The sequence below is a fragment of the Serratia plymuthica genome (assembly GCF_018336935.1).
GTDB classification, from domain to species: Bacteria; Pseudomonadota; Gammaproteobacteria; order Enterobacterales; family Enterobacteriaceae; genus Serratia; species Serratia plymuthica_B.
This window is the reverse complement of record NZ_CP068771.1, coordinates 2704147-3165519: the sequence shown is the minus strand read 5'-3', so window position 1 is coordinate 3165519 and position 461373 is coordinate 2704147. Positions and strand designations below refer to the sequence as shown.

439 protein-coding genes, 3 tRNA genes, 8 pseudogenes and 2 riboswitches (2 of these 452 cut by a window edge) are annotated in these 461373 nt (G+C 56.4%); of the genes and pseudogenes, 264 read left to right on the top strand and 186 right to left on the bottom strand.

Annotated elements, in window-relative coordinates:
* The 10 genes from JK621_RS14755 to JK621_RS14710 form a co-directional block, all read left to right on the top strand.
* Positions 1-2589 carry the 3' portion of a conjugative transfer ATPase gene (locus tag JK621_RS14755; RefSeq protein WP_212556643.1) on the top strand. The gene continues 276 nt to the left of window position 1, outside the view, so the window shows 2589 of its 2865 coding nt (coding positions 277-2865); its start codon lies off the left edge, out of view; the stop codon is at positions 2587-2589.
* On the top strand, positions 2586-2990 hold the full coding sequence (locus tag JK621_RS14750; RefSeq protein ID WP_212556642.1) for an acetyltransferase: 405 nt from the start codon (positions 2586-2588) through the stop codon (positions 2988-2990). Before JK621_RS14755 ends, JK621_RS14750 begins: the two co-directional genes overlap by 4 nt.
* Before the next feature lie 19 nt (positions 2991-3009).
* Positions 3010-3315: a hypothetical protein gene (locus tag JK621_RS14745; RefSeq protein WP_212556641.1), complete on the top strand. Its 306-nt coding sequence runs from the start codon at positions 3010-3012 to the stop codon at positions 3313-3315.
* Between the two features lie 59 nt (positions 3316-3374).
* Positions 3375-4490, top strand: coding sequence for an AAA family ATPase (locus JK621_RS14740; RefSeq protein ID WP_212556640.1), 1116 nt, complete (start codon positions 3375-3377; stop codon positions 4488-4490).
* Positions 4483-6684, top strand: coding sequence for a S8 family peptidase (locus JK621_RS14735; protein WP_212556639.1), 2202 nt, complete (start codon positions 4483-4485; stop codon positions 6682-6684). Before JK621_RS14740 ends, JK621_RS14735 begins: the two co-directional genes overlap by 8 nt.
* Positions 6685-6963: 279 nt before the next feature.
* Entirely contained in the window at positions 6964-7368 is a 405-nt protein-coding gene (locus JK621_RS14730; RefSeq protein WP_212556638.1) for a TIGR03757 family integrating conjugative element protein, read from the top strand.
* A 1-nt stretch (position 7369) separates the two neighbouring features.
* The gene (locus tag JK621_RS14725; RefSeq protein ID WP_212556637.1) at positions 7370-8377 is read left to right on the top strand and encodes a TIGR03756 family integrating conjugative element protein; all 1008 of its coding nucleotides are present in this window, start codon (positions 7370-7372) and stop codon (positions 8375-8377) included.
* Between the two features lie 10 nt (positions 8378-8387).
* A complete protein-coding gene (locus tag JK621_RS14720) occupies positions 8388-9869 on the top strand; it encodes an integrating conjugative element protein (RefSeq protein ID WP_212556636.1) in 1482 nt (493 codons plus the stop codon).
* Between the two features lie 16 nt (positions 9870-9885).
* A complete protein-coding gene (locus JK621_RS14715; protein ID WP_212556635.1) occupies positions 9886-10257 on the top strand; it encodes a hypothetical protein in 372 nt (123 codons plus the stop codon).
* Positions 10254-11792 (top strand): conjugal transfer protein TraG N-terminal domain-containing protein, encoded by a 1539-nt coding sequence (locus tag JK621_RS14710; protein WP_212556634.1) that lies wholly within the window; start codon positions 10254-10256, stop codon positions 11790-11792. Before JK621_RS14715 ends, JK621_RS14710 begins: the two co-directional genes overlap by 4 nt.
* 34 nt (positions 11793-11826) lie before the next feature.
* Here JK621_RS14710 and JK621_RS14705 read toward each other — a convergent pair whose 3' ends face one another.
* Positions 11827-12228, bottom strand: coding sequence for a hypothetical protein (locus tag JK621_RS14705; protein ID WP_249337075.1), 402 nt, complete (start codon positions 12226-12228; stop codon positions 11827-11829).
* A 323-nt stretch (positions 12229-12551) separates the two neighbouring features.
* Here JK621_RS14705 and JK621_RS14700 point away from each other — a divergent pair, with 323 nt between their 5' ends.
* The gene (locus JK621_RS14700) at positions 12552-12722 is read left to right on the top strand and encodes a hypothetical protein (protein ID WP_249337074.1); all 171 of its coding nucleotides are present in this window, start codon (positions 12552-12554) and stop codon (positions 12720-12722) included.
* Between the two features lie 397 nt (positions 12723-13119).
* Here the strand turns inward: JK621_RS14700 and JK621_RS25400 are convergent.
* Positions 13120-13236 (bottom strand): annotated as a pseudogene (locus JK621_RS25400) (AraC family transcriptional regulator); the annotation flags it as partial.
* Between the two features lie 45 nt (positions 13237-13281).
* Here JK621_RS25400 and JK621_RS14695 point away from each other — a divergent pair.
* The 8 genes and pseudogenes from JK621_RS14695 to hxlB all read left to right on the top strand — a co-directional run.
* A pseudogene (locus JK621_RS14695) lies at positions 13282-13611 on the top strand (pilus assembly protein PilL); the annotation flags it as partial.
* Positions 13612-13989: 378 nt separating this feature from the next.
* The gene (locus tag JK621_RS14690) at positions 13990-14958 is read left to right on the top strand and encodes a sugar-binding transcriptional regulator (protein WP_015697025.1); all 969 of its coding nucleotides are present in this window, start codon (positions 13990-13992) and stop codon (positions 14956-14958) included.
* A 425-nt stretch (positions 14959-15383) separates the two neighbouring features.
* The gene (gatA, locus tag JK621_RS14685) at positions 15384-15833 is read left to right on the top strand and encodes a PTS galactitol transporter subunit IIA (protein ID WP_212556633.1); all 450 of its coding nucleotides are present in this window, start codon (positions 15384-15386) and stop codon (positions 15831-15833) included.
* A gap of 18 nt (positions 15834-15851) precedes the next feature.
* Positions 15852-16145, top strand: a complete 294-nt coding sequence (locus tag JK621_RS14680; RefSeq protein WP_015697027.1) for a PTS sugar transporter subunit IIB — start codon at positions 15852-15854, stop codon at positions 16143-16145.
* Between the two features lie 24 nt (positions 16146-16169).
* Positions 16170-17423 (top strand): PTS transporter subunit IIC, encoded by a 1254-nt coding sequence (locus JK621_RS14675; RefSeq protein WP_212556632.1) that lies wholly within the window; start codon positions 16170-16172, stop codon positions 17421-17423.
* A 24-nt stretch (positions 17424-17447) separates the two neighbouring features.
* Complete coding sequence (gene rpe, locus JK621_RS14670) at positions 17448-18092, top strand: ribulose-phosphate 3-epimerase (RefSeq protein ID WP_049089944.1); 645 nt, start codon at positions 17448-17450, stop codon at positions 18090-18092.
* A 109-nt stretch (positions 18093-18201) separates the two neighbouring features.
* A complete protein-coding gene (locus tag JK621_RS14665; RefSeq protein WP_015697030.1) occupies positions 18202-18954 on the top strand; it encodes an SDR family NAD(P)-dependent oxidoreductase in 753 nt (250 codons plus the stop codon).
* Positions 18955-18969: 15 nt separating this feature from the next.
* Positions 18970-19530 (top strand): 6-phospho-3-hexuloisomerase, encoded by a 561-nt coding sequence (hxlB, locus tag JK621_RS14660; protein WP_049132112.1) that lies wholly within the window; start codon positions 18970-18972, stop codon positions 19528-19530.
* A gap of 51 nt (positions 19531-19581) precedes the next feature.
* Here the strand turns inward: hxlB and JK621_RS14655 are convergent, their stop codons facing one another.
* From JK621_RS14655 to JK621_RS14625, 7 genes are all read right to left on the bottom strand, one after another.
* Positions 19582-19866, bottom strand: coding sequence for a DUF3892 domain-containing protein (locus JK621_RS14655; RefSeq protein ID WP_212556631.1), 285 nt, complete (start codon positions 19864-19866; stop codon positions 19582-19584).
* Positions 19867-20116: 250 nt separating this feature from the next.
* A complete protein-coding gene (locus JK621_RS14650) occupies positions 20117-21625 on the bottom strand; it encodes a sugar ABC transporter ATP-binding protein (protein WP_020439335.1) in 1509 nt (502 codons plus the stop codon).
* A 22-nt stretch (positions 21626-21647) separates the two neighbouring features.
* Positions 21648-22628, bottom strand: coding sequence for a substrate-binding domain-containing protein (locus JK621_RS14645; RefSeq protein WP_212556630.1), 981 nt, complete (start codon positions 22626-22628; stop codon positions 21648-21650).
* A gap of 41 nt (positions 22629-22669) precedes the next feature.
* Complete coding sequence (locus tag JK621_RS14640) at positions 22670-23695, bottom strand: ABC transporter permease (RefSeq protein ID WP_032693575.1); 1026 nt, start codon at positions 23693-23695, stop codon at positions 22670-22672.
* Positions 23692-25140, bottom strand: a complete 1449-nt coding sequence (xylB, locus tag JK621_RS14635) for a xylulokinase (RefSeq protein ID WP_072351807.1) — start codon at positions 25138-25140, stop codon at positions 23692-23694. Before xylB ends, JK621_RS14640 begins: the two co-directional genes overlap by 4 nt.
* Positions 25141-25899: 759 nt before the next feature.
* Positions 25900-27150, bottom strand: coding sequence for a tyrosine-type recombinase/integrase (locus JK621_RS14630; protein ID WP_049112341.1), 1251 nt, complete (start codon positions 27148-27150; stop codon positions 25900-25902).
* 161 nt (positions 27151-27311) lie between these two features.
* A tRNA-Asn gene (locus JK621_RS14625) sits at positions 27312-27387 on the bottom strand.
* 351 nt (positions 27388-27738) lie between these two features.
* Here JK621_RS14625 and nac point away from each other — a divergent pair.
* Positions 27739-28662, top strand: coding sequence for a nitrogen assimilation transcriptional regulator NAC (nac, locus tag JK621_RS14620; protein WP_212556629.1), 924 nt, complete (start codon positions 27739-27741; stop codon positions 28660-28662).
* A gap of 43 nt (positions 28663-28705) precedes the next feature.
* Here nac and JK621_RS14615 read toward each other — a convergent pair whose 3' ends face one another.
* Together JK621_RS14615 and opgB are read right to left on the bottom strand one after the other, a co-directional pair.
* Complete coding sequence (locus JK621_RS14615; protein ID WP_212556628.1) at positions 28706-30166, bottom strand: AMP nucleosidase; 1461 nt, start codon at positions 30164-30166, stop codon at positions 28706-28708.
* A gap of 234 nt (positions 30167-30400) precedes the next feature.
* Positions 30401-32704: a phosphatidylglycerol--membrane-oligosaccharide glycerophosphotransferase gene (gene opgB / locus JK621_RS14610; protein WP_212556627.1), complete on the bottom strand. Its 2304-nt coding sequence runs from the start codon at positions 32702-32704 to the stop codon at positions 30401-30403.
* 422 nt (positions 32705-33126) lie between these two features.
* On the opposite strand from opgB, the gene JK621_RS14605 reads away from it, so the two are divergent.
* Positions 33127-33858: an ABC transporter substrate-binding protein gene (locus JK621_RS14605; RefSeq protein ID WP_212556626.1), complete on the top strand. Its 732-nt coding sequence runs from the start codon at positions 33127-33129 to the stop codon at positions 33856-33858.
* 68 nt (positions 33859-33926) lie between these two features.
* Here the strand turns inward: JK621_RS14605 and JK621_RS14600 are convergent, their stop codons facing one another.
* The 4 genes from JK621_RS14600 to JK621_RS14585 all read right to left on the bottom strand — a co-directional run bounded on the left by JK621_RS14600 (position 33927) and on the right by JK621_RS14585 (position 37138).
* Positions 33927-34862 carry an ABC transporter substrate-binding protein gene (locus JK621_RS14600; protein WP_212556625.1) on the bottom strand — a complete coding sequence of 312 codons (936 nt, stop codon included), beginning with the start codon at positions 34860-34862 and terminating at the stop codon, positions 33927-33929.
* 94 nt (positions 34863-34956) lie between these two features.
* Positions 34957-35724, bottom strand: coding sequence for an ABC transporter permease (locus tag JK621_RS14595; protein ID WP_212556624.1), 768 nt, complete (start codon positions 35722-35724; stop codon positions 34957-34959).
* A complete protein-coding gene (locus tag JK621_RS14590; RefSeq protein WP_212556623.1) occupies positions 35721-36461 on the bottom strand; it encodes an ABC transporter ATP-binding protein in 741 nt (246 codons plus the stop codon). The genes JK621_RS14595 and JK621_RS14590 overlap by 4 nt, the downstream gene beginning before the upstream one ends.
* The gene (locus JK621_RS14585) at positions 36458-37138 is read right to left on the bottom strand and encodes a TenA family protein (protein ID WP_212556622.1); all 681 of its coding nucleotides are present in this window, start codon (positions 37136-37138) and stop codon (positions 36458-36460) included. Before JK621_RS14585 ends, JK621_RS14590 begins: the two co-directional genes overlap by 4 nt.
* Positions 37139-37198: 60 nt before the next feature.
* A riboswitch (TPP riboswitch) is annotated at positions 37199-37301 on the bottom strand.
* Positions 37302-37459: 158 nt separating this feature from the next.
* On the opposite strand from JK621_RS14585, the gene JK621_RS14580 reads away from it, so the two are divergent.
* The 4 genes from JK621_RS14580 (at position 37460) to gap (ending at position 41387) form a co-directional block, all read left to right on the top strand.
* Positions 37460-38482 (top strand): LLM class flavin-dependent oxidoreductase, encoded by a 1023-nt coding sequence (locus JK621_RS14580; protein ID WP_212556621.1) that lies wholly within the window; start codon positions 37460-37462, stop codon positions 38480-38482.
* Positions 38483-38509: 27 nt separating this feature from the next.
* On the top strand, positions 38510-39244 hold the full coding sequence (locus JK621_RS14575) for an SDR family NAD(P)-dependent oxidoreductase (protein WP_212556620.1): 735 nt from the start codon (positions 38510-38512) through the stop codon (positions 39242-39244).
* 77 nt (positions 39245-39321) lie between these two features.
* A complete protein-coding gene (locus JK621_RS14570) occupies positions 39322-40296 on the top strand; it encodes a GlxA family transcriptional regulator (RefSeq protein ID WP_212556619.1) in 975 nt (324 codons plus the stop codon).
* 80 nt (positions 40297-40376) lie between these two features.
* Positions 40377-41387, top strand: coding sequence for a type I glyceraldehyde-3-phosphate dehydrogenase (gene gap / locus JK621_RS14565; protein WP_212556618.1), 1011 nt, complete (start codon positions 40377-40379; stop codon positions 41385-41387).
* A gap of 129 nt (positions 41388-41516) precedes the next feature.
* Here gap and JK621_RS14560 read toward each other — a convergent pair whose 3' ends face one another.
* The 4 genes from JK621_RS14560 to JK621_RS14545 form a co-directional block, all read right to left on the bottom strand.
* Positions 41517-42305 (bottom strand): inositol monophosphatase family protein, encoded by a 789-nt coding sequence (locus JK621_RS14560; RefSeq protein ID WP_212556617.1) that lies wholly within the window; start codon positions 42303-42305, stop codon positions 41517-41519.
* A gap of 25 nt (positions 42306-42330) precedes the next feature.
* On the bottom strand, positions 42331-43392 hold the full coding sequence (locus JK621_RS14555) for an ABC transporter ATP-binding protein (RefSeq protein ID WP_212556616.1): 1062 nt from the start codon (positions 43390-43392) through the stop codon (positions 42331-42333).
* Positions 43389-45617 (bottom strand): ABC transporter permease, encoded by a 2229-nt coding sequence (locus JK621_RS14550; RefSeq protein ID WP_212556615.1) that lies wholly within the window; start codon positions 45615-45617, stop codon positions 43389-43391. Before JK621_RS14550 ends, JK621_RS14555 begins: the two co-directional genes overlap by 4 nt.
* Before the next feature lie 107 nt (positions 45618-45724).
* The gene (locus JK621_RS14545) at positions 45725-46753 is read right to left on the bottom strand and encodes an ABC transporter substrate-binding protein (protein ID WP_212556614.1); all 1029 of its coding nucleotides are present in this window, start codon (positions 46751-46753) and stop codon (positions 45725-45727) included.
* 206 nt (positions 46754-46959) lie between these two features.
* On the opposite strand from JK621_RS14545, the gene JK621_RS14540 reads away from it, so the two are divergent.
* The 3 genes from JK621_RS14540 (at position 46960) to JK621_RS14530 (ending at position 50854) form a co-directional block, all read left to right on the top strand.
* The gene (locus tag JK621_RS14540; protein WP_432761913.1) at positions 46960-48012 is read left to right on the top strand and encodes a LacI family DNA-binding transcriptional regulator; all 1053 of its coding nucleotides are present in this window, start codon (positions 46960-46962) and stop codon (positions 48010-48012) included.
* A gap of 94 nt (positions 48013-48106) precedes the next feature.
* Positions 48107-50050: a sigma-54-dependent Fis family transcriptional regulator gene (locus JK621_RS14535; RefSeq protein ID WP_212556613.1), complete on the top strand. Its 1944-nt coding sequence runs from the start codon at positions 48107-48109 to the stop codon at positions 50048-50050.
* Positions 50051-50080: 30 nt separating this feature from the next.
* Positions 50081-50854: a lipoyl protein ligase domain-containing protein gene (locus tag JK621_RS14530; protein WP_212556612.1), complete on the top strand. Its 774-nt coding sequence runs from the start codon at positions 50081-50083 to the stop codon at positions 50852-50854.
* Between the two features lie 64 nt (positions 50855-50918).
* On the opposite strand, the gene JK621_RS14525 is transcribed toward JK621_RS14530, so the two are convergent.
* Positions 50919-51974, bottom strand: coding sequence for a 2,3-butanediol dehydrogenase (locus tag JK621_RS14525; RefSeq protein WP_004946469.1), 1056 nt, complete (start codon positions 51972-51974; stop codon positions 50919-50921).
* Between the two features lie 288 nt (positions 51975-52262).
* Here JK621_RS14525 and JK621_RS14520 point away from each other — a divergent pair, with 288 nt between their 5' ends.
* Positions 52263-52562, top strand: coding sequence for a hypothetical protein (locus JK621_RS14520; RefSeq protein ID WP_212556611.1), 300 nt, complete (start codon positions 52263-52265; stop codon positions 52560-52562).
* 561 nt (positions 52563-53123) lie between these two features.
* The gene (locus tag JK621_RS14515) at positions 53124-53663 is read left to right on the top strand and encodes a DUF2058 domain-containing protein (protein ID WP_212556610.1); all 540 of its coding nucleotides are present in this window, start codon (positions 53124-53126) and stop codon (positions 53661-53663) included.
* A gap of 16 nt (positions 53664-53679) precedes the next feature.
* Here JK621_RS14515 and JK621_RS14510 read toward each other — a convergent pair whose 3' ends face one another.
* A complete protein-coding gene (locus JK621_RS14510) occupies positions 53680-54378 on the bottom strand; it encodes an RluA family pseudouridine synthase (RefSeq protein WP_212556609.1) in 699 nt (232 codons plus the stop codon).
* A gap of 147 nt (positions 54379-54525) precedes the next feature.
* On the opposite strand from JK621_RS14510, the gene JK621_RS14505 reads away from it, so the two are divergent.
* From JK621_RS14505 to JK621_RS14490, 4 genes and pseudogenes are all read left to right on the top strand, one after another.
* A complete protein-coding gene (locus JK621_RS14505; protein WP_212556608.1) occupies positions 54526-55416 on the top strand; it encodes an oxidoreductase in 891 nt (296 codons plus the stop codon).
* Between the two features lie 100 nt (positions 55417-55516).
* Positions 55517-55701 (top strand): annotated as a pseudogene (locus tag JK621_RS14500) (helix-turn-helix domain-containing protein).
* Between the two features lie 68 nt (positions 55702-55769).
* Positions 55770-56027: an AbrB/MazE/SpoVT family DNA-binding domain-containing protein gene (locus tag JK621_RS14495; RefSeq protein WP_212556607.1), complete on the top strand. Its 258-nt coding sequence runs from the start codon at positions 55770-55772 to the stop codon at positions 56025-56027.
* On the top strand, positions 56028-56360 hold the full coding sequence (locus JK621_RS14490; protein ID WP_212556606.1) for a type II toxin-antitoxin system PemK/MazF family toxin: 333 nt from the start codon (positions 56028-56030) through the stop codon (positions 56358-56360).
* 73 nt (positions 56361-56433) lie between these two features.
* Here JK621_RS14490 and JK621_RS14485 read toward each other — a convergent pair.
* Both JK621_RS14485 and mtfA read right to left on the bottom strand, forming a co-directional pair.
* A tRNA-Asn gene (locus JK621_RS14485) sits at positions 56434-56509 on the bottom strand.
* 102 nt (positions 56510-56611) lie between these two features.
* Positions 56612-57400: a DgsA anti-repressor MtfA gene (gene mtfA, locus JK621_RS14480; RefSeq protein ID WP_212556605.1), complete on the bottom strand. Its 789-nt coding sequence runs from the start codon at positions 57398-57400 to the stop codon at positions 56612-56614.
* Positions 57401-57492: 92 nt separating this feature from the next.
* Between mtfA and JK621_RS14475 the strand changes: the two genes are divergently transcribed.
* Positions 57493-57582 (top strand) — tRNA-Ser (locus JK621_RS14475).
* 118 nt (positions 57583-57700) lie between these two features.
* Here JK621_RS14475 and JK621_RS14470 read toward each other — a convergent pair.
* The 3 genes and pseudogenes from JK621_RS14470 to JK621_RS25390 all read right to left on the bottom strand — a co-directional run.
* Positions 57701-58081 (bottom strand): hypothetical protein, encoded by a 381-nt coding sequence (locus JK621_RS14470; RefSeq protein ID WP_212556604.1) that lies wholly within the window; start codon positions 58079-58081, stop codon positions 57701-57703.
* A 106-nt stretch (positions 58082-58187) separates the two neighbouring features.
* Positions 58188-58295, bottom strand: a pseudogene (locus tag JK621_RS25395) (transcriptional regulator); the annotation flags it as partial.
* Between the two features lie 4 nt (positions 58296-58299).
* Positions 58300-58464, bottom strand: a pseudogene (locus JK621_RS25390) (DUF4942 domain-containing protein); the annotation flags it as partial.
* 202 nt (positions 58465-58666) lie between these two features.
* Between JK621_RS25390 and JK621_RS14460 the strand changes: the two are divergent.
* A complete protein-coding gene (locus tag JK621_RS14460) occupies positions 58667-59458 on the top strand; it encodes a winged helix-turn-helix domain-containing protein (RefSeq protein ID WP_212556603.1) in 792 nt (263 codons plus the stop codon).
* Complete coding sequence (locus tag JK621_RS14455) at positions 59439-59930, top strand: hypothetical protein (RefSeq protein ID WP_212556602.1); 492 nt, start codon at positions 59439-59441, stop codon at positions 59928-59930. Before JK621_RS14460 ends, JK621_RS14455 begins: the two co-directional genes overlap by 20 nt.
* An 82-nt stretch (positions 59931-60012) precedes the next feature.
* Here the strand turns inward: JK621_RS14455 and JK621_RS14450 are convergent, their stop codons facing one another.
* Positions 60013-60720, bottom strand: a complete 708-nt coding sequence (locus JK621_RS14450) for a winged helix-turn-helix domain-containing protein (protein ID WP_249337073.1) — start codon at positions 60718-60720, stop codon at positions 60013-60015.
* Positions 60721-61198: 478 nt separating this feature from the next.
* Between JK621_RS14450 and JK621_RS14445 the strand changes: the two genes are divergently transcribed.
* The 10 genes from JK621_RS14445 to JK621_RS14400 all read left to right on the top strand — a co-directional run bounded on the left by JK621_RS14445 (position 61199) and on the right by JK621_RS14400 (position 69440).
* Entirely contained in the window at positions 61199-61756 is a 558-nt protein-coding gene (locus tag JK621_RS14445; RefSeq protein ID WP_212556600.1) for a fimbrial protein, read from the top strand.
* Positions 61757-61834: 78 nt separating this feature from the next.
* Entirely contained in the window at positions 61835-62380 is a 546-nt protein-coding gene (locus JK621_RS14440) for a fimbrial protein (RefSeq protein WP_212556599.1), read from the top strand.
* Positions 62381-62409: 29 nt separating this feature from the next.
* Positions 62410-64941 carry an outer membrane usher protein gene (locus JK621_RS14435; protein WP_212556598.1) on the top strand — a complete coding sequence of 844 codons (2532 nt, stop codon included), beginning with the start codon at positions 62410-62412 and terminating at the stop codon, positions 64939-64941.
* Between the two features lie 57 nt (positions 64942-64998).
* The gene (locus JK621_RS14430; RefSeq protein WP_212556597.1) at positions 64999-65748 is read left to right on the top strand and encodes a fimbria/pilus periplasmic chaperone; all 750 of its coding nucleotides are present in this window, start codon (positions 64999-65001) and stop codon (positions 65746-65748) included.
* Positions 65749-65796: 48 nt separating this feature from the next.
* Positions 65797-66411, top strand: a complete 615-nt coding sequence (locus tag JK621_RS14425; RefSeq protein ID WP_212556596.1) for a fimbrial protein — start codon at positions 65797-65799, stop codon at positions 66409-66411.
* Positions 66404-66979 carry a fimbrial protein gene (locus JK621_RS14420; protein WP_212556595.1) on the top strand — a complete coding sequence of 192 codons (576 nt, stop codon included), beginning with the start codon at positions 66404-66406 and terminating at the stop codon, positions 66977-66979. The genes JK621_RS14425 and JK621_RS14420 overlap by 8 nt, the downstream gene beginning before the upstream one ends.
* A gap of 13 nt (positions 66980-66992) precedes the next feature.
* Entirely contained in the window at positions 66993-67520 is a 528-nt protein-coding gene (locus tag JK621_RS14415; RefSeq protein ID WP_212556594.1) for a fimbrial protein, read from the top strand.
* A complete protein-coding gene (locus JK621_RS14410; protein ID WP_212556593.1) occupies positions 67513-67710 on the top strand; it encodes a hypothetical protein in 198 nt (65 codons plus the stop codon). The genes JK621_RS14415 and JK621_RS14410 overlap by 8 nt, the downstream gene beginning before the upstream one ends.
* A gap of 64 nt (positions 67711-67774) precedes the next feature.
* A complete protein-coding gene (locus JK621_RS14405) occupies positions 67775-68737 on the top strand; it encodes a hypothetical protein (protein ID WP_212556592.1) in 963 nt (320 codons plus the stop codon).
* A gap of 157 nt (positions 68738-68894) precedes the next feature.
* Positions 68895-69440 carry a LuxR C-terminal-related transcriptional regulator gene (locus JK621_RS14400; RefSeq protein ID WP_212556591.1) on the top strand — a complete coding sequence of 182 codons (546 nt, stop codon included), beginning with the start codon at positions 68895-68897 and terminating at the stop codon, positions 69438-69440.
* A gap of 750 nt (positions 69441-70190) precedes the next feature.
* On the opposite strand, the gene JK621_RS14395 is transcribed toward JK621_RS14400, so the two are convergent.
* Positions 70191-71210, bottom strand: coding sequence for a LacI family DNA-binding transcriptional regulator (locus JK621_RS14395; protein WP_212556590.1), 1020 nt, complete (start codon positions 71208-71210; stop codon positions 70191-70193).
* Between the two features lie 104 nt (positions 71211-71314).
* Between JK621_RS14395 and JK621_RS14390 the strand changes: the two genes are divergently transcribed.
* Positions 71315-72322, top strand: a complete 1008-nt coding sequence (locus tag JK621_RS14390; protein ID WP_212556589.1) for a Gfo/Idh/MocA family oxidoreductase — start codon at positions 71315-71317, stop codon at positions 72320-72322.
* Between the two features lie 34 nt (positions 72323-72356).
* Here JK621_RS14390 and JK621_RS14385 read toward each other — a convergent pair whose 3' ends face one another.
* The 3 genes from JK621_RS14385 to iolE are packed head-to-tail and all read right to left on the bottom strand — an operon-like array spanning position 72357 to position 75487.
* On the bottom strand, positions 72357-73388 hold the full coding sequence (locus JK621_RS14385; RefSeq protein WP_212556588.1) for a Gfo/Idh/MocA family protein: 1032 nt from the start codon (positions 73386-73388) through the stop codon (positions 72357-72359).
* 9 nt (positions 73389-73397) lie between these two features.
* Positions 73398-74570: a Gfo/Idh/MocA family protein gene (locus JK621_RS14380; protein WP_212556587.1), complete on the bottom strand. Its 1173-nt coding sequence runs from the start codon at positions 74568-74570 to the stop codon at positions 73398-73400.
* A complete protein-coding gene (gene iolE, locus JK621_RS14375; RefSeq protein ID WP_212556586.1) occupies positions 74567-75487 on the bottom strand; it encodes a myo-inosose-2 dehydratase in 921 nt (306 codons plus the stop codon). The genes JK621_RS14380 and iolE overlap by 4 nt, the downstream gene beginning before the upstream one ends.
* 278 nt (positions 75488-75765) lie before the next feature.
* Between iolE and JK621_RS14370 the strand changes: the two genes are divergently transcribed.
* Positions 75766-77235: an EmmdR/YeeO family multidrug/toxin efflux MATE transporter gene (locus JK621_RS14370; protein WP_212556585.1), complete on the top strand. Its 1470-nt coding sequence runs from the start codon at positions 75766-75768 to the stop codon at positions 77233-77235.
* A gap of 3 nt (positions 77236-77238) precedes the next feature.
* Here JK621_RS14370 and JK621_RS14365 read toward each other — a convergent pair whose 3' ends face one another.
* Positions 77239-78078 (bottom strand): AraC family transcriptional regulator, encoded by an 840-nt coding sequence (locus tag JK621_RS14365; protein ID WP_212556584.1) that lies wholly within the window; start codon positions 78076-78078, stop codon positions 77239-77241.
* A gap of 199 nt (positions 78079-78277) precedes the next feature.
* Here JK621_RS14365 and JK621_RS14360 point away from each other — a divergent pair, with 199 nt between their 5' ends.
* Together JK621_RS14360 and JK621_RS14355 are read left to right on the top strand one after the other, a co-directional pair.
* Entirely contained in the window at positions 78278-79585 is a 1308-nt protein-coding gene (locus JK621_RS14360; RefSeq protein ID WP_212556583.1) for an alpha-glucosidase/alpha-galactosidase, read from the top strand.
* Positions 79586-79664: 79 nt separating this feature from the next.
* Complete coding sequence (locus tag JK621_RS14355; RefSeq protein ID WP_212556582.1) at positions 79665-80921, top strand: MFS transporter; 1257 nt, start codon at positions 79665-79667, stop codon at positions 80919-80921.
* 79 nt (positions 80922-81000) lie between these two features.
* On the opposite strand, the gene JK621_RS14350 is transcribed toward JK621_RS14355, so the two are convergent.
* Together JK621_RS14350 and JK621_RS14345 are read right to left on the bottom strand one after the other, a co-directional pair.
* Entirely contained in the window at positions 81001-81573 is a 573-nt protein-coding gene (locus JK621_RS14350) for a phosphoglycerate mutase (protein WP_212556581.1), read from the bottom strand.
* A gap of 196 nt (positions 81574-81769) precedes the next feature.
* Entirely contained in the window at positions 81770-84145 is a 2376-nt protein-coding gene (locus JK621_RS14345; RefSeq protein WP_212556580.1) for a glucose/quinate/shikimate family membrane-bound PQQ-dependent dehydrogenase, read from the bottom strand.
* A 327-nt stretch (positions 84146-84472) separates the two neighbouring features.
* Between JK621_RS14345 and JK621_RS14340 the strand changes: the two are divergent.
* Positions 84473-84583, top strand: a pseudogene (locus JK621_RS14340) (aldo/keto reductase); the annotation flags it as partial.
* A gap of 48 nt (positions 84584-84631) precedes the next feature.
* Here the strand turns inward: JK621_RS14340 and JK621_RS14335 are convergent.
* Positions 84632-85525: a LysR family transcriptional regulator gene (locus JK621_RS14335; protein ID WP_212556579.1), complete on the bottom strand. Its 894-nt coding sequence runs from the start codon at positions 85523-85525 to the stop codon at positions 84632-84634.
* A gap of 247 nt (positions 85526-85772) precedes the next feature.
* Here JK621_RS14335 and JK621_RS14330 point away from each other — a divergent pair, with 247 nt between their 5' ends.
* Together JK621_RS14330 and JK621_RS14325 are read left to right on the top strand one after the other, a co-directional pair.
* Positions 85773-86168: a (R)-mandelonitrile lyase gene (locus tag JK621_RS14330; protein ID WP_006319298.1), complete on the top strand. Its 396-nt coding sequence runs from the start codon at positions 85773-85775 to the stop codon at positions 86166-86168.
* 201 nt (positions 86169-86369) lie between these two features.
* Complete coding sequence (locus tag JK621_RS14325; RefSeq protein WP_212556578.1) at positions 86370-88286, top strand: hypothetical protein; 1917 nt, start codon at positions 86370-86372, stop codon at positions 88284-88286.
* Positions 88287-88365: 79 nt separating this feature from the next.
* Here JK621_RS14325 and JK621_RS14320 read toward each other — a convergent pair.
* Together JK621_RS14320 and gabD are read right to left on the bottom strand one after the other, a co-directional pair.
* Positions 88366-88731: pseudogene (locus JK621_RS14320) on the bottom strand (glyoxalase superfamily protein).
* Between the two features lie 99 nt (positions 88732-88830).
* A complete protein-coding gene (gene gabD, locus JK621_RS14315; RefSeq protein ID WP_212556577.1) occupies positions 88831-90306 on the bottom strand; it encodes an NADP-dependent succinate-semialdehyde dehydrogenase in 1476 nt (491 codons plus the stop codon).
* Positions 90307-90495: 189 nt separating this feature from the next.
* On the opposite strand from gabD, the gene JK621_RS14310 reads away from it, so the two are divergent.
* Positions 90496-90711 (top strand): glycogen synthesis protein, encoded by a 216-nt coding sequence (locus tag JK621_RS14310; protein ID WP_212556576.1) that lies wholly within the window; start codon positions 90496-90498, stop codon positions 90709-90711.
* A 46-nt stretch (positions 90712-90757) separates the two neighbouring features.
* Here JK621_RS14310 and JK621_RS14305 read toward each other — a convergent pair whose 3' ends face one another.
* The gene (locus JK621_RS14305) at positions 90758-91672 is read right to left on the bottom strand and encodes a pyridoxamine 5'-phosphate oxidase family protein (RefSeq protein ID WP_212556575.1); all 915 of its coding nucleotides are present in this window, start codon (positions 91670-91672) and stop codon (positions 90758-90760) included.
* Between the two features lie 5 nt (positions 91673-91677).
* Complete coding sequence (locus JK621_RS14300; RefSeq protein ID WP_212556574.1) at positions 91678-92295, bottom strand: glutathione S-transferase family protein; 618 nt, start codon at positions 92293-92295, stop codon at positions 91678-91680.
* A gap of 98 nt (positions 92296-92393) precedes the next feature.
* Here JK621_RS14300 and JK621_RS14295 point away from each other — a divergent pair, with 98 nt between their 5' ends.
* From JK621_RS14295 to JK621_RS14260, 8 genes are all read left to right on the top strand, one after another.
* Complete coding sequence (locus JK621_RS14295; protein ID WP_212556573.1) at positions 92394-93293, top strand: LysR family transcriptional regulator; 900 nt, start codon at positions 92394-92396, stop codon at positions 93291-93293.
* Between the two features lie 161 nt (positions 93294-93454).
* Entirely contained in the window at positions 93455-94249 is a 795-nt protein-coding gene (locus tag JK621_RS14290; RefSeq protein WP_212556572.1) for an alpha/beta hydrolase, read from the top strand.
* Between the two features lie 3 nt (positions 94250-94252).
* On the top strand, positions 94253-94624 hold the full coding sequence (locus JK621_RS14285; protein ID WP_212556571.1) for a RidA family protein: 372 nt from the start codon (positions 94253-94255) through the stop codon (positions 94622-94624).
* Positions 94625-94684: 60 nt separating this feature from the next.
* Entirely contained in the window at positions 94685-95872 is a 1188-nt protein-coding gene (locus tag JK621_RS14280) for an aromatic amino acid transaminase (protein WP_212556570.1), read from the top strand.
* Positions 95873-95890: 18 nt separating this feature from the next.
* Positions 95891-97291, top strand: coding sequence for an amino acid permease (locus tag JK621_RS14275; RefSeq protein ID WP_212556569.1), 1401 nt, complete (start codon positions 95891-95893; stop codon positions 97289-97291).
* A 94-nt stretch (positions 97292-97385) separates the two neighbouring features.
* Positions 97386-98294: a DMT family transporter gene (locus tag JK621_RS14270; protein WP_212556568.1), complete on the top strand. Its 909-nt coding sequence runs from the start codon at positions 97386-97388 to the stop codon at positions 98292-98294.
* 186 nt (positions 98295-98480) lie between these two features.
* Positions 98481-99257 carry an MBL fold metallo-hydrolase gene (locus JK621_RS14265; protein WP_212556567.1) on the top strand — a complete coding sequence of 259 codons (777 nt, stop codon included), beginning with the start codon at positions 98481-98483 and terminating at the stop codon, positions 99255-99257.
* A gap of 104 nt (positions 99258-99361) precedes the next feature.
* Entirely contained in the window at positions 99362-100324 is a 963-nt protein-coding gene (locus JK621_RS14260) for a GlxA family transcriptional regulator (RefSeq protein ID WP_212556566.1), read from the top strand.
* A gap of 39 nt (positions 100325-100363) precedes the next feature.
* Here JK621_RS14260 and JK621_RS14255 read toward each other — a convergent pair whose 3' ends face one another.
* From JK621_RS14255 to paaA, 14 genes are all read right to left on the bottom strand, one after another.
* On the bottom strand, positions 100364-101857 hold the full coding sequence (locus tag JK621_RS14255; protein ID WP_212556565.1) for a PLP-dependent aminotransferase family protein: 1494 nt from the start codon (positions 101855-101857) through the stop codon (positions 100364-100366).
* Positions 101858-101937: 80 nt separating this feature from the next.
* Positions 101938-102534, bottom strand: coding sequence for a phenylacetic acid degradation protein PaaY (gene paaY / locus JK621_RS14250; protein WP_004946353.1), 597 nt, complete (start codon positions 102532-102534; stop codon positions 101938-101940).
* A gap of 2 nt (positions 102535-102536) precedes the next feature.
* Positions 102537-103481: a phenylacetic acid degradation operon negative regulatory protein PaaX gene (gene paaX, locus JK621_RS14245; RefSeq protein ID WP_212556564.1), complete on the bottom strand. Its 945-nt coding sequence runs from the start codon at positions 103479-103481 to the stop codon at positions 102537-102539.
* 78 nt (positions 103482-103559) lie between these two features.
* The gene (paaK, locus tag JK621_RS14240) at positions 103560-104867 is read right to left on the bottom strand and encodes a phenylacetate--CoA ligase PaaK (RefSeq protein ID WP_212556563.1); all 1308 of its coding nucleotides are present in this window, start codon (positions 104865-104867) and stop codon (positions 103560-103562) included.
* Positions 104868-104883: 16 nt separating this feature from the next.
* Positions 104884-106089, bottom strand: a complete 1206-nt coding sequence (gene pcaF, locus JK621_RS14235; protein WP_212556562.1) for a 3-oxoadipyl-CoA thiolase — start codon at positions 106087-106089, stop codon at positions 104884-104886.
* Positions 106086-106526, bottom strand: coding sequence for a hydroxyphenylacetyl-CoA thioesterase PaaI (gene paaI, locus JK621_RS14230; RefSeq protein WP_212560203.1), 441 nt, complete (start codon positions 106524-106526; stop codon positions 106086-106088). Before paaI ends, pcaF (JK621_RS14235) begins: the two co-directional genes overlap by 4 nt.
* On the bottom strand, positions 106526-108046 hold the full coding sequence (locus tag JK621_RS14225; RefSeq protein ID WP_212556561.1) for a 3-hydroxyacyl-CoA dehydrogenase: 1521 nt from the start codon (positions 108044-108046) through the stop codon (positions 106526-106528). The genes paaI and JK621_RS14225 overlap by 1 nt, the downstream gene beginning before the upstream one ends.
* Before the next feature lie 2 nt (positions 108047-108048).
* Entirely contained in the window at positions 108049-108840 is a 792-nt protein-coding gene (gene paaG, locus JK621_RS14220; RefSeq protein WP_212556560.1) for a 2-(1,2-epoxy-1,2-dihydrophenyl)acetyl-CoA isomerase PaaG, read from the bottom strand.
* Between the two features lie 3 nt (positions 108841-108843).
* Positions 108844-109617 carry a 2,3-dehydroadipyl-CoA hydratase PaaF gene (gene paaF, locus JK621_RS14215; protein ID WP_212556559.1) on the bottom strand — a complete coding sequence of 258 codons (774 nt, stop codon included), beginning with the start codon at positions 109615-109617 and terminating at the stop codon, positions 108844-108846.
* 9 nt (positions 109618-109626) lie between these two features.
* Positions 109627-110685 (bottom strand): 1,2-phenylacetyl-CoA epoxidase subunit PaaE, encoded by a 1059-nt coding sequence (gene paaE / locus JK621_RS14210; RefSeq protein ID WP_212556558.1) that lies wholly within the window; start codon positions 110683-110685, stop codon positions 109627-109629.
* A 61-nt stretch (positions 110686-110746) separates the two neighbouring features.
* Entirely contained in the window at positions 110747-111244 is a 498-nt protein-coding gene (paaD, locus tag JK621_RS14205; RefSeq protein WP_212556557.1) for a 1,2-phenylacetyl-CoA epoxidase subunit PaaD, read from the bottom strand.
* A 10-nt stretch (positions 111245-111254) separates the two neighbouring features.
* Positions 111255-112013, bottom strand: coding sequence for a 1,2-phenylacetyl-CoA epoxidase subunit PaaC (gene paaC / locus JK621_RS14200; protein WP_212556556.1), 759 nt, complete (start codon positions 112011-112013; stop codon positions 111255-111257).
* A gap of 8 nt (positions 112014-112021) precedes the next feature.
* Positions 112022-112309 carry a 1,2-phenylacetyl-CoA epoxidase subunit PaaB gene (paaB, locus tag JK621_RS14195; RefSeq protein ID WP_004946321.1) on the bottom strand — a complete coding sequence of 96 codons (288 nt, stop codon included), beginning with the start codon at positions 112307-112309 and terminating at the stop codon, positions 112022-112024.
* A gap of 19 nt (positions 112310-112328) precedes the next feature.
* Positions 112329-113267, bottom strand: coding sequence for a 1,2-phenylacetyl-CoA epoxidase subunit PaaA (gene paaA, locus JK621_RS14190; protein WP_212556555.1), 939 nt, complete (start codon positions 113265-113267; stop codon positions 112329-112331).
* A 319-nt stretch (positions 113268-113586) separates the two neighbouring features.
* Here paaA and paaZ point away from each other — a divergent pair, with 319 nt between their 5' ends.
* On the top strand, positions 113587-115659 hold the full coding sequence (paaZ, locus tag JK621_RS14185) for a phenylacetic acid degradation bifunctional protein PaaZ (RefSeq protein ID WP_212556554.1): 2073 nt from the start codon (positions 113587-113589) through the stop codon (positions 115657-115659).
* A 41-nt stretch (positions 115660-115700) separates the two neighbouring features.
* On the opposite strand, the gene JK621_RS14180 is transcribed toward paaZ, so the two are convergent.
* Positions 115701-117263, bottom strand: coding sequence for a sensor domain-containing diguanylate cyclase (locus tag JK621_RS14180; protein WP_212556553.1), 1563 nt, complete (start codon positions 117261-117263; stop codon positions 115701-115703).
* 152 nt (positions 117264-117415) lie between these two features.
* Between JK621_RS14180 and JK621_RS14175 the strand changes: the two genes are divergently transcribed.
* Positions 117416-117610, top strand: coding sequence for a hypothetical protein (locus JK621_RS14175; RefSeq protein WP_212556552.1), 195 nt, complete (start codon positions 117416-117418; stop codon positions 117608-117610).
* Positions 117611-117663: 53 nt separating this feature from the next.
* On the opposite strand, the gene JK621_RS14170 is transcribed toward JK621_RS14175, so the two are convergent.
* A complete protein-coding gene (locus JK621_RS14170; protein ID WP_212556551.1) occupies positions 117664-118080 on the bottom strand; it encodes a VOC family protein in 417 nt (138 codons plus the stop codon).
* Positions 118081-118347: 267 nt separating this feature from the next.
* Here JK621_RS14170 and JK621_RS14165 point away from each other — a divergent pair, with 267 nt between their 5' ends.
* From JK621_RS14165 to JK621_RS14145, 5 genes are all read left to right on the top strand, one after another.
* Positions 118348-119121: an SDR family oxidoreductase gene (locus JK621_RS14165; RefSeq protein WP_212556550.1), complete on the top strand. Its 774-nt coding sequence runs from the start codon at positions 118348-118350 to the stop codon at positions 119119-119121.
* A gap of 53 nt (positions 119122-119174) precedes the next feature.
* Entirely contained in the window at positions 119175-120077 is a 903-nt protein-coding gene (locus JK621_RS14160; protein ID WP_212556549.1) for a LysR family transcriptional regulator, read from the top strand.
* A 391-nt stretch (positions 120078-120468) separates the two neighbouring features.
* Positions 120469-120666 (top strand): glycine zipper domain-containing protein, encoded by a 198-nt coding sequence (locus tag JK621_RS14155; protein WP_212556548.1) that lies wholly within the window; start codon positions 120469-120471, stop codon positions 120664-120666.
* Between the two features lie 14 nt (positions 120667-120680).
* The gene (locus JK621_RS14150; RefSeq protein WP_212556547.1) at positions 120681-120929 is read left to right on the top strand and encodes a GlsB/YeaQ/YmgE family stress response membrane protein; all 249 of its coding nucleotides are present in this window, start codon (positions 120681-120683) and stop codon (positions 120927-120929) included.
* Between the two features lie 93 nt (positions 120930-121022).
* A complete protein-coding gene (locus tag JK621_RS14145; RefSeq protein WP_212556546.1) occupies positions 121023-121415 on the top strand; it encodes a YidB family protein in 393 nt (130 codons plus the stop codon).
* Positions 121416-121418: 3 nt separating this feature from the next.
* On the opposite strand, the gene JK621_RS14140 is transcribed toward JK621_RS14145, so the two are convergent.
* Positions 121419-122351 carry a LysR family transcriptional regulator gene (locus tag JK621_RS14140; RefSeq protein ID WP_212560202.1) on the bottom strand — a complete coding sequence of 311 codons (933 nt, stop codon included), beginning with the start codon at positions 122349-122351 and terminating at the stop codon, positions 121419-121421.
* 112 nt (positions 122352-122463) lie between these two features.
* On the opposite strand from JK621_RS14140, the gene JK621_RS14135 reads away from it, so the two are divergent.
* Positions 122464-123516, top strand: coding sequence for an SDR family oxidoreductase (locus tag JK621_RS14135; RefSeq protein WP_212556545.1), 1053 nt, complete (start codon positions 122464-122466; stop codon positions 123514-123516).
* A 63-nt stretch (positions 123517-123579) separates the two neighbouring features.
* On the opposite strand, the gene JK621_RS14130 is transcribed toward JK621_RS14135, so the two are convergent.
* The 3 genes from JK621_RS14130 to JK621_RS14120 all read right to left on the bottom strand — a co-directional run bounded on the left by JK621_RS14130 (position 123580) and on the right by JK621_RS14120 (position 125837).
* The gene (locus JK621_RS14130) at positions 123580-124587 is read right to left on the bottom strand and encodes an NAD(P)H-quinone oxidoreductase (RefSeq protein WP_212556544.1); all 1008 of its coding nucleotides are present in this window, start codon (positions 124585-124587) and stop codon (positions 123580-123582) included.
* 161 nt (positions 124588-124748) lie between these two features.
* Positions 124749-124958 carry a hypothetical protein gene (locus JK621_RS14125; RefSeq protein ID WP_212556543.1) on the bottom strand — a complete coding sequence of 70 codons (210 nt, stop codon included), beginning with the start codon at positions 124956-124958 and terminating at the stop codon, positions 124749-124751.
* Between the two features lie 507 nt (positions 124959-125465).
* Complete coding sequence (locus JK621_RS14120; RefSeq protein ID WP_212556542.1) at positions 125466-125837, bottom strand: hypothetical protein; 372 nt, start codon at positions 125835-125837, stop codon at positions 125466-125468.
* A gap of 545 nt (positions 125838-126382) precedes the next feature.
* Here JK621_RS14120 and cspE (JK621_RS14115) point away from each other — a divergent pair.
* Positions 126383-126595 (top strand): transcription antiterminator/RNA stability regulator CspE, encoded by a 213-nt coding sequence (gene cspE / locus JK621_RS14115; RefSeq protein ID WP_004946278.1) that lies wholly within the window; start codon positions 126383-126385, stop codon positions 126593-126595.
* A gap of 346 nt (positions 126596-126941) precedes the next feature.
* Positions 126942-127136: a protein DsrB gene (dsrB, locus tag JK621_RS14110; protein WP_212556541.1), complete on the top strand. Its 195-nt coding sequence runs from the start codon at positions 126942-126944 to the stop codon at positions 127134-127136.
* 237 nt (positions 127137-127373) lie between these two features.
* Here the strand turns inward: dsrB and rcsA are convergent, their stop codons facing one another.
* The gene (gene rcsA / locus JK621_RS14105; protein WP_212556540.1) at positions 127374-128003 is read right to left on the bottom strand and encodes a transcriptional regulator RcsA; all 630 of its coding nucleotides are present in this window, start codon (positions 128001-128003) and stop codon (positions 127374-127376) included.
* A 753-nt stretch (positions 128004-128756) separates the two neighbouring features.
* Positions 128757-130172: a pyridoxal phosphate-dependent decarboxylase family protein gene (locus JK621_RS14100; protein WP_212556539.1), complete on the bottom strand. Its 1416-nt coding sequence runs from the start codon at positions 130170-130172 to the stop codon at positions 128757-128759.
* 101 nt (positions 130173-130273) lie between these two features.
* Between JK621_RS14100 and JK621_RS14095 the strand changes: the two genes are divergently transcribed.
* Entirely contained in the window at positions 130274-131146 is an 873-nt protein-coding gene (locus JK621_RS14095; protein WP_212556538.1) for a LysR substrate-binding domain-containing protein, read from the top strand.
* 1 nt (position 131147) lies between these two features.
* Here JK621_RS14095 and JK621_RS14090 read toward each other — a convergent pair whose 3' ends face one another.
* Positions 131148-132533, bottom strand: coding sequence for a CoA transferase (locus JK621_RS14090; protein WP_212556537.1), 1386 nt, complete (start codon positions 132531-132533; stop codon positions 131148-131150).
* Positions 132534-132598: 65 nt separating this feature from the next.
* Positions 132599-134782, bottom strand: coding sequence for a glycoside hydrolase (locus JK621_RS14085; RefSeq protein ID WP_212556536.1), 2184 nt, complete (start codon positions 134780-134782; stop codon positions 132599-132601).
* Between the two features lie 514 nt (positions 134783-135296).
* Here JK621_RS14085 and JK621_RS14080 point away from each other — a divergent pair.
* Positions 135297-135995 (top strand): MgtC family protein, encoded by a 699-nt coding sequence (locus tag JK621_RS14080; protein ID WP_212556535.1) that lies wholly within the window; start codon positions 135297-135299, stop codon positions 135993-135995.
* A 199-nt stretch (positions 135996-136194) separates the two neighbouring features.
* Positions 136195-138894: a magnesium-translocating P-type ATPase gene (gene mgtA / locus JK621_RS14075; RefSeq protein WP_212556534.1), complete on the top strand. Its 2700-nt coding sequence runs from the start codon at positions 136195-136197 to the stop codon at positions 138892-138894.
* Between the two features lie 32 nt (positions 138895-138926).
* On the opposite strand, the gene JK621_RS14070 is transcribed toward mgtA, so the two are convergent.
* The 4 genes from JK621_RS14070 to JK621_RS14055 form a co-directional block, all read right to left on the bottom strand.
* Positions 138927-139700, bottom strand: a complete 774-nt coding sequence (locus JK621_RS14070) for a DUF3307 domain-containing protein (protein ID WP_212556533.1) — start codon at positions 139698-139700, stop codon at positions 138927-138929.
* Positions 139701-139702: 2 nt separating this feature from the next.
* Positions 139703-140299, bottom strand: coding sequence for a hypothetical protein (locus JK621_RS14065; RefSeq protein ID WP_212556532.1), 597 nt, complete (start codon positions 140297-140299; stop codon positions 139703-139705).
* A 126-nt stretch (positions 140300-140425) separates the two neighbouring features.
* Positions 140426-140875: a DMT family transporter gene (locus JK621_RS14060; RefSeq protein ID WP_212556531.1), complete on the bottom strand. Its 450-nt coding sequence runs from the start codon at positions 140873-140875 to the stop codon at positions 140426-140428.
* Positions 140876-140880: 5 nt separating this feature from the next.
* A complete protein-coding gene (locus tag JK621_RS14055) occupies positions 140881-141345 on the bottom strand; it encodes a DMT family transporter (protein WP_212556530.1) in 465 nt (154 codons plus the stop codon).
* Between the two features lie 101 nt (positions 141346-141446).
* On the opposite strand from JK621_RS14055, the gene JK621_RS14050 reads away from it, so the two are divergent.
* On the top strand, positions 141447-142367 hold the full coding sequence (locus JK621_RS14050; RefSeq protein WP_212556529.1) for a LysR family transcriptional regulator: 921 nt from the start codon (positions 141447-141449) through the stop codon (positions 142365-142367).
* Positions 142368-142437: 70 nt separating this feature from the next.
* Here the strand turns inward: JK621_RS14050 and JK621_RS14045 are convergent, their stop codons facing one another.
* Both JK621_RS14045 and JK621_RS14040 read right to left on the bottom strand, forming a co-directional pair.
* A complete protein-coding gene (locus JK621_RS14045; protein WP_212556528.1) occupies positions 142438-142617 on the bottom strand; it encodes a hypothetical protein in 180 nt (59 codons plus the stop codon).
* A 121-nt stretch (positions 142618-142738) separates the two neighbouring features.
* A complete protein-coding gene (locus tag JK621_RS14040) occupies positions 142739-143848 on the bottom strand; it encodes a YbdK family carboxylate-amine ligase (protein ID WP_212556527.1) in 1110 nt (369 codons plus the stop codon).
* Positions 143849-144012: 164 nt separating this feature from the next.
* Between JK621_RS14040 and JK621_RS14035 the strand changes: the two genes are divergently transcribed.
* The 3 genes from JK621_RS14035 to arsC all read left to right on the top strand — a co-directional run bounded on the left by JK621_RS14035 (position 144013) and on the right by arsC (position 146159).
* Entirely contained in the window at positions 144013-144351 is a 339-nt protein-coding gene (locus tag JK621_RS14035) for a metalloregulator ArsR/SmtB family transcription factor (protein ID WP_212556526.1), read from the top strand.
* A gap of 72 nt (positions 144352-144423) precedes the next feature.
* Positions 144424-145707: an arsenic transporter gene (locus JK621_RS14030; protein ID WP_212560201.1), complete on the top strand. Its 1284-nt coding sequence runs from the start codon at positions 144424-144426 to the stop codon at positions 145705-145707.
* A 20-nt stretch (positions 145708-145727) separates the two neighbouring features.
* Positions 145728-146159: a glutaredoxin-dependent arsenate reductase gene (gene arsC, locus JK621_RS14025; protein ID WP_212556525.1), complete on the top strand. Its 432-nt coding sequence runs from the start codon at positions 145728-145730 to the stop codon at positions 146157-146159.
* A gap of 16 nt (positions 146160-146175) precedes the next feature.
* On the opposite strand, the gene pcaD is transcribed toward arsC, so the two are convergent.
* The 4 genes from pcaD to JK621_RS14005 are packed head-to-tail and all read right to left on the bottom strand — an operon-like array spanning position 146176 to position 149501.
* Complete coding sequence (gene pcaD, locus JK621_RS14020; protein WP_212556524.1) at positions 146176-146946, bottom strand: 3-oxoadipate enol-lactonase; 771 nt, start codon at positions 146944-146946, stop codon at positions 146176-146178.
* Positions 146943-148145: a 3-oxoadipyl-CoA thiolase gene (gene pcaF / locus JK621_RS14015; RefSeq protein WP_212556523.1), complete on the bottom strand. Its 1203-nt coding sequence runs from the start codon at positions 148143-148145 to the stop codon at positions 146943-146945. The genes pcaD and pcaF (JK621_RS14015) overlap by 4 nt, the downstream gene beginning before the upstream one ends.
* Positions 148123-148803 carry a 3-oxoacid CoA-transferase subunit B gene (locus JK621_RS14010; RefSeq protein WP_212556522.1) on the bottom strand — a complete coding sequence of 227 codons (681 nt, stop codon included), beginning with the start codon at positions 148801-148803 and terminating at the stop codon, positions 148123-148125. The genes pcaF (JK621_RS14015) and JK621_RS14010 overlap by 23 nt, the downstream gene beginning before the upstream one ends.
* A gap of 11 nt (positions 148804-148814) precedes the next feature.
* Positions 148815-149501, bottom strand: a complete 687-nt coding sequence (locus JK621_RS14005) for a 3-oxoacid CoA-transferase subunit A (RefSeq protein WP_212556521.1) — start codon at positions 149499-149501, stop codon at positions 148815-148817.
* Positions 149502-149734: 233 nt separating this feature from the next.
* Between JK621_RS14005 and JK621_RS14000 the strand changes: the two genes are divergently transcribed.
* Positions 149735-150571 carry an IclR family transcriptional regulator domain-containing protein gene (locus JK621_RS14000; RefSeq protein WP_212556520.1) on the top strand — a complete coding sequence of 279 codons (837 nt, stop codon included), beginning with the start codon at positions 149735-149737 and terminating at the stop codon, positions 150569-150571.
* A gap of 88 nt (positions 150572-150659) precedes the next feature.
* On the opposite strand, the gene JK621_RS13995 is transcribed toward JK621_RS14000, so the two are convergent.
* The 5 genes from JK621_RS13995 to JK621_RS13975 are packed head-to-tail and all read right to left on the bottom strand — an operon-like array spanning position 150660 to position 157964.
* On the bottom strand, positions 150660-156266 hold the full coding sequence (locus tag JK621_RS13995) for an ATP-binding sensor histidine kinase (RefSeq protein ID WP_212556519.1): 5607 nt from the start codon (positions 156264-156266) through the stop codon (positions 150660-150662).
* 30 nt (positions 156267-156296) lie between these two features.
* Complete coding sequence (locus JK621_RS13990; protein WP_212556518.1) at positions 156297-156680, bottom strand: response regulator transcription factor; 384 nt, start codon at positions 156678-156680, stop codon at positions 156297-156299.
* 26 nt (positions 156681-156706) lie between these two features.
* Positions 156707-156973, bottom strand: a complete 267-nt coding sequence (locus JK621_RS13985) for a DUF1427 family protein (protein ID WP_212556517.1) — start codon at positions 156971-156973, stop codon at positions 156707-156709.
* 1 nt (position 156974) lies between these two features.
* Positions 156975-157217, bottom strand: a complete 243-nt coding sequence (locus JK621_RS13980) for a DUF1427 family protein (protein WP_212560200.1) — start codon at positions 157215-157217, stop codon at positions 156975-156977.
* 60 nt (positions 157218-157277) lie between these two features.
* Positions 157278-157964 (bottom strand): hydrolase, encoded by a 687-nt coding sequence (locus JK621_RS13975; protein ID WP_212556516.1) that lies wholly within the window; start codon positions 157962-157964, stop codon positions 157278-157280.
* 312 nt (positions 157965-158276) lie between these two features.
* On the opposite strand from JK621_RS13975, the gene JK621_RS13970 reads away from it, so the two are divergent.
* From JK621_RS13970 to JK621_RS13955, 4 genes are read left to right on the top strand one after another with little or no spacing between them, the layout of a single operon-like run.
* Positions 158277-160154 carry an amidohydrolase gene (locus tag JK621_RS13970; protein ID WP_212556515.1) on the top strand — a complete coding sequence of 626 codons (1878 nt, stop codon included), beginning with the start codon at positions 158277-158279 and terminating at the stop codon, positions 160152-160154.
* Positions 160155-160158: 4 nt separating this feature from the next.
* Complete coding sequence (locus JK621_RS13965) at positions 160159-160587, top strand: DoxX family protein (RefSeq protein WP_212556514.1); 429 nt, start codon at positions 160159-160161, stop codon at positions 160585-160587.
* On the top strand, positions 160574-162202 hold the full coding sequence (locus JK621_RS13960) for an MFS transporter (protein WP_212556513.1): 1629 nt from the start codon (positions 160574-160576) through the stop codon (positions 162200-162202). Before JK621_RS13965 ends, JK621_RS13960 begins: the two co-directional genes overlap by 14 nt.
* A 48-nt stretch (positions 162203-162250) precedes the next feature.
* Positions 162251-163072, top strand: coding sequence for an alpha/beta fold hydrolase (locus JK621_RS13955; RefSeq protein ID WP_212556512.1), 822 nt, complete (start codon positions 162251-162253; stop codon positions 163070-163072).
* A 53-nt stretch (positions 163073-163125) separates the two neighbouring features.
* On the opposite strand, the gene JK621_RS13950 is transcribed toward JK621_RS13955, so the two are convergent.
* Positions 163126-163746: a response regulator transcription factor gene (locus JK621_RS13950; RefSeq protein WP_212556511.1), complete on the bottom strand. Its 621-nt coding sequence runs from the start codon at positions 163744-163746 to the stop codon at positions 163126-163128.
* 537 nt (positions 163747-164283) lie between these two features.
* On the opposite strand from JK621_RS13950, the gene umuD reads away from it, so the two are divergent.
* Positions 164284-164706 (top strand): translesion error-prone DNA polymerase V autoproteolytic subunit, encoded by a 423-nt coding sequence (umuD, locus tag JK621_RS13945; RefSeq protein ID WP_212556510.1) that lies wholly within the window; start codon positions 164284-164286, stop codon positions 164704-164706.
* Between the two features lie 155 nt (positions 164707-164861).
* On the opposite strand, the gene JK621_RS13940 is transcribed toward umuD, so the two are convergent.
* A complete protein-coding gene (locus JK621_RS13940; protein ID WP_212556509.1) occupies positions 164862-165254 on the bottom strand; it encodes a hypothetical protein in 393 nt (130 codons plus the stop codon).
* A gap of 501 nt (positions 165255-165755) precedes the next feature.
* On the opposite strand from JK621_RS13940, the gene JK621_RS13935 reads away from it, so the two are divergent.
* A complete protein-coding gene (locus JK621_RS13935; RefSeq protein ID WP_212556508.1) occupies positions 165756-167156 on the top strand; it encodes an HdeD family acid-resistance protein in 1401 nt (466 codons plus the stop codon).
* Between the two features lie 5 nt (positions 167157-167161).
* Entirely contained in the window at positions 167162-167947 is a 786-nt protein-coding gene (locus JK621_RS13930; RefSeq protein ID WP_212556507.1) for an Lnb N-terminal periplasmic domain-containing protein, read from the top strand.
* A 62-nt stretch (positions 167948-168009) separates the two neighbouring features.
* Here JK621_RS13930 and JK621_RS13925 read toward each other — a convergent pair whose 3' ends face one another.
* The gene (locus tag JK621_RS13925; RefSeq protein WP_212556506.1) at positions 168010-168171 is read right to left on the bottom strand and encodes a hypothetical protein; all 162 of its coding nucleotides are present in this window, start codon (positions 168169-168171) and stop codon (positions 168010-168012) included.
* A gap of 59 nt (positions 168172-168230) precedes the next feature.
* Here JK621_RS13925 and JK621_RS13920 point away from each other — a divergent pair, with 59 nt between their 5' ends.
* The 3 genes from JK621_RS13920 to JK621_RS13910 all read left to right on the top strand — a co-directional run bounded on the left by JK621_RS13920 (position 168231) and on the right by JK621_RS13910 (position 172180).
* Positions 168231-169241, top strand: a complete 1011-nt coding sequence (locus tag JK621_RS13920) for a LacI family DNA-binding transcriptional regulator (RefSeq protein ID WP_212556505.1) — start codon at positions 168231-168233, stop codon at positions 169239-169241.
* Between the two features lie 136 nt (positions 169242-169377).
* Positions 169378-170799 carry a glycoside-pentoside-hexuronide (GPH):cation symporter gene (locus JK621_RS13915; protein WP_212556504.1) on the top strand — a complete coding sequence of 474 codons (1422 nt, stop codon included), beginning with the start codon at positions 169378-169380 and terminating at the stop codon, positions 170797-170799.
* Between the two features lie 25 nt (positions 170800-170824).
* Complete coding sequence (locus JK621_RS13910) at positions 170825-172180, top strand: NosD domain-containing protein (RefSeq protein WP_212556503.1); 1356 nt, start codon at positions 170825-170827, stop codon at positions 172178-172180.
* A gap of 134 nt (positions 172181-172314) precedes the next feature.
* Here the strand turns inward: JK621_RS13910 and JK621_RS13905 are convergent, their stop codons facing one another.
* Positions 172315-172809 (bottom strand): thioredoxin family protein, encoded by a 495-nt coding sequence (locus tag JK621_RS13905; protein ID WP_212556502.1) that lies wholly within the window; start codon positions 172807-172809, stop codon positions 172315-172317.
* Positions 172810-173059: 250 nt separating this feature from the next.
* Here JK621_RS13905 and dsbG point away from each other — a divergent pair, with 250 nt between their 5' ends.
* On the top strand, positions 173060-173821 hold the full coding sequence (dsbG, locus tag JK621_RS13900; RefSeq protein WP_212556501.1) for a thiol:disulfide interchange protein DsbG: 762 nt from the start codon (positions 173060-173062) through the stop codon (positions 173819-173821).
* A 49-nt stretch (positions 173822-173870) separates the two neighbouring features.
* Here dsbG and oxlT read toward each other — a convergent pair whose 3' ends face one another.
* Entirely contained in the window at positions 173871-175127 is a 1257-nt protein-coding gene (oxlT, locus tag JK621_RS13895; protein WP_212556500.1) for an oxalate/formate MFS antiporter, read from the bottom strand.
* A 604-nt stretch (positions 175128-175731) separates the two neighbouring features.
* On the opposite strand from oxlT, the gene JK621_RS13890 reads away from it, so the two are divergent.
* The 6 genes and pseudogenes from JK621_RS13890 (at position 175732) to pcp (ending at position 181888) form a co-directional block, all read left to right on the top strand.
* Entirely contained in the window at positions 175732-176964 is a 1233-nt protein-coding gene (locus JK621_RS13890; RefSeq protein ID WP_212556499.1) for a hypothetical protein, read from the top strand.
* Positions 176965-177123: 159 nt separating this feature from the next.
* Entirely contained in the window at positions 177124-177693 is a 570-nt protein-coding gene (locus JK621_RS13885) for a glycoside hydrolase family 75 protein (protein WP_249337071.1), read from the top strand.
* Positions 177694-177977: 284 nt separating this feature from the next.
* Entirely contained in the window at positions 177978-179246 is a 1269-nt protein-coding gene (gene umuC / locus JK621_RS13880) for a translesion error-prone DNA polymerase V subunit UmuC (protein ID WP_212556498.1), read from the top strand.
* An 895-nt stretch (positions 179247-180141) separates the two neighbouring features.
* The gene (gene kynA / locus JK621_RS13875) at positions 180142-180984 is read left to right on the top strand and encodes a tryptophan 2,3-dioxygenase (protein WP_006326156.1); all 843 of its coding nucleotides are present in this window, start codon (positions 180142-180144) and stop codon (positions 180982-180984) included.
* Between the two features lie 41 nt (positions 180985-181025).
* Positions 181026-181133, top strand: a pseudogene (locus JK621_RS13870) (DNA gyrase inhibitor SbmC); the annotation flags it as partial.
* 107 nt (positions 181134-181240) lie between these two features.
* Complete coding sequence (gene pcp / locus JK621_RS13865; protein WP_212560199.1) at positions 181241-181888, top strand: pyroglutamyl-peptidase I; 648 nt, start codon at positions 181241-181243, stop codon at positions 181886-181888.
* Between the two features lie 71 nt (positions 181889-181959).
* On the opposite strand, the gene JK621_RS13860 is transcribed toward pcp, so the two are convergent.
* From JK621_RS13860 to JK621_RS25385, 4 genes are all read right to left on the bottom strand, one after another.
* A complete protein-coding gene (locus tag JK621_RS13860) occupies positions 181960-182994 on the bottom strand; it encodes an NADP-dependent oxidoreductase (RefSeq protein ID WP_212556497.1) in 1035 nt (344 codons plus the stop codon).
* A 176-nt stretch (positions 182995-183170) separates the two neighbouring features.
* Positions 183171-183590 carry a universal stress protein UspC gene (gene uspC / locus JK621_RS13855; protein WP_212556496.1) on the bottom strand — a complete coding sequence of 140 codons (420 nt, stop codon included), beginning with the start codon at positions 183588-183590 and terminating at the stop codon, positions 183171-183173.
* Between the two features lie 151 nt (positions 183591-183741).
* Positions 183742-183957 (bottom strand): transcription modulator YdgT, encoded by a 216-nt coding sequence (ydgT, locus tag JK621_RS13850; RefSeq protein WP_006319160.1) that lies wholly within the window; start codon positions 183955-183957, stop codon positions 183742-183744.
* Complete coding sequence (locus tag JK621_RS25385) at positions 183950-184327, bottom strand: hypothetical protein (protein ID WP_249337070.1); 378 nt, start codon at positions 184325-184327, stop codon at positions 183950-183952. The genes ydgT and JK621_RS25385 overlap by 8 nt, the downstream gene beginning before the upstream one ends.
* 1069 nt (positions 184328-185396) lie before the next feature.
* Between JK621_RS25385 and flhD the strand changes: the two genes are divergently transcribed.
* The 17 genes from flhD (at position 185397) to JK621_RS13760 (ending at position 202135) form a co-directional block, all read left to right on the top strand.
* Positions 185397-185747 (top strand): flagellar transcriptional regulator FlhD, encoded by a 351-nt coding sequence (gene flhD, locus JK621_RS13840; protein WP_172603361.1) that lies wholly within the window; start codon positions 185397-185399, stop codon positions 185745-185747.
* Positions 185747-186331 carry a flagellar transcriptional regulator FlhC gene (gene flhC, locus JK621_RS13835; protein ID WP_148661028.1) on the top strand — a complete coding sequence of 195 codons (585 nt, stop codon included), beginning with the start codon at positions 185747-185749 and terminating at the stop codon, positions 186329-186331. The genes flhD and flhC overlap by 1 nt, the downstream gene beginning before the upstream one ends.
* 156 nt (positions 186332-186487) lie before the next feature.
* A complete protein-coding gene (motA, locus tag JK621_RS13830; protein ID WP_212556495.1) occupies positions 186488-187378 on the top strand; it encodes a flagellar motor stator protein MotA in 891 nt (296 codons plus the stop codon).
* On the top strand, positions 187375-188340 hold the full coding sequence (gene motB, locus JK621_RS13825; RefSeq protein WP_212556494.1) for a flagellar motor protein MotB: 966 nt from the start codon (positions 187375-187377) through the stop codon (positions 188338-188340). The genes motA and motB overlap by 4 nt, the downstream gene beginning before the upstream one ends.
* Positions 188341-188344: 4 nt before the next feature.
* Positions 188345-190315 (top strand): chemotaxis protein CheA, encoded by a 1971-nt coding sequence (cheA, locus tag JK621_RS13820; protein ID WP_212556493.1) that lies wholly within the window; start codon positions 188345-188347, stop codon positions 190313-190315.
* A 31-nt stretch (positions 190316-190346) separates the two neighbouring features.
* Complete coding sequence (cheW, locus tag JK621_RS13815; RefSeq protein WP_004946138.1) at positions 190347-190847, top strand: chemotaxis protein CheW; 501 nt, start codon at positions 190347-190349, stop codon at positions 190845-190847.
* A gap of 184 nt (positions 190848-191031) precedes the next feature.
* Entirely contained in the window at positions 191032-192699 is a 1668-nt protein-coding gene (tsr, locus tag JK621_RS13810; protein ID WP_212556492.1) for a methyl-accepting chemotaxis protein, read from the top strand.
* An 85-nt stretch (positions 192700-192784) separates the two neighbouring features.
* Positions 192785-194410: a methyl-accepting chemotaxis protein gene (locus JK621_RS13805; RefSeq protein ID WP_212556491.1), complete on the top strand. Its 1626-nt coding sequence runs from the start codon at positions 192785-192787 to the stop codon at positions 194408-194410.
* Between the two features lie 28 nt (positions 194411-194438).
* Entirely contained in the window at positions 194439-195311 is an 873-nt protein-coding gene (cheR, locus tag JK621_RS13800; protein WP_212556490.1) for a protein-glutamate O-methyltransferase CheR, read from the top strand.
* The gene (locus JK621_RS13795) at positions 195311-196360 is read left to right on the top strand and encodes a protein-glutamate methylesterase/protein-glutamine glutaminase (RefSeq protein WP_212556489.1); all 1050 of its coding nucleotides are present in this window, start codon (positions 195311-195313) and stop codon (positions 196358-196360) included. The genes cheR and JK621_RS13795 overlap by 1 nt, the downstream gene beginning before the upstream one ends.
* A 216-nt stretch (positions 196361-196576) precedes the next feature.
* Positions 196577-196966, top strand: a complete 390-nt coding sequence (cheY, locus tag JK621_RS13790) for a chemotaxis response regulator CheY (protein ID WP_006326141.1) — start codon at positions 196577-196579, stop codon at positions 196964-196966.
* Between the two features lie 10 nt (positions 196967-196976).
* The gene (cheZ, locus tag JK621_RS13785) at positions 196977-197621 is read left to right on the top strand and encodes a protein phosphatase CheZ (RefSeq protein WP_212556488.1); all 645 of its coding nucleotides are present in this window, start codon (positions 196977-196979) and stop codon (positions 197619-197621) included.
* 125 nt (positions 197622-197746) lie between these two features.
* The gene (gene vapB / locus JK621_RS13780) at positions 197747-197980 is read left to right on the top strand and encodes a type II toxin-antitoxin system VapB family antitoxin (RefSeq protein WP_212556487.1); all 234 of its coding nucleotides are present in this window, start codon (positions 197747-197749) and stop codon (positions 197978-197980) included.
* Positions 197980-198378, top strand: a complete 399-nt coding sequence (gene vapC / locus JK621_RS13775) for a type II toxin-antitoxin system tRNA(fMet)-specific endonuclease VapC (protein WP_212556486.1) — start codon at positions 197980-197982, stop codon at positions 198376-198378. Before vapB ends, vapC begins: the two co-directional genes overlap by 1 nt.
* A 130-nt stretch (positions 198379-198508) precedes the next feature.
* Positions 198509-199660 (top strand): flagellar biosynthesis protein FlhB, encoded by a 1152-nt coding sequence (gene flhB, locus JK621_RS13770; RefSeq protein ID WP_212556485.1) that lies wholly within the window; start codon positions 198509-198511, stop codon positions 199658-199660.
* On the top strand, positions 199653-201731 hold the full coding sequence (flhA, locus tag JK621_RS13765) for a flagellar biosynthesis protein FlhA (protein WP_212556484.1): 2079 nt from the start codon (positions 199653-199655) through the stop codon (positions 201729-201731). The genes flhB and flhA overlap by 8 nt, the downstream gene beginning before the upstream one ends.
* The gene (locus JK621_RS13760) at positions 201731-202135 is read left to right on the top strand and encodes a flagellar protein FlhE (protein WP_212556483.1); all 405 of its coding nucleotides are present in this window, start codon (positions 201731-201733) and stop codon (positions 202133-202135) included. The genes flhA and JK621_RS13760 overlap by 1 nt, the downstream gene beginning before the upstream one ends.
* Positions 202136-202273: 138 nt before the next feature.
* On the opposite strand, the gene JK621_RS13755 is transcribed toward JK621_RS13760, so the two are convergent.
* The 5 genes from JK621_RS13755 to flgA all read right to left on the bottom strand — a co-directional run bounded on the left by JK621_RS13755 (position 202274) and on the right by flgA (position 204918).
* On the bottom strand, positions 202274-202576 hold the full coding sequence (locus JK621_RS13755; protein ID WP_212556482.1) for a helix-turn-helix domain-containing protein: 303 nt from the start codon (positions 202574-202576) through the stop codon (positions 202274-202276).
* Positions 202557-202943, bottom strand: coding sequence for a type II toxin-antitoxin system RelE/ParE family toxin (locus tag JK621_RS13750; protein ID WP_212556481.1), 387 nt, complete (start codon positions 202941-202943; stop codon positions 202557-202559). Before JK621_RS13750 ends, JK621_RS13755 begins: the two co-directional genes overlap by 20 nt.
* A 230-nt stretch (positions 202944-203173) precedes the next feature.
* On the bottom strand, positions 203174-203608 hold the full coding sequence (locus JK621_RS13745) for a flagella synthesis protein FlgN (RefSeq protein WP_212556480.1): 435 nt from the start codon (positions 203606-203608) through the stop codon (positions 203174-203176).
* An 83-nt stretch (positions 203609-203691) separates the two neighbouring features.
* Positions 203692-204018: a flagellar biosynthesis anti-sigma factor FlgM gene (gene flgM / locus JK621_RS13740; RefSeq protein WP_212556479.1), complete on the bottom strand. Its 327-nt coding sequence runs from the start codon at positions 204016-204018 to the stop codon at positions 203692-203694.
* A gap of 246 nt (positions 204019-204264) precedes the next feature.
* Positions 204265-204918 (bottom strand): flagellar basal body P-ring formation chaperone FlgA, encoded by a 654-nt coding sequence (gene flgA, locus JK621_RS13735; RefSeq protein WP_212556478.1) that lies wholly within the window; start codon positions 204916-204918, stop codon positions 204265-204267.
* Between the two features lie 159 nt (positions 204919-205077).
* On the opposite strand from flgA, the gene flgB reads away from it, so the two are divergent.
* The 11 genes from flgB (at position 205078) to flgL (ending at position 215341) form a co-directional block, all read left to right on the top strand.
* Positions 205078-205491, top strand: coding sequence for a flagellar basal body rod protein FlgB (gene flgB, locus JK621_RS13730; RefSeq protein WP_006326134.1), 414 nt, complete (start codon positions 205078-205080; stop codon positions 205489-205491).
* Positions 205492-205496: 5 nt separating this feature from the next.
* On the top strand, positions 205497-205901 hold the full coding sequence (gene flgC / locus JK621_RS13725; RefSeq protein ID WP_212556477.1) for a flagellar basal body rod protein FlgC: 405 nt from the start codon (positions 205497-205499) through the stop codon (positions 205899-205901).
* A 12-nt stretch (positions 205902-205913) separates the two neighbouring features.
* Positions 205914-206591, top strand: a complete 678-nt coding sequence (gene flgD / locus JK621_RS13720; protein WP_212556476.1) for a flagellar hook assembly protein FlgD — start codon at positions 205914-205916, stop codon at positions 206589-206591.
* A gap of 66 nt (positions 206592-206657) precedes the next feature.
* A complete protein-coding gene (gene flgE, locus JK621_RS13715; protein ID WP_212556475.1) occupies positions 206658-207890 on the top strand; it encodes a flagellar hook protein FlgE in 1233 nt (410 codons plus the stop codon).
* A 12-nt stretch (positions 207891-207902) separates the two neighbouring features.
* Complete coding sequence (locus JK621_RS13710) at positions 207903-208658, top strand: flagellar basal body rod protein FlgF (RefSeq protein WP_212556474.1); 756 nt, start codon at positions 207903-207905, stop codon at positions 208656-208658.
* Positions 208659-208676: 18 nt separating this feature from the next.
* A complete protein-coding gene (flgG, locus tag JK621_RS13705; RefSeq protein ID WP_004946081.1) occupies positions 208677-209459 on the top strand; it encodes a flagellar basal-body rod protein FlgG in 783 nt (260 codons plus the stop codon).
* Positions 209460-209534: 75 nt separating this feature from the next.
* Positions 209535-210236 carry a flagellar basal body L-ring protein FlgH gene (gene flgH, locus JK621_RS13700; protein ID WP_064799270.1) on the top strand — a complete coding sequence of 234 codons (702 nt, stop codon included), beginning with the start codon at positions 209535-209537 and terminating at the stop codon, positions 210234-210236.
* A gap of 124 nt (positions 210237-210360) precedes the next feature.
* On the top strand, positions 210361-211461 hold the full coding sequence (locus JK621_RS13695) for a flagellar basal body P-ring protein FlgI (RefSeq protein ID WP_212556473.1): 1101 nt from the start codon (positions 210361-210363) through the stop codon (positions 211459-211461).
* A complete protein-coding gene (gene flgJ / locus JK621_RS13690; protein ID WP_212556472.1) occupies positions 211461-212402 on the top strand; it encodes a flagellar assembly peptidoglycan hydrolase FlgJ in 942 nt (313 codons plus the stop codon). The genes JK621_RS13695 and flgJ overlap by 1 nt, the downstream gene beginning before the upstream one ends.
* A 274-nt stretch (positions 212403-212676) precedes the next feature.
* Complete coding sequence (flgK, locus tag JK621_RS13685; protein ID WP_212556471.1) at positions 212677-214323, top strand: flagellar hook-associated protein FlgK; 1647 nt, start codon at positions 212677-212679, stop codon at positions 214321-214323.
* A gap of 58 nt (positions 214324-214381) precedes the next feature.
* A complete protein-coding gene (gene flgL / locus JK621_RS13680; RefSeq protein WP_212556470.1) occupies positions 214382-215341 on the top strand; it encodes a flagellar hook-associated protein FlgL in 960 nt (319 codons plus the stop codon).
* 288 nt (positions 215342-215629) lie between these two features.
* Here flgL and fliR read toward each other — a convergent pair whose 3' ends face one another.
* From fliR to fliF, 13 genes are all read right to left on the bottom strand, one after another.
* On the bottom strand, positions 215630-216412 hold the full coding sequence (fliR, locus tag JK621_RS13675) for a flagellar biosynthetic protein FliR (RefSeq protein WP_212556469.1): 783 nt from the start codon (positions 216410-216412) through the stop codon (positions 215630-215632).
* A gap of 2 nt (positions 216413-216414) precedes the next feature.
* Positions 216415-216684: a flagellar biosynthesis protein FliQ gene (gene fliQ / locus JK621_RS13670; RefSeq protein ID WP_126486400.1), complete on the bottom strand. Its 270-nt coding sequence runs from the start codon at positions 216682-216684 to the stop codon at positions 216415-216417.
* A gap of 20 nt (positions 216685-216704) precedes the next feature.
* On the bottom strand, positions 216705-217430 hold the full coding sequence (gene fliP, locus JK621_RS13665; protein ID WP_212560198.1) for a flagellar type III secretion system pore protein FliP: 726 nt from the start codon (positions 217428-217430) through the stop codon (positions 216705-216707).
* Positions 217431-217477: 47 nt separating this feature from the next.
* A complete protein-coding gene (gene fliO, locus JK621_RS13660) occupies positions 217478-217882 on the bottom strand; it encodes a flagellar biosynthetic protein FliO (RefSeq protein ID WP_212556468.1) in 405 nt (134 codons plus the stop codon).
* Entirely contained in the window at positions 217882-218295 is a 414-nt protein-coding gene (fliN, locus tag JK621_RS13655) for a flagellar motor switch protein FliN (RefSeq protein ID WP_212556467.1), read from the bottom strand. Before fliN ends, fliO begins: the two co-directional genes overlap by 1 nt.
* A complete protein-coding gene (gene fliM / locus JK621_RS13650; protein WP_212556466.1) occupies positions 218292-219293 on the bottom strand; it encodes a flagellar motor switch protein FliM in 1002 nt (333 codons plus the stop codon). Before fliM ends, fliN begins: the two co-directional genes overlap by 4 nt.
* A gap of 5 nt (positions 219294-219298) precedes the next feature.
* A complete protein-coding gene (gene fliL / locus JK621_RS13645) occupies positions 219299-219781 on the bottom strand; it encodes a flagellar basal body-associated protein FliL (RefSeq protein ID WP_212556465.1) in 483 nt (160 codons plus the stop codon).
* A 293-nt stretch (positions 219782-220074) separates the two neighbouring features.
* The gene (locus tag JK621_RS13640; RefSeq protein WP_212556464.1) at positions 220075-221313 is read right to left on the bottom strand and encodes a flagellar hook-length control protein FliK; all 1239 of its coding nucleotides are present in this window, start codon (positions 221311-221313) and stop codon (positions 220075-220077) included.
* Positions 221310-221756, bottom strand: a complete 447-nt coding sequence (fliJ, locus tag JK621_RS13635) for a flagellar export protein FliJ (protein ID WP_212556463.1) — start codon at positions 221754-221756, stop codon at positions 221310-221312. Before fliJ ends, JK621_RS13640 begins: the two co-directional genes overlap by 4 nt.
* A gap of 21 nt (positions 221757-221777) precedes the next feature.
* A complete protein-coding gene (fliI, locus tag JK621_RS13630) occupies positions 221778-223139 on the bottom strand; it encodes a flagellar protein export ATPase FliI (protein WP_212556462.1) in 1362 nt (453 codons plus the stop codon).
* On the bottom strand, positions 223139-223837 hold the full coding sequence (fliH, locus tag JK621_RS13625) for a flagellar assembly protein FliH (protein WP_212556461.1): 699 nt from the start codon (positions 223835-223837) through the stop codon (positions 223139-223141). Before fliH ends, fliI begins: the two co-directional genes overlap by 1 nt.
* Positions 223830-224822, bottom strand: a complete 993-nt coding sequence (fliG, locus tag JK621_RS13620; RefSeq protein ID WP_212556460.1) for a flagellar motor switch protein FliG — start codon at positions 224820-224822, stop codon at positions 223830-223832. The genes fliH and fliG overlap by 8 nt, the downstream gene beginning before the upstream one ends.
* Positions 224819-226522 (bottom strand): flagellar basal-body MS-ring/collar protein FliF, encoded by a 1704-nt coding sequence (gene fliF, locus JK621_RS13615; RefSeq protein ID WP_212556459.1) that lies wholly within the window; start codon positions 226520-226522, stop codon positions 224819-224821. The genes fliG and fliF overlap by 4 nt, the downstream gene beginning before the upstream one ends.
* Before the next feature lie 316 nt (positions 226523-226838).
* On the opposite strand from fliF, the gene fliE reads away from it, so the two are divergent.
* Complete coding sequence (fliE, locus tag JK621_RS13610) at positions 226839-227153, top strand: flagellar hook-basal body complex protein FliE (protein ID WP_212556458.1); 315 nt, start codon at positions 226839-226841, stop codon at positions 227151-227153.
* A gap of 605 nt (positions 227154-227758) precedes the next feature.
* Here fliE and JK621_RS13600 read toward each other — a convergent pair.
* The 4 genes from JK621_RS13600 to fliD form a co-directional block, all read right to left on the bottom strand.
* Positions 227759-228625: a helix-turn-helix transcriptional regulator gene (locus tag JK621_RS13600; protein WP_212556457.1), complete on the bottom strand. Its 867-nt coding sequence runs from the start codon at positions 228623-228625 to the stop codon at positions 227759-227761.
* 345 nt (positions 228626-228970) lie between these two features.
* On the bottom strand, positions 228971-229339 hold the full coding sequence (gene fliT / locus JK621_RS13595) for a flagella biosynthesis regulatory protein FliT (RefSeq protein WP_212556456.1): 369 nt from the start codon (positions 229337-229339) through the stop codon (positions 228971-228973).
* Complete coding sequence (gene fliS, locus JK621_RS13590) at positions 229339-229749, bottom strand: flagellar export chaperone FliS (protein ID WP_212556455.1); 411 nt, start codon at positions 229747-229749, stop codon at positions 229339-229341. Before fliS ends, fliT begins: the two co-directional genes overlap by 1 nt.
* Positions 229750-229776: 27 nt before the next feature.
* Positions 229777-231180: a flagellar filament capping protein FliD gene (gene fliD / locus JK621_RS13585; protein WP_212556454.1), complete on the bottom strand. Its 1404-nt coding sequence runs from the start codon at positions 231178-231180 to the stop codon at positions 229777-229779.
* 281 nt (positions 231181-231461) lie between these two features.
* On the opposite strand from fliD, the gene JK621_RS13580 reads away from it, so the two are divergent.
* From JK621_RS13580 to tcyN, 7 genes are all read left to right on the top strand, one after another.
* On the top strand, positions 231462-232703 hold the full coding sequence (locus JK621_RS13580) for a FliC/FljB family flagellin (protein WP_212556453.1): 1242 nt from the start codon (positions 231462-231464) through the stop codon (positions 232701-232703).
* Between the two features lie 183 nt (positions 232704-232886).
* On the top strand, positions 232887-233609 hold the full coding sequence (locus JK621_RS13575; RefSeq protein ID WP_212556452.1) for an RNA polymerase sigma factor FliA: 723 nt from the start codon (positions 232887-232889) through the stop codon (positions 233607-233609).
* A 57-nt stretch (positions 233610-233666) separates the two neighbouring features.
* Positions 233667-234176 (top strand): flagella biosynthesis regulatory protein FliZ, encoded by a 510-nt coding sequence (gene fliZ, locus JK621_RS13570; RefSeq protein WP_212556451.1) that lies wholly within the window; start codon positions 233667-233669, stop codon positions 234174-234176.
* Positions 234177-234301: 125 nt separating this feature from the next.
* Positions 234302-235294, top strand: coding sequence for a D-cysteine desulfhydrase (locus JK621_RS13565; RefSeq protein ID WP_126528272.1), 993 nt, complete (start codon positions 234302-234304; stop codon positions 235292-235294).
* A 113-nt stretch (positions 235295-235407) separates the two neighbouring features.
* On the top strand, positions 235408-236208 hold the full coding sequence (gene tcyJ / locus JK621_RS13560) for a cystine ABC transporter substrate-binding protein (protein WP_212556450.1): 801 nt from the start codon (positions 235408-235410) through the stop codon (positions 236206-236208).
* Positions 236208-236870: a cystine ABC transporter permease gene (tcyL, locus tag JK621_RS13555; protein ID WP_013813459.1), complete on the top strand. Its 663-nt coding sequence runs from the start codon at positions 236208-236210 to the stop codon at positions 236868-236870. Before tcyJ ends, tcyL begins: the two co-directional genes overlap by 1 nt.
* 3 nt (positions 236871-236873) lie before the next feature.
* Positions 236874-237626, top strand: a complete 753-nt coding sequence (gene tcyN, locus JK621_RS13550) for an L-cystine ABC transporter ATP-binding protein TcyN (RefSeq protein ID WP_212556449.1) — start codon at positions 236874-236876, stop codon at positions 237624-237626.
* A 32-nt stretch (positions 237627-237658) separates the two neighbouring features.
* Here the strand turns inward: tcyN and JK621_RS13545 are convergent, their stop codons facing one another.
* From JK621_RS13545 to putA, 3 genes are all read right to left on the bottom strand, one after another.
* Complete coding sequence (locus tag JK621_RS13545; RefSeq protein WP_212556448.1) at positions 237659-238072, bottom strand: type II toxin-antitoxin system HicB family antitoxin; 414 nt, start codon at positions 238070-238072, stop codon at positions 237659-237661.
* 29 nt (positions 238073-238101) lie between these two features.
* Complete coding sequence (locus JK621_RS13540) at positions 238102-238284, bottom strand: type II toxin-antitoxin system HicA family toxin (RefSeq protein WP_212556447.1); 183 nt, start codon at positions 238282-238284, stop codon at positions 238102-238104.
* A gap of 163 nt (positions 238285-238447) precedes the next feature.
* Positions 238448-242419, bottom strand: a complete 3972-nt coding sequence (gene putA / locus JK621_RS13535; protein ID WP_212556446.1) for a trifunctional transcriptional regulator/proline dehydrogenase/L-glutamate gamma-semialdehyde dehydrogenase — start codon at positions 242417-242419, stop codon at positions 238448-238450.
* Between the two features lie 102 nt (positions 242420-242521).
* Between putA and JK621_RS13530 the strand changes: the two genes are divergently transcribed.
* From JK621_RS13530 to lpxO, 8 genes are all read left to right on the top strand, one after another.
* On the top strand, positions 242522-242731 hold the full coding sequence (locus JK621_RS13530) for a hypothetical protein (RefSeq protein WP_212556445.1): 210 nt from the start codon (positions 242522-242524) through the stop codon (positions 242729-242731).
* 245 nt (positions 242732-242976) lie between these two features.
* Complete coding sequence (putP, locus tag JK621_RS13525) at positions 242977-244461, top strand: sodium/proline symporter PutP (protein WP_212556444.1); 1485 nt, start codon at positions 242977-242979, stop codon at positions 244459-244461.
* 246 nt (positions 244462-244707) lie between these two features.
* On the top strand, positions 244708-245553 hold the full coding sequence (gene efeU, locus JK621_RS13520; protein WP_212556443.1) for an iron uptake transporter permease EfeU: 846 nt from the start codon (positions 244708-244710) through the stop codon (positions 245551-245553).
* Between the two features lie 18 nt (positions 245554-245571).
* Positions 245572-246702, top strand: coding sequence for an iron uptake system protein EfeO (gene efeO / locus JK621_RS13515; RefSeq protein WP_212556442.1), 1131 nt, complete (start codon positions 245572-245574; stop codon positions 246700-246702).
* Positions 246703-246712: 10 nt separating this feature from the next.
* Positions 246713-248011 (top strand): iron uptake transporter deferrochelatase/peroxidase subunit, encoded by a 1299-nt coding sequence (gene efeB / locus JK621_RS13510; RefSeq protein ID WP_212556441.1) that lies wholly within the window; start codon positions 246713-246715, stop codon positions 248009-248011.
* A gap of 341 nt (positions 248012-248352) precedes the next feature.
* Positions 248353-250500 (top strand): TonB-dependent receptor PqqU, encoded by a 2148-nt coding sequence (gene pqqU, locus JK621_RS13505; RefSeq protein ID WP_212556440.1) that lies wholly within the window; start codon positions 248353-248355, stop codon positions 250498-250500.
* A 718-nt stretch (positions 250501-251218) separates the two neighbouring features.
* On the top strand, positions 251219-252004 hold the full coding sequence (gene phoH, locus JK621_RS13500) for a phosphate starvation-inducible protein PhoH (protein ID WP_004945903.1): 786 nt from the start codon (positions 251219-251221) through the stop codon (positions 252002-252004).
* A gap of 232 nt (positions 252005-252236) precedes the next feature.
* Positions 252237-253139, top strand: a complete 903-nt coding sequence (lpxO, locus tag JK621_RS13495; protein ID WP_212556439.1) for a lipid A hydroxylase LpxO — start codon at positions 252237-252239, stop codon at positions 253137-253139.
* 57 nt (positions 253140-253196) lie between these two features.
* Here lpxO and chaA read toward each other — a convergent pair whose 3' ends face one another.
* Together chaA and JK621_RS13485 are read right to left on the bottom strand one after the other, a co-directional pair.
* The gene (chaA, locus tag JK621_RS13490) at positions 253197-254297 is read right to left on the bottom strand and encodes a sodium-potassium/proton antiporter ChaA (RefSeq protein ID WP_212556438.1); all 1101 of its coding nucleotides are present in this window, start codon (positions 254295-254297) and stop codon (positions 253197-253199) included.
* Positions 254298-254792: 495 nt separating this feature from the next.
* Positions 254793-255611, bottom strand: a complete 819-nt coding sequence (locus tag JK621_RS13485) for a siderophore-interacting protein (protein ID WP_212556437.1) — start codon at positions 255609-255611, stop codon at positions 254793-254795.
* Positions 255612-255741: 130 nt separating this feature from the next.
* Here JK621_RS13485 and chaB point away from each other — a divergent pair, with 130 nt between their 5' ends.
* From chaB to cobA, 16 genes are all read left to right on the top strand, one after another.
* The gene (gene chaB / locus JK621_RS13480) at positions 255742-255969 is read left to right on the top strand and encodes a putative cation transport regulator ChaB (RefSeq protein WP_212556436.1); all 228 of its coding nucleotides are present in this window, start codon (positions 255742-255744) and stop codon (positions 255967-255969) included.
* 385 nt (positions 255970-256354) lie between these two features.
* Entirely contained in the window at positions 256355-257050 is a 696-nt protein-coding gene (locus JK621_RS13475) for a gamma-glutamylcyclotransferase (protein WP_062871160.1), read from the top strand.
* Between the two features lie 301 nt (positions 257051-257351).
* Positions 257352-258305 carry an HTH-type transcriptional regulator Cbl gene (gene cbl, locus JK621_RS13470; protein ID WP_212556435.1) on the top strand — a complete coding sequence of 318 codons (954 nt, stop codon included), beginning with the start codon at positions 257352-257354 and terminating at the stop codon, positions 258303-258305.
* 459 nt (positions 258306-258764) lie between these two features.
* The gene (locus JK621_RS13465) at positions 258765-260333 is read left to right on the top strand and encodes an ABC transporter substrate-binding protein (protein ID WP_212556434.1); all 1569 of its coding nucleotides are present in this window, start codon (positions 258765-258767) and stop codon (positions 260331-260333) included.
* Entirely contained in the window at positions 260333-261385 is a 1053-nt protein-coding gene (locus tag JK621_RS13460) for an ABC transporter permease (protein ID WP_212556433.1), read from the top strand. Before JK621_RS13465 ends, JK621_RS13460 begins: the two co-directional genes overlap by 1 nt.
* Positions 261382-262251 carry an ABC transporter permease gene (locus tag JK621_RS13455; protein ID WP_212556432.1) on the top strand — a complete coding sequence of 290 codons (870 nt, stop codon included), beginning with the start codon at positions 261382-261384 and terminating at the stop codon, positions 262249-262251. Before JK621_RS13460 ends, JK621_RS13455 begins: the two co-directional genes overlap by 4 nt.
* Positions 262241-263083 carry an ABC transporter ATP-binding protein gene (locus tag JK621_RS13450; RefSeq protein ID WP_212556431.1) on the top strand — a complete coding sequence of 281 codons (843 nt, stop codon included), beginning with the start codon at positions 262241-262243 and terminating at the stop codon, positions 263081-263083. The genes JK621_RS13455 and JK621_RS13450 overlap by 11 nt, the downstream gene beginning before the upstream one ends.
* Positions 263080-263751: an ABC transporter ATP-binding protein gene (locus tag JK621_RS13445; RefSeq protein ID WP_212556430.1), complete on the top strand. Its 672-nt coding sequence runs from the start codon at positions 263080-263082 to the stop codon at positions 263749-263751. Before JK621_RS13450 ends, JK621_RS13445 begins: the two co-directional genes overlap by 4 nt.
* A 135-nt stretch (positions 263752-263886) precedes the next feature.
* Positions 263887-265461 carry an ABC transporter substrate-binding protein gene (locus tag JK621_RS13440; RefSeq protein ID WP_212556429.1) on the top strand — a complete coding sequence of 525 codons (1575 nt, stop codon included), beginning with the start codon at positions 263887-263889 and terminating at the stop codon, positions 265459-265461.
* A 55-nt stretch (positions 265462-265516) separates the two neighbouring features.
* A complete protein-coding gene (locus JK621_RS13435) occupies positions 265517-266797 on the top strand; it encodes a nitrate regulatory protein (RefSeq protein ID WP_212556428.1) in 1281 nt (426 codons plus the stop codon).
* Positions 266798-267217: 420 nt separating this feature from the next.
* The gene (locus JK621_RS13430) at positions 267218-268477 is read left to right on the top strand and encodes a CmpA/NrtA family ABC transporter substrate-binding protein (RefSeq protein WP_212556427.1); all 1260 of its coding nucleotides are present in this window, start codon (positions 267218-267220) and stop codon (positions 268475-268477) included.
* An 8-nt stretch (positions 268478-268485) separates the two neighbouring features.
* On the top strand, positions 268486-269370 hold the full coding sequence (ntrB, locus tag JK621_RS13425) for a nitrate ABC transporter permease (RefSeq protein WP_212556426.1): 885 nt from the start codon (positions 268486-268488) through the stop codon (positions 269368-269370).
* A 10-nt stretch (positions 269371-269380) separates the two neighbouring features.
* Positions 269381-270169, top strand: a complete 789-nt coding sequence (locus JK621_RS13420; protein WP_212556425.1) for an ABC transporter ATP-binding protein — start codon at positions 269381-269383, stop codon at positions 270167-270169.
* Positions 270170-270179: 10 nt separating this feature from the next.
* A complete protein-coding gene (nirB, locus tag JK621_RS13415) occupies positions 270180-274325 on the top strand; it encodes a nitrite reductase large subunit NirB (protein ID WP_432761932.1) in 4146 nt (1381 codons plus the stop codon).
* The gene (locus JK621_RS13410) at positions 274322-276973 is read left to right on the top strand and encodes a nitrate reductase (protein ID WP_212556423.1); all 2652 of its coding nucleotides are present in this window, start codon (positions 274322-274324) and stop codon (positions 276971-276973) included. Before nirB ends, JK621_RS13410 begins: the two co-directional genes overlap by 4 nt.
* A gap of 13 nt (positions 276974-276986) precedes the next feature.
* Positions 276987-277802: a uroporphyrinogen-III C-methyltransferase gene (cobA, locus tag JK621_RS13405; RefSeq protein WP_212556422.1), complete on the top strand. Its 816-nt coding sequence runs from the start codon at positions 276987-276989 to the stop codon at positions 277800-277802.
* A gap of 4 nt (positions 277803-277806) precedes the next feature.
* Here the strand turns inward: cobA and JK621_RS13400 are convergent, their stop codons facing one another.
* Positions 277807-278373, bottom strand: coding sequence for a YbhB/YbcL family Raf kinase inhibitor-like protein (locus tag JK621_RS13400; protein WP_212556421.1), 567 nt, complete (start codon positions 278371-278373; stop codon positions 277807-277809).
* Between the two features lie 149 nt (positions 278374-278522).
* Positions 278523-279194: a prepilin peptidase gene (locus JK621_RS13395; RefSeq protein ID WP_212556420.1), complete on the bottom strand. Its 672-nt coding sequence runs from the start codon at positions 279192-279194 to the stop codon at positions 278523-278525.
* 530 nt (positions 279195-279724) lie between these two features.
* On the opposite strand from JK621_RS13395, the gene JK621_RS13390 reads away from it, so the two are divergent.
* Complete coding sequence (locus JK621_RS13390; RefSeq protein ID WP_212556419.1) at positions 279725-281239, top strand: YchO/YchP family invasin; 1515 nt, start codon at positions 279725-279727, stop codon at positions 281237-281239.
* Here JK621_RS13390 and narL read toward each other — a convergent pair.
* Together narL and narX are read right to left on the bottom strand one after the other, a co-directional pair.
* Positions 281236-281886 carry a two-component system response regulator NarL gene (gene narL, locus JK621_RS13385; protein ID WP_212556418.1) on the bottom strand — a complete coding sequence of 217 codons (651 nt, stop codon included), beginning with the start codon at positions 281884-281886 and terminating at the stop codon, positions 281236-281238. The genes JK621_RS13390 and narL overlap by 4 nt on opposite strands.
* A gap of 11 nt (positions 281887-281897) precedes the next feature.
* Positions 281898-283682 carry a nitrate/nitrite two-component system sensor histidine kinase NarX gene (gene narX / locus JK621_RS13380; protein ID WP_212556417.1) on the bottom strand — a complete coding sequence of 595 codons (1785 nt, stop codon included), beginning with the start codon at positions 283680-283682 and terminating at the stop codon, positions 281898-281900.
* Between the two features lie 363 nt (positions 283683-284045).
* On the opposite strand from narX, the gene JK621_RS13375 reads away from it, so the two are divergent.
* The 15 genes from JK621_RS13375 to JK621_RS13305 all read left to right on the top strand — a co-directional run bounded on the left by JK621_RS13375 (position 284046) and on the right by JK621_RS13305 (position 303002).
* Complete coding sequence (locus JK621_RS13375) at positions 284046-285440, top strand: NarK family nitrate/nitrite MFS transporter (protein WP_212556416.1); 1395 nt, start codon at positions 284046-284048, stop codon at positions 285438-285440.
* A 751-nt stretch (positions 285441-286191) separates the two neighbouring features.
* A complete protein-coding gene (locus tag JK621_RS13370; RefSeq protein WP_212556415.1) occupies positions 286192-287091 on the top strand; it encodes a transcriptional regulator in 900 nt (299 codons plus the stop codon).
* A 183-nt stretch (positions 287092-287274) separates the two neighbouring features.
* Positions 287275-288231, top strand: a complete 957-nt coding sequence (locus tag JK621_RS13365; protein WP_212556414.1) for an NAD-dependent epimerase/dehydratase family protein — start codon at positions 287275-287277, stop codon at positions 288229-288231.
* Between the two features lie 166 nt (positions 288232-288397).
* Complete coding sequence (gene wecA / locus JK621_RS13360; RefSeq protein ID WP_212556413.1) at positions 288398-289447, top strand: UDP-N-acetylglucosamine--undecaprenyl-phosphate N-acetylglucosaminephosphotransferase; 1050 nt, start codon at positions 288398-288400, stop codon at positions 289445-289447.
* A gap of 45 nt (positions 289448-289492) precedes the next feature.
* Positions 289493-290626 (top strand): polysaccharide export protein, encoded by a 1134-nt coding sequence (locus tag JK621_RS13355; RefSeq protein WP_212556412.1) that lies wholly within the window; start codon positions 289493-289495, stop codon positions 290624-290626.
* Between the two features lie 28 nt (positions 290627-290654).
* Positions 290655-292832, top strand: coding sequence for a polysaccharide biosynthesis tyrosine autokinase (locus JK621_RS13350; protein ID WP_212556411.1), 2178 nt, complete (start codon positions 290655-290657; stop codon positions 292830-292832).
* Between the two features lie 6 nt (positions 292833-292838).
* On the top strand, positions 292839-294128 hold the full coding sequence (locus JK621_RS13345; protein WP_212556410.1) for a flippase: 1290 nt from the start codon (positions 292839-292841) through the stop codon (positions 294126-294128).
* Positions 294118-294966, top strand: coding sequence for an ATP-grasp fold amidoligase family protein (locus JK621_RS13340; protein WP_212556409.1), 849 nt, complete (start codon positions 294118-294120; stop codon positions 294964-294966). The genes JK621_RS13345 and JK621_RS13340 overlap by 11 nt, the downstream gene beginning before the upstream one ends.
* A 141-nt stretch (positions 294967-295107) precedes the next feature.
* Positions 295108-296013, top strand: a complete 906-nt coding sequence (locus JK621_RS13335) for a glycosyltransferase family 2 protein (protein WP_212556408.1) — start codon at positions 295108-295110, stop codon at positions 296011-296013.
* Between the two features lies 1 nt (position 296014).
* Entirely contained in the window at positions 296015-297073 is a 1059-nt protein-coding gene (locus JK621_RS13330) for a glycosyltransferase family 4 protein (protein WP_212556407.1), read from the top strand.
* A gap of 1 nt (position 297074) precedes the next feature.
* Positions 297075-297818, top strand: coding sequence for a glycosyltransferase family 2 protein (locus JK621_RS13325; protein WP_212556406.1), 744 nt, complete (start codon positions 297075-297077; stop codon positions 297816-297818).
* Complete coding sequence (locus JK621_RS13320; RefSeq protein ID WP_212556405.1) at positions 297815-299701, top strand: carbohydrate-binding protein CenC; 1887 nt, start codon at positions 297815-297817, stop codon at positions 299699-299701. Before JK621_RS13325 ends, JK621_RS13320 begins: the two co-directional genes overlap by 4 nt.
* Before the next feature lie 6 nt (positions 299702-299707).
* Positions 299708-300694: a glycosyltransferase family 2 protein gene (locus JK621_RS13315; protein WP_212556404.1), complete on the top strand. Its 987-nt coding sequence runs from the start codon at positions 299708-299710 to the stop codon at positions 300692-300694.
* A gap of 101 nt (positions 300695-300795) precedes the next feature.
* Complete coding sequence (locus JK621_RS13310) at positions 300796-301698, top strand: glycosyltransferase family 2 protein (protein WP_212556403.1); 903 nt, start codon at positions 300796-300798, stop codon at positions 301696-301698.
* Positions 301699-301748: 50 nt separating this feature from the next.
* Entirely contained in the window at positions 301749-303002 is a 1254-nt protein-coding gene (locus JK621_RS13305) for an EpsG family protein (protein ID WP_212556402.1), read from the top strand.
* Between the two features lie 312 nt (positions 303003-303314).
* On the opposite strand, the gene JK621_RS13300 is transcribed toward JK621_RS13305, so the two are convergent.
* Genes JK621_RS13300 through JK621_RS13290 form a run of 3 tightly spaced genes read right to left on the bottom strand, consistent with a single transcriptional unit; the run spans position 303315 to position 306399 of the window.
* On the bottom strand, positions 303315-304250 hold the full coding sequence (locus JK621_RS13300; protein ID WP_212556401.1) for a lysine exporter LysO family protein: 936 nt from the start codon (positions 304248-304250) through the stop codon (positions 303315-303317).
* Between the two features lie 3 nt (positions 304251-304253).
* Positions 304254-305450 carry a diaminopimelate decarboxylase gene (gene lysA, locus JK621_RS13295; protein ID WP_212556400.1) on the bottom strand — a complete coding sequence of 399 codons (1197 nt, stop codon included), beginning with the start codon at positions 305448-305450 and terminating at the stop codon, positions 304254-304256.
* 4 nt (positions 305451-305454) lie between these two features.
* On the bottom strand, positions 305455-306399 hold the full coding sequence (locus tag JK621_RS13290) for a PLP-dependent cysteine synthase family protein (RefSeq protein ID WP_212556399.1): 945 nt from the start codon (positions 306397-306399) through the stop codon (positions 305455-305457).
* Positions 306400-307009: 610 nt separating this feature from the next.
* Between JK621_RS13290 and JK621_RS13285 the strand changes: the two genes are divergently transcribed.
* The 12 genes from JK621_RS13285 to JK621_RS13230 all read left to right on the top strand — a co-directional run bounded on the left by JK621_RS13285 (position 307010) and on the right by JK621_RS13230 (position 322005).
* A complete protein-coding gene (locus JK621_RS13285; RefSeq protein ID WP_212556398.1) occupies positions 307010-310771 on the top strand; it encodes a nitrate reductase subunit alpha in 3762 nt (1253 codons plus the stop codon).
* Entirely contained in the window at positions 310768-312312 is a 1545-nt protein-coding gene (narH, locus tag JK621_RS13280) for a nitrate reductase subunit beta (protein ID WP_212556397.1), read from the top strand. Before JK621_RS13285 ends, narH begins: the two co-directional genes overlap by 4 nt.
* On the top strand, positions 312309-313031 hold the full coding sequence (gene narJ, locus JK621_RS13275) for a nitrate reductase molybdenum cofactor assembly chaperone (protein WP_212556396.1): 723 nt from the start codon (positions 312309-312311) through the stop codon (positions 313029-313031). Before narH ends, narJ begins: the two co-directional genes overlap by 4 nt.
* Positions 313032-313033: 2 nt before the next feature.
* Positions 313034-313711, top strand: coding sequence for a respiratory nitrate reductase subunit gamma (gene narI / locus JK621_RS13270; protein ID WP_212556395.1), 678 nt, complete (start codon positions 313034-313036; stop codon positions 313709-313711).
* Positions 313712-313995: 284 nt separating this feature from the next.
* Positions 313996-315003: a 3-oxoacyl-[acyl-carrier-protein] synthase III C-terminal domain-containing protein gene (locus JK621_RS13265; protein ID WP_212556394.1), complete on the top strand. Its 1008-nt coding sequence runs from the start codon at positions 313996-313998 to the stop codon at positions 315001-315003.
* Complete coding sequence (locus tag JK621_RS13260; RefSeq protein WP_212556393.1) at positions 315000-316016, top strand: NAD-dependent epimerase/dehydratase family protein; 1017 nt, start codon at positions 315000-315002, stop codon at positions 316014-316016. Before JK621_RS13265 ends, JK621_RS13260 begins: the two co-directional genes overlap by 4 nt.
* Entirely contained in the window at positions 316009-316815 is an 807-nt protein-coding gene (locus tag JK621_RS13255) for an MBL fold metallo-hydrolase (protein ID WP_212556392.1), read from the top strand. The genes JK621_RS13260 and JK621_RS13255 overlap by 8 nt, the downstream gene beginning before the upstream one ends.
* The gene (locus JK621_RS13250; RefSeq protein ID WP_212556391.1) at positions 316812-318098 is read left to right on the top strand and encodes a F390 synthetase-related protein; all 1287 of its coding nucleotides are present in this window, start codon (positions 316812-316814) and stop codon (positions 318096-318098) included. The genes JK621_RS13255 and JK621_RS13250 overlap by 4 nt, the downstream gene beginning before the upstream one ends.
* On the top strand, positions 318095-318712 hold the full coding sequence (locus JK621_RS13245) for a phosphatase PAP2 family protein (protein WP_212556390.1): 618 nt from the start codon (positions 318095-318097) through the stop codon (positions 318710-318712). Before JK621_RS13250 ends, JK621_RS13245 begins: the two co-directional genes overlap by 4 nt.
* A complete protein-coding gene (locus JK621_RS13240; protein WP_212556389.1) occupies positions 318709-319842 on the top strand; it encodes a sterol desaturase family protein in 1134 nt (377 codons plus the stop codon). The genes JK621_RS13245 and JK621_RS13240 overlap by 4 nt, the downstream gene beginning before the upstream one ends.
* On the top strand, positions 319835-320917 hold the full coding sequence (locus JK621_RS13235; protein WP_212556388.1) for a fatty acid desaturase family protein: 1083 nt from the start codon (positions 319835-319837) through the stop codon (positions 320915-320917). Before JK621_RS13240 ends, JK621_RS13235 begins: the two co-directional genes overlap by 8 nt.
* A complete protein-coding gene (locus JK621_RS13230; protein WP_212556387.1) occupies positions 320914-322005 on the top strand; it encodes a fatty acid desaturase family protein in 1092 nt (363 codons plus the stop codon). The genes JK621_RS13235 and JK621_RS13230 overlap by 4 nt, the downstream gene beginning before the upstream one ends.
* 83 nt (positions 322006-322088) lie before the next feature.
* Here JK621_RS13230 and JK621_RS13225 read toward each other — a convergent pair whose 3' ends face one another.
* Genes JK621_RS13225 through JK621_RS13215 form a run of 3 tightly spaced genes read right to left on the bottom strand, consistent with a single transcriptional unit; the run spans position 322089 to position 324657 of the window.
* Positions 322089-322232: a DUF2474 domain-containing protein gene (locus JK621_RS13225; protein WP_212556386.1), complete on the bottom strand. Its 144-nt coding sequence runs from the start codon at positions 322230-322232 to the stop codon at positions 322089-322091.
* A gap of 14 nt (positions 322233-322246) precedes the next feature.
* The gene (gene cydB / locus JK621_RS13220) at positions 322247-323254 is read right to left on the bottom strand and encodes a cytochrome d ubiquinol oxidase subunit II (protein ID WP_212556385.1); all 1008 of its coding nucleotides are present in this window, start codon (positions 323252-323254) and stop codon (positions 322247-322249) included.
* Between the two features lie 2 nt (positions 323255-323256).
* The gene (locus JK621_RS13215) at positions 323257-324657 is read right to left on the bottom strand and encodes a cytochrome ubiquinol oxidase subunit I (protein WP_212556384.1); all 1401 of its coding nucleotides are present in this window, start codon (positions 324655-324657) and stop codon (positions 323257-323259) included.
* Positions 324658-324801: 144 nt separating this feature from the next.
* Here JK621_RS13215 and JK621_RS13210 point away from each other — a divergent pair, with 144 nt between their 5' ends.
* From JK621_RS13210 to JK621_RS13185, 6 genes are all read left to right on the top strand, one after another.
* Entirely contained in the window at positions 324802-326220 is a 1419-nt protein-coding gene (locus tag JK621_RS13210) for a PLP-dependent aminotransferase family protein (RefSeq protein ID WP_212556383.1), read from the top strand.
* A gap of 154 nt (positions 326221-326374) precedes the next feature.
* Positions 326375-328063: an ABC transporter substrate-binding protein gene (locus JK621_RS13205; RefSeq protein ID WP_212556382.1), complete on the top strand. Its 1689-nt coding sequence runs from the start codon at positions 326375-326377 to the stop codon at positions 328061-328063.
* Between the two features lie 48 nt (positions 328064-328111).
* On the top strand, positions 328112-329068 hold the full coding sequence (locus tag JK621_RS13200; protein ID WP_212556381.1) for an ABC transporter permease: 957 nt from the start codon (positions 328112-328114) through the stop codon (positions 329066-329068).
* A 2-nt stretch (positions 329069-329070) separates the two neighbouring features.
* Positions 329071-330021, top strand: a complete 951-nt coding sequence (gene opp4C, locus JK621_RS13195; protein WP_212556380.1) for an oligopeptide ABC transporter permease — start codon at positions 329071-329073, stop codon at positions 330019-330021.
* Positions 330018-331004 (top strand): ABC transporter ATP-binding protein, encoded by a 987-nt coding sequence (locus JK621_RS13190; protein WP_212556379.1) that lies wholly within the window; start codon positions 330018-330020, stop codon positions 331002-331004. Before opp4C ends, JK621_RS13190 begins: the two co-directional genes overlap by 4 nt.
* Positions 330994-331962 (top strand): ABC transporter ATP-binding protein, encoded by a 969-nt coding sequence (locus JK621_RS13185; RefSeq protein WP_212556378.1) that lies wholly within the window; start codon positions 330994-330996, stop codon positions 331960-331962. Before JK621_RS13190 ends, JK621_RS13185 begins: the two co-directional genes overlap by 11 nt.
* Here the strand turns inward: JK621_RS13185 and JK621_RS13180 are convergent.
* Complete coding sequence (locus tag JK621_RS13180) at positions 331959-332933, bottom strand: alpha/beta hydrolase (RefSeq protein ID WP_212556377.1); 975 nt, start codon at positions 332931-332933, stop codon at positions 331959-331961. The genes JK621_RS13185 and JK621_RS13180 overlap by 4 nt on opposite strands.
* A 659-nt stretch (positions 332934-333592) precedes the next feature.
* Between JK621_RS13180 and JK621_RS13175 the strand changes: the two genes are divergently transcribed.
* The 6 genes from JK621_RS13175 (at position 333593) to ompC (ending at position 341489) form a co-directional block, all read left to right on the top strand.
* Positions 333593-334807 carry an aspartate aminotransferase family protein gene (locus JK621_RS13175; RefSeq protein WP_212556376.1) on the top strand — a complete coding sequence of 405 codons (1215 nt, stop codon included), beginning with the start codon at positions 333593-333595 and terminating at the stop codon, positions 334805-334807.
* 52 nt (positions 334808-334859) lie between these two features.
* Positions 334860-335894: an arginine N-succinyltransferase gene (astA, locus tag JK621_RS13170; RefSeq protein ID WP_212556375.1), complete on the top strand. Its 1035-nt coding sequence runs from the start codon at positions 334860-334862 to the stop codon at positions 335892-335894.
* The gene (astD, locus tag JK621_RS13165; RefSeq protein WP_212556374.1) at positions 335894-337366 is read left to right on the top strand and encodes a succinylglutamate-semialdehyde dehydrogenase; all 1473 of its coding nucleotides are present in this window, start codon (positions 335894-335896) and stop codon (positions 337364-337366) included. Before astA ends, astD begins: the two co-directional genes overlap by 1 nt.
* A gap of 54 nt (positions 337367-337420) precedes the next feature.
* Positions 337421-338761, top strand: a complete 1341-nt coding sequence (astB, locus tag JK621_RS13160) for an N-succinylarginine dihydrolase (protein ID WP_212556373.1) — start codon at positions 337421-337423, stop codon at positions 338759-338761.
* Positions 338762-338771: 10 nt separating this feature from the next.
* The gene (gene astE / locus JK621_RS13155) at positions 338772-339755 is read left to right on the top strand and encodes a succinylglutamate desuccinylase (RefSeq protein ID WP_212556372.1); all 984 of its coding nucleotides are present in this window, start codon (positions 338772-338774) and stop codon (positions 339753-339755) included.
* Positions 339756-340406: 651 nt separating this feature from the next.
* Positions 340407-341489, top strand: coding sequence for a porin OmpC (gene ompC, locus JK621_RS13150; protein ID WP_283249334.1), 1083 nt, complete (start codon positions 340407-340409; stop codon positions 341487-341489).
* Positions 341490-341571: 82 nt separating this feature from the next.
* Here ompC and JK621_RS13145 read toward each other — a convergent pair whose 3' ends face one another.
* Positions 341572-341796, bottom strand: a complete 225-nt coding sequence (locus JK621_RS13145) for a biofilm development regulator YmgB/AriR family protein (protein WP_212556371.1) — start codon at positions 341794-341796, stop codon at positions 341572-341574.
* 130 nt (positions 341797-341926) lie between these two features.
* Complete coding sequence (locus tag JK621_RS13140; RefSeq protein ID WP_006325949.1) at positions 341927-342118, bottom strand: YebW family protein; 192 nt, start codon at positions 342116-342118, stop codon at positions 341927-341929.
* Positions 342119-342346: 228 nt separating this feature from the next.
* Between JK621_RS13140 and lysM the strand changes: the two genes are divergently transcribed.
* From lysM to JK621_RS13120, 4 genes are all read left to right on the top strand, one after another.
* Entirely contained in the window at positions 342347-342793 is a 447-nt protein-coding gene (gene lysM / locus JK621_RS13135; protein WP_212556370.1) for a peptidoglycan-binding protein LysM, read from the top strand.
* Positions 342794-343247: 454 nt separating this feature from the next.
* Positions 343248-343412 carry a hypothetical protein gene (locus JK621_RS13130; RefSeq protein ID WP_212556369.1) on the top strand — a complete coding sequence of 55 codons (165 nt, stop codon included), beginning with the start codon at positions 343248-343250 and terminating at the stop codon, positions 343410-343412.
* A gap of 96 nt (positions 343413-343508) precedes the next feature.
* A complete protein-coding gene (locus JK621_RS13125) occupies positions 343509-344450 on the top strand; it encodes a pirin family protein (protein ID WP_212556368.1) in 942 nt (313 codons plus the stop codon).
* A 429-nt stretch (positions 344451-344879) separates the two neighbouring features.
* On the top strand, positions 344880-345236 hold the full coding sequence (locus tag JK621_RS13120) for a DUF1304 domain-containing protein (RefSeq protein ID WP_212556367.1): 357 nt from the start codon (positions 344880-344882) through the stop codon (positions 345234-345236).
* A gap of 27 nt (positions 345237-345263) precedes the next feature.
* Here the strand turns inward: JK621_RS13120 and JK621_RS13115 are convergent, their stop codons facing one another.
* On the bottom strand, positions 345264-345650 hold the full coding sequence (locus JK621_RS13115; protein ID WP_126483292.1) for a helix-turn-helix domain-containing protein: 387 nt from the start codon (positions 345648-345650) through the stop codon (positions 345264-345266).
* A gap of 515 nt (positions 345651-346165) precedes the next feature.
* On the bottom strand, positions 346166-346378 hold the full coding sequence (locus JK621_RS13110) for a YccJ family protein (RefSeq protein ID WP_212556366.1): 213 nt from the start codon (positions 346376-346378) through the stop codon (positions 346166-346168).
* 200 nt (positions 346379-346578) lie between these two features.
* On the opposite strand from JK621_RS13110, the gene JK621_RS13105 reads away from it, so the two are divergent.
* A complete protein-coding gene (locus JK621_RS13105; RefSeq protein WP_212556365.1) occupies positions 346579-346818 on the top strand; it encodes a DUF2766 family protein in 240 nt (79 codons plus the stop codon).
* 40 nt (positions 346819-346858) lie between these two features.
* On the opposite strand, the gene JK621_RS13100 is transcribed toward JK621_RS13105, so the two are convergent.
* On the bottom strand, positions 346859-347092 hold the full coding sequence (locus JK621_RS13100; RefSeq protein ID WP_212556364.1) for a YobH family protein: 234 nt from the start codon (positions 347090-347092) through the stop codon (positions 346859-346861).
* 286 nt (positions 347093-347378) lie between these two features.
* On the opposite strand from JK621_RS13100, the gene JK621_RS13095 reads away from it, so the two are divergent.
* Both JK621_RS13095 and JK621_RS13090 read left to right on the top strand, forming a co-directional pair.
* Positions 347379-347537 (top strand): PhoP/PhoQ regulator MgrB, encoded by a 159-nt coding sequence (locus tag JK621_RS13095; protein ID WP_212556363.1) that lies wholly within the window; start codon positions 347379-347381, stop codon positions 347535-347537.
* Between the two features lie 99 nt (positions 347538-347636).
* Positions 347637-347909 carry a YebO family protein gene (locus tag JK621_RS13090; protein WP_212556362.1) on the top strand — a complete coding sequence of 91 codons (273 nt, stop codon included), beginning with the start codon at positions 347637-347639 and terminating at the stop codon, positions 347907-347909.
* A 47-nt stretch (positions 347910-347956) separates the two neighbouring features.
* On the opposite strand, the gene fos is transcribed toward JK621_RS13090, so the two are convergent.
* Positions 347957-348364 (bottom strand): fosfomycin resistance glutathione transferase, encoded by a 408-nt coding sequence (fos, locus tag JK621_RS13085; RefSeq protein ID WP_212556361.1) that lies wholly within the window; start codon positions 348362-348364, stop codon positions 347957-347959.
* A 169-nt stretch (positions 348365-348533) separates the two neighbouring features.
* On the opposite strand from fos, the gene JK621_RS13080 reads away from it, so the two are divergent.
* From JK621_RS13080 to JK621_RS13070, 3 genes are all read left to right on the top strand, one after another.
* The gene (locus JK621_RS13080) at positions 348534-348848 is read left to right on the top strand and encodes a phage protein NinX family protein (RefSeq protein WP_212556360.1); all 315 of its coding nucleotides are present in this window, start codon (positions 348534-348536) and stop codon (positions 348846-348848) included.
* Between the two features lie 67 nt (positions 348849-348915).
* Positions 348916-349152 carry a DUF4060 family protein gene (locus JK621_RS13075; protein ID WP_006321600.1) on the top strand — a complete coding sequence of 79 codons (237 nt, stop codon included), beginning with the start codon at positions 348916-348918 and terminating at the stop codon, positions 349150-349152.
* A 175-nt stretch (positions 349153-349327) separates the two neighbouring features.
* Positions 349328-350695 (top strand): amino acid permease, encoded by a 1368-nt coding sequence (locus JK621_RS13070; RefSeq protein WP_212556359.1) that lies wholly within the window; start codon positions 349328-349330, stop codon positions 350693-350695.
* 39 nt (positions 350696-350734) lie between these two features.
* Here JK621_RS13070 and JK621_RS13065 read toward each other — a convergent pair whose 3' ends face one another.
* Positions 350735-351025 carry a hypothetical protein gene (locus JK621_RS13065; protein WP_212556358.1) on the bottom strand — a complete coding sequence of 97 codons (291 nt, stop codon included), beginning with the start codon at positions 351023-351025 and terminating at the stop codon, positions 350735-350737.
* A 222-nt stretch (positions 351026-351247) separates the two neighbouring features.
* Here JK621_RS13065 and JK621_RS13060 point away from each other — a divergent pair, with 222 nt between their 5' ends.
* The 3 genes from JK621_RS13060 to cspE (JK621_RS13050) all read left to right on the top strand — a co-directional run bounded on the left by JK621_RS13060 (position 351248) and on the right by cspE (JK621_RS13050) (position 353473).
* The gene (locus tag JK621_RS13060) at positions 351248-352246 is read left to right on the top strand and encodes an MBL fold metallo-hydrolase (RefSeq protein ID WP_212556357.1); all 999 of its coding nucleotides are present in this window, start codon (positions 351248-351250) and stop codon (positions 352244-352246) included.
* An 859-nt stretch (positions 352247-353105) separates the two neighbouring features.
* Positions 353106-353222 carry a DUF2627 domain-containing protein gene (locus tag JK621_RS13055; RefSeq protein WP_002211058.1) on the top strand — a complete coding sequence of 39 codons (117 nt, stop codon included), beginning with the start codon at positions 353106-353108 and terminating at the stop codon, positions 353220-353222.
* A gap of 41 nt (positions 353223-353263) precedes the next feature.
* Entirely contained in the window at positions 353264-353473 is a 210-nt protein-coding gene (gene cspE / locus JK621_RS13050; protein ID WP_002221949.1) for a transcription antiterminator/RNA stability regulator CspE, read from the top strand.
* Between the two features lie 55 nt (positions 353474-353528).
* Here the strand turns inward: cspE (JK621_RS13050) and JK621_RS13045 are convergent, their stop codons facing one another.
* Positions 353529-354242, bottom strand: coding sequence for a polyphenol oxidase family protein (locus JK621_RS13045; RefSeq protein WP_212556356.1), 714 nt, complete (start codon positions 354240-354242; stop codon positions 353529-353531).
* Between the two features lie 132 nt (positions 354243-354374).
* Between JK621_RS13045 and rlmA the strand changes: the two genes are divergently transcribed.
* Complete coding sequence (rlmA, locus tag JK621_RS13040; protein WP_212556355.1) at positions 354375-355193, top strand: 23S rRNA (guanine(745)-N(1))-methyltransferase; 819 nt, start codon at positions 354375-354377, stop codon at positions 355191-355193.
* Here rlmA and JK621_RS13035 read toward each other — a convergent pair.
* From JK621_RS13035 to manX, 6 genes are all read right to left on the bottom strand, one after another.
* Entirely contained in the window at positions 355190-355372 is a 183-nt protein-coding gene (locus tag JK621_RS13035) for a hypothetical protein (RefSeq protein WP_212556354.1), read from the bottom strand. The genes rlmA and JK621_RS13035 overlap by 4 nt on opposite strands.
* Before the next feature lie 27 nt (positions 355373-355399).
* Positions 355400-355969: a manganese efflux pump MntP gene (gene mntP, locus JK621_RS13030; protein WP_212556353.1), complete on the bottom strand. Its 570-nt coding sequence runs from the start codon at positions 355967-355969 to the stop codon at positions 355400-355402.
* An 11-nt stretch (positions 355970-355980) separates the two neighbouring features.
* A riboswitch (yybP-ykoY riboswitch) is annotated at positions 355981-356164 on the bottom strand.
* A 221-nt stretch (positions 356165-356385) separates the two neighbouring features.
* Positions 356386-356844, bottom strand: coding sequence for a DUF986 family protein (locus JK621_RS13025; RefSeq protein WP_212556352.1), 459 nt, complete (start codon positions 356842-356844; stop codon positions 356386-356388).
* A gap of 54 nt (positions 356845-356898) precedes the next feature.
* Positions 356899-357741, bottom strand: coding sequence for a PTS mannose transporter subunit IID (locus JK621_RS13020; protein WP_212556351.1), 843 nt, complete (start codon positions 357739-357741; stop codon positions 356899-356901).
* Positions 357742-357756: 15 nt separating this feature from the next.
* A complete protein-coding gene (locus JK621_RS13015; RefSeq protein WP_004945641.1) occupies positions 357757-358557 on the bottom strand; it encodes a PTS mannose/fructose/sorbose transporter subunit IIC in 801 nt (266 codons plus the stop codon).
* 55 nt (positions 358558-358612) lie between these two features.
* Positions 358613-359584, bottom strand: a complete 972-nt coding sequence (manX, locus tag JK621_RS13010) for a PTS mannose transporter subunit IIAB (RefSeq protein WP_212556350.1) — start codon at positions 359582-359584, stop codon at positions 358613-358615.
* Between the two features lie 617 nt (positions 359585-360201).
* Here manX and JK621_RS13005 point away from each other — a divergent pair.
* On the top strand, positions 360202-361746 hold the full coding sequence (locus tag JK621_RS13005) for a TerC family protein (RefSeq protein WP_212556349.1): 1545 nt from the start codon (positions 360202-360204) through the stop codon (positions 361744-361746).
* An 18-nt stretch (positions 361747-361764) separates the two neighbouring features.
* On the opposite strand, the gene JK621_RS13000 is transcribed toward JK621_RS13005, so the two are convergent.
* The 4 genes from JK621_RS13000 to pabB form a co-directional block, all read right to left on the bottom strand.
* Positions 361765-363381, bottom strand: a complete 1617-nt coding sequence (locus JK621_RS13000) for an EAL domain-containing protein (RefSeq protein ID WP_212556348.1) — start codon at positions 363379-363381, stop codon at positions 361765-361767.
* 282 nt (positions 363382-363663) lie between these two features.
* Positions 363664-365028 (bottom strand): L-serine ammonia-lyase, encoded by a 1365-nt coding sequence (sdaA, locus tag JK621_RS12995; RefSeq protein ID WP_126483265.1) that lies wholly within the window; start codon positions 365026-365028, stop codon positions 363664-363666.
* Positions 365029-365474: 446 nt separating this feature from the next.
* Entirely contained in the window at positions 365475-366053 is a 579-nt protein-coding gene (locus JK621_RS12990; protein WP_212556347.1) for a CoA pyrophosphatase, read from the bottom strand.
* The gene (gene pabB, locus JK621_RS12985; RefSeq protein ID WP_212556346.1) at positions 366050-367420 is read right to left on the bottom strand and encodes an aminodeoxychorismate synthase component 1; all 1371 of its coding nucleotides are present in this window, start codon (positions 367418-367420) and stop codon (positions 366050-366052) included. The genes JK621_RS12990 and pabB overlap by 4 nt, the downstream gene beginning before the upstream one ends.
* 208 nt (positions 367421-367628) lie before the next feature.
* On the opposite strand from pabB, the gene JK621_RS12980 reads away from it, so the two are divergent.
* The 3 genes from JK621_RS12980 (at position 367629) to JK621_RS12970 (ending at position 369243) form a co-directional block, all read left to right on the top strand.
* The gene (locus JK621_RS12980) at positions 367629-367868 is read left to right on the top strand and encodes a hypothetical protein (RefSeq protein ID WP_212556345.1); all 240 of its coding nucleotides are present in this window, start codon (positions 367629-367631) and stop codon (positions 367866-367868) included.
* Positions 367869-367929: 61 nt separating this feature from the next.
* The gene (locus tag JK621_RS12975; RefSeq protein ID WP_212556344.1) at positions 367930-368937 is read left to right on the top strand and encodes a glycosyltransferase; all 1008 of its coding nucleotides are present in this window, start codon (positions 367930-367932) and stop codon (positions 368935-368937) included.
* Between the two features lie 63 nt (positions 368938-369000).
* Positions 369001-369243 carry a YoaH family protein gene (locus JK621_RS12970; RefSeq protein WP_212556343.1) on the top strand — a complete coding sequence of 81 codons (243 nt, stop codon included), beginning with the start codon at positions 369001-369003 and terminating at the stop codon, positions 369241-369243.
* A gap of 33 nt (positions 369244-369276) precedes the next feature.
* On the opposite strand, the gene purT is transcribed toward JK621_RS12970, so the two are convergent.
* Entirely contained in the window at positions 369277-370455 is a 1179-nt protein-coding gene (gene purT, locus JK621_RS12965; RefSeq protein WP_212556342.1) for a formate-dependent phosphoribosylglycinamide formyltransferase, read from the bottom strand.
* 242 nt (positions 370456-370697) lie between these two features.
* On the opposite strand from purT, the gene dbpA reads away from it, so the two are divergent.
* The 4 genes from dbpA to yebF all read left to right on the top strand — a co-directional run bounded on the left by dbpA (position 370698) and on the right by yebF (position 373271).
* Positions 370698-372080, top strand: coding sequence for an ATP-dependent RNA helicase DbpA (dbpA, locus tag JK621_RS12960; RefSeq protein WP_212556341.1), 1383 nt, complete (start codon positions 370698-370700; stop codon positions 372078-372080).
* 88 nt (positions 372081-372168) lie between these two features.
* Positions 372169-372492, top strand: coding sequence for a YebG family protein (locus JK621_RS12955; RefSeq protein ID WP_212556340.1), 324 nt, complete (start codon positions 372169-372171; stop codon positions 372490-372492).
* Positions 372493-372531: 39 nt separating this feature from the next.
* Positions 372532-372840, top strand: a complete 309-nt coding sequence (gene yqfB, locus JK621_RS12950) for a N(4)-acetylcytidine aminohydrolase (RefSeq protein ID WP_212556339.1) — start codon at positions 372532-372534, stop codon at positions 372838-372840.
* Positions 372841-372911: 71 nt separating this feature from the next.
* Entirely contained in the window at positions 372912-373271 is a 360-nt protein-coding gene (gene yebF, locus JK621_RS12945; protein ID WP_212556338.1) for a protein YebF, read from the top strand.
* Positions 373272-373352: 81 nt separating this feature from the next.
* On the opposite strand, the gene JK621_RS12940 is transcribed toward yebF, so the two are convergent.
* From JK621_RS12940 to mdtH, 5 genes are all read right to left on the bottom strand, one after another.
* The gene (locus JK621_RS12940) at positions 373353-373916 is read right to left on the bottom strand and encodes a lipoprotein (RefSeq protein WP_004945593.1); all 564 of its coding nucleotides are present in this window, start codon (positions 373914-373916) and stop codon (positions 373353-373355) included.
* Positions 373917-374069: 153 nt separating this feature from the next.
* On the bottom strand, positions 374070-375710 hold the full coding sequence (locus JK621_RS12935) for an ABC1 kinase family protein (protein ID WP_212556337.1): 1641 nt from the start codon (positions 375708-375710) through the stop codon (positions 374070-374072).
* A 30-nt stretch (positions 375711-375740) separates the two neighbouring features.
* The gene (grxB, locus tag JK621_RS12930; protein ID WP_212556336.1) at positions 375741-376388 is read right to left on the bottom strand and encodes a glutaredoxin 2; all 648 of its coding nucleotides are present in this window, start codon (positions 376386-376388) and stop codon (positions 375741-375743) included.
* Between the two features lie 128 nt (positions 376389-376516).
* Positions 376517-376765: a hypothetical protein gene (locus JK621_RS12925; RefSeq protein WP_212556335.1), complete on the bottom strand. Its 249-nt coding sequence runs from the start codon at positions 376763-376765 to the stop codon at positions 376517-376519.
* A gap of 85 nt (positions 376766-376850) precedes the next feature.
* Complete coding sequence (mdtH, locus tag JK621_RS12920; protein WP_212556334.1) at positions 376851-378056, bottom strand: multidrug efflux MFS transporter MdtH; 1206 nt, start codon at positions 378054-378056, stop codon at positions 376851-376853.
* A gap of 345 nt (positions 378057-378401) precedes the next feature.
* Here mdtH and rimJ point away from each other — a divergent pair, with 345 nt between their 5' ends.
* The 4 genes from rimJ to murJ all read left to right on the top strand — a co-directional run bounded on the left by rimJ (position 378402) and on the right by murJ (position 382252).
* Positions 378402-378986, top strand: a complete 585-nt coding sequence (rimJ, locus tag JK621_RS12915; protein WP_126486396.1) for a ribosomal protein S5-alanine N-acetyltransferase — start codon at positions 378402-378404, stop codon at positions 378984-378986.
* Positions 378987-378994: 8 nt separating this feature from the next.
* Positions 378995-379639 (top strand): YceH family protein, encoded by a 645-nt coding sequence (locus JK621_RS12910; RefSeq protein ID WP_212556333.1) that lies wholly within the window; start codon positions 378995-378997, stop codon positions 379637-379639.
* Complete coding sequence (locus tag JK621_RS12905) at positions 379632-380552, top strand: Gfo/Idh/MocA family protein (protein ID WP_212556332.1); 921 nt, start codon at positions 379632-379634, stop codon at positions 380550-380552. The genes JK621_RS12910 and JK621_RS12905 overlap by 8 nt, the downstream gene beginning before the upstream one ends.
* 164 nt (positions 380553-380716) lie before the next feature.
* Complete coding sequence (gene murJ, locus JK621_RS12900; protein WP_212556331.1) at positions 380717-382252, top strand: murein biosynthesis integral membrane protein MurJ; 1536 nt, start codon at positions 380717-380719, stop codon at positions 382250-382252.
* A gap of 75 nt (positions 382253-382327) precedes the next feature.
* Here the strand turns inward: murJ and argS are convergent, their stop codons facing one another.
* Positions 382328-384058, bottom strand: coding sequence for an arginine--tRNA ligase (gene argS, locus JK621_RS12895; RefSeq protein WP_212556330.1), 1731 nt, complete (start codon positions 384056-384058; stop codon positions 382328-382330).
* 917 nt (positions 384059-384975) lie between these two features.
* Between argS and JK621_RS12890 the strand changes: the two genes are divergently transcribed.
* Positions 384976-385539: a VOC family protein gene (locus JK621_RS12890; RefSeq protein WP_212556329.1), complete on the top strand. Its 564-nt coding sequence runs from the start codon at positions 384976-384978 to the stop codon at positions 385537-385539.
* Here the strand turns inward: JK621_RS12890 and JK621_RS12885 are convergent.
* On the bottom strand, positions 385536-386687 hold the full coding sequence (locus JK621_RS12885; RefSeq protein WP_212556328.1) for a MalY/PatB family protein: 1152 nt from the start codon (positions 386685-386687) through the stop codon (positions 385536-385538). The genes JK621_RS12890 and JK621_RS12885 overlap by 4 nt on opposite strands.
* Positions 386688-386789: 102 nt before the next feature.
* Here JK621_RS12885 and cutC point away from each other — a divergent pair, with 102 nt between their 5' ends.
* From cutC to JK621_RS12870, 3 genes are all read left to right on the top strand, one after another.
* Complete coding sequence (cutC, locus tag JK621_RS12880) at positions 386790-387548, top strand: copper homeostasis protein CutC (protein ID WP_212556327.1); 759 nt, start codon at positions 386790-386792, stop codon at positions 387546-387548.
* Between the two features lie 431 nt (positions 387549-387979).
* The gene (locus tag JK621_RS12875; RefSeq protein WP_212556326.1) at positions 387980-388384 is read left to right on the top strand and encodes a hypothetical protein; all 405 of its coding nucleotides are present in this window, start codon (positions 387980-387982) and stop codon (positions 388382-388384) included.
* Positions 388381-390096: an FKBP-type peptidyl-prolyl cis-trans isomerase N-terminal domain-containing protein gene (locus JK621_RS12870; protein ID WP_212556325.1), complete on the top strand. Its 1716-nt coding sequence runs from the start codon at positions 388381-388383 to the stop codon at positions 390094-390096. Before JK621_RS12875 ends, JK621_RS12870 begins: the two co-directional genes overlap by 4 nt.
* Positions 390097-390132: 36 nt before the next feature.
* On the opposite strand, the gene cmoB is transcribed toward JK621_RS12870, so the two are convergent.
* The 5 genes from cmoB to JK621_RS12845 form a co-directional block, all read right to left on the bottom strand.
* A complete protein-coding gene (gene cmoB / locus JK621_RS12865; RefSeq protein WP_212556324.1) occupies positions 390133-391104 on the bottom strand; it encodes a tRNA 5-methoxyuridine(34)/uridine 5-oxyacetic acid(34) synthase CmoB in 972 nt (323 codons plus the stop codon).
* Positions 391101-391844: a carboxy-S-adenosyl-L-methionine synthase CmoA gene (gene cmoA / locus JK621_RS12860; protein ID WP_006316952.1), complete on the bottom strand. Its 744-nt coding sequence runs from the start codon at positions 391842-391844 to the stop codon at positions 391101-391103. The genes cmoB and cmoA overlap by 4 nt, the downstream gene beginning before the upstream one ends.
* A gap of 103 nt (positions 391845-391947) precedes the next feature.
* Positions 391948-392343, bottom strand: a complete 396-nt coding sequence (locus JK621_RS12855; protein WP_212556323.1) for an MAPEG family protein — start codon at positions 392341-392343, stop codon at positions 391948-391950.
* A gap of 102 nt (positions 392344-392445) precedes the next feature.
* Positions 392446-393261, bottom strand: a complete 816-nt coding sequence (locus JK621_RS12850; protein WP_212560195.1) for a DUF72 domain-containing protein — start codon at positions 393259-393261, stop codon at positions 392446-392448.
* Between the two features lie 71 nt (positions 393262-393332).
* Positions 393333-393911, bottom strand: a complete 579-nt coding sequence (locus tag JK621_RS12845) for a hydrolase (RefSeq protein WP_212556322.1) — start codon at positions 393909-393911, stop codon at positions 393333-393335.
* Positions 393912-394114: 203 nt separating this feature from the next.
* On the opposite strand from JK621_RS12845, the gene JK621_RS12840 reads away from it, so the two are divergent.
* From JK621_RS12840 to ruvB, 7 genes are all read left to right on the top strand, one after another.
* Positions 394115-394345, top strand: coding sequence for an FmdB family zinc ribbon protein (locus JK621_RS12840; protein ID WP_004945545.1), 231 nt, complete (start codon positions 394115-394117; stop codon positions 394343-394345).
* Between the two features lie 73 nt (positions 394346-394418).
* A complete protein-coding gene (gene aspS, locus JK621_RS12835) occupies positions 394419-396203 on the top strand; it encodes an aspartate--tRNA ligase (RefSeq protein ID WP_212556321.1) in 1785 nt (594 codons plus the stop codon).
* Entirely contained in the window at positions 396203-396649 is a 447-nt protein-coding gene (nudB, locus tag JK621_RS12830) for a dihydroneopterin triphosphate diphosphatase (protein WP_212556320.1), read from the top strand. The genes aspS and nudB overlap by 1 nt, the downstream gene beginning before the upstream one ends.
* Before the next feature lie 19 nt (positions 396650-396668).
* Positions 396669-397412: a YebC/PmpR family DNA-binding transcriptional regulator gene (locus JK621_RS12825; RefSeq protein WP_006316690.1), complete on the top strand. Its 744-nt coding sequence runs from the start codon at positions 396669-396671 to the stop codon at positions 397410-397412.
* 73 nt (positions 397413-397485) lie between these two features.
* Positions 397486-398007: a crossover junction endodeoxyribonuclease RuvC gene (gene ruvC, locus JK621_RS12820; RefSeq protein ID WP_004945529.1), complete on the top strand. Its 522-nt coding sequence runs from the start codon at positions 397486-397488 to the stop codon at positions 398005-398007.
* Between the two features lie 112 nt (positions 398008-398119).
* Complete coding sequence (gene ruvA / locus JK621_RS12815; protein WP_212556319.1) at positions 398120-398734, top strand: Holliday junction branch migration protein RuvA; 615 nt, start codon at positions 398120-398122, stop codon at positions 398732-398734.
* 19 nt (positions 398735-398753) lie between these two features.
* The gene (ruvB, locus tag JK621_RS12810; protein ID WP_212556318.1) at positions 398754-399758 is read left to right on the top strand and encodes a Holliday junction branch migration DNA helicase RuvB; all 1005 of its coding nucleotides are present in this window, start codon (positions 398754-398756) and stop codon (positions 399756-399758) included.
* Between the two features lie 54 nt (positions 399759-399812).
* Here the strand turns inward: ruvB and znuB are convergent, their stop codons facing one another.
* Together znuB and znuC are read right to left on the bottom strand one after the other, a co-directional pair.
* Positions 399813-400598 carry a zinc ABC transporter permease subunit ZnuB gene (znuB, locus tag JK621_RS12805; protein WP_212556317.1) on the bottom strand — a complete coding sequence of 262 codons (786 nt, stop codon included), beginning with the start codon at positions 400596-400598 and terminating at the stop codon, positions 399813-399815.
* Positions 400595-401353, bottom strand: a complete 759-nt coding sequence (gene znuC / locus JK621_RS12800) for a zinc ABC transporter ATP-binding protein ZnuC (protein ID WP_004945518.1) — start codon at positions 401351-401353, stop codon at positions 400595-400597. Before znuC ends, znuB begins: the two co-directional genes overlap by 4 nt.
* A 78-nt stretch (positions 401354-401431) precedes the next feature.
* Here znuC and znuA point away from each other — a divergent pair, with 78 nt between their 5' ends.
* The 3 genes from znuA to lpxM all read left to right on the top strand — a co-directional run bounded on the left by znuA (position 401432) and on the right by lpxM (position 404847).
* Positions 401432-402385, top strand: a complete 954-nt coding sequence (gene znuA / locus JK621_RS12795) for a zinc ABC transporter substrate-binding protein ZnuA (RefSeq protein WP_212556316.1) — start codon at positions 401432-401434, stop codon at positions 402383-402385.
* Positions 402386-402406: 21 nt separating this feature from the next.
* Complete coding sequence (mepM, locus tag JK621_RS12790) at positions 402407-403729, top strand: murein DD-endopeptidase MepM (RefSeq protein ID WP_212556315.1); 1323 nt, start codon at positions 402407-402409, stop codon at positions 403727-403729.
* Positions 403730-403878: 149 nt separating this feature from the next.
* Positions 403879-404847 carry a lauroyl-Kdo(2)-lipid IV(A) myristoyltransferase gene (lpxM, locus tag JK621_RS12785; RefSeq protein ID WP_212556314.1) on the top strand — a complete coding sequence of 323 codons (969 nt, stop codon included), beginning with the start codon at positions 403879-403881 and terminating at the stop codon, positions 404845-404847.
* Between the two features lie 66 nt (positions 404848-404913).
* Here lpxM and JK621_RS12780 read toward each other — a convergent pair whose 3' ends face one another.
* The 3 genes from JK621_RS12780 to JK621_RS12770 all read right to left on the bottom strand — a co-directional run bounded on the left by JK621_RS12780 (position 404914) and on the right by JK621_RS12770 (position 408401).
* Positions 404914-405798, bottom strand: coding sequence for a leucine-rich repeat domain-containing protein (locus JK621_RS12780; RefSeq protein ID WP_212556313.1), 885 nt, complete (start codon positions 405796-405798; stop codon positions 404914-404916).
* Positions 405799-405904: 106 nt separating this feature from the next.
* Positions 405905-407347, bottom strand: a complete 1443-nt coding sequence (gene pyk, locus JK621_RS12775; protein ID WP_212556312.1) for a pyruvate kinase — start codon at positions 407345-407347, stop codon at positions 405905-405907.
* 181 nt (positions 407348-407528) lie between these two features.
* On the bottom strand, positions 407529-408401 hold the full coding sequence (locus JK621_RS12770; RefSeq protein ID WP_006325867.1) for a MurR/RpiR family transcriptional regulator: 873 nt from the start codon (positions 408399-408401) through the stop codon (positions 407529-407531).
* A 395-nt stretch (positions 408402-408796) separates the two neighbouring features.
* Between JK621_RS12770 and zwf the strand changes: the two genes are divergently transcribed.
* The 4 genes from zwf to mdtI all read left to right on the top strand — a co-directional run bounded on the left by zwf (position 408797) and on the right by mdtI (position 412304).
* Positions 408797-410272 (top strand): glucose-6-phosphate dehydrogenase, encoded by a 1476-nt coding sequence (zwf, locus tag JK621_RS12765; protein WP_065506320.1) that lies wholly within the window; start codon positions 408797-408799, stop codon positions 410270-410272.
* A 154-nt stretch (positions 410273-410426) separates the two neighbouring features.
* Complete coding sequence (locus tag JK621_RS12760; RefSeq protein WP_212556311.1) at positions 410427-411068, top strand: bifunctional 4-hydroxy-2-oxoglutarate aldolase/2-dehydro-3-deoxy-phosphogluconate aldolase; 642 nt, start codon at positions 410427-410429, stop codon at positions 411066-411068.
* A gap of 551 nt (positions 411069-411619) precedes the next feature.
* Positions 411620-411988 carry a multidrug/spermidine efflux SMR transporter subunit MdtJ gene (mdtJ, locus tag JK621_RS12755; protein ID WP_212556310.1) on the top strand — a complete coding sequence of 123 codons (369 nt, stop codon included), beginning with the start codon at positions 411620-411622 and terminating at the stop codon, positions 411986-411988.
* Complete coding sequence (gene mdtI / locus JK621_RS12750; RefSeq protein ID WP_020453871.1) at positions 411975-412304, top strand: multidrug/spermidine efflux SMR transporter subunit MdtI; 330 nt, start codon at positions 411975-411977, stop codon at positions 412302-412304. The genes mdtJ and mdtI overlap by 14 nt, the downstream gene beginning before the upstream one ends.
* A 221-nt stretch (positions 412305-412525) precedes the next feature.
* Here mdtI and JK621_RS12745 read toward each other — a convergent pair whose 3' ends face one another.
* Positions 412526-412870, bottom strand: a complete 345-nt coding sequence (locus JK621_RS12745) for a RidA family protein (RefSeq protein ID WP_212556309.1) — start codon at positions 412868-412870, stop codon at positions 412526-412528.
* A gap of 197 nt (positions 412871-413067) precedes the next feature.
* On the opposite strand from JK621_RS12745, the gene JK621_RS12740 reads away from it, so the two are divergent.
* From JK621_RS12740 to rnd, 5 genes are all read left to right on the top strand, one after another.
* Positions 413068-414972 (top strand): ATP-dependent DNA helicase, encoded by a 1905-nt coding sequence (locus JK621_RS12740; protein WP_212556308.1) that lies wholly within the window; start codon positions 413068-413070, stop codon positions 414970-414972.
* A 65-nt stretch (positions 414973-415037) separates the two neighbouring features.
* The gene (tsaB, locus tag JK621_RS12735; protein WP_212556307.1) at positions 415038-415739 is read left to right on the top strand and encodes a tRNA (adenosine(37)-N6)-threonylcarbamoyltransferase complex dimerization subunit type 1 TsaB; all 702 of its coding nucleotides are present in this window, start codon (positions 415038-415040) and stop codon (positions 415737-415739) included.
* Positions 415740-415840: 101 nt separating this feature from the next.
* Entirely contained in the window at positions 415841-416431 is a 591-nt protein-coding gene (locus JK621_RS12730; protein ID WP_212556306.1) for a Slp family lipoprotein, read from the top strand.
* 207 nt (positions 416432-416638) lie between these two features.
* Complete coding sequence (fadD, locus tag JK621_RS12725; protein ID WP_212556305.1) at positions 416639-418327, top strand: long-chain-fatty-acid--CoA ligase FadD; 1689 nt, start codon at positions 416639-416641, stop codon at positions 418325-418327.
* Between the two features lie 89 nt (positions 418328-418416).
* Complete coding sequence (rnd, locus tag JK621_RS12720; RefSeq protein ID WP_212556304.1) at positions 418417-419538, top strand: ribonuclease D; 1122 nt, start codon at positions 418417-418419, stop codon at positions 419536-419538.
* 236 nt (positions 419539-419774) lie between these two features.
* Here the strand turns inward: rnd and minE are convergent, their stop codons facing one another.
* The 3 genes from minE to minC are packed head-to-tail and all read right to left on the bottom strand — an operon-like array spanning position 419775 to position 421587.
* Positions 419775-420044, bottom strand: coding sequence for a cell division topological specificity factor MinE (gene minE / locus JK621_RS12715; RefSeq protein WP_004945472.1), 270 nt, complete (start codon positions 420042-420044; stop codon positions 419775-419777).
* A 3-nt stretch (positions 420045-420047) separates the two neighbouring features.
* A complete protein-coding gene (gene minD, locus JK621_RS12710; RefSeq protein WP_013813311.1) occupies positions 420048-420860 on the bottom strand; it encodes a septum site-determining protein MinD in 813 nt (270 codons plus the stop codon).
* A 25-nt stretch (positions 420861-420885) separates the two neighbouring features.
* Positions 420886-421587, bottom strand: coding sequence for a septum site-determining protein MinC (gene minC / locus JK621_RS12705; RefSeq protein ID WP_212556303.1), 702 nt, complete (start codon positions 421585-421587; stop codon positions 420886-420888).
* Positions 421588-421723: 136 nt separating this feature from the next.
* On the opposite strand from minC, the gene JK621_RS12700 reads away from it, so the two are divergent.
* The 3 genes from JK621_RS12700 (at position 421724) to JK621_RS12690 (ending at position 423849) form a co-directional block, all read left to right on the top strand.
* On the top strand, positions 421724-421996 hold the full coding sequence (locus JK621_RS12700) for a YcgL domain-containing protein (RefSeq protein ID WP_065506311.1): 273 nt from the start codon (positions 421724-421726) through the stop codon (positions 421994-421996).
* A gap of 61 nt (positions 421997-422057) precedes the next feature.
* Positions 422058-423110, top strand: a complete 1053-nt coding sequence (locus JK621_RS12695) for a lytic murein transglycosylase (RefSeq protein ID WP_212560194.1) — start codon at positions 422058-422060, stop codon at positions 423108-423110.
* 82 nt (positions 423111-423192) lie between these two features.
* On the top strand, positions 423193-423849 hold the full coding sequence (locus tag JK621_RS12690) for a fumarylacetoacetate hydrolase family protein (RefSeq protein ID WP_212556302.1): 657 nt from the start codon (positions 423193-423195) through the stop codon (positions 423847-423849).
* Between the two features lie 73 nt (positions 423850-423922).
* On the opposite strand, the gene JK621_RS12685 is transcribed toward JK621_RS12690, so the two are convergent.
* On the bottom strand, positions 423923-424171 hold the full coding sequence (locus JK621_RS12685; protein ID WP_212556301.1) for a CsbD family protein: 249 nt from the start codon (positions 424169-424171) through the stop codon (positions 423923-423925).
* A gap of 409 nt (positions 424172-424580) precedes the next feature.
* Here JK621_RS12685 and JK621_RS12680 point away from each other — a divergent pair, with 409 nt between their 5' ends.
* Positions 424581-425027 (top strand): YcgN family cysteine cluster protein, encoded by a 447-nt coding sequence (locus JK621_RS12680; protein ID WP_126483179.1) that lies wholly within the window; start codon positions 424581-424583, stop codon positions 425025-425027.
* Positions 425028-425541: 514 nt separating this feature from the next.
* Here JK621_RS12680 and dsbB read toward each other — a convergent pair.
* Both dsbB and nhaB read right to left on the bottom strand, forming a co-directional pair.
* On the bottom strand, positions 425542-426072 hold the full coding sequence (dsbB, locus tag JK621_RS12675) for a disulfide bond formation protein DsbB (RefSeq protein WP_212556300.1): 531 nt from the start codon (positions 426070-426072) through the stop codon (positions 425542-425544).
* A 124-nt stretch (positions 426073-426196) separates the two neighbouring features.
* Entirely contained in the window at positions 426197-427768 is a 1572-nt protein-coding gene (nhaB, locus tag JK621_RS12670; RefSeq protein ID WP_212556299.1) for a sodium/proton antiporter NhaB, read from the bottom strand.
* Between the two features lie 243 nt (positions 427769-428011).
* Between nhaB and fadR the strand changes: the two genes are divergently transcribed.
* Positions 428012-428731: a fatty acid metabolism transcriptional regulator FadR gene (gene fadR / locus JK621_RS12665; RefSeq protein ID WP_212556298.1), complete on the top strand. Its 720-nt coding sequence runs from the start codon at positions 428012-428014 to the stop codon at positions 428729-428731.
* Between the two features lie 88 nt (positions 428732-428819).
* Here fadR and JK621_RS12660 read toward each other — a convergent pair whose 3' ends face one another.
* The gene (locus JK621_RS12660) at positions 428820-430355 is read right to left on the bottom strand and encodes a SpoVR family protein (protein ID WP_212556297.1); all 1536 of its coding nucleotides are present in this window, start codon (positions 430353-430355) and stop codon (positions 428820-428822) included.
* 539 nt (positions 430356-430894) lie between these two features.
* On the opposite strand from JK621_RS12660, the gene JK621_RS12655 reads away from it, so the two are divergent.
* Together JK621_RS12655 and dadX are read left to right on the top strand one after the other, a co-directional pair.
* On the top strand, positions 430895-432205 hold the full coding sequence (locus JK621_RS12655) for a D-amino acid dehydrogenase (RefSeq protein ID WP_212556296.1): 1311 nt from the start codon (positions 430895-430897) through the stop codon (positions 432203-432205).
* 72 nt (positions 432206-432277) lie between these two features.
* Positions 432278-433351, top strand: a complete 1074-nt coding sequence (gene dadX / locus JK621_RS12650; RefSeq protein WP_212556295.1) for a catabolic alanine racemase DadX — start codon at positions 432278-432280, stop codon at positions 433349-433351.
* Between the two features lie 3 nt (positions 433352-433354).
* Here the strand turns inward: dadX and JK621_RS12645 are convergent, their stop codons facing one another.
* The 6 genes from JK621_RS12645 to JK621_RS12620 all read right to left on the bottom strand — a co-directional run bounded on the left by JK621_RS12645 (position 433355) and on the right by JK621_RS12620 (position 440131).
* The gene (locus JK621_RS12645; RefSeq protein ID WP_212556294.1) at positions 433355-434548 is read right to left on the bottom strand and encodes a multidrug effflux MFS transporter; all 1194 of its coding nucleotides are present in this window, start codon (positions 434546-434548) and stop codon (positions 433355-433357) included.
* A 109-nt stretch (positions 434549-434657) separates the two neighbouring features.
* The gene (locus JK621_RS12640; protein ID WP_212556293.1) at positions 434658-435218 is read right to left on the bottom strand and encodes a 3'-5' exonuclease; all 561 of its coding nucleotides are present in this window, start codon (positions 435216-435218) and stop codon (positions 434658-434660) included.
* Positions 435219-435280: 62 nt separating this feature from the next.
* On the bottom strand, positions 435281-436984 hold the full coding sequence (locus JK621_RS12635; protein ID WP_212560193.1) for an ABC transporter permease subunit: 1704 nt from the start codon (positions 436982-436984) through the stop codon (positions 435281-435283).
* Between the two features lie 17 nt (positions 436985-437001).
* Positions 437002-438516: an ABC transporter substrate-binding protein gene (locus JK621_RS12630; RefSeq protein WP_212560093.1), complete on the bottom strand. Its 1515-nt coding sequence runs from the start codon at positions 438514-438516 to the stop codon at positions 437002-437004.
* Positions 438517-438540: 24 nt separating this feature from the next.
* Complete coding sequence (locus JK621_RS12625) at positions 438541-439323, bottom strand: ABC transporter ATP-binding protein (RefSeq protein WP_212560092.1); 783 nt, start codon at positions 439321-439323, stop codon at positions 438541-438543.
* A gap of 4 nt (positions 439324-439327) precedes the next feature.
* Positions 439328-440131 carry an ATP-binding cassette domain-containing protein gene (locus tag JK621_RS12620; protein WP_212560091.1) on the bottom strand — a complete coding sequence of 268 codons (804 nt, stop codon included), beginning with the start codon at positions 440129-440131 and terminating at the stop codon, positions 439328-439330.
* A gap of 151 nt (positions 440132-440282) precedes the next feature.
* On the opposite strand from JK621_RS12620, the gene JK621_RS12615 reads away from it, so the two are divergent.
* Positions 440283-440438: a hypothetical protein gene (locus tag JK621_RS12615; protein WP_013813239.1), complete on the top strand. Its 156-nt coding sequence runs from the start codon at positions 440283-440285 to the stop codon at positions 440436-440438.
* A gap of 9 nt (positions 440439-440447) precedes the next feature.
* Here the strand turns inward: JK621_RS12615 and JK621_RS12610 are convergent, their stop codons facing one another.
* Positions 440448-440930, bottom strand: coding sequence for a hypothetical protein (locus JK621_RS12610; RefSeq protein ID WP_212560090.1), 483 nt, complete (start codon positions 440928-440930; stop codon positions 440448-440450).
* A gap of 885 nt (positions 440931-441815) precedes the next feature.
* Between JK621_RS12610 and JK621_RS12605 the strand changes: the two genes are divergently transcribed.
* A complete protein-coding gene (locus JK621_RS12605; protein ID WP_212560089.1) occupies positions 441816-443933 on the top strand; it encodes a TonB-dependent siderophore receptor in 2118 nt (705 codons plus the stop codon).
* A gap of 44 nt (positions 443934-443977) precedes the next feature.
* Here JK621_RS12605 and JK621_RS12600 read toward each other — a convergent pair whose 3' ends face one another.
* Positions 443978-444154: a GhoT/OrtT family toxin gene (locus JK621_RS12600; RefSeq protein ID WP_004945419.1), complete on the bottom strand. Its 177-nt coding sequence runs from the start codon at positions 444152-444154 to the stop codon at positions 443978-443980.
* A 276-nt stretch (positions 444155-444430) separates the two neighbouring features.
* Between JK621_RS12600 and JK621_RS12595 the strand changes: the two genes are divergently transcribed.
* Both JK621_RS12595 and JK621_RS12590 read left to right on the top strand, forming a co-directional pair.
* Complete coding sequence (locus JK621_RS12595; RefSeq protein WP_006322621.1) at positions 444431-444589, top strand: YqaE/Pmp3 family membrane protein; 159 nt, start codon at positions 444431-444433, stop codon at positions 444587-444589.
* Between the two features lie 350 nt (positions 444590-444939).
* A complete protein-coding gene (locus tag JK621_RS12590; protein ID WP_212560088.1) occupies positions 444940-445491 on the top strand; it encodes a GNAT family N-acetyltransferase in 552 nt (183 codons plus the stop codon).
* Positions 445492-445569: 78 nt separating this feature from the next.
* On the opposite strand, the gene JK621_RS12585 is transcribed toward JK621_RS12590, so the two are convergent.
* On the bottom strand, positions 445570-446142 hold the full coding sequence (locus JK621_RS12585; protein WP_212560087.1) for a type 1 glutamine amidotransferase family protein: 573 nt from the start codon (positions 446140-446142) through the stop codon (positions 445570-445572).
* A 584-nt stretch (positions 446143-446726) separates the two neighbouring features.
* Here JK621_RS12585 and JK621_RS25380 point away from each other — a divergent pair.
* Positions 446727-446909, top strand: a complete 183-nt coding sequence (locus JK621_RS25380; protein ID WP_249337180.1) for a hypothetical protein — start codon at positions 446727-446729, stop codon at positions 446907-446909.
* Between the two features lie 6 nt (positions 446910-446915).
* On the opposite strand, the gene JK621_RS12575 is transcribed toward JK621_RS25380, so the two are convergent.
* Both JK621_RS12575 and yeaG read right to left on the bottom strand, forming a co-directional pair.
* A complete protein-coding gene (locus JK621_RS12575) occupies positions 446916-448184 on the bottom strand; it encodes a YeaH/YhbH family protein (RefSeq protein WP_212560086.1) in 1269 nt (422 codons plus the stop codon).
* Positions 448185-448248: 64 nt separating this feature from the next.
* The gene (gene yeaG / locus JK621_RS12570; RefSeq protein ID WP_006322614.1) at positions 448249-450183 is read right to left on the bottom strand and encodes a protein kinase YeaG; all 1935 of its coding nucleotides are present in this window, start codon (positions 450181-450183) and stop codon (positions 448249-448251) included.
* A 429-nt stretch (positions 450184-450612) separates the two neighbouring features.
* Between yeaG and JK621_RS12565 the strand changes: the two genes are divergently transcribed.
* Complete coding sequence (locus JK621_RS12565; protein WP_212560085.1) at positions 450613-451377, top strand: MipA/OmpV family protein; 765 nt, start codon at positions 450613-450615, stop codon at positions 451375-451377.
* A gap of 165 nt (positions 451378-451542) precedes the next feature.
* Here JK621_RS12565 and JK621_RS12560 read toward each other — a convergent pair whose 3' ends face one another.
* The gene (locus tag JK621_RS12560; protein ID WP_212560084.1) at positions 451543-452418 is read right to left on the bottom strand and encodes a D-hexose-6-phosphate mutarotase; all 876 of its coding nucleotides are present in this window, start codon (positions 452416-452418) and stop codon (positions 451543-451545) included.
* A 78-nt stretch (positions 452419-452496) separates the two neighbouring features.
* Positions 452497-453492 carry a glyceraldehyde-3-phosphate dehydrogenase gene (gapA, locus tag JK621_RS12555; RefSeq protein WP_212560083.1) on the bottom strand — a complete coding sequence of 332 codons (996 nt, stop codon included), beginning with the start codon at positions 453490-453492 and terminating at the stop codon, positions 452497-452499.
* 348 nt (positions 453493-453840) lie between these two features.
* Here gapA and msrB point away from each other — a divergent pair, with 348 nt between their 5' ends.
* On the top strand, positions 453841-454254 hold the full coding sequence (gene msrB / locus JK621_RS12550) for a peptide-methionine (R)-S-oxide reductase MsrB (protein WP_212560082.1): 414 nt from the start codon (positions 453841-453843) through the stop codon (positions 454252-454254).
* 63 nt (positions 454255-454317) lie between these two features.
* On the top strand, positions 454318-454590 hold the full coding sequence (locus tag JK621_RS12545) for a YeaC family protein (protein ID WP_004945385.1): 273 nt from the start codon (positions 454318-454320) through the stop codon (positions 454588-454590).
* Positions 454591-454627: 37 nt separating this feature from the next.
* On the opposite strand, the gene JK621_RS12540 is transcribed toward JK621_RS12545, so the two are convergent.
* The 4 genes from JK621_RS12540 to sppA form a co-directional block, all read right to left on the bottom strand.
* On the bottom strand, positions 454628-455908 hold the full coding sequence (locus tag JK621_RS12540) for a glycoside hydrolase family 18 protein (RefSeq protein WP_212560081.1): 1281 nt from the start codon (positions 455906-455908) through the stop codon (positions 454628-454630).
* 232 nt (positions 455909-456140) lie between these two features.
* A complete protein-coding gene (gene pncA, locus JK621_RS12535; protein ID WP_212560080.1) occupies positions 456141-456773 on the bottom strand; it encodes a bifunctional nicotinamidase/pyrazinamidase in 633 nt (210 codons plus the stop codon).
* A 23-nt stretch (positions 456774-456796) separates the two neighbouring features.
* Entirely contained in the window at positions 456797-457813 is a 1017-nt protein-coding gene (ansA, locus tag JK621_RS12530) for an asparaginase (RefSeq protein ID WP_212560079.1), read from the bottom strand.
* Between the two features lie 93 nt (positions 457814-457906).
* Entirely contained in the window at positions 457907-459763 is a 1857-nt protein-coding gene (sppA, locus tag JK621_RS12525; protein ID WP_212560078.1) for a signal peptide peptidase SppA, read from the bottom strand.
* 160 nt (positions 459764-459923) lie between these two features.
* Here sppA and JK621_RS12520 point away from each other — a divergent pair, with 160 nt between their 5' ends.
* Together JK621_RS12520 and selD are read left to right on the top strand one after the other, a co-directional pair.
* A complete protein-coding gene (locus JK621_RS12520; RefSeq protein WP_212560077.1) occupies positions 459924-460475 on the top strand; it encodes an NAD(P)H nitroreductase in 552 nt (183 codons plus the stop codon).
* A gap of 156 nt (positions 460476-460631) precedes the next feature.
* On the top strand, positions 460632-461373 hold the 5' portion of the coding sequence (selD, locus tag JK621_RS12515; RefSeq protein ID WP_212560076.1) for a selenide, water dikinase SelD. It continues 302 nt past the right edge of the window; 742 of the gene's 1044 nt are visible here — the first part of the coding sequence; it begins with the start codon at positions 460632-460634; its stop codon lies off the right edge, out of view.

Below are 461373 nucleotides of genomic sequence, written 5' to 3'. Positions count from 1 at the left end.
TTTGACATCACGCCGGTAGCCACCGAAGGACGCACTGACGATCGCCTGGAGCAAATGCGCGACACGGTGGAAGACGCCCTGCAGGACTCATTTGACGAGCATGACGAAAACCCCTGGGTGGTGCAGTTCTTTTGCCAGGACGAGAACAACGTTGAGGCGTATATCGACCGCCTGAGAAATTACGTCAAACCCCATGCCCAGGGCAGTACATTCACCGAAGACTGGCTGAAAGAAACCGAACGTCATATGCGCGGTATCGCTCGTCCGGAAGGCCTGTTCAAGGACACGCTGATCACCGACCAGCCATGGCGTGGGCAGCAACGTCGTACCCGTATGGTGGTGTATCGCTGGATTGGCAAGGGCAATCATGATCCGATGCCACCGGTTGCCATGCTGAATCAGACCTGTGAGCGGGTAACCGGGGCGCTCGCCGGCGCCGGCGTTGCCTGCGTGCGCCAGAACGGGGCACAGGTCCATGACTGGATGCTGCGTCATTTTAATCCCAACCCGGAGTGGGTGGAAAAAGAGACCCTGTACCGTGACGCCGCCTATTTTGACAGTCGTGACACGCCGGAAGGCGCCATGCCGGTGCAGAACGATTTTGCCGAGACCCTGCTGTTCACACCGCCCGTGTCCGATCCGGACCAGGGGGTATGGTGGTTCGATAACCAGGCGCATTGTGCCATTCCGGTCGAGAAGCTGCGCCGCCCGCCGGAGCCGGGCACCATCACCGGTGAAATGAAACGCGGCGAGAGGAAAATCAATGCGTTGATGGATTTGTTCCCGGAGGGAACGATGCTGTGCATGACCATCGTGGTACAGCCTCAGGACACGCTGGAGAATGATTTCAACAAGCTGTCGAAAAACGCCGTCGGCGAGAATACCGAGTCCGGCCGCGTGCGTCAGGATGTGGCACAGGTGAAAGAGTACCTGGGCAATCGCCACAAGCTGTACCGCGCCGGCATTACGTTCCTGCTGCGTGCCGGCGACCTGACCACACTCAACCACAAACGTGTCGATCTGACCAACGTGCTGCTGGGCGCCGGCCTGCAGCCGGTACGGCCGGAGTTTGATGTGGCGCCGCTCAATACCTACCTGCGGGCGTTACCGATGTGTTTTAACCCGGAGACCGACAAGAAACACTGGTATACCCGCCTGACCTGGGTGCAGCATCTGGCAGGGTTGTTGCCGGTGACCGGCCGTGAGACCGGAACCGGTAACCCCGGCATGAGTTTCTTCAACCGCGGCGGGGATACGCTGACGGTTGACCCGCTTAACAAGCATGACCGCAGCCAGAATGCCCATATGCTGTATTTTGGCCCGACCGGCGCGGGGAAATCGGCGACGCTGTGTGCGACCTTATCCCAGTTGATGGCGATACACCGGCCGCGGTTGTTTATCGCGGAAGCGGGCAACTCGTTTGGGTTGCTGGCCGATTACTTCGAGAGCCAGGGGCTCAGCGTCAACAAGGTGAGCATCAAGCCGGGCAGTGGCGTCTCGCTGCCGCCGTTCTCCTATGCGCACAAGCTGGTCGAAGACGCATTAACGACGCTGGCCCTGGATGAAAATGACCTGCCGGACATCGATGCCGATGACGACGACGATGACGACAAGCGCGATTACCTGGGTGAAATGGAAATCTCGGCGCGCATGATGATCACTGGCGGTGATGCGAAGGAAGAGCACGAGTTGAAGCGTGCTGACCGGGCGATGATCCGTGAAGCCCTGTTGATGGCGGCGCGTCAGACTTATGACGAAGGGCGGCAGATGTTGCCGGCAGATCTGCAGAAGGCGCTGTACACCCTCTCGAAAGACGAAGGGAGTAATATTCGTAATGAGCAGCGTCGGGCCAAGGCGGCTGAAATGGCGGAAGCGCTGGGCATGTTTACCCAGGCCGGCAGCTTCGAGGCGGAGCTGTTTAACCGCGAAGGTAGCCTGTGGCCAGAGGCGGATGTCACCCTGATTGACCTGGGACATCTGGCGCGTGAGGGGTATGAGGCGCAGATGGCGCTGACGATGGTGAGCCTGACCAACACCATCAACAACATTGCCGAACGAGACCAGTACTCGGAGCGGGACATCGTGTTTGCGGTGGATGAAGCGCATATCGTGACGGTGAACCCGCTGCTGGCGCCGTACATGACCAAAATCGTCAAGATGTGGCGTAAACTCGGCGCTTGGCTGTGGCTGGCGACGCAGAACTTAAAAGACTTCCCGGACATTGCCGAGAAGATGCTGAATATGGCGGAGTGGTGGGTCTGTCTGACCATGCCGCCGGAGGAGGTCAACGATATTGCCCGTTTCAAAGCGCTGACCGAGGAGCAAAAAGCGGTGCTGCTGTCGGCCAGCAAGCTGTCCGGTTGCTATACCGAAGGCGTGGTGTTATCGAAAAAACTCGAGGCGCTGTTCCGTGCGGTACCACCAAGCCTGTATCTGGCACTGGGGATGACCGAGAAAGAAGAGAAGGCCGAGCGCCGCGCACTGATGCAGGAGTTTGGTTGCAGTGAGCTCGAGGCGGCCCGCAAGGTGGCGCAAAAGCTTGACCGCCTGCGCGGTCTGGTGGCGAACGAGGAGGCTCGGGCTGCATGATGACCCTGAAATACCCGGAACCTGTTGTACGACCGCACGGCCAGGTCTGTCGTGAACCGTCGTTGTTTACCCTCCCTCCGCAGGGCGTGGCCACCTTAAGCGACACGGATGCGCTGGCGCTTGAGACTTTCTGTGTGGCTATCCGCGATCGGCTGTTGGGGCCGGTCCAACTTACCGCCCACCCGCATCGCATTGGGAGCCGTACCAGCGTGGCGTTGCATTTTGAGGGCCGGCTGGGGCGCTGCATCGATGTGCTGATCACGGTGACTGGCAGTACGCTGTGGCCCCTGCCAGAGGAGTATGACCACCCGCGCTGGTATGTCACTGTACCGGATGCCGCTGATGTGGTGTATCTGTTGCTCCATCTAAGCGATTTGTGCGAGCGATTTCGGGTTAATTAGTTTGAAGTGCTATTACTCTTTGACCGGCCTGCTGGCCGGTTTTTATGGTGGCCATGCTCAGCAGCTCAGCAGCTCAGCAGCTCAGCAGCTCAGCAGCTCAGCAGCTCAGCAGCTCAGCAGCTCAGCAGCTCAGCAGCTCAGCAGCTCAGCAGCTCAGCAGCTCAGCAGCTCAGCAGCTCAGGGGCGACTGATCCTGAGTTCAATCTGGGGAAGCGTGATTTTGTCTGCATGTGAAATTCCGCACTGTAAAAAAATACAGTGGCTACTGACTTCCTCTATCGTAGTGGCTATAATGCATAAAAATAATAAAATTTGCCATTATTGAAATTTGTTTTTTACTTTAAATATTAGCTACTTGAATGTGTAATTGACCAAGGTGCATAAATGGAACTAGATTTAGTCAGTGTAATTAGGCTGTCCCTTGAAGGGAATGAGAAAGACTTAAGACTCTATCTGGCTAAGCATGTTCGCTCCCTGAGAAAGAGCGATCCGCAGCTGGCGTTGAAAATTGAGGAGTTGCTTAAACTTAATCCTGCTCGCTCTCATGATGTCATGCGTAAAGAGTCGTCTTCGTTCGAGTTTCCGGGTAATACAACTGAAGATACCGTGCCTCAAACGTTGTTGAAAGTTTCACAGACAATGAACAATACAGACGGGCCGCTTTTACAAGGGCAGGTCAAAAAGCAACTTGAGCAGGTTCTGCTGGAGCGAGAGAAGAGCGAACTGCTGGCCCGCCATGGCCTGATGCCGGCTAAGTCTTTAATTTTCAGTGGTCCGCCAGGAGTGGGTAAAACCATGACGGCCCAGTGGTTGTCTCAAAAACTAGGGCTTCCACTTTATACACTGGATCTGACTACCGTGATGAGCAGCTTCTTGGGCAGGACCGGCAGCAATCTTCGCAGTGTCATTGATTTTGCCAAATCGCACCCATCCATATTGTTGCTGGATGAGATTGATGCGATAGCCAAAAAACGTACAGATGAGACAGATGTTGGTGAGCTGAAACGCCTTGTCACTATTATGCTGCAGGAATTGGAAGACTGGCCCTCCAGCGGTTTACTGGTCGCAGCCACCAACCATCCAGAGCTAGTGGATCCGGCTCTATGGCGGCGCTTTGATCTGGAAGTCACCTTTCAACTGCCAGACGATGCGCAAGTGGCAGAAGCGGTGCGTCTTTTCGCGGGAGATTATTTTGACGTTCTGGCCCCTTGGTATGACCTCCTTAAGGAGAGCCTGCGGGGTCAGTCGTACAGCAACATAAAGCGCGAGATTTATCAATTGCGCAGACTTTATATTCTTCGCCCAGAGCATTTTGAGACAGACTTGATTGCACAGCTCGATTTCGACGCCGTAGGCAAAACAAAGGCTGAAAAAATAAGCTTCGCAGTTAGACTAGTTCGTCAGTATGGTTTCACTCAGCAAAAAGCCGCAAAAATCGCGAATGTCAGTAGGGACACAATTCGAAAACGACTGGTGGGAAAGGAGATAATCAATGACTGAAAAGCGTAACTATATAATCGGTAAGGCGGAAGTTTTAGCGTCTCATACACCCCCGCCGAAAATAAATCCTAAGTCTGATCCGATTTACACTTTTCGCGAGGTAATAGAGAGGTTAAAACCTCAGTTTGAGCACACGGTCAGTAAGCTGAATACATTGGATAATAGGCTCTGCCCTAAAGATTTTGCAGTGGCTGCCATTACTCTACATCCATCTTACATTGCCAAAGGCCATTTTCCACGAGCTCTTTTTAAAGAAATGGCCGTACGCTCGATAGGTAGTAAAAGCGTAGATGTACTCCCTGATCGTTGGACTCGCACGGGGCCCCCAGTAAAGTCGCCGACAACAAGAATCTTTGTGGCGGGCAAGCGCGATCGGCTAACCGAGTTTAGTAAAGAGCTGGAGCAGTTTACCGAAAAAAGCCGTGGTGCCTCTGACCTGTTCCGGGTCTGGAGCATTTCAGAACCTGACAATAGTGAAAAAATTAAGCACAACACCGATGCCTTCGAAGGCTACTGGGAAGTTGGATTGCAACTGATGCCTGTAGGCAGTAATGAATTCATCAAAACGGCATTCATTAATTATGCCCATGAGCTGGGATTTGAAGTGAAGGAGCAGATGGCTATTGAAGTGGGTAATCTTTGGTTCATGCCGGTTGCGGGTGCAGAAAATCAGCTCACCCTGCTCGCATCTTTCTCGTTCCTGCGTGTAGTTAGGCCATTGCCAGCCATGCGGTCCTTTCGGCCGGTCACCAGGGGAATGCCGGTTGGCGCTAACATAAATCTGCCTGACGTCCAGCCCTATGCCTCAGATGTCCGTGTCGCTATTCTGGATGGTGGTCTGCCTGATAAGCATGTACTGGAACCTTGGGTTACCAACTACTCGCACGCTGACTCTGCAGCAGACGATCACCCTGACGGTCCTTCTCATGGGCTGGGTGTTACCTCGGCATTTCTTTTCGGCCCCCTTTGGCCGGGAGAAATAGCCAGTCGCCCTTTCTCGTACGTTGACCATCACCGCATCCTTGATAGTAACATTGACGGTGAAGATCCTTATGAGCTTTATCGCACCCTGTCACATCTCGAAGACATTCTGCTTTCCCGTCAGTATGAGTTTCTGAACTTGAGCCTTGGCCCTGCACTGCCTATTGACGATGATGAAATTCACCCATGGACGTCACTCATTGATACCTACCTCGCCGACGGAGATACATTCCTTACGATTGCGGCCGGCAATAATGGCGACAGCGAGAGTTCACTCGGTCTTAACCGCATTCAGGTGCCATCGGACTGTGTAAATGCATTGTCTGTAGGTGCTACTGATCAAGTTGAAGCTGGATGGAAACGCGCACCATACAGTGCTGTCGGCCCAGGACGTTCACCGGGATTGGTCAAACCCGATCTTGTTGCATTTGGCGGTGCCCCACGCCAGTATTTTCATGTGCCAAGCGCTCTGGATCCTGACAAGCTAGTGCCGACCTGCGGAACCAGCTTTTCGGCCCCTTATTTGTTGCGCTATGCCGTGGGTATTCGTGCCATCCTTGGCCATGACATCTCGCCGCTCGCAATCAAAGCGCTACTGATCAATGCTGCAGATCGCGCTGAGCATGAAAAAGGTAGTGTAGGCTGGGGCAAGGTACCTGACTCAATCAGTCAGATCATCGAATCGCCAGATGGTACCGCACGCATACTTTATCAGGGCGAGCTTACCCCCGGAAAATACTTGCGCGTTCCGCTGCCAATTCCTGAGACCGGTATTAATGGCAAAGTGAAAATTCGGGCAACTTGCTGTTTTTCAAGCCCTGTCGATCCTCAGGATACTTCAATGTACACGCGTGCAGGCGTGGAAATTACCTTCCGCCCCGATCCGGAAAAAACGCAGTCCTTCTTCAAGCAGAAAACTGTCGCGACGGAAGCTGAGCTGCGCGCGGATGCGGGTAAGTGGGAATCCGTTCTTAGCGCGGAGCTGAATAAAATCGGCAGTACCTTAGTCCGTCCCTGTTTTGAGATTCATTACATGGCACGCGAAGGGGGAGATCAAATTGATGGGGCCAAAGCTGCTAGTATCCGCTATGCATTCGTAGTTTCACTCGAGTCACCAAAAACACCGAATATTTTTTCCGGCATCCTTCAGTCTGATGCACGTCTGATTGAAATACAGCCTCGTATTCCGGTACCAATTCCGATCACGCTTTAGGCCTAAAATGGCCCCGTATGGGGCCAGCTTTATAGGTATACAGTTCACCCCAAAGTTCCGCTCAGCCTCAAGACCAGCCAAATCAAACGAGTCATTCAAGTGAGACATCTCTTGCGGACGATTTGGTGCTAATAGCAAACACTAGGTTTGAAAACGTGACCTAGGCCGATTGAAGCACCAACGACTAAAATTTTCATAATCCAATAAAGACTTCTTTGCTGCCTTCTTGAGCTGCCCGTAGCACCCTGTGTGGATTCTATCCACGCAGGAGTGCAGGCCATGAAAATCAGCACGTTGCTGACGTTGTTCCCTCTGCTGATGCCGGCGTCAGTGTTTGCCGGCACGGTACTCTATACCGATTCCCACCATCCCCCGAGTAACGTCGATGTCTCGGTCTCCGTTATTTATCTTGACGGCCCTGAACAGCTGCAGGTGCAGACGTTTGGAGAGCTGTCGTCGAACCCGGATGAAGCCGAACGCCAGGCTAAAGCCGTGCTGCAGTCGCCGCAATGGCAGGCTTATGAACAGGAGCTGGCCACGGTCTACCGTGCGGTGGTGCGCGCCTGGGAACTGGGCGTTACAAAAGTGCCGGCCGTCGTATTTGACGATACGGATGTGGTATATGGCACGGCTGACGTAGCCCAGGCAACGGCACTGCGCGCCCAGTCACAAGGGGGGCAGTGATATGCAGCAACCCCCTTTGTATGGGGTGTCTCTTGGGCAACCCCGCCTTACCCTTAAATCCCTCAGTGTGGCCATGTTGTTGTCCGCGGCCAGCGTGCCGGCAGCGAACGCTGCGCTCAACAGCGTGCAGATTGTCGCGAGTGCTGTATCGCAGGCCTGTATCAGCTGGCGCGTCAGCGGCATTTGTTATTGGCTGCTGTGTACGCCGTTTGGCTGCAAGGTGCGGACCTCCGTCAAAGTCACCCACTTTATCCCGGAAGCTGTGGTGTCGGCGTACAACACCCAAGGAGGCAATCCCTGGCGTGAAATGTCGATGGTGAGCCAGGCCGCCGGCGGGTTGGAAAGCAGTATCACCAGCGCGTTGAGTGGCGTGTCCGCCGCCGGCGGCAACAACGAGCTGAAAACGCCCGGGCAACGTAAAACCAATCTCCACTTCAAGTATGCCGATGCCATTGGCCATCCGGCGACGTCCCTGATTGGCGGCAGTATTGCCGGCTATTCGTGCCGCTCTGCGGCGACCCCTTTTGTGCCGTATTTCCTCAGCACACTGGATAGTCTGGCATGGCGTACCGGTATGCCCGAATCGCTGTACCCGGAGGCGTTGATCCCCGGTCAGCGTGAGGTCGGCAGTCAGGCGGCCGCGAATATGTGGGGCAACGTCTATCCCCGATCGGGATTTGTGACCCAGGTCGATGACGACAAGGCCGGCGCCCTGGTGGCGCAGCGGGTGGCGGACATCATCACCCGTTCTGGCCAGCCCCATGTCTATCAGCCCCTGATGGGACAGCGCTCGGAAGGGTATTGGCCACCAGGCGCGGTTCAGGAAAATACCGGTACCAGTAACCACAAGTGGCAGCGCCTGGCGCCGCAACTGAGTCAGTCCTGCGCGGTGTTCCCGGACGGCGACCATCCGCCGGCAGCGGATGCGAACGCTGCCTTTGCCCTGTGGCAACCCTACAGCTGCTGCCAGCGCCGCGGGCAGCGTTTCCTCTACAGCACGGATTTTTGAGGCATAAACGATGAATAACACGATGAATAAATCTCTTTTGGGACGGCGCAGCCTGCTGTCTCTGCTGATTGCCGGCAGCCTGGCGCTGGCCGGCGTGAACGCACACGCTGACGACAATGATGATAACGGCACCCTGTTTGGCATTTCGTTGCCCCAGGTAAATGACAGCAATGTGGGGTACGGGAAGAGCGCCAGCGGCGCAGTCTCGGACAAATTGTTCTACTCCCTGGGTGGTGGCTCGGTGATTTCACAGCCGGCGACGCGCGGCAACATGCAGAGGCTGGGTATGAACCTGGGCTGGAGCTCGGATTTGATGTGCGGCAATTTCGACTTGAAGACCACCATTGGCAACCAGCTCAACGGGGTGACGGACGGCTTCAAGAACCTGATGGGCAGTGTTATCCAGGGGGCTACCGGTGCGGTGGCCAGCCTGCCGGCGATGGCTATCCAGCGAGCCAACCCGGGGTTGTATGAAATGCTGACCAACGGGGTGCTGCAGGGCGGTGTCGCGTTCGACAAGGCACAGCTGAATTGTCAGAACCTCTCCAAGCGGATGATGGATATGGCGGACTCCGGCGGCTGGAGCCAGGCCGCCGCGATGGAAGAAGCCAAGAGCCTGATCAATAACGGGGATGCCGATGCGGTGCGGTCGATGAATGCCACGGAGAAAGTGACCGGACAATCCGGCCAGACCTGGATCGGCGGTCAAAAGCGGGGTGGTGCCGGCCAGCCTGCCATCAAGCCAACGCACGACCTGGCGGCCGCCGGCTACAACATGATGAATGCGCTGCCGGTCACCAGTACCTCCAGCGTATCCGGCAGTAGCTGCACCGGCGGTGCCTGTGCCAAATATGCCAGCAGTGAAGAAGCGGCAGCTGCCGTGGTGAAGGTGTTGGGGGATTCCTCCCTGCGCACCTGTAAAGATGCGGCGCAATGCACCAGTGGTGAAGGCAGTGAGCAACCAGGCAGTACCGTGGCCGGCACCGGTTTTGCCCCGATGCTGGAAGAGGCGACTAAAGCAAATAATGAGCAGTTGGCCAAACTGGTCAACGGCGCAGAGAAACCCACCACGGGCAACCTGGCCAAGCTCAAGACGGGCAGCCTGGCGGTGACCGCCGGGGTTATCAAGGCGCTGCAGCGTGACCCGGATAATGCTGCCCTGGTCGGCCGCCTGGCCAGCGAACTGGCGATGGCTGACACCATTGAAACGGCCTTTATCATGCGCCGTATGGTCACCACCGGCATGTCAGAGCCCAATGCTGCTGTCCAGAAAATGGCGATGGAAGAGGGCGATCGGCGTATCGAGGCGCTGGACCGCGAAATCACGGCGCTGAAAAACGAGATGGAGATGAAACGCGAGATTTCCCGTAACGCGGTGCTGACTATCATCGATCGCGAGAACAACCGTGCGGAAACCAACCCGCAGCGTCAGTCGGTTGACAGCCCGGATACCAAGTTCAACCAACTGGCCGTACCGGAAAGCGACCAGTAATCGTGGGGATGCATCAATGGCTGGAACAGATAAACAAGGTGTGTCGCCCCGCAGGGGCGGCCGGCTCGGTCACCGGGCAAAGCGTGTCCTGCAGATGCTGGGCATGCTGGTGATTGCGATGATAGTGGCGCTGGGCATGGCCCACTGGGGTGTCAATCACCCAGGAGAGAGTACCGCGTTACGTGACTGGGTGCACAGCACCCGTTATGGCTGGCTGAGCTGGCGCCTGGCGCTATACGCCGTGCTGGCCTGGGGATTCTGGAAAATCTGGCATGCGCCGGGTTGCAAACCGGAATACCGACAACCCCTCAAGCGCATGGCCATCGCCTGCGCGGCATTTGCCCTGGCATGTGAATACAGCCTCTTTGGCGGAGGGCTGACCTTATGATGACCAACAGCTATCTGGAGTATTTCCTGACGCTGCTCGGCTGGCTGATTAACAACGGCCTGTGGGAGCTGCTGGTCAGTACGGGGCTGTTTGTGCTGCCGCTGCTGTTCAAGGTAGCGGCCATCTGGCTGAAGGTCCGGGAGGAAGGTGAGGATGAGGGCAACAAAGGGATGCTGTCCCTGCCGCGCATTGAGAACCTGCTCTACGGCGCGTTTTTCGTGATGCTTACCTGCTGCCTGCCGCTGATGAATGTCAGCCTGGATACCATCAAATATGACAGCAGCCGGGCGGCAACCTGCGGTACCTGGACACCCAAAAAGCCGGATGAAACCGGGTACGCCAATATCATGTCGAGCATGAACGGCCAAACGGCGAAGGTGCCGGTGTGGTGGTTGGTAGTACATAAGCTGTCGAAGGGGATCACCTCGGCGGCCGTGGCCACCATTCCGTGCCGGCCGGATCTGCGACAGGTCCGTTTTGAGGTCCAGCACAGTCGGGTCAACAACCCGGGTCTGGCGAAGGAGCTGCAGGACTTCACCAATGACTGCTACGCGCTGGCGCTGTATACCTGGCAGAACCGCGACCAGGGGCAGACGACGGACAAGGCCACGCTGCGTGATATCGAGTGGCTGGGGTCGAAGACCTTCCTGAACGGCGGGTACTACAACAATCTGCAGTCGAAAACGCCGCGTGCTAGCTTCCCGTGGAATGAAGCACGGGACAGTGGCCGGCCTAACACCGGACGGGGTGGGTATCCGACCTGCAATGAGTGGTGGTCAGCCGGTGAGACGGGCCTGGAGGCCAGAGTCGTGAAGCAGGTCGACCCGGGCGTGATGCTGCGAATGTCCGCTGCGCTGAAGATGATGGGGCAGCCGGATGCGGACTATAAAGAGGCGGTGGTGCGCCGCCTGGTCAGTCCGGATAACCTGACAGTCTCCCAGGACGGACGGGCGTATGCCGGCTATGGCGGTAACGCGGACTTTACCCTGGACAACTCGGTTAACCGTATTGCCTCGATGGGCGGGGCCGCACTGGGGAGCCTAGCGGCGTATCCGGCATTTGATGCGATGCGTCAGGCGTTGCCGATGGTGCAGGCGGTACTGTTGATGGCGGTGTACATCATGGTACCGCTCATCCTGGTCTTCGCAACCTATGAGTATAAGGCGGTGATCACGGTGACATTCGTGGTGTTTGCGCTGAACTTTTTGACCTTCTGGTGGGAGCTGGCGCGCTGGCTGGACAGTTGGCTGCTGGAAGCGTTATACGGCTCGGATACGCATAGCCGATGGAACGTGGCTGGTTTTCAGAACAGTTCTGACGACTTGATCATGAATCTGGTGATGGGGTGTATGTTTCTGGTTCTGCCTGCAGTGTGGCTTGGGGCATTATCATGGGCGGGCATTTCTGTAGGTCAGAGTTTAGGTACTGCTTTAGCTAATGGGACCGCAGATAGTAAAGCTGCAGGGGGGAAAGTTGGTGGTGCAGTAGCTGATACAATTGGCAGTAAAGGTGCCAATAACCTTGTCGGTAAATAGTGTAACCAGATTGACTACTGGGGTAGCGATTACCTCAGTAGTCATCACTGACCTTGTAATTACCAGCATACCATCCAGGGCCGAATTCTCCATCTGCCCTATATTCAGTTGGCGATTTGTAAGTGCTATCAGTATGCACAGATGAATCAGTTATTTTTTCCTTAGAAGAGAAAATGCTGCCAGCAAGTATTAACCCCCCGAGTAGAACAGCAGAGCTTGCGATAATAATGCCTCCAAATACAACTGCAGACATCATCGCTACTACAAGCATGCTCATCGGAATGTGACCAATCCAACATGGTAGCTTATGGCTACGTGCTTTAGCCACACAAATGGCATCCCACTTCAGAATCGTACCTTTAAGGCGCTTCCATAGGCTTGCCATGCTAACCCCGCGTTGATAAGCGTGGTGCTGCTTTGTTTCGTTCATCATCATTCCTTAACCAGATGATAGCCTGACCTCATCGTAGCTTAAATAACAATCAATTGCTATTTGCCTGGCTCCCCCTATGCTCAAACTATAGGGCAGGATCGTCTACCGGGGCGGGGTCAGTCCATACTTACAGTTCCAGTCAATACCAATTACTCAGTCCATTCAAATCCAAATCCTACTCATGTGGTTTACCGGTTTATTTAAATGTGGTTAGATAGCAGTCACTCGTAATCTAAGTACCTCGCCCTTGACATAATAACGTCATGTTATGACCATTTAATGGCATGAGCTTTACACACTTTAATCATCGCGAAGAGGCCACCTGAATGCCCATAAAACAAGTCCATAATTTTAGCGAGGCCCAAGACATTATAGGTGCCGGAAAAGTAAAGAAAATTGAATTAGCATTCGATATCAGTGCGGATGAATTCTTCAAAATTGCCAATTTATCAATCGTATATGGGGGAGGATTTCAAAACCCGAGCATTACTTTGTGATCACGCTAAAGAAACCTGACGCGAGTTAGGACCCTACACTACTTTCATTTCTTACCACATCTATCTCTTCATACGGTGAGGGGTAGATTTCATAATGGCAACATTACAACGGGTATTCAAACCGACGGAAAGAGCCGGATGAGCATCTCTGCGCCGGTAATAGCGAGAACTAAATGGAATAACGGGGGGGGGGGGGTACGGGGAGCTTATATAAGGCAGGCAACCAATAATTTCGATGAGCCAAGAGAATGATTCTCGACAGGCCAATAGAAAGAATCACCTGACTGAACTGGGGTGTGGCCGCATGCGGAAAATAGATCCTTGCTATAAGGGCACCAACCCAGTCTGATGGTCAGCTCTCTGCTAGAAACGGGTGTTAAAACCTCACGGCGTATTTTTAGCATGAGCGGGTCAGTGATCCTCCTTTTTTTCGTTCGGCAAAATAGTGCGCTGTTGTGCTGCCCATCACCTTCCTGAACATGGTTATAAAGGCGTTAACGGACTCATGCCCCAGTTTTTTGCCACATTTTGTAACCTCGTTTCCTCCCTGGCAACACTCATGCTGACCGGGTCTGTTACTCAGCAGCCTCTGTAGCAGCGTGATATTTCCCCTGTTACGCCGTCTGTTACCGTCAACCGTAATGTTCAGCCGGTCAGCCCGGAGCCTACGGGCAGGCCCGGAGGTGGTGCGTTACGACCGTTATTTATTGGTCAGCACTGACCCGGCGGCCGTTCAGCGTAATGCGCTCTCGCAAATCATCGATATCCGTATTCCGGCGTCAGTAAAACCGACGGTTGCTGATGCGCTGCGCCACCCGCATCGCATCGGGAGTCGTACCAGCGTGGGGCTGCATCTGGAGGGTCGGCTGGGGTGCTGCATAGATGTGCTGATCACGGTGACCGGCCTTCTGGCCAGTTTTTTATGAGTGCCGAGGATGGTCAGTCATTTGGAGGAACGTCTCCTTCCAACCTAATGGTGGCGAAGGACTAGTGAAGCGCAGGACATCATCGTAAGGCGAGGTCAAATTCTCTTGCCAAACACCGGCTTCAATAATGAAGTCGCGTTGATCCACGTCTATGGTGCCTGACGGTGAACTGCATATCCCGAGTTTAAGCCAGAGGCTGTGCGCTAGGTATCACTCAGCCAAAAGATAATACTCATATGATCATGTCAAAGGAGCGGATAAAAGTGTACTCTTATGAGTAACTTGCAGGGGATAACAGTTAACTCAACTGATATTGTCTTTGGATGAAGATGGAATGCTCTATGCCTAAACGTATAAAAAACAGTCGCTGGTCAGGTTACGACCCCCGCTACATCTATTCTCTCGTCGTCCGACGTTACTTTGTCGAGATGAAGACCAAAACTGAGATCGCTGAAGAACTTGAGATTTCGAGGTTTAAAGCGGCGCGTCTTATCGATGAGGCAATTAAGGAAGAGTATGTGAAGTTTCTCTTTCCAAAGCAGCAACTGCTTGACGAAGAGATCGCACTTAATCTCTGCGGAAAGTATGGTCTGCAGAAGGCAATCGTGCTTTCCGTGTCAGAATCCTGGTCCAATCAGGAAGAACTGAATGAGAAGCTGGGTGGTATCACTGCAAGTTATCTCAACAATAATCTCGCTGAGGGAATGAAGGTTGGTATTGCCTGGGGACGCGTTTTATCCAGCACAGTGAGTCAACTCACCAGCTTGCCGGCATTAGATGTTGTGCAGCTATCTGGTGTTCATCCGGGCATTGAATTTAGCCAGGGCCCGATCGACCTTATCCACAGACTGTCGACTATCTCTCAGGGCAAGGCACATCCTATGTATGTGCCGATGTGGGTGGATGATGAAAGCCTGGCCCAAAAACTGGCCAGTGATCCGGCTGTGGTGGATACCCAACAATATTATTCTCAGCTGGATGTTGTCATCACCGGTATTGGCGCCTGGAAAACAGGCTCATCCAGTTTGTGTGATATTTTTCCCGAGTCGTGGCAAAAAAATCTGTTTGAGAAAGATATCGCTGCTGATGTCTGCATAACGCTCGTCAACAGTAAAGGTGAGATCCTTGATAGCCCAATGAGCCGTCTAGGGTTTGGTATTTCCACTGAGCAATTGCGTAACACGAAAACCGTGATTGGCGTGGCGGGAGGGGAGCAGAAATATGAAGGCATAGTCGCTTCTCTGAAGTCAGGCCTTCTTGATGTGCTAATCACAGATTTCGATACGGCTGTGAAGCTTGTCAATTCCTGATAGATATAAATCCCCGAACCCCAGAAATATTGGGCGCTGCCCGCGCCCTTGATCACCTTCCTCTCAGGTATGCATAACGCACCGTCATCAATAATTCAGCATTAAACAGAATGGCTAACGGCAGAGCATGACCAAATTCGCTGGCATGGGTCAGTCCATATCCAAAAAATCTTCATTTAATCTCTCATCTCTCTGATTTTTGGAGATATATACACTTTAACTTTCCAGGTGGCATGAGTGTTTTAATAGATGACACTTCCTTTTTTTCTCACATGAGCGTTTATTTTATTGCACCTTTGAATTTATTTTGTGATCAACCTATAACTTTTCCATGTTTTCAGTTTGCGGGAAAAATTGGCGTGCTATAACTGCTCATATGATTTGTTTTATTGCTCATAAGAGCATTGATGAAGTGAGGTGAAGAGGTGAGTACAGTGACTATCAATGTTGCAGATGGTGCAGCATTCAAAAATTACGACGAGGTGCTGCAGCACATCCATAAAAAGCTGTATTCAGAAGGGATAGTGAAAGAGACCTATCTGGCAGCACTGCGCGAACGCGAAGCCATGTATCCAACCGGTATTTTGCTTGATGGTTATTCTGTGGCGATCCCACATTGCGACAGCAACCAGGCCAACAGCCCGTCGATTTATATTATTCGCTTACCTGAACCGGTTCAGGTTGATCAGGCTGATGGCGACGATAAATTGTGGGTCAAACTCATTATCAATTTGGTCGTGACCGATCCGGCTAATCAGTTGCAACTGCTGAAGGCCCTGTTTAGTCATCTTCAAATGGAAGACTTTTATCAAAATTTACTTGAGCTTCCTTCCGAGAAAGCGCAGGCACTTTTTATTTCCACCGTCATGCAATAAGAGTTCAGGAGCATAATGATGATTAATATCCTCGTAGCCTGCGGGAGCGGTGTCGCAACGTCAACTATCGCTGCTGATGAAGTGAAATCCGTGTGTACAGAATATGGCATTACTCAGTTCAAAATAAATAAATGCAGCATGTCAGAACTTCCTTCTGAGTTACAGAATGCTGATGTGGTTTTAACCACGAATAACTACAAAGGTGATATCGGCAAACCGCATATGAGTGTGGCCGGGTTTATCACCGGGATTAATGAAGCTGTGTTACGAAAAAAACTAGGGGATTTATTAACAGAGCTGGCTAAAAACTAATAAGAAAACACAGGGGATGACAAGATGGACATGTTAAAAAACATAATGCTAACGATAACAAGCATGGGGGCAACGGCAATCCTGCCACTTGTCATCTTCATTTTGGGTTTGGTTTTCCGCATGAAAGTCGGTGCTGCCATTAAGTCTGGTATCACCGTGGGTATCGGTTTCATTGGTTTAGGTTTGGTTGTTAATCTGTTGAGTACATCCCTGCAGCCGGCGATTGACTACTATTCAAAGCTTGGAAGCGGATTCACCGTGGCTGATATCGGATGGCCAGCGGTGGGCGCGGCTGCATGGGTGGCACCCTTTGCCGCTTTAGTTGTTCCAGTGGGTATTATTCTTAATTTGCTACTTGTTCGTCTTAAATTAACCAAAACGCTGAACGTTGATATCTGGAATTATATGCACTTCCTGGTTCCCGGCGCGCTGGCCTATTTCGTGTTTGACAGCTTCTTTATCGGTTTTGGCGTGGCAGTCGCACTTAGCGTTATCGCTCTGTTTATTGGCGATTTAATTGCTCCCCGTTGGCAGAAATATTATGGCCTGGAAGGGACGACCTGTACCACCATGATCCATATAGGCTGGACATTACCTTTTGCACTGCTGGTCAATAAAATTATCGACCTGATCCCCGGCCTGAACAAGCTCGACGTTGATTTGGAGAGCGTACAGAAACGTCTGGGTGTGTTTGGTGAACCCGCTATCATCGGTGTCATTGTAGGTTGTCTGCTTGGACTGCTGACGAAACAGCCTGTGACCACTATTGTCCCGATGGCAATGGGGGTGGCTGCGGTAATGGTGCTCCTGCCTAAAGTGGTGGGTGTCCTGATGGAAGGACTGTCTCCAATTGGGAAAAGTGCCAAAGAGATTATGCAAAAGCAGATGGGTAAAGACGCCGAACTGAACATCGGTATGGACTGTGCACTGGCACTGGGCGACCCAGCGACCATCACCGTCACCGTTATCACCATTCCGTTGACCATGCTTTGCGCACTGATTTTACCGGGGATCATGATTTTCCCAATCGGCGTTCTGATGTCAATCATCTATATGACAACCATGACCGTAATGGCCAGCAACGGGAACGTCATCCGCTCAATTATTTCAACCTTACTGTTCAGTATTGTCGTGATGTATTTAGGAGGGTATGTGGCTCCGGGTGCAACCCAATTCCTGCATGGCGCAGGCGTCGGCTTGCAGGGGCAGGGTACTGACTTTGTACTGACTGGCCCGTGGGAAGTATTGACGTATTGGTTGAGCACTGTATTCCATTGATTTTAAAAATGAGGTTTGCTTACCATGGCACAGATTTTACCATCAATTTTTGGCGCGAATATCTTAAGTCTGCAAGATGAGCTCCGTTTTTTAGAAGAAGAGAACACTGAAATATTGCATGTTGATTTAATGGATGGAACCTTCGTAAATAATATTGCCTTTGGGCCGAATCAAATTTCTGCAATGAAAAAAGCCAGCAAAATGACTTTCGACGTACACATGATGCTGGCTAATCCTGAAAGACATATTGATGATGTTATCAATACTGGCGCAGAAATGATCTCAGTGCATTATGAATCAACGCCGCATGTGCATTTTATTTTACAGAAAATAAAAAAGGCCGGGCGAAAAGCCGGTGTGGTCATCAATCCGGGTACGCCTGAAAGTGTTCTGGAATATTTGTTGGACGATATTGATTACATCCTGATTATGACCATTAACCCGGGGCAACCCGGGCAGACTTTCATCGAGAAAAGCCTCGAGAAAATCAGGAAAACCAGAGAAATGATTGCTGGCCGACACATTCAAATTGAAGTCGACGGTGGCGTTAATCTGGAAATAGCGGAAAAAGTACAGGAGGCGGGTGCTGATTTAATTGTTGTCGGTGGCGCATTATTTAATGACAACCCTAAAGCAAGCTATCAGGCATTAAAGTCTGTCATGCATTAAGTATCCAACATACATTCACGCGCTCTTAATTGAGCGCGTAATCATTATGTAGACCGCAGACGTGGGGGATTCCTCTCACGTTAAGTACAAAGATTCAGGAGAACAACCGATGAGTCATTTTGAAGGTAAAGTTGCGCTAATTACCGGTGGTGCGCATGGGATTGGTAAAGGAATTGCAAAACAATTCGCCGAACGCGGTGCGCATACCGTCATTGTCGATTATAACGAGGCTAATGGCATCAAAACTGCGCAAGAACTGACCTTTGGCAATGTTAAATCGCTCTTTGTCAAAACGGACGTCTCTGATCCGCAGGCACTGGCTGAAGTGCGCAGAAAAGTTATCGAAACTTATGGCCGTATCGACATTCTGGTTTTGAACGCAGGTGTCGCTTTTGCCAATAAAGTCAAAGACATTACTTTCGAAGAGTGGAACAAAACACTCTCAATCAACCTGACGGGTTTATTCAATACGGTCAAAGCATTTTACGATGACTTCTTAACTAACCAGGGTTCAATCGTTTACATCTCCTCCGGTTCTGCGCTGTCAGGTACTGGCGGGGGGGTGAGCTATCCGGCCAGTAAAGCGGGGGGGGAAGGTCTTATTCGTGGTCTGGCGAAGGAGTTGGGTCCAAAAGGTGTTAACGTCAACGCTATCGCGCCGCGTCTTATCGACACCGGCGAAATGATGCGTGTTAATTACCCGACGCAGGCAGATTTAGACGCAGTACTGGAGAAAATTCCGGTCCGTCGTCTGGGCACAATCGATGATGTCGCAAACCTGGCCATCTTCCTTGCTGATAAGTCAAATTCTTACATCCAGGGACAGACGATCCTCATGGATGGTGGCCGTACAATTGCCTGACCGGAGGAAAAGAAAATGGGTGTTCAAGAAAATACTGTCAGTATTCTCAGGGAACTAGAACAAAACGCGCTCAATATCGACAATGATCAGGCGCAGCATTTTATCGGGCAGATCCGTAATGCGAAGCATATTTTCCTGCAAGGTGCAGGGCGCAGCGGTATTGCCATCCGCGCGTTCGCTAACCGTTTATTGCATTTAGGCTTCTCGGTCAGCGTAGTTGGGGAAATTTCATCACCTCATACGAAAGCGGGTGATTTGTTAATTATTGGTTCAGGCAGTGGCGAAACAGGCAGTCTCAAGAGCCTTGCGCAGAAAGCTGTTGAGTGTGGTGTCGACGTGGCGCTGGTCACCATGAAGAAAGACTCTGCGATTGGCCAGTTGGCCAACTGCGTGCTGGTATTACCGGGAACTGTCAAAACTGAAAACGATCGCACTCCGGGCCAGTTTTCGCAGCCAATGGGTTCCTCTTTCGAGCAACTCTGCTTTATCACCTACGATGCCATCGTGCTGGAACTCATGGACCAACTGCGTGAAACCAGTGAAACCATGTTTAAACGACACGCTGATTTTGAGTAATGACACTGAGCGCTTCGCCGGAAGCGCTCATTCGCTTATAACATCATATCATTAAAAAGTGGGCAAATTACCCAGGTTATCGCGTTTGGTATCATTAGGATCGGTCGTGAGATAAATCCCATCAATAACATGAACCATTGCCCCATAAACCCACTTGTCATTCACGTAGTTAATTGTTTGAAAGCTTGTCTTACCGGCATTTATCAACTCAGCGACAAACTGACGCGAGTTAATTGATGCGTCCTTCTCACCATTACCGGCTTTGATGATTTTAACGTACTGAATGTGTCGCCCTGCATTGTCTCTGCGTATACCCGAGATGTAAAAGTCTGCCATTTCTCTTGCCCCTCCCATATAACCACTTTGCACAACTTAATATCTGTCCTGTTGCAAATATACCAATGACAGATTGCACAATTTTTCCACTCATTTTGCGCCAGCGCTCAGAGCCTGTATGCGGGGTAACTCACTTGATGCAATTTGTTTGGGTCTTCTGCAGGAGGGCAACTATAACGTTAATCAAATGCTGAAACAAAAACGGCCAGCTTAGCTGGCCGTTGGATGCGTTCTGTTCGGAATGAGTGCCCTAAGCCTGGGCTTCAGCATGCTCCCATGCGGCTTTGCGAAGATCTGCGGGTTTAAGGTCGCGTGCAGGAATGATCACACCATCGCATTTACCCTGTCGGAACACCGTAATGGTATCTGCCACGTCCAGCAATTCCTCTTCCTCACTCGATACCACGATGACGCAGCAGCCTTTATCTGCCAACTGATGGATGATGCGATAAATATCCGCTTTTGCCCCAATGTCGACGCCTTTGGTCGGCTCATCCAGCAATACCAGATTGGCGTTTTGCGCAATGACCCTGGCGAGCAGAACTTTTTGCTGATTGCCGCCGGAAAGCGATTTAATCGGTCCGCTCAGCGTTCCCAGCGTATTCATCTTGCTCAGCAACTCAGCGGCGGCCTGCCGCGCAGCGCTGTGACTGACAAATCCGCCAGAACGGAATTTTTTCAGAACCGGCAGCATGGCGTTGGCATAGCTCGACATCTGAGGAATGAAGCCATCTTTTTTACGTTCTTCTGTCAGGTAAGCAATCCCCTTATCAATGGCTTTTGCCGGTGAAGAAGGATGGTATTCTTTGTGACCCAGCCGGATGTCACCACCGGTAACGGTTTCCAACCCAAACAGCGTCTGGCACAAGCGCGTTCGGCCTGCGCCGGCCAGCCCGTATATACCCAAAATTTCCCCGCGATATGCCTCAAGGTTGATGCCTTTCAGGCGATCAGTCTGCAGGTTTGTGACCGAGAGCCAGGGTTTGCCCATCGCGCCGCGGATCAGACTACGGCTGTTAGACGGCGCCTGATAAGCATTTGCGTCGCCCACAATAGCGTCAATGATGGCGCTTTTGCTCAGCGTCTTTTTGCCTTCGTTGTAAATCACCCGGCCGCCGCACATGACGGTCGCTTCATCACAAACACCCAACACTTCATCTAATTTATGAGAAACCAGCACCACGCCAATCTGCTTTTCGCGTGCAATACGTTGTACTGCCTGCAGCAGTTCTTCTGCCTGTGCACCTTCCAGCGCGGTCGTCGGTTCATCGAGGAAAAGAAAACGGGCGTCGCGATCAAGGTTAGAAACCACTTCCAGCATCTGCTTTTCAGGATGTGACAGATTTTTGACCAGCGCGGTAGCGCTGAAACTCAGATGGTAATCATTTAGTACTTTCTCGGTATGCGCGATCATACTTGCATCATCTATAAAGCCACTGCCTTTACGACATTCACGTCCGAGAAAAAGGTTTTGCCAGACGCTCATGCCGGGAATGAGACGGAGTTCCTGATACACACAAGCAATACCTTTGTTGAGTGCATCCCGTGGCGAAGCAAGGTGCACCGGCGTTTCGCCGATCATCAGCTCTCCACTATCCTGCGTGTTAACGCCCGCCAGGATTTTCAGTAGCGTTGATTTACCCGCCCCATTATGGCCAAAGAGGCCGTGGATCTCGCCAGGCTTTACGCTGAAATCCACACCGTGGAGAACCTGCACACCCGAAAAACCGATTTTGACCTGCTTCGCCACATAATTCATCATTCTTCGCCTTTCACTTAAGTCAGTATGCTGAACCCATTACCGATGCTGCGTTGTCTTTGGTGACCAGCAGCGGTGGGTTGTTGATCATGGCTGGAACCTGTTCACCGTTCAGACTCTTCTTGGCATTTTCAACCAGCAACTGAGCCAGTTTAACCGGCTCCTGAATCGCACCGGCTTTCAATATGCTGTTGTTCTGAACGGCTTTGACGCCTTCTTTATCCACAAACGCATACAGCTTCACTTTGTCACTGACCCCCAGTTGCTGGATTGCCGCCAGTGACCCGAGCGCGGAAGGTTCGGTGTCTGAGTACACGACGTTAATTTCTGGCCTGCCCTGCAGCATTTCAGTGGTGACTTTCAGGGAGGTTGTTTCTTCTACTTTGCCATTGACCAGCGCGACGAACTTAATGTTTTTGTTGGATGCCACGGCTTCCCTGAAGCCTTCATCACGTGCGTTTGCGGCAATGGATGTTGGCTCTCCCACGATACCTACTGTCGCCGTGCCATTTTCACCAATGTCTTTCAACAGCTGCTGGCCAATGAGCTTGCCGCCTTCACGCTGATCGGTCTGAACACCTTGAATCAACGTGACGTTTTGCTGCTTCATCCCCTCGGTATCCGGAAGGATGTTGATGGCAAACGCCGGAATTTTTGCCTGATTAAGCTGGTTTATGATCGACACGCACGGGCCCGAGGAGACGCAGTTCACTGCGACCGCATCCACCTTCTGTTCAATGAAGTTCTGCACCTGCGAAAGTTGCTTGGCGTCGTCATTATCAGCAATCGAAATTTTTACGTTCAAGCCCTGTTCCGCTGCATTGTCTTCAAAGCTTTTTTTCATGGCAACGTAATAAGGGTTGGTGAGGTTCGGCAGCGTAACGCCCAATGTTTTTTTGCCGGCACCCACGGTGCTTTCAGTATCCTCACGGTTACAGCCGGCGAGCATGCAGGACAGTGCGACTATCGCTGCACCTGCGGTGATTGTGGTACGGAGTTTCATGTTTATCTCCTGGATATATGTAGGTCAGGGTTTAAGAAGCGTTATTGTTGTGTTTTGCGTGACTTCCTGACTTTGAGCCAGGGGATCACGATTTTTTTCGAGGTACGTAAGGTATCGAAGGTGACGCCGAACAGGATGATCAGGCCGATGACCAGCGGCTGCCAGTAGGCACTGACGTTCAGCACGTTCATCAGATTCGATATTGAGGCAATAAGCATGGCGCCAATCATCGCGCCGATAAGGCTGCCGGTGCCGCCAAATAGACTGACGCCACCGACCACCGCACCCGCTATTGAGAAGAACAGTTCGTCACCACGGCCCGCCGTCGGATAGCCTGTCATCAGACGCGATCCATAAATCAGGCCGCCGCATGCCGCACAAAGCCCGGAAATGGCATACACCAACAGGGTGATGCGTGGAATGCTGATCCCCGATAAGCGTGCAGCATCTGCGTTACCGCCTACCGCATAGATGTGAGTCCCGGTGATGGTGCGGCGCAGGAAGATGACACCAATAACAATGGCCAGCAGCAGCGCTATGACAGGGAACGGAATACCCAGCGGTTTTGACTGACCGATGAGGCTGTAACCAATTTGCGTCACGCGTATCGATTCGGCGCCGGTGATAATTTGTGGTATGGATGCCGCAACCCCCATCATCGCAAAAGTGACAATGAATGGCGGCACGCCGGTGCGTTCGATTATCAGACCATTTACCAGCCCACTCAGCGCACCCACCGCCAAAACGATGGGTACGGCAAGCTGCCACGGAATGCCAAATTTCTCCATCAGCAAAGCTGCAACCACGCAGGTCATCGCCACGATGGAGCCGCAGGAGAGGTCGATACCCCCGGTCAGCAGGACAAAGGATTGTCCCAGGCAAAGGAAGCCGATGACCGCGCCGTTCAGAAGCAACACCATCATGTTCGAAACAGTCAGGAAGTTAGGCGTGGCGATAAACCCGCCCAGCATGACCAGTAAGAAAACAACGGCGATACCCGCTTCTGCAGGGACTTTGAGCGGCTGCTTAGGCGGTTTGATTTTTGCAGGGGTAGTTATTGAACTCATTGCAGCTCTCCTGATAATGCATTGGCATAGGTAACGTAAGCGTCCAGGACATGGCGCGCATCTTGTTGTGGCTCGGCCACTTTCTCAAGCGGCACACTCCAGCGATCGGCCATTTCAATATTTGTGCATCCCAGCACGGCAGCAGCAGCCTGAATGGCTGCACCCGCGGCTGCCGTTTCACCCACCGGAGAAATCCAAACGGGCTTGCCCGTCAGGTCAGCCAGAATCTGACGATAGGCTCGTGACTTTGCGCCGCCGCCGGTGACAACAATGCGACCGTCGTCAGTGAAGCCATGTTGTTTCAGTACCAGACCGCCCGCCAGAAGGCCGCACAGTACGCCTTCCACGGTGGCGCGAGCCATATCCTGCATCGTTGTGGTGGTACGTAATCCGCGCATGTGTCCCGTGGCGTCAGGAAGGTTGGGGGTGCGCTCGCCGTCCAGCCACGGAACAAGCTGAAGACCGTTGGCGCCGGGTGGCGAACTCAGCGCGAGCTCGTCGAATTCGTCAGGGGTAACGCGCAGCATTTTGCGAAATGTATCGGTGACTTTGGCGGAGTTCAGTGTAGTAATCATGGGGATAAAGCGATCGGCCGCATCGGCATAACCGTTGATGGTGCCGGTGCTGTCGGTAATCCCTTTCCTGGTGATGCCATATAACGTACCGCTGGTCCCGATAGAGATACCGGTATCACCGGTTTTCAGGTTCATACCCAGTGCGGCAGACATGTTATCGCCGGTCCCGACACCCACGATTGCACCCGCCAGTTCCTCCAGCTCAGGCATCAACTTCACCACGCCTGCAGGTTGATGCGACGGGATGATAGTGGGCCAGCGGGAAATCCAGTCAATTTGACTGTTAACCACCGCTGCCAGCTGTGGTTCCCAGCTATTGGTGAAGGGGTTGAAGTAACCCGTACCGGATGCCCCGCCGCGCTCGCACACAAAGCTACCGCTCAGACGGTAAACCAGATAATCAAACGGCAGCATGATGCGGTGGGCTTTTTCCAGCAGCCCCGGATAATTTTGTTCTGTCCAGGCCAGTTTAGAAATGGTCATTGCTGGCCCCGGAACGGAGCCCGTCAGGCGTGCCCATTCTTCCGGAGCAATCTTCTCGCACAATTCACGCGCTTGCGGTGCAGACTCCGTGTCATTCCACAGCTTCGCAGGACGCAGCGGGCGATCGTGATTATCAAGCATGACGAGGCCGTGCCCCTGGCCACCGACAGCCAGACCTGCAATACGTGGCCACCATTGTTTTAATTCAGTGAGCGCGGAGACTAATGCATCCCACCAGGCTTGCGGATCCTGCTCGCTACACGGCGGTGTGGTCGGTGGATGCAACTTACGAGCCTGTGCGATCACCTTGCCATTTTCAAGACTACGCAGCATGACGGTACAAGACTGGGTGGAGGAATCTATACCCGCAACAAGGTCCTGTTTCATTGAACTACCTCTGAACTATCGTTAAGAAATGACAGAGCTGAAAGCGATAACTGAATGACAAGCAAACTGGGTTATGGTTTTAGATACTCAGTTTTGTGCTCATATGATCAGTTTTTTTTGCTCGTTTGTAAGATATAAACAATACCCACCGTAATAAATTCGTCAATTGTCGTGTTAAGGGAACGTTACGTAGCTCTCACTTTTAGTTTCACCTGGCAGCTCTGATGGTTTGTTCGTTTGAACAGTGAAATAACCTTGATTTTTTGCGGTCAGGTAGAAATTAGCTCTGAGCTTGATCTTCTGTATGGAGTTTAAGATTGTTTATTTTGGCAAGGGCAGTTATTTGAAGGGGTTTTATTTGCAAATAATCAAGTGAGATGAACGTGCTGGGGATGTGATACAGAAAGCTCATAATAAATGGTCTCAATGTTTAAGAGACGGTTAATAAAAGCAATTCCCCGCATACATTGGCAGTATGCCATGGTTTATCCGAAATCAAACGGCACTATGATAATAACCTCAGGGGGGATTGTTGAGTTAAATGAACTTTTCGCCTCAACCAGATCTTGTTTCCACATTTCTGATGTTACCGAGATATCCTGCGGCAAAAAATGCGTGGTGAGAATGCCTATCTGGCTATGAGAAATGACTGTGGACCGATCATTTCTATGGCTGTTTATGCAAATTAAAACAGGGTCCATTAGCTGAACCCTTTTTCAAAATTACCAATTAGTCACATCCTAAGGTTCATACCATCTGCTACTGGCGGCCCCTGACATAGGGTGGCACGAATTCCTCTCTGCATCTGTCCAAATAATCTGACCACCATTGCATCATCGCTTTACGGGCATCGAGATATTCTGCTTTATGGATGTAAGCCGCTCGAACGCTGTTACGCTCCTGGTGACTCATCTGCCGTTCAACCGCATCCTGCGCCCATAGGCCAGACTCCATCAGGGCACTACATGCCATTGCCCGAAATCCGTGGCCGCAGATTTCATCTTTTGTGTCATAGCCCATCAGGCGTAGCGCCTTATTGACCGTGTTTTCGCACATCGGTTTATACGGATTATGATCGCCGGGGAATATAAGTTCCTGATGTCCGGATATTTCCCGTATCTGTTTCAGAATAGCAATAGACTGACAGGAGAGTGGAACGATATGTGGAGTACGCATTTTTGCACCACGGCCAGAGTAGCGGACGCCGGGGATGGACTCGCGAGTGGCAGGAATGGTCCAGATTCTATTTTTGAAATCGATCTCAAACCAACGGGCGAAACGCAGTTCGCTGGAACGGATGAATAGGTGAAGGGTGAGTGAGACAGCCAGGCGGGTTAACTCTCGTCCTTGCTTGTAGTCCTCAATGCGTGCCAACAGTTCCGGTAGTCGCTCCAACTGAAGGGCGGGGTAATGACGTTTAACTGGCGGGGCGATGATACCCTCCAGATTTGCCGCGGGATTGTGCTCTATCAACTCCTGATGCACAGCATGACGCATTATGTTGCACATATGCTGCCGGGTACGTGCTGCGACTTCCAGCAGACCTTTTTTCTCAATGCTTTTCAGCAGGTCGATAAAGTGACGAGGTTTCAGTTCAGCTACCGGCAAGTGTCCAATCACAGGGAATATATGATTGTTCATGCTGGCAAGCAGGCGGGATGCGTGGTTCTCAGACCATGTTCGGTTGCTGTTATGCCACTCCAGTGCCACATGTTTGAAGGTTTTTTCTGGTGTGGAAGTGGTTCTTTCAGCAGAGCGCTGTTGTGCTGGATTGATATTTTGCGCGAGGAGTTTACGGATACCATCACGCTGTTGACGAGCATTAGCTAAAGACACGTCAGGGTAGGCGCCTAAGCCAAGGCGAGATTCTTTTCTATTGATACGATATTTGAGATACCAGAGACGTGAACCGCCTGGATTAACCAACAGGTACAGACCATGGGAATCGGAAATTTTGAAGGGTTTAGCGGATGGTTTTAAGTTGCGGATTTTTGTGTCGTTAAGAGACATTTGGGGGTCACTCCGTCATCGAACCAACATGACCCCAAATCTGACCACCAAATTCTCCCGATGCGGAGAGAAAACTAAAAATACATCGGGAAGATTTTTCGCGCTAACTTATTGAATCTAAATCACATAAGGATTCGCAAAGAGGCATGAAAACAAGAATTTGGCTCCTCTGACTGGACTCGAACCAGTGACATACGGATTAACAGTCCGCCGTTCTACCGACTGAACTACAGAGGAATCGTGTGAACGGGGCGAATAATAGCGGTGTGGCCCGGGCTTGTAAAGCGTGAAAACGTCTCGCCGTTCCGTTTGCTGCAAGATTATTCAACCTGCTGCTTTTTATCGCTTTTATTGGTGCAGCGCTGCACAACGGCCCACGGCTGGCCGCGAGATGCCTTATGGTGGTGCAAGCTTTCGTCACCGGCCGCCGGTTGCCTGTCGGTGTCAGGTTGCGCAAATATCATTTTTTCTTATTTTTCCGTCGATTAGTTAGCGCTTTCTCTTATTCCGTGACGCTGGCCCGGATTTTGCAGTTCTGTTGTCAACATGGCTTTGCCATACGCAGTTCAGCGGCTCGACGGAGGCAATATGAATCTCAGACGTCTAAAATATTTCGTGAAAATCGTCGATATCGGCAGCCTGACCCAGGCGGCGGAGGTGCTGCATATCGCGCAGCCCGCACTCAGCCAACAGTTGGCGACGCTGGAAGGGGAGCTGAAGCAACAATTGCTGATCCGCACCAAGCGCGGCGTGCAGCCCACCGAAGCCGGCAATATTCTCTATGCCCACGCCCAAACCATTCTGCGCCAGTGCGAACAGGCGCAAAGCGCAGTCATCGGCGCAGGCCAGGCGGTGAGCGGGCAGGTTTCCGTCGGGCTGGCGCCGGGCAGCATGGCTGCGCAACTGGCGCTGCCGTTGTTGCAGGCGGTGCGTGACCGCCATCCCGGGATTTTACTCAGCCTGAACGAGAACATAGGTTCGATGCTGGCCGGGCAGGTGGCGAGCCAGAGCCTGGATATGGCGGTGATCTACGGCGCTAAAATGCCCGCTGGCCTGCAGGCCACGGCATTGATGAAAGAAGATCTGTATCTGGTGGCGACGCGAGCGGTGCCAAGCCCCGGTAATAGCGTCGATCTGTTGGACGTGGCGCGGCTGAATCTGTTCCTGCCGCGCGAAGGCGATGTGGTGCGCACGCAGGTCGACGAAGCGATGGCGCTGCGCAAGCTGGCCGCCAACGTGATTGGCGAAATCGAATCCCCCGGCACGCTGAGCGCGGCTATCGCCAGCGGCCTGGGCGCGACCATTCTGCCGGAATCCGTTGCACGGGCGATGATTGGCCCGGCCAAGGCGTGGATGGCGCGTATCGCCGCTCCGGCGCTGAGCGTGCCGCTTTCACTGTGCATTTCCAGCCAACAATCGCTTTCCACACCGGCGTTGGTGGTGAAGGATATCTTGCTGTCGATTGCCGTGAGTCGCAGCCAGGAAAAACGCACGCTGGCGCTGGTGCAATAAGGGATTTGAAAAAGGCCCACGCGCGGTGGGCCTGAAGGGCAGGTTAGCGGAACGGCGGCTCGTTGAAGGTGCGCAGTTTGCGCGAATGCAGCTTGTCGCCTTCGGCGCGCAACAGATCGATGGCGCAAATGCCGATCTGCAGGTGTTCCGAGATCGCCCCCTCATAGAAGCGGTTGGCCTGGCCCGGCAGCTTGATCTCGCCGTGCAGCGGCTTGTCGGAAACGCACAGCAGCGTGCCGTAAGGCACCCGGAAGCGGTACCCCTGCGCCGCGATGGTGGCGCTTTCCATATCCACCGCCACTGCGCGGCTGAGGTTAAAGCGCAGCGCCGAGGCAGAGTAGCGCAGCTCCCAGTTGCGATCGTCCGTGGTCACCACCGTGCCGGTGCGCAGGCGCTGTTTCACCTCTTCGCCCGGCATGCCGCTGACCATTTTGGTGGCGTCATACAGCGCGCGCTGCACTTCGGCAATGCTCGGGATCGGGATATCCGGCGGCAGCACAGCGTCCAGCACGTGATCGTCACGCAGATAGGCGTGGGCCAGCACGTAGTCGCCGATCGACTGGCTTTCGCGCAGCCCGCCGCAGTGGCCAATCATCAGCCAGGCGCTGGGGCGCAGCACCGCCAGATGGTCGCAAATGGTTTTGGCGTTGGACGGGCCGACGCCGATGTTGATCAGCGTAATGCCCTGGCCGTTGCGCGAAATCAGGTGGTAGGCCGGCATCTGGTGGTTTTTCCAGGCCAGATCGGACACCGCCTGTTCCGGCGCGGTGGTATCCGGCGTGATATAAATGCCGCCGGCGCTGGACAGCGCAATATAAGGGCTGTCCGGGTTGGCTATCTCGGCGCAGGCCCAGCGGACAAATTCATCCACATAGCGGGTGTAGTTGGTGAACAGCACGAAGGGCTGGAAATGCTCCACCGGGGTGCCGGTATAGTGCCGCAGCCGCGCCAGCGAGAAATCGGCCCGCAGCGCGTCGAAGTGCGACAACGGAAAGGTGCTGGTGGCGTTGAACAGGCCGTCGGCGGTTTCATCGCCGATCTGCGCCAGCTCGGTGGTGGGGAAATGCTGCGCGAGGCTGGCGCTCATCGAGCGATCCAGCATCAGGTTCGAGCCGTCAATCACATACGGGAAAGGGATCTCCTGCTGCGAAGGCGCCACTTCGATATGGGCGTCGTAGTCGTGCGCCAGCATTGCCAGTTGCTCGGTCAAATAGCTGCGAAACAGCTGCGGGCGGGTAATGGTGGTGGTGTAGCGGCCGGTATGGGTAAAACGGCCGAAGGCGCGGGTTTTGCTCTGGCCGGTTTTTTGGCCGTCCCAACTTACGCGCAGTTCTGGGTAGACGAACAGCCCCGCGGCGCGGGTTTGTATGTCGGGCAGGCCGCCGTGGCTGATAAAATCGCCCACCGCCTGGCGCAGCGCGGTAACCGAGGCATCATACAGCGCTTCCAACTGGTCGATCGCCTGAGCGGGGGTAAGGCCGGTGCCGGATTGGTGACTACTCATTCTCTCTCCTTGGTTCTCCCGTCCCTGCGGCGGGAGGCATGCCGATATACCCTTCATATTTGACGTTACCTCTGCGTTGGCGGCGAGCGCTCGCTGCCTTGAGGTAATGCCAACTATTTTTGTTATAGCAATGTATCACAACAGGTTAGCTGAAGATGGGCGCAAAAGCTTTGCCGAAATAGGGCCGGGGAAAAACTAAAGCGCAGCGGCAGGGCTGCCGCTGCGGCGTTGAGATCAGGAGGCCGGCGCTGCCTGTTCCACCTTCAGCGAAACCAGGCCAATACCGCGTTTTTTCGGGGTAAAGCCGCCGCTGGCGCCTTCCTGCGGTTCGGTCGGGGCGGGTGGCGTGATGCTGATGTTTTGCGCGCCGCCGGGGTTGTTGAAGCGCAGGGTGACGGTGGTGTCCTGCTCGCCGAGCGACACGAACTGCTCTTGGTCGCCCACGCGCACCGAGATCGGCGCGCCGACGTTTTTGCCGTAGGCGCGGGCGCGCAGCACCAGATCGAAGGTCGGCGGCAGCGGGGCGACATAGTCGATGTTGACCGCCGGCGCGAGGTTGGCGTCCGACCAGCGCCCCCAGTCTTCGACGCTGGAAACGCCGGTGATCGCCTTCACCTGTTGCGGCATGCCCGGCAGCATAAAGGCGATGGCGTCCGCCTGATATTTAACGGCGGCGTCGTCCACCTTCAGTTTGTCGACGGCGTTCTGGTAGGCGGCAACGCTGTCCGCTGCAGGCTCGGTAAAGCTGACTTTGCCGCGATAGCTGCCGCCTTTGGCCTGCACGATATGCGGCGGGGCGGCCAGATTGCCGGAGGCCACGCAGGTGTCGGTGCTCAGCGCCAGTTCGGGCGCCCACACCCGGCCAATCTCATAGCATTTATCTACCCAAACAAACTTTTCGCCCGCCCCCAGGCCGGCGAGCTGCTTTTTCAGCGGTGTGGAAAGATAGACGTTAAACATGGGTTCGATTTTATTGTCCGTCACCTTGAGGATAAACGGCACCTTAAAGCTGATGCCGGAGAAGGTGAAGCTGTTGCGCTGGGCATCCAGCTGATAGTCGGAAATGCTGTTCGGGAAGCCCCATTGCTTCACCACTGCCGGTTTCCAGCCGTTGATTTTTTCTTCGATATTCAGGAAGACGGTAGCCAGCGTAGGGCTGGACAGGCTGCTGCGGCCGAGGCCGATATAGTTGTCGCCGCCCATCACGTCCAGCACGGTGGCGCCGTTGTCCAGCGTGCTGCGCTTTTCGTTATGCTGCGCGCTTTGCGGCTGCCTGCCGTCGATAATAAAGAACAGGTTGCGGCGCTTTTGTTTGGTCAGAATGTCGTAGGCGGTGTTGTTCATCGCCAGATGATCGGAGGACACCACGATCACGGTGTTTTTGAAATATTCGGACCCTTTGATTTTGTCGATCAGGGCCGCGATATGCTGCTGGCTACAGGCTACCGCGCTCAACGAACGGTTCTCTTTGTTCTGCCGGCTATAAGATTTTTTACTGCAGCTCGCAGAGATAAAGCCGTCCGGGTGGTGGGTATCCACGGTCAGCGCAAACAGCGAGAACTTCTTGTTCTGCTGCGACAGTTCGACGAACTTGTCGAAAACCACGTCCAGCACGGTATCGTCGTACCAGCCCCAGTCATTCTTGTAGCCCGGATCGCGGACCTGTTCGCGCAACTCCTTGTAGCCGTAGGCGTGGTCAAAACCGTGCGATTTCAGGAAGGTGTCTTTCCCGGCGAAGGCCAGCTCGGCGCCCTGATAGAAATAATTGTCGTAGCCGGCGGATTTCAGCACGTCGCCCAGGCAGACGTTTTCCGGGTAAAAGGTGGAAACGGCGCTGGAGGCGTTACCGTCGAACGGGGCGAACAGCGGAATGCCGCACTGCGAAGCCACCATGCCGGCAATGGTATAGCCGGTGCCCGGCAACTGTTGGGTATTGCTGAAGTCGATGCCGCTTTCACGGTGCCGATTCAGCTCGTCGGCGAGATCGGGAAAGATTTCCGGGTCGAAATAGGTGCGCTCAAGGCTTTCGGCATAGATGTACACCAGGTTCGGCGCTTTGCCCTGCAGGCTCTTTTTCGGCGCTTTGTAATAGGTGTAAAAATCGGCGGTGTCGCCGGTAATCTGGCTTCTGAGCAGCAGCGAAATATCCTGAAAAGCCGGGGTGGTGCCGACGGAGAACAGCGCCAGCAGCACGGCGAGCACGCTGTAAACCACGCTGCTGCCTTTCGCTTTGTGGCGCACCAGGCTCCAGGCCAGCACGGCGAAAATCAGCGCCAGCACCGCCAGCAGGCCGATAAACGGCAGCACGTATTTGCTGACGCCGGCCCCTTTCATGCTGCTGGTGAGGGTGTAGATCACCGCATCGGTGATGCCGTCGCCGGTAAAATAGTTACTGGCGATTAGAATAACGTTGAGGATCAGATAGCTGCCGAGCAGGATCAGTAAAATGGACAGCCACCAGCGGTTGGCTGCGGCCTTGTTCCGGTAGATCAAAATTGAGGCTAAAAAAAGTGCAAACGAGACTAATGCTGAAACCATCCACCGTACCCTGTCTGATAAAAAGAAAATCTTAACTGCCCTGGCAAAGGCTGCCGACCCTGTCGAAGCGCGAAAGAGGAAGGGTATGCACCCTAAATAATTCGAGTTGCAGGAAGGCGGTAACTGAACGAGTCCCGATGAGCTTACTAAAGTAAGTGATTCGGGTGAGTAAAGGCGACCAACGCTACTGCGGCTCGAAGTATGACGGGTATAGCGCATTGAACGCGCCAGGGTCAATGCGCGTTTGCGCAACGGGGGGGCCGCCAGGCGTGAATGAACAAATTTGTGACAATATTGTGACCATAGTCACTCCTGAGAGGCGTGGAGCGCTGAAATATTGCTCAGCGGGCATTTGGCTCTACCATTAATGAATGGCGCTGATTGCAGACCGGCGAGGCGCATTAACCTGTTCAGGAGAAAACATGCAGAGCATTTCCACCACCGTACTGGATGATTTGGCGCCGCAGGGCGTACTGCGCGCGGCGATCAATTTAGGCAATCCGGTGCTGGCGCAACGGGGGCCGGATGGAGAACCGCAGGGCGTGTCGGTCACGCTGGCCGGCGCGCTGGCGCATGAGCTGGGCGTGGCGCTGGAGCTGGTGACCTATGATGCGGCGGGCAAGGTTTTCGCCGCGCTGGAAACCGCCGCCTGGGATGTCGCCTTTATGGCCATCGAACCGGTGCGCGCGGAGCAAATCGCCTTCAGCGCGCCTTACGTCATCATCGAAGGCACCTACCTGGTGGCGCAAGAGGCGCCTTATCGCCAGGTCGCCGAGCTCGACAAGCCTGGCCTGCGCATTGCGGTGGGCAAGGGCGCGGCCTATGACCTGTACCTGTCGCGCACCTTAAAGCAGGCGCAACTGGTGCGTGCGGAGACTTCTCCCGCAGCGATAAGCTTATTCTTCGAACAGGGGTTGGACGCCGCTGCGGGCGTGCGTCAACCGCTGCTGGCCGCCGCTGCGGCAAACCCGGGCTACCGGGTGCTGGACGGGTATTTTACCGCGATTCACCAGGCGATGGCGGTGCCGCGCGGTAAAGAGCAGGGGGCGGCGTATGTGCGCTGTTTTGTGGAAAGATGCAAAGCCAGCGGCTTGGTGCAGCAGGCGCTGAGGCGCAGCGGCCAGGGCGATGTGACGGTGGCCCCTGCGGCGTGAGGCGCTTGGCTAGGGCTTTGGTGGTTCAGGGGGAGGGGCGCTGCATGCAGCGCCCTTGCGGATAACCCTTAATGCAGTTCCACGGCGTATTGTTCCACCGGGGTGATTTTCTTGATCAGCTTATTGTCGAACAGGAACTGCTCGTAAGCCTGGTAGCGCGCGGTATCCAGCTTGGCCGGATGGGTGGCGAACAGCGGTAAACTCGCCTGCCACGCCTGTTTGTTCAGTTCGGTGTTCAGCTCCGGATGGGTTTTGGCGAATGCCAGCCAGGTTTCCTGTGGGTGAGCCTGCAGGTAGTCGTTGCCTTTTTTCAGCGCGACGAGGAATTTCTTGATCTTCGGTTCGGCGACCGCGTCGCGGTTGGCGACGATGATCAGTTCGTCATAGGCCGGCACGCCGTAGTCTTCGACGTTGAACACCACCGGCTTTTTCCCCTGCAGTTTCAACTCCAGCGCTTCAATGTTGCGATAGCCGCCGATCACCGCATCGACCTGGCCCGCCAGCAGGGCGCTGGTCAGTTGGAAATTGACGTTAATCAGCTTCATGTCGTTCGGGTCGAGATGCGAATGTTTGGCCATGGTTGCCAGCGTGGCCTGCTCGATGCCGCTGACGGAATAGCCGATCTTTTTGCCCTTGAGATCCGCCGGCGAGGTGATGCTTTTATCCAGCGTCATCAGGGTATTGAGCGGCGAGTTAATCAGGGTGCCCACGCGCACCAGCGGCAGGCCCTGATCGGCGAAGAAGTGCAGTTGCGGCTGATAGGTGATGGCGAGATCGGCCTGTTTTGCCGCCACCAGGCGCGGCGGCAGCGCCGGATCGGAAGGGGGCACAATCTTGACCTCGAGGCCTTCAGCCTTGAAGGCGCCAATCTGCTCGGCCACCATGATGGGCGCGTGATCGGGATTGATATACCAGTCGAGCACCAGCGTCAGTTTTTCGGCGGCGGTGGCCTGGCCAGCCAGAGCGGCGCTGAGTATCAGCCCGCAGAGGGTCTTTTTAATCATGGTTGGTTCCTTATTATTCAAAGGTTATACCCTAAACAGTTCGAGTTGCAGGAAGGCAGCCAACACACCTGTAACTTGACATATGACGGGGATATCAGTCGTTTTCCGGCGCCCAGTCGATCAGGCGCAGCAGCAGCGCATCCACCGTCATCCACAGCAAGACGGTCATCAGCACCAGAATAAACAGCGCGGCGAAGCAGACGTCGGTCTGCATGCGCGCGTTGGCGTTCAACATCACGTAGCCCAACCCTTCCGCCGAGCCGACCCATTCGCCGATAATCGCGCCGATGGGCGCGACGGCGGCGGCCATGCGCAACCCGGAACCAAAGGCCGGCAGCGCCGCCATCAGCCGCACATGGCGCAGTTGCGCCCAGGGGGAAGCGCGCATGGTGCGGGCCAGATCGAGATAATCGTTATTGACCCGGCGCAGCCCATCAAAGAACGCGGAGGTGACCGGGAAGAAGATCACCAGTACCGCCATCGCCACTTTGGCGCTCATGCCAAAGCCGAACCACAGCACCAGCAGCGGCGCCAGCGCAAATACCGGTATCGCCTGGCTGGTCAGCACCAGCGGCATCAACCAGCGTTGCAGCCGGGGCGAATAGATCATGCACAGCGCCAGCGCGGCGCCGAGCAATACCCCAATCCCCAGCCCGCAGGCAATCTCCGAGGCGGTGATCAGCGTGTGATAAGCGAGATAGGCGCGCCCGCTCCACAGTGCCTGCGCCACCGCAGAAGGCGAAGGCAGCAAAAAGGCGGGAATATCGCCCAAGGTGATGAGCCACCACAGCAGCAGCAAACCGGCGAACGCCGTCAGGCTGCGGCGCACTCGCGCCAGGCGGTTTTCAACCCGTAGCTTCATTCGGCGGCCCTCATCAGTTGCTGCAACAGCTCGCCCTGGCTTTTCAGCAGATGGGGATCGTCCGGCGCGCGCGGCGGCAGGCCGCTGATGACATGCGTATCGTCAATGCCGGCGGGGTAGCGGGAGAGCACCAGCAGGCGGTGGCTCAGGCGACAGGCTTCCATCGGATCATGGGTAATCAGCAGCACGGTATGCTGCGCCAACAGCTCGGCCGCCAGGGTTTGGATCATGGCGCGGGTAATGGCGTCCAGCGCCGAGAAGGGCTCGTCCATCAGCACAATCGGCTGGCGTTCATACAGCGTGCGCGCGATGGCGGCGCGCTGGCGCATGCCGCCGGACAACGCCGAGGGCAGAGCCTTGGCGTAACCGCTCAGCCCAACGCGCTCGAGCAGATGCGCGGCCCATTCCCGGTCGGCTTTTTCACCGCGCAGCCGCGCGCCGAGGCTGATATTTTCGGCGACGGTCAGCCACGGATAGAGCAGGTCTTTTTGCCCCATATAGGCGATGCGGCCGGCTATCGGCAGGCCGTCGCTGCCGGTCACTTCACCGGCGGTAGGCTGCATCAGCCCGGCGATAATCTTCAGCAGGCTGGTTTTGCCTGCGCCGCTGGCGCCGAGCAGGGCGACGACGCTGCCGCCGGCAATCTCGAAACTCAGCCGATCGAAAATCACCTGCCGGCCAAAGCGCAGGCTGAGATCCCGCACCTGAATGCCGGGCGGCGCGATGCGGTCACTCATGAGGCGTTCAACCCCATCTGCCAGAAGGCGGACTCCAGCCGGGTGGCGGTGGTGAAAATCGCCGCAAGCTCGGTAAAGCGGCTTTCTGCGCCACGCTGGTGGCCCACGCGCTCCAGCAGATCGAGGGCCGCCTGCACGCCGGCCAGATAGTTTTTATCGCCATAGTTGCGGATCCACGAGGCGTAAGGATTGCCCTCCATCACCGTCGCCGGGTCGTCAAGCAGGCGCAGGCCAATCTCGGCATAGCCTGCGACGCAGGGCATCAGCGCCGCCAGCAGATCCAGCGCATCGCCGGAGTGGCCGATATCGAGCACATAGCGGGTGTAGTTCAGGGTTTCCGCCGCCTCGGGTTCGGCGGCAATCTCGGGTTCGCCCAGCCCCCAACCGGCGCAGTAAGCCAGATGCAAAGGCAGCTCGGCGACGATGGCATTGAGCGAAGCGGTGGCCGCGCGCATCTCCGGCAGCGTGCGCAGCTTGCTTACCAGCAGGGCGTAGGCACGGGCGAAGTGGATCAGGAACAGATAATCCTGGGTCAGATAGCGGCGGAACGCCGATTCAGGCAGCGTGCCGGCGGCCAGTTGCTGAATAAAAGGGTGGGCAACGTAGTCCTGCCAGTCCGCGCCCGCCTGTTGGCGCAGCCGTCCGTAAAGACCGTTCTCGAAAAGGGGAGTAAACATGGGACCTCCAAAAGTGAGTGGAGATCCGGGCGCGCTGAGGTATGAACAGGCAATGACCGAGAGTGATTGCCGACCCGTCCCTTCGCTGGCATGACCCAGATCAGGTTCAAAGGGTTCGGCTTGCGCCATCTCAGCCCGTAACAGGACACCCCTCGGAGGAGCCTGTTATACGATATTTGCTTTTTGATTACAATGCTCGGACGAGGGGGAGCGGCGGGGCGGCAATCGGTTCGTTTAGTGCGGTTCGCGACGATTTCTCTGGCACTGGCGGCGGCATTTTTGCACTGTAATCCGGTAATGTTGACTCTGAGGAACACTCCCATGAAGAAGATCGGCTTTCTCTCTTTTGGTCACTGGACGCCTTCGGCACAGTCCGGTACCCGTTCGGCGGCGGATGCGCTGCTGCAATCCATCGATCTTGCGGTCGCCGCAGAGGAGCTTGGGGCGGACGGCGCCTATTTCCGCGTGCATCACTTCGCCCGCCAGCTCAGCTCCCCGTTCCCGCTGTTGGCCGCCGTCGGCGCCAAAACCCAACGCATTGAGATCGGCACCGGCGTGATTGATATGCGCTATGAAAACCCGCTTTATATGGTGGAAGACGCCGGATCCGCCGATCTGATTTCCGGCGGGCGGCTGCAACTCGGCATCAGCCGCGGCTCGCCTGAGCAGGTTATCGAAGGCTGGCGCTATTTTGGCTATACGCCCGCAGAAGGCGAGACCGAGGCCGATATGGCCCGTCGCCACACCGAGGTGCTGCTCGATGCGCTGCGCGGTGAGGGCTTCGCCGAGCCGAACCCGCAGCCGATGTTCCCTAATCCGCCGGGGCTGCTGCGCATAGAACCTTTCTCCGCCGGCCTGCGCGATCGCATCTGGTGGGGCGCCAGCTCCAACGCCACGGCGGTGTGGGCGGCAAAACTGGGGATGAACCTGCAAAGCTCGACGCTGAAAAACGACGAAACCGGCGAACCCTTCCACATTCAGCAGGCCAAGCAGATCCGCGCTTATCGCGCCGCCTGGAAGGAAGCGGGCCACCTGCGTGAACCGCGCGTGTCGGTAAGCCGCAGCATCTTTGCGCTGATGAACCAGCAGGATCGCAGCTACTTCGGCGGCAGCGGCAAGGAAGGCGATCAGGTCGGGTATATCGACCAGCAAACCCGGGCGATTTTCGGCCGCAGCTACGCCGCCGAGCCGGAAGAACTGATCAAACAGCTGGCGCAGGACGAAGCCATTGCCGAAGCGGATACTTTGCTGTTGACCGTGCCTAACCAGTTGGGCGTCGATTACAACGCGCACGTGATTGAGTCGATCCTCAGCCATGTCGCCCCGGCGCTGGGCTGGCGTTGAGGTTTCAAAAATAAAAGGAAGCTGACCATGTCCCGTATTTTCATTACCGGCTCGGCGGACGGGCTGGGGCGCGCGGCGGCGGAAACCCTGCTGGGCGAAGGGCATCAGGTGATCGTTCACGCGCGTGAGCCTGGCCGGCTCCACGGCGTGCGCGATTTGCTGGACCGCGGCGCGCTGGCGGTCACCGGCGATTTGTCTGATCTGCAGCAGACCCGGGAGGTGGCCGAACAGGTAAACCGCATCGGGCGTCCAGATGCGGTCATTCACAATGCCGGCGTTTTCACCGGGCCGCAGGTGCTGGCGGTCAACGTGATTGCTCCTTATCTGTTGACGGCGCTTATCGCTCGCCCGGCGCGTTTGGTGTATTTGAGCAGCAGCATGCATTTTGACGGCCGCGCCGCGCTGGAAAAGGTGGACTGGCGCGGGCAGACCGGCGTCTCTTATTCGGACAGCAAGCTATTTGTGACGGCGCTCGCCGCCGCCGTAGCCCGCCGTTGGCCGGGCGTGGTCAGCAGCGCGGTCGATCCCGGTTGGGTGCCGACCAAGATGGGCGGCGAAAACGCCCCCGACGATCTGCGCCTGGGGCACCTGACGCAGGAGTGGCTGGTGGCCGGCGCAGATGCGCAGGCCGGCGTTTCCGGCGGTTATTGGCATCACCAGCGCCGTCTGGAACCGCATGCCGCCGCGCGCGATCCGGCTTTTCAGGATGCGCTGTTGGCGGAACTTGAACGCGTGACGGGCGTTGCGCTGGCGATATCCTGAGCGGGAAGCCGGTGGCGGCCAGGGCGATATGGAATGTGCGTTATTGACTTATTTTGCCCAAATTGTATTTTAAGGCCATGCATACATTCCTGATTATCGTCCCCGAAGGGGGCATGCTGTTTGAGTCGGCGGGTATCGCCGACATCCTGATGCAAGCCAATCGCTTGAGGCCTGACGCCGCTCCGCTCTATCGGATTGAGGTCGCCACCACGCAATCTCATCGGGTGGTGCATGGGTCATCCGGATTGAATTTGCTGGCCGATCACCGTCTTTCCGATCTCGACCCTGAACAGAAACGTGACACTGTCATTGTCACCGGAAAGGGGGCGACCGAAGAAGAAGGCACGTTTGTCGCAGGCTGGCTCCGTCGCGCCGCCCCCAACGCACGCCGCATTGCTTCCGTTTGCGGCGGGGCTTTGCTGCTTGCCGAGGCCGGTTTGCTCGAAGGGCGCCGGGCGACGACACACTGGCGCTTGCTGGATACCCTGCAATCCCGTTTCCCGAAGGTGAAGGTCGAAAACGGGCCGATCTACGTTCAGGACGGTCCCGTCTGGACCTCCGGCGGCGTCAGCTCGGGTTTCGATCTCACCCTGGCGCTGGTTGAAGACGATTACGGTTTTATTCAGGCGCGCGAAGTGGCGCAAGACCTGGTGATGTTTCTTCGTCGCCCCGGCGGCCAGTTGCAGTTCAGCCGTTATCCGTTGAATCAGGCCAAAACGCCTGGCCCGATCCGCGATCTCCAGTCCTGGATCCTGGAAAACCTGGACGGCGATCTTTCCGTTGAGAAACTGGCCGAAAAGGTCGCCATGAGCCCGCGAAACTTTACGCGCGTTTTCACCCGCGAGACCGGCATCTCCCCCGCTAAATTCGTTGAAGAAGGGCGTTTGCATACCGCCAGGCAGCGTCTGGAGCAGAGTGCGGAAGGCATCGAGCATATCGCCGTGACCACCGGCTTCGGCAATGGTCTCAACCTGCGGCGCGTGTTCGAAAGAAACCTGCAATTGACGCCTACCGAGTACCGCGATCGTTTTCACTCCCGCAATTTGGCGTAAATTGATCTATAAACGTCATTTACGCCACGCGTCTCTCCCGGCTAGATTGGCAGGCAGAGACAATAACGAAGGAGTAGATCATGGTCAAAGTAGGCATTAACGGTTTCGGCAGAATCGGGCGCAATGTTTTACGTGCGGCGTTAGGGCGCAGTGACTTTCAGGTTGTGGCGATCAACGATTTGACCGACAGCAAAACCCTGGCGCATCTGCTGAAATACGACTCGCTTTCCGGCACCTTGGCCGCCAGCGTCGAGGCCGGTGAAAACCAGTTGCTGTTGGATGGCAGGCCGATTCATGTTTTCTCTGAAAGAGATCCTGGCGCAATCCCCTGGAAAAGCGTCGGCGTTGACATAGTGATCGAAGCGACGGGTTTCTTTACCGACAAAAGCCAGGCTGAAGTGCACATCACGAAAGGCGGCGCCAAGCGCGTTATCATCTCGGCACCGGCAAAAAACGACGATATCACCCTGGTGATGGGCGTTAACCACCAGGATTACGATCCGGCTAAGCATCGGGTGGTCAGTAACGGCAGTTGCACCACCAACGGGCTGGCGCCTGCCGCGCAGGTGTTGCATCAGACCTTCGGCATCGAATACGGCCTGATGAACACCACCCACGCCTACACCAATAGCCAGGCGCTGCACGATCAGCCGGAAAAAGATTTACGCGGCGCACGGGCCGCCGCTCAGTCGATTGTGCCTTACTCCAGCGGTGCGGCCAAAGCGCTCGGCAAGGTGATCCCGGAGCTGGATGGCCGCCTGACCGGTTACTCGCTGCGGGTGCCGGTCCCTGTGGTGTCTATCGTTGATTTAACGGTGACGTTAAAACGCGAAGCGACGATCGACGAGATCAACGCCGCCTTCCGCCAGGCGGCGGAGTCGGGCCCGCTCAAGGGGATCCTTGGCTACAGCGACGAACCTTTGGTGTCGAGCGATTATAAAGGCGATCCGCGTTCGTCCATTATCGACGGGCTGTCTACCCTGGTTATCGGCGGCAAGCTGGTCAAGATCCTGGCCTGGTACGACAATGAATGGGGCTTCTCTAATCGCCTGGTCGATCTGGCGTTGCTGATGGAAAAACGCGGGTTGTAGGGCCGAAAAGCAGGGGCGCTGCATGCCGCGCCCTTTAGCATGATCAATGGGGTAAATCGGGTCGAACATGTTCGACCCCTGGCGGTTTAGCCCTTAATCGGCTGTATCCGCAGTCTGCCCGGTGCCAAATTACAGCTGCGCGATACGCACTAACTCGTCTTTGGCCCCAGGCGCCGCCGCCAGCACCGGCGCACCGCGCAACAGTTGTTCCCCTTGCGCGTTAAACGGATGCGTCCAGCCACCGGCTTCGTTCACCAGGCAATAACCCGCCAGACAATCCCAGGCGTGCATATAAGGTTCGTAATAACCGACCAGCCGCCCGGCGGCCACCCATGCCAGCATCATGGCACCGGAACCATTGCGGAAGAAATTGCCGCCGACCGCCGTGATCTCGGCGGCGATTTCGCCGACGCGTTCAGGCGCCACATAGCTGTTGGCGCCAAATCCGGTGATGTGGTTCTGCAAGGTACGCGCCGGATCCACATGCAGCGGTTTGCCATTGAGCGTGGCGCCCGCACCTTGCGCCGCGACGAAGCATTCCTGTTGGCAAGGCGCCATGATCACGCCGATCACCGGCTTACCCTGATAAATGACGGCAATGGACACGCACCAGTTCGGCATGCCGTTGACGAAGGGGCTGGTGCCGTCAATCGGATCGACCACCCAGTCATAGCCCGAGCTGCCGGGCTGCAGGCCGAATTCTTCGCCGAGAAAACCGTCGTCCGGGAACCCCTGGGCGATCTGCCCGCGGATCAGCAGCTCGACCTCGCGATCGGCGATCGACACCACATCCTGCGCATCGCGTTTGGTTTCAATCACCAGGCTTTCGCGACGGTTGAAATAGTCCAGCGCTTTGGCTCCCGCCTCGCGCGCCACCCGTTCGGCCAGCGCCAGACGCGGGGAGATTTGTTCATTCATAGCAGATCCTTAACGTTGCGGGCCATCACTGCGCAATCAGCGCCAGCCCCTGAGGTTTGAAATCAATGGCCACGCGCGTGGCCGGCGCCAGTTGGCGCTCCATCTGGACATCGACGATAAACAGGGAGCCGAGGTCGGTCTTCACTTCATACTCGATATGGTCACCGAGCCAGATGCTGTGGGTCACCTCGCCGTTCAATGCACCGGGCTGCTCCGCATGCAGCGTAATAAACTGCGGCCGTACGGACAGTTGCGCAGCGCCGGGGCGCGCTTTGGCGCCCGGCACCCGATATTGGCGGCTACCCAGGCTGATCAGCGCTTCGTCACCTTCCACCCGCTCAATGTCGCAGGGCAGGATATTGGCCTCGCCCATAAAATCGGCGATAAACACCGACGCGGGCGAATGATAAAGCTCCTGCGGCGCACCCTGCTGGGCAATATGCCCTTCTTTCATGACGATAATCTTATCGGACACCGCCAGCGCCTCTTCCTGATCGTGGGTCACGTACACCGCCGTGAACCCGAGGCGCTGTTGCAAATCGCGGATCTCGGTGCGCACGCGGCGGCGTAGCCGCTCGTCAAGATTGGATAGGGGCTCATCGAGCAGCAGCACCTGCGGTTCCAGCACCAGCGCGCGCGCCACCGCGATGCGTTGCTGCTGGCCGCCGGACAGCTCGGCGGGCAGGCGCTTGCCCATGTTTTCCAGCCCGACCAATTTGAGCCCTTCGTGCGCCCGATCCTGCGCTTCTTTGCGCGACAGCTTGCTGGCGAGCAGGCCGTACATCACGTTGTCCAGCGCGTTCATATGCGGGAACAGCGCGTAGGATTGAAACACCATCGCCACGTCGCGCTCGTTGGCGGGCAGATGGGTCACCTCTTTGCCGCCGATCAGGATGCGCCCGGTGGTCGGGTGCTCCAGGCCGGCCAGCAGGCGCAGGGTGGTGGTTTTGCCGCAGCCCGAGGGGCCGAGCAGCGTCACCAGCGTGCCAGGCTCGACGGTGAGCGAGAGGCCGGGCAGGGCGGTGAAATCGGCAAACTGTTTGGTGACGTTTTCAAACACCACCGAGCCGGAACGAATGGCAGTCATACGGCAGTCTCCTGTTGTAAGGCCGGCGGCGACGCCACCGGCGGTGTAGCGATGCGGGATACGCGGCGCAGGCGACGTTCGCCGACCAGCAGTTGGAAAGTGAGGATCACCGCCAGCATCACCACGATAAGCACGGAGGAGTAGGCGATAGCCACGCCGTATTCCCCGTTTTCGACCAGCCCGACGATGTAGGAGGTGGCCATGTTGTACTGGGCGCTGACCAGAAAAATCACCGCGCTGATGGAGGTAATCGCCCGCACGAAGGCATAGACCAGGGCTGCGCTGATGGCGGGTTTCAACAGCGGTAAAATCACTTTGCGCAGGGTGCGGAAGCTGCCGGCGCGCAGCGTCAGCGACGCTTCATCCAGACTGCGGTCCAGTTGGCTCATGGCGGCGATGCCGCCGCGCACGCCCACCGGCATGTTGCGGAACACAAAACAGGCGACCAGGATCAGAGCGGTGCCGGTGATTTCCAGCGGCGGCAGGTTATAAGCCATGATGTAACTGACGCCGATCACCGTGCCGGGGATGGCGAAGCTGAGCATCAACATAAACTCGAAGGTCTGGCGGCCGGCAAACTTCTGCCGCACGATCAGCCAGGCGGTGAGCAGGCCGACGATGGCCGTGAGCGGCGCGGCGATCAGCGCGATTTCCAGGGTGGTCCAGAACGAGTTCCAGGCGACGCCGGTCCAGAGGATTTGGCCGCCGCTCCACTGGAAGCCGAATGCGCGGGTGTAATGCGCCAGGGTCAGGCTGTTGTCCAGCCCCCACGACTGAACGAAACCGCCGATTAAAATCATGCCGTAAACCACCAGCGTGAACAGGCCCCAGGGGATCACCAACCCGTAAACGCCATAGCGCAGCCCGCGCGGCAGGCCGCAGTGCATGCCGGAATCGCCTTTGCCGGTAACGGTGGCGAAGCTTTTGCCTGCCAGCCACAGGCGCTGCAACACAAAGGCGCTGAGGGTAAAGCACAGCAGGATGATCGCCAGCACCGCTGCGCGGCTCGGATCGTTTTGCGCCCCCACCACCGAGAAGAAGATCTCGGTCGAGAGCACGCCGTGGCTGCCGCCGAGCACCATAGGGTTACCGAAATCCGCCATGCTTTCGATAAAACTGATCAGGAAAGCATTGGCCAGGCCGGGCGCCATCAGCGGCAGCGAAACGTAACGGAAGGTGCGCCAGCGGTTGGCGCGCAGCGTTTGCGAGGCCTCTTCCAGCGAAGGGCTGACGCCTTCCACTACGCCAATCAGCACCAAAAAGGCGATCGGGGTAAAGGAAAGCACCTGGGCAATCCAGATCCCGGTCAGGCCGTACAGCCAACGCCCCGGCTCGATGCCGAACAGGGTGGAAAGCAGCTCGGTGACGATGCCGGAACGGCCAAACAGCAGCATCAGCGCCAGGCCAATGACGAACGGCGGCGTGATGATCGGCAGTACGCTGAGCAGGCGCAGCCCTTTCTTGAACGGCAGCGGCGTGCGGGTTGCGGCCAGCGCAAAGGCCAGGCCGAGCAGCGTCGATCCGCCGGCGGTCATCAGCGCCAGCCACAGGGTGCGCCAGGCGGTGCCGCAACTGCCGCCGTTCAGGCAACCGAGGCTCCAGATCGCCGGATCCTGCATATTGGCGATCAGGCCGTCCGGTTTAAACGCGCCGTCAGCGTCCTGCACCGAGGCGACGAACATGCTCAGTACCGGATAAAGCACGAAGGTGCTGACCAACGCGACCAGCAGCACGATCGAGGACACCACAAAGGCATCCCCCTTCAGCACGCCACGCTCGGCCAAGCCAAATGAGAACAGCAGCAAAAACGCGGTGAGCAACGCAATAGCGCCGGCGCCAAAGGCGGGCTGGCCGTCGTCGAGCGCACCAAACAGCTGTTCGCTCCATTGCCAGTTCCAGCCGCTGTAACCGATGGCGTGGCCTTCAAACAGCAGGAAGATGATGCCGATGGCGGCGGCAGACATCAGTAACTGCGAGCGCAATCGGCCCACCTGCAGCAGGCGGCCCAGCGAACAAACCAGCAACAGCAGCAGCGCAATAGCCAACCATGGGCGTTGAAAAACCAGGATTTGCCACAGCGCGGGGGCGCTTTCGCGATCCTGCCACAGCGTATTCAGCCAACTGAAGTCGAAGAATCCGGCTTCCTGGCTGTACCAGGGCAGCAGCAGCAATGCGAGCGCGCCCAGCGCAAGAGCCACGTCTACGCGGCGGTTTTGAGCATTCATCGTAACCTCGATCGTTCATGATTCCTTCTCTGCATACCGGGCGGGCGCGGCGTGCCACGCCCGGTTTACCGGCAACGGCAGAGAGTGCGAGAGGGAATGGACGGGAATTACTGCGCGCCGGAGCCGATCTCTTTATCCCAACGGCTGAGCAGCTCTTTGCGTTTTTCCGTGGCGCCGTAGGTTTTAAAGTCGTAGTCGATCAGTTTGATGTTCTCGAAGCGCGGTGCATACTCGGAGATAGCCGCTTCGCGGTTTGACGGCAACTGGAAGGATTTGGCGTCTTTCATGTGCGATTGCGCTTCGGCGCCGAGCGCCCAGTCGTACCACAGCTTGGCATTGGCAAGGTTACGCGCGCCTTTGACAATCGACATGGAGCCAATTTCAAACCCGGTCCCCTCGCAGGGCGCGATGGCTTTCACCGGGAAACCATCGACCTGCATCGCCACCGCATCGTGCATAAAGACGATGCCTATCGTCGTTTCGCCGCGTGCCGCCGCTTTAACCGGTGCGGAGCCTGATTTGGTGTATTGCGAGATATTGGCGTTGAGTTTTTTCAGGTAATCGAAAGCCTTGTCTTCCCCCATGATCTGCACCAGCGTGGCGAGGGTGTTGTAGGCAGTGCCGGATGAGTTCGGGTTGGCCATCTGGATCTCGCCCTTGTAGGCCGGATCCAGCAGATCGGCCCAGCAGGCGGGGACGTTGAGTTTTTTCTCCGCCAGCAGCTTGGTGTTGTAGCCCCAGCCCAGCGCACCGGCGTAGACGCCCACGGTGCGGTAGTCGGCACTCTCCGCCTGCTTGCGCGCCCAGTCGTGTTGTTGATCAAGCAGCGGCGATTTATAGGGCTGGGTCAAGCCCTCGTTGGCGGCCTGCATATGGGGATCGCCGGTGCCCGCCCACCAAATGTCGGTGCGCGGGTTTCGCGCTTCGGTTCGGATGCGCGCATAGGCTTCTCCGGCGGAGAGACGCACCATGCTGACGTTGACATCCGGGTGCTGTTTCTCGAAGAGCGTGGTCATCTGTTCGCAGACCACGACATCGGCGGAGCAGATCATATTCAGTTTTCCGGCGGCGTGGGCCGGCAGGGCCGAGAGCGCGGAGCCGGCGGCGAGGACCGCCATCAGGGTGACTCGATGCATGGTGTTCTCCTGGTTTTGTGTAGGGTGGCGATACGTTGTCGCCATTTTTTTTGCACGTGTGTGCAAATAACTAGAGGATAAAAATTGTGCTGTCAATTGCGATATAGAACAATTCAACCTATTCGTCACAAAAATGAAACAAATTTTCTGCGAAAAATTTGCACAGCTTTGCAAAGTGCGGCAAACTTTATCGGAACGGGTAACGGATGGATGTAACCATGGCGGCAGACAAGGCAATGATCAGTGCCAAAGACGTAGCGGAGCTGGCCGGGGTGTCCCGATCGGCGGTGTCGCGCACCTATACGCCCGGGGCCAGCGTCTCGACGGCGACCCGCGAAAGGGTGATGCGGGCGGCGGAACAACTGGGCTACCACGTTAATCATTTGGCGCGGGGGTTGGTGCGCAACCGCAGCGGCATTGTCTGCCTGATCGTGTCCGAACTGGCGACGCCTTACCGGGCCAGCCTGGTGCGATTGCTGACCCAGCATTTGCAGGAGGCGGGAAAAATCGCCATGTTGATTAACACCGATCGTTCCGACGACAGCGTGTCCCAGGCGTTGCAGCAGGCGATTAACTTCCGCGCAGATGCATCCTTTGTCCTCTCCGGCATGCCGGACAGCGCCATCGCCCGCCAGTGCCACCGGCACGGCCAGCGGCTGGTGCTGATTAACCGCAATGATGCGCTACCGGGTTCGCTCAGCATCAACCTGGATAACGAAGAGGCGGCCGGCATGGTGGTGATGGCGTTTGCCCGCGCCGGTTGCCGGCGGATCGCCTTTGCCAACTCGCTGGCGGGTACGCCAAGCCTGATGGCGCGCGAGCGCGGTTTTCTGGAGGCGGCGGAAACGGCGGGGCTGGCGGTGAGCGTCGAGCGTTTTGGCACCACCTCGTATGAGAGCGGACAAATTCTGGCGCACCGTCTGTTAACCCGTCGGGAGCGGCCTGATGCGGTGTTCTGCGTCACCGATCTGCTGGCTTGCGGTTTTATGGATGAGGCGCGCCATCGCTTTGCGCTGCGTATTCCGGAAGATCTTTGCGTGGCCGGGTACGATGATATTCCGCAGGCGGCGTGGTCATCCTACAACCTCACCACCTTTACCCAACCGGTGGAGCAGTTCGCCCGGGATGCGGTGGCGTGGCTGGTGGCGGAAGAGGAGAGCGAAGAGGTCATGGCGCCCGCGCTGGGGCAGGAAATACCGGGCGAAACGCGGATGTACCATGCCGACTTTATTTGGCGCGGCACCATTCGCGGCGGCTGAAAGCGGTGCGATGGCACCTGCCGCCCCTGCACCGGGCACCCAACCCGGTGTATGATGAGGGCCTTCCCACCGTGCCGCCACAGGAGAAAGACCCGTGAATCAGAGCCAGCGCGAACACATTGCCACGGTAATGGCCAGCCTCAGCAACAAGGCGCATTTACTGGCCCCGCGTTTACATGAACAGACTATTCGCGACTCCTGGCAGCGGTGCGTGGAACATCATGGCCTTGATCCCCGCCGCATGCAGGAAGCGCGTATCTTGCCGTGGCATGAGCTGCGGGAACACCGCCAGGAAATGGAAGAGTTTCGCCACATTGCCCATCACGGCCTGACGATGTTGTATCAGCAGATTGCCGCCGCCGGCTACGTGGTGCTGTTGACCGATGCGCGCGGCATCACCGTGGATTACCTGGGGGACGTCAATGCCGAAATCAGCTTGCGCCGTGCCGGGCTGTTCCTCGGGGCGCAGTGGACGGAAGCCTGCGCAGGCACCTGCGCCGTGGGCACCGCGCTGGCCACCGGCAAGGCGTTGACCGTGCATCAGGCCGATCATTTCGACGCCACCCATATCCCGCTGACCTGCACCGCCGTTCCCCTGTTCGATCCGCAGGGGCAGTTAAACGCCATTCTTGATATTTCCGCGCTCAGCTCGCCGCAACCAAAATCCAGCCAGCAGTTGGCGTTACAGCTCGCTAAAATTTATGCGCATCAGATTGAAAACGCCTGGTTTGAACATCGACATCGCGGCGATTGGGTGCTGAAACTCAGCCCGGCATCGTCGTTTGTCGAGGTCAGCCCGGATTTCCTGATCGCCTTCGATGCCGCCGGCAACGTGGTGGGGCATAACCACCGCGCCCAGCGCATGCTGGAAAATGAGCTGGGCATCGCCGCGCCGCCGGCGCACTGCCGCAGCACGCTGCTCGGCCGGCCGATTGAACAACTGTTTAATACTTCCATCGACAGTCTTCCCGATTGGCTGGCCAGCGCCAGTGGGCAGCAGGGGACGCTCGAACGCGTCCGCAGCGGGGAGAAACTGTACGTTACCGCCGTGCAGCCCGTTCGGCGTGCGCCACGTAAGGCCGCAGTCAGCCACGGCGCGTTACCTCCGGCGCTGGCCGCACTGAACGGCGGCGACGCTGCGTTGCAGCTTCAGCTCCAGCGCGCCGCCCGGCTGCTGGAGGCACCGCTGCACCTGATGGTTCACGGTGAAACCGGCTGCGGGAAAGAGTTTTTTGCCAAAGCCTTTCACCAGGCAAGCAACCGCCGCCATCGGGCGTTTGTGGCGGTGAACTGCGCGGCGATCCCGGCGGCGCTGATTGAGAGCGAACTGTTCGGCCATCTGCCCGGCAGTTTCTCCGGCGCAGGCAGCAAAGGGCGGCGCGGGCTGATCCAGGAAGCCGACGGCGGCACGCTGTTCCTTGATGAGATAGGCGACATGCCGCTGGAGATGCAGACCCGGTTGCTGCGGGTGTTGGCGGAGCAGGAGGTGCTGCCGGTGGGGGCCACGCGGCCGATATCGGTGGATATCCGCGTGATCTCCGCGTCGCACCACGCGCTGGATCAACTGGTGCAGGAAGGGCGTTTTCGTGCCGATCTGTTCTACCGTTTACAGGGGGCGCGTATCTCGCTGCCTGCGTTACGCCAGCGCAGCGACCTCGACTGGCTGGTGGATAAACTGCTGGCCGGTAAGGCGCAGCTCTCCGCCGCCGCGCGTCGCCGCCTGCAACAGCATCACTGGCCGGGTAACCTGCGAGAACTGAGCAATGCGCTGGATTACGCCGCCGCACTCTGCGATGGCGGCCGCATCGAGGTCACCGATCTGCCGGAAGGGTTGACGGCGGCGATCCCCGCCGGCCCGCTGCCGGTGGTTAACGCCGAAGCCGATGCGGCGCTGCCGCCGGAGGCACGGCTGTTGGTTCAGTATCTGCGTGCCGCCCGCTGGAACCACAGCGCCGTTGCTCGGCAAATGGGCATCAGCCGGATGACGCTCTATCGCCGTATGCAGCGCTTTGGCATTCAGTCGCCGGTGCATGACTAACTCCGTCTTATATGAGGGGGACCAAGGTAGATGATGAAGGATGTTTCCCAGGCTACCACCGTCAACGGCGGCCGGTTTTCATTGCCGCCATCGCGGCTGATGTTTTTCCCGGACCCTACGCAGGCCGAAGCCGGCCTGTTTGCCCGCGCGGCCGCCGGAGAGGCGGTGGCACAGCTGTGGCACTCGCCGCTGTCATTGGTGGTGCCGGGCAGCTATAAGCGTTTTGCCGCGCTGGAATCGGCGCGCCAACAGTTTGCCGCAGACGGGTGCCCGGTGTTTTTGCGTAAGTCCGGCGGTGGGCTGGTGCCGCAGGGGCCTGGCATCGTGAATATCAGCCTGGCATACCCGCTAGCGCGCAGTCTGGGTGAGGCGGCGGACGAGGTGTATGAGCATCTGTGCGCCATTCTCCGCAGTGCGCTGGCCGAACGGGGCGTGGTAGCGCATTGGCAGGCGGTGGAAGGATCGTTCTGCGACGGGCGTTTCAATCTTGCCTGCGGCGATGGGGAGGCGGCGCGTAAAATCGCCGGCACCGCCCAATATTGGCGGCCGGTAGCGAATCAACCCACCGACGAGGCGCGACGGCATGTGGTGCTGGCCCATGCGGCGCTGTTGGTGGATTGTGATTTGGCGGCGGCGCACCGGTATGCCAATCAGTTTGAGGCGGCATTGGGCAGCGGGCGGTATTATCAGGCGGAGAAAACCGTTAGCGTGGCGCAAATGGCTTCGGGCGTTACCCAGGAGTTACGCGACGAGATAGTCGATGCGCTGCGGGCGGCGATCCTGCGTTCCCCGGCACCGTTGTAGCCTTGCGTATCGATCTTAGATGGCGGACCGAGGGTCCGCCATTTCGTCATATCTGCGATACATTTTACTGCGGTGGACGCACCAGGATTTTAACCTGTTGCTTTTCTTTCACCAGCGCTTCAAAACCCTGCTCCACCAAATCAGCCAGTTCGATACGCTTGGTCACCAGTTTGTCGGCCTGGAAGTAGCCCTGGGTCATCAGATCCATCACCGCCGGGAAAATATGGCGATAAGCGATAATCCCTTTGACCGAACGTTCGCTGAGCACCACTTTATTCGGATGGAATGCCGCTTCGCCTTCCCAGATGGAGACGATAATCGTCTCGCCTTCGTAGCGAGTGCTGTCGATACACTGTTTTAGCACTACCGGCACGCCGGTCACTTCAAACGCCACGTCAACGCCACCCGCGCTCAGCTCGCGTATTGTGGCGACGGCATCGTCTTTGCTGGGATCGATAACCACTTTCGCCCCCAGTTCACGCGCTTTTTCCGCCCGCTGAGGTGACAGCTCGACCACATAAATTTCTGCCGCACCGGCCGCGCGCAGTGCTTCAATCACCAGCAGGCCGATGGGGCCGGCACCGAAGACGGCCGCTTTATCCCCGGCTTTCAACTTGCTCATCCGCACCGCATGAAGGGCTACCGCCGCAGGCTCTACCAGCGCACCTTGCTCATAGCTGAGCGCGTCGGGCATGCGGTGTACCATATGCTCGTCCACCATGGTAAAGGAAGAGAAGCCGCCGCCACCGCCGGACAGACCGTGGAAACCCAGATCGGCGCACAGATTATATTTGCCTTCGCGGCAGGCTTCGCACTGCCGACAAGCCAGAATAGGCTCGACGACCACGCGGTCGCCGGCTTTGAATTTCGTCACGCCGCGCCCCACGTCCACCACTTCACCGGAAAACTCATGACCCATGACGATAGGCGCGATGTCATGGCTCAGCTTGTGAGGTTTGCCTACCGGGGCAAAAATCGGTCCGGCGAGGTATTCGTGCAGATCGCTGCCGCAAATCCCGGTCCAGGCTACCTTGATTTTCACCTTACCGGCGGAAACCTGAGGTTCTTCAATATCATCAATACGGATGTCGCGCGCCTGATACCAACGAGCTGCTTTCATCATCTTTCCTCTGAAATTAATCATAAACCTGCCCTGGCGGCCGATACGTCGGTGGCCGGGGCAGAGACTCAACGCAGGAGATTGCGAAAAGCGTGCCAATGTGGCGATGCAGGGAAAAGCGATGTTGTTTCAGTGGGTTGTTTCATTTCTGTTAAAGGTGTTACTCATCACCGTCGAGTGATGAGACACCTGTAACAGATACGGGTGTAACAGGGGGGCACAAGCCTGTGCGGGCGGGCTCACTAATGAGGCACAGGTTTTTTCTGACTCATTCGTTCATCAGAATCCTTGTTCTTTTGTCATGCGTCACATGCCGCCGTCGCTGCTGTCACCGTTATCACCGCCGGATGCGCCATTGTCTGCGTCGTCCCCAGTGGCGTTGCCAACGGCCGCGCCATTCCCTTCGTTACTCCCGTTGGCGCGGGTGTTCGTGCGTTCGTGATGTTTATGCTGCGGGCCCGGCGTTGCTCCGGCACCGTCTCCACCGTTCCCGCCATTGCCGCCGCCGGGGGCACCGTCTCCACCGTTCCCGCCATTGCCGCCGCCGGGGGCACCGTCGCCCCCTTTACCTCCGTCCTGACAGCCTGAGCCAAGGATGCCGTTTTTACCGTTCTGGCCATTAGGGGAGTTGCCATGCCCGTTTTGGCCGTTTTGGCTTTCGCAGGCGGATAACTGCGTGGGGAGCGAGGTTCTGGCCTGACTTGATTGCGGTATGGAAAGGAGAACACCGGAAGAAAAGGGGATAAGAAATAATAAATTTCGTAGTTTCAACATAGACATTTCATCCTTGTCATTGATAGCCACCCCAATGGGAGAGGGCCAACGGATACTCGTGTACCATCCTGCTTCGGCCATCGATGGCCGTCAATAAATGAAGGGTCAATGGAAAGCCTGTCACTCCAGCCCCCCGGCACGGCAATGTGGAGCTTAGCGGCTGGCGGGCGGTGATAAATCTTGCTGCAAGGGCTGGGTTTTCGGTCGATGCGCGCAGACGAAGGGAAGGAGGGAACCCCGTGCCCGAGAAGCAAAAAAGCGCGCTATGGACCCCTGCGCACTTAAGCCATAGGGCGATCAGGTCCTGCAACCTGGTGCAGCCTCGAAAATTACAGGTATAATCCCACAAATTATTCAACGGGTTTAGAAGCGAAGATGACAAAACTCACCTTGCAAGAGCAGATGCTGAAAGCGGGATTAGTGACCAGCAAAAAAATGGCCAAAGTCCAAAAAACGGCTAAAAAATCACGCGTGCAGGCGCGTGAGGCAAGAGAGGCTGTGGAAGAAAATAAAAAAGCGCAGCTCGAGCGTGATAAACAGCTCAGCGAACAACAAAAACAAGCGGCTCTATCTAAAGAGTATAAGGCTCAGGTGAAGCAGCTCATTGAAATGAACCGAATCGACATCTCAAGAGGCGATATTGGTTTTAATTTCACGGATAACAATTTAATTAAAAAAATAATGGTGGATAAGCTGACTCAAGCCCAGCTGATTAGTGGTCGCCTCGCCATTGCTCGTTTGGTGGTTGATAACGGTGGTCGGAGTGAATACGCGATTATCCCCGCGAGCGTAGCCGATAAAATTGCGCAGCGGGATGCGAACAGTATCGTATTAAATAGTGCGCTTAGTCAGGAAGAGCAAGATGAAGAAGATCCGTATGCCGATTTTAAAGTGCCCGATGATTTGATGTGGTGATTAGCGCTTTTCGCTTTCAGAACGGGCTGGCATGACGGGCGTTGATCCGTTCTCCGCCAATGGGATGAACGAAGTGCAGCTCACTGGCGTGCAACATCAGCCGCGGGGTCCGTTCGGTGCCTGGCAACAGGCGGCCGCCATACAGGTCGCAGCCCAAAATAGGGTGGCCCAACAACTGGCAATGGACGCGGAGTTGATGAGTACGCCCGGTTTCCGGGGTGAGCCGTACCCGCGTCAGTGGCAGTAACGTCCCGTCTTCCAACTCATGATAAAAGCGCTCGACGACCCGATAACCGGAGCGTGCGGGCTTGCCGTGGATTGCGCAAATCGACATCAGCGGGAACAGCGCCGGGTCTTTGGCAATCGCGGCGTCTATCACCCCTTCGTCGTCGTCCAGATGCCCGCAGAGCAGTGCGCTGTACACTTTGGTCACTGTACGTTGGCTAAACTGTTGGCAGAGGGCGGCATTGATGGCCTTATTGCGGGCGATCACCATCAGCCCGGAAGTGCCGAAATCCAGGCGGTGGACCAGGGTGCAGCCAGGAAATATCTCTACCAGCCGATGATGCACCGAATCCAGATTTTGCGGATTTTTCCCCGAGAGGCTGAGCAGCCCGGCGGGTTTATTGATCAGTACCAGACTTTCGTCCTGATAGAGATTCTCGATCTGGTCATGGCACGGCGGGGCGATAAAGGTATCGATAATCTTGGACATCAGGCTACCCGGATGAAGAGTGGGAGCGGATAATAACGAATTTTAAACCGGCTGGCGAATCCACGCCGGCCGATCTTCGCGAGCTTTGCTTAGGTTACTCGCCGCCGGTACTCTGATGATGGGGTAATCAATTCAGGAGAACACGAGATGTCTGACCATCCCACACTTGCTCTTATTGGCCCGGGCGCTATCGGGACCACCATCGCCGCTGTACTGCATGAAGTTGACCGAACGCCAGTCCTTTGCGGGCGTACCGCGCATCCGCAGTTAATTTTACGTCACGATGAGGGTGAAATCGTGGTGCCAGGCCCGGTATTGAGCGATCCGGCGGCTATCAACCGCCCGTTCGATCTGGTCTTTGTCGCGGTGAAAACCACCCAGATAACTGACAGCGCCAACTGGCTGGCCGCGCTGTGCGATGAAAACACTCTGGTATGCGCACTGCAAAATGGCGTCGAGCAGGAAAGCCTGCTGGAACCCTACGTCAATGGTGCAAAGGTGCTGCCTTCGGTAGTGTGGTTCCCGGCGCAGCGCGAGCCGGATGCCTCCGTCTGGCTGCGCGCCAAACCGCGTCTTACGCTGCCGGATGTACCCGAGGCAAAACGAATAGCCGATGTGCTCAAAGGCACGGGCTGCGCGGTTGAGCTGTCAACCGACTTTATCTCCATCGCCTGGCGCAAACTGTTGCAGAACGCGGTCGCGGGTTTGATGGTGCTGGCTAATCGCCGCGCCGGGATGTTCACGCGGGGGGATATCACTGAACTGGCTCTGGCTTATTTGCGCGAGTGTCTGACCGTAGCGCGCGCAAAGGGGGCGTTACTGAGCGATAAGGTCCCGCAGGAGATCGTTGACGGTTTTCATCATGCCCCTGCGGATTTAAGCACCTCCATCCTCGCCGACCGCCAGGCAAATCGCCCACTGGAGTGGGATATCCGCAACGGAGTGATACAGCGTTATGGGCGCTTGCAGGGGATTCCCACGCCCATCAGCGACGTGTTGGTACCGCTGCTGGCGGCAGGAAGCGAGGGGCCGGGGTGAATTTTATATTTCCTAACGGCAAGCGGTGACTATTGATGTTTTGAACACTATCAACGATATCCATGTCTTTATCTGTTAAATATGTAGCTAATACAATGCTATGGTTGCCATATATTGGAAATCGCTGTCAGCGCTTTCGCGTCAGGCAGGGCTGGCATCCTCCACGCTGGCAAATGCGCTCACCCGCCGTTGGTCCAAAGGCGAAAATTGATTGCTGAAGCGTTAGATGTTGTACCTGAAAAAATCTGGCCTTCACGCATTATTACGCTAAGGAAAGCACAATGAATCTGATGAATAATTGTGCATCGCCTGCTGTGGATGTTATATTAAAATATAATATTCGGAGGTGCTCTATGTATACAACTCGCCTGAAAAAGGTCGGTGGATCCGTCATGCTGGCGGTTCCTCCCGCGGTGTTGAAAACGCTGGCGCTGTCGACGGACAGCGAAGTGGGTATGACCATTGATAATGGCTGCCTGATTATTGAACCCCAGAAACGGCCCCGTTATTCGCTTGAGGAACTGTTGGCGCAGTGCGAGCCGCACGCCGAAATGAGCGAAGAAGATCGGGAATGGATTGATGCGCCCGCGATGGGCAAGGAGATCCTGTAAATGGACAGGGGGGAAATCTGGCTCGTTTCACTGGATCCGATAGCCGGTCATGAGCAAAGTGGAAAACGTCCGGTACTTATCGTTTCTCCAGCATCGTTTAACCAGTTGACCCGGCAACCCGTTGTTGTTCCCGTCACCAGCGGCGGAAACTTTGTTCGCACAGCGGGTTTTGCCGTCTCACTGGACGACTCGGGAACAAAAACAACGGGCGTTATTCGCTGCGACCAGCCCAGAACCATTGATATGGGAGCCCGGTGCGGTAGGCGACTGGAACGTATACCCGACGCTGTCGTGAATGAAGTGCTGGCCCGACTGGAAGCCATTCTGAGCTGATGTCTGGATGTGATTGATAAATGCATAAAAGCAAAAAGCCCGCTTAAGTTTCCTTAAGCGGGCTTCTCTAATATGGCTCCTCTGACTGGACTCGAACCAGTGACATACGGATTAACAGTCCGCCGTTCTACCGACTGAACTACAGAGGAATCGTGTGAACGGGGCGCATCATATCCAGCCACCCTGAGTGTGTCAACGCTAAATTCGCCGATTCGGTGCGACTGCTCAGTATGCGAGCAATGCGCGGTCGCTTATGGCGTTTCTGCGCCGCTCTCGGCTTGCCAACGCTGCAAGCGCGCCAAGGTATCTTGTTTATAGAAACGGCAAAAATGCTGATATAGCACCGGAAAACGCTGGGCCAGCAGTTCGGGCGCACTGAAAAAATACTCCGACAGCACGGCAAAACATTCGGCGGGATCGGTGGCGGCATAGGCGTCCATACTGGCGGCCTCTTCGCCGACCATGTCGATCTCGTCTTGCAGGTTTTCCATTGCGGCGTGCAGATCATGCTCCCAGGCGGCAATATCGCGCAGCGGGATCGGCGGTATCCCGGTGGCGCTGCCGCCGTTGCGCATATCCAGCTTGTGTACCGCCTCGTGGATCACCAGGTTAAAGCCGGAGAGATCGAAAGAGTCCTGCACGTCTTGCCAGTTGAGTACAATCGGCCCCTGTTCCCAGCTCTGGCCGGACTGCACCACCGGCCCGGAATGCACCAGGCCGATGTCGTCCTGCCATTCATCCTCCACCACAAACGGCGAAGGGTAGAGCAGGATCTCATTGAAGCCGTCCAGGTATTCCGCTCCCAGTTCGAGCACCGGCAGGGCGAACATCAGGGCGATACGCGCCTGCATTTGCGACGTGAGCTCAAGCCCCTGCAGCGGGACGATGCGCTTTTGCTGCAAAATCTGCCCGGCAACGACGATCAGGCGCTGTTGTTCCTGCTCATTTAGCGGAGAGAGCAGGGGAATTGCCAGCGCGTCCTGCCACTGGGCAAGCGTTTCCGCTTGTGGTTGTTGCGTTTTCCACGGCCATTTAATCATCGCGTTGCTCGTAAAGTGGTCACTTGAACGTTCGGCTGGAGGCTAACTCTGTAAAAATGCCGCAAAAAGGGGCATGATGACAAGCACTATCAGGAGAGATGCCGGAGCGGCTGAACGGACCAGTCTCGAAAACTGGAGTAGGGGCAACTCTACCGGGGGTTCAAATCCCCCTCTCTCCGCCATTATTCAATCACTTACAACAGATTTTATCTGTGATCCACGCCTCACATACCCCATCGTGAAAATATAACTGCCGTGATCGACCTTGCCCTGACCTTATCGGCTTAACGTCTTATAACCTCATTTGGCCTGAACAAAACCGCTTCTTTTTATCCTGAATGAAAATGCCCAGGCGATGACAAGGAAGGCGCACTGGAACAGGAAAAAGGGGGCAAGCCATTGGTTATTGAGATAAACGTAGTAGCCATTGTGGATGACGTCGACGGTGATGAGGGCTAATGTGGCCGGCAGCCCAACCTTGGGTTTGACGATCAGAAAATAGGCCACCAGCGGATCCAGCAGGGTCAGGCTGCCCCAAAAAAGGCGGCTGGCCAGGAAAGCCTGTTCACCGTAACCGTAATCCCAGAGAAAACCAAACTTCACGTCGGCGATAACGTGATTGAGGGTCGCTATGATTAAGCACAGTGCCAGAAAACACCGCATTAAGGTGGCGTTTAGCATGGGTTTGATGTTCTTGATACGTTAACCACTTTCATTGAGCCTCCCTGGTTTTCAGCCATCATGACACGCCGGTTATGTGATTTTCAATCAGCGTTCTGAAGCGCAGTCATTCGACATTCTCCGAGGTATAGAGAATAAAATCGACCTTGCCGTCGGCATAAGTGTGGGGCTGGATGCTCTGTTCGAGGTGCCGCAAAATCAGGTCGATCGCCAGTGGGCGTGCAGTAGTCCCAGCTAGGATTCTTGAACACGTTGATAACTCTGCGCTCAAACACCTCTCCTTTGCTCCGATGGAGTTGTTCAAAAGTACTGAGGATGTTGGCTTCGCTGACGGTGAGGATATTCTCTTTTTCCAGGCTGTTGTGCCACTCAGCTTGAGCCTGCCCGCACAACGAACCGGCACCAGGCGCCGGCAAAGCCGTGGCGCTGCCGCAACGTATTCTTTCTAATAGGGAATGATGGATTGTCTTTATATTGTTGTTTTTAATTATATTTGTGGGGTTCTTTAAGAATTTTCTTATCTCATGCGCTATGCTAATATCGCTCTGTTTGGCAGGGGCTAATTAGTTTATAGCGCAGGGAATTATGAGATACATAATTAATAATGATATTAAATATCATGAAGATAGATCTGAGTTAGTCTCACTGCATGACGACATCCCGCCGATTGTGCTGACGGCCACGCTGAACCGCCTGCTTTCTACTCTGGTGCGTAACAACAATCTGGTGCTTTCCCGCGAAACGTTGCTGATGCAGGTGTGGGAGGCGCATGGGCAGGTCGCTTCCGGTAATAACCTCAACAACACTATTTCGATCTTGCGCAAAGCATTTTCTTCGCTCGGTGAGGAGGAGATTATCGTCACCCTGCCGCGGCAGGGGTTTATGTTTACCGCTACCGAACTGCACACGACGGACAGTGTGGCGGAAAACCTGATAACGCAGGAGACGGCGCAGCAGCCGGTTGAATCGAGTACGGAACGGCCTATTACGGTGCCGGGCCGAGGGTTTAAATTTGCTGCCGTTACGTTGGCGTTGGTGGCATTGGTCAGCAGTGTATGGGCATGGTGGGATACGGGCTACTCCCCCGTCAGCACGATGCCGGTGGGGAAAATCGGCAACTGTGAAGTTCGGTTCGTCTCTACCTACCATAAGCCGGGGCCGAGGGATGTCGATTTGGCGCATCTGAAAACGATGCTGGAACAGCGGAACCACATCAACTGCAGTGAGCCAGGCACGCTGTTTTATTACGATAGCCTTTCGATAACACCTAATACCACGGGGCGGGTCAGAGTTTCTTATTTCTACTACTGCCCACAGGATCAGATGAAATCAGGCAAGGTGCAATGCGAGAATTTTCATGAAAACAGTGGGTTATAATTTTTTACGTCGTTACCGCTATGCTCTGTTGGCGAGCTTGGCATTGCTGGGCACCATTGCCGCCTTTTACTCGTTGTTGTTAAAACCTCAGATCCCAGAATGCCGGGCGGTTGTATGGGCAACGAATCAGTTGGAAGGTGAAACTATGCGGCGTGCGTTGTTGATTAGCGTCGTACCGGATGGGGCCCGGCGTGCCAATCTGATAATAAATGGCAGCTTCTTTGTCGGGGATGCCAGATACAACATTGATCGGGTCGTGGTGGCGGATTATCAGCGGCAGGATAACAACTACATCTTCACTATGGTGGCGAACAACAGAAGGCCACAGGACACGTTGAAATTGCCGGCGCTGAATCGGCGTTTACCCATGGTGGGCCAGCAGTACCATTTGCGTATTGAGCGGATAGACAGCCGACATTTTCTGTTTGTCAGCAATGCGGAACCGTTATTTGTCTGTACCGTGGCGTCGTAATCACCGGGGTTCCCTTGATCAACCGTGATGATCAAGGGAACCAATAACACGTTTACACCTGGTTTGGATAAAGGAAAAAAGATTAAGACTCGTTGTGATCTTTGTAATTATTGATACATGGATTACGGGTATCACGTGGGCAGAATGTTATTTGCTCCTCATAGCGTTGTGAGCTCTCGTTAAGAATATTATTGTAGTAATAGACATCTGCCCGCTGTTGGCAGCTGAGGCCCGCCTGCTTAATCATACGCTTAACCTTTTCTATATTTCCACTGCCCAACGTCATGCTATAAATTTTGCAGTGCTGATAGTTACCCAACGGATAAACATTGATACGCGTGCTGTTCTGGTATAATACGATCGCGGCAAACGGCACTAAGCAAGTGGCGGCGATCATAATTAATCGCTGTATAGCGTGCCACATGCTGGTGTCGCTCTTTTGGGGGGGCGGTGTGAAGATAATTTCCGGTTCACATCTCTCCCCGTCGGACGATATCTCCTGATTAACATTTACTTCATGAATGTTTTTGGCGCTGAATTTGAACCCCTGTCGGGGATAAGTGATGATAATTTCCTCCGCTCCGCATTGTGCCAGCGACTTGCGCAATCCTGAAACATAGTTGTTCAAGTTATTGTTTGACGCTTTTAACCCATGCTCAACCCAAACCTCATTAAGCAACCTTTCACGTAGCAACAGCTTATTATTATTCCTGATAAATAAGGAAAGCAGGCGACTGGCAGGCTTAAGTAAAGCTATTTTATTATTGGCATCGTCGATACGCGCCAACATACCTTCCTCCTCGTGATAGAGGATGCTGTCATTTATACAATAAATCATTTTATTTACCCATCAACCTTCCTGTCGAGAGATTATTCTGAGACCTGCTTAGGCTTTTTTCAATCCTTGTTGGACGGTGTAAATAAGATTTTTCTCTATATTGTTATATATGATGTGAGATTTTTATTAAATGCCAAGTTTTTTAAAATAAAAATTGATAATTAATTTATACATTTTAGATTTAAAATCTATTTATTTCATATTTACATCATAAAAATCCTGTGTTTTTGTATTTTTTCGACATAACATTTTATTTTTCCGTTTGAGAGGGTAAATTTGTTCCCACTGAAACGGAGCGATAAACGTTACGTCTCAGCGACCACAAGAAACGTGACTGGTATTAAAACGGTGGCGTTGAATGTTGAAGTTAAAGTGATGACTTATAAATTGGATTGAATCCTCTTCTTGCTAAGGAATGTAAGGGCTTTATATGAAACTGAATAAAATTATGCTGGCTGCTGTAATGGCAATGGGTGTTTCTTCTTTCGCTAACGCGGCAAATCAGGGTAGCGGTTCCGTAACCTTCACCGGTGAAATTATCGATGCGCCATGTTCTATTGCCCCTGGCAATATCGATCAAACCGTTCCTCTGGGCCAGATTTCCAACCTGGGCCTGAAAGATGGTCGTGAGTCGCTCGTGAAGGAAGACTTCTCGATCAAATTGGAAGATTGTACTGCAGCAACGGCACAAACCGTGAAAACCACCTTTACCGGTGAGCCGGGCGGCGCTACCGGTACTGACAAAAAAATGGTCGCTTTTGGCAGCGGCAGCACCGCTAAAGGCGCCAGCATCGTTATTACCGATTCTAACGCTAGCAATGCTGTGGTTGAGCTGGGTAAAGCGACTGCCGGTCAGGTTATCGCCATCGGTGATACCGAAGCTGAGCTGAAATTCCAGGCCTTCCTGAAAGGTAATGGTGGCGCTCTGGATACCATCGTTCCAGGTGCGTTCACCAGCGTTGTTAACTTCGCTCTGAACTATCAATAAGTCATATTCGTAAACTTATTCAGCATGCGGGTGACCGCATGCTTTTTAAAATGGAACCTTATTGCCAGGAATGCGTATATGTTTCGGAAAGCCCAGGTCTTAGTGGCCCCTTCCTTGTTGATCACGTTTTTTATTACCCAGCCATCGGCTGCGCAGAGTTCTGTGATTGGGTGGGGAAAGGTCAATATGGAAGGTGCCATTGTCAATGCTGCTTGTGCTATTGAAGCCGCGAGCCGCGATCAAACTATTGATATGCAAACATTGCCGGTAGAACAAATTGCCCGGGAGGGCCATGGCCTGACCAAAGCATTCAGTTTGCGGTTATTAAATTGCAGTGTGTCAGACGTGGGGGGAATACAACCTGGCCGCCAACATTTCCAAATGATATTTGACGGCCGGGCCGATAATGGATTATTCGGGGTGACGGGAGAGGCAAAAGGAATTGCATTACGCCTTTCAGACAGCATAGGTAATGTTATTTACCCAGGTTTAGCCATGCCAATAGATGGCACAGTAATAAAAGAGAGCTACGTAAACTATTCCATGCAACTGGTGGCTAATCGCCAGGTATTGCGTGCCGGGGATTATAGAACCGCTATCCGTTTTAAATTGAATTACTACTGATTATAAATAAGTTAAAGGCTGGCGGAACGATGAAATCGAACGCGAATAACTCAAAGACACCTTCATTAAGCCTGCTGGGCATGTGTGTTGCTTTGGCGATAGGCAGCGTCCCTTTTCAATTGCAGGCGAGTGATGAGGTGCAGTTTAACATTGACGTGTTAGAGCTCAATGACAGAAAAAACATCGACCTGAGCCAGTTTTCTCGCGGCGGTTTCATCATGCCGGGGAACTATGTCATGTCGGTGAGCCTGAACGCGCAGGTGTTACCTGAAGAACCTATTGCATTCTATGCACCGGAAAATGATGCCAAAGGCAGCCTGGCTTGTATCTCGCCTGCGCTGGTTGAAAAGCTCGGGTTTAAGTCAGATGCCTTGGCAAAGTTGCGGTGGTGGCACGACGAACAGTGTCTGGATCTCACCAGCCTTAATGGCCTGGAAGCAAAAGGCGATCTGGCGACGTCCACTCTGTATTTGAACGTTCCGCAGGCCTACCTGGAGTATTCATCACCGGATTGGGATCCCCCTTCACGCTGGGATGAGGGCATTCCGGGTTTGTTGCTGGATTACAACCTGAATTCACAGGTGCAACGCACCCAACAAAATGGCCAACAGTCCTACAGCCTCAGCGGGAACGGAACGACGGGGGCCAATCTGGGGGCCTGGCGTTTGCGCGCTGACTGGCAGATGAACATCAATCATCAAACCGGTTCCGGTTTATCGACGCAGCAAGATTTCGACTGGAGCCGGTACTACGCGTTCCGCGCGTTGCCAGGCTGGGGCGCCCGGCTGAGCCTGGGTGAGGATTATCTGACGACGGATATCTTCGACAGCTTCCGTTATACCGGTTTCAGCGTGAGTTCGGATGACAACATGCTACCGCCTAACCTGCGCGGCTACGCGCCGGAGGTGACGGGGATTGCCAAAAGCAACGCCAAAGTCGTCATTAGTCAGTTGGGGCGCGTGCTGTATGAAACCCGGGTCGCGGCGGGTCCATTCCGCATCCAGGACATTAATGACTCGATCAACGGGCAGTTGGATGTCCGGGTGGAAGAGCAAGACGGCAGCGTGCAGGAGTTTAAAGTCGATACCGCCAATATTCCTTATCTGACACGGCCCGGCACGGTACGTTACAAATTTTCCGGTGGCAAGCCTTCGGACTGGAATCACCATGTCAATGGCCCTCTGTTCGCCACCGGTGAATTCTCTTGGGGGGTGAGCAATGGGTGGTCGCTGTACGGCGGGGCCTTGGCGGGCGGGGATTACAAGGCCTTATCTATGGGGATAGGCCGTGATCTGCTGGCATTCGGAGCGCTGTCGTTCGACTCCACGCAATCGCGAGCGGAATTGCCTCAGCAGGGCGGCACTAAAAGCGGGGGTTCATACCGGGTCAGCTATTCCAAGAGTTTTGACGAGTACGACAGCCAAATTACCTTCGCCGGCTATCGTTTCTCTGAGCAGAATTTTATGACGATGAGTGAATACCTTGATACCCGCAATGGGGATAGCCGCCTCGGGAAAAGCCGAGAAATGTATACCATCACGTTGAATAAACAATTTCGTGATTTGGGGGTAAGCGCTTATCTCAATTATAGCCATCAGACTTATTGGGATCAGCCCGTGAACGATCGCTACAACCTGGCGCTCTCCCGCTATTTCGATGTGGGGCCAATGAAAAATATCAGCGCGTCGATCACGGCATTTCGAAATAAATATCAGGGGACCAATGACGATGGCATGTATTTGTCCTTCACCGTGCCGTGGGGGATGAACTCCAACGTCAGTTACAGCAGCGCGTGGAACCGTAATGAAAACACGCAGCGTGTGGGGTATTACGAACGGTTGGACGAACACAATAACTATCAGTTGAGCACCGGTCTTTCGCGCCAGGGAGGTTCAGCCAGCGGTTTCTATACCCATGAGGGTGATAACGCGCGCCTCAGTGCCAACGCCAGTTATCAGGGGGGCGGCTACTCGTCCATGGGGCTCTCCCTGCAAGGCGGGATGACGGCCACGGCTAAGGGCGCGGCGCTGCACCGGAATAGCATTTATGGCGGAACGCGTCTGTTGCTGGATACCGAAGGCGTGGCCGATGTGCCGGTTCGCGGATTTGGTGCCACCTCGCGCACCAATCGGTTCGGCAAGGCGGTGGTTGCAGATATCAACAGCTACTACCGCAGCAAGGCGAGTATCGATCTCAACGCCCTGCCTGATAACGCGGATGCCACGCAGTCGGTGGTGCAGGCGACGCTGACCGAAGGGGCGATTGGCTATCGGCGCTTCAACGTGATTTCCGGGCAAAAGGCGATGGCGGTGATCCGCCTGGCCGACGGTAGCGCACCGCCATTTGGCGCACTGGTCTACAACAACAGGCGGCAACAAACCGGCATGGTCAATGATGATGGCAGCGTGTATCTGAGCGGCATTCAACCCGATACGGAGATGACGGTGAATTGGGACGGCAAGGCGCAATGCCGGATCTTATTGCCGAAGATACGCACGGATATCGCGCTGAGCAACCTGCTGTTGCCATGCCGGGAGAATACCGAGGCGAGGGCGGAGTAAGCCGCCACGCCCATGACCATTTCAGTAAGAACAAGTGTGATGAGACGGAACAATTTTATGAAAAATAACATGGTAAAAGCATTCACAGTGGCTGGCGTGCTGTCGGCAACGGTATTGAGCAGCCAGGCCCAGGCCGCTATCGCGCTGGACCGTACCCGCGTGATTTTTAACGGTGCGGAGAAATCGGTAAGCCTGAATATCAGCAACAAGAATACCCAGTTGCCGTATCTGGCGCAGGGCTGGTTGGAAGATGCCGAGGGCAAGAAGATTACCAGTCCGCTGGTGGTCTTGCCGCCGGTGCAGCGCCTGGAGCCAGGCACGCAGAGCCAAATAAAAGTGCAGGCGACGCCAGCCATCAATCTGTTGGCTCAGGATCGCGAAACCCTGTTCTATTTCAACCTGCGAGAAATACCGCCGAAAAGCGAGAAAGCTAACACCTTGCAAATCGCCTTGCAGACGCGCATCAAGCTGTTCTACCGCCCGGCGGCGATTACGCCAGACAAAGGCAGCGTCTTTGCGCCGTGGCAGGAGAAGTTAACGCTGACTCGTCAGGGGGCGGGTTTCCAGGTGAATAATCCTACGCCTTATTACATCACGCTGGTCGATGCCAGCAGCAGCAAAAAGGGAAAAACGGCGCAGGGCTTTGAACCGTTGATGGTGCCGCCGAAGGGAAGCATCGCGCTGGGGGCCTCTGGGCTGGGTAATGCGCCAGTGCTGACCTACATCAATGATTACGGCGGTCGCCCGACGTTGACATTCAAATGCGGCGCCAGTGATTGCCAGGTTGTGCCAGACGCCAAAGGGTAACCGAAACCGGTGGCCTGTTTATCGGTTGCAGCGAGCGGGGAAGAAGCCATGCAAAGAAAGGACAAAGGGGACCGCAACGTGAAGGGCGGTTTTTTGAAGCGGCGAAGGAGCATGGGCGCCATGTTGGCGTTGACCTTGCTGATGGCAGGTTCCGCGAAGGCGGAAGAAGGGAATCACGGCGTGTTGTTTGTCCATGGCGCATTGACGGAGGGGGCTTGCCGGTTGGATATGACCTCGGCATACCAGGACGTGTGGTTGGGGGAAGCGACGACGGGCAGCCTGGCGAACGTCGGGGCTCGTACTCAGCCGGTCGCTTTCCAGCTTCGCCTGAGAGACTGCCTGCGCACGGGGGCGGCAACGCAAGATGAGCGCCGGGGCAGCCAGGTTTGGGATGCTTACCAGCCGGCCGTGACGGTGAGTTTCAATGCGCCTGCGGATGCGGATAACCCGCAGCTGGTTAAGGTGCGCGGGGCCGGCGGGCTGGCGTTGCGCTTAGTGGATAGCGAGAGAAACGATGTGCGCATGGGCAGCCGCAGCCGGCCGCAGTTGCTGGCGGTTGGAAGCGACGCGCTGAATTTCTATGTGATGGCGGAGCGCACGCGCGCGCCTATGGTGGCCGGTGCCTATCAGGCCGCCATTGACTTTCGGATGAACTATGACTGAGGCGAAAGCAATGGGCAACGCATGGCGAAAGGCGGGCGAAAGTCTTCGGCTCTTCTGCGCCCTGGCGGCCACCATGACGGTGACCTCGGCGTTAACCTTATTGGTGGTGCTGCTGATGAGCCAAACCGGGTGGGCGGCGACGGCGATAGTCACGGTCAAAGGGGCCATTGTCGCTAAGCCGAAATGCGAGGTTAACGGTGGCCAGGATATTTTCGTGAACTTCAATGAGCTGATCACCACCAAAATAGATGGCGAAAAATACGGCAAGCGACCGATTCCGTACGGGGTGAACTGCAGCGGCAATACGTCCGGTGCCGCCGGGTTGTTGAAAGTGAGCCTGCAGGGGTTGGGGCCGGATTTTGGTGATGGCTTGTTGCGCACCAGTAATAACGATTTGGCGATTAAGCTGCTGCAAGAAAACGGTCAACAGCTGCGGTTAAATGGCTGGATTAATTTTACCTACCCGATCGTACCGGCGTTATATGCCGTGCCGGTGAAGCGCAGCGGCGCCACGCTGAAAGGAATGGGTTTTTCCAGTAGCGCCACATTAGTCGTAGAAGTTCAATAATAAGGAGATGAACATGAAGATAATGAATATGGAAAAAATGAAGGTGACGCGTTTCTCTGGCATAGCGGCAGCGCTCTGTCTGGGTATGCTGAGCCTGGAGCCTGCGCAAGCGGTGAACGTCAAGTTCAACGGGACGTTGGTGGAGCAACCGGCCTGTACGCTGAATGATGGCAAAGACATTAGCGTGGATTTTGCCAACGTCGTCATCAATAAAATTGACGGTGTCGCTTACAAAAAAATGGAAATCCCGTACAGCGTTTCCTGTAGCGGCGGTTCGCCGAATGCCGGCGATCTGAAAGTGAAGCTGAGCTTTGCGCCAGTGTCCTGGGGAGACGGTAAACCACTGCAATCCAGCTTGCCGAACCTTGGGCTGCGCATCACGCAAGGTGCGAGCGATACCACCTACGTCAGCGATACCAAACTGATTATTGATGCCGCCAACCCGACGAAACTGTACGCGGTGCCTATTGCGCGCCCAAGCACCATTTTGGTGGGGGCCAATTTTACCGGCGCGGCGACGTTAACTGCGGAGTATGAGTAATAACGGTTCCTGCAACTGGGCGGCCCACGCCGGGTTGCAGGAAACCGGCGTGGGTGGCGTGAAAGGTTCGATACGTAAGGTGATCATTGGGCGAGAAGGGTATGGCGATTTAGGGTGTCAGTTGGCATCAAGGCGTAATGACACACAGGGCAATTTTTTCTGTGTGCGCGTTAACCTGAATGCGGGTTAATGATTGGGTTAGCGTTCGGGCTTATTTTATTTTTAATGCACCGGTGATTATTCAAGAGGTATCCATGAATTATTATAATTTATGTTTTTTTAAAAATAAGCTTGCATGGATGAGCAAATTTGTTTTGTTTTCTTTTTTTATGGCTTTTTTTACCGTTAAAGCCAGTGCAGGCATGGTTTGGGAGACCGTAAACGCACCTGTCGTCGATGGGTCGATTAATCAGGCGATTTCTGCTGGTCATGGGGCTTTAGGGCGACTGGTGAGTATCGATTTCAATGACCCGACGCCGAACCCTTGTTATAATAAAGGTTGTATAATAATATTTGGCCCTTACCATAATTACGCACGATATCCGCAGGAATATTTTCAATCACACTCGACTCCGCATTGGGATACGAGTACTCATCATGGAATTAAGACTCAGAAGACCATGGGGGAGTTGTATACTTATCTAAGTCAAAATGGAAGTAAAAAACTGAGCGTTGGCATGGAGAGTAAAGGGTATGGCCAACAGAGGTCTTATTGTGACCCTGGTTTTGATGAAAAAATTTGCATTATTAAGAATAAATGGGAAGCCTATTCAAAAGTCTGTCATGCATTGGTTTATAGTTATGTTTCCTCTTCTTATTATTACTCGTTTCCCGGGCAAGGCTGTATTGGCCCGACCCCGCCCAATAATGAATGCAACATTGATGCGGGCGCCGTAACGCTGGATCACGGTCAGTTAGGAACCGACGAGGTGAATGGCCATAGGAAAAGAGAGAGCTTCCGCATCTCCTGCACCTACCCGGCTAACGCGGAAGTATCGGTGGTGAGCAATAATGCCAATGAAAAAATCATGTTAAAAGGCGACGGCAGCCTTTACTCCACCGTCACAGTAGATGGCGTGCCTGGTATCACCGGCAAGAAAATTACTATTCCGACGGGCGGTACAGCTATTGATTTGGAGTCAACCTTGCATACCGTCGGTAATGTCGAAGAGGGGCCGTTCAGCGGTAATGGCATTCTCATCATAAATTCTTATTAAGCATTTATAGAGTGGTTTGCGTCACCTGTCAGGATAACAAATCCGCTACTGGCTGTTCAAAAATACGGGGAAACTTCATGCCTGTCGACATGACGGCAGGCAGACTCTGCATTTTATTGCAGACTCTACGGCACTGTTACTATTTGAGAGGTTAAGGATGAAGGCAATCAATATCATCATTGATGATGACAATAGCTACTTTTCCGCGGGTCTGCAAAGCAGCATAAACGAATACGCCAAAACCAATAATAAGGCCATTTGTTTTTTAAAGCAGGATGCAACGGTGCGGCCTGATGTGATGTTCATTTCATCAAGGCGCATCGCCCAGCGCTGGCGCAGAGCGGCCTATGATGCAGGGGGCCCGCCTATTGTCACCATAGAGGAAAGGCCGGTGACCGCGCATGAAGCGTTCTGCGTGCTGTATCGAACGGATAGCCCTGAGAAATTGTTCAAACTGTTGGCCGATACGCTGAGTAATACCCGACTTGCGGATCGTTTTGAATATCCGCCTTTTACACGCCGTGAGCGTCAGGTGGTGAATTACCTCAGAAGAGGGTTTGACCAGTCGCAAACCGCCAGAGTGCTGGGCGTGAGCGTCAAAACGGTGCATAGCCATAAACGATCGGTAATGAGAAAATTAATGTTGAACCGACATCATGAGTTTATTTACTGGTTGCTGTCCCAAGAGGTGGAATATTCTTGATTTTTATTAGTTATGGTGTTTTTTCGACGCTGGTTAAAAAGACTATCGACTTGGTGATAAAGATAATCAAGGGGAGTAATGTCGGCCACGGCATCATGTGTTTTTATTGTTATAAATAAAGAGGGCCAGTAAAGGGTGCCCAGGGAAGGTGAAAATGAGTCTGGTTTTTTTGGCGTTTTTTTTGTTTGCTTTGAGTATCTATTCATTTTTTCAGTATGCGAAAAACATCAGAAAACGTCGATTTGCGAGGCGGAGAAATATGGTATTTAGGGTGGGTAGGTGGAGGTGGACTAGTTCCGATTGCCAAGGCGACTCCCTGCGATAAAAAATACCCCCCGCCTTTTAGACGGGGGTTTTCTACATGTGAATTTTTTAAAGAGGGATGATTTAATTGGCGTAGTCTGCAAGATTTACTGAGTGCCCCATTCGTATATGGCTACTGGATTATTAGTTCCTGAAAGTATTTCTAACCCTGTTTGATTAAAAAATATTACGCAGAAAAAGAAGAGGAAAAAAAGAAAATTCAACCTCCATTTATTGGATCACAACAACATGGTGATTGATAAGGAGGCATGAGAAAGAAATGAGGGTCGCTATAATAAGCACAGCGCCAGAAAATACCGCATTAAGGTGGCGTTTAGCATGGGTTTGATGTTCTTGATACGTTAACCACTTTCATTGAGCCTCCCTGGCTTTCAGCCATCATGGCACGGCAATTACGCGGCTTTCAATCAGCGTTCTGAAGCGCAGTCATTCGACATTCTCCGAGGTATAGAGAATAAAATCGACCTTGCCGTCGGCGTAAGTATGGGGCTGGATGCCCTGTTCGAGGTGCCGCAAAATCAGGTCGATCGCCAGTTGGGCATGCTGGCGGGTATTCTGGTCCAAGGTTAACGCCAGCCCACCTTTTGCCAACTGCTCGCGCGTCGTGGCATAACGTTCATGCGTGATCCAGCAACATTCTCCGTAGCGGCGATGACGCGCCAACGCTTCACCGACTTGCGTGTTCCCCAAACCGGTATTGTAAATGCCTGCCAGGTTGCCGTTTTGGCTGAGCGACTTCTCCAGCAGGCGGGTGATCGTTGCCCGATCTTCTTGCCCCGCCAAGGGCTCACGCAGTTGCAATTGTGGAAAGCGTTGCGCCAGCACCTCACGGAACCCCTGAATACGCAAGCGGTGGGCACTGTAATCCGTGCGCCCGCTGAGTATCAATACTTCTCCAGTCCGTTGCACCATACGGCCCATCATCATCCCGGCAGTGCGCCCCGCCTGTAACTGGTTTATCCCGACATGGCACAATCGGGCGGCACCCGGAAGATCGGTGGCTAGTGTCATCACGGGAACGTTTCTTTCCCGGCATTGCTCCAGCGCTTGGTATATCACCGGATGTTCATTGCCGAAAACGATCAGCGCATGCCGCTTTTTACTGCCGTTGACGATGAGTTGCGCCAGTTTTTCCGGCCGGGACTCCGGGACAAATGTTCGATGCAGCGTCAGGCGGCGATAGCCCAGTACATCGGCAACGTGCGCAAAATCTTGCGCCAGTTGCTGAAAAAAGAAGGAGTCGTTGGCGCTGAGGAAAACTTCGATTTGCCACGGGAAACGATGTTCCTCCGGCAGAATCCGCTTCAACCCGGCCTCACGCGCAGCCTGAAGCACTTTACGGGTCGTCGCCGGAGATACACCCCCGCGTTCGTTTAATACACGATCCACAGTGGCGACACCCACGCCAATCTGCTTAGCCAGCGTTTCAAGCGAAATGCTCTTCATCGTCTCTCTCTGAATGATGGATGTCCATCAAAATGGATGTTTAGTCAGTGTAGTTATCGCAGGTATTTTGACAACGTTCAATCACGTTTTCTGGAGAGAAAAGAATGGCTAAACAACGTTTTGCTTTACTCGGTAGTGGATTCATCGGGCAGGTTCATGCCGCCAGCATTGTGCGGCACCCAGAAACAGAATTGGCGATGGTGGCGGATGTCGATCACAGCCGCGCGGAGGCGTTGGCAAGCCAATACGGCGCTCGCGCGGTGACGGTTGCGCACGCGATTAACAGCGATGCCATCGATGCCGTTTTGATTGCCAGCGCTACGCCGTCGCATGCGGAATTGTTGGAAGCCGCTGCCCGCGCCGGCAAAGCGGTTTACTGCGAAAAACCCATTGACCTGTCTTTGTCCCGCGCCCGCGAGGTTGTGGAAAAAGTCTTGCCGTTAAACGTCCCCGTAACGGTGGGATTCAACCGCCGTTTCGATCACAGTCATCAACAGTTGCGACGCCAGGTGGAACAAGGCGTCATCGGTAACCTTGAGCTGATACAGATGGTGTGCCGAGCCTCTGAAATGCCGCCGCTCAGTTATCTGCGTAGCTCAGGCGGGCAGATGCGTGACCAGGCGATCCACTTCTTTGACCTGCTGCGTTTTCTCACCGCGGATGAAGTTCACACTGTCGCTGCGATGGGGGCCGCGCTGGCGCTACCGGAAATAGCCGAATTTGGCGATGTCGATACCTCCGTCCTGATGATGAGAATGCAGTCGGGAGCCTTGGCGCAATTGGACAACACTCGGCGTACCGGCCACGGCTATGACGAGCGAATTAATCTGATGGGGCCGGAAGGCGTGCTGGAGTCAGGCAGCCAGTCGCCGCAGGGCGCTACACTCTGGCGCGGCAACCAGCGCATTCAACCGGGACTGTGGGGCGATTGGTTCAGCAGGGTGCAAGATACCTATTACAGGCATCTGGATGCCTTTGTTCGCCATCTGGCGGGTGAGTCCGTGCCCGATCTGCCGGGGCTGCTGGATGGCCTGCAAGCGCAGGCCATCGCCGAAGCGGCCGTGACTTCATTGCGAACCGGGCAGTTTGTCGCGGTGGCGCAATTGGCTTAATCCTTAGGGTAGCCCCATTGGCGGGGCTACCGGCTCAACGCTCCTCGTTGAAAACCACGCCCACCTGACGTCTCACTTCATCCATGGCGTTTAACGTTGTCAGAACCCGGCTTAGTGGACGGATTGTCGAGTCGGTTACCCCCTGACCGACGCACCAGGCAAAATGTTCCGCTTGATGGAACAGCTGTGCGTAACGGTTGAGCGGCTCTTCCCAATGCAGTGTTTTTCCGCCCTGGCTGGCAGTCAACGAAAAGTGACCCGGCGCATAGAATTGCCCGTCGAGGGTGAGGGTGGCATCCCGTCCCGCCACGACGGCGCCGCCCGGAGTGTTACCGAGTAGCGTGGTATTCAGTACGCTGTGCAGCCCGCTGTCATGGGTGAACAGCATTGAGGTTTGACCATTGATCCCACCCGGGGCCGGCTCACCCCGCGCAATAATCTCCCGGGGAGCGCCGCCTATCAGGACGCTGAATGAGACCAGGTAACTGCCGAGATCCATCATTGGGCCGCCGGCCAAATCCGCGTTAAAAATACGGTGGTCGGGGGTGAAAAACTCGCCATGGTCGGCCAGTAACGTGTGCACATCGCCTAATACGCCATCTTCCAGCAATTGGCGGATGACATCATATTTGGGCAGGTAATCGCACCACATCGCCTCCATCGCCAGTTTGCCGTGCAACCGTGCCAGCTCTTGCAGCGCAGCCCCTTCGCGGGCGTTAAGCGCGAAGGGCTTTTCGATCAGGACATGCTTGCCCGCTCTCAGTACCCGGCAGCCATCCGGGAAATGATGGTTATGCGGCGTAGCGACGTAGACAGCATCGATGTCGTCGCGAGCAAGCATGTCATTCACATCGCCGTATGCCGATGGAATACCCCAGGCTGCAGCGAAGCGATCTGCCTTTTCCTGGGAGCGGGAAGCGACGGCCAGTATCCGTTGCCGGCTCTGTTCTTTCAGCGATTTCACGAAACGTTCGGCGATCCAGCCGGGGCCAATAATTCCCCATCCTAGTGACGGGATAGAGGCTGCAGGTTGGCTGCGAGGCGTGGGCAAAAAAGAGGGAAACATAGCGGCTCCTTAATCTTTTATCACGTCAATCCAGGAATGATTAGCCATTGACGTCTCAATGGCGGACAGAATGCGTTGGTTTTCCAGACCGAAAGCGAAGTTGGGATAACAGTCGCCGTCACTGCAAATCCCCTGAACCAAATCATGTACTTCGATAACTTTCACATCGAAATAGCCCAGGCCGCCGCCGCCAAAGTCGAAACCAAAGAAACCGGCGTAGGAGGGGATTTGGCTACCGGCATACAACGTCTTGAAACCGCGATCGTGCGGGTGATCGTTAAAACGGTAAACCTGCAGTTCGTTGAAGCGCTCGCCGTCCATGTAAAGGGTCCCTTCAGTGCCGGAGACTTCCCAATAGACGCCAAAAATGCGCCCGGCAGCAATGCGCGAGGCTTCAATCACGCCGGAGGCGCCGCTGTCGAAATTCACCAGACACTGTATCTGATCGTCATTTTCCACTTCGCGCCATTCTGCACTGCTGTCGATTTTACTGGCATAACCGGCATCAGCCTGCGGCACCGGCCGTTGGGTCATGAAGGTTTGCGCATTGGCTGTCACCTGACGGACCCCGCCCATCAGGAATTGCGCTATTGAGAGCGTATGCGCGCCCAGATCGCCCAGAGCGCCGCTGCCACCCAGCGTTTTCGAGCAGCGCCAGGACCAGGGCAGGAGGGGATCGTTGTAAAATCCCTGGTCAAAGGTGCCACGGAAACGAACGGGGGTACCTATGTCACCGCGTTCGATAATCTGTTTGGCCAACAGCGCGGCGGGGGTTTTTATGTTATTAAAGGCCACCATGGTTTTCACTCCGGCTTGCGTTGCCGCAGTGGTCATTTCACGCGCTTGTTGCTCACTGACCGCCAGGGGTTTTTCACAGTAAACATGCTTACCCGCCGCAATCGCCGCCATGGCCATTTCATAATGCAGATGGTTGGGAGAGGTGATATCGACGATGTCCACTTGCGGATCCTTCACCAACTCACGCCAATCGCCATAGGCCTTCTCTGCGCCAAATTTGGCGGCATTGACCTCTGCCATCTTCTGGTTTTGATCGGCCAGCGCATAGAGATACGGACGCTTTGGCAGATTGTGATAGAACATCGCTGCGCGGCGATACGCGTCGGCATGCGCCTGCCCCATGAAACCAGAGCCAATCAGACCAATATTTAACCGGTTGTTCATTGCGCGTCTCCCTTGAGGGGGGTATCGACAGGAAAATGTTCGCTCACCCATTTGAATGCCCGGCTGGCTGTCGCCAGCGGCGGTGCGGTCGTGGGATCCTGCTCGGCCTCTACAATTAACCAGCCTTGATAGCCGCTTGATTCGACGAAACGGATCAAGGGGGCATAGTCGATGCCGCCATCCCCCGGCACGGTAAACAACCCGGCGCGTACGGCATCATTGAAGCTGAGATCTTCGCCGTAGAGCCGCTGAAGCACCTGCGGACGCACATCTTTCAGATGAATATGGCAGATACGATGGCCGTATTTTTCCAATACCGATGCCATGTCAACGCCTGCAGCGAAGGCATGGCCGGAATCAAATACCAACCCCACGTTATCCTGCGTCTGCGCAAGCAATGCCTGCACTTCATCGTCATGTTCCACCAGCATCATCAGATGGTGGTGGTAGGCCAGTTTCAGGCCGAAATCGCGCAGCAATACGTCCGCGAACGCATTCAGTTTGTTGCAATATGCCGCCAGGTCGATGCGGCTGAGCGCAGGGGACAAAGAGATAGGGTCATCGAGAGGCGCGTGGTGCGGCAGTTGGCCACATTCACCGTAGACCATGACGCCGGCCCCCAATTGCTGCAGAAGCTGTGCATGCGGGCGCACGGCTTCGAGCTCATCATCCAGGCTGCGATCGGCCAGAAAACCGCTATGCCAGCCGGAGGCGAGTTGCAGCCCTGCTGCGCCAAGCAAGGGGGACAATTCATGCGCGTTACGCGGAAATTTGCGGCCCAGTTCGATACCCTGATAGCCCGCCTGTGCTGCTTGTTGCAGGCAGGTCGTCAGAGGAATATCGCCGCCGAGATCGTCTAATACATCATTAGTCCAGCACAGCGGGCTAACGCCCAGTTTCAGGTGGGAAAACGCCATTGCGGCTCTCCTTGTCGTTGTGATGGCGCCACTATAATCAGCCGCCTGAATAGAGGGGTATGGGATTGATGATGGAATTCCATCAGCCTTGATATCGGCCATGCTTACGAAGAAAAGCGATAATCAGGGTACGGCGCTGACGCGGCGTTCAATCAGCGATAAAACGCCCTTTCACAGGCCGCGCATTTTTCAGAACCTCTCTTACAAAAAATTCTTTGCAGGATAACGATCTGTCATTCATCCTTTGAAATGTTGTTTCACTTTTATCCGAGTTCATCTTGAATTTACTTGCCGCCCTGCGTCAGCGCGTGGAGAAAACGCCCTGGTATGTCAAACGAAAAAGCTACCGCGTGCTGTTCTGGCGTGAGATCACGCCGCTGGCGGTGCCGATCTTTATGGAGAACGCCTGCGTCTTGCTGATGGGGGTGCTAAGCACCTTCCTGGTGAGCTGGATCGGTAAGGAAGCCATGGCCGGCGTGGGGCTGGCGGACAGCTTCAATATGGTGATTATCGCTTTCTTCGCCGCTGTGGACTTGGGCACCACGGTGGTGGTGGCCTTCAGCCTCGGCAAGCGGGATCGCAAAAGAGCGCGCTCGGCGGCGCGCCAGTCGTTGGTGTTGATGACGCTGGTCGCCTTGGTGTTGGCGGTGGGCATCCATCTGGCGGGCGAGCAGATTATTGACGTGATCGCCGGCGCCGCCACCCCGGAGGTCAAGGCATTGGCGCTTTCTTATCTGCAAACCACGGTGTGGAGTTATCCGGCCGCCGCCATAGCGCTGATCGGCAGCGGCGCGCTGCGCGGGGCGGGCAATACCAAGATCCCGCTGCTGATCAACGGCGGCATGAATATCCTCAACATCATCATCAGCAGCATTCTGATTTACGGCATGCTGGGCTGGCATGGGTTGGGCTTTGTCGGCGCCGGGCTGGGGCTGACCATTTCCCGCTATATCGGTGCCATCGCCATTATTTACGTGCTGATGATTGGGTTTAACCCGGCGCTGCACATCACGTTGAAAAGCTATTTTACGCCGTTAAAACTGAACATCCTCTGGGAAGTGCTGGGGATCGGCATCCCCGCCAGCATCGAATCGGTGTTGTTCAACGGCGGCAAATTGCTGACTCAGATGTTTGTCGCCGGCATGGGGACCAACGTCATTGCCGGTAATTTCATCGCCTTTTCCATCGCCTCGTTAATTAACCTGCCGGGCAACGCCCTGGGCTCTGCATCGACCATTATCGTGGGAAAACGCCTGGGGAAAGGGCAGATAGCCCAGGCGGAGCGGCAATTGCGCCACATTTTCTGGCTGGCGACGATTGGGCTGACGGTTATCGCCTGGGGAACGGCGCCGCTGGCCGGGGTGTTCGCCTCGTTTTATAGCCAGCAGGACGACGTTAAAGAGGTGGTGAAAGTGCTTATCTGGCTCAACGCCGCCTTTATGCCGATCTGGGCCGCCTCCTGGGTACTGCCCGCCGGGTTGAAAGGCGCGCGCGACGCTCGCTTTGCCATGTGGGTGTCGATGCTGGGCATGTGGGGTTGCCGCGTGGTGGCGGGTTACACGCTGGGCATTGTGTTGGGCATGGGCGTGATCGGCGTTTGGCTCGGCATGTTTATGGATTGGGCAGTGCGCGGCGCGCTCTTCTACTGGCGCATGGTCAGCGGGCGTTGGTTGTGGAAATATCCGCGTATAAAACAGGCAGAGGTCGCGGAAAAAGCAACCCCCCGCGCCAGGCGAGTGGGGGGCTGAGCGTCACCTGCCAGGCTGCGGTGTCTGAAGGTTTTCCTGTCGCCACTTGGCCGGCGATACGCCGTGCACCTGCTTGAAGGCTTTGGAAAAGTGCAGTTGGTTTTCATAACCGACCGAAATGCCCACCACTTTGATCGCCGTATGGCCATTGCTCAGCAGGCTGACGGCGATACTCATGCGAAAATTAAGCAAATACTCCTTGGGGCCGATGCCGTAGGCGTTTTTGAACAGACGGCACAGGTAGCTGCGGTTGATATTGCAGTAGGCGGCCAGGCTCTCAATCGTCAAATGTTCATGGTAGCGGTTTTCAATTTGTTTGACCGCTTTGCGCAGATGCTGCGCCTTGTCATCGGGATGTGCCGCCGTGCTCTGCAGCCTATTGCCGATCAGCGCAGAAAAGAACAGGTAACTCAGCCCGAGCACCTTCAGCCGGTGTTCATCGCCCTGGGCAACGATCTGCCGCAGGTAGCCCAGGGCGTCGGCGTTATCGTCCCGTTGGTTGGGCCGATAAATCGGGAATTGACGGCTCAGGTGGCATTCTTCGAAAATCTTGCCGGCGATAAGCCCATCGACCTCCAGCCACATATAGTGCCAGGGATCCCGTTTATCGGCGCAGTAGGTGGTCACGTCGTGCGGGTGGATCAGAAAACCTTCTCCCGCCACGACGGGAAAAGAGCCGTATTCGCTGTGCAGCACGCCGGTCCCGCTTATCACATAATGGAATAGATAGTGCTGGCGCACGGCGGGGCCAAAACTGTGGCCTTTATCACAATTTTCCTCCCCATACTGGTACAGGTTCAGCTCAATATTGTCGGTGCGATTGAGGGTGAAACTCTTGTGCATCCGTCATGACCTCCGTTTTCTGCCCACTGTATCAGCGTAGTGGCGGCAGCGTCGCCCGGATACGGCCAGATCCCGACCTGGCTCACACTTTTTGCGCTGCGTCATTTTTCGCCATAACAAGGTCACATACATCCATATCTCATGCCGGTGTTGCAGGGTAATTTCAGCGTATCGAAAACAGCAGCAGCGGAGAAATACGATGATTAAAGTGACATTTATGGGCGCAGGCAGCACCATTTTCGCCAAGAACGTACTCGGCGACATCATGGCGACGCCGGCATTGAAAGAGGTGGATATTGCGCTGTACGACATCGACAGCGCCCGTCTCAACGAATCTTTCGCCATGTTGAGCAATATCAACCGCAATACCAATGCGGGCAGGGCGAAAATCACCCCTTACCTCGGCGTGGAGAACCGCCGCGCGGCATTGAAAAACGCCAATTACGTGGTGAATGCCATCCAGGTCGGCGGCTACGATCCTTGCACCATTACCGATTTCACCATTGCCAGAAAATACGGCCTGCAGCAAACCATTGCCGATACCCTGGGGATTGGCGGTATCTTCCGCGCGCTGCGCACCATTCCGGTGCTGTTTGATTTCGCCCGGGATATCGAAGCGGTTTGCCCGGATGCCTGGTTGCTGAATTATACCAACCCGATGGCGGCGATAACCGGCGCCATGCTGCGCCATACCGAAGTGAAAACGGTGGGGTTGTGCCACAGCGTTCAGGTTTGCGCCGAGACACTGCTGAAAAGCGTGGATATGCCGACCGACGACGTGCAGTTCCACATCGCGGGCATCAACCATATGGCCTGGTTGCTGGACGTTCGCCGGCACGGCGAAGATCTGTACCCGGAAATCAAGCGCCGCGCCAATGCCTTGCAGGGCAAGCATGATGACATGGTGCGCCATGAAATCATGAAAACCTTCGGCTATTACGTGACGGAATCTTCGGAACACAATGCCGAGTACATGCCTTACTGGATCAAATGCAATTATCCGGAACTGATTGAACGCTTCAATATTCCGCTGGATGAATACCCGCGCCGCTGTATTGAGCAGATTGAACAGTGGCAGCAACAGAAAGTGGCGCTGACCCATGACGCCAGCCTGACCCACTGCCGCAGCCATGAATATGCGTCTTACATCATCGAGGCGATGGAGACCGATCGGCCCTACAAGATTGGCGGCAACGTGCTCAACACCGGGTTGATCACCAATCTGCCTGCGGAGGCCTGCGTCGAAGTGCCTTGTCTGGTGGATGGGCAGGGGATCACGCCATGCTACGTCGGCAACTTGCCGGAGCAACTGGCGGCGCTGAACCGCACCAATATCAATACTCAACTGTTGACCATTGAAGCGGCGGTCACGCACAAACGCGAGGCTATCTACCATGCGGCGCTGCTGGATCCGCACACCTCCGCCGAGCTTTCGATTGATGACATCCGCAAGCTGTGCGACGAATTGATTGAAGCCCACGGCAACTGGCTCCCCGCCTACCATTAATCGCCGAATTACCCCTATACCTCCTCAAAACGCACAAGGCGCGGGGCTTCCCGCGCCGTTAAAAATAGGATGGTGAGTCATGTTTTATTTGAAAAACAAGAACTTTTGGATCTTCGGTGCCTTCTGTTTTTTCTATTTCTTTATCATGGGCGCAGTGCTGCCGTTCTTTCCTATCTGGCTGCACGACGTCAATCATCTCGATCAGCGACAAACCGGGCTGGTGTTCGCCGGCATGGCGCTGTTTGCCCTGGTGTTCCAGCCGATTTTTGGCTTCGTCACCGACAAGTTTGGCCTGAAGAAACACCTGCTGTGGATGATTATCTTCCTGCTGCTGTTTCTGGCGCCGTTGTTTATCTATGTGTTCTCGCCGCTGCTGCAAAGCAACTTTTTGCTGGGTGCGCTGCTGTGCGGCATTTATCTCGGTTTGGTGTGCAGCGGCGGTTCGCCGGCGATTGAAGCCTATATCGAAAAAGTGAGCCGCCGCAGCCGGTTCGAATATGGCCGCGCCCGGCTGTTTGGCTGCATCGGCTGGGCGATCTGCGCCTCGATCGTCGGCTACATGTTTACCATTAACAATCAATTCGCGTTTTGGCTGGCCTCGAGCTTCGCGCTGGTATTGGCGGGCTTGCTTTACCTGTTCAAACCGGAAGAGAACAACACGCTGGCGGTGGCGGACGGCTTGGCGCTGAACCACAAACCCATCAAGCTGAAAGCGGCGTTGGGGCTGCTGAAAATGCGCAAATTCTGGTGTCTGGTGATGTATATCGTCGGGGTGGCCTGCGTGTACGACGTGTTCGATCAGCAGTTCGCCAACTTCTTCACCTCGTTTTTCCGCGATCGGCATGCCGGCACCCAGGCATTTGGCTACGTCACCACGCTGGGCGAGTTTCTTAACGCTTTTATCATGTTTTTTGCGCCCTTGATCATCAACCGTATCGGCGGCAAGAATGCGCTGCTGATTGCCGGGGTGATTATGTCGGTGCGGATCATCGGCTCGTCGCAGGCGGACTCGGTGACCGCGGTGATTTTCCTCAAGACCCTGCATATGTTTGAGGTGCCGTTCCTGCTGGTGGGCATCTTCAAATACATCACTACCCAGTTTAACGTTAACCTCTCCGCGTCGATTTACCTGTGGGGCTTTTGCTTCTTCAAGCAACTGTCGGCCATCGGCATGTCCTATGCGGCGGGGATGATGTACGTCAATTACGGCTTCAAAACCTCTTACCTGATCCTTGGCTGCATTGCGTTGCTGTTTACCCTGATCTCGGCCTTTGCCCTGAGCGGCAAGGCGCGGATATTGAAGGGGGAGAGCACGCTGCCGCTGGCGGTGAGATAGCGAAAACTGTAACAGGCGTTGCACCTGTGACCGCTAAAGCTGCTATGGCTTAGGGGGCCATGTATTTGTTGGCAGTCATTCAGGCGGATGTCGTTAAGGGGGCGGCAAGGCGGTACACCTTGGCGTTCCAGTAGCTGTTGCCTGACTGGCTGTGAAGCTTCCAGCCGGCCGTTTTCAATTTATCGGCAATCAGGCTGTTCATCACGCCATGCCCCAACAGCAATACCGCCCCCTGAGACGCCGCGAGATCGGCCAGTTTGCTGCTGGCGGCCGCGGCGCGTTTTTTGGCTGATGACAGGGATTCGACATTTTTCGCGTAGCCGCACAGCCACAGGAGACGAAAAATCACCACCCAATGCAAGGGGCGTAAACGTAACAGCGGTACAGATAAAACCGGCAGCTCGGCTTCGCAGAACAGGGCGTCGCTCTCGTGGGGTTGCAGGCCCAGCAAGGCCAGTGAAGCCAAGGCTCTTGGCAGGGTGCTGGCGACGACATACCGGGGTTGCGAAGCGAGCGACCTGGCGTTTTCGGGCGGCGTATCGGCGATGCCCGCAAGATTGTATTGATCGATCCAGGCGCGCATCTCACGGGCGCGCTGAAGCTTGTCGGTATCGATGTTCGGCTGACCATGACGCAGTAGAATAATGTCCATTTATCGCCCTCCCTTCGGCGGCGCATTATGGCACAGCGCCGAGGTGTCGGCAGCGGTTTGCACGGCCTGGCGCACCGGATGCTCATCCGTTTGCTGCCTGCGGGGTGAATTTATTGCGTATTGAGGTTCGGGGGCGCTGCGGGGGGAGATGGAGCACGCCGGATGGCGTGCTCCAGGGTAGGACTCTCTTGGGGGATTATTTCTCGTCCGGCAGAGCGTAAGCGACGATGTAGTCGCCCAGCTTGGTGCCGAAGGAGCCATGTCCGCCTGCGGAAATCACCACGTACTGCTTGCCGTTAACCTCATAGGTCATTGGCGTGGCCTGGCCACCGGCCGGCAGACGCGCTTCCCACAGTTTGTCACCGTTGGTGACGCTGAAGGCGCGCAGGTAGTTGTCCGCGGTTGCGCCAATGAAGAACACATTACCGGCGGTAGAAACCGGCCCGCCCAACATCGGCATGCCCATCTTGAACGGCAGCGGCAATGGAGAGCTGTCGCGCACGGTACCGATGCGTTTTTTCCACACGATGTCGTTGGTTTTCAGGTCGACGGCGGAGATATAACCCCATGCCGGCTGTTTGCATGGCAGGCCAAACGGCGACAGGAACGGGTTCAGGGTCACGCCGAACGGCACGCCATACTGTGGCTGCACGCCGGCTTCGGTGCCGCTGCCGCCTTTGTCGTCGGCTGGCGGTTCAATCGGGTTGCCCGGGCCGCGTGGGATCAGTTTGGAAACGAACGGCAGTGCGATCGGGTTGGCGATGGCGATTTGACGGTCGGTGTCGACAGACAGGCCGCCCCATTCGAACATGCCGAGGTTACCCGGGAACACCAGCGTACCCTGCTCGGAAGGCGGGGTGAAGGTGCCTTCGTAACGCATGCTGTGGAACATCACCCGGCAGACCAGTTGGTCATAGATGGTGGCGCCCCACATATCCGCGCCGGTCAGTTTTTTCTCCGGACGGAAAGTCAGCTCGGAGAACGGCTGGGTAGGTGACAAGCGGTCGCCTTTGGCCGGGCCTTGCGGGACCGGTTTTTCTGGCGCCGGCACCACCAACTCGCCGTTGGTGCGGTTCAGCACGAAGATATTGCCGGTTTTGGTAGGCACGTAAATCACCGGCACCTTGTTGCCGCTCTTGTCGGTGATATCCGCCAGAGTAGGCTGAGCCGGCACGTCCATATCCCACAGGTCGTGGTGTACGGTCTGATAGAACCAGGCCAGCTTGCCGGTGGAGGCATTCAGCGCCAGCAGGCCGCTGGCATAGCGCTCCATTTCCGGCGTGCGGTCGCCGCCCCAGATATCCGGGGTGGTCACGCCCATCGGCAGATAGACAATGTCCAGTTTGGCGTCATAGGCGGCCGGCGCCCAGGAGTTCGGCGAGTTCGGTGTGAAATGGTGTTCGTCCGCCGGGATGGCGTTCGGATCTTTAGCGCCCGGATCAAAGGCCCACAGCAGTTTGCCGCTGTTGACGTCAAACCCGCGGATCACGCCCGAAGGCTCACGGTTGGAGTAGTTATCGGTAACCGCACCGGCAACGACAATCACCTTATCGGTGATCACCGGCGGCGACGTTGGCTCATAGTGGCCTGGCGTCGCATACGGCATATTGCTTTGCAGATTCAACTCGCCGTTATTGGCGAAGTCGGCGCATGGCTTGCCGGTTTCCGCATCCAGAGCAAACAGACGGCCATCGTTCACCGGCAGGATAATGCGGCGTGCGCACTGTGCCGGAGAGGCATCGGCCGTTGCGCCGGCCGCTGCGGTGGTTTCATGGTAAGACACGCCGCGGCAGGTGATGTGCTGGAAGGTCGGGTTGAATTTCAACTGCGGGTCGAACTTCCACTTCTCTTTGCCGGTGGCGGCATCCAGCGCGAACAGCTTCTGGTGAGGCGTACACAGATAAAGCGTGTCGCGGATTTTAATCGGGGTGACTTCGTTGGTGATTTCACCCGGATCGTTGGCGGTTTTCAGGTCGCCGGTCTGGAAGGTCCAGGCTTCCTTGAGTTGGCCAACGTTTTTGTCGTTGATCTGGCTCAGCGGGGAGTAGCGAGTGCCTTCCTGCGTGCGGCCATAAGCCGGCCAGTCGGCGGCGGACGCATCCGTTTCGGCTTTGACCTGCGCCGGTTCAAGAGTGCCGTGGACCTCTTGCGGATCGTTAAACACCGCGTAGGCCAGAACGCCCACGGTAATTACCAGCGCGATGCTCAGAGCACCGTACGCCAGCTTGCCGTTGGCGATAAGCCGACGATAGATAAAGGGCAGCACCAGCCACAGGCCGAAGAAGAAGGTGACGTCCAGACGCGGCGTCAGTGCCCAGAAATCCGGGCCGACTTCCCACAGCGCCCAGACCGTGGTGCCCAGCAGAAAGAGGGCGTACACCAACAGCGCGGTGGCGCGGCGGCGGAACAGTAGCCAGGCCGTGACCAGCAATACCACGCCGGCGATGATGTAGTACAACGAACCTCCGAGCTTAGCCAACCAGATGCCCCCGGCCAGCAGATAGAGCCCGCTCAACACGGCGAACAACGCCGTTATGATGACGAGCGGCGACAATGACGCTTTATTTTGCATAGTATTATCCTTACCAAAAATGAAAAGTCCCCGATCTAGAGATTAAGACAAATCAAAAAAAACACGCGGTTTCTCCTGAAAAAACCAGGGTGACGCAAACCCTGACCCGCGTTTTGCCTCAGGGCGCTTTGCCTTCTCCAGAGGGGACGCTGCTACAGGTGATAGCCTTGTTGCCGCCCGGTCCTGGTTTTATCAACCCGTCAACCGCTCGGTGTTACCGGTAACGGAGCGAGAGTATCCTGATGCTTCCAGCGGGTGTCAATGCCCTGATGAATCGGCCCCCGGAAAGCGCATCGGAGGCCAGTGCGATTCACCCTGAGGAATGAAATGCAAATACGCAAATTGGGCAACGGCGGTCTGGAGGTCTCGGCGTTAGGGCTGGGCTGTATGGGCCTGAGCTGTGGTTACGGCCCGGCGGCCGACAAGCAACGGGCGATTTAGCCGGCCTGAACATATCCGCCAGGCGGTGGAAGGAGCACTCAACGCCTAGCGCTGATAACGCAACGCGTCGACAAACAGGGAGAAGGCGGTGGTGTGCTGCCTGCGGCTGGGGTAATAGAGGTAATAGCCGGGAAACAGCGGGCACCATTCATCGAGAACGCTCACTAAACGGCCGCCGGCCAGCTCGTCGGTGACGGTATCCTCCGGCACAAAGGCGATGCCGAAGCCGAGCAGCGCCGCATCAATGCGTTGGCGCAGGCTGTTAAAGATCAACTGGCCCTCTACGCGCACTTTTATCTCGCGCCCGTCTTTTGCAAACTCCCAGGCATAGATCCCGCCCATCGTGGGTAAGCGCATATTGATGCAGCGGTGGTTTTGCAACGCCTGCGGCGTATCCGGGATGCCGTATCGCTCGAAATAAGCGGGTGAAGCGACCGGCACTATGCGCATATCCGGTGCTATTCGTACGGCGATCATGTCCTTGGCTACCTGCTCGCCCAAACGGATCCCGGCATCAAAGCGGCCGGCGACAATGTCGGTCAAGGTGTTATCGACCGTGATTTCGACATTAATGTCCGGGTAGTCGGCCAGAAATGACCTCAGCATCGGCCAGAGCACCGAGTCGACGGCATGTTCCCCGGCGGTGATACGAATGTTGCCCGCCGGCCGTTCACGCATTTCGCTCAAGGCGTCCAGCTCGCTTTCGATTTCCGCAAAACGCGGGCCGATGCTGTTGACCAGCCTTTCGCCGGCCTCGGTAGGCGCAACGCTGCGCGTGGTGCGGGTCAATAGCCGCAGTTCTAGCCGCTCTTCCAGGCCTCTAATGGCATGGCTTAATGCCGATTGGGATACGCCGAGCTTGGCCGCCGCTTTGGTGAAGCTGCGTTCACGCGCCACGATAAGGAACGAAATCAAATCGTTAAAGTTTTCTTTTAACATGCGGCACCTTCGCTCAGGCGGGGTCGATAGCGGCATTCTATACGCTTGTTCGGGCCATCACACCCGATCACTCATGAATTAAGCTCATAGGTCCTTGCGTATTTTGCTATCTAGTCCCGGTGGCGGCGCGGCGTTATCTTTCTCTTTCGCGCCATCTTAACGGGAGCCGCCAGTGAAATTACTCGCAACGTCTATCCTTATCTTGTCCATGTCAGCACCGGCAGCCCTTGCCGAAACGGAGGAAAAATTGAAAATTCAACGCAGCGGTTCCCTGCCATCCCGGCCGGGTCCGGAGGATTATTTTACCGGCAAGGTGCGGATTGATGCGCCTTTTGCCGGCACTGAACCGGCCCGCGTGGGCGGCGCCACCGTGACCTTCGAACCCGGTGCCCGCACCGCCTGGCATACCCATCCGTTGGGGCAGACGTTGATCGTCACCCAGGGGCGCGGCTGGATCCAGGTGTGGGGCGACCCGATCCAGGAGATGAATCAGGGCGATATCGTTTGGATCCCCGAAGGCGTCAAGCACTGGCACGGTGCGACGCCGGAAACGGCCATGACCCATATCGCCATTGCCGAATCCCTCAACGGCAGCCCGGTTGACTGGATGGAGAAGGTCAGCGACGAGCAATACCGGCAATAAACTGGGAGTATGCATTACATAAGTAAAATGTTCGCTTTAGTCTGAAATATTCAAGGGATCCTCTTTGCTCAGCAATTCCCTTTGCAGAGTCTCTATCTTGTTTATTGATCGATGGCACAACGCTCTAGGCGGGACAGGATGCCTTGCGGTCATTATATTGATTTTGCCGACTTTCGGCTAATGAACAAAAGAGGATGTTATATGAACACCTGCCCTGACATTTCCACACTACGCACTATAATACCGGCCGTTGCCGGAGAGTTGATTGAAGTGATATCCTATTATTCCAATTGGAATGCATCGTCGACATTGCCGGACGGCGGTGGTTTATTCAGCGCTGTGCAATCGACAACGTTAATCGATGACGGTGGAATTTATATCAAATCTGGCGGCAACTGGGTTTGGGTAAGAGTTTTAGATGTATCAGGCGTTGTTACGCCAGCCATGTATGGAGCCAGAGGAGATAATGTTACCGACGATACAGAGGCGCTCACCCGGTGTTTTCTTTCCTCTTATGGCGTAATTTGTCGCGCAGGTGCGACCTATTTAACATCCGATACTGTGAGAGTTAAAGATGGCAGAACACTGCGTAAAACCATCAATTTAAATGGATCGACCATCCGGGCCAAAGCAGGGCATGTGAAACCGATGTTCGCCAATGAAACTTCCACCGCAAGCACCTATGATTATCTGCATGGTGTTGAAATGTTTGGCGGAAAGCTGATTGGGGTAGCCAATCGCGATAGCATTTACAATGTGGTGCAGAAACATGTGGGTTATTCCGGTGGTGACAGTAGTTATTTCCACCACATGCAACTGAGCAATTTTTGCGACGGTTTTAGTCTTCAGGGTAAATCAATGGCTCATGACATTATTGTCGATGAATGCCGTGATGATTTCTTCGCAACTTACAATAATGACAGTATAGTTTCTAATGTCTCTTGTGGTTACTGTCTGGGAGATGGTTTCCTAGTGAAAGGCAATAATAACCATGTGACCAATATTACCATGCTCGGTGCAGGTATTCCGGCAGGTAAACCCGAAGCCAATTATCTTTCAGGTGCTGTATTGAGTATTGCTCAGGATGGGGATGTCGGCAGTAATAACTTTATTTCGAATATTCAATGTGGCCAATGGGGAAGCGGTGTCATCATTGGCTCCGGTAGCAATAATATTTGTATTAACGTTCGTGCAGGGGATTGTTATTTTTTGGACAACCCAACCAGTACGGCGATAAAAAATCGTGCATGTGCTGTTTATGTCTCAGGAAAAGGTCACACCGTCCGAAATGTGATCGTGGGTGCCTGCCTGAGCGGCGTCGAATTGCATAATGGTTCTGAAGATACTTTAATCGATGAGATTTCTCTTCGCTCTTGTTATCACAGCTTTGCGTTATCTGCATCGGGCACGCAGAATCGTTGTCGTATTGGACGTTTGGATGTAGGCAAGGTCGATATTGCAGACAGCTTATATATCAATATGCCGCAGTTGGTGATTGATGAAATTAACGTGCGTGAGTTTTCTTCTGCCTATACTGCAGGTACTGCGATTTGCCGGATTTTGAGCCCTTGTTCCATTCGTCGCCTGAATTTCTCTCAAGGGTTACCTGAAGGTTCATTGCCGGTAGTTTGGATAGCCGCAGATTGCGATATTGATGAACTGATTGTCAAAGAAACCAAGGCCGTTTGCCTATTAACTACTGCCAACACTCTCAAAGTACCGCGCAATGTAATCATTGAACAAAGCGCCGAAGCTATTGATTCACCGGTGAAGCTAATGGGTATTGGCCAAAGCGTGGCGAACAATTGGCGCATCACGGGCAAAGAAACTGTACTTCCTGCGTTACGTGGCGCAGGAGTTCATCTGACGCTTGGGCAGTACAGCGGTTTGCCTTGGTATATCGATACGCCAGCATCGTCGGCGTTTTATGTCGGTAAGCCTGTTGGTGGCAGTTACCCTAAGGCGGCTAATGCAGTGGCGCAGGGCGGGTTTACGTTAGCTGCCGGAACTGGCCAGACTGGTGGCGCTGAACTGGCATTAGCATGGGATGGCGCACGCATCCATGTTGCCCTTGATGGTGTTGATATCGGTTTCCTGGCACCGCAAAACTACAGTTGAACCCTTATTCATATCACCCCTATTTCCCTGCGGCTCGTCCGCAGGGGAATTTCCTGTGGGCATGGAATTCAACACTTCGTCAGTCGTGGCTCTGCTCGCAAAAACGCAGGCAATTGCCGAAGGGATCGGTGAGGTTCAACTGTCTTCCTCAGCCAAGGGTTTCAACCCCCGGACGGGCGTAACGGTACTGCTTCGCCATTAACTCCCGATGCAGGGCATCGATATCACGGATCGGAATAAACACCGCTGAGCCGGGCGTACTGTCGCCGTAATGCTCGCTGAGATGCAAGGTCAGACCGGAGCGTGATATTTGGGCATAAAGCGGCAGGTCCTCGCTAAAACGGTGCTCCCAATCCAGCGTAAAACCGAGAAAATTCAGATAAAACTCTTTGGCTTTTTCAACCGAGAAAATACGGAAAATGGGAACGGCGGCGGAGAATTCCATTTGAGAGTCCTTAATAAGCCCCTGACGGGCGATCCAAAGTAGCAGAAACGGCAGCAGATTAGCCGGCGTTCAGCCCCCTTGCGGGGGCCGGTGACAGCTTCAGATACCCAGCCCGCCAAGGCACAGATATTTGATCTCGAGATAATCCTCTATGCCGTACTTCGAGCCTTCGCGCCCCAGGCCGGAGTTTTTAACCCCGCCAAAGGGCGCGACCTCGGTGGAGATCAGCCCTTCATTGATGCCGACAATGCCGTATTCCAGCGCTTCGGCCACGCGTATCACCCGGCCGATATCGCGGCTGTAGAAGTATGAGGCCAGGCCGAACGGCGTGTCGTTCGCCAGTTCGATAGCTTCGGCTTCGTGCTCAAAACGGATCAAGGGCGCCACCGGGCCAAAGGTTTCCTCATGGAAGATTTTGGCCTGCCTCGGTACGTCGGTCAGGATGGTCGGCGTATAGAAGTTATTGCCCAGCGCATGGGGCTGGCCGCCCAGCAGCACCGAGGCGCCGCGCTTCACGGCATCGGCGATATGCTCGCTGACTTTTTCCACCGCCTCCCGGTTAATCAATGGGCCGATAGTGACGCCCTCGTCCATGCCATTGCCTACTTTCAGCTTCGCCACCGCGGCTTTCAGTTTTGCCGCAAAAGCGTCGTAGACGCCTTCCTGCACCAGAAAGCGATTGGTGCACACGCAGGTCTGGCCGGCGTTACGGTATTTTGAGGCTACTGCCCCGGCGACGGCGGCGTCCAGATCGGCATCGTCAAACACGATAAAGGGCGCATTGCCCCCCAATTCCATACTGGTTTTTTTGATGGTAGGCGCACACTGAGCCAGCAACTGCGCACCCACCTCGGTGCTGCCGGTAAAGGAGAGCTTGCGTACGTCCGGGTTAGCGGTCAGCTCGCCGCCGATCGCCTTGCTGGGACCGGTAATCACGTTACAGACGCCCACCGGTAAACCGGCGCGCTCGGCCAGTACGGCAATCGCCAGCGCCGAGAACGGAGTCTGGCTGGCGGGGCGGATCACCCCGGTACAGCCCGCGGCCCAGCCGGGGCCGGCCTTGCGGGTGATCATCGCCGCCGGGAAATTCCACGGCGTAATGGCGGCAAATACTCCGATAGGCTCTTTTTGCACGATAATGCGCCGGCCGGGCAGATTTTGCGGAATGGTGTCGCCGTAAACGCGTTTTCCTTCTTCGGCGAACCACTCGATAAACGAAGCCGCATAGATAATTTCACCGCGGCTTTCGGCCAGGGGTTTGCCCTGTTCTGCGGTCATGATGCGCGCCAGATCGTCCTGGTTTTCCATCATCAGTTCGAACAGGCGGCGCAGCTTGCCGGCACGCTCTTTGGCGGTCAGCGCGCGCCAGGCCGGCTGGGCTTTTTTGGCGGCGGCTATCGCCTGTGCGGTTTCTTCGGCGCCAAAGGCCGGCACCTGGCCGACCAACTCGCCGGTGGCCGGGTTATGGATCTTGATGGTCTGGCCGTCTTTGGCCGGCAGCCATTGCCCATCGATGTAGTTTGCTTCGCGAAACAGCGCGGGATCTTTGAGGGTGGCGGAGAAGGTCGTGCTCATCGGTTATCTTCCTTTTCAGAATTCAACACAGTGTAGCCTGTCCCAAATATTCCCCTTTACCCTAGCAAACTTTTCCGCATCCATTTGCTGCCATGCGCACCTTCTGTACAAAAAATACTCGTCGTCGGGACGATACTGAACTCAGTAAGCATATGTCCCTTTTCGAGATAACAAAAAGGAGTGTGCAGAATGGTAAATTCAGTGAATCGGCACCTTGCGGCCTACAGCAGCAACATGGATTTCCTCGCTTCCAGCATTGCGCTGATGGAGTGGCAAGGGCGCGAAATCGATGCCGGCGCGGTGGCCGGCAATATGTCGGAATCGCAAAGCCGTTTGTTTTTTGAGCGCCTGAGTTATTTTCGGCAGCTCTATCAGGCCGCTTCGGCGGCGGAACACAGCGTATAAATCTTTATTGAACCGACCCCGCTAAAGCGGGGTTTTTTATGGCGACTTACCCTTGCCACACCCCGGTGTTCAGCGTGGCCGGGGAGTATTCCAGGTTGCGGCCGCGCCAGGGCAGAGCCTGCGGGAAACGCCACGCACTGCGCATATCAAATCGCCAGTAACGTTCCGCCCCTTCCACTCCGTGGTCGATATCCGTTTGCCAGAGGATCTGCGTTTCCCCTTGCAGATGCAAAATATCGCCGTTGTCGAAATCGATAAACAGCAGCGCCGCCCGTGGCTCGGCCAATAGATTACCCAGCGTGTTCATGTAGCGGTTGCCGCGAAAGTCCGGGATCCACAGGCTGTTGTCCGCCAGATGGATAAAGCCTGGTTTGCCGCCCCGGTGCGACATATCCACGCCGCCCTGCGCCAACCCGGCGTGGGCGCAACTGGCGACGAAAAAGGTGTCCGCCCGCCGGATCAGCGCCTGCGCCTCAGCATCCAGTGCAGGAAGATATTCAATCGGTGCAGGATCGGCGGCCACCGGGTAAAGCTCGCGCCGCTGAATATATTGCGGGCAGTTGCCAAAGCTTTGCCGGACCTCGATTTCAATGCGATTTTTGTCGGTGCGGCTAATCACGCCGTTGGCCCGGTTGCGCCTGCGGTTGCTGAAATCCAGCCCCAGCGCGCCAACCAGTTTGCCGCTTTGTAATGCGGCCTGCGCCGGATCGTCGCTGCGGCGCGGCGCGCTGATGCGCAGGTGGGTGTCATCCGGCGTGCGCAAGAAACCGGGCGGGCCGCTGAACAGCGTGGCCACCGGCCAGCCCTGATCGTCCAGCGTGGCGACGAACAGGTAAGGCAGCGCGGCGAAAAACTCGCGGTGCTGGTCGGGCATGGCGGCATAAATACCCGCGCCCACGCGGCCAAAACCGGCCAGCGCCTGGGCGCGCAGTTCGTCGGGGTGGAACAGCGGCTGTGTCATCAGCGTTACCTCTCGGTGGGTTCCGGCAGGGCCGGCATAGCGAAGAAACCGGGCAGTGCGGCGATGCGCGCTGCCCAACGCCGGATGGCCGGATAAGGCGCCAACGAGATACCGCCTTCCGGCGCTACCGCCACGTAGCTGTAGCAGGCCAAATCACCGATGGTGACCTGTTCCGTCGCCAGGAACTCACGTTCCGCCAGATGCTGTTCCATCTGCGCCAGGAAGCGCGCCGCGATCGCCAGCGAAGCCTGATAATTCTCCGGTGCAGAAAATTGGGCGATCATCCTGCTGGAGGCTGGGCCGTAGCGCACCTCTCCGGCGGCTTTGGACAACCACTCTTGCACCTGTGCCGAAGCCTGCGGCGTTTCCGGTAGCCAGTGGCTGCCCGGTGCATAGCGTTTGACCAGATACACCAAAATGGCGTTGCTGTCGGCGAGCGCCAACTCGCCGTCCACCAGAACCGGGATTTGACCGAGAGGGTTAAGGCGGCGGAAAGCCTCGCTCTGGCGCACGCTGGCGGGGGCTTCGATAAATTCGTAGGGCAGGTCAAGCATGCGCAGCAGCAACGCCACGCGATGAACGTGGCCGGAAAGCGGGGTGCCGTACAGTTTGAGGGTTTGCATGATGAGGCTCCTGAATAATTTTTATCAGCATACTCTTGCAGACGGTGAGCGGAATCCGGCAATGTAGAAATTGATAATTTCACATTTTGGAAGAATCTATGGATAGGTTGGACGAGCTGGCTATCTTTGTGGCGGTGATTCAGCACGGCAGCCTGGCTGCGGCCGGGCGCAAGCTGCGGCGTTCCGCGCCGGCGATCACCCGTGCGATTGCCTCGCTGGAGCAGCGCTTTGGCGCCCGACTGGTGGAGCGCACCACCCGGCGGCTGGCACCGACCGAGGCAGGTTTGCGGCTGGCGGAGCGGGCGCGCCTGCTGTTGCATGACTATGACGCGGCGGTGCTGGATACGGCGGACAGCCAAGTCTCCGGCCTGTTGCGTATCACCTCGCCGGTGCAGTTTGGGCGCAAACACGTGGCGCCGTTGGTGATGGCGTTTCTTGACCGTTATCCGCAGATGCAGATTGAAATGGTGCTCAACGATCGCAACCTGGATTTGATCGACGAAGGGCTGGATGTGGCGGTGCGCATTGGTCATCAGCAGGATTCTTCCCGGGTGGCGCGCCGGTTGGGGCAGGTATCGCGGGTCACGGTCGCCAGCCCGGCTTATCTGGCGCGGCGCGGTGAACCGCAACACCCGTCGCAGTTGGCCGATCACGACACCATTGTCGGCACCCAACGCGCGTCGCTGCGCGAATGGCGTTTTGGCCCGCAGGAAAATGGCGAGCGGGTGCGGCTGGCGCCCCGGCTGTTGATCAACGAGGTGGAAACCCAACTGCTGGCGGTGCGGGCAGGCAAGGGGATTGCCCGATTATTGTCGTACCAGGTGGCGGACGATCTGGCGGCGGGCACGCTGGTGCGTTTGCTGCCGGCGTATGAACCCTTGCCGATGCCGGTGCAACTGGTGGCGCAGCACGTGCAGCGTATGCCGCTGAAGGTGCGCACCTTCTGGGACTACGCCTGGCAAGAATTAAGTCGGTTGGCGCAAATTCAGCCGGTATAAACCGGCCAGTCACTACCGATAAGTTTCACTGGTTAAACTTATTTGGCGCAGAAATAAGATTTATTTTACCGCGCACGCATTGCTGCGGTTCCCTTCTTGACAATATTTTGGACGGGGCTAATAGTTAACGCACATCTTAAATAATAAACGAAGTTTAATATATGAAACTTGTCCCGGGAAGTTATGATAACGGTTCGACGGTAGACAATGAAAATGAGATCCTGAACTCATTTCAAACCCGCAGTCAGGCCGTTTATCGGCAAGTACGCAGCGAACTTGATATTTCTTATGGTTATTCGGAACGGGAAGTGTTTGATTGGTTATATTCTGATGCGCCCTCGAAAGGAACATTAATATTTATTCATGGCGGTTATTGGCAATTTTGCCGTAAAGACGATTTTGCTTTTATTGCCGAGGTGCCATTGGCTCTGGGCTTTGATGTGGTGTTGCTGGAATATACGTTGGCGCCGGTGGCGACACTGGACGATATTTGCCGGCAAATCGGCGCGGCGCTGGATGCCATTGAACTGCGGCTGGCCCCGCAAAAAAACGCGCCGGTCTATTTGTGCGGCCATTCCGCCGGCGGGCATCTGGCCAGTTATTGGCAGCAGCATGCCGTTGTTGACGCGGTATTGCCCATCAGCGGCATTTTTGAGTTGGAACCGCTGTTAAGCACTTACGTAAACCGGCAATTGCAACTGACCCGGCGGCAAATCACGCAGCTGAGCCCGGCGCGCCATATCCCTGAGCACCTAAAACCCACGACGCTGTTTTACGGCGCAGCCGAGCTGCCGGAACTGATAGGGCAGTCACATCATTATTACGCCGCGCTGCGGGAGAAAAACCTGCCGGTTGAGCTGGTTGCCGTCGCGGGAGCCAATCATTACAACGTACTGGACGCGCTGTTCGCCATCGACGGGGCGCTGATCCGGCAGTTAATCACCACGGGGAAATAAACCATGCGCAGCATCATTGATACCGGCCTGCCGGAAATTGGGCAACCCTTTTCCTGGGCCACCAAAGGCGGGGGCATGTTGTTCACTGCCCACGGCCCGGTCAGGCCCGACGGCAGTATTGAAACCGGCGCGCCGGAAAGCCAGATTACCCTGACGTTCGATAATCTGGCGCAAACGCTGAAGGCGGCCAATAGCCACAGCGATAACGTATTGCAGGTGATTGTTTATCTCACCGATGTGAATGACGTTAAATTACTCGATGAGATTTATAAAAAATACTTTAATTATCCTTACCCCAATCGTTCAACCGTTATTGTCGATAAATTGGTGGTGCCGGGAATGAAAATAGAAATAACCGTCAGCGCCACAGCCTGATTCGCATTTAATTATCATCTTCACCTGAAAATTCATTAAATAATGAGTTAAGGAATCGCTATGTTTAATCATATCGGCGCGTCTGCGCCCGATCCTATTATGTCGTTGATGGAAGCTTATTTACAGGATGAAAATACGCAGAAAGTGAATCTGGGTATAGGTCTTTATTATGATCGGCAGGGCAGGATCCCGCTGATGCAGGCGGTTGAAGCGGCCGAACGGCGCTTGCTTGAACAGCGCCGTCCCCACGGTTACCCGCCGATAGAAGGTTCGCCGCTGTTTACCCAACAGGTGCAAAGCTTGCTGTTTGGCGAACAGGATACCTCAGCTATCGCCACGGTACAGACCCTCGGCGGTTCCGGTGCGTTGAAATTGGCGGCGGATTTTATCCATCACTCTTTGTCCCGCCGCGATATCTGGGTGTCTGATCCCACCTGGGCCAACCATTGGGCCATCTTCGAGGGGGCCGGGCTGAAGGTTCACACCTATCCGTACTTTGATGAGGCCACCGGCGGCCTGCGTTTTGACGCCATGCTCGATACGCTCGCCAGCCTGCCGGAAGGCAGCGTGGTGCTGCTGCACCCTTGTTGCCACAACCCGACCGGTACCGATCTCACTCAGGCGCAGTGGCGCGCCACGATCGAGGTGCTGCAACGCCGCCGGCTGCTGCCGTTCTTCGATATCGCTTATCAGGGGTTTGGCGACGGCCTGGCAGAAGATGGTTTTGCGTTGCATGAGACGCTGAAAACCGATCTGGAATTTTTGGTCGCCAACTCATTTTCTAAAAATGTCGCGCTGTACGGCCAGCGGCTGGGGGGCCTGTCGGTGCGCTGCGGCAGCCCGCAGATCGCGGTAAACGTGAAGGGCGCGTTGAAAGCGCTGATCCGCCGCAGCTACTCCTGCCCGCCGACCCACGGCAGCCAGATTGTGGAGACCCTGCTGGCGGACGCAGCGCTGCGGCAACAGTGGGAGAGTGAACTGGCCGGTATGCGCCTGCGCATCAAGCAGATGCGCCAAATTCTGGCCGCAGGGCTGGAGCAGGGCGGTTCGCGGCTGGATCACCGCCGCATCCGCGATCAGAAAGGCATGTTCAGCTATACCGGGCTGAACCAACGGCAACTCGCCCGGCTGCGGCAAGAGTATGCCATTTATCTGGTCGCGCCCGGCCGTATGTGCCTGCCTGGCCTGAACCAAAATAATGTCGATTACGTTGCTGCCGCCATTCTGGACGTCACCCGCGCTGTGTGAACAAGGTAGGACATCGCCATGAAAGAGATGAAAGGTTTTGACGAAATAGCCCGGCGGCAGGGCGGGTTGAAAAAGCAGCTCACCGCCGGGCAGATGTCGATGCTGGCGATAGGCGGCGCGATCGGCACCGGGCTGTTTCTCGGCAGCGCCTACGCCATACAAATGGCCGGCCCCAGCGTGTTGCTGAGCTATTTTATCGGTGGCGTGGTGGCCTTATTGCTGATGGGATGCCTGGCGGAGATGACCTCCGAACACCCGACGCCCGGTTCTTTTGGCGACTACGCCGAGTTTTATATCAGCCCGCTGTTCGGTTTTTTGGTGCGCTATTCCTATTGGTCTTGCGTGGTGCTGGCGGTAGGCACCGAAGTCACCGCCATCGGCATGTACATGCAGTTCTGGTTCCCCGGCACGCCAATCTGGCCCTGGGTGCTGCTGTTTTCTGCGGCGGTGATCGCCATCAATGTGATTGGCGTCAAGTCGTTCGGCCAGGTGGAGTATGCGCTGTCGACCATCAAGGTGGTGGCGATTGCGGCCTTTATCGCCATTGGCATCGGCATCTTGGCCTTTTCCGCCAACCCGGCCTTTGGCGTTAAAAACTTTACCGACGGCGGCGGCTTCTTCCCCTTTGGCGTTAAAGGCATGTGGTTCGCGGTGATCGTCTCCATTTTCAGTTACCTGAGCATTGAGATGATTGCGGTGGCCGCCGGTGAGGCCAAAAACCCGGTGATTGCGGTCAAAACCGCCTTCAAAGGCACCATTTTGCGGCTGTTTATCTTTTACATGCTGTCGATTGCGCTGATGCTGGCGATCGTACCCTGGCGGCAGTCCGGTACCGGCGAAAGCCCGTTCCTGGTGGCGATGAACGTGATCCATCTGCCCGCCGCCGCCGGTATCTTCAACTTCATCGTACTGGTGGCCGCGCTGTCGGCGATGAACAGCCAGCTATACATCACCACCCGCATGATGTTTTCGCTTTCCCGCGCCGGGCAGGCTCCCGCTGCGTTGGGCCGCGTCAGCCAACGCGGCATACCGGTGAGCGCGTTGGCAATGTCCTGTATCGGCATTGTGGTGTCGATCGTGCTGAGCCTGGTTTATCCGGAAAAATCCTTCGCCGCCATGATGTCGATCTCGGTGTATGGCGCCTGCTTTACCTGGTTGATGATCTTTGTCACCCATCTGTTTTTCCGCCGTCAGCACCGCAAAACCCACCTGAAATTCCGCATGTGGGGCTTCCCCTACACTACGCTGGCGGGGGCCGGTTTGATGGCCGCGTTGCTGATCTCCACCGCGTTCACCGAATTTTTCAAAATGACGCTGTGGTTTGGCATTCCGTTTACCCTGCTGCTGGTGGCGGCCTATTTCTTCTATAGCCGCCACCAGCCCACGCCGGTCGGGGTGGAAACGACGGGCGCGGAGTAAACCGGTCTGCTGAAAATGTGTCTATGTGGCTCTGGAAGCAAACCACTTTATCCGGAGAATGGCTCTTCTTTGAAGCGTGTGGAGCCTTATTGGAATGGCAAGTCAGACAGCAAAAACCGGAGTCAACGTTGGCGTGGGTGCCACGCGTTCGGCGCAGGGTTGGATTAACGGCTTTTTGGGGATGTTGATTTTCAGCGGTTCCTTGCCCGCCACCCGGGTGGCGGTGCAGGAGTTTGATCCGGTATTCCTGACGGCGATGAGGGCGACGATTGCCGCGTTGTTGGCGCTGAGCGCATTGCTGTCGATGCGCCAGCGTTGGCCCCGGCGCGCTGATATCGCGCCGCTGATTTTTGTCGCCGTCGGGGTGGTGATCGGTTTTCCGCTGCTGACGGCGTTAGCCTTGCAATACACCACCTCGGCGCATTCGCTGGTTTACATTGGCCTGCTGCCGCTGGCGACGGCCTGTTTTGGCGTTTTGCGCGGCGGGGAGCGCCCGAGGGCGGCCTTCTGGGTCTTTTCGCTGGCAGGCGGTCTGTTGGTTGGCGCTTTCGCGCTGAGCCAGGGAACGGGCGGTTCCTGGGCAGGTGACGTGCTGATGGTGGTTGCGGTGCTGCTTTGCGGATTGGGCTATGCGGAAGGTGCGGTGCTGTCCCGCCGGCTTGGCGGCTGGCAGGTGATCTCCTGGGCGCTGGTGATCGCGTTGCCGTTGGCGGCGGCAGTCGCGGCCTGGGCGGCGCCGACAGCCTGGACAGGGGTGAGCGCCGGGGCCTGGTTTTCGCTGGGTTATATTTCGCTGTTCAGCATGTGGATAGGTTTTATTTTCTGGTATCGCGGCCTGGCGCAGGGGGGGATTGCCGCGGTGGGGCAACTGCAACTGCTGCAGCCATTCTTTGGCCTGGCGTTGGCGGGGCTGCTACTGCACGAAACCGTCCAGCCGGCGATGATTGCAGTGATGGCCGGCGTCGTGATTTGCGTGTTCGGCGCCAGGCGTTTTTCGCGCTAAACCCGGCTGACTCATGCCCCATGTCGGACGAGAGGGTTGACCCGATTTCATCGCTATTTGGCCTTCGGGCTACTCACCTTCTTTTCAGGTGCTCCCTATACTGGCTTCTCACCTACAGCAGACTGCTTGATTGCCGAGCAACCTGCATTCGACCCGTTGAGACGACCCCGATTCGGAGCTGAAAGCATGAAACTGACCCAAATTCGCAACGCCACGCTGTTGCTTGAATACGCCGGTACTAAATTTCTGATTGACCCTATGCTGTCTGACAAAGAGGCTTGGGACGGTTTTGCCGGTACGGCGCGTTCCCATCTGCGTAATCCTCTGGTGGCGCTGCCGCTATCGATTGACGCACTGCTGGATGTCGATGCCATCATTGTGACCCATACTCATTTGGATCACTGGGATAAAGCCGCACAGGATAAAGTGGCAAAAGATAGCCTCATCCTGACTCAAAACGACAGCGATGCCGAATTGATCCGCGCTCAGGGTTTCAGTAATGTGCGCGTTCTTGAAGACAGCAATGAGTTTGCGGGCATGACCATTATCAAAACTGGCGGTCAGCACGGAAGCGATGAGGCTTATGCTAATCCCGATATCGCTGCTCGGCTGGGTGATGCATGTGGTCTGGTATTCAAGCACGCCGATGAAAAAACGTTATATATTGCAGGCGATACCGTCTGGGTTAAGCCTTACGTGGACAGCCTGAGCGCCTGGAAGCCTGATGTGGTGGTGTTAAATGCCGGTTTTGCTCAGGTTGACGGGTTCGGCGCGATTATTATGGGTAAAGAAGATGTGCTGCGCACGCATGAGCTTATGCCGCAGGCTATGATCGTAGCCTCTCACATGGAAGCCATTAACCACTGTATTCTTAGTCGTGATGAACTGCGCGAGTATGCCATTGAAAAAGGTATCCAGGACAGCGTGCTGATCCCGGCAGACGGTGAAACCTGTACGTTTTGATAACATTCTCGGCCCAGTAACCGCACAACGCCCTTTGGTGCTAAAAAGGGGGCGCGGTGTACCGGTAAACAAAAATAGGCCGACGAGAAACGAGAACCTAATCTATGTCTGTACTTTCCGTCGCTGTCATTGCCACCCATGGTGTTAGCCCGTTCCATTTTTCGGTACCCTGCATCATTTTTAGTCAGGCAATGCCGGAGCCGGGGCTGTTTGATCTGCATATTTGTGCGGAGCATCCTGGCGTAGTGCATTCTGATATTGGGGTATCAATCAACGTTGGTGAAGGGCTGGAGGCGCTCGATTCGGCGGATATTGTCGTTGTTCCGTTCTGGAACAACCCAGAAAGCAAACCTTCCGAAGCCTTGCTTGCCTCTCTGGTCGCCGCGTGGCGGCGCGGCGCAGACGTTGTGGGTCTGTGTCTGGGTACTTACGTACTGGCCTACGCGGGGTTGCTGGATCATCGTCGTGCGGCAACCCACTGGGAATTTGAACGGGACTTTACCCGCCGTTTTCCCGCAGTGCATCTGGATAGCAATGCGCTTTATACCCATGACGATCGTCTTATTACCTCGGCCGGCACCGCGGCGGGAATAGACTGTTGCCTGTACATTGTTCGTAAACATTACGGCAGCACGCTGGCTAACCGAGTGGCCAGACGCATGGTAACCCCTCCTTACCGAGAAGGGGGGCAGGCTCAATATATTGAACGTCCGGTACCGGAAACCACACGCGATAACAAAATCAACGAACTGCTGGATTATTTGCGTTGCAATCTCGATAAACCCCACGACCTCGATTCGCTGGCGGGATTTGTCAATATGAGCCGGCGTACCTTTACCCGCCATTTTATCAAAGCCACCGGTATCCCCGTCGGTGAGTGGCTAAATGCCGAACGGCTGGATCGCAGTCAGGAACTGCTTGAAAGTACCGATCACAGCGTAGAGACCGTGGCGGAATTGTCGGGTTTTCAGTCACCGGTTTCCTTCCGTCAGCGCTTTCGGTCGCGGTTCGATATTAGCCCCAGCGAATGGCGTCGGGTGTTTCGCGGTACACGAAAAGAGAAATGAGCCAGTGGCAGGGTTACATTACCTTTCAATGCAGCCCTTTTAAGCCTGAAGCTCGGAGGCCGCTATCGACACCAGTACCTGATTCAACTTTTGGGCGGCGCGGTGAATAGCCTCGTCGTCGTAACCTCCCAGCCCCAGGATCAACCCGCTTTTTCCGCTGCCGGGGGCGTACATCGGCGACAGCGCGCTGACCGCCACGCCTGCCTCGGCGGCGCCGGCGGCCACCTGTCGGTCGTCCAACCCCGCTTTCAACCACAATACCCGGTGCATCCCCTGATCACTGGGGAGCAAGGCAGCCAGATGCGGCGAAATATGCGCATTGACGGCATCGGTCAGCACGCGCCGCTTTTCCGCATAGACGCCGCGCATTCTGCGGATATGGCGATCCAGATGCCCCTGCGCCATAAAGCTGGCCAGTACGTGCTGGTCGGCGGTAGGCGGGTGGCGGTCCATCAGCACTCGCGCGCCGCAGAAGGCAGCCAGCAGCGGTTCGGGGACAATGGCGTAACCCAGTCGCAATGACGGGAACAGGATTTTGCTGAAGGTGCCGAGGTAAATGACTCTGGCGGGATCCAACCCTTGCAGAGAGGGAAAAGGGTGACCGGCGTAGCGCATTTCACTGTCGTAATCGTCTTCGACAATCCAGGCTTTTTGCTCTTTCGCCCAGGCCAGCAGCTCAAGCCTGCGCGACATGCTCATCGGCATGCACAGCGGATACTGGTGAGACGGGGTGACAAACGCGGCCCTGGCCCGTGGCGCCATTCTTCGGCCCGCCGCCACGTCGATACCTTGGTCGTCAACCGGCACCCGCGCCATCTGCCGGTCCCGGAGCAGGTTGTCAAAGATAGCGGTAATACCGCGATAGGCAGGGTCCTCGACCCAGGCGGCATCGCCGGCGTCCAGCACTATTTGCGTGGCGAGATAAAGCCCTTGCTGGGTGCCGGAGGTGATGATCACCTGTTCTGGCGTACAGAGCACCGAACGCGATTTTCGCACATATTCGCAGATCGCTTTGCGCAGCGGCAACTCGCCAAGAGGGTCGCCATAGCCTGATGGGGCGCCAGGCCCCCGGGCGCGGATCCGGTTGCCGAGCCGGCGCCAGACGTCATCGGGGGCAGTATCATTGATCGGTACCGAGACGGTGAAAGGGACTGGCGGCAGAGGCGCCCGTTGGGCGGAGAATTGCGCCAACGCCTGCGCCTGGGCGGTCAGGGGAATGTCGCAGATCTGCGGTTTTTTAGCCGGCGGCGGGGTTTTGCGGTTGAGCGCCATCGCCACGCGGGTGCCCGAACCGGGCAGCGCTTCCAGAAAACCTTCGGCGGTTAGCTGCTCAAAGGCGGCCAGCACCGTTCCTCTGGCAAGCTGCAATGCGCCCGACAGCACCCGCGTCGAGGGCAGCAGATCGCCCGCTTTCAGCTCGCCTTTATGAATGGCGGCCCGCAGCGCCTGGGCAAGCTGGACACTGAGCTGCCCCGCGTTGCGGTCAAGTTCGCCGATGGCAGGGATTTCAACGGTTTTGGCGGTTCTTGGCATGGATTCCGGTCCAGGAGTCAGTGGTGATACAGGGTGTTAACTGTAAACCACTTTTGAACGGAATGCGGTAGCGCGCCCGGTTAAAGTCGGTTTTTTGGCAGCAGGTGATCGCCAAAGCTCAGGCGCTGGCGGCCTGGCTCCACTTCGGCCAGCGGTTCGACCTCGTTCAGCGTGGATTTGCAGCGCAGCACCAGGTCATGATATTCACGCGTGCCGGTCACTTTCCACGCCAGCTCCTGTTCGGTCAGGTCGCGCAGTACCCGCGCCGGGCTGCCGACCACCAGTTTGTTGGCCTCAATCACCGCCGCCGCCTTCACGAAAGCCATTGCGCCGACGATGCTGTTCTCGCCAATCTCTGCGCCGTCCATGATCACCGCGTTCATGCCGACCATGGCGTTGCGACGGATGCGGCAACCGTGCAGGATTGCGCCGTGGCCGATATGGCCGTCTTCCTCGACGACGGTGTCCTGCTGCGGAAAGCCGTGCATCACGCAATTGTCCTGAATGTTGGCGCCGTCGCAGATAACCAGCCGGCCAAAATCGCCGCGCAGGCTGGCGTTCGGGCCGATGTAAACTTGCTTGCCGATAATCACGTCGCCAATCAGCACCGCCGTCGGGTGCACATAGCTGCTCGGGTCTACCACCGGCGTCAGGCCGTCAATCTGATACACGGGCATAGCTAAATCTCCTTGAGAGTATCGCGCGGCAGGCCGCCGAAGCGCCGGTAATAGCCTGCTGCCGGGGCGGGCAGGGCGCCGATAGTGGTTTCCGCCAGCGCGCTGACATAGTCGGTCGCGGCGCGGTCTACCCGCTGATAAATGTTGATGCACAAATTGCGGGCGATCTGCCCCTCCCACTGCGCCGGCAGCAGGGCGTCCGGCAACAGCGGGTCTTTCAGCGCCACGCGCCGGAAGAAGTGGATCAATAATAGCTTAATCTGGAAGCAACGCTGGGGCGTCAGCAGCGCGTCGTCGGCCTCGCGCAGCAGTTGCATCAGCGGGCGGAAAGAGACGATAAACTCGTGATAACCCGCAGCCACGTCAGCCAGCGACCAGCAGGTGGCCACCAACTGTTGCAGGGTTTGCTCGGAACGGTTGTACGGGTAGTCGGCGCGGAAGTAGATAACCTGCTCGCCTGCATCAAGCTCGCCGAGCAGCGCCGTCACGTCGGTTTGCGCGTGGGTGGGGGCCGCCATCAGGTTGTTGGCGATCTGGCCGAAACCCAGCCAGCCCAGCTCTTTTTTCAGCCGCGCTCGCTCGTTTTTGTCCGCGCTTTCCAGCAGCAATAAATCCCACTTGCCGTCCCAGGCCGGCGGTTCGCTGAGATAGATTTTCGACTCGGCGTGGCGGAACTGGCGCATGCCCTGATCGGTCACCCGATAGAAGCTGCGACGGCCGATTTTTTCCACCGCCAGCCAGCCCTCTTTTTGCAGGCGAAACACCGAGGTGCGCACGAAGCGATCGCCGAAACCCAGCGCCTCCAGCAGCGCGCTCAGACTGCCGAGCCACACTTCGCCACCGCGATGGCTGAGCGCATCGCCATACAGGGAGATAATCAGTGAAGTGCCGCTGATCGGCTGGGCGTCTACAGCATGGCGGATAAACTCATCCAGTTTATGTTCCATAGTTTTCCATGGGTTAGCCGTCGATGAGACACAACATTAACACAGTTTATTGAGGCGTCATCCGTGACGCCGGCTGAATTAGCGCGGCCGCAGATCGACCACGCGCTGGGCCTTGCCTTCCGAACGCGGAATGTCGCCGCAGTTGGCGATGCTGACGTCGGTGCTGACGCCGATAATCGATTTGATATGGTGGCGCAACTGGTGGCAGATCTCGCAGCGCTGCTGATGGCTGAGATTGAGCGCCGACTCTTTCAGCTCAACGCGCACCGCCAGGGTATCCAGATGCCCGCTGCGGCTGACCTGCAGTTGGTAGTGCGGCGACAGCTGTTCGAACTGCATAATCTGCTCTTCCACCTGCGACGGGAACACGTTGACGCCGCGAATGATCAGCATGTCGTCCGAACGGCCGGTGATTTTCCCCATGCGCCGCATCTGGCGCGCATCGCCCGGCAGCAGGCGGGTGAGGTCGCGGGTGCGGTAGCGGATCACCGGCAGCGCCTCTTTGGTCAGGGTGGTGAACACCAGTTCGCCGTGCTGGCCGTCCAGCAGGACTTCGCCGCTCTCGGGGCAGATGATCTCAGGCAGGAAGTGGTCTTCCCAGATGGTCGGGCCGCCGCCGCTTTCCAGGCACTCCATCGCAACGCCCGGCCCCATCACTTCGGACAGGCCATAAATATCCAGCGCCTTGATGCCCAGACGGGACTCAATCTCGTGGCGCAATGCCTCGGTCCAGGGTTCGGCGCCGAACACCCCGAGGCGCAGCGAACAGCTGCGGGCATCGCCGCCCATTTTGCGCTCCAGTTCGTCGATCAGCGTCAGGCAATAAGACGGCGTCACCATGATGACATCGGGTTTGAAGTCGAGGATCAGCTGCGCCTGCCTTTCGGTTTGCCCGCCGGAGACCGGGATCACCGTCGCCCCGAGCCGCTCTGCGCCGTAATGGGCACCCAGACCGCCGGTGAACAGGCCGTAGCCGTAGGCCACATGTACCTTATCTTTGGCGGTGGCTCCGGCGGCGCGCAGGCTGCGGGCGACGATATCGGCCCAGTTATCGATATCCCGTTGGGTATAACCGACCACCGTTGGCCTGCCGGTGGTGCCCGACGAGGCATGGATGCGCACTACCTGTTCCATCGGAACGGCGAAGGTGTCGAACGGGTAGTTGTCGCGCAGATCCTGCTTGGTGGTGTAGGGGAAGCGGCTTATATCGCTAAGTTGCCTGAGGTCGTCAGGATGTACGCCTGCCCGATCGAACTTGCGTTTATACATCGGCACGTTGTTGTAGGCGTGGTGCAGCGTCCATTTCAGGCGTTCCAGCTGCAGCGCTTCTATTTCATCGCGCGAGGCGAACTCAATGGTGTCGAGTGGCCGTGTAGGGGTTGTCATAGTTAGCCTCGGAGAGTCATACCCGTTCAATGATCATAGCAATACCCTGGCCGACGCCGATGCACAGGGTGCAAAGCGCGTAGCGGCCGGAGCGCCGTTCCAGTTCAAACAGGGCGGCCAGCGCCAGACGCGCGCCGCTCATGCCCAGCGGATGCCCAAGGGCAATCGCGCCGCCGTTGGGGTTCACCTGTGGGGCGTCGTCGGGCAGGCCAAGCTGGCGCAGCACCGCCAGCGCCTGTGCGGCAAACGCCTCGTTCAGTTCGATAACATCCATTTGCGCCAGGCTCAGCCCGGCGATTTCCAGCACCTTGCGGGTGGCCGGCAAAGGGCCAATGCCCATCAGGCGCGGCTCAACGCCGCAGGTGGCGGTGGCGACAATGCGCGCGCGTGGCGTTAACCCCTGGCGAACGGCCATGGCTTCGGAGGCGACAATCAGTGCCGCTGCGCCGTCATTCAAGCCGGAGGCGTTACCGGCGGTCACGGTTCCGGGCTGGCGGAACGGGGTTTTCAGCGCCTGCAATTGTTCCAGCCGGGTATCGGCACGCGGGTGCTCGTCCTGGCTAAACAGCGTCATCGCGCCTTTTTTGCCGGGGAGACTGACCGGCACGATCTCCTGCGCCAATATTCCCGATGCTTGCGCACGGGCGGCGCGCTGCTGGCTGCGCAACGCAAAGGCGTCCTGATCGGCGCGGCTGATATTGAACTGCGCCGCGACGTTTTCGGCGGTTTCCGGCATGGAGTCAGTGCCGTACTCTGCCTGCATCTGCGGGTTGACAAAGCGCCAGCCCAGGGTGGTGTCATACAGCTGCGCCTGGCGGCTGAAGGCGCTGTCGGCCTTGCCCATCACCAGCGGAGCGCGGGTCATGGATTCCGCGCCGCCGGCCAGCACCAACCCGGCTTCGCCTGCCTTGATGCTGCGCGCCGCCATCGCCAGCGCGTCCAACCCCGAGCCGCACAGGCGGTTGACGGTGGTGCCTGAAACCGTGACCGGCACGCCCGCCAGCAGCCCGGCCATGCGCGCCAGGTTGCGGTTGTCTTCCCCGGCCTGATTGGCGCAGCCGAGGATCACGTCGTCCAGCAGCGACCAGTCTGCCTGGGGATGGCGCTCCAGCAGGGCACGCAGCGGCAATGCGGCCAAATCGTCGGCGCGCACGCCGGACAACGCGCCGCCATAGCGGCCAATCGGCGTGCGGACGCCGTCGCAAATAAATGCCTGACTCATGGTTGCTCCTCTAAAAGGGGCTGGCCGAGGCGGTGTGCGCGGCCACGGAACCAGGCGACGGTTTTGCCCCGTTGGTTGACTATTTCGACGTCATACAGCCCGGTGGTTTTGCCCTGATGCCGCAGCTCGGCGCTGGCGGTGAGACGATCGCCCGCCAGCGCCGGGCGGATAAAATCGATGCTGCAACCGGATGCCACCGCCGCCAGCCCTTGGCTGTTGCAGGCATAGGCGAAGGCGGTATCGGCCAGGCTGAACAGTTGGCCGCCGTGGCAGGTTTGGTGGCCGTTAAGCATCTGCGGGCCGACGGTCATGCTGACCCTGGCGAAACCGGCGTCGATTTCATCTACCTGCATACCCATCGCCTGCGCGCAGGCATCTTGTTGAAACATCTGTTCGACGCAGCGCTGCGCCAGCGCATGGGGCGTATTGGCGTTCATCATTCGGCTCCTGAATAGAGGGATGCGTAGTGGCGCAGCAACGGCATTGGCCGGTAGCGCGGTTCGCCATAGTAGCGATGCAGGTTTTCCAGCGTGGCGAGGATTTGCCGCCAGCCGAGTGCAGCCCCCCATTCCAGCGGGCCGCGCGGGTAGTTGACGCCGCAACGCAGTGCGCTATCGGTATCTTCGGCGCTGGCGACGCCTTTGTTCACCACGTCGAGCGCCTCGTTGGCCAGCATGGCCAGGGTCCGCATCACCAACAGGCCAGGGTAGTCCGGCAGTAAAATCACCTGCTTACCGAACGATTGCAGCAGGCGCACCACCTTATCGTTGTGTTGTGCGTCGTTTTGCGTTGCGCAACTGATGGCGACGCAGGGGGCTTGCGAATAATTGGCGGACAGATCAAACAGCACCACGGGGGTTCCTGTTTCTTCGGCAATCTGGCTGGCTGTTTTACCATTTGTTAACATAAATATAACTTCGTCGATCCGGGCAAAGGCGCTGGTCTGGCCAGGTTGTATGATCGTCTCCGCATTTCCCGTCAGCAATCCGGCTAAAAAGGCCACGCCCGCGTCGTCGCCGTGCAGTTGGACGCTGCGTGGCGGCTCGGCCTGCGAGAGGGGCAGGCAGAGGGGGGGCGGCGACGCTGGCTCGCCGTCATAACGGTAAAAACCACGGCCGCTTTTGCGGCCCAGACGCCCGGCGGCCACCAGCTCTTGCTGTACCAGCGACGGCGCAAAGCGCGAGTCCTGGAAAAAGGCCTGAAACACCGACTCGGTGACGGCGTAATTAATATCCTGGCCAATCAGATCGGTCAGTTGCAGCGGCCCCATGGCAAAACCGCCGGCATCGCGCATCACCGCATCGAGTGTAGCGATGTCGGCTACCCGTTCTTCCAGCGCACGCAGGGTTTCGGCGTAAAAAGGCCGCGCCACGCGGTTAACGATAAACCCCGGCGTGGAGCGGCACAGCACGCTCTGTTTGCCCCATTGCCGGGCCAGCGTTTGCAGGGTGGCGAGGGTGTCGGCGCTGGTGTCCAGCCCGCTGACGATCTCCACCAGCTTCATCAGCGGAGCCGGGTTAAAGAAGTGCAGCCCGGCCAGGCGCTGCGGATGCTGCAGCGCGCCGCCGATGGCGGTAATCGACAGCGACGAGGTATTGCTGGCGAACAACGCGGCGGGCGAGCACAGGGCTTCCAGCTCCCGAAACAGGCTTTGTTTGATCGCCAGCTTTTCCGCTACCGCTTCTATCACCAGCGAGCAGTCCGCCAATTGATCAAGCGTATCCACCGGCTGGATGCGTGTCAGCAACGCTTCGGTGGCCTCGGCGTCGGCCTTGCCGGCCGCAACGCGCCGCCGCAACCTCATGCCCAGGGCGCTCAGCGCGTTTTGGGCCGCGGTCGCGGCGATATCGAACAGTTTCACCTGATGCCCGGCATGGGCCGCCACCTGGGCAATGCCGATGCCCATGGTGCCCGCGCCAATCACCGCCACGGTTCCGTTGAAGTTCGACCGGCTCATGATTATTTCCCGCTGAAATTGGGCGTGCGTTTGGCGAAGAAGGCGCTGACGCCTTCGCGATAATCGTCGCTGCGGCCGCCGAGACGCTGAAGATCGCGCTCCAGATCGAGCTGTTGATCGAGGCTGTTGGTCGCCGAACTGTAGAGGGCTTTTTTAATCAGCCCCAGCCCGTAGGTTGGCTGGGTGGCCAGATGCCGCGCCAGCGTTTGGGTATGGTCGGCCAATTCGCCTGCCGCCACCACCTGCCAGATCATGCCCCATTCCAGCGCCTGTTGTGCGCTGACCTTATCGCCCAGCAGCGCCATGCCCATGGCGCGGGCATGGCCCGCCAGACGCGGCAGAAACCAGCTACCGCCGGAGTCCGGCACCAGCCCCAGGCGGCAGAACGACTGGATAAAACTGGCGTTGTCGGCGGCGATCACGATATCGCAGGCCAGCGCCAGCGCGGCCCCTGCACCCGCCGCCACACCGTTGACGGCGCACAGTATCGGTTTGGGCAATGCGGTCAGGCGGCGGATCAGCGGGTTATAAAAACGTTCGACCGACAGGCCGAGGTCTGGCGCCTGTTGCTCCACGCTGACGTTACGATCGTTCAGGTCTTGCCCGGCGCAAAAACCGCGCCCGGCACCGGTGATCAACAAGCAGCGTACCTCGTCGTCACGTTCGGCCCGGGTCAGTGCCTCGCTGAGCTGGCGGTGCATCTCGTCGTTAAAGCTGTTCAGCCGGTCCGGCCGGTTGAGGGTCAAGGTCAGCACCCCGGCATCGAGGTGGGTGAGAATCAATACGTTATCCATAAATCAGCGCCCCTGATAGTTTGGCGTACGTTTTTCGAAGAAGGCGGTGATGCCTTCACGGCGATCGTCGGTGGCGGCCAGCGCGACAAAATGCTGGCGCTCAAAGGCCAGCCCCTGGCTGAGGCCGACTTCTTCCGCCTGTTTCAGCGCCTGTTTGGCGGCACGCAGAGCCAGCGGGGCCTGTAAGCTGATACGTTCGGCGATCTGCTCAGCGCGTTCCAGCGTCAGCGCGTCGACGCACACTTCACTGACCAAGCCGGCTTGCAGCGCGCGGGCGGCGTTGATGGCTTCGCCGGTCAACACCATCTGGCCGGCCAGGGATTTCCCGACGCAGCGAATCAAGCGTTGAGTACCGCCCGCTCCCGGCATCAGGCCGAGGGTGATTTCCGGCAGGCCAAAGCGGGCGCTTTCGCCGCAGACCACGATGTCGCAGGCCAGCGCCAGTTCGCAGCCGGCGCCTAGCGCATAGCCGTTCACCGCCGCCAGCAGCGGTTTGCTGAACTGCGCCAGCCGCTGCCACAACAACGGACGGCGATCCGCCAGTGCGGCGGGCAAGTCCTGCTGTTGCAGTTCCCGCAGATCGGCACCTGCGGCAAAGAAACTCGCCGCACCGGTTATCACCACTGCGCCCACGCTTGCGTCGGCATCGGCCTGTTCCAGCCGATACACCAGCTGTTCCAGGCAGGGTGTGCTCAGGGCGTTGCGCGCCTCCGGGCGATGCAGCGTCAAGGTCACCACGCGCTGCCGCTGTTGCTGCAGGATCAAAGGGGTTTCCATTACCAGCTCCTATACGTCAAAGTCCAACACCACGCCGTGGCCGCGCGGCCACGACTGGCAGCTCAACACGTAGCCCGCCGCCAACTGATCCGGCTCCAGGCTGTAGTTGACGGCCATCTCCACCTGGCCGGCCTTCAGCCGGCATTTGCAGGTGGCGCACACTCCGCCTTTGCAGGCGTAGGGCAGGTCAGCGCCCTGGCGCAGCGCCGCGTCCAGAATGCTGTCGTCCTGTGTGCCAACCTCGATATTCAAACGGCGGCCATCGAGCAGGATCTCCACCTGGGTGGCGTTGCGGCTGCCGTCGTTGAGCGGGCGGGCGGCAATGCCGCTGGTGTTAAAGCGTTCGCTGTGGATATGCGCGGCCGGTACGCCGGCCTGTTCCAGCACGGTTTGCGCGTCGTCCATCATCGCCTCCGGCCCGCAGATAAAGGCATGGTCGTAATCGCGGTAATCCAGCAATGCGCCGCCGAGAGCCGTCAGGCGTTCGCGATCGATACGGCCGCTGAGCAGCGGGCTGTCCAGGCTCTCTTGGCTGAACAGGTACAGCGGCTGGAAGCGCTGCGGATAGCGGTTTTTCAGGTCGCTCAACGCCTCTTTGAACATCACCGAGCGGCTGCTGCGGTTGCCGTAGATCAGCGTGAAGCGGCTGTTGGCTTCCAGTTGCAGCGTGGCCTTGATGATCGACAGCATCGGCGTGATGCCGGAACCGGCCGCAATCGCCAGATAGTTGCCGCAGTTTTCCGCCTGCGGCTGATAGCCGAAACGCCCTTGCGGCACCATGACCTCCAGTTCGTCGCCGACTTTCAGCATGTGGTTGACGAATGAGGAGAAACGGCCCCGATGAATCGCTTTGACGCCGATCTGCAGCAACCCTTCCTGCGGAGCGCTGCAAATGGAATAGCAACGCCGCAGTTCTTCGCCGTCGACCCGCGCCTTTAACGTCAGGTGCTGGCCGGGGGTATAGCGGTAATGGTTTTTCAACTCGTCGGGTACGCGCAGCGTGATGGCCACGGCGTCCGGCGTTTCGCGCTCGATGGCGGCGACGTTAAGGCGATGGAAGACCGTCATGGTGCTCTCCTATACCCTTCATACTTGAGAGGCAGCTCCAATTATTTGGGGTATACATTTGTTAAATGCATTTGAAATAGTCGAACGGTTCCCGGCACTCGCAGCAGCGGTACAGTGCCTTGCAGGCGGTGGAGCCGAACTCGCTGATTTTTTCGCTTCGGGTGCTGCCGCAGCGCGGGCAGGGCACCGGGCCGTGGGCCTCGGGTTTATCGCAGGTGTGGCCCTGCGGCGGTGCGACGCCGTAGTCCCGCAACCGCGCGCGCGCCGCCGCATTCATCCAGTCGGTGGTCCAGGCCGGGCTGAGGCGAATGGTCACTTTCACCGGGCTGAAACCGGCTTCGGCCAGCCGCTGCTCGATGGCGTTGAGCAGGAATTCGGTGGCGGGGCAACCGGAGTAGGTCGGCGTAAAGGTAATGCGCCAGCCCGCGCCGTCCGGCTCTACGTCGCGCACCATGCCCAGATCGGTGATCGACAGCACCGGCAGCTCCGGATCGCTGATCTGTTGCAGACAGTGCCAGATTTGCGGGATTTCGGCGGCCTGCAGCCGGGTGATGTTCATGGCGGCCTCTTTACCAGTTGCTGTTGGGATAGGCGCGCTGCAGAAACTGCATTTCTGCCAGCAGCGGGCCGAGGTGTTCGCTGTGCCGCCCCTGTTTGCCGCCGCGGCGGAACGCCTGTTCCTCCGGCACCCTCAGGGTGGCCAGGCGCAGGGTGTCGTTCACCAGAGCGCGCCAGGGCGTTTCAAGCTGACGCGGATCGGCGCCGATGCCCTGTTCCGTCAATTCCAGCTCGACGTCGTCGGCATGGAACAGTTCGGCGGTAAAGCGCCACAGGTTATCCAGTGCCTGCTGAATTTTCTGGTGGCTGACCGCGTTGCCGTCGCCCAGGCGAATCATCCAGCCGCGGCTGAAGCGCAGGTGATAATCCGCCTCCTTCAGCGATTTGGCGGCGATGGCGGCCAGCTGTGGGTCACGGCTGCGGCTCAGTGCCTGATGCAACTGCACGTGGTAGGCGTCGAGCAAAAACTGCCGCACCAGAGTGTCGTTGAAGCCGCCGTTCGGCTGTTCCGCCAGCAGCAGATTGTGGAATTCACGCTCGTCGCGGCCAAAGGCCAGGCGATCTTCGCCGTATTGCGGCCCGGCCAGTTCGGCGGCATAACCGAGAAAGTGACGCGCCTGCCCGAGCAGATCCAGGCCGATATTCGCCAGCGCCAGATCGATTTCCAGCTCCGGTGCGTGGCCGCACCAGGCACACAGCCGCTGGGCGAGGATCAGCGGCGTATCGCTCTGACGCAGTACATAGGTAATTCGCGGATCGTTAAAGGTCATGGCCGCCTCTACATGTTCTTGATGCCGTCGGGAATGGTGTAGAACGTCGGGTGACGGTAGATCTTGTCATCGGACGGATCGAAGAACGCCCCGCGATCTTCCGGCTGCGAAGCGATCAGATGGCTCGATTGCACCACCCAGATTGAGCAGCCTTCGCTGCGCCGGGTATAGGCATCGCGGGCATTTTCCAGCGCCATTTGGTCATCGGCGGCGTGCAGGCTGCCGACATGGCGGTGCGCCAACCCTTGTTTGCTGCGGATAAACACTTCATACAGCGGCCATTCAGCGTGAGTCATTTTCGATTCCTTCATCTTATTATGCGGCGGTGGCGGCGTTTTTCTTCGCGTGGGCCAGCGCGCCTTCGCGCACCCAGGCACCGTCGTCCCAGGCGCGACGCTTGGCCTGCAGGCGTTCGTGGTTGCATTGCCCGCGCCCCTTGATCACCTCGTGCAACTCGCTCCAGTCGATAGCGCCGAAGCGGTAGTGACCGGCGGCTTCGTCCCAGGCCAATTCGGCATCGGGTGCGGTCATACCCAGCGCCTCCAGCTGCGGCACGGTGTTGTCGACAAATTTCTGTCGCAGTTCGTCATTGCTGTGGCGTTTGATCTTCCACGCCATGCTTTGCGCGCTGTGCGGCGAGTCGGTGTCGCTCGGGCCGAACATCATCAGCACCGGCCACCAAAACCGGTTAATGGCGTCTTGCAGCATCGCTTTCTGCTGCTCGCTGCCGTTAGCCATCGCCATCGCCGCTTCGTAACCCTGGCGCTGGTGGAAGCTTTCTTCTTTGCAGATTTTCACCATCGCCCGCGCATAGGGGCCGTAAGAGGCGCGACACAACGCCACCTGATTGACAATGGCTGCGCCGTCGACCAGCCAGCCAATCACCCCGATATCCGCCCAGTTGAGCGTCGGGTAGTTGAAGATGGAGGAATACTTCATCTTGCCGTCGAGCATTTTTTGGTAGATCTCCTGACGCGAGCAGCCCAGGGTTTCGGCGGCGCTGTACAGGTACAGACCGTGCCCGGCCTCGTCCTGCACCTTGGCCAGCAGCACCGCTTTGCGGCGCAGGGTCGGCGCCCGCGTCAGCCAGTTGGCTTCCGGCAACATGCCGACCACTTCGGAATGGGCGTGTTGGCCAATCTGGCGGATCAGGTTTTGGCGATAGGCGTCAGGCATCCAGTCTTTGGCTTCGATGGCGGTATCCGCCGCAATCTTGTCGTCGAAGTGCTGCTGATGTTGCGCGTCAGTTATCATGCTTGCCTCTTGGTGATTCGTATTTTTCACATTTAATACAAAAATGTGAATCACGTTATTTCACCTTAAGGCTACAAACTGATAACAAAAAGATCAAACGGCCTTTATGTGGTTTTGCGATGCTACTCACAGGTTAATTATATAATCAATTGTTTTATATGGATTTATAAAAATCATCGAAGCGTGTTTTTCAAGGTTCCTGGCCTGTCCGCAGGTTGTGTTGTTTGGTTTTTGTTAGATTTTGCCCTGGCAGAGACTGGACAATATGTGATACGCAATTAAGCTATCTAGTGTAAATTTATGAATTCCGGAGATACGCATGCAGCAGTTACACAGTTACCTTTCTGGCGGCTGGGTGTTCGGCCAGGGGCAAGCCCGCGAAATCCATCACGCCATTACCGGCGAACCGCTGTATCAGGTTTGCTCCGACGGTTTGCCGCTGGCCGCCAGCCTGGACTATGCGCGCAATAAAGGCGGCAGGGCGCTGGCGCAGATGACATTCCAGCAGCGCGCTCAAATGATGAAGGCAGTGGCTAAACACCTGCTGGCGCACAAAGAGGCGTTGTATGAGATTTCATACCAGACCGGCGCCACGCGCAGCGACGGCTGGGTGGACATCGAAGGCGGCATTGCGACGCTGTTCGCCTATGCGGGCCTGGCGGGGCGTGAACTGCCGGACGATACCCTGTGGCCGGAGGACGAGCCGATTCCGTTATCCAAACAGGCGCAGTTCGCCGCTCGGCATGTGCTGACCTCGCGGCCGGGCGTGGCGCTGCATATCAACGCCTTCAACTTCCCCTGCTGGGGGATGCTGGAAAAACTGGCGCCGACCTGGCTGGCGGGCATGCCGGCCATCATTAAACCGGCGACGGCCACCGCGCAACTGACACAGGCGACGGTCAGGCTGATTATCGACAGCGGGCTGGTGCCGGAGGGGGCTTTGCAACTGGTGTGCGGCGGCATCGGCGACATGTTCGAACACCTGGATTATCAGGATGCGGTGACCTTCACCGGCTCGGCGCAGACCGGCCAGCGGCTGCGCGCACATCCGCGCCTGCTGGAAAAATCCGTCGCTTTCACTATGGAGGCCGATTCGCTCAACTGCTGCGTGCTGGGGGAGGACGTCACGCCGCAAATGCCGGAGTTCGCACTGTTTATCAAAGAAGTGTGCCGTGAAATGACCGCCAAGGCCGGGCAGAAATGCACCGCCATCCGGCGGATTATCGTGCCGGCGAAGCGGGTGGGGGAGGTGCAACAGGCGCTACTGCAGCGGCTGGCCGGGGTGACGGTGGGCGATCCCAAACTGGAGCAGGTGCGCATGGGGGCGCTGGTCAGTCGCGAGCAGCGCGATGACGTGCAGCAAAAAGTGGAGTTCCTGCTGCGCCACGGCTGCGAACCGCTGTGCGGCGCGGCGCTCGATAAGCTGGAACTGGCCGGTGAAGGGACGCAAAACGGCGCGTTTTATCCGGCCACGCTGCTGTATTGCGCCGATCCGTTTTCGCACCAGGCGGTACATGGCACCGAGGCTTTCGGGCCGGTGGCGACGCTGATGCCGTATCAACAGACCGAACAGGCGATTGAGCTGGCGCTGCTGGGCCAGGGCAGCCTGGTGGGGTCATTGGTGACTGCCGATGAGGCGTTGGCAACGCGCTTTATCCGCGCCACCGCCTGTGCTCACGGCCGTATGCTGATTCTGGATCGTCACGCGGCCGTGGAGTCCACCGGCCACGGCTCACCGCTGCCGATGCTGATGCATGGCGGGCCGGGGCGCGCCGGTGGGGGCGAGGAGTTGGGCGGGTTGCGTGCGGTGAAACACTATATGCAACGCACCGCCATTCAGGGCAGCCCGGCGATGCTGGCGGCGATTGGCCGTGAGTGGGTGCGCGGAGCGACGGTGATTGAGGAGCCGGTTCATCCGTTCCGCAAATACTTTGAACAGCTGCAACTGGGCGAAAGCCTGCTGACCGCCCGCCGCACCGTAACCGAAGCCGATATCGTTAACTTTGCCTGCCTGAGCGGCGATCATTTCTACGCCCACATGGACAAGATCGGCGCCGCCGAATCGCTGTTTGGCGAACGTGTGGCGCACGGCTATTTTGTGGTTTCAGCCGCCGCCGGGCTGTTTGTTGACCCCGGCGTGGGGCCGGTGATCGCCAACTATGGCATGGAAAACCTGCGCTTTATCGAACCGGTGAAGATCGGCGATACGCTACAGGTGCGCCTGACCTGCAAAAAGAAAATCCGCAAGCCGCAGAAAACCGCAGAGGATCGCCCGCATGGGGTCGTGGTGTGGGATGTTCAGGTGTTGAATCAGCATCAGCAGGCGGTGGCGCTGTACAGCATTTTGACGCTGGTGGCGCGCCGGGAAGGCGACGTTGGGGCGGTAAGCTGACCGGCAACAGATTGCCGGCCGTGTATCGCCGTGGGATTGGGTTAAACCGCCGCGCTGTTGCAGACGATGCGGTTTTTACCCTCTTTTTTTGCCTGATACAGCGCGCTGTCCGCCATATTGATAAAACCAATTGGCGTGTCGTTGTACATATGGGGCACTTTGGCGCAGATGCCAATGCTGAGGGTAATCACGCTGTGCGGACTCCCCTGATGCGGTATCTTCAGTTCACGTACCGCCTGCATCACGCGTTCGGCGAAAATCAGCGCCCCCTGGGCGTCGGTGTCCGGCAGAATGATGCTCATTTCTTCGCCGCCGTAGCGGGCCATGATGTCATTGCTGCGGCTGGCCAGCCCCTTGAGCATTTGCCCGATCTGCTGCAGGCATTGGTCGCCGGCGACGTGGCCGTAGATATCGTTGTACTGCTTGAAATAGTCGATATCCAGCATCAGCAGCGCCACGCTGCGGTAGTTGCGCGCCGCGCGCGCCAGTTCGTTCTTTAAGGCGATATCAAACTGACGGCGGTTGGCCAACCCGGTCAGGCCGTCCAGCAGCGCCAACTCTTCAAGCCGCAGGTTGATGCTGGTGAGTTGATCGCGGGTGCGCATCAGCTCGGCCTCGGTGCGCATGCTGTGGTTTATCTGCCGCATCAACACCATCCCCAATGCCAGCAGAATGGCCAGCAGGATAGCGCCTCCAGCCACAAACAGGCCGGAATCGTTGCGCCAGTCGGCCAGCGCGTCTTCTTTCGACAGCCCGGCGGTGATCACCAGCGGATAGCGGTTGACCCTTGAATAGCCATAAATCCTTTCCACCTTGTCGTATAACGAGGTGATGGTGGCGTTACCGAATTCGGAATGCGGCAGAATTTCGCGGAACAAGACGCCCTGAGAGATATTTTTGCCGATCGAAGCGGCGGAGTAAGGGCGGCGGTAGAGAATGGTGCCGTCCGCCAGCAGCAGGCTGAGCGCGGCATCGCTGTTAAGCGCGAAGGTGTCGTAAAACTGGCGGAAATAATCGACGTACAGCGTCGCCAGCACCACGCCGGCAAAACTGCCGTCCGGATGGTTTAAACGGCGCGACACCGGAATGATCAAATCGCCGGTGGAACGGCTGCGCACCACTTTGCCGATGTAGATAGCGTTACTGTTGTGCTCAAGGTGGTATTTAAAATACTCGCGGTCAGCATTGTTGGCGTTCTGCACGAACCTTCCGGAGGAGGTGACTATCCAACTGCCGTGCGAATCGTAAATAAACAGACCGTGCAACTGAGGCAGATTGCCGACTTGCCCTTGCATCAACTTTTGCAGACGCAACTGTTGCGCCTGGCCCAGCCCGTCGATTTGAATGCGTTCGGTCAGATCCGACAGCGTGTTGTCCACTTGCAAGAAAGTGTCATCGGCATGTTGCGCCAGCGAGCGTGCCAGATTGGCGGACTCATATTCGGCGCTTTTCAGATCGCGCTGATGCGCATTCCAGATTTGCCAGACATTAAACAGAATCAGCGTGGCGGCAACGATGACGACAAACACGCCAGCCTGAAATAATAACGGGGAGTTTTTACCGTTGTGCGGCAGATTGGCATCCTGCGGTTGCTGCTGTGTCATGTCACCCTTGTATTATGCGATTTTTAAATAAAGTTAAGAACTATCTTACATCTTATTCGTTAATTCTGCTGACCACTACTCCCTTAAACACGTTACCCTCGGCAGAGGTGACAATCTGCCCAAAAATGCCCGGAAATGAGAGGATAGCGAGTGTGTCTGACATCATCATTATTACTTTACTGACGCTGGCGGTGTATTACCCGGTCACGCTGGGCGCGTTGGCGTTGATGATATTTTTTGCCTGGCGGCGGCGTAAATCGCCTTATTGGCGTTTGGGGTTGGCGCTGTTGACGGTGCTGTTTGCGCTGTTCGCCATGGCGGCCTACGACTGGCATCACTATAGCTGATTGCCGAAGGCGCGGTGTCCGCCAGAGGCCGCGGGCACCGCGACGGGGTGGGATTATTCAACGTTAATCATCCAATTGACGCCAAACTGGTCGGTCAGCATGCCAAACCCCTTGGCCCAAAAAGTGGGCCCATAAGGCAGGGTTACCTGGCCGCCCTGCGACAGCTTTTCAAACAGCTCACGTCCTTGTTCCACGTCTGTTGGGTTGAGCGACAGGGAAAACCCTTTGTGTGACGCGTCAGCGCCATCCTGCGGGCAGCCGTCGGAGGCCATCAGCGCGCTTTCGCCAATCAGCAACCGTGCATGCATGATGGATTCCGGATCGGCATCCTGAGGGCCGCCCTGTTTTGCTTCCTCGGGCATCTCCTTGTAACGCATGATCATTTCAATTTTACCGCCCAGTTGCTGCGCGTAGAAATTCACCGCTTGTTCGCAATTACCGTTAAAAAATAAATAGGGTTGAATCAACATGACATTGACCTCGGTTATGGCCCGTCAGGCTGTAAACCGGCCCGTGGGCAGGGAAAAAGATTTCGCCCGGCAACTATTGCCGCAGGTGACTTACAAGTGTAGTGCGAATTGTGGTGAATGCCCGGTGGACGATCACGCTCTGGCGCTTTGGGGAACGGCCATACGGATTGGTCGAAAAAACGGGATGGTTCATCCCGATTTGAACAGATTATCTGAGCGGGCAGGCTTTCTATACTCAGGGCACCTTTCATAAACGGAGCCATTGTCATGAGTAAGCAATCTTTGAATGGAAAAGTAGTGTTGATCGCCGGTGGCGCGAAGAATCTGGGTGGACTGGTGGCGCGCGATCTGGCGGCCAGCGGCGCGGCGGCCATAGTGGTGCATTACAACAGCGACGCGACGCGGACGGCGGCGGAAGAAACGCTGGCTGCGGTTAAAGCGACGGGGGCGCAGGCGATAGCGGTGCAGGGCGATCTGACCCGGCCGGCCAACGTAGCGCGGGTGTTTGAGGAAGCGATTAAGGCGTTCGGCAAGGTGGATATTGCGATCAATACCGCCGGGCTGGTGATCAAAAAACCGATTGCCGAGGTGACCGAAGCGGATTACGACACCAGTTTTGACGTCAACGCCAAGGCGGCATTTTTCTTTATTCAGCAAGCAGGCAAGCATTTGGCGGATAATGGCCGCATCGTGACCATCGTCAGTTCGCTGTTGGCAGCCTATACACCCTTTTATGCGGTGTACCCCGGCAGCAAGGCGCCGGTGGAGCATTTCACCCGCGCGGCTTCCAAGGAGTTTGGCGAGCGCGGCATCAGCGTAAATGCTATCGGCCCCGGCCCGATGGATACGCCGTTCTTCTATGGTCAGGAAAGCAAGGAAGCGGTGGAATACCATAGCGGTGCCGCCGCGCTGAGCAAATTCTCGAAAACCGGCCTGACCGACATTGAAGATATCGCGCCTATCGTCAAATTCTTAGTCACCGACGGCTGGTGGATCACCGGGCAGACGCTGTTCGCCAACGGTGGCTATACTACCCGTTAATCTTATTTCTGCTGCGGTCGATGCCGCAGCCCTTTTTTCAGGATGCAGAGCCGGTGGATAAAATAGGGAGATTGCGGGTTTTTATCCAGGTTGCCGAGGTGGGCAGTTTTATCCGCGCTTCGCATATTTTGCTGATGCCCAAAACCACGGTGTCGGCGGCGATCCAGCAGTTGGAACATGAAATGGGCGCCCGTCTGTTTCATCGCACGACCCGCAAAGTGCAGCTGACCAGCGACGGCGAACTGCTGCTCGACAAAGCGCGCAGCCTGCTGTCCGATGTGAACGCGCTGGACAGGCTATTTCAGCAGGAAAACGGGCCTATTAGCGGCCGGTTGACCGTCGATGTGCCCAGCCGTATTGCCCGGCGGATAATCGTGCCGGCGCTGCCTGATTTTTTCCTGCACTACCCCGATATTCAGCTGTTTCTTAGCGCCAGCGACCGCTCAATCGATTTGATTCAGGAGGGGGTAGATTGCGTGGTGCGTGTCGGTAGCCTCAGTGACAGTAGCCTGGTCAGCCAACCGCTTGGTCGTTTGAGCATGGCCAACTGTGCCAGCCCGGATTATTTACGGCGCTATGGGACGCCGGAGCATACCGAACAGTTGGACGAGCACTGGGTAGTGGGGTACGCGCAGCCCAATCTGGCGGGCGCGGATACCTGGCTGTGGGAGCAGGAAGGGCGAACGGTCGAAAAAACGCTGCGCAGCCGGGTGACGGTCAACAATGCGGAGAATTATATCGGCTGCTGCCTGGCGGGGCTGGGAATGATTCAAAACCCGAGATTTGATCTCCAGCATCATCTTGATGATGGCAGCCTGCGCGAGATTTTACCGCAGGCTCGGCCACCGGCGATGGGCATTACGCTGCTTTATCCTCACCGGCGACAGCGTTCGGCGCGTTTCACGGCGTTCGCCGACTGGCTCAGCCGTTTAATCAAGCCGTTTTGCGAAAGCTGAGCGGGGCCAACATTACATCAACAACTGTGCGGCAGACCCATCCAAGAGGGCGGCAAAGGTGTAGATGACAGCCAGTATCAACATGAATGGCATATTGTTCATTGCCTATCTCCAGCGGAAATATTCACTTCAAGTATAGCCCGTGGAGATGACAGCCAGATGAATTAGGTCGTTTTTTGTACACGTAAATTCAGACAGACGGAAATGTGTAAACTGCTGATATTTGTCTATAGTAACAGTGTGAAGCTGCGTATTTGACGCGAATCACCCTGTATCGCGCTGCCGGTAACGGCAAGCATAGGGAAACATAGGTGTGAAAGTCTCGGCCAGGGTTGGAGCAAGTGCGAAACTCGGTGTGAACTTTTCGGCTATGTTAACTTAAGGATATGAAATGTCAGTGAAAAATGACGTTAAAAACAATGTTGAACAGTTGTGTGACGGTGCCAAATCTGCCGCATGCGAAGTGCGGGCCGGTTTGAAAGACGTGGCCGGGCACTCCTGTTCTTACATTAAGGACAACCCCTGGGCTGGGGTTGGCGCCGGCGCCGTAGTGGGCCTGGTGATAGGATTTCTTTTAGGCAAAAAGTAATAGGGAGAGTAAAAATGGGCATCATTTCCTGGATCATTTTTGGTTTAATCGCCGGTATCCTGGCTAAATGGATCATGCCGGGCAAGGACGGCGGTGGCTTTATCTTGACTGTTATCCTCGGGATCATCGGTGCGGTAGTCGGCGGTTATATCAGTACCTTCTTCGGCATGGGTCGCGTAGATGGTTTTAACCTGGGCAGCTTCGTTGTCGCAATAATCGGTGCCCTGGTGGTGCTTTTTGTCTACAGAAAGATCAGAGGCTAATCAGGTGCTGATCAACAGGGTCGCTGCGGCGACCCTTTTTCGTTAAATCATAACGGTCGTACGGCCTGAGCCGGCGGCCAGAAGGGGATGACCATGGGTCTGTTTGATAACGTATTGGGCAGTATTCTGGGCGGCGGCGCTAATGGCGGCAAAGGCCTGGATTACGTCGCCATCATGCAATGGGTCCAGCAACAGGGCGGCCTGCAGGCGATTTTGGACAAGTTCCGCCAGGGGCAATTCGGCGATGTGGTCGGTTCATGGCTGGGCAACGGTGAAAACCAGCCGATCAACGGCGATCACGTGCAGCAGGCGCTGGGCAGCGATGCCATCAATCAGTTGGCCGAAAAGTTGGGGATCGATCCGGCCGAGGCTTCCAGCACCATCGCGCAGTTCCTGCCGACGGTGGCTGACGCCGCATCGCCAAATGGCGAAGTGCAGCAAGACAGCAACGAACTGGGCGATATGGTCGGTAAGTTGTTCAAATAATGCTTATGCCCCCGGCAGCGGGTCGGGGGCATTGTTTAACCTAATGCCTTCAATCTCTTTCAACGCTTCCAGCAAATAATCTACCCATGCCCGCACTTTGCCGGGAATAAACCGCGCAGCGGGGTAGACGGCATGCAACGCCATTGGCGGGTAGCGCCAGGCAGGCAATACCTGCACCAGCGTGCCGGCGGCCAGTTGCCGACCAATCAATGGCCGTTGCGCACCGCCGATACCCAATCCAGACTCGATGGCTGCCAGCAGCGAGAAGGTGTTGTTGGCGCGGAATACCGGCCGCAGATTCACCATCTCGGCGCCCTGAGGGCCGATCAGCGTCAGCGCATCGCCGTCGCGAAGGCCGCTGTAGCGAATGTACGCATGGGCCGCCAGCGCTGCCGGTGTTTGCGGTGCGCCATGCGCCGCCAAATAAGCCGGCGAAGCCACGAGAATGCGCTGTAACTCCCCCAGCCGCCGCGCCACCGTGCCCGGTGCGCTCAGCTCGCCAAAACGAATCGCTACGTCAATGCCCTCGCCAATGACATCCGCCCGGCGATCGTCCAGCAAAAGCTCAATATTCAGTTCGGGATGGTGTTGTTGGAAGGCGATCGCCAACGGTGTCAGATGCTGCTGGCCGAACCCCGTCGGCGCATGAATGCGTAAATTCCCTTGTAACCGTTGGTTCAGGCCGTGCAGCGCTTCTTCCGCTTCGTTTACCGCCGCCAAAATGGGCTTGATTTGCCGGTAATAGCCACCGCCGGCATCGGTCAGGGAGACGGCGCGGGTACTGCGAAACAGCAGCTGTGCGCCCAGTTGCAGTTCCAGCCCGGCGATTTGCTGGCTGACCGCCGGCTGCGTCAGCCCCAGATCGCGGGCAGCCGCCGAGAGGCTGCCGAGCTCCGCTACGCGGACGAAAGTCTTCATGGCGCTCAGCTTGTCCATCATCCCTCCATTTATAGAATTTACTTATAAGTGTTAGTTAAAAATGGCGCCTACCGCAAGTTTTACTAATCGATCACAGTAGCTGTATCCATAAATGAACGGGAGACGCAACATGCAAAGCGGCAAACTGGCGCTGGTCGTCGGCGCCAATGGCGTTATCGGCCATAAACTGATTGAAGAACTGGTCGTGCAGGGGTGGCAAGTGGCCGGCCTGTCGCGCCGCGGGGGTGTGGACCGGCCGCAAGTGCGCTATCTGGCGGTTGATCTGCTGGATGCGCAGGCGACGCGCGATGCACTGCAACCTTTGACTCAGGTCAGCCACATTTTCTATGCCGCCTATCAGGACGCGCCAGATTGGGCGGGGCTGGTGGCACCGAACCTGAAGATGCTGGCGAACGTGGTGGAAGCGGTGGAGCCGGTGGCGCAAGAACTGGAGCACATCAGCCTGATGCAGGGATACAAGGTATACGGCGCGCATTTGGGGCCATTTAAAACCCCGGCGCGGGAAAGTGACGCCGGGCATATGCCGCCGGAGTTTAACGTGGATCAGCAAAACTACCTTGAGCGGCGCCAGCAGGGCAAACGCTGGCGCTGGAGCGCGATTCGCCCCAGCGTGGTTGGCGGGTTTTCGCTCGGCAATCCAATGAATCTGGCGCTGACCATTGCCGTTTATGCCTCAATCAGCAAGGCGTTGGGGCTGCCGCTGCGTTTTCCCGGCAAACCGGGCGCTTACCACAGTCTGTTGGAAATGACCGATGCCGGCCTGCTGGCGCGCGCTACGCTGTGGGCGGCGACCGAGCCTGCAGCGGTCAATCAGGCCTTTAACATCAATAATGGCGATTTATTCCGCTGGAGCGAGATGTGGCCGAAAATTGCCGATTATTTTGGTCTGGAGACGGCACCGCCGCTGCCTATGCCGCTTGAGCAGATGATGGCGGATAAAGCCGCGTTGTGGCGGACCCTCGCGCAGCAGCATGACTTGGCGGTGACAGATTACCAGGCGGTGGCCGGCTGGCGCTTTGCCGATTTTGTCTTCTCGTGGGATTACGACATGCTTGCCGATGGCAGCAAGGCGAGACGTTTCGGCTTTACCCAATTTGTCGAAACTGAAGCGATGTTCTTTACGCTGTTTGATGAGTTCCGCAAGAGAAAGATTATTCCCTAGCGCCTGCCGGCGGGCGGCCGCCTGAAATATCACCCCGCGGCACCGGCTGCGGGGTGTTTCACCTCAGAGGGTCAGCATAATCTTGCCGATATGCATGCTGGACTCCATCAGGGCATGCGCTTCGGCTGCCTGCTCCAACGGGAAAGTTTTGAAGATCTGTGGTTTTAACGCGCCGCGCTCCAGCAGCGGCCACACCTTCTGCTGCAAATCTGCGGCAATTTCCGCCTTATCTTCCACGCTGCGTGCGCGCAGGGTCGAGCCGGTGTGGGTCAGCCGCTTGAGCAGCAGCGGCATCAGGTTCAATTCCTTGACCACGCCGTTTTGAGTGCCGATTTGCACAATACGGCCATCCATCGCCGCCGCCTGATAGTTCTTCGCCACGTAATCCCCGGCTATCAGATCGACAATCACGTCCGCGCCTTTGCCGTTGGTCGCGCGTTTGGTTTGCTCGACGAAGTCTTCTTTGCGGTAGTTAATCGCCACATCGGCGCCCAGCGCCAGGCTGGCCTGACGTTTTTCCTCCGAACCGACGGTGGTGATCACATGGGCGCAGAACGCTTTCGCCAGCAGGGTGGCGACGGTGCCAATGCCTGAAGTGCCGCCGTGGATCAGCACGGTTTCACCGGCCTTTAGATGCCCGCGCTGGAACACATTGACCCAGACGGTAAAGAAGGTTTCAGGGATTGCTGCCGCTTCAGTCATGCTCATGTTCTGGGGCACCGGCAGTGCATTGCTCTCATGCACTTTGCAGTATTCGGCATAGCCGCCGCCGGCAATCAGGGCGCACACGCGATCGCCCAGGGCATAATTTTTCACCCCAGCGCCGGTAGCAACCACTTCACCGGCTATTTCCAGGCCGGGGATATCCGATGCGCCGGGGGGCGGCGCGTATTGGCCACGGCGTTGCATAACGTCAGGTCGGTTAACCCCGGCGGCGGCGACCTTCACCAAAATCTCACCCTGTTGCAGCGTCGGCAATGGTCGCTCGGCGACAATCAGCACTTCCGGTTCGCCTGGCTGGCTGATTTCGATCGCTTTCATGGTATTGGGCAGTGGTGGGTTTGCTGACATGCTCATTCTCCTCCGGTTGGGGTTCAGGTGCAGTGAACAGTGTAGATAAGCACCTGCTGTAATTCATATTTTATCTTACAGAAATACCGATGGGAGAATGTGGATCATAGGGCGGTTTTCAGTGCGGGGGAAGGGGGAGCCGCCGCAGAGGCGGCATGGTATCAGTCGTTTGGCGGGATACGGAAACCTTTGAGCGAGACGATAAAATGCTCTTTTCCTTTGGAGATCTTGGCGCCTTTATCACACCACAGGCTGGCGAGCTGGAAAAAGTCGTCGCTGTCGATGTCATAAGCCAGTTCTATTTTCTTGGCTGTGCCATAGCGGATCAGCTTTTCTGCTTCCTGATGGTTTGTTGCTTTAATTATGGTCATAACGAAATCCTTGGTGTAAGCCAGTGCGGATAATCGTGGACCATGATATGGCCGTATTGTGACAATTTTGTGATGAAAACATGACAGTGAACGGTTGTGCGGGCTGGAGCATAACCCGGAGGTTATGCTCCCACGGTTCGGTCAACGATCGTGAGGTCGTACCAGCGAGCTTTTCTGCTGTGATTTAAAGTGTTTGTACAGTGCATATCCTGCAATGCCGGCCAAAACTGCCAGTAAAGCCATATATTCTGTCGCCATGAGACTCATCTCCGATAAAGAGTGGCTAAGGAGCCGCTATTTGTGACAGTTATCACGTTATCGCGCAATAAGAGCATTCTGTAACGCTGCAGAATATTGATATTTAGACATAAAAAAAGCGCCTATAGGAAGGCGCATAAAAATTTGCAACACAGCTTGTCATATCCAACACCAGGAGGAGCGGTGGACAGGGCGCCATTGTATGAACTGCGCACGACGGCTGATATAGGGATAACTCTTAAAGCGCAGTTACCACTGATAACCCATATTCAGACTGTAATCGTCATCCTGATTGGTGGAGTAAGGGTCTGACTGACGGCGGCGATCGGTTTTTTTCACCGGCCCGTTAAGCGCTGAATAGGGTTTGGCGCGCGGACGGCTGCAACCGGGGTGATCGCATTCCATTTCAACGCGAAAACCTGTTTTGTCTTCTGACTCAGCCCAGACGACCGGCGGCTTGGCCGCTTTAGCTGCCGGGCCAAGGGCGGTTTGCGGCAGCGGCGCAGGGGCAAGGCTTGGCTCCGGTGCGGTATAAGATAAATCTAGTGCCTGGGCTGAGTGAGCGCTCAGCATCAACAGGGCGGTGCAGCAGGATACTGCCAGCGTACGCTTTCTAAGCATGGTCCATCTCCCTTCATAATTACGCGTCGCGACTATAAAACAGAGAAACGAGAATGACTATCATTTATGGGGTTGATGTCTTCTTTCAGAGCGGGTTTGTAAAAAATGTCTCTTTATCAGGCATCGGGCCATGGCATTGATAAGGTAAAAGGTGAAATTGTGTTCAATCTCAACGAGGTGGCTACTTGGTCGCGGCGAAATTTTAGAAATTCGAAGCTGTTTCAGGCTCCTGTTATCGGGTAAATACGGCCAATAACGCTGAAAAATTAAACTGCCGGGGTCAAATTCTGCGCGTTTGACCCCGTTTCCATCAAGGGGCCAACAAAAAGAGTTGCTATTAAAGCGCTGTCATGAGTTAATGCTTCTCGGCCTGTGGTACAGACCTATTTATGCACGACATTTTGAGTAAAGTAGTTCAAATTTAAAGCGTTATCCTAGATAGCTCTTCTCTGACGAATTTCCTTTCTAGTGCCTCCATAAGTAACTGATGACCGGCTATATCATATGCCCATGGTGGCTTACATTTAATATTGAAGGAATTAGACATGTCTAACATGATCAAAGGTCAAGTGAAGTGGTTCAACGAGTCTAAAGGTTTTGGTTTCATCACTCCAGCAGACGGCAGCAAAGACGTGTTCGTACACTTCTCTGCTATCCAGGATCAAGGCTTCAAGACCCTGGCTGAAGGCCAGAACGTACAGTTCTCTATCGAGAACGGTGCTAAAGGTCCGTCAGCGGCTAACGTTACCGCTATCTAATCGGCCTCTGCTGATTAATAAAAACCCGCCAAGGCGGGTTTTTTTGTGCCTGTAATTTGCCTAAGACGAAAAAAAGCCCGCAAGTCTGCGGGCAAAAGTTCCTTGTTACTTCTTCATTTGCAGACACTTCTCTGGGGGGAAGCGCCTGTCAACAGACTATCCTTTGTGCTCTTAAGATTCTGCGGCCAAAACGTTAAGAAAGTGAAAATATGGCGGTGCGTTAGCCTGCTACGCTTTAGGAAAACGCTGAAACGGGCATGTTGCAGATTGACTCCGCTACTGCACGGTGTTTTTCACGCCTCATTTTGTAATACACTGACATCAATGATAAATGATGGGGAAAAATATGAAAGTTAACGATCTGGTAACGGTAAAAACTGACGGTGAACTGAAACGTGAAGGGGTGATATTGGCGGTAGAAGAATTTAATGAAGGGATCATGTACCTGGTCGCTCTGGACGACTATCCTGCCGGCGTCTGGTTCTTCAACGAGATTGACAGCCGTGACGGCACCTTCGTTGAGTTGCGACAGGCCAGGTAGGCTATCGATAAATAGCCAATATCTTTCCAACGCATTAAGTTAATTCGAAAGATTTTCGCAAAGTTATTATTCCTTAGGGGTAGGAATTTTCTATCTTTTGCTACGGGAATACCCGCCGCGGCCGAGGATGTCGTCGCGAGCAGGTATTGAGGTCATTTAAATGTTTTATATCCAGGATACTGGGTGATAAGACATTTCAAACCAAATCTGAGCAGAATGTACGGTTAAGTTCTTTACCTAGCGGCTATTGACAAATATCCCACTGGTTAAGGTGTCGGTTAAACGGACAACATGATAAATAATTTGCTTGTTGTGCGTTTTAATTTTTCTTTTGATATTTCCCTTGTGGGAAGAGACTGTCTTGGCCTTAATTTGCATCTGGTCGGATATCTGGATGGTTCCCTGACCCGACATCCACATGCGCAACATGTTCGATTCTGTTTGACTTAGCGTAACCGGCGTTTGGTCAAATGAGGTCTTTTCGGCGCGAGTGGCTTTCTTCTCAAGATAGTGACTAAGTAGCTGATTCATAGTCTCTGGCTTGATGGATTTTGACGAGATGATGACATTTTTACGAACATATAAATAATCGTCAAAATGTACGTTGGTGATGGCCATAAAGATGAAGAATAAGGTGTCCGGGTGCAGTGAAATCACCCGTTTTATACGTTCCGTCGCATTGGCTTCGTGTATAAAGCAATCTTCGTTAATAAACACCAGGCTAGGTTTCAACTTGCTGCATTTTTCATGCAGATCGTCGATGTCGTTGATGGCACTAATTTGGCGTTTTTTTACTCCGTGTGCTGTCAGGTAGTCTGTTAAACCCAATCTTGTATAGCTGCATGAATCCATAATGATCGTTGGCATATCGCACCCCCACTTAAATCCGTTTTACCGCGGTAACAAAGAGAAAAAGCCTGAAGCCTGAAGGCAAAAAAAAAGAACAAAAATTTACATATAGCGAGTGTTCTATCAATAAATACGATGGCACTCAACGATATTTTCTTTCTAAACTAATTAATCATGTGAATCTATAAGTTTAGCTTAAGTCAGAACAATCTGCTAACCACCAATCTGGCAGGCAATAACGCTGACCTATGCTTGAGCCGCGTACCTACAGGCATCGTTATGATTGAATCTATGCATCATGTCACGAAATGAAATTTTAAATTGTTAGGAAAATTCTTAAAAAAAATTCATGTGTTGTTTTTTTAACATTTTTTAGCTTAATTCTTCAGCGCGTTGAATGCTGGCAAATCTCGGTTTTTTAAGAATTATCGTTATATATCATTGTGTTATTTTTTAAGTTTTCGTTTTTAATAATGAGAATGCTTTCTTTTTTTATCAGTTATGATATCCAACAATCACATCGAGTTAACATGGAACCGGTTCTTTGTTAAGGAAACTGACGATATAACAAAGAGTTGATGTGGCTATATGTGCTATTTCACAAAATGTGAGAAATGTCAGAGTGTGATTAATTGGTTTCTCTGAACTATTTTCGTTCGTTATGGTGAGTATGGCATTGCTGGGGGAAGGCAATTCTGCAGGGTGCCTGGCCTGCGGCTGGCGCAATCAATCATTAAATGGACGCCGCAAGGGCGCCCTTAAACTCTGTGATTACAGCGCTTCAGGCAGGCAGTGCCGCAATGATTCCAGCGCCAGGCGGATATCTTCTTCTTCCGTCATCCAATTGACCAATGCGGCGCGGATCCCGGGTTGCCCGTTAAAACGTGTGGGGGTACAACGCACTACGCCATGCCGATCGAGCCGGGCGATAAAGCGATCCCGTGCGGTTTCGGCATCCTCTTTAACGTTACTGAGAGCGAAGCACACCACGTTCAGATTGACCGGTGCCAGCAGATGAAAACCCTCGCTGGCATCCAACTCTGCGCCCAGTTGGCGCGCCAACCGGATATTACGCTCAACCATGTCCTGCATGCCGCTGCGGCCATAGGCTTTAAGCGCCATCCATAATGGCAGGGCGCGGAAACGCCGTGAATTTTCCGGCGTCAGGTGCAGGTAGTCGTCCGGGCGCAACGTCGGCGCTTCCATATAGACCGAATGGTTTTGGAAAACCTGCATCTGCAGTTCCAGATGACGGGTGAATTGAATGGCGCTGTCGTAGGGCACATTCAACCATTTATGCGCGTCAACGGTGATCGAATCTGCTTGCTCCCAGCCGGTCAACAGCGGGGAATAGTGCGGTGAACAGGCGGCGACACCGCCAAAAGCGGCATCAACGTGCAACCAGAACGGGTAGCGTTCGCGCAGCGCCAGCAGGCGCGGCAAATCGTCGAAGGTTACGGTGTTGACCGTGCCGGCGCTGGCCAGCACGATGACAGGCATGCCATTGCTGGCGGCCAGGTGCCGCTCCAGCGCTGCGGTGTCTATGGCTTCGGAATCCGGCAGGCTGTCGATGATTTTCAGCGCATCGCGGCCGATCCCGAGCATGCTGAGTGCCTTCACGCTGCTGGAATGGGCATTCGCCGACAGCACCTGAATGGGGCCTAATGCCGCCAATCCCTGTTCGGCGACATCGATCCCACGTTGTTGCCCCAGCCACTGGCGGCCAATAGCGATGCCGACAAAGTTGGCCATGGTCGCCCCGCTGACAAAGCTGCCGCTAAACGCTTTCGGTAAACCCAGCAACGACTTCAATTGCTCAATAGTCGCCAGCTCAATCGCCGCGGCAACGGTGTCGTGGCTCAGCAGGCTGTTTTGGTCTGTGGCACTAACCAGCCAATCCCCCGCCAGCGCGGCCGGAGTGGCGCCGCCGGTGACGAAGCCAAAATAACGCGGCCCGGCGCTGCCTGATAGACCCTCGGCATAGCGTAACCAGAAATCCTCCAGCGCCGCCAAAGCGCCGTTGCCACTGTCCGCCAGTTGGTCGTCGCCCAACTGCAGCTGCTGGGCCTCAAGAGGAGGGTAAACCGGGCGCTGCTTCAACCCGGCGAGAAATCCGTCAGCCAACTGGCGGGTCCGGTCGAGTATCTGTGGAAATTGGTCAAGATCCTGCTGTAAGCGAGGGTGCATCTGTGGCTCCGGAGAGAAGAGGATAAGGGTGACACCTTAGACCATTTGCTTTAGTGCGAAAATCGATGAAAAATGACCCTTTTGGATAGCTGGACTAACCAATGTTCAATGAGCGTGTTCCCTTGCATACCCTGCCGACGTTTGTGATTGCCGCCAAACTGGAGAATTTGCGCGCCACCGCGCAGCAGGTGCATCTTACCCACGGCGCGGTCAGCCAACAGATCCAGCAGCTCGAACAGGCGATCGGCTGCGCGTTGTTTGAACGTTGCGGGCGCGGGTTGCGTCTGAACGCCGCCGGCCGCGAACTGCTGGCGGTGGCGGAGCCGGCGCTGCAGGCACTGCAACAGGGAATTGGCCGTGTCAGGCGTATTGCGCAAAGCCACACGCTGCGCATCAGCGTGCTGCCCTCTTTCGCTCACTATTGGTTAATGCCGCGTCTGCCCGCTTTCCGCGATGCCTGCGCCGGCATTGCGCTGGATATCGACGCTTCTCTGGCGGTGCAGGATCTGTCGCGCAAGGGATTTGATGTGGCCATTCGTATTGGCGAGGGCCAATGGCCGAACTTGCAGGCGCAGCGTATCGCTTCCGGGGAGGTGGTGCCGGTTGCCATTCCAGAGTTGGCGCAGCAGTGGCAGGCGGCATTCGACAAGGGTTCACCGCGCATGCCGCTGCTGGAGCATGATGTTACGCCGTGGCGCAGCTGGTTTGCAGCGCATCAGCGGGAGGAATGCGGGCAGCAACTGGCTCTGTTTAATGACGCCGGTTTGCTGATCCGCGCCGCAGAGCAGGGGTTCGGCATTGCGCTGGTGAAAAGGCTGCTGGTGAGCGATGCCCTGGCGGAGGGACGTTTGGTCGCGTTGGCTGAGGCAAAGCATCTGGATAAGAGCGATTTTTATCTGGTTTGGCCGCAGACCGCCGGTTTGACGCCGGCGGTCGAAGAGTTACTGCACTGGTTGCAGCGCCAACTGGCCTGAATCAGCGGCGTAGCCATTCCGGCTGGGAAGTGCCCAGAGCGGTAGCGGGCAGAGCCCAGAGCAGCGCCGTACCCTTCAAATGCAACGGGGCGCCAAGGCGCAGCGCTGCACCCCAGTGGGTCAACTCGGTTTCCGGGTTTTCATCAGCCGCGGTTATCGGCGCCAGCGGCTTTGACCTGTGATCCTGCGGATAAGGATTATCGAACAGCAGCTGTGCGGTGCGGGCCAGCGAAAGCCGCGCACTGTAACCTGTGCCGCGCGCCAACCGCTCGCGCATGCCATGCAGCACCGCCGTCGCCATCAGGTAACCGGTAGCATGATCCAGCGCCTGTACCGGCAATGGCACCGGCGTGGCGGCGTTTTTCCACGTCATGCCCGAGGATGCCAACCCGCAGCTCATCTGCACCAGACTATCGAAGCCGCGCCGCCCGCGCCACGGGCCGCTCCAGCCGTAAGCGTTCAGACAGACGTCGATCAACCCCGGCGACAGCGCGCGCCGTTGTTCCGCGCCATAGCCCAATTTTTCCAGCGCGCCTGCGCGGTAACCATGAACGATGACATCGGCACTTTTCAGCAGATGCTCAAAGGTGTGGCGATCGTGAGCGTTATGCAGGTTCAGGCGTGCACAACGTTTACCGAGGATCACTTCATGCTCGACGCCTGGCTCGTCCCAACCGTAGGGATCGATGCGCAATACGTCCGCGCCCAATCCGGCCAGAAAGCGGGTGGCGATCGGCCCGGCGATAATCCGCGTCAGATCCAGCACTCGCACGCCGTGCAGCGGTCTGGCGGCCGGCAGCACCCAGTCGGGCGGTGGGGCTTCCGGTTGCAGCTTGCGGTGGATTAACGGCTCCAGCGCGACGCTTTTGCCTTGAATATGCTGCCGCCACGCCTCGACCGGGCGCATTTCCGCCGCGCAGCCGCCGGCCTCAATCACCGCCTGTTCCAATTCGCTTTTTTGCCACTCCAGCACCTTTTGCGCCAGTGTGCCTTTATCCTGATGCGGCCCCAGCACCTGTTCCACCGCTTTACGGTGATGCGGCGCATTGGTATGCAGGCGGATCCAGCCGTCGCGCGTGGCATAATCACCCGCCAGCGCATCCCAGGCGGCGGGCAGTTGCCACCCCAGCGGCCGCAAGGTCCAGCCGAACCACAACGAAGCCAGCCGACGATCGACAAATACCTGCGGCATATCGCCTTTGCTTTGTTGTAATAGCCCGGCGCAGGCCAGGCCGGCAGCCCCCCAGCAAGCCGTAGCCAGTTCGGTCACCGGGAACGCGCTGGCCAGTTCGCCTTCACCGCTGATCGTCAATGGGCCCACTGGCGTGGCGCTGTGGCCCAGGCTTTGCCAGATCTCGTCGAGTAGCTTTTGGGTTAGGGTAGTCATCAGTAAACTCCATCGTTGCCGAGTGGGGGGACTGAGCCTAGCGTAGTTCACCCCGACCGGAGTTGCTATTGCGCGATGTTCAGGGTGCGACCGTCCGCCAGTTTGGCTTGCAGACTCTGGGCGGCGATGCCCTCGAACGGCCGGTTGCCAAAGTTGGCGGTCAAGGTTGAACCGTCGCTGAAGGTGGTTTGCTGTACCCAGCCCGTCGCATCCAGCCAGCGGAAGTCCGTCAGCGCTTTATCCCACAGCGCCTGATGCAGCGGGCGGAACGCCGCATCGGCGCGCTTGATCTCCGGCAGCCGTGCCTGCAGGGTAGCGCGACTGAGATGGAACATGGGCGCAGTGTTGTACAACTGGCTGAGCAGGCTGCGCGCGGTTTTGACATCGCTGAATTTCAGGTTGTCGTAATTCCAGTGGTGGCTGCTGATAACGGCATCGTGAAACACCGCCTGGTACAGCGGCAGGCGATAACGCGGATCAAACTCCACCGTTCGGTAGGGTTCTTTGACCTTGGCCGGGCTGAAGAAAAAGGCCGGCTGGGCATTCGGCCACCAGGCACCCAGATAGTAGGGCGAGGATTTATCCTGATTCATCTGCTTGTCACCCCAGCCGAAGCCCCAGGTTTCCATACCGTGAGCAAACATGATGTGGCGGGCGGTCACCGCATTGCCATCCTCGGAGCCGAGCGGCAGTTTTAGCGTGTCGCTGAACCAGGCCAGCCGTGCGTTGCGCGCCTGTGCCATTTGCGCAGCGCCGGTAGGGTGGTGGAGCTGATAGTCGTCAGACACCATTCCGGTGCCGTCAACGTCAAGGAACAGGCTGTTCAGCCCGGCCAATTGTACCAGGCTGCGCATGCGCTGTTGGGAATAGGGCAGCACGCAACCGGGATTCAGGTAGTAGCCCTGCTTGCCGAAACCGGGTTTTTTAGTGCCGTCGGCGCGTACGATGGCGCAGTCTTCACGCAGCGCAGTCGGCAACTGGGCCGTCAGCCAGCTGTCGTTGACTCCGCGGGGAATCGCCGTGTCGTAAGAGTCGTAACTGGCGATGAGATAGCCCAACTTCCTGGCGCTCTCCACCGCCTGCGGATGCAGGAACTCGGCGGTCCAGTTATCGGTGCCCAACCACAGGCGCGGCAGCCCGGCCTGATGCAGCGCCTCGATCAACGGCTTAGCCAATCCCTGGCCCCAGCTATCTGCCGGTGCCAGATAGGCGCCAAGCTGCCGTTGCGCCAGCTCACGCAAGCCGGCGGCCTGACGATGTTGCGCTTCCAGGAAGTCTGGGTCATCCGGCGTAGCGTTGAGCGGCGTCAGCGCGACCAGCGCCTGGTTCAGGGCGTCGATCAGCGTCAGTTGTTGCCAGCCCTCCGGCGTTTTTCCCGCCGGTTGGCGCAGCGCTTTCCGGCTTTCGGCATCCATTTTCCGCCGCAGCGCCTCGCCAGGCGGGGAGTTGAGCCAGGACAGCAGGCCCGGCCAGTTTTTCACGTCGGCGGGTGCCAGCAGTTTGTCGCCCCACAGATAGATATGCGTGGCACCAATCAGCTTTTCGCCCTCCGGGGCCGTGCGGATTTTATCGCGCAGGCTGCTGAACTGGCCGCTTTGTTGCAAATACTGGCGATAACGGCGCGCGCCGGACAATGGCGTTTCACCCACATGCAGCAACACGTCGAAAGCCTGTTGCTGATTAAAACGGTTGAACTGGTGGCTACTGCGCATGCTGAATGCGCCCTTTGCGCCGGCAAAACTGACCTGATTGCTGAACGGCGTAAGCAGCAGCCAGCTATACACCTTGCCTTGTTGTTCCTGGCTCCACAGCGGCAGTTTCAGATCCCAGTTGGTATCCAGCGGCGTCATTTCCTTAACCAGATACCGCTGCCAGATGGCGTTATCCAGCGGGATACGGCTGCCTTCACCTATTGGCAGCAACAGGGTGCCCGCCTGCTGCGGCAGGGTGAACCAGTTCAACGTCTGCGCCCGGCTGCTGCTGAAGCTAAGACGCAGATCGCCGTCCTCGAGTCTGGCGGACACCTGCATGGCGCTGTCCGGCCATTGCCAACGGGCCTGCGTCGGCGCGCTTTGCAGTTTTGCCACGGTTTGCCCGGCCTGCGCCTGATTGACGATGGTTTTGCCTGCGGTGATTTGCAGCGTGGCCGGGTCGATGTCAAAACGGGCCGTTCCCTGTTGCAGCAACAGGGCGCCGGCGGGGAAAGCGGCAAACAGAGCGAAACTGATGGAAAGGCGAAGCATGTTCATCGGATTGGCTGTCCTTTGGGGATTAATGTCCTGTTGAGGCGCCAGTCTATAGATAATAAGCGTATCACCCAAAGCCAATGCGGCAGATTGAGTTGTACGTCAAATAAATGACATTATGCAGTTTAATTTCTGTTTAATAAATTCGCCTTTACATCATTATCCTGCGTCACTATACTCAGCCAAAATTTCAGTGAGGAAACACAATTGGACAGTTTTAGTTGTAGCGATATAAATAAGGCAAGCTGACCAATCCTCTTCTGATTTGTTGCTTGCCGAAAACGGCGGGCAGCACCCCTCTCTTGTTATTCCGAGCTGTGCAAACCCGAATCTTATTGTTGTACCTGAGACCAATGGCATCAGGCGAATTGATTTGGACGTTATTATGGTGATTTTCAACCACAGCCTTTTCCCTCCAGGCACCGCCGCGTTCGTTCGCTAATATATTATTGGCGCGATTTCGCGTGTGCTAAAAAGCACATGATTTTATCTCCTGCAGTTTATTAAGGGGACAGTCATGGCTATGACTCCTTTTGTTTTAAATTTATTACTGGCGATGAGCCTGGGCGCGGTTATTGGCGCCGAGCGGCAGTGGCGTCAGCGTATGGCCGGCCTGCGCACCAATGCGCTGGTGGCCACCGGTGCGGCGGTGTTTATCCTCAGCTCCATGTCCACCGATCCTTCCAGTGCCGGGCGGGTTGCCGCGCAGATTGTTTCCGGCATCGGCTTTCTGGGCGCCGGGGTGATCATGCGTGAAGGGCTGAACATCCGTGGCCTGAATACCGCCGCCACGCTGTGGTGCTCGGCGGCGATTGGCGTGTTGTGCGGTCTGGGGCAGTACTGGAATGCGGTACTGGCGACGCTGGTGATCCTGTGCGCGAATATTCTGCTGCGCGAAGCGGCGCAGCGCATCAATCTGCAACCTCAACAGCAGGCGTTAGATCTGGAACAGTGTTATCGCATTCAGGTTACCTGCGGCGAACAAGATGAAATACTGGTACGCACTCTGATATTGCAGGCGCTGAACGGTGTGGCGCTAAGATTGCAATCCTTGCGCAGCGCCGATATATCCCTCCCTGGTCAGCTTGAGGTTTGCGCGGAGATAACCGCCAATCCCGCAGCGCAAAAAGAAATTGAAGGTATTGTCTGCCGCGTCAGCCTGGAAAAAAGCGTTAGCGCCGTACGCTGGCGAGTGGTTTCTGAATTACCGGTTTGATTCTTCATTAATATTCATTTTTTTAAGTGATAAGGAGGTGGCATGGACGGTGACCCCATAATGTTAATTATTCGGCGTGATTGCCTGCGGTTATAAATAGCGGTAATTACGTTAATTAAATAAATTCCACTCTGCGCCTATTCACCTGTTAATCAGGCGGGGTAACTCTGTGCGCAGAATAAGATAAGAGAATAGCGTTATGACCTATATTAATGAAAACCTACGCCGCCGCGATAAAAAAGCGGCGCCTTATGCCATCGCGCAAGAGGCGAAAAACAGCGTCGAGCAGACGCTGGCAAATTTAAAATGCAACCGTAGCGGTCTGACCCAGGACGATGCCGATGAGCGCCTGGAGCAATTTGGCGTTAACCAGGTTGCCCATGAAAAAGCGCCGCACGCGCTGGTGCAGCTGATTGGCGCATTTAATAACCCGTTTATCTTTGTTCTGATGGTGCTGGCTGCGATCAGTTTCTTTACCGACTACTGGTTGCCTCTCCGGCGCGGTGAAGAAACCGATCTCATTGGCGTGATCATCATACTGGTGATGGTTTCACTCAGCGGGCTGCTGCGTTTCTGGCAGGAATACCGCACCAACAAGGCGGCGGAGACGCTGAAATCGATGGTGCGCACCACCGCAACGGTTTTGCGTCGCAGCAGCTTCAGCGCGCAACCCTTGACGTTGGAAGTCCCCATTCGCGAACTGGTGCCGGGCGATATCATCCAGCTTTCCGCCGGGGACATGGTGCCGGCGGATGTGCGCCTGCTTGCCTCACGCGATCTGTTCATCAGCCAGGCGATCCTGACCGGGGAGGCGATCCCGATCGAGAAATACGATGCGATGGGCAACGTCAGCCAAAAATCGAGCGAGGAGGAAGTCTCCAGCGAGCATGCGCTGTTGGAACTGCCGAACATCTGCCTGATGGGCACCAACGTCGCCAGCGGTACCGCCACGGCAGTTGTGGTGGCGACCGGGGGGCGCACCTATTTTGGTTCGCTGGCCAAGTCGATCGTCGGTTCCCGTTCGCAAACCGCCTTCGATCGTGGGGTGAACAGCGTCAGCTGGCTGCTGATCCGCTTTATGCTGGTGATGGTGCCGATTGTGTTGCTGATCAACGGCTTTACCAAAGGCGACTGGAGCGAAGCGGCGCTGTTTGCTTTGGCGGTGGCGGTGGGGTTGACGCCGGAGATGCTGCCGATGATCGTCAGCTCCAACCTGGCGAAGGGCGCAATCGCCATGTCGCGGCGCAAAGTGGTGGTCAAGCGTCTGAACGCCATTCAGAACTTCGGTGCGATGGACGTGCTCTGTACGGATAAAACCGGCACCCTGACCCAGGATCGCATCATCCTCGAGCATCATCTGGACGCCAGCGGAGCCAAAGATAATGAGGTGTTGCACCTGGCGTGGTTGAACAGCGCCCACCAAAGCGGCATGAAAAATCTGATGGATCAGGCGGTGATCCGCTTCGGGCGCGGCAAACCGGGCATCGAGGCGCTGGGGCGTTTTAGCAAGGTGGATGAGCTGCCGTTCGATTTTGTGCGCCGCCGTCTGTCGATCGTGGTGGCGGATGAAAATGGCCAACAGCGGCTAATCTGCAAAGGAGCGGTGGAGGAGATGCTGGACATCGCCACCCACGTGCGCGAGGGGCAGCAGACGCTGGTGCTGGATGAGGCGCGGCGTGCGTCGCTGCAGGCGCTCGCCGCTCAGTATAATGAGGACGGGTTCCGCGTGTTGGTGCTGGCGACGCGGGAGTTGGGTGAGCGGAAAGATCCCTTGCCGCTGAGCGTGGCCGATGAACGCGATATGGTGATCCAGGGCGTCCTGACCTTCCTCGACCCGCCAAAGGAGAGCGCGCAGGAAGCGATAGCCGCGTTGCAGGAAAATGGTGTGGCGGTGAAGGTACTGACCGGCGATAACCCAGTGATCACCTGCAAGATTTGCCGCGATGTCGGGCTGGAGCCGGGCGAGCCGCTCTCCGGCCCGCAAATCGAACAGATGGACGATGAAACACTGGCGCGCGAAGTGGAACAACGCACGGTCTTTACCAAACTGACGCCGCTGCAGAAATCGCGGGTATTGAAAATGTTGCAGGCGAATGGCCATACCGTTGGCTTCCTCGGCGACGGCATTAACGATGCCCCGGCGCTGCGCGATGCGGACGTCGGTATCTCGGTGGATACCGGCACCGACATCGCTAAAGAGTCGGCGGACATCATCTTGCTGGAAAAAAACCTGATGGTGCTGGAAGAGGGCGTGATCAAAGGCCGGGAAACCTTCGGCAATATCATCAAATACCTGAACATGACCGCCAGTTCCAACTTCGGCAACGTGTTTTCGGTGCTGGTGGCCAGCGCGTTTATCCCGTTCTTGCCGATGCTGGCGATCCACCTGTTGATTCAGAACCTGATGTACGATATTTCCCAGCTGTCGCTGCCGTGGGACAAGATGGACAAAGAGTTCCTGCGCAAGCCGCGCAAGTGGGATGCGAAGAACATCGGTCGCTTTATGCTGTGGATTGGGCCAACCTCCTCCATTTTTGATATCACCACTTATGCGCTGATGTGGTTCGTCTTCGCCGCCAACAGCGTCGAGCATCAGGCATTGTTCCAATCCGGCTGGTTTATCGAAGGGTTGTTGTCGCAAACGCTGGTGGTGCATATGCTGCGCACCCAGAAGATCCCGTTCATCCAGAGCACCGCCGCATTGCCGGTTCTGCTGACCACGGCGCTGGTAATGGCGTTGGGCATTTATCTGCCGTTCTCGCCGCTCGGCGCCTGGGTTGGGTTGCAACCCTTGCCGTGGGAATACTTCCCGTGGCTGGCCGGCACGCTGATCAGCTATTGCGTCGTGGCGCAGATGATGAAGCGTTTCTATATTCGCCGCTTCGGTGAGTGGTTGTAATCACCCTAACCGCCGGGTGCAATGCCCGGCGGTTATAACAATTTTTTCACCAGCAGGCCGAGCATGATGGTCAGCGTAAAGGAAAATAGCGTGCCGAGCAGTACATACTCGGTACGCATTTTGTCATCGTTTTGCCGCAGGTCGCCAAAGCGAAAAATAGACTTTGCGGCCAGCAAGAAGCCGATCGCCGGAATCTGGCCGATCAATACAAACGTCAGGATCAGCGTTCTTTCCAGATAGCCAATCTGTTTGCCTGCGCGCAACAGCGAGTCGTTGTCGGCTTTGGCCGAAAGCGGCATTTGCGGCGTCCAGTGCGCCAGCAGTTGCCCAATCAGTACGCCCATCGGCATGTAAATCACTAAATACGCCAGCAGCAGCAGCCCAAACTGCGCCCCGGTAACGGCGGCACCAAGCGCGGCCAACAGGCTGCGGGGCTCCGGCACCAGGCACAACCATAGCAAAACAATCACCGCCAGATGCAGGCATTGATCGAGCAGAAAACCGCCGGCCCGGCTGAGGCGAGCGAGGAGCGTGACTTTCAGCAGGTCGATAATATAGTGGCTGATGGCGATAACCGGCAAAGTAGCCAGCGCCTTGGCGGCGGGGAGCCCGCCTTGCAACAGACTGAAACCCGCCACAGCACTGGCGGCCAACACGCCGTGCAGCAAGGCGTGCAGCAACAGCAAACGCGATCGCGCGCGTCGGCGGGTTTTATCCTCCACCCAACTGAGCGGTTGCAGCGGGAAATCGGCCAGTAAATGTGCAATCAGCAACCAGGTCAGTAACGGCGCGTAGGTTAAATCCATATTCAGGTGATCCTGTTAATCGCGTGAATAAATCGCATGATCTCCTCATAGGCTGCTCGTTTTAGCGTTGCGGAGACCGTGGACGCGGCTTTATGCAGTTTCTCGGCCACCTCCAGGTTGGTGGCGGCAAACATCCTCGCCTGTACTATCTGCGCCTCGGTTTGCGACAGGCGACCAATCACATGATCTAACATCGGCAACAGATCGCTGACAATGGCATTCGTCTCGGCATGGTCATTTTTCAGAGCCAGCCTGCAATTTTTATCCAGGCTGTCCAGCGCGTGGCCTGAATTGACAAAGGCGCTGGCATAACCGGTCGCTCGTTCCCGACCGTCCCCCAGGCCCACCGCGATGCGGGCGTCCCACTGGCCGGCATCCATTGCTTTGAGTGCGATACGGATATAGGCTGCCAGCAGCAGGCCGGATTGCGATTCGGCTACCGCCTGGAAACCGTCGCCGCGGAAAATTTCGAACCGCTGTATAAGCTTGGCCTGTTGCAGACGGTTGAGCAGGGCCTCTAACCCGGTAATATAATTTACGGTGTCGAGCTGCTGAGAGTTGACCAGATCGCCGGTGATCACGCTGAATTGTGCTTGCATGCTTTTCTCTGCTGTGAAGCGATAACGTACCGTTAAAATTCGCATCTAAATACGAATATGTCAATTATTCGTATCTGAATGCGAATTTATGGGTTATTCGCTTCTAAAGGCGAATTTTCACGCAGTTTAAGTGCGTTGGATCCGCGTAATCAGGGGTTTTTCCATCCGCGCCAGATAGACGCCGAGCAGGATCAGCCCAACACCCAAGAGCCGCGTGCCGGTTGAACCGCCGCTGTCGCGCAGGCTATCGATGACGACGCCCGCCAACATTTGGCCGCTGATGATCAGCAGTGCGGCGCGCAGCGTGCCAAGGAGCGGCAGCACATAGCTGTTCAGCGCCACGAACAGCGCGCCGATGACACCGCCCAAATAGGCTCCCCACGGGGCGTGACCAAGGGAAAGGCCATTGAACCCACCGCCCACCGCCAGCAGTAGGCTGAGGAACAAAAAGCCGACGATATGATTGCAGAGCGAGGCGTGGAAGGCGCCGCGGCTTAGCGCCAGGCGGCCATTGACCGCCCGGCTGATGCTGATGCAGACGCCATTGAACAGTGCGAGGAGTACCAGGGTTAGCATGAGGGTTATCTCACAAAAATAAGCAGGGCGCCGCCGAAGAGGATCAGCAGCGTGGCGATAATGTCATTAGCGCGCAGACGGCGTGGAATGACGCCAAACCAACCGCGGCTGTCGGAAAGCATGCCGAACAACACCTGGCCGGTAAGCATGAGTGCCAGGCTGCCGGAAAGCGCCAACCGGCTATTGACGGTGACGGCGGCCACTACCACCGTCAGGGCACCGGGAATACCGCCAAAATAAGCCCAACGGGGGGCCGCCATGGCCGCCGCAGAGGAGAGGGGCGTACGGCGGTACGGCAGCAACAGCAACAACAACCAGGCGGCGATAGCGCCAACGCCATGCGCCACCCACGAAGCGAATAGCGGGCTGTTATAGCTTGCCAGCCCGCTGTTGACGCTGATCATCAGGGCCAGCAAAGCGCCGGCGGTTAACGCCAGCAAAGGATCGGAAAAACGTCCGCGTATCATCATCTCAGGTTCCATTTTTAGGGTGGCAGGTAGCGTACATTGTTTTTGTTATCGTCATAATCCACTACAATGGAAACTCATTGTTGAGTAAAAGTTGACGATAAATGACCGATAATTTTGCGGCGATCCCGCTGTTTGTGGCGGTGGTGGAATGCGGCAGCTTTTCAGCGGCCGGTCAGCGGCTGGGCATTACCAAGTCTGCGGTAAGTAAACGCATTGCCCAGTTGGAAGGCTCGCTGGGCGTGCAGTTGCTGCACCGCACCACCCGCAGCCTGAGCCTGACCGAAGCGGGCGAGCAGTATTTTGGTTATGCCCGGAACGCCTGCGCGGTGGCGCAGGAAGGGGAAGACGTCATCACGCGATTGCAGGGGCAGCCGCAGGGTATTTTGCGGCTCAGCGTGCCGATGGTGTTCGGCCGTTTGCATATTGCGCCGTTGATTCCGGTTTTTTTGGCCGCCTGCCCGGAAGTGGAAATTAACATGATGATGGACGATAAACTGGTTGATCTGGTGGAAGGGGGCTATGACCTTGCGATCCGCATTGGCCGGCTTGCCGATTCGAGCCTGATCGCACGGCGTATCGCGCCCTGCTACAGCGTATTGTGCGCCGCGCCGGCTTATCTGGCGCGCAGCGGCACGCCAAAGGATCTGGCGCAGTTGGCGCAACATAACTGCCTGTTTTACAGCTACTACCGCGCCGGCAGCGAATGGCAGTTTCAGGGGCCTGAAGGGGCGGTGCGTTTTCAACCGCGGGGGAATTACCAGGTGAATAACAGTGAGGCGCTGCGTGAAGCCTTGCTCGCCGGCCTGGGGATTTGTCAGATGCCGACCTTTATCGTCGGTGACGATCTCGCGCAGGGGAGGTTGGTCGAACTGTTGCCGGAGCACAAGCTGCCGGAACACGCGATTTATGCGGTGTACCCGGAACGCAAACACATGCCGGCCAAGGTCATGGCCTTTGTCGATTTCCTGCTGGCGCACTTGGGTGGGGAACGGCCTTATTGGGACCTGCTGCGTGACTCATGACAGCGCATTGCCATTCAGCCGGGAATACGTACGCCTGTTCGGCATGCCACCGGCGAAGGCAGCGTGGGTTTTAAAAGCTTTTGACCAACATTTCGCGCGGCTGCTCGGTGCCGTGCTTCAGCAAGTATTCAAAAGATCTTTCGCTGTTTTTCAGCTGCTGCAGAAATTCTTGCGGCGACAGATCGTGTTTTTTGCCGCTCATATAAGCCAGCGCCAGCTCTTTTGCCTGATAGCGTGAGAAATTGTACATCGTGCCCCCGGTGAGAATAAGTGGTGTTTTGTTAAGGCTGATTGTAGGGGAATAGCACGTAATGAACAGTCGCTTTGGCGTATGGAATCGATAGCTGAAACCTGTGTGGGGGTGAGCCGTTTTAATGTTGCGGCTGCAACAGTTCGTGGCAGAGCTGTTTGATCACGTCTTCTTGCTGCAGGCCGTTATGCCGCAGGCGGCGTATGTGCTCCGCATCGTTCATCGCGATTTTGACGTAATGCTCAACCTCGTCGAGCAGCGCGTTTTCTTCGCTGTTTTGCGCGCCGGGCCGCAGGGCGGCGAGGGTGGACAGCATATGCGACGTCAGGCTGCAACGGCGCAGCGTGGCGGGATCCACATAGTCGGCGCCAAAGCCGTGGCGACAGGCGTTGATCTTGTTGTAGTTGGTAAAGGCGGCATATTCCGCAATCACCTTTTGTCTGTTATCCAGCAGGTATCTGGCCAGCAGACGGCAATAGCCGGCCAATGTCACCGCATGATGAATATGCAACGGCGTATCGCAGACCCTGATTTCCACCGTACCCAACTCCGGCTTTGGCCGCGCGTCCCAATAAATGTCCTTGATGCTTTCAATCACCCCCGCGGCGGTAAGCCTTTCATAATACAGGGTGAACTCGTCCCAATTATAGATTTGCTCAAGGCAGCCGTAGTTGGGGAAAGAGTTTTGCGCGCTGAAGCGGGAACTGGCAAACAGGGTATCGACACCCTGGTAGATTGGCGAAGAGGCGCTCAGGGCAATCAGATGGGGCAAATAGGGCGTCATGGCATGGCACAGATACATAGCCTCATCACCGTCGTTGACGCCGATATGAATATGTTGGCCGAACACGCAGGCCAGCTTGGAAAGGTAGCCAAAGCGGCTGGCCAGCAATTTGTAGCGTTCGGAGTCGGTAATGACCTGTTGACGCCAATCGTTGCTCAGATGGCGGCCTCCACCGCAGACGTCGCAATCAATGCGCTGCGCTCCGGCGCGTATCTTCCCGGTCAGTTCGTTCAGCTCGGCCAACAGTTCACCGAGATCGGTATGCACCGAGCTGTTTAACTCCACCATCGATTTAGTCAGCTCGTGCTTGACGCGTTTTTTGTCGCCGATGTCTTCAACCAACCGATCGGCCTTGTGCGACAGATCATAGTGTTCGTTATCCACCAGTTGCAGTTCTATCTCTGTGCCAAGAGTAAGCCTTTTTGAGCGTTTGAAGGGTAGCGGCATTACACATCTCCAGGTCCAGGGCGGTGCATTCAGTATAGTGCTTCAGTGGGGGTTTAGCGTTTGCGGATACCGGGTGAAACGGTAATTACATTCGTTTATTCATATATGTTATTGACATCGCCCGGCTGCGGATTATGATGCGGTTATCATTCGGAGAGAAACCTATGTCATCACTGACGCCGCTGAAACTGTTTAAAAATCTGTCGGACGACACCCGGCTGAACCTGGTGTTGTTGTTGCGCCAGGCGGGGGAGCTGTGCGTGTGCGAACTGTCCGGCGCGTTAGGCGAATCGCAGCCAAAAATTTCCCGTCATCTCGCTATGCTGCGTGAAAGCGGCCTGCTGTTCGATCGCCGTGAAGGTAAGTGGATCTATTACCGGTTGTCACCGCATATGCCGGCCTGGGCTGCGGCGATTATCGAGCAAGCCTGGCTCAGCCAGCGGCAACGGTTCAGCGAGCTGGCGCAGCAAGCCGCAGCGGGTGGCCGGGCGCTTTGCCGGTAACGTTAAAAAAATTTGTTTTTATATATTCGAAAAAACATATGTATTTATGGCGTGATGCGCCAGGGAGCGATGATGGTACTGGCTGGGGCAATTTTTATTCTGACGCTCATTTTGGTGATCTGGCAGCCAAAAGGGTTGGGCATTGGCTGGAGCGCTTCGCTCGGGGCGGTGTTGGCACTCTTGACCGGTGTGGTGCACTTTGGCGATATTGCCCTGGTTTGGCACATTGTCTGGAACGCCACGGCGACCTTTATCGCGGTGATCGTCATCAGCCTGCTGCTGGATGAGTCCGGCTTCTTTGAGTGGGCGGCACTGCACGTGGCGCGTTGGGGCAAGGGTAAAGGGCGCTGGTTGTTCACTTATATCGTGCTGCTGGGGGCTACCGTGGCGGCGCTGTTCGCCAACGACGGCGCGGCGCTGATCCTTACGCCGATTGTGATTGCGATGCTGCTGGCCCTGGGGTTCAGCTCCGGCGCCACGCTGGCGTTCGTAATGGCGGCGGGCTTTATTGCCGACACTGCCAGCCTGCCGCTGGTGGTCTCTAATCTGGTGAACATTGTCTCGGCAGATTTTTTCAAGCTAGGCTTTACTCAATATGCCGCCGTGATGGTGCCGGTGGACATTGCCGCCATCGTCGCGACGTTGGTGATGCTGCATCTGTATTTCCGCAAGGAGATTCCGGTGAGCTATGACCTGTCGCTGCTGCGGTCGCCGCGTGAGGCTATCCGCGACTTGCCGACCTTTAAAACCGGTTGGGGCGTACTGGCCTTGCTGCTGATTGGGTTCTTTGGCCTGGAGCCGCTCGGCATACCGGTGAGCCTGGTCGCCGCCGTGGGGGCGATGATCCTGCTGGCGGTGGCGAAAAGGGGCCATGCGATTGATACCGGTAAAGTATTGCGCGGCGCGCCCTGGCAGATCGTGGTGTTCTCGTTGGGCATGTACCTGGTGGTCTATGGGCTGCGCAACGCGGGGCTGACCGACTTGCTGTCCGGTATGCTGGATGGTCTGGCCGAACGGGGGCTGTGGGTGGCCACGTTCGGCACGGGATTCCTGACGGCGTTTCTGTCTTCGGTCATGAACAACATGCCGACCGTGCTGGTGGGCGCGCTGTCGATCGACGGCAGCAACGCAGACGGCGTGATCAAGCAGGCGATGATTTACGCCAACGTCATAGGCAGCGATCTGGGGCCGAAAATTACGCCGATCGGCAGCCTGGCTACGCTGCTATGGCTGCATGTGCTGTCGCAGAAAAATATCGTCATCACCTGGGGATATTATTTCCGGGTGGGGATAGTGATGACGCTTCCGGTGTTGTTTGTCGCGTTGGCCGCTCTGGCCCTGCGCCTGTCGCTTTAGTGTTTACAAGAGAGAACCCCATGAGCCAGATAACCATTTACCATAACCCGGCCTGCGGCACTTCGCGCAATACGCTGGCACTGATCCGCAACAGCGGCGTGGAGCCTGCGGTGATCTTGTATCTGGAGACGCCGCCCAGCCGTGACCAACTGGTCAAACTGATTGCCGATATGGGCATTTCCGCGCGTGAGTTGCTGCGCAAAAACGTCGAACCTTATCAACAACTGGGGCTGGCGGACGCGCAATGGAGCGAGGATAAACTGATCGACTTTATGCTGCAGCAGCCGATTTTGATTAACCGGCCGATCGTGGTGACGCCGTTGGGCACGCGGCTGTGCCGTCCGTCGGAAGCGGTGCTGGATATCCTGCCGGATCCCCAGCAAGGTGCGTTCAGCAAAGAAGACGGCGAGCCGGTGATTGATGCGCAAGGGCAACGAATCACGGGAAAATGACAGGCTCGCCAGCCCGTCATCCTCCCTTCTCGGTCAGGAACTCGATAACGCTTTGACCGAACTCTTCCGCGCAGGCCACATTGGAGATATGCGAGGCCGGCAACACTTTTAATTTGGCGCGTGGCGCGTTGGCGACCAAAAATTCGGCGTCCGCCACGGTGGTGACCGGATCATGCTCCCCGGCAATGACCAGCATTGGCCGCGCCATCTGGCGGGTCTGGTCACGAAGGTCGGCCTGCGCCAACGCGTCGCAGCAGGCGGCGTAGCCTGCGGCATTGCTGGCCGCCAGCCCGTCGACCAGCGCGGCAACCCGTTGCGGCGAACGCTGCAAAAAAGCTTCGGTAAACCAGCGGGAAGGGGATGCGGCGGCCACCGCCTCCAATCCTTCGTTGCGCACTTGCTGCGCACGTTGCTGCCAGCCTTCGGCGCTGCCGATGCGCGCGGCGGTATTCGCCACCACCAGGCGATCGATGCGTTGCGGGTGATAGCGATTGAGCCACAGCCCGGTCAGACCACCCATCGAGATGCCGCAAAAGTGAGCGCTTGGCGCATCCAGCCTGTCGAGCAGGGCGATAACGTCATTGCCGAGCGTTTCTAGCCGCAGCGGGGTTCTCGGCAGCGGTGTAGCGCCGTGGCCGCGTTGGTTGTAGCGCAACACGCGAAAGTGTTCACGCCAGGTCGGCAACTGCGCCTGCCACATGTCGAAGGTGGTGCCTAACGAGTTGGACAAGACCAACAGCGGCGCGCCAGCGCGGCCATCAAGACGATATTCGATCTCCATATTCATACCCGCTCGATGATCAGCGCAATGCCCTGACCAACGCCGATACACATGGTGCACAACCCGTAACGGCCTCGGGTTTTCTGCAATTGCCAGGCGGCGTTCATCACCAGCCTACCGCCGGAAGCGCCCAACGGATGACCCAGCGCAATGGCGCCGCCGTTCGGATTCACCTGTGCGGCATCGTCCTTCAGCCCCAGTTCGCGCGTCACGGCCAGCGCCTGTGCCGCAAAGGCTTCGTTAAGCTCGATAACGTCCATTTGATCGAGCGTCAGGCCGGCGATCTTCAGCACCTTGCGTACCGCCTCCGCCGGAGCAAACCCCATAATTGCAGGCTCAATGCCGGTCACCGCGCTGGCGACAATGCGCGCCATCGGTTGCAAGCCGTGGCGGGCCACCCCGCGTTCACCCGCCAGCAACAGTGCGCAGGCGCCGTCGTTCAGCCCGGAAGCATTACCGGCGGTGACGCTACCTTGAGGGTTAACCACCGGTTTCAACTTCGCCAGCGCCTCGAGCGTCGTAGAGCGTGGGTGTTCATCCTGGCGGAACAGCAGAGGGTCGCCTTTTTTCTGCGCCAGGCTGACTTCAATCAGTTGCTCGGCAAAGAAACCGCTTTCTTGGGCTGCGGCGGTGCGCTGCTGGCTGCGCAGAGCGAAGGCATCCTGATCCTGGCGGCTAATGCCAAACTTCAGGGCCACGTTTTCGGCGGTTTGCGGCATAGAGTCCACGCCGTATTGCGCTTTCATCTGCGGGTTGATAAACCGCCAGCCCATGGTGGTGTCTTCTATTTTCATCGCCCGGCTGAAGGCGCTTTCCGCCTTGCCCATCACAAACGGCGCCCGCGACATGCTTTCCACGCCGCCGGCAATCATCAACTCGCTTTCGCCGGTTTTGATGGCGCGGGCCGCCATCGCCACGGCATCCAGGCTGGAGCCGCACAGTCGGTTGAGGGTGCAGCCGGGGATCTGCACCGGCAGGCCGGCCAGCAGCAGCGCCATACGCGCCACGTTGCGGTTGTCTTCCCCGGCCTGATTGGCGCAACCGAACAACACGTCGTCTACCGCGCTCCAGTCAAGCTGCGGGTGGCGCGCCAGCAACGCTCTCAGCGGCAGGGCGGCCAGATCGTCGGCGCGGACGGTGGCGAGACTACCGTTCAGGCGGCCAAAAGGCGTGCGGACGGCGTCACACAGATAAGCTGGATTCATGCGTTGGTTCTCCGTGCTGAAGGGCAAAGGTCAACTCGACCGGGGTGATTTCCTGTAATTGTTGCGGGGTCAGCCCGCCGAATATTTCGCGCACCACCAGGCCCTGAGGCGTGACGTCCATGACCGCCAGATCGCTGTAGATACGATCAATGCAGCCGACGCCGGTCAGAGGATAGGTGCAATGGCGGACAATCTTGCATTCGCCTTTCTTGGTCAGGTGTTCGGTCATCACAAAGACCTGACGCGCGCCAATCGCTAAATCCATCGCGCCGCCGACCGCCGGTATCGCCCCGGGCGCCCCGGTACTCCAGTTGGCCAAATCGCCCTGTTCGGAGACCTGATAGGCGCCCAGTACGCAGATATCCAGGTGGCCGCCGCGCATCATGGCGAAGGAGTCGCCGTGATGGAAAAAGCAGCCGCCTTTCAGCAGGGTGACCGGCTGTTTGCCGGCGTTGATCAGATCAGGATCTTCCTCTCCTTCGGCCGGGGCAGGCCCCATGCCGAGAATGCCGTTTTCGCTGTGCAGGAAAATTTCTTTGTCCGCAGGCAGGTAGTTGGCGATTTGCGTCGGGATGCCGATGCCCAGATTCACGTAGGCGCCTTCTGGGATGTCGCGCGCAATGCGCTCGGCCAACTGCTGATGAGTGAGTTTTGACATAAATCCGTTCCTTAAGCCGACAGCTGCGCGGCGCTTGCCGGGGTGGTCACCAGGCGTTGCACGAAGATCCCCGGCGTGATGATGGCTTCGGGATCCAGCTCGCCCAGCGGCACTAACTGATTGATTTCAGCAATGGTGCAATGGGCAGCCATCGCCATGATCGGCCCGAAGTTACGCCCGGTTTTGTAATACAGCAGGTTGCCCCAGCGGTCGCCTTTTTCAGCCTTGATCAGGGAAAAATCGGCTTTCAGCGGCAGCTCAAACACATACTGGCGGCCGTCTATCTCGCGGGTTTCCTTGCCTTCCGCCAGTTTGGTGCCGTAACCGGTCGGCGTGTAGAAGCCGCCGAGGCCGGCACCGCCGGCCTGAATGCGGGCCGCCAGATTGCCCTGCGGGATCAGCTCCAATTCCAGTTCGCCGCGGCGATACAGATCGTCAAACACCCAAGAGTCGGACTGGCGCGGAAAAGAGCACACCACTTTGCGCACACAGCCTGCCTTCAGTAACGCCGCCAGGCCGAAATCCCCGTTGCCGGCGTTATTGCTGATCAGCGTCAATTCGCGCGGGCGGTGGCGGATCAGCGCATCCAACAGGGCGCAGGGTTGGCCGGCAGGGCCAAAACCACCGACCATAATGGTGGCACCATCCGGTATATCTGCGACGGCGGCGTCTGCGGACGCCACGTTTTTATCGATCATCTGCTCTCCTGGGTAGGCTGCGGTTATTCCTGCGTCATACGAGTGGTTCTGATCTAAGTTAAATGATGAAAAATACAGCGACAAGTGCGAATATCAGCGTGTTGTGCGATTATCGAAGCATTACTGGTTTAGCTATTCGTTTTGTGATGCAGGTAACTAAATCGCTATTTGCCGTCGTTCCGATACTGCGGACGTATGAGTTCAGGTGTTATCGAAAGAAGGGGGAGATCAGAATGGATGATGTTTCAGAGTTTGGCGGCGGGGAGCTGCGTCGGTTGCAGGAGATCGGCGATTTAAGCAACGATAGGTACAAGGGCGATCCCAACTTTATGGCGTCGTTGGCCAGAGGGTTAGAGGTGCTGCAGGCCTTCCAACCGCAGTATTCGCAGATGTCGGTTTCCGAGATCAGCCAGATTACCGGCATTCCGCGCGCCGCGGTGCGTCGTTGCCTTTACACCCTGCGGGCGCTGGGTTTTGTGCATTGCCCCGATGGCCGACATTACCGGCTGCTGCCGCGGGTGCTCACCATCGGCCATGCTTATCTTTCTTCTTCCGAGCTGGCGAAGGCGGCGCAGAACTCGCTGGATTACCTCAGCAAACTGCTCAACGAATCCTGTTCGGTGGCGACGCTGGATGGCGACAACATCCTGTATATTGCCCGCGCGTCGGTGAAGCGCATCATGACGATTGATCTGGGGCGCGGCAGCCGCTTGCCGGCCTATGCCACGTCAATGGGGCTGGTTTTGCTCAGTGCGCTGGACGAGGAGCAACTGGAGGATTATCTGTCGCGGGTGAGCTTCGAACCGCTGACCGAGCACACCGTGACCAGCGCGGAACAGTTGCGTGAACAGTTGGCTAAAGTGCGCAGGCAGGGATATGCCATCAACGATCAGCAACTGGAGATTGGCCTGCGTTCGATCGCGGTGCCGATGCACTCGCGCAAGGGCGGCGGCGTGGTGGCGGCAATGAACGTGGGGGTCAATGCTTCGCAGATTTCCTCGGCGGAGCTGCGTGAGCGGGTGCTGCCGCAACTGCAACGCGCGGCGATGGAGTTGGCGTTGTTGTTGTAGCCGCTAACGCGGTGGCCCGCCTCGGTCGGGGCAGTTTGGCTGAGGCGGCCACCCGAATTTCACCCGACGATAACGCAAGTTCCTGTGCTCATTGCGGCTTTATCGCACCTTCATGGCCGGCAGTCGGCACCACAAAACAGAAGCAACTGCCGTAGGGTTCTACCGCCTGCGCTTTCAGCACGCCCCGATGGCGTTCAATAATGGCGAGGCTGATGGTCAACCCCATCCCCATTCCCTGTGCTTTTGTGGTGTAGAAAGAATCAAAAACCCGTCCCATTACGTCAGGATCCAGCCCGATTCCGTTGTCCATTATGCGTAGCTCAACCCTGCCGTCATCTGGGTTCAACGTGGTTATCCTCAGCGTTCGCGCACGATCGCTCACCTCAGACAGCGCCTCGATCGCGTTCATCACCAGGTTAATCAATACCTGCTGAATTTGTACGCTGTCGCCAAAGATGAAACTGTCGGCGGCCTTCAGTTCATACTCCACCGCCACGCGGCGCTGCTCGATTTCGCTGCGCGACAGGGTCATGATATGGCGGACAAGATAGTGCAGATCGATACGTGAAAAGACCGGCTCCTGCTTGCGCGTCAGGGTTTGCAGGCTGCGAATGATTTCGCCTGCGCGTTGGCCCTCTGCGATGATCTCCTCCAACCCGGTACGAATATTGTCATGCCGGACAGGATCATGGTTCAGCCAGCGCAGGCTTGCTCCGGCGTTCGAGACAATCGACATCAAGGGTTGATTGATTTCGTGCGCAATGGACGAGGTCAACTGGCCGACGGTGGTCGCACGGGAAACGCGTGCCAGCTCGGCCTGGGCGACCCTGACGGCGTCCTCCGTCTGCCGCTGGGCGGTGATGTCGGTGATGGTGCCGTAGTATTCATAGACCTCGGTGCCCACGCCGACCGGGTTACCTATGCCCAATATGTAGCGGCAAACGCCATCCGCGCTCATGATGCGAAACTCGGCCCGCAGGGGCAGCCCGTCTCTCACTCCGTCGGTGACGGCGGTGCTGACTCGCGCATAGTCGTCCGGATGAACGAAGGTAAGAAACTCGGCCATAGAAATCATTTTCTGCTTCTCGGGCAAGCCGAGAATACGGGCATATTCTTCGGACATGAACATCAGGTCCTGCGCCAGCTCCCAACGCCAACTGCCGGTATGACTGATCTGCTCGCCCAGCATCAACGAGGTCTGGCTTGCTCTGAGCTCTTTCTCCACCCGCCTGCGCTGAATGTTCTCCTCAAGCAATTCGGCATACAGCCTTGCGGTTTCGAGCGAGACGGCGGCATGCGCGCCGAGCAGGTTAACCACTTTCGAATGCTCGGCGGTGAAGATTTCAGGCATTAAGCGGTTTTCGAGGTACAACACGCCGACCAGCCGCGCCTGCTTGAACATCGGCACGCACAAGACGGCGGCGCCGGAAGTCACGAGGTAAGGATCCTGCGAGAAGGGAGTGAACTCTTCCGGTTTTCCGGTGCGTATCTCTTGCCCGGTACGGATCACGGCCGACAGTATCGACAGCGGCATATCGGTGGCCATCGGCATATCTTTTATAATCCGTACCCTGACGCCGTCGCTGCCGGTATAGGCGCTCGCCTCTATTTCAGGAATATTGTTATCCAATACGCGGATCAACAGGCCGCGCTGGGCGCCGGCACGTTCCAGCAGCATGGTCATCAGTATCTGAATCAGCCGTTCCAGATTGATCTCTTCAGACAGTGCGCGCGAGGCTTTGATGACACTTTGCAGATCGCGGATTTCTTCATTCTGGGCAAAGGCGATGGTGTCATAAGGCGTTGCCTGGCCAGGGGGCGCCAGATGGGGATAAGCCTGTTTCAGCTGATTCACCTTGGCCTGCGCACCTGTGCGCCCCCATGCCGCCATTGCCCCCCTAAAGTGGGCGTCTGCGGCCGTATGATAGCCGCAACTGAGCGCGAAGCGTCCCGCAAGTTCATGAGCCAGCGCATTGCTGGGATTGAACCCCGAGTCCCGCGAGAGCCTTACCGCTTTTTCATACTGCTCGAGCGCAATGCTGTTCATGCCGTCCAGGCGGACAATCTCCGCATACACCAGGGCCTCTTTGTCGGCGAATGTGCCTGGATTAATGCGCGCCCAAAGCGCGATCTTGTCGTAGTGCTTTTGCAGCCTGCGCCGGTGCTCGACGGAGAAGGTCTCCGGCGTCAGTTGAGCGGTTAACGCCAGCGCGCTGTACAGATGTAAATCCAGCAGGTGGATATGCCCCGGCGCAGACCAGGCAAAGAATTCAGCCTGCGCCAGCGACTCTTCCGCCTGCGGGTATTCGCCGGCGACAAAATACGTCATGCCCCGATACAGCCAGAACCAGAACATCATGGTGGACATTTGCTGCGGCGCCTGTTCCGGCGCGGTTGGCAGCAGCGAGTCGGGCAGCGCATCGATGCCGCCCCAATATCCGGGAGATACGGTGCGCAAGTGTTCAACATAATGCCGCTGGATCAACATAATGCGCTCAACGTCGGGGAAATGGGATTTCCGCACGAAGGCCAGCCCCCGTTCGATGCTGGTCAGCACGTTATCGAGATGATCGCCGCGGCTTAAAAAGTTAATGATCTGATGACAGGCGGCAAAAGAGGCGACGGTCAGATCGCCGTGCGTCACCGCCGCCGTGAAGCAGGCTTTGGCGCATTCGGTGGTGTAGGAGAGCGGCTGGGTCCAGACGCTCAACTGATCGAGCGGCAGCAGCGTTCTCGCTTCGTAAACGCTGTAACCGTGGCGCGCCACGAGTTCACGGGCCAGCTCCGCGTATTTGAAGCCCAACCGATATTCGGCATAGCGGTGGCCAATCAGCACGCCAAACCAGCCCATCGCCGACGTTGAGGCACCGGTAATGCCGTGTTCCAGCGTCAGATGCAGCATCTGGCAAAGCAACATGAAGTGCAGGCGTGGGCTGATGAAGCTGGCGGACAGGCCGGCACGGGCCAGCAAACTCATCGCGGCTTCCGTTTCGGGATTGGTCATGAGCGGCAATTGATTGAAAATAGCGGCCGGGCTCTCACCGATACGGGCGTGGAGCATTTTCCAGGTCGCCTCGCATTCCGCATCGTCGGGGTGTCGGTTAAGCGTAATGCCGGATACCGTCAGCCAGCATAAGGCGGTCTCCAGCGCCAGCGGGTTATCCGACTGGCGCATATGCACTTCCGCCAGCAAATTGGCGGCGGAGATTTTTTCCGTCAACCCGCCAGGCGAAGCCAGCAACTTGTCGCTCAAATGCCGCGCCGTGACCAGGTTACCCAGTAAAAGCGCGCATTCGGCCTCCTCCAGCTCCAGCGCGAAATCGGACGCATTATCAGGCGCAGGGCCTCCGAGCGCGCGGGCGGTCTGCAGATATCGCTGTGCCGAGAGGTAGTCCCCGGAACGCTTCGCGCGGCGGGCCGCCAACATGCTCAATTCGCGGAACATTTTGCGCTGTGGGGGCGGCTGCACGCAGTCAATGGCTGCAGACACATGGTGAATGGCGCGGAACAGCATCTCATTGCCAGCCGCCTGGCGCGACGCTTCGGCCAGCAGGCTGGCCGTCGTGAGGTGCAGATGCCCCCGATCGCCGGCATCCAACAGGGCGAAGGCCGCTTCCTGCACGCGATCGTGGGGGAACGTGTAGGTGTCGGCAGACAGGGTAATCAACTGAGCGGTAACCGCAGGGTGCAGTTGATAGCGGATATCCGTATCGGAGAGGTTCAGGACGCGGCTAACGGTGCCAAGCTCACCGCTGCTACCCAGGCAGGCCAGGCTGCCTAACAGCTTGCGGGTTTCCTCCGGCATTTTCTCCAGTTGCTGCAATACCAGGCCGACGACGTTTTCGGTGTAATGACGCGCCTGAATGGTCGGCACGTCGTAATACCACTTGCCTTGATGCTTGTTGTGCGTCACCAGGCCGTCATCGACGATGCGTTTGAAAAACTCATGCACGAACAGCGGGTTGCCGCCGGTTTTTTCATGTATCAAACGAGCCAGATCGAGGGTGTCGGTCGAGCGCCGCTGGAAGACGTCGGCCAGCCAGCGCGCGACGGCTTTAACCGAGAGCGGCGCCGGTATGATGTCTATTTTGCGTTGAGCCGCATCGCGAAGCCGGCCCAGCGCCTCAGACACGGAAAGGTTGTCCGTTGAAGAGGGATCGCGCAGGGCAACCACCAACAGCAACGGCAGCGCATCGCTGTTTTTAAGCAGATATTCCAGCACCTGCAAGCTGGCGGCATCGATCCAGTGAATATCGTCAATCAGCAACACCAGCGGACAGCCGGGGGTGGCAAACGTATTGACCAGGCTGACTATCATAAGATTAAAGCGAGCCCGGGCATCGGTCGACAACGAGTCGGGGGGCTGCCGGGATTTTCTCTCCAGCAACAGACCCAGCTCCGGCACCAGGTTGATGGCAAGTCCCTCGTAGCCGTCCAGCGTGCGTGCCAGGCGGGTTTTCCAGAGCGCGACATCTTCTGCCGGCAACCCCAGCAGTTTCAGGGTCAGTGCCCGGAAGGCGGAGGTCAGCACGCCATAAGGCAGCGACGATGAGAACTGGTCGACTTTACCCACGGCAAGCAGCGTGCGCCGGTTTTTCAGCTCTTTTAACGCTGAGGCGATCAGCGAGGATTTACCGATGCCTGAAGGCCCGCTGATGACTGCCAGCGCGTGGGTTCCGCTCTGATTAACCTTGTCGAACGCGGCGATAAGCTCGCGGCCCTGTGGATGGAGGGTGTACAGCGTATCGGCGAGATGAAACTCAGGTGCGCGATCCTGCAACCCGGGAGGAAAGGGCATGATGTCATTGCCATCGGTCAAGGTGGCCTGGCAGCGGCGCAGGTCAGCGACCAGCCCGTCGACCGTCTGGTAACGGTTATCGGGCGACTTGGCCAACAACCGCAGCACCAGCGTTGAAAGCATGGCCGGTATCCGTTCGCGCAGCAAATGAGGCGGACGAGGCTCTGAAGCGATATGGTGATGCGCCCACTCCGCCTGGCCGCCTTCGCTGAGGTCGAAGGGCAAAGAGCCGGTCAGCAGCTCATAAAAAACGATGCCAAGGCTATAGAGATCGCTGCGGCTGTCCACCGCTCTTTGCGTGCGCGAGGTGTGTTCGGGTGACATATAGGCGAGCGTGCCGCCAAAAAACGGCAGACGGGTATGTGTTAACTCTTCCGCAGTGCCCGTCGTCAGACCAAACCCGGCAAGGCGGCATGAGGTGTCGCCCTGGATAAAAATGTTACCCGGCTTGATATCGCCGTGGATCAGGTTATGCCTGTGCATCTGGCGCAGCGGGGCACATATCCGGATGGCAAGCTCCAGGAAACTGGCAATGCAGGCCATCGGCTGCCCCGTTATACGGGCCAGGGGTTCAAAGGCAAAAGACGGATAGACCAGCGCATATCGGCCACGATACTGCGTGCAGGCAGCGGGTTTCACAGCCCAGGCGTCGGACAGGTAGGGGCGCAGCAGGAATTCGTTCTTCAGCAGCCGGGTGGCGTCCGCTTCCGCCTCATCGCTGACCGCCGTGGCGAGGATGAAAGCCCCGCTCGAAAAAGGGTGCCGTCCGTTCATCCAGACGATGCAGCCCTCATGAACCAAGGGGGTAAAAATGACATCATCCTTAAATGCAAAAAACTGCCCATCCTGAAAATCAGGAAGGGCAGCCCGGTCTGGCGGTATCAGCGGGTCATTCATTCGGCTCTCTCGCAGGAAGCGGTTTTGTCATCAGGCGTGTTTATCGCCTCTCAATGCGTGTCGGATCAGGCCCAGGAGCGCGTCGATATCGATAGGCTTACGCAAAAAAGCAACGGCGCCGAGTTTAAGGGCTAGCCGTTGCATATTTTCATCACCGTGGCCGGATATAAATATCACCGGCGGCGGCGTTGCGTAAGTCTTTATTGTTTCATAAAACTCGAAGCCACCCATTCCTTTTAGCTTGATGTCGATAATGACCAATGAAGCGTCTGACAGCGCGCTCTTTTCGTTTAAAAACGCCTCTGCGGATTCAAAGGCGCATGTCGTGTAACCATCCGACTGCAACAGGTTGATTAACCCGCTGCGAACAGAACGCTCATCATCGACAATGGCAATGCGCTGCGGCAGCATCATGCTGATATTCCTCTGACAAATCATTACTAAAGCGGAGGGTCCTCTGTAGTCGTCTGGGTTTTGGCCGGCGGAGTTCCGCAGATTTTGGGGACGCATTCGTGGCGAAACCACGCCAGCGTCAGCGGTTGCCGGTTTATCAGCCGCCGGGTGACCGGGATAATCTGTTCGCCGATCAGCATCCCCAACAGCCCCAGCAGGGCAATAACCGGTGGGGCCGGTGAATGAATATTCAACGCAGCATAGATAATACCGGCCAGAAGGCCGATGGCCAACGAAACGAGCCAGGCTTTCATTTCAGTCTCCTTTCGCAGGGCAGGTTACAGTGGAAGAGGCCGCTGTGCCGGGCGGCGTCTGACAAAGCCGGGTATTGGCGGTCTGCTCAGGCTGCAGCACCTGTCCCATCAGGCTTTCGCCGGCCAGCATTCCCAGTAACCCCACCAGCGCCAGCGCCGGGGGAGCCGGCGAGCGAACCTTAAGCAGCCCATAGAGCAGGCCAATAAGGATGCCGGCGGAAAGGGAAATTAATCCTGCGCTCATCATTATCTCCATCTCCAGTGATAAAGCCGGCCGGGTTTTGCGCCGGCCGGCTTCCCGTGGTTAGCGGGCGGCGACCGGTGGCAGAGTGCGGTGCTCGCTCTTCTGACGTGAAGGCGCTTTGTGCACCATGGTATAGGCATAATCCACGCCCATGCCGTAAGCGCCCGAATGTTCTTTCACGATATCCATCACCGCGTTGTAGGTCTCTTTGTGCGCCCAGTCACGTTGCCATTCCAGCATCACCTGCTGCCAGGTTACCGGGATCACGCCAGCCTGAATCATGCGCTGCATGGCATAATCGTGCGCTTCTTTAGAGGTGCCGCCGGACGCATCAGCCACCATATAGATTTCATAGTCGCCTTCCAGCATGGCGCACAGGGCGAAGCTGTTGTTGCAGACTTCGGTCCACAGGCCGGCAACCACCACTTTTTTCTTGCCGTTGGCGGCCAGCGCGTCGCGCACTTTCTGATCGTCCCACGAGTTCATCGAGGTGCGCTCGAGGATGTCTTTGCCAGGGAACACGTCCAGCAGTTCCGGATAGGTATTCCCTGAGAAGCTCTCGGTTTCAACGGTTGTAATGAGGGTTGGAATGTTGAATACCTTCGCGGCTTTCGCCAGGGCAACGGTGTTGTTTTTCAGCACCTGGCGGTCAATCGATTGCACGCCAAAAGCCATCTGAGGCTGGTGGTCGATAAAAATCATCTGGCAGTTGGCAGGCGTCAGGACTTCAAGCTTAGAGGTTGTCATAAAAATACCTTTGGGATGAGGTTAAAAGTAACAAGGTCGTCGCGCCGTTGGCGCATCGACAGAGCCGAGAGCTACCGGGTGGTAAACGCTATCAACAGGCTGAATGTTAGGCTGGCGGTGGGGGTGAAACTATTATCTGTTGGTATAACTAACCTTTCGTATACCTATACTTTGGTATATCTATCCCTTTGTATAACTGGTCTTTTCCCATTCCTATTCCATAATCCTTTCAATTGGCGTCGCTCTGAAGGGCCGCGCACCTTGTGTCCGGCGGCTTTCTGCCTGAACCGGACGTCTCAGACAGGAGGATCTATGGTTTCGCTGGGCAAAGCTGATTTGATACTGGTTAACGGGCAGTTTCATACTGTCGATCGCGAAAACCCGCTGGCGGAAGCCGTGGCGATCCGCGAGGGCAAATTCCTTGAGGTCGGTACCGTCGCCGAAGTGATGCAGCACCACTGCGAAGGCACGAAAGTGGTGGATCTGAAGGGGCACACTGCGGTGCCGGGGCTTAATGATTCACACCTTCACCTGATCCGCGGCGGCCTGAACTACAACCTGGAATTGCGCTGGGAAGGCGTACCGTCGCTGGCGGATGCCTTGCGCATGTTGAAAGATCAGGCGTTGCGCACGCCATCGCCACAATGGGTGCGCGTGGTGGGTGGCTGGACGGAGTTCCAGTTTGCCGAACGCCGCATGCCAACGCTGGATGAGATCAACGAAGCCGCGCCGGACACGCCGGTGTTTATTCTGCATCTTTACGATCGCGCACTGCTCAATCGTGCTGCACTGAGAGTGGTGGGCTATACCAAAGATACGCCAAACCCCCCAGGCGGCGAAATTCAGCGCGACAGCAACGGCAACCCGACCGGCATGCTGATTGCGCGCCCTAACGCCATGATCCTCTACGCCACACTGGCCAAAGGGCCGAAGTTGCCGCTGGAACAGCAGGTGAATTCGACCCGTCAGTTCATGCGCGAACTGAACCGCCTGGGCCTGACCAGCGCCATCGATGCGGGCGGCGGCTTCCAGAACTACCCGGAAGACTACCAGGTGATCGCCGAACTGCACGAGAAGAAGCAGATGACGCTGCGCATCGCTTACAACCTGTTTACCCAGCGGCCGGGGCATGAACTGGAAGATTTCGAAAAATGGACCGACATGCTGACGCCGGGCCAGGGCAGTGACTTCTTCCGCCATAATGGCGCAGGTGAAATGCTGGTGTTTTCCGCCGCGGACTTCGAAGATTTCCTGGAACCGCGCCCGGATCTGGCGCCCGGCATGGAAGACGAGCTGGAGCGTGTCGTACGCCACCTGGTCGAGCATCGCTGGCCGTTCCGTCTGCATGCGACCTACAACGAATCCATCAGCCGCATGCTGGACGTGTTTGAAAAGGTCAACCGCGAGATCCCGTTCAATGGCCTGCATTGGTTCTTTGACCACGCAGAAACCGTGACCCAGAAAAACATCGATCGTATCAAGGAGCTTGGCGGCGGCATTGCCGTGCAACACCGCATGGCCTTCCAGGGCGAATACTTCGCCGAGCGCTACGGCATTGAAGCGACCCGCCACACGCCGCCGGTGGCCCGCATGTTGGAAACCGGCGTGCCGGTGGGGTTGGGGACGGACGCGACCCGCGTGGCCAGCTACAACCCGTGGACGGCGCTTTACTGGCTGGTTTCCGGCCGCACCGTGGGCGGCATGCAGATGTATGACGCCAATGCGCGTCTGGATCGCGACACCGCGCTGATGCTGTGGACGCAGGGCAGCGCCTGGTTCTCCAGCGAGCAGGGCAAAAAAGGGCAGATCAAAGCGGGCCAACTGGCGGACATGGCCGTGCTCAGCAAGGACTACTTCTGCGTGCCTGAAGAGGAGATCAAGGGCATCGAATCCGTGTTGACGGTGGTCGGTGGCGACATCGTTTATGCCGCCGGCACGTTCGGGCCGTTGGCGCCGCCGTCCATTCCGGTGTTGCCGGATTGGTCGCCGGTGGTGAAGGTGCCGGGTCACTACCGCAGCGCACCGCCGGTAGCGAATGCGCGCGTGGGCATGATGCCACAGGCGCATCACTGCAGCGGCCCTTGTGGGGTGCATACCCACAATCATGATATTGCCCGCGGCTCCAGCGTACCCGTTGCAGATGACAATGCATTCTGGGGCACGCTCGGTTGCAGCTGCTTTGCGTTTTGATCCCATGAAAACGTCATCTGCATTTTTCATCGCGCCCCGGATCGATCTGGGGCTGTTCTTCCTGCGCCTGACCGGCAGCCTGCTTTTGCTGCACGTACACGGTTTGCCGAAGGTGTTTAATTTCAGCGAAGAACTGACACGCATCGAAGATCCTTTTGGCTTCGGACCTTACATGAGCCTGTTGCCCGCCATTCTGGCGGAAGTGGTCTGCCCGGTGTTCATTATTCTGGGGTTCGGTACGCGTATCGCCTGCCTGCCCATTATCGGCGTGCTGCTGGTGGCGATGCTGTTCGTGCACCCAGGTTGGTCTATCGCCGAAGGGCAGTTCGGCTGGCTGTTGCTGATCATCTTTACCACGCTGGCGATAACCGGGCCGGGTAAATGGCGTATCGGCGCAAACGGGCCGCTGGAGAGGCATTATGACGCAGATTAACGATATCCACAGCGTTACGGCTGAAGCGCTCAAAGAGGTGCCGGCGGTGAGCGCATCGCCGTGGCAACCGCTGCGTCAACGCGTGTTCCGCATGCTGTGGATAGCCACCGTCGTCTCTAATATCGGTTCATGGATGAACGATATTGGGGTGAACTGGACCATGCTGACGCTCAGCGCCGATCCGCTGTCCGTCGCCATGGTCCAGGTGGCCAGCAGCTTGCCGATGTTTCTGTTTGCGCTGCCTTCCGGGGTGATGGCGGATATTGTCGATCGCCGTAAATATCTGCTGTTTTCGCAGGTCTGGGTGTTTATCGCCGCGGCCGGGCTGACTCTCTTGTCGGTGACGGGCCACGTCACCCCTGGGGTGTTGCTGGTTGCGGCATTCCTGCTGAGCACCGGTGCGGCCATGAGTTCGCCGCCGTTTCAGGCCATCGTACCTGATTTGGTCAGCAAAAATGAGATGGGGCCGGCCATTGCGCTCAATTCATTGGGCATCAACATCAGCCGCGCCATCGGCCCGGCGTTGGGGGGGCTGATTCTTTCCTTCGCCGGCCCCTGGATGGTGTTTTTGCTCAACGCCATCTCGGTGCTGGGCGTAGCCTGGGTGCTCTACCGCTGGAAGGCGGAACCGAGCGTTCAGCGCCTGCCGCCCGAGCACTTTTTCTCCGCCGTTCGCGCCGGGTTTCGCTATGTACATGCCGCGCCGGTTTTGCGCAACGTGCTGGTCCGTACGGTGGCCTTTTTCACGTTCGGCAGTGCGGGCTGGGCTTTGCTGCCGCTGGTCGCACGGCGTGAACTTGGGCTTGGCCCGGGCGGTTACGGGGTCATGCTGGCCTTTATCGGCGTAGGGGCGATCTTCGGTGCGGTGTTACTGCCTCGCTTGCGTAAGTCCTTCAACCCGGATCGGCTGATGGTGCTGGCAAGCCTGATGTTTGCCGCCACGATGCTGGCGTTGGCGTTTGTCCGTAACGTCTGGTTGCTCAACGCGTTTGAATTTTTCACCGGCTTTTCCTGGATAGCGGTGTTGTCTACGCTGAACCTCGGCGCACAGCGCAGCGCGGCGAAATGGGTGAAAGCACGCGCGTTGGCGGTGTATCTGACCGTTTTCTTCGGCTCCATGACCGCCGGCAGCGCCATTTGGGGGCAATTGGCCTCGCACTTTAGCATTCCCGTTTCGCTGTGCGTGGCCGCGTTGGGCATGGTGTTGGCCAGCACCACGGTTTACCGCTGGCGTTTGGACCAGGATCCCGACCTGAACCTGGACGCCAGTACGGAACATAGCGCCACGCCTGAGTTGGATGTGCGTCATGACCGTGGGCCGGTGATGGTGAGCTATGAATATTTGGTTACGGCAGAGGATGCGCGCGCCTTCACGATATGCATGCAGGATATGCGGCGCGTCAGGCGGCGCGGCGGCGCCATCAACTGGTCCGTGTATGAGGACATCCTTCAGCCCGGCGTTTTTGTCGAGACGTTTGTGGTCGGTTCCTGGATGGAATACCTGCGCCAGCAGGAGCGTTACACCATTAATGACCAGAAAATACAAAACCGTATTTGTGCGTTTCATCAGGGCGAAACATTGCCGCTGATCCGTTACCTGGTGGCGCCGGTTTGACCGGGTCCGTCAATCTCTGAGTTTATAAATACTGCCAAGGGGCCAGTTATGAGCACGATTAAAACGAACGACGGTACGCAGATTTACTACAAAGACTGGGGGAAGGGGAAGCCGGTGCTGTTCAGCCACGGCTGGCCGCTGGACGCGGATATGTGGGACAGCCAGCTAAACTTTCTGGCTGAACGCGGTTACCGTGCCATTGCGTTCGACCGTCGCGGTTTTGGCCGTTCAGATCAGCCCTGGACCGGCTATGACTACGACACTTTCGCATCGGATATCAATGAACTGATCACGCAGATTGATCTGCAGGACGTCACGCTGGTGGGCTTTTCTATGGGCGGCGGCGACGTGGCCCGCTACATCGGCCGCTACGGCAGCGCGCGCGTGGCAGGTCTGGTGCTGTTAGGCGCGGTTACGCCGATGTTTGGCAAAAGCGAAACGCATCCGCAAGGCGTGGACCTGTCCGTTTTCGAAGGGATCAGAAATGGGTTACGTAAAGACCGTGCTCAGTTCATCAGCGATTTCAACGTGCCCTTTTACGGCATCAATGCCGGCCAGACGATCTCTGAAGGCGTATTGACCCAGACCCTGAACATTGCTCTGCTGGCATCGTTGAAGGGGACCATCGAGTGCGTGACCGCGTTCTCGGAAACCGACTTCCGTGACGATATGCTGAAGATTGATGTGCCTACGCTGGTGATCCACGGCAGCAACGATCAAATCGTTCCGATTGACGTCACCGGTAAAGTGGCCGCTGAAACGATCCCCGGCGCCGAACTGAAGGTGTATGACAATGCGCCTCACGGCTTCGCCGTAACGCATCAGGACCGGTTAAACGACGATCTCCTGGCGTTTTTACAGGCTCGCTAAGCAAAATGGCTCATGTGCAGGGAGCGCTGTATGCCTGCACATGAGCCGATTTGTCAGGATGCTTTGGACTTGCTGAGATTCAAGCGCTCGGCATGACGCACCAAATCCGCAAGAGAACGCACCTGCATTTTATCCATCACCCGGCGACGATGTACCTTGACCGTAATTTCACTGACGCCCAGTTCTGCGGCAATCTGTTTATTCATCAAGCCCTTAATCGTCAGCTCCAGCACTTCCTGTTCGCGCGGCGTCAGCGTGAGGTGCCGCTGTTTCAGTTCGTAATGCTCACGCAGCTGATCTGAATTCTCCGTTGCCAGACTGAGGGCTTCCTCTACCGCCTTCAGCAGATCGTCGGAAGCGACGGGTTTGGTCAAAAACTCATGCGCACCGGCTTTCATCGCCTGCACCGACAGCGGAATGGTGCCGTAGCCGGTAAGGAAGATCACCGGCATTTCCCGGCCGTTCGCTTTCAGCGCATCGGTTACCGCAAAACCATCTCCGCTCGGCATGCGCATATCAAGAATGATACAGCCGGGTATGGCGGGAAAGGCGTGTGAAAGAAAGGCCTCTGCGCAGTCAAAATCAACGGCACTGTAGCCGGCAGAGTGTAACAGCCTGACAATAGATTGCCTGACCGAATGGTCATCATCGACGACATAAACGACATGTTCCATAGTTTGCCTCTGCAATTACGCCCTGAAACCGGGCATGTAAAGGGACCTCACGCAGCCGGCCCGTTCTTCGGCCGGCAAATGCGATTATGCTACCCCCCTAATTAACCCGATCCGGATGTCAAAATGAAGACATGGCGGGGGATAATCAGGCTGCTCTGCGCCCGCAGGCCATTCAGGCTGGGGGGTAAACCTCAATGAAAAAGATAAAGACTTGTAGTTTAGACGATGAACACAGAGCGATCATATCAGTGCGAAGATCTGCTCATCGGTAAGCAGACCGGCTGAAATGATAGGCGAATCGAGAATAAATTGATCATTTTTTCGTGAAAAATCATACCATTATAGCTATGACAGACTCTTGCAGTAAAGGTGTTTACTTATGCCTGAGGGTGAAAATGCAGATCGGCCGTCTGCCAGCCCGGGCAGCTAAATTTCCCACGGCATCAACCGGTTCCCGGGATCCTCAGCTAAACCACTTGAACGCGATAAATCCTTTGCGATACTGTATAAAAACACAGTTAATCAGGGTTGTTCATTATGTTGCTCATTTCCCCTTCCGAAGACAATAAAACCACGCCGGCATTGCCGCTGTTTGCCGATCCCGTGGCTTGCGGTTTCCCTTCTCCGGCGCAGGATTATGTGGAGGCCCGGCTGGATATCGGCAAACTGCTGGTGCGGCACCCCAACGCCACTTACTTTGTGCGTGCCAGCGGCGATTCGATGGTCGACGGCAACATCAAAGATGGCGATCTGCTGATCGTCGACAGTTCACTGCGGGCGGAGCACGGTAACATTGTCATCGCCGCCATCGACGGCGAGTTCACGGTGAAGAAGCTGCAGCGCCATCCCGATCTGCGGCTGTTGCCGATGAACCCGGCCTATCCGCCGATCGTCTTCGGTGACGAAGACGCGCTGGAGATCTTCGGCGTGGTCACCTTTATTGTCTATGCTGCGGTGTGAGGGCGGGGTGAACCCGCCAAGAGTGTTGCGCGGGTAAGATTGGCGTTGAAGAGACATCTTTGGCCATCCGGGCAGTCATTCTGATGATGAAACGTGGCTTTATTTTATTTTTTGATGGCGGTGCTACGTACTTATGTTTATCGAATAACAATTATTTATCGAATAACAATGGAATCGAAAAAACATTGCGTTAATTTATCGGGAACATGAATTTCTCGTGTCCATTTTAATACAGTGCCTTTTTCTTCTGGCGAGACATCGCCACCCCAAACATCGATAAATTTATTGTTTTTAAAGAAAAATATGCCTGGATCGGAGATTTCTGTTGCGGCATAAATGGCAAGCCATCCGTCGTCGGCCAACACCTGAGATACTTCTATTGTGTTTGCTTTTATTTTTGTGGTGAGCGATTTTTGCACCAATTCTCGATAGAAGCCCATATTTTCGGTATTGATGTCTTTCTTTAAAGCCCCGCAATCTTGAGAGGATATTGCCATTTTCGCCATGAAAAATAATGACAGGGTTAATGTCAATGCGCTTTTATTCATATGAATATCTCTGGCTTAATAAAAGATGAGTATGATTATAGATTATGCTGGTTAATTGAAGCGAATGTTTTTTAATGCATTGATAATTATCATTAAAATGTTATTTTTGTGATGAGCGAGCCAGTTCTTCTTGCGACGCGGTGGGGGAGGAAAAATCTATCGGAAATTAAAGGGCGAAAGGGAAGGCGGCAGCATATTCTGGGCCGGGTTGCAGGCCGACGTTACCTGCGGAAGCCTTAAAAAAGCGTATTGTATTTAGATGTTCAATCCATGATGAGGTTTGTAATTGATTTTCAATTGGTTATGCAATCCAATCTTCGGTTTTATCTGAAGCGAACGCATACGACAGCACATTCATAAATCATCTGCTAGGTTTAATGGAATTAAAAACCTCCACGGATCTCTCGAACTCAAGGGGACTGTTGAGATGGTTGACTCCAGGGCTCGTTGGTAGGTTGCTAGCTATCTTATAATTAAAAACTATGGGTAGAGGTGATAGGCATGGTGCAGTTGGTCATGATTTTACTGGGGGTGGATTATTTGCGTAACCGCTGGCGAGGGTTGATGATTGCCGGTGGGTTAGGTGTGTTGGCCGGCTTAATCGTCTTCATCGATGCGTTGGATAACGCGCTTTATTTCCCCTTGGATCCTTTTGCTTTTCTCTTGTTGGTCGAAGGCCTGGCAACGTTGATGGTCGCGCATACCGGCATCGGTGGGCAACGTACCTTGCGTTACGTAAAAGGAGGGGCATTTTCACTGGCCGCGTTATTGATCTTGAGCGGGCATCATCATGGTCATTTCATTTTATCGATGATTTTTGGCATTTTGTTTTTGGCCGACGGGTTATTGCAAATCGTCTCGGCCGGCGTGGTACGCTATAAAAACTGGAGGTTTGTGGTCGCCGGCGGTGTAATAGAAGTCATGTTAGCCATTTTCTTCTTTCAACCCTATCCGACTCATTATGTCGGCACTGTACCTTATTGTTTAGGTCTGGGATTGATATTTGGCGGGTGGAATATGGTGATGCTGGCGATGCGCGTCAAAAAACTGGAGGTCAATCCCGCGGTTTTGGGCAATACGGCGGCGGAGGAAGCCAGCAGCGCAGAAACGACGCCGTTGGTCACTGAATGGGACGGCCCCCCGGCTGCGGATGAACCTGCACTGACCATACATGTCTGGACCCCCGTGGGATCCTCGAAGAGCGCAGTCGTGCCTCATCCTGTCATTAATCGTTATATTGCTGCGGTGGATAAAAATGGGGTGATTTCCACCGGCCATGCTGCGCTGGAATCTCCGGAGGGCGTCTATATCAGCCTGTATCCGGCAGTCGATATTGATCGGTCGCCCGATCAATTTACCCGCTTGCTGCGGGCAACGGCAGACAATAATGTCGAAGGGCAATTTCAACCGGATTATGCGACTGAATCCGGTAAATGGTGCCCGTCAACCGTACGGGTGCGGATCAGGAACTACGATGCCGAACGTTTGAAGCGATTCTGGGAGGTTTACCAGGCAGACAACACCTATAACCTTACGCATCGTAACTGCTCAAGCAGTGTGGCGCGAGGGCTGGAGGCGGCACTGGAAGGCGTGGTGGGCAAGATATGGGGGCAGCGTGGGCATTGGTGGGCGTTAAGTAAAATTCTCACGACGCCGGAGTTATGGGTGGCGGTGCAAATACGCAAACGCGCAAAAACGATGGCCTGGACACCAGGGCTGACGCTCGACTACGCACGTGCATTAAGCATGCTGGCGGATCCCCGGCCAGCCGGCTGGATAACCACCATTCGCCGTGCCCTAAAGAAAATGTTTTCTTTGCGCAAGCAATGGCGCGATGAAAAAGCGCAGGGTACGGTAACGTCAACCGCCAGCAGCGAACCCTCAAATGACAAAGGCAAGTAGCCATTATGGCCATGTTTTCGTGGTTGACCTCACCAACGGCAAGCAACGAACAAGACTGGATATTGGAATACGCCAGGCTACCGCAGGTGGAATGGAGAGAGCGGGGAAAAATAGTACTGCGCAATATTCGCAACTTCAGATATCAACCTACCCGCGACGACTATGTGCCCGATTGGTACGATGCAGATATTGCTATTGGCCAGTTAAAAACGGTAGATGTGGTCTCCTCCTATTGGTCGGGCAAGGCTATTGCGCATTTGTTTTTGAGCTTCGGTTTCGACGATGGCCGCCATTTGGCGGTCTCGATAGAAACTCGGCGTAGCCGCGACCAGCGATATTCGACCTGGCGCGGCTTTTTTAAACATTACATGTTGACCTATGTGCTTGCCGATGAACGGGACTTGATTGGCGTCAGAACCGATGTCCGCAAAGAGCGGGTTTATCTTTATCCCCTTCAGATTTCGCCGGACACGGCCCAGGCTCTTTTTCTGGGCTATCTGCAACGCATCGATCAATTGAACCGCCAACCCGAGTTTTATCACACACTGTTTAATAACTGCACGAGCAATATTTTGCATCATGCTACTGCGGTTTCTGCCGACATTCGTTATAACTGGAAAGTATTGGTCAGCGGCTATGCCGATCAATATATCTATGAGCTTGGCTTATTGGATAATAGCCTGCCTTTCGAACGGTTGAAAAAACGATGCCTCATCGACAGGCCGGACAATGCCGTGATCAATGAGGATTTTTCGCGTTTGATTCGAGAGGAGATTAAGAGGAAAAGTTGAATGGCTCACCCTCTCCGCCAACCTCTTTTGCTTATTCGCATCTTCAGGTTCGTCCTGCCGCATCATGCCATTAAACGCAAAATAAGCGCACTCATACGCAGCAGAACCGTCGTCGGTTCTGCCTGTGCGGCGCCGGGGCGAATATGTCCGGCAGTGCGGTAGATAAAAGTGAGAGCGCAAACCGTGGTTTGATGTAACACAACGACATGTGAACTGGCTTGCATTTTCAACTCCCGTCACACTTTATAGTGAGTTCCATTGTTAGGGAGACGCATTAATCATCATGGCATCCATTAAAGACGTAGCAAAAAAAGCCGGGGTCTCTACCGCCACCGTATCGCGAGTTTTAAATAACCACCCCAGCGTCGTTGCGGAAACGCGCAAGGCGGTGCGTGATGCGATGGATTATCTTTGTTATGTGCCGAGCAAGAGCGCTTTCCAACTTAGCGGCAAATGTTCCGGGTTGATTGGCGTGGTATTGCCGAACCTGGTTAATCCTCACTTCTGTGAGCTGCTGGCGACATTTGAAGAAGAGGCCAGATACATTGGTAAATCGGTTATCGTTAAAACACATCAGAATCAACCGCAGCAGGATAAACACATTATCCATACCCTGGTCGGCATGGGGATCGACAGCCTGCTGTGGGTACCGACAGAAGCGGAGGCTGAACTTTCCGAGTGGTTAACGATCACCAACATTCCGGTGGCAGTCGTAACGCAGGTTTCCCGTTTTTTTAACTCCGTATCCATTAACCAGGGTAAAGGTGCGGAAAGCATTGCGGAACATTTCATGCAAACGGGGCATACCTCATTTGGTTTTGTTGCTCAGGAAGGTGTCGATAATAGAAAGGTGTCCTCCTACAGTAAAAAAATCAGCAGCCATGGTCTGGCTCTCGCCAAAGAGAACCAGTTCTGGATAACCAAAGGCGTGGGAGAAAAAATATCAGGCCATATAAATATGCTTGATGTCATCATCGAAAAATTAACGAAGCAGCATAAAACCTGTTCTTGCCTGTTAGTCTATAACGATGTCGCCGCCAGTTATATTATTGATGGGTTAAAAGAAAAAGGCGTTGCGGTACCTCAGAATATTTCCATCGCCAGTTTCGACAACACCTTATTGGCGCAAACAAAAAAGATCACCAGCATCGCGCAACCGATAAGCGAAATTGCTCACCTGGCCTTTCAGATGGTGAAAAATCAAGTTCGGCAGGAAAGTATCGAAATGCATGAAATTGTCTCCCGGTTAATTATACGCGAGAGCAGCGTTAATATTCACATCACGACCCTGTAATTCGATTCAGGTTTAGCCAAGGTGCAACGGTTTGCGCCAGGGATTTCTTTTAACAAAAAACGATGAAAGCGCTGGCGTTGATGGCTGGAACAGGGCCCGTGCTTTGTATTCATGACTGCGCAATAGAGGTGGGTTTATGTCTGCTACCGCAATAGAAAAGCAAAGCGCTTACGAAAAGCTGAGCCTGAAAGAAAAGGTGGGGTACGGCATGGGGGATGCCGGATCCTGCATGATTTGGAGCGTGTTGGCGCTGTACCTGACATGGTTTTATACCGATGTGTATGGCCTGGATCCCGGGATTGTGGGCACATTATTTCTGGTTATCCGCATTTTTGACGCCTTTAGCGATCCGGTCATGGGCGCTATTTGCGATCGCACCAAAAGCCGCTGGGGTAAGTTTCGGCCCTGGCTGTTGTGGATGGCGCTGCCGTTTGGTCTGGGGGCGGTTGTGATGTTCACCACACCGGACCTGAGCATGAACGGGAAAATCATTTATGCATGGGTAACCTATCTGGTGATGTCGCTGATCTATACGGCGATCAATATTCCCTATTGCTCGGTAGCGGGCGTCATTACCTTGAACCAGAAAGAACGCATGGGTTGTCTGTCATGGCGTTTCTTCCTGAATGGCCTGGCGACGCTTATCGTCTCTTCTTCCATCCTGCCCCTGACCGACTGGCTGGGTAATGGCGACCGGGCTTCCGGTTTCCAGATGACGATGATGGTCATGGGCGGCGCCGCGACCTTAATGTTCCTGTTCTGTTTTTCCAGTATCAAGGAACGTGTCGTTTCGATTAAAGCCAACGACAGCTTAATGCGGGATCTGAAAGACATCGCCAAAAATGACCAATGGCTACTGATGATTTCGATTACCTTCCTGAACGTCTTTCCGGCCTTTATTCGCGGAGCTGTCACTATCTATTACGCCACCTACGTCATGCAGGCCTCCGTAGGATTTATCACCTTTTTTATGGCGCTCGGCGTCGCCAGCAATATGCTGGGCAGCGTGATTGCCAAGCCGCTCACCGATCGCTTCGATAAAATAAAATTGTTCCGCATTATCAACATCATTCTCGGCATCCTGTCCTTTGCGTTGTGGTTTGTCGACCCGAAATCGCTGACACCGCTGTTAACGCTGTTTATCGTCATCAATATTCTGCATTTAATCCAGTCGGGCCCCATTCTGTGGGCAATGATGTCCGACGTCGACGACTACGGCGACTGGAAATTCGGCAAACGCCTGACCGGTATCTCCTTCGCAGGCAACCTGTTTATGCTGAAAATGGGGCTGGCGGTGGCCGGCGCGATCGTGGCCTGGATACTGTCGTTTACCGGGTATATTGCCAATAAGCCGGCACAAAATACGGAGACGATTCAGGGCATTATCATGATGTTCTCGTTACTGCCCATGGTGAGCTATTTCATCAGTGCGTTTATGGTGCGCTACTTCAAGCTGAATAATGCACTCCTCGAAAAAATCAAAGTCGATCTTGCAAAGCGTGAGCTGGAGAGCGGTCGGGGCTTATCACCGGAATATAAAGACGTTCCTGTCCTTTAATGTCATCTTATAAGAGGTTTAATTAATGGCGAGTGAAAATTACTACGATGTAACAGAATGGAATGTGGGTAATCCGCATGAGGATATTGGCGAGGTAATTAATAGCATTATCGCGGATATTAAAAGCAGGCAAACGGGCGTTGATATAAATGAAGGCGGTAAACCAGGTGCCGTTATCTATATTCCGCCAGGTGACTATCCGCTTACTACGCAGGTGGTTATTGACATCAGCTATCTGAAAATCGTGGGCTCTGGTCATGGTTTCACCTCTTCAAGTATTCGCTTTAATACGCCGGAGAGTGAACTGGCAAACTGGCACGAAGTGTGGCCGGGAGGCAGCAGAATACAGGTGGGGATATCGTCAGCGGCTGACGATGAGGAACATGCAGGAGCCGCGTTTTATGTTCAGCGTGATGGCGCACCTCGAATTAGCTCGGTAGAGTTTGCTGACTTTTGTATTGATGGTTTACATTTTTTGGATGATGGTTCAGGAAACAACGATCCAGAAAATAGCTACACAAACGGAAAAACAGGTATTTATATTGCCAGTGCTCAAGACTCCTTCCGAATTACCGGTATGGGGATGGTGTATTTGGAGCATGGAGTGACTATTTATAATGCGGATGCGCTGGATGTTCATGATAATTTCATCGCTGAATGCGGCAACTGCATAGAGCTACGGGGTTCGGGGCAGGCTTCAAAAGTGACCGATAATCTGATAGGCGCCGGTTATAAAGGGTACTCAATTTATGCTCAAAATTTTGGCGGGCTTTTAATTACGGCCAACAATATTTTCCCACGGGGTAAAAGCAGCGTTCATTTTTCTGGCGTGGTGCGTTCCTCTGTCACCAGCAATAGATTTCATTCATTTTACCCGGGAATGGTGGTGCTCCAGGGAAACTGCTCGGAAAATTTGATTTCCGCAAATCACTTTTTACGTGACCGTGAACCCTGGCCTCCTATGCAGGCATACAACAATGGCCTGGATGATTTGTATGGCATCCTCTATATCAGTGGTGACAATAACTCTGTGATTGCCAACCATATTTCTGAGACGATAGGTTCTCAGTATGTCACTCCACCAGGCGCAACACCGGTAATAATACGTATCGCTTCGGGGCAGGGAAATTATATTTCTGACAATCATATTGTTGCCACTACCGAAGCATCGGAGGTGCAGGCTATAGCAACGGGTTCTTGTTTCGCTACGCAGGTGGGCGCTTTGCTGGCTACCGATCAATTGAAGGTGCTTGACGTGACCACCGTACTGATAGAAAACGAATCGGCTAAAAATACGGTTCTTGATTCGGGAAGTGACGCACAGGTTATTATGGACAAGGCTGTAAATGCATTCAGAGCCACGCCAACGCCAGGGGTATAAACCGTCTATTCAAAAAAGCCCTGCGAATAAGCAGGGCTAAGACTCTTATTGATATTACTCGTTTTTTATTGTTGCCGGTGTCACCCAGCGCCAGGCTCAATCGCCTGGCGTTTTGATCGGTTTTCAGGCGATCCTCAGCCCTGAGGGAAAATTGAAGTCACCTCACGAGCGGTATCGGCCAGAAGCTCGCCGTTTTTGTAACTCTCGGTCACTTCTCCGTTCTTGCCGATAGCGGTTTTAGGTCGTTCAATAAACTGCCCCAGCGGAGTTGCGTTCTCATCCAGTACCACCGCAAACGGAATTTTGACTTTATCGACGCCAAAGTGTGCTTTAAAGACGGCTTCCGCCTTATCGCGCGTAACTATGCCCAGACGAATAGCCGGTGCTGACGCGGCTATGGCATGGATAACGGGCAAGTTTTTATGGCAGTCGGAGCACCACATTTCAGCCGCAACCAGAATGCTGTACGAACCCGGAAGCTGCGACAGCTTGCTGATGACATCCTCTGGTAATGCCTCTTTGGCGAGCGCCTCAAAATGTCGCAATGCCTTGCTGTCTTCTTCTGTTCCGCCGGCAACAAATTCGCCGTAACCCGATGCGGCATCAAGCAGTGCTTTGAAATCGTGCATGTATTCTCCTTAGGTATTAACTGGCACTCGGCATCACATAACTCTGGCAATGATAAAGGCCAATGGGATCTCTTTTGCAATTATTGCGGTCATGGCTGGGTGCGCCGTACCATTCTACCTCAGCCAAACGGGGCAGGATAATTTGTTACTATGAGACAGAAGGCGAGTGCTGCCGTTTAGCGAGTGACGGGAGGGGCGGTGGTGTGTGATATAAAGGCCCGTAACGAGTACCTGTTATATGGAGATAAGAATGAACAAGTACCTCCTCGCGTTATCTGCGGTGCTCATCGGCGCGCAGGTTCAGGCTGCAACGCCCGCAGCGCTGCCCGCACCGGTCAAACAACTGGAAAAACAAGGTATTGAAATCATCAAACCTTTCACCGCGCCAGGTGGCGTTCAGGGGTGGTTGGGAAAATACCAGGGAACGGGGGTGACAATTTATCTGACCCCTGACAAAAAACATGCCATATCAGGTTATATGTACGATGAGAACGGCAGTAACCTGAGCGAAAAAGTCATACAAGAGGAGATTTACATCCCTGCCGGTCGGGAGATGTGGCAAACGCTATTAAAAGCGCCAGGCATCATGGAAGGAAGCGATAAGGCAAGTTGCCAGATTGTGGTGTTTGCCGATCCTTTCTGCCCTTACTGTAAAAAGTTCAGGCAGGAAGTGCAGCCCTATATCAAAGACAATAACATCGCCATGAAAACGCAGTTGGTGGGTGTCATGCAGCCCGACAGCGGCCGTTATGCGGCGGCGATATTGTCTTCTGACAACCCCGCGAAGGTCTGGCAGGATTTCGAACTGTCTGGTGGCAAAAGCAAGCCGGCACTCCTGGAAAAAACGCCGCAGCCGATTTTTTCTCAGATCCAGTACAACCAGAAATTGATGGACGATCTGGGCGCCAACGGCACACCGGCGATTTATTATCTGAACCACGCCAACATGCTTCAACAGATCGTCGGTCTGCCGGATAAAGATCAAATGGCCAATCTTGTGGCTTGTAAATAGTTCGCGTGCCGTTTGCAGGGTGACTGAGGCTCAGATCACCCTGCTTATATCAACCGTGTTGGCGCATAAAGCGTGAACGCCAGGGTTTCAACACCCAAAGGGCCAGTGCGGCGGTGATGAAATCAAAGGAAATCGCCATGCCAAAAACAACGTGCCATCCTTGCGTGTGTTGATAAAGCAGTGCCGCCAACGGGCCGCCAAAAATAGAGCCGATCCCTTGCGACATATACAGCCAACCATAGTTGGCGGTGGCGTTTTGGCTGCCGAAGGTATCGGTTAATGTCGAAGGGAACAAAGAAAATATCTCCCCCCAACCAAAAAACACCACCCCGGAAAGCAAAACGAATAACAGTGGGTCCTCACGGCACATCAGCCACAGCGTCATTGCGACACCTTCGAGCGCAAAGGCGATAAACATGGTTTTTTCCCGGCCATAGCGGTCTGAAATAAAACCGAACAGCGGGCGAGTCAGCCCATTGGTGAAGCGATCGAGGGTTAACGCCAGGGGCAGCGCCGCCAAGCCAAAGACCACCGCCTTGCTGATGCCAAAATCTTCCGCGAAAATAGCCATCTGGGACGTCACCATCAACCCAGAGGTGGACATCATTGCCATCATTACAAACATCAGCCAGAACAGAGGCTGACGCAGCATTTCTTTTGACGTGAACTGACGTTTGCTCTGCTCCAGCCTGGTGCTGGTCGGTTGCACATCAATATTGGCCGGTACTTTCAATCCTTGGCTGGCCAGAAAACCCACCAGGGCAAAGAGGCCGCCGAAGACCATCATGGTCTGCTCCAGGCCGTAGGTCCCCAGGGAAATGCTGATGGGGAAGGTGGTTAAAATCGCCCCCATGCCATATCCGGCAGCCACGGCTCCGGCCGCAAAGCCGCGCCGTTGCGGAAACCACTTAACCATCAGCCCAACGACGCCGATGTACACAATGCCGGTACCCAGCCCACCGAGACAGCCATAAACCAGGTAGAACTCAGTCAGGTTGCTGACCTGGGATGAAATAATCCAGCTAAATCCCGAAAGCAGCGTGCCGATGGAGATTAATATCCGTGGCCCAAAGCGATCGATAAGCTTGCCCTGGAAGGGCGAGAAGAACGTTTGCAATATGATGAGCAGCGAAAAGGTGACCTGCAACGCGGGCAGATCAACGCCCAGTTTGGCCGACAGTGATTTGGTCAATAATGTCCAGACATATTGCGGGCTGGAAATCGCCGCCATACAGATCAATCCCAAAAGGAGTTGTGTCCACCGCTGATGACTTTTTTCTATTACTGACTCGCTGACTATGGTCATTTAAATCTCCCCAGGTATAAGAGTTGTATCTGCCGATGCATATGAATGAGCATTAAGCGTGCCAGAATAAAAAATAAATAATAAATTCTTTGTTTAACAAGGTGATGAGTGTTTTTTATCATTTTATTTTAAATTTGATCGGGAGGCGGCTAGTGAAGATATTTCGCACGGGTATAGTGCACATGGACAAAGTTAGTGCGGCATTAAGTAATGCAATTAATAGGTTAAGTATAATTTTTTCTGAATAACCTGAGATTAAATAGCTAACGAATAAACATGTCACCGAGGGTAACCTCAGTATTCATAAGTTGGAGAAGACTGCGGTAAATCCGGCCGAACCGGTTATGGTTTTAAACGGCGCTTTCTCGAGGGATACTTTGCTAACGGTTAGCATTGTCTCGATATTAATCGCTATTTACCCCGTTAGGATTAACCCGTTAATGCTGGTCAGTATGTATTGATGGTTTTAAATTTTTATTTTTTCTCATCGTTGTTAATTCTTCCTGCTGCTTGCTATGAATTAATGGTGAGGCAAGGCGCGTTGTCATCTTATGACCGGGTTCCTTGGAGGGTAATGTCGGATATTATTAAACAGGTGAGCACGATGAAAAAAGTCATTGTGGTGATAATGGTTTTTTTTACCTTCATTATTTTGGGATGTGCAGATCGTCAAGGTGCGGGCGATGTATCTAAAGAATGGCATGACAACTCAAGGCAATTGGGTTTTTATCCTATTTATCCGCCCAGCGGTGAGTTTTTTCCCGGCGATATATACATAACGCCGTTTAGCCCCGCTCAGGGGAAAATAAAAATACCCGCAGAGTTCTATACGATTCAGCCGATAAGATATACATCGATTGATGTCAGCGATGCATTAACCGAAGCGCCTGATTTTCAACGTACCGCAGAATGGACGGATGCGAGTGATGTGAAGCATCGACCTGAGCCATTTTTAAACTACCCGGCTTCGGGTAGAAGAGTGAATAATATTGTTGCGTTTCCAGGGTTCAGATTTGCTTCAGTAGGCAGTGCGAGTTTTGGCGCTGGCTTTCCAGCCGACGGTTGGGCGGCGAAAATTGGATTGGCAAAGAAAACTGCCTATACGGTCACCTACAACGTTCCCAATGCAGAGTCTTTAAGTATAGATTTCAGTACGGGTGCGGATAAAATGATAGAGTGGAGACAAAAGGTTAATACTCAAAATTTGCAATTTATTGATGATAAAATGAAAGCGGCCATTCTCAGCATTCAGAATAGATATAAAATAAATGCCAAAGTAGAACCGGGGATTGTATTTATTACTACCGTGTATTACGCACGCTCCCTTGATGTTACGATATCGTCCTCCGAGGGGTTTAGCGCGTCAGCTTCAGCGACAATTTCAGAATTAGTCAATTTATCGAAGAAAAAATCCGCATTAATGAACGAGCTTAATAAAATAAAGCCTGATGGCAGCGCTAATGGCGATGAGGTTGCGGCTAATGTTGATACCGAGAAAAAATCCAATGCGGTTCAACAAAATGTTCAATCAATACAAAGCCAGATTGACAGTATAAATACGTCAATGAGCCAACTCTCTCAAGCGATGGCACCAGGCGCCCCCGGGGCCACGGGGACCGTAACCCGTGTTACAGCAAGCGGCATAACGCTTCAGCAAGTATTTCCGTATCCGGTCGCCATCGGTTATAGCGGAATAACCGTTACTATCCCTGAATTTCTTTATACCTGTAATGTATTCAATAAAACAAGCGCTAAGGTTAAGATTGATGGGTGCGATGCACCTGCCATTCCTAATGGTTACACTCCTAATCAGGTTGAAAAGGGGGCTCTCAAATGATCCTGTTTTAGACTGCTATATAATGTTATGAATGTTTTAAGTGGTAATGATAAACATTCTTCATGCCATTATAAAAATATTCGGCAGTAATAATAAGAAAGCTCTCGTAAGTAGTGGCATATTTTTAACCCATGCTGTTCGAACGCAGAGGACAATACCATGCCAAAATTAATCACACATTCCTGGAAAAACCATAAGGCATCGTCGGGTGAACCCGCCATACCCGCTCCTGTTGTCATGATTAAAGATAATGGCCATATCTTGATCATTGCCGATGCGGATACCGACGCGGATGGAAGCCCAGATGCGAAAGAGATCGATGCGACAGGCCAGATAGAAACCAGCCTTAGAAAAAGAAAGGATGGAACCGGTTGGCAGGGTGAGGGCGACTATGTTAATGCACGTGTTATTCCTTACTATGTTATTCCAGGCAATTGGAAAGAGGTGACCGGTATAGACGTCAAAATGGGCGACCTGGCTAAACTCAGCTACAACGATTGTTTTGTTTACGCTATTTGCGCTGATGTTGGCGGCGATAAATACATTGGAGAAGCGTCGATTGCCGCTATTGAAGCGCTTGGGGGAAACCCGTGGGGAAAAGGAAAGAAAAAGATAATCAGCGGATTAGACTATGGCGTCACATACGAAATCGTCGCAGGTTCGGCGAGCTTAAGTACCACTCTGAATTTTGAAACTATCCAGGAGTACGGTAGGACGTTATTTGAGTAAAACTTACCCTTTAACACCTTCTGGAAGCCGGCAATATTTCCTCGTTGTGCTATTTTGGCCCACCGGTAGCCAGGTCGTGCCCGGTAGACCAAATTTCACAGAAAATGATTGCCTTAGCGATTCACACCGCCTCCTGCCGGCAAAGTTGCTTGCAGGGCGGTGATTTTTGTTTATCATTAACTGTATATATATACAGTTAAGTTATGCATTATGAAGATACCCCAATCCTGTTGCCCAGAACCCGCTGCGATCATGCCAAACCCGTGCTATGACGGGGGCTGACGATGTTTGCCCTGGTGGATGTGAACAGCTTTTATGCCTCCTGCGAGACAGTTTTTCGGCCGGATCTTAAAGGTAAACCGGTGATCGTACTGTCCAATAACGACGGTTGCGTGATTGCCCGTAGCGCCGAGGCCAAGGTGTTGGGCGTGCCGATGGGGGCGCCGTATTTCAAGATCAAAGAGGAGATGCGCCGCCGCAAGGTGGCGGTGTTCTCTTCCAACTACGCGCTGTATGCCGATATGTCCCACCGGGTGATGAGCATTCTGGACGAGATGGCGCCGGCGGTGGAAATCTATTCGCTGGACGAAGCCTTTTTGCGGTTGGATGGCGTTAACCGTTGTGCAGATCTGGCGCAGTTTGGCCGCCAGGTGCAACAAAGGATTTTGCGGGAGACGCATTTGGCCGTCGGCGTGGGTATAGCGCCCAGCAAGACGCTGGCCAAGTTGGCCAATTACGCCGCCAAGCGTTGGCCAGGTACCCGGGGTGTGGTGGATCTTTCGGATCCTGTCCGTCAGCGCAAGCTGCTGGCGTTAATACCGGTAGAGGAAGTGTGGGGCGTCGGCCGCCGACTGACCCGGCAACTGCAGGCGATGGGGATTGAAAACGCATTGCAACTGGCGGATTGCGATACCCGCCTGGTGCGCAGAACTTTCAGTGTGGTGCTGGAACGCACGGTGCGTGAACTGCGCGGGGAATCCTGCCTGCAATGGGAGGATGAGGCCGCAGCCAGAGAGCAGATCATCTGTTCACGCTCGTTCGGCCAGCGCTTGACCCATTACCCGCATATGCGGGAGGCGATTTGCAGCTATGCGGAGCGCGCGGCGGAAAAATTGCGGCAAGACGAACGCTATTGCCGCAGCGTGTCGGTCTTTATCAAGACCAGCCCGCATTCCGCAGGCGAGGGTTATTACAGCAATCTGGGCACTGCCCGGCTGCAAACGCCGAGCAACGACAGCCGCGATATTATTGCCATGGCGGTGCGTGCGCTGGAAAGCATCTGGCGGGAGGGTCACCGTTACCTGAAAGGCGGCGTGATACTGGGGGATTTCAGCGCAGGCACCATGGCGCAAATTGACCTGTTCGACGACTGCCCGCCACGGCGCAACAGCGGCCAACTGATGGCGACGCTGGACAAGCTCAACCGGGAAGGGCGCGGCCGCATCTGGTTTGCCGGGCAGGGCATCGCCAAACCGTGGCAGATGAAGCGTGAGATGCTCTCGCCGGCCTATACCACTAAATTTAGCGATATTCTCAGGGTCAGGATGGGCTGAGTCCGGCCCAATATCGAGCCGGGGATTGCGTCTTGAAACCAGATTTCAGTGGGTTGCCGTTATATGGATTTACTTTTTTAAGAACGCATAGATCTTTAAGGATAAAAAAAACGAAAAAGTAGCAGGTGGCGAGGGTAATCATAAATTTGGCCTGTGGGTGCCGGGAATGCTAACCCAGGGGTTATCACTCCGGCACCACTAAGGAAAGTTGTGATGGAATGTATGGCGAAAAATATAATTATGGGCCTGATAAATTATCTATATATAACTTTTGGTTAATCTATAAGGCGGTCGCTGTTAACTGCCGCCTTTAATTAATAAATTCCCTGGTGCTGTAGACATGACAGTGCCAAATGAACAGATATAATTTTATACAGTAACGCTTACCAGGAGCTGCTGCCGCCAGGCTTGGCGCGGCCGCCGGCGATAGAGTCTAACCAGGCTGCATTAACTATCGCCATAACAAACTCCTTTTGAGTGAATGATTTATTTTTATGCAATCCTCTGTAAGGAAGGTGATTATTAACTGATGGCAACTACCATATCAAGCGTTATTTTAAAAAAATAATCGGCCGGCGAATCAGTGTTATTGATTAGGGTTAATTCAAGTGTTAAATAATACAAGTAAGTTCGGTTGGTATAATTAACGGGTAATGCTTGTTTGCGATTTTTTATTTGTTTCCGTTGTTGGTCGGCTTTAGCGCCCGTGTTTTGCGCCGGGAATGATATCTCTCCCGTACCTTTAGCGATAGGGGATTACCCCAGCCTCGCCAAGACTGAGATCTGCGAGGCAACTCTCGTTTATAGTCCTTCGGGCATGAGGGTTCTGTACTATTGTTTTCTCTTTGCAGCACGTTCCACGCCGCTTCCGGCCGTGGTACCGCGGAGAGTACAGATGAACAAACGAGAATTAGAAAGCGCGATTGTCACCGATTTTTCCAAACGCATGAGCTACGGCGATTACCTGTGCCTGGACCAACTGCTGGATTGCCAGCATCCGCTGTCCAATCCGCAACATCATGACGAAATGCTGTTCGTGGTGCAGCACCAAACCTCTGAACTCTGGATGAAGCTGATGCTGCATGAGCTGCAGGCGGCACGGGCATTGGTACAACAAGATAAGCTCAGCCACTGTTTCAAGATCCTGGCCAGGGTCAAACAGATCCAGCGGCTGCTGTTTGAACAGTGGGCGGTGCTGGAAACCCTGACGCCGTCGGAGTATGTAGAGTTTCGCGATGTGCTGGGCAACTCGTCAGGTTTTCAATCCCATCAGTACCGCTCCATCGAGTTTTTGCTGGGCAACAAGAATGCGGCCATGCTGGCGGTGTTCAGTAATGATGCGGAAAAACACGCGGCGCTGAAGGCGATCCTCGAGGCCCCAAGCCTGTACGACGAATACCTGCTTTATCTGTCACGCCACGGCCTGCCGATCCCGCAAGAGTGTATCGACCGCGACTGGACGCAGCCGTACCAGCGCAACCCAAATCTGTTGCCGGCGTTCAAAGAGATCTACGACCATCCGCAAAAATACTGGGAGGCCTATGAAATGGCCGAGAAACTGGTGGATATAGAAGAAAGCTTCCACCTGTGGCGTTTCCGTCATATGAAGACGGTGGAGCGGATTATCGGCTTCAAATCGGGTACCGGCGGCTCCAGTGGCGTCAGCTTCCTGAAAAAAGCACTGGATCTGACTTTTTTCCCCGAACTGCTGGATGTGCGCACCGAAATCGGCGCCTGACGGGCTGGAGGGATTTGCGCTGCAAACGCTGCCCGTCGGCCAGCGGTTATCAGCCGACGGAGGGCGTGTGCCATGAGCACTATCTCAACGACTGTGAGGCCGATGGCTATTTCGACCGCGATATTTATCAATCGGTGAAGACAATATAACTGCAGGCTCAGGTATGTCGGCATATGCGGATAACGTATTTCCATAATCATATTGTCGCGTTTAGGCTGATACCCTACGAACTTTAAACACGGCATAAGGTGTGATGATGGAGAAGGTATTGGTGACCGGCATAGAGCCGTTTGATGGGGACGACGTAAACCCTTCCTGGCAGGTTGCGCAGGCTCTGGCAGGGGAGCGTATCGCCGGCGCGGAAGTGGTGGTGCGCGAGCTTGCCTGCGTGTTGGGGCTGTCCAACCAACAGCTTATTGCGGCGATAGACGAGTTGCACCCCGTTGCGGTGATCTGCCTGGGGTTGGCCGGCGGGCGCGGGGAGATCTCCGTTGAGCGGGTGGCCGTCAATCTGATCGACGCCCGCATTCCCGATAACGCCGGTAAACAGCCGATAGACGTGCCGGTGGTAGAAGGCGGGCCGGTCGGTTATTTCTCTACGCTGCCGGTGAAGGCGATTGTGCAGCACTTGCGCCGGCAGGGTATTCCGGCGGCGGTGTCTCATACTGCCGGTACCTATAATTGCAACCAGCTTTTTTACGGGCTGAGCCACCACATTGCCGGCCATCATCTGGCGATAAAAGGCGGGTTTATTCACATTCCGTACAGCCATGAGTTGGCGGTCAATCATCCAGGCAAGCCGAGTATGGCATTGGCGACCATGATCGACGCGGTGCGCAGCATTGTGCATACCACGTTGACGATTGACGAGGATTTGGCGATCGGTGGCGGCGCGCTGCACTGAGGCAGCTGCATTGAAGCGGTTGTATTGACGTCATGCCAGGGCGCAGCGGACCGCTGCGCCCTGGCTTCCGGTTACTCGTCGGCGACGCGGATCACCAGCTTGCCGAAGTTTTTGCCCTGTAACAGGCCGATAAACGCCTGTGGCGCATTTTCCAGCCCGTCGACCACATCTTCGCGGAACTTGATTTTTCCCTGCCCGACCCATTCGCCCATTTGCTGCAGGAAGTCGCCATACTCTGGACCATAGTCGTCGAAAATAATAAAGCCCTGCATACGGATGCGCTTGCGCAAAATCAGCCCCTGCAGCATCGGCAGGCGATCCGGGCCGTCTGGCAAACCGGTGGCGTTATAGTGGGCGATAATGCCGCAGACCGGAATACGCGCTCTGGCGTTCAGCAGCGGCATCACCGCATCGAACACCGCACCGCCGACGTTCTCGTAATAAATGTCGATCCCCTGCGGGCAGGCGGCGGCCAGCTGTTCGGCAAAGTCGGCAGCCCGGTGATCGACACAGGCATCGAAGCCCAGTTCCTCCACCACATAGCGGCATTTTTCCGCACCGCCCGCCACGCCGACCACGCGGCAACCTTTCAGCTTGGCGACCTGACCAACGACCGAACCGACGGCGCCGCTGGCTGCGGCGACCACCAGGGTTTCACCGGGTTGCGGTCGGCCGATATCCAGCAGGCCCATATAAGCGGTAAAGCCCGGCATGCCCAAGACCCCGAGCAGGCGGGAAGGATGCGTTTGTTGCGCGCCGAGGTTGTGCAAGCCGTTACCGTCAGACAGCGCATAATCCTGCCAGCCGTCGTAGCCCAGCACCCAGTCACCTGGTTTGAAACCCGGGTGTTGCGATGTCACGACGCGCGACACCGTGCCGCCGACCATCACCTGGCCTATCTCCACCGGCGGTGCGTAAGAAGGGGCATCGCTCATACGGCCGCGCATATAGGGATCAAGCGACAGATAGACGGTGCGTAAAAGTACCTGGCCGGCGGCGGGTTGCGGTATCGCCCCCGTTTCCAGGCGGAAATTGTCTGCGGTAGGTTCACCGTGCGGACGTGAGGCCAGCAGGATGCGGCGATTTTGTTGTTCGGATTGAGACATCAGGAACTCCTTATGCGGACAGAACCCTAAGTCTAGTCAATCATCGGTAAGGGGAAATGGCCTAATGTGCTTCGTCGTCCCTTAAATCGGCAGGGGCTATCGCAGGGCCAAAAGTGCGTCATGAAGACGGGGAGGCAAAAGTGGCGGCTGTGCGGCAACCTCCGGGCATCCGGGTATCAGAGCGGGACGATCAGCACGTCGATGTGGCTGGTATTGATAAAGCGCGCCGCAGAACAGGAGATCTTGTTCATCAGGCTGTCGCAGTGGTTGCCGCAGATCACCAGATCAAACGGCTGGCGTTGGCGGGCGTAGCTCAGGCTGTCGCTCAGTTCACCATGAACGATCAGCGTCTCGGCGATGGGATAATCGGCCCGCAGCCGCAGCTCCTCCATAAACAGCAGCGTCTCTTCTTCCATCAGCGCGCGCAGATCGCCCAACATCGGCCCGGCGAAGTTATTGTACATTTCCGGATTGGCAATCGTGCTCAGCAGGGTGATTTTACCGTTAGAGGGGCGCACGATAGAGACGGCTTTTTCAACCAGGCGGTGGCTGTCAGCCGCCACGGCGACAGTAACCAGAACGTTTTGATATCCCATCTTCCACTCCCGTTTTCCATACTTAAGATAAAGAGTAGAGCCTGATGCATTTGATAAATGTGGTTTGTATCACGCGCGACAATAAATCGGAGATTATTGCCGCTATTTAGCAATAAAAGATAAAGGGGCGTTCGCGCGTAATGAAGAAAAATTAAAACACCTGCGCCCACAGCGTTTTTGGCACCTTGCCCAGGTCGAACAATTTACCGGCAACCAGCTCGGCGCGACGGTGATCGGCTGCGCGGTACATATTGCTGATTTCAATATCATTATCAATGGAATAGTTAAGCTTGTCGTACACTTTTTCCACGCTGTCCAGACTGGAGCACTTGCGGAACGTCATCAGGTAATCGAAGGTATCAGTCATGATTAAAATATAGCCTGTTAATAGTTGTTGCCGGACGAAGGAACATCACGCCGTCATGCCGGGCTGCGCCAAAAGCGTGATGTGCGACCTGAGAATTAATTTCAAATAAATAAATTGCATTAGGGTAATAATCGGCTGCGTTACCAGTGCCTTGTACGCCAAGAATAATAATATGCCCACGCGGTATCGGCAATGCCATCCTGCCGTTAAAGACGCGAATTAGGCAAAGTCTCAGATTGCAGGGGGAGGGCGTAAAGGGAAACAGGGACCATGCACCTTGAGCAAACCGGAGGGCGAATGATGAGTTACCTCCCTCCGGCGGGGATTTTTTGCGTCCCGCAGAAACTCTTCGGCGGGCGGCCGTATCCATCTGAAACCTCCGCCGGGAATCTTCAACCTTCTCTCCGCCGGCGGGGCAACATGACCGGCGCGATATGCGTGGGTTATTCGGTGGTCGTGAATGACGGAACAGATCCTCCGGTGAGCAAAAATAAAAGCAAACCCGCATTTTGTTTTATAGGTCCACCCAAAATACGTAGGGAAGTTTTATCGCCAAAGAGGTGCAGCTGAGATTTAAGTCTTTTCGTCAATGAAGAAAAAATGATTAAAGTTTTAATTATCGCTACCGATAAAACGTATTGGGGGAATTTTTAAGAAAAATAAACCCAGGCTCGTTGCTTTAGCTCTGCTTATCGAGAAACATATCGTTACCTCTGTTTTCTTGTTCACAACCTAAGCGAGCTCTTGTTAACCTAATATCCCCATTCGCTGAAAATTAAAACAGGCAATCCGCCGTTTTTTAAGTCAAATCTGAAACCCCATGCCCTCATAGTTTCCCAGTGTTACTTTTTTGATGTTGATAGTTTATTGTTAATTAAACGGTTATTTATACTGTGTTTATCGCCTGCTAACAGATTTTTGTTCTGTTATTTTGGTTTGGTGATGCTTTTGTTCGAATTGATCTAAAAATGATATTTTTTTGGCTTATATACATTGTTTTTAAGACGTTTTTTTACTTATGGCTGATTTTTAAGCAAAAACAAGGGTGAAAAATGGCCAAATAAGAGAGGGTTTGGCTGAATTATTTTTTATTTTTGTGATCTTCATCACATTGTATTTAAAATTGCTGCTTACTTACATTGTGTGTGCTAATGGTTCGGGGGTAGAGTTGCGCTGCTTTAGGAATAATCTTATTAATTTTGTAAAAATAGTTTCATGGTGACTACACACTATCGAAGCAAAATGCTGTACATCCATACACGTTGGTTTACGCACGTATCAAATACTGAATGATGGTCCGAATTTAGAGATGTTGAAAAATTTATAACGGCCGTTATTCAGGGATTCATTTGCCAGCTTCGGGAACAAACCCAGGTCACGGGCGATAAAAATTATCACCCAGCGTATGTTTTTAAACATAGTCTGTCGGGATGGGGAATATGGGTACGTCTGAATTACTTAAGCATATTTATGACATAAATTTGTCATATTTACTTTTAGCACAGCGTCTGATTAATGATGAAAAAGCATCGGCAATGTTCCGTCTGGGTATCGACGAAGCCATGGCCGATGCGCTCGCTCAACTCACGTTACCGCAAATGGTCAAGCTGGCTGAGACTAACCAGTTGGTCTGTCACTTCCGTTTTAACGAAAGCCATACCATCGAGCGCCTGACGAAAGAGTCACGCGTGGACGATCTGCAGCAAATCCATACGGGCATTTTGCTATCAAGCCATTTACTGCAAGAACTATCGGGTAAAGACGGTAGTGCGACGAAGAAAAGAGCCTGATGATGGTAGAGAAAAGTATTGTTCAGGAAGCCAGGGACATTCAGCTGGCTATGGAGTTGATTACGCTGGGTGCGCGTTTGCAGATGCTGGAAAGTGAAACTCAGCTCAGCCGCGGGCGATTGATCAAACTCTATAAGGAATTGCGCGGCAGTCCGCCGCCGAAAGGCATGTTGCCGTTCTCAACCGACTGGTTTATGACCTGGGAACAGAACATCCACTCATCCATGTTTTACAACGCCTATAGCTTCCTGATGAAGAGCGGGCATTGCACCGGCGTCGAGGCGGTGATCAAGGCCTATCGTCTGTATCTGGAACAGTGTCCGCACCAGCCGGGTGAGACGCCGCTGTTGGCGCTGACCCGCGCCTGGACGCTGGTGCGTTTCGTCGATAGCGGCATGTTGCAGCTCTCCGCTTGCAACTGCTGCGGCGGCACTTTTATCACCCATGCTCACCAACCCTTGAACAGTTTTGTTTGCAGTTTATGCCAGCCCCCCTCCCGCGCAGTAAAAAGACGTAAACTTTCGCCGCAACTGGCCGATATTATTCCTCAACTGCTGGACGAGCAGGTTAAACGCGCAATTTGAGCCGGCGGCACGCCGGTTCATCCAGACCTAAATCGACTTGTGAAACGCAGGGTTCGGCATACCGAACCCGTCGGCGCAGCCTGGACTGCTGCGCCGTTGCGGCTCAAAGCGCGCTTATCCCACCTTCCATCCACATTGTTAATTTAAGGAATGCGTGTGTTAGTTATTTTGGGTTATCTCGTGGTGTTGGGGGCGGTTTTTGGGGGGTACATGATGGTGGGGGGCCACCTCGGTGCGCTTTATCAACCGTCGGAGTTCTTGATCATCGGTGGCGCGGGCATCGGCGCTTTTATCGTCGGTAACAACGGTAAAGCGATAAAATCCACCCTGCGCGCTCTTCCCAAACTGATGCGCCGTTCGAAGTACAGCAAGGATCTGTACATGGATCTGATGGCGTTGCTGTATCGCCTGCTGGCCAAATCCCGTCAGCAGGGCATGCTGTCCCTCGAGTTCGATATCGATAACCCGAAGGAAAGTGAAATTTTCTCTAATTATCCCCGTATCCTTGCCGATAACACCCTGGTGGAATTTATTACCGATTACTTACGGCTGATGGTGAGCGGCAACATGAATGCGTTTGAGATTGAAGCGCTGATGGATGAAGAGATCGAAACCTTCGAACAGGAAAGCGAAGTGCCGGCCGGCAGCCTGGCGATGGTCGGCGACTCGTTGCCGGCGTTCGGCATTGTGGCGGCGGTCATGGGCGTGGTGCATGCGCTGGCTTCGGCCGATCGCCCGGCGGCCGAGTTGGGGGCGCTTATCGCCAACGCGATGGTCGGCACCTTCCTCGGCATTTTGCTGGCCTACGGTTTCATCTCGCCGCTGGCGACCTTGCTGCGCCAGAAAAGTGCGGAAAACGTCAAAATGATGCAATGCATCAAGGTGACGCTGCTGTCGAGCCTGAACGGTTATGCCCCGCAGATTGCGGTCGAATTCGGCCGTAAAACGTTGTACACCACCGAGCGTCCGTCCTTCGTTGAGCTGGAAGAACACGTGCGCCGGGTGAAAGCGCCGGCGCAGCAGGCGACGGAAGAAGAACAGGCATGAAGCAGAATCACCCGGTTGTTCTGGTCAGGAAACGCAAATCGCATCAGGCGGCGCACCACGGTGGCTCCTGGAAGATTGCTTATGCTGACTTTATGACCGCCATGATGGCGTTCTTCCTGGTGATGTGGTTGTTGGCGATCGCCAGCCCGCAGGAGCTGACGCAAATCGCCGAATATTTTCGCACGCCGTTGAAGGTGGCGCTGACCACCGGCGACAAGAGCAGTTCGGAGAGCAGCCCGATCCCGGGCGGCGGGGATGACCCCACTCAGCAGAGTGGGTTGGTGAAAAAACAGATCGATACGCTGGAGAAGCGCGACGAGGAACTGCGCCTCAACAAGCTGCGGGAAAAGCTGGATGAGCTGATTGAGTCCGACCCGCGCCTGAAAGCGCTGCGCCCGCATCTGCTGATCAACATGATGGATGAAGGATTACGCATTCAGATCATCGATAGCCAGAACCGGCCGATGTTCAAAACCGGCAGCGCGCAGGTGGAAAGCTACATGCGCGACATCCTGCGGGCGATTGCGCCGATCCTGAATGACCTGCCGAATAAAATCAGCCTGTCAGGCCATACCGATGATATTCCCTATGCCACCGGCGAGCGCGGCTACAGCAACTGGGAGTTGTCGGCCGATCGTGCCAACGCCTCGCGGCGCGAGCTGATCGCCGGTGGGCTGTCAGAGGGCAAAGTGTTGCGGGTGGTGGGTATGGCCGCGACCATGAGCCTGAAACAGCACGGCGCCGATGATGCCATCAACCGCCGCATCACCGTGCTGGTGCTGAACAAGCAAACCCAGCAGGGCATTGAACACGAAAACGCCGAAAGCAACGCGATGGGCGTCGCCAGACCGGTGGACCTGAAGCCTTTGGCGCCGTCGGCGACGGCCCCGGCCACCCTTATCACTCCGGAGCAGCCGGTGGCTGTCCCTTCACCGACTAACAGCGACTCACAGCAGAGGTGACCCCGTGAGCATGGATATTAGCGCTTTTTATCAGACCTTTTTTGATGAAGCAGATGAGTTGCTGGCCGACATGGAGCAACACCTGCTGGAGCTGGATCCGCTGGCCCCGGACATTGAACCGCTGAACGCCATTTTCCGCGCAGCGCACTCGATCAAGGGCGGTGCGGCGACCTTCGGCTTCTCGGTGCTGCAGGAAACCACCCACTTGCTGGAGAACCTGCTGGACGGTGCGCGGCGTCAGGAGATGAGCCTGAGCACTGAAATTATCAACCTGTTTCTGGAAACCAAAGACATTATGCAGGAGCAACTGGACGCCTATAAAACGTCGCAAAAGCCAGACGCCGACAGCTTTGAATACATCTGTCAGGCGTTGCGGCAGCTTGCGCTGGACGCACAGCAGCAGGATGCTCCCGCTGCGCTTGCGTTGACGGAGCCTGCCGCCGCCGCACCTTCGGCGATAGAGGGCGGGATGCGGGTTTGCCTGAGTGGCCTGAAGCCGAACGAAATCCCGCTGATGCTCGAAGAGTTGGGCAACCTGGGCGAGGTGAAAAATCCGCAGCAGACCGAAAGCAGCCTGGAAGTGACGCTGCTGACCTCCGCCAGCGAAGAGGATATCAGCGCGGTGTTGTGTTTCGTGCTGGAGCCGGAGCAAATCAGCTTCGCCAGGCCGCCGCAGGCCGAGTTGACGCCGAAGCTGCCACAGCCAGCCGTTCAGGCTACAGAGCCGGCGGCAGCCAAACCGGCGCCTGTGGTTGCCGAAGCGCCGAAGCCGCGCGCCAAGGCCAGCGAGTCGACCAGCATCCGCGTGGCGGTGGAGAAAGTCGACCAATTGATTAACCTGGTGGGGGAACTGGTGATCACCCAGTCGATGCTGGCGCAGCGCTCCGGCAGCCTGGATCCGGTCAACCACGGCGACCTGCTCAACAGCATGAGCCAACTGGAGCGTAACGCGCGCGATCTGCAAGAGTCGGTGATGTCGATCCGCATGATGCCGATGGAATACGTGTTTAGCCGCTTCCCGCGCCTGGTGCGCGATCTGGCCGGCAAGCTGAACAAGCAGGTGGAGCTGCAGTTGCAGGGCAGTTCTACCGAGTTGGACAAGAGCCTGATCGAACGCATTATCGATCCCCTGACGCACCTGGTGCGCAACAGCCTGGATCACGGTATTGAAGACCCGGCCACGCGCGTGGCTGCCGGTAAACCGGCGGTGGGTAATTTAGTCCTGTCGGCGGAACATCAGGGCGGCAATATCTGCATTGAGGTGACCGACGACGGCGCCGGGTTGAATCGGGCAAAAATTCTCGCCAAGGCCGCGTCGCAGGGGTTGGCGGTCAGCGACAGCATGAGCGATGAAGAGGTCGGCATGCTGATCTTCGCACCGGGTTTTTCCACCGCAGAGCAGGTGACCGACGTGTCCGGCCGCGGTGTCGGCATGGACGTGGTGAAGCGAAATATTCAGGAAATGGGTGGGCACGTAGAAATCCATTCGCAGGCAGGCAAGGGCACCGCCATCCGCATTTTGCTGCCGTTGACGCTGGCGATCCTCGACGGCATGTCGGTCAAGGTGAACGATGAAGTGTTTATCCTGCCGCTCAACGCGGTGATGGAATCGTTGCAGCCGCAGGCCGAAGACCTGCATCCGTTGGCCGGTGGCGAGCGGGTGTTGCAGGTGCGGGGCGAATATCTGCCGTTGGTGGAACTGTTCCGGGTGTTCGAGGTGGCCGGCGCCAAAACCGACGCCACCCAGGGCATTGTGGTGATCCTGCAAAGCGCCGGCCGCCGCTATGCGTTGCTGGTGGATCAGCTGATCGGCCAGCATCAGGTGGTGGTGAAGAACCTGGAAAGCAACTATCGCAAAGTGCCGGGGATTTCCGCCGCGACCATTCTGGGCGACGGCAGCGTGGCGTTGATTGTCGATGTGTCGGCGCTGCAAACGCTGAACCGCGAACAACGACTGACGGACGCGGCCGCATAATAATTAATCGATTGGTGTAGAGGTGAATGATATGGCAGGACTGGCAACCGTCAGCAAACTGGCTGGCGAAACGGTAGGGCAGGAGTTCCTGATTTTTACCTTGGGCAATGAGGAATATGGCATCGATATCCTCAAGGTGCAGGAGATCCGCGGATACGATCAGGTTACGCGCATTGCCAATACGCCGGCCTTTATCAAGGGCGTCACCAACCTGCGTGGCGTGATTGTGCCGATTATCGATCTGCGGGTGAAATTTGCCCAGCAGGACGTGTCCTACGATGAAAACACCGTGGTGATCGTGCTGAACTTTGGCCTGCGGGTGGTGGGGATTGTGGTTGACGGCGTATCCGACGTCCTGTCGCTGACTACCGAACAGATCCGCCCGGCGCCGGAGTTCGCCGTGACGCTGGCGACGGAATACCTGACCGGCCTGGGGTCGCTGGGCGATCGCATGCTGATTCTGGTGGATATCGAAAAGCTGCTGAGCAGCGAAGAGATGTCGCTGGTCGACAGCGTGGCGAAAAGCGCCTGATTTACGATGAGATGGGCGCAGCATGCGGCAATGGATCTCCGCCGTATGCTGCGCCCAAAACCCCACCCAAAACCCCACCCAAAAATAGTTACCTCCTCGCATAAAGTTCTGCCCCGCCGCGCCGATAACTTTGTCAATCGACAGACTCCGGGCCTGTCCTCATGGGCTTTCAACAAGGGAAAACATGTTTAATCGTATGAAGGTGGTCACCAGCCTGTTGCTGGTGCTGGTATTATTTGGCGCCTTGCAGCTGGTTTCGGGCGGGCTCTTTTTCTCCTCACTGAAGAATGACAAAGAAAACTTCACCGTATTGCAGACCATTCGCCAGCAGCAGTCCGAGCTGAACGAAAGCTGGGTTAACCTGCTGCAAACCCGCAACACGCTGAACCGTGCGGGTATCCGCTACATGATGGACGCCAATAAAATTGGCAGCGGCGCCAGCGTCAACGATCTGCTGGGTTCCGCCAAGAGCATGCTGACGGTGGCGGAGCAACATTACGCCGCCTATGAAAAAATTCCTCTCGCACCTCGTCAGGACGAACAGTCGGCCGAAAAGTTGAAGCAGCAATACGCCATTTTTCACGGCGCGCTCTCCGAACTGATCCAACTGTTGGGCGAAGGCAAAATCAACGCTTTCTTTGACCAGCCGACGCAAGGTTACCAGGACGGGTTCGAAAACATCTACAACACCTACCTGGCGCAAAACGACAAGCTCTACCAAAGCGCGGTGGAAGACAGCAACAGCTCATTCAGCTTCGCCGTCTGGACGTTGGTCGTGGTGTTGGTCGTGGTGCTGGCGGTTATCGTATTGGTGTGGAGCGGCATTCACCACATTCTGGTACGCCCGCTGAACCGCATGATCGAGCACATCAAAATGATCGCCGCCGGCGATCTGACCCAACCTATCGCCGTGACCAGCCGCAATGAAATGGGCGTGCTGGCCGCCAGCCTCAAACACATGCAGAGCGAACTGATCGAGACCGTCAGCGGCGTGCGTCAGGGGGCCGATGCCATCTACAGCGGCGCCTCCGAAATTGCCGCCGGCAATAACGATCTCTCTTCGCGTACCGAGCAGCAAGCTGCCTCGCTGGAAGAGACTGCCGCCAGCATGGAGCAGTTGACCGCCACGGTGAAACAGAACGCCGAAAACGCCCGTCAGGCCAGCCAACTGGCGCTGAGCGCCTCCGAAACCGCGCAGAAGGGCGGCAAAGTGGTGGCCAACGTGGTGCAGACCATGCACGACATTGCCGGCAGTTCGCAGAAAATTGCCGACATTACCGGCGTGATTGACGGCATTGCTTTCCAGACCAACATCCTGGCGCTGAATGCGGCGGTAGAAGCGGCGCGCGCCGGCGAGCAGGGCCGTGGCTTTGCCGTCGTAGCGGGTGAAGTGCGTAACCTGGCCCAGCGCAGCGCGCAGGCCGCGAAGGAAATCAAGGGCCTGATCGAAGACTCCGTCAGCCGCGTAGATATGGGCTCGGTGCTGGTGGAAAGCGCCGGCGAGACCATGGGCGACATCGTCAACGCGGTCACCCGCGTCACCGACATCATGGGGGAAATCGCCTCGGCGTCCGACGAACAGAGCCGCGGTATCGATCAGGTCGGCCAGGCAGTGGCGGAAATGGACCGCGTCACCCAGCAGAACGCCTCGTTGGTGGAGGAATCCGCGTCTGCGGCGGCGGCATTGGAAGAGCAAGCCAGCATGCTGACCCAGTCGGTGGCGGTATTCCGACTGAAAGCGGAAGGCCAGGACGAATTCAAAATGCCGGCCGGTAAAGCGACCGTTGCCCCGGTACTCAATCATAAGAAAACGAACGCCAGCGATCTGCAGGATAACTGGGAAACGTTCTAACCGGCATTGGGCCTCCTCGTCCGTTCCGGAGGAGGCTTATTCCCCGTCGTAAGCTGGCCGTCGGCCGGCTGCAAGGAGGTTCACAGTGTTTAACCGAATCCGCGTCTCTACCAGTCTGTTTCTGTTGTTGATGACTTTTTGTGTTATGCAGTTGGCCACCAGCGGCTTGTCGTACACCGCTTTCCGTTCCGATCACCACAATCTCAATCTGATCACGCTCGGCAGCCAGCAGCGCGATGCCCTCAGCCTGAGCTGGGTCTCATTGTTGCAGGCCCGCAATACGCTGAACCGCGCCGGCACCCGTTCGGCGCTCAAGCTGCCGCAAGAGCAGGTGAATGCGTTGATGGGCAATGCGCGCAGCTCATTGCAGAAAGCCGATCTCTATTTCAACCAGTTCCTGGCGGTACCGCGCAACAGCGAGCAGGAGCAGCAACTGACCGAAACGACCCAGGCCAGCTATAACCGGCTGCGCAACGCGCTGCGTGAACTGATTGGCTTCCTGGAGAACAACAATCTGCAGGCGTTTATGGACCAGCCGACGCAGAAAACCCAGGATCTGTTTGAGGCCGATTTTGTCCAGTATCTGCAACTGGTGAATGCCAATGTCGATGCGGCCAACGCCGCCAATCAGCAATCCTTCACCTTGTCGGGCTGGCTGGTGGGCGGTGCGGTGCTGATGCTTATCCTGGTGACCGGCAGCGCCCTGTGGTGGCTGCGCAATATGCTGGTGCAACCGCTGAATATCATGCGCCGCCATTTTGACCGCATCGCCGCCGGCGATTTGGCTACGCCGATCCAGGTTTATGGCCGCAATGAAATCAGCCAGCTGTTCGCCAGTCTTCAGCACATGCAGCGTTCGTTGATTGGCACCGTCGGCGCAGTGCGCGATGGCGCAGAATCCATCCTGATTGGTCTGCAGGAAATCTCCGAGGGCAACAACGATCTCTCTTCGCGCACCGAGCAACAGGCCGCTTCGCTGGAGGAAACCGCCGCCAGCATGGAGCAGTTGACCGCCACGGTGAAGCAGAATGCCGACAACGCGCGCCAGGCCTCGCAACTGGCGCGTGATGCCTCTGCCACGGCAGCCAAGGGCGGCGAAATGGCCGGCGACGTGGTGACCACCATGCAGGACATTGCCAGCAGTTCGCAGAAAATCGGCGCAATCACCAGCGTGATCGACGGCATTGCCTTCCAAACCAACATCCTGGCGCTGAACGCGGCGGTGGAAGCGGCGCGCGCCGGCGAACAGGGGCGAGGTTTTGCGGTGGTGGCCGGTGAAGTGCGCAATCTGGCGAGCCGCAGCGCGCAGGCGGCGAAAGAAATCAAAGGGTTGATCGACGAATCGGTCAGCCGCGTGAAACAGGGTTCGGTGCTGGTGGAAAACTCCGGCGCCACCATGCAAGACATCGTGCGTTCGGTCACCCGGGTTACCGACATCATGGGCGAAATCGCTTCGGCGTCCGACGAACAGAGCCGCGGCATCGAGCAGGTCACGCAGGCGGTGACCCAAATGGATCAAGTGACCCAGCAGAACGCCGCGCTGGTGGAGGAAGCCGCTTCGGCGGCGGCCGCACTGGAAGATCAGGCGATAACCCTGGCCGACGCAGTATCGGTATTCCGCCTGGCGGACGATAACTTCACCGCGCCGGGCAACAATAAAGACGCAGTCTCACCCGTGGTAAAGGAAGCCTCAGATTGTCAAACCGCATAAGCAGCACGTTTTTTATGAGTGATAGGGTATGAAACAGGCGCCGTCGACCTCTAACCGGGAGCCGGGATCCATGCTGGCGCAGATGGCCCAGCGCCTGCCGCTGTTGGACGTGCATTTTCGGCGTATCAGCCAACTGATTTACCAGCGCGCCGGCATTGTGCTGGCGGAGCACAAACGCGAGATGGTCTACAACCGCCTGGTACGCCGTCTGCGGTTGCTGGGGCTGAACGACTTCGGCGATTACCTGGCGCTGCTGGAAAGCGATCCGAACAGCGCCGAATGGCAGGCGTTTATCAATGCGCTGACCACCAACCTGACGGCATTTTTCCGCGAAGCGCACCACTTCCCGATCCTGGCGGAGCATGCGCGCCAGCGGCCCAACGGTTATTGCGTGTGGAGTACGGCGGCATCGACCGGGGAAGAGCCGTATTCGATCGCCATCACGCTGAACGAAGTGCTGGGGCAACGCGCCAGCGGCTGCCAGGTATGGGCCAGCGATATCGATACCCAGGTGCTGGAAAAGGCCGAAGCGGGCGTTTACCGCCACGAGGATCTGCGCACCCTGACGCCGGCGCAGATGCAGCGCTATTTTCTGCGCGGCACCGGTCCGCATCAGGGGCTGGTGCGGGTACGGCCGGAGTTGGCGGCGCGGGTGAATTTCCAGTCGCTCAACCTGCTGGCGCCGGAATGGGCGCTGCCGGGGCAGTTTGACGCCATTTTTTGCCGCAACGTGATGATCTATTTCGACAAGGCGACGCAGGAACGCATCCTGCGCCGCTTCGTGCCCTTGCTTAAACCGGGGGGCCTGATGTTTGCCGGTCACTCCGAGAATTTCAGCCAGATCAGCCGGGATTTCTACTTGCGTGGGCAGACCGTGTATGGCCTGACCAAGGAGAGGTAATGAGTAAAATCAGAGTATTGAGCGTAGACGATTCGGCCCTGATGCGGCAGCTGATGACCGAAATTGTGAACAGCCATCCCGATATGGAGATGGTGGCGACCGCGCCGGATCCGCTGGTGGCGCGCGACATGATCAAGAAGTTTAATCCGCAGGTGCTGACGCTGGACGTCGAAATGCCGCGCATGGATGGCCTCGATTTCCTTGAAAAACTGATGCGCTTGCGGCCGATGCCGGTGGTGATGGTGTCGTCGTTGACCGGTAAAGGGTCGGAAATTACGCTGCGCGCGCTGGAGTTGGGGGCGATTGATTTCGTCACCAAACCGCAGCTTGGCATCCGCGAAGGCATGCTGGCTTACAGCGAACTGATTGCCGAGAAAATCCGTACGGCGGCCAAGGCGCGGCTGCCGCAACGTTCCAGCAGCCCGGTGCCGGCGATCCTGAACCATACGCCGTTGCTGAGCAGCGAAAAGCTGATCGCCATCGGCGCCTCCACCGGCGGTACCGAAGCGATCCGTCAGGTGCTGCAACCGCTGCCGGCTACCAGCCCGGCGCTGTTGATCACCCAGCATATGCCGCCGGGTTTTACCCGATCGTTTGCCGAACGGTTGAACAAGCTGTGCCAGATCACGGTGAAAGAAGCCGAGGACGGGGAGCGCGTGCTGCCGGGCCATGCCTATATCGCGCCGGGCGATCGCCATCTGGAACTGTCGCGCAGCGGCGCCAACTATCAGGTGAAGCTGAATGACGGCCCACCGGTCAATCGCCATCGGCCTTCGGTGGATGTGCTGTTCCGTTCTGTCGCGCAGTACGCCGGGCGCAATGCGGTGGGCGTGATCCTGACCGGCATGGGCAATGACGGGGCGGCGGGCATGCTGGAAATGCACCGCGCCGGCGCTTATACCCTGGCGCAGAACGAGGCCAGTTGCGTGGTGTTCGGCATGCCGCGCGAGGCTATCGCCACCGGCGGGGTGAACGAGGTGGTGGAGCTGGATCGCATGAGCCAACGCATGCTGGCGCAAATTGCCGGTGGGCAGGCGCTACGTATTTGATTTTATGCCCTTAATGATAGGGATCATGGTTAACAGCTGTCGCGAGACGAGTTGTTGTTTGGAAGAGCTTTACCCTATGGATTTCAAGTTGCAGCCAGGCGCCCAGCTCACTCATCCCCAGGAGCTTACTTAAGTAAGTGACTGGGGTGAGTGCAGGTAACAACGCTGCGGCTTGAAAGACGACGGGTATGGATAGTTAGCACCTTGGGAGTGAACATGGCAGATAAGAACCTTAGATTTCTGGTGGTGGACGATTTCTCCACTATGCGTCGCATCGTCAGAAATTTGCTGAAAGAGTTGGGCTTCAACAATGTTGAAGAGGCTGAGGACGGTGCGGACGCCCTGAACAAACTGCGCGCCGGCGGTTTCGATTTCGTGGTGTCTGACTGGAACATGCCGAACATGGACGGTCTCGAACTGTTGCAGACCATCCGCGCCGACGGCGCATTGGCGGCCATGCCGGTGCTGATGGTGACGGCGGAAGCCAAGAAAGAAAACATTATCGCGGCGGCGCAGGCCGGCGCCAGCGGTTACGTGGTGAAACCTTTTACGGCGGCGACGCTGGAAGAAAAGCTCAATAAGATCTTTGAAAAACTGGGCATGTAAGGAGAGGGTGATGAGAGACATTCCAATGCCTGCCAGCGATGCGGCGACCGCGGGAGAGATCATCTCCCGCATTGGTCAACTGACGCGCATGTTGCGCGACAGCATGCGTGAATTGGGGCTCGATCAGGCGATCGCCCAGGCGGCAGAGGCAATCCCGGATGCACGCGATCGGCTTGATTATGTGGTCACCATGACCGCGCAGGCGGCGGAACGGGCGTTAAACTGCGTGGAGGCGGCGCAGCCTCGCCAGGCGGAGCTGGAGTCAGAGGCCAAAGCCCTCAAAGGCCGCTGGGACGACTGGTTTGCCGATCCTATTGAGCTGGACGATGCGCGTGAGTTAGTTACCGACACCCGCCGGTATCTGGAACAGGTGCCGGAGCATACGGCGTTTACCAACGCCCAGTTGCTGGAAATCATGATGGCGCAGGATTTCCAGGATCTGACCGGTCAGGTGATCAAACGCATGATGGACGTGGTGCAGGAGATCGAAAAGCAGCTGCTGATGGTGCTGATGGAGAATATCCCAGAACAGCCGGCGAAGGAGAAAAAGCCGAACGACAGCCTGCTCAACGGCCCGCAGCTCGATCAAAACGGCGCCGGCGTAATCGCCAATCAGGCGCAGGTGGATGACCTGCTCGACAGCCTCGGTTTCTGATCAGGATTGGGCACGGCGCAGGTCGTGCCCCGAACTGCGCAACGACTCGCACAACTCAAAGTATATAGCATTGCTATATACGGCGTGGTGGTTATAATTTAAGCCACACACAGAGGAGAGTCGCCATGACATTAGGTTCTGTATTTACCAATAATCGCACCCAGGCGGTGCGTTTACCTGCTGAAGTCCGCTTTCCCGATTCCGTTTCGAAAGTCTCGGTGCGGGTGGTCGGTAAAGAGCGCATTCTTTCTCCGGTAGAAAATACCTGGGACAGTTTTTTCTGTGCGGAAAATGAGGTGAGCGACGATTTCCTCAATGAACGTGCCGGGCAGCATCAGAGCGAGCGGGAAGATTTTTGATGTTCAGCCATATGCTGGATACCAATATTGTGATTTACGTGATCAAGCGTCGGCCGCTGGAAGTGCTGGAGGCGTTCAATCGCTATGCCGGAAAAATGGTCATTTCGTCGATCACCTATGGCGAATTGGTTCACGGGGTGGAGAAAAGTTCGCGCCCGGCGGTGAATGCCAGAGTGGTTGAGGATTTTGTCTCACGATTGGACATTCTCGATTACGGTGCCAAAGCGGCATCGCATTACGGTAACATCCGGGCTGCACTGGAACGCCAGGGAACGCCGATTGGCGTAAACGATTTGCATATCGCCGGTCATGCGCGCAGCGAAGGTTTGATTCTTGTTAGCAATAACATGCGTGAATTTGAACCTGTCGAAGGCCTGCGTCTCGAGAATTGGTTGTAAATCTTACCCTCCGGGTATTACCCATCCCCCAAATAACCCGTCTTTTCCCCCGTTGTTCCATCAATGAAATCAGCATTTTTTTGGCATGCTGGCCGCAATTTTATTCCCCCCCGGCACAGGAAGCGCGCCCGTGGCTGAAGACAGCGATCTGGAAAAAAGCGAAGCCCCCACGGCCCACCGGGTGGAAAAGGCGCGCGAGGATGGCCAGATCCCGCGTTCGCGTGAGCTGACGTCGGTGCTGATGCTGATTGCGGGTCTGTCGATCATCTGGGTTGCCGGCGGCAACATGGCGCAGCAGCTGGCGGCGATGCTGACCCAGGGGCTGAATTTCGATCACGCCATGGTCAGCAACGACAAACAGATGCTGCGCCAGTTGGGCATGTTGCTGCGGCAGGCGGTGTGGGCGCTGCTGCCGATCATGGCGGGACTGGTGTTGGTGGCGATCACCGCGCCGATGTTGTTGGGTGGCCTGTTGTTAAGCGGCAAATCGCTCAAGTTCGATGTAAAACGCATGAACCCGCTGTCGGGGCTGAAACGAATATTTTCCAGCCAGGTGCTGGCGGAGCTGCTGAAGGGTATTTTGAAGGCGACGCTGGTGGGGTGGATCACCGGGTTGTATCTGTGGCACCACTGGGCGGAGATGCTGCATCTGGTGACGCAACAGCCGCTCGATGCGATCGGCAATGCGCTGCGCATGATCATTTTCTGCGGCCTGCTGGTGGTGCTCGGGCTGACGCCGATGGTGGCGTTCGATGTGTTCTACCAGCTGTGGAGCCATTTTAAAAAGCTGAAAATGACCAAGCAGGACATTCGCGACGAGTTCAAGGATCAGGAGGGCGATCCGCACGTTAAAGGCCGCATCCGCCAGCAGCAGCGCGCCATTGCCCGACGCCGCATGATGGCCGACGTGCCGAAAGCCGACGTGATAGTCACCAACCCGACGCATTACGCCGTGGCGTTGCAGTATAACGACCAAAAAATGAGTGCGCCTAAAGTGCTGGCCAAAGGCGCCGGCGAAATTGCGCTGCGCATTCGCGAACTGGGCGCGGAACACCGCATTCCGATGCTGGAAGCACCGCCGCTGGCGCGTGCGCTGTATCGGCACAGCGAGATTGGACAACACATCCCGGCCACCCTGTATGCCGCCGTGGCCGAAGTTCTGGCCTGGGTTTACCAACTGCGACGCTGGCGGCGCGAAGGCGGCCTGATCCCGAAAAAACCCGAACGTTTACCGGTGCCGGATGCACTGGATTTTGCTGGAGAGAGTAACTCTAATGGCTAATTTAGCCGCCTTGCTTCGTTTGCCGGGCAGTTTTAAAGAGACGCAGTGGCAGGTATTGGCCGGCCCGATCCTGATCCTGATGATCCTGTCGATGATGGTGCTGCCGTTGCCGTCATTTATCCTCGATCTGTTGTTCACCTTCAATATCGCCTTATCGATCATGGTATTGCTGGTCGCGATGTTTACCCAGCGCACGCTGGAATTCGCCGCCTTCCCCACTATATTGCTGTTCTCGACCCTGTTGCGTCTGTCGCTCAACGTGGCGTCGACGCGCATCATCCTGATGGAAGGGCATACCGGCTCCGCCGCCGCCGGCCGCGTGGTGGAGGCCTTCGGCCACTTCCTGGTCGGCGGCAACTTCGCCATCGGCATCGTGGTGTTTATCATCCTGGTGCTGATCAACTTTATGGTCATCACCAAGGGTGCCGGGCGTATCGCCGAAGTGGGCGCGCGCTTTGTGCTGGACGGCATGCCCGGCAAGCAGATGGCGATCGACGCCGATCTCAACGCCGGTCTGATCGGTGAAGAAGAAGCGAAAAAACGCCGTTCCGAAGTCACGCAAGAGGCCGACTTCTACGGCTCGATGGACGGCGCCAGCAAGTTCGTGCGCGGCGATGCGGTCGCCGGGCTGATGATCATGATATTGAACGTGGTTGGCGGTCTGCTGGTCGGGGTGATCCAGCACGGTATGGAACTGGGAACGGCGGCGGAAACTTACACCCTGCTGACTATCGGTGACGGCCTGGTGGCGCAGATACCGGCACTGGTGATTTCGACTGCCGCCGGCGTTATCGTGACCCGTGTGGCGACCGATCAGGACGTGGGCGAACAGATGGTCGGCCAACTGTTCAACAACCCGCGCGTGATGTTGCTCAGCGCCGCGGTGCTCGGCCTGTTGGGCCTGGTGCCGGGAATGCCGAACCTGGTGTTCCTGCTGTTTACCGCGGCCCTGTTGGGGCTGGCCTGGTGGCTGCGTGGGCGCGATCGACAAGCGCCGAAGGTGCCGGAGGCGCCATTGGCACAGGATAATCCGCAGGCGGCAGAAGCCAGTTGGTCAGACGTACAGCTGGAAGATCCGCTGGGCATGGAGGTGGGCTACCGGCTGATCCCGATGGTGGATTTCCAGCAGAACGGCGAACTGCTCGGGCGTATCCGCAGCATCCGCAAAAAATTCGCCCAGGAGATGGGTTACCTGCCGCCGGTAGTGCATATTCGCGATAACCTCGAGTTGCCGCCCGCCAGCTACCGCATCCTGATGAAGGGGGTAGAAATCGGCAGCGGCGAAGCGCAACCGGGGCGCTGGTTGGCGATTAATCCCGGCAACGCGGTGGGTGAGTTGGCGGGGGATAAAACCGTCGATCCGGCCTTTGGGCTGGAAGCGGTATGGATTGACAGTGCGCTGCGTGAACAGGCGCAGATCCAGGGCTTTACCGTGGTGGAAGCCAGCACCGTGGTGGCGACCCATCTCAATCATTTGATTGGCCAGTTTGCCAGCGAGCTGTTTGGTCGGCAGGAGACCCAGCAGTTGCTGGATCGGGTAGCGCAGGATATGCCGAAATTGACCGAAGATTTCGTGCCGGGCGTGGTGTCGCTGACCACCTTGCATAAGGTATTGCAGAACCTGCTGGCGGAAAGGGTCTCGATCCGCGATATGCGCACCATTATTGAAACGCTGGCGGAGCATGCGCCGTCACAAACCGATCCCTATGAGTTGACCACCGTGGTGCGGGTTGCGCTGGGGAGGGCGATCACCCAGCAATGGTTCCCGGGCAACGGCGAAATTCAGGTCATTGGTCTGGACACCCAGCTTGAGCGCTTGTTGTTACAGGCGTTGCAGGGCGGTGGCGGGTTGGAGCCGGGGCTGGCGGATCGTCTGCTGGATCAGGCCAAACAGGCGCTACAACGACAAGAAATGCTCAGCGCGCCGCCGGTGTTGTTGGTGAACCATGCGTTGCGGGCGTTGTTGGCGCGCTTCCTGCGCCGCAGCCTGCCGCAGATGGTGGTGCTGTCTAATCTGGAAATCAACGACGACCGCCAAATCCGCATGACGTCGACCATCGGAGCCGCATAATGAAACACTGTTTGCCGTTGCTCTGCCTGTTGGCGCCGCCTGGCGCACAGGCGGTGTCGGGCTCCTGGGTCGCCGACGGCGTTGGCGCCACGCTGGAATATGGCGGTGTACGCGGCGAATCGCCTGGTCTGCGCACGCCTTACGCATTGCCGGATCCGGGTGCGCGCATCACCAGCGTCAGTTGGCGCTACCGCTTGCTGGCCGCCGAACCTACCGGGTTGCAAGTGCAGCTCTGCACGCTGACCCGCTGTATTGCATTGGGCGGCGGCAGTGGCAGCAGCAACGGGTTGAACGGGGAACCGGCCAATGCCGAATTGCGCTTTGTCTATTACGTGCAGGCACGCGGCGGGCTGAATCCGCCGCTGCGGGTGATTGGCAATCAGGTGATTGTGAATTACCAGTGATCCGGTATCGGGGAAAAGGGCGGGTACAGCCTAAATAGCTGCGCCGAACAGCACTGCAGCTGGGGTCATGCAGAACGTCGGCAGGCCGTGAACCCGTCCTTGGTGGCTCGTATCTCAAGCGCGATTAAATGCCGCTATTTAGGCCAGAATCGCCAACCCGTTGCGATCGACCAGCGAAAGCAGTTTCATCGCGGCGGAGTTGGGCCGCGCTTCGCCGCGCTCCCACTTTTGTACCGCCTTTTTGCTGACGTTCAGATGCAATGCAAACACCGGCTGGCTGACGTTCTCGCGCTCGCGCAGGGCGCGAATATCGGCTGGGGTGTACTCCTTCACCGGGTGCAGGCACAGCATGTCGAAAGTGCGCATAGTGACATCATCGACAAACCCTGACTTGTACAGCCCCTGCACTTCCTGGTGGATCTCAGCAAGAATTTTGCTCATAGGTTAGCCTCTTCAATTCCTTGTTGTTGACCAACTGATAAAGCCTGAAAGGGGAGTAATCCAGGTAGAGTGCCGCCAGATGTCGTAAACCCGCCAGCTCTTCACCCGTAATATTCTCCCTTTCATTTTTGGCGAAGCCGCGCATGAAAAACAGCCGTTCTTCGTCCCGAAAGGCGATCAATACGCGATACCCCCCACGTTTGCCGCCACCCGTCCGGGCGATCCGTTTTTTATAAACGCAACCGCCCAGGTTAGCTTCATACAATTGATTCTGCATTTCCTGTGCGGCTTTTATCACCGTGGCGTCGCTAATGCGCTCACGAGTGGCAAATGCCTGAAACGTTTTGGTGAGGTAAATATCCGTCATCCACTCTCCCTGTGGAATCTATCCCCTTAACGGGTATAGATCAAGTGATTTAAAAACCAGCACAGGGTGGGGGAAGACAAGAGAGAATGAAACGTGGCATGAAACAACATGCGCAGTATTACGCAAATAAAAACCGATAATCAGGGAGGGGAGAGGTAGAAGTGCGAGCCGTCTCGCAGTGGGAAAATCTACGCCCGACCAGGCCGAAGGGTCGGACGTATTGCCATTGATTAAACGCCGATTTTACGCCCCAGCAGGCTGCCGCTGCGCGACTGACCATCCGGGCCATAAAGCGATTTGTTGTTCTTGCCGAGGATCGCCAGCGCCTGGGCGTTATGGTCAATCTGCTGATTGAGCAACAGGCCGTTATGCTGATTTTTCTCGCGCAACTTTTGGCTGAGCAACTGTACTTGTTGCCAGGCGTCGGCCAGACGCGGGTGAGCGGAATAGGGGGCCTGTTGCCCTTGCGCGCGCTCCAGCCCCGGCCGTTGCTGTTCCAGGTAGTTCACCGTAGCCAACAGCTGGCTTTTGACGTCGGTGACCCGCTGCAACGCCACGCCCGGCAATTGGCCGGAGCAGAGCAAATGATGTTCTTCCGTCAGCACCCTGTCGAGTGCATTCAGGGTTTCCAGCAAATTATCCAGCAGCTGTGGCAGATTTTCCATTGCGATTCGTCACCTTTCAGAGTGTCCCTTGATCTTTCACGCCGCAACCTTGTGGGCAATGCAGGCCAGATTGCATCACAGGATTATGCCTTCGGCGGCCGGCTGCCGTTTGACAGCCATTGGGCATCGCTCTGCGCGTCTTGCAGCAGCGCATCGGCAATTTTGCCGGCATCCATTTTCAATTCGCCGCTGCGGATCGCCTGCTTGATAGCATCCACCCGGTTCATATCAATATCCTGAGTGCCCGGTTGCATCAGGCGTGCTTGCGCGTCGCTCAATTTTACCTGGGTGCCGCTGACGGCGCTTTCCGCCTGAGCGGCCTTGCGCGGCTGAAGCTGATTTTCTGCCGGTGTTTCACGCGGCTGCACCGTTGTCACGGGCTGCAGCCGCTGGGTGCGATCGATACTCATGGTCAATCTCCATCGATGCCGCTGCCGCACGGGCAATGGCTGATATTTTTTGCGGCCCTGGCGGCCAGGTAATTACTGCTTATGTTTTTATTATCGGCAGGTTTTTATAAACCTTTATACCCGTCATTCTTGAAGCTGCATCTTTGTAGGCTGCATCCTCTCACCCCAGTCACATAGTTTGCTATGTTCCTGGGGACTCAAGGATTTGCCGCCGCGATGCAACGCCAATTATTTTGGGTATCCTTTTTATAATCCGATGCGAATCGTACCCTCATCATCGGCAATACCGCTGACGATTTGCCCGGAAGCCATGCGTACGCGGACGCTGTCCTGGGCGGCGGCGTTGTTCATGGCTTTGCCTGTGCCGCTGATGTTAAACCCGGTACCTTGTGCCGTCACCTGCACCGGCTGACCGGCCTTGATCACCCAGGCGCGGCGCAGCATGGCGAAGGTCAGGGGCTGGCCGGGGCTGACATTGCGCAGGCTGACCGCACCGATCGCCTTGCCTGCGTCGGTAAGCGTGCGCGGTGCCAGGGTATCGAGCCGGCCGCTTTTCAGCTTCACGTCAGCTGCCGTCAGCCGGGTGCCGGCGCTGATGCCGCGCGCCGACACCAGGTAGTTGCCGATCACCTGAACCTGCGTTTGTATAAAACGCCGATCCTGGTCGCAGCGCGCCGAAATGCTGATATTGCCCCAGCGGCGGGCATTCGGCGCGAGCGACAGCTGCGGAAACTCGCACTGTGGCCATTGGGCCGCCGGCGTACGCACCAACACCTTGACCTGCACCGGGCTGCCGCTGAACTGGCTGCTGATGAAGCTGTCGATCTGCGCCGCCAGATCCTCGGCGCGTGCGTTCAGGCTGCACAGCAGAGCGGCCAACAGCAGCATTTTACCTTTCATCTTCGCTTCCTCAAGCGCCATCGGGTGCGGGTAAGTTTACCCGGACGGCGCGCAGGCTAAGCAGACAAATAGCGACGCATTTTGCCCTTATTCCCACGATAGGCTGGCGGAGGGGGCGTTTATGCTGTCGGCTCCAAATTTTAACCTCGCGGAGGGAGCATGATCGACAAACTGGACGCTGCTCTGCGCTTTGGTCAAGAGGCGCTGAATCTACGCGCCCAGCGGCAGGAAATTTTGGCCGCTAACATCGCCAACGCAGACACACCGGGCTATCAGGCGCGGGATATCGATTTCGCCGGCCAGTTGAACAAGGTGCTGGCGCAGGGCCGCGCCAGCGGCAGCGGCATCGCGCTGAACATGACGTCTGCGCGCCACATTCCCGCGCAAAACATGCAGCCGCCGCAGCTCGATTTGCTGTTTCGCGTGCCGGATCAGCCAGCGATGGACGGCAATACGGTAGACATGGATCGCGAACGCACCAACTTCGCCGATAACAGCCTGAAGTATCAGACCGACCTGACGCTGATCAACGGTCAGATCAAAGGGATGATGTCAGTGTTACAACAAGGATAAGGCGCATGTCGCTACTGAATATTTTCGATATCTCCGGCTCGGCGTTGTCCGCCCAGTCGCAGCGCATGAACGTCAGCGCCAGCAACATGGCGAATGCCGACAGCGTCACCGGCCCGGACGGCGAACCTTACCGCGCCAGGCAGGTGGTATTTGAAGTGGCCGCTGCCGCCGGGCAACCCACCGGCGGGGTGCGCGTATCGCAGGTGGTCGAGGATCCGGCACCGGAACGCCTGGTGTATCAACCGGGTAACCCGCTGGCGGACGGCAAAGGGTATGTGCGCATGCCGAACGTGGATGTGGTGAGCGAGATGGTCAATACCATTTCCGCTTCCCGCAGCTATCAGGCCAACGTCGAGGTGCTCAACACCACCAAGTCGATGATGATGAAAACCCTGACGCTGGGTCAGTAACCGGAGCTTTGCATGGCCATTGCCGCAACCACCAATGAATCGCTGGATAACACCGTCACCGGCGTCAACGCCAAAAACAACACCGGCCAGGATCTGCAGAACAACTTTCTGACGCTGCTGGTGGCGCAGTTGAAAAACCAGGATCCGACCAACCCGATGCAGAACAATGAACTGACCACCCAGTTGGCGCAGATCAACACCGTTCAGGGCATCGAAAAGCTCAATACCACGCTGGGGTCGATCTCCGGCCAGATCAACAGCAACCAGTCGTTGCAGGCCACTGCGCTGATCGGTCACGGCGTGATGGTGCCCGGCAGCAACATTCTGGTCGGCAGCAAAGACGGCAAGGTCAGCACCACGCCGTTTGGCCTTGAGCTGGAGCGCGCCGCCGACACGGTCACCGCCACCATCAGCGACGCCACCGGCAAAGCGGTGCGCACCATTGACATCGGCGGCCTGACCGCCGGCGTGCACTCATTTACCTGGGACGGCTCACTGACAGACGGCACCACCGCCCCCGACGGCGCCTACACCGTGGCGATCAACGCCAAGGGCAATGGCGAACAGCTGGTGGCGCGCAGCCTGCACTTCGGCATGGTCAATGGCGTTATCCGCGGTTCGGACGGCGCGAAGCTGGATCTGGGCCTGGTTGGCAGCGCCACGCTGGAGGACGTTCGTCAGATCCTTTAATTCGATTTTTTATTTCACTCATTGGGCGTTATCGGACGATAGCCTGCGCATTATTTGGAGAATTAGATGGCCTTTTCTCAGGCAGTAAGCGGCTTGAACGCAGCAGCAACCAACCTGGACGTGATCGGTAACAATATCGCGAACTCCGCCACCTCCGGTTTTAAATCCGGCACCGTTTCCTTTGCCGACATGTTCGCCGGCTCGCAGGTCGGGTTGGGCGTCAAGGTGGCGGGGATCACTCAGAACTTCAAGGGCGGCACCCCGACCGGCACCAGCCGCGCGCTGGACGTCGCCATTTCCGACAACGGTTTCTTTCGCCTGCAGGACAAGGACGGCGGCATTTTCTACAGCCGCAACGGCCAGTTCAAGCTGGATGAAAACCGCAATCTGACCAACATGCAGGGCTTGCAATTGACCGGTTTCCCGGCGGCCGGTTCACCGCCGACCATTCAGCAGGGCGCCAACCCGGTGCCGTTGAGCATTCCGGAAGGGATGATGACCGCCAAGGCCACCACCTCGGGCACCATGGTCGCCAACCTGAAATCCACCCATAAGGTACCGGATAACAAGACGTTCGATCCCGCCAAGCAGGATTCCTACAACTACGTCAACTCGATCACCGCCTATGACTCGCTGGGCAATGTGCACAATATCAATGCCTACTTTGTGAAGACCTCCGACAACAACTGGCAGGTATACACTCAGGAAGGCAACATTCCCGGCTCCCCGGTGACCGACGCAGGCACCATGGCGTTCGATACCAGCGGTAACTTGGTCAGCACCACCAGCAAACAGGGCGCCACCGGCGAATTCAGCATGCTGATCCCGATGTCCGCCACCAACGGCGCACCGGCGCAAAACTTCAGCCTGAGCTTTGCCAAGAGCATGCAACAGAGCGTCAGCAGCGACTCGGTCAGCAAGGTGTCGCAAGACGGCTATACCGCAGGCGAGTACACCAACTTCCAGATCAACAATGACGGTACCGTCGTGGGGATCTATTCCAACCAGCAAACCCAGCTGCTGGGTCAAATCGTATTGACCAACTTCTCCAACCCGGAAGGCCTGTCCTCGCAGGGCGATAACGTATGGCAAGAAACCGGCGCGTCCGGCCAACCGCGCGTAGGGCTGGCTGGCAGCGGCGGTTTCGGCAAGCTGACCAGCGGTGCGCTGGAAGCCTCCAACGTCGATCTGAGCCAGGAGTTGGTGAACATGATCGTCGCACAGCGCAACTACCAGTCGAACGCCCAGACCATCAAAACGCAGGACTCTATCCTGCAGACGCTGGTCAGCCTGCGCTAATAGGATTGATTTATGGATCACGCGATTTATACCGCGATGGGCGCGGCGCGACAGACGCTGGAGCAGCAGTCTGTCACCGCCAACAATCTGGCCAACGCATCGACGCCGGGCTTTCGCGCTCAACTTTCGGCGCTGCGTGCCGTGCCGGTGGACGGGCCTAGCCTGCCGACGCGTACGCTGGTGGCCGCCTCGACGCCGGGGGCCGACATGAGCCAGGGGGCGCTGAACTACACCGCGCGCCCGCTGGACGTCGCGCTGCAGCAGGACGGTTTTCTGGCGGTGAGCCTGCCGGACGGCAGCGAAGCCTACACCCGCAACGGTAACATCCAGATCTCGTCCGCCGGGCAGTTGACGGTGCAGGGCAGGCCGCTGATGGGCGATGGCGGGCCGATTGAAGTGCCGCCGTCGGCAGAGATCACCATCGCCGCCGACGGTACCATTTCGGCGCTGAACGCCGGCGATCCGCCGAACACCATCGCCCAGATCGGCCGGCTGAAGCTGGTGAAGGCCAACGCGCGTGAAGTGATGCGCGGCGACGACGGGCTGTTTCGCCTGACGCCGGAAACCCAGCAGCAACGCGGCAATCAGTTGCAAAACGATCCGCTGGTGCGGGTGATGCCGGGCGTGCTGGAGGGCAGCAACGTCAATCCGATGGAAACCATGGTCGACATGATCGCCAACGCCCGTCGCTTTGAAATGCAGATGAAGGTCATCCACAGCGTGGATGAAAATGAACAGCGCGCCAACTCGTTGTTATCACTGAGTTAAGCAGCAAGGAAATAACCCATGATCCCATCTTTATGGATTGCCAAAACCGGTCTGGATGCGCAGCAGACCAATATGGACGTGATCGCCAACAACCTGGCGAACGTCAGCACCAACGGTTTTAAACGCCAGCGGGCGGTATTTGAAGATCTGCTGTACCAGACCATGCGCCAACCGGGCGCGCAGTCTTCCGAGCAGACGACGCTGCCGTCCGGGTTGCAGATCGGTACCGGCGTGCGTCCGGTGGCGACCGAGCGCCTGCACAGCCAGGGCAACCTGTCGCAAACCAACAACAGCAAAGACGTGGCGATTAAAGGCCAGGGTTTCTTCCAGGTTATGTTGCCGGACGGCAGCCAGGCTTACACCCGCGACGGATCCTTCCAGATCGACCAGAACGGTCAACTGGTGACCGCCAGCGGTTTCCAGGTGCAGCCGGCGATCACCATTCCGGCCAATGCCCTGAGCATTACCGTCGGCCGTGACGGCATCGTCAGCGTTACCCAGCAGGGGCAGACCGCCGCCCAGCAGGTAGGCCAGTTGACCCTGACCACCTTTATCAATGACAGCGGCCTGGAAAGCGTGGGCGAGAATCTGTACCAGGAGACCGAGAGTTCCGGCGCGCCGAACGAGAGCACGCCAGGGCTGAACGGCGCGGGCCTGCTTTATCAGGGTTACGTGGAAACCTCTAACGTCAACGTGGCGGAAGAGCTGGTCAACATGATCCAGACCCAGCGCGCCTACGAGATCAACAGCAAAGCGGTATCAACGTCCGATCAGATGCTGCAAAAACTGACGCAACTGTAATTGATGGGCGCCGCCGGTGCGCCCGTCACCCTATTTCGTGAAACAAAGGCGATATCCGTGGTAACCACATATCTGATGGCAAACGCGCCGCAGCAAGGAAAACGCTGGCTGGCGGCGATGGCGATGCTGACGCTGAGCGGCTGCGCCTATATTCCGCATAAACCCTTGGTTGATGGCGCTACCACGGCGCAGCCGGCACCGGCGGGCGCTCCGGTGCCGAACGGATCGATTTTCCAGACGGTGCAGCCGATGAATTACGGCTATCAGCCGCTGTTTGAAGACCGCCGCCCGCGCAATATCGGCGATACCCTGACCATCGTCTTGCAGGAAAACGTCAGCGCCAGCAAAAGCTCCTCCGCCAACGCCAGCCGCAATGGCGCGAGCAAGTTCGGCGTCGCCACGTCGCCGCGCTATCTCGACGGCCTGCTGGGCAACGCGCGCGCCGACATGGACATCTCCGGCGACAGCACCTTTGGCGGCAAGGGCGGGGCCAACGCCAACAATACCTTCAGCGGCACCATTACCGTCACGGTCAATCAGGTGCTGGTCAACGGCAACCTGCACGTGGTGGGGGAAAAACAGATCGCCATCAATCAGGGCACCGAATTTATCCGTTTCTCCGGCGTGGTTAACCCGCGCACCATCAGCGGCAATAACTCGGTCACCTCCACCCAGGTGGCGGACGCGCGCATTGAATATGTCGGCAACGGCTATATCAACGAAGCGCAGACCATGGGGTGGCTGCAACGCTTCTTCTTAAATGTCTCGCCGTTTTGAGTACGGGCTATTTTACTTGCCATTTTGAGGTGGGGCAGTGCCCGGGGCCGTCACGTACTGCGTGCTGCCTGCCCCCAACTGCCCGCGACAATAACGCCTTGTGGGTAAGGCGAATGAGGTTCCAATGTTAAAGAGATTTCTAATGGCGCTGGTGATTGGTGCGCTGAGCCTGCCGGTGACGGCGGAACGCATCCGCGATCTGGTGACGGTGCAGGGAGTGCGTGACAACGCCCTGATAGGTTACGGGTTGGTGGTGGGGCTGGACGGTTCAGGCGATCAGACCATGCAAACGCCGTTCACCACCCAAAGCCTGAGCAACATGCTGTCGCAACTGGGCATTACCGTGCCGCCGGGCACCAATATGCAGTTGAAAAACGTGGCAGCGGTGATGGTCACCGCCAAGCTGCCGCCGTTCTCGCGCACCGGGCAGAACATCGACGTGGTGGTCTCCTCGATGGGCAACGCCAAAAGCCTGCGCGGCGGCACCTTGCTGATGACGCCGTTGAAAGGCGTGGATAACCAGGTTTACGCGCTGGCGCAGGGCAACGTGCTGGTAGGCGGCGCAGGCGCGGCGTCCGGCGGCAGCAGCGTGCAGGTCAATCAGTTGGCGGGGGGGCGCATCAGCAACGGTGCGACTATCGAGCGCGAGTTGCCGACCACCTTCGGCAACGGCGGGGTGATTAACCTGCAACTGAATAGCGAAGACTTCACGCTGGCGCAGCAGATCAGCGACGCCATCAACCGCCAGCGCGGCGGCGGCACCGCCTCGCCGCTGGACGCCCGCACCATTCAGGTATTGGTGCCGCAGGGCAACAGCTCGCAGGTGCGTTTCCTGGCGGAAATTCAGAACATCAACGTCAGCGTCGGGGCGATTGACGCCAAGGTGATCATCAATTCACGCACAGGATCGGTGGTGATGAACCGCGACGTGATCCTGGATTCCTGTGCGGTGGCGCAGGGCAACCTGTCGGTGGTGGTCGATCGGCAAAATACCGTCAGCCAGCCGAACACGCCGCTTGGCGGCGGGCAAACCGTGGTGACGCCAAATACCCAGATTTCGGTGCAACAGCAGGGCGGTTCGCTGCAGAAGGTTAACGCCAGCGCCAGCCTGAACAACGTGATCCGCGCGCTTAACGCGTTGGGAGCCACGCCGATCGATCTGATGTCGATCCTGCAGGCGATGCAAAGCGCCGGCTGTCTGCGAGCCAAGCTGGAAATTATCTGATGGCCGGCGATCTGATGGCGATGTCGGGCGCCGCTTATGACGCTCAGGCGCTGAACGGCCTGAAACGCGACGCAGCGGCCGATCCGCAGGGCAACCTGAAGCAGGTGGCGCAGCAGGTTGAAGGCATGTTCGTGCAGATGATGCTGAAAAGCATGCGTGCCGCGCTGCCGCAGGATGGGGTGCTGAGCAGCGACCAGTCGCGGCTATACACCTCGATGTATGACCAGCAGATCGCCCAGCAGATGTCGCAGAAGGGGCTGGGGCTGGCCGATATGATGGTGAAGCAGATGGCCAATGCCAATGCCGTTCCGAGCGAAACGGCGGGTATGTCGCCGATGGCGCTGGACAACGAAGTGCTGCAAACGCTGCCGAACCAGGCGCTGGAACAGATGATTCGCCGTGCGGTGCCGAAAGCGCCGGCCGCCGCGCCGCTGTCGCTCAACAGCGGCAACTTTGTCGCCCGTTTGTCGATCCCGGCACGCGTCGCCAGCCAGCAGAGCGGCATTCCGCATCAGCTGATTGTGGCGCAGGCGGCGCTGGAATCCGGTTGGGGCCAGCGCGAGATCCCGACCGCCGACGGCTCGCAGAGTTACAACCTGTTCGGCATCAAGGCGGGCGGCAGTTGGGACGGCCCGGTGACCGAGATCACCACCACCGAGTTTGAGCAGGGGGCGGCGAAGAAGGTCAAGGCACGGTTCCGGGTTTATGGCTCTTACGTCGAGGCGATTGCCGACTACGTCAAGCTGCTGACCAATAATCCGCGCTACGCCGACGTGGCCGCCGCCCGCAGCCCTGAGCAGGCGGCGCATGCGCTGCAACAGGCCGGTTACGCCACCGACCCGCAATACGCCAACAAGCTGGTCAGCGTGATCCAGCAGATGAAAAACGCCGGCGAGCAGGTGGTAAAAGCCTATACCCACGACCTGAAGGATCTGTTCTGAATCCCCTTCATTCTTGACGCCGTAGCTGCGTTGGCTGCACAAGCGTACCCCGGTCACTTGGTTGACCAATCTCCCGGGGATCCCCTTGCTTGCCGCCTGGCTACAACGCCAATTATTTTGGGGATTTCAGTAATGAAAAACAAAAGAGCCAGGGCGGCTCTTTCACACCTCAAGTTTTCCCCGTTTTTGCCGATAACCGAGACAGGCTGGGCGAACGGCTCGGCAGATTAATTGACTCCTGCGGGCCACCGGCGCCGCAGTAAAAGGAACTTCTATGTCCAACAGCTTAATCAATACCGCCATGAGCGGGCTGAATGCGGCGCAGGTGGCGCTCAGCACCGTCAGTAACAACATTTCCAATTACAATGTGGCGGGCTACAACCGGCAGACCGCGATTCTGGCGCAAAACGGTGGCATGAGCACCATGAGCGGTTTTATCGGCAACGGCGTCACCGTCACCAGCGTCAACCGGGAATATAACCAGTTCATCACCAGCCAGTTGCGCGGGGCGCAGAGCCAGGCGGGGGCGCAGGACGCCTATTTCGAAAAAATCTCGCAGATTGATAACCTGCTGGCCAGCAAGACCAACACCTTGTCGACCAACATGCAGGATTTTTTCAGCAACCTGCAAAACCTGGTCAGCAACGCCGGCGATGACGCCGCGCGCCAGACGGTGCTGGGCAAGGCCAATGGCCTGGTCAATCAGTTCAACAATACCGACAAATACCTGCGCGACATGGACAGCGGCGTGAATCAGCAGCTCAGCGACAGCGCGCAGCAGATCAACAGCTACAGCCAGCAGATCGCCAAACTGAACGAAGAGATCACCCGTTTGCGCGGCAGCGGCGGCGAGCCCAATGCGCTGTTGGACCAGCGCGACCAACTGGTTACCGACCTGAACAAAGTGGTTGGCGTACAGGTGACCCAGCAGGACGGCGATGCCTACACCGTTTCGTTCGCCAACGGCCTGACGCTGGTGCAGGGCAACAATGCTTACCAGGTCGCGGCGGTGCCTACCAGCGGCGATCCTTCACGCCTGACGATGGGCTATGACCGCGGCAACGGCGCCAGCGAAATACCGGAAGGCCAAATCACCGGCGGCAGCGTCAGCGGCGTGTTGAAATTCCGCAGCGAATCGCTGGACAGCGCCCGCAACCAACTGGGGCAACTCGCGCTGGCGATGGCGGACAGCTTCAACCAGCAACACCGCGCCGGGTTCGATCTCAACGGCGATGCCGGCACGGATTTCTTCAGCTTCGGCGGCGCCCGCGCAGTGGACAACAGCCGCAATACCGGCGATGCCGCGCTATCGGTATCCTATACCGACACCAGCAAGGTGAAGGCCAATGATTACCGGGTGGAATTTGACGGCAGCAACTGGCAGGTGAGCCGCCTGCCGGATAACGTCAAAGTGAACGCCACGGCAGGCACTGACGCCGCCGGCAACCCGACGTTGAGTTTTGACGGCCTGAAAGTCGGTATTGACGGCACTGCGCAAAAGAATGACAGCTTTACCGTCAAGCCGGTCAGCGACGTGGCGGGCAGCCTGAAGGTCGCCATCACCGATTCCGCCAACATCGCTGCCGCCGGCAAAGATGACAGCGGCCGCGGCGACAATGAAAACGCCAAGAAGCTGCTTGATCTGCAAACCCAAAAATTGGTCGATGGCAAGGCCACCTTCAGCGGCGCTTACGCCAGCCTGGTCAGCAGCGTCGGCAATCAGACCGCGTCCGCCAAGGTGAGCGCCACCTCTCAGGGCAACATCGTCAAGCAGTTGGAAAACCAACAGCAGTCAATTTCAGGGGTCAACCTGGATGAAGAATACGGCGAGCTGCTGCGCTTCCAGCAATATTATATGGCGAACTCAAAGGTGATTCAGACCGCCAGCACGTTGTTCGATACGTTGCTGAATATCCGTTGATTTTCATTTTAACCGGAGCCACGACGGCTCCGGCCGCTGATTTTGAGGAACCCGCACCATGCGTATGAGTACCAGCATGATGTACCAACAGAACATGACCGGCATTACCGGTAATCAGTCGTTGTTTATGAAGGCGGCAGAACAGCTTTCCACCGGCAAAAAAGTCAGCAATCCGTCCGACGATCCGCTGGCGGCGTCGCAGGCGGTGATGCTGGCCCAGTCCCAGTCGGAAAACACCCAATATGCGCTGGCGCGCACCTTTGCCCGCCAGAGCGTGTCGATGGAAGAGACGGTACTGGCCGGTGCGACCAGCACCATTTCGGATATGAAAGCGCTGATCGTCAATGCCGGGGGCACCAAAAGCGACAACGATCGCGATTCGCTGGCTACCCAGTTGCAGGGGCTGAAAGACCAATTGCTTAACCAGGCCAACAGCACCGACGGCAATGGCCGCTTTATGTTTGGCGGCTTTGAGAATGACAAGCCGCCGTTTGCGAACAACGGCGGTTCGGTCAGCTATGTGGGCGGCAATACGCCGGTCGAGCAGAAAGTGGATGCCAATCGCACCATGACGGTCGGCCATACCGGCGATACGGTATTCATGTCGCTGACCAGCAACCCCAAGCCGGAGCCGGACGGCAGCGCATCGGTGTCCAACGTGTTTGAAAGCATCGATATCGCGCTGAAAGCGTTGAAAACCCCGCTCGATGGCGCGGACGACGCTACCAAACAGCAAGTGAACGACGCGATGGCCAAGGCCAATCGCGGGCTGGACAACTCCTATAACAAGGTGCTCAGCGTGCGCGCCGAGTTGGGTAACCAACTGCAGGAAATGGATACGCTGGACAGTATTGGCAAGGATCGCGACATGATCAACCAAACGCAAATGAGCGCCTTGGTGGATGCCGATCTGACCGAGTCGATTTCGAGCTACTTCATGCAGCAGGCGGCCTTGCAGGCATCGTACAAAACCTTCGGTGATATGCAGGGGATGTCGCTGTTTCAAATGAACCGCTAATACCCGTCGTCTTTCAAGTTGCAGCGTTGTTGGCCGCTCGCATGCACTCCAGTCACTTACTTGAGTAAGCTCCTGGAGATGCACGCGTTTGCCGCCTGGATGCAACTCGAAATCCATAGGGTATGGCAATGATAAACATTTGCCGTGAAACCATGGCGGGTATCTATTTGGGTGTGCTTAGAGGACGTTATCGCTGTAACACTGCGGTGGGGAACTCTTGAAACCGGGCACACTGTTTGGCACGTCACGCTGCCCCCATTCATGTTGGCGTGACGTGCCTTTTTTTCCTCAGCTCACCATCCCACCTATTACTCTGGCCAACTGATCGAAGAATTCGCCGAACAGGTGCTCGCAGAACGGCGCCAGCATCGGCATCATCATGCCGATGGTCATAATGCCGATGGTCATGGTGACCGGGAAGCCGATGACGAACACCGACAGCTGCGGCGTCATGCGGTTGAGCAGGCCGAGCGCCATGTTCAGCGTCAGCAGCAGGCAAATCAGCGGCAGCGCCAGCATCATGCCGTTGATAAAAATCAGCGAACCCACCTGGGTCAATGCCAGAAAACCGTTGCCGTTCAGAGGGGCGGGCTGGATCGGCAGAGTATGAAAGCTGTCGGCCAGCAGGGAAATCAGCCACAGGTGGCCGTCAAAGCTCAAGAACAGCAGCATTGCCAGCAAGTTGAGCAACCGCGCCAACACCGGCGTGTTCGGCCCGCCGCTGGGATCGAAGAAGGTGGCGAACGACAGGCCCATCTGCATGCCGATCACTTCGCCGGCCAGCCGTATCGCCGCAAAGGCGAACTGCATGGTCAGCCCGAGCGCCACGCCAATCAGGATTTGCTGGGCCGCCAGCCACAACCCGGCGGCGGAGAAAATGGGGACAGTGCTGGTGGGCAGCCCAGGGGCGATCAGGATGACGATCAGGCCACCGAGGCCGATTTTCACTTTTTTGCCGATTTGTTTTTCGCTGAACACCGGCGCGGTGCTGATCAGCGCCAGAATGCGCAGCAGCGGCCAGAAATAGTGGCTAAGCCAGACGCCGAACTGTGCGCTGTCAAGGGTGAGCATGGCTAACCAATCAGATTCGGCAGGTTGCTGAACAGCGTGCGCATATAGTCCAGCAGCAGGTTCAGCATCCAGGGCCCGGCAACCACGATAGTGGCGACCACCGCCAGAATTTTGGGAATGAACGACAGCGTCATTTCATTGATCTGGGTGGCGGCCTGCAACAGGCTGACCACCAGGCCGCTGATAAGCGCGGCGAGCAGCAGCGGGGCGGACAGCGCCAGCGCCACTTTCATCGCCTCGGTGCCCAGCGCCATGACCGATTCAGGTGTCATCATGTTTCCTTTGAGGCGGGTTACGAATAGAAACTCTGCGCCAGCGAGCCGAGCAGCAATTGCCAGCCGTCCACCAACACAAACAGCATCAGTTTGAACGGCAGCGAGATGGTGGCGGGCGGCACCATCATCATCCCCAGAGCCATCAGCACGCTGGCGACCACCAGATCGATAATCAGAAACGGAATAAACACCGTGAAGCCGATTTGGAACGCGGTTTTCAGCTCGCTGGTGACGTAAGCCGGCAGCAGAATGCGCATCGGCACCGCTTCCGGCCCGGCCAGCGGCGGCTGGTTGGCGAGCCTGGCGTACAGCGCCAGATCGGTTTCGCGCGTCTGGCGCAGCATAAACTCGCGCAGCGGCTGCGAGCCTTGATCCAGCGCCGCGTCCAGGCTGATTTTGTCCTGGCTGAACGGCAGATAGGCGTCCTGATAGACCTTGTCGAAGACCGGCGACATGATGAAAAAGGTCAGGAACAGCGCCAGGCCGAGCATCACCTGATTCGGCGGCGCCGAGGGGGTGCCGAGCGCGTTGCGCAGCAGCCCGAGCACGATGATGATTCGGGTGAAACTGGTCATCATCAGCAGCATGGCGGGCAGGAAGCTGAGTGACGTCAACAGCACCAGCGTCTGTACCGGCAGCGACCAGCTTTGGCCGCCATTGGCCAGCGGTTGGCTGATCAGGCCGGGCAACTGTGCCAAGGCCGCCGGGCTGACAAGCAGCAGGCCGGCGGCCAGCCAGAGCATATTCTTGCCGCCCCGGTAACGCGAGGCGACATAATGAACGATGGGTTTCATGCCGATTTTTCCGGACGTTTCAGAACTTTTTGCATCAACTGGCGAAAATCAGCCGGTGGTGCGGCGTCGGCTGCGCTGCTGTCCTGTGCGGGAACCGGCAACTGGTGCAGCGGGGTGATTTGCTGCGCGGTCACGCCCAGCACCAGCAGGGTATTGTCCACTTCAATTACCACCACGCGCTCACGCTGCCCGACCTGGCAACTGGCGCGCAGGTTGAGCAGTTTGCTGTTGCGCGCCTGAGGGGCAAACCCCAGGCGGCGGAACAGCCAGCCGGCCAACAGGATCAGCAGCAGAATGCCGCCCAGCGCAGCGCTGACCTGCGTCAGCACCGAACCGGCCGGCAGCGCCGGCGCGGCGGGTTGCAGTGTGCCCTGGCCGGGCACGGCGGAGCCTGGGTTCATCAGCGGCTCAGGCGACGCATGCGTTCGGACGGGGTGATGATGTCGGTGATGCGTACGCCGAACTTGTCGGCCACCACCACGACTTCGCCCTGGGCGATCAGATAACCGTTGATCAGGATGTCCAGCGGTTCACCCGCCAGCCCGTCCAATGCGACGACCGAACCCTGCGACAGACGCAGCAGCTCTTTGATGGTCATTTTGGTGCGGCCCAATTCCACGGTCAGCTTGACCGGGATATCCAGGATCAGATCGATATCCTGCAGGCTGCCGACGGCATCCTGCGCCTCCAGCGATTTGAACACCGCGTCGGTTGCTGACGTGTTGTCGGTCGCTTGCTGCTCGTTAAACGCATCAGCCCACAGATCGTCCACGGATTCCTTTCCTTCGCCAGACGGTTGCTTAGGATCACTCATTTGGGCTGTTCCTCACTCAGAGCATTCAAAATAGGGTTAATCAAATGTTCAACACGCAGGGCGTACTGCCCGTTTAACGTGCCGTATTGGCTGGTCAGAACCGGTACGCCATCCACGTGGGCGATCAGGCGTTCCGGTTTATCAATCGGTAGTACGTCGCCCGGCTGCAGCTTCAGGATTTTTGACAGCCGCATCGGGATATCGACGAAGTTGGCAATCAGCTCCAGCTCGGAATGTTGTACCTGTTTCACCAGCGTTTCACGCCAGTGGCTGTCTTCCTGCCGTGAGTTTTCCAGCGGCGGGTTGGTCAGCAGTTCGCGCAGCGGTTCGATCATCGCGAACGGAATGCAGATGTTGAATTCACCGCTCAGCGCACCGATTTCCACCTGGAACGGGGTGGTGACCACGATGTCGTTCGGCGAGGTAGTGATATTGGTGAATTTCACCTGCATCTCGGCGCGCACGTATTCCACATTGATCTTGTAAATCGCGCTCCAGGCGTCGCCATAGGCATCCAGCGCCAGGCGCAGCATGCGTTTGATCACCCGCTGTTCGGTCGGCGTGAACTCGCGGCCTTCCACCTTGGTCGGGAAGCGGCCGTCGCCGCCGAACAGGTTATCGACGGCGATAAACACCAGGCTTGGCGCGAACACGAACAGCGCAGTGCCGCGCAGCGGGTTCAGGTGCACCAGATTGAGGTTGGTGGGCACCGGCAGGTTGCGGGCAAATTCGTGATACGGCTGGATCCTGATCGGGCCGACGGTAATGTCCGGGCTGCGGCGCAACAGGTTGAACAACCCCATGCGGAACTGACGGGCAAAACGTTCATTGATGATTTCCAGCGCGTGCAGCCGTTCGCGCACCACTCGGCGCTGGGTGGTCGGATCGTACGGCTTGACCTCGCTCTCGTTGCTGACCACCGCTGCGGGTTCATCGCCCGCGCTGTCGCCGTTGAGCAAGGCGTCGATCTCTGCCTGTGAAAGAATGCTGTCGCCCATAGTGATTACCGCAATATGAAGGCGGTGAACAGCACGTCGCTGATCACCTGCTTCGGTTGTCCCTTAACCAGCGGCGGGCTAAGCACGTCCTTAATCTGCGCCACCAGTTGCTGTTTCCCTTGTTCACTGCTCAGTTGGCCCGTTTCCTGACGGGAGAGCAGCATCAACAGGCGGCTGCGCACTTCCGGCAGAAAATCGTTCATCTGGCGGCGGGTGTTTTCGTCCGGCAAGCGTAACGTCAGGCCGATATACAACACGCGATCGGGGTTGTTGTCCGGCGTAACCAGATTGACGGTAAAGGTGTCCAACGGCATAAACACCGGCGCAGCCGGCGGCAGTGTTTTGGTGGCGGGTTGAGCGCCGTCTTTGTGTTGTTTCAGTTGCCACCAACTGTAGCCTGCCGCGCCGCAGGCGAGGACTGCAATCAACACCAGCAGGATGACCAGAAGGGGGCGTTTCGGTGCTGCCGGTAGGGTGTTTTGAGACATAGTTAAATCAAATTCCTGTAGTGACACCCGAGAGTCTGCGAACCGCTGCCGGGCATAGCGCGCGGCAAAGCCGCACGCACGACATAATTTACCCAAAATAATTGGGGCTGCATCGCGGCGGCAAATTTGTAAGTCCCCTAGAGCATAGGTAACTATGTGACTGGGGCGCGCAAATGCAGCCAACAAAGGTGCAGCTTCAAGTATGACGGGTAAAGGTATTATCGCGTCTATCGCGGCGTGCAATAGCCTGAATAGACGCGCAAATGGGTGCCAGCTTGGGCGTTTGCCGCCGCTCAGGCGAAAATATCGACGCCGCTGACGGCGCGGGCCATCGCCTGCAATTGTGCCGGGACGATGAGGGTTTCGGCGGCCGGATCGCGCTCGCCGTGGCTATCGCGGTAGGCCGGTCGACCTTGCTCATCCGGAGCCTGCTGCTGTGCCTGCTGCTGTGCCTGCTGTTGCCACTGCGGCGTGGACTCTCCGCCAACGCTGCTTTGCCCCAGATTGATGCCGCTTTCCGCCAGGGCATGGCGCAGTTGCGGCATGGCGGCTTCTACGGCGGCACGCACCTGGCCGTGTGCGGAAGCGATGTGCAGCTGTGCCTGGTTCTCGTCCAGTTTGAGGGTGATTTGCAACGCACCCAGCTCCTGCGGGTGCAGGCGCAGTTCGGCGCTTTGCTGACCGTTGCGATGGAACATCAACACCTGTTGGTTCAACGCCTGTTGCCACTCGGGGCTGCCAAGCTGGGCGTTTAATTGCGGCGTCGGCGGGGCGGTGACCAGGGAAGCGTTCGGCGTTGTTGCCACGACCGGGCTGGCGACCGGCGGCGCCATCAGGTGATTGACCGGTGCCTGATGCTGGGTATCGGCGCTGAGTTTTAGCGCTGGCGCATCCGGCTGGTCATGGGGGGCCGCGGTTGGCTGCGGGCCGTCGGTGCGCGCGTCAAGGTTCAGCGGTTTTTCGGTCACCGGCGATGTGGCTTTTGCGGGCGGCGTCATCGGGGTGCCTGCGGCATTGGGCTGTTGGTTCAGCGCGGCGCTCAGCAGGGCGGCAGGGTGCACCGGGTCCGGCTCGCCTTCAAGGTTTGGCCCCGTTGCGGCGGCGATCGGCGTGGCTGGGGTAACGGCCAGCGGCAGCATGGCGAACAGCGCCTGCAGCGTGGCGGCGTCGATCTCCCCGGCAGGACGAAGGGCGATATCCGGTTTTTCATCCTGAGGTTGGTCATCGCCGACCGACACCGCCGGCAGCTGAACATCCTTCAACAAGGCCGGCGACAGCAGCCCATCGCGCTCGCCGAAGGCGGCCAGCAGTGGGTTTTGCGGGGGGCGGCTCAGCGCCGGTGCGCTGTCATCTTCTGCGTTCGGCAATATCGGCGGCAGCTTGCCCTCATCTTTGTCGGCCGGCAGCGTGCGAGCGCCGAGCAGCAGGGCAAAGGCCGAGGAAAGCGGCGAGTCATCCAGCGACAACTGTGCGTCCGGCAGCCCGCCGACGTCGCCGGGCGCTACGCCGCCCGGCACGGCATTCAGGTTCATGGGTGTAGATTCCTTTGTGAACTGCGTTGAGCGAACTCATCCATCAGTTTTTGATCCCGTTTGTTCTCCCTCTGCCGTTCCGCACTTTGGGCGCGGGTGTGCAGAGTGTCGAAGGCGTTCAGCCGTTGCTGTTTGTCCTGCCACTGCTTCATTGCGTGGTCCACTTTCTGGCCCCACTGCATCAGTTGGTTGCGATGTTGTTCGATCGCCTGCTCCAGCGTGCCGATAAACTGCTGGTAGTTTTGCCAGTGTGAAGAGTCCATGCCGTCGCTCAACTGGTGATTCAGTTTCTGACGGTACTCGTCTTGATAATTGAGCAGCATGGAAAGCTGCTGCTCAGCCGCCTGTTGCGCCTTGCGCACCTGGCCCAACTGCTGCGTAGCCTGTTCAACCGCATCCTGAGCCAGATCGCGCAGGGTAATCAGAGGTGACTGTGGTTTCATCGGGTTCAGCCTTTTGTGACGTTAAGCGATCATCTGCTGTAGCTGTTGGCAGGCGTCGTCGTAACCGCTGCGTTCAAAAATGCCCTGCTGCAAATAGGCCTCCATCTGCGGATACAGCGTCATGGCCCTATCCAGCAGCGGATCGCTGCCTGCTACATAGGCACCGACGCTGATCAGATCGCGGTTACGCTGATAGCTGGCCAGCATCTGTTTGAAATTGCGCACCCGGCGATAGTGTTCTTCGTCGATAAGCGACGTCATGGCGCGGCTGATGGAGGCTTCGATGTCGATTGCCGGGTAATGGCCCGCTTCCGCCAGCCTGCGCGACAGCACCACGTGGCCATCGAGAATGGCGCGCGCCGAGTCGGCTATCGGGTCTTGCTGGTCATCGCCTTCGGTCAGTACGGTATAAAACGCGGTGATCGAACCGCCGCCGCTGATGCCGTTACCTGCACGTTCCACCAGCGCCGGCAGTTTGGCGAACACGGAGGGCGGATAGCCTTTGGTGGCCGGCGGCTCGCCGATGGCCAGCGCGATCTCGCGTTGCGCCATGGCGTAGCGGGTGAGCGAGTCCATAATCAGCAGCACGTGCTGACCGCGATCGCGGAAGTCCTCGGCGATGCGTGTGGCGTAGGCGGCACCCTGCATGCGCAACAGCGGCGAGACGTCCGCCGGGGCGGCGATCACCACCGAGCGCGCTCGGCCTTCGGCGCCGAGAATGTTCTCGATAAAGTCTTTGACCTCGCGGCCACGCTCGCCGATCAGTCCGACGACAATCACGTCGGCCTGGGTGTAACGCGCCATCATGCCTAACAAGACGCTTTTACCGACGCCGGATCCGGCAAACAGCCCCATGCGCTGGCCGCGCCCGACGGTCAGCAGGCCGTTGATGGTGCGCACGCCGACGTCCAGCACCTGTTCGATCGGCGTACGTTGCAGCGGGTTGAACGGGGCGGTAATCAAGGGGGCGCGATAGCCGGTTTCCGGTGCGGGCAGGCCGTCGAGCGGTTTGGCGCTGCCGTCCAGCACCCGGCCCAGCAGTGCCGGGCCGAGCGGCAGTTGCTTGCCGGCGCTTTGTCCTTCCGGCGCCACGCGGGCGTAAACCCGTGCGCCGGGCACTATGCCTTCCACTTCTTCCAGCGGCATCAGGAACAACCGCTGGCCGTTAAAACCGACCACTTCGCTCTCCACTTCCTGCACCTCGCCACCGTTGTGACGTTCGATCAGGCAGGTGGCGCCGATCGGCAATTGCAAGCCGGTGGCTTCCAGCACCAACCCGGTGGCGCGCGTCAGGCGGCCGTAGCGGCGAACCGCAGGCGTGCAAGCGATGCGTTTTTCCAGCGTATCCAACGAGGACAGCCAGCGGCCGAGGCGAGCGGTCATTACACGTCTCCCGGCGTAGCCAGGCGGCAGAGTTCGTGCCAGCGCGTCGCCAGGCTGGCATCGAGATCGCCTTCTTCGGCGCTGACCTTGCAGCCGCCGGGATGCAGTTGACCGTCCGCCAACAGCCGCCAGCCGTGCAGGCTGAGCGTGGCGCCCAGTTGCTGTTCGATGCGTTGATAGTCGTCCGGGTGCACGCGCAGTTGCGGTTTGCCGCTGAACATCGGTTCTTGTTGGATCAACTGCTGGATCTGCGCCAGCAGGGCGGTACCGTCGCATACCGGCGGCTGGCCGAGCACCTGTTTGGCGGCGGTCAGCGCCAACTGCATCAGGCGCGAGGCGATCACGCTGTCGAGCGCATCCAGCGTGTGCTGAAACTCGGTTATCAACTGTTGCCAGTGCGCGGTCAGCGGTTGTTGCTGTTGCTGGGCTTCCAGCAAGCCCTGTTGGCGGCCTTCCTCCATCCCGGTCTGGAACCCGGCGTCGTAGCCTTTTTGCTGCCCGTCGGCATAACCCAGTTGTTGGCCTTGCTGTTCCGCTTGCAGGCGCAACTGGAGCAATTGCTGTTGACGGTCGGCGCTGTCGTCCAGCGGCAGGGCGTCCGTTTCAACCGGCAGCAAAGGTTCGATGGCCGGTTTTGGTTCCAGCAGATCGTTAAGTGACCAGGGTTGCCAGGGCAGGGTGTTAATGCTGTCAGACATAGGTGTCCTCGCCACCGCCGATGATCATTTCGCCGCTCTCCGCCAAACGGCGGACAACCAGCAGGATGGCTTTCTGTTCGTTCTCCACCTGCGACATGCGCATCGGCCCGCGGTTGGCCAAATCGTCGCGCAGAATGTCGGCGGCGCGCTGCGACATGTTTCTGAGGAACTTCTCGCGCAGCGGCTGTTCCGCCCCTTTGAGCGCGACCAGCAGCGATTCGCCTTCCACTTCCTGCAACAGGCGCTGGATGCTGCGATCGTCGACTTCCACCAGATTTTCGAACAGGAACATCTCGTCGATGATCTTCTGCGCCAGCTCGCCGTCGTATTCGCGCATGGCATCGATAACGGCTTCCTCCTGCTGGGTTTTCATCAGGTTGATAATCTCGGCTGCGGTGCGTACGCCGCCCATTTTGCTGCGCTTGAGATTCTGGCCGTCGAGCAGGTTGTTCAGCACCTCGGTCAGCTCCGCCAACGCCGCCGGTTGCACGCCGCCGAAGGTGGCGATGCGCAGCATCACGTCGTTGCGCAGGCGTTCGTCGAACAGCGCCAGAATGTCTGCCGCCTGGCCGCGCTTCAGATGGACCAGGATGGTGGCGATGATTTGCGGATGTTCGTCGCGGATCAGATCGGCGGCGCTCATCGGCTCCATAAAGTTGAGGGTTTCCATGCCGGTGGTGGTCTCGCGCGATTCGAGAATGTCTTCCAGCAGGCTGGAGGCACGCTCTTCACCCAGCGCTTTGACCAGCACCGACCGCAGGTAGTCGCTGGCGTTGACGCTCAGCGCCGCGTACTGTTCGGCGTCGTCTTCGAACTCGCGCAGAACTTCGCTCAGCTGTTTGTGCGAGACCTGGCTCATGCTGGCCATGGTGCCGCTTAACTGTTGCACCTCGCGCGAAGAGAGGTGTTTGAACACCTCGGCGGCGCGATCTTCGCCCAGCGTCATCAGCAGGATGGCGCTTTTTTCGGTTCCGGTCAGACTCATAATTCGTTACTCATCCATTGGCGGATTACCAGAGCGACCACGCGCGGGTCTTTATCGGCCAGATCGCGGATCCGCTGGCTCTGGACTTCTGCACTGACGCGCTGCTGCGATTTCCTGTGCTGCGCCAGCTCCTCGTTGCTCTGTTTATTGCTGTCGACCGGCTTGGCCATCGGCGCGTTGGCGGCGGCAAGCGTGGCCTGTTGCACGGCCTGGCGATTTTGCAGTTGCGGGCGTACCAGCTTGCGCCACAGCAGCCAGGCCGCCAGCAACACCAGCAGATAGCGGCCGGCGTCGAACAGACGATCGATAAAGCTCTGGGTTTGCCAGAACGGCAGCTCGCCACCGGTGACTTCGGTATCGGTAAACGGCGTGTTGACCACGTTCAGGGTATCGCCGCGGCTGCTGGAGAAGCCCATGGATTCACGTACCAGCGATTCGATCTGCGTCAGTTGCTCTTTGCTCATCGGCAGCGGTTTGCCGTCTTTATCGACGCCGCGATAGTTGACCACCACCGCCACCGACAGCCGCTGTACCGTGCCGGCTTTCTGCTGGGTATGACGGATGGTGCGATCGACCTCATAGTTGGTGGTTTCATCGCGACGGGTATTCTGTGGCCCGCTGCCGTTGGCCGCGGTGCTGCGGGTGGTGGTGGAATTCGGTTTGGCCGCGTTGGCGTTATTGCCGGCGGCGTTGGGTTTGGCGGTTTCGATTGGCGCGGTAGCCGGCGCGCTGGGCTGATTGGAGAGCGCGCCCGGTACGCCGCCAACCTGCGGCCCGCCAAGTTGCTCGCTTTGACTCATTTGCTGAGAGCGCACGGCGGCCTGATTCGGCAGTTGGTTTGGCTGGTATTCTTCGTCGGTTTGTTCGCGGGTGGCGAAATCGATTTGCGCGGTGACCTGAGCGCGCACGTTATTGCCGCCGACCATCGGCGCCAGAATCGCTTCGATACGGCGCTGGTAGCGGTTTTCCACTTCGTTGGCGTATTTCAGCTGCGCCGCATTCAGATCGCGGCCGGCACCGTCAGACTGGGTCAGCAGGCGGCCGGCCTGATCGACCACAGTGACGTTGCCCGGCGGCAAGCCGGCCACGCTGCTCGAAACCATATAAACGATGGCGTTGATCTGGCCGTCATCCAGCGCGCGGCCGGGTTGCAGCGTCAGGGTAACGGAGGCGGAAGGGGATTTCTGCTCGCGGACAAACAGCGAAGGCTTTGGCAGCGCCAGATGCACCCGGGCGTTCTGTACCGGCCCCAGTGATTCGATGGTGCGCGACAGTTCACCTTCCAGCGCACGCTGATAGTTGATCTGCTCGCTAAACTGGCTGATGCCGAATTTTTCCTGATCCAGCAATTCGAAGCCCACCGCACCGCCTTTCGGCAATCCCTGCTGTGCCAGGCGCAGGCGGGTTTCATGGACCTTCTCCGCAGGTATCATCAACGCCGCGCCGTTCTCGGCAAAACGGTAGGGGATATTCATCTGCGTCAATTGGGTCACTATGGCGCCGCCGTCGCGATCGTTAAGATTGCTGTACAGCACACGGTAATCCGGGCTTTTCGCCCATAACAGCAACGCGACCACGATGGCGATTGCAGCGGAAGCGGCCACCAGCAGCGGAATTTTCGGGTTGGCGCGCAGGCGGTTCCACAAAGCTTGCAGGCCATTTTCTTCGCGGTTTTCGGTGGCGGTTATTGAAGCACTCATTTTATGCCGTGTCCTTCAATGTCGCTCAGGATCCGGTGCAAGCCACGGCGTAGCTCCCTGCCAGGCTGATGGACGGTGTGGTTAGCGTTGTGTGGTGACAAAACAGACTCCCTGATACACATATCTTCTAAATAGCGGCGCTCCCATTTCTGGGCGTGCCATTATTTGCCCTTAAGGGCGATTTCGATGGCCCGATAAGCCGGGTTTTTTGCAGTTAATTAGCCGCTTTAGGATAAAAACGCTGTGGTAGGCTCCTCAGCATCAAAGTAGTGCCTGATGAAAACACGTCCGGCACAGCGTCTTTATTGAGGTCACAATGGCGATTCAGGGGATTGAAGGGGTAGTGCAGCAGTTGCAGGCCACGGCGATTCAGGCGGGGCAGATTAGCCAGGATTCGGCGACGCAGGGCGTCAGCTTTGCCGGCGAGTTGAAAGCGGCTATCGGCAAGATCAGCGATACCCAGCAGGCTGCGCGCAAACAGGCGCAAGACTTCGAACTGGGCGCGCCGGGCGTCAGCCTGAACGACGTGATGGTCGATCTGCAAAAATCGTCCATCTCACTGCAAATGGGCGTGCAGGTGCGCAATAAGCTGGTTTCCGCCTATCAGGAAGTGATGAACATGGCGGTGTGAGTGGCTGGGGCAAATGCCAATGCGGAAACATTTTAAATTCTCTCCTGAAGAGAGAACCGCAGGTTAAGGCCTGACCTGAAAACCCACCTATGTGGGTTTTTGTCGTTTAACGACAAAACAAAAAAATGCGTTCGGCAATTGCCTGAGTAAGCGTATAAAAAACCTGTTTTGTCTCAAATTGCTGCGTTTATTACTGGATTATAATTGTGCGAGTTTAAGGCATTTTAATTATCAGGTAATAAAAATGAGCAGCAAAAGTGAGAACAGATGGCGGTTTTTCAGTGTGTTAATACTGATCGTGTTAGTTGGATTGATCACGGTATTAATTAAACAAAGTTAAAGCGTCGTTGGCCACTGTGCGTGGCCCTGCCGGCTTATTTCCCCGCGAGCATCCGCATAGCGTCTTCTTCGTACAGCAGGCCCAGCAGCCACAGGCCGACAAGCAATACGGCAAGGGAAAACAGCCATTTTTCGTTGAGCATCGGTGATTCGCCTCTGGCGGTATTAAGGTTCGCCGATGCTATCTTACCGGGCTGTTTTCCGCTAACGCCGGCTGCATAAACGGCGAGTTCATTGTGCAATGATTTAATTTGCAGGCGCAGGCATCACTCCGGCGCCTCCATCAGGCGGAGGCGATAGGGTTGGATCGCCCCGGGTTCCATGATCCGCTGATGCCCGCGAATGGCGGTTGGCGCAAAGCCGAAACGTTTGCGGAAACGTTCGGCAAACCGCGAAGAGCTTTCATATCCGACGTGTTGAGATATGGCGGATATGGGCCAGTCGGTTGATTGCAATAGCGTCAGCGCGCTGCTCATGCGCACGTCAATCATCAAGTTGCGCAATGCGGTGTTCTCCAACGAAAGCTTGCGCCTCAGCACGACTTCGCTCATCGACAGACTTTCCGCCACCTTGGCCGCCGTCCAGATGTTATGCGGATCCGTCGCCAGGCAGCGGCGCACCCGCTGCGTTAAATCCCGCGCCTCGTTATGAATAAAGCTGATGTTGAATTGCTTTAGCCAGAGCAGGATTTCCAGCATCTTGTGGCGGATGATGATGGGAGGGAAACGCTGTTTAAGCGCCAGCGCCAGGCTGGTGGTCTCAAAGCTGTGCATCAGCGCGCAGGGCAGGTTGCGTAAGGCCAACACCGCGTCGAACGGGGCCGGCGGGGCAGTTTCATCGGGAGTTTGCTGCACGTGGAACAATAGCGGATCGCAGATAAGCAATTGACAACTGAATACGCCTTCCTCGGAGAGGCCATTAATAATATCCACGGTTTGCCCCCCGTCGATAATCAACAGTTCTCCCGCATGAGCCACCACTTCTTGCTGTTGCCAGCGCACGCGTTTGTGGCCTTGCTGTACCAGATACAGATGGGGGTGCTCAAAATAAACTGAAGGGAATAATAATTCAGTATGCTGAATGATGTGCGCAGAGGCACCAATCCCAGGACAAAGATTAATTGTACGTTCCATCGATATTCATTTCGCAGCCATTATCTGGGAATATCTTTACGCTTTGATGGGCGTCGGAGCAACATTTTTCCATCCGCTGTGAAGTACAACGATGTGTTTTATCTATCAAAAATCAATTTCCTGCTGAACAGAAAACGTCCGTGTCGGAGTAATATTTATCCGTATCCCAGGGGCGCTGCGCGCTGCGTCCGTGTTAACCGGGGAAAATATATTCACCTCTACGGGCCTGGTGGAAAATATGATGAGTATGAATAATTCAGATATTATGGGTTAATATCCTGATTTATTCGTGAAAAAATAGCGTATGGTGCTATTTATCCATGGAATGTCGTTATTATAGCCGGGTCACCTGATTTGCGGTTCTCCTAATAGCAGGGCGCGATCGTGAAACTGACCGTAGGTGCTGTTGACCACGCTTTGGCGCGTCGATTGGCCAATCAACTCTTTCAACTGGTCCATGCGGCGCTGCAACAGGCGCTTCAGCTCGTTTTCGTTGTCCAGGATTTGCTGCAGCTTATTGCGCAACAATTCCTGCAGGGCCATTGATGGCCCTGTTTTGCCGGTAAAGTCGGCGGTTTTCTCAACCGCCTGAACGTAGGCGAGCTCCAGCTCGACCAGGTCTTCCCATCTTTCCTTTTGCGCCAGCGCGATCATTTGGCTGCTCAGGCTATAAATTTGCTGATACGCGGCTAGCAGTTGCTGTTGACGTTCCATTAGACGGCATCCTGCGAAGGGTGATAATTGGGACCAATCTGGCGCCAGGCGTCAGCAATATTTTCCAGCAGCTTGACCACCTCGGCTATCGCCGCTTCGTCGTTATGCAAATTAGCCTGCAGCAGACGACGCTTCATATAGTCATACAGCGCGGCAAGATTATCTGCCATTTCGCCGCCTTGCTCGTGGTCGAGACCGTTTTTCAGGCCGTTATCAATAATATTGATGGCTTTTGATATAGCCAGCCCTTTGCCGGCGATATCACCCTGATTCATCAGAATGCGTGCGCGTAACAGGGCGCTGAGCGCCCCATCGAAAAGCATCACGATTAACTGGTGCGGGCTGGCACTCATTACGCCACTTTCCAAACTGACCTGGGCGTAGGCCTTAGTTCCGCTACGGTTATACATGCGATTTATTACCTGGTTAAAAAGTTCTTATTTGCTTGAGAACTGTTGGTTTAAATAATTACTGGTGCCATTAAGTTTGGACATCATGGTATCGAGTTGCACAAACTGTTGCTTATAGCGGTCTATGGTGTTCTGAATACTTTCTGTCACGCGGGTAATTTGCGTATTCAGGCGATCGAGATTGGTATTGATACTCTTGGTCGCATTCTCGAGCACACCGCCGGCTTTAATATAATTTTGAATCTCATTGTGGATTTCGGTCGCCATGCCGGTATCCGTGCCATTGCCGGCAAAGAAATTCGCTACCTGCTCGGGTTTATCATCAATGGCTTTTTTCAGTTTTTCGCTATCGAGCTCGAGCTTGCCGGTTTTCACATTGGTGGTGATCCCCAGATTGCCCAACCCCTTCAACTCCGGGTTGTCCTGCGCCGAACTGAGCGCGTTTTTGATCGAAGATTGAATACCGCGCAAGGTGTTGTCGCCCAGCAGCGCGCCGTTCTTCGCCGACTGCTCTTCGCCGCTTTTCACCGGGGTAAACTTGGACAGCGAATTAAAGGTGTCCAGCAGCGAGTTATAGCTGTCGACCCAACTTTTGATTTTATCGGCGGAGCCGGCTTTATCGTTGGTGATCACCAGGTTTTGCGGTTCACCGTCTTTGGTCTTGGTTTTCAGATCCAGCGTCACGCCTTGCAGGGCATCGGCAATGGCGTTGGTGCTGCGTTGGATCTCCGTGCCGTTAACCTTGATTTTTGCGTCCTGCGCGGCAACGGTCTGTTTCATGGCGCCGCTGGGGATGCTGGAGTCGTAATTGAGAATGTCGTTCAGCGCAGCGTCATTATTGACCTTGACCGACATCTTGTTGCTTTCGCCGGTGGTCGAGGAACTTAACGCCAACTGATACTGGTTATCGCCAACGCGCATGATGCTGGCGCTGACGCCGGCTTTCGCGCCGTTGATCGCATCGCGCATTTCCAGCAGCGAGGTTTGATCGTCATTCAGCGGAATATCGACGGTCTTGGGCGGGTTGCCCTGGGTGATGCTGATGGTGCGGCCGCTGGCGCCGGAGGTGCCGAGTTCGGTGGTCTGATCGCTAATATTCGCCTGAGTCGTCAGCGTTTGCGGCTGCGCCAGTTGTTCAACTTCGACCACATAGTTGCCCGGTACCGCTTTGGCATTGGTGGTAATGGTGAACTGATCGTGGGTGCTGGCGGTGGTGTTATTAAAGAAATCCGGTTTGGCCAGATCTTTGCTCAGGGTATCAAACTTCTCCAGCGAGCCTTTCAGGGTACCGTAAGCGGTCAGTTTGGCGTTGTAACTGGTTTGCTGGGTGGTGTAGGGCGTCAGACGTTGCTGTTCCGCTTTGGTCAGCTTGTCCAGCAAGCCGTTGAGGTCGAGTCCTGAGCCGATGCCTAAGGAACTGATCGATGCCATTCGTAATTCTCCTTGATAATGACTTTATTCGCTTTACGCGTTTATCGGCCCAGTGGAGAAAAAGTTTACCGAAAAAATAAAAAACCGATGGCGCAATAGAGGAAGGAAAAACAGCGTTATTTATGCCATTGCCGGAAAGCGAAAAAAAAATAAAAAATTTCTAAAGGTTGCAGGGGGAGGGCCGATACCTGATGGGACGGTGGTTGACGCCGTGGGCAACGAAGCCCGAACCTTTTAACCGTGATGCGAATATCGCAACTGATTCGTAAGGAAAGCATACAATGGCACAAGTAATTAACACCAACAGCCTGTCGCTGATGGCGCAGAACAACCTGAACAAATCTCAGTCTTCTCTGGGCACTGCGATCGAGCGTTTGTCTTCCGGTCTGCGTATCAACAGCGCCAAGGATGATGCCGCGGGTCAGGCGATCTCTAACCGCTTCACCGCTAACATCAAAGGCCTGACTCAGGCTTCCCGTAACGCTAACGACGGTATCTCTTTGTCGCAGACCACCGAAGGCGCGCTGAACGAAGTTAACGACAACCTGCAAAACATCCGTCGTCTGACCGTACAGTCCCAGAACGGTTCCAACTCTTCCAGTGACCTGCAGTCTATCCAGGACGAAATCACCCAACGTCTGTCCGAGATCAACCGTATCTCTGCGCAAACCGATTTCAACGGCGTGAAAGTGCTGAGCGGCGACCAGAAACTGACCATTCAGGTCGGTGCCAACGATAACGAAACTATCGATATCGATCTGAAAAACATCAACTCTTCCACTCTGGGCCTGGACAAGTTCAGCGTTGCGACCTCCGTCGATCCTGCCAAAGTGGGTGCCGCGGCAACGACTGTACCAAACGGCAAAGACATCGCCATCACCAACACCACCAACGCGCAGGCTAACGGTGCCGCACCAGCCAGCTTTATCAAAGATGACGCGACTGGCGACGTTTACGCGGTAGGCACCGATGGCAAGAACTACAAGGCCACCATCGACAAAACTTCCGGTGACATCACGGCGATCGCAGCAACTGACACCACCGGTCTGACCGGCACCAGCGCGACCACCACCGTTAAGCAGGAAGTGACTGCAACCGGCGCTGACGCGGCTAACCTGAAGTCTTACGACAGCGGCAAGTCTTACGTTATCCAGGAAGGCACTGGCGCAAACGCCAAATACTTCAAAGCCAACGTAGACTCTGCGGGTAAAGTCAGCAAAGGCGCAGAAATGAGCACCACGCCAACAACGGATGACCCGCTGGCGGTATTGGACAAAGCGCTGTCTCAGGTTGACTCGCTGCGTTCTTCTTTGGGTGCGGTACAGAACCGTTTCGATTCTGTCATCAACAACCTGAACAGCACCGTGAACAACCTGTCCGCTTCCCAGTCCCGTATTCAGGATGCCGACTACGCGACCGAAGTGTCCAACATGAGCCGTGCCAACATCCTGCAACAGGCCGGCACCTCTGTTCTGGCCCAGGCTAACCAGTCTACCCAGAACGTGTTGACCCTGCTGCGTTAATCGTCTCTCCGCGATTAACCTGTCGTAAAGAACCCCGCTTCGGCGGGGTTTTTTTATGGTCGCGCGCCCGGGAGTTAATGCATGGCACAAATAAAGCCTATTTTGTGCGACTGTTCAGCCGATTGGCATTTTGCCCCCTACGGATAATAGCGCTGACTCTCTTATCCGCAGGTTTTAGACATAGTGAGCGATCTGTATACCGCCGAAGGCGTGATGGACAAAAATTCTCTCTGGCTGCGCTATGTCCCCTTAGTGCGCCATGAGGCGTTGCGCCTGCAGGTCAGGTTGCCGGCCAGCGTGGAGCTTGACGATCTGCTGCAGGCGGGCGGAATCGGCTTGTTGAATGCCGTCGAGCGTTATGACGCCCTGCAGGGCACCGCCTTTACCACTTACGCGGTACAGCGCATCCGCGGCGCAATGCTCGATGAGCTGCGCAGCCGCGATTGGGTGCCGCGCAGCGTGCGTCGCCATGCGCGAGAAGTGGCGCAGGTGATGCGGCAACTGGAACAACGGCTCGGCCGCCCGGCGAGTGAAATGGAGGTCGCGCAGACGCTGAATATCCCACTGGATGAGTACCGTCAAATTCTGTTGGACACCAATAACAGCCAGCTTTTCTCCTACGACGAATGGCGCGAAGAGCATGGCGAAAGCGCGGAACCGCTGCTGGAAGGGCACGAAGAGACCAACCCGTTACATCATCTGCTGGAGGGTAACCTCCGCCAGCGGGTGATCGACGCCATCGAGGCGTTGCCGGAGCGCGAGAAAATGGTGCTGACGCTGTATTACCAGGAAGAGTTGAACCTCAAAGAGATCGGCGCCGTGCTGGAGGTGGGGGAGTCGCGCGTCAGCCAGCTGCACAGCCAGGCGATCAAGCGGCTTCGCGCCCGTCTGGCGGCCGAAAACTGAGGCGAATCGACCCTTATTCTTCAACCTGATTACCGTTGCGATAACCGGACAGCCCTAATGCCAGGAATATTATTGAAAAAGCGGCCGCTGAGCCGTTATTTGAAAGATTACAAACACAGCCAAACCCATTGCTCACAGTGCGGTAAGTTATTGGATCGCATGGCCCTGGTGTTCCGAGGCAAGATCATTAACAAAGACGCCATTGCACGCATGGACCAGCCGATCGACGATAATGTCTGGCTGAACGTGCAAAATGAGCTGACCGCTCTATGCCGTTTTTGCAGCGAGATTTCCTGCAACAGCCACCCGAGCTATTTCGATATTATGGCCTTCAAACAGTATCTGTTTGAGCAAACCGAGATGAACCACAGCACGATCCGCGAATACGTGGTGCGTTTGCGTCGGTTGGACGAAATGCTGGTGGCGCGCAACTATCCGGCGGACAAGTTCGCCAGCAGCAATAACCATCAGCGCATTATCGAAGATTTGCCCAGCGCCGCACACAATAATTACCGCATTGCCCTGCGTAAATACGACCAATATATCGCCTGGCAGAAGAGCTACTGATCCCGTCTCCCCGGCGCGCCGGCCGGGGGTTCAGCGCTTGGGGTATCATCAAAAAGAGTGATTATTCAGCCCACATCTGATAAATCTATGCTTTGGATGTTGATACCTGTTCCCTGGGGGACGTTGTGAATCTGCAACAGCAACTGGCGCAATTTCCGCGCCTCGATTTAGTCGGCTCTGCCACACCGCTCGAAAAACTGTCTCGCCTTTCAGACTACCTTGGCCGCGAAATTTACATCAAACGTGACGACGTCACGCCGATGGCGATGGGCGGTAACAAGCTGAGAAAACTGGAGTTCCTGGCTGCCGATGCCTTAAGGCAGGGCGCGGACACGCTGGTGACGGCAGGAGCTATCCAATCCAATCACGTACGCCAGACTGCGGCGGTCGCGGCCAAACTCGGCCTGCACTGCGTCGCATTGCTGGAAAATCCGATCGACACCCAAGCGGAAAATTATCTCACCAACGGCAACCGTCTGCTGCTCGGGCTGTTCAACGCCGAGGTCGTGATGTGCGAAGCGTTGCACGATCCGCAGCAGCAATTGGCCGACCTGGCGACGCGTCTCGAAGGGCAGGGTTTCCGGCCTTATGTGGTGCCGGTGGGCGGCTCCAACGCCTTGGGGGCGCTGGGTTACGTGCAGTGCGCGCTGGAAATTGCCGAACAGAGCCGGCGTAGCGGCGTCGCTTTCAGTTCAGTGCTGGTGGCTTCCGGCAGTGCCGGCACGCATGCCGGGTTGGCGGTCGGCCTGCAGCAACTGCTGCCGGAGACTGAGCTGATTGGCGTTACGGTTTCGCGAAAAGTGATCGACCAATTGCCCAAGGTTGAGCTGATTCAAAAAGCGCTGGCCTGCTCGTTAGGCATCGACGCTCTGGCGCCGATCCAACTGTGGGACGAGTATTTTGCGCCGCAGTATGGCATGCCTAACGAAGAGGGGACGGCGGCGGTGCAGCTGCTGGCGCAGCAGGAAGGGGTGTTGCTGGACCCGGTCTATACCGGCAAAGCGATGGCTGGCCTGATCGACGGCATTGCCCAGCAGCGTTTTTGCGACGATGGCCCGATACTGTTTATTCACACCGGCGGTGCGCCGGCGCTGTTTGCCTATCATCCGCAGGTGTGACGGCGGTTTGTTATTCCATTTTGAACTATATTTATAAAGTTATATGCTTTCCTGTAGCTTTAAGTGTTGTTAACATACTGATATTAAAAAGATAAACAATAGATGGGGTGTTTATGATCTTTTCCAAAGTTCGTCGTCAATTGCTGTTGGGCGTGATGACCGTTGCGCTGACCGCCGGTTTAAGCGCACAAACCTATGCCGCTGACAATCTGCTCCAGCAGGTCAAGCAGCGCGGTACGCTGATTGTCGGGCTGGAAGGCACCTATCCGCCATTCAGTTTCCAGGGCGAAGACGGGAAGCTGACCGGTTTCGAAGTGGATTTCGCCAACGCGCTGGCACAGCACATCGGCGTGAAGGCCAAGCTGAACCCGACCAAATGGGACGGTATGCTGGCATCGCTGGAATCGAAGCGCATCGACGTGGTGATCAACCAGGTGACGATTTCCGACGAGCGCAAGAAGAAATATGATTTCTCAACGCCTTATACCGTATCCGGTATTCAGGCGTTGGTGAAAAAGGGCAACGAGGGCACCATTGCCAAGCCGGACGATCTGAAGGGCAAGAAGGTCGGCGTAGGCCTGGGCACCAACTACGAGCAATGGTTGCGTGAAAACGTGCAGGGCGTCGACGTGCGCACCTATGATGATGACCCGACCAAGTACCAGGATCTGCGCGTTGGCCGTATCAACGCCATTCTGGTCGACCGTTTGGCGGCACTGGATCTGGTGAAGAAAACCGGCGATACGCTGGCGGTAGCCGGCCCGGCGTTCTCTCGTCAGGAGTCTGGCGTCGCGGTGCGTAAAAACAACCCGGAACTGTTGGCAGCGATTGACCAGGCGATTGCTGAGATGCAAAAAGACGGCACGATGGCGAAAATCTCCGAGAAATGGTTTGGCGCGGACGTAACTAAATAATGCACGAAAGTATTCAACTGGCGCTGGATTCAGCGCCATTTTTATTGAAGGGCGCGATACTTACCCTCCAGCTGAGTCTGGGGGGCATGGCGCTCGGTTTACTGCTTGGTTTTCTGCTGGCGCTGATGCGCCTTTCGCCGTTATGGCCGCTGTCGTGGCTGTCGCGCATTTATGTGTCGCTGTTTCGCGGTACGCCATTGATCGCCCAGTTATTCATGATTTATTACGGCCTGCCGCAGTTCGGCATCGAATTCGATCCCTTCCCGGCGGCGCTGATTGGCCTGTCGCTCAACACCGCGGCCTATACCTCGGAAACGCTGCGTGCGGCGATTTCGTCGATTGAAAAAGGGCAGTGGGAAGCCGCAGCCAGCATCGGCATGACGCGCTGGCAAACCTTGCGCCGGGTGATCCTGCCGCAGGCGGCGCGCACCGCCTTGCCGCCGCTGGGCAACAGTTTCATCGGCCTGGTGAAAGACACCTCGTTGGCGGCGACCATTCAGGTACCTGAGCTGTTCCGTCAGGCGCAGCTGATCACCTCGCGTACGCTGGAAGTGTTTACCATGTATCTGGCGGCATCGTTGATTTACTGGGTGATGGCGACCCTGCTTTCGGCATTGCAAAATCGCCTGGAAGCCCACGTTAACCGCCAGGATCAGGAGTAGCGCATGAGTGCCATCGAAGTGAAAAAACTGGTCAAGCAGTTCAACGGCCAAACGGTGCTGCATGGGATAGATCTGGAGGTTAACGCCGGTGAAGTGGTGGCGATTATCGGGCCGAGCGGTTCGGGGAAAACCACCTTGCTGCGCAGCATTAATCTGCTGGAGGTTCCGGATTCCGGCACCATTCGCGTCGGCGATATTCAGATCGACGGTTCAAAGCCGCTGAGCAAACAGAAAAAACAAGTGCGCGCGCTGCGCCAACAGGTAGGCTTCGTGTTCCAAAACTTCAACTTGTTTCCGCACCGTTCGGTGTTGGAGAACATTATTGAAGGCCCGGTCATCGTTAAGGGTGAGAGCAAAGCCAGCGCCGAACAGCGCGCCCGTGCCCTGCTGGCCAAAGTCGGGCTGAGCGGTAAAGAATCCGCTTATCCACGCCGGCTTTCCGGCGGCCAGCAGCAACGCGTGGCGATTGCCCGCGCGCTGGCGATGCAGCCGGAAGTGATCCTGTTTGATGAACCGACTTCCGCGCTCGATCCGGAGCTGGTGGGCGAGGTGCTCAACACCATTCGTTCGTTGGCGGAAGAGAAGCGCACCATGGTGATCGTGACGCATGAAATGAGCTTTGCCCGCGACGTTGCCGACCGCGCCATTTTTATGGACCACGGGCGCATCGTTGAACAGGGCCCGGCCAAAGCACTGTTCGCCAACCCGCAACACCAGCGCACTCAGCAATTCCTCGACAAGTTTTTGAATCAATGAGAAAGGGGGGCGTTTTGCCCCCTGACTCTCGACTAACCGACTTTCAATAATTCATTACGGGCGGCGGCGGCCAAAAAAGCGCTGCGGCTCCCATAGCCAGGATGCCGCTGCACCAGTGAATCGATGCGGTTCAGCAAGCGGTGCGGCAGGGTGATATTTATACGTTCCGCCCGCCCATCGAACTTATCCATATTGATATCGACCAGCAGCCACTGCCCGCCGTTCAGGGTGTCGTTTTGCTGCGCCAGATGGAAGGAAACGGCCTGTGGGCGCGGGATGGCCTGGTTGTCTTCGCTCAGCAGTTCGAAATGCGCGTCCAGCGCGCTTTTGGCGTCTTCAAAGGCGATATCGAGGGTATCGCCGGCAAAATAGCAACCCGGCACATCGGGGAAGAAACCGCTGGCGCTGCCGTCGTGGTCTGAATGTACATAAGCAGGGTAGAACATAATTTCTCCTGTTAACTCATGGTGCCGGGTCAGCACAGCCCGGCATCTTTCATGATTTGGCGCAGCGTTCCCGGCTTCAGATCTTTACGCGGGGGTGGAACGGTGATCACCAGACGGGATCTCGGGTGTTTAAACTGATGGTGGCTTCCCTTTATCCGCTCTAAAACCCAACCTTCCCGTTCTAACAGCCTGATCAGTTCTGCACTTTTCACGCGCTTATCACCTTTTATTGTACACACCATACACACAATGGCAATGAGAGGCTCAGGCTAGCCTGTCGTTTTTGCGCAGACAATAAAAAACCCTGCACGGATGCAGGGTTTGCGAGGCTGATAGCAGAGTGGATGACAAACGGCTGCAATCCCTCTTTAAAGGTTAACCGATGGTCATCAGGCTGGCGTTACCGCCGGCGGCGGCGGTGTTGACGCTGAGCGAACGTTCGATTAGCAGGCGTTCCAACAGGATGTTGGTTTCACCGTGGGCAAAGCCCTGCACCGAGACGATCGCGCCGCTGCGTTGGGCGATCTGCTCGCACAGGGTACGCAACTGATCGGCATCGCCGTGGTAAATGGCGGCGTCGAACGCCACCTTATCCTGCTGCCAGTCCTTGCTGAAGCTGATTTGTGCCTGAACTGCCGCCGGCAGGCGGCGGTATAGCGTGCGCTGCAATTCGGCTTCCGGCCACAGCACGCTGCTGCCAACCGCCAGCACGGCAGCCAGTTGAGTCAGCGCATCGGCTTCGTTGTCCGCCAGGCACAGCACGCGTTCGCGCGGCAGCAGGGCGTAGGTGTTGCGTTCGCCGGTCGGGCCCGGCAGCGGTCGAACGGTGCCGCCCTGGCCCAGCTCGGCGTAGCGTTGCGCCAACTGCACCAGATCGCTGTGTTTCTCGGCAACTGCCCACTGCTCGAGCGCCTGGTGGGCATTGAGCAGCAGCGGCCGCGCGGTGGCTTCCAGCGGGCGCTCGTCGTCCTGGCGGTTCAGGGTGCGCAGAACGGCGTCGTCCGGGCGGTTGGCCAGCAGGCGGTAGAGATACAGCGGGCCACCGGCTTTCGGGCCGGTGCCGGACAGGCCTTCGCCGCCGAAGGGTTGCACGCCGACGACCGCGCCAACCATATTGCGGTTAACGTACAGGTTGCCCACTTTGGCGCGTTCGGTGACGCGGGCGATGGTTTCATCGATACGGGTGTGAATGCCCAGCGTCAGGCCATAACCGGCGGCGTTGATCTGATCAACCAGCGACTCCAGATTGGCGCGCTGGAAGCGGACCACGTGCAGCACCGGGCCGAAGATCTCTTTTTGCAGCTCGTCGAAGCTGTCCAGTTCGATCAGCGTCGGCTTGATAAAGGTGCCGCGTGACCACTCTTTCTCATCCTGCGCATTGCCTTTCGCCGCCTGATAGACCTTGCGGCCCTTGGCGCGCATCGCCTGGATATGGCGTTCGATGCCGGTTTTGGCCTCGGCGTCGATCACCGGGCCGATGTCGGTAGACAGGCGTTCAGGGTTACCCATGCGGCATTCGGCCATCGCGCCGCGCAGCATTTGCAGCGTATGTTCCGCCACATCTTCCTGAATGCACAGGATGCGCAGCGCGGAACAGCGCTGACCGGCGCTGTCGAAGGCCGAAGCGACCACGTCCGTCACCACCTGTTCGGTCAGGGCGGAAGAGTCGACGATCATGGCGTTCAGGCCACCGGTTTCGGCAACCAATGGCGTTGGGCGGCCCTGCGGATCCAGACGACCGGCGACGCTGCGTTGCAGGATGCCTGCGACGTCGGTGGAGCCGGTAAACATCACGCCGCGCACGCGGGCGTCGTTGACCAGCACCGAGCCGACGCTCTCGCCCTGGCCCGGCAGCAGTTGCAGCACGCCTTGCGGAATACCGGCTTCCAGCAGAATGCGCACCGCCTGTGCGGCAATCAGCGGCGTTTGCTCGGCCGGTTTGGCCAGCACGCTGTTGCCTGCCGCCAATGCCGCGGCAATCTGGCCGGTGAAGATCGCCAGCGGGAAGTTCCACGGGCTGATACAGACCACCGGGCCCAGCGGGCGATGGCTGTCGTTGGCGAAGTCATCGCGCACCTGGCCGGCGTAGTAATGCAGGAAATCGACCGCTTCGCGCACTTCGGCGATGGCGTTGTTAAAGGTTTTGCCCGCTTCGCGCACCAGAATGCCCAACAGGCTTTGCAGTTGGCCTTCCATCAGTTCCGCAGCGCGCTCAAGAATGGCGGCGCGCTCGGATGGCGGGGTGGCAAACCAGATTGGGCCGGCGGCGGCGGCGGCGTCGAGCGCCCGGCTGACTTCCGCTTCGGTGGCTTCACGCACGTAACCGACCACATCGCCCGGCTCGGCCGGGTTAATCACCGGCTGTTCCACGCCCTGATCCAGCTCGGCGTCGATGATAGGTTCCGCACGCCATGGCTGGGTAGCGCTGGTGAGCAGCGCGCTGGACAGCGAGGCCAGACGTTGTTCGTTGGACAGATCCAGGCCGCTGGAGTTGATGCGCTTCTCGCCATACAGCTCACGCGGCAGCGGAATGCGCGGGTGCGGCAGACCAATCTGGCCTTCGCTGGCAGCCAGTGCCTCGACGGCGGTGACCGGATCGGCAACCAGTTCGTCGAGCGGCAGCGTGGCGTCGGCAATGCGGTTAACGAACGAGGTGTTGGCGCCGTTTTCCAGCAGGCGGCGCACCAGATAAGCCAGCAGCGTTTCATGGGTGCCGACCGGCGCATAGATGCGGCAAGGGCGGTTCAGTTTGCCGTCGGCCACTTTGCCCACCACTTGCTCATACAGCGGTTCTCCCATGCCGTGCAGGCATTGGAACTCATACTGACCCGGATAATAGTTGTTGCCTGCCAGATGATAGATCGCGCTCAATGTGTGGGCGTTATGGGTGGCGAACTGTGGGTAAATCAAATTTGGCACCGCCAGCAGTTTGCGGGCGCAGGCCAGGTAAGACACGTCGGTGTAGACCTTGCGGGTGTATACCGGATAGCCTTCCAGCCCGTCCATTTGGGCGCGTTTGATCTCGCTGTCCCAATAGGCGCCTTTCACCAGGCGGATCATCAGGCGGCGACGGCTGCGCTGCGCCATGTCGATAACCGCGTCGATAGCGAACGGGCAGCGTTTTTGATAAGCCTGGATCACGAAACCAATGCCATTCCAGCCGGCCAGTTGCGGTTCAAAGCACAGCTTCTCCAGCAGATCGAGCGAGATCTCCAGACGATCGGCTTCTTCGGCGTCGATGTTAATGCCGATGTCATACTGCCGTGCCTGCAGGGTCAACGACAGCAGGCGCGGGTAAAGCTCTTCCATTACGCGCTCGTACTGCGCGCGGCTGTAACGCGGGTGCAGGGCGGAGAGCTTGATCGAAATCCCCGGGCCTTCATAGATGCCGCGGCCGTTAGAGGCTTTGCCGATGGCGTGGATCGCCTGCTGGTAGGACACCAGATAGGCCTGGGCGTCGGCTTCGGTCAGCGCCGCTTCACCCAACATGTCATAGGAATAGCGGAAGCCTTTGTCTTCAAGCTTGCGCGCGTTGGCCAGCGCTTCGGCGATGGTTTCGCCGGTCACGAACTGCTCGCCCATCAGGCGCATCGCCATATCCACGCCTTTGCGGATCAAGGGTTCGCCGCTTTTGCCGATGATGCGGTTCAGCGAAAGGGACAGATTGGCTTCGTTATGGGTCGACACCAGCTTGCCGGTGAACAGCAGGCCCCAGGTGGCGGCGTTAACGAACAGCGACGGGCTGCGTCCGAGATGGGAATGCCAGTTGCCGTTGCTGATTTTATCGCGGATCAGCGCATCGCGAGTTGGCTTGTCCGGAATGCGCAGCAGGGCTTCCGCCAGGCACATCAGCGCTACGCCTTCCTGCGAGGAAAGCGAGAACTCTTGCAGCAGACCTTGCACCATGCCGGCGCGGCCGTTTGCACTCTTTTGGTTACGCAGCTTCTCGGCGATGTCGTAAGCCATCTTATGGGTGGCTTTGGCAAGATCGGCGGGTAATCGCGCCTGTTCGAGCAACATCGGCACCGCTTCGGTCTCCGGGCGGCGATAAGCGGCGGTAATGGCGGCCCGATTGACCGACTGAGGTAAAATTTGTTCTGCAAATTCAAGGAATGGCTGGTGGGACTCTTCCAGCGCTTGCGGCATAATGTCGTCCGCTTCGGCCTGGGCCGCGGCGGCAAGTGCCGGGATTTCAGGAATATCGGAACCGCTCTCGAGACGCTCGAGGTAATTGAAAATGGCCTGCTTGATGAGCCAGTGCGGCGTGCGATCGATACGCTGTGCCGCGTCTTTAATCCGGTCGCGTGTTGCCTCGTCGAGCTTCACGCCCATTGTGGTAGTGCCCATGCCAATCCAACTCCTGTGTTAAAGAACCTATCCCATCAGGCTATACAAACTACGGGCCACATAGGCTATTGGGATAGGTTCGTGTGTTATGCGGTGTGAAGAATGCAGACAATATCCAGCATGTTGCAACTTTGTGCAACCTTGTTAAATCAGGCCGATGAGCGAAGTGTGAGTTCCATCGATTTTTTAACATCGGCAACCGGCACGATTCTTGCTGGGTTCTTCGCCGGAGAACGCGCAGGTTTGATGCTTGAGGGAGTTATCCTCAGCAATACAAGGGATAAAGCTGGGGTTTTGGGAGGTGCAACTTGATTTAAGGCCGAAAGGTGCAACTGCAAAAACGGTTAAATGTGACGCAGGGTAAACTTTGTGTAACTTTGTTGTTAAATGTCTTGTTGGATAACGAACAGGTCATCTAGGATAGCCGGCGGTCAGACAATTGCGGGAGGAAACTATTTTCACTCGCGGCCTGTTCGTCATTTCGCCTCGTTCCGGCGGATCGGCAAGTAGCAAATATCGCAATACAGCGCGAAATAATAATGAGAGTGGAGAATTTCATGACAATGAGCACACCTATGCTGGTGACCTTCCTGGTGTATATCTTCGGGATGGTGTTAATCGGCTTGCTTGCCTACCGGGCAACCAATAACTTCGACGACTATATTCTGGGCGGCCGCAGCCTGGGCAGCGTAGTGACCGCGCTCTCTGCCGGCGCATCGGATATGAGCGGCTGGTTGCTGATGGGCCTGCCGGGCGCCATCTTCCTGTCCGGCATCTCGGAAAGCTGGATTGCCATTGGCCTGACGATCGGCGCTTACCTCAACTGGAAACTGGTGGCGGGGCGGCTGCGCGTACATACCGAAGCCAACAATAACGCCCTGACGCTGCCGGATTATTTCACCAGCCGCTTTGAAGACAAGAGCAAGTTGCTGCGGGTGATCTCCGCCATTGTCATCCTGGTGTTCTTCACCATCTACTGTGCCTCCGGCATCGTGGCCGGCGCGCGCCTGTTCGAAAGCACCTTTGGCATGAGCTACGAAACGGCGCTGTGGGCCGGTGCTGCTGCTACCATCCTTTATACCTTTATCGGCGGTTTCCTGGCGGTGAGCTGGACCGATACCGTGCAGGCCAGCCTGATGATTTTCGCGCTGATCCTGACGCCGGTATTCGTGATCCTGGCGGTAGGCGGCATCGATACTTCAATGCTGGTGATTGAAGCGAAGAGCCCGGCCAACATCGACATGCTGAAAGGCCTGAATTTCGTGGCTATCCTTTCGCTGCTGGGTTGGGGATTGGGTTACTTCGGCCAGCCGCACATCCTGGCGCGTTTCATGGCGGCGGATTCCCACCGCACCATCCGCAGCGCACGCCGCATCAGTATGACCTGGATGATCCTGTGCCTGGCGGGCACCATTGCCGTCGGTTTCTTCGGTATTGCCTACTTCGCCAACAACCCGGATCAGGCGGGTAACGTGTCGCAAAACGGCGAGCGCGTGTTTATCGAGCTGGCGATGATTTTGTTCAACCCGTGGGTGGCGGGCATTCTGCTGTCGGCGATCCTGGCGGCGGTGATGAGCACCCTGAGCTGCCAGCTGCTGGTCTGTTCAAGCGCGATTACCGAAGACCTGTACAAAGCTTTCCTGCGTAAGGGAGCCAGCCAACGTGAGCTGGTGTGGGTGGGGCGTATCATGGTGCTGGTCGTGGCGCTGGTGGCGATCGCGTTGGCCGCCAACCCGGAAAACCGCGTGCTGGGCCTGGTAAGCTATGCCTGGGCCGGCTTCGGCGCCGCCTTTGGCCCGGTAGTGCTGATCTCGGTGATGTGGTCACGCATGACCCGCAACGGCGCATTGGCCGGCATGCTGGTGGGTGCTGCGACGGTGATTGTCTGGAAACACTTCGCCTGGCTGGATCTGTATGAAATCATCCCGGGCTTCCTGTTTGGCTGCATCGCCATTGTCGTGGTGAGCCTGATGGGCCGTCAGCCGTCTGCCACCATGACCGAACGTTTCGTCAAGGCGGAAGCCGAGTTTAAAACGGTTTAACCCTCGCACCGCGAGTCTTAAAGGGCGCATTAAGCGCCCTTTGTCATTTTCACGTCCTCGCTGTGTCACCTGCCGGAAACACCTCGCGACATTTGATTAGAAAAAATCACCCTTGCTCCCCTTGTATTTCTTTTTGGCAGAATGATAATCACTATCGTTGTGTTTTACTTTTCTTTACATTAGCGCTGCGGCCATTCCTGGCGTGCGGACGCTTCGCGGCGAAAGCCTTTTTAGGGGTTATTACTTATGTTTGTTCCCTTCCTTATCATGTTCCGCGAGGGGCTGGAAGCTGCGCTGATCGTCAGCCTGATCGCCAGCTACCTGAAACGCACCCAACGCGGCCAATGGCTAGGCGTGGTGTGGATAGGGGTGATTGTCGCGGCGGCCCTGTGCCTGGCGCTCGGCATCTTCATTAATGAAACCACCGGCGAATTCCCGCAGAAACAGCAGGAGCTGTTCGAAGGCATCGTCGCGGTGATTGCGGTGTTGATCCTCACCTATATGGTGTTCTGGATGCGTAAGGTCTCCAAATCGGTCAAGGTGCATCTGGAAGGCGCCATCGACAGCGCGCTCAATTCCGGCAAGGGGCAGGGCTGGGCACTGGTGGCGATGGTGTTCTTCGCCGTGGCCCGCGAAGGGCTGGAGTCGGTGTTTTTCCTGTTGGCGGCTTTCCAGCAGGACGTTGGCGTTGAAGCGCCGATTGGCGCGGTGCTCGGCCTGGTCGCCGCCATCGTGCTCGGCATGGCTCTCTATTGGGGCGGCGTGAAGCTGCACCTGGCCAAATTCTTCAAATGGACCAGCCTGTTCATCCTGTTCGTTGCCGCCGGCCTGGCAGCCGGGGCGATCCGCGCTTTCCACGAGGCCGGGCTGTGGAACCATTTCCAGGATATCGCCTTTGATCTCAGCAACCATCTGTCTACCCATTCGCTGTTCGGCACCCTGCTCGAAGGCATCTTCGGTTATCAGGAAGCGCCGACGGTGAGCGAAGTGGCGGTCTATTTCCTGTATCTGATCCCGGCGCTGATTTTCTTTTTCCTGCCGCAGCGTGCGGAACCGGCAGCGGTTTCGGCGCAACGTAAAATCAATCACTAATTTAATAGGGAATCTTGTATGTCTACTCCGTTATTTCGCCGCAAGGCGCTGCACGCAGCATTACTGGCTATCCCGGCGTTCGCGCTGAGCATCGATGCCCTGGCGGCGGACGTGCCGCAGGTGAAGATTACCGTTAACGACAAGCAGTGCGAGCCGATGCAACTGACCGTGCCGGCCGGGAAAACCCAGTTTGTGGTGCACAATACCAGCCAGAAAAACGTGGAATGGGAAATCCTGAAAGGGGTGATGGTGGTGGAGGAGCGCGAAAACATCGCGCCGGGCTTTACCCAAAAGATGACCGCCAATCTGGAAGCGGGCGAATACGATATGACCTGCGGGCTGCTGAGCAACCCGAAAGGCAAACTGACCGTGACGGCGGGGGCGGCTGCCGATGGCAAACCTAACGCGCTGGATCTGGTTGGGCCGATTGCCGAGTACAAGGTTTACGTCACCAAAGAAGTGGAAGGGCTGGTCAAGCAGACCAAGCTGTTCACCGACGCGATAAAAGCCGGCGATGTCGCGCAAGCGCGCAAACTGTATGCGCCGACCCGCCAGCACTACGAGCGTATCGAGCCGATCGCCGAGCTGTTCTCCGATCTGGACGGCAGCATTGACGCCCGTGAAGACGATTACGAGAAGAAAGCCGAAGATCCGAACTTCACCGGTTTCCACCGTCTGGAGAAAGCGCTGTTTGCCGACAACACCACCAAAGACATGAGCAAATACGCCGATCGCCTGTACAAGGATACCCTTGAGCTGCAAAAGCGCGTGAACGATCTGACCTTCCCGCCGAGCAAGGTGGTGGGTGGCGCGGCCGGCCTGATCGAGGAAGTGGCGGCGAGCAAAATCAGCGGTGAAGAAGACCGTTACAGCCGTACCGACCTGTGGGATTTCCAGGCCAACGTCGACGGTGCGCAAAAAATCGTTAACCTGCTGCGCCCGCTGCTGGTTAAGGCCAACAAACCCTTGCTTGACAAGATTGACGCCAACTTCAAAACCGTTGATGGCATTTTGGCAAAATACAAAACCAAAGACGGCTATGAGTCTTACGAGAAGCTGACCGACGCCGATCGTAATGCTATGAAAGGGCCGATCACTACCCTGGCGGAAGACCTGTCACAACTGCGTGGCGTATTGGGTCTGGATTGAGGCAAGCACTATGAGTAACAAGATCGGCCCGGGTAACGGGCCGCATCCGCAATCAACAGGCGCGGCGTCACCGTCGCGCCGTCGTTTGCTGCAGGGTTTGGGGCTGGGCGTTCTGGCGCTGGGCGGCAGCCGCTTGGCGCAGGCAACGGAGAAGGGCGCCGATGCGCCGGCGACGCCGCAGGATGAGCGCTGGCAGAAACAGCCGTTCTATGGCGCGCATCAGGGCGGGATCCTCACCGCGCAGCAGGCGGCGATGATGCTGGTGGCTTTTGACGTGCTGGCAAGCAACAAGCAGGATCTGGAGCGCCTGTTCCGGTTGCTGACTAACCGCATTGCGTTTCTGACCAGCGGCGGCAAGGCGCCGGAGGTTGATCCCAAGCTGCCGCCGCTTGATTCGGGCATCATGGGGCCGGAGATTTACCCGGACAACCTGACCATCACGGTTTCAGTGGGCACTTCGCTGTTTGACGAACGTTTTGGCCTGCAGGCGCAAAAACCGCTGCGGCTGCAAAAGATGACGCGCTTTCCCAATGACTCGCTGGACGCCAGCCTGTGTCATGGCGATCTGGTGTTGCAAATTTGCGCCAACACCAATGAAACCGCTCTCCACGCGCTGCGCGATATCATCAAGCACTCGCCGGACTTGCTTAGCGTGCGCTGGAAGCGGGAAGGCTTTATTTCCGCCCATGCCGCGCGCAGCAAAGGCAAAGAAACGCCGATCAACCTGCTGGGCTTTAAAGACGGCACTGCCAACCCGAAAACCGACGACAAGCCGTTGATGGACCAGGTGGTGTGGGTGGCGGACAACGCCGGGGAACCTGCCTGGGCGGTAGGCGGCAGCTATCAGGCGCTGCGGATTATCCGTTTCCACGTCGAATTCTGGGACCGTACGCCGTTGCAGGAACAGCAAACCATCTTCGGCCGTGAAAAGCACAGCGGCGCGCCGCTCGGCATGAAGCATGAGCACGACGAGCCGGACTACGCCAAAGATCCCGAGGGCAAAACCATCCCGATGGATGCGCATATCCGCCTGGCGAACCCGCGCACTCCGCAGACCCAGAGCAATCTGTTACTGCGCCGCGGTTACAGCTATTCGATCGGCGTGTCCAATTCCGGCCAGCTGGAAATGGGGCTGCTGTTCGTCTGTTATCAGGCCGATCTGGAGAAAGGCTTCCTGACGGTGCAAAAACGCCTGAACGGTGAGGCGCTGGAAGAGTACGTGAAGCCGATTGGCGGCGGATACTTCTTTGCGCTGCCGGGGGTGAAAGACGGCAATGATTACCTTGGCAGCGGTTTGCTGAAAGCGTAGTCAATATTCAATCTGGCGGGGTTCCCCCGCCTTTTTTCATCGACCCTCCGCACCGAACCGATATTCATTTAAATATTCAGTGGCCTTGCGCAACCGGAAGTCCGGGTTTTTAATTATGGCCATAGCCAAAATAATTGGAGTTGCATCACGGCGGTAAGGCCGTTCAATCCCCTGGAGCTTAATAAGCCAAGTGACTGGGGTGCGCGGGTGCAACCCGCACAGATGCGGCTTCAAGTCTGACGGATATAACTGTTTTCATTTGTTTGTTAAAAGCATTAACATACCAGCCATTTTGTTCCAGACGGTTCAGATTTCCCGATCCCTTTAACGGCATTCTCCTGATGAAAAACACCCGTAAAAACACGCTGGCTTCCGCCATCGTTATTCCCGCCTTATTGCCCCTTTCATTCTGCTATGCGCAGGACAAAGACGGGGAGCAGACTATGGTGGTGACCGCCAAACGCAGCGGCCTTTCCGAGTTGTCGACGCCCGCCGCCGTCAGCGTGGTGAACGGCGACCAAATCCGTGATGCCAAGCCGCAGATCAACCTGTCGGAAAGCCTGGGCAGCGTGCCGGGTTTGCAAATTCAGAACCGCCAGAACTATGCGCAAGATTTGCAGTTATCGGTACGGGGCTTTGGCGCACGCTCTATGTATGGCGTGCGCGGCGTGCGGATTTATGTGGATGGCATTCCGGCCACCATGCCGGATGGGCAGGGGCAAACCTCCAATATCGACCTGAACTCGGTCGACAAGGTGGAAGTGCTGCGCGGGCCGTTTTCCGCGCTTTACGGCAATTCCTCCGGCGGTATGGTGAATGTGGAAACCGAAACCGGCCAACAGCCCAATCGCCTTGAGGCGAGCAGCTACTTCGGCAGCTACGGCACCTGGCGCTATGGTGTCAAAGCCAGCGGGGCGACCGGGGATGGCAGCCATGCCGGCGACGTTAACTACACCATTTCCGGCACCCGTTTTACCACCCAAGGGTTCCGCGACCACAGCGGCGCGCAAAAAAACCTCGGCAATGCCAAGCTGGGCGTGCGTATCGACGATGTCAGCACGCTGACGCTGCTGTTCAACAGCGTGGATATCAATGCCAACGATCCCGGCGGCCTGACGTCTGCCGAATGGCACGACAACCCACGCCAGGCGCCGCGAGCCGATCAATACAATACGCGCAAAACCACCTCGCAGACCCAGGCCGGATTGCACTATGAGCGCCAGATGGGGGCTAATGATGATCTGAGCATCATGATGTACGTCGGCGAGCGCGAAACCACGCAATACCAGTCGATCCCGGTCGCGGTACAGCAGCGCAGCGCGCAGCACCCGGGCGGGGTGATTGACCTGACGCGTCATTATCAGGGGATTGATACGCGCTGGACCCACCGTGGCGAACTGGTGGCGGTGCCTTACACCCTGACCGGCGGTCTGGACTATGAAACCATGACCGAACAGCGCAAAGGGTATGAAAACTTTACCCAGTCCAACGGCGTGACCGAACTGGGCACCCAGGGCGCGCTGCGCCGCAACGAGCGCAACCTGATGTGGAATGTGGATCCTTATCTGCAAACCTCATGGCAACTGACTCAGCAACTGACGCTGGATGCCGGTGCGCGTTACAGCACCGTCAATTTTGATTCCAACGATCACTACGTCACCGGCAGCAATGGCGATGACAGCGGCAGCGCCAGCTACCATCAGTGGTTGCCGGCCGGCTCGCTCAATTATGCCGTCAGCCGCGGCTGGAATCTGTACTTGTCCGCCGGGCGCGGTTTCGAAACCCCGACCATCAACGAGTTGTCCTATCGCCCCGGCGACCAAAGCGGGCTCAATTTCGGCCTGAAACCGGCCACCAGCGATACGGTGGAGTTTGGCAGCAAAACGCGTATCGGCAACGGGTTGTTGACCGCCGCCGTTTTCCAGACCGACACCAAGAATGAAATTGTCGTCGATGAGAGCAGCAACGGGCGCACCAGCTACAAAAACGCCGGGCAAACCCGTCGGCGCGGGCTGGAGTTGGCGCTGGACCAGCAGTTTGCCTACGACTGGCGGCTGCAATTGGCCTGGACGCTGCTGGACGCGCGCTATCGGGATGACGTGTGCGGCGACAGCCAGTGTTCGGCGGATAATAAGGTGCCGAGCGGCAACCGCATGCCGGGCATTGCGCGCAACATGGGGTTCGCCTCTTTCGCCTGGGCCCCGCCTGAAGGCTGGTATGCCGGCGCGGAGGTGCGCTACATGAGCGACATCGAGGTGAATGATGAAAACACCGAGCAGGCGCCGTCCTATACCACCCTGGGGTTGAATACCGGCTACCGCTATCCGGTAGGGAACTGGATGCTTAACGTTTTCGGCCGCGTGGACAACCTGTTTGACCGCCAATATGTTGGCTCGGTCATCGTCAATGAAGGCAACGGCCGTTATTACGAACCGGCGCCGGGCAGGAACTGGGGCGGCGGCGTGAGCGTCTCTTATTCCTTCGAGTAAAGGCGCTTTCGGCCCAGCCTTGGGCGCGTATACCTGGTACTTCAGGGCGGGAGATTCCCGCCTTTTTTATTAATGAAGTACTGCGCCAGGGGAAAGGTGTGCCGCTGACATTGCGGATAAAACCGCGTTTTTGTTTGTGCAAAATTTAATCAGGAAACCAAAATGTCATCCGCCTTTTTTAATCATAACTATTTGATCTGGCTGGGTGATAAAATTTCTCTGGAATGGCGTAAACAGCGTGATATAGTGTTCTGGCGCTATCTGAAAACAAAAAAGATTAAACTTTTTTACATTTTAGTAACGCTACGGGTTTGAATGTCATTATACTGTAATCATCTGGCGGTAGTTTTCACAAGGTGCACAGCGGAAGCTGTAAATAACACTGCGGGGATCGCTAATGGTAAAGTCCTTGGTTGGGCTGGAAAGAAAAAACAATACACCTTCTCTGATTTCTCGTTGTAACGAGGGTTCTCTCTCCGACTCTCTTTTCCTGGCAACTCCGCATTTTCGGCATGACAAATTCTTGTCACTTTTTACTCCACAATTAATTACGCAATCGCGTTCTCCCGTGAACAAACGGTGCGCTACAACGCCCGCGTATTCACTTCGTCTATTGGCTTTTATTGGCTCTAAAGGAAGCCAAAACCTAATCCGTGTGTGAAACATAATCGCGCGGCCAGGCCGCTGCGGTAGGTGAAACAAACTGTAAGGTGCCACTATGAGACAAAAAGCAGTGATCAAAGCACGTCGTGAAGCGAAACGCGTTATTCGTCGTGACGCTCGTAGTCATCGCCAGCTGGAAGAAGAGTCCGTAACCTCGCTGGTACAAATGGGTGGAGTTGAGTCTATCGGCATGGCGCGAGACAAGCGCGATAGCTCTCCCATCGAGGCTAGAACCGAAGCTCAGGGTCATTACTTAATCGCCATAGATAAAAAGCAGTTGATATTTGCCACCGGTGAAGCCGGCTGCGGCAAAACATTCATCAGCGCCGCCAAGGCGGCAGAAGCCCTTATACATAAAGAAGTGGATCGGATTATTGTTACGCGTCCGGTTTTGCAGGCGGATGAAGACCTCGGTTTCTTGCCCGGGGATATTTCTGAGAAGTTCGCCCCTTATTTCCGTCCGGTGTATGACATTCTGGTGCGCCGTTTGGGATCGTCCTTTATGCAATACTGCCTGCGCCCGGAAATCGGCAAGGTAGAGATCGCGCCTTTCGCCTACATGCGCGGGCGTACCTTCGAAAATGCGGTCGTTATCCTGGATGAAGCCCAGAACGTCACCGCCAGCCAGATGAAGATGTTCCTGACCCGTTTGGGTGAGAACGTAACGGTAATCGTCAATGGTGACGTAACCCAGTGCGATTTACCGCGCGGCGTGAAGTCCGGCCTCAGCGATGCGATGGAGCGCTTCGAGGAGGATGAAATGATCGGCATCATCCGCTTTGATAAACAAGACTGCGTCCGCTCCGCCCTGTGCCAGCGCACGCTCAACGCCTACAGTTAACCTGCCTGCTACGACGAGGCCGCTTCGGCGGCCTTTTTCTTTTCTGCCGCTCATCCACGCCTGTTTACCCTCCGTGTAAATTATTGTAGGTTTTTGTATGGATTTTCGTTGTATTAGCGTTAATGATTAGTGGTGTTCCAAATGGCTGCCAGCCTTTACCTGGCAAAAGGAAGTAATTGCGTTGTGCGCCGGTTTGGCGCACAGGTGTTGGGCTTCTCACAGTGGTTCAGTCATGAAATATATTATTTTAATCTTATTTATTTTATGTGTGGTCTATATCCATTATCGCGGCCGGGTGCGTTATACCTTCTGGCGGCAGCTTTCCGATCATTCCACTTTTACCGCGCCGCTAAACGTTTTTATGTATCTGTTTTCACGCGCGCCGATAACGCCTTATCTGCAACCGGAGCAATTCCCCGAGCTGGCGGTATTGCGGGAGAATTGGCAAACCATCCGCGACGAAGGGCAGCAGCTGATGGCAATCCAGCAAATCAAGGCCTCGGATCAATTCAACGATGCCGGCTTCAACTCGTTCTTCAAAACCGGCTGGAAGCGTTTCTATTTGAAATGGTATGAAGACAACCATCCGTCGGCGATGAGCCTGTGCCCACAGACCACTGCGCTGCTGCGCGGCCTGCCTTCGGTCAAAGCGGCGATGTTTGCCGAACTGCCGGACGGCAGCCGCCTGCCGCGCCACCGCGATCCCTACGCCGGTTCGCTGCGTTACCATCTGGGGTTGATTACGCCCAATGACGATCGCTGTTTTATTGAAGTCGACGGCGAACGTTACAGCTGGCGTGACGGTGAAGGGGTGATGTTTGATGAAACCTACCTGCATTACGCCGAAAACCAGAGCGGGCAAAACCGGTTGATTCTGTTTTGCGATATCGAGCGGCCGATGCGTTATCGCTGGGCGCAGAGCGTCAACCACTGGCTGGGGCGCAACCTGATGAGTGCGGCCACTGCGCCAAACGAAGAGGGCGATCGTACCGGCGGCGTTAACAAGCTGTTCAAGTATATTTATGCGGTGCGCAAAGTGGGGAAACGGTTAAAGGCGTGGAACCGCACCGGTTATTACATCATTAAATGGATTCTGTTTGGCGGGATCGCGGCGGGCATTTTCTTCGCGGTATAAATCCTGGCGGTGCAAGGCGGCATAAGAAGAGGGGCGCAGAGTGCGCCCCTCGGTCATTCAGGAAAAGATGGTCATCATGTAGGCGGCAAACAGCGCCAGGTGCGCGGTACCGTTCAGCACGTTGGTGCGGCCGGTGGAGAACGACAGCTGGCACAACAGCAGAACCGTCAACATCACCACGATATGCGGCGTCTGCAGGCCGAAGATCAGCGTCTGGCCGGTGAGGGTGGCGATGATGGTTACCGCCGGCACCGTCAGGGAAATGGTCGCCAATACCGAGCCGAAGAACAGGTTCATGGCGCGCTGCACCTGATTGTTCAACACCGCCCGCAGGGCACCCAGACCTTCCGGCGACAGGATCAGCAGCGCCACCAGGAAACCGGTAAACTGCGCCGGGGCATTCACTTTGGTCAGTAAGCCTTCCAGCGGGTTGGCATTGAATTTGGTCACCGCGATCACGGCAATCAGGTGCACGACCAGCCAGGCCGCATGCCAGGCGCTGCTGTGTGAGGAAGGTTTGCCGTGGTGCGGGTCACCGTCGTCATCTTCATGCTCGTACACGAACAGGCTCTGGTGGGTTTTGGTCTGGATCACCAGGAACACGCCATACATTGCCGCGGAAATCACCGCGACCAACAACGCCTGACCGGTGCTGAAGTTACCGCCCGGCAGCGCGCTCGGGAACACCAGAACGATGATCGCCAGCGGGAAAATGGCCATCAGATACTGTTTGATGCCGCCGAGGTTAACGTACTGAGTGGCGAACTTGCGCCCGCCGAGCAGCAGCGCAACGCCTACCAGCCCGGCGGTGACGATCATGATGATGGAATAAAGCGTATCGCGCATCAGCGCAGGGGCCGCGTCGCCGGTCGCCATCAGCGCTGAAATCAGGCTCACTTCGAGAATAACGACCGACAGGCTGAGGATCAGCGAGCCGTAGGGTTCCCCCAAACGATGAGCCAGCACGTCCGCATGGCGCACCACGCTGAAGGCGCTGCTGAGAATACCGATCAGGGCGATGACGTTAATGCCGACGATCAAGGGAAAGTTGCTGGTGCTGCCCCACAGATTCAGCACTACCAGGGCGGCGATCGGGAAAATCAGCGAGTACTCGGTGTGGCGGGATTTGGATCGGCCAGGATCGTGTTGCGACTTCATTTTGATGGTACTCCTTCTCAAACAGCGTGGACCCGTCATCGCTGACTGCCGCAGTACGGCAACTCGCGTATCCAGAATGTCTACCCGCCGCCTTTCACGCTGCCGCATTGTTGGCGGCAGTTTGAAATCCATTGGGTATATTTATATTTAATAATAATAGGATACACCCGGTGTCTTGTATCGGGTAATGATGTGATGTTGTGTTACTCGAAAAGCAATTGCTTGCTTTATTCCCTTCATCTTTCAAGCCGCATCTTGGTTGGCTGCGTGTTCTCACACGAATCACTGACTGAGTAAGCTCAGCGGGCCTCGTTCACTTGCCGCCGCGATGCCACTCGAATTAATTTGGGAATATGTGACAAGATTAACAAAAAAACCGCATGGGATGCGGTTTTATTTACTTACTTTTACGTAGTGAGTCCAGTTTTCTGCATCAGTGGCGCGTAAATTGCAGTTACCCACGCATTGCATGGTTAATAAAGGAGAAAATTCCCATTAGTCGTCAATATTATCCATGATTTCATGCCGTTTATTATGATAACCCTCTTCATTTAGCCCCTCACGCCAGTAAGGTACGGCATAAAGCTGATTACGATCACATTGACGATCGCGGCGCAGGTAACGGCGCAGCTCGACCACCAGGCGATCTTCACCCGCCAGCCAGAACTGGGTTGCGGCCTGCGGCAGGGGTAATGCGCAAAACCGGGTGATCAGCTCCGGCGTTTTCTCGGTGCCGCCGATAATCCAATTCAGCTCGATGGCGGCAGGTTTTTTCAGGCTGATAACGTCGGCGGCGGTATCCACGCGGATAAAAGCATGGCCTTCGCTGCTAGCCGGCAGCTGTTCCAGTAACGCCGCCAGCGCGGGCAAAGACGAAGGGTCTCCGGCCAGGCAGTAGAAATCGGCCGGCGGCAGCATCGGCTTGGGGCCGCCAGGGTTGCTGATACCGATTTTATCGCCTGCTTTAGCCTGGCGCGCAAAGTTGACCGCCGGGCCGCTATGGTCGTGGATGGCGAATTCGATGTCGATCTCGGCCAGTTCCGGGCGCACGGCGCGCACCGAATAGGTGCGGATAATCGGGCGCACCGCATCCTCCGCCCAAACCGGGCCGTTAGCGGTCAACGTTGGGAGATCCGGTTGCCGTTGGCCTGCGAGCGGCAGGAAAACCTTGATGTGCGCGGCAGCGGCTTGCGCCGGGTAATGGCGCAGGTCTGGCGCGCTAAAGGTGATGCGGCGCAAATGTGGCGTAATGTCACGGACAGCGGCGACTTCAATCAGGTAAGGCGCGCGTGAGCGGGGGGCATCGGTATTCACGGTGATCTCCTTATGTTCGTTTGGCGCCGAGTATATCATGTCATTTGATAATGAGAATCGTTTGCTGGTTGAGGTCGCCGACGGTATTGGCTAGGCTTATAAGCTCATATGTCGTTACGGGAGACAAATCATGCCGTATAAAAGTAAGAGCGCCTTACCTGACAATGTGAAAAATGTGCTGCCGGATCATGCACAAGAGATCTATAAGGAAGCGTTTAACAGCGCCTGGGATCAATATCGGGATCCGGATGACCGCCGCGGCGATGACAGCCGCGAAGAAACGGCGCATAAAGTCGCCTGGGCGGCGGTGAAGCAGAGCTATCGCAAAGGCGAGGACGATCGTTGGCACAAAAAGTAACCTTAAATCCCGGCATAAGGTGCCGGGAAAATCACGATATCTGCATACCTAAGCATGCAGCTAATATTATTGCTCTCGCGTACAAATACTTTTTCACTTTATCAACGTTTTGAAACTTGATTGCGGATCGAGAAAAGAATAAGGTCATTATTATCGTGGAGTGACTATAGCCTTCATACTTGAAACTGCATCGGTTTGGCTGCGTTAGCGCACCCCAGTCACTTAGTTTTCTAAGCTCCCGGGGATTTAGGATTTTGCCGTCTTGATGCAGTTCCAATTATTTTGGGCTTATTGAATTAATAAAATTCCGCATCCAATAAATAAAAAATCCAGAGAACGCAGTGGCGAGGGAGTATGAGTAGCCTATTCCCAGGAGGTTGTTAAGGTGTTGACGCGAGATTTTCTGCAAAAGGCAGATTGCAAAACAGCATTCGGCACAATTGAGGAGTCGCTGTTACTGACATCAGAGCAGCGTGCGGCCTCGCTGAATTGTACTTTATCCCGTCGCCCGGATAACAGCCCGGTGTGGATATTCGGTTATGGCTCGCTGATGTGGAACCCGGTATTCGAATCTGAAGAGGTTCGTCCGGCTACGCTGCAGGGGTGGCACCGCGCGTTTTGCCTGCGGTTAACCGCCGGGCGCGGCACCCTGCATCAGCCAGGGCGCATGCTGGCGCTGAAAGAGGGCGGCCATACTACCGGGCTGGCGTTCCGCCTGCCGGAAGAGAAGCTGCGCGAAGAGCTGGAACTGCTGTGGAAACGTGAAATGGTGACCGGCTGTTATCTGCCGACCTGGTGCGATCTCCAGCTTGCCGACGGCGAAGTGGTCACCGCGCTGGTATTCGTGATGAACCCGCAGCACCCGCTGTTTGAAGAAGACACCAGCCATCAGGTGATAGCGCCTCTGATCGCCAGCGCCAGCGGGCCGTTGGGCACCAACGCCCAATACCTGTTTGCGCTGGATAACGAGCTGAAAAATCACGGCATGAAAGATGACTGCATCGGCGATTTGGTCAACTACGTGCAGCAGTGGCTGCAACAGAACACGTCCGGCCCTATTGGCGGCGAAGCGACCGCCTGATCTCGCGACCGAAACATCCTTTCCAAACGGGCTCTGCGTGCAGGGCCCTTTTTTATATATCCAATGCCTATATTTAATAACTTTATTTTGCAGGAATATCTAATCCACAACTAATGAGTGGTTTTATATCTTGTTGATTTTAAATTGGTTGGTTATTTTCATTTGAAGAAACAGTTAATTCACAGCCATGAAAAATCCACTTAGTATTAAAATGCATAAGTAAAGGTTATTTCTTATTTGTTCCCTCCCGGCAGACTCAGTATCACTGTGGCTAACACTATTGCTCGACAGGGGGGAAGGGATGAACTTTCAACAACTAAAAATTATTCGTGAATCGGCGCGTTGCAACTACAACCTGACCGAGGTCGCCAACACGTTATTTACCTCGCAATCTGGGGTTAGCCGTCATATTCGTGAACTGGAAGAAGAGCTGGGCATTGAGATATTTATCCGCCGCGGGAAGCGTTTATTGGGCATGACCGAACCGGGTAAAGAGTTGCTGGTGGTGGCGGAGCGCATCCTGAATGACGCCAATAATATCCGCCGCCTGGCAGACGTATTCAGCAGCAACGACTCCGGCCAGTTGCATATCGCCACCACTCACACTCAGGCACGTTACAGCCTGCCGGGAGTGATTAAAGAGTTCCGTGCGTTATATCCGCGGGTGAGAGTGGTGTTGAACCAGGGTAGCCCGGAGGAGATTGTCGCCATGCTGGCCTCCGGCGAAGCCGATATCGGTATTGCCAGCGAACGGCTGATGAGCGACGAATCCTTGGCGGCCTTTCCCTACTACCGCTGGCATCACACCATTTTGGTGCCGGAAGGGCATGAACTGACCCGCCAGCCACAGGTCACGCTGGAGATGCTCAGTACCCTGCCGCTGATCACCTATCGGCAGGGCATCACCGGCCGTTCGAAGCTGGATGCCGCTTTCAAGGCGGCGGGGCTGACGCCGGACATCGCATTGAGCGCGCAGGATTCCGACGTGATTAAAACCTATGTCGAGTTGGGGCTGGGGGTTGGCGTATTGGCGGATATGTCGTACGAGAAAGAGCGCGATCGCGGGCTGGTCAGCCTCAATGCCGAACACCTGTTCGAACCCAATACCGTGTGGCTGGGGTTGAAACGCAGCCAGTTACAACGTAACTATGCCTGGCGGTTTATCCAGCTGTGCAACCCGACTCTGTCACTGACCGAAATCAAGGACAAGGTGTTTTCCTCACAGTTGGATGCGGTGATCGATTACCAGATTTGACCCGGCGGGGAACATAAAAAGCCGGGCAGATTGCCTAATGCCGGTCAGTTAAGCCTGACTGGCATTTTTTTATCCCCTCTCTGTGCAGGAAACATTGCCGTCAATATCCCGGATTTCTCTGCTGCCGCAATGAACGGCAATGGGCGGAGCCGTAGGCGTGGCCCAGACGTTTCATTTGATCATCCCGGGCCTTGACTGGCCGTACGCTAATCGCAGGCAAGGGGCAACGCAACGCGTTGTTTTTTCATATGCGTATCATCATGCAAGAGAAGTCATTGGCGACAAAATTCGCGCACGCCATTGCGGGGCACGCCGCACAACTTAGCCTGCTTAATAATCAAAATCTCATCTATAGATATAAAAAGAATATCTATAGTTATTTAAGTACCTTCGTCTGCCGAATGCACTCACATACACTCGCGAAATTACTATAAATTCCATCCGCTTGGAGAGTTTCTGATGAAAGCGTTCGTTCCTTCTTTGCTATTTTTGGCCGTAGCGGCCAGTTTCAATACGCAGGCGGCAACCCCGGCGAATACGCTGGTGATTGCCCAGTCAATTGATGACGTGGTCAGCTTTGACCCTGCCCAGGGCTTTGAATTAACCACGGTACAATCGTTCAACAGCCTGTATCAGCGCCTGATTCAGTCGGATCCGCAGAACCCTGTCGACCTTAAGCCTACGCTGGCCGGCGAATGGCAGGCGGGCAGCGATAACCGCAGCCTGACCTTCAGCCTGCGGCCGGACGCCAAATTCTCCAGCGGCAACCCGCTGCGCCCGGAGGACGTGATCTTCTCGCTGTCAAGGGTGGTGAAGCTGAACCTGGAACCGTCGTTTATCCTTACCCAACTGGGTTGGGACGCTAAAAACGTCGACCAGCACCTGAGCAAGGTGGACGACCATAAGGTGAAAATAAGCTGGAGCGAAAACGTCAGCCCGGCGTTCGTGCTCAGCCTGCTGTCGGCGCCGGTGTCGTCGATTGTCGATGCCAAAGAAGCGCTGGCGCACCAGCAGGGCGATGATTTGGGGCATCAGTGGTTGAACAGCCATTCCGCCGGCAGCGGCCCGTATAAAATCCGCACCTATGTGCCGCACGAAGTGGTGGTGCTGGATGCCAATCCCACCTCGCCGGAAGGCGCGCCAACGCTGAAAACCGTCTTGATCAAGAACGTGCCGGATCCGGCTGCGCGCCGCCTGCTGCTGGAACAGGGCGACGCCGATATTGCGCGCAACCTGGGCGCAGACCAGATGGCGGCGCTGAAAGACAAGCCGGGCGTAAAACCGCTGGCGATCCCGTACGCTTCGCTCTACTTCCTGCAGTTCAACGCCAAGGCGTCGCCGGCGCTGAGTAATCCGGCGTTCTGGGAAGCGGCGCGTTGGCTGTTCGACTATAACGGCATTGCCAACGATCTGCTGAAAGGGCAGTTCCAGAACCACCAGGCTTTCCTGCCGGATGGGTATCTGGGCGCGTTGAAAGACCGGCCGTACAGTTTCAATCCGCAAAAAGCCAAAGAAATCCTGGCGAAGGCCGGCCTGAAAAACATCAGCTTCAAGCTGGACGTCAACAACCAGCCGCCGTACCTGGATATCGCCCAGGCGTTGCAGGCCAGCTTCGCCCAGGGTGGCGTAAAGGTGGATCTGGTGCCGGGGCTTAGCGCCCAGGTATCCACCAAGGTCAAAACCCTCAACTATGACGCGGTCCTGACCTCGTGGGGGCCGGATTATTTTGACCCGAACACCAACGCCGCCGCCTTCGCCTATAACCCGGAAGATGGCAGCAAAACCCTGGCCTGGCGCGCCAACTGGCAAATTCCTGCGCTGAATAAACTGACGCTGGCGGCCACGGCGGAGAATGACACCGCCAAACGGGTGGCGGATTACCAACAGTTGCAGAAATCCGTTCAACAAAGCTCGCCATTCGTTATCGGTTTGCAGGCGCGCAGCCTGATCGCCGTGCGTGACAATCTGAAAGGCTACGTGCAGGGCATCAACCCCGACATGGTGTTCTACAGCAAGGTCAGCAAGTAATGACAACCCGTTCTTCCTCTGCCGGGCTCGCCCGGCACAGCTGGCGCTGGGGCCGCAGGCTGTTGACCGGCGTGCTGTCCCTGGCGCTGACGCTGCTCGGCCTGTTGCTGTTCACCTTTATGCTCTCGCATCTGGCGCCGATCGACCCAACGTTGCAAATTGCCGGCGATCACGCCAGCGAAGCCACTTACGCCCAGGTGCGCCACGATTTGGGGCTGGATCAGCCGCTGCCGGTGCAGTTCTGGCGCTATCTGGTGCATCTGGCGCACGGCGACATGGGGATATCTCGCATCACCTCGCAGCCGGTGCTGAGCGATCTGCTGCGCACCTTCCCGGCGACGGTAGAACTGGCTACCTGCGCCATTATCCTCGGCGCCCTCGGCGGCATTACGCTGGCGTTTCTGGCGGTGCTCAAACCGGGCAGCTGGCTGGATAACGCGGCGCGCCTGCTGTCGCTGATAGGTTATTCGGTGCCGATCTTCTGGCTCAGCCTGCTGGGGCTGCTGCTGTTTTATGCCACGCTGCATTGGTCGGCGGGGCCAGGGCGGCTGGATGATATCTACCTTTACAGCATGGAGCCGCGCAGCGGATTTGTGCTGATTGATAGCTGGCTGTCCGGCGATCGCGAAATGTTTTACAACGCCATCAGCCACCTGTGGCTGCCGGTGGTGGCGCTGGCGCTGCTGTCGATGGCGGGCATCACCCGGCTGCTGCGCGCGGCGATGCTGGAAGAGTGCAATAAAGAGTACGTCACTCTGGCGCGTTCCAAAGGCGCCAGCCGCGTGCGTATTCTGTTGCGCCATGTGTTTCCCAACGTGCTCGGCACGCTGATCACCGTTTTGTCGCTGTCCTATGCCAGCCTGCTCGAAGGCGCGGTACTGACCGAAACGGTGTTCGCCTGGCCGGGCGTCGGGCGTTATCTGACCACCGCGCTGTTTGCCGCCGATACGCCGGCCATTCTTGGCGCTACGCTGCTGATCGGCACCTGTTTTGTGGTGCTTAACGCACTGGCCGACGCGCTGACTTATTTAGTGGACCCACGAACCCGATGAGCCAATACCTTTCAGAACATGAGCCCCAGGGCGCACTGGCTACCGGCTACCGCTCACGCCGTCGGCTGACGACGTTGACGATTGGCGCGACGCTGGTGGCGATCCTGATCCTGACCGCGCTGTTGGCCCCGTGGCTGGCACCCTTCGATCCCAATCTGCAACACATAGAGTTGCGCCTGCTGCCGCCTTCCTCCGGCCATTGGCTGGGCACCGACGGTTTTGGCCGCGACTTGCTGTCGCGGGTGATTTACGGCGCCCGCCCGACGCTGATTCTGGTGTCTCTGATCCTGCTTCTGACCATTCCTATTGGCCTGCTGGTGGGCATCAGCGCCGGTTACCTCGGCGGCTGGGCGGAGCGTATTTTGATGCGCGTGACCGACATTTTTCTGTCGCTGCCCAGCCTGGTGATTGCGTTGGCGTTTGTCGCGGTGCTCGGTCCGGGCTTGATGAACGGCGCGTTGGCGCTGGCGTTGACCAGTTGGCCTGCCTTCGCCCGTCAGGCGCGGGCGGAAACCCTGGCGTTGCGTCGCAGTGACTATCTGGCAGCGGCGCGTATGCAGGGCATTGGCGGCCTGCGGCTGATGGTCGGCCATATTTTGCCGCTGTGCCTGCCGAGCGCGGTCGTTCGCGCCGCGCTGAGCCTGGGCGGGATTATTCTGTCCGCCGCCGGTTTGGGTTTTCTCGGCATGGGCGTTGCGCCGCCGACCGCCGAATGGGGGTCAATGGTGGCCGAGGGCAGTAAAGTGATTTTCGATCAGTGGTGGGTCGCCGCCGTGCCGGGTGGGGCGATCCTGTTCGCCAGCCTGGCTTTTAACCTGTTGGGCGATGGCCTGCGCGATAAAATGGATCCTCGTCATGGGCATTGATAACCGTTTATTAATCGCCGACCGGCTGTCGGTGCTGCTGCCGGCGCCGCAGCCGGTTGCGCTGGTAAAAGAGATTTCTTTCAGCATGGGGCAGGAGCGGCTGGCGCTGGTCGGTGAATCCGGCTCCGGCAAATCCCTGACCGCCCGTGCGTTGATGGGGCTATTACCCCCGCCGTTGCAAGTGCGTGCTCAGCGCCTGACGTTGGGCGGGGACGAACTTACGCGGCTGAACGAGCGCGAGTGGAACCGGCTGCGTGGCACAAAAGTGGCGATGGTGATGCAGGATCCCAAGCATGTGCTGAACCCCACCCAGCCGATTGGCAAGCAGGTGGAGGAGCCGCTGTTGCTGCACACTCGCCTGGGCCGGGCCGAACGGCGGGAAAAGGTGCTGGACATGCTGGCGGCGGTAGGCTTGCCCGATCCGGCGGCGTTGCGTCAGCGCTACCCGCATCAGCTTTCCGGCGGCATGGGGCAGCGGGTGATGCTGGCGATTGCGCTGATTAACGATCCGCAACTGCTGATTGCCGATGAGCCGACTTCCGCGCTGGATCACCAGATGCGCGATCAGGTATTGCAACTGATCGAAAATCTGGTGGAGCAGCGCAATATGGGGCTGATTCTGATTAGCCACGATTTGCAGCAGGTGGCGCATTACTGCGAACGGGTACTGGTGATGTACAAGGGAGAACAGCTGGATCAGTTACCCGCCGATCGGTTGGCCTCGGCCACGCATCCTTATACCCGCACGCTATGGTCGTGCCGGCCGAGCCGGGAAACCCACGGCAAACCTTTGCCGGTATTGGATCGCGCGCTGCTGGAGGGGCTGAAATGAGCCTGATTACTTTGGACAACCTCAGCGTCAGTCACCGCCAGGGCCATGAATTGCGCAGGGTGGTGCATGACGTCAATCTGCATATCGAACAGGGTGAATGCTTCGGGCTGGTCGGCCCTTCAGGCTGCGGTAAATCCTCGCTGCTGTGGGTGCTGGCCGGGTTGAACGAGAACTGGAGCGGCGGTTTCCGGCTGTTGGGCCAGGATCTGAAGCCCGGCCGCCCCTTCACCGGCGCGCTGCGGCGCGAGGTGCAGATGGTGTTTCAGGACCCTTATGCTTCGTTGCATCCCAAGCACCGGTTGTTGCGCACCTTGGCGGAACCGCTGAAGTTGCTGAAAGAGCGCGATATCGAGCAGAAAATCAACACCGGTTTTCGGCAGGTGGGGCTGGACCCGCGCTTGCTGGATCGCTATCCGCATCAGCTTTCCGGCGGCCAGCGCCAGCGGGTGGCGATAGTGCGGGCGCTGCTGCTGAAACCGAAACTGCTGCTGCTGGACGAGCCGACGTCGGCGCTGGACATGTCGGTACAGGCGGAAATCCTCAACCTGCTCAACGATCTGAAGCAGGCCGGCGATCTGACCATGATCCTGGTCAGCCACGACGCCGACGTCATCGACCACATGTGCGATCGCTCGGTGGCAATGGCGCACGGCCGGCTGGTGAGCTGAAGCCATACCCGCTGCTCTGCCAGCGGGTATATTTATCTGTGTAATAAATAAAGCAATTTATAGTCGTTCTTCTTATAAACTCGTCCCCCTACACTCGAAAAATAACGCATCCGCGTGATTCTGGAGAGTGCATCAATGAAACGCTTAATCCCGACGTTAGTGTTCAGCGCCCTGGCCGCAAGCCTCGGCGCACAGGCCGCCACCCCGCAAGACACGCTGGTCGTGGTCAGTTCGCTGGAGGGGATTATCAGCCTCGATCCGGCCGAGAGTTTTGAAACCGTCAGCTCGGCCAACCTGGTCAATCTGTACCAGCGCCTGCTGGCGCCCGATCGCGAAACGCCGGAAAAGCTGGCGCCGGAACTGGCCAGCGGTTGGCAGGCGGGCGCAGACGGCCACAGCCTGATTTTTACCCTGCATGACAATCAGCGCTTTGCCTCCGGTAATCCGGTACGGCCGGAAGATGTGATCTTCTCGCTGGTGCGCGCGGTGAAACTGAACAAGGCGCCGTCGTTTATTCTCGGTGAATTCGGCTGGACCCCGGACAACGTGGAAAGCCAGTTGAAAAAGCTCAACGACAACCAGTTGCAACTGAGCTGGCCGGCGAATATCGGCAGCGAACTGGCGCTGCGGTTGCTGACCGCGCCGGTGGCGTCGATTGTCGATGAGAAGCTGCTGAGCGAGCACAGCCAGGCGGGGGATTTCGGCAATGCCTGGCTGCGTACGAACTCCGCCGGTGCCGGCCCTTACCGGGTCAGCAACTATGTGCCGCACGAGGCGCTGTTGTTCAGCCGTAACGATTACGCCCGGCCCAAAGCGCAGTTGCAAAGGGTGATGCTGAAGAACGTCAGCGACGCCGGCACCCGCCGCCTGCTGCTGCTGAAGGGCGACGCCGACGTGGCCTATGATTTGGGGGCCGATCAGTTCAACTCGTTGCGCAATGAAAAGGGCGTGCGTATTGAGCAACATGACTCGGCAAAGGTGTATTACCTCGGTTTCAATACCGGCAACCAACAGCAGCCGGCGTTGGCTAATCCGGCGCTGTGGCAGGCGGCTCGCTGGCTGGTGGATTACCAATCCATCGCGAAAGATCTGCTGAAAGGGCAATACCGCGTTCATCAGGCTTTTCTGCCGGTCGGGCTGGACGGCGCCGTCTCGGACCAGCCGTTCAAACTTGACGTGGCAAAGGCCAGGCAGATTTTGCATGACGCCGGCATTGCCGAAGGCACGCGCATCGATTTGATCGTCATTAACCAACCGCCTTATACCGATATCGCCCAGGCGTTGCAGGCCAGCTTCGCCAAGGCCGGTTTGCAGCTGGATATCCATCCGGTGGTAGAGAGCGATCTGTGGGGCAAGATGCGTGGCCGCGATTTCCAGGCGATCTTCACCTATTGGGGCGCCGACTATCTGGACCCGAACACCAACGCCAGCGCCTTTGCTTACAACGTGCCGAACGGGCCGAAAACCCTGGCCTGGCGCACCCAGTGGACGATACCGGCGCTGAGTGCGGAAACCCGTGCGGCGGCAGCAGAAGGCGATGGGGTCAAACGCGCCGCGCGCTACGCGGCCTTGCAGCATGAAGTGCAGGCCAGCTCGCCGTACGTCGTCGCGCTGCAAGGGCAAACGCTGGTGGCGCTGCGCGACAACATCAAGGGGGCCACGCTGAATATCGCCAACAGCATGCTTTATCTGGATCGCGTGAGTAAGTAACGCGACGGCACGGCTTTTGCAGTATTCGCCTATTTACCGTAACGGGGATCCTGTCATGAGCCGTAATAGCGCTTTCCCGCCCAGCGCCGGCGATTTTCTGCTGGCGTCCAAACGCTGCGAAATCACCGTGCTGCAGCAGTTGCTGCAGATGGGCCAGTTGGTTGGCCGGGTGAGCCAACTGATCCACGTGCTTCAGCGGGAGCGCGGCACCGTCAATATTTTTCTGTGTTCGCAGGGCGCGCTGTTCGGCGAACGGCTGCCCGGCAGAATGCAGGACGTGGAGCAGGCCGAACTGGCGGTGCAGCGGCAACTGGCGCAGTTGGATGCGGCTACGGCACCCCTGGCCAGCGCCAGCCGCCTGTTCAGCCGTATCGCCTGCGCGTTGCACAACCTCACCGCGTTGCCCGCGCTGCGCCGGCAAGTACAGCAGCAGCAGGTCTCTCAGCCTGCGGCCATGGATACCTTCAACAACATCATTCACAGCCTGCTGGCGCTGGTATTCGAGGCGGCGGATGCCTGCGTTGAACCCGCCATGACGCGTGCGCTGATCGCCATGTTCAGCTTTATGCAGGGCAAGGAACTGGCCGGGCAAGAGCGGGCAATCGGTTCGGCAGGTTTTGCCGCCATGCATTTCAGTGATGGCTCCCATCAGCAGTTACTGATGCTGATCGAAGGGCAGGAGCGCTGTTTTCAAACCTTCAGCGAGTTCGCCGATGAACCGTCGCTGGCCGAGTGGCGGCGCATACAGCAGCAGGATGACCGCGAGTTTGAACGCCTGCGTCGTATCGCCTGCACCCAATTGCAGTTGAGCGATCGCGCCGACACCAGCCTGCGCTGGTTCGAGATCACCAGTGCGCGCATCGACCTGATGAAACAGATAGAGGACCGGCTGGAAGAGGCGCTGATGGCCAGTTGCCGCCACAGTCTGGCCGAGGCCCAGCGTTCGCTGGAACTGGATTATGCCGATTACGTGCCGCAACAGACGAGAGAAAGCTACGCGGTGTTCGTGGCCACCCCGCTGGGGGAGGCGTCGCCGCTGATGGGGGACGGCATCAACCCGCGCCTGGGCCGTTCCATGATGGAGTTGATTCAGCAGCAGTCACAGCGGTTGCAGGTGCTGTCTGAGGAGTTGGCGACGGCGCGAGCGACACTGCATGAGCGCAAGCAAATTGAACGCGCCAAAGGGTTGCTGATCCGGCATCGCGGGTTGACCGAGGAGGACGCCCACCGCCTGTTGCTCAGGATGGCCATGAACCAAAACAAGCGGCTGATTGATATCGCCAATGCCATGCTGGCGGTGGCGGATATTTTACCGCCCACCGGGAATACTCCTTAAGGAGTATATGCACACAGTCAGTGCAGTTAATGCCTTGCCGTTGTGCAAACGATGCCCCGTGTATCCCCATCGGCACTAGGGGGCAAAGATCTTTGCCCCGGATCCTGCGGGCCCGGCATGCCGTGCCTCCGCCAGAATCCGTGATTAAAACCCTGAATAATTGGCGTTGCATCACAACAAAATCAACGGTTTTGTTGAACAGCGCTTGCGCTGGCCCCCCCAGGCGGAGGCGGCTTCAAGTATGACGGCTATGAACTATTGGCACGCAAGCTGCATTAACTAAAACGTAGCCCGGCCAATGGCGGCCGGATTGCCAACGAGAATTTGGATAAAGGCGTCCTTTCAGCATGTTCACCCCAATGGTGGAATGTGCTGATGGGACGCCTTTTTTATTTTATCGCCTGACTGAAGGACTTGCTGATGACGCACACCAAACACCCTGGGCTTGAGTTGACGCGCCGCCGCTTTTTGGCCGGCAGCGCGGCGCTGGGCGGCAGCATGCTACTGCCTGGCCTGATGAATGCGGCCTGGGCTGCAGGCTCTGACGCACCGGAGAAAAAAGAGATCCGCGTGGGCTTTATTCCGCTCACCGACTGCGCCTCGGTGGTGATGGCGGCGGTAAAAAAGTTTGACGAGAAATACGGCATCAAAATCATTCCCAGCAAAGAAGCCAGTTGGGCGGCGGTACGCGACAAGCTGCTCTCCGGTGAGCTGGATGCGGCGCATGTGCTGTACGGCATGGTTTATGGCCTGCAATTGGGCGTAGCCGGGCCGCAGCACGACATGGCGGTGCTGATGACGCTCAACAATAACGGTCAGGCGATCACGCTTTCCAACCAGTTAAAGCAGGCCGGCGTCACCGATGCGGCCGCGCTGAAAAAACACGTCGACGCCAGCGCCAGGGGCACTTACACCTTCGCCCAAACCTTTCCGACCGGTACTCACGCCATGTGGCTCTATTACTGGCTGGCAAACGCCGGCATTCATCCGTTTGACGACGTGCGCAATGTGGTGGTGCCGCCGCCGCAGATGGTGATGAACATGAAGATCGGCAACATGAGCGGTTTCTGCGTCGGGGAGCCATGGAACCAGCGCGCCATCGTCGAAAACATCGGTTTTACCGCCGCCACCACCCAGGAAATCTGGCCCGATCACCCGGAAAAAGTGTTGGGCACCACGGGGAGCTGGGTGGCGGCCAACCCGAACAGCGCCCGTGCGCTGACCGCCGCCGTGCTGGACGCCGCCCGCTGGATAGACAGCTCCGACGCCAACCGCGAGGAGACCGCCCAAGTGGTGGCCGGGCGCGCCTACATCAATACCAAACCGGACGTGATCACCGGCCGCATGTTGGGTCAATACCAAAACGGGCTGGGCAAATCCTGGCAGGACGCTCATGCGATGCGCTTTTTCCATGATGGCGAGGTGAACTACCCGTACCTGTCCGACGGCATGTGGTTCCTGACCCAGCATCGCCGCTGGGGCTTGTTGAGCGCCGAGCCGGACTACCTGGCCGTCGCGCAAAAAATCAACCGTATCGAGATCTACAAACAGGCGGCAAGCGCGGTGGGCGGGGTGAATCTTCCCGGCAGCGACATGCGCGCCAGCACGCTGTTTGACGGCAAACGTTGGGACGGCAGCAATCCGGCGGAATACGCCAACAGTTTCTCTTTAAAGCGCTGAGGTAACCGATGAAAAATATCGCTGAACGTATTGATATGCCGACGCCGACCCGCGCGGAAGTCGTGCCGCTGAAAATTCCGGCCGCCGCGAAGCCGCAACCCAAAGCGCGCAGGAGTTTGCCTCTACAGAACGCCTTTCGCCGTGCGGTACCTGCGGCGTTGGGGCTGGTGTTGATCCTGGTTGTCTGGCAGGTAGCCGCGCTCAACAGCCAGGGGTTCCCGACGCCCGTGGCGACCTGGCAGGCGGCGCTGACGCTGTTTGCCGATCCGTTTTATTCCGCCGGGCCGAACGATCAGGGTATCGGCTGGAACGTATTGGCCTCGTTGCAGCGCGTAGCCACCGGTTTTGGGCTGGCGGCGTTGGTCGGTATTCCGGCCGGGTTCTTGCTGGGGCGCTTTACCTTTCTGGCAAACATGCTCAACCCGATTATTTCGCTGCTGCGCCCGGTCAGCCCGCTGGCCTGGCTGCCGATTGGCCTGTTGCTGTTCCAGCGCGCGGAGCCGGCATCAACCTGGACCATTTTCATCTGCTCCATCTGGCCGATGATCCTCAACACCGCAGAAGGCGTTACGCGCATTCCGCAGGACTATCTCAACGTGGCGCGAGTGCTGAAGCTGTCTGAGTGGACGGTGATGCGCAAAATCCTGTTCCCGGCCGTGCTGCCGTATGTGCTGACAGGGGTGCGCCTGTCCATCGGCATCGCCTGGCTGGTGATCGTGGCGGCGGAAATGCTGACCGGCGGCGTCGGCATCGGTTTTTGGATTTGGAATGAATGGAACAACCTCAACGTCGAAAACATCATCATCGCCATCATCGTGATCGGCGTGGTGGGGCTGCTGCTCGAGCAGGGGCTGATGTTACTGGCAAAACGTTTTAGCTATCAGAACCGTTAAGGAGTGCGCCATGAAACCGATTATTCAGGTCCAGAACGTCAGCCAGCGCTTTGCCACCCCGCAGGGGGAGTTTATCGCGCTGGATCGGGTGAGTTTCGATATCCAGGCAGGGGAAACCGTCAGCCTGATCGGCCATTCCGGCTGCGGCAAATCGACGCTGTTGAATTTGATCGCCGGACTGACTTTGCCCAGCGACGGCGTGCTGTTGTGCGATAACCGGCAAATCACCGGGCCGGGGCCGGATCGTGGCGTGGTGTTCCAGAACCATTCGCTGCTGCCGTGGCTGACCACCTACGAAAACGTGGCCCTGGCGGTGCATCAGGTGTTCCGGCGCGAAATGACGCGCGGCGAAATGCGTGAGTGGATCGAGCACAACCTGGAACTGGTGCATATGAGCCACGCGTTGCACAAGCGGCCGCATGAAATTTCCGGCGGCATGAAACAGCGCGTCGGCATCGCCCGTGCGCTGGCGATGAAACCCAAGGTGTTGCTGATGGACGAACCCTTTGGCGCGCTGGACGCGTTGACCCGCGCCCATTTGCAGGATGCGGTGATGGAAATCCAGCAACGGCTGAACACCACCATAGTGCTGATTACCCATGACGTCGATGAAGCGGTGCTGCTGTCCGACCGGGTGATGATGATGACCAACGGCCCGGCGGCTACCGTCGGTGAAATTCTTGAGGTGAGGCTGCCGCGTCCGCGTTCACGGGTAGCGCTGGCGGACGACCCGGATTATCACCATTACCGTCGCCAGGTGCTGAAGTTCCTCTACGAGAAGCACGCGAAAGCGGCATGAGAGCCGAATGATGGACAAAACCCGATTGGTGGTGATTGGCAACGGCATGGCCGGGATGCGGCTGGTGGAGACGCTCTGCCGACTGGCACCCGCGCGCTATGTCATCACGGTGATTGGCGAGGAGTCGCGCGGCAACTACAACCGCATTCTGTTGTCGCCGGTGCTGGCGGGGGAAAAGGCGTTCAGCGAAACCCTGTTGCACGATCTTGACTGGTATCGCCGGCACGACGTGCGGCTGCTGGCCGGTGAACCGGCGCTGGCGGTGGATCGGCAGCAAAAGCGGGTGATGACTGCCGCGCATGAGGTGCCTTATGACCTGCTGGTGTTCGCCACAGGTTCGCGTCCGCTGATGCCGCCACTGCCCGGCATAACGCTGAACGGCATTTACGGTTTTCGCACGCTGGACGACGTTGAAGCCATGCTTGGCCGCTGTCGGCCAGGGCGGCATGCGCTGGTGGTAGGGGGCGGCGTGTTGGGGATCGAGGCGGCTGCCGCCCTGACGCAGCGCGGCATGACCGTCACCGTGGCGCACCGTGGCACACACCTGATGGAGCGGCAACTGGATGCCCGCGCCGGGCGAATGTTGCAACACAACCTGTTGCAGCGCGGTATCGAATGTCGGCTGGCCTGTGAGGTCAGCCAGTTCCACGGCACAGAACAGGTGCAGGCCGCCACGCTGAGTCATGGCGAACGGCGCGACTGCGATCTGGTGGTGATTGCCGTCGGGGTGCAGCCCGAAATCAGCCTGGCGCAGGCCGCCGGGCTGGATTGTGAGCGCGGCATTTTGATCGACGCGCGGATGCAGACTGAAGATCCGGCGATCTTCGCCGTCGGCGAATGCGCCCAGCTCGACGCCACCACTTTCGGTCTGGTGGCACCTTGCTGGCAACAGGCGGAGTTGTTGGCGCGGCGATTGAGCGGTGAGCAGGTGCCGGGCTACCGACCGACGCCGCAGCATACCCGCCTGAAAGTCAGCGGTATCGACATGTTCAGCGCCGGCGAAATGATCGCCGACGCACAAACCGAGCTTCACCATGCCGAAGACCCACAGGCGCAGCATTACCGCCGCCTGCTGGTGCGCGACGGCAGATTACAGGGCGTTGTGTTGTACGGCGACGCTCAGGACAGCCCTTTTTATCTGCGGCAGTTGGGGCAGCCGGCGAATCAGCCGGAAACTCTGCTGTTTGGCAGTAACGAACCCGAGGCGCCGCAGGCGTCTGACGAGAGGACATCTGATATGCATAAGCCCGTTTTGCTGGTTGCCGGACATGGCATGGTCGGTCATCACTTCCTGGAACAGCTGGTCGCTCGCGAACTGCATCAGCAGTATCACATTGTGGTCTTTGGCGAAGAGCCGGTAGCGGCGTATGACCGGGTGCATCTGTCGGAATTTTTCTCCGGCCGCAGCGCCGACTCGCTGTCGATGGTGGAAGCGGGTTTTTTCGAACGTTCTGGGATTGAGCTGCGGCTGGGGCAGGCGGTTTGCGCCATCGATCGCCAGCGCAAATGCGTGATTGACGCCGAGGGGCGCGAAACGGCCTACGACCACCTGGTACTGGCGACCGGTTCTTACCCGTTTGTCCCGCCGATCTCCGGCAACGATCGCCCCGGCTGTCTGGTTTACCGTACGCTGGAGGATCTGGCGGCGATTGCCGAATGCGCCGCCAGCGCCGGAGTGGGCGTGGTGGTCGGCGGCGGTCTGTTGGGGTTGGAGGCCGCCAACGCTTTGCAGCAGCTTGGGCTGAAAACCCACGTGGTGGAGTTTGCGCCGCGCCTGATGGGGGTGCAGCTGGATGACGGCGGCGCGGCGATGCTGCGTAAAAAGATTGAGGCGCTGGGCGTGAGCGTACACACCGGCAAGCAAACGCAGGCGATTATCGAGGGTTCGTTACACCGTCACAGCATGAGTTTTGCCGACGGTGAAACCCTGGAGGCTGATTTGATTCTGTTTTCCGCCGGTATCCGGCCGCGTGACCAGCTCGCCCGCGCCGCCGAACTGGAGGTCGGCCCACGCGGCGGCATCGTGATTGACAGCCAGTGCCGCACCAGTGATGACGCTATTTACGCCATCGGCGAATGCGCGTTATGGAACGGCCAAATTTTCGGGCTGGTGGCTCCGGGATATCAAATGGCGCGCACGCTGGCGGATCTGCTGGCCGGGCGGGAAAACGTGTTCTGCGGCGCAGACATGAGCACCAAGCTGAAACTGCTGGGCGTCGAGGTGGCGTCGATCGGTGATGCGCAAGGCCATACGCCCGGTAGCCAAAGCTACAGTTGGGTCGACGGCCCGGCGCAAGTGTATAAAAAGCTGGTGGTGGATGCCGGCGGCAAACGGCTGCTGGGGGCGGTATTGGTCGGCGACAGCAGCGAATACAGTACGCTGCAACAAATGATGCTCAATGATCTGCCGCTGCCCGCCGCACCGGAAAGCCTGATTCTACCGGCCTCGGTCGGCGGCGCGCCAAAAGCGCTGGGCGTATCGGCGTTACCGGCCACGGCGCAGATTTGCTCCTGTCACAACGTCAGTAAAGGCGATATCAGCTGTGCGGTGGACCAGGGCTGCGGCGAGTTGGCGGCGGTGAAAGCCTGCACCAAAGCCGGCACTGGCTGTGGCGGTTGCGTCGCCCTGGTGAAGCAGGTGATGGAGCATGAATTGCAGCAACGCGGCGTGGTGGTGAAAAAGGACGTTTGCGAGCATTTCGCCTATTCGCGCCAGGAGCTGTATCACCTGGTGCGGGTCGGCAATATTCGCACCTTCGACGATCTGTTGGCCCGGCATGGTCACGGGCACGGCTGCGAAGTGTGCAAACCGCTGGCGGGATCGATTCTGGCGTCGTGCTGGAACGAATACCTGCTCAAGCCGCAGCACCTGCCGCTGCAGGACACCAACGATCGTTTCTTCGCCAATATCCAAAAAGACGGCACCTATTCGGTGGTGCCGCGCGTGCCGGCCGGTGAAATTACCCCGGCGGGGCTGATCGCCATCGGCCAAATCGCCCAGCGTTATCAACTGTACACCAAAATCACCGGCGGCCAGCGGGTCGACCTGTTTGGCGCCCGCCTGGAGCAACTGCCGGAAATTTGGCGGCAACTGGTCGACGCCGGGTTTGAAACCGGCCATGCCTACGGCAAGTCGCTGCGTACGGTGAAATCCTGCGTCGGTTCCAACTGGTGCCGTTATGGCGTGCAAGATTCGACCGCGCTGGCGATCGAACTGGAGCATCGTTACAAGGGATTGCGATCGCCGCACAAAATCAAGATGGCGGTTTCCGGCTGCACGCGCGAATGCGCCGAAGCGCAAAGCAAGGACGTTGGGGTGATCGCCACCGACAAAGGCTGGAACCTGTACCTGTGCGGCAACGGCGGCATGAAGCCACGGCATGCGGATTTGTTCGCCAGCGATCTCGACACCGCCACGTTGATCCGCATGGTCGATCGTTTTCTGATGTTCTATGTCCGCACCGCCGATCGCCTGCAGCGCACCAGCACCTGGATGGATAACCTCGAGGGCGGGCTGGATTATCTGCGTGAGGTGGTGCTGGAGGATAGCCTGGGTATCGCCGCCGATCTGGAGAACGACATGCAGGCGGTGGTCGGCAGCTACCAGTGTGAATGGCAGACCACGCTCGCCAGCCCGGATCGCCTTAAGCTGTTCCGCGCCTTTGTGAACAGCGATCGGCCGGACGAAGCCATTGTCTGGCAGCCGGAGCGCGGGCAGCGCCGCCCGGCCAACGGGGGGGAACGCGGGCAGGCGATCGACGTGCAACCGGCCTCGGCCGCAGACGATCGGTGGCTGGATGTCTGCGCGTTGGCGGACATTCCTGCCAACGCCGGCATTGCCGCACGTTTGGGGCAGCGGCAGATTGCGCTGTTCCATCTGCCGGGCAGCGGCGTTTATGCGCTGGCGAATCAGGAGCCGGACAGCGATGCCAACGTGCTGGCGCGCGGGCTGCTGGGGGACGTAGCCGGTGTGCCTGTGGTGATCTCCCCGTTGTACAAGCAACGTTTCCGCCTGAGCGACGGCAGCTGCGTGGATAACGCGCAATCCGGCGTTACCGCCTGGCCTGTGCGGGTGACGGCGGGCAGAGTCTGGGTGCGCAGCCAACCGCTGGCGGAGCCGGCCGCCCTGCAGGACGCGACGGGCGTCGCATCATGACCGCCGCACACTGCACCACCTGTCCTTACTGCGGCGTTGGCTGCGGCGTTGTCGTCGAAAAGCGCAGCGACGGCGCGGTGGCGGTCAGCGGTGATGCAGCCCACCCGGCAAATCAGGGGCGGCTGTGCGTGAAAGGCAGCGCGTTGGGAGAAACCCTGGATTTGGCTGGCCGGTTGCTGCAACCGCAGGTCGACGGCCAAACGGTGGGCTGGGACGACGCGCTGGAGCAGGTGGCGCTGCGTTTTAGCCAGGTGATTGAGCAGCACGGCCCGCAGGCGGTGGCGTTTTACGCTTCCGGCCAGTTGCTGACCGAGGACTATTACGTCGCCAATAAGCTGATGAAGGGTTTTATCGGCGCGGCCAATATCGACACCAACTCCCGGCTGTGCATGGCATCGGCGGTGGTGGGTTACAAGCGGGCGTTCGGCGGCGATGCGGTGCCTTGCTGCTATGAGGATATCGAACAGGCGGACCTGGTGATCCTGACCGGTTCCAACACGGCCTGGGCGCACCCGGTGGTGTATCAGCGGCTGATGAAGGCGCGCCAGCAGCGGCCGCAAATGCGCGTGGTGGTGATTGACCCGCGAGAAACGGCGAGCTGCGATATTGCCGATCTGCACCTGCCGTTGCGCCCTGGCAGCGACGCCGCTCTGTTTACCGGAGCGCTGCGTTGGCTGGCGCAGCACGACGGCCTGGATAACGCCTTTTTGCATCAGCATGCCAACGGCGTGGAGGAAACGCTGGCGGCGGTGGCCGACTGGGAGCCGGAACGGGTAGCGGATTTTTGCGAACTGCCGCTCAGCGCCGTACTGGCCTTTTTCACCTTGCTGCAAACCTCGTGCGACTGGGTGACGCTCTATTCCATGGGCATCAACCAGTCTTCAAGCGGTGCAGATAAATGCAATGCAATCATCAACCTGCATCTGGCGGGCGGTCGCATTGGCCGGCCGGGCAGCGGTCCGTTTTCCCTTACCGGCCAGCCGAATGCGATGGGCGGGCGTGAGGTGGGCGGGCTGGCTAATCAACTGGCGGCGCATATGGGATTCGGCGACGAGGATGCCGATCGGGTACAGCGTTTCTGGCAGTCGCCGGGCATTGCCAGGCAACCCGGCCTGAACGCGGTGGAATTGTTCCAGGCGATGGCCGCCGGGCAGGTGAAGGCGGTGTGGATCATGGGCACCAACCCGGCGGTGTCGCTACCGGATGCGGACGCGGTGCGACAGGCGTTGAAACAGTGCCCGCTGGTGGTGGTGTCGGAGGTGATGGCGGCGACCGATACCGCAGAACTGGCGCACATCCGCCTGCCGGCGCTGGCTTGGGGCGAAAAAGAGGGCAGCGTCACCAACTCCGAACGCTGCATATCCCGCCAGCGCGCGTTTTTGCCACCGCCGGGAGAGGCGCGGGCCGACTGGTGGATCCTTAGCCAGGTGGCGCAGCGCATGGGCTATGGGGCGGCGTTCGGCTACCGGCACCCTTCGGAGATTTTCAGTGAGCACGCCGCGTTGTCAGGGTTTGAGAATAACGGAACGCGCGCGTTCGATATCAGCCTGCTGGCGCAGGGGGATCGGGAGCAGTGGTCGCGTATGGCGCCGGTGCAGTGGCCGGTCAATACCCAGCACCCTGGCGGGTGTCGGCGTCTGTTCAGCGATGGCCGTTTTTTCCACGCGGACGGCAAAGCGCGACTGCTGCCGGTGACGCCGCGCCTGCCGCAAAATGCGGTATCGCCGCATTACCCGATGGTGCTGAACACCGGCCGTATCCGCGATCAGTGGCACACCATGACGCGCACCGGCAAAGCGGCGCGTCTGATGCGCCATCTCAGCGAGCCGTTTTGTGACATGCACCCGCAGGATGCGGCGGCGTTGGGCATTGCCGATAACGCCCTGGTACGGCTCAGTTCGCCCCATGGCTGGATGCTGGCGCGTGCCCGGTGCCATCCGGGGCAGCGGCGCGGCAGCGTATTCGCGCCTATGCACTGGAATGGCCAGTTTACCGCTCAGGGCCGGGTCGACAGCCTGATCCCGCCGGTGGTCGATGCGCATTCCGGCCAGCCGGAAAGCAAACATGCGCCGGTACGGGTCAGCCCGTGGCCGACGAACTGGCAGGCGGAGATTTTCCTGCGCGCCGAGGTGGCACCGCCGGCGGGCATTTACTGGAGCCGGGTAGCGCAGGAGGGCCTGACCCACTACATCATGGCCGGGCAACGGCCGATCGAAGACTGGCAGGAGTGGTTGCGGCAGCACTTCCCCTTGGCGGGGTTGACGCTGCAAACCGCGCAGCTGGCTCAACGCGGTTTACACGTCATTGGCTGGCGTCAGAACGAGGTGCAACTGGCGTTTTATGTTCGCCAACAGGCTCCGATGCTCGATCGAACGGCAATTCTGAGCGCTTTTGCACAACCGCCGGTCGGCGGACCGCAGCGGTTGGCGTTGTTGGCGGGGCGAGGGGCTGCGGGGCAGCCGGCGGATGGGGCGACGATTTGCAGCTGCTTCGGCGTGGGCGAGAACCGCATTATTGCGGCGATTCAGGCTGGCTGCCACAGCGCCAGTGAATTGGGCGATCGCCTGCAATGCGGTACCAACTGCGGCTCGTGTTTGCCGGAGCTGAAAAAGCTGATTCAACAGCATGCGGCCCAACGGGTGGCATAGCGGAGGTGATGCAATGAAAGCACTTGAAATGCTGATGTTGGCTGAGGATCGTCGCCAGCCGGTGTGCCGGGGCGAAGTGTGGCTGGTCGGCGCCGGGCCGGGGGATGCCGAGCTGCTGACGTTGAAGGCGCTGCGGGTTATCCGGCAGGCGGACGTGGTGGTGTTTGATCGCCTGGTTTCCCCGGCGGTGATGGCGCTGTTGCCTGCGGAGGCGTTACGTATCGACGTGGGTAAATCCCTGCGTTGCCACACTTTGGCGCAATCGGAGATCGAACAACTGCTGGTAGAGCTGGCGCAGGCCGGCAATCGGGTGGTGCGGTTGAAGGGCGGCGACCCTTTTATTTTTGGTCGCGGCGGCGAGGAGATGGCCTGGCTGCAGCGTCATGGCGTGGCCTGTCACGTGGTACCGGGCATTACCGCCGCCAGTGGCTGTGCGGCGGCAAGCGGCATTCCGTTAACCCACCGGGATTACGCGCAGTCGGTACGTTTTGTTACCGGTCACTGCCGTAACGGCGAGGTGGAACTGGACTGGCCGGGATTGGTCAGTTCGGGGCAAACGCTGGTGTTTTATATGGGGCTGGCCTTGAGCGAAACAATCGCCGCACAGTTGCTGCGTCATGGTATGGCGGCGGAGATGCCGTTGGCGATCATTGAACGCGGCACCCAACCGCAGCAGCGGGTATTGATCGGCACCTTGGGTGAGCTGCCGGCGATCATAGCCCGACAGCGGCCGGTTTCACCCAGTCTGCTGGTGATCGGTGAGGTGGTCAGCCTGTACCGCGCTGCGGCGGTTACCGCAGAGCCCCCGGCAGAGGCGTTGACGGCCTGAACGGCTATTGGCCGAAGCGGCCGATAATCCCCGCGCCGCCCTTGGCGTGGCCTTGCAGCTTTTCCAGGAGTTGTTCGCGCGTTAACCCGGGGCCAAGTGCATGGGGAAGGAGATCGGTGGCGATCAGCACGAAGGTATAGTGGTGCAACCCTGAACCGGCCGGTGGACAAGGCCCGTGATACACCGCGGTGCCCGGTGAGTTTTTACCCCCGACAAAGCCTTTGCCCAGGGTGAGATCTCCCTCGGCGAATCCGCTGGCCGAGACGGGAATGCCGTAGGCCACCAAATGGCTCACGCCAAGGCCGTTGCGCCCTTCGGGATCGGACAGCAGCAGGGCGAAACTCTGGGTGCCTGTCGGTGGGTTGCTCCAGTTCAGCGGCGGCGAAACGTTATCGCCAGTGCAACTGGCATTGCCCGGCGTCGCGCCGGCATATTTCTGCGCCAGCATCCCGCCGTCCTGAAACGCCGGCGAGGTGAGGGTAAAGGTGCCGGCCGCCTGTGCCGCGAATGGCAGTGACACCGTCAATAATGCCGCGCCGAGCGCGAGTGCGGATAAACCACGATCGATCATACGACCTCCTGCTTTGATTTTGGCTTAGCCAAAGGATAGCGGTGCAGGTGAAGCGTCGCCATAACAGCCGTACCGACAGTGGGCTATAACAGCGGTAAAATGGCCCTGTGCCAATCTGCCGCCAGAGTGAAATAAGGTGAAATTAAGCGTTATACCCCGTTGAAGGGGGATTCTCCGCCGGCCGCCGACAGCAGCAACGGCCAGGCGGCGGCCGCCAGGTACAGGCCGAACGGCAGCGGGGCTTGCCAGCCGGGTTTGCGCATCAGGCAGGCAATGGCCACTGCGCATAATCCCGCCGCCGCTGCGCCGGTGACCAGCATCGGCAGGGCGGGCCAGCCAACCCAGGCGCCTAATGCCGCCAGCAGTTTAAAATCCCCTTGCCCAATGCCATCCCGTTGATGGCGGTGGCGATAGGCCGCGTTGAGCAGCCACAGCGACAGATAACCGACGACGGCCCCTGATACAGCCTCCGCCGGTGCAGTGAAATAGCTTTGCTGGTTAACCAGCAGACCGGCCCATAGCAGCGGCAGCGTCAGGCGATCCGGCAACAAGCGGTACCGCCAGTCGATAAACGCCAGCGCAAGCAATACCGCCGCCACCGGCAACAACATTACGCGTTGCAGGAGCGGCATACCGAAAGGCAATGCCGCCAACCCGGCGCAAACGGCAGCCCCTATCACCCAGCGCTTCTGTTCGGATGGCGGGGGTATCAGGCTGGCCGATACGCAGCGAATCAGCCGCGTAGCCAGGGTTGCCGCCAGCAGCAGAGCCGGTACGAACAGGCAGCGATGCCAGAGATCGAACTGTGCGTCATCGAGCATAAAGCGTCCTTGCCGAGCTGAAATTAGCGTTCAAAATAACGACAAAATGCGGTTGATAGGGAAAAATGACGCCAGCAATGCTTGGCATTGCGAGCTTGGCCGCAAGGCATTGTTCAGCCAAAGGGGGATTGGCAAAAAATTGCGTATTACTGCGCATAATCAAGACATTATTGGTCTGGTTGATTTCCGTCTGAAGTTTTTTTCGGCAAATTTCAGGTGAAATAAAGTGAATTCATTTCGTTTGGCGGCCTGGCGGCGCACATTTTTATGGCCGGTGATGCAGGGAGGGCGGGAGATAGTGCTTTTGTTACGCCGTCACTTGGAAAACTGAGGTTTATCCGATTGTTTCTCATCAGAAACCCACTAGGCTTTAGCCTTAATGATGCGCTTTTGCGCCGGGCCGCCCGAAAGGGGAAGGCATGCCCCGCGCCATAAGTTTGCGAAAGTCGAGTCGTCTGCCGTCTGGAGTGGCCGCAGCAAAAAAAGGTTGATGCGCCATGCCCGCCGGATGCGGGGATGGCGACAGAGTAATGACTGACGTTATACAAAAAACACGTTACAGAGTGAAAAAAGCCGTTCATTTTCTCCCTCGCCTTACCGGTCGTTTACCGGCGGCGTTGCTGGTGTGGCCGTTCGTCTGGCTTTCCGGCGTCTTGCCCGCGCAGGCCGAATCCCCTCCGGCGCCCGCCTCCGTCGCTCGCTCAGCGGGCAATGATTTACCCGAACTTGGCGGCAACGCCCAGGACGACGCTGCGCGTGAGAAAGAGTGGGCCACCATGGCCAAACAACTGGGCGAGCGTAATTTGAATAACGTTTCCGGCCAGCAGGTGCGCACCCGTGCCGAGAACTATGTGCTGGGCCAGGCAAACGACGTCTTGCAGCAGCAAGCTCAGGAACTGTTGTCGCCGCTGGGCACCGCCAAACTGTCGCTGATGGTGTCCAATCAGGGGGATTTTGCCGGCAGCAGCGGCCAGCTGTTCAGCCCGCTGTATGACGTAAACGGCTTGCTGACCTACAGCCAGCTCGGTCTTTTGCGGCAAAACGACGGTTCGCTGGGCAACCTGGGGATCGGGCAACGCTGGGTCGCCGGGGATTGGCTGCTGGGGTACAACACGGTGCTCGACAGCGATTTTGAGCGCCGGCACAATCGCGCCAGCGTGGGTGCGGAGGCCTGGGGCGATTTTCTGCGTTTCTCCGCCAACTATTACTATCCGCTGTCGGCGCTGGCGCAGCAAAAAAACGACGCGGTGTTCCTCAGCCGCCCGGCGAGCGGCTATGACGTGACCACCCAAGGCTACCTGCCGTTTTACCGCCAGATTGGCGGTTCTCTCAGCTACGAGCAGTACTGGGGGGATAATGTCGATCTGTTCGGCAGCGGTAAAAAACAAAACGATCCGCGCGCCATGCAGTTTGGGCTGAATTACACGCCGGTGCCGCTGGTGACGGTGAAAGCGCTGCACAAGATGGGCGAAGGCGGGGTGAGCCAGGAACAGGTTGAGCTGGCGCTGAGTTACCGGCTCGGCGTGCCGTTGGTGAAACAGATATCGCCGGAGTATGTTGCGCAGGCCAAGTCGCTGCGCGGTAGCCGCTACGACAATATCGAACGCAAAAATATCCCGGTGCTGGCGTTCCGGCAACGCAAAACGTTGCAGGTATTTTTGGCTACGCCGCCCTGGCGCCTGCACGAAGGGGAGACGCTGCCGCTGGTGCTGGAAATTAAAGCGACCAACAAAATCGCCCGTGTCAGTTGGCAAGGCGATACCCAGGCTCTGAGCCTGACGCCACCGCAAAACGGCAACGATCCGCATGGCTGGAGCCTGATTGTGCCAAAGTGGGATGAGACCCCGGGCGCAAGCAACAGTTACCGTTTATCGGTCACGCTGGAGGACGATAAGCACCAATTGGTCACCTCCAACTGGATTGAACTGCAGGTGACGCCGCCGTTGACGTTGGCTGCCGGCGCCGACGAGGGGCTGCCGCCGGCGAAAACCTTGCAAACGCCGGCGATACCGGCGCAGACCGGGCCATTGAACGGCGGCGATTAACCGTTTTTGCCCTGCAACACCCAGACGGCTGCTTCAACGCGCGATTTCAGCTTCATTTTTTTCAGCAGGTGTTTGACGTGGACCTTGACGGTACTCTCGGTGATCGTCAGCCTGCGGGCGATCATTTTGTTCGGCAGGCCCTGGGCGATCAGTTTCAGAATATCGCGTTCACGCGGCGTCAGTTGCTGGATATCGCGTTCGGCGTTGGGGCGGTTCTCACGCAGGCTGGCGGCCAGGACCGGCGTCAGGGCTTCGCTTAACACCATCTGGCCCGCAGCCGCCTGATGCATGGCCTTCAGCAGATCTTCCGGCTCCATGTCTTTCAGCAGGTAGCCGTCTGCGCCGCGTTTCAGCGCGTTGATCACATCATCTTCTTGATTTGAAACGCTAAACACCACGATACGGCCGGAGAGCGCGGTCATGCGCAGGCGATCCAGCGTTTCCAGCCCGTTGATGCCAGGCATGTTCAGATCGAGCAGGATCAGGTCCGGGTCATGCTTTTCAGCCAGCGTGACGCCCTGCTCGCCATTGCCGGCTTCGGCAATCACCTGCAGGCGTGGATCCATGCCGATCAACTGCTTTACGCCGTTGCGCAGCATCGGATGGTCGTCGATCAGTAAAATGGTGGCGGCGGTTTCAGTCGTCATGGTTTCTCCCATTAATCAATGGCGTGGTTGTCCGGTTTGAATACCACCCGGACTTCAGTGCCGCCGCCGCTGCAGGGTAAAATCTCGCAGTGGCCGTGCAGGCTTTTGGCGCGATCGCGCATAATTATCAGGCCATAGTGGTCGGGGCGAGCGGTCTCTTCCGGCAGCCCGCGCCCGTTATCGCAGACGCTCAGGGTCACTTCACCTCGCCGATTGACCACCTGAATGCTTACCCGGCTGGCCTGGGCATGTTTGTGAATGTTGCTTAACGCTTCGCGGGCAATCTGCAACAGGTGAATGGCCTGATAAGAAGGCACCGTGCGTGGCGTCAATTGGTAGTCGAGATCAATGGCGACACCGAGCCGCTGGCTAAACTCCTGTACCGTCGACTGCAGCGCCGCCAGCAGCCCCGGTTCGGTCAGCCGCAGGCGGAAGGTGGTCAGCAGTTCGCGCAGTTGGCGGTAGGCGATGTTCAGCTCTTCGCGCATCTGCTGCACCAGCGCCAGGTTGGCGGGCGAGAGTTCCGCACCCTGCATTTGCAGGCAACCGGTCTGCATTTTCAGGCACGACAGCGACTGGGCAATGGAGTCATGCAGCTCGCGCGCAATCGCTGCGCGTTCTTCCATCAGCATTAGCTGTTGCTGATGATCCACCTGGCGTTCAATCGCCAACACGCTGGTCAGCTGTTCAACCAGCGTGTTGATCAACTGGCGATGATCGTCATTCAGCGGCCGTTGCGGCGAATGTTGTGCGACGATCACCCCGTAATCCCCCAGTTTGTCGCTTAAACTCCAGCTCAGGGAAGGGTGATGGGCGTGTTGTTGGCCGTCATCGTTCAGGCAGGCGCTACAGACCGGGTTGGTGCAATATTCCGGCCGTAGCGGCAGGTTACCGCTCAATTGCACAAATTGTTCCTGGCTGTTGTTTTCGTACAGGCGTACCTGAATGGCGCGCAGCGGCGTCAGGGTTTGCAACTGATTGAGTATCGGCGTCAGGCGGCTGCACAGCGGCTCATTGCCGTGCAACCGGCGGCTGGCTCGATAGAGAAAACTCAGCACCTGGTTTTTTTGTTGCAGGTCGGCGGTTTTTTCCGCCACCCGTTGTTCCAGCCCGCTGTACATGGCGGAAAGCTCATCAGACATCCGGTTTAACGCTCCGCCGAGCGAGGCCATTTCATCCTGATGGCCCCGTTGGGCAAAGCGCCGGCTGAAATCGCCGCGGCCCGCCGACAGCGCCATCGCCACCAATTGCCGCCACGGATGCAGCAGGCGGTTGCGCAGGTAACAGATGGTGCCGACCAGCAAGAGCAGCGTCAGAGCGATAAATCCCACCTGTACCAGCGTCACCATCAACAGCCGCCGTTCGGTCTGGCGGTCTATGCCGGAAACCAGCTTATCCAGCAGAGTGACGAAATGCGCAACCTGGGGGGCAGCATCGGCCGGCTGCCGGGCCTGACGCAGTTGCGGCAGCAGGGTGAGCTGCCAATAGTCATGCAGCGTCTGAAATTGTTCCGTCAGCGCTTCCTGTTCCACCGAGCGCCGAAGATCGGGGTTGTCTTGATCCTGATCCAGTTCGCGCACCAGCGCTTCGCTGCGTGCATCCAACGGAACCTGCGACAGCAGACGATAACTCTGCATACGCAACGAACCGGCTTTGTTGATGGCGTGCGCGTTGCCCTGAATGCTTTGCGACATCCAGGCGGAAATGCCCATGCCGGCAATGCCCAAGATGCCCAGCAGTATCATCAGTACGGCGACCTGGTTAACGATGGAAAGTGGAGCCAACAGGCGTTTCATGTTGCTTGGATCCCCGGCGGTAGAGTATGGCAATGGCTGGAAACCCGAGGGCGGAAGCGGGCGCTGCCAGCGAAGGCGGTAACGATTCAGCGTTATTTTTCATCATACTTGCACATAACCCCATACCTCTAACTAAGTACCCATTAGTTTCCGATCGTGGCTGCGGGCCGGCGACAACGGCGGGAGGCTTATGTCAACTTATTAATTCGTAGCCGTTTTTTCTGGTATGGCAGTTTACTCATAAAGGGATGGCGGCACTTTTCCAGCGTATGACTACCTGCACCCGGCTTGATTTACATCAACTTTGCTCGGGAGAGGGCCACCTAGGGTGTGCGAAGTCATCACCCTGTCTCTGAGGTTTTTATGTCGCAATCTGCAACGTCATCGTCAAAAAAAACAGGTGCGGTTATTCAGAACTGGCAACCTGAGAACGCCGCGTTCTGGCAACAGCGCGGCCAGGCGATCGCCAGCCGCAATCTGTGGATTTCCATTCCTTGTCTGTTATTGGCTTTCTGCGTCTGGATGTTATTCAGCGCGGTGGCGGTCAATCTGAACAAGGTCGGTTTCAATTTCACCACCGACCAGCTTTTTTTGCTCACCGCGCTGCCTTCCGTTTCGGGCGCCATTCTACGCGTGCCATATTCGTTCGTTATCCCGATGTTCGGCGGCCGTCGCTGGACGGCAATCAGCACCTGTTTCCTGCTGGTGCCCAGCCTGTGGTTGGGGATGGCGGTTCAGGATACCTCCACTACCTACGGCGTTTTTGTCATTATCTCTCTGCTGTGCGGTTTCGGCGGCGCCAACTTTGCCTCCAGCATGGCCAACATCAGCTTCTTCTTTCCGAAGGCCAGGCAGGGCGGTGCGTTAGGCTTGAATGGCGGGCTGGGCAATCTGGGCGTCAGCGTGATGCAATTGGTGGCTCCGCTGGCGATCTCCATCGCCATGTTCGGCGCATTTGGCGGTACCGGCCAGCCGCAGCCGGACGGCAGCCAACTGTGGCTGGAGAACGCCGCGTGGATCTGGGTGCCTTTCCTGCTGCTCGCCACGTTGGCGGCCTGGTTCGGCATGAACGACCTGGCAGCGTCGAAGGCCTCGCTCAGCCAACAACTGCCGGTGCTCAAACGCGGCCATCTGTGGGTACTGAGCCTGCTGTATCTTGCCACTTTCGGCTCTTTCATCGGTTTTTCCGCCGGGTTCGCCATGCTGTCAAAGACGCAGTTTCCGGACGTGGTGATCCTGCATTATGCCTTCTTCGGCCCATTCCTCGGCGCCCTGGCGCGGCCGGTAGGCGGTGCGCTTTCCGATCGGTTTGGCGGTATTCGCGTCACGCTGATTAACTTTGTGTTGATGGCGCTGTTTGCCGCGCTGTTGTTCCTGGCCTTGCCGGGGGCGGGGCATACGGGCTCATTTATTGCCTTTTACGGCATCTTTATGTTGTTGTTCCTTACGGCCGGTTTAGGTAGCGGTTCGACCTTCCAGATGATCGCCGTGATCTTCCGTAAAATTACCGTTGATCGCGTTAAGGCGCGTGGCGGCAGCGACGAAAGCGCACAGCGTGAAGCTGTCACCGATTCCGCAGCGGCGCTGGGCTTCATCTCGGCGATTGGCGCCATTGGCGGTTTCTTTATTCCGAAAGCCTTCGGCACTTCCCTGGCGCTGACCGGTTCACCGGCGGGCGCGATGAAAATTTTCCTGGTGTTCTACCTGTTATGCGTGGCGATCACCTGGGCCGTGTACGGTCGTAAAAAAATGGCCTGATGCTGTCTGTTCCTCCCCGTCAGGGGAGGGACTGTTTCTTTCCCTCACCATGTCGTCCTTTTTTCCGCAGTGAAATTTCCCGTCTTTAGGCAATATTCTTATTTGCGCATGCTGAATTTTCCTTTGTTTATAGGCGCATCTCTCAATTCATGTTTTTTTATGAACAATATCCCGTGTTATTACTCTTGGTGCATTTTGCATTTCATTGTCGGATTTTTTACAGAAATAAAGCATGCCGGCGACATAGCCTGTTATGATGAATGACATAACTCTTCATTATTTGGCTGACGTGGAGTCAAATTTAAAATATGTCTTTGTATTTGATGCTGTGTGTCAACGAACGATTAAATCAGATAACTCTCATTCTGTTTTTGCTGGCTTTTTGTAGGCTATCTGGCAATCGGATTAGGTAGAAAAGCAGATGATACTCACCCGTCTGAAGATGAAATTTCACAATTTCACTTAACCAACAAAATGATAACATATATTGAGTTTTTGTTTTAAATCAGCCTGTTGGCTGTTTTTTGTTGCCGGTAATCATGAAAAGAAACCATGTTACCAACAGGGATAAAGTGACATTCGGAGAATCGAATTTTCGCTATTCGAGATGATGTAAAAAATGAAATCAGCAAATTTTTATAAAAATAAACATCTACTGAATGCAACCTGTTGAGTTTACATTTAATTTCTTGAACATTTTTTCATATTTCTATACAAAGTGTGCAGGACAGGCACGTTAAGGAAATTAAAAGTGAATCTTGATAAAAGAATAAAGATTAGGAATCTAGATGTTCTGACCCCCTCCAGGGAAAAGTTTCGCCTGCGCTGGAAGGAGTATCAGATACTTTCACTTCTGGTCGCCAGATCCCCTGAACTGGTTAGTCGTACGGAAATTATAGAGAATATATGGAAAGGAACTTATTGTTCAGATTCGACGATAAATCAAACAATTAAATCAATTCGTCAAAAGATCGGTGATGTCGAACATACGCTTATCAGAACGATTCCCCGCCTGGGCTATAAGGTGGAAAACAAGGCCGCGTTTCACTTTATATCGGAGGAAGATGAATATGTCGCCGATGAAATATGGAACGTTCCCGGGGATATTAGCGAAGAATCTCAAGCGGAAATTTCTGAAAATGTAAATAAAGATGATGAAATTAATGCGGAGACAATAGATACGCAGACGGAAGAGATTACGACTTCCGCGCCTTCTAAGGCTCCAGCATCGCTGAAAAATACAACAATAAAAAATAAAACGCCTGTATTAGCGGGTTTTTTCTCCGTTCCCGCCGTCAGAGTGGTGAAGTACCTGTCGGTGTTTGTGTCGCTATTGATTATTTCACATTTTTCCTATGTGCTGGGGAACCAAACTCGTCCGCCGATTATCAATGATATACAAAACAATACCCGCGTTGTGCTTACCCTGACGCTGACCGACCCCCGGACTAACAATCCGCAAACGCTGCTTTGCCTGTATCAGGGGGAAAGTCTGGATCAGGCGACCATCGAGTGCGTCGATCCCAAGCAGGGGCAGTTGAAACATCCGGTGAAATACGGCATTTCAGAGGTCATGGGTAAAGGTAAGATTAATCTCATCCTGCCTGATAAAACCATGCAATATCAGGTCGCTTACGATATCAAAAATTAGCCTGCGATGACATTTCATCTTTCCCCATAATTTTACATTCGGCAAATATTGTTATTTCATTATTTGTTATTTGAAAGCGTGGGCTGATTTGTCCAGTCTGGTTTCCATGATTTAACGCGTATTAAGCGTCTCGCCTCAACTCTGCGGCGAGAATTAATGGAAAACTTGGCTGAGTGACAAATTATGGATAAGCGTAAAGTAGCTATCATCGGGGGTTCCGGTTTTATTGGAACGCGTTTGGTTAAGCGCCTGAGTGCGCGTAACGATCTGACGTTGACGATCGTAGACAAGAAACAGAGCGAACATTTCCCGGAGCTCTATCAGTTCGGCGATGTAACCCAGCCGCAGACTTTGCTGCAGCCACTGGCGGGATGTGATGCCGTGATTAATCTTGCGGCAGAGCATCAGGACAATGTTGACCCGATCTCACTGTATTATCAGGTTAATGTAGATGGCGCCCGTAATGTCTGCATGGCCGCTTCCTCGCTCAATATCAAGCAGATTGTCTTTACCTCATCCGTGGCGGTCTATGGCTTCGTGACCCAGGAAACCGGCGAAGAAGGGCGTTTTGAACCCTTTAATCATTACGGTAAATCCAAACTGGAAGCGGAGTATGTCTACGAAGCCTGGCGCAAGGCCGACGGCGATAATAAATTGACCATTATCCGCCCGACGGTAGTGTTCGGCGAAAATAACCGCGGCAATGTTTATAACCTGTTCCGTCAGATCGCCAGCGGTCGTTTCGTGATGATTGGCAACGGCAATAATATGAAATCCATGGCGTACGTCGAGAATATTGCGGCGAGGCTGGAACATGCACTTGACCAGCAGGCCAGTTATCAGGTCAGCAATTATGTTGATAAACCGGATTTCACCATGAACCAGCTGGTCGACGTGATTTCGTCTTCCCTGGGGAGAGAGAATAAGACTATTCGCATTCCTTATATATTCGGAATCTGCGGTGCGACGGCATTGGATGTGGTGAGTAAAATAAGTCACCGTAAATTCCCAATTAGCCGGGTTAGGGTGCAAAAATTCTGCGCCAGAACGCAATTTAAAAGCAATATACAAAATGATTTCGAGGCGCCGATTGATCTTAATTTGGCAATCGAAAGAACTATCAAACATGAATTTTCCTAGAGATATATTTCTCGCACGCTAACGTTTTTTATTTTTCGGATAAATCCGTACTGACAGGATGAGCGGATGCTGACCTATATCCTGGGAATGTCAATTTTGTTTTTGTTAATAGCGCATTGGGAGCTGTAACTCAAGGGCGGTAGCGTGCTTATTCGCTGGAGGAACAATGTTATATCAACTTGGCATAATATTTATTTTGGCGTTGACGCTGGTGGTTATTGCCCGCCGTGCTGCGCTGGCGGTGGGATTAGTGGATAAACCCACTGCCCGCAAGCGTCACCAGGGTCATATACCGCTGGTTGGCGGTATCGCCATTTACCTCACCATTATGCTGGTGACGTTTTGGCAACCGGAATGGTTGCCGCACAGCGATATCTATCTGCTGTGCGTGACGGCGTTGGTGGTGTTGGGCGTGCTTGACGACCGTTTTGATCTGCCTGTGGCGCCGCGCGTCATTGTGCAGGGAGGGATCGCGCTGGCGATGATGCTGGCGGCAGGGATGCAACTTACTTCTTTCGGCAATCTGTGGGGCCATCAAGAGCTGCTGCTGGGTTACATCGCCTTACTGATCACGCCGCTGGCGGTCTGGGGGGCAATCAACGCCTATAACATGGTGGACGGTATCGACGGTCAGCTTGGCGCGTTGTCCTGCGTCACCTTTATGGCCCTGGCCATTATGTTCGGCCTGGCGGGGCAGGGTGCGCAAGCGCTGTGGTGCCTGAGTCTGATTGCGGCATTGGCGGCCTATCTGTTGTTCAACCTCAGCATGTTCGGCTCGCGCAACAAGATTTTCATGGGCGATGCCGGCAGCATGGTGATCGGTTTCAGCGTGCTGTGGCTGCTGATTGTCGCCACCCAGGGCCCGGACGCCGTCATGCGACCGGTGACTGCGTTGTGGTTGATCGCAATCCCGCTGATGGACATGGTGACGGTCATGGTGCGCCGATTGCTGCGCCGCCAGAGCCCGTTCAAGGCCGGTCGCGATCATTTGCATCACATCCTGATGCGGCGTGGCCTCAACGCGCGCCAGGCGCTGGGTATGAGCTGCATGCTGGCCGTGACGCTGGCCTGCGTCGGGATCTGCAGCGAAGTCCTGCAGTTGCCGGACCAACGGATGCTGGTGGCTTTTGTTCTCTGCTTCTTCGGTTACTTTGCCATGCTGCATGAACCGCGCCAGGCACCTATTTTTACCGATAACCCTACCGCCGATCGTTAATCCTCCCACGGGCCGCAACGGCGGCCCGTTTTTCACGGTACTGTCATGAACCTTCACTTACCTCATTTGATGCCGCTGGTGCTGTCCACCGCGCTGCTTAGCGGTTGTACGACGTTTCCAGGTTCGCACCTGCCTACTCATGGGAAAGCCAAAGTCACCCAGCAGGATGAAGACTTCGATTTGGATAAGCAGGTCCAGGTGTATCGCGTAACGCCGATGCTGCTGGAAAAAATGCGCCGCGTGGAGCCGGTAGCGCGGCCAAACCCGGCGCTGGATCAGCGCCTGCAGAGCTACCAATATCGCATCGGCGTCGGCGATGTGCTGAACGTCACCGTTTGGGATCATCCGGAACTGACAACGCCTGCCGGGCAATACCGCAGCGCCAGCGATACCGGCAACTGGGTACATGCCGACGGGGCGATTTTCTACCCCTATATCGGCCGGGTGCAGGTCGTAGGGAAAACCGTCGGTGAAGTGCGCAATCAGATAGCCAATCGGCTGGCGCAGTATGTGGAAAGCCCGCAGGTTGACGTCAGCATTGCCGCTTTCCGCTCGCAGAAAGTGTATGTGACCGGCGAAGTAAAAACGTCGGGGCAACAGGCGGTGACCAACGTTCCTCTGACCATTCTTGATGCGATCAACGCCGCCGGCGGGCTGACGGATAACGCCGACTGGCGCAACGTGGTGCTGACCCATCAGGGCAAGGAACAGCCGATTTCCCTGCAGGCGCTGATGCAGCGCGGCGATACCGGCCAGAACCAACTGCTGCAGCCGGGCGACATTCTGTATGTGCCGCGCAATGACGAGCTGAAAGTGTTTGTGATGGGCGAGGTCGGCAAACAGGCGACGCTGAAAATGGACCGCAGCGGCATGACCCTGACGGAGGCTTTGGGGAGCTCCGAAGGCATCAGCCAGACGGTGGCCGACGCGACCGGCGTGTTCGTGATCCGCCCGAACGGCGGCAAACAGCCGCAGCGGCTGGCGTCGCTGTACCAGTTCGACCTGTCTGATGCCGCCGCACTGGCGATGGGCACGGAATTCCAACTGGAACCTTACGACGTGGTGTACGTCACCGCAGCGCCTATTGCGCGCTGGAACCGTTTGATAAGCCAGTTGGTGCCGACGATTTCCAGCTTTAACGACCTCAGTGAGGCCACGTTGCGGGTACGTAACTGGTAACCCCGCAACGCTGACTTAAGGAACACCGATGATGAAGAACAACGCAATGCCGATCGTGATGGCCGAGCAGGACGAAAAACTGGAATGGGAGCGGCTGATTGGCCCGCTGTGGGATAACCGCTGGCGCATTTTGCTGGTGACCGGCGTCGCCGGCGCTCTGGGTTGCGCCTATGCCCTGATGGCGACGCCGATCTATCAGGCGACCGCACTGGTTCAGGTGGAAAAGCAGCTTTCGGGTGATTCGCTGCTGCGCGAGACGCTGGACAACTCGCTCGGGTCGGCCGGGCAGAATTCGGCGACGCAGGATGAGGTTTCGCTGGCGAAATCACGTTACGTGATTGGCAAAACCGTGGACGATCTCGGTTTGACGGTACGCACCAGCCCGGATTACTTTCCGCTGTTCGGCAAGGGGCTGGCCCGCCTGAGCGGCGAACCGCCACCGATACTGCTCATCTCGGGGATGACGGTGCCGACGGCGATGCAGGGCCAGGAACTGACTCTGACCGTGCAGGATAAGCAACGTTATAGTCTGAGCCATGAAGGGAAGAACTTGTTCAGCGGCACCGTCGGACAACCGCTGAAGCAAGGCGCATGGGCGATGAACGTCACTGCGCTGGAGGCATTGCCGGGCACCGAGTTTAGCGTGGTCAACGTGCCGCGCCAGCAGGCGGTGGACGATCTTCGCAACCTGCTTGACGTTGCCCCTGGCGGCAAGGAAAGCGGCATTATGACGTTCAACCTGGCCGGCGAGGATCCGCAGCGCGCCGAAGCGGTGCTCAAGAGCATCACGGATAACTACCTGCAACAGAATGTGGATCGCAAAACCGAGGAAGCGCAACGCATGCTGGCTTTCCTGCACGAACAGCTGCCGCGCACCCAGACGTCGCTCAACAACGCCGAGAATCAGCTCAACCAGTTCCGTCAGCAGAACGACTCGGTGGACCTGACGCTGGAAGCCAAATCGGTGCTGGATACTCAGGTTCAATTGGAGGCTCAGCTGAATGAGCTGACCTTCAAAGAAGCGGAAATATCCAAGCTCTATACCCGCGAGCATCCGGCCTATCGCGCGCTGCTGGAAAAGCGCGCCACGCTGGAGGCGGAAAAGGCGCGGCTCGGCAAGCAGGTGCAAACGCTGCCGAAAACGCAGCAGGAAATTCTGCGCCTGACCCGTGATGTGCAGGTGGATCAGCAGGTATACATGCAACTGATGAACAAGCAGCAGGAATTGAGCATCAGCAAAGCGGGCACCGTGGGCAATATCCGCATTATCGATGAGGCGGAAAGCGGCCTGCGGCCGGTAAAACCGCAGAAAGCGATGATCGTGTTCTTCGCTCTGTTGCTGGGGGGCGTGCTGTCGGCGTCGGTCGTGGTATTGCGCGCGGCGCTTCAACACGGCGTCAGTGACACCGAGGCGTTGGAAAAGCGCGGTATCAATGTGTATGCCACTGTGCCGCTGTCGCCCTGGCAGCAAAAGCGTAACCGCACTCAACAGCAGCTACTGGTCAAAAACGGCGGTGACAAGCTGCCGATCCTGGCCAAGGAAGAGCCGGGTGATTTGTCCGTCGAGGCGATCCGCAGCCTGCGCACCAGTTTGCATTTCGCCATGATGGAGGCCAAAAACAACATCCTGATGGTCTCCGGCGCCAGCCCGGCCAGCGGTAAAAGCTTTACCAGCACCAATCTGGCGGTGGTGATCGCCGAGGCGGGCCAGCGGGTGCTGCTGATCGACGCGGACATGCGCAAAGGATTCCTGCATCGCTGGTTCAACAACAGCGCCCAGGGCGGTTTGTCAGACATGTTGTCCGGGCTGATTGCACCAGACCAGTCGGTGAAGAAAACCGCTATCGCCAATCTGGATTTTGTGCCGCGTGGCCAGGTGCCGCCGAATCCGTCTGAACTGCTGATGCACCAGCGTTTTGCCGATTTCCTGCAGTGGGCGGGGCAGCACTACGATTTGGTGCTGATCGATACGCCGCCGGTGCTGGCGGTGACCGATGCCGCCATCGTGGGACACCATGTCGGTACCGCGCTGATGGTGGTGCGTTTTGAGGTCGATACCCTCAGGCAGATCGAAACCAGCATTCGCCGTTTCGAACAGAACGGCGTGGCCATTAAAGGGGTGATCCTGAATGGCATGGTGAAAAAAACCGCCACCGACGCCGGCTATTACGCCTTTGCTTATCCTAGCCACCAGGAAAAGGTGTAGTCGCGCATGAAAGCGATGCTGATGAACTCCCTGTGGCTGATGTTGGAACGGATATCGCTAAGCCTTTCGGGGATTTTCGTTTCGGTGTACGTGGCGCGTTATCTGGGGCCGGCACAATACGGGTTGATTAACTATCTGCTGTCGGTGATCGCCATTGCCGTACCGCTGGTGCAACTGGGGGCGGATGCGGTGTTGTTTAACCGCGTCGCCAGGCGGCGGCGCAGCGGCATCCGACTGATGGTCGCCTCCATGCGCCTGCGGCGCCAGCTTTTTGCGCTGATCGCCGTGCCGCTGATGGCCTGGGCAGTGCTGACGCAGGATCGCACCAGCCAGATCATGATGCTGTTGATGCTCATCAGCGCGTATTTTTCCATTCAGGATGTCTACAAGATTTATTACGACGCCCTGTTGAAATCGAAGCTGAACACGCTGATCAACAACCTGGCGCTGCTGTTGTCCATCGTGCTGCGGCTGGGGTTAGTGCATGCCAAACTGCCGCTGGAGTGGTTTGCCGTGCCGTACGTTTTTAGCAGCCTGATCCCGTACGCGGTGCGCTGGGTGCTTTTTCGCCGCGAGCAGGGGGGAATGCGGACGATCGCTGGGCGTCACAAACGGCGCTACGGCCGCTATCTGTTAAAGGTAGGCCTGCCGCTGGCGGTCTCCGGGCTGTCGATCGTCATCTACACGCGTATCGATCAGATCATGCTCGGCAACGTTCTGGGCGAGCACAGCGTCGGGTTGTACAGCGCGGCGATTACCCTGAGCCAGGGATGGATATTTGTGCCGATTGCGCTGATCACCTCGATGATGCCGAGCGTGGCGAATGCCCGAACGCAAGGCGAACAGGAAGGGCGCATCCGGCTGCTGTATTTGGTGGTGTTGTTGCTGTCTATGCCGGTGATTTTGCTGCTGTCGATGTTCCCCGGCCCGATCGTGGCGCTGATGTTTGGCGACAGCTACCGCGAAACCGCCACTATTTTGGCGCTGTGTTCGGTAACGTCGTTGTTCTCGGTGATGGGCACCGTGTCCTATCGGGCGATAGTGCTGTTTGGCGGCTATCGATTCATAGCGATAAAAATGCCGCTGGCCGCGTTGGCCAACGTGCTGATGAATCTGGTGTTGATACCGCGTTATGGCCTGGTGGGCGCTGCGGTTTCAACCCTGATAACGGAGTTTATTTCATTCTTTGTACTTAACGGCTTCTTCAGAAGAGGACAAATTACGCGGCTGCAGGTGACCTGCTACCGTTGTTTACCTCAGTTAATAGGGAAGGTGCGAGAAATTTATGTTAAATAATCTGGTGAAGGGTTTTTACCGCAATATGCCCGATGCACTATATCATCAGTTAAAATACGCCCTGTTTTTTCGGAAAATACCGCATCTGGCTCAGCCGAGGCGGTATAGCGAAAAATTAATGCGCAGGAAGATCTATCCGCTGGCGATATATACTCAACTGTCCGACAAGTATCGGGTGCGCGATTATATTGAAAAGCTGTGGGGGAGAGAATACCTGATTGAGCTTTATGCGCACGGCAATAAGTTAACCGAGGAAATGTATCAGGCATTACCCGATGCCTTCGTGATTAAGGCAAACCACGGCAGCGGTTATAACAAACTGGTGTTCGACAAAAGCCAAACCAGCTTCAATGAGCTACGGGTATTGACCAACAGCTGGCTGCGGCAGAGTTTTTATCAGGTTTACCGAGAGCGTCATTATAAGGATATTCCGCCGTGCATCATGGTCGAGAAAATGCTGCTGGAAGAGGGGAAAACGCCGAATGACATCAAAATCCACTGCTTTAACCAGGGTGGAGATATTCGGTTTTTCATCCAGATTGATTACCAGCGTTTTATCGATCATCGGCGAGATTTTTTTGACGCCGACTGGAACTGCACGGAGATCCGCATGGGTGTGCCAAACAGCGAGGTGCCGATGGATAAACCGAGCCGGTTGGCGGATATGCTGGGCCTGGCGCGTCAGGTGGCGGAGCAGTTCTCTTATGTGCGCGTGGATTTTTATCAGGTGAATGAGCGTATCTATTTTGGCGAGTTGACGTTTACCCCGGGAGCGGGATTGCAAAAACTGACGCCAGAAACCATTGAACAGGAGTGGGGCAGTTATTTTCAGGATTAATTAAATGACCGGTAGGCTGCGCGTATTTTAATCGCTGCAGGATGGGGGGGAATAACCGGGCAGGGATATGCTGGGATAACAAACTATTCCGCTGGCATTAACGCTGTTTTGCCAGATGATAATATATTGTTGAGGTAGTAAATGGACTTATCAATTGTCATGCCTGCTTTTAATAATTCAGCCAGTCTGGCCGCTACATTAGTTCGTATGACGAGCGCCTGTTCCGGGTTCGATTATGAAATCATTGTGGTTGATGATGCGTCAGAACCCGAAGAGCTGGAGAAAATGCGCAGCCTGTTGGCCGCCAATCGTCGCGCGCGCTTACATGAAAATAAAGTGCGCAGCAATACGGCAGCATCCTGCAATACCGGTTTTCTCTTGGCGCGTGCGGACGTGGTTTTCTTTCTGGAACCGGAAGATTCCTTCAGCACCAATTATATTATTCGCCGCCTGAAACGACACCAGGATACCCGGCTGGACATTATTTTCGGCAATTACAGTACGGTGAATGACAAGAATATCCGCAGTTACCGGTTTGATTACAAAGAAGGGTCGACAGGTGCGGACTTTTTATTTCTCGATATGGGCGATATCCGCACTTCTGCCATCAGCCTGCGTAAAAAAGATGACCGGCGTTTTTTGTTTCCCGAGTTTCTTTACAAGTATCAGGACTGGGGATTTTTGGTCAATGCCACCAATCTGGGGGCCAGAGTGGCTTTTGACGAAGGGCGAGGGGTGTTCATCCGTTGCGGCGATGCCCAGACGGATCGCTGCCGGATGAATATCGACGCCAGTGAACAGTTTATTGACGCTTACCTGAACGCCAGCGGCCGTTATATCAGCGGGTTTGCCTGCAAACACCTGCTGGCTTCGCTCTACAGCGAGAACCTGCAGGCGTTCACCTATTACTCATCGCGCACGGAGCACCACGCCCTGAGCAGCAAGTTCAAGGCGATCAAACTGTACGGCGACTGCCTGGCCAAACTGGGGCTGTTTCCGTTAGGGGGGCGTCTGTTGCGCACAGCCCGTGAGGGATTCCGGAGATGACATGCAGCAACGGAAAGTAGCGATTGTGATTGAGAACATCGCCGAAAAGGGCGGTACCGAGCGGGTGGCCAGCAGTCTGGCCAACGCACTGTCGACGCGCCTGGGCCATCAGGTGGATCTGGTGTCCATCAGCGGCGATAGGGCGTTTTACCCGCTTGAACCCGGGGTGAGGTTGCGCTTTATGGCCGGAAGAACGCTGCTGTGGCCCTGGCGGCTGGCGCGGTTTCTGCGGCGCGGCCGCTATGACGTGATAGTCACCGTTTCGATGGGCAAACTCTCGTCGATCATGGTGCCGTACCTGCGGTTGTTGTGCCCGCACAGCCGGCTGTTGCTGAGTGAACACGTCAGTTTCCACCAGTATGCCTGGCCGATGAAGTGGTTGAAGGTGTTGGTCTACCGGCTGGGCGACCGCACCGTGCTGTTGACCAAGAAAGATCTGGCCACCATCAGCCGCTGGGTACCCGAGCATAAATGCCGGGTGATCGAGAACGTTTCACCCTTCCCGATACAACCGCCGCAGCAGGCGTCGCTGCCGGTGGCGTTGGCGGTTGGGCGGCTGTGTTACCAGAAAGGCTTTGACCGTTTGATCGCGGCCTGGCAGCGGGCGGCGCCGCAAACGGCGGGCTGGCAGTTGCATATCGTCGGCGATGGCCCGGATCGCGCCGCGTTGCAGCAGCAAATCGATGTCGCCGGCCTTGGCGAACGGGTGAAGTTGTTGCCGGCGACCCCGGATATCGCCAGCCATTATCGCCAGGCCGGGATGCTGTTGATGACGTCCCGCTATGAAGGCTTGCCGATGGTGCTGATTGAGGCGATGAGCTTTGGCCTGCCGCTGGTGGCGTTTGATTGCCAGACCGGCCCCGCCGAACTGATTGAAGATGGCGACAACGGTTATCTGGTGCCGGAAGGCGATCTCGACGCCTTTAGCCAACGCATCCAGGCGCTGATCGCGGACGGCGAGCTGCGTAAACGTTTCTCGCAGCACTCGCTGGAGCGGGCGCAACAGTACATTCCCGAACGTATATATCCCCAATGGCAACAGCTTATGGCTGGAGGTTAAGATGGAAAAGGTGTCAGTAATCATGCCGGCTTACAACGCAGCCGATTTTATCAAAGAGTCGATCCTGGGCGTATTGAACCAGACTTATCAGGATTATCATCTGTATGTGATCGACGACGCTTCGACGGACAACACGGCTGAAGTGGTTAAACCCTTCATTCACGATCGCCTGACCTATATTCGCAACAACACCAACCAGGGCGTGGCCGAAACCCGCAATATCGCCATTGAGGCGGCGCGCGGCGACTATATCGCCTTCTGCGACAGCGACGACGTCTGGCGCGAAAACAAGCTGGCGCGCCAGGTCGGCATCCTGAAGACAAACCGTTACGACGTGGTGTGTTCGCACTATTACACCTTCGAAAATGATCCCGCGCGGGTGAAGAACTACCGCGGCGCCGGCGAAATTATCGCCTACAAGGACATGCTGAAAAGCAACTGGATCGGTAACCTGACCGGCATGTACAACCAGCGCCGGGTGGGCAAGGTCTACCAGAGCAAGGTGGGGCATGAGGATTACGTGATGTGGCTGTCGGTGCTGGAAAAGGCGCGCAACCATCTGGCGTACTGCATTCCGGAACCGCTGGCCTTTTACCGCCTTTCCGCCCAGTCGCTGTCCGGCAACAAAATCAAGGCGGCGGACTGGCAGTGGCAGATCTACCGCCGCCATCTGGGGCTGTCCTATCAGAAGTCCTGCTATCTGTTCTTTTCCTATTTGTACAGCGCAGTGATGAAACGCCAATGAACATCAGCAAGCTCTCCTTCGCCTGCCTGTTGGCGGGCGCCGGGCTGGCCGTGCAGGCCCTGGCGGCTCCCTGCGGCGACAACCTGTTGGCTAACCCCGGCTTTGAGCAGGGCGGTGCGGGCTGGTCGCTGGCTTCCGCTGAGGTGGTGTCCGGCGGCCATACCGGCCAGGCCAGCCTGTTTTACCAGAATCACAACCCGGCCAACTATCACAACATGCTGCAGACGTTGTCGGTCAAAGCGGGCCAACAGCTGGCTTTCGGCACCTGGGTGCGCGGCGAGAACCTGAAGGGCAAGGGCGACAACCAGGGCGCCGGCCTATTTGTGGAAAGTTACGACGAGCAAGGGCGCTTTCTCACGGGCAGCTACCCGCAGGGGGTGCTTGGCACCAGCGGCTGGCAACCGGTCACCGGCGACTTCAGAGTGCCGGCGCGGGCGGTGAAGGTGGTGCTGGGGGTTTATCTGCGTCGCGGTACGACCGGCAGCGCCTGGTTTGACGACGTTTACGTTTGCCGGCAGCCGGTTGCCCCGGCGCTCTACCAAATGCGTGCCGGCAATGGCGCGGCATCGAGCCTGATCGAAGTGGTGGATCCGCAGCAGGTGCAAGTGGACAGCACGCTGGTCGACGGGAAAAGTACCGCCGTGAAAAGCGACAGCCGCCGTTACCGCATCGAAGGGAAACAGCAGGTGGAGTTCTCGCTGCCTGCCGGCCTGGCCGCAGGCGAATATCGCCTGCAACAGCAGGTGACGGACGTGGCCTCTCAACGCAGCCAGCGCAGCGAGATGCCGATAAGCGTCGGCCGCCCGCAACCGAAAGTGGCGCTGGATGCGCAGGGGTATACCCTGAAACAGGGTAAGCGTTTCTTCCCGCTCGGCATTTACATGTACGGCGAAATGGCGACGGACGAGCATCTGGCGCGCATCCGCGATGCCGGTTTCAACACCTTGCTGAATTACAACTATGGCACCGTGGGCGATCCGAACCGTTATTTCCGCAAAACGCAGCAGTATGGCCTGCAGGTGATTTTCTCGCTGAAAGACCTGTATCCCGGCACCCGATTCGCCCCGGAAACCAAACTGGGTTACCCGCAACTGACGGCGAACTACGTCGAAAAGTTCAAACATGAACCTAACCTGCTGGCCTGGTACATCAACGATGAACTGGGGCCGGAGTATGTGCCGCAGATTGAAGAAAAACACCTGCAGGTGAAACGGCTGGATCCGGATCACCTGACGTTTCAGGTGTTGGACAAAACCGGCACGCTCAACGCCTATTTCAACAGTTCGGACGTGCTGGCCAGCGATCCTTACCCGGTCGGCAGAGATGCCGATCTGACGCGCACCCTGGAATACACCCGTATCACCAGTCAGGTGGCGCGCCAGGTCAAGGGAGCCTGGCTGGTGATGCAGATCATGGATCACGCCGCTTACGCGCCCAAACGTAAAGCGCGCCAGCCTACCGAGGCGGAGATACGCAATCAGGCCTGGTTGGGCTTGATTGGCGGCGCAAAGGGCATCCTGTTTTATTCCTATACCGATTTGTTCTACAAGCGCCAACGCGGCGGCTTCAGCCAACAGGAGTTCGAGACCATTTGGCGGGGCGTAGCCAGCGTGGCGCAGCAGATTGTCAGTTTTAACCCTTACCTGCTGTCCGGCGAAAGCCTCTTGCTGCAGGGTAACAATACCGCCATCCCGGCACGGCTGTTTATCGATGGCGAGCGGGGCCTGGTGTTGATCGCCAACCCTTACTACCGGCCGATGTCGGCGCGCTTCGATCTGCCTGCGGGCTGGCAGGCGCAAGGGAAGGCGCAGATCGACGCGCAGCTGTCTTCAATGGGCAGCCTGGCGGTAGAAGTGCAACGTCAAACAGAAAAGAAAGGATAACCCAACATGAAAACCACCCTGAGCCTGATTATTCCGGTCTATAAGGTCGAGGCTTACATTGAGGCGTGTCTTTGCTCGGTGCTGCAACAGTTGCCTGATTGGGCGGAGGTGATCATTGTGGACGACGGCAGCCCGGACGACTCCATCGGCATTGCCGAAGAGGTGTTGTGCCGGTACCCGCAGTTGAAACCGCAGGTCAGCATCCTGCGGCAACCTAACCAGGGGCTGAGTGAGGCGCGCAACAGCGGCATTGCTCATGCCGAGGGGCAATATGTTGGTTTCCTGGACTCCGACGACGTGTTGCTGGAGGGGTATTTCAGCATTCTGGGCTGTCTGTTGGCGGATAACCCGCGGGCAGACATAGTGGCATTCAATGCCCAGCGATTTTCCGTGATGAACAACGGCAAAATCCAGCCGGACTGTACTCTGGCCATCGTGCCCGGCAATGCCGCCCCGCAGGATCGCGACGCGCATATGGCGCTGCTGGCGGACAGCTTTAATCGCAGCCTGTGGTTTGCCTGGGCGCGTATTTACCGCAAAACGTTATTCGACGAGATGCGTTTTCCGCAGGGCCGCAATTTCGAGGATATTCAGTTAATCCCGCAGTTGTACCTGAAGGCGGAGCGCATCGTGATGTGTGACACGCCGTTGGTGGGATACCGCAGCAACCCGAACGGCATTACGCGCGCGCCAAAGCGGCGCGATCTGGATGACCTGGATTACGCGATCGACGGTGCCGACAGCGGACGGCGCCAGGGGGTGGGGAATGGGCTGTATTCGATTCTTTATGTCACCACGCTGAAGGCGCGTTTGCTGGTGGGGCTGGATTTTTTCGGGCTGCGCGACGCGCTGCGGGAAACCGGCGAACTGAAACGCCGTTACTCCGGTTTGCGCGCAGAAGAGCGCAAATTGTTGAGCAGCAAGAACCGGTTGTTCTATCGCAGCCCATTGGCTTATTACCTGATGGCCCGGCTCTATAGTCTGCGCGGATAGCGGCGCTGTCTTCACCCATTCCCGGATCGCGTAGGGGCGCCGCATGCGGTGCCCATGTTAAACGGGGCGAATGCATTCCCCCCTATAGGTAGAACAAGACAATGGACATCAAAGTCAGCGTTATCATACCCACCTATGGCCGCAGCGAGCTGCTGGCGCGCGCCATTGACAGCGTACTGGCGCAAACTCACCGCGCACTGGAGATCATCGTGGTGGATGACAACCCGGAAGGCGATGCGCACCGCCTGGCGACCCGTGAGCGCCTGGCCGGTTATATTGATAAGGGGCAGGTTATCTATTACCCGCGCCGGCATAACGGCGGCGGCGCGCTGGCGCGCAACAGTGGCATCCTGCGCTCAACGGGAGAGTACATCACTTTCCTGGATGACGACGATTACTACCATCCGCAGAAGATTGCCCACCAACTGGCGTTTATGCGCCAGGGCGATTATGACGTCAGCCTGTGCGATATGGATATTCTGAAGAACGGGCAGATTAATGCCGGGCATTATTACCGAGCCCGTTGCGACGGCCTGGAGGACTTTATGTTGGCCGGCGTAGCCTATACGCCGATGATCATGATGCGGCGCAGCACGGCGATTGCGGTGCGCGGCTTCTTCAACACCCCGCGCTACCAGGACCATATTTTCCTGTATCGGCTGCTGGCGGCCGGGGCGCGCATCGGCACCTTGCATGAGCGTCTGGCGGTACACAATGATCATGACGGCGAACGTATCACCTCCAGCCCGAAAGGCATTATCGGGTATCGCAACAAAATGCAGTTCGAGCGGCGGCTGATGCCGCAGATATCGCCCCGGGCGCGCAAGATTATGCGTCTGCGCCATACCTGTATCGATTCGCGAATCATTACCGACGGCAAGAGCCGGCTGGCGGGGGTTGCCTACGGTCTGAAGGGCATTATCTACGTAAACAGCGGCCTGATGGCCGGGGTCTACATGAAAAATATCATCCGCAACGTGTTTTTCCGCGGCGTTCCCTTCTGAAGGGCGCGGCGTGACGTGCGGTGAAGGGCGAACCCATCCAGAGGAAGATTATGCGCTTTGAACGTTCTACGGTGATCGGCAGCGTGCTGTTGTTGACGGTGCCGGTATTTGCTTTGATACAGAGTATTGCCACGCTGCGTACGGGAAAGAAAAACTCGATGGCCTATCTGCTGATAGCGCTTTGCTTTTTTTTCTTTTTCGTCAAGATCCCGCCGTTGGCGGATCTCTATCGCCACTTTGCCAATTATGCGGCCATTACCTCGGCCACCACGCTGGGTGACGTGATCCAGGGGAAAGTGGATATCGTTCTTTATGCCAACTTTTACATTTTTAAAACGCTGGGCATTCCCTTTTTCGTCATTCCGGGGCTTTACACCGCGTTGTCGGTCTACTGTTATCTCAGCGCGCTGAATATTGTGATGCTGCACTCCGGCAAGACGTTTTCCCCCCGGCAGTTTGTCTTGCTGCACGTGGCGGTGCTGTTTTTGATCAACCCGTTTATCATCGCCATGGGGCTGCGCTTTGGTTTCTCCATGGCCGTGATGACCCTGGCCATGACGCTGTTGTGCCATAAGAAAAATCAAACGCTCGCCCTCGGTTTGATGGTGTTTGCCATGCTGACCCACTTTTCCAGCATGTTGCTGGTCGGGGTTTTCCTGTGCAGCAGGCTGATGCGCCTGAACCGCCCGCTGACGGTGTTGTTCAGCGTCATTGCGCTGGTGACCGCCAAGTTCGCGCTGCCGCTTATCCTGTCGCATATTACGATTTCCGGCATTAACAGTTATTCGGACGTCTATACCTCGGGCATGTATGCCGGCGACTATCTGACCAGCGGCAACGCCAACGGAATGATTAATTTCCTGATTATCCTGTTTCCGGCGCTGTTCCTCGGCGGATATATGCTGGGCAACCCGATGAGTAACCAGGCCGGGGATATCAAAAACGCGGCGGCGTGGCTGGTGATATTCGTTTTCCTATGCTCCAGCTCGCTGCAGGCGGCGAGCCGCTATGCGAGCGTGGCGTCGGTGTTCCTGTTGTTTTACTACGTGGCCCATCAGGGATCTTTCCTGCGCGGTAGGTTCAACTACTTCTTCCTGTGTTTCATGCTGATGGCCACCGGCTACAACCTGATCGAGAATATTTATGTCCCGCGTCGCCCCATCCTGCTGGGGGAAATGTGGCAGTCGTTCTACAAAACGCCGTTGCTGAATCTGTTCTACGGTGAAGAAGAGTACGAGCAGTATCTGCGCTTTATTAACCGCGACAGCGGCGAGTGGATAGGGCACGAAATGGATCTCGGTTAATGCTGCCGGATGCGGGGGTTGCCCCGCATCCTACCCCCAAATACCCCAGCCCGTTTTTCCCGAGAAAGAATTCCCCCTCTAGGTGGTATTCTTTCTCGGGCTATGCCCCCACATGAATGACGCAGGTTGACCTGAGCGGCCGCCACGAAGCGACCAAGGATGAATATGAGGGCATACTGTAGGCATTGAATAATAATTTCTCTAAACTAAATTTACCTTTATGCGATTGAGCTCTTTTCCCTTGTCCGATTCAAACATGGTTTCATATGGGTTATCATCAAATAATCTTTTTGTTTTCAGCATGAATTCAACTCACATTGAATAAAAAAATGGAATTAGGAATGGTACAATAACTGTAATAATCCCACCCGAAAGTAATGCAACGGGAACATAAGAAACCCCACAGTGTTTCTCAATAATGGGTAAGGTTACGTCCATGGCCGTAGCTCCAGCAACAGCTATAGCAATATTCCCATTACCAACTCTTGATAATGTAGGTATCAGTAACAACGCTATCGCCTCACGGAAAAGGTCACAAAGAAAACCTACCGACCCTAATAATGGATCACCCATTTTAGTAAATAGTATTCCTGATAACGTATACCAACCAAAACCAGAACTTACCGCCAGGCTTTGATTGAGGGTCAAAGGGAGAAAGCAGGATGCAATGGCAGCGCCTGCGTACGAAGCAAGGACCGTCAACAAAGTCATGATTAAATTTTTCTTATTAAAGAAAATTTTTCTTATATTTAAACCAGAAAATGAAAGTTTTACTGCAATTATAAATATAAGCAAGTATAACAAAGATGAGATGGTTATGTCATAGTCGATTCTGGGAGCTATATTATAATATGCGAATGCAAACCCCAGAATAACAAGTCCACCAAGTAAAACTGGATCTTTAATATACCCCATAATGTTGAAAGCAACTTCTTGTTGATTATCCAGTACCTTGTTGCTACGATGAGTATCTTTATCAATTAAATAGAATATTTTCAAAACTATCGCAATTGATAGAGATGACGCTAGTGCGATACTTATGGCAGTGATTCCCACACTGCCAAGTTTTTCTGCAATGTCCGGTATAAAGCCAACGGTAATCCCCATTAGTATCAAAAGAGAATAAAGGCAAAAATTAGAAATTTTTTCAATAATATACATACTGATGTTTGAATAAATTCGTTTAAAGTTAAACCCCAAGATAAAAGCAAAAAGAATGGGGGCTAAATTATATAATGCAATGTTCATCAATTAGTCCAGGTTAAAAGTGGATATTATGTCTTCAAAGCACTCTGGCCGACGTATCATGCTAAAATTATCTTCTGTATCGACCAGGTATTCTCCAGGTCTGACTCGTGAGTTGAAGTTTGAACTCATAGAGTACCCATAGGCACCGACATCCTTAATACAAATCAAGTCTCCTACTTTAGTTTTAGGAAGAAGTCTCTGTCGGGCGAAAATATCACCAGATTGACATAGGTAACCGGTAATATCATAAGAAACCATCTCATTACTCAGCGTGCTGACATTCTCAATATCATGCCATGCATCATAATAGAAACACCGAGGGAAATGATTATGTCCGGTATCAAGGCCGAGGAAGTTACGAGATGAGGATTCTTTGACAGAACATACCTTACTGACAAGAATAGCGGTATTTGCAACGAGATACCTCCCAGGTTCGACGATGAGTTTTATATTGTTTTCGGCACCTCGGACGCTACTTAGTTGACGAATTTTTTTACTCAAAGAGTCAATGTCATATTCCTGATGATCTTTATAATCATAGCCGAATCCACCACCGAAATTTATAAAGCGAAGGGAGTCAAATTGTAGCGAAATGTCAAGCATAACGTTAGCGTTCTCAACATAGCTAGCTATTCCCATTTCACCAGACCCTGTATGTGAGTGGATGCCGACTATTTTCAATCCTCCATTTTTACATGACCTGATTGCCTCAGGTATATCTGCGAAATTAATTCCGAATTTAGAAAGTTCACCATTCGTAATAACCTTACTTGAATGACCTGCACCAACTCCTGAATTCAGCCGTAAACTCAACTCATGGCCAGAGTGTCTTTTCATCAGATAATAAAGGGCATCCAGCGAGCCTATGACTAAATTTACGTTTCTTTCCACTGCAAAATCTATCTCGTCACTGTTTAAACAGTCTGCGTTATAATATATATTTTCCGGACTGAACCCACAGATGAATGCTATTTTTACTTCCTCTACTGAACAAGCATCAACCCCCATTTCAGCATTTTTAACCAATTTTAAAATATATGGGTTTGAGTTTGCCTTCATTGCATATAAAACACCGAAATTATTTTTACAAAAAACATCCTTAAGTCGGTTAATGTTTTCTAATATGATTTTCTCGTCATAAAGATAAAACGGAGTCCTAACTTTATCATTAAGACCGCAAACAATATTTTCAATATCCATATTTTTACCCAAGCAGTTTTGAAAGGTATCTCTCTCCAGAATCTGGCGCAATGCACATGATTCTTTTGCTCGACTCATTTTTTAAAATATTAATTGCTGTAGATATTATTGCCCCGCTGGATAATCCGACATCAATTGAATAGTCTTTTCTAACGAGTTCGCAGGTGAAAAATGCCTCATCATCACTAACCGAGTAAACTTCATCGGCGGATCCAGCATCAAGTATGCCCGGAATGAAATTAGAACCTATCCCCTCAATCTTCCACTCACCTGATAAATACTCTTGACCAGAGAAGTATGACTTATAGATTGAACCTTGCGGATCAGCAACTACAAATCGAACCTTACTCCCTTTTTCACGAAAATACCGACTTATTCCCATAAGCGTACCACCTGATCCCACGCCACAGATAATTATATCAGTATCTCGGCCTCCCTGAACCCAAAGCTCTGGAGCGGTAGTTTGATAATGGGCGAGACTGTTTGAATGATTGAAAAACTGGTCGCAAAAGAATCTTTCTTTTTCGTTGGCATAGCGCCTGGCTACATTGACATAGTTGTCGTCTGAATCAGCAGGGGCATCCGATGGCATTATAATTACATTTGCACCATAGTGTTTTAAAAGAGATATTTTCTCTTTGCTGACTCGGTCATGAGTAATTATAGTCACCCTATAACCTTTAAATCGCCCAATCCAGGCCAAGCCAAGTCCTGTATTTCCTGATGTAGCTTCAACCAATTCAAACCCTGGTTTTATAAGTCCATTAATTTCGGCATCTTCAATAATTTTTTGTGCTACGCGATCTTTTATCGAACCACCAGGATTATAGGACTCAAGTTTTACCTTCACATCAGCTAATGGGTATTTGTCTTGCAATATATTAACAACAGGCGTGTTACCAATTAGTGATAGCAAGCTGTTTTCTTTAACTTTAGTTCTTATACTCATATGCATCCCTTCATAGTAGTAAAGTTACGCATATGTAAATTAATTTTAGGTGTAAGATCAATTTATTTATTAAGATGCAACACCACTCTGGTGGTTGAAAAAACTACAGCATTTCATTTTTTTCGTAGTAGTCATAAAGAAGATGATTAAAATTGATTATTTATGCCAATATAATCTAATAATGTAGTGTTATAAACTTTCTAATGACATCGGAATTATTATTAGATTCTCTAATTTAACTTAAGATAACTTAATGGTTTTTAACTCATGTATACAGAAAACTTTCCTTTTCCTATACCGATATGGGTTCTCGGTTAATGCTGCCGGATGCGGGGGTTGCCCCGCATCCTACCCCCAAATACCCCAGCCCGGTTTGTCACTCCTCCCATCAAATGCAATCCCTCATTTTTTGCTTTTATTTTCAATAAACTAGACTTTCCCTTCCTGATTATACTTTAGGGGTAGCCACGCTTGCCTCCCCGTTTATCTCCCTCCATTCCCTTGATCGCAATCAATTTGCCACCGTTCTGGCCTCAGTAGGCTGGCGGCAGATTGAGCAATTCTGTTTTTTATAACGATAAAATATTAAAGCCCTTCAGGAGAACTCCGGATGAGCAAGTTTCTAGACCGTTTCCGCTATTTTAAGCAACTGGCGGAACCCTTCTCTGGCGATCATGGCCAGACGCTTAACACCAACCGCGACTGGGAAGACGGCTACCGCAGCCGCTGGCAGCACGACAAGATTGTGCGCTCGACCCACGGAGTGAACTGCACCGGTTCATGCAGCTGGAAGATTTACGTCAAAAACGGTCTGGTGACCTGGGAAACCCAGCAGACCGATTATCCGCGCACCCGCCCCGATCTGCCCAACCATGAGCCGCGCGGCTGTCCACGCGGCGCCAGCTATTCCTGGTATCTGTACAGCGCCAACCGGCTGAAATACCCGCTGATGCGTAAACGCCTGATCGCACTGTGGCGTGAGGCGAAGGCGCTGCACAGCGATCCGGTCGATGCCTGGGGCGCTATCGTCTCCGACCCCGAAAAGTCCAGAAGTTATAAGGTAGCCCGTGGCCGCGGCGGCTTTGTGCGATCCAGCTGGCAGGAGGTGAACGAACTGATCGCCGCCGCCAACGTTTATACCGCCAAAACCTTCGGCCCGGACCGCATCATCGGTTTCTCGCCGATCCCGGCGATGTCGATGGTGTCTTATGCCGCCGGTGCCCGCTATCTGTCGCTGATTGGCGGCACCTGCCTGAGTTTCTACGACTGGTATTGCGATCTGCCGCCGGCTTCGCCGATGACCTGGGGCGAGCAGACCGACGTGCCGGAGTCCGCCGACTGGTACAACTCCTCTTATATTATCGCCTGGGGTTCTAACGTGCCGCAGACGCGCACCCCGGATGCCCATTTCTTCACCGAAGTGCGCTACAAAGGCACCAAAACCGTGGCGGTGACGCCGGACTATGCCGAAGTGGCCAAATTGTGCGACCAATGGCTGAACCCGAAGCAAGGCACCGACAGCGCAATGGCGCTGGCGATGGGCCACGTAATGTTGAAAGAATTCCACCTGGATCGCGAGGTCGGCTATTTCCGCGATTATGTGCGCCGCTATACCGATATGCCGATGCTGGTGATACTGGAGCCGCGCGCGGAGGGGCATTACGCCGCCGGCCGCCTGCTGCGCGCCGCCGATCTGGTGGATGGGCTGGGGCAGGAAAATAATCCGGAGTGGAAAACCGTCGCTATCGACAGCCGCAGCGGTGAATTGGTGGCGCCGCAAGGCTCCATCGGTTTCCGCTGGGGCGAGCAGGGCAAATGGAACCTGGAACAGCGCGAAGGCAAGTCGCAACAGGAAGTGGAGTTGCAGCTTAGCCTGATGGGCATGCATGACGAGGTCACCGAGGTGGGCTTCCCGTACTTCGGCGGCGCCGACAGCGAGCATTTCAACAGCGTGGCGCTGGACGAGATCCTGTTGCACAAGCTGCCGGTGAAACGCCTGCGCCTGGCGGACGGCAGCGAGGCGTTGGTCACCAGCGTCTACGATCTGACCCTGGCCAATTACGGATTGGAACGAGGTCTGGACGACGCCAACTGCGCCGCGAACTACGACGAGGTCAAAGCTTACACGCCGGCCTGGGCCGAGCAAATTACCAGCGTATCGCGCCACAATATTATCCGCATTGCCCGCGAGTTCGCCGACAACGCCGAGAAAACCCATGGCCGCTCAATGATTATCGTCGGCGCCGGCGTCAACCACTGGTATCACATGGACATGACCTACCGCGGCCTGATCAACATGCTGATCTTCTGCGGTTGCGTCGGCCAGAGCGGCGGCGGCTGGGCGCACTACGTCGGCCAGGAAAAACTGCGGCCGCAAACCGGCTGGCTGCCGCTGGCGTTCGGTCTCGACTGGCAGCGCCCGCCGCGCCACATGAACAGCACCTCGTTCTTCTATAACCACTCCAGTCAATGGCGGTATGAAACCGTCGGAACCGAAGAGCTGTTGTCGCCGCTGGCGGACAAGTCGCGTTTTGGCGGCAGCCTGATCGATCTCAACGTGCGCGCCGAGCGCATGGGGTGGTTGCCTTCCGCGCCGCAGCTGAGCGCTAACCCGCTGCATCTGGCGGCGCAGGCGAAAGCCGCCGGGCAGACGCCGGTAGATTTCACCGTCGACGCGCTGAAGACGGGGCGGCTTGGCTTCGCCGCCGAGCAACCGGACAATCCGCAGAACTTCCCGCGCAACCTGTTCGTCTGGCGTTCCAACCTGTTGGGCTCCTCCGGCAAGGGCCATGAGTACATGCTCAAATATCTGCTGGGTACCGAAAACGGCATTCAGGGCAAGGATCTGGGCCAACAGGGCGCAGCCAAGCCGCAGGAAGTGGAATGGCTGGATAACGGCGGTGAAGGCAAGCTGGATCTGGTGGTGACGCTCGATTTCCGCATGTCCAGCACCTGCCTTTACTCTGACATCGTGCTGCCGACCGCCACCTGGTACGAAAAAGACGACATGAATACCTCGGACATGCATCCGTTTATTCACCCTCTGTCGGCGGCGGTCGATCCGGCCTGGGATTCCAAGAGTGACTGGGAGATCTACAAGGGCATCGCCAAAGCCTTCTCCGAGGTGTGCGTTGGGCATCTGGGCCAGGAAACCGACGTGGTGACGCTGCCTATCCAGCACGATTCCCCGGCAGAGCTGGCGCAACCTTATGGCGTGAAAGACTGGAAGAAGGGCGAATGCGAACTGATCCCCGGTAAAACCGCGCCGCACATCATGGTGGTGGAACGCGACTACCCGGCGACTTATGAGCGCTTCACGTCGCTGGGGCCGCTGCTGGACAAGCTGGGCAACGGCGGCAAGGGCATCAGCTGGAATACCCAGACCGAAGTCGATTTCCTGAAAAAGCTCAACTACGTGAAAACCGAAGGCCCGGCGGTGGGCCGGCCGAAGATTGACAGCGCGATCGACGCCGCCGAGGTGATTTTGTCGCTGGCGCCGGAAACCAACGGGCAGGTAGCGGTCAAGGCGTGGGACGCGCTGGGTAACATTACCGGCCGCGATCACCGCCATCTGGCGCTGAACAAGGAGGATGAAAAGATCCGCTTCCGCGATATTCAGGCTCAGCCGCGCAAAATCATCTCCAGCCCGACCTGGTCAGGCTTGGAAGATGAGCATGTGTCGTATAACGCCTGTTACACCAACGTGCATGAGCTGATCCCTTGGCGCACCCTCAGCGGTCGCCAGCAGTTGTATCAGGATCACGAATGGATGCGCGCCTTTGGCGAAAGCCTGCTGGTGTATCGCCCGCCGATCGACACCCGCGCCGCGCAGCCGCTGCTGAACCGGAAGCCGAACGGCAACAAAGAGAAGGCGCTGAATTTCCTGACGCCGCACCAGAAATGGGGCATTCACTCCACCTACAGCGACAACCTGCTGATGCTGACCCTGTCGCGCGGCGGACCGATTGTCTGGATGAGTGAAGACGACGCCCGGGATCTGGGCATCAAGGACAACGACTGGATCGAGGCCTTTAACGCCAACGGCGCGCTGACCGCGCGGGCGGTGGTCAGCCAGCGCATTCCGGCGGGCATGACCATGATGTACCACGCGCAGGAACGCATCGTGAATATTCCCGGTTCGGAAATCACCCGCCAGCGCGGCGGCATCCACAATTCGGTGACCCGCGTTTGCCCGAAACCGACCCACATGATCGGCGGTTATGCGCAGTTGGCCTACGGCTTCAACTATTACGGCACCGTCGGTTCCAACCGCGACGAATTCGTGGTGGTGCGCAAAATGAACCGGATCGACTGGTTGGATGGTGAAGGCAACGACGACTCGCAGGGCAGCCGGCAGGAGAAAGCAAAATGAAAATTCGTTCGCAAGTCGGCATGGTGCTGAACCTGGACAAATGCATCGGTTGCCACACCTGTTCGGTGACCTGCAAAAACGTCTGGACCAGCCGTGAGGGCATGGAATACGCCTGGTTCAACAACGTGGAAAGCAAACCGGGCGTCGGTTATCCGCACGCCTGGGAAGATCAGGAGAAATGGCGGGGCGGCTGGATCCGTAAAATCAACGGCAAACTGGAACCGCGCATGGGCAGCCGCGTCGGGCTGCTGTCGAAGATTTTCGCCAACCCGGACGTGCCGGCGCTGGACGACTATTACGAGCCGTTCGACTACGACTACCAGAATCTGCATACCGCGCCGCAGGGCAAGCATCAGCCGATCGCCCGGCCGCGCTCGCTGATCACCGGCCAGCGCATGAAGAAGATCGAAAACGGCCCGAACTGGGAGGAGATCCTCGGCGGCGAATTCGAAAAACGCTCGCAGGACAAAAACTTCGACAACATGCAGAAGGCGATGTACGGCCAGTTCGAAAACACCTTCATGATGTACCTGCCGCGCCTGTGCGAGCACTGCCTCAACCCGGCCTGCGTCGCCACTTGCCCGAGCGGGGCGATCTACAAACGCGGCGAAGACGGCATTGTGCTGATCGATCAGGATAAATGCCGTGGCTGGCGCATGTGCCTGACCGGTTGCCCGTACAAGAAAATCTATTTCAACTGGAAGAGCGGCAAGTCCGAGAAATGCATCTTCTGTTATCCGCGCATCGAGTCCGGCCAGCCGACGGTCTGTTCGGAAACCTGCGTCGGCCGTATCCGCTATCTGGGCGTGCTGCTGTATGACGCCGATCGCATTGAACAGGCTGCCGCAGCCGAAAATGAGCAAGATCTTTACCAGAGCCAACTGGACATTTTCCTCGATCCGCATGACCCGGCGGTGATTGCTCAGGCGCTGAAGGATGGCGTTCCGCAGGGAGTGCTCGAGGCCGCCCAACAGTCGCCGGTATACAAAATGGCGATGGACTGGAAGCTGGCGCTGCCGCTGCACCCGGAATACCGCACGCTGCCGATGGTGTGGTACGTGCCGCCGTTGTCGCCGATCCAGTCCGCCGCCGATGCCGGCGAGCTGGCGCACAGCGGCGTGCTGCCGGACGTGGAAAGCCTGCGTATCCCGGTGCAATATCTGGCGAACCTGCTGACCGCCGGCGATACCGCGCCGGTACTGCTGGCGCTGAAACGCATGCTGGCGATGCGCCACTACAAACGCGCGGAAACCGTCGATGGCGTGGTGGACACCCGCGCGCTGGAACAGGTGGGGCTGAGCGAAGCGCAGGCGCAGGAGATGTATCGCTACCTGGCGATCGCCAACTACGAAGACCGTTTCGTTATCCCGTCCAGCCACCGCGAACTGGCGCGGGAAGCTTTCCCGGAAAGCAAAGGTTGCGGTTTCAGCTTTGGCGACGGCTGCCACGGCAGCGAGGGTAAATTCAACCTGTTCAACAGCCGCCGCATCGACGCCATCGATGTGACGCAGAAAACCGGCCGTCAGAAGGATATCTCATGATTAGCCTGAAAGTGATTGCTCGCCTGCTGGATTACCCGGAGCAGGCCTTGTTTGACCACCGGCAGGCGCTGATGGAGGCGCTGGAGCCGGCCAACGAGCTGGATTTGCACCGCAGCGCGCAGCTGATTTTGTTTATTCGCCGCTTCTGCGCCCGCCCGTTGCTGGACGTGCAGGCCGAATACTGCGAGCTGTTCGATCGGGGCCGCGCTACCTCGCTGCTGCTGTTTGAACACGTGCACGGTGAATCGCGCGATCGCGGTCAGGCGATGGTCGATCTGATGACGCAATACCGCACCGCAGGGCTGGAGATCGACAGCCGCGAGCTGCCGGATTTCCTGCCGTTGTATCTGGAGTATCTCGCCAGCCGCAGCCGGACGCAGGCCGTTGAGGGATTACAGGACATCGCCCCGATTCTGGCGCTGCTGGGCGCCCGGTTGCAGCAGCGCGAAAGCCCGTATGCGGTGCTGTTTGATCTGTTGCTGGCGCTGTCCGGCACCGGCGTCGATCGCGCTAGCCTGCAGAGTCAGGTGGCGGGGGAGGCCAGGGATGACACCCCGCAGGCGCTGGACGCGGTGTGGGAAGAAGAACAGGTCAGGTTTCTGGGTGAGCAGGGCTGTGCTTCAGCGCAGCAGACGGCGCACCGGCGGCGTTTTGCCGGCGCGGTAGCGCCGCAATATCTGGACCTGACGAATGCGCTAACCGGAACAAAAGGACGCTAATCATGCAATTTTTGACTCTGTTCTTCTTCGATATTTACCCCTATCTGGCGGGGGCGATTTTCCTGATCGGCAGTTGGCTGCGCTACGATTACGGGCAATACAGCTGGCGCGCCGGCTCCAGTCAGATGCTGGATAAAAAAGGCGTGCGTCTGGCCTCCAACCTGTTTCACATCGGCATTCTGGGCATCTTCGCCGGGCACTTTCTCGGAATGCTGACGCCGCACTGGATGTATGAGTCTTTCCTGCCTATCGATGTGAAGCAGAAATTGGCGATGATCGCCGGTGGTGCCTGCGGCGTGATGACGCTGATCGGCGGCGCGTTGCTGCTGAAACGCCGTCTGACCAATCCACGGGTGCGCGCTACCAGCAGCGTTGCCGATATCATGATCCTGACGTTGCTGGTGGTGCAGGTATGCCTTGGCCTGCTGACCATTCCGTTCTCCGCCCAGCATATGGACGGCAGCGAGATGATGAAACTGGTGGCCTGGGCGCAGGCGGTGGTGACTTTCCATGCCGGAGCGTCGCACTACCTGGCGGGCGTTGCGCCGATCTTCAAACTGCATATGGTGCTGGGCATGACGTTGTTCGTGCTGTTCCCGTTCTGCCGCCTGGTGCATATCTGGAGCGTGCCGGTGGAATACCTGACTCGCCGTTACCAACTGGTGCGCAACCGCCGTTAAGCATTGCAACGCCCGGATCGACACGGCAAGATCTCCTTCTTGTCATCAACAAAAATGCACCTTAATCGGTGCATTTTTGCTTTATTGCCCTGACGTCAATATCTCAGTATGGTTACCATGGCTACGCCGGTGGATACCGGTTGCTTGCACCGCATAACGACAATCGATAGCCCAAGTTCAAGGGGCATTTGGGAAATTAAAAACCGGGGATGACCTGCCGCCGTCGCCATGCCGACCGCGCCGGGAAATCGCTTTATGGATATTCAGGTTACTTATTAATAATAATGACAATACATTCTGGTTCACCCGCTTTGTTACCTCTCAAAGTCATCGCCACCGGCGTGGCTTTACCGCCAAACTGTATCGCGTCCTCCACGCTGGATACCCTGCTGGGCAAACCGGCCGGCTATGTTGAAAAGCGCTCGGGGATTGTTCACCGTTTTCATGCCGCCGACGACGCCAGTCAGGCCGAGCTGGCCGCTGCCGCATTGCATGAGGCCTTGGCTCGTCACTCGCTTCACGCGCACTCGATTGATCTGCTGATTTCCGCCTCGGCGATTTCTGTCCAGGCGCTACCATGCTCCGCGGCGCACATTCTCAAGGTGGCCGGACTGGCGCCGGGCACCCCAGGTTTTGACATCAACAGCAGTTGCGTGAGCTTTATCTCCGCCCTGCAGGTGGCCGCCGGACTGCTGAATGCCGGCACCTACCGGCGCATTGCCATAGTGTCGGCGGATCTGGCTTCGCGCGGCATCGACTGGGATCACGAGGAGTCCTCGCTGATCTTTGGCGACGGCGCGGCCTGCGCCATTGTCGAACGCGGTGACGGCACCAGCGGCATTCTGGCGAGCCGGGTGGAAACCTATCCGGAGGGCAGCGAGCTGTGCGAGATCCGTGCGGGCGGTACCCGCCGCAACCCGCGTGCCGGTATGACCGCCAGCGATTTCCTGTTCCATATGCAGGGCAAGCAGCTGTTCAGGCAGGCTTCGGCATTGATCGAAGGCTATCTTGCCCGCCTGTTGGCGGCCAGTGGGCTGACACTGGCGCAAATCGCCACCGTGGTGCCGCATCAGGCGAGCCATCTTTCGCTCGAACACATGCGCAAGCGTCTGCACGTTTCCAACGAGGTGCTGGTGGATATTTATCCCCACCACGGCAATCAGGTCGCGGCATCCATTCCTACTGCGCTGCACGCGGCGGTCACTCAAGGCCGCTTTAACCCCGGCAAACCTGTGATGCTGATCGGTACCGCCGCCGGACTGTCGCTGGCCGGCATGGTGCTGCTGCCATGAAGGTGCTGGTGACTGGGGCCACCAGCGGCCTGGGGCGCAATGCGGCGCAGTGGTTGCTGGATGCTGGCCATCAGGTGCGCGCCACCGGGCGCGACAGCCAGGCCGGGCAGGGTTTGCGTCAGATGGGCGCCGAATTTGCCCCGCTGGATTTGGCGCAGGCTACGGTGGAGCAGTGCCGACAACTGATGGCCGACTGCGATTGGGTCTGGCACTGCGCGGCAAAATCTTCACCCTGGGGCGATAAAAACGCGTTCTATCAGGCCAATGCTACCGCGACGGAAAAGCTGGCGGAGGCGGCCGGTCAGTGCGGCATTCGGCGTTTTATTCATATCTCCACCCCGGCGATTTACTTCGATTTTCGCCCGCATCAGGATGTTGATGAGGGTTACCGCGCCCGACGCTTCGCCAACCATTACGCAGGCAGCAAGTATGCCGCCGAGCAACGGTTGCAGGCGCTAGTGCCGCGCTACCCGCAAACCACCTACGTTATTCTGCGCCCCAGGGGCCTGTTTGGGCCGCATGACCGGGTGATAGTGCCGAGATTGTTGCGACAGCTCGAACGCGATGGCGGCGTATTGCGCTTGCCCGGCGGCGGGCGGGCGATGCTGGATCTGACGTTTGTGTTGAACGTGGTGCATGCGATGGACCTGGCCAGTTGCCGGCCCCGGTTGGCATCCGGCGCGGTCTACAACATCACCAATCACCAGCCGCAGCGGCTGGCTGACATGCTGCATGCCTTGTTGCACCAGCAGTTGGGGCTGAATTACCGATTGCAAGCGGTGCCGTACCCGTTGCTCTACGCGTTGGCCGGCGGGCTTGAACTGTTGGCTCGCTTTACCGGCAAAGAACCGCTGCTGACGCGCTACAGCGTGGCGGCGGTGCATTTCGATATGACGCTGAGCCAAACCCGCGCCGTCGAGGAGCTGGGCTATCGGCCGCGCTATTCGATGGCCGAGGGGATCCGCCTGACCGGCGAGTGGCTTAAAAACTCGCGGGGGGCGAACAATGGCTAAGGTCACGGTCTTTGACGTGGGCTACTGCACCCACATTGGCTGCATGGCGCTGCGCGGAGCGGGGTTCCGGGTGTGTAAATTCCCGGCGCGCGCCTACCTGCTTGAGGTGGGGAACCGCCGCTGGCTGTGGGATACCGGCTATGCGCGCTATTTCCAGCAGCAGACGCAGTCGGGTATTTTCCGCATCTACCGGCAGATGACGCCGGTCTATTTCGATCCCGCCGAATCGCTGGCGCAGCAGCTGGGCGCCGCGGGTTATGCCGCCGACGATATTCAGGGGCTGATTATTTCGCATTTTCACGCCGACCACATTGCCGGGTTGCGCGACTTCGCTCATCTCGATTTTATCTGTTCCGGCGAGGGTTGGCAGCAAACCCGCACGTTGCGTGGCTTCGCTGCGTTAAAACGCGCGTTTATCCCCGGTTTGATCCCTGACGATTTCGAGAGTGGCCTGCAGTTTATCGAGGGCTTTGCGCAGGTGAGTTTGCCTGCGCTGCTGGCACCTTTTGAGCGGGGATATGTGCTGCCAGGCAGCGAAGGGCAGATCCTGCTGGTGCCCTTACCCGGCCATGCGGCGGGTCATATCGGCGCGTTTATTCTCACCGAGAGCGGCTGGACGCTGTTGGCCAGCGATGCCGCCTGGTCGCCATTGAGCTATCAGCAATTGCGAGGGCCGTCAGTGCTGGCCAATCTGGTGATGGACGATCCCAAGGGCTATTACCGCACGCTGGAACGGCTGAACCAACTGTGGGCGGGCGGCAACGTGAACATTCTTCTGTGCCACGAGGGGGATCTATGATCCCGCTAATGACGCTGTGGCACTATTTTCGCGCCCGGCGCTTAATCTTTGCCGATCGCGCGGCACTGGAGGCGCACCAGGCTAAACGGCTTGACGTCTTCGCGCGCCGGGTACTGGCGAGAAGCCCTTACTTCAGGCGCTTCAGCCGGCAACCGATCGCCGCCTGGCCGCTGATGGACAAGGCGCTGATGATGGCGCAGTTCGACCAAATGAATACCGCCGGATTGCAGCGTGACGCGTTGTTTGCCTGTGCGCAGCGCAGCGAGGCGGAGCGGGATTTTACGCCAAAAATCGGTCAATACAGCGTTGGGTTGTCTTCCGGCACCTCTGGGCAGCGCGGCCTGTTTGTCGTCGGCCCGCGCGAGCAGCAAGTCTGGGCCGGCGGCATGCTGGCGAAGATGCTGCCGGACGGGCTGTTTGCCGGCGAACGCGTCGCGCTGTTTCTGCGGGCGGACAATAACCTTTATCAGAGTGTCAATAATCGCTGGTTGAGCCTGGCGTTCTACGATCTGTTTGCCCCGTTTTCCGCGCAGTTGCCGCGCCTGGAACAGCAGGCACCCACCCTGATTGTGGCGCCGGCTCAGGTACTGCGCGCGTTGGCGTTGGCGGTGCTGAAAAAACAGCTCGTCCTCAACGTGAAAAAAGTGATTTCGGTGGCGGAAGTGTTGGAGGAACAGGATCGCCGCTTGCTGGCGCAGGTTTTTCCGGCGGTGGGCGAAGTGTATCAGGCCACCGAGGGTTTCCTGGCCGCCACCTGCGCGCACGGCACGCTGCATCTGAACGAAGAGTTTTTGCATATTGAACCGCAGTGGATCGATGAGCACCGTTTTACGCCGTTGATCACCGACTTTACCCGCAGCACCCAGCCGATAGTGCGTTATCGGCTGGATGACGTGCTGGTCAGGCGGCCCGAACCCTGCCCGTGCGGGCAGCCGACGATGGCGCTTGCCCGTATCGAAGGGCGCAGGGACGATCAACTGCTTCTGCCGGATAGGCAGCGGCAACCCAGGGTAGTCTTTGCCGACTTGTGCAGCCGGGCGATCGCCAATGCGCTGCCGGTAACCAGCGACTATCGGCTGATTCAACACGCGCAACGGCGTTTGCAATTGATTGCCGATTGTACCCAGGCTGAGTTGGCGCATTGTCAGGCGCACCTGGTCGAGGTGCTCGGCCAACAGGGCGTCGCTACCGACCTGCTGGAGTGGCAATTAACGGTACAGGCGGTGATGCCGGAATTTGACAGAAAAAGACGGCGGATCATCCGTTTGGCGGGGATGGCATGAAAATAATCCTGTTTCGGTTAAGGCAAATGTTGTTGGGCTGGGGATTTGTTGGGGTGATTTATTCCAGCGCCGATCTGTGGCAAGGGGTAGGGCAACGGTTATCGCCTTCGGCGATTGACCGCTGGATCCCCTTCAGCCCGGCTGCCGTTTGGTTGTATCTGTCTTTCTTTATCCTCATTCCGCTGGGGTATTTGCTGGCACCGGTTCATCGGGTCAAATGGCTGGCAACGGCCATGCAACTGACCGCTCTGGGGGCCGGCGCCATATACCTGTTGTGGCCGACCACGATGGCATATCCGGTGGATAGCGGCACCGGTTTAAGCTCCGAGGCGCTGGCGGCGCTGATTGGGGTAGATTCAGCGCAAAATTGCCTGCCCTCGCTGCATATGGCGCTGACGCTGCTGGCGGTTTGGGCGCTCAGCGACCGGCAGCGTAAGGTGAGGACGGCGCTTTTGGCGGTTTGGGCGGTGGCGATCGCCGTTTCAATTTTGCAACTGCGCCGCCATTTGTTTGTCGATCTGGCGAGCGGGGCGCTACTGGCTTGGCTGGCCGGCTGGTTGGCCCTGCGCATTAAAGGCGCCCGGCGAGACAGGGTAAAAGGAGAGGCAGGATGAGCGATTTAGCCATGCCGATAGTGTTCATGCTGTTTGTCGTCGTCGGCGAAGCCGGAGTATTGCAGTGGGTGCAACGGCAGCGGGTCAACTGGCATGACGTGGTGTTCAATTTGAATTCCGGTCATATCATGCTGTGGCTGTTTCGCGGGCTGGAGATCACCTGCTACGGCTATGTGGCCGCGCATTTCAGCCTGGGCCTGCTGGATGCCTGGCCGCCGCCGTTGATGTGGTTGTTTGCGCTGCTGGCATGGGATTTCGGTTTTTACTGGCTGCACCGCTTGCACCATTATCTGCGGGTGCTGTGGGCGGTACACGTGGTGCACCATCAGGGCGAGCATTTCAATCTGTCGCTGGGGGTCCGTAACTCCTGGTATTCGTCGCTGACCTCGATACCGTTCTTTTTACTGCTGGCGCTGGTGGGCGTGCCGCTGACGGTGTTTGTCACGGTCTCGATCCTGCATTACAGCATCCAGCTGTTTAACCATAATGCCCTGACGCCCCGGCTTGGCGTGCTGGAGAAAATTCTGGTCACTCCGGCCCACCACCGGGTACATCATGTCAAAGACCTGGCCTATTCGAACAAGAACTTCGGCGGCAGTTTCATTTTCTGGGACAAGCTGTTCGGCACTTTTTGCCCGAGCCTGCCTGAAACGCCGTTTGTCTATGGCGTCGGTGGGGATAAAGCGTCCGCCAACCCGTTTTGGGCCAGTAACCTGCCGTTACTGCGGTATTTCCGGCTTGCGTGGCGCCCGGCAGCGGCGAACGTTCGCTTCCGCTGTTCGGCATTCAGCCTGTTCAGCGGCGCGATGCTGTTATTTACCCTGGTGATTGGCTATGTCTACCAGTATGGCTACGGCTACGCCGACATTCACTGGCCGCAAATGGCGCTGCTGGCGTTGCTGGCGCTGGGATCGGTCGCGTTGGGCGGCATGTCGGAAGGGCACAACTGGGCGATTGTCGCCTGGCTGCTGGTGACGCTGGGAATTGTGTTGCTGTTTATGGGGTATCTTGGCTGGCCGCAACGCTATTGGCACATCACCATGGTGGCTACCGCGCTGCATGCCCTGTGCGTGGCCATAGGCTGGGGGCGGAAAGCGGCGCTTGCACCGGAGGAAGAACCCGATGGCTGACAGGCTTTCGCCGCTGAGTTTCCCCGCAGCCGGGGAACAGGCGTTTCATCGCGCGCTTAAGCGTGCGGCGCATGCTTATCTGGCGGATGATCATCGCTACGCCGACGCTGGGCGGCTGGCGTTGGCGGCACTGCTGCTGGCGTTGTGCGGCGGTTTTTATGCCTTGGCGCTGATGCAACAGCAGACGTGGGCGTTTTTCGGCTGCTATTTCCTGTTTGTGATGATGGGGATGCTGCTTAACGTGAATGTGAATCACGATGCCTCGCACAATGCCTTTCTGCGCGCCCCCTGGGCGAACCGTCTGGTGGGGCGGCTGGTGACGCTGCCGCTCGGGGTGGATCCGGATTATTGGCGGGTACGCCATGTCGAGTATCACCACGTTTACGCCAACGTTGAACATTACGATCTGGACACCGAGGAGAACGGTTTCTTCCGCCAGACGCCGTTCCAGCGCTGGCGCAAGCATATGCGTTATCAGCATCTTTACTGGCCGCTGATCGCCGCGCTCTCCTTGCCCTATATCGCCTGGATTTTTGACTGGTCGGATCGCCTGGGCAAAACCCCGCTGCACGAAAAGAACGTGTTGCCGGGGCGTGGCGGTTGGGCGGTGTTTATCCTGTGCAAGATTGGACATCTGTTGCTGGTGCTGGCCGTGCCGCTGGTGGTGTGCCAATACCATGGCATTGGCTGGCCGTGGGTCTTGCTGACCTACGCGCTCAGCCAGATGTGCGCCTCGCTGTGGGTGGTGTTCTTGTTGCTGGGCACCCACTGGGCGCAGGCCGAGTTTTACCCAGTACCTGAGGGGCCGAGCATGCCGCACGGTTGGTATCGTCACAATTTCGCCACCGCCTGTGACTGGCTGACGTCCCCGCGCTGGCTGCGGCATTTGACCGGTGGGCTGAATTATCACCTGACCCACCATCTGTTCCCCGGCTGGAATCATCGCCATTATCCGGCGCTGGCCAACATTGTGGCGCAGTTGGCCGCACAGCACGGCATGGAATACCGCTGTATCGGTTATCGCGAACTGCTGGCGCAACAGCAGCAGTTTTTACGTCGCATGGGGCAGCCATGAAGCCGCTGCGTCCGCTGGCTTTTCGGCGCGATGATGCCGGGCTGCATCGTGCATTGATGCAGGCGGCCCATGACTATCTGGCCGGCAATCGCGACCACCGTTTCGCCGATGTCGGCATGTTGGCGAAGGTGGCGGCGCTGCTGGCGCTGTGTGCGTTCTGTTATGTGGTTAGCCTGCAGCAGCGGAACGTCTGGGCCTATTTCGCCTGCTATTTCGGCTTTATCTTTATCGGCATGTTTCTGACGGTAAACGTGGTGCACGATGCTTCGCACAACGCGTTTTTCAAACGGTCCTGGGCCAATCGCTGGCTGAACGGCCTGGTCAGCATCCCGCTCGGGCTGGACTCTGATTGCTGGCGGGTGCGGCACGTTATTTTTCATCATGCGCATAACAATATCGAACACTACGATCCCGATATCGACGCCAACGGCGTGCTGCGCCAGACGCCGTTCCAGCGTTGGAAACCCTTTATGCGCGCACAGCGATATTACTGGCCGTTGGTGGCGGCCATGACCTTCCCGTATTACATCTGGCTGTTCGACTGGCTGGATCGGGCGGGAAGAACCCGGGTGGCGGCACGGATGGCGCAGCAAGGGGCGCGCGGATGGGGCATTTTTCTGGCGGGCAAAGCGGCGCATTTTCTTCTGGCGCTGGCGATCCCGGGTTATCTGCTGCCACCGGAGATCGGCATCGGCGAGATCCTGCTGGTTTATCTGCTGAGCCAGATGCTCTCTTCGCTGCTGTTCGTGATGCTGATTATCGGCACCCACTGGGCCAAGGCGAAATTTTATCAGGCACCGGAGCAGGGGGCGTTGCCGCACGGCAGATATCGTCACGTGTTCGCCACCACCTTTGACTGGCGCACCCGGCCGCGCTGGCTGGGGTATTGGCTGGGCGGGGCGAATCTGCATCTGACGCATCACCTGTTTCCGCACTGGAGCCACCGGCATTATCCCGCGTTGAGCCGCATCATTGCCGAGGTGGCGCCGCGCTATGGTATCGACTATCGGGTGCTTGAACTGGGGGAGTTGCTGCGGTTACAGCAGCATTTTCTCAGCGAGATGGGGCGAAAGCCGCCGGCGTCGTGATGGAGGGAGTATGACGTCGCAACCTGCTATCGTTAAAATGACCACCCATCGTCGGTGGTCATTTTTCCTTGGATTATTAGCGGTCAGTGCGACTTCATGCCCGCTGCGGTCATCAGCAGGCGGAATATTGAAGCGACCAGGAACAACCCCAGCACGCTGGCGCTCCAGATGATCACCAGCCAGCCGACGCGTTTCCACCAGGGAGCGGGTGCGGTTTTATCGTTCATGCTCTCCTCCCTCATCAGTGATAGCCATGCTCATGGCTGACCTTGCCGCGGAACACGTAGTAGCTCCAGAAGGTGTAAACCAAAATAATCGGGATGATAAACAGCGCGCCCACCAGCATAAAACCGAGGCTTTGCGGCGGTGAGGCGGCGTCCCACAAGGTGATGGACGGCGGGATCAGCAACGGCCAGATGCTGATGCCCAATCCGCTCAGGCCGAGGAACACCAACAGCAGGGTCAACATAAACGGCGAATAGTGCGCGCCGCGTTTCACCCCGCGCTGGATGCCCCAGGCGCTGAGCAGCACCAGTACCGGCACCGGCAGCAGCCAGAACAGGTTAGGCAGCGTGAACCAGCGGTTGCCGATCTCCGGATGGGCGATCGGCGTCCAGATGCTGACCGTCGCCAGCACCAGCAGCAGGATGACCAGCAGCGGCGTTGCCAGGCGATACATGCGCGCCTGCAGATCGCCGGCGGTTTTCATCACCAGCCAGGTGCAACCCAGCAGGGCATAGGTCACCACCAGCCCCAGCCCGCAGAACAGCGCGAACGGCGTCAGCCAATCCAGCGCGCCGCCGGCATAGGTGCGGCCGTGAACCGGGAAACCGTTGATGATGGCGCCGACCACGACACCCTGGCTGAAGGTGGCGAAGATTGATCCCCAGATAAATGCCTTGTCCCAGATATGGCGCTTTTCCGCCGTTGCCTTGAAGCGGAATTCGAAGGCCACGCCGCGGAAAATCAGCCCGAACAGCATCAGGGTGAGCGGGATCGCCAGCGCGTCGAGGATCACCGAGTAGGCCAGCGGGAAGGCGCCGTACAGCGCCGCGCCGCCCAGCACCAACCAGGTTTCGTTGCCGTCCCATACCGGGGCGACGGTGTTCATCATCACATCGCGGTCACCGCTGTCCTTAACCCACGGGAACAGGATGCCGATACCCAAATCAAAGCCGTCCATTACCACGTACATCATGGTGCTGAACACGATGATCATAAACCAAATCAGCGGAAGATCGATGCCCATGCTCAGCTCCTGTCATCCAGAGTGTCTTTCACCGCAGACAGCGGGCGTGCCGGCCGGCCTTCGGTGTCATCTTCTTTATGTTCATGCTGCTGCGGTCCTTTCCGGATCAGGCGCATCATGTAGGAATACCCCACGCCGAACACCGAACAGTAAACGACGATAAACGCCAGCAGGCTGATGCTCATGTGCAGGTCGCCGTGCGCAGAAACGGCGTCCTTGGTGCGCAACAGGCCATACACCACCCACGGCTGCCGACCGATTTCGGTCGTGAACCAGCCCGCCAGCAGTGCCAGCAGCCCGGAAGGCCCCATCCACAGGATGAAATAGAGGAAGGGCCGTGACTGATACAGCCCGCCGCGCCAGCGCAGCCACAGGCTCCATACCCCGGCGAGGATCATCAGCATGCCGAGCGCCACCATGATGCGGAACGTCCAGAACACCACGGTGGAGTTCGGGCGATCCTCCGGCGGGAAGGATTTCAGCGCCGGCACCTGCTCGGTCAGGCTGTGGGTCAGGATCAGGCTACCGAGATAAGGCACCTCCAGCTTGAAACGCGTTTCCTCGCGCTGCATATCCGGCCAGCCGAACAGGATCAGCGGCGTAGCCTCGCCCGGCGGGTTTTCCCAGTGGCCTTCGATGGCGGCGATCTTCGCCGGCTGATGTTTCAGCGTATTCAGACCGTGGGCATCGCCGATCATCGCCTGCACCGGCGCGACGATCAGTGCCATCCACATCGCCATCGACAGCATTTTGCGCATTGCCGGCGTGTCGCGACCGCGCAGCAGGTGCCAGGCAGCGGAAGCGCCGACAAAGAAGGCCGAGGACAGGAAAGCGGCGGTCGACATGTGCAACAGGCGATACGGGAATGACGGGTTGAAGATCACCTTCAGCCAGTCGACCGGCACCACTTGTCCGTTGATGATTTCGTGCCCCTGCGGGGTTTGCATCCAACTGTTGGACGCCAGGATCCAGAAGGTGGAAATCAGCGTGCCGAGGGCCACCATGCAGGTAGCGAAGAAGTGCAGGCCAGGGCCGACGCGGTTCCAGCCGAACAGCATCACCCCCAGGAAACCGGCTTCAAGGAAGAAGGCGGTGAGCACTTCGTAGGTCAGCAGCGGGCCGGTTATGCTGCCGGCGAACTCGGAGAAGAAGCTCCAGTTGGTGCCGAACTGGTAAGCCATCACCAGACCCGAAACCACGCCCATGCCGAAGTTGACGGCAAAAATCTTGGACCAGAAATGGTACAGATCGCGGTAGGCTTCATTGCGCGTTTTCAGCCACAGCCCTTCCAGCACGGCCAGATAACTGGCCAGGCCGATGGTGATGGCGGGAAAAAGGATATGGAAAGAGACGGTGAAGGCGAACTGTATTCTGGCAAGTTCCAGTGCATCAAGACCCAGCATGGTGCCTCCTTGGGGTGAACATAAAGTAACCTCTTCAGTATAGCGGTAATTTTTCTGGTGAAAGCTTGGCGTTAAGTTAATCACGGAGTACAGTGACTATAATAGTGACAGTTATTTCACTTTTTCATATAACAGTTAGGGCTTATGACCAGATACGAGCAGCTTGCGCAACAGATTCGCGAACAAATTCAGAACCGGGTGTGGCGGGCGGGGGACAAGCTGCCGTCGCTGCGCGAAAGCGGTAAACGCGCCGGTCTCAGTTTGATGACGGTGGTGCAGTCGTATCAATTGCTGGAGAGCCAGGGCTGGATCGTCGCCCGGCCGCAGTCCGGCTACTACGTGGCCGCGCGCCCACAGCCGCTGCCGCAACCGGCGCGCGGCGAGAAGATGTTGTTGAGCGAGCAGGTGGATATCAACACCTTTGTTTTCGACGTGCTGCAGGCGTGCAAAGATCCGGAAATCGTGCCTTTTGGTTCCGCATTTCCCGATGCCACGCTGTTTGCCCAGCCGAAGCTGGCACGGGCGCTGAGCAGCGTGGCGCGCAAGTTTACGCCGCACAGTTCGCTGGCCAACCTGCCGCCCGGCAACGACGCGTTACGGCGTAACATCGCCCAGCGTTATGCGTTGAGCGGCTTGCAGGTGGCGCCGGACGAGATAGTGATCACCGCCGGGGCAATGGAGTCACTGAGCCTCAGCCTGCAGGCGGTGACCCAGCCGGGCGATTACGTGGCGATTGAATCGCCGGCTTTTTACGGCGCGCTGCAGGCGCTGGAGCGGCTGCGGCTGAAGGCGGTGGCGATCGCCACTCATCCGCAGGACGGCATCGATCTGGACGCGCTGGAGCAGGCGCTGGAACAGTATCCGATCAAGGCCTGCTGGCTGATGACCCACTTCCAGAACCCGCTGGGCGCCACCATGCCGGAGGAGAACAAGCAACGGCTGGTGTCCTTGCTGCGTGAACGGCAGATCTCGTTGATTGAGGACGACGTTTACGGTGAGCTGTACTTCAGCGCCGAACGGCCGCTGCCGGCCAAGGCGCTGGACAGTGGCGGCCAGATCCTGCACTGCTCGTCGTTTTCCAAATGTTTGGCGCCGGGGTTTCGCGTCGGCTGGGTGGCGGCGGGGCGCTACGCGCAACAGATCCAGCGGTTGCAACTGATGAGCACCGTATCGACCAGCGTGCCGACCCAGATGGCGATTGCCGACTACCTGTTGCACGGCGGCTACGATACCCACCTGCGGCGTTTGCGGCGCTTGCTGGCCCAGCGCCAGAGCATGATGCGCCAGGCGATTGCCCACCATTTTCCGCCCACCGTGAAGGTCAGCCAGCCCGACGGCGGCTACTTTCTGTGGCTGGAGCTGGATCCTGCGCTGTCGTCGATGGAGCTGTACCAGCGTGCGCTGGCGCTGGGGGTAAGCATCGCGCCGGGCAGAATGTTCACCACCGGCAATCATTTCAACCACTGTTTCCGCCTGAACGCCTCCTTTGACTGGAGCGACAAGCATGAGGCGGCGATCAAAACCTTAGCCAAACTTATCCGACAGCTCGAACCGGCAGACTGAACAGCGCCGCGCAGGTAAGCATCGCAATAGAAAAATTCATAATGCTTTATCCGGCAATGGAATGCCGGTTTCGTTGTTAGACAGCCCTACGGCCGCCCATTACTCTGCGATAAATTTTGTCACATTTTATCAACGGGCAGACAAGGGGCAGTGGGTGAGCGGAATAAAAAAGAAGATAAACAAACTGTTGCAAAAACGGCTGGCGCCATTGGCGATAGCCTGTGCCCTGGGTCTGGCATTCGGCGCTCAGGCTGAACTCTTGACGGAAGGCATTACCCCGGCGACCGATGCAAGCCAGGTGCCGGCGGCCGCCAAGCTGCGTAAAGACACCGTAGTGGCCGGTATTCTCGAGCCGCAGGGCAATTTTAACCCTTATCTGTTTACCAACGGTTGGGACGAGAACGTTACCGACGTGATCTTCACGCGGCTGATTGGCCTGGACAGCCAGGGCAAGCCGGTGGCGCGGCTGGCAGAATCCTGGCAGATCAGCCCGGACAACCGGGTGTATACCCTCAAGCTGCGCTCCAACCTGGTTTACAGCGACGGCTCGCCGATGAAGGCTGAAGACATTGCCTTCACCCTGACGCTGCTGCATGACCCGGCCTATGACGGCGATACCGACATTGCCCCGGCCCATATCCAGGGCGGCGCGGAATACAAAAACGGCACGGCGGCCAGCATCAGCGGGCTGAAGGTTATCGACGATCGCACTATTCAAATCACCACCACCCAGCCGGGTGCCACTACCCTGCAACTGATCGGCGGGCCGGTGTTGTCGAAAGCCTATTACGGCAAGGATTACCAGCGCGGCAAGCTGGAGAGCGTACGTGCGCTGAACGGCAAGCCGTTGGGCAACGGCCCGTATATTTACGATAAATACGTGCCGGGGCAGGAGATCCGTTTCCACGCCAACCCGAACTTCTACCTCGGTCCGCCAGCCGTGGCGCGCTTTATTTACCGCGTGACCAACCCGGCCACCAACTTCCAGCTGTTCCAGACCGGCGAAACCGACTACGACGCCTTCACCGCCAAGCCGGACGATATTGAACAGTTGAAGCTGCTCGGTTTTGCCAACATCAATCTCTACAGCTCCAGCGACTACAGCCGCATTGATTTCAACTTTAAGCGGCCGGCGTTGCAGGATGCGCGCGTGCGGCAGGCCTTAATCTACGGGCTGGATCGCCAAAAGCTGATTACCGTGGTGTATCAGGGGTACGGCACTGTGGCCAATCAGCCGATCTCTCCCGTTTCCTGGGCTTACGATCCGCAGGGGATTAATCCGTACGCCTACGACGTCAATAAAGCGAAGCAATTGCTGGATCAGGCCGGCTGGAAACCGGGCGCGGACGGTATTCGCCAAAAAGACGGCAAAAAACTGGAGCTGACGCTGCTGGTGACCAAAAAGTTGCTGAATGACGCGCTGGTGCCGATCGCCAAAGACAACTACCGGCAGATTGGCGTGCTGCTGAAGCCGCAGGTGCTGGATTTCAACGCCTTATTGGCGCAGCGCAAGGCGGGCAATTATGACCTGGCGTCGCTCAGCACCAGTAGCCTGAATGACCCGCATGACGGGGTGCGCGATTACATCAGCCAGGTGAGTGAAACCGGCTATAGCAACCCGCAGGTGGACAATCTGATCGGCCAGGCCAACGCTACGCTGGATATCGGGCAGCGCAAGCCGTTGTATCACCAGCTGTATCAGGCTCTGGCCGAAGATCCGCCGGTGATCCTGCTGGGCAACCGCAAAATCCTCAGCGCCAGCAGCGCCCGCGTAACCGGTTTTAAACCGGATGTGTACAACGGCCTGACCGGCAGCTTGCCGGACGTCAAATTGGTTCAGTAACGGCGAGATACCGCCGCGCTATTCCACGCGGCGGTGACGGAAAACACCATGAGAAATTTTATCCTGCGCCGCCTGCTGCAAACCATTCCGATGCTGCTGCTGGCGTCACTGCTGATTTTCTTTATTTTCGCGCTGACCCCCGGCGACTTTATCGACGGCAACATCAACCTGACGCCGCAGCGCGCCGCCGAGCTGCGGGCGCTGTATGGGCTGGACCAGCCGCTGCTTATCCGCTATTGGCACTGGCTCGGCCAGTTGCTGCAAGGCAACCTCGGCTTTTCATTGCAATACCAAATCCCGGTCAGCACGCTGTTGAACCAGTACATCTGGAACTCGTTCCTGCTGGCTTCGGTGGCGCTGGTGCTGTACTGGGGCATCGCGCTGGCGGTGGGCGTGGCCTCGGCGATGAAACCCTATTCGCTGTTCGATCATCTGGTCACGGTGGCGGTGTTCGGCGCCATGTCATTCCCGACCTTTTTCCTCTGCCTGCTGTTGATTAAATGGTTCGCCGTCGATCTGCACTGGTTGCCGGCGGGCGGCATGCTGCGCACCGGCAGTGAGGCCACTGGACTGTCGTGGGTGCTGGAAGTGGCGGCGCACCTGCTGTTGCCGGTACTGGCGTTGGTGATGTTGCAGGCCGGTACCCTGACGCGCTATTTCCGCGCCAGCATGCTTGACGTTATCCGGATGGATTATATCCGCACCGCGCGCGCCAAAGGGCTTAAAGAAAAAACGGTGATCGTCAAACATGCGCTGCGCAATGCGCTGTTGCCGATCATCACGCTGTTGGGGTTTGAGCTGCCGGCGCTGTTTTCCGGTGCCTTGATCACCGAAAAGATTTTCAACTGGCCGGGGGCGGGGCATATCCACATCGACTCGCTGGCCGCGCGCGACTATCCGGTGCTGATGGGCTTTACGCTGTTTCTGGCGGTGTTGACCATTTTGGGCAACCTGCTGGCGGACATTCTGTACGCCTATGCCGACCCACGAATTCGTTTGAGGTAAACATGTTGGCAACGCTGTTTTTTGGTCGCCGCCGCCGCTGGCGGCAGGCGCAACTCCCGGCGCTGGCGCAGTTGTCGCCACCGCCGGCCGCACAGGCCTGGCAACGGTTGCGGCGTCACCGGTTGGCGATGGCCTCGCTGTTGTTACTGCTGATACTGACAGTGTTGTGCATTTTGGGGCCGATGCTGTCGCCGTGGCAGGACGATGCCGGGGATGCGCTGAACATTAACCAGGCACCCAATGCCGCGCACTGGCTCGGTACCGATTTTCTCGGCCGCGATATCTACACCCGCCTGCTGCTGGCGGGGCGGATCTCGCTGACCATAGGTCTGGTGTCGATGCTGCTGTCGGTGACGCTCGGCTACCTGTTGGGGGCGTTATCCGGCTATCTGGGCGGCATCGTGGACAAGCTGATCATGCGTTTTGCCGATTTGCTGATGACCATCCCCAGCCTGCCGCTGCTGATCATTATGGGGGCGATGCTGTCCGAACTGGACGTCTCGCCGGATTACCGCATTTACATGGTGATGATCATGCTCAGCCTGTTGGGCTGGCCGTCGCTGGCGCGGCTGGTGCGCGGCCAGATCCTGTCGCTGCGCGAGCGCGATTTTATGCTGGCGACCGAAGTGCTGGGGCTGTCCACCCGGCGGCGTATTGTCGGCCACCTGCTGCCGAATACCATCCCGATCCTGGTGGTGGTGGCGACCATGGGGGTGGCCAATGCCATTCTCAGCGAGTCGGCGCTCAGCTATCTGGGGCTGGGTGTGGTACCGCCGACGCCGTCCTGGGGCAACATGATGGATGCCGCCAACAGCCTGATCGATTTTCAGCGCCGCCCCTGGCTGTGGATGCCGCCGGGCCTGGCGATTTTTATCACCGTAGTGGCGATTAATATTCTGGGTGACGGCCTGCGGGACGCGCTCGATCCGAAAATGAACGGGGTAAGACGATGAGCCAACCGCTGGTAGCCTTTAATCAACTGTCGGTGGCCTTCAACGGCGAACAGGGCCGGGTGCGGGCGGTGCAGCAGGTGAGTTTCGAACTGCGCGCCGGGCAGACGCTGGGCGTGGTCGGCGAGTCCGGCTGCGGTAAAAGCGTCACGGCCCTGGCGCTGATGGGGTTGTTGCCGCAGCCGCTGGCACAGATCGACGGCGGCGAGATTCATTTTGACGGCCAGGATTTGTTGAAACTGCGTCCGCAGCAGATGGCCGATTTGCGCGGCAACCGGCTGGCGATGATCTTCCAGGAACCGATGAGCGCGCTGAACCCGGTGCTGACCATTGGCGAGCAACTGGTGGAGCCGCTTATCCGCCACCGGGGGGCGGCGCCGAAGGCCGCCTGGCGGGAAGCGACGGCGTTGATTATGGAGGTGGGATTGGCGCGTGCAGAACAACTGATGGCCAGCTACCCGCACCAGCTTTCCGGCGGCATGCTGCAACGCATCATGATCGCCATGGCCATCAGTTGCCGCCCGGCGCTGCTGATTGCCGACGAGCCGACCACGGCGCTCGACGTCACTGTGCAGGCGCAAATCCTGGCGCTGCTGCGTGAACAGGCGCAAAGGCACAATATGGCGATGATGTTGATCACCCACGATCTCGGGGTCATTGCTCAGATGGCCGACCGGCTGGTGGTGATGTACGCCGGACGGATTGTCGAGCAGGGGCCCACCCGAGAGGTGCTGGCTAACCCGCAGCACCCGTACACCCAGGGGCTGATGGCTTCGCGGCCGGTGGCCGGGCAGCGGCGGCGCCGGTTGTATTCCATCCCCGGCCAGGTGCCCGATTTGGCCCGCTTGCCCGACCATTGCGCTTTTGCCGATCGTTGCTCACAGGTGAGCGCACGCTGTCGTGACGGCATTCCGCCGCTGTATGGCCATGCGCAGCGCCAGTCCGCCTGCTTTCTGAACGCGGGAGGGCGCATTCATGTCGGCTGAATTACAGGTTGAAGTGAAGGGGCTGAAGAAATATTTCCCGCTGCGCGATGGCCTGTTTGGCCGAACTACCGGGCAGTTGCGGGCGGTGGATGACGTCAGCTTCAACATTCGCAAGGGCACCATTTTCGGTTTGGTGGGCGAGTCCGGCAGCGGCAAAACCACCGTTGGCCGCATGTTGCTGGGGCTGCATGATAAAACCGCCGGTGAAGTGCTGTTTAACGGGCAGGCGCTGGATGCGCTCAGCCCACGCCAACTGCGCGCCATGCGCCCGAAGATGCAACTGGTGTTTCAGGATCCCTACAGTTCGCTGAATCCGAGAATGCGCGTGGGTGATGCGATTGGCGAGGCCCTGCTGCAGCACGGTCTGGCGACTAAAAGTGAATTGCGCGACCGGGTAATCGATACGATGGAAATCTGCGGGCTATCGGCGCAGCATTACGGGCGTTTTCCGCATGAGTTCTCCGGCGGCCAGCGGCAACGCATCGGCATTGCGCGTGCGGTGATCCTGCGGCCGGAATTTATCGTCGCCGATGAGCCGATTTCGGCGCTCGACGTCTCGATTCAGGCGCAGATCATCAACCTGTTTTCCGATCTCCAGGAGCAGCAGGGCGTAACTTTTCTGTTTATTTCGCACGATCTCGGGGTGGTGGAACACCTGTGTCAGGACGTGGCGGTGATGTATCTCGGCCAGATTGTCGAGAGCGCCGATCGCGACAGCCTGTTTCGCCGGCCGCGCCACCCTTACACTCAGGCCTTGCTGGCGTCGGTGCCCAGCCTGGATCCATTGCGTCAGCCGCAGGCAATGGCACGGGGGGAACTGCCCAACCCGGCTCAACCGCCGCAGGGCTGCCGTTTTCACCCCCGTTGCCCGCAGGCCGGCGCTCAATGTCGGCAACAGGCCCCCGCGTTGCGTACTGTGGCTGCAGGGCATCGGGTGGCCTGTCATTATGTCGATTAAGCCAGGTAGTGTTTCAGCGCGCGCCCGGCCTGATGAATGGCCGAGTGCACCGCCGGCACGTGGGCTATCGGGTTCAGCAAACCATAATCGTGGATCAGCCCGTTATACCGGGTAGAGGTCACTTCGACCCCGGCGGCGTTCAGCAGGCGGGCATAGGCTTCGCCTTCGTCGCGCAGGACGTCCAGCTCGGCAGTCTGCACCAGCGCCGGCGGCAGGCCTTTCAACTGTTCCAGCGTGGCATTGAGCGGCGAAGCGTAGATCTCTTTGCGCAGCGCTTTGTCGGTGGTGTAGTTGTCCCAGAACCATTTCATCATGTTGCGCGTCAGGAAGTGGCCTTCGGCGTACTGGTGATAGGAGTCGGTATCAAAGCTGGCGTGGGTCACCGGCCAAAGCAGGATCTGGCTGCGCAGCGCCGGCGTGCCTTTTTCCTTGGCCATCAGGCTGACGACCGCCGCCATATTGCCGCCTACGCTGTTGCCGACCACCGCCAGCCGCGAACCGTCGACGTTGATTTTTTCGCCGTATTCGGCCACCCATTCGGTAGCGGCATAAGCCTGGTTGATGGCGGTAGGGTAATGCGCTTCCGGTGAAGGGGTGTAGTTGACGAACACCGCCGCCGCGCCGGAGCTGTGCACCAGATCGCGCACCAACCGTTCATGAGTAGGAAAGTCTCCCAGCACCCAGCCCCCGCCGTGGAAGAACATAAATACCGGCAACGCTTCTTTTACTCTGGCCGGCCGCACCAGATGCAACAGGATATCCTGCCCCCCAACGTGAATGGTCTTCTCGCTGATGTCGACTTCGTACAGCGGGACTTCAACGCTGTTTTGCGCCCCCTCCAGCACTTTACGCGCCTCCTTCGGCTTCATTTGCTCCATAGGTTTGCCGCCGCCGGCGTTTAACGCGTCCAGAAATACGCGAATATCCTTTTGTGCCGCCGGTTGGGTGGGATCAACAGTTTTTTTAGACATCGTGGCTCCTCAAGCGTTGGGTGGTCGAAATCACAGTGTAGTTGCTGCCCGACAAATCGGTGATCTGGCGCACGAATGCGTTGCCGGGGAAAAGGTTTCTACCCGGTAAAGCCTTGACCGCTACGGGGTTGCTCGTCTCTGGTGCATTCGCTGCACTCTGATGGGGCAAAAGTGTGATCGGGCGCAAATCGGGCCAAATTATTTTTGCGAGCGCGATCAGAAATATTGAAGTTTTTTGCAATTGAATAGTATTTCGCGACCAATGATGATTTTTAGCCTTATTTTTTCAATTATTCATTACCAATGCATAATTATTGAATAAGTATGCATTGTAAGCCGTTGTTTTAACGTAAAAAAACGCGATATTCGCTAAAAAACCCGTTTTGGCACGATAGCTGCTCTACACTCTTTATCAAACGGCATGTATTTTAACTGCTCGTTAACATTTATTCCCCGTTCAGGGACCGGATACCCGGCAGAAATAGTGGAAAACCGATCGTATGTAACAGATTTGTTTCTGAATGGCCGGTAGATGGCAGAGTTATCACCGGACGAAAAGCGGATTCAACGGCGCGGTTTTTTTGTTTTGTTGCGGAATATCCGGGCAGGAACGGCCCTTACAGTCAAAATTCAGCCTTTGCTGAGGTTATGAGGTCATTATGGAACAGCCAATCGCAGTCACCCGCCAGTCTTTCGACGACTTGATGGTCCCGGTTTATGCTCCCGCTGATTTTATTCTGGTGCGGGGAGAGGGTTCGCAGGTCTGGGACCAACAGGGTAAGTCTTACATCGATTTTGCCGGCGGCATCGCGGTTAATGCGTTGGGGCATGCGCACCCGGCGGTGAAGGCGGCGCTGGTGGAACAGGCGGGGAAACTGTGGCATCTGGGCAATGGCTACACCAACGAACCGGTGCTGCTGTTGGCGAAACAGCTGATTGACGCCACCTTTGCCGAGAAGGTGTTTTTCTGCAACTCCGGGGCGGAAGCCAACGAAGCGGCATTGAAGCTGGCGCGTAAACGTGCGCTGGATAACGGCAACGCCGGCAAGAACCAGATCGTGGCGTTCAATAACGCTTTCCATGGCCGGACGCTGTTCACCGTGTCCGCCGGCGGCCAGCCGAAGTATTCAAAAGATTTCGCGCCGCTGCCGGGCGGCATCAGCCACACGGCGTTTAACGATCTGGCTGCCGCGGCTGAGCTGATCAACGACCAGACCTGCGCGGTGATTGTGGAGCCGATTCAGGGCGAAGGCGGCGTACTGCCTGCCGATGCCGCTTTCCTGCAGGGCCTGCGCGAGCTGTGCGATCGCCACGATGCGTTGCTGATTTTCGACGAAGTGCAAACCGGCGTGGGCCGCACCGGTTATCTGTATGCCTACATGCAATACGGTGTCGTGCCGGACGTGCTGACCACCGCGAAAGCGCTGGGCGGCGGCTTCCCGATTGGCGCCATGCTGACCACCGACGCGTTGGCCAAAACCCTGAGCGTAGGCACCCACGGCACCACCTACGGCGGCAATCCGCTGGCGACGGCGGTGGCGGGTGCGGTGTTCTCCATCATCAATACGCCAGAGGTGCTGGAAGGCGTGAAGCAGCGCCACCAGTGGTTTATCGAGGGTTTGAACAAGATTAACCGGGAATACCCGATTTTCTCCGAAATTCGCGGCGGCGGCCTGCTGATTGGCTGCCAGTTGAATAAGGATTATGCCGGCAAGGCAAAACAGATTACCCAGTTGGCCAATGAAGAGGGCGTGATTGCGCTGATCGCCGGCCCGGATGTGGTGCGCTTCACCCCTTCACTGATCATTCCAGAGCAGGATGTGAAAGAGGGGCTGGCGCGATTCGCGCGTGCCGTGGCGCGGATTTGCAGCTAATACACGGGCTGCGCCTTAACCGGCGCAGCCTGATTCTGACGAGGTTCGCATTATGATGATTATTCGCCCTATAGAGCGTCGCGATTTGGCTGACTTACTGACGCTTGCCGGTAAATCCGGCATCGGTCTCACTTCCCTGCCGCAAGATGAAGATACCTTGTCGGCGCGCATTGAGCGGGCGTTAAAAACCTGGCAAGGCGAACTGCCGCGCGGCGAGCAGTGTTATCTGTTTGTGCTGGAGGACAGCGAGCGCCAGCAGGCGGTAGGGGTTTGCGCGATTGAAGTGGCCGTTGGGCTGACTGAACCCTGGTACAGCTTTCGCGTCGGCACCCAGGTGCACGCGTCCAAACAGTTGAACGTCTATAAATCGGTGCCGACGCTGTTTCTCAGCAACGATCACACCGGCCATTCCGAGCTGTGTACGCTGTTCCTCGATCCGGACTACCGGCACGGCGAAAACGGCAAGCTGTTGTCGAAGGTGCGTTTCCTGTTTATCGCCGCTTTCCGCGAGCGTTTTTCCGAGCGGCTGATTGCCGAAATGCGCGGTTTCTCCGATGAAGAGGGCCGTTCGCCGTTCTGGGAGAGCGTCGGCAACCATTTCTTTTCCATCGAGTTCGCCAAGGCGGACTACCTGAGCGGCACCGGGCAAAAGGCGTTTATCGCCGAACTGATGCCGAAACACCCGCTGTATGTCGATTTCCTGGCTGAGGATGCGCAAAAGGTGATTGGCCAGGTGCACCCGCAGACCGTTCCTGCCCGCCGGGTATTGGAATCTGAGGGCCTGCGCTATCAGGGCTATGTCGATATTTTCGACGGCGGCCCGACGCTGGAAGCGGAAATCGACCATATTCGTGCGGTCAAAGAGAGCCGTACGGTGAAAGTGGTGCTGGACGAGACGCCAATGCGCGCCGATGCGCCGGCTCTGCTGGTGGCCAACGATCATTATCAGTCCTACCGCGCACTGCTGGTCAATGCCGATCTGTATGACGAGCGTCTGCATCTCAATGCGGAAACCGCTGCGGCGCTGGGCGTCGAGCAAGGCAGCCTGGTGCGGGTCATCCCCCTCATTTCAAAGGAGAAAGCCTAATGTCACATCCTGCACTGTTTATTAACGGCGCCTGGCAACAGGGCCGGGGCGCTGAATTCGGCAAAACCGATCCGGTCGACAACCAGACGCTGTGGCAGGCCAATGCCGCCGATGGCAGTGATGTCGCCGCCGCTTGCGAGGCTGCTCGCGCCGCGTTCCCGGCCTGGGCCCGCACCCCGTTTGAACAGCGTGAGCAGTTGGTGAAGCGTTTTGCCGCCCTGTTGGAAGAGCACAAACAGGATTTGGCGGCGGTGATCAGCCGCGAAACCAGCAAACCCCGCTGGGAAACGCTGACCGAAGTGCAGGCGATGATCGGCAAGGTGGCGATTTCCCTGCAGGCTTACCAGGCGCGCACCGGCATCAGCGAAACCGCGATGGCGGACGGCGCTTCGGTGCTGCGCCACCGGCCGCATGGCGTGCTGGCGGTATTCGGGCCATATAACTTCCCGGGCCATTTGCCGAACGGCCACATTGTGCCGGCCCTGTTGGCGGGCAATACGGTGGTATTTAAACCCAGCGAGCTGACGCCGCTGACCGCCGAGGAAACGCTGAAGCTGTGGCAGCAGGCCGGCTTGCCAAACGGGGTGATCAACCTGGTGCAGGGCGGGCGTGAAACCGGCGAGGCGCTGGCCGCCAGCGCGGATATCGACGGTCTGCTGTTTACCGGCAGCGCCGGCACCGGTTATCACCTGCATCGCCAGTTGGCGGGGCAGCCTGAAAAGATGCTGGCGCTGGAAATGGGTGGCAACAACGCGCTGATTATCGATCAGATCGACGATCGCGATGCGGCGGTCAATCTGGCGATTCAGTCGGCGTTTATCTCCGCCGGCCAGCGTTGCACCTGTTCACGCCGTATTCTGGTGAAACGCGGCAGCGAGGGCGATGCCTTTATCGAGCGCTTGGTGCAGGTGGCGGGCGCTCTGCGCGTCGGCCGTTGGGACGCCGAACCGCAGCCGTTCATGGGCGGGGTGATCTCCTCTGCGGCGGCGGAAAAAATGCTGGCGGCGCAGCATCACCTGTTGTCTTTGGGCGGCAAGGCTTTGCTGACCATGCAGCGGCTGGAGAGCGGCAGCGCGCTGCTCAGCCCCGGCATTATCGATGTGACCGGCGTGCGAGACGTGCCGGACGAAGAATATTTTGGCCCGCTGACCACCGTCATTCGTTATAACGACTTTGACGAGGCGTTGCGCATCGCCAACCAGACGCGCTATGGCCTGTCTGTCGGCCTGGTGTCGCCGCAGCGTGAACGGTTTGATCAACTGCTGTTGGAAGCGCGCGCCGGTATCGTCAACTGGAACAAGCCGTTGACCGGTGCCTCCAGCGCGGCGCCGTTCGGCGGCGTGGGCGCCTCGGGCAACCACCGCCCAAGCGCCTATTACGCGGCGGATTACTGCGCCTGGCCAATGGCGTCGCTGGAAAGCGAAAGTTTGACGCTGCCGGCCAGCCTGTCGCCAGGACTCTCATTTAACTAAGAACTCAGCGCGTTGTTGCGCAGGGCCGAGCCTGCTCGGCCCCAGGAGAACAGCATGTCAGGATATGAAGTCAATTTCGATGGTCTGGTGGGCCTGACCCATCATTACGCTGGATTGTCGTTTGGCAATGAGGCCTCCACGCAGCATCAAAACAGCGTGTCTAATCCTAAACTGGCGGCCAAGCAGGGTTTGCTGAAGATGAAGGCGCTGGCCGACCTCGGCTTCCAGCAGGGCGTTTTGCCGCCGCAGGAGCGGCCGCATGTGCCGATGCTGCGCAAATTGGGCTTCAGCGGCAGCGATGAGGCGGTGTTGGCGCAGGCGATGCGCCAGTCTCCACGTCTGTTGTCCGCATTAAGCTCGGCGTCTTGCATGTGGACCGCCAATGCGGCCACGGTGTCACCGTCGGCTGACAGTGCTGACGGCAAGGTGCATTTCACTGCCGCCAACCTGAACAATAAATTCCACCGCGCGATTGAGGCTGAGACGACCTCTGGCGTGCTACGGGCGATTTTTAACGATCCACGCCATTTTGCCCATCACGAAGCCTTGCCGCAGGTGGCGCTGTTTGGCGACGAAGGGGCGGCCAACCACAACCGATTGGGCGGCGACTACGGTAAACGTAGTGTGCAAATGTTTGTCTATGGTCGCCAGGAGTTTGGCGGTGAAACGGCCCCGACGCGTTATCCGGCACGCCAAACGCGTGAAGCAGGCGAGGCAATTGCTCGTCTTCATCAGTTGGATGAGCAGCATACGGTATTCGTACAACAGAACCCGGCGGTGATCGACCAGGGCGTGTTCCATAACGATGTGATTGCGGTCAGTAACCAGAACCTGTTGTTCCACCATCAACAGGCGTTTCATCAGCAGCAGCAAGCGCTGGATGAGGTGCGCCGCAAGATGGCGACGCTGGGCAGCGAGTTGGTGGCAATTGAGGTGCCGACAGCACGAGTGTCTGTGGCCGATGCGGTCGCGACCTATCTGTTTAACAGCCAGATCCTGACTAAGCCCGATGGCAAAATGATGATCGTGGTGCCGGAAGAGTCGCGTCAACATAGCGGTGTTTGGGGTTATTTGACGGAGATGGTTGCCGGCGGCGGGCCGATCGACGAAATCAAAGTGTTCGATCTGCGTGAGAGCATGCGTAACGGCGGCGGGCCGGCGTGCCTGAGGCTGCGTGTGGCGCTGAATGAACAGGAACTTCGGGCGGTGAATCCGCGCGCGATGATGAACGATACGCTGTTTGTCACGCTCAATGAATGGGTCGATCGCTATTACCGCGATCGGCTGACGCAAAACGATTTGGCCGATCCGCAGTTGCTGCGCGAGGGGCGCGATGCGCTGGACGCTTTGACGTCTATCCTCGGGTTGGGGTCGGTTTATCCTTTCCAACAATGACGGAGTTGCCATGTTTGATTTGTTGGCTCTGACGCTGGCGGGGCAGGTCCCCGCCGAGCAACGGGGCGATAACCTGAATGTGCACTGGCGCTGGCTGGGGGAAGGCCTGTTGGAAATCACCCCACACCAGGCTTACCGCCAGGCGGTAGTGCTTTCCGCCGGGATCCACGGTAATGAAACGGCGCCGATTGAACTGCTGAACCAATTGGTCAATGCGCTGTTGGCGGGCGAGAGGCCGCTGGCGGTGCGGCTGTTGGTGGTGCTGGGCAATCCGGCGGCGATACGCGCCGGCAAGCGTTATCTGCACAGCGACATGAACCGCATGTTCGGCGGCCGTTATCGCGATTTCAACCACAGCGGTGAAACCGCGCGGGCGCAGCAGTTGGAGCAGGTGATAACGGCTTTTTTTGACGGTGAAGAGGGTGCGCGTTTCCATTACGATCTGCATACGGCGATACGTGAGTCGCGGCTGCCGCGTTTTGGCATTCTGCCCTTCCAGACGCGGCCTTACAGTGCGGATATGCTGGAAGTGCTGGATGCCGCCGATCTGGACGCGCTGGTGATCCACAGCGCTCCTGGCGGCACCTTCAGCCATTTTTCCAGCGAACACGCCGGTGCCGCAAGCTGCACGCTGGAGTTGGGCAAGGCGAAACCCTTCGGCAGCAACGATCTGCAACAGTTTGCCGCCATTAACCGTGCGTTGCAGGCGGTGGTGAGCGATGAACCTTTACCTTTGCGGCCGGGAGGGGCACTGCGCCTGTTCCGCGTTGCACAGTCCTTGATTAAGCGCAGCGAGGATTTCAGGCTGCACCTTAGCGACGACACCGCCAACTTTACCGAGCTTGAGCAGGGCACTTTGTTGTGCGAACAACCGGGTGAGGAGTACCGGGTCCAACATGCCAGCGAGTGGATTTTGTTCCCCAATCCAGGCGTGGCGCTTGGGCTGCGTGCCGGTATGGTGTTGACTGAGGTGCCGCGTAGCACGCTGTATTAATCTGTCGGCGGCTAAGGCGGTTTTTATCTGTAGCATACTTCAGGCTGTAGCGTTGTCGGCTGCAGCTTGTAATTAATCTGGCGTATTATCCTGTAAAACACGTTTGCTCCCCTCTCTTTATATATCCGCTATTCACCATTGCCTTTTTTTAAATTTAATTTCCCCCGGTATTACTATTTTGGCGGTTTGAGCCGTATTGATTATATGGACCTGTAAAAGATCTGATTAAAACACGGTTAATGGCCTAAATCAGTGCGGTGACTTTGTTTAGATAAAAATGTGAAATAAGTAACGTTATTAGTAACCACGCTAAGTTTCATGTTATTTCCCTATCGTGTAGAAAGTAGGCGAAAACAAAGCAAAATGCACTAAATTAGTGCATTGCACCAATTTGGTTATAAGGTGTGTGACAAATATCAATATGAATCAATGGTTTGTTGGTTGTCTTAATTGTAATATTTTGTTACACATAAACATGCTTTGACCACGGTATTTTATGAACTTTTTCTTTTGAAGTTTGGATTCATGATGCTAATGTCACATGGCCCCTGATTAGGGGCGCTCATAAAATACTAAATGATAAAGATCACAGCCCAAATCATAAATTGGGCGTGACGGGCAGGTTTTTAATTATAATATCTAGGAAAATAAATGATGAATCGCAGTGTATTAGCCTTAGCTGTTGCCCTTGCGGCAATCACCTCCTTTGCCAACGCGGCTGAAATTTATAATAAGGATGGCAATAAACTTGACCTGTACGGTCGCGTTTCTGCCAAACATGTTTTCAGCGACGACAAATCTGAAGATGGCGACAAGACTTATGTCCGTCTGGGTTTCAAAGGCGAAACGCAAATCAATGACCAACTGACCGGTTACGGCCAGTGGGAATATAACGTCCAGGCCAACCACGATGAAGCGCAGGGCACTGCAGGCACCAAAACCCGTCTGGGCTTTGCCGGTCTGAAGTTCGCCAACTACGGTTCATTCGATTACGGCCGTAACTACGGCGTGGTGTACGACGCGGAAGCCTACACCGACATGCTGCCGGAATTCGGCGGCGACACTTACAGCTACACCGACAACTACATGACCGCGCGTTCCAACGGTCTGGCGACTTACCGTAACCGTGACTTCTTCGGTCTGGTGGAAGGCCTGAACCTGGCGGTACAGTACCAGGGTAAAAACGACGGTGACAGTCGCAACGTGGCCAAGCAAAACGGTGACGGCTACGGTCTGTCATTGGATTACCAGGATATCGGCGGCTCAGGTATCGGTGTGGCGGCGGCGTTCTCTGACTCTAACCGTACCAGCGAGCAAAAAGAGCTGGCTTACGGCAAAGGCGACAGCGCGACGGCCTGGACCACTGCGGTTAAATACGACGCCAATCAGGTTTACCTGGCGGCAATGTATGCTGAAACTCGCAATATGACGCCAATCAGCGGCAACGGCGTGTCTGGCTTCGCCAACAAAACTCAGAACTTCGAAATGGTCGCTCAGTACCAGTTTGAAAACGGTCTGCGTCCGTCTCTGGCCTACGTGCAGTCCAAAGGCAAGGATATCGAAGGGATTGGCGATGTCGATCTGGTGAAATACGTGGAAGTGGGCGCGACTTACTACTTCAACAAAAACATGTACACCTACGTTGATTACAAAATCAACCAGCTCAATGACGACAACAAGCTGAAACTGAGCACTGACGATATCGTCGCGGTTAACCTGACTTATCGTTTCTAAGTTTCACCGCCATTACCTTCATCCTGTGTCGGGAGAACGGTAAAAAGGCAGAGCGCAAGCTCTGCCTTCTTTATTTGGGCCGCTATCCTTTGGGGGCCAGACCCATAAGTTCAATAGCAGAGCGCAGGGTGGCAGAGCGCTGCTGATTTTTCTCGCGTTCAATCTCGGTGACCAATTGGGCCAGAATATTATTGCCGGAGACTTTCTTATTGAGATTGATCAGTTGGATCACCGCGCCGCCGACCACCAGGCTGACATCGCGCAACAGGGTTTCATAATGTTCGTCTGAGAGAGTAGATACGGGCATAATGCCGTCTCCATATCGTTCGGGTTAAGCAATTTAGCAAAATAGCGGCATAAAACATCGTAGATATGCCTGTTTTCCGATTAAATCAGAAATTCCTCAGGGATAAATAGCAGAAAAACCGTACATCGCTCTACAACGGCGCATATTCGCTGGCAGGCAGCCAGAAACCATCGATAAAATCTTCCACCGGAAAACATCCGGCGTGGCGCAGATTCTGTTCCTTCATGACGACCAGGCACTGGGGTTCATTGCGCAGCACGTCAACCACGATATCGGCGCAGCCGCCATCCAGATAACATACAAACATAACCAATGCGTACATAGCCTCTTGCATCCTCGAGCCAAATCTCCCCAATACCTTATTGTAGGTAAAAACGGTGCGTCTTTCAGCGTGGGCATCGGCGCAACGCGAGGAATTGGCCATGAAGGCGGCACTTTCGGATTACTCCAACCGCTAAATGCCACAGTAGCGATGGAATATCCATTTCGCAGTGCTAAGCTTAACAAGCCTTAAGTGAACGCAACATTATAACCATCGAAAGGAGTGAATATGGGATTGTTTAACTTCGTCAAAGAAGCTGGCGAAAAACTGTGGGACACAGTGACCGGCAATGCGACTGCCGAAGATCAAAGCGCCAAACTGAAGGAGCATCTGGATAAAATCGGCCTGCCGGGTACCGATAAGGTCGACGTGCAGGTGGTGGATGGCAAGGCCGTGGTGACCGGGGACGCCGTCAGCCAGGAACTGAAAGAAAAAATCCTGGTGGCGATCGGTAACGTGGCGGGTATCAGCGGTGTGGAAGATAAGGTGTCTGTCGAACAATCTGAGGCCGAGAGCCGTTTCTATACCGTGAAGAAAGGCGACACGCTGAGCGCGGTGTCGAAAGAGGTGTACGGTAACGCCAACCTGTACAACAAGATCTTCGAAGCGAACAAACCCATGTTATCCAGCCCGGACAGAATTTATCCAGGACAGGTTCTGCGCATTCCGCAGTAAAGAAGAAAAGATGTTGAGAAGCCCGATGTGATGTCGGGCTTTTTTAGTTCTCCCAGTATAAATTTTGCTAATTATTATTTTGTTTTAATAAAATTTTTGAATGTTCCGTGCTTGCCGCTACCTCTGCTTCCGGGGGATATTGACCCTGGAGAGGAAAGTTGATAGCGTCTTGCCAACTATTGAGGTCTGAATGGCGTTGGACGCAGAATCTAAGAAAACCGCAGTAGCGAGTTTTTTATCGATCATCCCACCAAAATAACCTTTATGCGTGATGAGTTAAGATAGATTTTGTGAAAGAACAACGTAATGCCTCACAAGACAAAAACTACCGTGAAACTCTGGGAGATGCGCAGTTTGCCATCATTGTACTGGCGATAGCGTCATGCTCTCTGATTATTTTTACGCTGTCAGTCACTCTGTGGCTGACATGACGTCGTTCCGAACAGGAGATAAAATGGAGCATAATCTCCACGATGAAACCAAACTGCTGGCGCTTATCGGCCTGCTGGTTTCCGTGTTGTTGGTCGTATCAATACTCTTTGGTGTGACGTATTTCTCCGATCTGAAGCATGCACGTGACGAAGTTGATGTAAAAGGCTGCTATATCAAGACATCCTGACAGGTTCCGCCTCCCTGGTTGCATTTAGGCCGCTTGCTGTGTGATAAGCTGGTTGCCTGATTAATTCAACCTGTGTGCCGTTCTGGAGGCGTTACGATGAGCAACTCCCGCCCAACCCATTCTTCCTCCTCCCGTGATTGCCCAACGGTCGGTGGGGTGCGTCAGATTCAGCGCATTACCACTCGTAATGCCGAAGTCGGCGGTATCCCGATCAACCGTGCCTTACCGACCCGTGAACGCCGTACCGTGGGTGCCTGGTGCTTTCTCGACCACGCCGGGCCTTCGGTGTTCAGCGGCTCTTCTAAAGGCATGGACGTGGGTCCGCACCCGCATATTGGCTTGCAAACCTTTACCTGGATGATTGAAGGAGAAGTGCTGCATCGCGACAGTCTGGGCAGCGAGCAGGTGATTCGCCCGGGTCAGGTCAACCTGATGACGGCAGGACGCGGCATTGCCCATACCGAGCAGTCAACGGGGGAAGAGCGGCGTTTGCATGCTGCGCAGCTGTGGATTGCTCTGCCGGCCGACAATGCCGATATGGCCCCGCGCTTCGATCATTATCCTGACTTGCCGTCCTGGGTAAAAAATGGCGTGAAGCATACTTTGTTGGTGGGGGAATTTGAGCAATACCGTTCCCCGGTGTTTACTCTTTCGCCATTAATCGCCATTGATTTGGAGTGGCAGAGCGACGGCTATTTGCCATTACCCTTACGGGAAGACTATGAAATAGGATTTTTGCCCCTTATTGGTGCATTTGAGGTTAATGATGAAAAATTTTCACCTGATGAGTTCGCCTATTTAGGAATGAATATTAACCAGATCGGGTTAACGGCCAAGAAGGGCAGCCGGGCATTATTAATCGGTGGAGCACCATTAAACGAAGAGATTCTCATTTGGTGGAACTTTGTCGGCCACAGTAAGCAAGATATTACTCGGGCACAACATGATTGGGAGCAGGGGAATAGCCGTTTCCCGGAGGTCAGTGGCTATAGCGGCCCGCGCCTGACCGCACCACGCCTGCCATGGAGCGATGTTTGATGCCCTCCGGCTATAACGGCGGGATGATCTATATTCATTTCTTTCTATTAACGCTGAATTAATGTGATCGAAAGTCCATGTTTTAGATCGAATATACTTTATCTGGCAAATAGTGATCTGGCGCAAATAATTGGTCGGAGCAGTGGATTAAGATATCTATCAAGAAGTGTTGTTATCTAACCGCTAGTCAGAAGCCTGTGAGGTCATTATGAGCCAAGTACTCTATCGTGCAAGATTATCCCATGTTGTTATTGCAACGGCGGCTTTCTGGATCTCAATCGCAGCTATGCTGGTTGTTGCGCTAAGCTAACACTGGATGATTAGATAATAGACCCGCTGCGGCGGGTTTTTTTATGTCCGGTTATTCGCAATTTTCTGAATGCAGTTATACTTATTAAACCTACCTCTTAATTAACCTTACTAAATACAATGATAATTCTTTCTAATATTATCGTCTTATTCATAGCCGCGATTCATTTATATATTTTGATCCTGGAAATGTTCCTTTGGCAAGCCCCGACCGGCAGACGCGTATTCGCCACCACGGCGGAATTTGCGGCTGCAACGCGCGTGTTGGCGGCTAACCAAGGGTTGTATAACGGTTTTTTGGCCGCGGGGCTGGCATGGGGCGTTTGGCGTGCTGATCCGGCGGTGCAACTGTTTTTCCTTGGCTGCGTGCTGGTGGCGGGCGTCTTCGGCGGCCTGACGGCAAGCCGTAAAATTCTTAAGGTCCAGGCGCTACCTGCGTTGATTGCCATACTGGCGGTTATTTGGGCCCATCATTAGCCCGCCGGCGGTGCGGCGGGAGGGCTGTCAGGCGGTTTTCTGATGGATGATGTGCAACGGGGGGGCGATGTGCAAATCCACGCTTAGATCCTGACGAAAATCATAAGGTGTGATGTTGAACCGCTTTCTGAACATATAAGTAAAATGTGACTGCGAGCCAAAACCAAAGTCCAGCGCAATGTCAAAAATAGTAGCGTCGCTACTGCGTAGTTGGTAAACCGCGCCGGCCAGCCGGCGTTCACGGATATACTTGCCCAGCGAAATCCCGGTCGCTTCTTTGAACAACTTCTGCATGTGCCACAGGGAGTAGCCGGAGTACTCGGCCAGCTCTTCGAGATGGATCACTCTACCGAGGTGATTTTCGACCCATTTGCTGAGGGCGCAGACTAATGAGAGGTGATGTTCTTGGATCATCAGTGCGTCTGTGTGAGATCTACATAGCGGTGAAGTATACACAACTTGCCGCCCCGGACAAAAAGCCCGCAGGCACCGGGGCGAAATTATTCGGAAAAACCATCATCATGTGGCTTGTCAGTTGGAAGGAAAAACGGCTACTCTGAGATTGCCCGCTACCGCTGATACTGAAGTGGTTCAGGCCGCAGGAAATAAACAGCCTAGACAGAGTCAGCCGTAACAACTCAGCGTTGATGGGGTGATCGCATGTTAATGACAGTGATTATTACTCTGGTTGTAATCGTGGGGGTTGCCGCTTTTATGGTGACGCCGGTGATGAGAATGAACAATGCGGAAGGTGTGGGAGGTGAAGAACCGTGATTTTTGGCCACAGTATAACCCGCAGTGGGGTATGACAGACGACCGAAAAAGCCTGGATGCTAATACCCGTCGTGTTTCAAGCCAGCGCGTTTTGGCTGCGACCTGAAATTTACGGCGGTATCTTTCATCCGGGCTTTTTGTTGATGCCTTCCCAATCAGACGTTTTTGCGTTCTACGGTTTCTTCGCCCCAGTACAGCTGGTCGGCGCTGGTTTTGGCGAACGCCATTTGCAACGCTTCGTCGCTGCCTTCCTCCCAGATTTTTTGCGCCAACTTCTCGTCGTTCTTCGCCAGTTCAAAAATCGCCTCGGCAATTTCAACCGACGTTTCACGCACTGTCGCCCAGGATTTCACATTGTGGTTGGCCATCGCTCTCTCCCGCTAGGTTAGGGTTTGCAATGCGCTGCCAAAAGCAGCGCTCAAGCCCCAAGTATAGGCCAATTCGGCAGGGCGTTTTGATGGCCAATGCGCATTAGCGCTGAAAATTCAGCGCTAAACGGCCAGGGGGCGGCAAAGCGGCAGGCGGCATGGTATTCTGTGCGGCGTCTGAACTAAGAAGGAAAGTAACCATGTCCGACATGCTGTGCAACGACCAGGAATTGGCTTCCGATCTGGTCGCCTGCCAACTGGTCATCAAACAAATTCTGGATGTCATTGACGTTATCGCACCGACCGAGGTGCGGGACAAAATGGCAAGTCAGTTGAAAAGCATCGATTTTTCCACTCATCCTGCCGGTGCCGACCCGGTGACTCGGCGGGCGATCGAAAAAGCGATTGCGTTGATTGAGATGAAATTTACTCGCAATTGATGTGAAACCGCCGTTTGGCGGCGGTTTCGGACGGTGGTGATCAATCCACCACCGTTTCGATCTTTTTGAACAGCGGGCAGTCGGCAACGCCAATTACGCCGTTGTCACCGTGCAGATACTGCGCTATCACCACATTACGCGCCGTCAGATATTTACACTGCAACCCCAGCCCGGCGACGTTTTGATTGTTGCCGATAAGCACGCCGTACCCCGAAAGCAGAAATACGCCATACAGCACCGCCAGCGCTACGATCCACTTAATCAACTTACCCATAGTGACTCCTGTTAATTACAGCGATATACCCGAAATAATTGGAGTTGTCTCAAGGCGGCCAGGGAACTTATCCCGATGAGCTTACGCTGGTAAGTGATTCGGGTAAGTGAGTGCAGCCAACACAGAGACAGCTTCAAGTATGACGGGTAGTGCGATATAGCCATGAGCCAGAGCAGGGCGCAACGGTAACATTCTGAAAAGTAAACCCAGGTGAGATTTCTAAACGACGGGTTAAACTTCGTTTAAGTTGGCTGTGATAAGCTGACAACAAGTTACCAAGATAACAATGAGGCTGCTAAATTTGTTGCGAAAAAAATTCCTCGTGATAATTGCGGCGCTGGCTGCCTGTCTGTTTTTTTACCTGCTGGCGCTGGATAGTTATTGCGATGAGGGGGAGAGGTTTGCGTTGGGGATTTGTTCAATCACTCGCTTTGTTCCCTGGTAAGGTGCGCGGCGGTGCGCAACAATTTTCCGCAGAGATGTTCGCGCCCTTGCCCGGAGTGCTAAGATGTCCGCCTGATTTTAGCAGTAGATAGGGTTGTCCATGTACGATTTAGGTTTTGGTCCAAATAGCCTGGTTTCGCTGGCCATCGCAGCGCTGGCGCTGCTGGTGGGATTATGGGGCTGGTTCCTGGTGAACCGCGCCAGCGTGCGTGCCAATGAACAGATTCGCCTGTTGCAGGAAATCGCCGAGCAGCAGCGCCAGCAAACGGCGTTACTGAAGAGCCTGGCGCAAAGCGCTCGCGGCGGCAGCGTGGCGGACGATGACGATCTCAGTCCGGAGCTGGATTTCAAAGGTTTTATCCCCGAGCGTTAATCAGATGCCTGTCGGGTGGCGCGCCACGCTTTGCGCCACCTCCTTCCTCAGAAAAACTCCATCCCCTGATAAGGCTGAACGCGGCATGCTGCCAGACGGCTTGCCAGATCGCCGCTGTGGAGTTCTAACCGATGCCCGTCGGGATCGAGAAAGTACAGTGATGCTCCCTCGCTGCGATTGCTTTTCCACTCTGTGACTCCTGCCTGGCGCAGCCGTAATGTCACGGTCGCAAAATTCTCTGCCGCCACGCTGAAGGCGTAATGGGTGTAGTCACCCGGGGCGTTAAGCGGCCGAGAATTGTCCCATGACAGGCACAGCCACAGTTCCCCAAGCGACAGATAGGCGCCATGTTGCCAGCGTGCGCGCGGAATGAACCCCAACTGGTGGGTATAGAAATCGAAACTGCGGTTGACGTCGCGTACTGCGAGCGTCAGGTGGTTGAGGCCGCTCAACATGGCGATAATTTCCGTGTAAAGAAACAGCTAAAAAGTGTAATCATCCTGGTCGGGAAGATAAAGTGGTAAAACATTAGTATGGATAATATGAAAAGCCGCCGTTTTGTCATAAATCTGTCGTATTGGCATCGTAATGTAGCGCCAACCTTACGAAAGATGGATAAAGCCGATGATTAAATGGTATGAAGAAAGCGACGCCGAGGTGAACCGCAGCATTGCGTTGATCACCGGAGAAAACCCGGACAAATGGTATCCTTATGGCGGCGTGAAAGGTAAAGACTATTGCAAGAATCCCTCCGATGCCTGGCCGATTATCTGCGCCAATAAAATCAGTTTGAATGCCGACGAGCAAAGCGATAGCCCGCAGTGGCAGGCGCGAATGATCACCCAGCGTGGCGAGTGGCAAGCGGACAGCAGCAGCCCATTGCGCGCAGCGATGATCTGTTTCCTGCTGAGCCAGCAAACCACCGAAATGGTACGTTGAACCACCAGAAATACTGATGATTTTTCCCTTTTTATGACAACAGAACTGTCTCTGGCGGAGCCTGTTTATGAAGCGCATTATTAAAGGTGATAAAAACTTGTCTCATCTGGTGATTGCCCATGCGGCAATCGATCGTCACGCAGAAAGCTTTGGGCAGCGCCGACAGGGCTGGCCCTCTACCTACCTGATAAAATATCAAAACGATCGCGTGGCGGTGGAAGTGGTCACGCGCAGCCAGTCTTACGTCGCAACCTTGATGATTGGCGCACGCAATCTGACCAAACTGTGCGGTCTGCCCAACTGAATCTCAGCCATTCTGGCCCCTTTCTTTGCATAAAATAGCGCCCTGGTCTCCGTTGCCGGGGTGCTTCTCCTTGATGCTCCCGGGGTTAAGTGTTAAAAAGCCGCCCGCAGATACATTTATTGATTGGCGAAATCTTGTGCAAAAGCGACGGGATTCAACGCCATATGAGGATAAGATGGGCGGTCAGCAACAGGATACTCCGCTAAAACGCGGTTTAAAAAACAGACATATACAACTTATCGCCCTTGGGGGCGCCATCGGTACCGGCTTGTTTCTCGGCATCGCGCAGACCATTAAAATGGCCGGCCCTTCCGTGTTGCTGGGCTATGCAATCGGTGGCTTTATCGCTTTTCTCATTATGCGCCAACTGGGTGAAATGGTGGTTGAAGAGCCAGTCGCGGGTTCATTCAGCCACTTTGCCTATAAATACTGGGGCGATTTCGCCGGTTTTCTTTCCGGCTGGAATTATTGGGCGATGTTCATCCTGGTCGGCATGGCCGAGTTAACTGCCGTAGGGATTTATATTCAGTATTGGTGGCCGGACATCCCGACCTGGGTCTCCGCTGCGGTCTTTTTTGTGCTGATTAATCTGATCAACCTGGTCAACGTGCGCCTGTACGGCGAAACGGAGTTCTGGTTCGCCATCATCAAGGTGGTCGCGATTGTCGGCATGATCGTCTTCGGCGCCTGGCTGTTGGCCAGCGGCAACGGCGGCCCGCAAGCCAGCATCGGTAACCTGTGGGAGCAGGGCGGCTTTATGCCGCACGGTTTCGAAGGGTTGGTGATGGCGATGGCGGTCATCATGTTTTCATTCGGTGGGCTGGAGATGGTCGGTATCACTGCGGCGGAAGCCGCCGATCCGCGCCGCAGCATTCCGAAAGCCACCAACCAGGTGGTGTACCGCATCCTGATTTTTTATATCGGTTCGCTGACTGTGCTGCTTTCTCTCTACCCATGGGACAAGGTGGTGGAAGGCGGTAGCCCGTTCGTGATGATTTTTCACGCGCTGAACAGCAGCCTGGTGGCGACCCTTCTTAACGTGGTGGTGCTGACGGCGGCGCTGTCGGTGTATAACAGCGGGGTCTACGCCAACAGCCGTATGCTGTTCGGCCTGGCGACTCAGGGGAATGCGCCGAAGGCGTTGACCCGGGTGAATAAGCGCGGCGTGCCGGTGCTGTCCATCGCGCTGTCGGCGCTGGTGACCTCTGTCGGCGTGCTGATAAATTACGTGATGCCCGGCAAGGCATTTGAGCTGTTGATGGCGCTGGTGGTGTCCACACTGGTGATTAACTGGGTGATGATTTGCCTGGCGCACCTGAAGTTCCGTGCGGCGAAAAACCGCCAAGGGGTGATCCCGAGTTTCAAGGCGCTGTGGTATCCCTTTGGCAACTACCTGTGCCTGGCGTTTCTCGGCCTGATTCTGGTGATCATGTATTTCAGCGAAGGGATCCGCATCTCCGTACTGCTGATGCCGGTATGGATCCTGTTGCTGTGGGTTGGCTTTATGCTGACGCGCCGTAAAGGCGCCAAAGTGAGGAGTTAATCTATAACGGAGGCGCCTTGTGCGCCTCCGGCTCAGGCTTTAACTACGTGGCATAAAGGCGTTGCCCTGATTGCCGCGACCCAGTCCCAACAGCTTCTTGCACAACAGGAACAGGGTAGTGACGATATCGATAGCGACCACGCTAAGCATCAACACGCCCAGCATGAAAAAACTCACCAGCGCGCCAAACAGCAGCACCAGCGGGGCAGGCACCCTTACTCGCCGGAGCTTCATCGCGGCATACATTTTCCAATACTGCATCTGTGGCCGCATCGCGCTACGGATACGGCCCATACGAACACGTGATTTGCGTGATGTAGAACGGCTCATAACTTCTCCTTTTCTGAATGTCCTATCAGTAAATCATAAAGATCTTAAGAGATGCTTAACAGGCTCTTTACGGCCCTGGCATGCTCATAGGGACTGTGACAACACAATATCCGAAAAGGTCCCCCCTGAAGTGAGCACGGTTCACAAAGCACACCAATCGACTATCTTGTTATGTTATCTACTCTGCCCGTGCAGGGTGTCCGCAGTGGTCGGGAGAGCAATTTGAAGAGAACCAATCGTTACTATGATGCGGCTAAAGCGCACCACACCCCGGAAGGGTTCCGCAATCCTGAACCGACTCAGCGTCAGGAAGGGGATCTGAGGCGCTGGCAGAACGAGCGTAAGCGGCAAGGATTGCCCAAACCGCCGCAGTTGGGGTACCGGCAGTTTACTCAGCGTTGGTGGCAACGCGCCGATCTCAGCGGCAGCGATAACAGTATCTGGTGGCTGGGGCACGCTTCGATGCTGCTGCGCCTGGATGGCCGCTATATCCTGATCGATCCGGTGCTTTCGCAACGCGCGTCACCGCTGAGTTTCTATGGCCCTAAGCGCAAGACGCCGCCGCCGTTGACGGTGCAACAACTGCCGGCGGTGGATGTGGTACTAATCTCCCACAACCATTACGACCACCTCGATCGGCGTACCGTACGCCAACTGGCGCAACGTTTTCCCAGCGCGACCTTTATCGTGCCGCTGGGGTTAAAAAGTTGGTTCCGACGTTATCGCCTCAAACGCGTGGAGGAGCTGGACTGGTGGGAGAGTCTGTCGTTGGGCGAGTTAAGGTTCCACTGTACGCCGGCGCGCCACTGGAGCATGCGCACCTTGTGGGATCGCAATCGCTCTTTATGGTGCGGCTGGGTTATTCATCATCCGGCGCTCCGTTTCTATTTTTCCGGGGACAGCGGTTATTCCGATCGGCTGGCGGATATTGGCGCGCGTCTGGGGCCGTTTGACGTGGCGGCGTTGCCGATAGGCGCTTATGCACCGCGCTGGTTCATGCAGGAACAACATATGGATCCGCAGCAGTCGGTGACGCTGTATCAGCAATTAAATTCACCGCGGGTTATTCCGATTCATTGGGGCGTTTTTGAATTGGCCGATGAGTCGCTGGATGAGCCGCCGCAGCAATTAAATCTGGCGTTGAGTTCTGCCGGAATAGTTCAGCATCAGTTCTTGCCAATCAAAATTGGCGAGCGCATTGCGCTTGAACCTAACTCTTAAGCGTTACAGCCCTTCCCTGGTGGGCGATTTTCAGGCTGAACTGCCTGTAAGGCCGCCCGGTTGCGGGCTGCCGCGGTACGGGCTAACGGCGGAGGGCGGCTAGCCTGAGCAGTGGAGGTGAATGGCGAGGCGCAAAAAACCAAAATAAATAGACTCGTGAGCTGGCTTTATCGGCAACGTAAATACTCATTGTCTTTTTAAGATTTAATTCCGCTATACATTCTTGCAGACGCCAGGGTTATTGCCGTTATTTAATCTCGCTTATCGTCAGGGTATTTATCCGGTGATGCACAATGATGGTGCGTAAATTTCCCCCGTTGCATGCCTATGCACCTTAAAGCGGCAATGCCATTTGTTTTTATGCCGGGATGTGGCTGCACTGATGGTGTTCATAATAACGAATATCGATAATTAGTATCGGTATTGTTTTCTGTGACGACGGGGCGTTATCAGACAGGGGGCGGGGCCGGCGTCGAGCCATCCAGATGGCGACATGGTGGTCAGATGAGTTGAGCCGAGAAGACGCCCGTTCATCGATATTCAAATGTTGCATAAGAAATTCCATAAAGATTCAAATTTTTTAACGTTCTAAGCGTCCGGCAGCGGTTATATGTTGTCACGCGTGGGGGCAATCGGATGAAAGAATTGTTAAAATTCAGTCAGGCTGCGGAGTGTAGCGCAGTGTGACCGTTAAGCAGAAAATAGCTAAGGCTTCAACATCTTTTAGCCTATTTAAGCTTATGTTGCTCTCGACCGTTTCAAATATGTGCGACAGGTCCATCAGTGATTAAAAATGGCTTGCCATCGAATACAGAGTATGTGATAACGCATCTGGGTAAAACGAGGTACAGTTCTGTATATGTGTGGCATTTTCAGTAAAGAAGTTCTGAGTAAAGACGTTAGCGTTGAATACCGCTTCTCTGCCGATCCTTATCTTAGTGCCTCAAGCAGTAACGACTCTAGTTTGTCTATGTAACGCCTACGGGCGGTTTAAACAATCCAAAGGAAATACTCAAGATGGCAAAGATCAAAGGTCAAGTTAAGTGGTTCAACGAGTCTAAAGGTTTCGGTTTCATCACCCCAGCTGACGGCAGCAAAGACGTGTTCGTACACTTCTCTGCAATCCAGGGTAACGGCTTCAAAACCCTGGCTGAAGGCCAGAACGTTGAGTTCGAAATCCAAGATGGCCAGAAAGGCCCATCTGCAGTAAACGTTACTGCTATCTAATCAGCGTCAGCTGTACAAAAAGCCCGCCTCCGTGCGGGCTTTTTCGTGTCTGCGCTCAGCCGGCGATAATAATGCCCGCGTACTGATTGCGGCCGGTAATGCCCGGGTGCCCGGGATCTTGCTCGCGTCGGTGGCTGTTGCGGCGGTAGCTGGTGTATTTAAAGCGCTGCGGGTACTGCGCATCGGTATTCGGCGTGCAGATGGTGCAACTCCCGGCGCGATCAACGGCGGCAAACCCCAGCTCGCTGAGTTTGTATTCGGCGATGGCAGCCAGATCCAGATGGCGATAGCTTGGGCTGATCAAGGCGGCGGGCAGCGGCAACTGCTGTTTAAAGCGTGCAACCAGCTCTTCGTTCACCTCATAGCAGCACGGGCCGGCAGCGGGGCCGATGGCGGCTACCCAGTTGGCCGTAGAATCATCGCGGCCGATGCGCGCCGCCAGTTGCTCAAGAATGCCATCCAGCAAACCGCGCCAACCGGCATGCACGGCCGCAATGGCCGAGCCGTCGTTGCGGCTGAAAATGACCGGCAGGCAGTCTGCCGTCAATACGCTGAGCAGAATGCCGGGTTGAGTCGTGTAAAAACCGTCGGCTTCACCGCAAATTTGGGCCGCCTGATGAATGTCGACGATGCGCGTACCGTGCACCTGCTTTTTTTCCGGCAGCGTGGCGCGGTAAGGTTGCAGGTGCCCGGGCAGCAGGGCACTTTTGTTGCCGAATCCGTGCTGAATGGCCGGAACGGTGCTGAGAAGCGGGGAGTAGTCGGTCATATAACGTCTTTGCCTGCGTCAGAAAACATTACGTCAGTGTAGCCAGCTTTTTTATCCGTTGGCCAGGCCTGTCTTGCATCGCGCAGAAGCCTTCTTTAGACTACCCGCGCCGTATCTCTCTGGAATCCAATCATGTCTTATCAGTGCCCTCTGTGTCACCAGCCGCTTCATTTTTCTCACTTGCAATGGCGTTGCGATGCCAACCATCAGTTTGACTGCGCCAAAGAAGGCTATGTCAATCTGCTGCCGGTGCAGCATAAGCGCTCGAAGCAGCCGGGAGACAGCGCGGAAATGATGCAGGCGCGGCGCGCTTTTCTCGACGCCGGATTTTATCGGCCGTTGCAGCAACGCGTGGCGGAACTGCTGGAGCAGGCGCTGGGGGATGAGGCGCAGGCGCTGCTGGATATCGGCTGCGGCGAAGGCTATTACACCGCCGAAGTAGCTGCACGATTGGCGCCGCGTGACATCGCCGTTTATGGGCTGGACGTCGCTAAGGTGGCGATCCGCTATGCGGCCAAACGTTATCCTGCGGTGTCGTTCTGCGTGGCGTCCAGCCACCGTTTACCCTTTGCCGACCGTTCTTTGGACGCTGTCCTGCGCATTTATGCGCCGTGCAAAGCCGAAGAACTGGCACGGGTCGTGAAGCCCGGCGGCGTGGTAGTGACGGTATCGCCCGGCCCGCGTCACCTGTATCAACTGAAAGAGCAGGTTTATCAGCAGGTGCAACTGCACGCGGAATCCGATGAGCAACTGACGGGTTTTGACTGTGAGCGGCTCGAGGCACTGGCCTATCCGATGACGCTGCCGGGCGAGCAGGCAGCCAATCTGCTGCAGATGACGCCTTTTGCCTGGCGGGCTTCTCCAGAGGTGCAACAGCGCCTGAGTACCAACGAAGCATTCGCCTGTGAAACGGATTTCGTTATAGGCCTGTACCGTCGCCAAGCCGATTAAACCGCCTGAGATGCCGCTTCGCCACTGATCGCATCGTCTTCCATGTCTGCGCGCTCAACGCCGGCAGGCAAAGCGGTTCTGCGTTTGGCGTGGCGATTTTCGGCGCGCGCGGGAGAGCGACAACCGACCGGGCGATAGCTAAGGTGAATGCTTAAGCCATAAACGAAAAAACCTGCCATTGGCAGGTTTTTTGCGTTCAGCGACAATCAGGCGAGATAGCCCAAATGTTCCAACAGAATATTAATGCCGATACCAATAAGCACCACGCCGCCGATGATCTCTGCGCGTTTGCCCAACAGCGGGCCGATAAAGCGGCCAATCATCATACCCAGCGTCGCCATAATCATGGTGGCCATGCCGATGGCCATGGCGGTATGCACAATATTGACCTGCAGGAAGGCCAGGCCGACGCCGATCGCCATGGCATCGAGGCTGGTGGCGATAGCGGTGGCCACCAACAGCCAGAAGCCGTGGCGCTTCACTTTTTCCACTTCGTCCGGCCGGTTTCTGACGCCTTCGACAATCATGCGCGTACCGAGAATGAACAGCAGAGAGAAGGCTACCCAGTGATCCCACTCCATGATGTACTGGCTGGCGAACAGGCCAATCGCCCAGCCGATGATCGGCGTAATGGCTTCGACCACGCCGAAGATAAGTCCGGTACGCAGGGCTTCACGAAAACGGGGTTGATGCAGGCTGGCACCTTTGCCGATCGACGCGGCGAACGCATCCATGGACATGCCAAAAGCGAGAATGAGTGTAGCGGAAAGATTCATGTTAACTAGCCTCGGCCGGGCGGCTCCATATACACGTAACCCACCCCCAACCATACGACGGAGTTACGTGTCTATGGTCTCGCCAACCTTACCTGGCTGCCCGCACCACGTTTCAGAGTCCGAAACGAGTATGTTGATACGGGCGTTTCTGGCGTTTTATTGCCCAGAAACCGGCTACTCCCCAATGACGGCGCAACCATACCATAATATTTCTGACGACGACAACCTTAATTACTTGATAATATTCTTGTTGGAATTGAGAATTGTTTTCATTAAAGAATTGCAAGAGGGAATATAATGTAGGCTGATGCAACAATGTTGCGTAAATAATAAACGGATAAGCGCTGAGGTTGTTGATTAATTATCCATATACAGCGCGTGTTAGCGATGGGCAGAAAAGTTAGTGCGTTATTTATTTATTGATTTTCAACGAAAAAATGATAAATCCTTTCCAGGTCATCTAATTGCGTAACTTGAATGAGCAACCGACGCTGCTCCAGATCTATGACCAGGATGCCATCTTCGGATAAATTCATCGCCTTAATGCGCTTATATTCAATGAAGGTATTGGCATAAAAGAAACCCTGTGTTTTAAACAACATCTTTGGCCAGCGAATATAGGAAATGTAGACGGCGATCAGTGCTAAAGAAATAAGCAGGTAGGTGGTCAGTATTTCGCCGTTGGTGGTGACGTTACGGTAAATCAAAATGGCAATCAGACCGACGAAAATCAGGCAGTCGATCCGGTTACGGCGTTTTAACGGCACTTTAAGCCATGTTTTGCCCTTCAGCAGGTTCATGCCGAATTCGTCGTAAATCGCATACAGCAGCATCAGTGCGATGAAAATCAGTAATACGCTATCGGTCAGCGACATCTTTCAACTCCACAAATAAAAAAACCGGGGGTTTCCCCCCGGTAGCGACTCGCTTTACAGGCCCAGCAGGCCAATCCAGTAACCGAAGATACCGATGGCGAAGAAGCCGATGATAATCCACAACGCATTCACTTTTCTGCGCAGCAGCCACATACAGCCAAAGGTCAGCAGCAGCGGCACCAGACCCGGCATCAACTGATCGAGAATGGTTTGCACCGTGGTCACCTTAGTCTGCCCGGTCTGGTCGGTGATCTTCGACACCACCAGCGGGATATTCACGTGCGTCCACTTGTTAACCAAGGCTCCCATCACAAACAGGCCAAGAATGGACGCTCCTTCCGTCAGTTTTTGCAGGAAGCCGCCACCCATGTCATTAACGATATCCACCCCTTTGCGGTAACCGTAGGCCACGCCGTAATAGCGGGTCAACAGGCGCACCAGGTTGAACAAGACAAAGAACAGAATGGGGCCAAGCAGGCTGCCGCTCATGGCGATACCGGCACCGAGCGCGGCGAAAACCGGTCGCACCGTGCCCCAGAAGATCGGGTCGCCCACGCCGGCCAGCGGCCCCATCAAACCGACCTTGATGCCGTTGATGGCCGCATCGTCGATAGGTGCGCCGTTGGCGCGTTGTTCTTCCATCGCCATGGTAACGCCAAGCACCGGTGCCGCCACGTAAGGGTGGGTGTTGAAGAATTCCAGGTGGCGTTTGATCGCCCGTTTGCGGTCGTCGTTATTTTCCGGGTACAGGCGACGGATCACCGGCACCATAGAGAAGCAAAAACCCAGCGCCTGCATGCGTTCGAAGTTCCATGAACCCTGGAACAGGTTCGAGCGCAGGAACACACCGCGAATATCGGCCGGCGTGAGTTTCTTTTGAGCTGTTGTATCAACCATTTCTCTCACCTATTCCTAGTCGAGTTCGTTATCGAGATCGTTGGCATTAGCCGGGCCAGCCTGAACAACCTGAGACTTGTTGTATTTCGGACTGAGCTGGATATAAAGCACGGCCATCACCACGCCGATGACGCCGAGCGCCACCAGGTTAAAGTTGGTGAAGGCGGCGGTAACGAAGCCGAGGTAGAAGAAGGGCATCAGGTAACCGGCGCGCATCATGTTGATCACCATGGCGTAACCGACCACCACGATCATCCCGCCGGCGATGTTCAGGCCGCTGGTGACGACTTCCGGGATCGAGTTAAGCAGAGCGTGGACGCCTGCGGTGCCCACCGAGATGGCCACGATAACCGCCGGGATGGCGATACGCATCGCCTGCAACAGCAGGGCGGAGATGTGGATCCAGGTGATGGCGCGCAAACTGCCGCGCTCCGCTGCGCTGTCTGCGGCGTGCTGGAAGGCGACGGTCAGGGTTCGTACTATGATGGTCAGCACTTGCCCGGCCGCCGCCAGCGGTATGGCCAGCGCGATACCGGCACCGACGCTCTGGCCGCCGGCAATAACCAGAATGGTGGAAATGATGGAAGCCAACGCCGCATCTGGCGCGACCGCAGCACCGATATTCATCCAGCCCAGTGCGATCATCTCCAGCGTACCGCCGATGATGATGCCGGTTTTCATATCACCGAGAATAAAGCCAATCAGGGTACAGGCGACCAGCGGACGGTGGAACTGGAACTCGTCGAGGACGGATCCCATCCCGGCGATACAGGCAACGATAAATATCAGCACAATCTGAAGAGTGGTGATCTCCATTGCACTTCTCCTATGACCAAAGAGCTCTGAGTAAAATAATTATTGGCTGTCGCCATTAACTGAGTTTGTTAATCAGGTCCATCATTTTTAACCGGCTGTCGGACGAAACCTTGCGAACTTCCAGTTCAATACCGCGATCGTTTAATTTCTTAAACGCTTCGATATCTTTTTCGTCGACCGACACGGCATTGTTGACCTGGGTTTTCCCCTGGCGAAACGCCATACCGCCGATATTCACCGATTTGATATCCACACCGGCTTCGACCAGGCGCCAAACATCGGTCGGATTCGTGAACAGCAGCATCACGCGGTCACCGGCATATTTCGGGTTGTTCCATACGCGGATGGCTTTCGCCACGTCGACCACGTGCGCGGTAACGCCCGGCGGGGCCACTTGGGTCAGTAAGGTTTTGCGGACGTGATCGGCGGCGACTTCGTCGCTGATGACAATGATGCGGCTGACGTTGGTTTCCTTGGTCCAACGGGTGGCAACCTGGCCGTGAATCAGGCGGTCATCGATGCGCGCCAGGCCGATCTTCATATGGTCATTGGGGCCAAGCGGTGCCTGCGGTGCGGCGGGTTTGGCGGCGGGGGAACTTTGTGGTGCCGCGGGCTTAACACTCTCTTCTTCCGGTTTTTTCAGCGCTTTAACGCCTTCACGGCCGGTTTCCAACGCCAGAGCGACCAATTCGTCGAAGCCTGGGTTATCGTCCCGTGCCATGAACGTTTCCACCAGCATGGGAATGTTAACCCCGGTGACGACCTCATGGTTTTCTTTATCGACGGCAATGCGACTGGCCGCGTTGAATGGGCTGCCGCCCCAGGTATCCACCAGGAACAAGACGCCACCGCTGGTGTCTAGCTCGCTGATTTTCACATTATATTTATCGATTAACGTTTCGGCGTTTTCACCGGGGACGAAGTCTATAAAAGCGACATTATCTTGCTCGCCCAATAGCATTTCCGTCGTCTTCAGCAATTGTTCCGCTGCGGTCCCGTGTGTGCCGATGATAATAGCTATTGCCACTCGCTACCTCCTCATTAAACTTCATACCCGTCATCGTTCAAGCCGCAGCGTTGTTGGCTGCAACGTGAAAGCTATCGGGTATATGCACGGATTGTGTCGTTCTTGATATCCTTTCTGGCAGTTCAAATACATTATGGTAGAAAATCAGAAACGCGGGTTTAGCATTTCTCGCGCAGTTTCAAAAGCCTGTGCGTGTTAATTCACATTGGCGTCATTTATTTTAGTGAGTGAAAAAATAAATTTTGTGACGTTGCTCCGTTATTGAGCGCTCAGACAAATCTTAAGGCGATGTTTGAGTGATTAAACAACAGACCTGTTACAAGAGGATGCTGAAGGTAAAAAAGCTTCTTTGCCGTAAAAAAAATTCCTGCTAGAGTATTTCCTCTTTCATATTTAGGAGTGAAGGGCCTCAGCCCACCCTATGGACTGTCACCGAAGTTACTGTTTTTCAAGGTTCCACCCGCCACCTGCTGGCGTAACACAAGTCACTCGGCCCTTCGGCCACCCCCCGGTACTGCAATCCCGTTATCTTGCTGTTGTTGTCTGTGCGCACTCTGCGTCGGCATCGTCACGCCTGAGCTCCGCTCGGCCATCCTGTCTTTTTTCCGGAGTCTGATATGGAATTTTTAATGGACCCCTCGATTTGGGCTGGGTTACTTACGCTGGTGGTATTGGAAATTGTACTGGGCATCGACAACCTGGTGTTTATCGCCATTCTGGCCGATAAGCTGCCGCCGAAGCAGCGCGACAAAGCGCGTATACTTGGTCTGTCGCTGGCGCTGTTTATGCGTCTGGGCCTGTTGTCGGTCATCTCCTGGATGGTTACGCTGACGACGCCGCTGTTCAGCGTGGCGGATTTCAACTTCTCCGGACGCGATCTGATCTTGCTGTTCGGCGGTGTCTTCCTGTTGTTCAAAGCCACCATGGAATTGCATGAACGGTTGGAAGGTCAATCGCATCAGGACGGCGCCAACCGCGGTTACGCCAAGTTCTGGGCGGTTGTGGTGCAGATTGTGATCCTTGACGCGGTGTTCTCGCTTGATGCGGTGATTACCGCCGTGGGGATGGTGAACGACCTGCCGGTAATGATGACTGCGGTGGTGATTGCCATGGTGGTGATGTTGGTGGCGTCAAAACCGCTGACCAATTTCGTGAACGCGCACCCTACCATTGTGGTGCTGTGCCTGAGTTTCCTGTTGATGATCGGTCTGAGCCTGATCGCCGAAGGCTTTGGCATGCATATTCCTAAAGGTTACCTGTACGCTGCGATTGGCTTCTCGATCCTGATCGAGTTGTTTAACCAGATTGCTCGCCGTAACTTTATCAAACACCAGGCGCATCGCCCGATGCGCGAGCGCACCGCCGAGGCGATTATGCGCCTGATGGGTCAACAGCGTTCGCAGCAGACGGATGAAGCCGTACCTCAGCCGGTGAATGAGACCTTTGCGGCGGAAGAACGCTACATGATCAGCGGCGTGTTGACGCTGGCTTCGCGTTCCCTGCGCAGCGTAATGACGCCGCGCACCGAAATTTCGTGGGTGGATTGCGATCGTTCCCGCGAAGAGGTGCGCGAACAACTGCTGGATACGCCGCACAGTCTGTTCCCTGTTTGCCGTGATTCGCTGGACGAGATTATCGGCGTGGTGCGCGCCAAGGATCTGCTGGTGGCGGTGGAACAGGGCGAGAATATCGCCGAGTTTGCCGCACGCACGCCGCCGATAGTGGTGCCGGAAACCATGGACGTAATCAACCTGTTGGCGGTATTGCGCCGGGCCAAAGGGCGTCTGGTGGTGGTGACCAATGAGTTTGGCGTGGTACAGGGGCTGGTAACGCCGCTGGACGTGCTGGAGGCCATTGCCGGCGAATTCCCGGATGAGGATGAGACGCCGGATATCGTAGTGGAAGATGCGAGCTGGCTGGCGAAGGGCGGTACCGATCTGCACTCGCTGGAGCAGGCGCTGAACTGCGAAGATCTGGTCAGCCCGACGGCGGATTACGCTACATTGGCGGGCTTCCTGCTTGCTCACTACGGCCAGATGCCGGCTGCGGGGGATGTGGTGGAGCTAAACCAGCTGCGCTTCGAAATTATTGAAGTCTCGGAGTACCGCATCGAGCTGGTGCGTATCAGTAAAGTGACGCCTCACGACGAGGAACAGCCGTAACATGACGAACCGGGGGCATCACGCCTCCGGTTTGCTTTCCCCCTCGATTTGCCGTTCCTCACGTACGCTCATCGCTCGCAATCGCGATTCATATTGCTGTAACCACAGCGGAAATACGTTGATTGGCATCGGTTTGGCGAAATAGAAACCCTGCAGCGCGTTCACGTCGTGTGAGCGTAGATAATCCGCCTGTTCAGCGGTTTCCACCCCCTCGGCCACCAGCTTTAGCTTCAGCCGGTGCGCCAACGTAATGATGGTATCGGTGACGGTCGCGTTGATCGCATCGGTACCGATGGCGGCGGTAAAGCCGCGATCGATTTTCAACACGTCAGGGCTGAGCTTTTTCAGGTAACTGAGCGAGCTGTGACCGGTGCCGAAATCATCGATTGCCAGCATGATCCCCATTTCCTTCAGCGTTTTGATTTGCTCATACTGAATTTCAGACAGAGCGGTGCGTTCGGTAAGCTCCAGCATCAACGAGGGCATCGGCTGGGCCGGCAGCCAGATACGACGAATATCGTCGATAAGGGTGACCGCATTGAAATGCTCTGCGGCGACATTAATGCTGATATAAAACGACGGACGTGGCGGGAACAACCGCAGGTTTTCCACCACGGTGCTCATCAGGTAGCGGGTCAGGGCGATGATCAACCCATGTTGCTCCGCGAGAGGAATAAATACGTCCGGCGAGATCCAGCCCTGGCGTTTGTTTTTCCAGCGCAGCAGGGTTTCCACCCCGATGCAACGGCCCGTTTCGGCGTTGATGATCGGCTGACAGTAGACGCGGAACTCGCGGTGGGTAATGGCATGGCCAATATGATAGGACAGGCTCATGCGATTGGCGGTGAGCAGGTACACGACATAGGCCGCCAGCAGGCTAATCAACAGCGCCAATGGGATATGGCGCGGCAGTGCGCCCAGGGCGAGCAGGCTGGCCTGCGGGCCAAACAGCGAGATGGAGAAAGGGTATTGCGCTGATTTTGCGGTATAGAGAAGGCCGGTGGACAGGGAATCCCTGCGCAGGATCTCTCGTCGGCCATATTCCAGGCTATAGTCGCCGACGTTCAGCACCACCTGCTGTGCGTAAGGTTCCTGCGGTTCGAGCAGGAAGTTCGCCAGCAACTCGATATTGAATACATGCAGCACGCCGTTCAGGTTGTTATCGACCGCGCCCGGTGTCCACATGATAAGCGTAGGCACCCCTTTGGCGACAGAAAGAGAAGGGCGCAGCGCCAGCTTCGCGCTGCCGTCCGCCAGGGTGGGCAAGATAACGCTGAAAACATAGTTACGCGCGCCGAACAGGCTGGAACAGTAAATAATCCCGTCTTTGACCAACAGCATGGCCCGCAGCGCCTGATTTTGCGCGGCGCGAAAGCGCAGCGTCGGCATGACGGTCTCGCAGGGTTGGTCCAACAAGGACATTGAGCGCACGGCCTGCAGCTCGGCCGGCGCCAGCAGATTGTTGATTTTGGTGACGGTGCGGGTGGCCAGTACCCGTTGGCTTTGCTCAATGGTACCGAGTTCCTGATAGTAGCGGGTATACAGCGAGAGCAACAGAATAGCCAACCCAACCGCCCCGGCCAGCAGCCAACGGTAATAGCGGTATTTAGTCACGGCAAGTTGGGTCATCAACATCGGTAAATCCTTGTTCGGTAAGCTAGCCAAGAATCCTCGTCAGGCCAAATTGCCATGGAATGATACTCGGCTAATTCTAGCTTGTCGTTATACAAGAATGATGGTAACCCAGTAAATTATTTAAATTTGGTGAAACAAAGGGCTAAATTGCAGGTTAACCGGAGGATCGACGCGATATTGTAAAAACGTTTTTTCGTGACGGTGTCACAAATCGGTAGGTTGTTTGTTTATTATTAATGAGTTAAACAAAGAAAAACCCCGCCAGGAAGGCGGGGCTTGGGATCAATCACACTGTACTTTTATCGCCAGGCCGCCGCGCGAGGTTTCGCGGTATTTGGCGTTCATGTCTTTACCGGTTTCGTACATGGTCTCGATCACTTTATCCAGAGAAACGCGTGGTTCACTGGTGCGGCGCAGCGCCATGCGCGCCGAGTTGATCGCCTTCACGGACGCAATCGCATTACGTTCAATGCAAGGTACCTGAACCTGCCCGGCAACCGGGTCACAGGTCAGACCCAGATTGTGTTCCATGCCGATTTCCGCCGCGATGCAAACCTGTTCCGGGCTGCCGCCCAGCAGTTCAGCCAGGCCTGCCGCCGCCATAGAACAGGCGACGCCCACTTCCCCCTGGCAGCCCACTTCGGCGCCTGAGATGGAGGCGTTCATCTTGTACAGCGCGCCGACGGCACCCGCAGCCATAAAGTAACGGATATAAATGTCCGGGCTGACGGATTCGATAAAGTGGTCATAGTAAGCCAACACGGCAGGAACGATGCCGCAGGCGCCGTTGGTCGGCGCCGTGACTACGCGGCCACCGGCGGCGTTTTCTTCGTTAACCGCCAGCGCGAACATATTGACCCAGTCAATGACGTTCATCGGGTCGCTGGACAGCTTATCGGAGGAAACCAACAGGCGGCGCAGCGCGGAAGCGCGACGCGGCACACGCAGCGGCCCAGGCAGCACGCCCTCGGTGTTCAAACCGCGATCGATACAGGCGCGCATGGTCTGCCAGATGTTGCCGAAGTAGGTTTCGATTTCCTGCTTGCTGTGCAGCGCCAGCTCATTCTGCATCACCATACCCGACAAGGACAGCCCGGTTTCGCGGCAGTGATCTAGCATTTCACGAGCAAAATTGAACGGATAAGGGACGGACAGCTCATGTGCGTCGACTTTGCCGAAGTTCTCTTCATCGACGATAAAACCACCGCCGATGGAGTAGTAGGTCTTGCTGTAAACTTCTTTATCACCGGCGAAGGCATGAACCTGCATGCCGTTTTCGTGCAGCGGCAGATTGTCGCTGCGGAAAACCATGCCGCCGTCGCGCGGGAAATCAACCTCATGCAAGCCACCGGCCAGCATCAGGCGTTGACGTTGTTCTACATCGCGAATAAAACCCGGGATGCTATCGATATCAACAGTATCCGGCATATTGCCCGCCAGGCCGAGGATGATAGCGATATCGGTATGGTGACCTTTACCGGTCAATGAGAGTGAGCCGTAAACATCTACAGCCACACGCGTGATAGAAGGCATCAGGCCTTTACTTACCAGATCGTCGACAAACTGTTTGCCGGCTTTCATCGGTCCAACCGTATGAGAGCTGGACGGGCCGATGCCGATCTTAAACATGTCGAAAACGCTAATCACGCTAAAACTCCTTAGAGGCATATTGTTATGGTTGCATCGGTTAAAAACCGCGCAGGGAACAGCGATATTGTAAAAGGGCCGTACGGGTTCGGTTGCCTTTTTCGCATGAAATAAAATAATCCTTGGTGTTAACTTGCTTATTGATTGTCTCAGGCAGTCGGTCAGCCGTGGAACCTTCCGTTGCCCAAACTCTGTTAATGACAATCGCGTCAGCTTCCGTTGCTGGACGCTGCCGGCTTAACCCCTATTTTGATAGTGGTTTATCCCGGACCGCAGTATTTTACAGGTATTTCGTAAGGTTGAAGAGAGGGTTTACAGTTTTTTTAAAACTCTCACGGCCAGAAAGGTAGTTGAAAAAGCAGACGAATGAAGTGATGACGATCGCTTTACCTGCGCCTGTCGTGCAGGTAACCGTTTAGCTTGTGATCTGTATCACGTACCTGGCGTTAAATGCTGACCTGTTGCGCCAGTCGCCGGATGATGGCGGCGGTCAGCCCCCAGACAAACTGACTCTGATACCAGGAAAGATAAATGCGGTGCGAGTGGCCAGCGCGGTGAATATCCAGCGGGTAATAGCGCGACAGCGTCAGCGCTTCATGCAGCGGCATCTCAAAGACGTCGGCCACTTCGTCTTCGTTGGCGCTGAATTGCACATCGGGCGAGATCAGACCGACCACCGGCGTAACCTGAAACCCGGTGCTGCTGTCGAGCGGCGCCAGTTGGCCCAGCACGGTCACCGACTGGGGCGGGATCGCCACTTCTTCTTGCGCTTCACGCAGAGCGGTGATAATCGCCGAGCCATCTTCAGCATCGGTTTTGCCGCCCGGAAAGGCTACCTGGCCGGCATGTTTACGCAACGAGTCGGCGCGGCGGGTGAGCAGCAACGTGGGTTCGGGGCGGCAGATAATAGGGATCAGCACCGCCGCCGGGCGGATATTGTGCGAAATCTGCGACGCCTGCGGCAGCTGCAGTTGGAAACGGCTGATAAAGGCGGCAAGCGAGGCCGGGTAGGTTGGTTGGCTCAAGACGCGGTAACCTCCCCCAACTGCGGCAAGATGCGGCCGACTTTATCGAAAGTTTCCTGATACTCCGCCTGTTCCTGGCTGTCGGCCACGATACCGCCGCCTGCCGAACAGTAAATGCGACCGTTTTCGGTGATTAACGTGCGGATGGTGATATTGGTGTCCATGGTGCCGCAGGCGCTGATATAACCTATGCTGCCGCAGTAGGCATTGCGCCGCTGCGGCTCAAGTTCCTCAATGATTTCCATCGCCCGCACTTTTGGCGCGCCGGTAATGGAGCCGCCCGGAAAGCAAGCGCGCAGCAGATCGGTGGCTGCGGTGCGTTCCGGCAGAGTGGCGGTGATGGTGCTGACCAAATGATGCACCGCCGGGAAGGGTTCGACCACGAACAATTCGGGGACGCGTACGCTGCCCGGTTCGGCGACACGGCCGATATCATTACGCAGCAGATCGACAATCATCAGATTCTCCGCGCGGTCTTTCGCCGAGTTCGCCAGGCGCTGCGCCTGTTGCGCATCCTGATCGGCATCGGCCAGCCTCGGCAAGGTGCCTTTGATCGGGCGGGTCTGAATATGTCGGTTCTCCAGCCACAGGAAACGCTCGGGCGAAACGCTCAGTACGGCGTTGTCCGGCAGGCGCAAAAAGGCGGAGAAGGGCGCGCGGTTGCTGGCGTTCAATTGTTGAAAGGCTTGCCATTCGTCGCCCTGATAATCTGCTGAAAAGCGCTGCGCCAGATTAATTTGATAGCAATCACCGCTACGCAGGTAATGCTGAATGCGCTGGAATTTTTCGCCGTACTGTTGGCGCGTCATATTGGCTTGCCAGCGGCTGGTCAAGGTAAAGGCCTGCGGTACCGGCCGCTGCGCGTTAAGCCATTGCCAGCGCCGTTCCGTATCGTCATAGCTGAGCAACGTCAGTGTCTGCCGGTGATGATCGGCAATCAGCGCCCAGTCATAAATGCCGATTGCCATATCCGGCAGCGCGATATCCGCTTGCGCCCATTGCGGCAGCTTTTCCACTCTGCGCCCCAGATCGTAACCGAACAGCCCGAGAGCGCCCCCCTGAAACGGCAAGTTGGGATCTGCCGCGGGATGCCACTGCTGCTGTTCCAACGCTGCTTGCAGCAGGCTGAACGGATCTTCTTGCGACTGTCGGTAATCTTCACCGCGGCGAACCTCGGTGATTTGTCCTCGGGTGGTGAGCGTTGCGCAGGGATCCGCGACCAGGATATCGAAACGGTTATGCGAGTGCTCGGCAAACCCGGAGTGCAGCAACATCGCCCACGGCTGCTGAGCAAGGGGGGCGAAGTGCTCCAATAGGGCGGTACGGGTGTAAGGCAAAGACTTAAGATTCGGTGCGATTGCGCTCATGGGCCTCAATAAACCTGACTGACGGTAACGGCTGTTTCTGGCGGCTATTCTGCCATATTCGACCGACGGGCGCATGCCCTGGCGCAGAAAGCTAAAGCACACTTCACATAAACGGCGAATAAACAGTTTTGCAATGAAGCATTTTTTGCGCCATTGACTAGAATCTTATGTGTTAAAAAATAATAAATTCTGCCGAGGTTAAACCAGTTTGGCATTTGGCCTGCGGGTACTGATTGAACAACAAAGGGATGAGCTAGTTTTTTCTGGTTATTATTTCAGGTTGTCATCAAAAAGGGTGAGGGCAGATATGTTTTATTGTCAGCAGCATCACAAGCGGAGTTTCGATTCCTTGCATCCTCGTGGCGTTCGTTTTTCTTTGCGGGAAATGCAGGTTAAAGAAATTCACTTGAGGGCAAAACGTATTCATGAAGCTTGTTTGATTATTTAACCCCCCCCTTTTTTTAGAAAAAAGAATTATTTATTCGTTACTTTTTTGCGAAGAGTTGCCTATGCCCCTAATGTTGAGTGTCATTGTCCCGTTGTATAACGCGGGTGAACTGTTCGAGCCTTTTATGGCGTCGCTGCTGGCCCAGGATGAACAACGGCTGGAGGTGATCATCGTCAATGACGGCTCTACCGATGGCTCTGGCGCTACCGCCCACCGCTATGCGCGGCAGTACCCGCATATTACCGTGTTCGATCAGCCTAATTCCGGCGTTTCCTGCGCGCGCAACGCGGGCCTGGCTATCGCTCGGGGGAAATATGTGGCGTTTCCGGACGCGGATGATGTATTGGCACCTGAATTGTATTCAACGTTAGTGACGTTGGCCGAACAAGAACAATTAGATGTCATGCAGTGTAATGGGGAGCGTTATTTTGCTCACAGGGATGAATTGCAATCGATAATTCCTCAAAATCGACTGGGCGACACCGGCGTTATTAGCGGAGCACAGTGGCTGGAACGTGCGTTGAAAACAAGGAAGTTTATTCATGTAGTTTGGTTGGCGGTGTATCGTCTTGATTTTATTAAACAGCATCAGTTGTATTTCGAACCGGGTTTGCATCACCAGGATATTCCCTGGACCACCGAGGTGATGTTTAATGCGCAGCGGGTCAAGTACCTCAGCAAAGCCTTGTATCGGCAACGGGTGCACGATCAATCCATCAGCAACCGCCGTCGCACCGGCAAGGCGAACGTGGAATACCAGCGGCACTATATGAAAATAGTGGAAATGCTGGTGGCGCTTAACCAGCGTTATGCCAGAAAAATGGTCATTAGGCCGGCTTTTCACTGGCAGATTGCCCGCGAGGCGTTGGGTATTTGCCACAGTATTCGCCGGGAGCCTGAGCTGGCGGCGCAGTGCCAAATCACCGATGAGTTTTATCGGCGCGGCATCGATCGAACGATGGCGGCTAACGCGCGTGGTCTCAAGCAGTACTGGCACGTGACGTTGTGGTTACATCGGCTGAAGCAGTGGCAAGGCGGCGATCATTGCTCGCAGCCCGCTGCCGAATAACAGGCGTTGGGATCCGCCGGTTTAAGGCGTATAATCCCCCTCCATTTTGCCGGAGAGAAACACATGCTTGCAGGTATGCCGTCATTGAGTCACCAAGAGCAGCAGGAAGCTGCGGACCGTATCCATCTATTGATGGAACAAGGCATGAGCAGTGGTGAAGCCATCGCGCGCGTCGCGCAGGAAATCCGCGAAAAACACCAGGGCGACCAGGTTAGCGTTCTGTTTGATGATGAAGACGAAGACGACTATCAGGAAAGGCCGGACGAACAGGCTGACGACGAGTCGGAAGAAGACGAAAACTATTGATGTTGCAGGGGCCGGCAAGCCGGCCCCAACGTTTTATCCCTCAATCACTACCGCGGCGGCAGCCTGCTTGGCTAACGCCACCGCCTCTTCCACATTTTCCGCCGTTGCCAGCGCCACGCCCATCCTGCGTTGCCCGTTAATGTCCGGTTTGCCGAACAGACGCAGCTGATTGTGGCCGCTCAATGCGTGCTCCAAACCGCTGAAGCGCAGATCGCTGCTGATCATCTGCGGCAGGATCACCGCCGAGGCCGAAGGGCCGAATTGACGAATAGCGCCAATCGGCAGGCCAAGGAAGGCGCGAACGTGCAGGGCGAATTCGGACAGATCCTGCGAGATCAGCGTCACCATGCCGGTATCGTGCGGGCGCGGCGACACCTCGCTGAAGATCACCTCGTCGCCGCAGACGAACAATTCAACGCCGAACAGGCCGAACCCACCTAACGCCTGCACTACGTTTTGCGCAATCTCCTGCGCGCGATTCAATGCCAGCTCGCTCATCCGTTGCGGTTGCCACGATTCACGATAATCGCCGTCCTCCTGGCGGTGACCTATTGGCGCACAGAAATGGACACCGTCGATCGCACTGATGGTCAGCAGGGTAATTTCAAAATCAAACTTGACCAGGCCTTCGACAATCACTCGCCCACCGCCGGCGCGGCCGCCCTGTTGGGCATAATCCCAGGCGGTTTTCAGCTGCTCCGGGCTGCGGATCAGGCTCTGGCCCTTGCCGGAGGAGCTCATGACCGGCTTGATAATGCACGGATAGCCGATTTCGGCGACGGCCTGCCGGAAGTCTTCTTCACCGTCGGCAAAGCGGTAGCTGGAGGTCGGCAGGCTCAGGGTTTCAGCGGCCAGACGGCGGATACCTTCACGGTTCATGGTCAGGCGTGTCGCTTCGGCACAGGGCACCACGCGGTGTCCCTGTCTCTCCAACTCAACCAGCATGCTGGTGGCGATGGCTTCGATCTCCGGCACGATGTAATCGGGACGTTCCTGTTCAATCAGGGCTTTCAGCGCGTTGCCGTCCAGCATATTGATGACGTGGCTGCGGTGCGCCACATGCATGGCCGGGGCATCCGCATAGCGATCTACAGCAATCACTTCCAGTCCTAAACGCTGGCATTCGATGGCAACTTCTTTACCCAACTCGCCGGAGCCGAGCAGCATGACGCGGGTGGCGGACGGGCGCAGGGCGGTTCCAATAGTTAACATAGTCTCGTACCTGGATCTGTGGATTTAACGCGGTCTGATAATGGGTGTGCAGTATATACGAAAACGTTTGCGCATGCAGGTGGGCGAGATGGGGGGCGATGTTATTGCCCAAAAAGCCTGTGCGGCGGCTTTTTTTATGCGTGAAATCCGTAAACCCTGCTATCTCTGTTATCATCTGCGGCTGATTCGGCGCCAACCCGTGGGCGCGCCGCCATTCCATTTGCCATATAAGAGTTATCGCCGTGAGCACAGTATCTTTTTCTTCCCTGCCGTTGCCAGCCGAACAGTTGGCCAACCTCAATGAACTGGGGTACGCCGCAATGACGCCGGTGCAGGCCGCCGCATTGCCCGCCATCCTGAAAGGGCAGGACGTACGTGCCAAAGCAAAAACCGGTAGCGGTAAAACGGCGGCGTTCGGTATCGGCCTGCTGGACAAAATCAATGTTTCTCAGGTGGCGGCACAGGCGCTGATCTTGTGCCCGACACGCGAACTGGCTGACCAGGTAAGCAAAGAGTTGCGTCGGCTGGCGCGTTTCACCCAGAACATCAAAATCCTTACCCTGTGCGGTGGCCAACCAATGGGGCCACAGCTCGACTCGCTGGTGCATGCGCCGCATATCGTGGTGGGTACGCCGGGGCGTATTCAGGAGCATTTGCGCAAGAAAACGCTGGTGTTGGATGAATTGAAAGTGCTGGTGCTGGACGAAGCCGATCGCATGCTGGACATGGGCTTTGCCGACGACATCGACGACGTGATCAGTTACACCCCGCCGCAGCGCCAGACTCTGTTGTTCTCGGCGACCTATCCGAGCGGTATCGAGCGCATCAGCGCCCGCGTGCAGCGTGAGCCGTTGAATGTAGAAGTGGACGATGGCGACGATCACACCTCCATTGAACAACGCTTTTACGAAACCACCCGCGATCAGCGCCCGGCGGTGCTGGTGTCCGCCATTCGTCATTATCAGCCTTCGTCCTGTGTGGTGTTCTGCAACACCAAGCGCGATTGCCAGAGCGTCTATGAAGCGCTGGAAGCCCGTGGTATCAGCGTATCGGCTCTGCATGGCGATCTGGAACAGCGCGATCGCGATCAGGTGCTGGTGCGTTTTGCCAACCGCAGTTGCCGGGTGCTGGTCGCGACCGACGTTGCCGCGCGCGGGCTGGATATCAAAGAGCTGGAGCTGGTAGTCAACTATGAGCTGGCGTTTGATCCGGAAGTACACGTACACCGTATTGGTCGTACTGGCCGCGCGGGCCTGAACGGCCTGGCGATCAGCCTGTGTACGCCGCAGGAAATGGAGCGTGCGCATGCGGTTGAAGAGTACCAGCGCAAGGCGGTCAACTGGGCGCCGGTGTCTGAACTGAGCGGCGCTGCCAATACCACGCTGGAGGCCGAAATGGTCACTCTTTGCATCGACGGCGGGCGCAAAGCCAAAATTCGCCCTGGCGACATTCTCGGTGCCTTGACCGGCGATGCCGGGTTGACGGCCGCTGAAGTGGGCAAAATCGACATGTTCCCGGTACACGCCTATGTGGCGATCCGCAAGTCCAGCGCTCGCAAGGCGCTGCAACAGCTTCAGCAGGGCAAAATCAAAGGCAAGAACTGCAAGGTGCGGTTGTTGAAATAATCCGCGTCAGGGGTGCGCTTGCATCCCTGCGTAAAATCACCTTATACTGTATAAAAATACAGTATTCTAACCTTTGAGGAATGCACACATGGCCGTTGAAGTAAAATATGTGGTGGTGAGAAACGGTGAGGAAAAGATGACTTTCGCAACCAAGAAAGAAGCCGATGCTTACGACAAAATGCTGGATCTGGCGGACAGTCTCGGTGAATGGCTGCAGCAGGCGCCTCTGAACCTGGATGATGAGCAGCGTGAAGGGCTGAGCTTCTTCCTGGCGGAGCATAAAGACGTGCTGGGGCAGATTCTGCGTGGTGCCGCGCCGGCGGAAGCGCCGAAGCAACCGACCAAAGTGAAAACGGAAAAATCCGTCGCTACCTCAAAAGAGGGATCTGCGTCAGAAAAGCAGGCAGCATAATGACTTATGTTGCGGCAATGTGATGAAAAAGGATCTAGAATGACCCGTGGAATAACTTTCTTCAGTCGCTTTGAGCAAGACATTCTGGCCGGGCTCAAGACCATTACTCTCCGGGACGCCAGCGAATCCCACTTTCAGCCCGGTGAGGTATTGCGCGTTAGCCGTAATGAAGACGACGTGTTTTTCTGTTTTATTGAAGTGCTGTCAGTTACGCCGGTTCGCCTGGATACGCTCACCGAACAGCATGCCAAACAAGAAAATATGTCGCTCAGCGAGCTGAAGCAGGTGATCAAGGAAATCTATCCGGGGTTGGATGAGCTGTTTGTCATCAGCTTTGTAAAACGCTGATCCTTTGCCAGACCTGTTGTGAGCCAGGGGGCAAATACCCATGGATAGTGTCAATCACAACTGGAGGGCATATGAAAAGAACGGGACTGAGTTTGGCCGTAGCGCTGTTGGCCATGGCAGGTTTGACGACGGCGGTACAGGCACAGGAGCAACGCACGGCCAAGGTGGCGCAATGCATCGGCCTGCAACCGGCAGAGGTTGCCGCTCAGGTAAAACGCGATTATCTGCAGAACCGCATCACGCGCTGGGCATCGGATAAAAAGTTGCTGGGCACAGCCACCCCGATAGCCTGGATCAGCCCGGAAGCCATCACCGGCAAGGACGCGATCTGGCAAGTGCCGTTGACGGTAAGGGGCACCAAACAGGATAAAACCTATAACGTTACCCTCAACTGCAACACGGGTGAAATCGCCTACGGCGAACCGCAGTAACGCCACTGCTTTCAGGCTATCACCTGCCTGAAAATAATAAACCCGCCTTATCAGCGGGTTTTTTTGGTTTAGCGGTTTGCCTTAGTCCGTGAATGGAATAACCAGTTCACCGGGCTTCACTTCCAGCCCTTTTGCCAGTTTCTTCGCCAGCGCTTCGGTCTTGCTGTTATCCGGATTCAACACGTAGGCCGGTTTTTGATCGAAGTAGGATTTCAGCGACTGATTCAGGTAAGGAGTCAGCGCTTTCATCACCGTCTGCATTTTTTCCGGCTGCACGCTATAGTCGGTCAGCTCCATGTCCTTCAGGAATACCGCGCCTTGCTCACGATCATAGACCGGCTGCGCCTTCAGCGTCAGTTTCAGGTCTGCCGTCTGCGGGCCGAGGATTGAGCTGATATTCACCTTGGCATCGCCGGAAAGGGTGACCTTGCCCGGCTCGCTGCGACCAATCTGGCTTTTTAACTGAGTCAGTACAATATTGGCATCCAACAGCCCCGGCACGCCGATTTGCTTCTGATAATCGTTGTGCTTTTGCAGGTAATCATTCACTTCCTGTTCGCTGAGCGTGTATTGAGTGAGTTGATTACAACCGGCCAATACGCCGGCGAACAGCAGGGCGGCCGCGCCCATCAGAATCTTCTTCATTTGTGCCTCATAGCTACTGCCAACGAAATGCTGCAGATAATTGATTTGTCATTATAAACGGTCACCCCCTGCGAGAGAAATCGCTGACGGTGGCACGCAGAATGATAGTGCGCGTGAAAGAAGGCATCACCTATCGGATAACGCTGAAACTGCTCAGCGCCGCAGGCGCAACGCCAACAACAGCACGCCGCCCAAACAGGCCAACCCCCCTAACGCAGGAAACAGCGGAATGCCCCACAGCCGCAGCGAAGCGTGCATCAGGTAAGGCGCAAGCCCCAGCGCGAAGGCAGCGGTGACAATGGCGATGGCCAGCGTGACGGCGGCCCGTTCCAGCGCTTTGCTCAACTGATCGATATTCTTGACGTTGATGTCGGCACCGATTTGCCCGCGCTTCATACGGCGCATCAACAGTCGCAGGGTTTGCGGGAGTTCTTCACCGGCATCCAGCGCTTCTGCACCCAACGCCAGCATGCGCCGCTGCACCGCGTCGGGGGAGTAACGCTGCAACATCACCTGCTGCAGCATGGGTTTCAACGTGGCGATAATGTCAAAGTTGGGATCGAGCCGGTGCAGCACGCCGTCTGCAGTGATCAACGCCTTGAACAGCAACACCAGGTCCGGCGGCATCGCCAGTTGGTGCTCGCGCGCCATCACCAGCAGATCGGTCAGCGCCTTGCCTAACGTCAGGGTGGAGGAAGCCTGCTTATCGAGGAAGTTCTGCGCCGCCAGCTCCAGATCCAACAGATCCAGCGGATCGCTGTCCGACCAGGCAATCAGCGTATTGACGATGCCGTCGGATTCGCGTTCAGCGATGGCTTGCAACAGAAGCAACAGTTGGTTGCGACGCCGTTCGGAAAGCTGCCCCACCATGCCGAAATCGATAAAACCGACGCGGTTACCCGCTAACGCCATGACGTTGCCGGGATGGGGATCGGCGTGGTAAAGACGATGCTCCAGCACCATTTTCATAAAAGCCTGTGCGCCGCGTTGCGCCAGTAACGGGCCGTCAAATCCGGCCGCCGCCAACTGCTGCGGGTTCTCCGGCGCGGTGCCGGGCAGGAATTCCTGAACCAGCAGGCGTTTTGACGACCATTGCCGGTAAATTTTCGGGATCGCCACCTCAGCTTGCGAGCTAAAGCATTCAGCAATACGTTCGCAGTTATTGCCTTCGTGGGTCAAGTCCAGTTCGTGATTGAGCGCGGTTGCCAGTGCGCGCACCATCTGGCGCGGGCGGTAACGGGCCAGCGCGGGGCTTTGCTGCTCTACGGTTTCCGCCAGATAAGTCAGCAGGCGCAGATCGGCGTGAATGGTTTTCGCCAGGCCAGGCCGCAGCACCTTGATCACCACCGCTTCGCCGCTGTGCAGGCGTGCGCGGTAAATTTGCGCCATCGAAGCGGCGGCCAGCGGCGTGCTGTCAAACTCGGCGAACAGGCTGTGCGGATCGGCGCCCAGATCGGTCGTGACTTGCGCTGCCAGTTCGCTCCATGGCAGGGTAGACGCCTGACTGTGCAAGCGATCAAGCTCGTCGGTCCAGCTTGAGTCAAGCAGATCCGAACGGGTAGCCAGAATCTGCCCGAATTTGACAAAGGTAGGCCCCAGCGCCTCAAGCGCGGCGCGCAAACGCTGAGGCAGGGTTTGGTTGTCGGGTTGAACACCAGCGCTTTCGGCCCCGCTCAGCAGGGAGCCCAAACCCAGCAGGCGAATGATATCCTGTAATCCGTAGCGGATTAACACCGAGGAAATCTCTTTCAGGCGCGCCCGGTCGCGGGCGGTAACCAACACCATTTTCAGCATATGCGCGCTATATCCTTATTGCTGGAGAGCTCACTGTTCCATATCGAGCAGCAGCGGAACATCACTGCGTTGCGCCATACGGTTGCGGTAGGCCTCAACGTTTTCCGGCAGCGTAACCCCGGCGACGATCGACAGGGAACGCAGCAGCGGAAACAGTTGAATATCATCTTCCGACAAGGTGCCATTTACCGCATCGGGGGCGACAATCAGGCTGGAAAGCGCCTGGAGGTCGATCTCCAACTCGGCAATGAGATCGGCGCTGTTGGCCAGGTGTTCGGCAAAATCACCGATCGCGGCCTGTTTCTTGTGGACAAAGTATTGGCGCGCGCTGTCAGTGGCGAACTCTTCGAAATCGGCATTGGCAATGCGCGGCAGCAGTAGTTTTGCGGAGTAAGTACCGACCCGTTGCAGCCAGTCGGCGATGGCCGGGTTGGTTTTGCCGGTCAGCAGCGGCCGGCCGTCGAGGTTATCGATGTAGCGCACGATATCCATGCTTTCCGGCAGGTAGCTGCCATCGTCTTTTTGCAGAATGGGCGCCATTTTCTTGCCAATCATGCTGATGGGCGTGGCTTCATCATCGTTCAGCAAGGTGACGAGTCGGACGGGCAGATTTTTCAGACCGAAAATCATGCGGGCTTTAACGCAGAATGGGCAATGATCGTAGATAAACAGTTTCATGCTTGCTCCGGTTGTCAGGTTTGAACAGCAATAGTTAGCACAGCATACTGAGGCTGTCGCGAAGAGTTGTGTTGGAAGGTGCGTTATTGTGGCGTGGCCCGTGCATTACGTACGGGCCATCGCAGAGATTATTTTTTGGCCGGCACTGAGTTGATGACGTCTATCAGGTGCGTACGCGCCTCTTCCAAATCGATTTTATCGCGGTCGTTGGCGGCGTTGACTATCTGCAACTGCTTGATGATGTCACTCTTCAGAGTGGCATTTTCAGCAATGATATGAGCAAGAGCTTTTTCTACCAACGTTGAGCGCGCGTAGATCATGCGCAAGTTAAGTACCATGTGTTCCAGTAGTTGCGGTAATTTTTCTTCATCTGTCATTGCCAACTTCTCCTGTTCCCGTTTTACTATCAGGATAGCAGTTCTGGGAAATTCGGCTGATTTTCTGGCAACTTAGAGAAAAAACTCAGCCGCCGCGCAGAACCGCCGGCGCGGCAGTGCGCGGATTGAACTGCCAATACAGAGCCAACAGTGTAATAAAACCCACGATACCCAGCAGGAACCACGGCAGTTCGGGCATGTTCATCATCCGGCCGGTGTCGTACATCCAACCGCCGCCGGTGTAACCGATCGCGCCACCCAACGCCAACCCCAGGCGGCTGAATCCCATATAGCTACCGCGTGCGCGCGGATCCGCCAGTGAGGCGCTGAGGGTTTCCCGCGCCGGTTCGGCAATGATGGAACCGAGGTAGAAACAGCAGATCAGGATGAAGACGCCCTGCAGGCTGGTCGCCAGGCCGACGGGCAGCAGGCTGAGGGTCATCAGCAGCAGGCCTGCCATCAACCGCTGTTCCAGGCGAAAACGCTTTTCGCTCCAGCGTGCCAGTGGGTAGAGCAGTGACAGCGACAGCGCGGCTTCGATGGCATACATCCATTTCACCGCTGCCGGCGAGCCGGCGATTTCGTTGACCACGATAGGCAACATCAGCATCACCTGAACCGACAGCATGTAGTAGCCGGTCAGCGTCAGCACATAAGTCAGGAAACGGCGGTCGCGCAGTACGCGCATCATGCCTTCTTTCATCGGGGCGCGAACGGTGGAAATACGGTAAGCCGGCAGCAACCAGGCGTTCCAGCCTGCCGCCAGCACGAAAATGGCCGCGCCAACCCAGCAAACAAAGTGGAAATCATATTGCAGCAGCCAACTGCCGATCAGGGCGCCAATCACCGCGCCGGCGCTGTCTTGCATCATCAACAGAGAATAAAAGCGACCGCGTTCATGCGGGCGGGTGAGCTTAATCACCAGCGCGGTGCGCGGCGGATCAAACAGCGTGCCGCCGAGTGCGGAAAGGGCGCAAGAGAACCACAGCAGCCAGGGCTCATCGGCCATCGCCATGGTGGCGAAGCCTGCGGCGCGCATCAGCATGCCGGTGACGATCATCGGTTTGGCGCCGAACCGATCGGCTATTGCGCCGCCGAAGATCCCCAGCCCTTGCTGAATCAACTGCCGTAACCCCAGGGCGACGCCAACCACCACCGCCGCCCAGCCGAGTTGATCGACAAAGCGGATTGAAATTAGCGGGAAGACCACAAAGAAACCCAAAACCACTAACAGATTATCGAGTAACAGGAAATATTTACCCAAGCTCCGAGCTTGCGATACCAGAGACATGCTTCACCACGAGCAATTAAGAGGGAGAGGAGTGCGACCCGTTCAGTTTGTACCCAATCCCCGAAGGCCGATAGGGGTGGGGTAGATAATATTTTTTTATCGTCAATACGTTACCCGTACAGCAAAACGGCACGAAAATAGCCGTAAAATGATTAATCGCTTATTTACTGAGCTGCCGGGGTTTTACCTCCAGGGCAGGCTACGGTTATATTAAATGAGAGAAAGTGCGGTTCTGCGCCGGTCGTTGAAAAATAATGGCTCAGGATATGATCGTTACGGGATTATTATCCGGACGCGCACCCAATAAATACTTCTTATCGAACCGTTCTGACCGCGGGGGAAATGATGTTCGGCTACCGCTCTGCATCACCAAAAGTACGTCTCATCACCGACCGACAGGTCGTGCGTCTGGTTCATGAACGCGATGCTTACCGTCTGGCGGAATACTATGCCGAGAACCGGGCGTTCCTGAAGCCTTGGGAGCCGGTGCGGGATGAAAGCCATTGTTATCCTTCCGGCTGGCAGGCGCGGCTGGGGATGATCACTGAAATGCAAAAGCAGGGCAGCGCTTACTATTTTATCCTGCTCGATCCGGAAGAAAATGAAGTGCGGGGCGTGGCGAATTTCAGCAACGTACTGCGCGGTTCGTTTCATGCCTGTTTTCTCGGCTATTCGTTGGCTGAAAAGTGGCAAGGGCAGGGCCTGATGTATGAAGCCCTGCAGTCTGCGATCCGCTATATGCTGCGTCAACAGCGCATGCACCGCATTATGGCCAACTATATGCCGCACAATCAGCGCAGCGGCGCGCTGCTCACTCGTCTGGGATTTGAACGCGAAGGTTATGCCAAGGATTATCTGCTGATCGACGGGCAATGGCAGGATCACGTCCTGACGGCATTCACCAATAAAGAATGGCTACCGCCACGATGAGACCAAAAATGAAATATGAATTAAGCGCTAAAGAAGCCAGAGTGATTGGTTGCCTGTTGGAAAAACAGGTAACCACTCCGGACCAGTATCCTCTCTCCCTGAATGGGATCGCCCTGGCGTGCAACCAGAAAACCAATCGCGAACCGGTGATGGATCTGACGGAAAGCGAAGTGCAGCAAGTTCTCGACCTGCTGTTAAAAAAACATTTTTTGCGAACGCTGAGCGGCTTCGGTAATCGGGTAGTCAAGTATGAGCACCGTTTTTGCAATTCGGAATTCGGGCAACTGAAACTGTCTGCCGCCGAACTGGCGGTAATAGCCACCCTGTTGCTGCGCGGCGCGCAAACCCCCGGGGAATTGCGTACCCGTACCAACCGCCTGCATGAATTCAGCGATGTTTCTGAAGTGGAGCTGGTGCTGCAGCAGTTGAGCGCCCGCGAGGATGGGCCGTTTGTCGTGCGTTTGGCGCGGGAGCCGGGCAAGCGCGAAAGCCGCTTTATGCATCTGTTCAGTGGCCCGATTGATGAGGCGGCGGCGGAGGTTGTGGCGAGCGATGACGCTGGATTGAGTGAACGCGTCAGCGTGCTGGAAAGCGAAGTCGCAGAATTGAAACAGCAGTTGCAGGCGTTACTGGCTCGGGGGCAGCATGACTAAATTACGCGTTGGCGTCGTGGGGCTGGGCGGCATCGCGCAAAAAGCCTATCTGCCGATCCTCTCTCAGGCAGCGGATTGGACGCTGGTCGGCGGATTTTCCCCTAACCGGCAAAAAGCGCAGCCGATATGCGACAGCTACCGCATGGCCTGTTTTTCCAGCCTGGATAGCCTGGCGCAACAGTGTGACGCGGTATTTGTTCACAGCAGCACCGCCAGCCATTTTCAGGTGATAAGCGAACTGCTGCGTCATGGCGTGCATGTTTATGTCGATAAACCGCTGGCGGAGACCCTGGATCAGGGCGAACAGTTGATCGCCCTGGCTGAGAAGCAGCGCAAAACGCTGATGGTGGGTTTTAACCGCCGTTTTGCCCCTGTGTACCGCCAGTTGAAACAGGAAATGCAATGGCCGGCGTCGATTCGCATGGATAAGCACCGGGCCGACAGCGTCGGGCCAAACGGCCTGCGTTTTACCTTGTTGGACGATTATTTGCACGTGGTCGATACCGCGCTGTGGTTGGGGGGAAGTGAGGGGCAGTTACTCAGCGGCAGCCTGCGCGTTACAGACGCCGGTGAATTGCTGTATGCCGAACACCACTTTGCCTGTGGCGAAACGCTGGTGACCACCAGCATGCATCGCCGGGCCGGCAGCCAGCGCGAAAGCGTGCAGGCGGTGACCGAGGGCGCCGTGTATCAGGTGAACGATATGCGGCAATGGTTGCGGGAAGATCCGCAGGGCGTGCTGGAGCAGCCGGTGGCCGGTTGGCAAACCACCCTGGCGCAGCGCGGTTTTGACGGTGCCATCCGGCATTTTATCTCGTCTGTCAGCAACCAGACCGTGCCGGAAACGGCCGGGGAACAGGCCATCGCCGCGCAACGGGTGATCGAGCGCCTGCTGCAGGATGCCGGTTTGTAAGGCGATGCCCTCGCGTGGCGCACGCGCTGTTGCGGGATGTGCCCATAACTCTATGTAACATATGGCGGTAGCTATTCTGCTGTGGATGCGTAAACTTATCCGCTAGTTTTACGGACGCCTGCTGATGCAGGCGTCGACATTTACGGGACACATCAGACAACCACATGAACCTACTAAAATCACTGGCCGCCGTGAGCTCTATGACGATGTTTTCACGGGTGCTGGGCTTTGCCCGTGACGCCATAGTGGCGCGCGTGTTCGGTGCCGGTATGGCGACGGATGCCTTCTTCGTGGCGTTCAAACTGCCCAACCTGCTGCGCCGTATTTTTGCCGAAGGCGCATTTTCTCAGGCCTTTGTACCGATCCTGGCCGAATATAAAACTCAGCAGGGTGAGGAGGCGACTCGGACTTTCATCGCCTACGTTTCCGGCTTGCTCACGCTGGTGCTGGCGGTGGTCACCGTATTGGGGATGCTGGCTGCCCCTTGGGTGATCTACATTACCGCGCCGGGCTTCGTTGATTCGCCGGACAAGTTCGCGCTGACGTCGTCGCTGCTGCGCATTACTTTCCCTTATATTCTGCTGATTTCACTGGCCTCGCTGGTGGGTTCGATCCTCAATACCTGGAACCGTTTTTCGATCCCGGCTTTTGCGCCGACGTTGTTGAACGTCAGCATGATCGGCTTTGCGCTGTTTGCCGCGCCTTATTTCAACCCACCGGTGCTGGCGTTGGCCTGGGCGGTGGTTGTGGGGGGCGTGCTGCAATTGGGCTACCAGCTTCCGCATCTGAAAAAGATCGGTATGCTGGTATTGCCGCGCCTCAAGCTGGGCGATGCCGGCGTATGGCGTGTGATGCGCCAAATGGGGCCGGCGATCTTTGGCGTTTCGGTAAGCCAGATCTCGCTGATTATCAATACCATTTTCGCCTCGTTCCTGGTCTCGGGCTCGGTATCCTGGATGTACTATGCCGATCGTCTGATGGAGTTTCCTTCCGGCGTGCTGGGCGTGGCGTTGGGTACCATTCTGTTGCCGTCGCTGGCCAGGAGCTTTTCCAGCGGTAACCACGATGAGTATTCGCGCCTGATGGATTGGGGACTGCGCCTGTGCTTCCTGCTGGCGCTGCCGAGCGCCATTGCCCTGGGGATCCTGGCCAAGCCCTTGACCGTATCGCTGTTCCAGTACGGCAAGTTCAATGCCTTTGATGCGGCCATGACCCAGCGTGCGCTGGTGGCGTACTCGGTAGGCTTGATGGGATTGATCGTGGTGAAAGTATTGGCGCCGGGCTTCTATTCGCGACAGGACATCAAAACGCCGGTGAAAATCGCCATTATCACGCTGGTCATGACGCAGGTGATGAATCTGATGTTTATCGGCCCCCTAAAGCATGCCGGCCTTTCGCTGTCGATTGGGCTGGGGGCTTGCCTTAACGCCTCTTTGCTATATTGGCAGTTGCGTAAGCAGAAAATTTTCCACCCGCAGCCGGGCTGGGCAACGTTCCTCACCAAACTGGTGATTGCGGTAATCGTGATGTCAGTGGTGTTGGTGGGCGTGATGTGGCTGATGCCGGCCTGGGATCAGGGCAACATGCTGGAGCGCCTGCTGCGACTCGCGGTGGTGGTGGCCGCCGGCGTGGTCGCCTACTTCGGCGTGTTGGCGGGTTTGGGCTTCCGCCCACGGGACTTCGCGCGCCGGGTGGCATAAACGGGGGATTCCCGGCAGCCATTGAGCAAAAAAAAGGGTCGCCTCGGCGACCCTTTCTCGTTTTCAAACTTTGAATTACATGCGCTCGACGGTGTCGATGCCCAGCGTATCCAGACCGGTTTTCAGCGTTCTGGCGGTCAGCAATGCCAGTTTCAGGCGGCTTTGGCGCGCTTCTTCACTGTCTGCATTCAGGATTTGGCAATGTTCGTAGAAGCCGGAGAACAGGCCTGCCAGGTCGTACAGGTAAGTACACATCACGTGCGGCGTGCCATCGCGTGCCACCGTGGTGATAACTTCTTCAAATTGCAGCAAACGGGTCGCCAGCGCAATCTCGCGTTCTTCGCTCATCACCAGCGGCAGCGTCAGGTTGCTCTCATCGAGACCTGCACGCTTGAATACCGAGGCCACGCGGGTATAGGCATATTGCATATAAGGGGCGGTGTTGCCCTCAAACGCCAGCATGTTGTCCCAGTCGAAGACATAGTCGGTCGTGCGGCTTTTTGACAGATCGGCGTATTTAACCGCGCCGATACCGACCACGTTCGCCAGGTGCTGCATTTCTTCTGCCGGCATATCCGGGTTTTTCTCGGCAATCAGTTTGCCGGCGCGATCGATAGCTTCATCCAGCAGATCGGACAGCCTCACGGTGCCGCCCGCACGGGTTTTGAACGGCTTGCCGTCTTTGCCCAGCATCATGCCGAACATGTGGTGTTCCAGCGAGAGGGAATCCGGGATGTAACCGGCTTTACGCACGATGGTCCATGCCTGCATCAGATGCTGGTGCTGGCGGGAATCGATGTAGTACAGCACGCGGTCTGCGCCCAGGGTTTCGTAGCGGTATTTGGCGCAAGCGATATCGGTGGTGGTGTAGAGGTAGCCGCCATCCTTCTTCTGGATGATGACGCCCATGGGTTCGCCGTCTTTATTCTGGTATTCGTCGAGAAATACCACGGTGGCGCCTTCGCTTTCCACCGCCAGCCCCTTGGCTTTCAGATCGGCGACGATACCCGGCAGCATCGCGTTATACAGGCTCTCGCCCATTACGTCGTCTTCGGTCAGGGTGACATTCAGGCGGTTATAGGTGAGCTGGTTTTGCGCCATGGTGATGTCGACCAGTTTACGCCACATCTTCAGACAGTATTGATCGCCACCCTGCAATTTCACCACGTAGGCGCGGGCGCGTTCGGCGAAATCAGCGTCTTCGTCGTAGTGTTTCTTCGCTTCACGATAGAACTGTTCCAGATCGGACAGGCCCATGTCGCTGGCATTTTCATTCTGCATTTTTTCCAGGTAGGCAATCAACATGCCGAACTGGGTGCCCCAATCGCCGACGTGGTTGGCGCGGATCACTTTATGCCCCAGGAATTCCTGAGTACGTGCGGCGGCGTCGCCGATAATGGTCGAACGCAGGTGGCCGACGTGCATCTCTTTCGCCACGTTAGGCGCGGAGTAGTCGATGACGATGGTTTGTTGTTTAACCGGAGCAATGCCAAGCTTTGGCGCATTCAGCACCTGATCGACCTGCTGCGCAACCCATTCGCCATTCAGGAAGATATTAATAAAGCCGGGGCCGGCGATTTCTACTTTGCTGGCGATGTCGCCGAGATCAAGCAGCTGTACCACTTTTTCCGCCAACTGGCGTGGTGGCATGCCGAGTTTCTTGGCTACGGACATCACGCCGTTGGCCTGATAGTCGCCGAATTGTGCTTTTGCTGACTGACGGACCTGCGCTTCGCAATCGGCTGGCGCGCCTGCGGCAATCAGCGCCTGGCTGACTTTATCTGACAGAAGAACCTGAATATTCACCGGGTTACCTTAATGACGAACGAGGGGCCGTATGCCATGCCCCTGCGGGATTCAAAGGTGGTTTTCTGGCTGCGCGTCGAGACGGCAGCCCACCACAAAACAGCCTGTAATTGTAACCGATCTGATGTGTTACGTCAGCAGTTGGCGCCGGGGGGAAGGCGAAAGTACAGGTTTGAAAATGCCCGCCTGACAAAGATAGCGTGTATTTCAAAGGGCGGGGGCGGTACAAGAAGGGCAAGATGAGCGAAAAGGAATAGGCGAGAAGGAAACGAAATAAGCAGATCTAATGCTTTTTGTTATGACGTCGAGAGTCCAGAGTGTTAACGCGACGTGATTTGAAATGGCGGTATATCGCGTACGCGGCAATAACGACCAACAGCAATGATATGATTAAAAGAAACATAGATATTATCTCAAGTTTTGATTTTACCCAAAGTAGCTTAATTGGTTTTTATAAGCAATTATTAAAGCGTCCTTTAAGATAAGTCTCAGTGTTCTTTAGAAGTAAAGTCAATGAAAACAGTAATGTGACCTTCAGTTTTCACTGTAATGTTATTGCATTATACTGTTAACGCTGAGGTTTGTAGGCCAGGCTATCGAGCGTCAATGATCCGTTTTTTGAACTCGATGCGGCTTGTTAAGTTAATAGTTTCTCAAATGTATCTGTCATAAGAAAAAGCTATATTTCGTTACGAATATTCTTAATTTTAATTAATTCAACCGGGGTTTAAACCTGTTATTAATAAATCTGCCGAGGCTTGTTCTTTTGTGCTCTGTATCAAAATTAGTCAAAATATTTTACGCAACGGTAATGCAGAGGACATAAATATTACATTTCCCTGGGCAAAACGTGGATAGCTGCGCGCCAGCCGTGTAAATTACCCCCTGAATTTGCTTTCCGTTGTTTCGAGGACCTTATGACGACTTTCCTGGCCATTGCCGAGCTTAATGACTTAGCGCTGGATCTGCCGCGTTTCGAACAGGCGTTGAGCCGGTTTGCGGAAAAACTGCATCTGGATTTGTCGCAGTTCAGTGCGGATCACATTTCGGTGCGTTGCCACCAGAACACCACCGCTGAACGCTGGCGGCAGGGGTTGCTGCAATGCGGTTCGTTGTTGTCTGAAGCGGCGATCAACGGTCGCCCGATTTGCCTGTTTGACCTACAGCAGCCGCTGCAGGTAGGGCCGTGGTCAATTGATTGCGTGGAATTGCCTTACCCGGGGGACAAGCGCTACCCGCACGAGGGATGGGAACATGTGGAACTGGTGCTCAGCGGCGATCCTGCATCGCTGTATGCGCGAGCTCTGAGCCATTTGCCCGACGAGGCGCTGTTGGCGCCGGGGATCAAATTGAAACAGAGCTCTCCGCAGGGTGAGGGCGAGCGATTGCCGAACCCGACGTTGGCGATCACCGACGGCAGCGTAACGATTAAGTTTCACCCTTATTCCATCCGGGAAATCGTCGCCAGCGAGCAAGCCTAACCGGACATCAGCGCTTGGGTGGCCAGCCTCATGCGATCCAGCGCCTGCGCGAGCAGTTCGCGCCGGCAGCCGAAATTCAGGCGTACAAAACGGCGATCGCCGAAATCCAGGCCCGCACTTAAGCCTACCCCGGCCCGTTCGAAGAAAGCGTGCGGATTGTCGGTCGCCAGTTGGCTGCAATCGATCCAGGCCAGATAGGTGGCTTCGATCGGGTGCAGCAACAGGCCGGGCATGGCGTTAATGCGCTCGGTCACCAAATTGCGGTTATCACGCAGATAAACCAACAGGGCGTCCAGCCAGTCTTGCCCGTCCTGGTAGGCAGCTTGCGCGGCAACCAGTGCCAGCACGTCAACTTCCGGGACTATGCCGCTGCGCGCCCGGGCCAGTTTTTGACGAAGGGTGGCGTTGGGGATCACCGCCATTGATGCCCCCAGCCCGGCAATATTGAAGGTTTTCGATGGCGACATCAGCGTAATGCTGCGTTGGGCTGCGTCTTCATTGAGCATGGCAAAGGGGATGTGTTCACGGCCCGGTTCAAGCAACAGATCACAATGAATTTCATCCGAACATACGATCAAATCATGGCGACGCGCGAATGCATGTTGTTGCAACAACTCCTCACGCCGGTAGACGGTTCCGCCCGGATTTTGCGGGTTGCACAGCAACAGCAATTTTTCGCTGCCGTTGAGTTGGCCCGCTATCGCGTTCAAATCCAGCAACCAGCGCCTATCGTGCAGCGCGAGCGGTACCGGCAGATGCGGGCGTCCGGCGAATTTCGCCGCCTTGCGAAACGGCGGGTAGATGGGCGACGGCGCCAGAGTGCCTTCGCCCTCAGCGGTAAAGGCGCGGACGCACAGATTGAGCCCGCAAACCAGACCGGGCAGGAAAATCAGCCATTCGGGCTTGATGTGCCAGCCATAGCGCTCTACCATGCGGCGGGTAAAAACCTCAATAAGTTCAGGGGATGGATGGCCGTAGCCGAACACGCCATGCGCTACGCGCCGCTGCAATGCGTCGATGATCGCGGGCGGTGAGCGGAAGTCGGTGTCGGCGACCCAAAGCGGAATAATGTCGCGGTCGCGATATTTATCCCACTTAACGCTGCCACTGTGACTACGGTCTACCCATTGATCAAAATTGAATGCCATAGTTATTACCCTGAACCGGTTCATGTCTATCAATGAGCCTACGCGAGAAATTCTGAAGTTAACAAACTGCCGTCACATTTTGGCCGTCATCTGGGGGTGACAATGATTAAATTGGAAGTTTGCTGCTTTAGCGTCGATTGCGCGCTGACGGCTGAGCGGGCAGGCGCTGATCGCATAGAATTGTGCGCCAGCCAGAGCGAGGGCGGTTTGACGCCAAGCTACGGCACGCTGCGCCTGGCGCGCGACAGGGTATCCATCCCGGTGCATCCGATCGTCCGCCCGCGCGGCGGGGACTTTTGCTACGGCGCGGTGGATTTCGACGTGATCAAGCAGGATATCGTGCAAATCCGCGACATGGGTTTTTCCGGTGTCGTGGTGGGCATGCTGGATGAAGAAGGGCACATCGACCTGCCGCGTATGCGTGAAGTCATGCGGTTGAGCGGCAATATGGCGGTCACTTTCCATCGCGCTTTCGACATGTGCCAGAACCCGATGGTGGCACTTGAACAACTGACGCAACTGGGCGTGGCGCGGATTCTGACCTCCGGCCAACAGCAAAGCGCCGAGCTTGGGCTGCCGTTGCTGCGCGATCTGGTGCAGGCCAGCCAGGGGCCAGTGATTATGGCCGGCGCCGGCGTAAGGCTCAGCAATCTGTACAAGTTTGTGGATATTGGCATTCAGGAGGTGCACAGCTCTTCGGGCCACGCGGTACCTTCGACCATGCGCTATCGCAAAGCCGGCGTGACCATGTGTTCAGACAATGAGTTTGATGAATTTAGCCATTATTGCGTGGATGGCGAAATGGTGGAGGCGATGAAAAACGCGCTGGCCTTGGTTGATCCTTTGGCGCAAAGCGCATAAACACGCAGCTAACCGCGTTCTGACAACCGGTTTCCGGGCCGTAAGACCCTTTAGCGTGTCGCTGAATTTTCGGCGATTACGCGAGTACCAGGCCCCGGCGTGTTGCCGGGGCTTTTTTTATGCCTTGTAAAAATTTTACGCCCGTTTCAACGTTGCTCCTCGGTCGGCCAGACTCCTATCTCTTCTTGCGCTTGTTATGCCCTGCTGATAAGTTTGTGAATTAAAATCCTTTAAATATCATAATATTAAATGATTTTTTGGTATGTATTGGTGCGATGAATGAGTGGCCTCATGCCGCTTCCCGTCGCATCTGTATTTTTATACCTGTTCATAACCTGCCTTATGGCCGGAACATCACAGCATCAATTGAGGATAGCCGTCGCGCAGCCGCAGAGCGCGTTGACGACGGACTTAACAAGGAGATAACGATAATGACCCGAACGGCACACTGCTTGACCGCTGCGCTTTTGCTGACGTTGACCCTGACCGGTTGCCAGACCGCCAAGCGGTCTGTTTCTACATTAAGTAAGCCGCCCAGCGCAGAAGAAATGGCGGAACAAGACAAGCGGCAGCGTGAAGCCGAGCGCATGCAGCAGTGCCAGCGCGAACTGGATGCCATGCGCGGCATGGATAACGAGAAATATCAAAAATTCAAACGTGAATTCGATGCCTTGATGAGCGGCGCAGCGCAATATGCCGGGGTACGCCAGCGGGTCAACACGGGCACGCAGGAAACCGTCGATGCGCTATACCGTTATCGTACCAGCCGTCTCTGTGCAGATATCGGTTCTGCAATGATGACCGGCCTGGCTGAGCGCGGAGAACGCGCCCAATGACTTCACGAGCAAGAAAGGCATTGCTGAACCTGATGATACCGTTGGCGTTTGCGCCAACGATGGTCGCTGCGGATGACGATGTGCCTGCACTATTGCAGTTTGCCGAGCGCTACCAGCGGCAGGATGCACCGGCAACGAATGCCGATACCTTGGTCACCCAACCCCAGGAAACCAAAAAACCGGCGTCCCGGCCGGCGCAAACTCGTGAGACGGCCGTACAGCGGCAGCAGTTGGAGCAGTTGCAAAAGGCGCTGCGCGAGAAAGAAGCGCGATTGCAGCAACAGCAGACCGCGATCCGATCGCTGCAGCAGGAGCTGACCGCGTTGCGCGTCGCGTCGTCTCTGACGGCTGCCGATAAACCGACGCCTGACCTGCGCGCGTTGAGCGATTTAGCCAGCGGCGTGCGACAGGCGCTGAACCTGGCGCCGCAGGAGCGGAAGGCTCAGGCGCAGATTGCCGAGATGCAGGCGGCGCTAACACGGCAAAAACAACAAACCGAGGAGCGAGAAAGCCGCATTGCATTGCTGGAACGACGGCTGGCGGAGCTGCCTAAACAGTCTGATAAGGCCCGGCAGCAGGTCTGGCAGGAGAAACTGGCGGCGGCGCAGGCTGCCAACGATAAAGCGCGCCAGCGTTATGAGCAGGACAAAAAAGTGGCCGCCGCTGAGCGGGAACAGCAGAAAACTGAAGCTGCCAAGGCGCTGGGGGTACTGCAGCAGCAACTGGCGCAGTTGCAGAAAGATCGGGACGGCCAACGGCAACAGGCTGCTCAACAAGAGAAAAGCCTGAAGACGGCCTTGGAACAGCAAAAGGCAGAAGCCGCCAAGGCGACGGGTGAGCTTCAACAACAGCTGGCGCAGTTGCAGGAAAAAAACAAAATGCAAACCGAGCGGGCTAAGGCGTTGGAGCAACGGCTGACTGCGGCGGTGGCGGAAAGCGATAAATCAACGCAGCAACTGGCGAAAATGATCGAGCAGGCGAAAAAAACGGCATGGGCGCTAGCGGACGCCAACCAAGCGCAGCAGGCATTGCGTGAAGAGGTCGATGGGCTGCGCTCTCGCGCCAAATGGTTGCCGGATGCGCAGACGCTCAAGAAAAAACCGGAGCAACAGAGCTATGCCGCTGGCGTCGCTTTGGGGCGCGATATTCAAACGATGCTGGCTGAGCGTAAAAATTGGGGTATCAATCCCGATAAAGTCGTGCTGCTGGCGGGCGTGATCGATACCTTCAACGGCCATTACCAGTTGAGCGATGCGCAGTTGACCAGTGCACTGGCGGAGTCGGAAAAAGCGGTGAGCGGCGCCAGAAACAAGGCGGCGAAGGTGCAGACCAGCACGGGCGAGGCGTTCGTCGCCGAGTTCAAAAAGAAGAAGGGCACGCAAAAATCGCCTTCCGGCTTCTGGTATCGCGTCGATTATGCGGGCGATGAAGCCATTACGGAAAACGCACGGGTGGACGTCGTTGTGAAAGAGAGTTTAACCGACGGCAGCGTGATTCAGGATATGGATCGCAGCGGGAAAGTGATGTCACAGTCGCTCTCCGCCTATCCGCCGTTGTTCCGCGAGGCGATCGGCCATCTGAAAAATCATGGTTCGTTGACGATGGTGGTGCCGCCAGAACTGGCTTACGGTGAAGCGGGCTATGCGCCGCAAATCCCGCCGAACGCAACCATGGTATATGAACTGCGGGTAGTGGATGCCGATAAGGGATAATGCGGGGCCTGGTTTTCCAGGCCCATTTGGCAAGAATTAAGGCTTCTTGGCCACCAGCACCGCACGTAACGGGGCCGGGTAACCTTCAATTGTCTTGCTGCTGTCCTTGGGATCAAGGAATTCGGCCAGTGATTCGCTGGTCATCCAGTCGGTTCGGCGCTGCTCTTCGGTGCTGGTTACACACATGTCGGCGATCTTCACGTCGACAAAACCGCATTTCTCCAGCCAGCATTTCAACGCTTCGGCCGAAGGAATGAAGTAGACGTTGCGCATCTGGGCATAACGATCGCCCGGCACCAGCACCTGGTTGCGATCGCCTTCCACCACCAGGGTTTCCAATACCAGCTCACCTTCGGAGACCAACTGGTTTTTCAGTTGATACAGATGATCCAATGGCGAACGGCGGTGGTATAGCACGCCCATGGAAAATACCGTATCGAAAGCGGCCAGCTCAGGCAGTTGCTCAATACCCAGCGGCAGCAGGTGAGCGCGTTGGTCGCCGCCCAGCAGTTTGCGAACCGCTTCGAACTGGCACAGGAACAGCTGCATCGGATCGATGCCCACCGCCATCTGCGCGCCGGCACCCACCATTCGCCACAGGTGATAGCCGCTACCGCAGCCGACGTCCAGAATGGTACGGCCGGCCAGCGGCGAAATGTGCGGCAGCACGCGATCCCATTTCCAGTCGGAGTGCCATTCGGTATCAATGTCGATGCCGTACAGCGAGAACGGGCCTTTACGCCACGGCATCAGGGTGCGCAGCATCTTTTCGATGCCTTCCAACTGGCCCGGAGACAGTGGGGCGTCCATCTCGGCGTGCACGCCGTGCAGCAAATCGAGGCGGGTTGGCGTCAGTGTCGGCAGGTGTTCAACCGAGTTAAACCACTGTTTGAACTTGCCGTGCAGCGACTCGCGCTGCCAGGCGCTGAGCTGCGCGGGCAGGGTATCCAGCCAGTGGCTGAGGTTGCCTTTGGCGATGCGCTGATAGAAATCACCAAACTCAATCATTGCTCAGCTCCTGCTTTCAACGCGATCAATGAGCCGAAGTTAAAGCACTGGAACCACACTTCCGCATGTTTAAACCCGGCCTGTTTCAGGCGGGCCTTGTGGGCCTCTACCGAGTCGGTCAGCATGACATGTTCCAGCATGCTGCGCTTTTGGCTGATCTCCAGCTCGCTGTAGCCGTTGGCACGTTTGAAATCGTGGTGCATGTTGAACAGCAGTTCGCCGACGTCAGCATCTTCAAAACTGAATTTCTCCGACAGCACCAGCGCGCCGCCTGGGCGCAGGCCGCGATAAACCTGCTCCAGCAGGCGAAGACGATCGGCCGGCTCGAGGAATTGCAGGGTAAAATTCAGTACCACCATGGAGGCATTTTCGATCTTGATATCGAGGATATCGGCTTCGATAACCTCCACCGGGGTATCGGCGCGGAAAGCGTCGATATGGCGGCGGCAGCGTTCGACCATCGCCGGAGAGTTATCGACGGCGATGATGTTGCAACCCGCCACCTTGATATTCCGACGCATCGACAGCGTTGCCGCGCCCAGCGAACATCCCAGGTCATACACCTGGCTGTCGGGCTGCACGAAGCGTTCGGCCAGCATGCCAATCATCGAAATGATGTTGGAATAGCCGGGAACGGAACGCTGAATCATGTCAGGGAACACTTCAGCGACGCGTTCGTCGAAGGTCCAGTCGCCCAGTTTGGCGATGGGGGCAGAAAAAAGAGTATCGCGGTTTGGCATAGCGGGAAGTCAGTTCAGAATTCGAAGGCGCGTATTCTAACAGATAACGGCAAGAAAGCGGAGCGGAAGCAGGCGGCGTGGCCGCCTGATGACAAACAGGAGATCAATTCAGGCTGAAAATCAGATCCCAGGGCAGATAGAAAATGTTGGCCAACACCATCAGGACCAGCGAAATATAGGTCGCCGCCATACCTGAACGGCGCCAACGGACTTCACGGTTACGCAAACCGTAGTAGTGCACCAGGCGCCCGGTCATCAACATCAGGCCGCAAATATGGATCATCCATATTCCTGCACCGTTCATTTCCATGATCACCAGCAGTACGGCGGCGATAGGAATATATTCTACGGCATTGCCGTGAACGCGGATGGCGGTCTGCAGCTCATAAAAGCCGCCGTCTCCGTAAGCGACACGGTATTGCATCCTTAACTTAACCACGTCATAAGAGAGTTTGATCAACAACAATGCGCCGAGCACGACATAAAGCGCGCTTACCATTTTTAACTCCATTCCCTAACCAAAACTGGCAGCGAGCATCATAGCGACCATTGCAATCACTGTCGCGAGGAAAAATCTGATGTAATCGGTCAGATTAATAGGTCAAAACAGTGCATCCTGCTCCGGCCAGTCCGGCGGCGGGGGCAAATTAGGAATAGCCTGATGAAGCTGCTGCCAGATTTTTTGCGCCTGTTGCGGTGAATCGCCATTATCCGGCGTATGAATAAACAGGAAGGGGGTGGATTGCTGTTGCCAGGTGAGCAGTTTCTGCTGCCAGGCGTCAAACCAACGCAGATTGTCTTGCAACACGTCACCGCCGATAAAACGGACCAGCGGGTTGTGGGCGGTGACCAGCGCATGCACCGGCAGCTTGGGTTTCTTTTGCTGAGCGTCACGCACCGCGGCGCTGTCAGGGGCGGCATGGTGCACCGGCCGGCTGTCGAGGATCACCCGGTTGATACCGCGCTGATGCAACCCCTGATTCAACAGGCGCTCTTCCTCGCCTTTGGCGAAGAATGCAGGGTGACGTACCTCTACGCCGTAGGTGAACTCTTTCGGCAACCTGTCCAGGAACTGCCACATGCGCGGCAATTCATCCGGCCCGAATGCCGAGGGCAACTGCAACCAAAGCTGCCCTATACGCTGATGAATCGGGCTCAGGCAGTGATAAAATGCCTGCAGCTCGGCATCGCAGTTACGCAGTGCCGCCTTATGGCTGATATCCGAGGGGAACTTGAAACAAAAACGAAAATCATCGGTGGTCATGTCGCGCCAGCGCTGCACGATCTCCAGCTTGGGTAACGCGTAGAAAGTCGTGTTGCCTTCCACGCAGTTAAAATAGCGGCTGTAATCCGCCAGATCGCGCAGCCCGATGCGATTCCAGGCTGTGTGTTGCCACTGTGGTAGTCCGATATAAATCAACGCGCCATCTTCCTTAATGTCCCTGTGAGATAAACGTGGGCGCAGCATGCAGCGCCCTGGAGTCTTTGTTACTCGCCGAGTGCGGCAAGAATTTCGCCGGTGCTGCGCACGCGAGCCAGACGCGGGAAGATATTCTCGACGGCAAACCTGTGCATCTCGGCATTTTGCGCGCTGCACAGGTCTTCGGCGATCACTAACTCGTAACCGTGTTCCCAGCCGGCGCGGGCGGTAGATTCAACGCCGATATTGGTGGAGATCCCACCCAACACAACGGTTTTAATGCCGCGGCGGCGTAATTGCAAATCAAGTTCGGTGCCGTAAAATGCGCCCCATTGACGTTTGGTCACCAGAATATCGCCTTCGCTGACCGCCAAGGGTTCCGGGAATTCCCACCAGTTCGCCGGTAATCCGCCCGCCGGCGACGGAGCGGGCTTGTCTACCGGCTGTTTCAGCGCATCGGCAAATGTGTCGGACCAGCCGACGCGCACCAGGATCACCGGCGCGCCGAGCGAGCGAAAACGCGCCGCCAGTTGCGCGCCGTGAGCTACCACGCTTTCGGCGCTGTGCGGCCCGCCGGCGTAGGGCAGAATGCCGTTTTGCAAATCAATCAGCACCAGCGCTGTGGTTTGAGCATCAAGTTTCAACATCGGGGGCTCCCGTTACTGGGTGGATAAAATATGTGCAGCCAGAACGGCGCACTAAAACAAGGTTGAATTCAGGCTACGTGAAAAAAGGGTCACCGGTTAATGGGAAATTTGTTAATCAATGTGTTACTTCGAACAAAAACACGCCATTTAGTGCTGCAACAAAGCTGTGTTCGCACTTATCTGGAGCATGAATTTCCTTTATAATGATCGCCTTTTTTCAACACACTTTACTCCAACGAACTATGCCGATTTATGAATATGCATGTGGTGCTTGCAGCCTTCGGTTAGAGAAATTGCAAAAATTTTCCGATGCGCCGCTGACTGACTGTCCGGCGTGTGGGCAGCCCGCGTTAACCAAGTTGATTTCTTCCACGGGTTTCCAATTAAAGGGCACCGGTTGGTATGCAACAGACTTCAAACCGGGTAATAAATAGAGTTCATCAGTTAACAGCCGCGCGGCCGGCGCAAAAGCCCGCGCGGAATCGGCTTAAGCCAAAAGGATAGCGTATGCGTACTGAATATTGCGGGCAGTTGAATCTGTCCCACGTGGGCCAGGAAGTCACTCTGTGTGGTTGGGTCAACCGTCGTCGCGATCTGGGCGGCCTGATCTTTATTGATATGCGCGATCGTGAAGGCATCGTGCAGGTGTTCTTCGATCCGGATCAGAAAGCCGCGTTTGACAAGGCGTACGACCTGCGCAACGAGTTCTGCATTCAGATTGTCGGCACCGTACGTGCACGCCCGGACAGCCAAATCAATAAAGATATGTCCACCGGTGAAGTGGAAGTGTTCGCTCATGCTCTGGAGATCATCAACCGCTCCGAGCCGTTGCCGCTGGACTCCAACCAGGTCAACACCGAAGAAGCGCGCCTGAAATACCGCTACCTGGATCTGCGTCGCCCGGAAATGGCCGATCGCCTGAAGACCCGCGCCAAAATCACCAGCTTCGTGCGTCGCTTTATGGACAGCAACGGCTTCCTCGACATCGAAACCCCGATGTTGACCAAAGCCACGCCGGAAGGCGCGCGTGACTACCTGGTGCCGAGCCGTGTGCACAAAGGTAAATTTTATGCGTTGCCACAGTCGCCGCAGCTGTTCAAACAGCTGCTGATGATGTCGGGTTTTGATCGCTACTACCAAATCGTCAAATGCTTCCGTGATGAAGATCTGCGCGCCGATCGTCAGCCTGAATTTACCCAAATCGACGTTGAAACCTCTTTCATGACCGCCGATCAAGTGCGTGAAGTGATGGAAAAGCTGGCGCGCGACTTGTGGCAGGATGTGAAAGGCGTGGATCTGGGCGATTTCCCGGTCATGACCTTCGCGGAAGCGATGCGTCGTTACGGTTCCGACAAACCGGATCTGCGTAACCCGCTGGAGCTGGTGGACGTTGCCGATCTGGTGAAAGACGTGGAGTTCAAAGTGTTCTCCGGCCCGGCTAACGACGCCAAAGGCCGCGTAGCCGCCATCTGCGTTCCGGGCGGCGCGCAGTTGACCCGCAAGCTGATCGATGAGTACGGCACCTTCGTTAACATCTATGGCGCCAAAGGCCTGGCCTGGCTGAAGGTCAATGACCGTGCCGCCGGCATGGAAGGCGTACAAAGCCCGATCGCCAAATTCCTCAGCGCGGAAGTGCTGGAAGCGATCCTGGCGCGTACCAACGCGCAGACCGGCGATATCCTGTTCTTCGGCGCAGACAGCTTCAAGATTGTGACCGATGCGATGGGCGCGCTGCGTCTGAAGCTGGGCCGCGACCTGCAACTGACCAAGCTGGACAGCTGGGCACCGCTGTGGGTGGTGGACTTCCCAATGTTCGAAGAAGACGGTGAAGGCGGCCTGGCGGCGATGCACCATCCGTTCACCGCACCGCGCGACATGAGCCCGGAAGAGCTGAGTTCGGCGCCAACCACGGCCATTGCCAATGCCTATGACATGGTGATCAACGGCTACGAAGTGGGTGGCGGTTCCGTGCGTATTCACCGTAGCGAAATGCAGCAGACGGTCTTCAGCATTCTGGGCATTAACGAACACGAACAGCGCGAGAAATTCGGCTTCCTGCTGGATGCATTGAAGTACGGCACGCCACCGCACGCCGGCCTGGCTTTCGGTCTGGACCGACTGGTGATGCTGCTGACCGGCACCGACAACATTCGTGACGTGATTGCTTTCCCGAAAACCACTGCAGCCGCCTGTCTGATGACCGAAGCGCCAAGCTTCGCCAACCCGGCGTCGTTGCAGGAGTTGGGGATCTGCGTGGTCAAGAAAGCCGCGTTACCGGAAGAGAACGAGTGATGAGTTACAAGCGGCCCGAGTCCATTTTGGTCGTGATTTACGCCAAATCCAGTGGACGGGTGCTGATGTTACAGCGGCGCGACGATACCGAATTCTGGCAGTCGGTTACCGGCAGCCTGGAGGAAGACGAGTCGCCGCCGCATGCCGCACGGCGTGAGGTCATGGAAGAAGTCGGCATCGATATCGAAGCAGAGAATCTGCCGTTGTTCGATTGCCAGCGCTGTGTGGAGTTTGAACTCTTTGTCCATTTGCGACATCGCTATGCCCCGGGCACCACGCGCAATAAAGAGCACTGGTTCTGTCTGGCGTTGCCTGAAGAGCGCGATCCGGTGATTACCGAGCATCACGCCTACCGCTGGCTTGAGGCGGCGCAAGCCGTGAAATTGACCAAGTCCTGGAGCAATCAGCAGGCGATTGAAGAGTTTGTTATTAATTCAGTCCAGTAATTTTTTTCGGAGATTTTTTATGGCAGGTCATAGTAAGTGGGCCAACACAAAGCACCGTAAAGCTGCGCAGGATTCCAAGCGCGGTAAAATTTTCACCAAAATTATTCGCGAGCTGGTGACCGCCGCGAAACTGGGCGGTGGCGATCCGGGGGCTAACCCGCGTCTGCGCGCGGCGATCGACAAGGCGCTGTCCAACAACATGACGCGCGACACCCTGAACCGCGCCATCGCGCGTGGTGTGGGCGGTGATGATGATACCAACATGGAAACCATCATTTACGAAGGTTACGGCCCGGGCGGCACTGCCGTCATGATCGAATGCCTGAGCGACAACCGCAACCGTACCGTGGCCGAAGTGCGTCACGCCTTCACCAAGTGCGGCGGTAACTTGGGCACCGACGGTTCCGTGGCTTATCTGTTCACCAAGAAGGGCGTGATCACTTACGCACCGGGCCTGGATGAAGACGTGGTGATGGAAGCGGCGCTGGAAGCCGGCGCTGAAGACATCGTCAGCTACGACGACGGTGCTATCGACGTGTTTACCGCCTGGGAAAACCTCGGCGAAGTGAAAGACGCGCTGACTGCGGCCGGTTTCACCGCCGACGCGGCGGAAGTTTCCATGATCCCATCGACCAAGGCCGATATGGATGAAGAAACCGCGCCGAAGCTGTTGCGTTTGATCGACATGCTGGAAGACTGCGACGACGTGCAGGAGGTTTACCACAACGGCGAGATCTCCGACGAGGTTGCGGCGACGCTGTAATGGAGTTGCAGTACGGCGCTGCTCTGTGGCAGCGCCTGGCGATGTTTATGCTTAACGCAAGGTGGGTGTAGGGATGACGATCATATTGGGTATCGATCCCGGATCGCGCGTCACCGGTTATGGTCTCATTCGCCAGCAGGGCCGCCAACTGAGCTATATCGCCAGTGGCTGCATTCGCACCGTGGTGGATGACATGCCGACGCGGCTGAAATTGATTTACGCGGGCGTCAGCGAAATCATCACCCAGTTTAAACCGGATTTTTTCGCCATCGAACAGGTGTTTATGGCGAAGAACCCGGATTCTGCGCTCAAACTCGGGCAGGCGCGCGGCGTGGCGATCGTTGCCGCCGTGAACCAGGATCTGGAAGTGTTTGAGTATGCGGCGCGTCAGGTAAAGCAAACGGTGGTCGGCACCGGCGCGGCAGAGAAGGCGCAGGTGCAGCACATGGTACGCTCGCTGCTTAAACTGTCGGCCAATCCCCAGGCGGACGCCGCCGATGCGCTGGCTATCGCCATCACCCACTGCCATCTCAGCCAGAACGTGCTGCGAATGAGCGAAGGGCGGTTAAACCTGGCCCGTGGCCGTTTGAAGTAGCGCTTGATCGGTGACAACGCAGGCTGGATATTCATCCAGCCTTTTTTATGTTATAAGCTTTACCAGCACGGCATGACAGTCGGTCATGCTCAAGAATTCTGCAGGAGGGTAAATGATAGGTCGTCTCAGAGGATATATTCTGGAAAAGCAGCCGCCGCTGGTGTTACTGGAGGCAAACGGCGTGGGTTATGAAGTGCATATGCCCATGACCTGCTTTTATGAGCTGCCGGATCTGGGGCAAGAAGCCATCGTATTTACCCAATTTGTGGTGCGCGAAGACGCGCAGCTATTGTACGGTTTCAACGATAAACAAGAGCGCGCACTGTTTCGCGAGTTGATTAAAGTGAACGGCGTGGGGCCAAAGCTGGCGCTGGCGATCCTGTCCGGGATGTCGGCACAGCAGTTTGTCAGTGCGGTAGAACGCGAAGAGATCACTTCGCTGGTGAAATTGCCGGGGGTTGGCAAGAAAACCGCCGAGCGCCTGGTGGTTGAAATGAAAGACCGCTTTAAAGGGCTTAATGGCGATCTGTTCAATAACAGCAGCGAAATTACGCTTCCCGCTACGGCAACGCAGGCGGCCGAGCTGGATGCGGAAGCGGAAGCCGCTTCGGCGCTGGTGGCATTGGGCTATAAACCGCAAGAAGCCAGCCGTATGGTCAGCAAAATCGCCAAACCGGGCGCCGATTGCGAAACCCTGATCCGCGACGCGCTGCGCGCCGCCCTGTAAGGTTGATAAGGGATAGAGAATGATTGAAGCCGATCGCCTGATTTCTGCTGAACCGATCAACGAAGAAGAAATTCTCGATCGCGCCATTCGGCCAAAGCTGCTGACGGAATATGTCGGCCAGCCGCACGTGCGTGAGCAGATGGAGATTTTTATTCAGGCGGCAAAGCAGCGTGGCGATGCGCTGGACCATTTGCTGATCTTCGGCCCGCCTGGGCTGGGTAAAACCACACTGGCGAATATCGTCGCCAATGAGATGGGCGTTAACCTGCGTACCACCTCCGGCCCGGTGCTGGAGAAGGCGGGCGATCTGGCGGCGATGCTGACCAACCTCGAGCCGCACGACGTCTTGTTTATCGATGAAATCCATCGTCTGTCGCCGGTGGTCGAAGAAGTGCTGTATCCGGCAATGGAAGATTACCAACTGGATATCATGATCGGCGAAGGCCCAGCCGCGCGTTCGATCAAACTCGATTTGCCGCCCTTTACGCTGGTGGGGGCTACCACGCGTGCCGGTTCTCTGACCTCGCCGCTGCGCGATCGCTTCGGCATTGTACAGCGCCTGGAGTTCTATCAGGTCGCCGATTTGCAGCATATCGTTTCACGCAGCGCCAACTGCCTGGGGTTGGATCTCTCGGAAGAGGGCGCTCACCAGGTAGCGCGCCGGGCGCGGGGAACGCCGCGTATCGCCAACCGCTTGCTGCGCAGGGTGCGCGACTTTGCTGAAGTCCGTGCCAACGGCGTGATCAATGGCGACGTCGCGATGCAGGCGCTGGACATGCTGAACGTAGACGCCGAAGGTTTCGACTATATGGATCGCAAGCTGTTGCTGGCGATAATCGACAAGTTCATGGGCGGACCTGTGGGCCTGGATAACCTGGCGGCAGCGATTGGCGAGGAGCGGGAAACCATCGAAGACGTCATTGAACCCTTCCTGATCCAACAAGGCTTTATCCAGCGAACCCCGCGTGGACGTATGGCGACCAATCATGCCTATAAACACTTTGGCATTGAACGCGAAGAGTAAGCATTAAAAAGGGCCGCTGTTGCGGCCCTTGTCACATCTGTCGGCAGCCCGGAATCAGGCCTGCTGCTTCCTGGATAAACTCAGTACAAACAGCACCGCAGCACACAGCACCACAGATGGGCCGGCCGGAGTATCGTAAAATGCCGAGAAGGCCAGCCCGCCGGTGACGGCCAGCATGCCTGCCAGCACCGCATAACCTGCCATTTGCTCAGGCGTGCGGGCGAAACGACGTGCCGTTGCCGCCGGAATAATCAGCAAGGAAGTGATGATCAGCGCACCGACGAACTTCATCGCCAGACCGATGGTCAGCGCGGTGACCAGCATCAGCACGGTGCGCGCCCGCACCAGATTAACGCCGTCTACATGTGCCAGCTCAGGGCTGATGGTCATCGACAGCAGGTTGCGCCACTGCCACCACAGGATCAGCAGCACGATGCTGACGCCGATGCCGATCATCCAGATATCGCTAAAGGTGACAGACAACAGATCGCCAAACAGGTAGGCCATCAGGTCGACCCGCACGTTGGACATTAACGCCACTACCACCAGACCCAGCGACAGCGCGCTGTGCGCCATAATGCCGAGCAGGGTATCAACGGAAAGCTGCGGCCGGCGCTCCAGCCATACCAGCACCAGAGCCAGCACCAGCGTTACGGCGATCACCGCATAAAAAGGATTCACATCCAGCAGCAGGCCGAAGGCCACCCCAAGCAGCGAGGCGTGCGCCAAGGTATCGCCAAAGTAGGACATTCGGCGCCAGACAACAAATGAGCCTAGCGGACCGGCGGCCCCAGCCAGCAGCACCCCGGCCAGCCAGCCGGGTAATAACAGTTCGATCATGCCTCACGGCCCCCGGTTTTCTTCAACACGATTCGACCTTGCAGGTCGTGACGGTGGTTGTGGTGGTGGCGATAAACCGCCAGCTGTTCCGCTCCCCGATTACCAAACATGGCGATAAATTCTGGGTGCATGGATACCACTTCAGGCGCGCCGGAACAGCAGATGTGTTGGTTGAGACACAGCACTTCATCGGTTTTCGCCATCACCAGATGCAGGTCATGGGAAACCATCAATACCGCACAGCCCAACTCTTTACGCAGTTGATCGATCAGATCGTACAGCGCCAGTTGGCCGTTGACGTCGACCCCCTGCGTCGGCTCATCCAGCACCAGCAACTGCGGTTTATTCAACAGCGCACGTGCCAGCAGCACCCGCTGGTTTTCGCCGCCGGAGAGCTTTTGCATCGGTTGATCGAGCAGATGGGCCGCCTGCACGCGTTTCAGCGCAGGCAGGATATCAGCCTTTTTCACACCGGGCTTCAGGCGCATAAAACGGCTGACGGTGAGCGGCAGGGTGGCGTCGAGGTGCAGTTTTTGCGGCACATAGCCGATGCGCAGGCCTGGCTCGCGTTCAATCGTGCCTTCGGTTGGCGCAATTAGCCCCAGCACCACCCGCACCAGCGTAGATTTACCCGCGCCGTTTGGGCCGAGCAGCGTCAGAATACGGCCCGGTTGGAGGCTGAGCGAAATATTCGACAGGACCTTGCGGCTACCAAAGGAGACGGTGATATTTTTTAGCGTTGTCAGTGTAGACATCTCGTGATTACATTTTGCAGAACTAACCGAATGTTATAATATCACGCCTCGCTGATGAAAACGACGGGATTACTGAGAATGGCACAGAAAAATAAATGGCTGCAACGTACGCTGCTGGCCAGCGCATTGATGATGGCCGGTCCGCTGAACGGCGCTTATGCCGCGGTAGTGACTTCCATTCGTCCGCTGGGATTTATCGCCTCCGCGATAGCCGACGGCGTGACGCCAACCGAGGTGCTGTTGCCGGATGGTGCTTCGCCGCATGATTTCGCTCTGCGGCCTTCCGATATCCAGCGCCTGCGAGCCGCCGATCTGGTGGTGTGGGTAGGACCGGACATGGAAGCCTTTCTGACCAAATCACTCACCCCGGTAGCAGCCAATCGTCAGTTGGCCATCAGTGAACTGAGCGGGGTGAAACCCCTGTTGATGAAGGGCGATGACGACGATCATGGAGATGAACATGCAGGGGATGCGCATAACCATGCAGATCATGACGACGGTGATGGACACCATCACGGCGAATATAATATGCACGTCTGGTTATCCCCGGAAGTGGCAAAAGTGACCGCGATCGCGATTCACGACAGGTTATTGGAACTTATGCCGCAAAATAAGGACAAATTAGACGCAAACCTGCGCCAGTTCGAGAATCTGCTGACGCAAACTGACAAAAATGTTGGTAACATGCTTAGGCCTGTGCAAGGCAAGGGATATTTTGTTTTTCATGACGCTTACGGCTACTTTGAAAAACATTTCGGCTTGAGCCCACGGGGCCATTTCACCGTTAATCCCGAAATACAGCCTGGAGCACAGCGCTTACACCAAATTCGAACACAGTTGGTTGAGCAGAAAGCAGTCTGCGTTTTTGCTGAGCCACAATTCAGGCCGGCCGTAATCAATGCCGTTGCCAAAGGGACCAAAGTGCGTTCTGGAACGCTGGACCCGCTGGGCACCGGCATCGCACTGGGGAAAGACAGCTACGGGAACTTCCTTACTCAGCTGTCAAACCAGTACGTGAGCTGCCTGAAGTAAAGATTATGAGGATAATATCGAGTGCAGCAGATAGTCCGAACTATCGCTCTGGCGTATAACAATCTGCCACGGCCCCATCGCGTCATGCTGGGGTCGCTGACAGTGGTTACACTGGCCGTTGCCGTTTGGCGGCCTTTTGTTTATCACCCAGAACATAACCCCATCGTTAAGAACATCGAGTTAGAATCCAGCCAGTTACGCTCCTTACTGCCAGAAGCCAGTGAGCCGATCGACCTTGACCAAGCCACTCCCGATGATGACATCCCCCAGGATGAGCTGGACCAGAAGGTCGCCGGCGAAGATGGCGTGCATGAATATGTCGTTTCTACCGGCGATACTCTGGGCAGCATTCTGACCCAGTACGGCATAGATATGTCAGACGTATCTATGCTCGCATCGCAAAATCGCGACCTGCGTAATCTGAAGATCGGCCAGCAACTGTCGTGGACGGTAAACGATGCCGGCGATCTGCAACGTTTGACCTGGGAAGTCTCCCGGCGTGAAACCCGTACCTACGATCGCGTTGGCAACAGTTTCAAGGAAACTCAGGAAGCCCAGCAGGGCGAGTGGCGTAATAACGTGATCAGCGGCCGCCTCAATGGCAGCTTCGTCAGCAGCGCCAGTGATGCCGGTTTGAGCCGTGCCGAAATCAATGCGGTGATCAAAGCGCTGCAGTGGCAGTTGGATTTCCGCAAACTGCGCAAAGGCGACCAATTCTCGGTATTGATGTCCCGCGAACATTTTGACGGCAAGAGTTCGCAAAGCCAGTTGCTGGGCGTGCGCATGCGTTCCGGCGGCAAAGATTACTACGCCATCCGCGCCGAAGACGGCAAATTCTACGATCGTCAAGGCTCTGGCCTGGCGCGCGGCTTTATGCGTTTCCCAACCATGAAGCAGTTCCGCATCTCTTCAAACTTCAACCCGCGCCGGGTGAATCCGGTGACCGGGCGTATTGCGCCGCACAAAGGCGTCGACTTTGCGATGCCGGTCGGTACCCCGGTGCTGGCGGTGGGTGACGGTGAGGTCTTGATCGCCAAACGCAGCGGTGCCGCAGGCAACTATGTGGCTATCCGTCATGGTCGCCAGTACACCACGCGTTATATGCACCTGAAGAAGTTGCTGGTTAAGCCAGGGCAGAAGGTGAAACGTGGCGACCGTATCGCGTTATCGGGCAATACCGGTCGTTCTACCGGGCCGCACCTGCATTTCGAAATGTGGACCAACCAACAGGCGGTCAACCCGTTGACGGCGAAACTGCCGCGCTCTGAAGGGTTGAGTGGTAAAGATCGCAGCGATTATCTGGCGCAGGTGAAGGAAGTGGTTCCTCAACTGCAACTGGATTAATCCTTTTGTTCGGGCGCGCTGCCGCGCCAGTGATCCCATCGGCCTGATTGCGGGCCGATGCTGTTTTATATTGGCGCTTCGCGGTCGTTAATTGCAAAATCAATCATTGCAATTATGATTAGCCGAACCGCTAAGTTAAGAGCTTGTGCATGCAAAACGAGAAAAAATCGAACCCAGAGTTCATTCCGCAATTTCAAAAAGCCTTTTACCATCCGCGCTACTGGGGCGTTTGGCTGGGAACCGGGTTGATGGCCGGCATTTCACTGATCCCTGCGCGCTTGCGCGATCCGGTACTCGGAGCTGTGGGCAAGCTGGTCGGCAAAGTGGCCAAAAGCGCGCGCCGCCGTGCGCGTATCAACTTGCTGTACTGCCTGCCGGAAGTGTCGGAAAACGAGCGCGAGCATATTATTGACGAGATGTTCGCCACCGCACCGCAATCGATGATTTTGATGGCGGAACTGGCCTGCACCAAACCGGAGAAAGTGCTGAAGCGCGTGCGTTGGCACGGTGAAGAGGTGCTGGACAAAATCCGCGAGGAAGGCCGCAACGTGATTTTCCTGGTGCCGCATGGCTGGGCGGTGGATGTGCCCGCTATGCTGATGGCGGCGCGTGGCCAGCCGATGGCGGCGATGTTCCACAATCAAAGCAACCCTTTGGTGGATTATCTGTGGAATGCGGTGCGCCGTAAGTTTGGTGGTCGGATGCATGCGCGCAATGACGGCATCAAACCGTTTATCAGTTCAGTGCGTCAGGGGTATTGGGGCTATTATCTGCCCGATCAGGATCACGGCGCCGAACATAGCGAGTTCGTCGACTTCTTCGCTACCTATAAAGCGACATTGCCGGCGGTCGGCCGCCTGATGAAGGTGTGCCGTGCGGCCATCGTGCCGTTGTTCCCGGTGTATGACGGTAAAACCAGCATGTTGGATATTTATATTCGCCCGCCGATGGATGATTTGGCCGTTGCTGATGACCCCTACATTGCGCGCCGCATGAATGAAGAAGTGGAGAATTTGGTGGGGCCAAATCCAGAGCAGTACACCTGGATCCTCAAACTGCTGAAAACGCGTAAAGAAGGGGAAATCGAGCCCTATTCGCGCGACGATTTGTACCGCTAAGCGACATCGTCGCTCAGGCTTGAAGGGCCAGTCATCGAAGGGTGGCTGGCCTTTTTTTGGCTGCGCTTATATATGCACCAGGCAGCCTTGGGCAATCAACGGCTCCAGCACCGCCGGCATTTGGGCGAAGTTGTTCCAGCGCAAATCCAATCGCCGCAGGCGAGTCAATGCCGCCATGCTTTCCGGCAGCTCACTCAGGCGGTTGGCACGCAGATCAAGCGTGGTGAGTGCCGTCAACTGACCAAAGCCCTCCGGTAGCTGCCGTAGCCGATTGGCGCGCAGATTGAGGTCGGTCAGGCTGGCTAAGTGGCAGAATGCGGCAGGCAGCTTGCTGATGGCGTTATTTTCCACGTCCAGTACCGCCAGTTCAGACCATTGCGAGATTTCTTCCGGCAGCGTTTCCAGGCGATTGTTCATCAGATGCAGTTCCCGCAGCGCGGTCAACTGGCCGATGGTAGCCGGCAGGGCGGTAATCCGGTTGTTATATAGCCTCAGCTCCTGCAAACCACTCAATTGAACTATGGCAGCAGGCAGTTCGCTCAGTTGGTTATCTGTCACGTTCAGATAACGCAATTTATGCAGGCAGCCCAGCTCGATGGGCAGCGTGCTGAAAGTGTTGTCGCTCAGATAAAGATAGGTCAGCTCACTGAGTTGGCCGATGCTGGCAGGTACCCGATCGGCTTTGTTGTGACCGCAATCCAGCATCGCCAGCTTTTGCAATTGCCCGAGTTCCTGCGGCAGTTCACTGAGTTGATTACAGGAGATATTCAGTACCTGCAGGTCGCGATGCCGAAAAATTTGCGCCGGGAACTGGCGGAGGCGATTGCCGTACAAGCTGATTTTCAGTAATGCGCTACCCTGCAGGCAGGCTTCGTCCAGGCTTTCCAAATCCTGGCCGTCAAGATCCAGTGCAAGTGAGCTGCAGTTTTGCTGCGGGTGTTGATGAAGCATCTTGGCTCTCCGTTTGCCGTAGTGGCGACTGGAGGCGAGTTTATCAGACGGAAAGAGCGGGGCGGGAAAAAATGCCGGCCGCGTTAACGGCCGGCGGCAAGCGCGATTACTCGACGCGCAGGATACGGCTGGTGTTGGTGGTGCCAACGGTTTCCATCACGTCGCCCTGCGTCACGATCACCAGGTCGCCTGAAACCAGGAAGCCTTTGTCGCGCAGGCGATTCACCGCATCATTGGCCGCGACGACGCCGTCGTTGTGGCTGTCGAAGTAAACCGGCGTAACGCCGCGATATAGCGCGGTCAGGTTCAGCGTGTGCTCATGACGTGACATGGCGAAGATCGGCAACCCGGAGCTGATGCGGGACATCATCAGCGCAGTACGGCCTGATTCCGTCATGGCGATCAGCGCAGTCACGCCTTTCAGGTGGTTGGCTGCGTACATTGAAGACATGGCGATGGCTTCTTCGATGTTGTCGAACTGCACGTCCAAACGGTGCTTGGAGACGTTGATGCTTGGGATCTTTTCAGCGCCCAAACAAACACGCGCCATTGCCGCCACGGTTTCGGCCGGGTACTGGCCCGCAGCGGTTTCGGCAGACAGCATTACGGCGTCGGTACCATCCAGCACGGCGTTCGCCACGTCCATGACTTCGGCGCGGGTTGGCATCGGGTTGGTGATCATCGATTCCATCATCTGGGTCGCGGTAATGACGGCGCGGTTCAGCGTGCGGGCGCGACGGATCAGTTTTTTCTGGATGCCGACCAGTTCAGGATCGCCGATTTCGACGCCCAGGTCGCCACGGGCAACCATCACCACGTCGGAAGCCAGGATGATGTCGTCCATTGCTTCGTCGCTGCACACGGCTTCGGCACGTTCAACTTTAGACACGATCTTGGCGTTGCAACCTGCATCGCGCGCCAGGCGGCGTGCGTAGTTCAGGTCTTCGCCGGTGCGCGGGAAGGAGACTGCCAGATAGTCGACGCCGATTTTCGCCGCGGTGATGATATCGGCTTTGTCTTTCTCGGTCAGGGCTTCGGCGGACAGGCCACCGCCCAGCTTGTTGATGCCTTTGTTGTTGGACAGCGGGCCGCCAACGGTCACTTCGGTAAACACTTTCATGCCCTGAACTTCGAGCACTTTCAACTGTACGCGGCCGTCATCCAGCAGCAGTACGTCGCCCGGCACCACGTCGGCAGGCAGGCCTTTATAGTCGATACCGACTTTTTCTTTATCGCCTTCGCCTTTTGCCATGTTGGCATCGAGCAGGAATTTGTCACCTATATTGAGGAAGATTTTGCCTTCCTTAAAGGTGGAAACGCGGATTTTTGGCCCTTGCAGGTCGCCCAGAATCGCGACGTGACGCCCCAGTTTGGCAGCGATTTCGCGCACTTTATCAGCACGAGCCTGATGATCTTCCGCGCTGCCGTGGGAAAAGTTGAGCCGAACCACGTTAGCGCCGGCGGCAATGATCTTTTCCAGATTATTGTCGCGATCTGTAGCCGGGCCTAAGGTGGTAACAATTTTGGTTCTTCTGAGCCGTCTGGACATGTATTACTCCGTTGACTGGTGAAGCAAAGTATTGGTGTTGCGATAACGTCGGATAACGAAACCAGGAGTGAAATGTAATTTTACTACACTGATGTTTCACCCGGGTTACCCGCATGAGCGTTTTACAGGTACTGCCTCTAGTACTGCCGTTCAAATCTTCCCGGCAGGTTTTTTACATCGTTTACGAGTCGAAATTATTCGGGATAACCGCACCCTTATCAAAGCGCGATTCTTTTAACGCTTCCTTGACCCGCTTCAAGTTATCTCTGAATTTAGCCCCTCTGCGCAAGGTAAATCCGGTGGCCAGAACGTCGATGAGCGTTAATTGCGCAATACGGGACACCATCGGCATATAAACGTCGGTATCCTCCGGCACATCAAGCAGCAGAGACAGCGTCGCCGCATGGGCGAGAGGGGTATCGCGCGAGGTGATGGCGATCACCGTGGCGTCGTTCTCGCGCGCCAGTTGCGCCATTTCAACCAGGTTTTTGGTGCGGCCGGTGTGGGAAATTAGCACCACCACGTCGCCTTCGCTGGAGTTCATGCATCCCATGCGCTGCATGACGATGTCATCGAAGTAGACCACCGGGATATTAAAACGGAAAAATTTGTTCATCGCGTCGTGGGCGACCGCCGCCGACGCGCCTAAACCAAAGAAAGAGATCTTTTTTGCCTGCGTAAGCAGGTCAACCGCACGATTGATTGCGGCAATATCCAAATTTGCCTTTACTGTATCCAGACAGGCCATCACCGATTCAAATATTTTACCGGTGTAGGAATCGACGCTGTCATCTTCCTCCACGTTACGATTTACGTAAGGGGTGCCGTTGGCCAGGCTCTGCGCCAGATGCAGCTTAAAATCGGGGAAACCCTTGGTATCGAGACGGCGACAAAAACGATTGACGGTAGGTTCGCTGACGTCAGCCATTTTGGCCAGCGTTGCGATACTGGAGTGAATGGCGGTTTGTGGGGAGGCCAGGATCACCTCGGCGACTTTCCTTTCAGATTTGCTCAGGAGCTCCAGATGGCTCTGGATTTTTTCCAGCGTATTCATATAACGAGAGTCACTCATGGTTTTATACCCGCAATCTTTCAAGTTTCCACCTGAAATCCATCGGATATGTCGATTTCAATCAAAGGAGAAATCAATGCCGGTTTAATGAAAATATACTACGTGCCGGTAACCGTTGGCAGTCTCGACAGAGGGTATGCAGACTTTTTTCATCAGAACATGACCTGTGTCTAACTTTCATAATGGTAAAAGAGCGTCAAAAAAGACAGAAAATTACAGTTTTTAGTTTCGTCAGCGGCGTTTAAGCCCGATCGCACTTAACACTGGAGTTTCTGGGGCTTTTTTTCTGCTTTTGATCTGGGTTTACTGGCCGTAGTCAAAGAGAGTACATTAGTAATGTAAGAAAATTACAAATATCCTGCAACGAGGAGATGAACATGGCGGTAACCTCTACAGCCCAGGCGTGTGACCTGGTTATTTTCGGCGCGAAGGGCGATTTGGCGCGTCGTAAGCTGCTGCCTTCCCTGTACCAGTTAGAAAAAGCCGGCCATATCCACCCGGAAACCCGGATTATCGGCGTTGGTCGTGCCGAGTGGGATAAAGAAGCCTATATCAAGGTGGTCAAGGAAGCGCTTGGCACCTTTATGAAAGAAAAGCTGGATGACGAACTCTGGGCCACGCTGAGCGCACGCCTGGATTTCTGCAACCTGGATGTGAACGACAGCAAAAACTTTACCAAGCTGGGTAAAATGCTGGACCAGAAGCATCGCACCACCATCAACTACTTCGCCATGCCGCCAAGCACCTTCGGCGCGATCTGCAAAGGGTTGGGCGAGGCAAAACTGAATCACGACCCGGCGCGCGTCGTGATGGAAAAGCCGTTGGGTACCGATCTGGCGTCTTCCCGCGTGATCAACGATCAGGTGGCGGAATACTTCAACGAGTCCCAGGTTTACCGTATTGACCATTATCTCGGTAAAGAAACGGTGCTGAACCTGCTGGCGTTGCGTTTCGCCAACTCGCTGTTTGCCTCCAACTGGGACAACCGTACTATCGATTCCGTACAGATCACCGTGGCGGAAGAGGTGGGTATCGAAGGGCGCTGGGGTTACTTTGATCAGGCCGGCCAGATGCGCGACATGATCCAGAACCACCTGCTGCAAATTCTGACCATGATTGCCATGTCGCCGCCGGCGGATTTGACCACCGATCGCATTCGCGACGAAAAGGTGAAGGTGTTGCGTTCGCTGCGGCGCATCAATCAGAGCAATGTACGTGAAACCACGGTGCGCGGCCAATACACCGCCGGTTTTGTGCAGGGCAAAAAAGTGCCGGGCTACCTGGAAGAGGAAGGGGCGAACAAAAGCAGCAACACCGAAACCTTCGTCTCTATCCGCGTGGATATCGACAACTGGCAGTGGGCCGGCGTGCCGTTCTACCTGCGTACCGGCAAGCGCCTGCCGACCAAATGTTCTGAAGTGGTGGTTTACTTCAAGAACCCGCCGTTGAACCTGTTCAGCGACTCTTACCAACAACTGCCGCAGAATAAGTTGACCATTCGTCTGCAGCCGGATGAAGGTATCGAAATCCAGGTGCTGAACAAGGTGCCGGGCTTGGATCACAAACACCGCCTGCAAACCACCAAGCTGGATCTGAGCTTCTCGGAAACCTTCAACCAGGAGCACGTGGCAGACGCCTACGAGCGCTTGTTGCTGGAGACCATGCGCGGTATTCAGGCGCTGTTCGTGCGCCGTGACGAGGTGGAAGAAGCCTGGAAATGGGTGGACTCCATCATGGACGCCTGGAAAGCGGACAACGAAGCGCCGAAGCCTTACCAGTCCGGTACCTGGGGCCCGGTGGCCTCGGTCGCGATGATCACCCGCGATGGCCGTTCCTGGAACGAGTTCGAGTAACTCGTCGCCGGCAGTTTATCTGCCGGCATTTTTTTGCCCGTCGAACGCGGGGCAGCAACCTCACTTAGGGTACGGCCGGACGCCCGCGTTAACCTGCGGAGCCCTGTGGCAGGGGCGTGCCATTTATAAACCGTAAGTAGTGGAGAAGATATTAATGAAAAACTGGAAAACCAGCGCAGAACAGATCCTGACGGCAGGTCCGGTGGTTCCGGTCATTGTGATCAATAAACTGGAACATGCGGTGCCGCTGGCCAGGGCGCTGGTCGCCGGTGGCGTTCGGGTGCTGGAGGTGACATTGCGTACCGCCTGCGCCATGGAGGCGATCCGCGCCATTGCCAAAGAAGTGCCGGAGGCGATTATCGGCGCAGGTACGGTGATTAATCCCCAGCAGTTGCAAGAGGTGACCGAGGCTGGCGCGCAATTCGCTATCAGCCCAGGCCTGACCGAGGCGTTGCTGAAAGCCGCTACCGCAGGAACCATTCCGTTAATTCCGGGCATCAGCACCGTTTCAGAGCTGATGTTGGGCATGGATCACGGGTTGCGCGAGTTCAAGTTCTTCCCGGCAGAAGCCAACGGCGGCGTAAAAGCGTTGCAGGCTATCGGCGGCCCGTTCCCGCAGGTGCGTTTTTGTCCGACCGGCGGCATCACGCCGAATAACTACCGCGATTACCTGGCGCTGAAAAGTGTGCTGTGCATCGGTGGCTCTTGGCTGGTGCCGGCCGACGCGTTGGAAAGCGGCGACTACGAACGCATCAGCGAACTGGCGCGCAGCGCCGTCAAGGGCGCTGCGTTGTAACCCGCGCCGAGCCTGGGTTTGGCGATTGTTTGCCCCCCCATGAAATCGTCAAGGTTCAACGGCTCGTTGAACCTTTTTTTATTTTTAAAATGCTTAACTTTCTTATTTTTAACCCGTTTTTTTCCGCTTTTTGTGAAAACGGCAGTTTGCTTTCTTATTTTGGCTATGGTACAAATATCGCAGTTGAAAATTTTACTTTTATGAGGATATTGGGCAAATCGCACGGTGTGCGGCTGAGAATAGAGAACAATTATGATGAAACTTAACGGAACTACCCTCAGAACCTCTACTTGCCAGCTTTTCCTGTCTGCCATCCTTGCCAGTGAGCATCACTGGTGCAGCGAACTATAGCGTCTTTCTCCCTTAACCGGTGCTGGTGACAGGCTCAGTCCTTCGTCATTCCGCGTAGCCGGGCAAACATTCTTATTACGTTTGGGTCAGTTTATCCCCAGAGATCTCTGCGTCGTCAGTGCCTTATTGCGCCTGTTCGACGAGATAAATCGGGATAAATACGCCTTAGCGTGCGTTATTCGCCGTTTGGGAGAAAAATTATGATTTATTGGATCTTTTTAGGTTTGGCTATCGTGGCCGAAATTATCGGTACCCTGTCAATGAAATACGCCAGTATCAGCGGCGGCATGACCGGGCATATTGTGATGTATGTGATGATCACCGCGTCTTACGTAATGCTGTCTCTGGCGATAAAACGCGTCGCCCTTGGCGTGGCCTATGCGCTGTGGGAAGGTATCGGTATCCTGTTTATTACGCTGTTCAGCGTGTTGTGGTTTGATGAGCCGATCTCTGCGTTGAAAGTGTTGGGTCTGGTGACGCTGATTGCCGGCATCATGCTGGTGAAGTCCGGTACCCGTAAGGGTCGAAAACAGGCCAACCCGCGAGGTAACAACCATGCAACAGCTTGAGTTGTACCACATCGGGTTTCTGGCACTGGCGATTGTCCTGGAAATTGTCGCCAACATCTTCCTGAAAATGTCGGACGGCTTCCGTAAAGTATGGATGGGTCTGTTGTCTCTGCTGTCGGTGCTGGGGGCGTTCAGTGCGCTGGCGCAGGCGGTGAAGGGGATTGATCTGTCGGTGGCCTATGCGCTCTGGGGCGGTTTCGGTATTGCCGCGACCATCGCCGCCGGTTGGATCCTGTTCGGCCAGCGGCTGAATGCCAAGGGCTGGATCGGCCTGGCGCTGCTGTTGGCGGGAATGGTGATTATCAAACTGGCTTAATCAGCGCGCAGCATGACAACATAAAAACCGCAGAGGTCACTCCCTGCGGTTTTTTGTTTGATAACAACGTTGTCTTTCAACCTGAGATACCCGGGCCTAGCGCACCGAGGGGCACTCCGGCGGGCAAGCCGCTACGACCCCTTCGCCACGCTCTCCCTAATAACGGGCTTTGTCAGCAGTCTGAAACCGCAGAGGTCACGTCACTCCCTGCGGTTTTTTGTTTACAGCGCGGCGATAATCTTGATTTCAACCTTGTACTTCGGGTTCATCAATTTGGCCTGCACGGTGCAGCGTACCGGCGCGCTGCCGGCGACCACCCAGGCATCCCAGGCGGCGTTCATCGCGGCAAAGTCGGCGGCGTCTGCCAGAAAAATGGTGGCGTCCAGCACTCGGCTCTTGTCCGAGCCAACGCGAGCGAGCAGCACGTCAATGGCTGCCAGGGTGTTTGCCGTCTGTGCGGTGGCGTCGTCATCCAGATTTTCCGGCACGCCGGTGTAATAGACGGTGTCGTTGTGTACCACGGCTTCGGACCAGCGTTGGTCGGGATCAATGCGTTCGATGTTCATTCAGTTATCTCCATATCATCATCACCTTAAGGGTAACACAGCCACCGGTAGAAATGCGTGGCAAACCCGTTGTCTTCCAGCCCACAGCGTTATTGCCCGCACTGGCTGCGACTTGAAAGCCATAGGGTAAAAGTCGGTGGTAGCCGTGCGGCAGGATTGGCATAATCACCGCTGAATTACACTGGCAGAGAGATAGCGTGACGGACGATTTCGCAACAGACGGCGCACTGGCGCAGGCAATCAAGGGTTTCAAACCGCGTGAAGCTCAGCGGCAGATGGCGGAAGCGGTCACCGAGGCCATTAATTTCAAACAGGAGCTGGTGGTCGAAGCGGGCACAGGCACCGGTAAAACCTTTGCCTATTTGGTGCCGGCGCTGCGCGCCGATCGCAAAGTGATTATTTCCACCGGTTCAAAAGCCCTGCAGGACCAGCTTTACGCGCGCGATCTGCCTACCGTCGCCAAAGCGCTCAAGTACAAAGGCAAGATGGCGCTGCTGAAGGGGCGCTCCAACTATCTGTGCCTGGAACGGCTGGAGCAACAATCGATGGCCGGCGGTGAGTTGGCCGGGCAGACGCTTATCGATCTGGTTCATCTGCGTCAATGGTCGTCATTGACCAAAGAAGGCGACATCAGCAGTTGCAGCGACGTGGCGGAAGACAGCTTTATCTGGCCGCTGGTGACCAGCACCAACGACAACTGTCTGGGCAGCGACTGCCCGCTGTATAAAGATTGCTTTGTGGTCAAAGCTCGCCGTCGTGCCATGGATGCCGACGTTATCGTGGTGAACCATCATTTGTTTTTGGCGGATATGGTGGTGAAAGAGGGCGGGTTCGCCGAGTTAATCCCCGAAGCTGACGTGATGATTTTCGACGAAGCCCATCAGATCCCGGATATCGCCAGCCAGTATTTCGGCAAGCAGCTGACCAGCCGCCAACTGATGGATCTCGCTAAAGACATTACCATTGCCTACCGTACCGAAGTGCGTGACGCCGCGCAGTTGCAAAAAAGCGCCGATCGCCTCAGCCAGAGTACCCAGGATTTCCGGTTGATGTTGGGGGAGCCGGGGTTTCGCGGCAACCTGCGCGACGTACTTGGTCAACCGAACGTGCAGCGCGCCCTGTTGCTGCTCGATGACGCGCTGGAGCTGTGCTACGACGTGGTTAAACTGTCCCTTGGCCGTTCGGCCTTGCTGGACGCCGCTTTCGAGCGCGCCACGCTGTATCGCGCACGCCTCAAACGCTTGAAAGAGGTCAACGAGCCGGGCTTCAGTTACTGGTATGAATGCAATTCGCGCCACTTCGTGCTGGCGCTGACGCCGTTGACGGTGGCGGATCGTTTTCGTGAGCTGCTGGATGAGAAACCGGGCAGTTGGATTTTCACCTCGGCAACGCTGTCGGTCAATGAGCAGATGGGGCATTTTACCGACCGCCTGGGCCTGACCAAAGCCAAAACCTTGTTGTTGGCCAGCCCGTTCGACTACGCCAAACAGGCGCTGCTGTGCGTACCGCGTTTTCTGCCTTCGCCGAATCAGCCCGGCGGCGCCCGCCAGCTGGCGCGCATGCTGCGCCCCTTGATTGAAGCCAATAACGGCCGCTGTTTCTTCCTTTGCACTTCGCACCAGATGATGCGCGAACTGGCGGAAGAGTTCCGCGCCACCATGACGCTGCCGGTACTGTTGCAAGGGGAAACCAGCAAAGGCCAACTGTTGGCGCAGTTTGTCGAAGCCGGCAACGCGTTGTTGGTGGCGACCAGCAGTTTCTGGGAAGGGGTGGACGTGCGCGGTGACGCGCTGTCTTGCGTGATCATCGACAAACTGCCGTTTACCTCGCCCGACGATCCGCTGTTGAAGGCGCGAATCGAAGACTGCCGGCTGCGTGGCGGCGATCCGTTCAACGACGTGCAATTGCCGGATGCGGTCATTACCCTCAAGCAGGGCGTCGGACGCCTGATCCGCGATACTGACGATCGCGGCGTGCTGGTGATCTGCGATAACCGCCTGGTGATGCGGCCTTATGGCGAAGTGTTCCTCAATAGCCTGCCGCCGACCCCGCGCACCCGGGATATCGCCCAGGCGATTGCCTTCCTGCAGGCTGAACGCTAGCGGATAGGCGAGAACACAGGGCTGTGCTACAATGCGCGCCCTGTTTTTTCCCGCCAGAGGTTGGTATGTCCACGCGAATTTTAGCGATCGATACGGCGACGGAAGCCTGTTCCGTTGCCATCTGGAATCAAGGCGAAGTCCACGCCCTGTTTGAGCTGTGCCCACGTGAGCATACGCAACGCATTTTACCGATGGTGCAGCAAGTGCTGGCGGAATCCGGTTTAACCCTTAATCAACTCGATGCGCTGGCTTTTGGTCGCGGGCCCGGCAGCTTTACCGGCGTACGTATCGGTATCGGCATCGCGCAAGGGCTGGCGCTAGGAGCCGGGTTGCCAATGCTGGGCATTTCAACGTTGCAAACCATGGCGCAAGGCGCCTGGCGAGTTACCGGCGCCGATCGCGTGCTGGCGGCGATTGATGCGCGGATGGGGGAAGTCTACTGGGGCCAGTTTGAGCGCCGAGAAGACGGCGGTTGGCTGGAAAGCGCAGGTGAGGCGGTGCTTTCACCCCAGCAAGCGCAGGAACGTGCGCAAGGCCTGCAAGGCAACTGGGCGCACGTGGGGACCGGCTGGCAAACTTACCCGGACTTGATTGCGGGCGCTTCCCTGAGCTTGCGCGACGGGCAAATGCTGCTGCCGCAAGCGGAAGACATGCTGCCGCTTGCGCTGCTTGCCTGGCAGCAAGGATTGGCGGTGGCGGTAGAACATGCCGAACCGACTTACTTGCGCAACGAAGTCACCTGGAAAAAACTGCCTGGGCGCGAATAACGGCAACCTATTGTGCGGCGGTTGAATCCGGGCTATGAATGAACTGCAACTTGCTTAGCGATTTGCTGTCAAAGTTACAGTCATTTCAGGAGATTGCGACGATGTTAACCCGCACTGTAAGTAACAAGATGTCGTTGCTGGCCATGGCCTGCGGCGCGCTGGCGTTGTCAGGTTGCGTAACCGTACCGGATGCGATTAAAGGCAGTACGGCAACGCCGGTGCAGCAACTGTCTTCGGTGCAGAATGCGCCGAATCTGTTTGCCGGAGCTGAAGCCCGCTTTGGCGGCACCGTAGTGAACGTCGCTAACGAGCAGGGGCGCACGGTGCTCGAGATCGCGGCGGTGCCGCTCGATTCAGGCGCCCGGCCGATTCTGGGCGAGCCGTCGCGGGGCCGCTTGCTGGCTACGGTCAACGGTTTTCTGGAGCCGGTCGATTTTAAGGGGCAGTTGGTTACCGTTGTCGGGCCAATCACCGGCGTGAAAGAAGGCAAAATCGGCATGACGCCGTACAAGTTCGTGACGATGAACGCCACCGGTTACAAGCGCTGGCGTCTGACCCAGCAGGTGATGATGCCACCGGCGCCGATGGAGCCATGGGGCTGGCGCAGCGGCACCTGGGGCCCAGGTTGGGGCGTAGGATACGGCTGGTATAATCCTGGTCCTGTGCAGGTGCAAACCATCGTCACCGAGTAGGCTTTTGTTTGAGGCCAACAAATTTTAATAGGGCGGCTCCGGCCGCCTTTTCTTTTGGCGCAGGGAAATACCGCCAATTAGTGATGTATATCGCAACCTGAATAATGTTTAAAACTCAAACTGGTCTGCTGAGTTAAAATATTGTTATTGTTTGGCTGCGTGTTAGGGGCTGCGATGATAATGAGCAATGATTTCAGGAGTAATACCTTGGATAAGGTCTGGTTAAAACGTTACCCGGCAGATGTTCCGGCAGAGATCGACGCCGATCGTTATTCATCTTTGGTCGAAATGTTTGAAAGTGCGGTTCAGCGCTATGCCGATCAACCGGCTTTCATTAACATGGGCGAGACGATGACCTTCCGTAAGCTGGAGGAACGCAGTCGGGCCTTCGCCGCTTACCTGCAAAATGAGCTGGGCTTGCAGAAGGGCGATCGCGTTGCCCTGATGATGCCAAACCTGTTGCAGTATCCGATCGCGCTATTCGGCATTTTGCGCGCCGGCATGGTGGTGGTAAACGTTAACCCGCTGTATACGCCGCGCGAGCTGGAACACCAACTGAATGACAGCGGCGCCAGCGCCATCGTAATCGTCTCCAACTTTGCCCATACGTTGGAAAAAGTGGTGTTCAATACCCAGGTAAAACATGTGATCCTGACGCGTATGGGCGATCAGCTCTCCACCGCCAAAGGCACGTTGGTTAACTTCGTGGTGAAATACATTAAGCGACTGGTGCCGAAATACCACCTGCCTGCCGCGGTCTCTTTCCGCAGCGCGTTGCAGCGTGGGCGCCGCTTGCAGTATGTCAAACCTGGCATCATCAATTCCGATCTGGCGTTCTTGCAATATACCGGCGGCACCACCGGTGTGGCGAAAGGCGCAATGCTGACGCACCGCAATATGCAGGCCAATTTGGCGCAGTGCAACGCCGCCTACGGGCCGTTGTTCCGCGATGGTCAGGAGTTGATAGTCACTGCACTGCCGCTCTACCATATCTTTGCGCTGACGGTGAATTGCCTGCTGTTTCTCGAGTTGGGCGGCCGCAATTTGCTGATCACCAACCCGCGCGATATTCCGGGGCTGGTAAAAGAGTTGGCCAAATACCCCTTCACCGCTATCAGCGGCGTTAATACCCTGTTTAACGCGCTGCTCAATAATGAAGATTTCCACAAGCTGGATTTTTCGACTTTGCGTTTCTCGGTCGGCGGCGGGATGTCGGTACAAAAGGCGGTAGCGGACAAGTGGGAGAAGGTCACAGGTCGACATTTGCTTGAGGGCTACGGCCTGACGGAATGTGCGCCGTTGGTCACCTGCAACCCGCACGATCTGACGCATTACAGCGGCAGCATCGGCCTGCCGGTATCTTCCACCGATATTCGGCTGGTGGATGACGATGGGCACGATGTGCCGGTAGGGGAGCCGGGTGAACTGTGGGTTAAAGGACCGCAAGTTATGTTAGGCTACTGGCAGCGGCCGGACGCCACTGATGAAGTGTTAAAAGAGGGCTGGCTCGCAACCGGCGATATCGTTACAGTGGACGAGTCGGGCTTTGTACGCGTGGTCGATCGCAAGAAAGACATGATTCTGGTTTCCGGTTTTAACGTTTACCCGAATGAGATCGAAGATGTGGTCAGCCAGCATCCGAAGGTGCTGGAATCCGCGGCGATTGGCGTGCCGAATGACGTATCCGGTGAAACGGTCAAGATTTGCGTGGTGAGGAAAGACGCCTCTCTGACCAAGGAAGAGCTGTTGACCCATTGCCGCCGGTACCTGACCGGGTATAAAGTGCCTAAAATTGTTGAGTTCCGCGACGAGTTGCCGAAATCTAACGTCGGTAAAATTTTGCGGCGAGAACTGCGTGATGAGCAGAAAAAGCCGCCGGCGGCAGATGCCGCTTAGGTTATCATCCACGCCTTACAGATCAACAACGCCGGTGAATGCCGGCGTTGTTGTGTTTGAATCATGAAAGCGACCAAGAGAATGACGTTTTGAACTATCAGTTGATCACTACCGATGCCGGATTGCAGCAGGTCTGCGAGCAGGCGAGAAACCATGCCCAGATTGCGTTGGACACCGAATTTGTCAGAACGCGTACCTACTATCCGCAGTTAGGCCTGATTCAGTTATACGACGGTGAACAACTCTCCCTGATCGATCCCTTGCCGATCAAGCAATGGCAGCCGTTTATCGATCTGCTGAGCGATACCCAGATTGTGAAATTCCTGCACGCCGGCAGTGAAGACCTCGAGGTGTTCCTGAATGCGTTCAAAACGCTGCCGACCCCGATGGTCGATACCCAGATACTGGCAGCCTTTACCGGCCGCCCGCTGTCTTGTGGTTTTGCGACCCTGGTGACGGAATATATGCAGGTAGACCTGGATAAAAGCGAATCCCGCACCGATTGGCTGGCGCGCCCGCTGACGGAAAAACAGTGTGTATACGCAGCTGCAGACGTTTTCTACCTGCTGCCGATGGCTAAACAACTGGTGCAGGAAACCGAAGACGCCGGTTGGACCGCGGCCGCCGCCAATGAGTGCTTGTTGCTCTGTCAGCGTCGCAGCGAGTCGCTGGCACCGGAATTGGCCTACCGTGAAATCACCAACGCCTGGCAGTTGCGTCCGCGCCAACTGGGATGTTTGCAGAAACTGGCGGAATGGCGGCTGCGCCAGGCGCGTGAGCGTGATTTGGCGGTCAACTTTGTGGTACGCGAAGAGAATCTCTGGCAGGTGGCGCGCTATATGCCCACTTCGCTGGGGGAATTGGATTCGCTTGGCCTGAGCGGCCCGGAAATTCGTTATCACGGTAAGACGTTGCTGGCATTGGTGGCTGAGGCCAGCGAGCTGGATGAAGCTGCATTGCCGGAGCCGTTGTCCAACCTGATCGACCAACCGGGTTATAAGAAAGTGTTCAAGGACATCAAAGCGGCGATCGTCGTTGTCAGTGAACAAAGTGGCTTAAGCAGTGAATTGCTGGCCTCGCGCAGGCAGATTAACCAACTGCTGAACTGGCACTGGAAATTGAAAAGCGGCGATAGCCTGCCGGAATTAGTGAGCGGTTGGCGCGGTGATTTATTAGCGTCGCCACTTCAGGACATTCTGAAAAATTATTAATCGGTGGGTAGGCAAATCGGGGCAGGGTAAGGAAACACTGCTCTGGTTATTCGTGAAAAATAATTGAAGAAAATATTTTTCGACAGGCTTTACTTTAAACAACCGCGGCGCAACATTAATTGAGATTAATCCCAAAGGCGAAAAAATGATTAATGGGTGTTTTTTATCTCAATAACTGGATGTGCATACAGTTACCCCCTGTAAAAAATATACAGGGGGTAATTAATGCGTCGCAATCATTTAGCTGCTTCTTCCGATTCCGGTAATGTCACGTTGAGTTCAAGTACCGAAATATCATCCCCTTTCTGCTCAAACTGCACGTGCAGCATCTCAGGGTCGATTTGAATGTATTTGCAAATTACCGCCAGAATATCGCGCTTCAAATCAGGCAGATAGTGGGGCTCGCTGTCCCCACGACGACGCTCTGCGACGATAATTTGCAGCCGTTCCTTGGCTATATTGGCTGTCGGTTTTTTGCGGGACAGAAAGAAGTCTAGTAATGCCATGGTTTATCCCCCAAAAAGGCGTTTCAGGAAGCCCTTCTTCTCTTCTTCAATGAAGCGGAAGGGGCGTTCTTCTCCTAACAAGCGGCTAACGGTATCGTCATAGGCCTTACCGGCATCTGACTCGATATCAAGAATAACAGGCTCACCCTGGTTGGATGCGCGCAGTACGGACTGGTCTTCCGGGATAACGCCGACCAATGGAATGCGCAGAATTTCCAGCACGTCTTCCATGCTTAGCATGTCGCCACGGCTGACGCGGCCCGGGTTGTAACGGGTCAACAACAGGTGCTCCTTGATAGGAGCTTCGCCTTTCTCAGCGCGACGGGATTTGGAAGACAGGATGCCCAGGATACGGTCAGAGTCACGTACCGAGGAGACTTCCGGGTTAGTGGTAATCACCGCTTCATCGGCGAAATACAGCGCCATCAGCGCACCGGTTTCGATGCCGGCAGGGGAGTCGCAGACCACGAAATCAAAATTCATCTCGCCCAGATCGTTGAGGATTTTCTCAACGCCTTCACGGGTCAGCGCGTCTTTGTCGCGGGTTTGCGAAGCCGGCAGGATATAAAGGTTATCAGTGCGTTTGTCTTTGATTAACGCCTGATTCAGCGTGGCGTCACCCTGAATCACGTTGACGAAATCGTACACCACCCGGCGTTCACAGCCCATGATCAGGTCAAGGTTCCGCAGACCGATATCGAAATCGATCACGACGGTTTTTTTGCCTTTTTGGGCTAAGCCGGTAGCGATGGCCGCGCTTGAAGTGGTCTTGCCAACGCCCCCTTTACCCGATGTAACAACAATAATGCGTGCCATGAAATGGATTCCTTGTCAAAAGGGCTTAATTTAAAGGTTGTATGGTTAAAGCGTTATCCAACAGGCTGAGCCGTGCTGCCTGCCCGAGATAATCGGACGGGATTTGGTCGCTCAACCAGTATTGCCCTGCGATAGAGACTAGCTCAGCACCCAGGTGCGTGCAAAAAATCTGGCACTGCGTATCCCCTGAAGCGCCGGCCAGCGCACGACCGCGCATCATGCCGTAAATGTGAATATTGCCATCGGCAATTAATTCGGCCCCGGCACTGACGCTGCTGGTCACGATCAGATCGCAGTTGCGGGCATAAATTTGTTGGCCGGAACGAACAGGGGCACTGATGATTCGCGTTTTGGCCGGGGCGTTGATATCCACCACCGGGGCTGGCGCAGGGGCCGGTTCCGGTGCGGCCATCTTCTGGCCCTTGCCTTCGTTCAGTAACGGCAGCCCGGCACGGGTTATAGCGCGTTTCTGACGCTCATCTCTGCAACCGCTGATGCCAACAACGCGCAGACCCGCAGCCGTGACAGCCTGTTGAAGTTCTTTCCAGTTTGCATCGCCGTTCAGCGTTGCAACGTTGATAACAACAGGGGCATTTTTCAAAAAAGCGGGCGCTTGCTCCACTTTTTCCAGTAACGCCTGACGAATTACCTCGGGTTCCGAATTATGCAAATGAACAACCGATAGGGTAAAACTGCTGCCTTTTAGCTCAATTGGCGATTGTGACATCTATCCTGACTCAGTCTCAGCAACTTTAAATCCCCGGAATACCAATCGGGGTGCGATATTCCGATGTACTATAAGCATGTTATAGTCAGAGTTATATCCAGGCAAGACGCTGCCCCAATTAAATAGAGTTAAAAAAATGCTTTGTGTGATCTATAGAAGCCCAAAACGGGATCAAACTTATCTTTATGTCGAAAAAAAAGACGATTTCTCCCGAGTGCCGGAAGATCTGATGAAAAGTTTCGGTACGCCGCAATTGGCGATGGTACTTTCCCTCGAAGGACGGGAAAAGTTAGCCTCGGCGGATATTGAGAAAGTAAAGGAAGCCCTGAAAGAAGAAGGGTTTTATCTGCAATTCCCGCCGCCGGTGGAAAATTTATTAAACCGGCATTTGTCAGAGGATAAAAAGTAATCACTGCCGGCACCCAGGGGCCAGGCTGAGTCAGCCCCTAAAACGGCTAAGGAGCCCTGTGATGAAATTGTCGGCGACAGTAGTGGCATCAACCCTGCTGGTGCTGGGATGCGGCGTCTGTCAACAGACGACGGCTCAGGTTGCTCCGTCGGGCGTGCCTGCGCCGACCCTTGCGGCTGCGGGAACATTGGCTGAAATCGGCCGCGATCCGGCGCAATTTCCGGCCTATGTCGAGCAGTTGAAAGGCCAGGCACTGGCTCAGGGGATTAGTCAGAAGACCATCGACAACGCCTTCGCCAACGTGCATTTTGTCGACCGTGTAATCAAGGCCGATCGTAATCAACCGGAAAAGAAAATCACGCTGGATGATTACCTTAAACGCGTACTGCCACCCGCCAAAATCGAGCAAGGGCGAACTCTGTCCCGGCAATATCGGCCGCAACTAACCCGCGTCACCGCTCGCTACGGCGTCCCTGGGCGTTATATTGTGGCGCTGTGGGGGATGGAAAGCGCTTTCGGCAAGATTCAGGGCCATGAAGACGTCATTTCGGCGCTTGCCACGCTGGCGTTTGAGGGCCGGCGTGAAGCCTTCTTTACCCAACAGCTGATGGCGGCGCTGCAGATTGTGGAGCAGGGGCATGTCGGCGGTGCCCAGCTAAAAGGGTCTTGGGCCGGCGCGATGGGCCAATGTCAGTTTATGCCGACTTCGTTCCTGAACTATGCGGCGGACGGCGACGGCGATGGCCGCATTGATATCTGGAACAACCCTGACGACGTGTTCGCTTCCACCGCCAACTATCTGGCGAGCGAGGGCTGGCAACGGGGTATCGGCTGGGGCAGGGAAGTGACGTTGCCGGCCGGCTTCGGCGCCGATAGCCTGGGGTTGAGAGATCGTCAGGCTCGCAGCGTAAACGAATGGCAAAAACAGGGCGTGCGGCGGCCTGACGGTTCAGCGCTTCCGCACTCCACCCTGCGAAGCTGGGTTATCACACCGGATGACATGCAGGGGCGCGCATTTCTGGTTTATGATAATTTCCGGACCATCATGCACTGGAATCGCTCTTACTATTTTGCGATTGCTGTGGGTATGATGGCTGACGGTATCGGGCAATAGACTCGCGCTACGGTACCCCACCAGAGTGTGGAATAACGGGCTTAGTATGCTAAGCCCCTACATGACTGTAGGGAGAGGCGGTATGTATCAACATAGAGACTGGCAGGGTTCACTACTTGATTTCCCGGTTAATAAGGTGGTCTGCGTCGGCAGTAACTACGCCGATCACATTAAGGAAATGGGCAGTGCGACCTCGGCAGAGCCGGTAGTGTTTATCAAGCCTGAAACGGCGCTGTGCGACATTCGCCAGCCGGTGGCGATCCCCAAAGAGTTTGGGTCGGTACACCATGAGGTGGAGCTGGCCGTGCTGATCGGTACGCCGTTAAAGCAAGCGAATGAAGATCGCGTAGCACGCGCTATCGCCGGTTATGGCGTGGCGCTCGATCTGACGCTGCGCGAATTGCAGGCGGGTTTCAAGAAGGCCGGCCAACCCTGGGAAAAAGCCAAGGGTTTTGACGGTTCTTGCCCGATGTCCGGTTTTATTCCGGTGGCGGAGTTTGGCGACCCGCAAAATGCGGAGCTGTCGCTGACGGTAAATGACCAACTGCGTCAGCAGGGCAACACCCGCGATATGATTACCCCCATCTTGCCATTGATCAGCTATATGAGCCGTTTCTTCACGCTGCGCGCGGGCGACATCATTCTTACCGGCACGCCACAGGGCGTCGGCCCGATGAGCTCCGGCGACATGTTGAAGATTACGCTTAACGGCAAATCGCTGAGCACCCGTGTGATTTAGCATCGCGACTGGATAAAACTAAAAAGGCCCTTAAAGGGCCTTTTTTTGTCCGCATTTCGGTTAGATGGCCCGATTACTTACGGCCCAACAAGAAGCCGAAAACGATACCGACAGCGGCGGCGATGGCGACGCCGGCAAGCGGGTTGGACTCAACCTGGGTCCGCACGCTGTCTGCCGCGTCGCGAGCCGCATAGCTGGCCTGAGAGGCGTACTTGCGGGCTGCGCCTTTGACCTGGTGTTCCGGCGAATCCGTCGCCTCACCGAAGGCTTCCTGAACAGCGCCAGCAGCCTCGTTGACCTTGTCTTCTGCTTTTCCAAACATGTTTAGCTCCTTATCTCTGTTCTAAAGGCGAACATTAAACATAGCAGCATTATTCCGTTCCAGGCGGCATAACGTGCTTAATGAGATGAATCCGAACATTGTCGCAGGGAAGGCCGATGGCGTCTGACGGGATGCACCAAAAGGTGTTGGACCTGTGATTTGTACGTATAATTGAGGGCGGTGGGTGTGATTTTATTCGCCGGATAAAACCGGTAACGCCATGATATTCTTGTTGCCCTATGTTGGACGTTATTGTTTTAAATGGTGTTTTTTTAAGCCATGTTTGCGTTATCATTATGATTGTATTGTGTTTTTGGTCTTTTCATTCGACTGGAATATCTATATAGTGCACCCTTAAAACCTGTACGCAGGTTATCTATTCATTTACCTATACCGGACGCGAACGACTATGTCACAAACCCCTTTTTGGCAACAAAAAACGCTGGCGGAAATGTCAGAACAAGAGTGGGAATCGCTGTGCGACGGTTGTGGGCAATGCTGTCTGAATAAGCTGATCGACGAAGATACCGACGAGATTTATTTCACCAACGTAGCCTGCAACCAGTTGAATATTAAATCGTGTCAGTGTCGCAACTATGAGCGCCGCTTCGAACTGGAAGAAGATTGCATCAAGCTGACGCGCGCCAACCTGACCACCTTTGACTGGCTGCCGCCTACCTGTGCGTATCGCCTGATTGGCGAAGGCAAACCGCTGTTCTCATGGCATCCGTTGATAAGCGGCTCGAAGGCGGCTATGCACGGTGAACGTATTACGGTGCGGCACATTGCGGTGCGTGAGAGTGAAGTCGTGGACTGGCAGGATCACATCTTGAACAAGCCGAGCTGGGCGAGATAAGGAAAAAAGCCCCTGCAAAGAGAGAGGGGCAAGACACACAACAACACCAGGGAAATCGTTGATACAACATGCGGCTACTATAAGGATTTTTTGACTGAAGTTCATCAGAATATTGATGCAATAATGCATCACTATGATGAGTTTTTTTGTATGAGCTTAATGAGTGTACAAACATCGCCCTTGGTGCCTCGGTATCAGGAGGCGATCGAGCCATGCATTGCCTCTTCGACTAACGCGTTATGCCCTTCAAACTTAATGTTATGTAAATTACCCGCCAAATCCCGCCTGAACGCTTCTTTATCGTTGTGATATTAGGTAGTTTGACCGCTCTCCCGCCAGGTCTCGAGAGTACAATAATGAAAATGATACGACTGTTTGCCGTAGCTGGGGCACTGATAGTGCTCGTTTATTACCTTACGCATACTTGACGTCGGGTTACCTCTGAAAATCACAAGCAATCCCATGTAAAACGGCGCCCTGAGGCGCCGTTTTCATTAATGCCGCAATGCCGTACTTAGCGGCCGAACAGGTCACGGCGACGCAGCCGGACAAATTGCGCGAGCAGCACGACGATTGCGATTAACAGATAGGCCGCGAAGATACCCACCAGCCACTGCGGCATTTCCAGCGACAGGAACTGCCATTGGCGCACCGAACAGTCGCCGGAGGCGTGAAACACCGCCGGCAGCCATTTATCCAGCGGCAGCCAGGACGGGAAGCTGACGAAGAAATCGCAGGTATTGAACGGCGAAGGGTGCAGTTGGATCATGGTGTGCTTCCATGCCAGCTGTACGCCCTCCCAGGCGCTGTAAATCCACAGCAGGATAGCGACATAGCGCAGCGGCGTTTTCGGTGCGATGGCACCGACCAGTGAGGCACCGAGAATGCCAAACAGCGCGCAGCGTTCATAAATGCACATCACACAGGGTTGCAGCAGCATTACGTGCTGAAAGTAGAGCGCGACTAATTCCAGCACCAGCGCAGTCAGGGCCATCAGCAGCCAAGCACCGCGCCCCTGCGAGCAACGGTTAAAGAATTGCAACATATATTTATTCTTCCATGCAGTAAGCAATTGAACCGGCAGTGTAAACCAATTCAACCCCGCTGCCAGCCACCTGGGCCGGATTCAGCACAAAAATAGTCGCTGGCAACAGAGTGGGCTGGCACTGTCAATGTGCAGCGGCTTCGATTGAAGGCAACGTCAGCCAATGCCACTGGGTTAGCAGGTCGGTCATTGGCGCCAGGGTAAACTGTACGCACAGCAGCCCAACGAGGGTTAATACCACCGTATAGGGCAACGCCATCCACACCATTCGCCCATAGGATAAACGCACCAGCGGCGCGAGTGCGGACGTCAGCAGGAACAAGAACGCCGCCTGGCCATTCGGCGTGGCGACCGAAGGCAGGTTGGTTCCGGTGTTAATGGCGACTGCCAGCATCTCGAATTGCTTCAGGGAGATTGCTCCGCTGTTGAACGCGGCGCGCGCCTCATTGATGTAAACCGTGCCGACGAAGACATTGTCGGAGACCGACGACAGCAGGCCGTTAAACAGATAAAACAGCGCCAACTGCGAAGAGGGTTCCGCCTGCAGGACAAACTGGATGATTGGGCTGAACAGGTGCTGCTCGATGATCACCGCGACCACGGTGAAAAATACCGTCAGCAGGGCGGTAAAGGGCAGCGCTTCCTGGAAAGCCTTGCCGATAGCGTGCTCGTCGGTTACGCCGCACAGGGCGGTGGCGAGGATGATCACCGACAGGCCTATCAGGCCAACCTCCGCCAGATGAAAGGCCAGCGCTACGACCAGCCAAATGCCGATAAGCGCCTGCACCGCCAGCTTGACCTGTTCCTGTTTGCTGCGTCCTGCGGTGGCCTGACGGTCAAACTCTTTCAGTACCTCACGTACGCGTTCCGGCAGTTTGGCACCATAGCCGAAAACGCCAAAGCGTTCGAGCAGTAGGCAGAGCAGCAGGCCGCAAGCCATCACCGGCAGGGTAACCGGTGCCATCCGCAGAAAGAACTCGGCAAATCCCCAGCCGGCGCTTTTGGCGATAATCAGGTTCTGCGGCTCACCCACCATGGTCATTACGCCGCCCAGCGCGGTGCCGACGCCGGCGTGCATCAGCAAGCTGCGCAAGAAGGCGCGGAACTGCTCCAGCGTTTGCTTGTGATCGTCACTGGCCAGTTCGCTGTCGTCACCGACCTCGGTATGACCGTCTGGCCGGTTAGACGCCATGTTGTGGTAGATCGAGTAAAAACCTGTGGCGACGCTGATCACCACGGCGACCACCGTCAGCGCATCCAGAAAGGCGGACAGCAGGGCCGCGGCCAGGCAGAACGCCAGTGAAAGCAGCATTTTCGAGCGGATATTGAGCAGCAGCTTGGTAAACACGAACAGCAGCAACTGTTTCATAAAGTAGATGCCGGCCACCATAAAGATCAGCAGCAGCAGCACGTCCAGATTATGGGCAATTTCTTCGCCCACGCGGGCGGGGCTGGTCATGCCAATCAGCACCGCTTCAATCGCCAGCAGGCCGCCCGGCAACAGTGGGTAACACTTCAGCGCCATCGCCAGGGTGAAGATAAACTCGATCACCAACAGCCAACCGGCGATAAAGGGATCGACCAGGAAGAAAACCAGTGGGTTGACCAATAAGAAAACGATGAGGGTCAATTTATACCAGTCAGGTGATTGCCCGAGAAAGTTCTTCACCAGAGCACTGCGTAAGGTTGTTTCCATTTTGCGTGACATATCCTGAAAATAAGTTGTTGCATATTACCCTAACAATGCCGCCGGGGCTGAGGCAATAGGGGCTGGCTTTATGAAGAGCAATTTCTCCGACGCGGTGTTTTTGCACAATTTTTGCCACTTTATGCACACTTTCGTTTAATGTTTTTCGCTCACGCTATGTCATGCTGGAGCGATCTGGTATGATCAGCCGATTACTATTACTGTTTATCGTCGCAACGGAACGTCAAAAACATGGTCATAAAGGCGCAGAGTCCTGCCGGTTTCGCGGAAGAATACATTATCGAGAGTATCTGGAATAATCGCTTCCCCCCTGGCTCTATTTTGCCCGCGGAGCGTGAGCTTTCGGAACTGATTGGCGTCACGCGCACCACGTTACGTGAAGTTTTACAACGCCTGGCCCGTGATGGCTGGCTGACCATTCAGCATGGCAAACCGACCAAAGTAAACAATTTCTGGGAAACATCCGGCCTCAATATCCTTGAGACCCTGGCGCGTCTCGATCATAAAAGCGTCCCGCAATTGATCGACAATTTGTTGTCAGTGCGCACCAATATCGCTTCAATCTTTATTCGCTCCGCGGTGCGCAATCATCCAGAGCAGGCTCAGGAAGTGCTGGCGAAAGCATCCCATGTGGAAGATCAGGCGGATGCCTTCAACCTGCTGGATTACGAAATTTTCCGCGGCCTGGCGTTTGCTTCCGGTAACCCGATTTACGGTTTGATCTTCAACGGCCTGAAAGGCTTGTATACCCGCGTTGGTCGTTACTACTTCTCCAACCCGGAGTCACGCAAGCTGGCACTGGCCTTCTACAGCAAGTTGTCGACGCTGTGCCATGAGAAATCCTACGATCAGGTTATGGACTGCGTGCGGAACTACGGTAAAGACAGCGGTGCCATTTGGCACAGCATGCAAGGCACCATGCCGAGCGATCTGACCGAAGCCCGTCGTTGATTCATCACGTTTTCCGCGTGAAGTAAAAGGGGTGCCACTTGAAAGTGGCACCCCTTTGTTATTATGGAAACTGAGCTATTGAGCAAACTTACAGTGGTGTAGGGCGTGGTGGGCAACGATCCAACAGCTCTATGCTACCGTCTTCGTTCTGCTGTTCCAGAATAATGTCGAAGCCCCACAGGCGATGCAGATGCTTCATCACCTCGCGACGGCTTTTGTCGAGCGGCGCGCGATCTTGCGGGATGTAGCGCAGCGTCAAGGAACGATCGCCGCGTAAATCCACATTCCAAATCTGAATGTTCGGCTCATGGTTGCTCAGGTTATATTGCGCCGACAACTCTTGGCGAATCGCCCGATAACCGGCCTCATCATGAATAGCCGCAATCTCCAGATAGTTATTGCGATCGTCGTCCAGCACGGTGAACAGCCGAAAATCACGCATGATCTTGGGTGACAGGAACTGGCTGATAAAGCTTTCATCCTTGAAGTCGCGCATGGCGAAATGCAAGGTTTCCAGCCAGTCTTTACCGGCGATATCCGGGAACCAGTAACGATCTTCTTCCGTCGGCGACTGGCAAATGCGCTTGATGTCCTGGAACATGGCAAAGCCCAGTGCGTACGGGTTGATGCCGTTGTAGTACGGGCTGTTGTACGGCGGCTGGTACACCACGTTAGTGTGGCTGTGCAGGAATTCCAGCATGAAGCGCTCGGTGACCCGGCCTTCGTCGTACAGGTGATTGAGAATGGTGTAATGCCAAAATGTCGCCCAGCCTTCGTTCATCACCTGGGTTTGCTTCTGCGGATAAAAATATTGGCTCACTTTGCGCACTATGCGCAGAACCTCACGCTGCCAGGGCTCAAGCAGTGGCGCATTTTTTTCCATAAAGTAGAGAATGTTTTCCTGAGGTTCGCTCGGATAGCGGCGGGCCTGCTCCGGCGCCTCTTCGCGTTCGACCCGTGGCAGGGTTTTCCACAGCGTATTGACCTGACTTTGCAGGTACTCCTCACGGCTTTTCTGCCGCGCTTTTTCTTCGACCAGCGAAATTTTCTGCGGCCGTTTGTAACGGTCCACGCCGTAGTTCATCAGCGCATGGCAGGAATCGAGCAGTTTTTCTACCTCCTCAACGCCATAACGCTCTTCGCACTGGCTGATGTAATGGCGGGCGAACAGCAGATAGTCGACGATCGAGCTGGCGTCGGTCCAACTGCGGAACAGGTAATTATTTTTGAAGAAGGAGTTGTGCCCATAGCAAGCGTGCGCCATCACCAGGGCCTGCATGGTGATGGTATTTTCTTCCATCAGATAAGCGATACAGGGGTTGGAGTTGATAACGATTTCATAAGCCAGCCCCTGTTGGCCATGCTTGTAACGCTGCTCGGTTTCGATGAACTTTTTGCCGAATGACCAATGGGTATAGTTAATCGGCATGCCGACGCTCGAATAGGCGTCCATCATCTGCTCTGAGGTGATGACCTCGATCTGATGTGGGTAGGTGTCGAGCCTGTAATGTTTGGCTACGCGATCGATGTGCTCCAGATACACCTGCAGCAGCTCGAACGTCCAGTCCGGTCCATCGCTCAGACGCTTATCTTCCTTGACCTTATCATGTGTTGAAGTAGTCATCAGCGCACCCTCGTTATTACGGACCTTGCTCGAACGGCAGACCCTTGTATCAATCGTAGCTCAAACTGCGCATAGGGAATAATGATATAAAGCGTAAAAATTCAACGATCTGCCCGCAACCTCTCCAGGAGGGGGGAGCTGAGGGGATTTTGCCCCGAGTTTTTTCTGCTATGGCAGACTCGACTGTCGGGGAAAGGTTATAGTGACAAAATGCCAATTTATTAGTTTTTTATTCTGAATAAATGCGCTTGTTTTACTTTTATGTTCTGTTAAAGGCTTGTTGCATGCCGTGGCTTTTTTTGATGCTATCAATGCTGTCATTGATGGCATATCAGCGGTCGTCGCCCTCTAAAACTGGCCTTTTACGACATCTTATCGCTATTTATAGGTAGGTATTGCAAAAGGCGCGGCCATGAACGATAAATTAATTGTGAATGTGGTCACGTTTGATGACGAAGATGTTGGACGGATTTTTCCACTGAGTTAATTTCCTGTGAGCAGAAGATTATGCTTTGTGAAGCCTTGAGCTGGAGTCAGCGATGCGAGTGGTAATTTTAGGTAGTGGGGTGGTGGGCGTTGCCAGTGCCTGGTATTTGGCGAAAGCCGGGCATGAGGTGACGGTAATCGATCGTCAACCTGGCCCGGCAATGGAAACCAGCGCGGCGAATGCAGGCCAGATATCACCGGGCTATGCGGCGCCGTGGGCTGCGCCGGGCGTACCGCTGAAGGCCATCAAATGGATGTTCCAGCGCCATGCACCGCTGGCGGTGCGTCTGGATGGCAGCCGTTTCCAGTTGAGCTGGATGTGGCAAATGCTGAAAAACTGCGACACTTCGCACTACATGACCAATAAAGGGCGCATGGTGCGATTGGCAGAATACAGCCGCGACTGCATCAAGGCGCTGCGCCAGGAAACCGGCATTCAGTACGAAGGACGCCAGGGCGGTACGCTGCAGCTGTTTCGCACCCAACAGCAGTTTGAAAATGCGGCGAAAGACATTGCCGTGCTGGAAGATGCGGGCGTGCCGTATAAACTGCTGGAAGCCCACCAACTTGCCACGGTCGAACCCGCGCTGGCGCAGGTAGCGCACAAGCTGACCGGCGGTCTGCAATTGCCCAATGATGAAACCGGTGATTGCCAGCTGTTTACTCAGCAACTGGCCAAGCTGGCGCAGCAGGCTGGCGTCACCTTCTTGTATAACCGCAGCGTTGATCGTCTGCTGGTGGACGGTGATCAAATCAGCGGCGTGCAGTGCGGCGCAGAGGTGTTCAAGGCCGACAGCTACGTAGTGGCCTTCGGCTCTTACTCCACCGCGCTGTTGCGCGATCTGGTCTCGATCCCCGTTTACCCGCTGAAAGGATATTCACTGACCATTCCTATTGCGGATGAAGCTGCGGCGCCGTTCTCGACCGTTCTGGATGAAACCTACAAAATCGCCATTACCCGTTTCGACCAACGTATTCGTGTCGGTGGCATGGCGGAAATTGTCGGCTTTAATACCCAGTTGGAGCAGAAACGTCGGGAAACGCTGGAAATGGTGGTACGCGATCTCTACCCTAACGGCGGGCGGGTCGAAGAGGCGACTTTCTGGACCGGTCTGCGTCCTATGACGCCGGACGGCACGCCGATCGTCGGCAAGACCTCGCTGAAAAACCTGTTCCTCAATACCGGGCACGGCACGTTGGGCTGGACCATGGCGTGCGGTTCCGGGCAATTGCTTTCCGATCTGATTTCCGGCACCACGCCGGCTATCCCTTCGGACGATCTGGGGGTAGCGCGATACAGCGCCGGCTTTCGCAACGGGCACCCCACACCCACACCCTTGAACGATGTGCATCCAGTGCGTTAATCCTCTTAATTTACAATGCTGTTGTCACGGGCGTTGGCCCGTGACCTCATCAGTCAGCCCGCAGGAGAATCCATGCCTCGCCCGATTACCGCCACGCTGCATCTTTCGGCTTTTGAAAATAATCTGCAGGTGGTTCGCCGTTTTGCCCCCAGCGCCAAAATCTGGTCGGTGGTAAAAGCCAATGCTTATGGCCACGGAATCAAACATGTCTGGCGCAGCCTGGCGAAGACCGACGGTTTCGCCTTGCTGGATCTCGCCGAAGCCATTTTATTGCGCGAGTCCGGCTGGCAAGGGCCGATTTTGCTGCTGGAAGGTTTTTTCAAGCCGCAGGATTTAGCCTTGCTCGATCGTTATCGTTTAACCACCTCGGTACACAGCGACTGGCAACTGGCGGCGATAGCTGAGGCCAAATTGTCCGCGCCGCTGGATGTTTATCTGAAAGTGAACAGCGGGATGAATCGCCTGGGCTTTGCCCCGGATCGCTTGCATAGCGTTTGGCTGCAAGCGAGGGCGATGGGCAATATCGCCAACCTGACGCTGATGAGCCACTTTGCCACCGCCGACGGCCCGGAGGGCGTGGCGGAACAAATGACGACCATTGAAGGTGCGATGGCGGAAATACCCTTGCCGCGCTGCCTGGCGAACTCCGCCGCCACCTTGTGGCATCCGCAAACCCACGGCGCCTGGGTACGACCAGGTATCGTATTGTATGGCGCATCGCCAAGCGGCCAGTGGGGCGATATCGCCGACACCGGTCTGCAGCCAACCATGACGCTGAGCAGCGAAATCATTGGTATTCAGACGTTGAAAGGCGGCGATCGCGTGGGTTACGGCTGGCGCTATAGCGCCAGTGCCGTGCAGCGTATCGGCGTGGTAGCCTGCGGTTATGCGGACGGCTATCCCCGCCATGCGCAGACCGGCACGCCGGTCTGGGTGGATGGCGTGCTGACGCGCACGGTGGGGACGGTCTCCATGGATATGCTGGCGGTCGATCTGACGCCCTGTCCACGCGCTGACATTGGCACGGAAGTGGAACTGTGGGGGCGGCGCCTGCCGGTCGACGATGTCGCCGCTGCGGCAGGCACGCTGGGTTATGAGTTGCTGACGGCGCTGGCTGCGAGAGTGCCGATCACCGTCGAGGCGTAATCCTCAGGCAATTGTCTTCAACCGACCTTTTATTTGCTTGCTGCGTTGCCGTGCGTGCAGCGCCAGCAGGCAACCCGCCAGCATCACCAACGCCAGCGACAGCTTCGGTTGCAACGGCATCGCCATTGCCAACAGGCCCAACGCTGCGCCGCCGGCCATCTGTACGAAGCCCACCAACGCCGAAGCGACGCCGGCTTCATTGGAGTACGGCTCCAGCGCATAACTGGTCGCCGGGCCCATCACAAACGCCAGGCCCGCACAGGCGAAGGCAACCGGCAGCATATACGCCAGCCAATGCGTTTGCACCGCGCCGGAAAGCAGGCTGACGCCCAGTAGCAGCCCAATACAGCCGATTCCCATCAATACTCCGCCGGTCGCCAGGCAAATCGGCCGGCCGACTTTGTGAATAATGCGGTTGGCGAGAAAACTTACCAGCATGATCCAAAAGCCGTTGGCGCCGAATACCAGCGAGAACTGCAGCGGCGTCAGTCCGGCGGTACCCATCAGCACGTTAGGCGCCAGCGAAACATAGATTAACGCCATCCCCATCGCCCCGGAGTTCACTACGGCGAAGGACAGGAAGTTGCGATCGCTGAGGATGCGCGCATATTGCCGCATCGGCAATCCTTTGACCCGAACGGTATCCGCCGGCCGGGTTTCCGGCAGGCGCAGGGCGATCAGCACCAGCACGGCGAGGGCATAGCAAACCAGGAACCAGAATGGGGCGCGCCAGCCGAATGCTTCCGCCAACAGCCCGCCGAGCAGCGGCGCAAGCGCAGGAATAATATTCAGCGTGCCGTTGAGAAAACCGTAGGCGCGCGCGGCGTCGTCGCCATTCAGGCGGTCACGTACGCCGCTGAACGCCACTACCGCCGTACAGCACACCGCCACGCCCTGCAGCAGGCGTGAGGCAACAAACACCGTAGGCGTGGTCGCCAGTGCGGCCATTGCCGCGCCGATCATGTAGATGACAATACCGGCCAGCGCGACCGGTTTGCGGCCGTAGTTATCCACCAGCGGGCCGGCGATAACCTGCCCAAGACCCAACACCAGGATGAACAGTGAAATGGTGGACTGAATCAGCGCTTCGCTGCTGTCAAGGCCAAGTGCGATCGCGGGAATGGTCGGCAGATAGAGATCGATGCCCAGTGGGCCGAGCAGCACCAGGCTAAGAAGCAGAAACAGAAATTTTTGCATAACAAAAACAGCACGTCCTAGTGACAAAGAGGGGTAGAGTAGAGATTCTGGCGTCAAATGGAAAGAGGCAAAGCACAAGCATTCGCCATGTGAATTTTGCCGGCCTGAATTACACGGCGGAGGCCTGGCGATAATAAAGTGCAGAAACCGTATCCGCCACATAGCGTGCCTGGTGTTTGGCGTCGTCCAGCGCCCGATGCGGTATACCTTCGAAGGGGCGTTCCTTTTTCGGGTTGAAACCGTGCAGTTCAGCCAGGGTGATCACCGTACGCACGTCCTGCGTGTCCCAAAAATTCCACGGACAGGGCATTTCCAACTGCTGGAAAGCATGCTCGAGGATTGCACAGTCGAACTCCTTACCGTTCCCCCAGACTTTCACCCTGTCGGTGCCGTTCATATGGATAAAACGGCTCAGGCTGGTCAGTACGCGCTTCAGGCTTTCGGTTCCGCCAAAGGCCAGTTTGCGCGCCTCATCAGACTGCTTTGCCCACCAGGCCACGGTATCCAGGCTGATGGTCCTGCCAGGCTGATCTTTTTGGCTGCTGACGGCGTTTTCGAATTCCGCGCCCAGTTGGCCGGTTTTGGGATCAAAGAACACGGCGGCAACCACCAGGATCACCGCGCTGGGTTTTATGTCCAGAGTTTCAATGTCTAGCATCAGATGGTGCATTGGCGGTCTCCGCTGGCTGAATCATCGTCGTATGTTACTACAAACCGGGCGAGGATGCGCAGTCAGCCGCGGCGCCGGCCTGCGGCATTTGCCAGAGTGACCGCCAGCACCGCCAGCAGCACCAGGGCGGCCACCGGGGTCACAACGCCCCAGGGCGCTCGTTCGATATAAGGCATGCCTTCGGCCAGCACCAACCCCCATTCTGCGCTGGGTGGTTGCGGCCCGAGCCCGAGGAAGCCCAGCGCGGCCAACGCCAACGCAATCCCCGGCAGGCGCAGCATGGCGTGACGAAGCAACGGCCCGAGTAACGCCGGCAACAGGTAGTGCGTCAGCGTGCGCAGGCGGCCTATTCCCAATACGGGCAGCATGCGGATATAGGGCTGCGTACGCGCCTCCGTCAATAGCGCGGCACAGTGTGCCGCCAGCGGTGCCCAACTGACCAGCATTACCGCGCAGGCGGCGCCGTAGGCTGAAGGGCCGGTAATGGCGATCGCCAACAGGCCCGCCACGACGGGCGGCGTCGCGTTGGCCAGCTCAATCACCCCACACATCAGGCGCGGCATCAGGCCAAACAGCATTCCGAGGAGCAGCGAAGCGAAGCTGACGCCCAGCGCCAGCAGGCTGGTGTTCACCGCGCCCTGGGATACCCGCGCCAGAATGTCCCGGCCAGTGGCGTCGGCGCCAAAGGGCAGTGCCAGGCTCGGCGGTTGCAGGCGCATATGCAGAGACGAGAACGGATCGCGGATGACCCCGCTCAGCACCAGCAGACACAGCAATAGCGCGGCGATTGCGGCGACAAGATAACTGCCTTTGACGCTGTGCTGGGGTTGCGGCGCATTAGGCAGCGACGCGGCGATACGGCCCAGCAGCAGATAATGCGCTCCCTGCGCCAGGAAACCGGCGCTGAAGGCGATCATCAGCAGAATCAGGATACCGCACTGCAGTGCAGGCAGATCCTGTGCGATGGCGGCGCCTAAGGTCGCGCGGCCAAGGCCGGGAATGGCGAACACTTTCTCGACGGCAATGGCACCGCCGGTAAGCCCCACCAGCACCAGACCAATCTGCGGCAGCAGGGCGGGCAAGGTGCGGCGCAATACCGCCAACAGACGTTGCCTCCGGGAGATGCCGGCAAGGCTCCAGGTGATCAACCAGCGTTCAGAGAAGGTTGCGGCCATCCCGTCGCTGAACAGCAGGCCCAGCAATCCTCCCGCGGGCAGGCCCAACGCCAGCGCAGGCAGAACAACGTGTTGGAGGCTTTGCCAGCCGTAGGGCGGGAACCAGCGCAACCAGACGGCGCCGACAATCAGCAACAGCGCCGCCAGCAAAAATTCCGGCAGGGAGGTCAGTGCCACAGCCAATACGCCCGCAGGGCGCCGGCTGTCGCCGCGCATGCCACGCCACAGGGTCGGCAACGCCAACAACAGCGCCACCGACAACGCCACAGTGAGTGCGCAGGCCATCAGGAGCAGAGACACTCCGGCGGCTTGCAGCATGCCTTCCAGCACTGGCCGACCCGAGATCCAGGAGTTGCCGGCATCCCCGCGCAGCAAGCCGGAAAACCACCGGCCAAGCAGCATCAACGGTCCGTCATCCAGACCGAATCGTTGGCGAATGGCGTTCAGGGCTTCCGGTGTCGCTTCTTGTTCGCTTGAGCGAGCCCGCAGCAGACTGAGAGCCGGATCTCGGCCGGAAATCCAGGGCATCAGGCCAATGAGCAAAATCATCGCCAACAGGGCAAGCAGGCGTGAGGCGAGCGGCAACAACATCTTCATCGAACGCTTTATCACGATCGGGGCTGCCCGGCGGAAATAACGCTGCGCGGTGTCACCAGTCGACGTTCACGCGGATCGCGATCTGCGTGCTGCATGGCGACGGCTTCACCCTGGAGAACCCTTTCATGCAACAAGGGGATGGCCGCATGCGTCGCGAGGATACGGCTCTCCGCCTCGATAATCGCCTGGCGACGCTGCGCACCGGCCGGTATGGCAGCGGCCTGGGTTAATGCTTCGTCCACTTTTGGGTCACAGAGTTGAGCGATATTGAACGATCCCCGGCAGGCAAAATCGCTGTACATGTAGGCCACCGGATCGCCGGAATCCAACACGGTGGCGCGCGACAAAATGAACGCGTCGAATTTGCCCGCCAACGCATCGGCTTCAATGTGGGCGTATTCCCGCACCTCCTGTTTGACTATAAAGCCGGCGGCGCTGAGCTGTTGAGCCAGATAAACCGCGACTTCGGGCAGCTCTGCCCGATCGCTGAAGGTCGCCAGGGTAATGGTCTGGCCTTTTACCGCCGTCGGCTGGATAGCCGGTTGCGGTTGCCGCAATGAGGCGGCCCAGGGCAACGCCGGGCCAAGCAACCCGGCGGCAAGATCGGCACGGCCTTCGTAGACGTTATCCACCAACTGTTGGCGTTGAACCGCCGCGGCCGCTGCCGCGCGCATCGCCGGATCGCGGAAAGCGCCGAGGCGAGTATTCAGATATAGCGTATTGGTACGCGGCATCGGGACTTCGTGGATCAGCCTCGCGTCAATGAGCGGCAACTGCGATACCGGCAGCGCCTCAACCAGATCGGCGCTGCCGGTACGCAGGGCGGCGGCACGCGCATTGCTGTCCGGCACAAAACTGACGTCGATCCCCGGTGCGGCGGCTTTCTCGCCCCAGTAACCGTCAAAGCGATTTAGCCTTGCGCTGCTGGTGCCGTTGATTTCCGTCAGCACAAAGGCACCGGTTCCGGCCTGCAGCGGATTAACCACGCCGTTGGCGGCATAGGCCCGTTCGGCGAGGATCGCCAGTTGCGGGCTGGACAGCCGTTGCGGAATCAGGGGATCAGAATGAGCGGTAGTGATCACCACGGCGCTATCGCCTTCGGCGGCGATCGACAGCTCAACGCCGTCCAGAATGCGCGGTTTTGGCGCGGCATGTATCGCTGCCGAAAGTGAACGCACTACGCTTTGCGCCGTCATTAGGCTGCCGTCATGGAAAATGACGCCCTGACGCAGCACAAAGCGCCAGCGGCGGTCATCTATTTGCTGCCATTCAGTCGCCAGCGACGGCTCGGCATCGCCATTGGCGTTCAACACCACCAGGGTTTCGGCATTGCTCCAGCGCGAGAGTTTAAAAGCGTCATCGCTCAATGGCGTTAACCCGGAACGGGGCGGTTGAAGCATGGCCAGCCGGATACGTTTTTCTTCGGTGGCACTTTCTTTCGGCTTTGCAGGTTCAAAGCAGCCGCCAAGCAGCAGACTGCCGGCAAGCAGGCAGCCGGTTGGGCCAATAAAGCGCAGGTTCAGCATGCAAAATTCCTCAGGATCTCAGGGCTAAAAAGAGGGCAAAGATGGGATGGCGGCGATCAAAGCACGGGTAGCGACATGCCGGGGCGTTTGCAGCAGATCCCGGGTTGGGCGATCTTCCACGATGGCGCCGTGGTCCATCACCAGCGTGCGTTGGCATAAGGCGGCCACCAACGAAATATCATGGGAGACCAGCAACATTCCCATTCTTTGCTGATGGGCAATACGGTCGAGCAGGTTGATGATCTGCCGGCGCAAGGGCTGGTCCAGACCGCTGACCGGCTCATCGGCCAGTAAAAAACGGGGTTGCAGCGCGATGGCGCGTGCCAGCGCTACCCGCTGTGCCTGCCCGCCGGAAAGCTGGCCCGGTCTGGCGTACAGCAGGTGTTCATCCAGTTCAACCTGACGCAGCGCTCGCTCGGCAGTGATACCCAGATCCTGCGGCAAACCGAGTTGGCGTAGGGGAGCGATAATCAGTTCGGCGACCGTATGGCGCGGATTGAGCGAGGCATGGGCGTCTTGCGGAACATACTGCACCAAACGTCGGTACCAGCGCAGCCGGCTAACGGACGCTGGGCGAATTGTTGTGCCCTGGCAGAAGATATGGCCGAAATCCGGCGCCTCTAGCGCTAACAGCAGTTTAAGCAAAGTGGATTTGCCTGCGCCGGAACAGCCAACCAGCCCGATGCGCTCTTCGGCATGCAGATTCAGGTCGGTAGGGCTGAGACCACCCGATGCGGGAGTATATTGCCGACAGACATTCTGCAGGCTGATAAAGGGCAGTGTGGCGTTGACCGGCGAGTGATTCACTGGATTATCCCGCCATACTCATTGACGGGCCGAATGCCGGGCGCAGCGCCGTGGCAACCAGTCGCTGGGTGTAGGGATGTACAGGTTGGCGCAATAGCTGTGCGATAGATCCGTGCTCGGCTATCTTGCCGTTAGCCAGCACGATGGCACGTTGGCACAGGCGGGCGGCGACGGAAAGATCGTGGGTGATAAACAGCAGCGCCGGTGCGGCGGGGCGCTCGGTATAGCGCTTCAGGATATCGATTAACTGCTGCTGGCTGACCATATCCAGCGCGGTGGTGGGTTCATCCGCTATCAACAGGTTTTTTTCGCCGCTCAGCGCCAGCGCCGCGCAGACTCGTTGGCATTGGCCACCCGATAATTGTCCCGGGTAGCGCATCATGATCGTGTCCGGCGGTAAGCCCAGCACGGCCAACAACTCGGAGGCGCAGCATTGGGCCTGCTCTTTGTTCATGCCGCTCCGGCCACGCAGGGCCATGATCAGTTGTTTACCCACGGTGGTCAGAGGATTGAGGCTGGTAAAAGGATCTTGAAAAATGGCCGCCATCGCGAAGGATTTGCGTTGTTGTAAACGTTGGCCGCTGATTTCCTGCCCCAGCAGCCGTATCGATCCGCTGAGTGCTGCGTCAAAGGGCAGCGTGCCCAAAATGGCGGCGGCGGTAAGTGACTTGCCTGAGCCGGATGCGCCCAGCAGACACAGCCGCTCGCCGGCATGCAGGGTGAAGTTCAGATCGCTGATTTTGACTTCCCCGTTAATCGACAGTGTCAGATGTTCTACGGTGAGTAACGGTGGGCTTTGGGTTTCCATTAGCGTATCTGTAAATGTTGTTTTGATATGTAATAACATAACATTCGCTGGCGGGAAATGACCAGCAGATTTCTGAAATACTTTGAAATGGTCTAAAGCAGGAAAATCAAGGTATGATGCTCAAGGTGTTATTGTCAGGTTGGTTCTATCGGTGAGAACGTTTATTTTTATTCTGTGCATGGCCGGCTATGTGCTGGTGCTGGGTTATCTTGGTGTTTACGTCACCGATAAGTTGTGCGAACAATCCAGTAACTACACCAAGCTGTGCCGCATGGTTGATATCTCCGAACCGCATATTCCAAAATAACGACTGCCGTCAACTCAGATAATCGGTAGTAATCAACGGCGTCAGTACCCCGGACAAACCGGCCAACGTAGCCCATTGCCGCCACCCCAAGCGTGCCAGCCAATCCTGACGCAACGGTGGCGTCGCGAGTTGCCCCAGCGCAACCGTGCCGGTGAGCAAGACCGTCAGGATCGCGAAGACCAACCCGCGGCTCCAGGCATTAAATTCGATATGCAACACGTTGGCGTAATACAGCCGCATCAGAATAAAATAGGCCAGCATCAGCCAGGCGAAACGCGCTCGTTTTTTCAGCAGTTGGTAGAGCATAAAGGCGATGAACAGGCTATGGAGCCATGAGATCAGCGGCGATTCAATGGGGTGTCTGACACAGACGTTATACACCGCCAGGTAGATATTAAAGATCAACAGCGTATAGACGGCATATATGTACCAGCCATAGATGACTTTGAGCTTTTTGCTGTTTGGCGGGATAGGGCGATAGTCCGATATCATGAGAGCCTCCTGAGCTGAATAGCGTTATAGCATCAGGTAGCTAAATGAAAATTAAACGCCAAACAGGCTTTATTTTACCGCAAAAGGGGAACTATTTGACCCTTGTTGGGTCTGTTCAAACAACAACGGCCAGGGCGTTTTCAGCGAAAGAGTAATGGCAGATAGTGAGATGAAAAATTATAAAAACAGTCGTTCGACAGTATGTTTACTGGTCGCCACGTTGGGACTTTATTTTTTCCTGCCGCCAACGTTGATAGCTTTGTTCTGCCAATGGTTTAATCTGAATCCCTTCTTTCTTATCAGGTCTTTGCATATCAATCCCTTCTCGGCCGCGAGGGGCATTCCGCTCTATCAAACCGCTGTGCCCATATTAATAGTATGGATTTCGATCAATGTTCTGGTGGTGACCATTTTTTTTGCAATTGTGGGTCTATATCGGCGGTTTGGCAGGGCAGAGCATTGATGGCTCCATGACGAAGCAAGTAAAAGCATTTTGTAAAAGATAATGAGATTCGTTATCATTTTGTCGCCAGTGAGGGAGAAAAAGGGTTGTCTCCTTGTGCGCCACCCAAGCCGGCACGACATTGCTCACATTGCTTCCCGTATTTGTTGCCAGCCTCGCGCTGGCATTTTTTATGCCTCTCATTGCAGGTTCTAACCCACAACCTATCCATGGATTTTCAACTGCGCTGAAACACGCTAGTGGTTCATAAAAAGCGCCCTCATGTTTGAAATTATTTATCGATAAAGATAATGATTATCATTAATATTCGTTTCTTGTTTCATTCACTACATCGATAGATCCTCTTCGAACGTTGTCGGACGTCGCTGCTGACGGAGAAGCTTATCGGTGTGATTTAGAGTATTTACCAGGGGTTATAAGAGATGCCGATACCTTTTCCTGCCACACTGTCGCGCAGATTATGCGCGTTCACCCTGTTCCTGCCGCTGACGTCGCTCGCTGAAGATACTTTGCTGGTCACTGCCAAACCTGCCGATACGGCGGAAACCGCGACGCAGGGCTACCAAGCGACGACCAGCCAGGGAGCGACTAAAACCGACAGACCCTTAATCTTGACGGCTCAGTCGGTCTCGGTCGTTACCCGTCAGCAGATGACCGATCAGAATGCCCAGACGGTTAACGATGCGCTGAAATACAGTCCGGGCGTTTTCACCAACTTTTCCGGTGGGGCCACCCGGTATGACACCATCGCATTGCGCGGTTTTCATGGCGGTGACGTCAATAACACCTTCCTTGACGGCCTGCGGCTGTTGAGCGATGGTGGCACCTATAATGCACTGCAGATTGATCCCTGGTTCCTGGAACGTGTCGATGTCATCAAAGGACCCTCTTCGGTGATGTACGGACAAAGTATCCCGGGTGGGCTGGTGGCGTTGACGTCCAAGCGGCCTCAGTTCGCCACGGAAGGGCACGTGAACCTGATGGCGGGCAACAACGGCACGAAGGGCGGAGCTTTCGATGTGACCGGTCCGCTATCTGATGAGTGGGCTTACCGACTGATCGGCATGACGCGCAGCAGCGAAACCATGTATGACCATCAGCGTGAAGAGCGTTATGCCATCTCCCCCGCATTACTGTGGCAGCCGGATGAAAATACCTCTCTCTTGCTTAAAGCTTACCTGCAGAAGGATCCGTCCGGGGGCTATCATAGCGCCGTGCCGGCAGATGGCAGCCTCTATTCCCGCTCGGGCGATAAACTGGGACGCGGATTCTTTGACGGAGAGAGCAACCGAAACGTGTTCAAGCGCTGGGAGCAGATCTACAGCTATGCTTTCTCCCACACGTTTAACGACGTCTGGACTTTCCGTCAGAATGCCAGTTACACCCACTCCAATGTTGAGTTGCAGCAGGTGTATCAAATTGGCTGGAATGACGATCATCGCTTGCTGAACCGTTATTACAGCGGCTCGGCTACTTCGCTGGACGCCTTTGCCGTCGATAACCAACTGGAAGCCGACTTTGCCACCGGGCTGCTGGATCATAAGGTCATGTTGGGCCTGGATTACCAGCGTTTTCGCAATAATTTGTGGGAAGAGTCTGCCGCCGCATCGCAGCTTAATCCTTATACTGGCGTGTCCGGCGGGGCGGCGTTAACCGGCCTGACGCATACCGACTCCAGACGCCACTACGAGCAAGCCGGCGTTTATCTGCAGGATGAAATCAGCTTACGGAACTGGTCTTTGAACTTGTCCGGTCGCTTCGATCGCATCGAGTCTAAAAATACGACGCTCAACACAGGTACCCGCGATGCGCGCCGCGATGATAATTTCAGTGGCCGCACCTCTGTGTTGTACCACTTTGATAATGGCCTTTCACCTTACGCCAGCTACAGTACCGCAGTAACGCCCGAGGCACTGCCCGATCAAAACGGACACATGCTGAAACCGAGCACCAGTGAGCAGTATGAGGTGGGGTTGAAATATCAACCGCCGGGCAGTGCATCGATCTACAGCGTGGCATTGTACGATTTGACGCAGAAAGACGTTGCCAACCGAGTCGTGCAGCAAAGTTATTACCTGCCGGCCGGCAAAGTGCATTCGCAGGGCATTGAACTGGAAGCCCGCAGCAAGATCACCGAACGTTTCGATCTGATTGCCGGCTATAGTTACAACAGAGTGAAGTTTAAAGACGCCATCGATGGCAACAGCGGCAATACGCCGAACCTGGCGCCTGACCAAATGGCTTCTGTGTGGGGTAAATACGCGGCCGGGTTCGGTGTGGATCTTGGCGCGGGGGTACGCTATATCGGCAAGCAGTGGGCAGACAACGAAAATACGCTACGGATTCCTTCGGTGACGCTGGTGGATGCTTCGGCGAGGATGAATCTCGGTGGCGTGAATTCGTCATTGAAAGGTGCCTACGTTCAGGTGAACGTCAATAATCTGACCGACAGGAAATACGTCGCGGCCTGTTATGGTACCGGTTATTGCTATTGGGGAGCGGAACGTTCTGTGGTGGCGACCCTGGGGTACGATTTTTGAGGAAAGGGCAGTTTCGCCCCGTCGCTTTGCCGACGGGGGGAACGCTAGAACAGGGAGAAAAGCAACACCACCGGTAGGCTTAGCGGCCAGGTCAAACCAATAGTTAACGCGCTGATAAAACGAATCTTGATAGTATCCCGGCTAACTAAATAGGTAAAAACCATAGAAACTAAAAGGCCAATTAAATAAAAATATTGTGTTGCAACCCACAGCGGTGACATGAAACCCATCCCAGTCGTATTTTTCAGCCGCGAATTCTAGGGGCTTAATTCCGCATAATCAATGCTTATTGGTTGTTTATTTAGTTTATTATTTATAACCACAAAAACAATGCCGTTATGGACGTTTGGGGCGGAGAAGGTTGCCCCTGCGGGCGGTAATGGCGAGGCCCAAGAACATAACTCCCCGCATCTTGCGGTTGCCCAATTAAGCGGATATTTGAAAATGTTAAATAGATATAATATGTTGGTAGGCCGTGGAGCAAATGAGGAGCGAGTATGAGCTTTTGGAGAATCGTATTCACCATTATTCTACCGCCGCTGGGCGTGTTGCTTGATAAGGGCATCGGCGGGGCTTTTATCCTCAACATTATCCTGACCCTGTTGGGTTATTTCCCGGGCCTGATTCATGCTTTCTGGATCCAGACTAAACAGTAGCGGCGCCATCGATGGGCCAAGCTGTTTGCACCGGGAATATCTTCATGTAGCCCGGACTAATCAGCCCTGGTATGCGTTCGCATACCGGGGTTTTTTATGCCCATCAGCCTTCTAATAAATATGGAGGCCGTAAACAAACAGCCATGAAAAAAACATCGCCAACAGGCTTACGATGAAAAGGATGGAGATCATTTCCTTCACGTGACAATTCCCTTTTAATGTTGATGATATTACTTGTTATTGTTTTTTCATGGGATTTTAGATCGTAATGGGTAAAAATCCTAGTTTTAATGTGGTTTGGATGCTGATTTGCAACTGACTTTGGACCTGGATTATTGGAGGTGTTTGCCTTGGCGATCCCCGTTTTAACCAGCAGACGGCTGGTGTTGCGCCCGTTGGAACCTGATGACGCCGCAGATATCCAACATTTATTTCCATGCTGGGAAATTGTGCGTTATCTGACGAACCAAATCCCCTGGCCCTATCCAGCAGGGGCCGCGCTTGATTTTGTAAACCATGTTGCGTTGCCGGCGATGGAAAGAGGAACCGGTTGGTTTTGGTCTATTCGTCGCAAGGAGGATGAGCGGCACCTGATCGGTGTGATAAACCTTAGCCTGGGTGGCGACAGCAACCGTGGTTTTTGGTTAGCGCCGGAATGGCAGCATCGGGGGATGATGAGCGAGGCCTGCCACCGCGTCACGGAGTTCTGGTTTAATGTGCTGGGGCAGGAGGTGTTGAGAGTGACCAAAGCAAAAGATAACCAGGCGTCGCGGCGTATTTCAGAACACAATGGCATGCGGGTCGTCGCCACCAAAGAAACGGACTATATCAGTGGCCGCATGCCATCAGAAATCTGGGAAGTGACCCGGGGCGAATGGAACGCCAAGGCAAAGGCCGATTAACGGCGTTAACGTAACGTCGCTATACTGGGATCCGCCTAATGCTAAAAAATCATGCGTGAAGCCAACCGGGCATTGTTGCTAAACCGGCTTGCTGTGTTCGGCCGCGTGCATGGCCAAATAGGCGTTAAGAGCCTGGTCATTAAAACCCAGTGCCCCCAAGATCTCAGCCATAAAACTGACGGGCGCGGTCCCTGGCGCAGTCACTACGCGTTGGTCTGCAACGGCATAGGGCACATCCTGATAGTACGCGGCGCCCGCATAGTTCAACTGCGACAGATTCTCAGCCGAATTTGAGGTATGGCGGAGGTTATCGAGCACGCCCGCCTGCGCCAATACGCGGGTGCCGTCGCAAATCCCGGCGACGACGATGTTCTTTCTGTGAGCCTCGGCGACCAACGCTGTGATATCTGGCGCCTGCCCACTTTGCCAGGCTGTGCCGCCGCAGACGATCAGCAGGTCGATATCGTCAAGTTCGATGGCGTCGATCGATAATTGCGGGGTAACCAGCAGGCCCCCTGAGGAGATAACCGGGGCGCCTTTGGGCGAAGCAAAGCGGGTATCGAAACCGTAATAGCCGCGACAAGTGGAATTGATCAGCGCAGTTTCCCAATCGGAAAAGTTATCGGTAAGAACAGTTATGGCACATGTCATTGGCGCGTTTTCCCTTATGATGATGCTGAAAAATAGCCTACGGAATTGTTCACCGCAGGACCCCCAATTTAGCGGGTGTCACTGTCAATTTCTGGCAGCAGTGATTTTTCTGGCATTAAAAAGATCCCGCGCGACGGCGGGATTAAGGGATGATAGCAAGCCTATTGGATCTTATTCTGGTTACGATCGAGGTGGCGTGAACCTTCGGAAGGTGACAGTAACCCACGTAAACTTTATGGACAAGTGAAAGATTCAAGGCGCAGCACGTATCAGAATATCCTCAAAGAGGGGGGTACGCGCTAGTTGGAAAGCGTTACTGTGGGACCACGTCCTTGTGGATAGTCGTCCTAGCGCCGTTTCCGCTTGGTGTTGAAAGTACTTGTTCTTCTTTGCCGCCAATAGAGGACAAAGGAAAATACGACAACTGCCATCAAAACGACGATGATTGCGATTGGAAGTAGTTCCATAGCACCCACCTAAGATTGCAATTTGGCAACCCATTAAATAGGAATATTCCCAATCCGAGCAATGGGCGGCGCGTAAAGAATGCGTAATTCGGAATTACCTTAGCGGTGGCTGTGCTAATGGAAAGAAAGCAGAGGATTCGAAAAATGATTTTTCGCCTTGCAACAATGCAGGATATTAATGTGTTGATCGGTTTTGATACCCTTGCATCGCATGATCTGCATCGTCACACCGAGATCCGTGAATGGTGCAAGGCCGGTGAAAAGGAACAGCCAGCTAACAAGATTAGCTGGCTGTTTTAATAAATATTATGCCGTTTGCTTATGGAAAAGTTCGCGGAATACCGGGTAAATATCGTCCGGCTCACGGATATGCTGCATGGCGAAGTTATCGAATTTCACCTGCAGGTCTTCATATTCACGCCACAGCGTTTGGTGGGCGCGGCGCGTGATTTCGATGTAGCTGTAATAACGCACCATCGGCAGCAGTTTCTTCGCCAGCAGTTCGTGGCACAACGGTGAGTCATCGGCCCAGTTATCGCCATCCGAGGCTTGTGCGGCATAGATGTTCCATTGAGCCGGGTCGTAACGTTCTTCAACCACTTCATTCATCAGTTTCAGCGCGCTGGAAACGATGGTACCGCCGGTTTCCTGCGAGTAGAAGAATTCCTGTTCATCCACTTCCTTCGCCTGGGTGTGGTGGCGGATATACACCACGTCGACGTTTTTATAGGTTCTGCTCAGGAACAGATAGAGCAGGATATAGAAACGTTTTGCCATGTCCTTGGTGGCCTGATCCATGGAACCGGAAACGTCCATCAGGCAGAACATTACCGCCTGGCTGGAAGGTTCCGGACGACGTTCATAGTTCTTGTAACGCAAATCAAAAGTATCGATAAACGGCACGCTTTCGATTTTTTTGCGCAGTTCGGCAATTTCTTTGCGTAGCCGCTCTTCTTCCAGCAACTGCACCGGCTCGGTGTTTTCCAACTGGGTGAGCTCGTCTTCCAGCTCATGCAAGGCTCGCCGTTTTCCGGCGGTCATGGCGGTACGTCGCGCCAGAGAGTTTTGCAGCGAACGCACCACGCTGATATTGGCCGGCACGCCATTGGCGGTGTAACCGGCCCGATGAGTTTTGAACTCGGTAAGCTGCTTATACTGATTCTTTTTCAGGTTCGGCAGCGCCAAATCCTCAAACAGCAGATCAAGGTATTCGTCTTTGGATATCTGAAAAACGAATTCATCCTCGCCTTCGCCGTCCTGGCTGGCGTTCCCCTGACCGCCGCCACCGCCGCCGCCACCCTGAGGGCGCTCGACACGGTCATTTTGCACAAAGTGATCGTTGCCTGGATGAACGCGGTGGCGTGTGCCACCGCGGCCTTGATGAAACATCGGCTCGTTGATATCGCCATTGGGGATCGAAACCGACTCCCCGCTGTCCACGTCGGTGACCGAACGCTTGTTGATGGCTTCGGCAATCGACTGTTTGATTTGCGACTTGTAGCGGCGCAAGAAGCGCTGGCGGTTAACCATGCTCTTGTTTTTGCCGTTAAGCCGTCGGTCAATAAAATACGCCATACTTCCCCCAAACGACGTTGCCAACTTTCCACGCCATCTCCATGACGCTAATTCTCATTAGCCGTTATGAAGACTTTCTGACCCGCAGATACCATTCGCACAGCAGGCGAACCTGTTTGCGGGTGTAGCCTTTTTCCATCATGCGGTCGACGAAGTCGTCGTGTTTCTTCTGCTCATCCGTTGAGGTTTTAGCGTTAAACGAAATCACCGGCAGCAACTCTTCGGTGTTCGAGAACATTTTCTTCTCGATCACGGTACGCAGCTTCTCATAGCTGGTCCAGTTAGGGTTACGACCACTATTATTAGCACGGGCGCGCAGCACGAAGTTGACTATTTCGTTGCGGAAATCTTTCGGGTTGCTGATGCCGGCCGGTTTCTCGATTTTCTCCAGTTCAGCGTTCAGGGATTCGCGATCGAACAGCTGGCCGGTATCCGGATCACGGTACTCTTGATCCTGGATCCAGAAGTCTGCATAGGTCACGTAGCGGTCAAAAATGTTTTGGCCGTATTCCGAATAGGATTCCAGATAGGCAGTCTGGATCTCTTTACCGATAAATTCGGCGTATTTCGGGATCAGATAGCCTTTCAGGTGTTCCAGATATTTTTCCGACTGATCCTGCGGGAATTGTTCACGCTCGATCTGCTGTTCCAGTACGTAGAACAGATGTACCGGGTTAGCGGCCACCTCGGCGTGATCGAAGTTGAATACCCTTGAGAGGATTTTGAACGCGAAACGGGTGGACAGGCCATTCATGCCCTCATCGACCCCGGCGTAGTCGCGGTATTCCTGATACGACTTGGCTTTTGGATCGGTGTCCTTCAGGCTTTCACCGTCATAGACGCGCATCTTCGAGTAAATGCTCGAGTTTTCCGGTTCTTTCAGGCGAGAGAGTACGGTAAAGCGTGCCAGCGTCTCCAGCGTGCCTGGAGCGCAAGGCGCATGGGTTAACTCACTGTGATCCAGCAGTTTGTCGTAGATTTTCATCTCTTCCGACACCCGCAGGCAGTACGGCACCTTGACGATATAAACGCGGTCAAGGAAGGCCTCGTTGTTTTTGTTGTTGCGGAAGGTCACCCATTCGGATTCGTTGGAGTGAGCCAGAATAATCCCGCTGAACGGCAGGGCGGAGATGCCTTCGGTACCGTTATAGTTACCTTCCTGAGTGGCGGTCAGCAGAGGGTGCAGCACCTTAATCGGTGCTTTGAACATCTCTACAAACTCCATAATCCCCTGGTTGGCACGGCACAGGGCGCCGGAATAGCCGTAGGCATCCGGATCGTTCTGGGCGTGGTTCTCCAGTTTACGGATATCCACTTTCCCCACCAGCGCAGAGATGTCCTGGTTGTTCTCATCCCCCGGTTCCGTCTTGGCGATGGCGATCTGTTCCAGAATCGAAGGGCGCACTTTCACTACTTTGAATTTGGTGATGTCGCCGCCAAATTCATGCAGGCGCTTCGCCGCCCACGGCGACATGATAGTGCCGAGGTAGCGGTTCGGGATGTTGTATTCTTTTTCCAGAATATTGGCATCTTCCTGCGGATTAAACAGGCACAGCGGATGGTCGTTGACCGGGCTGCGTTCTCCGTTGGCGCTCAGCGTGTAAATAGGCACGCGTTGCATCAGCGCTTTCAGGCGTTCGGCCAGCGATGATTTCCCGCCGCCGACCGGGCCCAGCAGGTACAGGATCTGTTTCTTCTCTTCGAGACCTTGCGCGGCGTGTCTCAGGTAAGAAACTATCTGTTCAATAGCTTCTTCCATGCCGTAGAACTCTTCGAATGCCGGATAGCGTGCGATCACCCGGTTAGAGAACAGGCGAGACATGCGTGACTCAAGCGCGGTGTCGACCATAACGGGTTCGCCGATAGCCATCAGCAGACGTTCGGCCGCATTGGCATACGCACTGCGATCTTGCCGGCAAATGGTAAGAAATTCCTGCAGTGTGAACTCTTCGTCCTTGGCAGCTTCATAGCGCTGGCGATAGTGGTCAAATATGTTCATGATGCCCGTCCTTTTCGTTATTAGCACAGGTTAAAGGGAGCTGGTGATAGTGTTTTGGCTCCCGAAAGAAGAAGTTATTACCTGAGTACAGCAACCCGTATGCCAACTTGGTGCGCTTATTATCGCGAGTTGCGCTGTATTGCCACTGGGCCCAGGATAAATTCACCTTCTGATTTAAGCTTAGTTGGCATACCGGAAAATTTCCTGCGCCATAAAAAGCTTTTTTTAAGTCATATCAATGACTCAGTTGTGACAGGGATGGCCAAACGCCTTGTCTGGCGCGGGCTGCGGCAAAAAACGTCATTGTTCTGCCATGATTAATTCATATTTCCGATCTAAGTTATTCGATCTTGGTCATTTTCTATTGTAAAGATTTAGCGTGTAACGGTGTTTTCACATAAACTAAGCCAGCTATTAACCCTGTTATTTATGGAAAAAGAACCAGTGAAGATATTTCAACTCAAAACGCTAGCAATTATCGCTTCCGCAATGGTTTGCGCACAAAGTGCTCAGGCAGGAACCTGGTCGCTCGGCGCCGCAGCGCTGGTTAGCCCTGACGCGTACCGTGGTTATCAGGACCGCGTCTACCCGGTACCCGTTATTAACTATGAAGGCGACGACTTCTACTTCCGCACGCTGACTGCCGGGTATTACCTGTGGAAAGATCAGGAAAATCAGCTGAGCGTCATGGGGTATTACTCGCCGTTTGGTTACCGTCCTGGCGACAGTGACGACGATCGCATGAAACGCCTGGATAAACGTCGCGGTACGTTGATGGCTGGCCTGGCTTATACCCATAATGCCGAATGGGGCTCGATCCGCACCACATTTACCGGTGATATGCTGAACAACAGCAACGGTCTGATGGGGGATGTCGCCTATCTCTACAAATTCGATTTAGACGCTTTGACTCTGGTTCCTGGCGTGGGCGTGATGTGGAGCAGCAAAAACCAGAACAAATACTACTATGGTGTCAGCGATCACGAATCTCGCCGCAGCGGTCTGGACAGCTACACGCCAGGCGACAGTTGGGCACCTTACGTTGAGCTGAGCGCCAACTATCAGATCAACAAGGACTGGAATGCTTTCTTCACCGGGCGTTACATCCAACTGTCTGATGAAGTCAAAGACAGCCCAATGGTTGATAAATCTTACACCGGGTTGTTGATGACGGGTGTGAGCTACAGCTTCTAAAATCAAATTGCACAAACATTGTGCAATGACTGCATTGAAAAGGGGCATTCGTGCCCCTTTTGCACATCTGTGGTGCATTAAATGATGCTGATATCGTGTGGGTAGGGGGTTGGGTGGTCGGAGAAGGGAGCTAAGCAGGGCGAGCGGTTTGTCGCCCTGAGAGCATCAGGCGTTTTTACGGCAGCGGAAGGTTACCGCCAGCCGTGCAGGTTGTTCGCCTGCGGCCACCAGTGGTTTACTGACGCGGCCGGTTTCCACGCAAACCATGGTTTTATAACCGTCATTCGCCATATCTGCCATACTGCAGGACAGTTCCACGCCCGGGTTCCAGGCAATGACATCGCTCATATGATGGTGATGAACCTCAATGGTGCGTTGTAGTGCAGGATCCTTGATCAGGCTGAACGCGTCCGGCTTGGTGTAGACCCGATCGGTTTGGCCAATAAACGCCACATCCCCAGTCTGGCGAGCTTCCGCTCCACCGGCCACTTTGTCGAGATAAGGTTCGCCAAGGCCTGCAACTTTAACTTGTTCAATATCACCGACCTGGAAGTAAGTATGCAGCGCAGCGGTAGCCTGGTAGTCGCCGTGGGACTCCAGCTCGATCTCGCATTCTTCACCCAGCTTGAAACGGGCAATCAGCGTAAAGGCATGTGGCCACAGCTTGCGGGTTTGCTCATTGTCTTTCAGCGTAAAGGTCAGAATGACACCGCTGTCGTCTTCATCATGCGCGGTCAGATTCCAGGATTGATTGCGGGCGAAACCGTGCGAGGGTTGTGCTACCGGGCCAAACCAGGGCCAGCAAATAGGCACGCCGCCGCGAATGGCGCTCCCTTTTTTGAATGGCGTGTTATTGCTCAGCCAGATAACCGGTTTGTCGCCGGTAGGTTGCCAGGCCAGCAGATGCGCGCCCTGTAGCGCGACAGCAGCGCGAACTTTCGGGTGGGATACGACCACCACCGGCAGTTCTTCGAGCTGACGTTGACTGATGTAAGGTGAAATTTGTTCGGTAACGGGCAGGGTGAAAATTTTTTCGTTCATTATGTAGCCTTTTTTTCGCCGTAGAAACAAAAAAGGCGACAAAAATGTCGCCCTTATTATCAGCTTTACATCATTCCATTATTTGGAGATGTGAGCGATCAGATCCAGAACTTTGTGGGAGTAACCCGTTTCGTTGTCGTACCAGGAAACCAGTTTCACGAAGTTGTCGTTCAGTGCGATACCGGCTTTGGCATCGAACACGGAAGTCAGAATTTCGCCGTTGAAGTCGGTAGAAACCACTTCGTCTTCAACATAACCCAGAACGCCTTTCATTGAACCTTCAGAAGCTTCTTTGATGGCTTTCTTGATTTCTTCGTAGGTCGCTGCTTTTTCCAGACGAACGGTCAGGTCAACTACAGACACGTTTGGAGTCGGAACGCGGAACGCCATACCGGTCAGTTTGCCTTTCAGCTCTGGCAGAACGATGCCAACTGCTTTGGCTGCGCCGGTAGAAGAAGGGATGATGTTCTGGGATGCGCCGCGGCCGCCGCGCCAGTCTTTGTGAGACGGGCCATCAACGGTTTTTTGAGTAGCGGTGGTCGCGTGAACGGTAGTCATCAGACCTTCGACGATGCCGAAGTTGTCGTTGATAACTTTAGCCAGCGGAGCCAGGCAGTTAGTGGTGCAAGATGCGTTGGAAACGATATCCTGGCCAGCGTATTTTTCAAAGTTTGCGCCACGTACGAACATTGGGGTAGCGTCTTTTGAAGGGCCGGTCAGAACAACTTTCTTGGCGCCTGCAGTGATGTGTTTACGTGCGGTTTCGTCGGTCAGGAAGATACCGGTCGCTTCTGCAACCACGTCAACACCCACTTCGTTCCACTTCAGGTTAGCCGGGTCTTTCTCTGCGGTAACACGGATGGTTTTGCCGTTAACAACCAGATGGCCGTCTTTGACTTCCACAGTGCCTTTGAAACGGCCGTGAGTAGAGTCAAATTTCAGCATGTAAGCCATGTACTCTGCGTCCAACAGGTCGTTGATTGCAACGATTTCGATGTCGGAACGTTCTTGAGCAGCACGGAAAACAATGCGACCGATACGGCCAAAACCGTTGATACCTACTTTGATAGTCATATATTCCACCAGCTATTTGTTAGTGAATAAAAGGTTGGTTGTAAAATTACAAAAACCTTACCAAGCGTCAAGCGGAATCGTGTCAATTCTTGCGTCAAATCAAATCGCGGAGCTTGATCTGCGCGCTTCTTGCACATTCCGTTTGCGTTCGGCCTCATCCGTTATATGGGGTCAAACCGCTAAGTATAAAGTCACCCTGCTTCATATATGTGATCGGTGTCACATAATGTCGCGACGTGACCTTTATGCGCTACAGTTTAGGCCAAAAAGCACTGCAATGTTGTTAATTTTTTGTTATTATTACTCATTGTTTTCGTTGACATTATCCACATTCAGAGAATCACGCAAATGGCTAAAGACACAACCCCTGACCATCCGGCCACGGAACTGAATGAAATCCAACGTTATGTGACCCAACAACGGGGCACTGAAGCGCCGTATTCCGGTAAATTGCTGCACAACAAGCGCGAGGGTGTATACCATTGCCTGTGCTGCAATCATCCGCTGTTCTATTCCGACAGCAAGTATGACTCCGGCTGTGGCTGGCCAAGCTTTTATGAGCCGGTATCCGACGATGCGATTCGTTATATTGATGATAATTCGCACAATATGCATCGGGTCGAGATTCGCTGCGGTCACTGTGACGCTCATCTGGGCCACGTATTCCCCGATGGCCCGCAGCCTACCGGTGAGCGCTTCTGCGTTAACTCGGCTTCGCTGAGTTTTACCGACGGTGAGAGCGGCGAAAAAACCGCCGGCTGAGGCATATTCAGCCAGAAAAATCGATTCAGCTAATTATTCTTCCACGAGTGAGGAAATGCTCTGATGGACGTGAAAGACCTGATTGCCGCAATGACCCCGGAAATCTATCAGCGCCTGGTGCAGGCCGTAGAATTGGGCAAATGGCCGGACGGCGTTGCGCTGACGCCGGAACAGAAAGAAAACAGTTTGCAGGCGGTGATGCTGTGGCAATCGTTGAACAATGCCGACCCGCAACATATGACTATTGGCACTGACGGTCAGATTGTGATGAAGAGCAAGCAGGAACTGAAACAGCAGTTCGTTGCCGAACCGCTGGTTAAGCTGAAGCCGCAATAAATCGAACAGCAGGGCGATGCGTGCATCGCCCTGTGGTTTAGCGTTTCCCGCCGTTTATCCCCAGTGACTCTGCCAACTGGCGTGCCAGCCGATTGTTGTCGTCTGCGCCATACTCCCAGAACATGGCACCGCCCAGCCCTTTGCTTTTGATGTAGTCAGCTTTGATCGCGACCGAACGCGGATTCTCATACGAAATCGCAAACAAGGGTTTGCCCTCGGCGGATTGCAGGGTCAGATAGGGGACTTTGGCGTCGCTGTCCCAATGGGCGCTGAAGCGCCGTTGTGGGTCGTTCAGCAATTTGCTGACGATGTCGTTGTACTTGAAATAGCTGTCCTTGGTCAGATCCAACCCCAACGATTTGAACACGGCGGTTTCCCGCGCGGAAAAATAGGGGTGGGTAACCGGATTTTTAGCCGCATCCGGTTTATCCCAATCGATGCCCGGCTCCGTAGCCCGTTTAGGTACCCGGCCGTAAAAACCGATACCCAGGTTCAACTGTGCGGGCTTCAGTCCGGCAGCCAGATAGTTATCCACCACAAAATTGGCGCTATAACGATCGGCGGCGGCGACGGTTGGCCACTGTTTGGAGTCATACAGGTTGGAATTGAAATACTGGGTACCATACGCCATGTCGTAGGTCATCAGGTTGATGTAATCGAGATAGGGCGCAATGCCTTTCACATCGACCCATTCCTGCGGGCTTTTGGCGTTGGCGCCGACGGCGATGGTCAGCAATTTCCCTTTATCCAGCGCCTTATGCAGTTCTCCCAGCAGCAGGGTGAAGTTGGCTCGATCCGCCGGTTGGCTTTCGACCAGGCCCCAGGCGCCGTTGACCGGGTATTCCCAGTCGAGATCGATGCCGTCGAGTTGATAGCGTTTAATCACCTGTTGTACCGAGCGGATAAAGATTGCCCGGCTTTCCAGTGTGGCGGCGGCGCCGGAAAAACCGCGTGCTCCCCAACCGCCGACGGAAAGCAGCACCTTCAACTCCGGGTTTTGTTTGCGCAACACCGGCAACAGTTTTAGATCGGCCTCAACCTTCGGCGATAAATAGATCTGATGCAGACGCGCCGGGTCTTTCAACGCCGGGTTGGTTTCCTCTTTCTCGTTGTTGTAAATCAGGCCGAAAGAGTAGTTGAGGTGGGTGATTTGGGTGACGTCCAGCTTGTTGATATCGCCGCCGGGGCCGGCAGTGACATCGCCGCCACCGTTAAAATAGCCGACTGACAGGTAAGAAGCCGCGTGAGCCATGCCGACGCCGGCCATACCTAACTGCACCGCTACCAGCAAAGGCAGCAGTTTACGGGGTAATGCCATGTTATCTCCTTTGGTCGACAAGGCCGACCGAAACCGCCTCAGGCGGTAATATAAAGCCGGGCTCAAAGGGGCCCCGGATGCGTATAACCCATTGATGCCAAGGCATCAGCTGTCATAACAGCAAAAGCAACGCGCACGAACAAGATGTCATTACAGGGGAATGGTTGAAATGTGAGCGATATCGAGATTTGCGCGGGGGAGAAGAGGCGGGCGCGTTGGGCGCCCGATGGAATTAATGTGCGATGAATTGTGACAGGGTAACTAGCCGTGCACCGGCCTGTTCCATCGCCAGGAACGCTTTCTGGCTATCGCCTGGTTGCAAATCGACGCCACGGCAGCCGTCGGTAATGACTGCGGTCTCATACCCAAGCTCCAGCGCATCCAGAACGCTGAATTTCACGCAGTAATCGGTCGCCAGCCCCATGATGGCCAACCGGGTGACGCCCTGAGACCTCAACCAGCCGTCCAGCGCGGTTTGCGCACGGTGGCCGTTGTCAAAGAATGCGCTGTAGCTGTCGATATCCGGGTTTTGGCCTTTACGGAACACCTCGACAATGGCCTGTCGGTGCAACTGTGGATGAAGTTCCGCCCCTGGGCTTTCCTGCACACAGTGCACCGGCCACCACACCTGCGGCAATCCATCCAGTTCACCCAATGTGTTTACTTCGGCGTCTGAATTCACCGCAAAACTGCGGTGATTGGCAGGGTGCCAGTCCTGGCAAGCGACCACCGGTTCGCCGCGTGCCACGCAGGCGGCTATCGCCTGATTGGCGGCGATAACGGCGGCATCGCCGTCCGTCACCGCCAATGCGCCGCCGGGGCAAAAATCATTTTGCAAATCGATTAACAACAGGGCTGTTTTCATCTTGGCTCCGTATCTGGGCAGGGTTAGCCGGTAATGCTCAGCTCGCCGCGCAGATTTTGCTGCATCTGACTGCGGATTTGCTCCGGCGTCAGCGGTTGGCTCAGCAAATAATGCAGTTTAGTCAACGCCGCTTCGACGGTCATGTCAAAGCCGCTGATGACCCCTGCATGGGCCAAGGCATTACCGGTAGCATAACCTTCCATGTTCACCCGGCCGGAGATGCACTGCGTCAGGTTCACCACCACGATGCCACGTTCAGAGGCATCACGTAATTCATCGACAAGCTCCGCTTTTTGCGGCGCATTGCCCACGCCATAAGAGCGCAAAATCAGCGCTTTCACCGGTTGCAGGAGGAAGTTGCGTACCACAGCGCCGGAAATCCCCGGATAAATCGTCACCACGCCGATCGGTTGCGGCGTAATGTTGTGGACCTGCAATTCACCGTTGCAAACGGGGCTGTCGATACCGTTCTGGCGGCGGATGTGAATCCCGGCTTCCAGCAGCGGCGGCAGATTGGGCGAAGCAAAGGCGTCAAAACCGTCGGCATGCGCTTTGGTGGTGCGATTGCCCCGAAACAGCTTGTTGTTGAAGAACAGGCTGACTTCATTTACCGGATGATTGGCGGCCAGGTAGAGCGAATTCAGCAGGTTGGTTTGCCCGTCTGAGCGCAGTTCCGCCAGGGGGATTTGCGAGCCGGTCACGATCACCGGTTTGTCCAGATTTTCCAACATGAACGACAACGCTGAAGCGGTGAAGGCCATGGTGTCGGTGCCGTGCAGAATGACGAAGCCGTCATAGCGATCGTAATTGCGTTTGATGTCGTCGGCGATGTGCTGCCAATCTTCCGGTGTCATGTCTGACGAGTCGATCAGCGGCGCGTATTCATGAATGGTGAAGTCCGGCATTTCCGGCCGGTGGAACTCAGGCATCAGTGCCAGTTGACGTTGCAGATGGCCGGAAACCGGAATGTAGCCCTGTTCCGAGCGTTGCATGCCGATGGTCCCGCCGGTGTAGGCGACGTAAATGGATTTTTTTTGCATAGTAATTGTTTTAACAGAAATAAGATGGGCTGAATTATAGGGGGATAACGGCAGAAAAAAAGCCCGGCGAGTGCCGGGCGCAAGAATATTTTGTTAGCGGACTTCTCCGCAGGTCAAACAGATGGCATAGCGGTTTTGCGGATCGTTCAGATTATTGAACAAGCCCGGTTGCTCCTTCACCGCCATGGCGACCGAGGCCAGCGGCGCCGGCAGCATCGATTGAATGGCCGCCGGCAACATGGCATGGATAGATACGCCAAACTGACTGAGCACCATGTCGGTCAGGCTTGGGGTATCGACAAACCAGTTAAGCTGCCACTGTTTCAGTTTCGCCAACTCGACGGCTTTCTTCACCGCATCGTCGAAATCGCCCAACTGATCGACCAGGCCATTGGCTTTGGCGTCACTGCCGAGCCACACGTGGCCTTGAGCTATCTGATCGACCTGTTGCGGCGTCATTTTGCGCGACTTGGCAACCAGATCGATAAAGTTTTTATACCCGTTCTCGATATTCAACTGCATCATCTGTGAGAACTCCGGCGGCAGCGCCTTGGTCACGGCAAGATCCGCCAGCGGCGAAGTTGCGACACCGTCGGTATGCACGCCGACGCTGTCCAGCGTTTGCTCGTAGGTATTGATTACCCCGAAGATACCGATGGAGCCGGTGAGGGTGCTCGGGCTGGCGATAATGTAGTCCGCCGGCGTAGAAACCCAATAGCCGCCAGAAGCCGCCATGCCGCCCATCGACACCACTACGGGTTTGCCTGCGGCACGGACCGCAGCCAGTTCGGAACGGATCACTTCAGAAGCGCTGACGCTCCCCCCTGGGCTGTTCACGCGGAACACCACCGCTTTGATTGCCGGGTCAAGACGCGCCTGGCGCAGTTGCGCGGCGGTGGTATCACCCCCAACGGTACCCGGCGTTTGCGGGCCGTCCATGATGGCGCCATTGGCAAATACCACGGCGATTTTGCCGCCCTGATCCGGCGTCGGTTTTGGCTGATAATCGTAAATGCTGGTGGCGTTGTAATCATTCGCCTGCTTGTCCCAACCGAAGGTTTTTATCAGTTGGTTCTCGATGACGGTGCGTGACGCCAGCTCATCCACCAATTTGCTGTCCAGCGCAAACCTGGCGGTATCCCCGCCGGCGGTCTGCAAGCCGGTCAGCACGCCTGCCGCGCCCGGGAACAGCTGCTGCGGCGTAATCTGACGGTTGGCCGCCACGGTATCCAGATAATTCTGCCACAGCCCGCCGATCCAACGGCTGTCAGCCTCACGCGCCGCCGGTGACATATCGTCACGGATCAGGGGTTCCACGGCCGATTTGTAGGTGCCGACGCGGAAAATGTTGGTGGTCACCTTGAGTTTTTCCAACAGCGATTTGTAGTAAAGGTTGTTGGTGGCGAAACCGTGCAGGTCGACCGCGCCCTGTGGCGACAGATAAATCTTGTTGGCGTAGCTGGCCAGATAATATTGCGTCTGGTTATAGCTGTCGCCGATGGCGAAGATCGGCTTGCCGCTGTCGCGGAATTCGCGCAGCGCTTTGCCGATGTACTGCAGCGAAGGTTGATCGGCGCCGGCAAAGTCGTTCAATTGCAATACCATGCCGGTAATGTTTTTGTCGTCTTTGGCCTTGCGGATGCTGTCAACCACGTCGAACAGCGAGTTTTCCTGCAGACGGTTGCTGGAAGCACCCAACAGCTCGCGGCCCCACTGGCGGACTTTGTTGTTCATTGAGGGTTGGTCAACGACCACGCCGCTCAGATCAACCAGCAGTGCGCCGCTCGTCGGGACGGCGGGGGCCGTGGAACTTTGGAATGAAAGATAAATACCGACCCCAACCAGGATCAGCAACACCAAGAACAGATTAAGGATCAGTTCCCTGATAAAGTTCAGCAGACGCCATGTCCACCTGAAAACGCCGGCAATGATTTGCCACAATGTGCGCATGTGCTCTCCAACAAGAGTCGAGAATGTTCCGCTATCCTAATGAGCGGACGAAGAAAAGTCAGCTTTAAATCGAGGGTCGCAGAGGCTATTGCCGAGGCTGTAACTCGACGTTGAGCTATGTTAACGTGATCTTAATGAAAATTGTTATCAGGAGTTTACAATGGATGCACTGGATCTTTTACTGAATCGCCGTTCTGCCTCGCGCCTCGCGGCTCCAGCGCCAACGGGGGACATTCGTCAGAATATCATCAATGCAGGCCTTCGTGCGCCCGATCACGGCGCGCTGCAGCCGTGGCGTTTTGTGATGATCGAGAATCAGGGTCTGGAGCGTTTCAGCCAATTGTTACAAACTGCTGCGAAACAGGATCAGATGGATGATGCGGCGATAGAAAAGGCGACCAATGCGCCGTTCCGTGCCCCGCTGATCATCACGGTGGTGGCGCATTGCAGCGAAGAAACCAAGGTGCCGCGCTGGGAGCAGGTGGTTTCTGCCGGTTGCGCGGTGCAGGCGATGCAGATGGCCGCCCTGGCGCAGGGCTTCAACGGGATCTGGCGCACGGGTGCATGGACCGAGCACCCACTGGTTCGTGAAGCCTTCGGTTGCCGCGAGCAGGACGAAATCGTCGGTTTCCTCTATCTGGGCACGCCGCAGTTGAAAGCCTCCACTAAAGTTGTCGCCCCCGACAGCGCCCCCTTCGTCAGTTATTTCTGAACCCTGCCGCGGGATTGGGCGAAAATGCGCCGAATCCCGCAATTCTGCGTTGTTTCTGAGCAGGCTGTACGCTTATCGGCAGCCCGCGCTTATCAATCCCGTCGGCAAGCGCTACCCTATGATATCTTGAATGCCGTTAACCGAAGGGAGTGGACTATGACATCGCCAACGATCCGTTTGACCCAGTACAGCCATGGTGCTGGCTGTGGTTGCAAAATCTCGCCGAAAGTTCTCGAAACCATTCTGCACAGCGAACGTGAAAAGTTTGTCGATCCGCGCTTGCTGGTGGGCAATGAAACCCGCGACGATGCGGCGGTGTATGACATCGGCAATGGCGTTGGTATCATCAGTACCACCGACTTTTTTATGCCGATCGTCGACAACCCGTTCGATTTCGGCCGTATCGCCGCCACCAACGCCATCAGCGACGTCTACGCCATGGGCGGCAAACCGATCATGGCGATAGCCATTCTCGGCTGGCCAATCGCCACGCTGTCGCCGGAAGTGGCGCAGCAGGTCATAGACGGCGGGCGTTACGCCTGCCAGCAGGCGGGTATCGCGCTGGCCGGCGGTCACTCGATCGATGCGCCTGAACCTATTTTTGGTCTGGCGGTAACCGGCATAGTCAATACCGACCGGGTCAAGAAAAACAGCGCCGCGCAAGCCGGCACCCAATTATTCCTCACCAAGCCGCTGGGTATTGGCGTACTGACCACTGCCGAGAAGAAAAGCAAACTGCGCCCTGAACATGCAGGCCTGGCGACTGAGGTGATGTGCCAGTTGAACAAACCGGGGGCGGACTTTGCCGAGGTCGCCGGTGTGACGGCGATGACCGACGTTACCGGTTTCGGGCTGCTGGGCCACCTGAGCGAGGTTTGTCAGGGTTCCGGTCTGCAGG

Excerpts from the sequence above, each read along its gene's own strand:
- flgB (WP_006326134.1), top strand. The coding sequence starts at position 205,078 with ATGATCGACAAACTGGACGCTGCTCTGCGCTTTGGTCAAGAGGCGCTG.
- JK621_RS13710 (WP_212556474.1), top strand. The coding sequence starts at position 207,903 with ATGGATCACGCGATTTATACCGCGATGGGCGCGGCGCGACAGACGCTG.
- JK621_RS13080 (WP_212556360.1), top strand. The coding sequence starts at position 348,534 with ATGATTAAATGGTATGAAGAAAGCGACGCCGAGGTGAACCGCAGCATT.
- JK621_RS12585 (WP_212560087.1), bottom strand. The coding sequence starts at position 446,142 with ATGACATGTGCCATAACTGTTCTTACCGATAACTTTTCCGATTGGGAA.
- mgtA (WP_212556534.1), top strand. The coding sequence starts at position 136,195 with ATGACCTATATTAATGAAAACCTACGCCGCCGCGATAAAAAAGCGGCG.
- JK621_RS13215 (WP_212556384.1), bottom strand. The coding sequence starts at position 324,657 with ATGCTGGGTCTTGATGCACTGGAACTTGCCAGAATACAGTTCGCCTTC.
- JK621_RS13350 (WP_212556411.1), top strand. The coding sequence starts at position 290,655 with ATGATGAAGAACAACGCAATGCCGATCGTGATGGCCGAGCAGGACGAA.
- JK621_RS13980 (WP_212560200.1), bottom strand. The coding sequence starts at position 157,217 with ATGAGCGCAGGATTAATTTCCCTTTCCGCCGGCATCCTTATTGGCCTG.
- JK621_RS14505 (WP_212556608.1), top strand. The coding sequence starts at position 54,526 with ATGTCTGACCATCCCACACTTGCTCTTATTGGCCCGGGCGCTATCGGG.
- ydgT (WP_006319160.1), bottom strand. The coding sequence starts at position 183,957 with ATGACTGATACCTTCGATTACCTGATGACGTTCCGCAAGTGCTCCAGT.
- fliM (WP_212556466.1), bottom strand. The coding sequence starts at position 219,293 with ATGGGCGACAGCATTCTTTCACAGGCAGAGATCGACGCCTTGCTCAAC.
- JK621_RS13105 (WP_212556365.1), top strand. The coding sequence starts at position 346,579 with ATGTCCGACATGCTGTGCAACGACCAGGAATTGGCTTCCGATCTGGTC.
- JK621_RS14515 (WP_212556610.1), top strand. The coding sequence starts at position 53,124 with ATGACAAAACTCACCTTGCAAGAGCAGATGCTGAAAGCGGGATTAGTG.
- chaB (WP_212556436.1), top strand. The coding sequence starts at position 255,742 with ATGCCGTATAAAAGTAAGAGCGCCTTACCTGACAATGTGAAAAATGTG.
- opgB (WP_212556627.1), bottom strand. The coding sequence starts at position 32,704 with ATGGTTTCAGCATTAGTCTCGTTTGCACTTTTTTTAGCCTCAATTTTG.
- fliJ (WP_212556463.1), bottom strand. The coding sequence starts at position 221,756 with ATGAAACCACAGTCACCTCTGATTACCCTGCGCGATCTGGCTCAGGAT.
- fliT (WP_212556456.1), bottom strand. The coding sequence starts at position 229,339 with ATGGAACGTCAACAGCAACTGCTAGCCGCGTATCAGCAAATTTATAGC.
- narI (WP_212556395.1), top strand. The coding sequence starts at position 313,034 with ATGCAATTTTTGACTCTGTTCTTCTTCGATATTTACCCCTATCTGGCG.
- JK621_RS14345 (WP_212556580.1), bottom strand. The coding sequence starts at position 84,145 with ATGCAAAATAAAGCGTCATTGTCGCCGCTCGTCATCATAACGGCGTTG.
- pqqU (WP_212556440.1), top strand. The coding sequence starts at position 248,353 with ATGAAAAACACCCGTAAAAACACGCTGGCTTCCGCCATCGTTATTCCC.
- JK621_RS13320 (WP_212556405.1), top strand. The coding sequence starts at position 297,815 with ATGAACATCAGCAAGCTCTCCTTCGCCTGCCTGTTGGCGGGCGCCGGG.
- JK621_RS13970 (WP_212556515.1), top strand. The coding sequence starts at position 158,277 with ATGGTTTCGCTGGGCAAAGCTGATTTGATACTGGTTAACGGGCAGTTT.
- paaF (WP_212556559.1), bottom strand. The coding sequence starts at position 109,617 with ATGGAAACCCCTTTGATCCTGCAGCAACAGCGGCAGCGCGTGGTGACC.
- paaD (WP_212556557.1), bottom strand. The coding sequence starts at position 111,244 with ATGAACATCACCCGGCTGCAGGCCGCCGAAATCCCGCAAATCTGGCAC.
- flgG (WP_004946081.1), top strand. The coding sequence starts at position 208,677 with ATGATCCCATCTTTATGGATTGCCAAAACCGGTCTGGATGCGCAGCAG.
- narJ (WP_212556396.1), top strand. The coding sequence starts at position 312,309 with ATGATTAGCCTGAAAGTGATTGCTCGCCTGCTGGATTACCCGGAGCAG.
- flgM (WP_212556479.1), bottom strand. The coding sequence starts at position 204,018 with ATGAGTATCGATCGCACCCAGCGGCTGCAGCCCGTGACAACGGTGCAG.
- JK621_RS14260 (WP_212556566.1), top strand. The coding sequence starts at position 99,362 with ATGTCTGTACTTTCCGTCGCTGTCATTGCCACCCATGGTGTTAGCCCG.
- JK621_RS13750 (WP_212556481.1), bottom strand. The coding sequence starts at position 202,943 with ATGACGGATATTTACCTCACCAAAACGTTTCAGGCATTTGCCACTCGT.
- aspS (WP_212556321.1), top strand. The coding sequence starts at position 394,419 with ATGCGTACTGAATATTGCGGGCAGTTGAATCTGTCCCACGTGGGCCAG.
- JK621_RS14550 (WP_212556615.1), bottom strand. The coding sequence starts at position 45,617 with ATGAATGCTCAAAACCGCCGCGTAGACGTGGCTCTTGCGCTGGGCGCG.
- JK621_RS12690 (WP_212556302.1), top strand. The coding sequence starts at position 423,193 with ATGTATCAACATAGAGACTGGCAGGGTTCACTACTTGATTTCCCGGTT.
- JK621_RS14680 (WP_015697027.1), top strand. The coding sequence starts at position 15,852 with ATGATTAATATCCTCGTAGCCTGCGGGAGCGGTGTCGCAACGTCAACT.
- JK621_RS14310 (WP_212556576.1), top strand. The coding sequence starts at position 90,496 with ATGGTAAATTCAGTGAATCGGCACCTTGCGGCCTACAGCAGCAACATG.
- JK621_RS14435 (WP_212556598.1), top strand. The coding sequence starts at position 62,410 with ATGAAATCGAACGCGAATAACTCAAAGACACCTTCATTAAGCCTGCTG.
- chaA (WP_212556438.1), bottom strand. The coding sequence starts at position 254,297 with ATGAAGTCGCAACACGATCCTGGCCGATCCAAATCCCGCCACACCGAG.
- JK621_RS14100 (WP_212556539.1), bottom strand. The coding sequence starts at position 130,172 with ATGCACCCTCGCTTACAGCAGGATCTTGACCAATTTCCACAGATACTC.
- JK621_RS13930 (WP_212556507.1), top strand. The coding sequence starts at position 167,162 with ATGGCCATGTTTTCGTGGTTGACCTCACCAACGGCAAGCAACGAACAA.
- JK621_RS14065 (WP_212556532.1), bottom strand. The coding sequence starts at position 140,299 with ATGCAAGCACAATTCAGCGTGATCACCGGCGATCTGGTCAACTCTCAG.
- astE (WP_212556372.1), top strand. The coding sequence starts at position 338,772 with ATGTTTGATTTGTTGGCTCTGACGCTGGCGGGGCAGGTCCCCGCCGAG.
- JK621_RS12840 (WP_004945545.1), top strand. The coding sequence starts at position 394,115 with ATGATCGCCTTTTTTCAACACACTTTACTCCAACGAACTATGCCGATT.
- uspC (WP_212556496.1), bottom strand. The coding sequence starts at position 183,590 with ATGGGATATCAAAACGTTCTGGTTACTGTCGCCGTGGCGGCTGACAGC.
- JK621_RS13995 (WP_212556519.1), bottom strand. The coding sequence starts at position 156,266 with ATGAATGACCCGCTGATACCGCCAGACCGGGCTGCCCTTCCTGATTTT.
- flgD (WP_212556476.1), top strand. The coding sequence starts at position 205,914 with ATGGCCATTGCCGCAACCACCAATGAATCGCTGGATAACACCGTCACC.
- JK621_RS14640 (WP_032693575.1), bottom strand. The coding sequence starts at position 23,695 with ATGAGTTCAATAACTACCCCTGCAAAAATCAAACCGCCTAAGCAGCCG.
- fliP (WP_212560198.1), bottom strand. The coding sequence starts at position 217,430 with ATGCTCTGGCTGGCCGCCGGCCTGCTGCTTGTCAGCCCGGCGGCCTTG.
- rimJ (WP_126486396.1), top strand. The coding sequence starts at position 378,402 with ATGTTCGGCTACCGCTCTGCATCACCAAAAGTACGTCTCATCACCGAC.
- JK621_RS14125 (WP_212556543.1), bottom strand. The coding sequence starts at position 124,958 with ATGACCATAATTAAAGCAACAAACCATCAGGAAGCAGAAAAGCTGATC.
- znuA (WP_212556316.1), top strand. The coding sequence starts at position 401,432 with ATGGCACAGAAAAATAAATGGCTGCAACGTACGCTGCTGGCCAGCGCA.
- dsbB (WP_212556300.1), bottom strand. The coding sequence starts at position 426,072 with ATGTTGCAATTCTTTAACCGTTGCTCGCAGGGGCGCGGTGCTTGGCTG.
- JK621_RS14295 (WP_212556573.1), top strand. The coding sequence starts at position 92,394 with ATGGATAGGTTGGACGAGCTGGCTATCTTTGTGGCGGTGATTCAGCAC.
- oxlT (WP_212556500.1), bottom strand. The coding sequence starts at position 175,127 with ATGACCATAGTCAGCGAGTCAGTAATAGAAAAAAGTCATCAGCGGTGG.
- tcyJ (WP_212556450.1), top strand. The coding sequence starts at position 235,408 with ATGATCTTTTCCAAAGTTCGTCGTCAATTGCTGTTGGGCGTGATGACC.
- flgE (WP_212556475.1), top strand. The coding sequence starts at position 206,658 with ATGGCCTTTTCTCAGGCAGTAAGCGGCTTGAACGCAGCAGCAACCAAC.
- efeO (WP_212556442.1), top strand. The coding sequence starts at position 245,572 with ATGTCTACTCCGTTATTTCGCCGCAAGGCGCTGCACGCAGCATTACTG.
- lpxO (WP_212556439.1), top strand. The coding sequence starts at position 252,237 with ATGAAATATATTATTTTAATCTTATTTATTTTATGTGTGGTCTATATC.
- nirB (WP_432761932.1), top strand. The coding sequence starts at position 270,180 with ATGGACAAAACCCGATTGGTGGTGATTGGCAACGGCATGGCCGGGATG.
- mdtI (WP_020453871.1), top strand. The coding sequence starts at position 411,975 with ATGCAACAGCTTGAGTTGTACCACATCGGGTTTCTGGCACTGGCGATT.
- JK621_RS13265 (WP_212556394.1), top strand. The coding sequence starts at position 313,996 with ATGACAATACATTCTGGTTCACCCGCTTTGTTACCTCTCAAAGTCATC.
- JK621_RS14305 (WP_212556575.1), bottom strand. The coding sequence starts at position 91,672 with ATGACACAGCCGCTGTTCCACCCCGACGAACTGCGCGCCCAGGCGCTG.
- flhA (WP_212556484.1), top strand. The coding sequence starts at position 199,653 with ATGGCTAATTTAGCCGCCTTGCTTCGTTTGCCGGGCAGTTTTAAAGAG.
- cheW (WP_004946138.1), top strand. The coding sequence starts at position 190,347 with ATGGCAGGACTGGCAACCGTCAGCAAACTGGCTGGCGAAACGGTAGGG.
- fliQ (WP_126486400.1), bottom strand. The coding sequence starts at position 216,684 with ATGACACCTGAATCGGTCATGGCGCTGGGCACCGAGGCGATGAAAGTG.
- JK621_RS12560 (WP_212560084.1), bottom strand. The coding sequence starts at position 452,418 with ATGAACGAAAAAATTTTCACCCTGCCCGTTACCGAACAAATTTCACCT.
- mdtH (WP_212556334.1), bottom strand. The coding sequence starts at position 378,056 with ATGTCTCTGGTATCGCAAGCTCGGAGCTTGGGTAAATATTTCCTGTTA.
- JK621_RS12730 (WP_212556306.1), top strand. The coding sequence starts at position 415,841 with ATGTTAACCCGCACTGTAAGTAACAAGATGTCGTTGCTGGCCATGGCC.
- nac (WP_212556629.1), top strand. The coding sequence starts at position 27,739 with ATGAATCTCAGACGTCTAAAATATTTCGTGAAAATCGTCGATATCGGC.
- JK621_RS13395 (WP_212556420.1), bottom strand. The coding sequence starts at position 279,194 with ATGCTCGATGACGCACAGTTCGATCTCTGGCATCGCTGCCTGTTCGTA.
- JK621_RS13115 (WP_126483292.1), bottom strand. The coding sequence starts at position 345,650 with ATGATCCAAGAACATCACCTCTCATTAGTCTGCGCCCTCAGCAAATGG.
- JK621_RS13070 (WP_212556359.1), top strand. The coding sequence starts at position 349,328 with ATGGGCGGTCAGCAACAGGATACTCCGCTAAAACGCGGTTTAAAAAAC.
- umuC (WP_212556498.1), top strand. The coding sequence starts at position 177,978 with ATGTTTGCCCTGGTGGATGTGAACAGCTTTTATGCCTCCTGCGAGACA.
- JK621_RS14700 (WP_249337074.1), top strand. The coding sequence starts at position 12,552 with ATGCCCATAAAACAAGTCCATAATTTTAGCGAGGCCCAAGACATTATA.
- JK621_RS14360 (WP_212556583.1), top strand. The coding sequence starts at position 78,278 with ATGATTAAAGTGACATTTATGGGCGCAGGCAGCACCATTTTCGCCAAG.
- JK621_RS14050 (WP_212556529.1), top strand. The coding sequence starts at position 141,447 with ATGACCGATAATTTTGCGGCGATCCCGCTGTTTGTGGCGGTGGTGGAA.
- JK621_RS13120 (WP_212556367.1), top strand. The coding sequence starts at position 344,880 with ATGATAATTCTTTCTAATATTATCGTCTTATTCATAGCCGCGATTCAT.
- narL (WP_212556418.1), bottom strand. The coding sequence starts at position 281,886 with ATGACGACTGAAACCGCCGCCACCATTTTACTGATCGACGACCATCCG.
- pcp (WP_212560199.1), top strand. The coding sequence starts at position 181,241 with ATGGAGAAGGTATTGGTGACCGGCATAGAGCCGTTTGATGGGGACGAC.
- fliE (WP_212556458.1), top strand. The coding sequence starts at position 226,839 with ATGGCGATTCAGGGGATTGAAGGGGTAGTGCAGCAGTTGCAGGCCACG.
- JK621_RS14120 (WP_212556542.1), bottom strand. The coding sequence starts at position 125,837 with ATGCTTAGAAAGCGTACGCTGGCAGTATCCTGCTGCACCGCCCTGTTG.
- JK621_RS13140 (WP_006325949.1), bottom strand. The coding sequence starts at position 342,118 with ATGTACGCATTGGTTATGTTTGTATGTTATCTGGATGGCGGCTGCGCC.
- iolE (WP_212556586.1), bottom strand. The coding sequence starts at position 75,487 with ATGGCGTTTTCCCACCTGAAACTGGGCGTTAGCCCGCTGTGCTGGACT.
- JK621_RS13045 (WP_212556356.1), bottom strand. The coding sequence starts at position 354,242 with ATGACCGACTACTCCCCGCTTCTCAGCACCGTTCCGGCCATTCAGCAC.
- JK621_RS13935 (WP_212556508.1), top strand. The coding sequence starts at position 165,756 with ATGGTGCAGTTGGTCATGATTTTACTGGGGGTGGATTATTTGCGTAAC.
- JK621_RS14380 (WP_212556587.1), bottom strand. The coding sequence starts at position 74,570 with ATGAACAACCGGTTAAATATTGGTCTGATTGGCTCTGGTTTCATGGGG.
- JK621_RS13235 (WP_212556388.1), top strand. The coding sequence starts at position 319,835 with ATGGCTGACAGGCTTTCGCCGCTGAGTTTCCCCGCAGCCGGGGAACAG.
- ruvB (WP_212556318.1), top strand. The coding sequence starts at position 398,754 with ATGATTGAAGCCGATCGCCTGATTTCTGCTGAACCGATCAACGAAGAA.
- JK621_RS14225 (WP_212556561.1), bottom strand. The coding sequence starts at position 108,046 with ATGAGCCGGTCGAACTTCAACGGAACCGTGGCGGTGATTGGCGCGGGC.
- JK621_RS14285 (WP_212556571.1), top strand. The coding sequence starts at position 94,253 with ATGCGCAGCATCATTGATACCGGCCTGCCGGAAATTGGGCAACCCTTT.
- JK621_RS14080 (WP_212556535.1), top strand. The coding sequence starts at position 135,297 with ATGGCTATGACTCCTTTTGTTTTAAATTTATTACTGGCGATGAGCCTG.
- JK621_RS14055 (WP_212556530.1), bottom strand. The coding sequence starts at position 141,345 with ATGATGATACGCGGACGTTTTTCCGATCCTTTGCTGGCGTTAACCGCC.
- JK621_RS14575 (WP_212556620.1), top strand. The coding sequence starts at position 38,510 with ATGTCCCGTATTTTCATTACCGGCTCGGCGGACGGGCTGGGGCGCGCG.
- JK621_RS12655 (WP_212556296.1), top strand. The coding sequence starts at position 430,895 with ATGCGAGTGGTAATTTTAGGTAGTGGGGTGGTGGGCGTTGCCAGTGCC.
- JK621_RS25380 (WP_249337180.1), top strand. The coding sequence starts at position 446,727 with ATGGAAAGAAAGCAGAGGATTCGAAAAATGATTTTTCGCCTTGCAACA.
- JK621_RS14560 (WP_212556617.1), bottom strand. The coding sequence starts at position 42,305 with ATGAATGAACAAATCTCCCCGCGTCTGGCGCTGGCCGAACGGGTGGCG.
- JK621_RS13885 (WP_249337071.1), top strand. The coding sequence starts at position 177,124 with ATGCCAAAATTAATCACACATTCCTGGAAAAACCATAAGGCATCGTCG.
- JK621_RS14325 (WP_212556578.1), top strand. The coding sequence starts at position 86,370 with ATGAACACCTGCCCTGACATTTCCACACTACGCACTATAATACCGGCC.
- JK621_RS13420 (WP_212556425.1), top strand. The coding sequence starts at position 269,381 with ATGAAACCGATTATTCAGGTCCAGAACGTCAGCCAGCGCTTTGCCACC.
- JK621_RS14405 (WP_212556592.1), top strand. The coding sequence starts at position 67,775 with ATGAATTATTATAATTTATGTTTTTTTAAAAATAAGCTTGCATGGATG.
- flgK (WP_212556471.1), top strand. The coding sequence starts at position 212,677 with ATGTCCAACAGCTTAATCAATACCGCCATGAGCGGGCTGAATGCGGCG.
- JK621_RS13305 (WP_212556402.1), top strand. The coding sequence starts at position 301,749 with ATGCGCTTTGAACGTTCTACGGTGATCGGCAGCGTGCTGTTGTTGACG.
- JK621_RS14060 (WP_212556531.1), bottom strand. The coding sequence starts at position 140,875 with ATGCTAACCCTGGTACTCCTCGCACTGTTCAATGGCGTCTGCATCAGC.
- JK621_RS14145 (WP_212556546.1), top strand. The coding sequence starts at position 121,023 with ATGGGTCTGTTTGATAACGTATTGGGCAGTATTCTGGGCGGCGGCGCT.
- JK621_RS13435 (WP_212556428.1), top strand. The coding sequence starts at position 265,517 with ATGAGCCGTAATAGCGCTTTCCCGCCCAGCGCCGGCGATTTTCTGCTG.
- JK621_RS14170 (WP_212556551.1), bottom strand. The coding sequence starts at position 118,080 with ATGTTGATTCAACCCTATTTATTTTTTAACGGTAATTGCGAACAAGCG.
- JK621_RS14730 (WP_212556638.1), top strand. The coding sequence starts at position 6,964 with ATGAAAATCAGCACGTTGCTGACGTTGTTCCCTCTGCTGATGCCGGCG.
- JK621_RS13985 (WP_212556517.1), bottom strand. The coding sequence starts at position 156,973 with ATGAAAGCCTGGCTCGTTTCGTTGGCCATCGGCCTTCTGGCCGGTATT.
- fliH (WP_212556461.1), bottom strand. The coding sequence starts at position 223,837 with ATGTCTGACAGCATTAACACCCTGCCCTGGCAACCCTGGTCACTTAAC.
- JK621_RS13920 (WP_212556505.1), top strand. The coding sequence starts at position 168,231 with ATGGCATCCATTAAAGACGTAGCAAAAAAAGCCGGGGTCTCTACCGCC.
- JK621_RS13940 (WP_212556509.1), bottom strand. The coding sequence starts at position 165,254 with ATGAATAAAAGCGCATTGACATTAACCCTGTCATTATTTTTCATGGCG.
- JK621_RS13400 (WP_212556421.1), bottom strand. The coding sequence starts at position 278,373 with ATGATCGATCGTGGTTTATCCGCACTCGCGCTCGGCGCGGCATTATTG.
- JK621_RS14040 (WP_212556527.1), bottom strand. The coding sequence starts at position 143,848 with ATGCCGCTACCCTTCAAACGCTCAAAAAGGCTTACTCTTGGCACAGAG.
- tsr (WP_212556492.1), top strand. The coding sequence starts at position 191,032 with ATGTTTAATCGTATGAAGGTGGTCACCAGCCTGTTGCTGGTGCTGGTA.
- JK621_RS13250 (WP_212556391.1), top strand. The coding sequence starts at position 316,812 with ATGATCCCGCTAATGACGCTGTGGCACTATTTTCGCGCCCGGCGCTTA.
- cheZ (WP_212556488.1), top strand. The coding sequence starts at position 196,977 with ATGAGAGACATTCCAATGCCTGCCAGCGATGCGGCGACCGCGGGAGAG.
- JK621_RS14495 (WP_212556607.1), top strand. The coding sequence starts at position 55,770 with ATGTATACAACTCGCCTGAAAAAGGTCGGTGGATCCGTCATGCTGGCG.
- JK621_RS13445 (WP_212556430.1), top strand. The coding sequence starts at position 263,080 with ATGAGCCTGATTACTTTGGACAACCTCAGCGTCAGTCACCGCCAGGGC.
- cmoA (WP_006316952.1), bottom strand. The coding sequence starts at position 391,844 with ATGCCAAACCGCGATACTCTTTTTTCTGCCCCCATCGCCAAACTGGGC.
- pabB (WP_212556346.1), bottom strand. The coding sequence starts at position 367,420 with ATGAGCGCAATCGCACCGAATCTTAAGTCTTTGCCTTACACCCGTACC.
- JK621_RS14395 (WP_212556590.1), bottom strand. The coding sequence starts at position 71,210 with ATGAAGAGCATTTCGCTTGAAACGCTGGCTAAGCAGATTGGCGTGGGT.
- JK621_RS13025 (WP_212556352.1), bottom strand. The coding sequence starts at position 356,844 with ATGTCGCTGACCGATAGCGTATTACTGATTTTCATCGCACTGATGCTG.
- narH (WP_212556397.1), top strand. The coding sequence starts at position 310,768 with ATGAAAATTCGTTCGCAAGTCGGCATGGTGCTGAACCTGGACAAATGC.
- wecA (WP_212556413.1), top strand. The coding sequence starts at position 288,398 with ATGTTATATCAACTTGGCATAATATTTATTTTGGCGTTGACGCTGGTG.
- JK621_RS12825 (WP_006316690.1), top strand. The coding sequence starts at position 396,669 with ATGGCAGGTCATAGTAAGTGGGCCAACACAAAGCACCGTAAAGCTGCG.
- JK621_RS13340 (WP_212556409.1), top strand. The coding sequence starts at position 294,118 with ATGTTAAATAATCTGGTGAAGGGTTTTTACCGCAATATGCCCGATGCA.
- JK621_RS14275 (WP_212556569.1), top strand. The coding sequence starts at position 95,891 with ATGAAAGAGATGAAAGGTTTTGACGAAATAGCCCGGCGGCAGGGCGGG.
- JK621_RS13975 (WP_212556516.1), bottom strand. The coding sequence starts at position 157,964 with ATGACAACCTCTAAGCTTGAAGTCCTGACGCCTGCCAACTGCCAGATG.
- yeaG (WP_006322614.1), bottom strand. The coding sequence starts at position 450,183 with ATGAACATATTTGACCACTATCGCCAGCGCTATGAAGCTGCCAAGGAC.
- minE (WP_004945472.1), bottom strand. The coding sequence starts at position 420,044 with ATGGCATTACTAGACTTCTTTCTGTCCCGCAAAAAACCGACAGCCAAT.
- JK621_RS13335 (WP_212556408.1), top strand. The coding sequence starts at position 295,108 with ATGGACTTATCAATTGTCATGCCTGCTTTTAATAATTCAGCCAGTCTG.
- mtfA (WP_212556605.1), bottom strand. The coding sequence starts at position 57,400 with ATGATTAAATGGCCGTGGAAAACGCAACAACCACAAGCGGAAACGCTT.
- astA (WP_212556375.1), top strand. The coding sequence starts at position 334,860 with ATGATGATTATTCGCCCTATAGAGCGTCGCGATTTGGCTGACTTACTG.
- JK621_RS14750 (WP_212556642.1), top strand. The coding sequence starts at position 2,586 with ATGATGACCCTGAAATACCCGGAACCTGTTGTACGACCGCACGGCCAG.
- cobA (WP_212556422.1), top strand. The coding sequence starts at position 276,987 with ATGAAAGCACTTGAAATGCTGATGTTGGCTGAGGATCGTCGCCAGCCG.
- JK621_RS12780 (WP_212556313.1), bottom strand. The coding sequence starts at position 405,798 with ATGCTTCATCAACACCCGCAGCAAAACTGCAGCTCACTTGCACTGGAT.
- JK621_RS13465 (WP_212556434.1), top strand. The coding sequence starts at position 258,765 with ATGAAAGCGTTCGTTCCTTCTTTGCTATTTTTGGCCGTAGCGGCCAGT.
- JK621_RS14740 (WP_212556640.1), top strand. The coding sequence starts at position 3,375 with ATGGAACTAGATTTAGTCAGTGTAATTAGGCTGTCCCTTGAAGGGAAT.
- yqfB (WP_212556339.1), top strand. The coding sequence starts at position 372,532 with ATGACCCGTGGAATAACTTTCTTCAGTCGCTTTGAGCAAGACATTCTG.
- fliF (WP_212556459.1), bottom strand. The coding sequence starts at position 226,522 with ATGAGTGCTTCAATAACCGCCACCGAAAACCGCGAAGAAAATGGCCTG.
- JK621_RS14455 (WP_212556602.1), top strand. The coding sequence starts at position 59,439 with ATGAAAACAGTGGGTTATAATTTTTTACGTCGTTACCGCTATGCTCTG.
- JK621_RS12855 (WP_212556323.1), bottom strand. The coding sequence starts at position 392,343 with ATGGTAAGCGCGCTTTATGTCGTGCTCGGCGCATTGTTGTTGATCAAA.
- ompC (WP_283249334.1), top strand. The coding sequence starts at position 340,407 with ATGATGAATCGCAGTGTATTAGCCTTAGCTGTTGCCCTTGCGGCAATC.
- fliI (WP_212556462.1), bottom strand. The coding sequence starts at position 223,139 with ATGACCGCTCGCCTCGGCCGCTGGCTGTCCTCGTTGGATACGCTGGAA.
- paaZ (WP_212556554.1), top strand. The coding sequence starts at position 113,587 with ATGCAGCAGTTACACAGTTACCTTTCTGGCGGCTGGGTGTTCGGCCAG.
- paaY (WP_004946353.1), bottom strand. The coding sequence starts at position 102,534 with ATGCCCGTGTATCAGATTGACGGCCTGACGCCGGTGGTAGACCCGAGC.
- efeU (WP_212556443.1), top strand. The coding sequence starts at position 244,708 with ATGTTTGTTCCCTTCCTTATCATGTTCCGCGAGGGGCTGGAAGCTGCG.
- JK621_RS13375 (WP_212556416.1), top strand. The coding sequence starts at position 284,046 with ATGTCGCAATCTGCAACGTCATCGTCAAAAAAAACAGGTGCGGTTATT.
- JK621_RS13145 (WP_212556371.1), bottom strand. The coding sequence starts at position 341,796 with ATGCCCGTATCTACTCTCTCAGACGAACATTATGAAACCCTGTTGCGC.
- JK621_RS14440 (WP_212556599.1), top strand. The coding sequence starts at position 61,835 with ATGTTTCGGAAAGCCCAGGTCTTAGTGGCCCCTTCCTTGTTGATCACG.
- flhC (WP_148661028.1), top strand. The coding sequence starts at position 185,747 with ATGATGGTAGAGAAAAGTATTGTTCAGGAAGCCAGGGACATTCAGCTG.
- JK621_RS14265 (WP_212556567.1), top strand. The coding sequence starts at position 98,481 with ATGAAACTGACCCAAATTCGCAACGCCACGCTGTTGCTTGAATACGCC.
- fliN (WP_212556467.1), bottom strand. The coding sequence starts at position 218,295 with ATGAGTGATCCTAAGCAACCGTCTGGCGAAGGAAAGGAATCCGTGGAC.
- JK621_RS12605 (WP_212560089.1), top strand. The coding sequence starts at position 441,816 with ATGCCGATACCTTTTCCTGCCACACTGTCGCGCAGATTATGCGCGTTC.
- JK621_RS14600 (WP_212556625.1), bottom strand. The coding sequence starts at position 34,862 with ATGATTAAAAAGACCCTCTGCGGGCTGATACTCAGCGCCGCTCTGGCT.
- JK621_RS13180 (WP_212556377.1), bottom strand. The coding sequence starts at position 332,933 with ATGTCTAAAAAAACTGTTGATCCCACCCAACCGGCGGCACAAAAGGAT.
- JK621_RS12610 (WP_212560090.1), bottom strand. The coding sequence starts at position 440,930 with ATGATATCGGACTATCGCCCTATCCCGCCAAACAGCAAAAAGCTCAAA.
- flgL (WP_212556470.1), top strand. The coding sequence starts at position 214,382 with ATGCGTATGAGTACCAGCATGATGTACCAACAGAACATGACCGGCATT.
- JK621_RS13200 (WP_212556381.1), top strand. The coding sequence starts at position 328,112 with ATGAGAAATTTTATCCTGCGCCGCCTGCTGCAAACCATTCCGATGCTG.
- JK621_RS13245 (WP_212556390.1), top strand. The coding sequence starts at position 318,095 with ATGAAAATAATCCTGTTTCGGTTAAGGCAAATGTTGTTGGGCTGGGGA.
- JK621_RS12745 (WP_212556309.1), bottom strand. The coding sequence starts at position 412,870 with ATGAACATCGAACGCATTGATCCCGACCAACGCTGGTCCGAAGCCGTG.
- JK621_RS13100 (WP_212556364.1), bottom strand. The coding sequence starts at position 347,092 with ATGGGTAAGTTGATTAAGTGGATCGTAGCGCTGGCGGTGCTGTATGGC.
- JK621_RS13110 (WP_212556366.1), bottom strand. The coding sequence starts at position 346,378 with ATGGCCAACCACAATGTGAAATCCTGGGCGACAGTGCGTGAAACGTCG.
- JK621_RS12685 (WP_212556301.1), bottom strand. The coding sequence starts at position 424,171 with ATGTTTGGAAAAGCAGAAGACAAGGTCAACGAGGCTGCTGGCGCTGTT.
- JK621_RS13640 (WP_212556464.1), bottom strand. The coding sequence starts at position 221,313 with ATGAACCTGAATGCCGTGCCGGGCGGCGTAGCGCCCGGCGACGTCGGC.
- JK621_RS14290 (WP_212556572.1), top strand. The coding sequence starts at position 93,455 with ATGAAACTTGTCCCGGGAAGTTATGATAACGGTTCGACGGTAGACAAT.
- JK621_RS13255 (WP_212556392.1), top strand. The coding sequence starts at position 316,009 with ATGGCTAAGGTCACGGTCTTTGACGTGGGCTACTGCACCCACATTGGC.
- lpxM (WP_212556314.1), top strand. The coding sequence starts at position 403,879 with ATGCAAAACGAGAAAAAATCGAACCCAGAGTTCATTCCGCAATTTCAA.
- putA (WP_212556446.1), bottom strand. The coding sequence starts at position 242,419 with ATGGGCACTACCACAATGGGCGTGAAGCTCGACGAGGCAACACGCGAC.
- JK621_RS13175 (WP_212556376.1), top strand. The coding sequence starts at position 333,593 with ATGGAACAGCCAATCGCAGTCACCCGCCAGTCTTTCGACGACTTGATG.
- JK621_RS13455 (WP_212556432.1), top strand. The coding sequence starts at position 261,382 with ATGAGCCAATACCTTTCAGAACATGAGCCCCAGGGCGCACTGGCTACC.
- JK621_RS14525 (WP_004946469.1), bottom strand. The coding sequence starts at position 51,974 with ATGAAAGCAGCTCGTTGGTATCAGGCGCGCGACATCCGTATTGATGAT.
- minC (WP_212556303.1), bottom strand. The coding sequence starts at position 421,587 with ATGTCACAATCGCCAATTGAGCTAAAAGGCAGCAGTTTTACCCTATCG.
- JK621_RS14460 (WP_212556603.1), top strand. The coding sequence starts at position 58,667 with ATGAGATACATAATTAATAATGATATTAAATATCATGAAGATAGATCT.
- JK621_RS13230 (WP_212556387.1), top strand. The coding sequence starts at position 320,914 with ATGAAGCCGCTGCGTCCGCTGGCTTTTCGGCGCGATGATGCCGGGCTG.
- JK621_RS13460 (WP_212556433.1), top strand. The coding sequence starts at position 260,333 with ATGACAACCCGTTCTTCCTCTGCCGGGCTCGCCCGGCACAGCTGGCGC.
- JK621_RS14720 (WP_212556636.1), top strand. The coding sequence starts at position 8,388 with ATGAATAACACGATGAATAAATCTCTTTTGGGACGGCGCAGCCTGCTG.
- JK621_RS13015 (WP_004945641.1), bottom strand. The coding sequence starts at position 358,557 with ATGGAGATCACCACTCTTCAGATTGTGCTGATATTTATCGTTGCCTGT.
- opp4C (WP_212556380.1), top strand. The coding sequence starts at position 329,071 with ATGTTGGCAACGCTGTTTTTTGGTCGCCGCCGCCGCTGGCGGCAGGCG.
- JK621_RS14420 (WP_212556595.1), top strand. The coding sequence starts at position 66,404 with ATGACTGAGGCGAAAGCAATGGGCAACGCATGGCGAAAGGCGGGCGAA.
- JK621_RS12890 (WP_212556329.1), top strand. The coding sequence starts at position 384,976 with ATGACGACTTTCCTGGCCATTGCCGAGCTTAATGACTTAGCGCTGGAT.
- JK621_RS14400 (WP_212556591.1), top strand. The coding sequence starts at position 68,895 with ATGAAGGCAATCAATATCATCATTGATGATGACAATAGCTACTTTTCC.
- JK621_RS14335 (WP_212556579.1), bottom strand. The coding sequence starts at position 85,525 with ATGTTAAAAGAAAACTTTAACGATTTGATTTCGTTCCTTATCGTGGCG.
- JK621_RS13530 (WP_212556445.1), top strand. The coding sequence starts at position 242,522 with ATGCAGACAATATCCAGCATGTTGCAACTTTGTGCAACCTTGTTAAAT.
- JK621_RS13580 (WP_212556453.1), top strand. The coding sequence starts at position 231,462 with ATGGCACAAGTAATTAACACCAACAGCCTGTCGCTGATGGCGCAGAAC.
- cbl (WP_212556435.1), top strand. The coding sequence starts at position 257,352 with ATGAACTTTCAACAACTAAAAATTATTCGTGAATCGGCGCGTTGCAAC.
- JK621_RS13290 (WP_212556399.1), bottom strand. The coding sequence starts at position 306,399 with ATGAGTATAAGAACTAAAGTTAAAGAAAACAGCTTGCTATCACTAATT.
- JK621_RS14570 (WP_212556619.1), top strand. The coding sequence starts at position 39,322 with ATGCATACATTCCTGATTATCGTCCCCGAAGGGGGCATGCTGTTTGAG.
- JK621_RS14365 (WP_212556584.1), bottom strand. The coding sequence starts at position 78,078 with ATGCACAAGAGTTTCACCCTCAATCGCACCGACAATATTGAGCTGAAC.
- JK621_RS13325 (WP_212556406.1), top strand. The coding sequence starts at position 297,075 with ATGGAAAAGGTGTCAGTAATCATGCCGGCTTACAACGCAGCCGATTTT.
- flgC (WP_212556477.1), top strand. The coding sequence starts at position 205,497 with ATGTCGCTACTGAATATTTTCGATATCTCCGGCTCGGCGTTGTCCGCC.
- JK621_RS12875 (WP_212556326.1), top strand. The coding sequence starts at position 387,980 with ATGACCCGAACGGCACACTGCTTGACCGCTGCGCTTTTGCTGACGTTG.
- JK621_RS13410 (WP_212556423.1), top strand. The coding sequence starts at position 274,322 with ATGACCGCCGCACACTGCACCACCTGTCCTTACTGCGGCGTTGGCTGC.
- JK621_RS14710 (WP_212556634.1), top strand. The coding sequence starts at position 10,254 with ATGATGACCAACAGCTATCTGGAGTATTTCCTGACGCTGCTCGGCTGG.
- JK621_RS13450 (WP_212556431.1), top strand. The coding sequence starts at position 262,241 with ATGGGCATTGATAACCGTTTATTAATCGCCGACCGGCTGTCGGTGCTG.
- cydB (WP_212556385.1), bottom strand. The coding sequence starts at position 323,254 with ATGGGCATCGATCTTCCGCTGATTTGGTTTATGATCATCGTGTTCAGC.
- JK621_RS12645 (WP_212556294.1), bottom strand. The coding sequence starts at position 434,548 with ATGCAAAAATTTCTGTTTCTGCTTCTTAGCCTGGTGCTGCTCGGCCCA.
- pcaF (WP_212556523.1), bottom strand. The coding sequence starts at position 148,145 with ATGAATCCAGCTTATCTGTGTGACGCCGTCCGCACGCCTTTTGGCCGC.
- JK621_RS13440 (WP_212556429.1), top strand. The coding sequence starts at position 263,887 with ATGAAACGCTTAATCCCGACGTTAGTGTTCAGCGCCCTGGCCGCAAGC.
- JK621_RS14715 (WP_212556635.1), top strand. The coding sequence starts at position 9,886 with ATGGCTGGAACAGATAAACAAGGTGTGTCGCCCCGCAGGGGCGGCCGG.
- JK621_RS14690 (WP_015697025.1), top strand. The coding sequence starts at position 13,990 with ATGCCTAAACGTATAAAAAACAGTCGCTGGTCAGGTTACGACCCCCGC.
- JK621_RS13065 (WP_212556358.1), bottom strand. The coding sequence starts at position 351,025 with ATGAGCCGTTCTACATCACGCAAATCACGTGTTCGTATGGGCCGTATC.
- dsrB (WP_212556541.1), top strand. The coding sequence starts at position 126,942 with ATGAAAGTTAACGATCTGGTAACGGTAAAAACTGACGGTGAACTGAAA.
- mntP (WP_212556353.1), bottom strand. The coding sequence starts at position 355,969 with ATGAATCTTTCCGCTACACTCATTCTCGCTTTTGGCATGTCCATGGAT.
- JK621_RS12955 (WP_212556340.1), top strand. The coding sequence starts at position 372,169 with ATGGCCGTTGAAGTAAAATATGTGGTGGTGAGAAACGGTGAGGAAAAG.
- paaG (WP_212556560.1), bottom strand. The coding sequence starts at position 108,840 with ATGGATAACGTATTGATTCTCACCCACCTCGATGCCGGGGTGCTGACC.
- msrB (WP_212560082.1), top strand. The coding sequence starts at position 453,841 with ATGGCTAAAGACACAACCCCTGACCATCCGGCCACGGAACTGAATGAA.
- JK621_RS13020 (WP_212556351.1), bottom strand. The coding sequence starts at position 357,741 with ATGGTTGATACAACAGCTCAAAAGAAACTCACGCCGGCCGATATTCGC.
- JK621_RS12630 (WP_212560093.1), bottom strand. The coding sequence starts at position 438,516 with ATGCTGAACCTGCGCTTTATTGGCCCAACCGGCTGCCTGCTTGCCGGC.
- JK621_RS13390 (WP_212556419.1), top strand. The coding sequence starts at position 279,725 with ATGACTGACGTTATACAAAAAACACGTTACAGAGTGAAAAAAGCCGTT.
- fliG (WP_212556460.1), bottom strand. The coding sequence starts at position 224,822 with ATGAGTCTGACCGGAACCGAAAAAAGCGCCATCCTGCTGATGACGCTG.
- JK621_RS14545 (WP_212556614.1), bottom strand. The coding sequence starts at position 46,753 with ATGCATCGAGTCACCCTGATGGCGGTCCTCGCCGCCGGCTCCGCGCTC.
- sppA (WP_212560078.1), bottom strand. The coding sequence starts at position 459,763 with ATGCGCACATTGTGGCAAATCATTGCCGGCGTTTTCAGGTGGACATGG.
- fliL (WP_212556465.1), bottom strand. The coding sequence starts at position 219,781 with ATGTCTCAAAACACCCTACCGGCAGCACCGAAACGCCCCCTTCTGGTC.
- JK621_RS12695 (WP_212560194.1), top strand. The coding sequence starts at position 422,058 with ATGAAATTGTCGGCGACAGTAGTGGCATCAACCCTGCTGGTGCTGGGA.
- fliS (WP_212556455.1), bottom strand. The coding sequence starts at position 229,749 with ATGTATAACCGTAGCGGAACTAAGGCCTACGCCCAGGTCAGTTTGGAA.
- JK621_RS13005 (WP_212556349.1), top strand. The coding sequence starts at position 360,202 with ATGGAATTTTTAATGGACCCCTCGATTTGGGCTGGGTTACTTACGCTG.
- paaB (WP_004946321.1), bottom strand. The coding sequence starts at position 112,309 with ATGACTCACGCTGAATGGCCGCTGTATGAAGTGTTTATCCGCAGCAAA.
- paaI (WP_212560203.1), bottom strand. The coding sequence starts at position 106,526 with ATGAACGCCAATACGCCCCATGCGCTGGCGCAGCGCTGCGTCGAACAG.
- hxlB (WP_049132112.1), top strand. The coding sequence starts at position 18,970 with ATGGGTGTTCAAGAAAATACTGTCAGTATTCTCAGGGAACTAGAACAA.
- JK621_RS14005 (WP_212556521.1), bottom strand. The coding sequence starts at position 149,501 with ATGATCGATAAAAACGTGGCGTCCGCAGACGCCGCCGTCGCAGATATA.
- JK621_RS13925 (WP_212556506.1), bottom strand. The coding sequence starts at position 168,171 with ATGCAAGCCAGTTCACATGTCGTTGTGTTACATCAAACCACGGTTTGC.
- JK621_RS14010 (WP_212556522.1), bottom strand. The coding sequence starts at position 148,803 with ATGTCAAAACTCACTCATCAGCAGTTGGCCGAGCGCATTGCGCGCGAC.
- efeB (WP_212556441.1), top strand. The coding sequence starts at position 246,713 with ATGAGTAACAAGATCGGCCCGGGTAACGGGCCGCATCCGCAATCAACA.
- JK621_RS12680 (WP_126483179.1), top strand. The coding sequence starts at position 424,581 with ATGTCACAAACCCCTTTTTGGCAACAAAAAACGCTGGCGGAAATGTCA.
- minD (WP_013813311.1), bottom strand. The coding sequence starts at position 420,860 with ATGGCACGCATTATTGTTGTTACATCGGGTAAAGGGGGCGTTGGCAAG.
- JK621_RS14590 (WP_212556623.1), bottom strand. The coding sequence starts at position 36,461 with ATGAGTGACCGCATCGCGCCGCCCGGCATTCAGGTGCGGGATCTCAGC.
- JK621_RS14155 (WP_212556548.1), top strand. The coding sequence starts at position 120,469 with ATGTCAGTGAAAAATGACGTTAAAAACAATGTTGAACAGTTGTGTGAC.
- gabD (WP_212556577.1), bottom strand. The coding sequence starts at position 90,306 with ATGAGCACGACCTTCTCCGCCACCCTCAAAGATCCCGCGCTGTTTCGC.
- nhaB (WP_212556299.1), bottom strand. The coding sequence starts at position 427,768 with ATGGAAACAACCTTACGCAGTGCTCTGGTGAAGAACTTTCTCGGGCAA.
- JK621_RS13330 (WP_212556407.1), top strand. The coding sequence starts at position 296,015 with ATGCAGCAACGGAAAGTAGCGATTGTGATTGAGAACATCGCCGAAAAG.
- cheR (WP_212556490.1), top strand. The coding sequence starts at position 194,439 with ATGAAACAGGCGCCGTCGACCTCTAACCGGGAGCCGGGATCCATGCTG.
- rcsA (WP_212556540.1), bottom strand. The coding sequence starts at position 128,003 with ATGCCAACGATCATTATGGATTCATGCAGCTATACAAGATTGGGTTTA.
- mdtJ (WP_212556310.1), top strand. The coding sequence starts at position 411,620 with ATGATTTATTGGATCTTTTTAGGTTTGGCTATCGTGGCCGAAATTATC.
- JK621_RS14280 (WP_212556570.1), top strand. The coding sequence starts at position 94,685 with ATGTTTAATCATATCGGCGCGTCTGCGCCCGATCCTATTATGTCGTTG.
- JK621_RS12905 (WP_212556332.1), top strand. The coding sequence starts at position 379,632 with ATGACTAAATTACGCGTTGGCGTCGTGGGGCTGGGCGGCATCGCGCAA.
- pyk (WP_212556312.1), bottom strand. The coding sequence starts at position 407,347 with ATGTCCAGACGGCTCAGAAGAACCAAAATTGTTACCACCTTAGGCCCG.
- JK621_RS13345 (WP_212556410.1), top strand. The coding sequence starts at position 292,839 with ATGAAAGCGATGCTGATGAACTCCCTGTGGCTGATGTTGGAACGGATA.
- JK621_RS13955 (WP_212556512.1), top strand. The coding sequence starts at position 162,251 with ATGAGCACGATTAAAACGAACGACGGTACGCAGATTTACTACAAAGAC.
- rlmA (WP_212556355.1), top strand. The coding sequence starts at position 354,375 with ATGTCTTATCAGTGCCCTCTGTGTCACCAGCCGCTTCATTTTTCTCAC.
- JK621_RS14450 (WP_249337073.1), bottom strand. The coding sequence starts at position 60,720 with ATGTTGGCGCGTATCGACGATGCCAATAATAAAATAGCTTTACTTAAG.
- JK621_RS14355 (WP_212556582.1), top strand. The coding sequence starts at position 79,665 with ATGTTTTATTTGAAAAACAAGAACTTTTGGATCTTCGGTGCCTTCTGT.
- JK621_RS13695 (WP_212556473.1), top strand. The coding sequence starts at position 210,361 with ATGTTAAAGAGATTTCTAATGGCGCTGGTGATTGGTGCGCTGAGCCTG.
- JK621_RS14595 (WP_212556624.1), bottom strand. The coding sequence starts at position 35,724 with ATGAAGCTACGGGTTGAAAACCGCCTGGCGCGAGTGCGCCGCAGCCTG.
- JK621_RS12640 (WP_212556293.1), bottom strand. The coding sequence starts at position 435,218 with ATGCACCATCTGATGCTAGACATTGAAACTCTGGACATAAAACCCAGC.
- xylB (WP_072351807.1), bottom strand. The coding sequence starts at position 25,140 with ATGAAACAGGACCTTGTTGCGGGTATAGATTCCTCCACCCAGTCTTGT.
- JK621_RS13965 (WP_212556514.1), top strand. The coding sequence starts at position 160,159 with ATGAAAACGTCATCTGCATTTTTCATCGCGCCCCGGATCGATCTGGGG.
- JK621_RS13000 (WP_212556348.1), bottom strand. The coding sequence starts at position 363,381 with ATGTTGATGACCCAACTTGCCGTGACTAAATACCGCTATTACCGTTGG.
- dadX (WP_212556295.1), top strand. The coding sequence starts at position 432,278 with ATGCCTCGCCCGATTACCGCCACGCTGCATCTTTCGGCTTTTGAAAAT.
- JK621_RS13310 (WP_212556403.1), top strand. The coding sequence starts at position 300,796 with ATGGACATCAAAGTCAGCGTTATCATACCCACCTATGGCCGCAGCGAG.
- JK621_RS12620 (WP_212560091.1), bottom strand. The coding sequence starts at position 440,131 with ATGGAAACCCAAAGCCCACCGTTACTCACCGTAGAACATCTGACACTG.
- JK621_RS14000 (WP_212556520.1), top strand. The coding sequence starts at position 149,735 with ATGGATGATGTTTCAGAGTTTGGCGGCGGGGAGCTGCGTCGGTTGCAG.
- JK621_RS13915 (WP_212556504.1), top strand. The coding sequence starts at position 169,378 with ATGTCTGCTACCGCAATAGAAAAGCAAAGCGCTTACGAAAAGCTGAGC.
- JK621_RS12700 (WP_065506311.1), top strand. The coding sequence starts at position 421,724 with ATGCTTTGTGTGATCTATAGAAGCCCAAAACGGGATCAAACTTATCTT.
- lysA (WP_212556400.1), bottom strand. The coding sequence starts at position 305,450 with ATGGATATTGAAAATATTGTTTGCGGTCTTAATGATAAAGTTAGGACT.
- JK621_RS14385 (WP_212556588.1), bottom strand. The coding sequence starts at position 73,388 with ATGTTTCCCTCTTTTTTGCCCACGCCTCGCAGCCAACCTGCAGCCTCT.
- arsC (WP_212556525.1), top strand. The coding sequence starts at position 145,728 with ATGAGCCAGATAACCATTTACCATAACCCGGCCTGCGGCACTTCGCGC.
- zwf (WP_065506320.1), top strand. The coding sequence starts at position 408,797 with ATGGCGGTAACCTCTACAGCCCAGGCGTGTGACCTGGTTATTTTCGGC.
- gapA (WP_212560083.1), bottom strand. The coding sequence starts at position 453,492 with ATGACTATCAAAGTAGGTATCAACGGTTTTGGCCGTATCGGTCGCATT.
- JK621_RS13960 (WP_212556513.1), top strand. The coding sequence starts at position 160,574 with ATGACGCAGATTAACGATATCCACAGCGTTACGGCTGAAGCGCTCAAA.
- cutC (WP_212556327.1), top strand. The coding sequence starts at position 386,790 with ATGATTAAATTGGAAGTTTGCTGCTTTAGCGTCGATTGCGCGCTGACG.
- JK621_RS13185 (WP_212556378.1), top strand. The coding sequence starts at position 330,994 with ATGTCGGCTGAATTACAGGTTGAAGTGAAGGGGCTGAAGAAATATTTC.
- JK621_RS13760 (WP_212556483.1), top strand. The coding sequence starts at position 201,731 with ATGAAACACTGTTTGCCGTTGCTCTGCCTGTTGGCGCCGCCTGGCGCA.
- JK621_RS12600 (WP_004945419.1), bottom strand. The coding sequence starts at position 444,154 with ATGTCACCGCTGTGGGTTGCAACACAATATTTTTATTTAATTGGCCTT.
- tcyN (WP_212556449.1), top strand. The coding sequence starts at position 236,874 with ATGAGTGCCATCGAAGTGAAAAAACTGGTCAAGCAGTTCAACGGCCAA.
- JK621_RS12925 (WP_212556335.1), bottom strand. The coding sequence starts at position 376,765 with ATGACAGATGAAGAAAAATTACCGCAACTACTGGAACACATGGTACTT.
- paaC (WP_212556556.1), bottom strand. The coding sequence starts at position 112,013 with ATGACCTTTAACGATCCGCGAATTACCTATGTACTGCGTCAGAGCGAT.
- JK621_RS14665 (WP_015697030.1), top strand. The coding sequence starts at position 18,202 with ATGAGTCATTTTGAAGGTAAAGTTGCGCTAATTACCGGTGGTGCGCAT.
- murJ (WP_212556331.1), top strand. The coding sequence starts at position 380,717 with ATGAACCTACTAAAATCACTGGCCGCCGTGAGCTCTATGACGATGTTT.
- JK621_RS12910 (WP_212556333.1), top strand. The coding sequence starts at position 378,995 with ATGAAATATGAATTAAGCGCTAAAGAAGCCAGAGTGATTGGTTGCCTG.
- JK621_RS14725 (WP_212556637.1), top strand. The coding sequence starts at position 7,370 with ATGCAGCAACCCCCTTTGTATGGGGTGTCTCTTGGGCAACCCCGCCTT.
- fos (WP_212556361.1), bottom strand. The coding sequence starts at position 348,364 with ATGTTGAGCGGCCTCAACCACCTGACGCTCGCAGTACGCGACGTCAAC.
- JK621_RS13090 (WP_212556362.1), top strand. The coding sequence starts at position 347,637 with ATGTACGATTTAGGTTTTGGTCCAAATAGCCTGGTTTCGCTGGCCATC.
- JK621_RS13125 (WP_212556368.1), top strand. The coding sequence starts at position 343,509 with ATGAGCAACTCCCGCCCAACCCATTCTTCCTCCTCCCGTGATTGCCCA.
- fliZ (WP_212556451.1), top strand. The coding sequence starts at position 233,667 with ATGCCAGGAATATTATTGAAAAAGCGGCCGCTGAGCCGTTATTTGAAA.
- flgH (WP_064799270.1), top strand. The coding sequence starts at position 209,535 with ATGGCAAACGCGCCGCAGCAAGGAAAACGCTGGCTGGCGGCGATGGCG.
- JK621_RS14580 (WP_212556621.1), top strand. The coding sequence starts at position 37,460 with ATGAAGAAGATCGGCTTTCTCTCTTTTGGTCACTGGACGCCTTCGGCA.
- JK621_RS14140 (WP_212560202.1), bottom strand. The coding sequence starts at position 122,351 with ATGGACAAGCTGAGCGCCATGAAGACTTTCGTCCGCGTAGCGGAGCTC.
- JK621_RS14510 (WP_212556609.1), bottom strand. The coding sequence starts at position 54,378 with ATGTCCAAGATTATCGATACCTTTATCGCCCCGCCGTGCCATGACCAG.
- JK621_RS14180 (WP_212556553.1), bottom strand. The coding sequence starts at position 117,263 with ATGACACAGCAGCAACCGCAGGATGCCAATCTGCCGCACAACGGTAAA.
- ruvC (WP_004945529.1), top strand. The coding sequence starts at position 397,486 with ATGACGATCATATTGGGTATCGATCCCGGATCGCGCGTCACCGGTTAT.
- rpe (WP_049089944.1), top strand. The coding sequence starts at position 17,448 with ATGGCACAGATTTTACCATCAATTTTTGGCGCGAATATCTTAAGTCTG.
- paaK (WP_212556563.1), bottom strand. The coding sequence starts at position 104,867 with ATGACAACCCCTACACGGCCACTCGACACCATTGAGTTCGCCTCGCGC.
- cmoB (WP_212556324.1), bottom strand. The coding sequence starts at position 391,104 with ATGATTGAGTTTGGTGATTTCTATCAGCGCATCGCCAAAGGCAACCTC.
- fadR (WP_212556298.1), top strand. The coding sequence starts at position 428,012 with ATGGTCATAAAGGCGCAGAGTCCTGCCGGTTTCGCGGAAGAATACATT.
- JK621_RS13210 (WP_212556383.1), top strand. The coding sequence starts at position 324,802 with ATGACCAGATACGAGCAGCTTGCGCAACAGATTCGCGAACAAATTCAG.
- JK621_RS13190 (WP_212556379.1), top strand. The coding sequence starts at position 330,018 with ATGAGCCAACCGCTGGTAGCCTTTAATCAACTGTCGGTGGCCTTCAAC.
- JK621_RS13545 (WP_212556448.1), bottom strand. The coding sequence starts at position 238,072 with ATGTTCTACCCTGCTTATGTACATTCAGACCACGACGGCAGCGCCAGC.
- JK621_RS13365 (WP_212556414.1), top strand. The coding sequence starts at position 287,275 with ATGGATAAGCGTAAAGTAGCTATCATCGGGGGTTCCGGTTTTATTGGA.
- JK621_RS13300 (WP_212556401.1), bottom strand. The coding sequence starts at position 304,250 with ATGAACATTGCATTATATAATTTAGCCCCCATTCTTTTTGCTTTTATC.
- motB (WP_212556494.1), top strand. The coding sequence starts at position 187,375 with ATGAAGCAGAATCACCCGGTTGTTCTGGTCAGGAAACGCAAATCGCAT.
- kynA (WP_006326156.1), top strand. The coding sequence starts at position 180,142 with ATGAACAAACGAGAATTAGAAAGCGCGATTGTCACCGATTTTTCCAAA.
- JK621_RS13950 (WP_212556511.1), bottom strand. The coding sequence starts at position 163,746 with ATGGAACATGTCGTTTATGTCGTCGATGATGACCATTCGGTCAGGCAA.
- JK621_RS13285 (WP_212556398.1), top strand. The coding sequence starts at position 307,010 with ATGAGCAAGTTTCTAGACCGTTTCCGCTATTTTAAGCAACTGGCGGAA.
- JK621_RS14300 (WP_212556574.1), bottom strand. The coding sequence starts at position 92,295 with ATGCAAACCCTCAAACTGTACGGCACCCCGCTTTCCGGCCACGTTCAT.
- JK621_RS14085 (WP_212556536.1), bottom strand. The coding sequence starts at position 134,782 with ATGAACATGCTTCGCCTTTCCATCAGTTTCGCTCTGTTTGCCGCTTTC.
- znuC (WP_004945518.1), bottom strand. The coding sequence starts at position 401,353 with ATGTCTACACTGACAACGCTAAAAAATATCACCGTCTCCTTTGGTAGC.
- flgJ (WP_212556472.1), top strand. The coding sequence starts at position 211,461 with ATGGCCGGCGATCTGATGGCGATGTCGGGCGCCGCTTATGACGCTCAG.
- JK621_RS14035 (WP_212556526.1), top strand. The coding sequence starts at position 144,013 with ATGTCATCACTGACGCCGCTGAAACTGTTTAAAAATCTGTCGGACGAC.
- JK621_RS14445 (WP_212556600.1), top strand. The coding sequence starts at position 61,199 with ATGAAACTGAATAAAATTATGCTGGCTGCTGTAATGGCAATGGGTGTT.
- umuD (WP_212556510.1), top strand. The coding sequence starts at position 164,284 with ATGTTGCTCATTTCCCCTTCCGAAGACAATAAAACCACGCCGGCATTG.
- JK621_RS13430 (WP_212556427.1), top strand. The coding sequence starts at position 267,218 with ATGACGCACACCAAACACCCTGGGCTTGAGTTGACGCGCCGCCGCTTT.
- fliD (WP_212556454.1), bottom strand. The coding sequence starts at position 231,180 with ATGGCATCGATCAGTTCCTTAGGCATCGGCTCAGGACTCGACCTCAAC.
- JK621_RS12845 (WP_212556322.1), bottom strand. The coding sequence starts at position 393,911 with ATGTTGAAACTTGATGCTCAAACCACAGCGCTGGTGCTGATTGATTTG.
- lysM (WP_212556370.1), top strand. The coding sequence starts at position 342,347 with ATGGGATTGTTTAACTTCGTCAAAGAAGCTGGCGAAAAACTGTGGGAC.
- vapC (WP_212556486.1), top strand. The coding sequence starts at position 197,980 with ATGTTCAGCCATATGCTGGATACCAATATTGTGATTTACGTGATCAAG.
- JK621_RS14045 (WP_212556528.1), bottom strand. The coding sequence starts at position 142,617 with ATGTACAATTTCTCACGCTATCAGGCAAAAGAGCTGGCGCTGGCTTAT.
- JK621_RS14350 (WP_212556581.1), bottom strand. The coding sequence starts at position 81,573 with ATGGACATTATTCTACTGCGTCATGGTCAGCCGAACATCGATACCGAC.
- JK621_RS13260 (WP_212556393.1), top strand. The coding sequence starts at position 315,000 with ATGAAGGTGCTGGTGACTGGGGCCACCAGCGGCCTGGGGCGCAATGCG.
- znuB (WP_212556317.1), bottom strand. The coding sequence starts at position 400,598 with ATGATCGAACTGTTATTACCCGGCTGGCTGGCCGGGGTGCTGCTGGCT.
- JK621_RS14555 (WP_212556616.1), bottom strand. The coding sequence starts at position 43,392 with ATGACTGCCATTCGTTCCGGCTCGGTGGTGTTTGAAAACGTCACCAAA.
- JK621_RS14490 (WP_212556606.1), top strand. The coding sequence starts at position 56,028 with ATGGACAGGGGGGAAATCTGGCTCGTTTCACTGGATCCGATAGCCGGT.
- ruvA (WP_212556319.1), top strand. The coding sequence starts at position 398,120 with ATGATAGGTCGTCTCAGAGGATATATTCTGGAAAAGCAGCCGCCGCTG.
- JK621_RS13225 (WP_212556386.1), bottom strand. The coding sequence starts at position 322,232 with ATGAACGATAAAACCGCACCCGCTCCCTGGTGGAAACGCGTCGGCTGG.
- gap (WP_212556618.1), top strand. The coding sequence starts at position 40,377 with ATGGTCAAAGTAGGCATTAACGGTTTCGGCAGAATCGGGCGCAATGTT.
- putP (WP_212556444.1), top strand. The coding sequence starts at position 242,977 with ATGACAATGAGCACACCTATGCTGGTGACCTTCCTGGTGTATATCTTC.
- JK621_RS14605 (WP_212556626.1), top strand. The coding sequence starts at position 33,127 with ATGCAGAGCATTTCCACCACCGTACTGGATGATTTGGCGCCGCAGGGC.
- JK621_RS12770 (WP_006325867.1), bottom strand. The coding sequence starts at position 408,401 with ATGAATACGCTGGAAAAAATCCAGAGCCATCTGGAGCTCCTGAGCAAA.
- JK621_RS14705 (WP_249337075.1), bottom strand. The coding sequence starts at position 12,228 with ATGATGATGAACGAAACAAAGCAGCACCACGCTTATCAACGCGGGGTT.
- cspE (WP_004946278.1), top strand. The coding sequence starts at position 126,383 with ATGTCTAACATGATCAAAGGTCAAGTGAAGTGGTTCAACGAGTCTAAA.
- JK621_RS14630 (WP_049112341.1), bottom strand. The coding sequence starts at position 27,150 with ATGTCTCTTAACGACACAAAAATCCGCAACTTAAAACCATCCGCTAAA.
- JK621_RS14135 (WP_212556545.1), top strand. The coding sequence starts at position 122,464 with ATGCAAAGCGGCAAACTGGCGCTGGTCGTCGGCGCCAATGGCGTTATC.
- JK621_RS13860 (WP_212556497.1), bottom strand. The coding sequence starts at position 182,994 with ATGTCTCAATCCGAACAACAAAATCGCCGCATCCTGCTGGCCTCACGT.
- JK621_RS12635 (WP_212560193.1), bottom strand. The coding sequence starts at position 436,984 with ATGTTGTTGCCGCTCGCCTCACGCCTGCTTGCCCTGTTGGCGATGATT.
- JK621_RS12565 (WP_212560085.1), top strand. The coding sequence starts at position 450,613 with ATGGAAAAAGAACCAGTGAAGATATTTCAACTCAAAACGCTAGCAATT.
- JK621_RS14585 (WP_212556622.1), bottom strand. The coding sequence starts at position 37,138 with ATGTTTACTCCCCTTTTCGAGAACGGTCTTTACGGACGGCTGCGCCAA.
- JK621_RS13095 (WP_212556363.1), top strand. The coding sequence starts at position 347,379 with ATGAGGCTGCTAAATTTGTTGCGAAAAAAATTCCTCGTGATAATTGCG.
- JK621_RS14430 (WP_212556597.1), top strand. The coding sequence starts at position 64,999 with ATGAAAAATAACATGGTAAAAGCATTCACAGTGGCTGGCGTGCTGTCG.
- JK621_RS12940 (WP_004945593.1), bottom strand. The coding sequence starts at position 373,916 with ATGAAGAAGATTCTGATGGGCGCGGCCGCCCTGCTGTTCGCCGGCGTA.
- JK621_RS14095 (WP_212556538.1), top strand. The coding sequence starts at position 130,274 with ATGTTCAATGAGCGTGTTCCCTTGCATACCCTGCCGACGTTTGTGATT.
- JK621_RS14390 (WP_212556589.1), top strand. The coding sequence starts at position 71,315 with ATGGCTAAACAACGTTTTGCTTTACTCGGTAGTGGATTCATCGGGCAG.
- grxB (WP_212556336.1), bottom strand. The coding sequence starts at position 376,388 with ATGAAACTGTTTATCTACGATCATTGCCCATTCTGCGTTAAAGCCCGC.
- JK621_RS14540 (WP_432761913.1), top strand. The coding sequence starts at position 46,960 with ATGGATGTAACCATGGCGGCAGACAAGGCAATGATCAGTGCCAAAGAC.
- yebF (WP_212556338.1), top strand. The coding sequence starts at position 372,912 with ATGAAAAGAACGGGACTGAGTTTGGCCGTAGCGCTGTTGGCCATGGCA.
- JK621_RS13905 (WP_212556502.1), bottom strand. The coding sequence starts at position 172,809 with ATGCACGATTTCAAAGCACTGCTTGATGCCGCATCGGGTTACGGCGAA.
- JK621_RS13075 (WP_006321600.1), top strand. The coding sequence starts at position 348,916 with ATGAAGCGCATTATTAAAGGTGATAAAAACTTGTCTCATCTGGTGATT.
- paaX (WP_212556564.1), bottom strand. The coding sequence starts at position 103,481 with ATGGAACATAAACTGGATGAGTTTATCCGCCATGCTGTAGACGCCCAG.
- JK621_RS13745 (WP_212556480.1), bottom strand. The coding sequence starts at position 203,608 with ATGGAAAATCTGCCACAGCTGCTGGATAATTTGCTGGAAACCCTGAAT.
- astD (WP_212556374.1), top strand. The coding sequence starts at position 335,894 with ATGTCACATCCTGCACTGTTTATTAACGGCGCCTGGCAACAGGGCCGG.
- JK621_RS14735 (WP_212556639.1), top strand. The coding sequence starts at position 4,483 with ATGACTGAAAAGCGTAACTATATAATCGGTAAGGCGGAAGTTTTAGCG.
- JK621_RS14150 (WP_212556547.1), top strand. The coding sequence starts at position 120,681 with ATGGGCATCATTTCCTGGATCATTTTTGGTTTAATCGCCGGTATCCTG.
- pncA (WP_212560080.1), bottom strand. The coding sequence starts at position 456,773 with ATGAAAACAGCCCTGTTGTTAATCGATTTGCAAAATGATTTTTGCCCC.
- JK621_RS25385 (WP_249337070.1), bottom strand. The coding sequence starts at position 184,327 with ATGGATACGGCCGCCCGCCGAAGAGTTTCTGCGGGACGCAAAAAATCC.
- vapB (WP_212556487.1), top strand. The coding sequence starts at position 197,747 with ATGACATTAGGTTCTGTATTTACCAATAATCGCACCCAGGCGGTGCGT.
- cspE (WP_002221949.1), top strand. The coding sequence starts at position 353,264 with ATGGCAAAGATCAAAGGTCAAGTTAAGTGGTTCAACGAGTCTAAAGGT.
- pcaD (WP_212556524.1), bottom strand. The coding sequence starts at position 146,946 with ATGAATATGGAGATCGAATATCGTCTTGATGGCCGCGCTGGCGCGCCG.
- tcyL (WP_013813459.1), top strand. The coding sequence starts at position 236,208 with ATGCACGAAAGTATTCAACTGGCGCTGGATTCAGCGCCATTTTTATTG.
- JK621_RS13910 (WP_212556503.1), top strand. The coding sequence starts at position 170,825 with ATGGCGAGTGAAAATTACTACGATGTAACAGAATGGAATGTGGGTAAT.
- JK621_RS13315 (WP_212556404.1), top strand. The coding sequence starts at position 299,708 with ATGAAAACCACCCTGAGCCTGATTATTCCGGTCTATAAGGTCGAGGCT.
- flgA (WP_212556478.1), bottom strand. The coding sequence starts at position 204,918 with ATGAAAGGTAAAATGCTGCTGTTGGCCGCTCTGCTGTGCAGCCTGAAC.
- JK621_RS12975 (WP_212556344.1), top strand. The coding sequence starts at position 367,930 with ATGCCCCTAATGTTGAGTGTCATTGTCCCGTTGTATAACGCGGGTGAA.
- JK621_RS13600 (WP_212556457.1), bottom strand. The coding sequence starts at position 228,625 with ATGGAACGTACAATTAATCTTTGTCCTGGGATTGGTGCCTCTGCGCAC.
- JK621_RS14255 (WP_212556565.1), bottom strand. The coding sequence starts at position 101,857 with ATGCCAAGAACCGCCAAAACCGTTGAAATCCCTGCCATCGGCGAACTT.
- JK621_RS13130 (WP_212556369.1), top strand. The coding sequence starts at position 343,248 with ATGGAGCATAATCTCCACGATGAAACCAAACTGCTGGCGCTTATCGGC.
- JK621_RS12660 (WP_212556297.1), bottom strand. The coding sequence starts at position 430,355 with ATGACTACTTCAACACATGATAAGGTCAAGGAAGATAAGCGTCTGAGC.
- JK621_RS14675 (WP_212556632.1), top strand. The coding sequence starts at position 16,170 with ATGGACATGTTAAAAAACATAATGCTAACGATAACAAGCATGGGGGCA.
- JK621_RS12540 (WP_212560081.1), bottom strand. The coding sequence starts at position 455,908 with ATGGCATTACCCCGTAAACTGCTGCCTTTGCTGGTAGCGGTGCAGTTA.
- JK621_RS14270 (WP_212556568.1), top strand. The coding sequence starts at position 97,386 with ATGGCAAGTCAGACAGCAAAAACCGGAGTCAACGTTGGCGTGGGTGCC.
- JK621_RS14165 (WP_212556550.1), top strand. The coding sequence starts at position 118,348 with ATGAGTAAGCAATCTTTGAATGGAAAAGTAGTGTTGATCGCCGGTGGC.
- JK621_RS12935 (WP_212556337.1), bottom strand. The coding sequence starts at position 375,710 with ATGCTGAAAATGGTGTTGGTTACCGCCCGCGACCGGGCGCGCCTGAAA.
- JK621_RS14645 (WP_212556630.1), bottom strand. The coding sequence starts at position 22,628 with ATGAAACTCCGTACCACAATCACCGCAGGTGCAGCGATAGTCGCACTG.
- nudB (WP_212556320.1), top strand. The coding sequence starts at position 396,203 with ATGAGTTACAAGCGGCCCGAGTCCATTTTGGTCGTGATTTACGCCAAA.
- paaE (WP_212556558.1), bottom strand. The coding sequence starts at position 110,685 with ATGACGGTCTTCCATCGCCTTAACGTCGCCGCCATCGAGCGCGAAACG.
- JK621_RS14615 (WP_212556628.1), bottom strand. The coding sequence starts at position 30,166 with ATGAGTAGTCACCAATCCGGCACCGGCCTTACCCCCGCTCAGGCGATC.
- dsbG (WP_212556501.1), top strand. The coding sequence starts at position 173,060 with ATGAACAAGTACCTCCTCGCGTTATCTGCGGTGCTCATCGGCGCGCAG.
- tsaB (WP_212556307.1), top strand. The coding sequence starts at position 415,038 with ATGTCCACGCGAATTTTAGCGATCGATACGGCGACGGAAGCCTGTTCC.
- cheY (WP_006326141.1), top strand. The coding sequence starts at position 196,577 with ATGGCAGATAAGAACCTTAGATTTCTGGTGGTGGACGATTTCTCCACT.
- JK621_RS13990 (WP_212556518.1), bottom strand. The coding sequence starts at position 156,680 with ATGATGCTGCCGCAGCGCATTGCCATTGTCGATGATGAGCGTTCTGTT.
- JK621_RS14130 (WP_212556544.1), bottom strand. The coding sequence starts at position 124,587 with ATGTCAGCAAACCCACCACTGCCCAATACCATGAAAGCGATCGAAATC.
- JK621_RS13055 (WP_002211058.1), top strand. The coding sequence starts at position 353,106 with ATGTGTGGCATTTTCAGTAAAGAAGTTCTGAGTAAAGACGTTAGCGTT.
- JK621_RS13890 (WP_212556499.1), top strand. The coding sequence starts at position 175,732 with ATGAAAAAAGTCATTGTGGTGATAATGGTTTTTTTTACCTTCATTATT.
- JK621_RS13035 (WP_212556354.1), bottom strand. The coding sequence starts at position 355,372 with ATGGCAGGTTTTTTCGTTTATGGCTTAAGCATTCACCTTAGCTATCGC.
- JK621_RS14530 (WP_212556612.1), top strand. The coding sequence starts at position 50,081 with ATGATGAAGGATGTTTCCCAGGCTACCACCGTCAACGGCGGCCGGTTT.
- JK621_RS14425 (WP_212556596.1), top strand. The coding sequence starts at position 65,797 with ATGCAAAGAAAGGACAAAGGGGACCGCAACGTGAAGGGCGGTTTTTTG.
- phoH (WP_004945903.1), top strand. The coding sequence starts at position 251,219 with ATGAGACAAAAAGCAGTGATCAAAGCACGTCGTGAAGCGAAACGCGTT.
- JK621_RS12575 (WP_212560086.1), bottom strand. The coding sequence starts at position 448,184 with ATGGCGTATTTTATTGACCGACGGCTTAACGGCAAAAACAAGAGCATG.
- JK621_RS13240 (WP_212556389.1), top strand. The coding sequence starts at position 318,709 with ATGAGCGATTTAGCCATGCCGATAGTGTTCATGCTGTTTGTCGTCGTC.
- JK621_RS12520 (WP_212560077.1), top strand. The coding sequence starts at position 459,924 with ATGGATGCACTGGATCTTTTACTGAATCGCCGTTCTGCCTCGCGCCTC.
- JK621_RS14090 (WP_212556537.1), bottom strand. The coding sequence starts at position 132,533 with ATGACTACCCTAACCCAAAAGCTACTCGACGAGATCTGGCAAAGCCTG.
- paaA (WP_212556555.1), bottom strand. The coding sequence starts at position 113,267 with ATGATAACTGACGCGCAACATCAGCAGCACTTCGACGACAAGATTGCG.
- ntrB (WP_212556426.1), top strand. The coding sequence starts at position 268,486 with ATGAAAAATATCGCTGAACGTATTGATATGCCGACGCCGACCCGCGCG.
- JK621_RS12870 (WP_212556325.1), top strand. The coding sequence starts at position 388,381 with ATGACTTCACGAGCAAGAAAGGCATTGCTGAACCTGATGATACCGTTG.
- JK621_RS12885 (WP_212556328.1), bottom strand. The coding sequence starts at position 386,687 with ATGGCATTCAATTTTGATCAATGGGTAGACCGTAGTCACAGTGGCAGC.
- JK621_RS14655 (WP_212556631.1), bottom strand. The coding sequence starts at position 19,866 with ATGGCAGACTTTTACATCTCGGGTATACGCAGAGACAATGCAGGGCGA.
- JK621_RS13355 (WP_212556412.1), top strand. The coding sequence starts at position 289,493 with ATGAACCTTCACTTACCTCATTTGATGCCGCTGGTGCTGTCCACCGCG.
- narX (WP_212556417.1), bottom strand. The coding sequence starts at position 283,682 with ATGAAACGCCTGTTGGCTCCACTTTCCATCGTTAACCAGGTCGCCGTA.
- flhD (WP_172603361.1), top strand. The coding sequence starts at position 185,397 with ATGGGTACGTCTGAATTACTTAAGCATATTTATGACATAAATTTGTCA.
- JK621_RS14470 (WP_212556604.1), bottom strand. The coding sequence starts at position 58,081 with ATGCTAAACGCCACCTTAATGCGGTGTTTTCTGGCACTGTGCTTAATC.
- JK621_RS14030 (WP_212560201.1), top strand. The coding sequence starts at position 144,424 with ATGGTACTGGCTGGGGCAATTTTTATTCTGACGCTCATTTTGGTGATC.
- JK621_RS14410 (WP_212556593.1), top strand. The coding sequence starts at position 67,513 with ATGAGTAATAACGGTTCCTGCAACTGGGCGGCCCACGCCGGGTTGCAG.
- JK621_RS12760 (WP_212556311.1), top strand. The coding sequence starts at position 410,427 with ATGAAAAACTGGAAAACCAGCGCAGAACAGATCCTGACGGCAGGTCCG.
- ansA (WP_212560079.1), bottom strand. The coding sequence starts at position 457,813 with ATGCAAAAAAAATCCATTTACGTCGCCTACACCGGCGGGACCATCGGC.
- astB (WP_212556373.1), top strand. The coding sequence starts at position 337,421 with ATGTCAGGATATGAAGTCAATTTCGATGGTCTGGTGGGCCTGACCCAT.
- fliO (WP_212556468.1), bottom strand. The coding sequence starts at position 217,882 with ATGAACCCAGGCTCCGCCGTGCCCGGCCAGGGCACACTGCAACCCGCC.
- JK621_RS14650 (WP_020439335.1), bottom strand. The coding sequence starts at position 21,625 with ATGAATTATGTGGCGAAGCAGGTCAAAATCGGTTTTTCGGGTGTGCAG.
- JK621_RS13795 (WP_212556489.1), top strand. The coding sequence starts at position 195,311 with ATGAGTAAAATCAGAGTATTGAGCGTAGACGATTCGGCCCTGATGCGG.
- JK621_RS14070 (WP_212556533.1), bottom strand. The coding sequence starts at position 139,700 with ATGGATTTAACCTACGCGCCGTTACTGACCTGGTTGCTGATTGCACAT.
- JK621_RS14415 (WP_212556594.1), top strand. The coding sequence starts at position 66,993 with ATGAAGATAATGAATATGGAAAAAATGAAGGTGACGCGTTTCTCTGGC.
- pcaF (WP_212556562.1), bottom strand. The coding sequence starts at position 106,089 with ATGAGTCAGGCATTTATTTGCGACGGCGTCCGCACGCCGATTGGCCGC.
- JK621_RS12970 (WP_212556343.1), top strand. The coding sequence starts at position 369,001 with ATGCTTGCAGGTATGCCGTCATTGAGTCACCAAGAGCAGCAGGAAGCT.
- purT (WP_212556342.1), bottom strand. The coding sequence starts at position 370,455 with ATGTTAACTATTGGAACCGCCCTGCGCCCGTCCGCCACCCGCGTCATG.
- fliR (WP_212556469.1), bottom strand. The coding sequence starts at position 216,412 with ATGCTCACCCTTGACAGCGCACAGTTCGGCGTCTGGCTTAGCCACTAT.
- JK621_RS13755 (WP_212556482.1), bottom strand. The coding sequence starts at position 202,576 with ATGAGCAAAATTCTTGCTGAGATCCACCAGGAAGTGCAGGGGCTGTAC.
- JK621_RS12595 (WP_006322621.1), top strand. The coding sequence starts at position 444,431 with ATGAGCTTTTGGAGAATCGTATTCACCATTATTCTACCGCCGCTGGGC.
- JK621_RS12545 (WP_004945385.1), top strand. The coding sequence starts at position 454,318 with ATGGACGTGAAAGACCTGATTGCCGCAATGACCCCGGAAATCTATCAG.